Below are 461,373 nucleotides of genomic sequence, written 5' to 3' on the forward strand. Positions count from 1 at the left end.
CTTTCTCTGCAAGCAAGAACTTCACCAAACAACTTTTAAGTACGCTGCCATTTGAAATGACCGGCGCACAAAAACGCGTGTCCAAAGAAATTGCGGTCGATCTGAAAAAGAACAAACCTATGCTTCGACTCGTACAAGGCGATGTAGGTGCAGGTAAAACTTTGGTTGCAGGCGTTGCAGCCTGTCATGCTCTTGAGGAAGGTTGGCAAGTGGCCATGATGGCGCCGACAGAAATTTTGGCCGAACAACATTATCTAAATTTCAAAAAATGGTTTGAGCCTATGGGACTGACCGTGTCTTGGCTTTCCGGTAAACAAAAAGGTAAGGCTCGAGCTGCGGCAGAACAATGTATTCAAGATGGTTCAGCCAATTTAGTGGTCGGCACGCATGCTTTATTTCAGGACAATGTACAATTTGCCAAATTGGGTTTAGTGATTATTGATGAACAACACCGTTTTGGCGTCGATCAGCGTTTGGCGCTACGAAACAAAGGTCTCAATGGCATGACACCGCATCAACTTGTGATGACGGCAACCCCTATTCCTCGTACCTTGGCCATGTCGGCTTATGGCGACTTAGATACCTCCGTCATTGATGAACTGCCGCCCGGTCGTACACCGATTCAAACAGTCACTATTCCACTTGACCGTCGTGAAGAAGTGCTACAGCGGATTGCCAGCAATTGTGCTGAAGGTAAACAAGCCTATTGGGTCTGTACCTTAGTTGAACAATCAGAAACTTTAGATGCTCAGGCCGCTGAAGCGACTTTTAATGAAATTAAAGAACGCTTTCCAGACCTCAATATTGGTCTTGTTCACGGCAAAATGAAGGCCGATGAAAAACAAGCAGTGATGCAGCAATTTAAAAATAATGAATTGCAATTACTGATTGCAACCACAGTGATTGAAGTCGGTGTTGACGTCCCAAATGCCTCAATCATGGTAATTGAAAATGCAGAACGCTTAGGGCTTTCACAATTACATCAGCTACGTGGTCGTGTAGGGCGTGGTGCCAAAGCCAGTTTCTGTGCTTTGCTGTATAAAAATCCTTTATCGCAAAATGGGCAAGAGCGTTTACGCATCATGCGTGAAACCAATGACGGCTTTATTATTGCTGAAAAAGATTTGGAAATTCGCGGCCCCGGTGAACTTCTCGGCACCAAACAAACGGGAGATATGGGCTTTCGTGTAGCCAAATTGGAGCGAGATGACCATTTACTCAATCAGGCACACTATGTGGCTCAACAAGTCCTAAATGATTATCCTGCACAGGCTCAAGCCCTTTTAAAACGATGGCTGCCTGAAGCACCTCGTTATGCCTATGTATAATTAGGATGACAGATCGATCATCCTAAAATACAGATTGGCTTTAACCAATAAGCTTGTCGAAAAGGTTTCTGTGGTGTTGTGATTGCACTTCACCACAAACTGTGCAGAATACTCAAAAAAGAATGATTAGAATAAAAATATGCTCCAATCTATCCAACACTTCATCCAAAAAGGAATGCAGAGCATTTCCCCTTGCCTGCTTTGTGGTATCGATCGACAACAACATCATTCGCTTTGTATTGACTGCTGGGAACAACTGCCTTGGTTTAAACAAATGGTTAATCGCCATGAACACAGCATCTCTTGTGCCTTTCACTATGATTTTCCAATAGATCGCATCATCCAAAGCTATAAGTATGAGCAACAATTGCACTATCACAATTTACTGGCACAGAGCCTTTTAAGCTTGCGCTTAGCTAGAGTTCAAGCCATCGTCCCCATGCCTATTTCAGTAGAACGCCTCAAAGACCGTGGGTACAACCAAATGCTACTCGTTGCACACATGATGGCAAAGCAATTATGCATCCCTGTTTGGCAACCCGTGATTCGTCAAGCACAGCACGCTCAAAAAGGCTTGAGTCGGCTAGAACGCCTAGAAAATATCGAACAACAATTTATTATCAACCCAACTGAAAAACACCGTTTCCGTAAAGTCCTCATCATTGATGATGTGGTGACCACGGGAAGTTCAATCCATGCATTAAGCAAGCTGTTACATCAGCTACATTGCACGCAGGTATATGCCGCATGCATTGCTGCGGCACAGCCTTAGTTTCAAACATCAACCTCTAAAGAAAATGAACAAGCGAAGCGGTTTAGCTTTCAGCAAGAGATCGAGTCTGCTGCTTCACCCAAGGAATCACCACCTCACGTGTTAAAGGGGCGAGTTTTGTTTGTGTATCATCCAAGCTGACCCATTGCATCGCTGCAATTTCCGCATCAATTTTCGGTTCACCTTGCAACTGGACCAGATAGACATAACTCACCAGTAGATGATCTGCTTCGTTCGCAGCGGCCGTTTCAAAACGGCCAATGAATTGTTCAATCTGCGCAGCGCAGCCAATTTCTTCCTGAATTTCACGTAGCATGGTGATTTCAGGAGCTTCATTGGGTTCTAACTTGCCACCTACTTGCATAAAGAATGCCGTGTGTTTTTTACGAACCACTAAAAGTTCATGCTGTTCATTTAAAATAATGGCTGCGGCAACAGTGATAATTTTCATCTATCTTGTTCCAAATCCGCAATAAAGGCTGTACGTTCAACCATGCCCCATTTCGGCTCTGGCGCAGTGAAATGTTGAAACTGCTCAACAATCGTTTCAATATTATCTTCTGCAATTAAGCCTTCGATAAAACGCGGATGGGTAAAGCCTTTTTCTGCAGTTGTTTTTAGAAAATTCAATAAATCGTCATAAAAACCATCTACATTGAGAAAGGCACATGGCTTTAAATGAATGCCCAATTGAGCCCACGTCCACTGCTCAAAAATTTCCTCTAAAGTCCCTGCTCCACCTGGAATCGCTACAAATCCATCCGAGAGTTCAGACATTTTGGTTTTCCGTTGTTGCATATTTTCTACCACATGCAATTCAGTTAAATCTGGATGTGCCAATTCTTTATCGACCAAGACTTTTGGAATCACCCCAACGACTTGCCCACCTGCACGCAAAGCACTATCTGCCACGACACCCATCAAACCTGAACGGCCACCACCATAGACTAATGTAATACCTTGGGCCGCTAAATGACGACCGACTTTTTCAGCCACCTGTAAATAGATAGGATTGTTACCAAGGGCGGAACCACAGAAAATTGCGATAGATTTCATTTATAATCACCATCAGATCAGGAGTACTATGCTGGAAAAATCAACTTTAAACAGATTTTTTCATAAAATAATCATTAGAACAGTGTTTTTAAGCAAATCCTTGTCTAAAATACACCCATTCATTTTTAACTTACTGCGTAAGGGGAAAAGACAACATGCTTGAAGCCTTTTACGCGACAGAGCGCGGTAGCTTAGAAGATGTCACCATCAATGGTGACTTCGATTTACATCAGGATTTAGTCTGGCTCGATCTCATTGCCCCGTCTCAGGAAGAGCAGCAATGGATTATGGATGCCTATGATCAAAATTTACCCACATTAAAATCATTAGAAGATATTTCGTCGAGTGCACGATTCTACCGTGATGACGATGGTATTTTGCACATCAGCACCTATTTTTTAACGAAAAATAAAAATTTTCAGGTCGATGGTGAACCCGAAGAAAATGCTAGCACCTTAGCTACCGTACAAACAGTTGCCTTTATTTTACATAAAGAACGCTTATTCACTTTACGGGGTGAAAAGCTGGTAGCTTTCCGTGCCTTTCGTGCCCGCGCGCGTCGTAATGACTATGAAATTGACTATAAAGATCCAACTTGGATTTTATTGGGCCTTTTAGAAGCCAAACTCGATGAGCTTGCGGATATCTTGGAAGATATCCACAAGGATTTAGAAAAGTATTCCACAGAAGTGCTGAATAACCGTCATCGTGAAATGATTTTAGACTTAGATGACATGATTACCCGACTTGCGCATTTAGAAGATATGCTCGGGAAAGCTCAGCTGTGTCTGATCGATTTACGTCGTGTTCTCACCTTCCTATCACGTCCTCGCGCCTTGGGCAGTCATATTTATGATGCCGACATCCGAGAACTCAGTGAAGACGTGCGCTCTCTTGTTGAGCATGATGCCTTCTTGTTCCAAAAGGTTCGATTCTTACTGGATACCACTTCTGGGTTCATTAACACCGAACAGAACGATACGATTCGTCGATTCTCGATTTTACCAAGTATGCTTGCGCCACCGATGTTAGTAGCTAGCGTCTATGGGATGAACACCGATGTACTGCCCTTCGCGCATGGTACAACCAGTTTTATCGTGGTCAGCTTAATCATCGTGGCATTCTTTATTGGCCCATTGATGTATTTCCGCTGGAAGAAATGGATTTAATCCGTTCCTATTGCGTAGACTTGCGAGAGTTTCTTATCCCGCTAAAATAAAAAAAAGCACCGTAAGGTGCTTTTTTTTATTTAGATCAATTGCAAGTCATGCTCAAGATGACAGGCTTGAATAATCTTCATCATTTTTTCAGGGACTGCTTTAAACTGTAAACCTTGCGCTTTTGGCGTTTGACGTAACCAACGAACCAAAACAGCTAAAGCTAAAGTACTGCCATGCTCAAGCTCAGCAAGATTGACCACTAAGGGAAAAGCTTGCTGTTGTTGAATCAATTTCAAGCCGTCTTGATAATACAATTCGGCATTGTTGTAATCGATTTTGCCTGAAACCATCAATTCTTGTTGATGAAGTTTAATCACACATCACCTATCTTATTTTTTCTTGTCTAATGCTGCATCAGCATCAGGTTTGAAGTTCGCAATTGCTTTATCTATGTTACCGCCATTACGTTTTACAGTGGCCGCAAACTGATTACGGAATTGTAGGCCTAGGTCGATACCCGAAACGTTGATATTACGGATTTTCCATTGTGAACCTTTATCCGCCAACTGGAAAGAAACTGGAATTTTTTCACCGTTGTTATGGAAATCAATCGTTACAACAGGGTTCTTACTGTTCGACGCTTTATATGGACGCATGCTATACGTTTGGTTACTAAACTTGGCAAAAGCTGAACCATAGTTTTCGATCAGTGTTGCACGGAAGTTACGTTCAAACTGCGCACGTTGAGCCGCTGAGCTGTATTGATTCGTTGCATACGTACCCATAACGATACGTGTGAACGCTTGTGAATCGATATACGGATCTAAATTTTGACGAACAATCGTTTTCACAGCCGCAGGGTTATTTTGTAGTTTTGCGTGGTCTGCTTTTAAACGTGTAATGAGGCCATCAGCCACTTTTTTTACAAATGCAGGTGGTGCTTCGCTTGGAGCAGCAAAAGCTGTACCTGCCATCATAGTTGATAAGATACTTGCTGTAAGCGTATGTTTTAACAATGTGTTCACTTAATTTCTCCTAAAAATTATTCAACAAATGCAGGTTCTTCTGCCGTTGTTGTGTCAGCAGCTTCTGTTTTTTGTTCAGCTTCTGCTGTGCTGTCAGATTTGTTCCCTGCACCACCGGTCACAAATTTAGACACCAAATCTTCGATTTCCATCGTACCTTGGGTATTACCAATTTGGTCACCACGTTTTAAGAAGTTGACACCACCACCCGGTACAATTTTCAAATATTTCTCGCCCAATAAACCATTGGTTGCCACCATAATGTAAGCATCTTCATCGATATTGGTGATGGATTTCATGTTAGCAATCAGTTGCTGTTCCATTTCTTTTTGTTTCGCAGGTGTCGCTGCTTCATAGTCTGATGTGTAACGCAGTTCTTCGAGTGCATTCTTTTGCACTTCTTTTAATTGTTCTGCGTTGTAAGAGGTTAATGAACCATCCATAATCAGATGTGCTGTCACTAAACGCGTCACAGGATCGAGTTTCAACGATTCTACTTGACCAACTTTAACACCACTTAAGGTAACTTTAGCACGGGGTTTAATCCCGTTTACATTTTCAAATGTCGCGGTCAATTCATAACTGTCTTCGATGTTATTGCCGACCAAACCACTCACACGCATAGCCAAGAAGAAAATAGCGATAGCAAACAGAATGACAAAAAAACCGACGGCCAGTTCACTCGTACGTGATTTCATTAAATACCTCCGAACATGACCGCAGTCAACACGAAATCTGAACCTAAAACACACAACGAAGAATACACGACAGTACGTGTGGTCGACGTTGCAATACCTTCTGAAGTTGGGACACAGGCATAACCCTGATAGACCGCAATCCAAGTACAAATTAATGCAAAAACAAAACTTTTGATGATGGTGCCATTAAAGACGTCTTTAAAGAATTGCACACTGTTCTCGATGCCACTCCAATAAGAGCCTTCATCTGCACCCAGAAAATCAACACCCACCAATTTACCGCCCATGATGCCGACCGCAGCGAAAATCACCGACAACATTGGCAAGCTAAAAATACCGGCCCAAAGTCGTGGCGAGATCACCCGTTTTAAGGGATCGACCCCGATCATTTCCATACTCGACAACTGCTCAGTGGCTTTCATCAAACCAATTTCAGCTGTTAAAGCTGAACCTGCACGACCTGCAAAGAGTAAAGCCGCAACCACAGGTGCAAGTTCACGCAGTAACGTCAGTGCAACGGCGGTGCCGAGCATCGCTTCGCTACCAAAGGTCGACAGAATGCTATACATCTGCAAACCCAGTACCGAGCCAATAAATAAGCCAGATACCACAATAATCAGTAATGAGAGCACACCAACACGGTACATCTGATAAATAAACAATTTCACGCCAAGTAAAGTCGGCATGGAAAAAAGAATCTGCAGCAACATAATGGTTGCTACGCCGATTCCTCGAACACGTTCAATGACGCGTCTACCTAATGCGGCAATAGCATTCATGAACGAACCTCATGATTTAAATAGGGCTGATGACTGAATTGATAATCGACCGGACCTTCTACCGAACCCGTCAAGAACTGCTTCACAAAAGGCGAAGCATGTGCTCTTAACTGCTCAGGTGTTCCCTCGCCCTGCACTTTCCCTTCAGCCACGACGTAGATGTAATCTGCAATTGATAAAGTTTCAGCTACATCATGCGAAACAATAATCGTGGTTAAATCTAAAGCTTCACGTAGCGAACGAATCAAGCGGGTTAAAACCCCCATCACAATCGGGTCTTGCCCTGCAAAAGGTTCGTCATACATGATTAACTCAGGATCCAGTGCAATTGCACGGGCCAAAGCCACACGACGATTCATACCACCCGATAGTTCAGAGGGCATCATTTGTTCTGCACCACGTAAACCAACCGACTCTAATTTCAACGCAACAATTTCAGCGATCAAATGCTCTGGCAACTTGGTATGCGCACGAATCGGAAAGGCTACGTTTTCGTATACCGACATATCGGTAAATAATGCGCCGCTCTGGAACAACATCCCCATACGTGCACGCGCAGCGAAGAGCTCCTGACGTGACATCTGTGCAATGTCCTGCCCATCAAGCAACACTTCTCCATTATCGGGAGTCAATTGACCACCAATTAAACGGAGTAAAGTCGTTTTACCTGTACCAGATGGACCCATAATTGCAGTGATCTGACCACGACGAATTTTTAAACTGACATTGTCATAAATGACGCGCTCTCCTCGCTTAAAACTCAGGTTTTTCACTTCGATCAGTGCCTGAGTCTGAGAAGACGTTTGATTATTCATAGCTGAGGATTTTCCTGCATTTTTTTCAGCATGCATACTATAAAGGATTGAAGTTTAAAATGTTACCATTGCATGGGCGCATATCCCTGCATTACATCAGGTAAATTGTTTTTTATTATTAATGCGATTTTATAGAGGGTGATTTCAACCCAATAGAAGAATTTAGTTAAAATAATTGTATATATAGTAAACGATATTACACAATAAGAGTGTCAAACCGATATAAGGCATAAGTACCTCGATCATCACTGTACGCATATTTGCCAACGCGTTTCCGTTCATATTAATTATCATTAAACACATAAAGTTTGATCAAGTATACATTTTTCTGATTAAAAAGCTAATTTAAATCCATAAAAAAAACCGGTGTTTCCACCGGTTTTTTCGATATTTCTTTCGAAATTCAATTAGTCATTGAATTTACGACGTGGACGATCTTCACCGAAAGTGCGTTCGCCACGTGGTTTATCATCACCGAAACGTTTTGGACGGTCATCGCCGAAACGTTTTGGACGATCTTCACCAAATGAACGTTGAGGACGGTCACCGTTGAATTCACGACGTGGACGATCTTCACCAAATGAACGTTTTGGACGATCGCCATAACCTTCACGAGCTGGTTTGTAATCTACACGGTTACCACGGTTGTCATCGTTAGAACGACGGTCAAAACCACCTTCACGACGTGGACGATCGCTGTTAAATTCGCGACGTGGACGATCTTCAAAACCGCCTTCACGACGTGGACGATCGTTGTTAAATTCACGACGTGGACGATCTTCGAAACCGCCTTCACGACGTGGACGATCGTTGTTAAATTCGCGACGTGGACGATCTTCGAAACCACCTTCACGACGTGGACGATCGTTGTTGTATTCGCGACGTGGACGATCTTCGCCACCGAATGAACGACGTTCGCCATCACGGTTGCCTTCACGACGTTTGAAGTTTGATTCACCTTCAAAACGACGACCGCCACCGAAACCACCACGACCACCGCGACCACCATCACGACGACCACGACCGCCATCACGGCTACCGCGTGCAGGAGGTGGAGATGGCTCAAGACCTTCAATTTCAGACACATTTAAACGTGCATCTAAGAAGTCTTCTAAAGCACGGATTTTACCGCGTTCACGGTAAGTCGCTAAAGTAATCGCGTTACCAGTACGGCCTGCACGACCTGTACGACCGATACGGTGTACATAGTCTTCGTTCTTCATTGGAAGACCGAAGTTAATTACGTGTGAAATAGTTGGTACGTCTAGACCACGTGCAGCAACGTCAGTCGCAACTAAGATTTTTGCACGACCTTCACGAATGCTACGTAAACGACGGTTACGTACAGTTTGTGGCATTGCACCGTGAAGAGCGACAACTGAGTGACCTGCTTCTGCAAGTTCTTCAGCCAACATATCTGTATCTTCTTGAGTAGATGCGAATACAACTGCTTGATCTACAGACTCATCCGATAACCAGTGAGTCAAAAGTTTTTTCTTGTGTTCGAAACCGTCAGTCCAGTGAAGAGTCTGAGTAATGTCAGTATTTGTAGAGTGACCAGTTTCAATCGCAATACGCTGTGGATCATTCATCATGCGTTCTGCAAGTGTAATGATACGCGGCGCAAATGTTGCAGAGAACATTAATGTTTGTTTACGGTTAGCAGCCAAGTCGCTGATCGCTTCTAGGTCTTCAGAGAAACCTAAGTCAAGCATACGGTCAGCTTCGTCAACGATTAACGCATCAACGTTGTCTAATTTAATTTGACGACGGTTCACCAAGTCAAGTAAACGACCTGGAGTCGCTACGACAACTTGTGCACCTTTAAGCTGTTGAATTTGTTTACCGAAAGGCATACCACCCATAATTGCAGCAATACGAACACCTTTCATATGACGTACTAAAGCAATTGCGTCTTGGCTAACCTGTTGAGCCAATTCACGTGTAGGGCAAAGTACAAGAATAGACGGTGCAGTTACCGCTTTCATGCGCTCTTTGAAAGACATCAAAGTGTCTTGACCAGCCAAAGCATTCACAGTTGGGAGTAAGAATGCAGCAGTTTTACCAGAACCAGTTTGGCTTGATACAAGAAGGTCTTTACCTTCTAATGCAGCTGGAATTGATTGTTCTTGCACTGGAGTCGGAGTAGTAAAACCTAGACCTTGTAATGCTAGTTGTAACGACTCATGTAAAGGAAAATCAGCAAAAGTTTTGCTCATAGAGTATTTCACCCCAAAAATGGGTGCTCCATTAAAAATATAAATTCAGATGGACATCGGCAAAAAGCGGCACAGCAAAAAACGCTGAAAATATAGAATCAGCGGCGATCCGAGAACGACGATGTGTATAACGCACACATGATTACAGCCGCAACCTGAAGGAATCGCTTAGCGATTGGGTGGGGCGCGAAATATCGTCCTCTCTTTGGACCGGAACGCGCATACACAATGATAGAAGAGAATGTTCAGGTAATGAACGAAATTTAGTGCGTGCGGGGATTATAGCAGAAAGTTTTTAAATGTCACCTGTTTTAGTCAACTTCAGAATGTTTTTTGTAAGAAGCTTTAAATTATAGGTGTTTAAGCCTTTATTTTTGACCGATTAGACAAAAATAAAGCCCTCATAAAGAGGGCTTTATTTCATTATTCTGTCAATAAACTCGAACTAAGCGTTCTATTATTTAGCAGCTTCACCCCAAGCTGGAACAACAGCTTGCATAAGTGGTTTAAGCATTTTCATAGAACATGCAAGTACTTGACCATTGTCCATTGAGTCGTTACCACCACGAGCATCAACCACAGTACCACCCGCTTCTTTCACAATAAGTTCACCCGCAGCGATGTCCCAAGGTTTCAAACCAAGTTCGAAATAACCATCGAAACGACCGGCAGCAACATATGCTAGATCAAGAGCAGCAGAACCTGAACGACGGTATTGAGCACCGGCTTCAGTCACATTTAACAATGAGTTGAAATGGTTTTTCGCATAAGAAACCACTTCGCCATTACGAATTTTACGATACGCATGCCCCACTGAAAGGAAAGTGTTTTCTAAGCTGTCTTTTACATTTACACGAATACGGCGTTGGTTCATCATCGCACCGCGACCACGGCTTGCAGAGAACAACTCATCTTTCACAGGGTCATAAATAACACCGTGTTGAGTTACACCTTTATGTTGAACTGCGATAGAGATACAGAAATGCGGAACACCATTAACGAAGTTTAATGTGCCATCAAGTGGGTCGATGATCCAACACCAATCAGCGTCGTGACCTTTGCCTTCTTGAAGACCAAACTCTTCGCCTAGGAAACTGTGATTTTTATAGCTTTTACGTAGGGTATCGATAGTCAATTGTTCCAAATAACGGTCAACACGCGTTACTGGACCATCAATTCCTTTTTCTTCGACTTGTAGATCGAGTTTATGACGATTTTGATGCGCTTTTAAAAGCTCTTGACCAACTAATTGAGCCGCACGCGCAGCCATAACCACCATAGGTTCCATTGAACACCCACTACAAATTTGAAGATACTGATAAAGAATAATGCATAAAAGCCCTTATATCTTATCAAATATAAGGGCTTTTAGGGAAAAAATGTTTCTAAAAATTAGAAATTCAGCAAACTACAGTTGACTTATGCTTTGTCCAGCTTTGTGTCACAGAAGTGATAATGCCTTCAGCATCTAGTCCAGCTTGTTGTAGCATTTGAGCATGTGTCGCCTGATGCATAAATTCATCTGACAAACCTAAATTCAGCATCGGTTTAACAATACTAGCTTGCGCTAAATATTCATTTACCGCACTACCCGCACCCGCCATCACTGCATGCTCTTCAACTGTCACAAATAATTGCGTGCTTGCCGCGATTTGATCGATCAACTGTGTATCTAATGGTTTTACAAAACGCATATTTAGCACACGAACTGCAACATCCAGTTTTTCAGCCAATACTTCAGCCGCCTCAACCGCTGCCTGAACACGGCTACCAAATGCTAAAATCGAAATTGTTGCATCTTGCTGATCATTAAAGCTTATAAGAACTTCACCACGGCCAATTTCAAGCTCGGTCATCTCTTGCTGAATCTCAACACCTAGTCCATTACCTCGTGGGTAACGTACTGCCGCTGGGCCTTTATACAAATAAGCCGTATGCAACATTTGACGACATTCATTTTCGTCTTTCGGCGCCATGATCACCATGTTCGGCACGGTACGCATAAAGGCATAATCATATGCACCGGCATGCGTTGGGCCATCTTCACCAACCAAACCTGCACGGTCGATACCAAATGTGACATCAAGATTTTGCAAAGCGACGTCATGAATCAGTTGGTCATAACCACGTTGTAAAAAGGTTGAATAGATTGCAACAACCGGTTTTACCCCTTCACAGGCCATACCCGCAGCCAAAGTCACCGCATGTTGTTCTGCAATGGCAACATCAAAAAAACGCTCAGGGAACTGCTTTGCAAATTGCACCATGCCTGAGCCTTCACACATCGCAGGAGTAATCGCTAATAAACGATCATCCTGTACAGCTTCATCACATAACCACTGACCAAAAACATCTGAATATTTCGGTGCAGTTGCCACAGCAGCAGGTGCATTCAGTTTACTGATGGCATGGTATTTAATTTGATCTGCTTCGGCAGGTGCAAAGCCTTTACCTTTTTTGGTATAGACATGCATTAAACGTGGGCCTTTGCGTTTTTTTAAGGCTTCAAACACGTGTGTTAATTGTTCAACATCGTGCCCATCAAAAGGACCAAAGTAGTCAAAGCCAATGGCTTTAAATAGGTTGTCTGCAGCATCGGTCGCAGCACAATGTAGGCGTGAGTTATACGCCCATTCAGGATGAGGTTGAATATAAGCTTCGCCATTTTCAGAAATATTCACCGATTGACCACTTTCCCATATCGCAGCCAAATGCTTAGCAAAACCACCGGTACTGCATGAGATCGACATATCGTTGTCGTTCAATACCACCATAAGGTCAGCATTGTGTGCCACCGCATCGTTCATTGCTTCAAAAGCCATGCCCGCTGTCATCGCGCCATCACCCACGATTGCCACCACATGACAGGGATCTTGCTTGAAGCGACGTGCTAATGACATTCCAAGGCCAGCAGAAATCGCTGTTGATGAATGGCCTACGCCAAAGGTGTCAAATTCAGATTCTTCACGGGCAGGAAACGCAGCCAAACCATCTTTGGCACGAATCGTCACTAATTGTTCACGACGACCAGTTAAGGCTTTATGCGGGTAGGCTTGATGACCCACATCCCAAATCAGACGATCACGTGGCGTATCAAAACAGTAATGTAATGCCACGGTTAATTCAATCACCCCAAGATTGGCACCAAAATGCCCACCACTTTGTCCGGCCGCATACAAAATAAATTGACGTAACTCATCCGCCACTTGCTCTAATTGGCTGCGCTCGAGTAAACGAAGTTGTTGAGGATGGTTAATCGTATCCAGCAACGGTGTTACAGGGCGTTGAAATGGTATTTCTTTATACAGCATAATGTGGCAAAGCCTTCTAAAGCCTGGCAAATTCCTAAGCTCGGTCTAAATGGGTAACTCGATCATATCGTCGAATTGTATCACCTTACAATCAGCCAAACTTGTAGCGATGTAATTTTTAGCAATGATCTCGTTGGGGAGATTTTGAATGAGTCAGATTATCCTGAATAATCTTCCTATTTATCAACTATTATCGTTCGCTTTATACAAAAAAGAAAATGTTCTGCATAAATTCGTCGTTGCAATTCTACCAATGTCCAAGCATTACGCTATACTTTAGCCAATTTATAATCGAATAAACGGGTTAAGCAGTGCCTATAGAATTTGTCGCAACGTCAAGATTACCGACCGCTTTTGGTGAATTCAATATTACGGTTTTTCAGGATCCTGAAACCGGTGAAGAACATGTCGCACTCTCTAAAGGACTAGAACAAGCTCCCACTGAACCTGTTTTAGTTCGTATCCACTCCGAATGCCTCACCGGTGATGCCTTCGCTTCACTCAAATGTGACTGCGGCCCACAACTTCAAGCCACCCAAAAATTAATTAATGAAGCGGGTCAAGGGGTGATTTTATATTTACGTCAAGAAGGTCGCGGTATTGGTTTAACCAATAAAATTCGTGCTTACGCCCTACAAGACCAAGGCCATGACACAGTGGATGCCAATTTATTATTGGATCTTCCTGCCGATGCACGTCGTTATGATATGTGCCCTATCATGTTGAATCATCTCAACATTACGGCTGTGCGTCTCATTACCAATAACCCATTAAAAATTGAAGCGCTCCAAGAGCAAGGCGTGAATGTCGTTGATCGTGTTCCGCTGACTGTGGGTTTAAATCCCTTTAACGAACAATATTTAAAAACCAAACATGATCGTATGTCGCATATGTATCAAAAGGACGATTTTTAAAAGTCCTTTAAATTCTCCATCTATAAATCCCTCCAAACCTCCCTTTACAAAAGGGAGGCTTTCCCCTCTTTAAAAGAGGGGTTAGGGGAAATTCAAATCGTCATCGAAAAAATACGATTTTCCGGCACACGGCGTTTTAACCTTAAGTCAAAAGCCATGCAGATATTACGTACAAAAGGTTTGCCTTTTTCGGTAATTTGGATGCTCTGATCACCCAACTCTAATAATCCATCCGCTTGCATTTCTGTTAATTGTGCAACCACTTCATCAATTTCTGGAAATTGCATGTCTGTATTTGCCCACGAAGTATGGAATGTACACATCAAATTCAGAATATGTTTACGAATGATTAAGTCCTCATCTGTCAGCACATGACCTCGATAAACAGGAATTTGGTTTTGCTCTAAACGTGAATAATAGTCTTCAATTTTCTTTTCATTTTGTGCAAAGCTGTACCAACTATCACTGATCGAAGATAAGCCGAGTCCAATCATTACTTGGGTTTTCGATGCGGTATAGCCCATAAAATTTCGGTGCAAACTGCCCTGCTGAAAAGCTTGATACATTGGATCTTGGGTTAATGCAAAATGATCCATTCCAATTTCATGATAGCCTTGCGCCAGTAGCTGTTTTTTACCTTCTTCATAGCATTGACGCTTTAAATCATCTTTCGGGACATCGGCATCTTTAAAACCACGCTGACCATTGCCCTTAATCCACGGCACATGCGCATAGCTATAAAAGGCTAAACGATCTGGCATCAAACGATTGGTCTGTTCAATGGTATGCAACACGTCGTTTAAATCCTGAAATGGCAAACCAAAAACCAAGTCATGCGAAATAGAGGTATAGCCAATATCACGTGCCCACTGTGTCACTTGTTCAACATGTGCAAAGGGCTGAATACGGTGGATGGCTTTTTGCACCTTCTCATTATAATCCTGCACTCCATAACTTACGCGTCGAAAGCCAACATCATACAAAGCTTGTAAATGCTCACGTGTGGTATTGTTCGGATGCCCTTCAAAGCTAAATTCATGTGTATCGGCAATATCAGCATGCACTAGAATGCCTTGAATCAACTGGGTAAGATGCTCAGGAGAAAAGAAAGTAGGCGTTCCCCCGCCCAAATGAATTTCTTTAATTATTGGCCGGTCAACCAAGAGCTGACAATATAAGTCCCATTCTTTCAGCACCGCCTGAATATAAGGCAGCTCCATCTCATGTTTTTTCGTGACTTTTTTATGGCAACCACAAAACGTACATAAGCTTTCACAAAATGGTAGATGGATGTACAGACTGATGCCTTCGAGGTGATTGCTCTCATTAAAAGATCGCTTCAAGCCCTGTTTCCACTGTTGTAATGAAAACTCAGCTTCCTCCCAATACGGCACGGTTGGATAACTGGTATAGCGTGGACCTGGTACATTATATTTTTGAATTAAAGAACTCGCCTGCTGAGACATCGATGCACCATTTCAATCAATGAGATTCAATTTAAATCTACCTTATGATTATTGTGCTGAGCTTCAGAAGTGAATTCAACCTAGCAAATTTGTCGGAATAGGCACAATTTCAGCCGGAGCAATTGCTGCTAACTTTGCATGATCTTTTGGTTTAATCACTAGATTTCCAGATTTAAAGCAAAGATCCGATGCTGAGTATCGGGAAAAATGCCTTAAGTTTTCACGTAATTTATGCTTTGATGACACTTATCTTTAAATTATTTTAATAAAGGTCACCATGCAGAATCCAACTTCAGCCGATATTCAACGTGTAGATGAATTCCTTCGCGATTTACAGGCACGGATTTGTGCCGCATTGGAACAGCAAGAACGTGCTGGTGGCGGAAGTGCCGAATTTGCGATCGATGACTGGGAACGCCCTGAAGGTGGTGGTGGTCGCTCACGTGTTCTTCAAAATGGAACGGTGATTGAAAAAGGCGGTGTGATGTTCTCGCACATCAATATTTCAAAATTACCCGCCTCTGCGACTGAACGCCATCCCGCTATTGCAGGTGCAAAAGCGCAAGCCATGGGCGTGTCGTTGGTAATTCACCCGAAAAACCCCAACGTCCCAACCTCACATGCCAATGTGCGTTTATTTGTCGCGGAAAAAGAAGGACAAGATCCGATTTGGTGGTTTGGCGGTGGTTTTGACCTCACTCCTTTTTATCCAAATGATGAAGATGTCTTGTCCTGGCATCAAACTGCCCATGATCTTTGTGCCCCATTTAGCGATACGCTCTATGATGAACATAAAAAATGGTGTGATGACTATTTCTATCTCAAACACCGTGATGAACAACGTGGTGTCGGTGGTTTATTCTTTGACGACCTCAACCAATGGGACTTTGAAACCTGTTTCAAATATATGCAGGCCGTGGGTAATGGTTATTTAGAGGCAATTTTACCAATCTTCCAAAGAAACCAAGACAAAGCCTATACCGAAGCACAACGAGACTTCCAACTTTACCGTCGTGGTCGTTACGTTGAATATAACCTAGTGTATGACCGTGGCACCTTATTTGGTTTACAAACTGGTGGGCGTATTGAATCCATTTTAGTAAGTATGCCACCTTTGGCGGGCTGGTCATATCGTCCTGAATGGGAAGAAAATTCTCCAGAGAAAAAGCTCACCGACTTTTATTTAAAACCGCAAGATTGGCTGAATACGCTGAAATAAAACGGATAAACGTGTATTTGCCTCTGTCCATCAGGGGCTTTTCATTGCCTTTTAATTAAAGTATTTGTATTTCTAGGTAATATCTTGATGCATAAATAAATTTTTTAAGCATTTACTTTGTAATCAGATTGCTCAACAATGACACATCTTTTAAACAGCTTTACGCTATGTCATTGCACAATGTGTCAATAAACTCATGGCTGTAACTTTCTTGTACGGAGTACAACGCACATGACACATCAAACACTCAATAAAAAAGCAGTCAGTCTTACTGCCTTGGTGTTTTGGAGCTTTGCTGTTGTGCTGATCAGCGCTATCAGTACTAATATTTTTTCCGAAACGTCTTTGAATGATAATTTGGCTATTGGCTTCATGGTGGTTGCCTTGATTGGTTTAGTCATCAGTGCTTCCAGCATCTTGATTCAAAGCGTCTTAGATATTTGTAATCCTTAATTTTCCGCCTTTATTTCACGATTTTGAGACTGCCCGAACTTTAGCCATCATCACATTTGGCGTATATTGTCTGCTCTTTCACATCTACATGGACGCTGTGCAATGAGCAAACAATTTGCCGTGATTGGCAACCCGATTGAACAATCACGCTCACCTGAACTTCATCATGCCTTCGCTGAAAAAACAGGCCTCGACATTCAGTACAGCAAACGACTTGCGCCACTCGATGGTTTTCAGCACAGTGTCGAATCCTTCTTTGCCGAAGGTGGCATCGGTATGAATGTCACTGTTCCATTTAAAGAACAAGCCTATGCACAATGTGCCGTGCTTACTGAACGTGCCAAAATTGCAGGTGCGGTCAATACATTATGGATGCAAGATGGCACACTCCATGGTGATAATACCGATGGACAAGGCCTAGTCGATGCCATCCGTGCCTTAGATTGGAATTTAGAACAGACCGATATTTTAATTATTGGTGCAGGTGGTGCGACACGTGGCGTGATTTACCCACTGGTACAAGCCGGGGCCAAAAAAATCGTCATTGCCAACCGTACTTTAGCACGTGCTGAGCAATTGGTCGCTGATTTAAAAACTGCCGTCCCCAATGCCGAACTTGCAGCCATTGCCCTCACCGACTTAGCTGGTCAATTTGATCTGGTGATTAATGCCACATCGGCCAGCTTAACGGGTGATCCGCTAATTTTGCCTGAAGCTTTACAATTCACCCACGCCTATGAAATGGCCTATGGCAAACCATCGACATTTTTGGATCAAGCCAAAGCACGCCACGTTCCAACCTCAGAAGGTTTTGGCATGTTGGTTGGTCAAGCGATTGAATCTTTTTCCATTTGGAATGGCGTCAAACCTGATCTAAAAGACTTTCTATAATTCAAAATGATTTGCTCAATTTACTTTCAAAGCAGTCGAAACACCTAAAAAAAGAACCTCGATTGAGGTTCTTTTTTTATCCAACTTAGTTCTTGTGTTTTTGAATGGCCTTATAGGTCTCATAATAAGCCGATTGGCTGAACAACTCTTCGTGTTCTGCTGCTAGGCCTTGCAATGACGCTTCTGATAATTTTCCTTTGATATCATCAGCAAAGGCTTGCGCATAGATTTTTGATGCTTTCACCAAATGCGCTTTTTCAGTTCCTTCCAGTTCATAACTGGCTAAAAAGTTTTGTTGATATAAATGTGCAAATATCGCCTGATCAGTCTTATAGTTTTTTTGCAATTGTTTCCACTCAACCTGAGCTTTGTACTCACCAATCCCCGACTGCACATAATGATTGACCGAAGAACCTAAGTCATCAAAGTCTTGATAGCGATGCAAAGCATGCTTATCACGTAATTGATTTAAACGTTTCAGCGCATTGCCTGTTGGCTCTTTTAAGCCATCAACAAATCGATATGCATAAACTTCTGCAATTTCATTCAAATCATTGGCTGAGTAATAACGCACATACTGAGCGCGATAGTTAGCAAATGCCACGACAAATGCCGCTTGATAGGCTTTCACTTCAGATTGATGACGTTTATAACTTTGCAAAGCCACAGTACTGAGATATTCAGGAAGTTCGATTTCTTCATTTGCAGCACGGACATCATCGACCGATGCAGTTTCTGCTTCAACAAGCAGAGGATCATTTCCCGTGATTGGTGCAAGCAGACCTTTCAACATATTTTCAAAGAGTGAATCTTTACTGACTTCCTCAATGGATTTTGCCTGTTTCATGGCTTGACGATCAATTTTAGTCGCATTGCCATAATTCAAGATTTGGTTGCTACTTTTCAGCTTTAATTGACCTAAACGTGGCTCATTAAAGGCCAATTGATAGTCCATTACTTGGACGCGGCCTTTGTGATCTAGGCCTACATCCATCACAACATTCGAAGATGATTTATCCTGTGCATTCAGCACCTGCGCAATTTCAGCTTGATGCTTTTGCCATAATTGCTGGAATTGTTTTACATCGATAAGTTGTTCACTTTGATATTGCTGGAATACCGGCTTTAACTGCTCAACAGCGTCCGCAATCTCAGAATCTGTATAGGATGCGTCCGCAGCAGAGGCCGATGGTACAGAATCTTCTTGCAGCGGTATCACCCGAACATCTTGATAATCCTGACACAGCGTGACTTTACCAATCGGCACCTGTTTGGTGTTCATCAAGGCCTGACAGGTTTCCTCAGATAAGTTCGCTGTTTCGTCATCTTCTTCGGAAGCCGCATAAGCTTCGGTTACTTCAGTATCCGAACTATAGGCTTCTTCGTCATCACCCGCGGTCGCCTCCGCATATGCACTTGCAGTATCAATCGCGTATTCAGCAGATTCAGCGGCAGAAGACGTTTGTTCTTCTTCCGTTTCATGTTGGTGATACATCAGGCCATGCATTTTCGCATTGAGCAGCTCATTCACACGTTCTACAGATGCATAAGCCGCATCATAGTCTTCATCCTCAGCTGCTGCCGCTACTGCACCTCCCGCCGCTTCAGCCGCAGCCATCGCCTCTTCGGAAGCACTGAGATGCACAGCTGCATCCACAGATTCATCTTGCTCAGCGTCACTATTGCGCTGACCTTTGATTTGCGTGGTGTAATAGTTGGCGTTCACAAAATCAAAAAGTTCAAGCTGGGTGTATAGCGCATCAAGATCACCCACATAGCGGATTTTTTTAGTCAGCCCTGCATTTTTTTCATCACGTGTTAAAGCAATATTTTGCACTTGATTCGGCTCTGCCAAGACATAAGGCAAAGCATTCATTTGTTTTAAATAGTCAGCAAATTTTTTCAAATCGTACTGAGCAATCGTGTCTTTATGTTTTGAAAAATCCACATAAGCCAAGCTGTTTTGGCTTTCACGATTTACCATAAATGGCATAAACGCAAAGTAGTTGGTATAAAATTTATGCTGATTAAAATCAATGATCATCGGCAACTGTGCATTCACCTGCAAAGTCGGTTTTTGATAACTCAATTGCAAGGTTAAGGCAGCAAGTTGTTCTCTAAAATGTACTGAACCGCTATAGCTAAACTGTAAATCATTCAACACATTCAGCAGTGATTGAGCAATTTTAGATTGCGGAGAAACGCCATCATCTTCATCGCTATAGCGCGCTGATGGTGGGATCGATTCATTGGCAATAGCTTGATAGAGCTGTTTCTTTTCTTTTTGGCTAAATGGAATATTTTGGGTTTTAATCAACTGATCCAGTTGTTTTTTAAGTTTAGGATCCAGCTCTGGCTGTGTAATAGTTGCAGGCTTTGACTTGGTTTCAGGCTTTTTTTCATCAAACTGAATATCGGTCTGAATTGAAAATTGCCCTTTCATGTCATAACTGGCATTTTCAAACATTGCGTTTAAGCCTTGAGTGGCTTGTTGCCCGAGAGACTGATCCGTTGAATTGGTTTTTATGACATGTTGAGCACACCCAGTAATACTCAAACCCAGTAAACAAAGTGTTATATATTTTAATCGCATAATTGTACGAAAGACCTAAGTTCTTTATGATTTATTAAAAGAAAAAAATGATCAAAAGATCAACATCCAGTCTATCAGAAGTTTACTTTTCACATGTTGGTTAAATATTACAATTCGCCTTTCTGACATTTTTTAAGGGCGTATTCATCAATGTTTTTTGGATGAAATTATGAATAATCAAATCATCAATACAGATAATCCAAAAAAATTTAGATATTAGGATTAAGACTATGCCTGCATATAAAGCGCCTTTACACGATATTCGTTTCTTAATGAATGAAGTGCTCGATTACCCAGCACACTACAAAACTTTGTCTAATGGTGAAGCTGCTGATGCAGATACTGTCGACATGATTTTAGAAGGTGCAGCGGATTTTTGTGAAAACATCCTTTCACCTTTAAACCAAACGGGTGATGAAGAAGGCTGTCATTTTGAAAATGGTGATGTGAAAACACCAAAAGGGTTTAAAGAAGCCTATGACCAATTTGTACAGGGTGGCTGGCAAGGTCTGTCTTTCCCTGAAGAATTCGGCGGTCAAAACTTGCCACAGTCGTTGAATCTCATCAAATCTGAAATGATGGGTACAGCGAACTGGTCATTCCAAATGTATCCAGGTCTCAGCGTAGGTTGTATCAACACCATTCTTCAATTTGGTTCAGAAGAACAGAAAAACCAATATTTACCGAACCTTGTTGCTGGAACTTGGTCAGGCACCATGTGCTTAACTGAACCTCAATGCGGTACCGACTTAGGTCAGGTTAAAACCAAAGCGGAACCTCAAGCTGACGGTAGCTATTCAATTTCTGGTACAAAAATCTTCATCTCTGCGGGTGAGCATGATTTAACAGATAACATCGTGCATATCGTACTTGCTCGTCTTCCAGATGCTCCTGCAGGCACCAAAGGCATTTCATTGTTCATCGTTCCAAAATTCCTTGTGAAAGCAGACGGTTCAGTAGGCGAACGCAACCCAGTGACTTGTGGTTCGATTGAACACAAAATGGGGATCCGTGCTTCGGCAACAGCTGTGCTGAACTTTGACAATGCCATTGGTTACTTGATCGGTGAAAAACACAAAGGCCTACATGCAATGTTCACCTTCATGAACACTGCACGTATTGGTACAGCAATTCAAGGTATTGCACATGCTGAATTGGCATTCCAAGGCGCACTTCCATACGCCAAAGAACGTATGTCTATGCGTGCACTTTCAGGTAAAAAAGATCCTGAAAAAGTGGCCGATGCGATTATTCACCATGCAGACGTACGTCGTATGCTTTTAACTCAAAAAGCGATCGCTGAAGGCGGCCGTTCAATGATTTACTATGCAGCTCAAATTGCGGACAAAATGACTGATGCTTTAACCCGCGGTGATACAGCAGCGTTTGAAGCACATGATGACCACTTAGGCTTCTACACACCGATTCTCAAAGGTTTCTTAACCGAAATGGGTTATGAAGCTGCAAACCATGGTATGCAAGTATACGGTGGTCATGGTTATATTAAAGAATGGGGCATGGAACAAATCGTTCGTGACTCACGTATCTCTACTCTCTACGAAGGCACAACCGGTGTTCAAGCACTAGACTTGATTGGTCGTAAAGTTCTGTTGACCTCTAAAGGTAAAGTGATTCGTGACTACACAGCAGAAATCTTGAAGTTCTGTGGTCAACATGCACGTAACAAATACATGCGTCGTTTTGCGTGGGACTTAACGAAGCTTTGCGCACAGTGGAATGCATTAACTGTTCGTATCATGCTTGCTGCACGTAAAGACCGTGACATCGTATCTTCTGCATCTGTAGATTTCTTGATGTTCTCTGGCTACGTGATGATGGCTTACTTCTGGGCACAACAAGCCGCTGTAGCTTCTGAAAAACTAGCAGAAGGCAATGGTGCAGAAGTTCCTGAGTTCTATAAAGCAAAAATCAAAGTGGCTGACTTCTACTTTGAACGTCTATTACCACGCTCACAAGGTCACGCTGAAGCAATGGTTAACCCATCGAAGACCATGACTTCTTTGGCTCCTGAACACTTTAGCTTTGACTACTAAGCTTTAAACCGAGTTAAATGACTCTATAAAAAGACCGCTTCGGCGGTCTTTTTGTCTTCTCTTTTAATTTTCATCTATAGCGATAATGAGCAGCATTCTTAATTTCTTCATGAGGTAATAACAATGTATAAAGATGAACTTTATATGGAGAAATATTGTTGTATTTTTCAAAAAAATAATTTTATTTAATAAATATTAAATACTTAAAGTAAATTTCACTCGATGATTTTAGCTTTACATTTGTATCTCATACAACTTCATATCTTCTACATAGCCTCCCCCTATGATGACTTCATTGATTCATAAAGAGCGTAACCATGAAAAAATTGATGTCTTCATTAATGATTGGTCTGATTGCAACAACTGCGACAATGTCTGCAATGGCAGTGCCTGCATTCAATCATAAAAATCCACCACCTGCTGCACACTTCGATAAAAAAACCTGTACCGCCTAAAGCAACACATCACAAACCTGCTGGGCCGCAAATGGTGAAAAAAGAGCATCAACAAGCTCATGCAAAATTTGCCAAACAAAATCATAAGGCAGTAGCTTTTAAAGGCAATCAACACAAATCTGTTTCGCAGCATAAATTACCGCCAATGCCACCGAAACATCGTTAAGCTAAATTAAAAAAAGACCGCTCATGCGGTCTTTTTTTAATATTTACTTTGCTTTATCAGCAATAAATTCTTTAATCTCTATGGGTTTATCTTTTACCAACTCAACTGTGCCTTCATTCACACCATTAAAGTTCTTAAAGTGAATTGAAACACCTTGGTCGTTGGCAAGTCGTACACCACTTCCTGAAACTCCTCGTTTCAATTCATACACACGATCAGAATTATCAGTCAATTGTGCGGTTTCAAAATTATCTTTGGTTTTTAACTCAAGGCTTAGATCTTGTGGCCCTGTAAAGTGAATCACTTGCTCATCTTGAGCTACTGCAACATCGTTTGTTTGTGCAGTTGTGGCCGTTGCCTCTGTTGCAACATTTTGTTCTGATGGTGCTTTTTTATCGGTGCAACCCACCAAAGCTATAGTTAATAACGTCGCAGTTAAAATATATTTCATTTTCTGAAGTTCCTTTATGCCATGTAAATTCAATTATCAACTGAATAATTTCATACACATTCTGCAAATTACATTCGAAATATGAAAAATTACTTGTCGCTCAAATTTTAAAACAAGTTTGACATAGCTTTCATTACAGGAATTCTTCCAATACGGAATTTAAAAAGATATGCCCCTGCTCGGTACAAGACAAACGTGTTGGATCATTGACCATCAATTTACGTTCACGTAATGAGTTCAATAACTCGGCAATCGGCTCTAAACTTTCCCCTGTACGCTCGCTATATAGCTTGGCTTCCACCCCATGATTTAAACGAAGTGCATTCATCATAAATTCAAAAGGCATGTCGGCTGCTTCGATACGCTTAAACTGAAGATGTTCAGCAGGTACTTTGGCTAAATAGTCTTTTGGCAATCGGGTTTTTTGGAAACGATACACCCCGTCTGGCATGGTCACTTTACCATGTGCGCCTGCGCCAATCGCCAAATAATCGCCAAACTGCCAATAATTTAAATTATGTGCCGACGGCTTTTCTTTACGCCATGCCGATACTTCATAATTGATAAAGCCTTGCGCTGTTAAATAGGCTTCGCCCTGTTCTTGAATATCTTCAAGCACATCATCGACAGGTAAAATCGGTTTTGTGCGGAAGAAAACCGTATTAGGTTCAATGGTCAACTGATACCACGACACATGCGTTGCGCCATTTTCAACAGCAAGTTTTAAATCCAACAGTGCTTGTTCTAGACTTTGCTCAGGAAGGCCATGCATCAAGTCAACATTCACTCGTTCAAAGCCTGCTTCTCGCGCATGCTGAATGGCAGAAATCGCATCATCATTCGAATGAATCCGCCCCAGCTTTTTCAGCTGGTCGGTATTAAAACTTTGCACACCGATAGATAGACGATTAATCCCTGCATCTAAATAACCGGCAAAAGGATCGTGCTCAACCGTGCCCGGATTGGCTTCCAAGGTAATTTCACAGTCCGCTTCAAATGGCACTAACGCTTTGAGTTGAGCAAATAACCATTGATAGCCTTTGGATGAAATGAGCGATGGTGTACCCCCACCAATAAATACACTATGAATCAGGCGACCCTGAGCAAAATCGACTTGCGTTTTAAAGTCTTCAACCAACGCCTGTAAATATTCTTGTTCTAAGTCTAAAGACAATTCACCATTCGGCACTGCATGCGAATTAAAGTCACAGTATGGACATTTGCGCACACACCACGGCATGTGAATGTATAAAGATAACGGAACAACTGCAGGATTTAATTCAACCAAGGAAAATGCTCAAAAGGAACAAAAGAAGTAAGCGCATTTTAACATGACTGCATCAGAGCGCTTATGAAATCTCATCCACAATACAGTAGACTAATAAATTTAAGAAGAATTAGATGATTAGAAGATGAAAATAAGCAGCCATTTATTGTACTTACTGCCGCTCGCGATGGGTGTTGGTATCGCTATGACCATTCAAACAGCGATCAACAGCCAATTGCGTGAATATTTATATTCGCCGCTGCAAGCTGCCCTTTTTTCTTTTTTGATTGGTACAATAGTCCTCGCCTTTATGGTGTTTTTTCAATCGGCCGAAAAACCGGACTTTGCAAGTTTTGCTCAAATCCCTTGGTATTTATGGCTGGGGGGATGTTTGGGTGTTTATGCCATCAGTATCAGTATTTATACCGCACCGAAACTGGGTTTTTTATCCCTCTCCGGTCTGATTATTTTTGGACAGATCTTAATGTCGATGGTATTTGACCATTTTGGCTTGCTCGGCACTGAAAAAACCCCGATTAACTGGCAACGCTTATTGGGTGGCGTGGTGATTTTTATTGGTGTGCTTCTCACTTTCCAACGCTAAGACCTCATTCCTAAGCACCTCACAAGAAATGAGTACATTCTGTGTCTACTGTCACGGCTGTAACAAGCAGCAAGTATGAATTAAAACAACTGTTTCATTTAATGATTCCGATATTGATTACGCAGTTTGCGCAAGCGGGATTTGGTCTCATTGATACCATCATGGCTGGACACATGTCCGCCAATGACCTTGCAGCCATTGCGGTCGGGGTCGGTTTATGGATACCGGTCATGCTGCTGTTCAGCGGCATTATGATTGCAACCACCCCATTGGTGGCCGAAGCCAATGGTGCTCGCACGCCTGAAAAAATTGCCACCATCGCCCGTCAGTCGTTATGGGTCGCATTATTTTTAGGGATCATTGCCGCATTAGTCTTACAAGCTATGCCGCTGCTTTTACCGTTATTGGGTGTCCCTGAAGCATTACTTCCGAAGGCCAGTTTATTCTTACACGCCATTAGTTTAGGTATGCCTGCTGTCACCATGTACGCAGCTTTACGTGGTTACTCAGAAGCATTGGGGCATCCACGTCCAGTCACTGTGCTGAGTCTATTGGCCTTATTGGTGTTAATTCCACTGAACTTTATTTTTATGTATGGTTTAGGCCCAGTCCCTGAATTAGGTTCTGCAGGATGTGGTTTTGCCACCGCGATTTTGCAATGGTTAATGTTCTTTGCTTTGGCGATGTACGTTTTCAAAGGATCGGCCTATCAAAAAACCCAACCTTTCGCTGCTTTTGAAAAAATGAACAGTGAATGGATCAAACGCATCTTAAAACTTGGCTTTCCCATTGGCTTAGCCATTTTCTTTGAAGTCAGTATTTTTAGTACAGCCGCTATTGTTTTGAGTCCTTTGGGCGAAGTCACCATTGCCGCGCATCAAGTCGCCATTTCGATTACCTCGCAATTGTTTATGATTCCCATGTCACTGGCGATTGCGCTGACCATTCGAGTTGGTACCTATTATGGGGAAAAGAACTGGCTGGCTATGCGAAAAGTCCAAAAAGTTGGGATGTTGACAGGGACAATATTTGCCCTGACTACCATGCTACTGCTTTGGCTTTTACGTAATGAAATTGTGTCACTGTATACTAATGACTATGATGTGACTCAGCTTGCAGTATATTTGGTCTTGTTCGCGATTGCCTATCAGTTGATGGACGCATGGCAAGTCAGTGCCGCAGGGTGTTTACGCGGCATGCAAGACACTAAAGGGCCGATGTGGATCACCATGATCGCGTATTGGATCATTGCCTTCCCTGTCGGGATCTATCTTGCACGCTTCACCACGACTGGTGCTGCAGGCGTTTGGATTGGCCTAATTGTGGGTCTGACTGTCGCCTGTATACTGCTACTTACACGTTTATTTATGATGAATAAACGTTTAGCTCAAGCGGGATAAGCCCTAAAAAAGCATCTAAAACATTACTTAAAAAGACGGCTACGCTATGCAGAAGATTAATGCAAATTAACACGCTGCATAGCGTATGCCATAAATAAAAATACGAAGAAGAGGAAGATAAACATGTCCCATGTATTTCGCTCGATGAGTCTCTGTCTGAGCTTGGGCTTCTCCATGTCACTACAAGCTGAACAAACGATCAACCGACATGAATTTCCTTTATATCACGCACCCATCAAAGTCCAATCACAACCCGAATTTGATTACATCAATCAAGCACTTTGGACAGCCTTTCGCTTTTATCATGAACAACAAGCGGACTCATATACCACACGTTTAAAATTAAGTTGTCAGCAGACTGGTATGGCATACACCTATCAGGACTTCATCAAGGCCAATCAAAAGTTTGTCTCTGCGGATGATCAGGATTTTATCGTGACGCAAAACCTTATCACCTTGAATGAAAATTTACACCATAATCAATGCAGCAAATATCTCAGTCCACATTTAGAACTCGAAAAAACTGAAGCAACTGATGTTACGGAGTGACATCAGTTGCTCAATTTGATTCAAAAAAAGAACGATACACGAAAAAGTCATCTGCAATTGTTTGAGACAGGACTACCTCTAATCAAAAATGTTTTTGCGATACTTTAAATAATTAGACGCTAGCGAACGAGTTTTGTCGGTGAGGTGCATTGCACCGCAAGATGGTTTCCTTGCGAAGCACGCTTCTCATTTTGCCGAATGAGAAACAACGTTTCGTAAGAGTACCTCCAGCTGAAGGCTAATCCCTTTATTCAATCCCTGGATGAAAGACTCTACAGAATAGAATTGAAAATCTTTTTTTAAATGCGTAAATACTTTTACATGCATAACATCAGTGAAGCAAGCAAAGCACCAAAACCAACTAATTAAGCGCCTCGATGGCATTTTTTAAACCTTGTGGCACTTGGCTGTCGTCCTCTACGTCTTTCACGATCGCCTGCCCGACAATCACCTCTGTCCCATTAAAACTCATGGTCGGTGATCCATACAATTCATAGCCTTCATTTAAAGCTTTGGTCACACGGGCACAGAAATTGACATCATCTTTACCGGTTAAATAGCGATACACTTTCATCGTTCAGTTCTCTTCTAGCGACGCGATATTTTAAACCATTCAGCACGTGGCTTAAATTTGCCTGAATTATTTTCAGTATTTACATTTTTGCCCATCATTTTATCAATGCAAATAAAGTCTTAACAATTTAAAGTAGGCAGTTTGTGTTTTGTCGCCTATGATCGGTATTAGATAATAAATGATGATCTTGAGGAACATCACATGGCAAAAACGGCTAGCACACCGGGTCGTCGCTTTATGAAACTTGCCAGTATGACGGCAAGCATTGCTACTAAAACCGTTTCCAATTCCATCCGCAATATCACTGCCGATGAAGAACAGAAAAATGCATCTCGCAGTAAACTTTTTCAGGACATCGGTCTGCAAATTGCAGACACTTTGGGTGAAATGAAAGGTGCGGTGATGAAAGTCGGACAAATTGCCTCGCAGTACAAAGACATTTTTCCACCTGAAGTCGCAAAAGCGATCAGTAAATTACAACGCCAAGCGCCAGCCATGCCTTTTGCTGAAATTAAGGCCCAAGTAGAACAAGAACTCGGCAAACCCCTCGCGCAGATTTTTAAAAGTTTTGAAGAACAACCTTTTGCCGCTGCATCCATTGGGCAGGTGCATAAAGCCGTGTTACCCAATGGTCAGCAGGTAGTGGTGAAAGTGCAATATCCGGGTGTCGAAGAAGCCTGTGACAGTGACTTAAAACAAGTTCGGCTTGCACTTCGTTTGATGGGCGTATTGAAAATTGATCGGAAGTTACAAGACAAGCTATTTCGTGAAATTCAGGACAGTTTAGACAACGAATTGAACTATGAAATTGAAGCGCAAAACTTAGATGTGGCCCGTGCTTTTCATAGTGCGCTGGATGACAAAATCATTATTCCACAGGTCTATAAAGATTATTCTTCACGTCATATTTTGACTCTAAGTCTAGAGCTTGGCGACAGTATAGAAACTGCCAGCACATGGTCACAAGAAACCCGAAATGCCTTGGGAAGACGCTTATTCCGTGCCATAGGCCGTGAAATTTTCTTCCTTAAACGTTTCCACTGTGACCCGCATCCGGGCAACTTCGCCTTTCGTGAAGATGGTTCAGTCATCGTATATGACTACGGCGGTGTGAAAACCCTGTCTCCTGAAATCGTGTCGCACTTTAAGCAATTGATTAATGCTGCACGCAAGCACGATATTCCACTGATGGAACAGCAACTGGATGCCCTACATTCACTCAATGAACTCGGTAAATTCCCTACAGAGTTGTATGAGCAATGGCTTGAAGTACTGATGCGTCCGCTGACCACACAATACGACTTTGCTGAAAATTCAGCGCACCATGACGGGGTAGAATTAATTAAGCCATCTCTTAAATACTGGGATGTGTTTAAACCGTCGCCAGACACCCTGATGGTGAACCGGACTGTTTCAGGGCATTATTGGAATTTGATTCATTTGAAAGTGAATGACAATCTCAATGATCTCTTTGATGAGTTGGTCCCACCTAGCGCTTAAGGGAGCGTAAAGCGCTGATGATTGCCCGATGAATTTCGGGCAATATTTGCATTTTTAATTGTTATGTTATAACATTTCTTTAATCAATAAATTTAAGGAACAGAAGAATGCGTGCCAACATCCATCCCGAATACCGTGAAGTGCTCTTTCATGACACCAATGCCAATGCCTTTTTTGTGATTGGCAGTACTTTAAGTACTAATCAAACCAAAGAGTTTGAGGGCAAAACTTATCCATATGTGACGCTCGATATTTCAAGTGCATCACACCCTTTTTATACAGGTGAACAACGTCAAGTGAATAATGAAGGACGTATTGCGAACTTTAATAAACGCTTTGCGCGTTTCAAACGCTCACAATAAGTTCTGTTTCGATTAAGTTTTTGCTTTTAAAATTAAAACATTAAAGAAGTTCAGGGTTCCCCTCCTCCAGCCTGAACTTCTTTTTTTATGTCTAAAATTTTGTGGATTTCAAGCGTTGTTTTAAACATCTATTTTTAAAATCGACTGAAATAAGTAATATCCCAGCCCCAATACGATGATACCAATCACCACACTGGAAATGGCATAACTAAATGCCAGCCCACTTTGCCCTTGTCTGAGCAGTTGAAAGGTTTCTAAGCCGAAACTGGAAAAGGTGGTAAAGCCACCTAAGATTCCAACCATAAGCAATAAGCGTGCTTCATTTTGTAGAACGGGATATTTTTGGCTAAATGCAAAGAACACACCTGCACAAAAGCAACCTAAAATATTCACCCACCATGTAGCCCACGGAAAGAGCACGGTTGGCTTGGCCAATAACAGTCCTGCTGCATAGCGAAGTGTTGCCCCAATTGCGCCGCCACATGCGACCAAAAGCCAGTTCATAGTTGTCCTACTTCAACATAATTGTTATCTACAATTTAGGCAACAGACTGCCTAAGGTCGCCCTTCAATATACACGCATTTAATTTACGCAAATAGTGTTAAATGTTTGGGCCAAAGCTTGCTATAGTCTGCAACACTTTGCGGTATTTTTTATTGAAAGAGGACATTATGGCTCAGGAATTATTAGATCAACTTCAAGCAGGGACTGCGAAATTTTCAGATGTGATTGCATTTATTGAAGCGCGTTATAACCACACACCAACTGCTTTTACCAATGGCAAACAAGCCAATGCAGCGACTGAAAACCAAGGCAGTGCCAAAGTATTTTCTTTTGCCCAATTGAATGGTCTAAACCAAGCTGAAACCTTAAGTCTTTTTGCTGAACATTATGCTGCTGTTTTGGCGACACCAGACGCAACTGACCACCAAAACATTCGCCAATTTATGCAAAATGGTTGGGAAGGTATTCAATTTGACGGTCAAGCGCTGAGCGCGAAATAATGCATACGTGGACGTTTTAAATCAGTTCATCTGCAATAAAAAAGCCAGTATAAATACTGGCTTTTTTATCTTTTCATCATTGGTTCAAATCAAGATACTCGAACTCTGCAAGTCCATTTAGCCATCGCGGTTTTTTCCCAAGCTCGTGCATGCTTCAAATGTAGTAATTCTTCACCCGCAGTCGTTGCGGTAAAACGATAAGTTTTTTGACCACCGACACCAAGCACTGGTGTCGCATCTGCAGCAGCAGCTTGTTGTTGTTGAGCTGATTGAAACACTTCTTCAACTTTAAAAAGTTTCGGTTGCTCAGCCAAAGACCATACATATCCGGTACTTGGATTTTCGTTTAACAGTACTTCTAAAGTTTGTCCACGATCCATCTCAAGCAAGGTCGGACAACTTTGCTGTTCAGTAAATACATGGGTTTTCCCATCTACAGTTGAACTCATACTGGTACATCCACCAAGCGCCAAACCACTCGCCAACATTAGACTCAAAATAAGCTGTTTCTTTATCATCATTTTCATCATCAAATTATTTTACCTTGAATCTAATGCACACCGATTTCAATACGATCTCGATGTAATCGAAGTTTAGCCTTTGACTTTTTCAATCCACTGAATCGAACTTACACGAAAAACTTCACAAGCCCCATCACCCGTATCTGTTGGGGTCAAAGATGAAGTCCAAACCAAATCTTTGTCTTTCACCTCAACCAAATCCCCTTTTAAACGCACAAGATCGCCACGTTTTACTTGAGTAATTTGTTTAGCAATTTGCGGGTTTGCAGGAATGATGTGCATATTCGACACCATCATCATGGCTTGCTTTTGCGGTACAGGAACACGATCCATTTTCCAATTTAAGAAACGGTCATATTGATTGACTGAAATCGTACGAGCAATTTCTGGCTCTGCAAATAAGCCCCAACTGACTGCATAATCAATCGGAGAAAATTTTGCTTGTTCATCTGTTTGATAGGTTTTTGAACCTAAAATTCGGAAATCACCTTTAAATTCTTTCAAGGTAGAAATCGACTGGCCTTTGGCAGCAGGTGCTAAGCCTTTGGCAATATTATAATCTGAAGACGCTTGGACACCGACATTCAATAAAAAGCCTGCAAGCACAGTACTTAATGCAATTCGCTTGATCATCGCGTTATCCTCTTACCCTGTAATACTTCACATTACTCAATTTTAATTCTGCAATTGAGCCGACTTCATCTATTCATAATGCCCCAACCTGAACATGAGCTTAAAATCGCGTAGGTTGAGCCTGATGAATGTCGTTTTCACTAGTTGTAACTCTATATTACGCACACAGTCTGCATAAACCTTATGAACTTGGTAACAAAATGCTGTTATTCAGTCAATTGGCCCATATTCATGCTCCACGACATGATTTACACTTTAAAAAAAGCCAACAATAATGCCCGCTATGATTTATAAATTTTATCAACAACACATTTTTCCGCATCTTTTAAATCAAGTCATGCAAGTACCAAGCTTGATGGATAAACGACGCGAACTCCTGTTAGCCGTATCTGGTGAGGTGCTCGAAATTGGCTTTGGTACAGGTTTGAATTTAGCGTTTTATCAAAATGTCGATACGGTTTTTGCCCTTGAGCCCAATCCCGATATTTTTCATTTAGCTGCTGAACGTGTACATGCCGCGCCCTTTGAGGTACAGCATATTTTAGCCGGTGCTGAAAAATTACCCTTTGCAGATGAAAGTCTAGATCATGTCGTGAGTACATGGACCTTATGCAGCATTGCCGATATTGAAACTGCGCTTGAAGAAATCTACCGCGTCCTTAAACCAACAGGGACATTTCATTTGGTTGAGCACGTACAACACAATGAAAATGGGAAAATTAAGCAGTTACAACACCTACTGACGCCCATTCAAAAGAAAGTCGCGGATGGCTGTCATCTGGATCGTCATATGCAAAAGTTGCTTGAAGATGCCCAGTTTGAATGTTTTGAAACGCAGTATTTTGATGCTGAAGGCATTCCAAAAATTGGTCAGCGCATGTTGCTCGCCCGCGCACGGAAGTTGAGTTAAAGCGTCCAAGGCCATGTTTAAGCACAATCAAATCTAAATAAAAATACCTAGTCTTTGATTAATCGAATGGCATTAATTTTTAGGATATGACAGGGCTTTTTATTCAACACATTAAAGGTGCTATACGACTTCCCTGTTTTGATGGAATGCACATCCACCCATTCACCCAAAATCTCCACGCGATCCCCTGATTTTAAACGCCGAATACGATTTGCGACGTCTTCGGATTGAGCAATCACACTGACATTTTGCAATTCAGACTTGAGCTTTTCAATTTGTGTCGAGGGCACGTCTTTCGCTTGCACGCTAAAACAGCGGTTCTGCTGAGACCACTCAAGATGATATTTTAAAGACTGGATATTATTTGCGCCTGAACTCAGTAGCAGATCAATATTGCTGACATAGGCCAAGTCTTGAAAGCCGCCCACCACGGTCGGTGCGGCCGGATGTAATGTACGACTACTCGCACTGTAGTAGCGTTTATCCAACAGCAAATATTCACCGGAAAATGCCTGAGTCGCTGTGACCTGAAAATTTTTCAGCACACCAGTTTGCTCTAAATGTGGAATGGCACGAAAATATTCAGACCATATCCACAGCATGAGCGCAAAAATGGCTGCAGTCGCTAAGAGTTTTTCCATGTGGATATTCTGTCCTTATTACTTTTCGACGGTTCTGAGCCTGAATCAAGCGAGCTTAAATATGCTCAAAATCAATTCGGATGGTTTCAAAACGCACTCGCCCTTCGGCAATGGCTTGAGCAATCGCTTGTTGCCCTTTGGTCAAGCGTGCCCCGCCACTTTTAATATCAATCAGCACCACTTCGATGTCTTCAGCGAGTCCATCACCATCACGAAAGTCGGTATAGCCATCAAAAACCACATAATCGATCGGGTCACCGAGAAACTTTGCATCGCTAGGTAAATATTGAAATTCGGGCATGATCGGCGCCATTTGTTCGGCCATTTTGCCTTTTAAAACAGCACGACTGGTATTTACACTGCGTTTTTGTGCGTGGGCCAATGCCTGCTGATGTTCCAATTCTAGTTCTGCAATATATTGCTCGTATTCTGCCTTAATCCTTCCATTGCGACTGCCACTTAAAATTAAGGTGGTCAGTACAATCCCAATACACGCGCCAATGAGCATGGCCATCCAGACAGACATTTAAAATTCCTAATCTTTTTAATACATTACAGCGAAACCTATAGGAAAAACTTAGACTTTGGTTCTTTGTCATATTCTCCGCATTAAACAATGATATGCTAGGGATGAGCAGAATAAAATCTATTTAGGTCGATGAAAACGATATTAATTGCCAATCAAAAAGGTGGTTGTGGCAAAACCATCACAGCAATCAGTTTAGCCTCTGCACTTGCGCAAAAAGGTTATAAAGTGGCCTTGGCAGATGCTGACAATCAAAAGTCTGCACGTCAATGGCTCAAACAGCGCCCAGAGACTGCAGCCCCAATTCAGAGCCTAGATTGGCGTCATGAAAAATCAATTGGTGATGTGCCGAAAGGGATTGAATATCTAATTATCGATGCTCCGGGTGCGTTATCGGGTGAACATGCAGATCAGTTGGTGAGTGAAGCCCATGCCATCATTACCCCGCTACAACCATCTTTCTTCGACATCGACTCGACCCGTCGTTTTTTAAAGCATTTGCAAGAAATTAAGCGGATTCGTAAAGGTAAAGTCCAAATCTTATTGCTGGCCAATCGTGTAAAACCCAATTCTGCTCATTCCAAAGAAATTCAAGATTTTTTCAATAAAGTTGAACAACAGCCCGTTGCTTGGATTTCTGAACGTACCGCTTATGGTCAACTTGCCATGCAAGGTCTTTCGGTTTTTGACAAAACGCAAAAATTGTACCTCGGTATGCAACAACAATGGCAACCTGTGCTCAATGCCATTATTGAAGACGAAGCCGAGTGGTTTTAACCCATCATTCCACATTTTGTTGATATAAAGGCCAATCTTGCAAGGATCTAGCCTGAAAGATATTCACCATAAGTTAACAAGCTCTCGTTTTCGGGAGCTTTTTTTTCGGTTAAGATTGAACACAACATGATGAAAAAATCAGAGCACGCATTGCCAACGTTCGCACCTACATTACAAAAAGTCTTATTGTTCGGATTATTTTTTATCCTGATTTTTTTGAGCTTTAGCGTACTCAAATACTTTATTGTGCCCGTTGTTTGGGCAGCGATTATTGCCTATATGACTTGGCCGCTGTATCAATCGGTGCATCGTTTTTGTGGCAATCGTGCAAATCTAAGTGCGGCGCTGATGATCTTACTGGTGGTACTCGTGGTGGGTCTGCCGGTGATTTTTGCGATTTTCTTGCTACAACATGAAGGCCGTAACTTGTATTTTGAATTACAAAAGCAAGTTTTCTCTGGTCATGTCAATGTGCCTGATTTTATTCGCCAACTGCCGTTTATTGGTAAAGAAGTCAGTCGTACCCTGCATGAGCTGAACAATGACCCGAACAGTATTATTCAATCGGTACAAATTTGGATTCAGGGGCATTTGAACTACGGTAAAGTTTTGGTCGGCGAAGTCAGTAAAAATATCTTTAAGCTATGTTTTGCCGTGATGTCTTTATTTTTCTTCTATCGTGATGGTCAAACCATTTTAAGTCAGGTCAGTAAAGCCCTCGAAATGGTGATTGGGCCACGTATTCATCATTATCTTGCCACTATTTCGGATACTACACGTGCCGTAGTGTATGGCATCGGCCTCACCGCCATTGCCCAAGCTTTACTTGCCGGTCTCAGCTATTTTGTCGCCGATGTGCCTAACCCGATGTTATTAACCATCATTACCTTCATGTTGGCACTGATTCCGTTTGGACCACCAATTTCATATACCGCTGTGTCGTTGTGGTTATTTTCACAAGGTCAAACCATTGAAGCCATTGGCGTCATGGCTTGGGGTGTTTGTGTGGTGAGTACAGCCGATAACGTGATTCGTCCTTTAGTGATTTCAGGGGCAACGCAGATTCCATTCTTATTAATCATGTTTGGTGTTTTGGGTGGGATCGCCAGTTTCGGTCTTGTTGGTTTATTTATCGGGCCAGTGATCTTAGCTGTATTGTTAGCCATTTGGCGTGAATGGTTGCATGAAACCCAAATTGAACCCGTCATGATGCCCAAAGCAACATTGGCACATAACTTAGACAATATAGATGATAAGCCTGAACAACCTTAATTCAGGCTTGAATTCATTAAACAAATATTACAATCAAATACTTAAATTATCTGTCATCCTGTATCCGCATCTGTTTCAATGGTTGAAACTCCATAAAAACAGACAGGATGCCAAACATGTCTTCACTATTTAAATTCGGTGCGCTTGCTGCGGTCAGTGCCCTGATGTTTACAGGCTGTGCGAGTACCTCGACTTCAACAGGTCTGAATGCAAAAACCGTGACGGTCAATGCCGTGACTGCTCAAGGTATTGGTCAAAGCATCGGTCAAATTAACTTGGTTGATAGCCCTGCTGGCTTGGTTATTCATACCAATTTAACCCAGCTTCCTCCGGGTCCACACGGTTTCCATATTCATGAAAAAGGCTCTTGTGCCCCAGCTGAAAAAGATGGAAAAGCGGGTGCTGCTCTTGCTGCAGGTGGTCACTTTAACCCTAAAGCTGCACCTCACCACGGTACGCCGCTAACAGGTCACTTGGGTGACTTACCGATCCTTCAAGTTCAAACCGATGGCACAGCAAAAGTGAATTTAATTGCACCACGTTTGAAATTGGCGGATGTACAAGGCTTAGCCATCATGATCCATGCTGGTGGTGATAATTACTCTGACGACCCTAAACCTCTAGGCGGTGGCGGTGACCGTATTGCCTGTGGTGTGATTCAATAATCGACCTTGCACATAGATTTGAATAAGCGGACTTTAAGTCCGCTTTTCTATTGAATAAAAATTGACAGTTCACAGAAAAAAGCTCAGTCTAATTTACAAAATCATTCGAATACTTCATAACTCTGTGAACACGCGACTCTCTTGGTTTCAACAGTTTCAATCCAGTGCAATCATTATGTATTGCCTGCAAATTTGTATTGTTTTGAGTGGCACCACGCTCGGATTATATTTTCTCGGTTTTCATAGTTTTATTGTGCCCGTCACCTTAGGTGCGATTGCCACTGCACTCACCGACTTTGATGACCGACTCAGCATCCGACTGCGTAATTTGCTCTATGTCTGCGTACTCTTCTTTAGTGTCAGTAGTATTTTAGATTTTCTCTATCCCTATAAGCTGCTGTTTATCTTGTATCTTTCACTTTCCAGTGCAGGATTTATTTTATTGGGGGCTTTGGGGCAACGCTATGCCACGATATCTTTTGGTACGATTTTACTATCGATTTATACCATGTTCGGCTTGGGCGAATATGAGACCTGGTATTTTCAACCTAGTTGCTTTGTTCTAGGGGCTTTATGGTATGGCTTCACCTCGATTCTCTTTTACTTGATTAAACCCACTCTACCCGTACAAGACAATCTCTCGCGTTGTTTTTTACAAATCGCCGAAGTACTGAATGCAAAAGCTCGCTTATTTGACCCAGATAATGTCGACAATGTGGAACACTTACTGTATAAATTATCACTCAAAAACAGTGATGTCATCCCAAGTTTAAACACTACTAAAGCTTCTTTACTCACCCGTTTAAAAGCTTCAAGAGCCAATAAAAACACCATCTACTGGCTGAATTTATATTTCTTGGCACAAGATATTCACGAACAGGCTAGTGCGAATTATTTACACTACGAACAAATTCATCAAAATTTTAGCCGTACCGATTTAATTTTCCGTTTTCAAAAAAATATTCGATTACAAGCACAGGCTTGCCAACAGTTGGCCTATTGTATTTTGCATCGGCAGCCCTATCAGCCTGATCCCATTACCGCGCAAGCACTGGCACATTTGCATGCCTCTTTGCAGGAGTGGATGGCCAATAATCCGCAAAACATAGAAGTGAAAAATCTACAGCTGATCTTGAGTAATTTGGACAGTGTGCAAGAACGCTTTTCGCATGTGCAGGATTTAGATCATTCACAGCAACAGGCCTATCAGCAGCATATCGACAACCTCAATTTACTCGACGACGACATTCACGGTTTGCATGATTTATGGCTCAAATTGAAACAGCATTTGAGTCCAGAATCTGCCTTATTTCGCCATGCTGTTCGCATCGCTTTTGTCTTTGCTATGGGTTATGCCATTTCACTACTGCCCTTTGCCAAAAATGGCTACTGGATATTATTGACCAGTTTATTTGTCTGTCAGATGCGCTATTTTGCGACCAAAAGTCGTTTAAAAATGCGGACTTTGGGAACCATATTAGGGGTCTTACTTGGCATTCCTATTTTGTATTTTGTGCCAAGTGTCGAAGGTCAATTGCTACTGACAATTATTTTTGGCGTATGCTTTTTCTATCTGAGTGCCAAAAAATATGCCATGGCGACCCTCATGGCAACCTTAATGGTCTTGCTGATTTTTAATTTAAAAGGCGCAGGTTATGCGGTTATTTTACCGCGTATCGTTGATACCCTACTCGGCTGTTTTATTGCATGGTTCGCAGTCAATGTCATCTGGCCAGATTGGGACTTTCGCAATATTTCCAAGACCATTCAAAAAAGCTCTGCTGCGACCCTGCATTATTTTGATGCCGTAGTTGAGCAATATCTCCATGGTAAAACCAATAGCATTGAGTATCGGCGTGCCCGTCGTTCAGCCCATAATGCTCAGACTGAACTATCGAGCATGATTTCAAGTTTAAGTACCGAGCCTGAACCCAACCAAACTTTGATTCAACATGCTTTTCGCTATTTGGTCTATAGCCATAGTCAGCTCAGTTATATTTCGGCATTGGGGAGCCACCGTGAACAGGTACAAGACCAACAAGTCCTTGAACTGCTGAAATGGTGTCAAAGCACCTTAGACGACGTCTTAATTCAGCAAAAACCGCTCAATCCTGAGAAAATTCAGCAAAAACTTTTCGAAATTCAAACACTCAGCACTGAAGAAATGCGGTCTAATCACCTACAACTTGTGCTCAAGCAAATCAGTTTATTATTAGAAACATTAGCCGAACTGATTCAGCTTCGAACACAGCTGATTCAGGCGGAAATTAAATAAAATCATTCGAGACTCATGATGAAAATGCTTAGTTTAGGTTTTAGACGCCTCATATTACCTACGATTGTGGCGACCTCATGTTTAGCTGCGTCTTCTGTTTTTGCAGCACCGACAGCACAAGATTTGAAGCGTATTTTGGAATGTCAGGCCGATTACGACACTTATCATGACACTTTGCTCGATTATGAAAAGGCTCTGGGGCAATTGGGCTGGAAACGCCATGATGACCCACATCAACCGTTTATTTATATCTATAAAAATAAGCAGCCTGTTGAATTTTTTGGCATGCCGACCCAAGAAATTGGCCTGTCTTCCAATGCCGTATTCGCGATCTATCGCCAAGCCGATGTGAAAAAACTTGCCCAAAAATATGGTATTGAACAGCATCCGATGTTTGCCAATATGCCGTTTTTCCGTGGTGAAAAAATCCTACGTACGGAAGCTGAAACGGATGATCTGCATGCGATCAATCACAAACTAAGCCTGTCTGAAATGACCGGAAAAAGCCCGATGATTTTATTCGGCTGTAACTATGAATTTGATCAAGGTTCGATTGAAGACGCCTTAGCGGATCTAGAAGATTAATCCGAGCAGATAACTCAGAATTAACTTAAAAAACATTTACTTAGATTCAATATGCGAATCAATTATTTCAACATGAACGCTTCGTTCCTGCTGTGCTTTCAGGTACACTCAAGGCTGAAATCACTTTGAATTTAAACTTCGCATGAATATCAAGACCTTACGCTTTGTGGGCCTACTCGAAGGCATCTCCTTTTTATTATTGTTGTTCATTGCTATGCCAATGAAGTACCTGATGGATAATCCAATATTGGTCAAATACGTCGGTATGGGACATGGCGTCTTGTTTATTGCCTTCTTGGTGGTGCTATTTGTGGTCTGTGAAAAGCAAAAATGGTCACTCAGTGTATTTCTAATGGGCCTGATTGCATCAATTTTGCCTTTTGGCCCGTTCATTTTCGATCGCAAATTAAAAAATGCAGAACAACCGGCAACATCAAATTAAGACTGTTTAAAGAAAATAAAAAAGCCCAATTTTGTTCTACACAGCATTGGGCTTTTTCTATGATGGCATGAACTCGAATTTAAAATTCACCCGTCAATTTACGTTGTCGCATAATATCTCGCACCACCAAGCGTGGTAGGCTGAACCACAAGATAATGAGGGTAAAGCCTGCCAAACTATAGGCCCAAAGGCCGAAGTTTTCATACAGCACGCGAACAATTTCGATCACGGCAAAGAACGTCAGCATCATGATTACAGACACTGCCGCAGCCACTGTGCCCTTCGACATTTCAGACGACATTAAGGCAAAACGATAGAGCACAGAAAAGCTAATCCCTTCACCAAAACTGACCAAACTCATGCCGAGAATGAGAAAGGTCAGAAAATAACTTTCAGTCATCGTCCCAATCACCACGAGGCTCGTCCCGAGTAACATCAGCGGTAGCCCGATCATCACAGACTGACCTAGAGGCAGTTTGTCGATGATTTTAATCAGGACAATATTACCGAGGATCAGACCGCCCAAAACGGGAAACTGCGCCATGCCGTATTGCATGCTACTCAGTCCTAGCTGCTCCACCAATATGACCGGAGATAGCGCAATCCAGAGCATCAGTGGCATTGCCACCATCGGTAGGCCCAGTGTCAACGCCAAAAAGCGTTTGTTTTTGAACACCTGTTTAAAGTCATCGATAATATAACCCACCGGTTGCTTTGGAATGCTGATGTGCTGAGTCGGCATCTTGGCCTTTAAACCAAACCAACTCAAAAAAGATAGAAATGCGATTCCAATAAAGCCCCAATGCCATGACACATGATCAATCATAAAGGCACCGAGGACGGGTCCGATCAGTGGCGCCAGTAGTGAAATATTGGCCATGATCGCCATGACTTTGATGGCATCTCGCTCTTCAAAAGTTTCCTGAACAGCGGCATAGCCCACGGCAGAAATAACCGATAAACCGAAACCTTGTAAAAAACGCAATGTTAAAAAGCTTTCGATATTATGCGTGAGCAATATCGCTAAACAGCATAAGCTAAAGAATGCCACACCACCCAACAGGACTTTTTTACGGCCTAATCGGTCTGACAAAGGTCCTAATATCGCAGCGACACAAGCACCTCCCAATAAGTAAAATGACATCGACGAGGGTGCCCATGCACTACTCACGCCAAACTCTTGGGTAATCGCAAGCATGGCGGGTTGGACTAAGTCGTTGCCGATATAGACAGAAAATTCAAATAAAACCAGTGCCAAGGGAAACATTAAGGTGGCACGACTTAATTTTGTGGTTTGTACGTTTTGCATTGTTATCTACATATCAAATGTGTGCTGTCGAGCTTGAAATGACAAATAGGGAGAGACACTTCAGCCCAATGACGAGCACTGTAATATTAATTTTAAAAATGAATTTTCGGCGTATCCGCCATATGTGCGTCGTATTCACAAGACGCTAGATAGAGATAAAATGAACTTCAACGAACCGATCTGTCGGTTTGAGTCCGACTATTTTAACAGTGTTTGCTGGCGTTGTATTGGTCTTTTTAAACTACCGCTTTTATGGTTTTTCATTGTCTGCTTTTTGGATAAAGCGACCTTGTTTTAGGTCTTCATAGGCTTGCATGACTTCTGCAAAATGATTCATCACAAAATAACCTCGCCCATAGATGGGTTCATTTAAAGGCTGCGCCGATAAATACAACATGTGGCTATCTTCGACTGCCGTCAATTCGACATTTTCACCTTGGCTCGACATAACTGCCATATGCTGTGCATTTAACGGTTCATCTGTTTCAGTAAATTTCAGCTTGCCTGAGCGTAAATACACAAGCGTGGTATCCCCTTCCTGTGCAGGCAGGGTGATGCTTTGATTGGCTCTGACAAAGACATCAAATACCTGCATAGGTGTATGTGTTTCTGCGGGGCCGTGGGCTGTTAAATAATGCCCTGCAATGATCCGTACATAACCTGCATTATCTGCTAAATCCACTACAGGAATACTGGCTTTGGCTAAGCTCTGATAACGTGCAGGATTCATTTTATCTTTGGCAGGCAGATTGACCCAAAGTTGCAATATTTCAAATGCTCCGCCCTGCTGTGCAAAGGCTTGGCTAAAGACTTCTTCGTGTTGAATGCCTGAAGCAGCAGTCATCCACTGCACATCGCCCTCTCCAATGACGCCACCGCCGCCAGTCGTATCATGATGTTCAAGCTCGCCTTTAAACACTAAGGTGACGGTTTCGAACCCTCGATGTGGATGTTCCAGCACGCCTTTTTTCAGTTGGGTTGGTTTCAGCACCCCAGGCCCTAAATGGTCGAGCAATAAAAACGGCGAAACGGTATTGCCCAACTCATAATGGGAAAATACTGAAGTCACTGGTGCAAAGTCACCCACGGGTGAACCTGAGTCATTAACATGAATAAAAGCGAGGGTTTTCATATTGTTTTAGGTATATTTAGGATTGTTTGATCTTAGCCTACCAAAGATAGCTGATTCGATAGGCTAAATGGTTTTCAGTATCGCAGTTTTAGGACGCTTCTTCTAAGTTTGAGTCAACTTCGAATTTCACTTCGGGATTAGGCTTAAACTCTAGCCATTTATTTTTCATCCATTGTTCTACTTTGTCTTTACCTAAAATGGCGAGTAGATTATTGAGTAGTGAAAATTTTGCTTGCTTATCAAAATAAAAAATTATTACTCGGACATTTCGGTCCATATCATCATTCAAACTAAATAAATCAATAATATAATCTTTATCAGAAACATCTAGCGAATGTCCCCAAACTTGAACGTTTAAATTTAATTTACTATCAACATCCATTAAATTTTGTCTTGCTAATTTCTTCGCTGTTGGATCACTATCCCCAAAATCTTTTTCAAAATATTCAATCTTTAAATTATGCTGTTTAATTTTTTTCTTATAGGTATCTAAAAATAAATAATCTGTATCTTTAAATAATTTTTGATGATATTTAGTAAAACCAAATGCTTTAATTTTTTTTAGAGTATCATCGTCTAAATCAGAGATACCTAAAACAATGTTTTGATTTTCGCCATGACTTCCATGTAAATATTCAGTTCTTACCAAGTTATGGAGGCGTTGATATGTATTTGTATAATTAAAAGAATAAATTACATTCGGTTCCATCCAGCAGTTTTCGCCTAGTTCTAACAATGATTTAGATTCCATGAAAAGTTCTAATTTTTTTAAAGGTTTTAATTTATCTATAATTAATTCCAAATATGAATTAAAAATCTCAATAAAATCGTCTAACTGCCTTATTAAATACTCTAAAAATGATGAAGATGAAAATCCATTAGTAACAGCTTCACCATGACAAAATTTTGAATTTAAATATAATTGTTTCGGCATAGCAAAATTTTTCCCATTAACTTTATAAACACCACCAACTTCTTTAAAAATAGGAAAATGCTCCAACACTTTAATACAATTTTTATCTAAAAAATCATATAGATTAAGATCAAGATTATTAAAATCTAAATTATTGCTATCTATACTATTAATTAATTTTCCAAAAGAGCCCAAAACCTCTTCAATTTTTATTTCAAAATCAATCCATGTTTTAATTTTTTCTACATGATTATTAAAATACTGAAACCAACAGTTTTGTTTCAACTTATACTGAAATTCCACTAAATCTTCAAAATCAACAACAATAGCCGCTGTATCATAGATTTGTTTAGTCTTATTAATAAATTTAATATCTCTTGATTTAAAAAAAAGTTCATTAAAATTCATTTGATAACTTTTTTCATCTAATGCACTTTTTATATCCAAAACTTTAGATATTAACTCTGGAAATGTATCAACTGAATTATTAAAAACATCTTGTATTGGTTTTCCTAAATCTTTTTTAATAATTGCTCTCATCACATCCATAAAATGGTCATACTTCGTCGGCAAGTAATGTGATAAATCAAAACCGTTACCCACAATCAAAATATTCATTGTTCTTATTTACCCCAATAAAAAAGCGGATCAATCGATACGCTTTTTATGAGGCACAAATGCCTAAATTTCAACCATAAATCAAAGATTTATTAAGGACACTTCGCCGATTGGAAAGTCTTAGTATTTTTACCACGTTGGCACTGATATTCCTTTTGCGTATTTACACGCTCCCAGTCACCATCCACCAATCTAAAACTATAAATAGTACGAATTGATTTCACCGAATCATCCATCAAACCAGTTTCAGTCACTTTCACCTGCCCCGCATTTGGCGACTCGACACGGTTAAAGTACTGACGAATTTCCACAGTCGACAGCTCTTTACGCAAATCAGGACGTTCTTTTAATACCTGATCGAGTGGCGTAGCAGAAGAACCGACTTTAGACACAATTTTCTGCGTTGTCGCACAACCCGCCAACATCCCCACACACAATGCAGACACAGCAATTAAACGATACATAGAAGCAACTCAAATTTATTATTCAGACCTATCATGCCGAACATTTGTCCAAAACACTATTTAACCAATGTAAAAGAAGTACCCCATTCCAAAAATCAATGTGTGGTCTCTCATCCATACGCGGCTAAAAAGGCGTGCTATAGCCAAAAAAAACGCATCCGAAGATGCGTTTTCAATCGTCTTTAAAAAATTAAAGATCGAACAATTTACCTGGGTTCATAATTGCATTTGGATCGAATACTTTTTTCAATGCTTTCATATATTCGATTTCTTCTGCTGAACGTGTGTAATCGAGGTAAGGCTTCTTAGTCATACCCACGCCATGTTCTGCAGAAATTGAACCGTCATATTTTTTCACGGTTTCAAATACGTATTTATTTACCACTTGGCATTTTGCAAAGAATTCATCTTTACTTAAATCCGCAGGTTTCAAAATATTTAAGTGCAAGTTACCGTCACCAATATGACCGAACCAGCAAATTTCAAAGTCTGGGTAGTTCTCTTCCACAATTGCATCAATTTCTTTAATAAATGCAGGCACATGTGTAATTAGAACTGAGATGTCATTTTTGTATGGTGTGAACGGTGCGATTGACTCTGAAATGTCTTCACGTAAACGCCATAAGCTGTGTACTTGGTCTAAGCTTTGGCTCATCACGCCATCCAGTACCCAACCTTGTTCCATGCAATGTTCAAAGATTTCCATTGCCGCATCCATGATCGGTTCAAATGGTGCTTCAAACTCAAGTAATACATAGAACGGACATGGTGTTTCAAACGGACGTTGTACATGACCATTATCCAATACTTTTTGCATTGCAAGCTCACCAAAGAACTCAAATGCAGTCAGGTCGATTTTCTTTTGGAAGGCATGTAGAACAGGCATAATCGCATCAAAATCAGGCACACCGAGAACCAACACTTGTAAGTCATGGGGTTGACGTTCAAGTTTGATTTCAGCTTCAGTCACTAAACCTAGCGTACCTTCACCACCAATAAATAAGTGTTGAAGTGCATAACCCGTCGCGTTTTTGATCATGCCTTTATTCAAGCGCAGGATGTCACCTTTACCTGTAACCACGGTCATGCCCAACACCCAGTTACGAGTCATGCCGTATTTAATCACTTTAATACCGCCGGCATTGGTACCGATGTTACCGCCAATTTGTGATGAACCTGAAGATGCAAAATCAACTGGGTAGTACATGCCTTGTTCTTCAGCATAGTTCTGAAGTTGTTCAGTCACTACACCTGCTTGTACGCGAACCATACGGTCAGCTGGGAAGAATTCCAAGATTTGATTCATCTTGTCCATGCTCACCACGATTTCACCGTTAGCAGCCACAGCACCTGCTGATAAACCTGTACGACCGCCACTTGGGGTAATCGCGACATTAAATTGGTTTGCCAGCTTAACAATTTGTTGAACTTGCTCTGTGCTTGAAGGGAAAACGACGACCGACGGGTTTGGATCGAAGTGCTTAGTATGGTCACGACCCCAATTTTGGAGACTATCCGCATCGGTTTTAATTCGGCTTTCGCCAACAATAGCGGTCAATTGGGTCAATAACTCTGGGGTTAAAGCGACTGGAGCATTCATCGTTTTCAGACCTTGCAAGAAGTAAACAAGTTTTTTTAAAGGTCCAGACTTCATTCAGTCAAAACTGCGGTAACGCATATTTCAAGGGAAAAAGCCTGAAACAGAGCGCATCAAAATGTCAGGGAATTGGTCATGATGATTTTGAGCGGCACCATTATAAGCTATAACTGGGCTTTTTTTGACAAAACCCAAAGAAAAACGTGATTTCAAAATGTCACGAGGAATATGACCAAGTTAATTAGACCAAATCTAAAAAAATTGACTCATCATTCGCCAAAATAGCCATGACGTCGGTCATAAAGGAAATGTATATCAGGCGACTTCCTATGCTATTATATGCGCACTAAATTTGGCCTTTGTAGCGGAGCCGTAATGAGCCAACATCTTTCTTTACCTAAAGATAAAATTCGTTTCTTGTTGTTAGAAGGCGTTCACCAAAACGCAATCGACACTCTAAATGCTGCTGGATACACCAACATTGACTACCGTAAAACTGCGCTTGAGGGTGAAGCGTTGAAAAAAGCGGTTAAAGATGCTCACTTCATTGGTATTCGTTCACGTACTCAATTAACTGAAGAAGTTTTTGAAGCGGCGAACAAACTGATTGCTGTGGGTTGTTTCTGTATCGGTACAAACCAAGTGAACTTAAATGCTGCAATGATTCGCGGTATTCCAGTATTTAACGCACCATACTCAAATACGCGTTCAGTTGCTGAACTAGTACTTGCTGAAGCGATTCTATTACTTCGTGGTGTTCCTGCAAAATCTGCTTCAACTCACCGTGGTGGTTGGAACAAGTCTGCAGTCGGTTCATTTGAAACTCGTGGTAAAACTTTAGGTATTGTTGGTTACGGTTCGATTGGCTCGCAACTTTCTGTACTTGCTGAAAGTTTAGGTATGCACGTAATTTATTACGATGCTGTAACTAAACTTCCAATGGGTAATGCACGTCAAGTCGGTTCTATGGGTGAACTTCTTGCCAATGCAGACGTGGTTTCTTTACACGTTCCTGACGTTCCATCTACACGTAACTTCTTCGGTAAAGAGCAATTTGCTCAAATGAAAGAAGGCGCAATCTTCCTCAATGCTGCACGTGGTACATGTGTCATCATTGAAGACCTTGCAGATGCGATCAAATCTGGTCATATTGCTGGTGCTGCTGTAGACGTATTCCCTAAAGAACCGAAAGCAAACGGTGAAGAATTCGTTTCTCCACTTCGTGGCTTAGACAACGTGATTTTGACTCCTCACGTGGGTGGTTCAACCATGGAAGCACAAGCGAACATCGGTCTTGAAGTTGCTGAAAAATTCGTTGCTTACTCTGATAAAGGTATGACTTTATCTGCAGTGAACTTCCCAGAAATCGCGTTACCGTTGACTGAAGGCAAACACCGTTTACTTCATATCCACAAAAACGTGCCAGGCGTGCTTTCAAAAATCAACAACTTGTTTGCTGAACACGGTATCAACATTTCTGGTCAGTCTTTAATGACTAAAGGTGATGTGGGTTATCTTGTGATGGACGTTGATGCAACTGCATCTAAAGAAGCTTTGGATACTCTTCACGAAGTGGAAGGTACCATCCGCGTTCGCGTATTGTTCTAATTTAATTAGACACTGAAGCCACAGCCTTCGGGCTGTGGTTTTTTTATTGTAGTAGACTTTTAAAATCTGGCTTTTGCCAATCTCCCGCTATTCGAGTCATCGAAACAAATTTAGTCTATGCCAAATTTTAAAATTACCCCTGCCCTACAAGCACCACTGATCTTGCTTATTGCAATGATCAGTATGCAAAGCAGTGGTTCTTTCGCCAAATACCTGTTTGGTCAGTTTCCCATCCTGACCGTGTCCGCGATGCGTTTACTGCTCGGTGCATTAATCTTGGCGATCATCTTTAAAATTTGGCAAATCAATTTTAAACAAGTCAAATGGTCTGCAATTATCAGCTATGGCTGTGCGCTTGCAGGCATGAATATGCTGTTTTACTTGTCCATTGATCGCCTACCTCTCGGCATTGCCGTGTCTTTTGAATTTATTGGCCCTTTAAGTGTTGCACTATTGGCAGCAAGACGAAAATTCGACTTCGTCTGGGTCGGCCTTGCAATTCTAGGCCTAATTTTGCTGTTTCCATTTGATCAAGCAGCACAACGTCTTGACCCAATTGGGATCTTGCTTGCCCTCGGTGCAGGTGCATGTTGGGCACTCTATATCGTGGCAGGTCAAAAACCATCAGGGGTCTCAGGCAATCATACCGTTTGCTTAGGCATGTTCGTCGGCATGTGTGTTCTGATGCCCATCGCAATCTTTGCAGGTATGCCGGCACAGGCGTTTGAGCCAAGTAGTCTGCTGTATTTTATTGCACTTGCGACCTTAGCCAGTGCTTTACCTTTTACTCTAGAAATGATTGCGCTACGTAACATGACTGCGCTGAGTTTCGGTACACTCATGAGTTTGGAACCCGCTGTTGCCGCTCTCTCGGGTTTTATCTTTTTGCATGAACAATTGTTATGGACACAATGGTTGGCATTGGCAGTGATAATCAGTGCTTCGATTGGCTGTACTTATACCACGCAAAAGGCCAAATCAATTTAAATTCAAACCGCCTTAATCTTTTGAAAATATCTCCATTTTTTTATTTTGAATTTAAAAATGGTGGCGATTTAAAGACGATTTTTTATATTCAATTTTTTTAAATTCAAAACCTGCAAATTGCATTTCTGCCTCTGAAAAGTCATCAATAATTCAATATTAACCGCTATACTGAGCAGAATTAAAAATTGGGGTACTTTGTTCCCCCCACCACAGCGTGCCGCATGCCAAACTCACAATTATTAGCAGTCGTTTTCATGATACTTTCCATGATCTCCTATCAGATCAGTGCATCATTCGCCAAGCAATTATTTTTGGTGCTTGATCCACTCAGTGTGACCATTTTACGACTCTGTTTTGCTTCAATTATTATCTGCTTAATGTTTCGTTCATGGCACATTTTAAAACGGCTGTCTTTTTTAAAATGGTGGGATCTGCTCTGCTATAGCGCGGCACTCTGTTTGATGAATGTGTTGTTCTATATGTCACTGGGTAAATTGCCACAAGGCATTGCCGTGGGTTTAGAGTTTATCGGCCCTTTGGGTTTGGCATTGTTGTCCATTAAAAACAGCAGTGATTATATTTGGGTCTTTTTAGCAATCTTAGGCATTACCTTGATGGTGCCTTGGGGACAAGCTCATGATGGTAATTTCTCAATACTTGGGGCAGCCTGTGCCTTAGCAGCGGGACTCTGTTGGGCATTCTATATTTATTTCGGGCAAAAAGTCGTACACCAAAATATTGGTATGCATGCGCTAACGATTGCCATCACACTGTCCGCACTGACCTTGCTCCCGATTGGACTATATAACAATGCACCCGCCCTACTCGATACCCAATATTGGCCGAAAGCCTTATTAATTGCGATTTTAGCCACGGCCATACCTTATGCACTGGATTTAAAAGCGTTAAAAATCCTCAGTAAACTTAGTTATGGGACTTTATCGAGTTTGTCGCCTGCATTAGCTGCCATTACAGGTATGGTTCTGCTTGGCGAAAATATTGGGACGTGGCAATGGGTGGCCTTAGTCTGCATTATGTTGGCGTCCGTCGGGGTGACTTTACGTTCCTCTCGCAATACTCCGAGCAGCGTATCAGACTAAATTTTTATATTTATAGTTGAAACAAAAAGACGGCCTCTGCCGTCTTTTTTTTGATTTTGCATTCGTCTTCAGGCTTCACTTGCGTTTAGCCCGTCAAACTGTCTTTATCTGCTTTCTTGTATTTCTTATATTCCGCCAAATATTGTTTGGCTAAACTTTCCTTTTGTTTTTCATCTAAGATTTTACCTGCTTGCTGAAAAAAGCCGTGCTCTTCTTCCTGCAAATGATGATGTACCGTTTCAGATAACTTTTTCGCAATTGCCAACCAACCTGGATTACTAAATTCAGTTTCCGTCAGTTGCTCTAATAATTCATCCATCTCATGATGTTCCGCCAATGCATGACGGGTGATGTTTAGGCCTGAATCAGTCATCATTAACGGGATGTAAAAATAACGATCTTCGCCAACAGCATGAGCAAATAACTCATTTTTGAGCAGCTCAAATAAATCTCGACGCTCAGGTGTATCCCCTGATGTTTGAATGAGTTTTTCAGCAAGTTCACGTTGCTTTTCATGACTTTGGCGTAAAGCTTCAAATATATTCATTGTAGTGATGACCTCTGATGCTTAGCTAATTGTGTATTATGAAATTTAATTATTATCCACAACTCAAACGAGTCGCTTATTTTCATACTAATCATTTCAGCGACAGAATTCAGCAACGCACTGTTAAGATTTGTTTTAAGCTTGTCCCGTAAAGGTTTGATAACCCAACCGTACAATCAAAATACTCACCAAAATCAAAAATAGAATTCGAATAAAGCCACTACCGTATTTAATTGCCGCACGTACACCAACGATCGAGCCTAAAATATTTGCTACAGCCATCATTAAGCCTATCGCAAATAACACATGGCCAGTGGGCGCAAAAAAACTCAGTGCTGCAAGGTTGGTGGTTAAGTTGGCGACTTTTGACAAAGCAGAGGCATGTAAAAAGTCTGCTTGTAGATAACGAATAAAAAAGAAAATAAAGAAACTGCCAGTGCCAGGTCCAAAGATGCCGTCATAAAAGCCAATCACCAGACTACCAATAGCGGCAAAACCGAGGATTTTAGGAGTCAGTTCTTGGCGTACATGCACCTGACCAAATTGTTTTTTGGCAAAGGTATAAATCGCAATCACGATCAACATGACCAAAACGAAAGGACGTAAGACTTCTTTTGGAATCATTGATACACAGGCTGCTCCCACAAAGGAGGCAACAAATGCACAGCTTGCAATGACCGCAAGTAATTTCCAACGGAGTTTGACTTGGCGTAAAAAAGAATAGGACGCCGAAGCCGTACCAAAAATCGAAGACAACTTATTGGTGCCAAACACCGTCGCCGGAGATAAGTGCGGCATGGCATTCATAATGGCTGGAATTTGAATTAATCCTCCGCCCCCCACTGCTGCATCAATTGCACCGGCAAAAAATGCAAAAAATAAGAGGCTTAAGATGATTTCAATTTCCATAATTTGGCTTCAGTGGCTGTTGATGACTATTCAAGATTTAATACACGTTTTGGTACTAAGCGCTTACGATCGGTAATTTCCGCTAGACCTAAGCAACGTTCCCCATCAAATACCAAAACCTGCGCTTCCGCAGCATGCTCAATATTACTTTCCATTCCACGACTAAAATATTCAGCTCGACCTTCCGGCGCTTGCACTTTGCAGAAATGATCGACAGGTGAATACACCGGCAGCAATAATGCTTCACGCTCAGCTTCAGACAGACTCTCTAAATATTCAATGGTAAAGCTGGGGTTAAGATCAAAATGACCCGTTTGAATACGGTGTAGATAGGTTAAATGTCCGTAAGTACCCAATGCTTTGGCAATATCTTCGCCTAAAACACGAATATATGTGCCTTTGGAACAGGTGATGTCGAGTGTAATACTATTCTCATTAAATGATAATAACTCGATGGCATAAATCGAAATTGGACGTGCTTCACGCTCTATTTCTATGCCTTTACGCGCCAACTCGTACAGCGGGCGACCTTCTTTTTTCAGCGCAGAATACATCGGTGGAATTTGTTGGATATCTCCCACGAACTGTGCCAGTACCTGCTGAATAGATGCCTCGGTCAAAACAGGTACAGCTTGTTCCATCAATACCTCACCTTCCACATCACCCGTCGTGGTGCTGTGTCCTAAAAAGACGGTGGTTTGATAACGCTTGGTCGAGTCGAGCAAGAAATGTGAAAACTTCGTCGCTTCACCCAAACAAATTGGCAATAAACCTGAAGCCAGTGGATCAAGCGCACCAGTATGCCCTGCTTTTTGCGCACGAAACAGCCAACGAACCTTCTGTAAGGCTGCATTCGAGCTAATACCTAATGGCTTATTCAAAAGAAATACACCATGTACAGGACGACGTTGGATCTTAGGAGAGGCTTTTTTCATGACTAAAATAGGGCAAAAAGAGAACTGCGCCATGGTATCAATCCATGCTAAGCGTTTACAACTTTTCTATGTTTTTATCTGCATTTTATGTCATATTGAGTTCGCATTTAGAACTCTAGAACAATTAAAAACGGAATAAAGGTGCATTGGGATATGCAAAAAAATAAACTTTGGCTCATCATAGCCTTGGTCGTTATCGCAGTTGCTGCATTCATATATTGGCTTGCGCCAAAAGCATCACAAAATGATCCTTCAGATCAATCGATTCAACAACAAAATACGCCTTTAGCTCAGGGCGAGACCGCTACGGCTCAAGCAACAAGCGGTTCTTCGCTGCTCAGTCCAAGTCAACAAGACACGGAAGTTAACTGTCAAATCAGTATGGATGGTTCAAACCGTTTGATCGTGAATGAACAAACACGGAATTGCTTTGAATATTTCATTACTCAGTATGGTGAAAAGTCGATAGATCAAATTAAAAAGGACTTTAAAGCCTACATTGCTCAAGGTCATAAAGAGCCGGCGCTGTCCCAAATTTATGATTTGTGGGATCGTTATATGAAATATCGTGAACAGTTAGGTCATTTACAGCCACCAAGCGATGACAAAGAATCACCACAATACTATCGCTCGATCTACAGCAGCACCCAGAATTTAAGAAAACAGTTCTTTTCTGATTATGAAATTGAAGGTTTATTTGGCAAGGAAAATACTTATCACGAATACACGCTGAAACGGATGGAAGTAGTAAATGACAAAAAACTGTCTGAATCAGAAAAAGCCAAAAAACTAAAAGCCCTGTTTGATGAACTCCCAGAAGATTGGAAAGAAAATCTGGAACAAATCAATAAACTTGAAGATTTACGCAAGCTCACAGCAGACATTAAAGCCCGTGGTGGTTCAAGCGAAGAAATCCATCAAATGCGGTTAAATTTAGTGGGTCCAGAAGCTACTCAGCGCCTTGAAAATCTAGACAGCCAGCGCAGCTCTTGGAAATCTAGCGTAAATCAATACCTCACAGAGCGTGACAGCATTATGAAAAGCAATATGAGTGACAGTGCGAAACAACAAGCGATGCAGCAACTCCGTAATCAACATTTTAAATCGAAGGAAGATCAGCTCCGCGTCAGTACCTTTGAATCTGTGCATGATCAAGGTGGAAAATTACCTTTCGCAGAATAACTGCAAACAACAATTTAAAAACAACTTCAATTTCAGGATGAAATGATGAAAAAACCACAAGCTCTTTTATGCGCAATCATCGCTGCATCAGCAGTGATCGCCAGCACACAATCCCAAGCGGCGGCAGGACTCCAACATGTCACCACCAACAGCTCGGCAAACTATGCCAAGACCAAATATCCGATTGTGTTTACCCATGGTATGTTCGGGTTTACTCGCATTGGTTTTGACAGCTTTGGCATGGATTATTTTTATCAAATTTTGCCAGATTTAGCTCGTAATGGGGCCAATACCTTTGCTGCCCAAGTTTCACCGCTAGAGTCGACAGAAGTCCGTGGTGAGCAATTGCTCTCTCAAGTCGAAGAAGTTCTTGCTCTGACCGGCCAACCCAAAGTGAACCTCATTGGTCATTCACATGGTGGACCGACAACTCGCTACATTGCAGCGATCAAACCTGAATATGTGGCTTCGGTGACTGGGGTTGCAGGCACTTATCGTGGCTCTCTAGTCGCAGATAAAATCCAAGCGAATAAAACTATTAACTCAGTCTTTGGGGTCCTTGGCGATCAACTCTTAGCACCGATTATTACTTGGGCTGAAGGCAACTCGAGTCTACCCAACAGTGTTGATGCATCACTTACCGCGATCAGTGAAAAAGGTTCTGCTGAATTTAATGCAAAATTTCCAACCGCAGCACTGGCTGCGAACTGCAATCAGTCGGGTGCCAAAGTCGACAATGGCGTGTATTACTACTCATGGACAGGTACAGCGCAAACCACAAATGTATTAGATGTACTAGATACAGTGATTAGTCAGCTTGCCCCTTTGGCCTATGGAAATCGTGACAATGACGGTTTGGTTGGACGCTGTAGCACCCACATCGGACAAGTGATCCGTGATGACTACAATCACAACCACTTAGATGAAGTGAATATGATCTTTGGCCTACGCAGCCTATTTTCACCTGACCCAGTTGCGCTCTATCGCCAACATGCCAATCGTTTAAAGTTACAGGGACTTTAACTCAAAAGTTAGTTCCCTTTAAGTAGTGAACAGGACGTCTTTGGACGTCCTTTTTTATTTACAATTTTCTTACTTGTAAGCATTAAATAAATTAATTCAATAAGTTATTAAATCATAACAACTAAAATAAATAGCAAAAATAAAAGACGAATGTATATAAATGTACTTATCACCTCAATGCCGTCCATGTCCTAAAATGACATGGAATTTCAAACCGAGCATGAAAAAATGACAAGGCATCTTTGTCTATTCAAACTCTCTAAAATCAAAGATATGGCCTGACCAATCACAAAGATGTTGCTTAAAAACAGAGAGTATTTTCATTATTAAAAAGTAATAAAAACAACATCAGATCAAGGAACATTTATGCGATCTTTAGTAAACACGGCCAAGATGGCCTCTGTAGCTGCAGTTGCAGGCTTAGCGATGAGTATATCGGCAAGCACTCAAGCTGCGCCTAGCGTCCTCCAGGTGAAGGAAACGGCAAAATCTGACTACGCAAAAACCAAATATCCAATTTTAATGGTGCATGGTTGGCTCGGTTGGTCACGTATCGGTACCGACACCATTGGACTGGATTATTGGTACCAAATCTTGCCAGATATGGCACGAAATGGCTCAACCGTATTCGCAGCGCAATTATCTCCTGCAAATACTACAGCACATCGTGGTGAGCAGTTAATTGCACAAGTTGAAGATGTTTTGGCTATTACAGGGAAGCCAAAACTTAACTTAATCGGCCACTCTCATGGTGGCCCAACTGTATTGTATGTTGCTCAAACGAAACCACAGTACATTGCGTCTATTACAGGTGTTGCAGGGACCTATCACGGTTCTAAAGTAGCGGATGATATTCAAGGCAATTCACTTTCTCGTACTGCCTTCAATATTTTAGGCGATTATATTGTCGGCCCACTGATTGCTTTAGGTCAGGCAAAACCTGAACTTGAAATTGATTTCGATGCTTCAATGAAATCATTATCACAAAAAGGTTCTGCTGCATTTAACAGTACGGTTGCAAAATCTGCTGTAGCTGACGGTGTTTTGGCATCTTCAGAAAATTGCAGCAAAAACTTAAAGCAAGTCGACAGCAAAGGCATTCAGTACTATTCATGGACCGGTGTTGCGCAAACCACGAATTTACTTGATATCGACACGATCCTAATGCAACTCGGGCCATTGTCTTATGGCAATAAAGACAATGACGGTATGGTTGCACGTTGTAGTGCTTATATCGGTAAAGTCATTAACGATAGCTACAAACTTAACCATACCGATTTAGCCAATATGATGTTTGGCTTAACAGGGCTATTTGCACAAGATCCTGTGGCGCTGTACCGTCAACATGCAAACCGTTTAAAACTGCAAGGACTTTAATTCTTATCGTTGAAATTTAAATGCAATAAGGGGGCTTCGGCCCTCTTATTTGCTTTTATCAATCTGAAAATTCGTGATCTTTTATTTTGTTACATTTAGCGTCACAGTTAATCTTTTTCAATTTGCAACAGGTGATCTTTATTGCTTTATTAGAAGTGACAATAAATATTGTCATAAAACAATAATACATTGAGGATCGCTCATGAAATACGGATCATTTTTAGCAGGTTTAATTGCAGCTACGTTCATCAGTAATGTATCTGCATCGCAAGCAACCCAAGTCACTGCCAAAGCTAGTTCCAGCTATGCAAAGACCAAATATCCAATCGTATTCAACCATGGTATGGGTGGTTTTATTACCGTTGGTACGGACTCATTTGGACTCGACTATTGGTATCAAATCCTTCCTGATCTTGCCCGAAATGGTGCAAATGTTTGGGCAACTCGCGTATCGCCTTTTAACTCTACCGAAGTGCGTGGCGAACAGCTTCTACAACAAGTTCTTGAAATCCAAGCACTCACAGGTGCGGATAAAGTGAATTTAATTGGACATAGTCATGGTGGACCAACGATTCGTTATGTTGCCGGTGTTCGCCCAGATGTGGTGGCTTCATTAACCAGTGTTGCAGGACCTCATCAAGGATCCCCTGTTGCAGACTTAATTTTAAAAGCTGAAGGCACCGCTGTCGAAGCACCCTTGGTTGGAGCTGTGAATTTTGTCTCTAAAGCCATCGTTTGGGCGCAAGGTCTAGATCCAAAGACTTACCCTCATGATGCATTGGCAGGTGGTTCAAGTTTAACGCTAGCGGGTTCTGCAAAGTACAATGCCGCATTCCCTCTGGGCTTGCCTAAATCCAATTGTGCTGATGGCAATAGCGTGGAAAAAGGCATTTATAACTATTCATTTACAGGTGTGGGCCAAATCACCAATATTTTAGATTTAGACTCAGCCCTAAAAGTGACCGCATTACTGATCGATGGCGGAAAAGACAATGATGGCCTCGTATCACGCTGTAGTGCCAAGTTTGGTAAAACCATTCGTGATAACTACAACTGGAACCATTTAGATGAAGTCAACCAAGTGCTTGGTCTCAAAGCGCTATTTGCACCCGATCCTGTCGATGTCTATCGTCAACATGCAAACCGGCTAAAATCTCAAGGTTTATAATTTAGTAAAGCTATACATTAAACCCTGTAAATTCAGGGTTTAATGATATTTTCATTAATCAATTCACAAAATCATCTTCATTCCATCGATTAGTTCGCACATTTTACTTTCCTTTTCTTATAATCCTTAATGACAATAAAAATTGTCAAATAGACGCGTTTGTCTATTTCCAAACTGAACTGAATCGCAGTTTAAAAACCAAAACAAAAAGAAAGGAATGAAAAAATGAAAGGAAAATTGCTCTGCGCCACGCTCCTTGCAAGTATGGCAGTGACCCAAACGCATGCTGCATTGGGTATACAGCAAGCGACCACTAAAAAAGTCATCGACAATTATGCTGAAACCCAATACCCCCTAGTTTTTGTACACGGGATGTTTGGTTTTAATCGCTTAGGCGATGCCGTTTTTGGTCTAGATTATTGGTATCAAGTTCTTCCCGATTTGGCAAGCCATAAAGCTACGGCCTTTGCTACACAAATCTCCCCGTTGGAATCCATTGAAGTTCGTGGAGAACAACTGTTAGACCAAGTTGAACAAGTAGTTGCCATTACTGGCAAACCCAAAGTGAATTTAATTGGTCACTCACATGGTGGCCCTACGGCTCGATATATTGCTGGCGTACGACCTGATTTGGTTGCCTCTGTCAGTACAGTCGCAGGCACTAATGACGGTTCACCTGTGGCGGATTTAGTACAGAGCGTACCGATTTTAAATGGCGTATTAGCGACTGTTATGGATGCATTAATGACCCCAGTGATTAATTTCGCCCAGCAGTCCAATCTGCCTTCAAATTTTAAAGCTTCGATCTACAGTATGTCTCAACCGGGTGTGAAAGCCTTTAATGCAAAATTTCCACTCGGTATGCCTGCAACTAAATGTGCTGATGGCCCAAGTGTTGCCAATGGCATTAGCTTCTATTCATGGACAGGTATTTCCAACACCACCAACCTACTTGATCCAGACACGATCTTTACCGCAATGGGGCCAATTGCATTTAGCGGACAACCGAACGATGGCTTAGTGAGCCAATGCAGCAGTAAATTAGGTAAAACCGTCCGTGATAATTACAAATGGAACCATTTCGATGAAGTCAATCAAGTATTGGGCTTGAAGGGACTATTTGCACCAGACCCTGTTTCAGTCTACCGTCAACATGCCAATCGTTTGAAACTTCAAGGTTTATAACTTTCTTTCATGCATAAAAAAATGCGCCAAAAGGCGCATTTTTTACAGCGTTGTAAAACAAATTATTTTGCTTTACGAGCTGGTAATTTTTCACGAATACGTGCAGCTTTACCAGACAATTCACGTAGGTAGTAAAGTTTAGCACGACGAACGTCACCACGACGTTTCACTTCGATACCAGCAACGATTGGTGAGTGAGTTTGGAATACACGCTCAACACCGAAACCGCTAGAAATTTTACGTACTGTGAACGCAGAGTTCAAACCACGGTTTTTCTTAGCAATTACAACACCTTCAAATGCCTGAAGACGTTCACGCTCACCTTCTTTTACTTTTACTTGAACAACTACTGTGTCACCAGGAGCAAAAGCAGGGATGTCTTGTTTTAACTGTGCATTTTCAACAGCTTGTACTAAAGGATGTTTACCGCTCATGGGGTATCTCCGATTATGCGAGTTAGAAGAGGTCTAATCATCGCTGGGGCTAGAGGCTAAAGCGCATAGACCCGATTGACTTTCCCTTTATGCTTGACCGCTTCAATGCATAAAGAGCCTAATATAAGATTTAAAAAATTTAAACCTTGGAATCTTTTAGCCATTTCTTTTGCTGCTTGGTCAATTCAACTTTTTCAACCAACTCAGGTCGGCGCTCTAAAGTGCGTTGATATCGCTGCAAAAACCGCCATTTCTCAATATTGGCATGATGTCCCGATTTTAATACTTCAGGAACATCTAAACCTTCAAAATGGTCTGGCTTGGTATATTGTGGGCAATCTAAAAGACCATCCACAAATGAGTCTTGCACATGTGATTGCTCATCAGACATTGCACCCGGAAGTCTCCGAATCACACTATCCAATAAAACCATCGCAGGGAGTTCACCACCAGACAAAACGTAATCTCCTATTGACCATTCCTGATCAACATATTGTTGGATCAAACGCTCATCTACACCTTCATAACGACCACACAATACAATCAAACCATCATATTTGACGAAATCTTGTACCGCAGGTTCATTTAAGGTTTTTCCTTGCGGCGACATATACACCACAGGGACATGAACAGCACCCGCTTGCTTGGCAAGCTCTTTGGCACGATGAATTGCTTTCGCTAATGGCTCAGCCATCATCACCATACCTGGACCACCACCAAATGGACGTTCATCCACTCTTTTGTAATTGCCCTCAGCAAATTCGCGTGGATTGATACAATGAACTTGCACAATGTCACGTTTTGCTGCGCGCCCGCTAATACCGTAGGCTGTAATCGCTTCAAACATTTCAGGAAAAAGCGTAATGACTGCAAAAAACATCGCAGACTCCTCTATTTTCCTGCTGCGTCAATCCTTAAAGGATTAATAATCTACGCCCCAATTTACGTAGATACGACCAGCTTCGAGATCAACACGCTGTACCACATCTTTATGCCATGGAATCATTCGCTCTTCGCTATCGACGCTGTCAGCAGTAGCGCGAACTACCATCACGTCGTTAGCACCTGTTTCAAACAATTCGTGGATTTGACCGAGGTTGACTTCTTGTTCATCTTCTCCAAGACCTAACACTGTTAAGCCCTTCAAATCTGACCAGTAGTACTCGTCCACGCCTGCTTGAGGCAGTTGCGATTTAGAAATCCAGATATTTGCGCCAACCAAGTTATCTGCCGCGGTACGATCACTCACACCTTTTAGCGAAACAACCAAGCCTTTGCCATGTGGTTTCCAACGTTTTACATCTACTGTTTGCCAACCTGCTTTGGTCTCAATGTACCAAGGGAGGTAGTCAAAAATATTGCTCATAGGTTCTGTATTGGAATAGACCCAGAGCCACCCATTTAATCCATATGCTGAACGTAGCTGTCCAATCTGAATACGATCTTCGGGAACATTCTGTGTTGGTGTCATGGGTAACCTACTACTAATTAAGCAGTAGCTGCAGCTTTCTTAGCTTCAGCAGCTAAAGAAGCAACACGTTCTGAAGGTTGAGCACCTTGTGAAACCCAGTGAGCAAAACGGTCAGCATCTAAACGAAGTTTTTCTGCTTTACCTTGAGCTGTAGGGTTGAAGAAACCGATACGTTCGATGAAACGACCGTCACGTGCATTACGGCTATCAGTCACAATGATTTGATAGAACGGACGTTTTTTAGCACCACCGCGTGCAAGACGAATAACAACCATGATAGAACCTTATAGTTTTTACGGATTATCCCTGTACCGACCATCGATACATTTCAAACCCCTTTCATAGAGGGCAATATTTTACGTGAAATTTGCCCTGAATGAAAGATCAAAAAGTGTTTATCCACAATTTTGAATTTGAGGTTATTTGCCGTCCCAGTTAGAGGTGGCAGAAAGACCGTTACAATTATTTATGCCTTTTTCCCAATAACGTTGCGACTTATAATTCAAACACAACCATCCATTATCTTTTTGCATTGTTGACACCTTTGGCTTAGCAACTAAAGTCCATTTCGTTGCTTCAACTGCTGAAGGCTCAAACGACACATCATATAAGGCTTTGGTTCTGGGAATAGTTGTTTGACCATATAACTTTTGAACAGTTGCCCCATTAAAGGAACCATTTACGCCTTTATACTCCGTCATTCTTTGCGCAATGAACATTAATTCAGACTGAGCATCAGCTCTATTTGTTCTAATTGTATAGGCAGTATAAGACGGATATGCTATCGCTGCTAAAATCGCAATAATTGCTACAACAACCATAATTTCAATCAATGTAAATCCTTGTTTTACCATGACTGAGCTCCCTCATCTTCTGTACCGCATGTAAGATAGGTGACTTTTGTATAATCTTTTTTATTCATACACTTCGTCCCCCTACTATTAAGCAATAGTTTATAATTTTGATTATCTAGACTTTCTGCCTGAATTGCCCAATTGCTACCAATGACAAACATATCCGATTGCGTTGCTTTATCAAAATTTATTACTTTGTTTAATTTATCAAATTTAATTTCTGTTTCCTTTACTCCAGTAATTTTTCCTTCTTCATCTTTTGAATACTCATTTACTGCATAAAAACCAATTATTGATATTTTATATCTAGGATTGGCTGTATCCAATGGGAGTTGAACTTCTTGAGCAGCAACATCAAAGTTACTACTTAAGGTTCCAGCCTTATCCTTATAAAGATAAGCCGCATCAAATCCCTTATAGCTAAAGTTTTTGGCTTTATGCCGTTCAAGTTGCTCAGCTAGTTTTTGCATTTCTTGCTGCGCTTGAGCTAAATTTCCCTTACGAATATAAAGCTGGTATGAAGGTAGTGCAATTGCCGCAAGCACTGCGACAATCACAACAACAATCATTAATTCTATTAAAGTAAAACCTTTAGTATTCTTCGATGACAACAACGAATCATTTTTCATTTTATTGCCCCTTCGTTGAATAACGTTCATACCAACGATGTGGAATAAATCTCAAAGCGCCACCTGCAGGTATAAATCGATTACCAGCTGTTGGACAATCTACACCTTCACACTTAATATTCTCTGCTCTAGTTGGATCAGGGATAATAATACCTTTATTACCCTTGTTGCTTGACATTGGGCCAACATTCAAACTCACAATGCCTGAACCTAAATTATATTTAAAATTTGCTTTTTCTTGGCACACACCAGTAGGTAGACATAATCTTTGGGTAAAACTTTGTCCTTTTACACCTGCCCCACAAGTTTCAGTAGAACCGGCTTCTGATGAATCATAAAGTGTTACATATAGATTTCCTTCCATCGCAACCAAAGGTGTAATTCCTTTTACAACACCAGCAACCTCAGCACCTTCATCGAAATTTTTATTCAACTGATAATACCAGCCACCCCAACCATTGGTTGGGCTAATTTTTGCACCCAGCATAGTCTTTGCCGTCTTATCATTTACAATCGTACTTAACGGCATAAGTTTTTTAAGGTCAGCCGTTACAGAATCAGTTGAAAGCGTTTTATCCTTATTTTTACTTTCAGACGAAGTATTATCTGGATAATACTCACCAGTAGGCAGAATATCGTATTGATAAATACCATATACAGCATCCATAGTTAAACCAGTTGCATCTTTTTGCGGGGATTCACTTGTACCCAGTAATGGCGAACTTTTATTCCCTGAAATAAAGGTAGCCATTACAATATTACCACCCTCTGTTTTACTCGTGCTGTGGTGCGCTGTAAACACAGGTTGTAAATAAAATCTAGGACTTTTCCCGTTGCTATTATTTAAGTTTAAAATGCGGGTAATTTGAGGCTCAAATGTATATCCATGATCGGTAGGTCTATTAAGATCTACACGGAAAGCTTGACCTGCAAGATCACCAAAATATAGATGATCAACAATACCATCATTATTACGATCAACTGTTTTAATTTCACTTACAACACTATATTGCAAGTTATCATCTTGAGTATATTTATCTGGTTGGCTGTATTTTATGTCATCCGTGTCAACTGCTGTAGCTTTCGTCTTACTCGAATACCAAAGTAGATCACCATTGTCGGCATCAAACATATAAACGCCAGCGCCAATTTCATTTTTTTGTTGGTAATCATATTTTTCGTAACCCTCATACCCTGTACGCACACCATTTACATCACGTAGTCCATCACCATTTGCACCACCTGCATCATAGCCACCACCTACAAACATCACTAATTTACGTTGACCATTCCAATTTACATAATCAAGTTTTGGTTTTGACCAGCTTTGTCCCATTTTTTCAACAGCAGGATAATGCTTTACAACTAGCTCTTTTTCGCCATTTGTTTTTACGCTCTGACGTTTTACCGTGCCAGTATTAGGATCAATATGAAATTTAATTTTGGGTACAAATGAGTTGGAGCCACTCAAACCTGTTAAATCCAGCGAATAGTAACTTCTGCCCCCCATACGCAGACCACCATAAACCCATTGCTTACCCTTTAGGTTTTCTTTTTCGCCTTCATCACCACCGACAACATTTCGAGCCACACCGTCGACGGTTAAAGTACCATCGTCCTTACTTACGTAAACAGTATGAGCAGTCCATTCGCCATCTACTCCATAATACAGCCCATCTTTACCATGATTCCAAGTGCCTGCACCATATTTAAATAATTCATATTGCTTTTCTGCCATTTCTTTAGGTAAAAAGCTAAATTTTTCCACACCTGACTCTGCATCAACTACATGTAATAAGCCTTGTGTCGTACCAAAGAGTACGTAATCTTTACGGCCTTCTGTATCAATTATAACCTTCTTATCGGCATTTAGTTTCGCTACAGCTTCACCTTCTTGAGTGAGTAAAACAGGTAAAGAATGCAGTAGACTTCCCATCTGACGCATTTCAGCAGGTACAGAAGATAAATCTTGGTTGGCATCAGAAATATTATATCCCAGCAGCCCCATGAGTCCTTTAATACGATTGGCATCATCAGTCTTGGTTTTTGCATCAGTTGTATATTGATGTGTAATTCGTACTAGTCCTAAATTCTGCTTAATTTGATTACCTGCACTTTCTGCGCTATCAAATTCATAATCTGTAAGTAAATTACGCCCTGTAATAGTGGAATCCGTAGCAATCGAAGTACCTAATGGCAGCTTAGCTAAAGCACCAAATTTTGCATAAATAGCAAGACCCTCTTGAGCATCACCAGACGCCCAAATATCTCGTACATCTTGTAAACTACTTTTTTTATTTACTTCAACGACAACTCTCTTTGTTCCGGCATCATCTGCAAACACCCCATTATTAACAACATGGAATTTTTTTAAGTTACCAAACCATAATTGTTGTTTTGCATCATCGTCTACTTTTGGCTCAAACTGCGGAAAGTATGAATAAGGCTGAATAATTTCAGGATTCAGAGCATCTAAGGGAATTGTCGAAGAGCCGGTACTAATACTTGGGATAGCTCCACCTACTTTACCAATAAAGTCATTTAAACTACGCACTATTTCTTCTGACTCTCTAGCGGCAATAAATCCCCCTTCTCCATACGCTCCCCCATCTTCGGCAGCCAAACCCCAGTCATATGCATTTTGAGCGTCTTTATTCATTGTTGAATAAGCACCATCAAATACACTCCCAAAACCAACAACTGCAGTTAAAACTTCACGCTTAGCCTCAGAAACATTGAGTGCTTGTTTAATTACGTTTGGATCATTTAAAGATTTTGAAAATGCACCTATTTTATTCCAAAATGATCTGTAGTAATCACCAGTATTATTCGCTCCCCCCGACAAATCAGAAGTAGAGGGATAAGAAGATAATCTTAATGCCTTCCCCATTAATTCACTATTATCGGTATCCTTGGGTGATTGAGGCTGACCATCTGTTAAAAAGTAAATGCCCTGACCACTACATTCTGCAGCACCTGCAGATTTATCCAATGGAGAAACATAATTAGATCCTGAAACTAGAGCTGCATCTGCTGTTTTTGATAAATTTATACCGCTGTATGTACCACCACCAGTGGTTGTACCCAGCAGATAAGCAGCAGCTTCAGCATAAGCAGCAGAAGTAGGAGTACCACCTGTACCTTTAAAATTAGTATTTCTAATTAATGCTAATACTTTCTCACGTTGTGGGGAACCCACAGCACCCCACGCTGCTGCAGGAATTCGAATATACCCCCTAAGATTATTTTCGCCACTTGCCACATATGGAAAAGTGCCAATGCCAATTTTCACATCGGACTTAATACCACTTTTTGTAGTTTCATTATATACAGGCATTGTAGCGAGAGTGTACAAAGCATCTTTTAAACGACTCATCCGATCGTATATTTTTTTATTTTTCTCTTCGAGGTAGTAATAGTTATCACTATTCTTAGTAAAACCATCTATAGATGGTTTACTACTTAATAATGTTGTACAGAGATTTGTATTAAAAGCACCTCCTACTCCACATGAATACCATTGTTCTGTTGGGACTGGTGTACACCACGATTGCCACCAATCACAAACTTTCTTAGGGACTTGCCTATAGTAATAAGTCCGTATATCAGCTGTACAAAATCTTCTTGAATAACTTGCAGGCGCAGGCAAGTCTTCCTTATAAGAATTACTATTTTTATCATATTTTATATTTGTTGCACCTTCAGGAATATCACAAGCATTTGTTCCAACATTAGATACATCCATACTACCCGAAGTATCTAACATCATCACAACCACACCAGAACTCGCAGATGCGGAAGGTTTTGTATAAATTTCAATATCACTTGCATACGTATTAGTACTTTGCGCAATCAATAATGTAATCGATGCCGCTAATACAGAAACTTTAAGCTTTTGTACCACTTTAGCTTCACCCTGTAGAGGATGGTTTTGAACAATTAATTTTTTCATCTTTTCATCTCCTACGAGCTAGCTTTCAGCGAGCGCAGACTATATTCCATTTCTTGAGTGCTATATGGGACATTTAATTGGGATAGACAGTCGGTAACTGTTTCATTTTTAACAAGAGGATCTACAAAGCTCGTGTAATTTGACAAACATCCGCTCACCTGTTTAAGACTTGCATTTCCTAAATTTGGCAATATGGATGTCGATGTAATCGCTACTTTTTGAATACCTGTACTTTTTGAACTTTCCTTATCATCACCTTCCATCATGTGTTCCCAATCACGAGAGGCATCTGCTGCACGAATAGAAACCTGTGTCATCACAGCTTGGCGACCACTAATAAAATCACCACGTTCAACCTTACAAAAACCATTAACACCCAACTCAGTATTCATAATTGAATTACCTACCCAATAAACTGAGCTCGCAATACGACTACCCGAAAAATTATCAGTCACAGCCCCACGAATACAGAAGACCAACTCTTTACCTTTGTTTTCAGGTCTCAGTACATAAGCCAACATGCCATCACCAATCCGCATTTGAGCAAATTTCAAATCATCACTCGTTTTATTTTCGATGGTATAAAACACTGAGTCACTGTTTTGCATAAGCAAAGATTGAGCTTGCGCGTTAGTAGAAATATTGAGTGAAGTAATACTTGAGCGAATAGCCCACGTTCCCGCAATGGCGATAATAACCAGCATGATCAGTACAACAATAAGAACTGCACCAGACTGATTTTTTAAATTATTAATACTTTTCATGGCGCAACTCCTATTCCTGCTTCTCTATGCCAAAACCATTTCTTAGAGCAATAGTCTGAGTCACAATGCTGCGCATATATTGGTCATTTTTAGTATTAGGTTTCAATTTAGAATTTACATTTAATATTTCATACAATTTATCTTCATTAAATAAATCATTACTACCTGTAGAATTCGTTGAACGTACTAACATCCCCACTTTTAACATTACAATTTGCGGCTTCGTTGTTAATGCCATATAGTCATTTATTGAGATATAACCAAAACAGCTCATCAAGGCATCTGCGGTTTCTGTATCAACGCATTTATCCTTAGCAACGCCTAACATAACCCCAAAATAATCCACTCGAGGAATGATAACTTCGCCATTTCCACTTAAATCGATTTTTGCTGGCTCATCACCCGTATAAGTAAATGCTTTACATGCCAAAGAAAAAGGTTCATTAGGTTCATTTTTAGCACTGTCTTTACGAATAAAATACTTTTGAACCACGAAGGTATTTATTGGGATTTTTGCACCCTCGCAATCAAACTGATCTTCCATCATATTTTTATATTGAATGACCAATTGATCACTTTTTACACCCGACAAATTAGATGTATTTTCTATATTACCTAGTGATAAAGCATCTACAAGCTCGACATCACCCAGTCCTGCACCCGTTCTTTTTGAAGTATAATTTTTCGCATCAAGTACAATACCACCATGCAGAACGCTGTCATTTATAACGACATCTGAAGCATTTAAATTTGCGAGGCGAATATCCCTAACAACCGCCTCCAAACCAAACAAAGCATCATTTTGTAAATTAGACATAGCTTGCTGACTTGAAACACCTTTTTGGGCCGTTAAGGTCAATTGAATTGCTATTGCACTAACAATTAGACCAAGTGTTAAGGCAATCATTAATTCAAGTAAAGTAAAGCCTTTATTAGCGTTTTGAAGACCTCTATTCATTAGTAAGACTCCATAACTAAACATTGAGCATTAGCAACATAACTTCCACTTGTAGAAACACATTGATCAATAGATGTTTTTATATCTGTATCGCCCCACGCTACATAAACACAGCTTAATGTAGAACCACGACAAGCATCTATTCTTACGATATGTCCATTGGCAGTAGCCTTCTTATTTATTTCAGAAGCATCAAAGTTAGCCATTTTTTCAGCATTACAGTTTGGAGCATATGAACTTGTAGTACCTATACAACCTGTCTCATTGATTTTATTCGAATTAATAGAAGTTTTATATTGATCAAAACCTGATTTATTTGCTCTCATTCGCTCAGATAAATCACGTGCGATATTAATGGCGAAGGTTCTATCAGCCGCTTCATTTGCTGCATCCATTGCTCTTAATTGCAAGGCAGAAAAACCTAAAATACCAATTGCAATCAAAAGCAAGGCTACAAGTACTTCAATCAGACCCACGCCATGTTGTGATTTTATATGTTTTGAACTCATTAGCATTGCCCCGACTCTATACTTGTCACAGTGCCATTCATCGATACAGAAATCGTTCTACTTTGTTTTATTTCAGGATTACATAATGAAAATTTCAACGGAATTCTCACGACCTTAGTAGATGAATCTGCTGGATCAATAATAGTTTTTGTCCGCTGTAACGGTTGTCCAATAGGTGTAAATACGACATCTGAAAAATCAACATCATTTGCAGTATTATCTAATATGATATTTTCTGATTTTGGAGCCCAATACTTTAGAATTGAAGTATTTTGGCCATGTTGAAATTTAAGGGTGACATTGGACCTCAATGTTGTTGCTTGAGCACGAGCTTCACTTAACACAAAAGATAACTCTCTTGTTTCAGCATCTAATTTTCTTTTTTCAATTAAATTCCCAAACGAAGGCGCAGCTAAAGTCGCAATAATCGCCATAACAGCAATTGTCACAATCAGCTCAATTAACGTAAATCCATTATTTTTCTGCATACTCCCCCCAAGGCGCGCCAAACTTTACCCTATTAAAAATAATATCTAATTAAATTACAAAACAAACACGAATAAGGATAAAAGGCATAAAAAAACAGATAATTGCCAAAAAGCAATTATCTGTCAATTCTTAAAAAAATTCAGAATGTTAAGTCATTAACACTTTATGCCTGAGTTACAGGAATACGTAACTCTTTTGGCAAACTAAATGTAATATTTTCTTCACGACCATCCAATTCTTGCGGCGCTTTTGCTCCCCAATCTTGTAAGCGCTGAATTACTTGTTTAATTAAAATTTCAGGTGCCGATGCTCCTGCAGTTACACCAATTTTAGTGTGTTCATCAAACCACTCTTGTTGCAACTGATCTGCATTATCTACCAAATACGCATGCTTACCCATCCGTTCAGCCAATTCACGTAATCGGTTCGAGTTCGAAGAGTTCGGTGAACCCACAACCAGTACAACATCACATTGCTCGGCAAGATCACGTACGGCATCTTGGCGGTTTTGAGTGGCATAACAAATATCATCTTTACGCGGCCCCTGAATTTCAGGGAACTTCTGACGTAGGGCATCAATGACTTTTGCTGTGTCATCTATAGAAAGCGTTGTCTGAGTTACAAACGCTACTTTTTCAGGATGCACCACTTTTAGATCAGCAACATCTTGTTCATCTTCAACCAAATAAATCGAACCACCATTTTTGGTGTCATATTGGCCCATCGTCCCTTCAACTTCTGGGTGACCTTCATGACCAATCAAAATCGCTTCCACACCTTCACGTGCGTACTTGGTCACTTCTATATGCACCTTGGTCACCAAAGGGCAGGTCGCATCAAAAACTTTTAGCCCACGGCGCTCAGCTTCTTGTTGTACCGCTTTAGATACACCATGCGCACTGAAAATCACGATATTGTCATCTGGCACTTCATCCAGTTCATCCACAAATATCGCACCGCGTTGACGCAAGTCGTCCACCACAAATTTATTGTGTACTACTTCGTGACGTACATAAATGGGTGGGTTAAAGCATTCCAATGCACGGTTCACAATCGCGATGGCGCGATCAACACCTGCACAGAAACCGCGTGGATTAGCTAAAACAATTTCCATAGAATCCTCAATGCCCACTCAATTTTACGGGTATCACTTGAAATAAATGTAAACAATAGACGTCTGACTATTTTGTTTGGCGCGCGTCTACTCTAAAATAGAGAAGATATTTTATCATATCAGGAAAAATATCATGTCGGGTCTCTTGTTTGTCGTTTCTGCTGCTTCGGGAACGGGCAAAACATCCCTCGTTAAAGCCCTGCTTGAACGTGTAAACAATTTACATGTCTCTGTTTCTCATACCACTCGTGGTCAGCGTCCTGGCGAATTAGACGGCGTACATTACCATTTTGCTAAAAAAGAAGATTTTCTATCTTTGGTGAATGAAGGCGGCTTCATTGAATATGCAGAAGTTTTTGGTAATTATTACGGTACTGCACAGCGCACAGTAAAAGAACAATTGGCTAAAGGTCATGACGTTTTACTTGAAATTGACTGGCAAGGTGCTGAACAGGTTCGTAAACTTTTTCCTGAATCTAGACAAATTTTTATTCTTCCTCCGAGTCAGTTCGATTTACGTCAACGTTTATCCAATCGTGGTACAGACTCTGTTGAAGTAATTGAACATCGTCTTAGCTGTGCCGTAGAAGATATGCAGCAATACGTTAATTTTGACTATATCATTATTAATGATGACTTTAATAAAGCACTGCATGACTTAGAGTCCGTTATTATTGCCAATCGTCTTGTTTTAAAACAACAGGCCATGCGTCACGAAAAATTGATTGAGAAATTAATCACCCCTACGGAACAGTGATTAAAACTTGAGTCTATAGGCAAAGCGCCTTATACTGCACAGTCTGTTAAAAATTTATATTCAAACGAGAATTCTTATGGCACGCGTAACCGTTGAAGATTGTTTAGACCATGTAGACAACCGCTTTGAGCTTGTACTAGTGGCAAGCAAACGCGCGCGTCAATTGGCACGTCAAGGTATCGAACCTACTGTTGAGTGGGACAATGACAAACCAACCGTTGTTGCTCTTCGTGAAATCGCAGCGGGTCACGTTTCTAAAGACATTTTGAAACAACGTGAACAAGACTACCAAACTTCAAGTTTAGACCTTGCACTTTCTGCAAATAACCTAAACTTAGACGGTTTTTCTTTCCAATAAGATAAACCTGACCTTAAAAGCCTAGTTTTTAACTAGGCTTTTTTTATGGATTCTCTTTAATATTTTACTCAGAACAGTTATAACATAAGCTTAAGAAGTGCAAAGCAAGCAAAAAAGATTTTCATTTTTTTAAACTAAAAAATTGACAAGTCATGCGATATGCATTTCATTAAAGTATTAACCGTTTCATTTGTAAATTAGTAGTAAAAGGGTGTTCTATGCCAGGCCCAATGGTCAGCCAAGCCAAGCAACAGTTAAATGTGATTATCGACGCTTACCTTTCAGTAAGTGATGTCGAACGCGTGCTTGAAGCTTGCGACTATGCGGATATTGCCCATGATGGCATTACACGTAAAAGTGGCGAACCCTACATCCTTCACCCAATTGCGGTGAGCTGTATTTTGGCGCATATGCGTCTTGATGCGGAAACTTTAATGGCCGCTTTACTACATGATGTCATTGAAGATACCGAATTTACAAAACAAGATATTACTGAAAAATTTGGTCTGACCGTTGCTGAACTCGTCGACGGCGTCACTAAACTCAGCCACTCTAGTGATAAAGAATATAATAAAGCCGCATCCTTCCGTAAAATTCTGCAAGCCACCCTACAAGACCCACGTGTCATTATTATTAAACTAGCAGATCGTTATCACAATATGACCACACTAGGTGCTTTACGCCCTGACAAACGTGCTCGTATTGCCCAAGAAACCTTTGAAATTTTTGTGCCTATGGCACGCCTTGTCGGTATGAATGAAATGGCCGACAACCTTGAACATTTGTGTTATCAAAATCTCGACTTAGATATGTATAACAATGTTCAAGAAGCTTTATTACAAACCAAACCGAAACGCTGCGAATACCAAACCAAGTGGGAAAATAACCTCACCTCCTTACTAGAACAACACCATATTTCAGGTCGAATTAAAAAGAAAAATAATAATATTGAATTACTTCGTCACTTTGTAAAAAACGATATCGATCTGCAAGAGCTCACCCATAGTCATGCCTTTGAAATTATTTTACAAAGCATCGCAGACTGTGACCGACTTGCAGACATCCTCAAAGAAAGCTTTAAAGTTTTAAATTACGCCGATCATATTCGTCGCCCACTCCCTGGTGGTAACCAGTCACTGATGATGCGCTTAAAAGGCGAAAAGACTATTTTATCTCTGACCATCCAAACAGAGTTGATGCGTAAAGCAGCGCGATTTGGTGTGGTCCTCGGTGAAAATGCACCACAAGCTTGTCGTTCAGCGATCCAAGCCTCCATGCAAAATTTAAACGTGTTAGTCGATGGCGCATGTGCAAAGACCACATTTAGTGAATTACTGGATTATCTACATCAAGAAAAAATTTGGGTCTACACCCCACACGGTCATTTGCATGAACTCCCTCAGGGTGCCACAGCTGTTGATTTCGCTTATTCAGCAAGCTTATTTTTGGGCAACCATGCCGTTGGTGCGAAAATTGATGGGGAAACCAAGCCCCTTTCAACACCACTACTGAGTGGTCAAGTGATTGAAATTATTACTGATGTTCTTGCAACACCAAACCCTGACTGGCTAAGCTTTATTAATACCCAAAAAGCCCGCCGCGCATTACAAAATATCCTCCGTGACCAAGACCAAGATGAACAACGTTTAGTTGGTCAGCAAGCTTTAAATCGCGCATTAAAACTCTTTAACCGTTCTGTAAGTGATTTAACATTAGCGGATTGGGAAAATGTGCTGAATTGGCGTCATTTAAATGATAAAGAAAAATTATTTGAACAGATTGCCGTGGGAGACTTACTGCCTCAATTGGTTGCTAATCATTTATATGCTCAAGACACCATCCAGACTTCAAACTCTGCACGCTTAATCTTAGGTACTGACGGTGTCGACGTTAAATATGCGCACTGCTGTAACCCCGTTTTAGGTGATCCAATACAAGGGCATTTATCACGTCGTGGTTTGATTGTGCACCGTTCACGTTGTCATAATTTATTGCATGAACAACATTTACATCCTGAAAATATCATGCCTTTACACTGGACTACAGAAGACAGTGAGGACATTAGTTTTACAGCCTATTTATGCTTAAACATGCTGTTAAATGATGAACAAATTTCAGAGCTGATCTATCTATGCCGTAAAGAAAAAGTCGGTGTAGAAACTGTCCGTTCACATGAAGAAAAAACCTATGTGAATATTGTTGTACACAATCGTAAACAAATTGCCGAAATTATCCGTAATTTAAGAATGCATTTTGGCTTCCCACGCATCAGTCGTTTGGCACAACCTGTTGCCATTGCTGAACCTGCGAAAGTTGCCAGCTAACCTGACACCGCTTATTTATATATGTTGTGTCTGTGATGATAATAGGAGAAATAGATGTCCCGCCAGGTAATCCATACTGAAAATGCACCCGCTGCAATTGGTACTTACTCACAAGCCATTTTAGTGGGCGACACTTTGTATTTATCAGGTCAAATTGGCTTAGATCCATATAGCATGGAGCTGGTAGAAGGCATTGAAGCTCAAATTCGCCGTGTATTCGACAACTTAAAAGCAGTATGTGAAGCTGCAGGTGGTACGCTAGCCGATATCGCTAAGCTGAATATTTTCCTCACTGACCTTTCTAACTTCCAATTGGTCAACCAAATTATGGGCGAATACTTTGCTCAACCTTACCCAGCACGCGCAGCACTCGGTGTAGCTAGCCTACCAAAAGGTGCTTTAGTAGAAATGGATGGCGTGGTGATTATTAATCAATAAGTTAGTAAACGTTGCTTAAGTCATTCACTAAATATCACATTCCAAAAGAACAAAAAGCCTCACATGGAAATCTGAGCATTACTCAGATTTCCGCTTAAATGACAGTTTTTATTCAAAAACTCAATCGCTTTAAAAGCATTTTTAAATGATTTTTATTGACAAACAATAATAATTATCAATAATATTACTTATCCCATTTATTCACTTGGTTTGATTTCATGTACGTTTGTTTGTGCCGTGGTATTACTGATCAAGACATTAAAGATGCAATTGCCAATGGCGCAGAGAGCTATCGTGAAGTTCGCGATATGCTTGATTTAGGCACCTGTTGTGGTCGCTGTGCTCCTGAAGCTCGTATGATCATCAGTGATGAAGTTGCACAAATTGCAGCTCGGATCGCAATTGCTGCATAAACCAAGCTTTTAAATTTTCTCAACAATCATAATTATAAAACCAATGGTCTCAGACCATTCCTCCTCCCCCGCTTCTGACTCTAAGCGGGTTTTTATTTATTAAAGCCCTGAAAATTAGCGCCTTATTTTGATTGTGATTTTCATTTGCTGTTCTATAAAACACTCGCTAAATTACACTTTGTTGTTTAAGATATTTCTATTCTAATATCGAATTTATATTGCTTAGTTCGAGCTTTATTGCAGTTAAGGAGTCAGACATGAAAGGCAATCGTGATGTAATTAATCAGTTAAATCAGGTGCTTTATCATCATTTAACTGCAATTAACCAATATTTTCTTCATTCACGGATGTTCAACGATTGGGGTATTGAGCAACTGGGTTCGGCGGAATATAAAGAATCAATTCGTCAAATGAAGCATGCTGATAAAATTATTGAGCGAATTTTGTTTTTAGAAGGTTTACCAAATTTACAGCACCTCGGTAAACTCTATATCGGTCAGCATACCGTTGAAGTTTTAAACTGCGATGTACGTAAAGTCAAAGAGAACATCGAAGCCATTCAAGTAGCGGTTAAGCTAGCGGAAGAACAGTTAGACTATGTCACTCGAGATCTAGTTCAAGAGATTTTAGAAAAAGAAGAAGAATGGTTGGATTGGACAACCACTCAGCTAGACCTTGTTGAGTCTATGGGTATAGAAAATTATATTCAAAGTCAGATTTAAACTTATTAAAAAACCCGCATCTGCGGGTTTTTTTTCATAAATTACTACCAAGGGCGAAGGTCAACGATTTTCACAACTCTACCTGTCTGTTTATTGAACAGCACTGTCATATCTACTGCATTGGCTTTTAATGGAAAATAAACATCCGCTTTGGGATTTTGTTTTAATATTTTTTCAACTAAATGATTGTCATTAAATTGCTTCAAAAGCTCTAAGGATTTTGATCTAGTTTCAATTTCAAATTTTGTTAGAACAAATGGTCGATAATATTTAGATTGTTGCGCGGGACTTATACCTGACTGAGATTCTTCTAACATCATTTCCAATTGCTCATTTGCAGTTTTCACACGTGTTTCAACAGAAATATATTTTGTTCCAAGCCAAGGTGTTGGATATTTTTGATTGGCACCTATAATATCATTCGCACGAACAAGCTCGAAGCGGTCTACAGTATATGCAATCCAAACAGGTCGGCCTTGATACATAGAATACATGCCATAACATAATGCGCTTAACTGTATCAGTACAATTACAAGTAAATCCATTTTTAAAGTTTTCTTATTTTTCTTATACACAATAAATGTCAGTGCTGGCCCTAACACTACATCCACACCCAACATAATAAGAAATAACCCACTGACACCAGTTGCTTGAGCCAATGGTGATGGGTAAATCATAAAAAAAACTAGCATAAAGCAGAGTAATGCCAAAACACTACTTAGCAAAAGATGTATTGCAGCAGCTTTAAGCTTATCTTTAATTAGCATATTCACGTTCAAATACCTTTTTAAAAGCATAAAAAAACAGTCCGAAGACTGTTCTTTTAAATACCAAATATTAACGGCAAGAAGATGGTAAGTACTTTGACTCCATAGCTGATGCAGCTGTAGCACCAGTTTCACACTTCCAACCTAAAACCGGCTTTAAAGTTGCGCGAGCAAAATCAGCAGCTACTGAAGGAGTAGTCAAGCCTGCATTTGAATAAGGTACTAAACGCAACTGATTTTTAGCACCTAATTGAGAAATATTTTGAGCTGTAACAGTAATCACGCCATTTTCATCTGTACCAACAGCTGATACATACTGTGAAGTTGTTGCACCTTCACCGCATCCAAAACTATTTGCTGCTGCTGGTGCTGCAGCAAAACCAGTTTGTGATGCTTCAGAAATTGCTGTACGGCATGTTGAAGCAGCTAGAACCACTTCTGAAACTTTTGCACGCGCTGTATAATCTTGATACGCAGGAAGAGCGACAGCAGCAAGAATACCGATAATTGCAACAACAATCATTAATTTAATACATTCCATAAGTCATTTTATATGGACACATATTAAGTTATTGAATTACCTTGTTTTACTTTATTATCCATCTTGTCCATATAGACATGCTTTTAAAAAGACAAATTTTCCCAATTTGTCCATATTAGAAAATAGCTTTTACTTGGTGTGATAGGATGATTTTTTGTAAAAGCAGACTAGTCGTGAGATATTTTAAAATTTTGATAAGCTAAAAATAGAGTAAAAAATCCAGACTCATTTATAAGCCAACTTCTGTATTTCTTCTTTATGCTGAAGAATCACACGTCTTGCATGATGCAGAACAATACGTCTACTCTCTTCGTCATCACCAAATTGTATGGGAAAAACTTTTACAGCTGGACGAGGTATTCGCTCGGTAGTTTTGAAGTCTTTTAGCCGTTTCACTCTATTATTCCCTATATATGAAGTATTCAGCATAGGACAGTATTTTTCAATTTCAAAGTGAATTAGTAAGCAAATAAGCAAAACAATTCAACTAACAAGCACACATCTGCTTAGCTGCCAATAATTTAGTTATTCCTACTACCAACAACTTCCATATTTATATTCCTCAAAACCAACAAAACTGACATTTTTCGTCACTTAGTTACATAAACTTACTTATGTGCATACTAAGATTTTTAATATATTGAACAATGTATTGATTTAACAAGAAATAATTGAGTAATATGTTTTGGCACACTTTGTGCAAACTATAAACTAGCTTACAAAGCTTATAATTAAATTAACAAAACATTTGTGGAGAATGTTATGAACGCTCAAAAAGGCTTTACGCTCATCGAGTTGATGATTGTTGTCGCTATTATTGGTATTTTGGCTGCAATTGCGATTCCTGCTTATCAAGATTATATTGCTCGCTCCCAAGTATCAGAAGCATTTGCAATCACTTCAGCACAAAAAACTGCAATTGCTGAATATGCACAAAATAATGGTGCTTACCCTACTGCTGATACTAAGCCAGCAGTTGCAGATCTGGCAGTCGGAGGAACATATGCTGATTCTGCAGTAACAGCTTCAACAGGTGTAATTACAGTAACCATGAAAGCAGTTGGAACTGTAAATGCTAAAGTTGCAGGCAAAGAAATTGTTTTAACACCACCTGCTGATTTAGCAGCAGCGGGTAACTCTTTTAACTTTACTTGTACTAGCAAAGGTGATAAAGGAATGCCACAGAAGTACTTACCTAAAGCTTGTGAAGGTCTTTAATAGTAGAATTAAAACGCATCTTTATAGATGCGTTTTTTGTTTTAACTCAAAATTTTCTAACAATAAAGAATTTATCTTTTCCAATAATTTTTCATAATCTTCTTTTAACTGCTCATAATCACTTTTCACCGCTTTGGTCTTAGTTTTCGCTTGCTCAATCCGTTGCGTAGGTGAAAGTACATTTTGCCCTGCTTGCTGTGCAGCTTGCTCAATTGCCTCAATTAATGCAGCATGACGGCTCTTTTTAATCGAGCCTCGTTTACGTCCAGCCTCCATTGCAACCGTATCGTTATTAATGGCAGAGCCTTTCGGTAGAACAATCGGTTTGTTGGCTTTTAATCGCTCTAAAGCAGCGTAATAATCATTAAGTGAACTCATATTTTACACCTCAATATTAATCGTTTTAATTTTTTGAATCATTTTGTTTAAAGCCAAAATCTCATTGTCCATTTGCGCGTATAGCAGACTGTTCTGTACTTGCATATCTCGCTGCCGTTGTAGTTGCTGAACCGCTTTTTGCATTTTTTCAGCACTTGTTGCGTCAAACACAGCATGGGCACAACTCAAACAACTGGTAATCGCAGTAAATGAAATTTTTTCGCAAGAATCAGGATTAGTACAAGCACCAAACAGGCTAGTCTTGCAAGCAATTTCCCCTTTTTTCATACGCTTGATGGTTTCATCACGGTTTGGAAATACTGTGAGTAATTGCTCGCGGTCTTTTTGTAGCTGCAAATAGGTTCCTGCCCCACCAAGTAAACGGCCAGCACTATTAATTACACCATCTTCAAACTGAGCATAAGAATGTACCAAGCGCTGATATTCCAGTTCTTGAATAAACTCTTTTTGACTGTCACTCACTAAAATATTTGGTGCAAATACCGCATTATTACGGTAATACAACGTCATAGACTCTGTTAGATGCTTAAATTGGACTGACAAAGCGCCAAGTCCGATCATGCCTGAACGAGCGCCATAAACTGCAAGCGAACGTCTAAATTGATGGGTACAGATATTCCAGTACTCACCAACTTGGCAGTCTTTTTCTTCTCGCCAATTGCGGAAACCATCAAAAGCTTCAAGCTCGGCGATATCACTTTCTGTGATTTTCACCCCCTCTCCAAGCAAGACAGAAATACGGCTTAAATACTGATTAAAATTAGACTGTGTTCGAGTCGGAGCACCCTCAAAATTAGAGATAAAATCCGTTTCATGCTCAATATTGCGGTTATTTTTATTTCGATGCTTTTGCGAGTATAGCGTTGGAAATAATGGGTATTCAGCAGGATTAGACATATCATAATGTGGGTTGAGCAGGGCGTATATTTCACCAATACTTTGTGCTGCATGTACGCCTATTTGAATGTCTTCAAACGTGATCCAATACGTCGATTTATTTCCACCACCATGCAACTTGGAGGTATAACCCATAATGACATGCACAAGATGCTCATTACTTTGAATAGTTTGATAGCAATCAGATGACAGCTGATTCACTTCATTATCACGCATCCCTGTAAACAGATGAATCCACAACTTGGCCATGCCTTGAATCAACGTCATATAACGGGTGAGGTTAGCATGTTTTTGAATCTGATTATTTTCAAACAGTGCCGTTAAACCGAGCAAATCTCGAGCATCAGCAAAACTTACCGCATTTTTTTCACGCTTAAATTCTGTCGGCATCAAAGCAAAATTTGCATCCTGCTGCTTGCGCTGAAACCATTTCAGAAGTGCTGATGCATTTTGATTAAATTCATTCAATTTATCTGCTAAAGCATTAATTAAGGCTATATAAAGCCGTGAAGGAACAACTTTGGTTTGTGGGCCTACTTTGCCTGACTGCAACCTGAGTTGAGCAGCCAACTTTGCTAAATGCTCTATTGGCTTATATGTACTAAACGCAGGAATGAGCAATGGGTATTGCTGTTGTAAGGCAAAACAATCAGTTAAAAATGCTTTAATGTGAATGGCTTTTTGATAGCTCACACCAACATAAGCATCATTTACTTTTGACATATAAGCAACATCGCTAAATAATTGTTGTAATGTACAGCCATTTTTATATGCAATTGCTGCAAACTGGCGTAAAACCGTATGCCGCTGTTCGATACTTTTAATAATCGACTTACCAGATTTTATATAAAGCAAAGCAAAACTGATTTTTTTCATTTCTGCCCGAATTTGACAGTAAAGAAAGTCATTTTCTCGGGCATTTTCAAGCCAACTATCAAAATTCAGGCGACAATCACACTTCGGTAAATATGGAGAAAGATCCCAGATATTGTCTGAATAAACTGACAATATCTCACCACTCTTCATTCGCGATAATACAAAAGTACCTGGAACAGTCAGTTGATTATTCTTTAAATTATATTCATCAGGTAAAAACTGCTCAGCAATACCCAATGAATATAGATATGAATTAAATGAACTCATGATATCCACCCCAAATCAATTAGCAGCTCAAAATGATTCAGCCAATAGGCATCTAAATCTCCACTTTCCACTTCATCTTGGATAGCGACAATACGCTCACGTAGGTCGATATAAGCATTTGATAATTCTGTGAGTACTTCATCAATCCGATGTAGAACCACACCAAATTGCGATTCCCATTTAATCAAATCTGTAGCTTTTTGCTTGATGTAACCCAATAAACTTTTTAAGGACAAAAGTTTACGTACATCTTCATCATCGGCATGAACTGCATAATGCTGACAAAAAAGGCAGTGTTCAAATTGCTGACAGTCGGGTGTTGGGGCTTGTGGAGTAAAACCCATTGCTTTTTCGGGCTGTAGATTGGTAGTCGTACAAGCACCGACAGGTGAGGCCTGAGTTTCAACTGTTTCATCTAGCATTTGCACTGTAATACGTTCAACTGTTCGTGCTTTTGCGACGGCAACCTCTCGCAATTCATTAAAAAACCGTGAAATTTGTTGGGCTGCATCTTTGAATGAAGTACGTGCATAATTATTTCTTGTGGTATCGAGTGAATGACCCATAACCTCAGCTTCAAGCAGTAGATCACCATCGCTAAACTCAACAGTTTGACTGCTTTTATGCTTACGCCACTGTTGCGGCGTAATCCAAACCATTTTTGGGAAAATACGCTGAAAAAGCTTTTTCATTAATTGTAATCTGTTGTAGCTAACAGGTCTCAACTGTTGAATTTCGTTGCGTAATGGAAAGACGAAATCACAAGGTTCATCTTGAATATACCATTCACGAAGTTCCAAAATTTTTCTAAAAATCGGCTCAAATTTAACTCCAAACTCTGGCCGTACTGTCTTGCCTCTTGCACGGCTTTTCGTTCCTGAAAAGCGTCGGCCTTGTGTACTCGGTAGGATTTCCATCGTATCAAGGTGTAACTGTTGAGCAGTGTCTAGATTTGCTCCAGTTTGTGCAATAAATAACAGCATGCCGATGGTCAGGCCGTAGGATGCAAGTCTTTCACGCTCTAAATGCCGCTTATTTTTGTTGCGTTCTTCAAGTTTACGGATCGCTTGATTGCGGTTTTCACGTATACGCTTTCGATGCTCACTATCTTCTTCTAACTCAAAATCAGCTAGCATTTTTGACAAAGATGGAATAGCCGTATATTTAGCTAGATACCTCTGCATATCGAACTGAATATGCTGTTTTTCAACTTGATGATGAAATCCAGAATAGAAATTAAAAACTTCGTCATCTACAGATTGAAAATGCGCAGGAAAGTCATTTTCTTGTACAACAATATGATGAATTTCAAGAAAGACATTTAACAAAGTTGCATAAGTTTTTTGATGATCTTGTTCTGCAATCGGTAAAATAGGCATATCATAACGCTGAGACTGTACTTGCATCGCTTGACTAGAAATATCAATTTCATGACAATCAAATACATATGCAATCAGTTTGGCAACATAACGCTGATACTGCTTTGCGGTATGCGCAGCCAAGTTATCTTCATCAGTGTCCGCAAGCAAAGTCCGATCAACCAGAGATTTACTATAGCGACGATAGGCATCGATCATGCTGTCCTTATCGGATAAATCAAAAATTTTCTTTTGTTGATCAATCCAATCCAAAAACATCTTGATGATGGAATAGAACAACCCTTTTGATAGGTTCGATCCATCCATTTGCAGTAGATAATCTGTAAAACATTTTAAAAAATAACGTCTTTTTTCATCAAAAGAGCCAGAAACTTCATCATTTGACAGCGTCTCACAACATTCTCTTTGGCGAAAAAAGAATGTACCAATGTCTAACGTTCTAAAAGAAAATGAGTTTTTTTTATCTTTGATTACAAGTATTAAGCGTTCATGCTCAGTGATCTGTTTATTAATATCGGTGATATGAACAAACAATGGAGTGCGTGTGAAATTCATGACAAATCTCCTGCTGAATTAACAGAAGACATCACGTATTTCATCAAGCTTGATTCATACTCATGCTGAATTTTACTGCGCCACTCTAGTCTCGATTTATAGTTCAAATACTGTAAAGTCGTGCTGATATTGCGATGTCCCATCCGAGATTGCACATACTCAACAGCGGTCATAGCAGAATGACCATCTGGCAAATGCTGTAACTGACTTTCAAGCAGATTCATCCCAAAACTGGCACGTAAGTCATGGAATTTGAAACTTTTAAATTGTGGATCAATCAAGCGAATTTCGGGTAATAGCACGACTTTTAAATAACTACGTACCGCTTCACCCTCATACAGTTTCAGCCTCGCCCCAAATGAGTCAGAGGCTTTGATCTGCTCAGTTAGTTCTTGCTGTTCGGCTTTGCTTGTATAAAATGGTGTGCCAAGCTTGGTGAGAAACACATAATTTTCATCCGAATCGCCATAATTGGACTTGTTTCTACGCTGGCGTGCTTGCTCACTATTGATATAGATTTTAAGATCTTGTGCTAACCAATTTGGAATTAACAATGTCATTGGCTTTTGAAATTTAGTGTCCACACCTGTACCCGCTCCAACGGGCAGACGAATAAAGCCATGACTATCAAGCTCACAACCAATTAAGTTTTTGATTCGTAAAGTACAAATCGTTTGTAAACGAGCACCTGTAAACAATGCAAGATAAAACATCAACTGATATTCACGTGATGATTTTTTCAATGCTTTTAAGATAATAGCTTGCTCTTCAACGCTGAGTGGACTTAATTCACCACCATCCTTAATCGCCTCAGGGTTATGAGCTTTAGCAGGAACATGAATCGCAAGGTCATGCGACTTAATTGCCATTTTTCGACGTGCGCCAAACTCATTGTCTACCGCAATATATTTGTACACATCTTGAAATGGCAGTCCATAGCGTTGATGGTCAACCAAGTCTTTTGTGACAAGAAATCGATAAAAATTCACCACTGCATTAATTCGACCACGTGCAGAACTGGCTGAAATTAGGCCTGCATTGGCTTGTTCAATAAGACGCGTACGATATTTAAAAATTGCGTTTTGTTGTTTCAATTTATGAAACTTTAAACAGTCAAGCTGTTCATCTTCAAGAAACCGCTGAAAATCAACAAGCTGATTGGCAATAGATGCAAATGTTTTAAAATCATACTGTATTGCTTGCTCAAGTTTTTTCAGCAAATACAGATTAAAAACGTCAGAAGGGCTACCATCTCCATGGATAATCACAGGGAATTCGAGATACGCATCACCATGTTTTTCGAACACTGCATCATTTAAACGATCAGTTGCCTTTCTCAACGTCGATAACTGAAATTTTTTAATGGTCACAACTTTGGCTTTTGATTGGTAGCGTGACTGACCATTTTTAAGTTTAGTGCTCATTTTGAGCCTCCTGTTTATTAAAAAACAGGCAAAAAGTGATCTTAAGATAGGATTGACAAAAATGCCCCTATCCATCAAAATCGAAGTGTCTGGACGCCAATCAAGACATTCATAAAAGCTCATGTTCCCACATGGGCTTTTATACTTTTTGCCGAATGAAAATAATTACTTTTTTGTCAATTCTCTCTGTTCCTCTTTTCTTAATCGTTCCAATTCCGTAATAAAAAAAGCATTCATTGACTGATGTCTTTGCTTTGCCATTTGTTTGACCCAAAAAACTAAATCTATGGGTAAACGAAGATTCGTCTGTTTCATGTGCATCACACCAATTGTTAGCATATTGCTAACATAGCAATATGCTAACACTTATGTCAACTCTTTTTTTATAGCATAATGCTAGTGCTATTTTTTACCGACTTAAAAATGTATGAGTAAGAAAGATATCCAATTTAATCTTCGTATTCCTGAAGAGCTAAAAGCCAAAATTGATGCTGCAGCGAAAGCGAATCAACGCTCTATCAATGCAGAAGCGACCTCTCGACTTTACGATTCATTCGTCATGAATGACAATATTCAAGTTGAAGCAGCAAAAATCGTTGAAAACTTTCTTCGAGCTCGATCTCCGACAGAGCGAAAAAAAGTGGTAGCTGAACGTTTAAATTTTGTATTAAGTGAATTGAAAAAAATTTATCATTTCAATGAATTTACAATTGCTGAATTAGCTTTTGAGATCAATGAAGATACGGCTGATGAGGCTGAAGCATGGTTTAGAGCAGAATTAGAACCCACCTTCGGACAATTGGAAAAAATAGCGCAACATACTTCAGTGAATCCAAACTGGTTACTCTTTGGTAAACAGACTCCATATGATATTCAGCACATACGTTTAAATGAATATTTAGATCAAGATATAAAGCTGCTTTTAGTTTCAGACCCTAGTAATGAATATTTATCTGCATCAAAAGTGAAAGAAATAAAATTTATTCGCGAATTATCAGAAACAGGGCAGTTAATTATTCTTAAAATTTATGAAAATTACGCAGTTGAGACTTTTTATCCCCCATATCATATCAGTGACGTAAATGGTGTTGGTGGATATAACTCATTGTTATATTTTTGTTTATTGACCAAAGTACTGTTGCGATATTATAAATCTAAGGTGAATGTATATAGTCATCTGCTTTCAGAAGAGCAGTTTAAACTTATTTTGACTGGAACAGTTCATCCCTTAACAATTGCAGAAAAATTACATCATATTCCTTGGATTGATGATTTAGCGGATAGACTCCCAAATAAAAATTTAGATTATTGGGATGGTTTTGATACGTTAAGAGCAAGAATACTACGAGACTTTGCAGCGAAAGAATACATTCAGGAAATTTGGAATGATCCTGAGTTGTATTTAAAGCATCCTATTGAGTTTTAAAAAAGGGATGACATTTTACTAAGTGCCATCCCTTTTTCTAGACTCATTGGTATATTCAAATAAATCTTGCATATTACAATTAAAATATTTACATAAGGTATCAGCGACTGAAAGTTCAATTCGTACTGCACGATCATAGTAAAGACTTGTTAGCGTATTACGATTGATACCAGTCGCTTGAGCCACCTCACTTAGCTTTAAAATTTTTCGCTCACCCATCAAATTTGACAACCTACATCTAATCATAACAACCTTTAAATTAAAAAAATTAACCTACAGAAGGTTAATTTAACTTGATGAATAACTTTTACTATGCTAATTTAACCTACAGCAGGTTATATTGTCTTATTAAAAACAAATTAGCCGTTCTAAATTTCATTATATAGTTTTTTAAGGAAGTTCAGCTATGAATAACTACTTTTCTCCAAAATTCTCTGTTTCTGAGGAAGTTCGTTCAACTGCTGTTGCACTAATCAAAGAGTTTAATATTGACCGTACATTTGATTTAGCTTTGTTTCTGAATGTTAATCCCAACTTAAATGACCAAGATGCGACTTTAGCGTGGGTGAACTATTTTGAAAAAAATCAACATGATATCAGTGATTTCAATCTTGTTAGACGCCACTTTATGAAAAATTTTCCTAAAATTATGTTTACAAACTTTAGTGAATAAAATAAACAAAGGGAGATATCAAATATCTCTCTTAATTTTTAACGGACCTTCTTATTGTAATCTCGATTAAAAGTGAAACTTAATTTAATTGGTTGTAAAAATATGGATTCATCGATAAAAGCAAGTCATATTGAGCCATCGGTCATTGCTTTTGACGTGTTTGGTACACTTGTAAAAATAGGGGAAAGACGTTCCCCATATAGAAAATTAATGAAATGGCTAAAAGAACATGGACGACAACCAAAACCTGATGATGCCAAATTTATTATGTCCCACAATTTAAATTTGGCAGAGCTTGCAAAGCGATTAGCAGTAAATATTCCAGACCAATTTTGCAAGAACTTGAGCATGATTTAGATAAAGAGTTACGCTCTATTACACTGTATGAAGATACCTTATCAACTTTGGAAGAATTAAAGAAATTAGGGATTGAATTGGCATTATGCTCAAATTTAGCTATGCCATATGGAAAAATTGTTTCTCCATTATTACCGCCCCTTGATGCTTATGCTCGGAGTTATGAAGTTGCTGCAATTAAACCTGAGTCGAAAATCTATCAGTCACTCATTAACCAACTAGGTTGCCAAGCTTCAGAAGTCCTATTTATTGGGGATACAGCACTTGCAGATTTTACAGGGCCGACAGCATTTGGTATGTCTGCTAGATTGATCAATCGTCAAAATGGTCAAACATTGGCAGAAGTTTTAAGCGACATACTTTAACAACTCGTGGACGCCACCTAATAGTGAATACTCACAGCTCCTCATCTTTCCATTTTTTAAATTCTGCAATTCGTTCTTCAAGCTCCCTCGTCCATGCTGGTTTTATATGTGGCACATTTAGGCGCTCAACACCTTGATGGTCAAAAAACTTATACACCTTTGCCGCCAACTTGATAAACGCCTGTTCAAACGTATTTGCCCAAACATCTAAACGATAATCATGATAATGCTCTTGGTATAATTTACCACCATCTTCTACTTTATTGAGATGTGAGCCAGTTTCTAAATAAATCACTAATTGCCCATTATCTTCATCATTATATGCACCGTGATAAACATTTTGGCAGTGCCCCCATGTATTCCAGTGCCATGATGGTACATCACCAATAACCGTCCAAAAAGCTGGGTGTGTATCAATAAAATGATAGGCAGTTAAAAAGTCTGTTGGATTTGCGAGATATGCTTGCTCATTTTCAAAGGCAGTCTGTAAAGCAGATTGTAAATGCTCAAATTTATTTTTATCGGTGTAGGAAAACAAACTACTAGAAAGATGCTCAGAGGTTTTAAAAAATAGGCAACCACTCTCTTTATTCTCACCAAAATATTGATAAACCTCTGGTAGAATCTGTAAATCTGTAGGTTTGACATGATGGATCTGGTGTTGTACGTCTTTTAAGCTTTCATGAATTGCTTCCATACGATCAGGGTAAGTGACGACAAGTTTCGTATCTCGCAGTGATAAAATTGCTGGTTCAGTTATTTGGGGTAACTGTTCTAATAGCCAGTCTGGTAATTGTTTTAATTCAGTCGGTTGCATTTTTAGTTATCCTTTTTTAAATAATTCCAACTTGTTACATGCGTTACACAACATAATTTGTGAAAGTTGATTGTAAGTTAGTCCATAGGAGTATATTGTCACTCAAGGGCTTCAACAAAATTAAGAACAGAAATCAAGCCACTCATCGTTTCTATTTGATGAATTGGGATACCGCTAGTGACTCTATTTTCGGACGTTAAAAAAATCTTCATCGCAGCCTGATCACCACCTGTCAAAGCATGTAAAGCCTGGTATAGACGAATCAGCAACAGTGCTAATTTCCCCTGTTTAGAATTTGGATCTAATTCAGGTTGGTTTTGCAATTGAGTGATTGCCTCAACATCCATATCTAGCACTATTGCGAGCTGAGACTGACTAAGGGAAAGTAGTTTAGCAGCCCTAAGTACTGACTTTCCCAATACAGCTGCTGGTACTACCTGCTGTTCCAATAACGTCATAGCATCACCTCAAGCTCTAATTTTACTGATCAAGCCTTAAATCTAACAATATCATACAAATTTCTAGATAAAACAATCACCTATTCCTGTTCGTAGCATACCGGTTATTCTTACTTGTTAGACGACCAGAAATAGTCACATAAGCTAATTTTGCCGACACCTGATGATTCATACTTACACCACGCCATGCTGCTTCCAAGGCAAGTTTTTGATGAACAATGATGGAACACGAACAATAAATCGACCACTATATTAACCAAGGGGGGGCATTTTTACACTGCCGCTAACACAGCTATCTTCCTATCTTTTTAAAATAGGTTTCACATTTTGAAGCGGGGCCAAAATTATATTTTAAAGCGGTATTGGCTCGAGCTGTTGCATATTCAATACCTTGAATTTCACGCTGCTGAGCAAAAACTTGAATCGCAGGATGTAACTGTTCTGAGCAACTGGCATCGTTGCTAAAGTATTTTAAAGTCTTGGTATTGGAAAAATATATTGCAGCAAACAATCGCCCATCTTTAAACACAATCGCGGATGAAGCATCTAAACTGCTTACAGACCGACCTTCATAATACAGCGCCTCATCTGTTTTCAGTAAATATGGCGCTGAGTAATTGTCAAAATTAGATTGAAATTTTAGATAATCATGCTTTAACAATGTTTGAAGTCCTGTTTGGATTTTTGGATTCAAAACAATTTGAGGAATTGATGAAATATCTGAATATTGAATGAAGTCTAGTTCTTGAGCATGAGTAAAAACGGAGATTGAAAAAAGTAGAAAAAGATAATAGTGATTCTTCATATCAAATTTATTATTTTTATGTCCATATTGACTTACTTATGGATTGTTCATTTTATATGGACACTTATGGAGTATCGATAAGGGTAAAACCCTTTTGAACTGATTTCATAACATTCTCCACAAATGTTTTTTAATTTAATTATTTAATAAAGCTATGTAGCTTGTTTTATAAATAGCACAGAGCGTGCCAAGATTTATTATAGTGAAAATGACAGAAAAAACAGCACTTTAAAAAAATATTTTTATTTTTTGTAATCATTACGTCTCTTTTTGTGTTTAAAAGTGACGATTTGTGTCACTTTATCACCGTTTTTTAGCGCAAAATAATGGGCGCATTTGCAATTTCATTCGTTCTATCTACAGACTTTCCATCATAAAAGTGATCCATCACTTCACCAATCTCTTTTACGCCTGCCGTCAAAGCTATTCGGTATTGTTTATTTTGCATGTGTTGGATAATTCGCGCGCAAATAGCCTGCCACACTTGAGCATCTGTCGCCTGCCTCATCCCACGATCAATGACAATTTCAACCTGACGTTCACATAAGTTTAAATAAAGCAAAACACCACTATTAAATTCTGTATCCCACACACCCAGTTCAGCAAAGAGCTGTTCAGCACGTGCACGGGTATTTTGATAATAGGCTTGGTTCGAAGGAATATGCCCTTCGATCACCACCTGTATTTCTCCCACATGGCCATGCTCAGCTTTTGTCACCGCTTGCGCAATGGCCTGCTGATCTTGCTTATTAAAAAACCGGTTTGCTGCAGGCATATAAAAGAAGTGCTTCAACCAGCGTTTAAAACTTGGTTGCTGTATTTCCTGTGTTTTAGGACAGGTGACAATTTCTGTTGTTTCTGTTTTCGTTACCATGAACCTGATGCTCCCCCACCGCCAAAGCCACCACCGCCTCCGCTATAGCCGCCGCCACCAAAGCCACCACCTCCGCTACGGCCTCCACCGCCCCCACCACCAGCAAAAAACATTTGAAAAATGGTTTGAGCAATAGCCGTAATCAGTAAAAAGAAAATTGCTCCACCCATCAACAGACTGGTGAGTAGACCTGCACCATTGACCAAACCCGCAACGGTACCTGCAACAGCAGCAGTTGACGCACTTAAGCGCTTACCCACTATAAATGATGCAAAAATACCAATCACCAAAATGATGAGAACCGTTGTAAACGTTTTCTCTTTGGCTTGCTGCTCGTGTAAGGCTTGTTCCTGACGTTCTTTCAGCTCTTGGGCTGCTTGAGCGGCAACTTCAGGGTCTTGATTTAAAATACGTGTTATTTCCGTTAAGCCAGCATCAATGCCTTGAGCATACTGTGCTTGTTTAAAATACGGAGTGATTTGATTACGAATAATGCGACTAACGATGATATCAGGCATGATTCCTTCCAGCCCATAACCCGTCAGGATTTGAATTCTGTGATCATTCACAGCAATCGCCATCAATATCCCGTTGTCACGTTTTGCTGAACCGAGTTGCCATTTTTCTGCAACACGCATGGCGTAATCAAAAATATCTTCTTGACCTGTGGTTGGTACAATCACGATACCAACTTGTGCCTTGCCTTGTTCGTGCAACTGTAGAATTTTCTGACTAATGGCTTGCTTTTCAGCAGCCGAAAGTAAATTTGCCTGATCAACTACCGGTTCATTTAGCGTCGGCAAGCCACGAATCGACTCGCCATCTGCCATATCATTGGCGATATTCGGCTGCTGAATTTTGATTTCAGGCTGTGCTGTTGTTTCTTTTTGCGTAGCTGACTGCTGATCTTTTAATATTTTACCGACAACAACTGTTTCAGCATCTACATCTGTAGCGGTGGCAGTTTCTGCATGTGTGAAACCCACCACACACAATAAGCATGCTAAAACCATGCGCTGCAACCACAACAAACCTGTATATTTTAGCTCAAAATCCACCATCAGCCCACCTCACAATGCAGTGATGCCAATTAATTAAAATCAACTTTCGGTGCAGTTTGTGCACTTTGCTCTGCGCTAAAGTTAGGCTTAGTATCCATGCCGATGACTTTAGCTGTCATCACTTGCGGGAACTGGCGTGCATAGCCGTTAAAGTCTTGTACCGTAGTAATGTAGCGATTACGTGCGACAGCGATCCGGTTTTCAGTGCCTTCTAACTGAACCTGTAAGTCACGAAATTGCTCATTGGCTTTTAAGTCTGGATAATTTTCCGAAACAGCAATTAAACGTGAAAGTGCGCTGGTCATCTGCGCTTGCGCTTCTTGATATTTTTGGAACAGTGCTGGATCTTCCAAAACTTCCTTATCCACTTTTAAGCCCGCAACATTGGCACGTGCTTGAGTCACTTCGGTCAACACTTGTTCCTCATGTTTCGCGTAGCCTTTCACCACATTGACAAGGTTAGGTACCAAATCTGCACGACGTTGATATTGGTTTTGCACCTCAGACCATGCTGCTGTAACGGCCTCGTCTTTGACTTGTAATGTGTTATAGCCACAACCACTGAGGGTCAACGTACTGACTAATGCGATTGCGAGCATGCTTTTTTTCATTGAATTCATAACCCTTAACCTCAAGTATTTATTTGTAATTGTTTAAATAAATTCATTCTAACCTTATTTTTCGAATGAATTATGTATTTTCTTTGTGATTAAACTGATCTACTCGAAAAATATTTAGCATTAAAAAAAGCCCACAACTCGGGCTTTTTTAACATTTTGAATTAATTATACAATTGCGGTGTAATTTCAGTCTGAAAACTTTCCATTTGATATTCATCAGCAAGGCGTTCTTTCCAATATTTCACGATCTGACTGTAATCAATTTCGCTCGGATGGAATTCTGCTTTGTAATATGACAAATATTCTGGCGTCAATTGAATAAACATTTTTGCCAATAAATACGCCCCGAATATATTTCCACCAACCTTCGGCAAACTTTTTTTCTTATCCTGCATAAATAGCTTCGTTGTAGAATAAAACGTAAGACTTGCAAAACCCGTGGTCACACTGCGCATAATCATGCGGCGTATTTTGTCATCACCATACACATGTTGATATACATCAAATGCCACTGCGCGATGCTCAATTTCTTCAATCGCATGCCAAACCCAAAGTTTCACTGCATCATCATCTAAAGTACTCAGTACTTCAGGATGTCTTAAAATATAGCCACCAAGCAACGCGGTAAAATGTTCAAATGCACAGGTAATTGCCAACTGTATTTTTGGATGTAAGTTTTTTACATAGCTGTCTTTACGTGCCAGCCATGCCTGGAAACGATCTAAATTATAGGTTTCACTGCGCCAAGCATCGTTAAATTCAGCGTGGGCTTTGGAGTGCATCGCTTCTTGCCCAATGAATGCCGCGATCTCAGCTTGCAATTTTTCATCACTGACTTTATCGCGTACATTACGCACGCTATGCACAAAGAATTGCTCACCAATGGGAAAGGTCGATGACAATGCCGTCAACAAATGCGACATCACCGGTGAGTTGGCAAAATAATGCCGACGAATCGCTTTAGGATTGAATTGTGCTCGACGTACCGTAATGCCAATGGCTTTAGGACGATTCAGATATGTTTTTTGTGTCGTCACTTGCGTCATGGTCGCTTCCTAAGATTTAGATCATGATCGCAGTATGTAATTCCGATGTACTTTCACACATGGCAAAATGTGCTAGCACACTTGCATAATTCACCATTCTAAAGCGCTGTCTGACAACTTTGCAGTGTATTTATCTGCAAAATCCATTCACTTGTCATTTGAGGTAAATTCCAAAAAATAAAAAACCCGCCGAAGCGGGTTTTTTGAATGAATCCAGTGTAAGCACTGGGCGTGTCATGACTTAAACATCTAAGTAGTCAAGAATACCTTCTGCAGCTTGGCGACCTTCCCAGATTGCGGTTACCACAAGGTCAGATCCACGTACCATATCACCACCGGCGAAAATTTTCGGATTCGATGTTTGGAACTTAAATTCTTGCTGTTCAGCAGCAATGACACGGCCTGAACCATCCATACTGATGTTTGATGTAGTAAACCAATCTGCAGGGCTGGTACGGAAACCGAAGGCAAGCAATACTGCATCTGCTGGTAAAATTTCTTCTGAACCCGGAACTGGCTCAGGGCTACGACGACCGCGACTATCAGGTGCACCTAGCTGTGTAGTCACAACTTTAACACCTGTCACTTTGCCATTTTCACCCACAATTTCAATTGGCTGGCGATTAAATTGGAAATCCACACCTTCTTCACGCGCATTTTTCACTTCACGACGTGAACCCGGCATGTTTTCTTCATCACGACGGTAGGCACAGACAACGGATTCGGCACCTTGACGGATCGAGGTACGGTTACAGTCCATCGCGGTATCACCACCACCCAGAACAATCACTTTTTTGCCTTCCATGCTGATGTATTCAGATGGATCTTTTTCCCATCCTTGCGTACGGTTGACATTGGCAATCAAGAAATCCAGTGCATCATGAACACCAACAAGATCTTCACCCGCAAAACCACCCTTCATGTAAGTATAGGTTCCCATACCCATGAATACAGCGTCGTAATCAGCCAAAAGCTGATCAATCGTCACATCTGTACCAATTTCAGTATTTAGACGGAATTCAACTCCCATGCCAGAGAAAATCTCACGGCGACGTTTCATCACATCTTTTTCCATTTTGAATTCTGGAATACCAAATGTCAGCAAACCACCAATTTCAGGGCGTTTGTCGAATACAACTGGCTTCACACCATTACGTACAAGAATATCTGCACAGCCAAGGCCAGCAGGACCTGCACCAATAATCGCAACTTTCTTGTCTGTCCACTTAACGTGTGACATATCTGGACGCCAGCCCAATGCAAAAGCCGTATCGTTAATATATTTTTCAGCATTTCCAATGGTGACTGCACCAAAGCCGTCATTTAGCGTACACGCGCCTTCACATAAACGGTCTTGCGGGCACACACGACCACAAACTTCAGGCAAGGTGTTGGTTTGATGACACAATTCTGCCGCTTGGAAAATGCGACCTTCTGCAATCAGTTTTAACCAGTTTGGAATGTAGTTATGTACTGGACATTTCCATTCACAATACGGGTTACCGCAACCTAAGCAGCGGTGTGTTTGGTTTTTTGCAACTTCAGCTGTAAACGGTTTATAGATTTCCACAAATTCTGCTTTGCGGACAACTAGATCTTTTTTCTCTGGATCTTGGCGTGCTACATCCAGGAACTGAAAGTCATTATTTAGGCGCTCTGCCATGTCTCTCTCCGTGGGTAGGTGTAAGCATGTTTGGACTTACACCTGCCTATCAAATCTGCAGTAGTGGAATTATTGTGGATCAGCTTGAGTTGTTTTCAACAAAGTCTGCAAATTAGCAGCTTTTGGTTTCACAAGCCAGAATTTGCGGCTATAGAAGTCAAACTCGTTGCGGATCTTATACGCCCAAGCACTACCTGTTTCTTTAATATGTTCATCTAAGATACGGCACAAGAACTCTTTGTGTTCTTCCATCGATTCTGTAGAGATACGGTTCAATTCAATTAATTCGTGGTTGTAATGGTCAACAAAGTCATTGTCGAGGTCGAGCACATAAGCGAAACCGCCTGTCATACCCGCACCAAAGTTATGACCCACTTTACCCAATACAGTCACGATACCACCCGTCATGTATTCACAGCAGTGGTCGCCTGCGCCTTCAATCACGGCAAACGCACCTGAGTTACGCACAGCAAAACGCTCGCCTGCTGTACCTGCAGCAAACAATTTACCGCCTGTTGCACCATACAAACAGGTGTTACCAATAATCGCAGTATTTTGCGTTTGGAACGGTGAACCTTTCGGTGGGAAGATCGAGATACGACCACCAGCCATACCTTTACCCACGTAGTCATTCGCATCGCCTTCTAGGCTGATATGTAACCCACCTGCGTTCCAAACACCCAATGACTGACCTGCAGTCCCTGTTAATTTAACTCTAACAGGATGCGCTTCCATGCTGAGGTTGCCATAACGTTTTGCAATCTCACCCGAAATACGCGCGCCAATTGAACGGTCACAGTTACCAATAGTAAAACCATATTCACCGCCTGTGCCTGCTTCAATCGCTGGCAGCATTTCAGCTACCATTTTCTCAGCCAATAAACCTTTATCGAATGGTGCATTACCTTGTACTTCACAGTACTGTGCTTTGCCTTCAGCCGCAGGATGCGATTGGAGTAATGCGCTCAAATCAAGGTGTGCATGTTTTTCAGTTTCACCTGGAAGCATTTCCAGTAAATCTGTACGGCCAATCAAATCTTTCAGACTTGCAACGCCTAGCGCTGCTAACCATTCACGTGTTTCTTCCGCAATAAAGTGGAAGAAGTTGATCAGCATTTCAGGCTCACCGATATAGTGTTCCTGACGTAAATGATCTTGTTGTGTTGCAACACCGGTCGCACAGTTGTTTAAATGGCAAATACGTAGGTATTTACAACCCAATGCGATCATCGGTGTAGAACCGAAACCAAAACTTTCAGCTCCTAGAATCGCAGCTTTCACAACATCTAGACCCGTTTTCAAGCCGCCATCAGTTTGTACACGGACTTTACCACGCAGGTCATTCACACGAAGCGCCTGATGCGCCTCAGATAGACCAAGCTCCCATGGAGAACCTGCATGGTGAATTGAAGAAAGTGGAGAAGCCGCTGTACCACCGTCATAACCAGAAATGGTAATGAAGTCTGCGTAAGCTTTCGCTACACCTGCCGCAATCGTACCAACACCTGGCTCAGAAACCAGCTTAACTGACACCATCGCCTGTGGGTTAACCTGTTTTAAATCGAAAATTAACTGTGATAAATCTTCGATTGAGTAGATGTCGTGATGCGGTGGCGGAGAAATTAATGTCACACCCGGTACTGAGTAACGTAAACGTGCAATTAAGCCATTCACTTTACCGCCCGGCAACTGACCACCTTCACCTGGTTTTGCACCTTGTGCCACTTTAATTTGAAGGACTTCTGCAGAAGTTAGATATGCAGGGGTCACACCAAAACGGCCAGATGCAATTTGTTTGATTTTCGAGTTACGAATGGTACCGTAACGCGCAGGGTCTTCACCGCCCTCACCAGAGTTTGAACGACCACCAATGGTATTCATAGCGATTGCAATAGCTTCGTGCGCTTCAGGTGATAATGCACCTAAAGACATCCCAGCCGAGTCAAAACGCGGCAGAATTTCTTCTACGGATTCAACTTGATCAAGCGCAATTGAATTATCAGTTTTAAGTTTGAATAAGTCACGAATCGTCGCGATTGGACGGTTATTCACTAGCTCTGCGTATTCTTTAAAGTCCGCATAATTACCAGAACGCACAGATTTATGCAGCGCATTGATCACATCTGGGTTAAATGCGTGATATTCCTTACCGAATACAAATTTCAGCATACCGCCTTGATCGATTGGCTTACGTGATTTCCACGCCAAATCTGCCAATTTTTTCAAGTCATTTTCTAGATCAGAGAATGTTGCGCCTTTAATACGGCTCGGTACGTCAGTAAAGCATTTTGCAACCACTTCATCAGAGAGGCCGACCGCTTCAAACAACTGACCGCCACGGTAAGAGGCAACAGTAGAAATACCCATCTTAGAAAGGACTTTTAATAAGCCTTTCTCAATGCCTTTACGGAAGTTCGCTTGCGCATGGATTGGGTCACCCAACAACTCGCCTTTCGCGATCAAGTCATTGATCACGTCATAAGCTAGGTACGGATAAATCGCAGTCGCACCGAAACCAAGAATCACCGCAAACTGATGCGCATCACGCGCCAAACCAGTTTCGACAATGATGTTGGCATCTGTACGCAGACCCACATTGATTAAATAGTGGTGAACCGCACCAGTTGCCATCAATGCATTTGCAGGTAAAAAACCTTGACGGATTTTCTTATCAGACAATACAAGTAATGTTTTTCCATCGCGAATCGCTTGTGCAGATTCTTCACAAATACGCGCGATAGCAGCTTCTAAGCCTTCATCTTCTGCATAGTTCAGGTCGATATCTGCAATCTCGTAACCTTTACGACCAAGGGTACGGATTTGATGCATTTTCGAATTTGATAGTACTGGGCTTGAAATGATCAGACGATCTGCATGCTCTGGACCTTGTTCAAATACATTTTGTTCACGGCCGAGGCATGTCTCTAACGACATTACGATCGATTCACGTAATGGATCGATTGGCGGATTCGTAACCTGAGCGAACTGCTGACGGAAGTAGTCAGACACATGGCGCACCTGACGAGACAATACTGCCATTGGCGTATCATCACCCATTGAGCCCACGGCTTCCTGACCACTTTCAGCGATTGGACGAAGCAATTGGTCACGTTCTTCAAATGTCACCATGAACATTTTTTGTGAAGCTTTCAGGTCATCACCTTTTAAGCCTTGATCACATAAATATTCTTCTAGCTCTGGACTACCTTGCACACGTACTGAGTTTTCACGTAACCACTGACGGTACGGACGCATACGTTTGAGGTGATTACTCACATCTTGAGTATCGAGCATTTTGCCGGTAAAGGTATCGATCACCAAGATTTGACCCGGACCGACACGACCTTTAGATACAACGTCTTCAGGTTCATAACCCCAAACACCAATTTCTGATGCCAATGTGATGTAACCATTTTTGGTAATTACCCAACGTGCTGGACGTAAACCATTACGGTCAAGCATACAAATCGCATGACGACCATCTTGAATTACCAGACCTGCTGGACCATCCCATGCTTCCATATGTTTCGAGTTGAATTCGTAGAATGCACGTAAGTCCGCATCTAAAGTTTCAACGTTTTGCCAAGCTGGTGGAACCAACATGCGCAGCGCACGGAACAAGTCCATACCGCCGCCGACAAGGATTTCCAGCATATTATCTAAACTTGAAGAATCCGAGCCTGTACGGTTTACAATTGGATTTAGCTCAGTTAAACCTGGCAACAATGGGTTTTCAAATTTTGGTGTACGTGCCATTGCCCAGTTACGGTTAGCAGTAATGGTATTGATCTCACCATTGTGTGCTAAGTAACGGAACGGCTGAGCCAATGGCCAACGAGGCAAAGTATTAGTTGAGAAACGCTGATGAAATACAACAATGTGTGACTTTAAACGCTCATCAGCAAGATCGGTATAGAAGTCAGCAATGGCTGCTGGCATCATCAAACCTTTATAGCTGATCACAGTTGAGCATAAAGTGGTTACATAGAAGTATGGGTCAGCAGTCAGCTGTTGTTCTGCACGACGACGTGCCATCACCAACTTACGGTTGAATTCAACCTCTGAAACACCCATTGGGCAATTCACGATAATTTGTTCAAATGCAGGCAATGACTGCATCGCGATTGAACCCAACGCATCGTTATTGGTTGGCACAACACGCCAAGCGATGACTTTACAACCTTCGTCTTCGATTTCTTTGGTTAAAATTTGTTTTGCATGTGCGGCTAATGCAGGGTCTAGGTTTAGAAATACCGTACCCACAGCAAAGATTTCACTCAATGTAATGTCACTGAGTTTTTTCGCTTCTTCACGGAAAAATTCTTTGGGCATAGCAAGGAGTAGACCGCAGCCGTCACCGGTTTTACCATCTGCGGCAATACCACCACGGTGGGTCATACAACTTAAACTATGCATTGCGGTTTTGACGAGATCATGGCTTGCATCACCCTGCATATGGGCGATTAAACCGAAACCACAGTTATCTTTAAACTCATCCGGTTGGTATAAACCTTGAGCGGGAGCTACAGTATTAGGCGATGGCATGTGCATAGCGTACCCTTCTTTTCTTTACAGCTCTTTCGAGCACTTAACAAACTAATTTCTTGTTGCGATTCGTCTTAACTTACTCACATGAATTGTTCTGTCGAGCAAAATTATTTCTTATTCACACCCTTAAGATAAACCGAATTCATCTTAGATGCATGAATAAAAGTCAAATTTTCTGCTTTTGCAGTTCAGATCAGGGATAACGACTGGATTAATGACTTCGCACTTTTATCGAATCATTTTCGCGCCAAAACAGGGAGAAAAGTTCAATTTACGCACCAATTAAGCAATTTACATGCCAACTTGATGCGTTTTCTCCTAAGATGGCTGATTACAAACATTTTTTGGTTATAACAAATAATTTAAATTGTTCTTTTATAATTTTATGCACTTTTTCTGTGCAGTTTAGACTTTTTCTAAGACATCTTGCGCTATTTTAGAACTAATTGAATGGATCGGTTACTTCTTGCTCTACCGGTGTAGGTTTTGGACGTGGTGCATCTACACTACTTTGTGATTTTTGCACATCAATCACATTCCCTTCAGTATCACGGCGAGTCACCGTAGTACTTGTTGTTGCATTAGCTGGAGTTGTTACTGTCGCTGCAGCCGCTGCTTTTCGTGCTGCGATTTGAGCTTCATCAATTTTCGGTAAAGGCACAGACTTTAATTTAACAGCATATAACTTTTGACTCGACGACATTTCTTCCGCGCCTAAGTCATTCACATATGCTTGATATTGTTTAAATTCCACAACCTTAGGTTTAATTGATGCAGGCAAAGCAATATTGAGGCTCGACATTGCAGTTTTCGCATCATTTTGAGACGAATATGGTCCTGTTAAAATGACGTATTGCTCAGGATGGTCTTCACCAGAAAGACGTAGATAAATAAATTTGTGACGCTCAGGCTGCTTGCGTAAGAAGCTTTTTAAAATATCTTCTTCAGAAACCCGAAATAATTCAACACCATAAAGCTTGGCAGAATCCTTGATAAATTTAGTGCCGCGAAATTCTGGCTCATGTTGAGCTGTAGCAACCACACGGGTCGTCATATCCAGCGGACGTACTTCTTCATTTAATGCACCAAGATGGGACATTGCTGCCACTTTCTCTGACTGAATTTGCAAATCCACTTCGGTTTCCGCTTGTTTTTCAACTTCAACCAATTCTTTGGTATCTGTAATCGCCCAGAAAACCAATGCAGCGAACAGACACACAGCTCCACCCACCAACCATGTGTAGTGATGAACTTTTTGCCATTGAGACTGCCGCGCTGCCATGATGTACCTACTCTGCCTGATTTGCCAAAATTGCCTGTTTCATTAATTCGACATCAAACTCTTTGGTGATGATGGCCTGACCTAATGATTTCAGTAAAATAAGTCGTAATTGCCCATTCAATACTTTTTTATCATGGGACATATACGCCAAAAATTCCTCTAGCGGAATTTTAGGGCAAACTATCGGTAATTGTGCACGTAAAATGATTTTTTTTGTACGCTCTAAATCTTCAACTGTGATCCAGCCCATACGATGGGACAAATCTGCAGCCATCACCATCCCTGTTGCAACGGCTTCGCCATGTAACCATTCACCATATCCCAAGTACGATTCAATCGCATGGCCAAAGGTATGACCCAAGTTTAATAACGCACGCTCACCTTGTTCTTTTTCATCATTGGCCACAATACGCGCTTTATGAGCGCATGAACGATATACTGCTTCAGCCAACAAAGTTGCATCACCTGCAACTAAAGCATCCATATGCTGTTCAAGCCAAGCTAAGAATTCAACATCACCCAACAAGGCATATTTGATCACTTCAGCCAAACCTGCAGAAAGTTCACGCGCTGGCAAAGTTTTTAATTGCGCCATATCCGCAAGGACCACTTGGGGTTGCTGAAAGGCACCAATCATGTTTTTACCTAGTGGATGGTTAATCCCTGTTTTGCCACCAACACTTGAATCCACTTGAGAAAGTAAAGTCGTCGGCACTTGAATAAAATACACACCGCGTTGATAGCATGCAGAGGCAAAACCGGTCATATCTCCAATAACACCACCACCTAATGCCAAAACCGTACAATCGCGGTTAAAGCCTGCTTCGAGCAAGGCATCAAAAATTAAATTCAAATGGTCTAAATTTTTATACTTTTCACCATCAGGCAAAATACATGTCGCAACAGTTTTCCCTACTGCCTCAATTGCTTCTACATAATGTTTTAAATAGAGCGGGGCAACTGTGGTATTAGAGACAATCATCACTTGTTTACCCTGAATATAAGGCTCAAGTAAAGTTTGTGGATTAAGGTCACTCCCAATAAAAATAGGGTAGCGACGATCACCGAGTTCAACATGTAAGGTTTGCATGAATTTAACCTTTTCTAACGAGATATATTTTGTGAAACAATTAAATTAAAAATTTTTTGCGCAAGATCTCTCGCAGCACCTTGATTGGTTTCAATAATATAGTGCGCGACTTCACGATAAAGCGGATCACGGGCAGCCAATAAATCTCGTAGCTTTTGCTCTGGATTTTCCACTTGAAGAAGTGGGCGATTTTTGTCGCGGTAGGTTCGTTGTAACTGAATTTCCACCGGAGTATATAGATAAACAACAATACCACGTTGTTTTAAAAATTCACGATTTGGGGGCTGAGTCACAGCACCACCGCCAGTCGCCAAGACCAGTTGTTTCTTTGCAGTTAACTCATCAATGACATTCGTTTCACGACTTCTAAAGCCTTTTTCCCCTTCCTTTTCAAAAATCCAAGGAATGGTCGCACCTGTTTTACGTTCAATTTCATGATCACTGTCTAGAAATTCACGTCCTAACAATTCTGCTAAATGTCGCCCTACGGTTGTTTTTCCTGCCCCCATTGGCCCTACCAAATAGATATTTGGTAGGGTTTCAAACTCTTTGCTTGGCAAGGAGTCACCTATTTCTTTTGTTAAATTGAAAATATATTAATGATTTCTGGTAACACTGTCATTAACAATTCGCGGAGTAACAAAAATCAGCAACTCATTTTTTGCATCGCTTTTCATATCTTTACGGAATAAGCGACCCACATAAGGAATATCACCTAAGAACGGTACTTTAGTTTGCTTACTTTGCGTTTCCTGATTAAAAATACCGCCGAGCACAACAGTTTCACCATTGTTGACTAAGACATCGGTATTAATTTCATTTTTATTCAGGATGATTTCACCATTTTGTGCATATCCTGCTGGTGAGTCGCTCTTGATATTCAGCTTCATTTGCACTTTACCATCTGGAGTAATGCTAGGCGTGACATCCAAACTTAATAAAGCTTCTTTAAACTCGGTAGAAGAAGTCGCATTTGAACCTGTACCCGTTGTGGTTTGATACGGAATTTCTTGACCTGATGCAACTTTGGCGGGTTGTTTATCCGCTGTCAGTACTTTTGGTGTAGAAATGACTTCACCATAACCATCCGCTTGTAAAGCAGAAAGCTCTAAATCCAACATAAAATCAGAAAGACTAATTAAGCCAAACGCAATTCGACTGGCACCTGCAGTAGTCACCCCTAAGTCCACGTTTAAGTTACTTGGACGTTGAATCGTATATTTCCCATCATCATCCGGCGTTTTTAAGTCCCAAAGCGTAGTATCACTACCACCCACCAATAAATGGTCATTTTGGTTAATCCCTTGAGACAAGAGACCCCATTTCACACCCATTTCTTTGGTAAAGTCAGTAGATGCTTTTACAATACGTGCTTCGACCATGACCTGCTTGACTGATACATCAAGCAAATCCACCATCTTACGAATCTGATCAATGTTTTGCGCAGTATCATTAATAATCAGTGTATTTGTACGCGTATCTGCAGAAATCGTTCCGCGTGGACTTAACAAATTACCCCGATCATCATCAGCATTATTACTATTATTTGACGAACCGCTATTACCCGCAGTTTTAGACTGCGTAATCAGCTTCTCTATCTCAGCAGCTTTTGCATAGCTTAACGTTAAATATTCAGTCTGTAATGGTGCCAACTTCATACTTTGACGTAAGGCTTTTGCTTCTTCTTCTTCCGCTTTAATCAACTCAGATACAGGCGCAATCCAAATCACATTACCATTACGACGTTTGTCCAAATTCTTGGTTTTCAATATGATATCTAGTGCTTGATCCCAAGGCACATCTTTTAAGCGAAGTGTAATATTTCCTTGAACCGTATCAGCAGCAACCATATTGATTTCAGTGAAATCAGCCAAAAGTTGCAGTACACGACGTACTTCAATATCTTGGAAGTCTAATGAAATCTTCTTACCGATATAATGATTGGCAGCTTTAGGACGTAATGGATTCTTATCTTCCGGACGTTTCAAACTTACCGTTAATTTATTATCAGTTTGGTACGCCATATATTCATAGCTGCCCGTCGACTGAATGGTAATCACACCATTACCGCCATCATTATGTGCATCTACCGTTGCAACAGGTGTTGCAAAATCATTGACATTTAAACGGCGAGTCAAATGTGCAGGTACTTTATTGCCTAAAGTACGGATCACCACTTTACTGCCTTGCTGTTGAACATCAACGGGGGTATTTCCACCCAATAAATCAACAACAACTTGACCTTCACCATTAGAACCACGGTGGAAACCAATATTTGAGATGCCCTGTTGCTGACGTTGTGCTACAGGCTGTACATAATTTGCAGCTTGTGCAGAGTTGATTTTTAAAATAAAGGTATTACCTTCAACACGCGTGGTAAAAGCGCCAGCATTGGCTAAATTCACAGTTAAGCGCGCACGTTGCGCATCCGAACTCACATCCACAGTGCTCGCTTCAGCCGTTGCAACAGGAATTGAACTTTGTTTTAAATTTTGCTGTGCTTTATCAAAGTCTAAAACTAGTCGTGATGGTTGATCGAGTTGATAAGCTTGTGGTTGCGGCGGCAAGCCATTAAACATCACGCGAATTTCAGTCCCTTGACCTGGAATTTGCATTGGTACCACATTGGTTACACTCACCTGAGCATTGGCAACTTGCATCATCGCCATTGCAACAGCCCCCATCGAAAACTGACGAAACACATGATTCATTGTATTGCCATCCCCAAAAATAAAATCTTGTACACTATTCTTCATTTTTATTCCTTTAAGCTTAAGGTGCTGGTCCAATTAATATGAGACTTCTAGGACGCTCTACATATCCTTCTCGCCCATCCGGAATAATCTCAATCAAATCAATTTGAGTCGGGGTAATATTTACCACTCGACCATGATTGAGCCCCATATAACTTCCACGTTGAATACGCTCAACTTCACCATCAGGTGTCTGAATCAAGGCTAATATTTGCCCAGATTGGTTACGCATACTACCCTTCATATTCAGGGTTTCGAGTGCATAACTCTCCAAAGGTTGAGGCTGACGGCTCAAGTTTGGATAAACACGCTTACCTGCCATGATTTTAAGTTCTGCTGCCAATGAACTTGGCAAGAACGGACTTTTTAAAGAGTGCGCCGCATAATTAAAAGTTTCGACAGGTACAAAATCTGGCGCAGGTTCAATCGCTAGTGGAGCTTGATTGCGTATATTTGCCATCTCTTGATTGACCACATCAATACGTGATTCACAACCAGCCAATACAAATCCAACCATCACAGAAAGTGCCAATTTATTCATTTTCATTTTGGAGCCTCCTGTGTGCTTGCTGAATCTGCAGCTTTCGCAGCACTTTCAGTATTCCCTTCATAACGATATGTTTTTGCAGAAATCACATAGTCAATTTTTGGAATATCTGAGTTCTTTTCTTTATTTTCAGTTGCTGTAATCGTTAAATTATGCAAAGTCACAATCCGTGAGAGCCCCGCAATACCACTTACAAATGAACCAAAGGCGTGGTAATCACCTGTTGCCTCAATATGAATTGGCTGTTCCGTAAAGAACTCTTGCTTCACTTCAGGCTCAAGGCGAATAATTTTAAATTTCAGTCCAGAATTCACACCAGTTATATTAATATCATCAACTAAATCTGGAATTTCAGTTTCTTTCGGCAATTGTTCTAATTGTTGATTAAAACGTGCTTCCATATCCTGCAACTGCAGCTGATATTGTTGCAAATTACGTAGTTTTGAATCTTTTTCACGAAACTCATTTAACAAATTTTGTTCTTGCGCATTGGCACTTGAAATAGCTTCAATCTTGCCTTTAATCGCCAAGAAATAGCCCAAAATTGCCACAAGGATAATGATAAAAATCCAACATGTAATTTTGACTGAAATTGGCCAACTACCATAGTTATTCGGATCTAGCGTATTGAACTGCTGTACAAACTTATCAAAAGTCATTTTCTTTTTCGGAATGACCACAGCATCTTGATTCAATTGTTCAAATTCATCACGACTCATTTTGCAGCCTCCGGAGTTGGTGTTGCTGCAGTTTGTGCGTCAGATGTTTGCGCCGATGAAGCTGACTGTCCTGCATTTGCTGCTGGATCATTAATGGTCGGCTGCGCAATTTGCTCCAAATCAGCAGTCACAGTAAATGCACCATAAGATTCTTCTACGCGAGGAACCACTGACGTCGGTGCTTTGTCTTTTTTCTCTTCCGCCACAAGGAATGAGCTCATGAAGGCATTACGATACCAAGGTGATGCTTCCAAATTACGCAGTAGATCTGCAACAGTGTTTGGACTTTCCGCACGCCCTTCGATCATAAATTTGTCGCCATTACGTTCAAATTTTGTGATGTACATATTGGCAGGTGTCACACGAACCAATTCATCTACAAGATGTACAGCGATTGGACGTTGACCTTGTAAGCCTTGAATCAACTTCATTCGTTCAATAATGGCATTACGCTGTTCTTGTAAACCATCCAAAGACTTTAATTGAACATCTAAGTTTTGGTTATGACTGATAATCAATTGGTTCGCTTGTTCTTGATCTTTTAATTTGTGATCAAAGTACAACCATGTTAAACCAACCCCAATTACCCCAATTAAGAAAGCCCCAATACAAAGTGCAATAAATTCTTTTTTTCGTTTCTCTCTTAGCTCATCACGCCAAGGGAGCAAGTTAATTTTTGCCATTAATCAAAACTCCTCAATGCTAGACCGCATGCCACCATGAGTGATGAGGCATCATTTTCAATTTTTTTAATATCAATTTGAGGTGAAAAACCCATTTGTAAGAATGGATTGGCAATCGTGACGCGGTAACCCAATTTTTGTTGAAGTAATTTTGCAAGCCCCGGAATATTGGCATTCCCCCCTGCCAATAAAATATGGTCAATTTCGTTGAACTGTGAAGATGAGAAAAAGAACTGTAAAGAACGTGCTGCTTGTTGAACGACAGCTTCTAAGAAGGGTTCTAAGACTTCGATATCATAATCATCTGGCAAGGCACGTGTTTTTTTCGCTCGACCTGCTTCTTCGAAAGACAATGCATAGCGATTTTGAATTTCCTGTGTCAATTGTTTGCCACCAAACACTTGCTCACGGGTATAAATCACTTTGTTATTCTGCATGACAGATAAGGTCGTCATACTATGACCAATATCTAAAATACCCACGGTATTCACACCCATTGGCAAAGTATCTGAGAAAACTTTAAACGCATTTTCAATTGCAAAGCTTTCTACATCGCCAATTTTTGGTGTAAGACCAGCAAGCTGAATGACTTCCGCACGCGCTTCGACATTTTCAATACGCGTAGCGACAAGCAAAACATTGACACGATTTGGGTTGGACAGACGATCTGGCAAGACTTCAAAATCAAGGCTCGCTTCATCAAGTGGGAACGGAATATATTGCTCAGCATCATCACGAATCTGAATTTCACGTTCATCATCGTTCATATCTGCGTCCATTTCGATGATTTTTGTAATCACCATCGACGTTGGAACCGCCAAAGCTGCATTAGTGGTCTGAGTATTGGCCAAATTAATTGCGCGCTCTAAACAGTCACCGACAGCTTCCGGATTCAATATGTTCTTTTCAACAACACTTCCTTCTGGTAATGGCACCAAAGCATAGCTTTCTACCCAATACCGCCCACTCTTTACAGAAAGTTCCAAAACCTTAACAGAAGTCGAACTAATATCTACTCCTATTAACCCCTTATTTGGCTTACGATATAACCTGAGCACAATATAATTCCTATTATTTTTTTATCCCCAAAAAAATTAACCCACTAATTAGCATTGGTCTATAATTTTATACAGATACAATAACTCATCTAACAATCCGTATATCGAAAGGATATACTGACCACCAATTAGTTTGCCATTAGCTCTTATTAAAACTTACTTGTTATGAAAAAGCTATCTTGTTCAGGCCTTGTTCATCCATTTTTTTTGGCCATTATTATTATTTTGGTCGCAATTCCAATGGGTTTCTATGGCATGTATCTCTATATTGCCCCGTCTTTGCCTGAAATGTCCATCTTAAAAAAGGCTCCATTATTAAAACCATTGCAAGTTTATAGTGCTGATAATGAGCTGATTGCAGAATATGGTGGCAAACTTTCGGTTCCTGTAGAGTACGACCAAATCCCGTCTCATTTCATTCATGGCTTTTTAGCTGCGGAAGATTCTTCGTTCTTTGAACACAGCGGAATTAGTTTCAAAGGATTGGGGCGTGCCGTCAGTGAAAGTATTACAGGCTCAGATGTGCAAACGGGTGGTTCAACCATTACCATGCAGGTTGCAAAAAACTATTATCTGACTCCAGAGCGTACTTTAAAACGTAAACTAACCGAAGTTTTCCTTGCTCGAAAAATTGAACAAAATCTAAGTAAGGAAGAAATTTTAACGCTGTATGTTAACAAAATCTTTTTGGGCAAAAATGCATACGGGATCGCAGCAGCTGCAAAAATTTATTATAACAAGAGCTTGCAAGATTTGAGCTTGGCTCAAATGGCAATGATTTCAGGCCTACCCAAAGCACCATCAAAATATAATCCTGTAGCCAATCCAAAACGTGCTTTAGAGCGTCGTAATTGGATTTTAGGACGTATGTTGCAATTGGGTTATATCAATCAATCGGAATATCAAAAAGCAATTGCTGAACCAATTAATCTCGATATGCCTGACCGCGGAGTTAGCAACAAATTCCCCTATGTCGGGGAAATGGTTCGCTCTGAGCTCGTAGAAAAGTTTGGCGAACAAGCGACAGATTCTGGCTATAAAGTCTATACCACCATCAACAGCCAACGCCAAGCCTATGCTGAGCAAGCTGTGCAAGATGGTCTTGAAGCTTACGATAGACGACATGGTTGGCGTGGTGCAGAAGCACATGATGAGCCATTAAAAAACTTTATTCCATATGCTAACACTTATCCTGCCGAAGTCACTAAAGTCAACAACACCAGTATCGAAGTGTTGATGCAAGATGGCAGTAGTGTGACTGTTCCATGGTCAGGTCTGTCTTGGGCACGCCCCTATCGCAATGCCAATAGTGTAGGTAATGCGCCAAGCAAAGCCTCACAAATTGTAAAAGTAAAAGATATTATTCGCCTACGTCCAAATGCTGATAAAAGCTCATGGGCTTTGGTACAAATTCCAAAAGCACAAGGTCAATTGATTGCCCTTAATCCCAACAATGGTGGTATTGAAGCCATTGTCGGTGGTTATAATTTTTATCAATCTAAATTTAACCGTGCCTTACAAGGCTGGCGTCAGCCGGGTTCAACCATTAAACCCTTTGTTTATGCTTTAGCACTTGAACGTGGCATGACTCCGTATTCCATGGTCAATGACAATCCAATTACGATTGGCAAGTGGACGCCTAAAAACTCTGACGGTCGCTATTTAGGGATGATACCTCTACGCCGTGCCCTCTATTTATCACGTAACACAGTTTCAGTTCGCTTATTACAAGTGGTCGGGATTGAACGTACTCGCCAATTATTTATGGATTTTGGTTTGCAAGAAAACCAAATTCCACGTAACTACACCATTGCTTTAGGTACCCCACAGGTATTGCCGATTCAAATGGCGACAGGTTATGCGACATTTGCCAACGGTGGATATCGTATTCAACCGCACTTTATTAGTCGTATTGAAGATGCTTATGGCAAAGTGATTTATCAAGCCAATCCTGAATATGCATGTATTCAATGTATCAATCAAAAGGACGAAGTTGAATCTGCAGATCCGACCACGCCAGATGATGAAGTGATTGAAGTCACTAATCAGGATAATAAACCTGCTGAATCGAAAATTTCAGATACTGAAGCAGCAAACTATAAACAAGCTCAGCGAATTTTGAAGTCAAGTTCGGCCTTTGATATGGCGAACATCTTGCGTGACGTGATCCAACACGGTACAGGTCGTGCGGCATTAAAAATTGGTCGCGGAGATTTAGGCGGTAAAACCGGTACAACCAATGATGCAAAAGACGCGTGGTTTGCTGGATTTAATGGAAAATTAGTCACTGTGGCTTGGGTCGGTTTTGACCAACCCTCTACCTTAGGTCGTCGTGAATATGGTGGTGTAGCAGCTCTGCCGATTTGGTCAGATTTTATGGCGAAATCACTCAAAGGCACACCTGAAGCTTGGGTGCGTTTAGATACTCATGCCAAGAATCCAATCAATCGCAATTCAGCTAAAGCGACTCAAGGTCAACCTGAACAAGATCGTGCAGCAACGCCGCCGATGGCTCAACCGCTGTATCGTCCTGCTCCTGTTGTACCAAAACCACAGGCTACGCAAAATGATTTTGAAGATCTTCCACGGTCTGCTGAAACCAATCTTGCACCTACTCGGACTGCGCCACCACCAATGCAGCCTAAACCACAAGGTACAGAGCATAAAACTGACGCACTTGATCATCTCATCGATCAAGTTCAGTAAATAAGCTGCATAAAAAAAGCCCTCAAACGAGGGCTTTTTTTATCACTTCCAATGCATTATTTCTTTTTAAAGAGATAAATTTGATACTGCGCTTGCAACTCAAATTGTTCATTTTTTTCTAGAGCTTCTCGACGCTCAGCTTTCACTTTATAGGCATAAGGCGTCATTGCAATTAAGTTTTTGAGATCCTGCTGAGAAAGTGACATTTTCGCTTGTACCACTTGCTCACTTTCCAATTCAAAATCATTCGCCAGTTGTTCCACAAATTTATGCGGTTCATGTAGTTTTACTTCTTCAAACAGGGCTTCACGCATTGCATAAAGATGCTCTGGCGCAGGTGTAACCACCATCAAGTGCCCCTCAGGCTTTAACACACGAAGGATTTCTTCTTGAGGAATAGGACTAAATAAACTCGTACACAAGTCAATCGAATGATCTAATACAGGTAAGGTTGCCCCTGTCCCAACCACCCAAGTCACCTCTTTATTCAGTTTAGCGGCCACTTGTACTGCATTTTTAGCGATATCGACACCCACACACTGTAATACTTCAGCTTGCATCGCATTGGTGTAATAGCCTTCACCACAGCCAATATCCAATAAGTTTTCAACACGTAACTTTTGAATCAAAGCCACTACTGTCTGTTGCAAAGGTGCATAGTGACCTGCACTTAAAAATGCTCGACGCGCCTGTACAGATTCAGGCGTATCGCCCGGGTTTTTACTGTGTTTATGCTGAACCACATGTAAATTGACATAGCCTTGTTTTGCAACATCATAGCTATGATTATTTTCACAGCGCCATGTCCGCTCTGTGAGTTTCAATGCTTCACGGCATACAGGACACATCAACAGGTTCATCATTTACTCCACTATATTTTTGAAATAAAAAAACCGGCATCTGTGGGAGCAAATGCCGGTTTCGTTTATTTATTTGCTTAACGTAATTTTAAAGTCATTAGACCCAAAACTACCAGCATAATTGTGATAATCCAAAAACGAATCACCACCTGAGTTTCACGCCATCCCTTTTTCTCATAGTGATGGTGCAGCGGTGCCATTAAGAATACACGCTTGTTCCGCATACGCAGTGAGCCAATTTGCAAGAAAACAGAAATAGCTTCAACCACAAAGACACCGCCCATAATGGCAAAAACGATTTCTTGACGAACCATGACTGCGATCGTACCGAGCATCGCACCTAGAGATAAGGCACCGACATCACCCATAAACACTTGAGCAGGATGCGCATTAAACCATAAGAATGCCAAACCAGCACCGATCATTGCCGCACAGATCACGACAAGTTCAGATGCGTATTTCACATAAGGGATATGTAAATAATCAGCAAAACGAACATCACCAGCCAGATAAGCAAACACACCTAAACCAGCGGCAACCAGAACGATTGGCATAATCGCCAGACCGTCCAAACCATCCGTTAAGTTCACAGCATTAGATGCGCCGTTAATCACCAAATAAGTAAAGACAATAAAGCCAATACCGAGTGGAATAATAGACAATGGAATGCTAATTTCTTTAAAGAATGGAATCAGCAGATCCAACATATTTGAGGTATGTACTGGGTTTGCTTGCTGTGTCGCAATCACATAGAGCGCAATACCGGCGCCTAACGATGCTACAGAAGTCCAAAAGAATTTCTTCTTCGCAGGCAGACCGGCATTGTCTTTATAACGGATTTTAATCCAGTCATCTGCCCAACCCACAGCGCCAAAGATCACCATCACCCCAAGTACAATCCATACATAAGGGTTTGAAAGATCGGCCCAAAGTAAGGTTGAAATCCCAATAGACAGTAAAATCAACACACCACCCATAGTTGGTGTGCCCATTTTTTTGGCATGATTTTCAGGCGCAAATGAACTGACTGCCTGACCATATTTGAGAGCTTGCAATTTGCGAATCATCACAGGTCCAAGTAACAGACCAATGGCCAATGCCGTTAAGACACTGAGTAGCGAACGAAGCGTTAAATAACGAACAACCTGAAACGAGCTGTGATAACCCGCAAGCTGCTCAAATAACCATAACAGCATTAAAGTTTCTCCATCAATTCAGCCATCAAAGTTTCCATGTGGGTATAACGAGAACCTTTAAACAGGAAACTCATGGACTGAGGCTGATGTGTTTTGACTAGACTAATTAATAACGGTAAAGCCTGTTCTTGAGTAAGAAAGGCTTGTAATTTTTTACCATATTGTGTACTGCGCGCGCCTTCTTGCACAGCAGGTGAAAACTCACCGACAGCAACGACAAATTGAAGACCAGAGTGTGATACAAGATCACGTCCCAACATGTAGTGCTGCTGTGCAGCAGATGAACCTAACTCACCAATATCCCCAATGACCATGACTTTGATGCCATCTTGCTGCGCAAGTACATCAGCAGCAGCACGCATTGAGGTTGGATTTGCATTGTAAGTATCATCAATAAACAAATAATCTTTATGTTGAATAAAGTTTAGACGGCCTTTGGCACCTGTCGCATGTTCAAGACCCACAACGATGTCATCTAAACTCACACCAATCGACAACGCGAAAGCTGCGGCTGCAGTGGCATTTTGCACATTATGTTCACCAGCAAATGGCAGTTGAACAGGCCGTGCACCTTGCGGCGTATTTAAGATAAAACGTGAAGATTGAGCCTGAAGCTCCGTCTCAGTCGCAAAGACATCCCCGCCCTGACCAAAACTCATTAATTGCTCAGTTTGCACCGCTAGACGAATGGCATCTGTAAAATCATCTGCCGCAGGCACAATCGATGTTCCTGTTTTCGCTATATGTGCATAAATTTCAGACTTGGCACGACAAATGCCATCACGCCCACCAAATTCACCCATATGAGCAGTACCAATATTTAAAATACCGGCAACCTGAGGCTGTACCAAATTTGAGGTGTAATCAATTTCACCCTTATGACTGGCACCAAGCTCCATCACGGCATACTGATGTTCTGGACGCAACTCAAGTAACATCATCGGTACGCCAAGGTCATTATTTAAATTACCGCGCGTAATTAATGTTGGTGCAAGACGAGAAAGGATACTCCCGAGCATCTCTTTGGTTGTGGTTTTACCACTGCTTCCTGTCAAGGCAATGACTTTTAAAGCTGGGTTTTGGGCACGACGAAATGCACCCAAATGTCCAAGCGCCAAACGTGTATCTGCAACCACCAACTGATAAATATCCACATCGACCGGATGACTGACAATGGCAATTTCACACCCCTTTTCAGCCACTTGAGCAAGGAAGTCATGCGCATCAAAGCGTTCACCTTTCAGGGCAAGAAAAGCGTCACCTTGCTCTGCATGACGTGAGTCGGTCAAAATTCGTTTTACAGAACCTGTCGGCGCTTGATTGTTATGCCAGTGACCTTGTGTCGCTTGAACCAACTGTTCGGCAGTCCATGGTTCTAACGGAACCGTACTGGTCGTTGAAGTATGCATATCTGTTTCCTATTGCGCTGGATAAGCCGAGTCAGTGTTGTGATGTTGTGAATCAATCGCTGATTTCACTTCCACCACATCATCAAACCAATGTCGAACACCATCAATTTCTTGATAGTTTTCATGGCCTTTACCAGCAATCACCACAATATCACCCGCTTGGGCATGGTTGACTGCGAATTTAATCGCTTCACGGCGGTCATGGATTTCATGGACAGTTTTTCCAGTAAAATCAATACCAGCCTTCATATCTGCAAAAATTTGTTCTGGGTTTTCAGTACGTGGATTATCCGAGGTAATCAACGCAACATCTGCATGGTTTAATGCCGCTTGTGTCATCAATGGACGCTTACCACGGTCACGATCACCACCACAGCCAAACACCGCCCATAACTGTTGCGATACATGACGTTTTAAGGTCTGTAACACTTGAACTAAAGCATCTGGTGTATGTGCATAATCCACCACAAACAGGCGTTCATCATCACGAATCACTTGCATACGACCCGGTGCACCTTTTAACTCGGGCGCAGTTGCGATCAAGGCAGATAAGTCAAAACCCGCTTGCTCCGCTGAAATTAAGCTCGCCACAATATTTTCAATATTGAAGTGTCCCAATAATGGACTTTGCACCACAAATTCAGCTTGAGCAGTACGCAATTTAAATTGTGCGCCCGTTAAGCTGTATTGAATATCCGTCACTTGATAATCCGCAGCCTGACGCGTTGAATAAGTCAAAATTTTAGGCTGAGCCGGGTTTTGGCGTGCGACATTCAGCATCACTTCTGCATGTTCATCATCGAGATTGATGACTGCAACTTTGAGCGATGGAAACTGAAACAAACGTGATTTCGCTTCAGCATAGGCTTCAAGGGTTTTATGATAATCCAAATGGTCACGACTTAAATTGCTATAAGCGGCAATTTCAATTGCACAGCCATTTAATCGACCTTGTTCTAAGCCATGCGAACTTGCCTCAATGGCAGCAAACTCTGCACCTTCAAGTGCATAGGTATGCAACGCATTTTGCATATGTAACGCATCTAAAGTGGTGTGAGAAGAGGCTTCTAAATTCGGTAAAATTCCGTTACCAGTGGTTCCCATCACTGCACATTTTTTGCCTTGCAGCATGAGTAATTCAGCGATTAAACGAGAGATCGTGGTTTTACCATTGGTACCCGTCACTGCCAAAATTCGTGCAGCTTGAGCTGGTTGAGTTGCCTGTAAATATTGCTTTTGCCACTGCCCCATCAATTGACGCACATCCGCGATCACGACACTTTGATCCAAGCCCAAATCAGTTTCTGAAATGACAGCCAACGCGCCATTCTCTAACGCTGCACGTGCAAATTGTGCTGTTTTTTCAGGTTGCGAAAACGAAGTCAGGGCAATAAATATTTGCCCTGCTGTAACTTTGCGACTATCCAGATTGAAGCCCTGAAAGGATTGCAACATCCATTCAGCGGGCTGTTCAACGGTGTATAGATCTTGAAACGTAATTTTCATTCATCACCTATTACTGGATCTTAGGAGTGTCTAAAGGTTTATCTAATGGTACGTTCATTAAACGTAAAGATTCTTGCATTACACGAGCGAAAACTGGTGCAGCCACCAGACCACCGTAATACTGACCTGTCGGGTTTTCCACTACAACAATCATGGCCAAACGTGGATCACTCACTGGTGCAACACCGGCAAAGAGTGCTCGATATTCTGAAGTCGAATAGCCTTTACGGTCTGCACGTAATTTATGTGCTGTACCAGTTTTACCCGCCACGCGATAACCCGGAATATTGGCTTGACGTGCCGTACCACCCGGTAAGGTCACCGCTTCCATCATTAAAAGCACTTGATCAGCAATTTTAGGGTCAACCATCTGCTCACCTTTCGGCTTTTCCTCAAGCTTGTACAAGCTCAGTGGCATTTTGACGCCCTTGTTGGCAATCATGGCATATGCATCAGCCAGTTGGAGTACCGTAGCGTTCAAACCATAACCATAAGCCATGGTTGCTACTTCTGATACATTCCATTTGCTCTTCGGCAAAATCAGACCAGCACTTTCGCCGGGGAATTTCACCGCTGAACGTTGACCAAAGCCCAGGCGTTGATAGAAGGTCGGTAATGTTTCATAAGGGAGAGATAAAGCGATTTTTGCCACACCGACGTTAGACGATTTTTGAATAATGCCGCCCAAAGTCAGAGGACCATAGTTATGCGTGTCTCGAATAGTATGATTGCCAACGCGCATAGAACCCGGTGTAGTATTTACCACCGTATTTGCCGTGTATTTACCGCTTTCCAATGCCATTGCCACGGTCATTGGCTTCATAGTTGAACCCGGCTCAAATGAGTCAATTGCACCACGGTTACGCATGGCATCTTTATTTAAGACACCTTTTTTATCATTTGGGTTGTAAGACGGCCAAGAGGTCATCGCTAAAATTTCACCCGTTTTGACATCGACAGCAATCGCTGTGGCAGAACGTGCGTTATTGGCTACCCCGGCTGCAGTCAACTCACGATACATAATGTACTGCAAACGTGAATCAATACTCAGTGTGATATTTTCACCCGACTCAACTTCTTTCACGATCTCAGGGTCTTTAACGCGGTTGCCTTTTTTATCTCGGACAATTTGCTGCGCACCATCTACGCCTGCAAGACGTTCATTCAATTGCATCTCTAAACCTTCGATGCCCATACCCTCACTATTGGTTAAACCAATAATTTGTGAGTTTGGCTGAGGCTGTGGATAGTAGCGCTTATAGTTTTTCTCGGTATATACCCCCTGAAAGTCACGTTTCATGATCAATTCAGCTTGTTGTGGTGGCACTTCTTTCTTTAAAACTAAATAACGTGAACGTGGACGCTCATTCATTTTGCGTCTCAGTTCGGCACGATCCATCCCTACAGCATCAGCGAGTTCATCTAAATTCAGATTTTTATCTGGTAATTGACGTTTTAACTTACGATTGTTTGGATCTTTAGCCAATTCGGCCGTAATTTCTTCAAAGAGTTTTTTATTGTCAAAATAATCACGTGGATCGATCACGATTTTCATGATCGGAGTACTAATGGCTAAAGGAACGCCGTGACGGTCATAGATTACACCGCGCATGGCTTTTAAGGTTTCAGTTCTTAAAATTTTGGCATTGGCTTTATTTTGTAAAAAGTCTTTATTGATGATTTGTACATAAAAAGCCCGCCCGACCAATGCAATAAAGCACAGTAAAACCACCGCCCACATCAAGTGATAGCGCCACATCTCCACCGAAATGGCTGTACGACCAGTAACAGACTGCTGTTTTTTACGCGGAGTTTGTTTGTTTCTCTTTTCAACCATGTGACCGGCAGCCTATTTTTTCTGTTCAGGAGTTTGTGGCAATGAAATAACAACGGTTTGTGCAATAGGAGGCGAATACATCCGTAATTGGGTAACTGCACGTGTCCCAATTTGGGCTGTTGCACCAAAAGTTTGTTGTTCGATCAGCAAACGTCCCCATTCTGCATTGAGGTCATCCCTTTCACGCATATAGGTACTCAATTGACGATAATCTTGGCGATATTCAAAGACTTGAAACACCACCATAATCGCACTCACAAAAACCAAGAGCAATAAAATGCTGTATGTAATGATTTTCTTAGACTGCGATTGATCAGAGTTTTTTTCGATTGCTTCGGTTTTCATTCTTTGCCTTTTAAGCTAAACGCTCTGCCACACGAAGCCAAGCACTACGAGATCGTGGATTGGCTTTAACTTCTTCTTCACTTGCTTTAATTCGTGACACTTTTTTTAAGCGGCGGGTATCTTCGCGTTTTTGTGGCAACCCCCAGCCTGTGTCTTCTGCAAGTGTAGATTCTTTTTGAATAAATTGTTTAATTAAACGATCCTCTAAAGAGTGGAAACTGATCACTGCAAGAGTGCCTTCAGGTTTCAGCATATCCACCGCTTGAGGTAAGAAGATATCAATATCGTCGAGTTCTTTGTTAATAGCAATACGAATTGCTTGGAAAGTTCGTGTCGCTGCATGTTTATTTTTTTCCCATTTCGGGTGGGCAACTTTCACGATTTCAGCCAATTGAGCTGTGGTATCAATATAACCTGCCGCTTTAATTGCTTTAGCAATACGACGGCTATAACGCTCTTCACCATATTTAAAAATAATATTGGCCAAATCTTCTTCTTCAATATCAACTAACCACTCTGCGGCTGTTGGACCTTGTGAGTTATCCATACGCATATCGAGTGGGCCATCTTTCATAAAGCTAAAGCCACGCTCGGCTTGATCTAGCTGTGGAGATGACACCCCTAAATCCGCCATAATACCGTCGACCAAATCGATACCACGACTACGCAGTTCCTCTTTTAAATCGGCAAAACTGGCGTGAATGATTTTAAAACGCGCATCTTCTTGTTCTAATTCTGCTGCAACAGCCAATGCTTGCGGGTCTTTATCAAAGGCATAAACACGTGCATTTTCATCTAATTTAGACAGTAATAAACGCGTATGACCACCACGCCCAAATGTACCATCTACGAAAATTCCTGTATTGCGATCTGCCAGTAAAGCATCAACAGTTTCATGAAGTAATACAGAAATATGCGACATAAGGGTTCGTTCAACACAGCTAAAAATGTAACTGCACATTATTACCTTGTTTTAGCAAAGCTCCAAACGTCTTTTTGTACAGAAATATTACTTTCCATAGAGAAAACCGTTTTTATTTTTTGGCATTCATTAAAAAACCTCCCGAAGGAGGTCTTTGTACATCTCAAATCATAGATTTCGATGTATTAACGCTTGTTATTGTAGATCTGATCGAAGATCGCACCATTCACAAAATGTGTTTGTTGTGCTTTTGCCCAGCCACCAAAGACTTCATCAATAGTAAAAGTTTTTAAAGGTGGGAACTGAGTTTTATATTTTGCTAAAACTGCTGCATTACGTGGACGATAGAAATGACGAGCAGCCATCTCTTGACCTAATGGAGAATAAAGATAATTGATATAGCCTTGAGCTAACCATTTATTACCATTTTTTTCAACAGTTTTGTCCACGATCGCCACTGAAGGCTCAGTCAAAATCGACATCGATGGATACACGATATCAAATTTGTTTTTACCCAAAGTTTTTTGAGTAACTAAAGCTTCGTTTTCCCAAGTCAATAACACATCACCAATACCACGTTCTGCAAATGTAGTCATCGATGCACGTGCCGCAGAGTCCATTACTTTTACGTTATGGTACATCTTACCCACGAAATCTTTGGCTTTCGCTTCATTACCACCCGGCTGTTTCAAAGCATAACCCCAAGCTGACAAGTAAACCCAACGTGGGAGACCGCCAGTTTTCGGGTTTGGGGTAATAATTTGTACGCCCGGTTTGGTTAAATCAGACCAATCTTTAATATGTTTCGGGTTGCCCTTACGCACCATGAAGACAATCGTTGAAGTATATGGTGCTGAGTTATGTGGAAACTCTTTTTGCCAACCCGGCTGAATCTGACCAGACTTTACAATTTCTTCGATGTCATTGGCCAAGGCCAAAGTCACGACATCACCTTTTAAACCATCAACCACGGATCGGGCTTGTTTACCTGAACCACCATGTGATTGTTTAAATGCAACCGTTTTACCGGTACGCTCTTTCCAATATGCACCAAATGACTTATTAAATTCGTCATAAAATTCACGCGTTGCATCATAAGAAACGTTTAAAAATTCACGATCAGCGGCCTGAGCAGACGCTGAGAAAGCAACACCAGTGGCAAGCAACGCGGCACTGAGCCACGCCTTAAATTGAGTTTTCATAACAGCCAGCATAAAGTTATATTCAATACTGCTAAATATATGAAATAAAGTCATAAATCGCAATTGCAGCAAGTTTAGACCCTTTTGCTGAATACAGCTAACGCAGCGAATTTAATTGTCTGTTTTTCATATTAAAATACACAAAAACAATCTACTTATTGCCTATATATAGATTTTTATGCATTACATATGCAAAAAACGGATAATCTAGATTATCCGTTTTTACAGCGCACATTATAGTGGGTCGTTTTACTCTTTATTCTTTTCACTATAGATTTGATCAAAAATCGCACCATTCACAAAATGTGTCTTTTGCGCTTTAGCCCAACCGCCAAACACTTTATCAATGGTAAAGGTTTGAACTTTCGGGAACTGAGCAGCATATTTTGCAGTGGCTTTTGCATCGCGAGGGCGGAAGAAATATTTACCTGCCAGCTCTTGGCCATTAGGTGAATATAGATAGTTCAAATAACCCTTCGCCAAATTTCGATTACCATTTTTGTCGACAGTTTTATCTACTACAGCTACTGAAGGTTCAGCTAAAATTGAAATAGACGGATAAACAATGTCATATTTATCTTTGCCTAAGCCCTGAGTTGCTAACAGTGCCTCATTTTCCCAAGACAATAAGACATCTCCAATGCCACGCTCAGCAAAGGTCGTGAGCGAACCACGTGCACCAGAATCCAATACTTTGACATTGCTATAGAGTTTTTTCACCAATTCTTTGGCTTTAGCCTCATTTCCACCCGGCTGTTTTAATGCATATCCCCAAGCTGATAAATAGATCCAACGCGGTGCCCCACCTGTTTTTGGATTTGGCGTAATAATTTCAACACCCGGTTTGGTCAGGTCATTCCAATCTTTAATTTTTTTCGGGTTGCCCTTACGCACCAAAAATACGATAGTTGAGGTATACGGTGCAGAATTATGTGGAAATTGTTTTTGCCAATTTTTATTGATTTGTCCAGTCGCCACAATTTCATCAATATCATTAGCCAATGCCAAAGTGACAACGTCTGCTTGCAAACCTGTTGCCACTGCACGAGCTTGTTTGCCAGAGCCACCGTGAGATTGTTTAAAATTAATCTCTTGTCCTGTACGTTTTTTCCAATATTGTCCAAATTCTTGGTTATATTCCTGATAAAACTCACGTGTTGGATCATATGAGACATTTAAGAAATCTTTTGCGGCATACACCTGTACCGCCACCCCACCCAACAATGCGAAAATGCCCGATGCTATTATTTTTTTCATCTGCTCAAACTCAAATTGATCTTGAGAGCACTATATAAATCAAAAATAACTTTAACAATCAGCTATCTATAATATTAATTCAAATCTATTTCTGTTTTAAAGATATCTAAAAATAACGTATTTAAAGCTTTAATTCTGCTAATGCAGCAACAATCAGAAGCGATCTCCATGCTATCTTCATAGTTGTTTGCTAAAACATCCGAAAATCTGGAGAAAACAGTCTATTTAGGTAATCCTAGTACAGACTTTTTTAGTTTTTTTGTAAAAATTGTGACGTAGTTCTACTTTTTAATTACGAAAGATGGTTAAATCGTAGTCTAAATATTAAAACTATTTTGCAAATAAAAAGTTCCATCACCAAAACTAGGGGGAGATTTGGACATGAAATTTTCATACGCACTATGCCTAGGCTTAAGTTTAAGTGTGACTGCACAGACTGGATTTTGTGCTGCAACCAGCACCGCATCGAATAACAAACTTACGATGCCTGCTGAACGTACCTCATTGATCGAAAAAGCGATTAATCAGCAAAAATCTGAAGGTAAAGGCCGTACAGACGATAATTTAAAAGTACTTACGTCTATTAAAGCTGCACCGACTCAAAGTTTCTTTGCATCACAAAACCAAAGTTTTTCTCGTTTTGTTCAAGCTATTTTTTCTGGTAGCAGCTCATAACGACAACAGCATACTCATGTTATCCAAGATATTGTTTTAGACGAGTTCCCCTACTGTCGTCTAAAACAATACTTAAAAATGCCTGATCATTCAATGTTGAATTAAGCATTAAGTGATCAGGCTTTTTCGTTATAATAGATCCCAATTTACATTCTGATTAAAAGCTGATTATGACTGTTCGTACTCGTATCGCACCTTCTCCTACTGGTTTCCCGCATGTTGGGACTGCTTATATTGCATTGTTTAACTTATGTTTTGCGAAGCAACATGGCGGTGAATTTATTCTTCGTATTGAAGATACAGACCAACTGCGCTCTACCCCAGAATCTGAGAAAATGATTTTAGATTCATTGCGTTGGTTAGGTTTGAACTGGTCAGAAGGTCCAGATGTAGGTGGCCCTCATGCGCCATACCGTCAATCTGAACGTATGGACATTTATAAACAATATGCTTTGGAACTGGTTGAAAAAGGTCATGCATTCTACTGCTTCGCAACAGCAGAAGAACTCGATCAAATGCGTGCGGAACAACAAGCACGTGGTGAATCACCGCGTTATGACGGTCGTGGCTTAAAACACACTGCAGAAGAAGTTGCACAGCGTTTGGCTGCTGGTGAACCGCATGTCATTCGTATGAAAGTGCCTGAAGAAGGGATTTGTAAATTTAACGACTTACTACGTGGTGAAGTCGAAATTCCTTGGGCGCAAGTCGACATGCAAATTCTACTGAAAACCGATGGTTTACCGACGTATCACTTGGCAAACGTGGTTGATGACCATTTAATGGAAATCACTCACGTGATTCGTGGTGAAGAATGGATTCCATCTGCGCCTAAACACCAATTGTTGTACAAATATTTTGGCTGGGACATGCCAGTGCTATGCCACATGCCGTTGTTACGTAACCCAGATAAATCAAAACTGTCTAAACGTAAAAACCCAACGTCAATTAACTACTACAAAGACATCGGCGTTTTACCTGAAGCATTATTGAACTATTTAGGCCGTATGGGCTGGTCAATGCCGGATGAAAGTGAAAAATTCACTTTGGCTGAAATGATTGAACACTTTGACATTCAACGTGTATCACTAGGCGGTCCAATCTTTGATGTTGAAAAGCTAAACTGGTTAAATGGTCAATGGATTAAAGGTTTAACACCGGGTCAATTGCTCGACACCCTGCTGGCTTGGAAATCAGATCGTAATACCTTGGAAGAAATTGCTGCTGCGATTCAACCGCGTATTAATTTATTATCTGAAGCAGTGAATTGGGCAGGTTTTTATTTCAACCAATTCCCAACACTCAGCAAAGAACAGTTTGAAAGCAAAAAGTTGACTGAAGAACAAGTGCGTCAAAGCCTTCAATTTGCCATCTGGCGTCTAGAAAGCATGTTCACTTGGAACAATGACACCGTCAGCCAAACGCTTATGGATTTGGCGAACCAAATGAACATTAAACTTCGTGACTTCATGCCAACCTTCTTTATTGCTATTGCAGGTTCAACATCTTCGACACCGGTTATGCAATCAATGGTAACCATTGGTCCTGATTTAACCTTTGCTCGCTTACGTCATGCACTTGAAATTGTGGGCAGCCCGAGTAAAAAAGAAACAAAAGCATGGGAAAAACTCAATGAAAGCTTAAAACTGCCGAAAAATGATGCAGTTGATGAAGCTTAATTGACTTTTTAGTTGACGGATGGGCGTTATCCCCCTAATATAGCGCCCATACCGAGAGATGGTGTCAACCCACTCTAAGTTGCCTCAAATTGTCCCTATCGTCTAGAGGCCTAGGACATCGCCCTTTCACGGCGGTAACCGGGGTTCGAATCCCCGTAGGGACGCCATATTCAAGGTGATGCAAATCATCTTATAAAAAGCCCAAGCATTATGACTTGGGTTTTTTATTGCCTAAATTTTATCTGATTTAAATTTACGGTATTTTTGCTTTCTGCGTCATTCTGATTAAAATAAACCATAGATTAAAATTATGGAGTTGCAATGCAATACCGTTGCCCTAAATGTCAAAGCCCTAAAATTATGCCCCTTGCGCAAGCAGGCCAGCCTGTTGCTCGTCCTGTCGTGCCTAAAAGCCTGATTATCCTCATCCCTGCGGTATTTATTCTTTTACTGTTGGTGATTATCAGCATCGCAATGTGGATTTTTGGTGACGGTGCAGGTACTACATTACAAACTGCGACTGTTGTTGTATTTATTGCTTGCTTGATTGCTGGCTTCATGTTCTATCGCGACTTGCCAGATTTCAAAATTTCAATGCAAGGTTTTATGCAATCACAGAAAAAATGGAAATGCCGCGAATGTAATCATGAGTGGGAAATCTAAGCCGGCCATTTAAATTACATCAGCGTTAGTGCTGATGTGATTCATCATGAGAATGCGCGTGATCATCTTGATGATGCCCATGTGCATAATCAGAATTTTGGGTATGTTGGTGTACCACACATTCATCTTCTTCGATTTGTAATGTCATCTCCGTGATTCCATGTTCATGTTGCAACATCTCAATCGCCTCAAAATACAAGGCATTACGATCGGCTTCAGGTGCAAAGAGATGAACTGTCAAATGCACATTCTTTGATGTTATTGCCCAGACCTTTAACTGGTGAATACTCTCTACCCCATTGAGTGCCAATAAATCATTGCGTAATTTTTCTATGTCGATTTCTTCAGGCACGCCTTCCAATAAAATATTGATACTTTGTTTGAGTAAAATCCAAGTCCTTGGTAAGACCCAAAAGCCAATGAGCACCGCAATAAGCGTATCGACCCACATCCAGCCGGTAAAATAAATAATCGCTGCGCCAATAATCACACCGACCGAACCTAAGGCATCACTTAACACCTCTAGATACGCCCCTTTCACATTCAAGCTTTCTTGTGAACTGGAAAATAAAATTCGCATCGAGATTAAATTAATGATCAAACCAATAACCGCCACAATCATCATGCCCATACTTTGAATTTCCGGCGGCGTTGAAAAGCGCTGATAGGCCTCATACAAAATATAAATCGCCACCACAAATAGCATCAAGGCATTAAACAAGGCAGCCAAAATCTCAAAACGCTGATAGCCAAAGGTGCGTTTGTTGTCAGCGGGAAGCTTGCCAATTTTGATCGCGACCAATGCTATGGCAAGGGCTGCAGCATCGGTGAACATATGTGCCGCATCTGACAATAGCGCCAAACTTTGCGTCATAAATCCAGCAATGACTTCAACAATCAAAAATGTCGTGGTCAGTGCTAAGGCAAAACTTAATTTTTTGACATTCCCTTCTGTGACAACGGCATGGCTGTGGTCATGCCCATGATGCTCGCTCATTATTTTCTGACCTTTATAAATTATATGTTCTTCAGTCATGAGCTTAACAGGTGCAGCAAACGTAATAAAATTACATCATTCAGCCAGCAGCATTGCGTTTTACTCTCAAACTTTAAACTGCTTTTTCAGCATCTACTTTCAATTTATTAAAAATAATTTTTCGCAATCTAGATGACTGAAATTACTTATAAATATTTTTCAATACCTATTCACATATCATGACAAGCATGCTAATTTTCATCTTAAGTGTGATCTGTTTAAAACAATTAAATCATTCATCGCAGCGCACGAATGACTGCAATTAATATTTTTATTAATCAAGTGGTTATATTTAGCAACAAGGAGTTTAACAATGATGATACAAGCTCTGAAAAAAATCTATGCACTGTTGTCACAACAGATGAATCCAAAGTTGCAAGGAATGCACCTTTCGATTCCAGAAGCCGAGGGTGATTACGCCCAAGGGACTTATTTTGAAATTCTTGCGGCTCAACACCATCAAGACTTTCTCAGTCACCATACTATGGATTCAGCAGACCAATCCCCTACTGACTATCGCAATGCTATGTGGAATTTTTTAAGTGCCGCATTAAAAGGTCATAAAGATGCCCAATATCGCTTAGGTCTCGGTTATTTACGTGGAGAACTCGGCTTGGACCGTAATTATGAACTTGCAGAACTTTGGCTCAGTAAAGCTGCTGCACAAGGCCATGAACATGCAGACTACGTCTTACATCATGCCTATGAAGACATTGTCGTATAGTCATTTCATCCCAAGCAATAAAAAACCAGCCCGCAGGCTGGTTTTTTTTATTTTAAAACTGGAACTTAGTTGCCAATTTTGCGGTATTTTTGACGCTTTGCAACAAGGTCATCACCATCACGTTTACGACGGTATTCTTCAAATTCATGGTAGTTACCTGTAAAGAATTCAGGTGTTTCACCTTCAAATGACAAGATGTGCGTAGCAATACGGTCAAGGAACCAACGGTCATGCGAGATCACCATGACTGTACCCGGGAATACTAAAATGGCATCTTCAAGCGCACGTAAAGTTTCAATATCCAAGTCGTTTGACGGTTCATCGAGTAAGATGACGTTTGCACCCATTTGCAGGATTTTCGCAAGTTGTAAACGGTTACGTTCACCACCTGACAATTGACCTACACGTTTTTGCTGATCTTGACCTTTGAAGTTAAAGCGACCGATATACGCACGAGATGCAATTTCGTATTCACCAATTTTCAAGATATCTAAACCGCCAGAAACTTCTTCCCAAACAGTTTTGTTGTCATCTAAGGTGTCACGAATCTGACCAACATAAGCCACTTTAACAGACTCACCCAGTGTAACTGTACCTGTATCTGGTTGTTGTTCGCCTGTCATCATACGGAATAATGTGGTTTTACCCGCACCGTTTTCGCCCACGATACCTACAATTGCAGCAGGTGGTACAACGAACGATAAATCTTTATAAAGTGTACGGTCACCAAAGGATTTACTAATACCTTCAACTTCTACAACTTTATTACCTAGACGTGGACCAGGTGGAATATATATTTCAGACGTTTCATTACGCTGTTGGAATTCGCGTGAGTTAAGCTCTTCAAAACGCTCCATACGCGCTTTGTTTTTCTTTTGCTGACCTTTAGCATTTGAACGAACCCATTCAAGTTCTTTTTTCAATGCTTTAGCAAAAGATTCTTCTTGCTTCTGCTCTTGCTCTAAACGGGCATTTTTCTGCTCTAACCAAGAAGAGTAGTTGCCTTGGTATGGAATACCCATGCCGCGGTCAAGCTCAAGAATCCACTCTGCCACATTATCCAAGAAGTAACGGTCATGGGTAATCGCAACGATCGTACCAGGGAAGTCTTTCAAGAAACGTTCCAACCATGATACTGATGAAGCATCCAAATGGTTCGTTGGTTCATCTAGAAGTAACATGTCTGGTTTAGACAATAACAAACGGCAAAGTGCAACACGACGGCGCTCACCACCAGACAACTTAGATACATCTGCATCCCAAGCTGGAAGGTTCAACGCTGCAGCAGCCTGATCCATTTGGTTCACAATATTATGTGCATCCCATGAATGGATAATGGCTTCTAACTTCTCTTGTTCTTTTGCAAGTGCATCAAAGTCAGCATCTTCTGCTGCATATTCTGCAAACACTTCATCAAGACGCGCCAAAGCATCTAACGGCTCACGTAAACCGTCTTCAACGTTACCACGAACGTCTTTGCTTTCATCCAATGGCGGCTCTTGTTCAAGGTAACCAATTTTGATACCCGGTTGAGCACGTGCTTCACCTGAGAAATCTTTATCTACGCCCGCCATAATACGAAGCAAGGTAGATTTACCTGCACCGTTTAGACCAAGCACACCAATTTTTGCGCCTGGGAAAAATGATAAAGAGATGTCTTTCAGGATTTCGCGCTTAGGCGGAACCATCTTCGACACACGGTTCATCGTGTAAATATATTGGGCCACTTAGGACTCCTCAATAGTCAAAACATATACGGAACAACACAAAGTTGCCCCTGCTCAATTGAGCGAAAAAATAATCGGCTATTATACGCATAAAGTCGTGAAAAAATAAGGTTTCGCACACGCCTTCAATGCATTGTTACAAGTTTAATGGCGAACAAAATTTAAACATGCGTTTTTAAGCATAATTTCGCTCATCTTTAGCTGAAAATTTTTCAATAATATGAATAATTATGATATTCATTTTATAAATAAAGCACTTTTATTCATATATATAAGTGATAGACTATTTAAAAAATTAGCTCACTTAGATGATGTAATCATGACATATAAAGACGAAACTTTAGCAATTCACGCGGGGTATACCCCGGAAGCAACCACCAAAGCTGTTGCAGTTCCGATCTATCAAACAACATCATATTCGTTTGATAACACGCAGCATGGTGCTGATTTATTTGACTTAAAAGTTCAGGGTAATATTTATACCCGCATTATGAATCCAACTACCGCGGTACTTGAACAGCGTGTTGCAGCGCTCGAAGGCGGTATAGGCGCTTTGGCCTTAGCCTCTGGTATGGCGGCCATTACATATGCGATTCAAACCATTGCTGAAGCAGGCGACAATATCGCTTCAGTTTCGACCCTGTACGGCGGCACATATAACCTGTTTGCCCACACCCTGCCGAAACAAGGCATTGAAGTTCGCTTCTTTGATTATCAAAACCCTGAAGCGCTGCGTAGCCTCATCGATGAAAAAACTAAATTGGTCTTTGTCGAATCTATTGGTAACCCATTGGGCAATATTATTGACCTCGAAGCAATTTCGAAAATTGCGCATGAATTTGGCATACCTGTAGTCGTAGACAATACTGTGGCCACACCTGTTCTGCAAAAATCATTTGAATTTGGTGCCGACATCGTGGTGCACTCACTCACAAAATATATTGGCGGTCATGGTAATTCGATCGGTGGCATCATCGTCGATAGCGGCAAATTTCCTTGGGGCAAATACCCTGAACGCTTTAAATCACTCAACACCCCTGATCCAAGCTACCACGGGGTCAATTATGTCGAAGCCTTAGGTGACGCAGCCTACATCGCCCGTGCGCGCGTGGTCCCGCTGCGTAATACAGGCGCTGCGATCAGCCCGCATAGTGTATTTTTAATCTTACAAGGTTTGGAAACCTTAAGCCTGCGCATGGAGCGTCATACTGAAAATGCGCAAAAAGTGGCGGAATATTTACAAGCGCATCCAAAAGTAAAATGGGTCAACTACGCTGGCCTAAAAGACCATCCTCAGCATGCTTTGGCGCAAAAATATGTCAAAGGCAAACCATCTGCGATTCTTTCATTTGGAGTTCAAGATGGCCTTGCAGGCGGCACGCGTTTCATCGATGCGTTGCAGTTATTTACTCGCCTTGTGAATATTGGTGATGCCAAAAGTTTAGCTTGCCATCCTGCGACCACGACACATCGTCAGCTCAATGAAGATGAACTCAAAGCAGCCGGAGTCAGCATTGATATGGTTCGTTTATCGATTGGGATCGAGCATGCAGATGACTTGATTGCCGACTTAGAGCAAGCCTTAGCTGCTGTTTAAACCACAAGTGCACAATCCACAGGTCTTATTTTTAAGGCCTGTTTTTATTTCCATTTCAATTAAATAACCACCCCCACATTATCCGCCTTTCAATTTTGCGCATCTATGGCCCTGCTTCTATATTTATTTACAATTTTATTTATCTTGAAAATCGACTTTTTTACGTTGCAACGATGTGGATAAAAGCACTTCTCTTTCACATATTTATGTGTTAAAAAATGAGTAAATAGGGATTTTAATTTAGAGTAAAAACTCTAAATATTATTTTATTATCAATTACTTATCATATGGCTTTTTTTTAATAAAACGCTATCATACCGCTGACTTAAAACAGCCCTGCACATAGCATTGTCGGGCCGATAAATGAATACAATAAAACTGATTTAACAGGGAACCTCATCGTGAATTCAAGACTTGAGAAACGTTTCGTTGACCGTGTCAACGGCAAGACCATTTTAATCACCGGTGCATCAAGTGGTATCGGTTTAACCACAGCGCATCGCCTTGCCAACGCAGGCGCACATGTTCTATTGGTTGCACGTACCAAAGAAACGCTTGATGCCGTAAAAGCTGAAATTGAAGCCACTGGCGGTAAAGCTGATGTTTTCCCATGTGACCTCAATGATATGGAATCCATTGATGCTGTGGCACAACGAATCCTCGCTTCCGTCGATCATATTGACATCTTAATTAATAACGCTGGCCGTTCTATTCGCCGTGCCGTGCATGAATCAACTGATCGTTTCCATGATTTTGAACGCACCATGCAGCTTAACTATTTTGGCGCGGTACGTTTGGTGATGAACCTGTTGCCAAAAATGATGATTCGTCGTGAAGGTCATATCATTAATATCAGCTCGATTGGTGTATTGGCCAATGCAACGCGCTTCTCTGCGTATGTTGCATCTAAAGCCGCATTAGATGCTTTCAGTCGTTGCCTAAGTGCTGAAGTTCACTCGCATAATATTGCCATCACGTCGGTATATATGCCATTGGTGCGCACACCAATGATCGCCCCAACCAAAATTTATAAATACGTACCAACCCTTTCTCCAGAACAAGCAACTGACCTGATTGCCTATGCCATCGTGAAACGTCCGAAGAAAGTGGCGACCAATTTGGGCCGTTTGGCTTCGATCACCTACTCCATTGCTCCTGACATTAATAACAAACTCATGTCGATTGGTTATAACCTGTTCCCAAGCTCTTCAGCGTCTATTGGTAAGCAAGAAAAACTCAATTGGGTACAAAAAGCATATGCTCGCCTATTCCCTGGTGAACACTGGTAAGACCTGACTCACCCTTTAAAAAGCCCTTTTGAGGGCTTTTTTATTGGGTTTTATGCAGCATCGTTGCTACATTGGGCTGAGATAAAATCAACTTTTATAACAATGAAAACTCAAAATATTGCCATCATCGGTGCAGGTACGGCAGGATTGGCTGCTGCAGCAATGCTTGCTAATCAAGGCCATCAAATCTGCTTATATGAAAAAGTCTCACAACTTGAACCTGTGGGCGCGGGATTATTATTACAACCCGCCGGGCTGGCGGTTTTCGAACATTTAGGCATTTTGGAACATGCCTTAAGCCTAGGTGCTGTGGTAACAGGTCTGGAAGGTCAACTGGCTGGCGGCGACTTGCTGATAAACAGTCATTATCGACAAGCCGATGAACGTTCATATGGACTCGGCATTCACCGTGCCACGCTCTGTCATGTCCTCGCATCCAAAGTCGGTGAATATCCTCAACACGTTGAGTGGTGTATGGCGCATGAAGTGCATGAACTTCAAGAATCCAGTGAGGGTATAAACGTAATTGGGCAGTCCGCAGATCAATCTTTTCAACGTCAGTTTGATCTCGTGCTGATCGCCAATGGTGCACGCAGCCATTTACGCCCTAATGCATGGGAAAAGCTCAACCAAGCCTATCCTTGGGGGGGCGAAGTGGATCATCGTGCCTGAATGCGAAGTACTCAATCCGCAGATCTTGCATCAGTTCTATGACCGTTCCAATATCATGATGGGTGTGATGCCAACGGGAGCAATTCCAACGCAGCCTGAACAGCGCCTTTCGAGCATTTTCTGGAGTTTGCCTACAGAAGATTTAGAGGGATTCTTAAAAACCAAGAACGCACAGCAGCAATGGTTGCTTGAAGTTTCAAAACGCTGGCCGAGTGTTGCAGAATGGTTAGCGCATGTGATTCTACATCCAGATGATCCGCAGCAATGGCTATCTGCCAATTATCGTGATGTGGTGCTGAGCAAACTTGGTGAAGGTCGTATCGGCATATTAGGCGATGCTGCTCATGCCATGAGTCCACAGCTTGGACAAGGCGCCAATATGGCTTTGCTCGATGCATGGGCCATCAGTCAAGCTCTGCTTCAATATCAACAGGACTCCTCACTGCAAAACCTCTGGCAGGAGTATCATCAGCTACGGTTGTCCTCCGTGCGATTTTACCAATTTTTTAGTCGCTTGCTGACTCCTTTTTATCAATCACATCATCGCTGGACAGCACCGCTCCGTGATTTTTCATTTCGTGCTATGTATCAGCTGCCGTTTTTCCGCAAAGAAATGGCGATTACGATTTCCGGCTTAAAAACGGGTGCATTTGGGCACATGAATTATGCTGACATTGCCCGAAAGCCTGCAGATGATTCTGCGGCTGAACTGCGCAATTTAAAATTTGATTAAGAATTAACTCCCCATCATTCTCTTGATGGCTTACACTATAGTGCTGCTCAAATGCTGCGGCATTTATTTTTTGATTTTTGAATTGGTGAAATCCTCATGAACAACCTGCAATGGCTCGATGAAGTAAAATTTAACGAACAAGGCTTAGTGCCTGCTATTGCACAGCATCATCAAAGCGGGCGCGTATTGATGGTGGCATGGATGAACCGTGAAGCCTTGGCGCAAACTGCAGAAAAAAATCAGGCGGTGTACTTTTCACGTTCACGCAATAAGCTATGGCACAAAGGTGAAGAATCTGGCCATTTCCAAACCGTACATGAAATCCGCTTGGACTGTGATGCTGACGTGATTGTGCTACAAATTGAACAGCATGGCGGCATTGCCTGCCATACCGGCCGTGAGTCATGCTTCTACCGCAAGCTTACTGCCAATGGCTGGGAAATTGTCGATGCGCAATTGAAAGATCCGGCTGCAATTTATGGTGCAAAATCAGCAAATCCACATACTCTTGCGATGAATGCATCCAATGCGCAATCTGAGCAAGTCGAAGTACTCGACTACTTAGGTAAAATGATGGCTGAACGCAAACAAGCTGATCCTGAGTCCTCTTATGTGGCAAAGCTTTACCATAAAGGCCTGAATAAAATCTTAGAAAAAATCGGTGAAGAAAGTGTTGAAACCATCATTGCCGCTAAAGATTTCAAAATCGAAGCCAATGAAGACAACAAAAACGATTTGATTTACGAAGTAGCAGACCTTTGGTTCCATACCATTGTGATGTTGGGTTATTTCGATATTGATCCTCAATTGGTACTTAACGAACTCGCTCGTCGTCAAGGCCTTTCCGGTTTGGTTGAAAAAGCCAACCGTCAGCACTAAGACGCAACCGTGCCAGATCTTAAAAAACCGACCGCGACCTATGAGCAGGCCACTGCCATAGATAACGCACGTCTTGGTAAATCATTTAAAGTGATTGCCTATGCTGGCACAGGTAAAACAACCACACTGCAAATGATCAGTGATGCCATGCCTCAGCGGCGTGGCATGTACTTGGCCTTTAACAAAGCCATTGCCACCGAAGCACAGAATCGTTTTCATCAAAATGTCGACTGTCGAACCTTCCACTCATTGGCTTATCGTAGTGTTCCACGTGGAGTGACTGACAAACTGCGTCTACCACGTTTAAGTCCGAGCTTTATTGCCAAAGAATATCGACTAGAACCGATCACCTTACGTCGTATGATGGGCGGTCGTTATGAAAAATATGTACTCATGCCTTCGCGTTTGGCAAGTCTGGTGGCAAACGCTGTCAGTTATTTCTGTTCGACCAGTTCGCAATACCCTGCCCCACGACATCTACAAGCACCGAGTTGGCTGCATCCGGACGATATCGAAAGCTTACAAAAGCATTTGTATCCTGCCATTGAACGTCGTTGGTTAGAGTCGATTGATCCGAACCATGCAGCAGGGATTGGACACGATATTTATTTAAAACTTTGGGCTTTGTCTGAACCGAATATTCCTGCGGATTATGTGCTGTTCGATGAAGCTCAAGATGCTGACCCGCTAATGCTAGGGATTTTACTGAAACAGCGGAATACTCAAGTCATCTATGTTGGCGATGCGCATCAACAAATTTATGCATGGCGTGGCGCAGTCAATGCCATGCAGCAACTCCCTTTACCTGAATCCCGTTTAACCACGTCATTCCGTTTTGGTGAAGAAATTGCCTTGAATGCCAATGCTCTACTGGGCGCATTGAACGAAACCGTGCCGTTATTGGGTAATCCGCAGCTCAACTCTAAAGTGGTCAATAAACCACATACCAAGATGCGCGATGCCATTTTATGTCGTACCAATGCACGTGCGATGGAACTGTTATTGGCGGGTTTGGTTAAGGGCGAAAAAGTTAGCCTGCAAGCAGATCATGCGCGACTCAATCGTTTTGTCGATGCTGCAGCCATGCTCAAGCAAGGCAAACGCGTAGTCGATGTCCCAGAGCTTGCGTGGTTTAACTCATGGCATGATGTGCATGAATATTGTGAAACCAATGACGGCAGCGATATTAAACCGCTAGTGAAGTTGGTCGATGACCACGGTACTGACCCACTGAAAAAGGCGCTGGCGAAAATCACCCCGATTGATCAAGCCGACTACATCATCTCGACCGCCCATAAAGCCAAAGGTTTAGAATGGGATCGGGTACATATTGAAGATGACTACCAATTTAAGCTCAACGATAAAGATTATAAAATTAGTGACGAAGAGTTACGGTTACTTTACGTGGCTTGCACACGTGCTAAAGTAAGTTTAAATATCCATCATATTTATGACTTGATGCAGCACTTAAAACGTCAAATGCCCAAATCTTTGGCACAAGCGGTCAGCTAGTATGATGAAAAAGGTGAATAAACAATAAATCAGTAAAAGGTGCACCATGAAATTACAATCGATCCAACTCAAGCACACCCTTCATTTTACTGATATCACCCTCAATTTTAATTACCACGATCTGCCGATCACCTTAATTTTGGGTGATCAAAGTTCTGGAAAAACCTCCCTACTACGCTTTAGTTATCAGGCCCTCACTTGGTTCGCTGCACGTTATAAAGATTTACGCACCGCAGGCGTGGTAATGCTCGATCAAGACATCATGTTAAATCGCCTGCAATCGAAACTTGATATTCAAGTCAGTTTTCCCGAAGACATTGGCTCATTTCAGCTTTCAAGTGATCAACAAGACCAAGACCCACAATGTTGTTCATGGCAATTGTACAAAACCTTAAACAGTCAAGGCGTCGGCCTCAGTAAGGCCGAAACACAGCAATTAGAATCGATGGTTGCGCTGTATCAAAAAGCCCTCAAAGCCGATCCGTTACAAGGGTTGCCACTCATTGCTTATTACCCTGCTGAACGTTTCGTCAACGATGTGAATATTCTCAATAAAAATAATCCTGCTATTTTTCAGCCTTCGCATGCTTATGAAATATCGGCCATTCCCTTTACCACGTTTATTCGTTTTTTTGAATGGTTTCGAGAAATATCCGACATTGAAAATGCGCAAAGTGCCGAATTAATTCAAAATTTATTACATCCTAAAACCCAAGCCGATATACCCAACGCATCTGACACGCCACTTTTTGGACAAAAACTGGCGCAAGCTCAGGCCGATCTACACGCGCCGTCACTCAGATCATTAAAACAAGCCTTAGAGACCGTGTTGCCCGATGTGAGCAATATTTATCTGCAATATCACCCCAAATTACAGTTAATGGTCTGCTATCAAGGCAAAGACATGTTATTTCAACAGCTGTCAAATAGTGTGCGCAACCTTGTGGCCTTAATTGGTGATATTGTGCGTCGCCTCTGTCTGCTCAATCCTCATAGCTTATATCCTTGCCAAGAAGGTGACGGTATTTTATTAATCGACGCCATAGACCACCAACTCGATCAAAACATGACTCAAGTGATTTTGACCCGTTTAAATCAAGCGTTTCCACGACTCCAAATCATTGCCAGCGGCAACCGTCCTGAACTGATGGAACAAGCTTCTCGCTTTCAGTGCTTACAATTACAGAATAAAAAGCTCAGTGAGATTCAGCCTGAAAAACTACAAGAAACCTATGATCAAATTTATCAGCAGTTGCAACTCGGATCTAAACCATCGCTTCCACCTAAAACTGAAGAGACTGAATTAAATGAGCCGCTGAACCATCCGGATACCATCCAGCACATGTTGCAATTAATTCAGACACAACTGACCGAGCAACAGCAACAAGAATTGGTTAGGGCTTTATCACAGCGAGGTGATCAGGACGTTACAATCCAACCACTGAGTTAAAAATACTGAGGCTGATTGGCTGAGTATAATACACCGACTCGATGTTTAAATATTCAGCAACAAGGCCGCAATAGATGTCTAGACAGTTTCGTCAGGCGTATAATATGTAAGTGGTTCATAAAAAAGATTGATGTTGTTTTACGCATGTAATATGATCGGTTTTATTTGCAATTTTCATAGTAACATCGGAAATTGCTATCGCTTCACGAGTTGCGCAACACAGCTTGTTTTTAATTTTTTTTGACACACATGGCTTTCAAGATTGAATTTTTGGACTGCTCTTTGCTGTCCTGTAATCCTTGAAAGATGAAATACACCTAGGTTTCACCGCCTAATCATGACAATGGATACGAGTGTGCTACCGATTATTATATTGTTACCGTTAATACTAGGCACAACACTTGTCTCGTGGTTGAAGCAATTCTCTCGCGGGGTAACAGCTTTAGGGGCGATTGGCGTCAGCCTCAGCAGTTTAGTTTTATTATTGAGTCAGGCTCAAAATGTATTTAATGGCAAAACCGTCATTCAAACATGGCCATGGCTCACTCAAGTTGGCATTGATTTCAGTTTCCGCCTCGATGCACTGGGCTTATTGTTTTCCCTGCTCATTACCGGGATCGGCACCTTAATTTATATCTATGCCTACTATTATTTAAGTCCAAAGAATTCGCTCAGTAAACTATATGTTTTATTGATGCTGTTCATGGCTGCCATGCTCGGCATTTCATTGTCTAATAATTTAATTTTATTGCTTATTTTCTGGGAACTTACCAGCATTTCATCTTTCCTTTTGGTTGGTTATTGGAGTAATTACGACGCAGCTCAGCGTGGCTCTCGAATGGCTTTGACCATTACAGGTATGGGTGGTTTATGTATGCTGGGTGGTTTTGTTCTGTTGGCGCAAATCACGGGCACCTATCAGATTGATCAAATCCTAACCATGAGTAGCCAAATTCAGCAGCACTCGCTTTTTGTACCCACACTGCTATTAATATTAATGGGAGCATTTACTAAAAGTGCGCAGTTCCCTTTCCATTTTTGGTTGCCAAATGCTATGGCGGCACCGACCCCCGTCTCGGCCTATTTACATTCTGCCACGATGGTGAAAGCCGGAATTTTCCTGCTTGCACGCTTATTACCGATTTTTGCAGGCGCTACGTTGTATCACAACTTGGTCACCTTTATTGGCTTATTTACCTTATGTATGGCAGCATTCTTTGCCATTTTCAAAGAAGATTTAAAAGGGCTTTTGGCCTATTCCACCATCAGCCATTTAGGTCTGATCGTTTGCTTACTGGGGATCGGTTCTCCCCTCGCAGTTGCGGCTGCCATTTTCCATATCATTAATCATGCGACCTTCAAAGCAGCCCTATTTATGATCGCGGGGATTATTGACCACGAATCAGGCACACGTGATTTACGAAAACTCTCTGGTTTATGGCAATTACTTCCGTTTACCGCAACGCTAACCATGATCACTGCAGCCTCTATGGCAGGTGTCCCATTAACCAATGGTTTCCTCTCTAAAGAGATGTTCTTTACTGAGCTTTTAGCCAATCTGACTGGGCCTATGATGATCGTATCAGCCATCATTGCCACCTTTGCCGGTATCTTTGCTGTCGCGTATTCAGTACGTTTAGTTCACGGGGTGTTTTTTGATGGTCCACTGGGGAAAGAAATTCCCAATAAAGAAGCACATGAACCACCGTTTGGTATGCGCGCACCAGCAACATTACTGGCTGCTTTATGTATTTTAGTTGGATTATTCCCTGCCCTATTGGTTGAGCATATAGTCAACAGCACAGCACGTGCGAGTATTCAAAACCCTGCGTTTGAAGGTACACATTTAGCGCTTTGGCATGGTTTAAATGCACCGCTTTTGATGAGTGTAATAGCACTATTGGGTGGTTTAATTTTCTACTTCGCATTGGCAAAGGGCGGCAAATTACGCCGGATCGACTTAGATCCATTTTTGGGTCGTTTGCAAGGTAAAGTGCTGTTCGACTTATTTTTAAAATATCTTTTACTCAGCTCAAGAAAATTTCGTCGCTTTACTGAAAACGGCAAATTACAAAGCTATGTATTGTGGATTTTAATTTTTAGTGTAGCCATCGTCATCGTTCCATTTTGGCTGCAAGGCATCGGGACAGGCAGTCGTGAACTGGTACATGCACCGGTCATCGCGATCGTTCTGTGGCTATTATTATTCTCTGCATGTTGGATGATGCTTTGGTTCCACCATGAACGTATTAAAGCCGTCCTCATCAGTGGTGCAGTCGGTCTAGTTGTGACCATGGTGTTTATCTGTTTCTCCGCTCCCGATTTGGCGTTAACACAGATTACTGTTGACGTGGTGACCACCGTGCTCTTACTCATGAGCTTATCGTTATTACCACAGCTCACCCCTTATGAGTCGAGCGTGTCACGTCGTTGGCGAGATGCAATAATTGCGATTATTGTAGGTCTAGGGATTGCATGGATTTCATGGTTGATCATGACCCGTGATCACAATTCCATTTCATGGTTCTTCATGCAGCAGTCTATCCCACTTGGTGGTGGTACTAATGTGGTCAACGTGATCTTGGTGGACTTCCGTGGTTTCGATACCTTTGGTGAAATTACCGTACTGGGAATTGCTGCAATTGGTACGCTATGCATGATGGATGGTATGCGTGCTCATGGCACCACCATTACGCAAGGTCTGACCTATCGTTTTAATCCGTCGCCACTGATGTTCCGTATTACCTCATCTTGGATTTTGCCTTTGGCCTTGGTGGTCAGTCTGTATATTTTCCTACGAGGTCACAACTTACCAGGCGGTGGCTTTATTGCAGGTTTAATTACCTCTTTAGCCTTAGTGATTCAATATATCGCGCTCGGTCAAGACCGTGCTGAACAATTGATTGGTGCAAAATCAGGTCGCTTATATGAAGTGTGGATTGGTATTGGTTTAACCATTGCAGGTCTGACAGGGATTGCTGCTTGGCTATGGGGCCGTCCATTCCTAACCAGTGCCCATATCTATGTCTCACCACCCATTTTAGGTGAAATGCACCTTGCCTCCGCTGCCCTATTCGACACAGGTGTCTACATCACTGTTGTGGGCGCGACGATGTTAATGATTTCCGTCTTAGGCGACTCGCGTCACTCGAGTATGTCTGGTCCAGTTCCAAGAGGCGAATAAGATGATTAGTTTAGAATTTTTACTCGCTTCAGCCATTGGCTTACTGACCGCAACAGGGGTATACCTGATTTTGCGGGCACGTACCTTTCCTGTCGTGCTGGGTTTAGCCATGATTGGCTATGCCGTCAACTTATTTTTATTTGTCATGGGGCGTATTCATGTCAACGCACCAGCTGTGTTAACTGAAACCACCAAAGCAACCGATCCTTTACCGCAAGCCTTGGTCCTGACCGCCATTGTGATTGGCTTTGCGACCACTGCGTTTATCGTACAATTGGCTCTGCGTAGCCGCTATGAAACCGGAACAGATCATGTGGACTCCAAAGAAGAAATACCGCAAATTGACCCGCGGGAGGATGAGCCATAATGCATGACTTCATCCAATTTTGGACTACCCACAGCCCGATTTTCAGTATTTTAATTCCTGCAATTACTGCATTTATTTTAGTCCTGTTGGGCAACCCCGGCTCTGGCTCGTTGGCAGATGACTGGCGACAACCTTGGCGGCGTGGAATCAGCTATGTTTCTGGCATCCTTGGGCTGATCACATCTATCAGTTATTTGATGATCGCCAGCTCTGGCCAAGTCTTGGTTTATAACCTGAGTGAATGGGCCGCACCGTTTGGTATTGTCTTAGTTCTAGATCGACTCTCAGCATTCATGTTGGTGTTGACTTATGGTCTTGCTGTGCCAGTGATGTGGTTTGCAAGCAAAGAATGGGATGAGCGTGGTCGTTATTTCCATGCCATGTGCCATTTCTTACTGATGGGTTTGTGTGGTGCGTTCCTGACAGGCGATTTATTTAACCTATTTGTGTTCTTTGAAATCCTGTTGATGGCATCGTACGTTTTGCTCTTACACGGCCAAGGCAAAGCACGTTTTCAATTGGGGATTCATTACGTCACCATTAACCTATTTGCCTCTGCCCTCTTCCTGATCGGACTCGGGATGATTTATGGCAGTGTAGGTAGCTTAAATATGGCAGATGTTGCACGACTGATGCCTTTGCTTGAAGCGGATCAACATCGTATTGCTGTAGCTGGTGCATTGTTACTGTTTACCGTCTTTGGCATCAAGGCAGCAATGCTGCCTGTAGGGTTCTGGTTACCAAAGACCTATGCTGTGGCAACCACTCCCGTTGCAGCCTTGTTCACCATTATGACCAAGGTCGGCATCTATGCCATTCTCCGTGTTAATGGCACTGTGTTTGACGATGGGATTAGCCGTGAAATCTTACAGCAGTGGCTATTACCGATTGGTTTAGTGACGTCGCTCTATGGTGCTTATGGTGCAATCGGAACGGATCGTTTACGTCGTTTTGTCGGTTTTATGATTTTGTCTTCTATCGGCACAATATTGGTTGCGATTTCACTCTTTAATACGGATGCATGGGCTGCAGGACTTTATTACCTGATTCACAGTACCATTATTGGTGCTGCTTTTTATATTCTATCGGGTTGGATTACCTCACAACGCGGCGAATTTAAAGATCATTTTAAAATTGCGCCCCGTATGAAACAGCATAATACAGTTGCTGTCTGCTATTTCATCATTGCGTTGATGATGGCTGGTCTACCACCCTTTAGCGGCTTTTTGGGTAAAGTATTTATCTTACAAGCCACAGCCAATTCACCTTACCAAATCATGATTATTTTAATTGTTTTGTTGGTGAGTTTACTCAGTATCATGGCATTTACCCGCGTTGGTTTTGTACTTTTCTGGCGTTCATCTCGTCCAGAAGATGATATTGATACTGAAGAATATCAACGTTATCAGGCTTTGCCGAATAAGGCTCCGCTACGCAATGACAAGACCATTTATCTACTATTAACAGCGCTTGTGGGATATATGGTCTTTGCTGCACCAATCTATGACTATACCTACAAGACTGCGCAGCAAATTCAAGACAACCCATTATATGAATCGTTGCTATTGAAAAAGGATAAAGAAGATCAAATTATCAGTGTTCAACCTTATGATCCTGAAAATTTACCTGAAACCAAATATGGTGGCGAATCAGCGGATCCAAATGCACACCTCATCCCTGCATTGATTGCGCCTGAAACCCTAAATGGCGAACATATTTCTGAATATAAGCAACGCCAAATTCAGGGACAGCAACAAGAAGAAAAATTGCCTGAAGAGACCCAGCTGAAACCGATGGAGGTACCTTAATATGGCGACAATATCTTTATTTAATCGCTGGTTTCCGCATCCATTGGTATCAGTCATGGTTGGTCTGAGCTGGGTGATGTTAGCGCACAGTTTAGATGCGGCCACACTCTGCATGGCCTTGATTTTAGCCATTGTTATTCCGCGAATGGTTCGCCCTTTTATTGATCGAACACCGAATATCAACTGGCTGGCAGCATGTAAATTATTCTTTGTGGTGTTATGGGATATTATTGTCAGCAATATCCATGTTGCAAAACTCGTCCTTGGTCCGACACATAAATTGCATCCGAAATGGTTCCGTGTTCCTCTCGATACACAGCATGAAGAAGTCAATTCTCTGCTTGCGATGATCATCACCACGACACCCGGTACGGTGTCTGCCGGAATTGACCAAGACCGTGGTGATATTTTGGTCCATGCGCTGAGCACGGATGATCCTGAAGCAGAAATTCAAACCATTAAAGAGCGCTATGAGCGCCCTCTCATCCTTATTTTTGGCGCTGATACAGGAGAGTCTGCATGACAATTTTACCTTATGCGCTTGGCATTTGTTTAGTTGCGGTGACGATCTCGATGTTACTGTGCCTCATCCGCTTGGTGATGGGACCCTCAGTTGTGGACCGACTACTTGCTTTAGATACTTTGTTCTTAAATGCCACCTGCTTAATCGTCATTTTAGGTATTTATTGGGCAAGTACATCAATGTTTGAAGGGGCTTTATTGGTTGCCATGCTGGGGTTTGTATCTACAGCTGCTTTAGCGCGTTATTTCACTACTGGCCACGTCATCGACTAGGAGTCCTTTAATATGCAATTAGTCATGGAAATTTTGGTCTCGATTTTTTTGGTGATTGGTGCTTTCTTCATGTTGGTCGGCGGTATTGGCATGGTTCGCCTACCCGACTTATTTATGCGTCTACACGCACCGACTAAATCAAGCACCTTAGGTTTAGGAAGTTTTCTAATTGCTGCAATTATTTATGCAGCATTTCAAGGGCGTTTTGGATTTGCAGAAATCCTGATCACGCTTTTTGCTTTTATCACTGCACCGGTTTCTGCAAACCTCATGGCACAAGCCGCATTACATTTACGACTGCGCTCGATGAGTGGTGATGCACCAGAAGCGCTTAATCGCCCTCTTCCTTGGCAGCGAACTCGGCGCCGTGCATTTCACTCTAAACGCCATTCAAAACCGGAGGATCTGGATTAAATCTAGATCCAGTTTGATTATCCCTTATAGCCCAAAAATCTTTAATTTTCATCCATAATTTCTCAATTACATTCCCTTGAGCCATATATTGCAAACGTTTTTGGTTATAAGGTGTTTTTTTTAAACCATACTGCCTAGCTAAATCAATCAGTAAGTTAGTCTCAAAACTACTTTGAAAATTGTTATACCAGCCAGGCTGATTCTGGCTCATCTCAAGATTCGCCAATTCATAAAACAGCTGTGCCATCACGGCATCCTGTCTTGAAACAAAATTCTTCCGCTCACTGATTTGTAAGCTGACCTGTTCTCGTATAGCATCGTATTCCGCTGTTGTGGGTTTGCGCTGATCACTCCAATGTCCATCAGGAACATAGCCTGTTCCATAATGTACATTTAACAATGGATATTCATGAAAATATTTTGGTGTCGCGCGCTTGGTTTTGGCTTCTAAAATATTCAGATGAATCCATTCACTTCCAAGGTGAATCGTTGGATCACGTTTCATACCTTCAGCAATCCATCTTTTGGCCTGTGGAATATTGCCAATCAACTCATATGCAGTACCTAAATTCACTGCAGTCTTTGGTAAACCTGGATGCTCTTTTTCAATTTCATTTAAAACCATAATGGCTAAATCGTATTTACCTGCATAAATCTGATGTACGGCATAATCATTTTCTGCCTGATAGTCTATTGGGCTAGGATACCTTGATACAAAGTTATTCAATTTCTCGTCATGATGTTCTTCGCGTTGATTTTCTTTTTGTGAATCAGATGTATAAAAATCTTCTACATAGGTATTTAAACATGCCCAACTTGGCATAGTAATAAATAATGCGCTACTCAAAAGGATTATTTTTTTCAATTCATTATTTTTACAGATTGGCGGATTAAATATCATGTTCGACCTGTCTTTCATTGGCATATTATAATTTTAAAGTGATTGAATTTTTTAAATTACCGTTATTCAAACATAAAAAAGCCACCCAAAGGTGGCTTTTTTCATTCAGCGAACTGAATTATTCATCATCTTTTTTTGCTTCGTCAGCAGGAGGTAAGTCCTTGACCGCTTCCGCAATTAGACCAAACATATAGTTGCCATAAGCATTTGTTTTGTCGTAATGGAAACGCAAACGTGGCGTAATACGTGTTTTGATACGACGGCTTAGTTCATGACGCAAGAAACCAGATGCTTTATTCAAGACATCTAAAGTTTCTTTATTTGCGGCTTCACTTTGCTCATCGCCTAGCTCACGACCCATTACAGTCACATAAACTTCGGCATATCCTAAGTCTGGGCTCACCTTCACGGCAGAGATGGTCACGAGACCACCTAAGCGTGGATCTTTCAGCTCCTGACGGATCAGTTCTGACAACTCACGTTGTACTGTATCCGCCATACGCTTCAGACGTTGACTACCCGCCATTAAAGACTCCGTTTAATTAATTGAACATCGTACACTTCAATCTTATCTTGTGCTTTGATGTCTTTATAACCTTTCACCGCAAGACCACATTCCATACCGGCACGAACTTCTTCAACCACATCTTTGTAGCGACGAAGAGATTCAAGCTCACCTTGGAATACCACCACGTCATCACGTAATACGCGAATCGGTTTATTACGGTGTAATGTACCTTCAAGTACCATACAACCTGCAGCAGCACCGAATTTACTTGAGTGGAACACTTCACGTACTTCAGCCACACCCAGAATTGTTTCACGGTGTTCAGGCGCCAATTTACCGCTCATCGCATCTTTCACATCATCAATTAATTGATAGATGATCGAGTAGTAACGAATGTCGATACCATCAGCATCAGCTTTTTGACGTGCAGTATTATCAGCACGTACGTTAAAGCCGAGAAGAACCGCTTCTGATGATTCAGCAAGTGTTACGTCAGACTCAGTGATCGCACCAACACCTGAACCAATAATACGTACTTTCACTTCATCAGTTGCAAGTTCAGCAAGTGCAACGTGTAATGCTTCCAAAGTACCACGTACGTCTGTTTTCAATACCACGTTGACAATAGGCACATCTTTCTTGCCCATAGACGCCATGATATTTTCAAGACGCATCGCAGATTGACGTTCAAGACGTTTTTGACGTTCACGATCCATACGCGCATCAGCAACTTCACGTGCTTTTTTCTCGTCATTTACAACAAGAACTTCATCACCTGCCATTGGCGCTTCTGGTAGACCCAAGATTTCCACAGGAATCGAAGGACCAGCAGATTTAATACGTTGACCATTTTCATCTGTCATCGCACGTACACGACCGTATGACGAACCTGCAAGAACAAGGTCACCCACTTTCAATGTACCGTTTTGAACAAGAATCGATGTTACCGCACCACGCCCTTTGTCTACACGTGCTTCAATTACAACACCTTGTGCCGCACCCTCTTCAGATGCTTTAAGCTCAAGAAGTTCGGCTTGAATTGAGATCAAGTCAAGAAGTTCGTCGATACCTGCACCGGTGTGCGCAGAAACCATTGCCACTGGAACGTCACCGCCCCATTGCTCAGGTACAATTTCTTTCGTCGTCAACTCATTCAATACGCGATCTGGATCAGCAGACTCTTTATCCATTTTGTTGATAGCAACAATAATTGGCGTACCTGCTGCACGTGCATGGTCAATCGCTTCCGCAGTTTGTGGCATAACACCATCATCTGCTGCAACAACCAACACTACGATATCTGTAGATTTCGCACCACGTGAACGCATTGCAGTAAATGCTGCGTGTCCCGGTGTATCTAAGAAAGTAATAATACCTTTTTCAGTTTTCACATGGTAAGCACCAATATGCTGTGTGATACCACCTGCTTCACCTGCAGCCACTTTAGAGCGACGAATACGGTCAAGAAGTGATGTTTTACCATGGTCAACGTGACCCATAATTGTCACAACTGGCGGACGAGTGGTTTGGACACCACGCGCTTCTTCAGCTGCTTCAAGTAAGTTGTCTTCTGCTTGTGTATCCGAAACAAGTACTGGATTGTGACCCATTTCTTCAACAACAAGTGCTGCAATTTCTTGATCAATCGCTTGGTTTTGAGTAACCAATTCCCCCATTTTCATGAGTGATTTGATAACTTCGCGAACTTTAACCGCCATTTTCGCAGCCAAGTCAGCAACAACAATCGTTTCACCAATTTCAACATCATAAACTTGTTTTTTAACTGGTTTTTCAAAGCCATGCTTGTTCGCTTGACTTGTTTTTAAACCACGTTTATGTGAGTTATCACGGAAAGACTGCTCTTCGCCACGACGACCACCTTTTTTAGGTGAACGTGAATTGTTGGTATTGGTACCACGTTTAATTTCACGGTCTTCTTTCGCAAATGAATCTTCATATGCCTGACCTACAAGGCCGGCAGCAAGCGGAGAATCATCTACAACACGAATGGTCGCAGTAGTGTCTTCGTTAGAATACTTAGACGCCATTTGACGCATTTGTTCAAGTGTACGTTGTTGCGCTTCTTCAGCTGCTTTACGACGCGCCGCTTCTTCTACAGCTTTCAATTGTGCTGCTTGAGCTTCACGTGCTTTTTTCTGTTCTAGAGTTTCAACAGGTTTTGTAATTGGCTTGTTGTTTGACTTACGTTTTACAACAACCGCAGCTTTCGGTGTTTCTTGCTTCGCATGTTCTTGCTTCGCAGCAGCGCGCATTGCTTCTAAAGCTTGTTTCGCTTTAGATACTGGTTGTTGCTTCGGTTCTTCAGCTTTCGCTTCAACCTTAGGTTCCTGTTTACGTGCTTGTTGGTCAGCTTGTGCTTTCGCTAATGCTTCAGCTTTAATTTGCTCAGGATCCGGTTTAACAAATGTATGTTTCTTACGAACTTCTACATTAATCGTTTTTGCCTTGCCCGATGTACTCGCCACTTTAGCAGTACTGGTAGTTTTACGTTTCAACGTGATTTGTCCTGCATTGCCCGCATCCTGACCATGAACTTTTTTCAAATGGTTAACGAGGGCATTTTGTTGTTCAGTGGAGATAATATCGTCAGGTTTAGTTTGTGGTAAACCCGCATCACGAACCTGTTCCAGTAGCTTCTCAACTGGACGACCCACGCTGAGAGCTAACTCCTTAATCGACTTGTCCGTCATATATTACCTCCTAGTTAAACCATGATTCGCGCGCTTTCATAATAAGTTGACCTGCTTTTTCAGCACCTAAACCTTCGATATCAGAGATATCGTCAGTGGCTTGATCTGCAAGATCATCTACAGTTACCACACCGCGAGCGGCAAGCGCATATGCGATTTCTTTAGTCACGCCTTCCATTGCAGCAAGCTCTTCGCTTGGCTCTTGGATGTTTTCTTGTTGCTTCAATGCATCAGCCAATGCAATTTCTTTTGCACGACCTTGTAGCATTTCAACAGTTTCAGCATCAAGTTCGATCTCATCGAATGTTTCCGCAGGAACATACGCGATTTCTTCTAATGATGTGAAACCCATTTCAACTAACGCCATCGCTAAGTCTTCATCAATATCTAGACGTGTAACAAACATATCTAAATATTGTTGCGCTTCGTTTTGTTGGCGTGCGTGATATTCTTCTTCAAGCATCATATTGAGCTTGTAACCAGTCAATTCAGATGCTAAGCGTACGTTTTGACCTTGAGAGCCAATTGCACGTGCTAACTGATCACTCGTTGCAAAAATAATATCTGCAGTACGTTCTTCTTCATCAATCACGATACCTGATACATCAGCAGGCTCTAAAGCACTTGCAATGTACTGTGCCGCGTCATCCGACCAAACGACTACATCAATACGCTCACCATTTAACTCTGACTGAACCGCTTGGATACGTGTACCACGCATACCAATACATGCACCTACAGGATCAATACGGTGATCGTTTGTTTTCACAGCGATTTTAGCACGAACGCCAGGTTGGCGTGCAGCTGCCTTAATCTCAATGATTTCTTCAGCAATTTCAGGAATTTCTTTCTTCATCAATGCGATTAGCATTTCTGGTTTAGAACGAGAAAGCAATAACTGAGCACCACGGCCTTCACGGTTTACGTTAAACAAAATCGCGTTTACACGTTGTTTAGGACGTAGAATTTCTTTAGCGATCATTTCTTCACGCGCAAGATATGCTTCTGCATTGTCACCTAAATCAATGATAAAGCCATCTTTGGTTTGTTTTTTCACTTCACCGTAGATGAGTTCACCAACTTTAGATTCGTAAGCATCTGCAATTAGCGCACGCTCTGCTTCACGAATTTTTTGAACAATCACTTGTTTCGCAATTTGTGCCGCAATACGACCGAAATCAATCGATTCAACTTCAAGTTCACGGATATCCCCAATTGCCCATTTTGCAGGATCTACATCAGAGATCGCATCTTGGCATGCTGGCATTTCGTGATCTTCGTCGGCAACCACTTCCCATTGACGGAAAGTACGGTAATCACCAGTACGACGGTCGATTTCTACACGTAGACGAGCTTCTTCCGAGTGAGTTCCCTCGTAGAATTTCTTCTTAGTCGCTGCAACTAAAGCTTGTTCAAGCGCTTCAAAAATTGCATCACGACTTACACCTTTTTCGTTACTAACCGTTTCTACTACGGTAAGAATTTCACGAGCCATAAGTCACCTATTCGTTCAGATTCTTATTTATTAAATTAATCTTGGAAAACCAGATTTGCTTTATCAATATTGTGGCTGTCAATATCCAACACTTGTTGCTTTTCAACTTCAACCTGAATCATTTCGTTCTCAAGGTCTACGTTTACAAGTTTAGCTTGGAATTTACGACGATTATCTACAGCACTGATCAAACGCAAAGCGACTTGCTGACCAATGTATGCCGTCATTTGTTCCAATTTAAAGAACTGACGATCCCAACCTGGAGATGACACTTCCAATGCATATTCGCCTGAAATTGGATCATGTACATCCAACATCGCACCCACTTGCTGAGTGACACGAACACAGTCCTGCACGCCGATACCACGGCCTTGCTCAACTTCGCCATCTTCATTGATGACAGGTTCTGCATTTTCATCAACTTCACGGTCGATATAAATACGTAACAGTGAACGTTTTCCTTGAGGTTGGAAATCAATCCCCCAAAGTTCTACATCACATGCTTGCACCGCTGGGGCAATTAAGTCCTGAAGTGCTTGAGTTTTATTTGATAGCTTCATTTACTCTCGTCAAATTTGTGCGATTCGATGGTCGAAATGACCACTACAGACCAATGCGAAACTATAGTAGTAGTGAAACATGACGGTTTGACCAAAATACTGTCGACACTACACGATAGCCAATAAAAAAGGGCGTAAATCGCCCCATTATTACACAGAAAACCATAGTCCACTGTGCAAAAAGGCCCACCTAGTTGTGAGCCTCTTTTAGAAACTTGGTAGCGGGAGCTGGATTTGAACCAACGACCTTCGGGTTATGAGCCCGACGAGCTACCAGACTGCTCCATCCCGCATCAACATGCAAAAATTATATACAATTTCTTGGTCATTTTCAATCTAAAACAACCTGAAGAATTGCCCTACTGAGTTGCATCTCAGAGGATTGGTAGCGGGAGCTGGATTTGAACCAACGACCTTCGGGTTATGAGCCCGACGAGCTACCAGACTGCTCCATCCCGCATCAACATCACAATGACTTTCAGATAAACTGCTTATATAGATTGTGTGCTATATAAGATTGGTAGCGGGGGCTGGATTTGAACCAACGACCTTCGGGTTATGAGCCCGACGAGCTACCAGACTGCTCCACCCCGCATCAATATGCAAATAGTTTTCTCAGCTTTAAAAGCTGTCCATTTAAAAGTTTGCATCTTAAAAATAGAATTGATTGGTAGCGGGAGCTGGATTTGAACCAACGACCTTCGGGTTATGAGCCCGACGAGCTACCAGACTGCTCCATCCCGCATCAACAGAGTTTTGCTGCATACACCAACTTATGTTCTGGATTATAAGTTGGTGCGGAAGGGGGGACTTGAACCCCCACGCCCGAAAGCACTACCACCTCAAGGTAGCGTGTCTACCAATTCCACCACCACCGCAGCTGTGACGCATTCTAGTCGCAACACGTCAAAAAAGAAAGTGCTAAATAAATTATTCAGCGCTTTTTGGTGCAGTTGGCGAAGTTTCAGCCGATTTTGCAGGCGCAGTCGGTACTGAAGAAATCGCATTCAGACTATAAGCATTTGTCGTTTGTTTCTTTGCAAACACAGCAAGTGTCAAGCTCGTAACGAAGAACAAAGCCGTTAAAATCGCAGTCAAACGGGTCATAAAGTTACCCGAACCCGATGCACCAAATACAGTTGCAGCACCGCCGCCACCAAAAGATGCACCCGCATCTGCGCCTTTACCATGCTGAACTAAAATCAGCACGATCATTAAAATCGCTAAGATAATATGTACCACCAGCACAAACGTATGCATGCTGAACTCCTAATTATTTTGTATTTGCAAATGCTTGAGCAATTTTATAAAACGACTCTGCATTTAATGATGCACCACCGACCAGCGCACCATTGATATCCGGACAGGCTGCCAACTCTACTGCATTTTCAGGTTTTACACTACCACCATAAAGAATCGCAGTATGAAGTCCCATTGGGGTGATTTGGCTTAAACCTTCACGAATTTTAGCGTGCATCGCTTGCGCATCTTCAGGTGACGCTGTTTTACCTGTGCCAATGGCCCAAATTGGCTCATAAGCTACCACAATTTGTTTCCACTGCTCTGCTTGTACAACAGCAGCAATATCACATATTTGTTGTAACACAATCTGTTCTGCTTGGCCGCTTTCACGTTGTTCCAAGCTTTCACCCACACAATAAATCACAGTCAAACCTGCGTTTAATGCATTTTTTACTTTTTCATTAATGATATGCGGTTGATCAGCGAATATTTCACGGCGTTCCGAATGACCAATCAGTACAAATTCAACACCATAATCTTTTAATAGCTCAGCACTGAGCTCACCCGTATATGCGCCTGTACCCGCGACGCGAGAAACGTCTTGTGCAACGGTTATGATGTTACGGCTTGCTTGTGCTAATTCATTTTGCACCGTGGTCAGAGCAATAGCTGTTGGTGCAACCCCAATATGACATGCCGCTTCAGCAATATTTTGTTCATCTAATAATTGCTTAAAATTCTTAAGAAGTGCGCCAGCATCGGCTTGCAATGGGTTCATTTTCCAGTTACCCACTACCCAAGGCGTAATCGTCGAACCCGACATATTTATCCCACATGACAAAGATGAAATCGGGCACATTCTACACGTAATTCATAATTTTGAAGATAAATTTCAACACATTTGCATCTTCGAAGCACACCAGTCATTCCAATACCTTCACTTTTCTGTAAAAAAATTAAGCAGATTTAAGGACTGGTTCATGCTTTTTACCAATTCTTAGCTAGTGACAACACTTTAAGATATGGTATTTTTGTGCAACAAAAGTATAATTTTGCTATACCAATTATAAACAGACTGAAGCATAGGCAAGTAAAAGCATGACAGCAGTTCAAGGTTCTTCAAGATTTACGGGGTTTATTCGTCGCTTAGTTGACGAAGGGCATCTGTCTGCCGAAAAAATGCAAGCAGCGCTGCAAAATTCAAAAAAGGCCCATCAAGATATCGTGCCGCATTTGATTCAGGAATATCACCTTTCAGCACGCCTGATCGCAGAAACCATCTCGATAGAGTTCGGTGAACCGGTTTTTGATATTTCAACTTATGATACGTCTTTAATTATACGTGATGAATTTGAAGATAAACTCATTACCAAGCATCGTATTTTGCCTATTTTTAAACATGGCAATTTATTATTCGTTGCGATCAGTAACCCCACCAATATTGAAGCAGTGGATGCCATTCGATTTGGTAGTAAGCTGAATACTGAAACAATTATTGTTGAACATGACAAACTTGAAAAGTTAATTGAACAGAACTTTGCTGAAGAAAGTACTTTTGACTTTGATGATGACTTTGATCTTGATTTAGAACAGGAAACTATTGATCCAGCGAAAGAAGATGAAGATGAGGCAACGGGGGATGAAGCTCCGATTGTTAAATACATCAATAAGCTGCTAGTCGACGCAATTCGTATGGGTGCATCTGACTTACATTTTGAACCCTACGAAAAAACCTATCGCGTCCGCTACCGTGTCGATGGCGTGTTAAGAACAATTACAAATCCGCCCTTGCAGCTCGCTACACGACTCGCTTCACGTTTAAAAGTCATGTCACAAATGGACATCTCGGAAAAGCGTATACCTCAAGACGGTCGTATCAAGTTAAAGCTGTCAAAGAACAAAGCTATCGACTTCCGTGTGAACTCTTTACCGACATTGTTTGGTGAAAAACTTGTTCTACGTATCCTTGATCCATCTAGTGCGATGCTAGGGATTGATGCGTTGGGTTATGAACCGGATCAAAAAGAACTGTTCATGCAGGCTTTAGAAAAACCACAAGGCATGCTACTCATTACCGGTCCAACGGGTTCTGGTAAAACCGTATCTCTATATACAGGTTTAAACATTCTTAACCGTGAAGATACCAACATTTCAACGGCCGAAGACCCTGTGGAAATTAACTTAGAAGGGATCAATCAGGTCAACGTAAATAATAAAGTCGGCCTCACATTCTCTGCAGCCTTAAAATCATTCTTACGTCAAGACCCTGATATTGTGATGGTCGGTGAGATTCGAGATTTAGAAACGGCTGAAATTGCCATTAAAGCAGCTCAAACAGGTCACATGGTGATGTCTACACTGCATACCAATAGTGCACCTGAAACACTGACACGCTTACGCAATATGGGCGTGCCTTCATTTAACATCGCGACATCCGTGAACCTTGTCATTGCGCAGCGACTTGCACGTCGCCTATGTTCACAATGTAAAGAAACAGTAGACGTACCAAAACAAAGTCTATTGGAGCTTGGTTTTACCGAAGATGATTTAAATACACCAGAATTCCAAATATACCAGCCTGTGGGTTGTGCCGAATGCCGTGAAGGCTATAAAGGTCGTGTGGGTATTTACGAAGTCATGAAAGTGACACCTGAAATTTCAAGAATTATTATGGAAGACGGCAATGCCTTACAAATTGCCGAAGCTTCCAATCAAGCAGGTTTTAACAATTTACGCCGTTCAGGCTTAATTAAGGTCATGCAGGGGGTGACTTCACTTCAAGAAGTCAATCGTGTGACCAGTGAGTAAGTGAATTAGTATTTAAAAATAAGGATAAATTCATGGCTGTAAAAAAAGCGCAGATGATGCCAACCTTCAGTTATGAAGGCGTGGATCGCAAAGGGGCGAAAATCAAAGGGGAAATGCCTTCGCGTAATATGGCTTTAGCTAAAGTCACTTTACGTAAGCAAGGCATCACCATTAAAACCATTCGAGAAAAACGTAAAAACATTCTCGAAGGCTTGATGAAAAAGAAAGTATCCACTTTGGATATCACGGTATTCACGCGCCAACTTGCAACCATGATGAAAGCCGGTGTACCGCTCGTTCAGGGGTTCGAAATCGTGGCGGAAGGCCTAGAAAACCCAGCCATGCGTGAAGTGGTCCTGGGGATCAAAGGTGAAGTTGAAGGTGGCAATACATTTGCTGGTGCACTCCGTAAATATCCGCAGTATTTCGACAACCTATTTTGCTCCTTGGTTGAATCAGGTGAACAGTCGGGTGCACTTGAAACCATGTTAGACCGTGTTGCAATTTACAAAGAAAAAAGTGAATTGCTTAAGCAAAAAATTAAAAAAGCCATGAAATACCCAGCTGCGGTAATTGTTGTCGCTGTTATTGTGACGATCATTTTGATGGTGAAAGTAGTTCCCGTATTCCAAGACTTGTTTTCATCGTTTGGTGCAGACCTACCTGCCTTTACCAAAATGGTAGTGAACATGTCGGAATGGATGCAAAAATATTGGTTCTTCCTCATCATTGGAATTGGCGCTGTGATTGCCGGTTTCATGGAAGCAAAAAAACGTAGCAAAGCTTTCAGAGACTTCTTAGACAAAGCTGCACTCAAAGCACCGATTTTTGGTGATTTGGTTTATAAAGCAATTATTGCCCGCTATAGCCGTACCTTGGCAACCACATTTGCCGCGGGTGTACCCTTAATCGATGCGCTCGAATCAACTGCAGGTGCAACCAACAACGTGGTCTATGAAACAGCAGTCATGAAAATTCGTGAAGATGTGGCGACTGGTCAACAGCTGCAGTTTGCGATGCGTGTCACTGATAAATTCCCATCTATGGCGATTCAAATGGTGGCTATTGGTGAAGAATCCGGTGCCTTGGATGCTATGCTAGACAAAGTGGCAACCCATTATGAAAATGAAGTGGATAATGCCGTAGATGGCTTAACTTCGATGATGGAACCCTTGATTATGGCGGTACTAGGTGTCCTCGTTGGTGGTCTTGTGATTGCAATGTATCTTCCAATCTTCCAAATGGGTTCTGTGGTTTAATGCAAGAATTAATAACATATTTAATTAATACCCCAATTGCGTTATATATCGCAGTTGGGATTTTTAGTCTTTGCATCGGTAGTTTTTTGAATGTGGTAATTTACCGCACACCAAAGATGATGGAACAAGAATGGCGTACGGATTGCCAACTGTTTTTACATCCGGATCAACCGATTATTGACGAAACAAAGATCACACTGAGCACACCTGCTTCAACCTGCCCAAAATGCAAAATGCCCATTCGTTGGTATCAAAACATTCCGGTTATCAGTTGGATCGTTTTACGCGGAAAATGTGGAAGTTGCCAAAATCCAATCAGTAGCCGTTATCCACTGATCGAATTACTCACCATGATCTGTGCGCTGATTGTTGTTGCAGTTTTTGGTCCAACTATCCAAATGCTGTTTGGTCTAGTGCTGACTTATGTATTGATTGCCTTAACATTTATTGACTTTGACACCCAACTTTTACCTGACCGCTATACCCTTCCTTTGGCTGCACTCGGGCTTGGCGTGAATAGCTATGCCATTTATACCTCTGCAACCTCAGCCATTTGGGGGTATATCATCGGGTTCTTATGCCTATGGATTGTTTACTATTTATTTAAAATCATCACTGGCAAAGAAGGCATGGGCTATGGTGACTTTAAACTTTTAGCTGCGTTGGGTGCATGGATGGGCCCTTTCCTGCTCCCACTGATTGTATTACTCTCTTCACTGGTAGGTGCAATCATTGGCATTATTTTGCTCAAAGTTCGTAAAGAAAACCAACCTTTTGCATTTGGTCCCTATATTGCCATCGCTGGATGGATCGCCTTTTTATGGGGTGATCAAATTATGAAAATTTATTTGGGTCAGTAAGGTCGTTGTATGACATTTGTCTTGGGTTTAACAGGTGGTATCGGTAGCGGAAAATCTGCTGCAAGCAATTGGTTTGAACTCCAAGGCATTCAAGTCGTCGATGCTGATATCGTTGCTCGCGAGGTTGTCGAACCGGGGCAACCCGCACTGAATCAAATTCAGCAACAATTTGGTGATTGGGTTTTACTTGCAAATGGTGAGTTAAATCGACGCGCTTTACGTGAACATATCTTTAAAGATCCCACAGCACGTCAAACACTTGAAGCCATTACCCATCCTGCAATACGTCAGTCCATTACCCAACAGTTAAATGAAGCCACCAGCCCCTATGTCATCTTGGTTTCGCCGCTGTTATTTGAAACCAATCAACATGAATTAACCAATCACACCTTGCTGATTGATGCCACGGAACAATTGCAAATTCAGCGTGCATCACAGCGTGATGGTCAAACTATCGAGCAAATCCAAAAAATCATTCAAGTGCAAATGTCGCGTCAGGAAAAGCAAAAAATTGCAGATGATATCGTGCTGAATGATGGTCATTTAGATCATCTTTATGCACAGCTTCGGCCATTGCATCTCAAGTACTTAGCGCACGCTGAAAAAAGCTAAATAAAAAAGCAGTCTTACTCAGACTGCTTTTTTTGTTGTTCGAGTTGCTGCTCTAGACTGTCCTTTCGTCCCAACCATTTCCACGGTTGAATCGCTCCAATCCCCATCCCGACCAATCCACACACAATTGCAAAACTTAAGGGTTCATTCAGCAGCGGTACCGCTAAAATTGCAGCAATAAAAGGTGCCAAAGTTACGATACTTCCGGCTTTAAATGCACCCAGACGCTTGATCGCCTCTACATACGTTAAAGTCGCAATAATCACCACAAAAATACCGTGAAAGATAACTTGTCCAATGAGTTGCAATGGCTCTGGGTCAGACCAATGTTTAGGGAAAAATAGTAGATAAATAGGCACGAATACCACGGCAGACCAAACCGCAACCCCCGCCATGGCATGCCAAGCAGAGAGCCTCCATTGCTTTAGCAATACCGTAAATATCCCCCACCAAATGGCACTGATAAAAAATAGCAAATCACCTAAACCAAATGCCACACCAGTCTCGACGTACATTAAATAGCTCATTAAGCTAATGGCAGAGACCATAATCACCACACTGATCCACGTATGCTTATCGATCGGCTGTTTGAAGATCAGAAACGCGGCTATGGCTGTACATAAGGGAATACAACCATTGAGAAAAATTGCAGCATGGGCCGCAGGAGCATAATGAAATGCGCTATAGGCTGTTAAACAATAGGTCACCCCGCCGAGCATGGCGAGGATAAAAGGCTCTTTCTTCCATAAAAAAGCCGTATCTTTTTTATAAATCAAAATTGGCATTAAGATGCAAAATGCCAAAGCAAACCGAAGTGCGGTAATGTCCCAAGCACTGATTCCCCAATTGGCGCTTAAACGCGCCGTTAAGGTGAATCCACCCCAAATACACATGGTAATGAAAACATATAAATAACCTTGCTTTTGGGGAGACATCATCACTTCTATTTCAATTCATTGTTACGTTGACGACATGCTTCATACAATGCCATACCGGTTGCGACACTGACATTTAAGCTTTGCAAGTTACCAGCCATTGGAATGTAAACAGTTTGATCACATTGCGCCTGCGTAATAGGACGCAAACCTGTATCTTCAGCGCCCATCACCACACATACACCCGTACCAGTGAAGTCAAATTTTTGAATCGGCAAAGCTTTTTCATCTAGCATGGTGCCGACCACGCGTACATTAAAGTCGTCTTTGATTTGAGCCAATGTACGCGCCAAGTTGGTCACCTGAATAAACTTCACTTTTTCAGCACCACCAGCAGCAACTTTACGGGCTGTTGGGGTAAGCGTCGCTGAACGATCACGCGGTGCAATCACGGCTTCAACGCCCATAGCTGCCGCTGTACGGATACATGCACCAAGGTTATGTGGGTCTGTAATATGATCTAAAGCCAATAGCAACGCATTGGGATTGGCTTGTAATAAAGCCTCTAAATCTTTTTCGTTTAAGACTGGATGGGGGCGTACAGCCGCGACCACACCTTGATGGAACGGTTGTCCCGCAAGTTTTTCCAAACTATCACGGCTAGCTTTTTGAATGCTGACACCAAACGGTTCTGCCAACTCAAAAATACGTTTTAAACGCTGATCATCACGTCCTTTTAACGCAAATAAAGTTAATACGCGTTCTGGCTCAAGTTCCAGTAATGACTCCACTGAATGAACGCCATAATAATATTCCGGTTTCGCCATGAACGACCTCTAATTTGCAAACTTCGATAAACTTTTAAACAGGGTATGATCACCCAGCGCACAGCTTAGGTTATCAAAAAGAAAAATCCTGCAAAGCAAGCTTTACAGGATTTATGCTATGACACATAGTTTAACCGATTTGAAGTTAAAAAACTGTGCCTAAATGGATTGAATTATTAGCCTTCTAAGTGGCACACATAATCCAAGACTTCATCTGTTTCAATTTTAAAACGGCTATTACCTGGCACGTAGAATGATTGACCCGCACGGAATAGTTCGCTTTCTTCGCTATCAGCAATTTGAACACGACATTCACCTGAAATAATTTCCATACGTTCAGGTACATGGGTTTCAAAAGTCAGCGCTTGTTCAGTTGGAAGCAACACACCCAGTGTTTTCTTGGTTCCATCTTCAAATTGCACAGTGTGGCTGATACATAGACCGCCAAAATAAACATTTGATTTTTTGATGACTGATACATGATCAAACTGTGCTGACATGCGTTTTCTCCAGATAAAGCATATTTATAATATTTTGATCGAAGTAGTTTAATTGTGCTGCAAAAACTAATCAATCAGTGTTGAAAATTTTGAGATAGATAATTACAAAAATCTGAGAAGTGGATATGTCCCAATACCATCTCACTATCTTGACATTGAGAATCTAAAACAAACTGTACTTTTGTACAAAATACTTTTTTTGTTTCATCCACTAAAGTCCTAGTTAGGGTCTATAGAAACGCTGCAAAATCATTTCACAGATATACATGGATAATGAATTATATGGACGGATTTAAGAGACCAAATCATGACGTTTTAAGGCAATAACACTTTAGATTAGATACAAGAATACATACACAAACGTGTTTTGTGAGAACTTAGCAAAATGTTGGATGGTTTAAGCTCACGTTATGCAAGATCATTTACTCTTTGCATCACTACACTGCGTGCTTACGGCAGATACGAAACTAATTTCTTATTAAACTGAAATTTAGGATAGAATTATGAGGTTTTTCGTCATCTTAAAATAAAACTTATCTTGTGACCAAAACAAAACTTAATTATCTTTAACTAGAACTTTTCGCAGCTCGGATGCGTTTATGCTGACACATTTAACTCTGATCAATTTTGCATTAGCCGACCATTTAGCCATCGACATTGAACAAGGCTTTAACGTCCTGACGGGTGAAACAGGTGCTGGTAAATCTTTGCTGCTAGACGCACTATCAGCATGTTTAGGTGAACGAACAGACACCAACTATGTGCGCTATGGATCAGACAAAGCCGATGTGACAGCGACCTTTAGCTACCAAGAGTACAGTCCTGAAGCACTGTGGCTCAAAGAACATGAGCTGGATGATGAGTCTGGAGAAATTCATTTACGTCGCGTGATTTTTGCAACAGGTCGCAGCAAAGCATGGATTAATGGACGTCCGAGCAGCTTATCTGAGTTAAAAGAAATTGGCCGCTTATTGGTACAACTCTATAGCCAACACAGCCAACAACAACTCTTAGAACCGCCCTATCCAAAACATTGGCTAGATCGCTATTACAATTTTTATCAGCCGGCTCAAGCCGTTCGTGATGCCTATAGCAAGTGGCAAAAGGACATTCGACAGCACCAAGCAGCACTCGACGCCCAAGCCACACGTAAGCAACGGATAGAAACGCTTGAACTTCAATTGGAAGAACTTGAAGACCTTGTGCAAACGGACTACAAAGAAATCGAGCAAGAATTTGACCGTCTCAGTCATCATGAACATATCATGCAGGATTGTAGCTATGGTCTAAATGCCCTCGATGACGCCGAGCAAAATATCAATCAAGAAATGGGCGCGATCATTCGTCGAATTGAATCACATGCAGGACGTAGTGAACAACTTTCTGAAATTTATACGTCGCTACTGAACGCTCAAAGTGAAATTGAAGATGCCACCGCAAATTTACGTCAGTTTATTGATCGTCAAAGTTTCGATCCTGAACGTATGGACGAATTAAATACCAAACTGGAAGTTTTTCATCGCTTAGCGCGTAAATATCGTACTCAGCCTGAAGATTTAAAACAAGAATACGAAGCGTGGCAACTTGAGTTAGAGCAACTGCATCAGCTGGAAGATCCTGAAACGTTGGCAGAACAAGTGGAAGTGTCTCATCAAGACTTCATTTCCAAAGCCGAGCACTTGGATCAAATACGCCGAGATGCTGCTACGCCATTGGCTAAACAATTAACTGAACAAGTCAAACAACTGGCTCTGCCTGAAGCGCATTTTGAATTTAAATTTGAACCGCTTGAACATGTTTCGAGTGAAGGTTTAAGCTTTATTCAGCTGTTATTCACAGCCAACAAAGGGATTCCTGCTCAGCCTCTAGCACGCGTGGCATCGGGTGGTGAATTATCTCGTATTGCCTTAGTCATGCAAGTGATGAATGCTGAAAAAACTGAATCGGAAGTCTTGGTCTTTGATGAAATTGATGTTGGGATCAGTGGGGGTACAGCGGAAATTGTGGGGCGTTTATTGGCAGACCTTGCGCAGCATGTTCAAATTTTATGTATTACTCACCAAGCCCAAGTCGCTGCCCAATCTGACCAACATCTCTTGGTGAAAAAACGTCAAACGGATCCTGCAAGCAGTACCATTATCGAATTAGAAGAAGATGATCGGATTCAAGAGCTGGCTCGAATGACCGGTGGTGTGGAGATTAGTCAAACGACCTTACAACACGCAAAACAATTACGACAATTAAAGTTTCAGCACAGCTAAATCACCGTAAATGTCTTAAATAAAAAAGCCTTAGTTCACTTTGACTAAGGCTTTTTTTATCACTTGTGATACAACTTCTATTTAATTACGACTTCTATTTAATAATGCCTTGATAGACAAAGCCTTTTGAGCCCAAGCTATAACGTAAGTACTTCTGTTGTGGCTGATAGTTTTCATTTAATAACATCACATCCACATGTTTAGGACCAACTTTTAAATAGTTTTGACTGGAGCTTCTGTCTTGATCGTAGTGGCAATCATAATCGACTGAAATTTCATGCAGGTTTTTTTGCTTGGTTTTAAATACATAGGATTTTAGTAATTGCTTTGGCCCAACTTCAACAGCTCTTAGATGATGCAGTCCACTACAATTATCACCTTTATAATAACTCTTCACCAAATATACGGTTTTATTTTGGATGTTGACCGGCAAAATTTGATTGATATAGCCTGAGTCAAATTGATCTAAATGTTGCGTTTTTCCCGTTGCATATTGCACATAGCTGCTCCACTCCCCCATGGTGCCTCCGCCAGACACATCAAAACTATAAAATTTAAGTTTTTTATCTGGCGAATATTGCACATGAACAAAACCTTGCTTTTCGAGTTGCGTAAATCCGTAGTGAAAACTGCTCGGATCTGCCGCAATGACATCCACAATTTCACGTTCTATCGCTTCATTGACCTCATAAAAATTTAAGTTTTTATATTTTTTAATCAGCTGAGATTCATGTTTTTGTAAGTCAGCGCTTCCTGCAAAGCCTGAAATAGGTAGGCTTGCACAGAGTGCCATCCCTATTATTTTTGAAAAATGTGTCATTGTTTTACCCTCAGTTTATCCTGCTATTTTAAGCAATCCTTATCATCCATCACGTATATCTTCTCCTCACTTTTGTATTGCTGTTGTTCAAATCACCAATCATCGCTTCACAATTCACCACATTGCAGACCCGCCTGAACGATGAAGATTTTTAGCATGTCCCTCACTGGTCGAGCATGACAAATATTGAATTTGCAGAAAAACTCATTGTTGAAAACTTGTGAGTCTAGTATGTTGATAAATACAACGTTATTCGAATGCAATTCCCCCCAAGAATCAAACTTACCCCAATAAGGAGAAGCCATTAGGTGACTAAACAATACCTCACACACCGCTGCCTGATTGCTCCACCCGAAATGAACGATGAATTCTTTGCCAATACGGTGATTTATTTAGCGCGACATGATGAAGATGGCGCTCAAGGCATCATTATTAATCGTCCTTCGGGCTTGCAGATCAAAGAACTCTTGAATGATTTGGAAATTGAGGCAGATAATGTGCATCCTCATGAAGTGTTGCAAGGTGGTCCTTTGCGCCCAGAGGCAGGTTTTGTTCTTCATACAGGTCAACCGACATGGCATTCGTCTATTGCTGTAGGTGAAAATGTCTGCATTACCACGTCTAAAGATATTTTAGATGCGATTGCACACAATGAAGGTGTTGGTCGTTATCAGGTGGCTCTAGGCTATGCCAGTTGGGGTAAAAGCCAATTAGAAGAAGAAATTGCTCGGGGTGATTGGCTCATTTGTGACTCAGACATGGATTTAATATTTAACTTACCTTATGACGACCGCTGGGACGCTGCCTATAAAAAAATGGGCGTAGACCGCACGTGGTTATCATCTGAGATTGGACATGCCTGATTTACCACAATATCAAATGATTATGGCCTTTGACTTTGGCACACAAAAAACAGGAATAGCTGTGGGACAAGCCTTGATTGAAAGTGCAAATCCCCTACCACTCTTTCCCATGAAAGATGGCATTCCCAATTGGGATAATCTACTCAAGATTGTGAAACAGTATCAGCCGGATTTGTTCATCGTAGGTCTACCGCTCAATATGGATGATAGCGAATCTGAACTCTCCACACGTGCGCGTAAATTTGCACGACGCCTTCGCCACCAAACCAATATTGAAACCTTGATGGTCGATGAACGCTTAACGACACGTGAAGCGCGTGATGAATTAGATCATTATCAAGCCCAAGGCCGTGCGAAGAATCTTTCTGCCGACAGCCTTGCTGCAGCATTGTTTATTGAAAGTTGGTATCGAAATCCAGTCGGGCTAAAACCTTAAGCGCTTTCAACAAACAGGCAAATAAAAAAGCATCCAAAAGAGGATGCTTTTTTATGCGCAAGATTGATCACTCAATGCTGCGCAAATGAAATGATTGGGGATAACTTAGTTTTTATCCACAATATGAATCGTAGTGGTTCGACCCGCGACAAAAGCCAACTGATCATGCGGCACTTCATCCAGTACAATTTTCACTGGTACACGCTGTGCCAAACGGACCCAACTAAAGGTTGGATTAACATTAGCAAGCAAACCATCAGTCGACGTACGTTCACGGTCTTCAATCCCTGTGGCAACGCCTTGTACATGGCCTTTATAAACTTCAGAACTTCCCATCAGTTGGATTGTTGCAGGTGCGCCAACATAGATTTTATCCAGTTTGGTTTCTTCAAAATATCCCACAACATACAATTGTTGACGATCAATTAAAGCCGCTACGGCTTGGCCTACTTTGACGTAATTCCCTGCTTTGAGTTCAAAGTTAGACAAAGTTCCATCTGTTGGTGCAACCACTTCCGAACGTTTTAAATTCAACTCAGCCAAATGCAAACTGCTATTCGCTGCTTCAATTAGGGCTTTTTGCTGCACCACACTGGCTTTGGCTTGTTCAATCGCTGCCTGAGTTTGCTCATGCTCTGCATGTGATTGATCACGCACTGCAAACATTTGATCTTGTTCTTGTTTTGAAATCGCACCGTCCATCAAACTTGCATAACGATTTGCATTTTTATCTGCAAGATTAATATTGGCTTGTGACTTCACTAGATTGGCTTTAGCTTCAGCAAGCTGCGCTTCAGCCCCTGCCAGTCCTGCTTTGGCTTTCGCCAAGTCAGATTTGGCTTGCTCAACATCCAAAGCTTGACGTGCCACATCTATACGAAACAGCACTTGGCCTTTTTTCACTTGTTGGTTGTCTTGAACTAAAACGTCTGTGACCAAACCTGAAACATCCGATGACACTTGAATCACGTCACCACGTACCCGTCCATCACGCGTCCATGGTTCCGAATTGTAGTAGTCCCAAATATGTTTCAGCGCAAGTAATGCGCCACATAGCACGATTATCAACAATACAGGCCGAACATATTTTCGGACATTCAAATGGGTCATACGATTACCTCAATCATTTCATTTTTTAGGGGCTTAGAACTGGCAGAAAATAAAGATTTCATGCACCAGCCAAAGCAACATCACAAATACACCCAAATAAAAAATATTGGGCATCGGCACCCAATCTGGCGCCATCCATCGGTCAAGCAAACGCATGATGACCCGTAATAACAGATAGGCCAATACCGCTTGAATCAATAGAATGGGCACATAGACGCCATACACATTTAGCTCACCCATGTTGTGCCTCGACCTGTAAATTATCTGGTGTTTGCTGTGTTAGGACATGACACAAACTGCTTTGAATATTGTTCAGTGAATACTGAATTCGATGCATAACATCGTCGTTTTCAACACCCTGAACGGCCTGATTCAATCGTTGAATTCGCTCTACAATTTGCTGTTTCAAGCTCATATACACATTCTTTTGCCCTTGTTCCATGGCCCGAAAATAGTCATCTAAATCTTGTTGTAACTCTTCGAGTTCGCTGACCAGTGCTTCATTCGGATCGAGTTTATTCATGAGTTCTTGCAAGCGGGTCAAATCAATCACCGCACTGGCTTCCACCAAAGCCCACTCGATCTGTTGTTTCAAGTTCCCTGATTGCACCATTTTGCTGTTTAGGATGCCGATTCGGTCCAACATACTGCGTAAATGCACCCGAAACGGTAAGCCATACGGCAGATATAAAGCCTGACGCAGTGCCTTATAGTGCTGAGAAAGGATGCGTTGGGCCGTCATATCTGGTGACATTGCACGCACTAGATGAATAATAAACACCGAAATAATGGGTCCCAAAATCGTCCCAATCGATGCGTCAAAGAAAAACACCTGATCGAGGCTAAAGCGGTTTTGAATATTCAGCCCCATAATCGCCCCCATCAGTAATGGCAAGCTAATTCCTATCAAAGGTGGATGTAAAAACAGCATCAGACAGAACATCACAAACGGTGCTAACACCACGATCAACTGCCAAAAGGCGGTCACATGCGGGAAAATGCCATAGGCGTAGATAAAGACCACGACCGCTGCATACATATTCGCGCGAATAAACATTTTCAATGCAGGAACAGGGTTATCCATTGCCGTTAAAATACAGGCACTGATCGCAGCCATTTCAGCCATCATAAATCCAGCTTTCCAACCACTAACGATCCAAAAACCCGTGGAAATTAAAATAATCAGACACGCAGACACTCCTCCACGAATAGCAACCCCCGCATCTCGGTGCAAAGTCGGATAATGACTATTGCCCAAGGCGGTCAGTGTGGCTGGTAAAGTGGAGTCGCCTTGCTGCACCCGCTGCCAAAGCAAGCGAATCGCACGAATATTCTGAATAAAATGGCGAATATCCATTTTTAGACTACCCAAAATTACCTGCTGTGATGGCAATGCCTGTACCTGAATGTGTTGAAAATCTTGCTCAAACTGTTCAGGCAACTGATTGAGTTCACTTTCCTCAATCTGATGTTGATCTAATAAAAACGCGGCAATATGTTCATGGGCTTGCTTGAGTGCCGTCCGATAATGTGTGTCCAGACCGTCTAATTGTTTCATCCGCTCAGACATGGCCACCAAGTTACTGACCAACAAACTCAACTGATGCAAGATTTCCTGCAATGGACGTGTCATACCTTTTAAGGTGGATTTTTCATAAGACAAATGCACCGCCATGACATGTATATCCGCGATATCTCGTGCAATATTGCCGAGGTTTTTTGAATAATTTTCTAGTTCGGCGGGCTCTAATAAAATCTGATCAAAAATTTCTTTGGTATCGGCAAAGGTTTTACTCACCCGTGTTTCGACTGCAGGACCAATATGCATTGGAAATAATGTCGTGGTCACGATGGCACTACACACCACACCCACCGTAATTTCGAGAAAACGCCCCAAGGCCATATCGAAAATCGAAGCAGTATCAATAAAATACACCACGTTAAAACAGATAATGACCGTGGTATAACCCGCCAACATGGAAACATAACTACGAGGCGTACGGTCTAGCAGTGACAAATACAGGCAAAACCCAACCCAAACCGCCAAAAAAACCGTAAACAGTACAGGCATATGAATAAGATGTGGCAGTGCCACCACCGACACGGCCGCCCCTAAGAACGTCCCTAATACACGATACAAACTTTTTGAAGATGTCATCCCTGAATATGGATTCGCGATCACGAAAACGGTGCCAATTGCCCAAATCGGATAAGCCAAATTCAGTACAAAGGCCACATACAATGCCAACATGCCCGCGATGAACGTTTTGGTCGCAAAAATCCAGTCCATTTTATTGGGCCGAAAAGCGAGTATTTGTATCGTCAGCAGCATGATTGATCTCGTCGGTTTGCTTCTTTTTAGTGAAAACGGCCTCGTATCGAATGCTTAAACATTCGACAGCACAACCTGTATCACGGCACAGGAATGACTAGAAATTTCAATAAGTAAAGAAGCGATTCAAATCGTGTTTCAAACCATTTGAATACAAAAAGTAGTGTGCAACATTGCCTGCGCATCGAAAGAATGGGCAATATTTATTCAATATAAGATATTTTCAAAACAATTTTGCTAAAAAAACAAATTAAAGTCAATATTAATATCTTATTTTGATAATTGACCTATATTTTAAATGCGTATTTCAATTTTTTATTATGCTTTTATCAGAATAACCCAAGAAACCCTGTGATATTTCAGATTTGTTTCATTTCCAGTGTAGAAAAGCGCAACATCAGGCCAAGCAATTTGTTATAAAGTAACTTAACGATTCATTTTTATTGTGACCAAGCAGGTTCTTATGGCGCTTTCCAGTTTTGGTAAAATTCTCACCGTACTCGACTTATTTTCAGTTGCTCGTCCCATCATCAATGTCGACATTATTAGTGAAGAATTAGGCTTATCTAAACCAACGAGCTATCGCTATTTAAAAGAACTGGTTTCTGCTGAATTATTGCAGCGCCTCAGTGGGACTTCTGGCGATTACACACTGGGTTCAAAAATTGCTGTGCTTGATTTTATTTCTCGCACCACCGATCCATTGGTGCAAATTAGCATTCCCTTCATGAAAGAAATTGTGGAACGCACAGAGTCTTGTTGCTTATTGACGCATCTGAATATCGACTCATGTATTGATGTACATCATGAACTGTATAAGGACTATACTGCCTTGGCATATGGTCGAGGTAGCCCACGTCCAATGTACAAAGGCTCATCATCTAAAGTGATTTTGTCGCAGTTACCTAAGCAACGGATTTTAGATTATTACCACCGTTTTGCGGACGAATTATCTCAAGTTGGTTTTGCGCATAATGAAGAAGAATTTATGCAGCAAATGAAAAAGATTAAAAAGCAGGGTTATTATTTTTCCAATGGTGAAGTTGACCCGAATATGTCGAGCCTATCGATTCCGATTAAATTTTCCAGTAAAGAACCCCCGCTTGCTTTGACCCTATTGGCGTCTAAAAATCGTTTTGAATTTATGAATTTTCAAAAAGTCGTAGAAATGATGCAAGACTGTACAGCGCGTATTGAGAAAAAATACAGCAGTATGATGGAAGAATCGGACGCCATTTAAATCTGATCAGTTTGCACACAACTGATGCAATGTTGTAAAGATGATATTTAATTAATCTGATAAATTTATATTATTAATTGAATTTATTAATTATAAATATTAGATAAATTATCATAATATGATTATTGTTCTTTAGCAGTCATCTCAACCATGTGTTCCATGATTTCAGTTGATTGTCGCTATACTCTTCCTCAGAGAAAGAAAAAAGCTCATCTAGATATGGGCTTTTTTTACGGCTGTTGATCATAGAAATAACGAAAGGTTAAATTCACCCTCGGCTCGGTCACTTTCATCGACTTCATTAGGGCATGTTTCCAATACCGTTGGGTTTGCCCACGCATCACAATCAACTGTCCACTTTGCAGTAAAAGCTGTACTTTCTCTTGAGTGCTTTTATGTTTAAAGCAAAACTTTCGGCTTGCGCCAAAACTCAAAGATGCGATCACCACCTGCTGTGTGGGTGAAAGCAAAGATGGCTCATCATCACTATGCCACCCCACCGCTTGCGTACCATTTTCGTATAAATTGGCCAAACAGGAATTAAACGTCTGACCCACCCGTTGCTCAATATATTTCTTTAAGCGCAGTAAAGCTGGATTCCAGATCAATGCCTGCTTTTGCATGCCTGAATAGTGATACTCATAATGAGCATCTCCATACCAAACCACTTTTCGTTCCGTTTGAAAATACTGTCCATGCAAAATGACTTCATCATGCTGCCAAGCCAACTGCGTGAGGAAATAGCGTAAATATTTTTCACTGTCTTCAGCATTGAAGATCAATCCATAATCTTCAACTTCACCATTATAGGGCAACAGATTTGCATGCGGTTCAGGCGTAAATAATTCAAAATTCATCCGTTCAACTCAACACTGTTTGGCACAGCAGCGTGATGCTGATGTCGTGAGCACATTTAAAAAATATCTTAGCCGAAAAACTCTCGTCACAAATCAAAACATTGCCATTACTTGTCGCATAGAATTTTCAGTCTTAGACTAAAGCTCATATTCACAATAAAAATAATTGCTTATGAACCTGTGGCAGCTTTTCCAAAAATTACGTCCATTCGTACAGCCATACCGCTGGCTGGTGGTCGTGACGCTGATCTTGACCTTAATTGGCTCACTCACGGCACAGGTGAATGCCCTGACACTCAAATATGCCGTAGACAGCATCAATCAGCTTTTACAGCAAGGCCTCGGTCTAGCCAATGGTTGGCATATATTAATCACCATCACCGTAGTTTTACTGGGAAAAGAAGTCATCAATGCCATCGTGCAATTTGGACAAAAATCGTTTGGTGAAAAGTTACGTATTTTAATTTCTCAGGATTTGTCCCAAGGCATTATTGAAAAATTTATCACCTATCGATTGGCATTCTTCGATCAACAAGACAACCAAGCAGGTAAGCTCCAAACTCGAATTGATCGGGGTGTCAGCTCGCTCACACGACTAGTTCAAATCTTTTTTATTGATATTTTACCGCTTTTTACCAGTGCGATTATTGCACTGGGCTTAATGTATTATGCCAATGTTTGGGTTGGCGTGGTGGCCACAATTATTGTGCCGATTTATTTTTGGCTAACTTTCAAACAATCACAAAAACTGGCAGGCAAACGCCGTGCCCTACGCGATAATTTTGAAAAGAAAAATCAGGGTATTCTGAGTATTATCAACTCGATAACGGTCATTAAATCTTTTAACAAAGAAGCCGTCGAATCGAAAAAGCAATTAAATCTGCAAAAGTCGCTGACTGAAAACCAGATGCAGACACGGCAAACCAGTTATATCTTTGACGGACTCAAAACCTTTATTGAACAGGTCGGTGTAGTGCTGATCATCATTCTGACGGCCTATTTTGTTTTGGATGGGCAAATGAGTATCGGGATGATTATGTATCACGTGTTGTTATTTAATAATGTCTCTGCCCCGATTCGCTCGCTGCATCGTATCTATGATGAAATTAACTCTGCGATGATTTATTCGGAAAGCTTCTTTAACATCTTAGAAGCGGATCATGAAATTGAAACCAGTGGCACTGCTCAACCTCCGATTCAAGGTCAGTTTGAATTAAGCAATGTCGACTTTAGCTATCCCAATGGTTTTCAGGCATTGCACCGTATCAATATGACCATCCAACCAAATAAAATTACCGCCTTGGTTGGTTTATCTGGCGCTGGAAAATCGACATTAATTAGCTTACTGGATAAGTTTTATCATCCTCAAGCGGGCAATATCAAACTCGATGGCATCGATTTAGAACAGATTGATACACAGTATTTACGTGAAAATATTGGTTTGGTATTGCAAAAAAATCATATTTTCCCAGGTTCAATTTTTGAAAATATTCGCTATGGCAAAAGTACAGCTACAGAGCAAGAAGTCTTCGATGCAGCACGGAAAGCCTCGATCCATGATCAGATCTTAAAACTGCCGCATGCCTATGAAGCCGATGCTTTACTGCTCTCAGGTGGACAGCAACAGCGCATTGCCTTGGCACGCATGTTCTTGAAAAATCCGCCGATTATTTTCTTGGACGAACCGACGGCTAGTTTAGATGCGATCGCTGCTGAACAAATTAAAAATAGTCTGGATCAAATTAAGCAAGGGCGTACCGTCATCATGATTTCGCATAGTTTGTCGCAAATTATCGATGCTGATTACACCTATGTGATGAAAGACGGACAAATCGTAGAACACGGGGAGCATCATGATTTGTACCATCAAGAAGGTGCTTATAAGCAAATCTTCGATGCGATGGCAAAAAGTTTGAATATTGACAAAATTGCCCGGACTTTTGAGGAAGACGAAGAAACACATAGTTAATTTTAGACCGAAAAAAGCCCATCGTTTGATGGGCTTCGTTCATATTTGTTTTATTCAATTAACGCTGAACTTTTTGCTCAATTTCTTCAACACTGGTGTGACGGACATCTAGACCTTTCACCATATAAATCACTTGTTCAGAGATATTTCGAGCATGGTCACCAATACGTTCAAGTGAACGCAGCACCCAAAGTACATTCATGACCCGAGTAATGTGACGTGGATCTTCTATCATATACGTCATGAGGGTACGGGTTGCCGATTGGTACTCGCGGTCAATATCAGCATCGGCCAAAAGGACACGTAAAGCCTGATCTACATCCAAACGTGCAAAGGCATCAAGCGCATCATGAATCATCACGCGGACTTGGTTGCCAATATGACGTGTTTCCATATAACCACGCGGTGAACCACCCTCTTCACACAAGCTTTGTGCAATACGGGCAATTTTTGCCGCTTCATCACCAATCCGTTCTAAATCGGTGTTGGCTTTCGACATCGCAATCACCATGCGTAGATCAATCGCAGCAGGATGACGGCGCGCCAAAATCAGGGTAAGCGCTTCATCAATTTCAGTTTCCATACGGTTCACCGTATTGTCTTGAAATTGAACATCGATCGCCATCGTTGCATCCGTATCCAATAAGGCATGAATGGCATTTGCAACCTGCTGCTCCACCAAACCACCCATGGTCATAAATTTGGTATGCACATCCTGCAATTCTTCATTGAATTGCGAAGAAATATGATGGTTTAAAACAGGATTATTAGGCAAAGCGAGTCTCCACTACAACGTGAATCGGCAGATTTTAGTGCCATATTAAAGCATATTGATTGTGAAACTTTTATGACCATGGCCTATTTCTTTAGTAAGATCGATGGCTGATTTTTCTGATCGACCAACCACGCATTCATTTCCACTAAATCAGCTTCCGTTAATTTCCCAACTGAGGCTTTAAGTTGTAGAACATGAATTAAATAATCGTACTTAGAATTCAGATAATCTTGACGGGCTGAAAAGGCATTACGCTGTGCCAGCAGCACATCAACCATGGTTTTCAGACCTTCTTGGTACTGAGCTTGTGAGGCCAAAGACACTTGCGCGGAAGAATCCATTGCAGCTTTACGTGCCTGTAATTTACTTTGATCCGTTTCGACTTGCATATAAGATTTTTTTACATCGGTTTGTGCTTTTCGAATTGCTGCATCCACCTGTGCTTGGCTTTTTTCAACATTGATCGCCGCTTGCTTAATGGATTTCTGTGTCCGTCCACCATTAAACACATTCCAGTTCATTTCAATCCCCACCTGATCAAATTGACCATCTTGCGACATGATGGATTGTGGACTTTGCTTGTTATAACCATAGGTCCCTACCGCTTCAATCTGAGGATATAAAGCAGCTTTTTCGATGCGTTTGCCATCTTCCGCATAACGTTGTTGCATACGCGCTTGTAAAATGCCTAGGTTCTGCTCCTGAGCCAGTTCTTCCCACGCTTGTACATTGTTTGGAATCGGTTTTTCAAACTGAAAATCTTCACGTAACACCGCCAAATTTTCTCGATATGGCCCAATCAACTGTTGTAATTGTTCCTGCGCCAAAACCAATTGAACATTAGTCGCCATGCGGTTGGCCCGAGCATTTTGATATTGTGCATTGGCTTCACTGACATCACTTTTTGCCACCAAACCTTCTTTTAATTTAGCATTCATCATGCGCAGCTGTTCCGATAGCGCCTGTTCTTCTTGTAAGTTGGCAACCGTCAATGCTTGCTGACGTAGGACATTAAAATAAGCTTCAGAGACATTTAAAATATGATCTTGTTTTTGAATCCGCAGATTAATTTCACTTAAATTAATCGAGGTCTTGACTTGCTTCAGCCCTTCCCATGCATCCCAACGAAAAATGGGCTGACGAGCAGTAAGCGCAATTTGTCTTGTTGTGGTGCTGTCTGGCATGATCAGCCCGGCTTGAGCGCCGCTTTGGTTGGAATTTTGATTTTTTCGGGTCACATTTCCGGAGATTGTTACCGTCGGGAGTAAGTTCCCATTGGCAATCCCCAAATTCAATTTATCCGCTTCATATTGTAGTTTATTGGCTTGCCAATTGGGGTCTTCTTGTTTTGCACGTTCATAAGCTTGCACAAGATCTAGCGCACACGCCCATTGACTCGTGAAAAGCAAACAAAGACCCACCACAACTTTTTTGTTCATTTTTTTTGTAAATTCCTAATATTCAAATACCCGAGATTGAATATTCAAGCCTAAAACTAAGCAGATACTAATCATATCCTTGCAAATTTCCGTATGATTTTTATTAATTTTTTATATCAAATGCGACAAAACCGGATAATTTCAGTCGTTTTCAGACACTACTCACAACGCTATAACAAAGAACTGTACAATAGTACACATATTGCACGTGTTTCATCTATAAAATAGTCGACATTCCATCGGACAATACCACTTCTATAGCGCATCGAGTTCCTGTGTCAAAATTTTTTCAGCTGCCTGCAAAGTTTAGTGCAATGTTTTTATGTTTCAGTATGTTGAATGGATGCCAACAACAGCCTGAACCTCAACCTGCACCAGAGTTTCCCAACAATAAGACTGTTCAAAAAGAAGCAGTCGATTTGTCTTTGCTGTGCAAAAAACTTGAAAAAAACATGCTGGAAATAGACGATCAACGAACAACTTTCGCTTTAGAACAAATCAACCAAGATCTCAAAGTCTGCTTACCGCTATTAAAAGCGGACGAACAAAAAAAATTACTGCGTTTGTCCAATCAAATGTATCGCAACTTTTTACATGTTGAACGTACAGCTCAACAGCAAATGGCGTTCGAACAATTTGCCTTTGATATGGCTCAGCATCCCACCATTCAACAAAATCATTATGAGCAGCTCACTGCCCGAGATCAGTATTTACTGAAACATAAAGGCCAAGCTTATGTGGAGTTGTTCGATGCAGGTGAAGGACAATTACGCTATCGCCGCAGTCCTGAATATTTAGCCAAAATTTTTGCGCCTTATATGGAAGAATCTGAGCAAGTCTTTATTGAAAAACTGGCTGAACAAAATGCACAACCTGCCTTGCTGCAACAAAGTTTAACCATTGAGCCGCAAGAGATTGCAACACGTGCAATTTTTTGGGAAGACTATCTGAAACAATATCCAGATAGCCCATACAAAAAAGATGCACAACAATTGCTATATCAATATAGCCAGTTGTTATTTATTGGTTCAGCGCATAGCCCAGTTTCTAATGATTTTTCAGACCGCCTCAGTATTCAAGCCAGTTCTTTAGAAGAAATTGAACGTTTGGCTCAATTAAAAAACTCCACATTGGCAGATCAGGCGCGTTTATTTTTAAAATTATTAGATCAAAATACTGCTGCATCTAATCAGCGATCAGAAGCGCAGCTGTTGAATTTAATTGGTGTCCGTAATCCTGATCCGCATTATAAGAAAGACTGTTTTAGTGACGCCATCTGTGTAAATCAGTCCTCTACTTAGCCAATGCAAGTTCAATTGCACACGGACCTAGCCAAAATTCTGCACTGCAAAATCGATGAAAAATAACACTGTTTTAAAACAGCCTTCATGCTAATATCCGCACAAAGCTTGACGGAGCGCAGGTAATTTCCTGCTGAGATCATCTAAATTTAGTTCGCTAAATTTAAGGATGAGTACCGTTGAACCTGATCAGGTTAATACCTGCGTAGGAATCAAGCCATCTAAAAACTTAAGCCCTTCTTATCTCTTGGTTTTACGCCTTTATTTTCAGGTGAATCCATCAGATAAACTGCCACGTTTTTGGTCGTGCTTGATTCGTTGATGTCATTCATAAGGATCATTGCAATGAACCAATTAACGAATCTCACCGCTTCAGATCGCGCTGCTCAACATGAACAAGATGCTAAAGATCTCACTCGTATTCTCCCTGCGTCAAAGAAAGTCTATATCCAAGGTTCACGTCCAGATATTCGCGTGCCGATGCGTGAGATTAGCCTTACAGATACGCCTACAGGTCTGGGTGGAGAAAAAAATCTACCGATTATGGTCTATGACACCTCTGGTGCTTATACAGACCCCAATATTCAAATTGACCTGAATCAAGGTCTACCTAATGTCCGTGAATCTTGGATTGAGTCTCGAAATGATACGGAAATACTCGATACCTTAACTTCAAAATTTGGACAAGAGCGTCTTCGAGATATTCGTACTGCAGAGATTCGTTTTGCGCATATTTCAAAACCGCGTCGCGCTCGTCGTGGACACAATGTGTCTCAAATGCACTATGCCAAACAAGGCATCATCACTCCTGAAATGGAATACATTGCGATTCGTGAAAATCAGCGCCAGCGTGAAGGTGTTGATATGCGCCAACATGCCGGTCAAAATTTTGGCGCACGCAATTTAACTGAAATCACCCCAGAATTTGTACGTCAAGAAGTGGCTGAAGGTCGTGCCATTATCCCTGCCAACATTAACCACCCTGAATGTGAACCGATGATTATTGGTCGTAACTTCTTGGTGAAAATCAATGCCAACATTGGTAACTCAGCACTTGGTTCAAGCATCGATGAAGAAGTGGCAAAAATGACTTGGGCAACTCGTTGGGGCGCTGACACCATCATGGATTTATCGACAGGTAAAAATATCCATGAAACCCGCGAATGGATTATTCGCAACTCCCCTGTACCGATTGGCACCGTGCCGATTTACCAAGCTTTAGAAAAAGTTGATGGTGTCGCAGAGGACTTAACCTGGGAAATTTTCAAAGACACACTGATTGAACAAGCCGAGCAAGGTGTCGATTACTTTACGATTCACGCAGGCGTGCTGCTTCGTTATGTTCCACTCACAGCCAACCGTTTAACAGGGATTGTGTCACGTGGCGGATCGATCATGGCGCAGTGGTGCTTAGCGCATCATGAAGAAAACTTCCTGTATACGCATTTTGATGAAATCTGCGAAATCATGAAAGCCTATGATGTGTCATTCAGTTTAGGTGATGGTTTACGTCCGGGGTGTATTCAAGATGCCAACGATGAAGCCCAATTTAGTGAATTACGCACCTTAGGTGAATTGACTCACCGTGCATGGGAACATGATGTACAAGTCATGATTGAAGGCCCGGGCCATGTCCCTATGCACATGATCAAAGAAAATATGGATCTACAACTCGAGGTTTGCAAAGAAGCACCTTTTTATACCCTTGGGCCGCTCACCACTGATATTGCACCGGGCTATGATCACATTACCTCTGCCATTGGTGCGGCAATGATTGGTTGGTATGGCACCGCCATGCTGTGTTATGTGACCCCGAAAGAGCACCTTGGTCTACCAGATAAAAAAGACGTCAAAGACGGCATTATCACCTACAAAATTGCAGCCCATGCCGCAGACCTTGCCAAAGGTCATCCCGGTGCGCAGGCTCGTGATAATGCATTATCCAAAGCACGCTTTGAATTCCGCTGGGAAGACCAATTTAATCTGAGCTTAGACCCTGATACAGCGCGTAGCATGCATGATGAAACTATGCCGAAAGAAGCACATAAATCAGCCCATTTTTGTTCAATGTGTGGACCTAAATTTTGCTCGATGAAAATCACACAAAATGTGAGAGATTATGCAAAAAATCAGCAAGATATGCAGCTTTCTTCAGAATCTAATCCTGAAATTGAGACAGGTTTACAAAGCATGAAAGCGGCCTATCATGAACATGGTCAAAAGTTGTACCATAAAGTGTAAAGCTTAAAAAAATCTTTTGTATTCAACAAAATCTCGGTTAGGATGAAATGGAAGATTTCATCCTAATTAGCGCTTATGAATATTATTAAACAGGCCACATATAACAAAAAAGATTACAGCATTGAAGGGCGTGAACATCTTTATAAAGGCTTTATTCAAGTTGAAAAAGTTCAGCTTCGACACCGCTTATTCCATCAAGACAGCATGATTCCAACCATTCAGCGTGAATTGATTCATCGTCCTGAAGCAGCAGGTGTGCTGATCTATAGTCATCAACAACAAAAATTTGCCTTAATTGAACAATTCCGCATTGGGGCGATTGATGATGAAACTTCGCCATGGCAACTAGAGATTATTGCCGGCGTGCTCGATGGTGATGAATCTGCTGAAAGCTGCATCCGCCGTGAAAGTTTGGAAGAATCAGGCTGTGAATTAGATGCACTACAGCATTTATTTAGTTTTTATCCCTCTGCGGGTGCCTGCGCGGAATTATTCCACCTTTATAGTGCTGAAGCTGAACTTCCTGAACATGGCGGAGTCTTTGGCATGCCTGATGAAGGAGAGAATATTCAATTGCATATCTTAGATTATGCTGATATTCCTGAATTATTAACCAATGGTCGGCTAAAAAACGCACCTGTCATTATGGCCTTGCAATGGTTACAACAACAAATACATACTACAAGGAATGTCTAAGGGGAAGGACATGACTTTAAGGGATACACCACAATACGACTGGACACTGATCCAGATCTCGGACACACATTTAATGGATCAGGAAGATCTTGAATTTGTCCGCATGAATCCAGAGCAGAGTTTTCACGATGTGATTCAACAAATTCAGTTGAACCATCATCACATCGATACGCTTGTCCATACTGGCGATCTTGCACAAGTGCCGGTAGAGCGTACCTATGCGCGTTATCTCGAATATATGCAACAGCAGCCGTTTCCGTTTTATCAGATTCCGGGGAACCATGACGAAGCGTCTTGCTTCCCATTTCATCAACAGGAAGATCGTGCTCACTGCATCGCATTAGGCAATTGGTGTCTGATTTTACTGAACAGTGCGGTTAAAGGAAAAGTGGATGGTTGGGTATCACAACAGCAGTTGGAACAATTAGATCAGTTACTCACAGCACACCCACAGCAACACATCATTGTGGCATGCCACCACCACCCTTTTGCCATGCAATCGCATTGGATAGATCAGCATAAACTAAAGAACGCTGAACATCTCATAGATGTGCTTTCACGCCATGACAATGTCAAAATTGTACTATGCGGACACGTACATCAAGACTCGTCTAATCAATGGCGCAATATTCAGTTTTTATCGACGCCTTCGACCAGTGTTCAGTTCAAACCGCATAGTGAAAATTTTGCCTTAGATGAGGCTTTACCAGGGTATCGTGCACTCTATCTGAATGATAATGGTGAATTTAAAACTGAAGTTGTTCGGGTCAAATTAAAACAACCTCAAATTAATGTTGAAATTTCAGGTTATTAACTTTTCAATTTGATTTTTTTGCTTTACTTTATGGCTTCTAAAGGAAAAGTGATAGTTAGAATCCAAACATCAAAGACTATCAATAAGCAGAAAAAGTCTATATGATGACGACCCCCACAGAAGGAAACTCTGTGTTGGGTGGATAAAAAACTTGCATATCACCATATTTTTTGCGTATAGATATATGCATATGATGAGGAATGCCCTACATGGCGAATGACAACCAAAATCAAGTCTTAGACGAACAAACTGATGTAGTAGACGAAAAGTCTACCAAACGCGTGCGCAAATCAAAGCCAAAGGCGACTGAAGGTGGTTCTACTGCAAGCTTATTTGGTATTGAACCTTATCAGCCTAAAAAGAATGAAGAATACATGTCTGAAGGGCAACTTGAGCATTTCCGTCACATCTTATTGGCGTGGAAAGCTGAGTTAATGTCTGAAGTAGACCGTACTTTGAATACCATGCAAGACGAAAATACTGCGCTTCCAGATGTGAACGACCGTGCAACGCAAGAAGAAGAATTTGCGATTGAACTTCGTACACGTGACCGTGAACGTAAACTGATCCGTAAAATTGAACAATCAATTGAAGCGATCAAAAATGATGACTACGGCTTCTGTGAAACGTGTGGTATCGAAATTGGCTTACGTCGCCTAGAAGCGCGTCCAACAGCGACTTTATGTATCGACTGCAAAACACTTGCAGAGATCAAAGAGAAGCAAAATAACGGTTAATTCTGTGTTGAGTAATTCCTCTCTAGCCCTCCCTTTAGATAAGGGAGGAAAAGCTGCAGAGCATTACGTGGGTCGGTTTGCGCCATCGCCAACCGGCCCTTTGCATTTTGGCTCTTTAATTACAGCAGTCGCAAGCTACTGCGATGCCCGTGCCCATCAGGGGCAATGGGTCGTTCGTATCGAAGATACCGACATTCCACGTATATTTCCCGGCAGCGAAGAACACATCTTACGTTGTATTGATGCATTTCAATTCGAACCAGATGCCGAGATCATTTTCCAAAAAGACCGCCTCGAAATTTATGAGCAAGTCATTGCGCATTTGCATGCCCAAGACTTGGTCTATGCTTGTCAATGCACCCGAAAAATGCTCGGTTCAAATCATATCTATCAAGGCACATGTCGTAATCTTGGCCTTCCCCTTCAGGATCAGGCTATTCGAATCAAAGTCGATGCACAGAAGATTTGTTTTACCGACCGCTTACAAGGGACGCATTGCTCGAATCTGCAACAGGATTTGGGTGACTTTGTCTTAAAACGCCGTGATGGCATTATCAATTATCAACTTGCTGTCGTGGTTGATGACTACCTACAAGGGATGACCCATGTTGTACGTGGGGCTGATCTTTTGGACAATACCGAACGTCAAATTTGGCTCGGACAGGTTTTGGGTTATCCACGCCTTGAATACATGCACTTGCCATTGGCAATGAATAATCAGGGACAAAAACTGTCAAAACAGAATATGGCTCAAGCTCTTGATTTAAGCCAAGCGGCACCTTTATTACAACAAGCATTGCAAGCCCTACACCAACCGCCAGTCGACTTGGATACGCCACGTATTATGCTACAACAGGCGATTGCGCAGTGGGATATTCAACAAATTCCCCATGGCACAGCATTGCCTCAAATCTATCAATAAACCCAAATATTGATCTAAGCCAATCACTCGATTTTCAATTGAATTATGCTTTAATAAAGTGATCAATCGACCATTGGAGAGCCTAATGTTTTTTATTTTTGGAGTTGGTCCGAAAACCAAAGTCATTGAAAAGAGCCAATTTACTTGCCCTGTCTGCCGCAGCAGAACTCAGTATGAGTTAAAACAGCAACGTAATTATTTTTCTTTATTTTTTATCCCATTGATTCCCCTTTCTAAAGCCAAGGCGAGCTTGGTCAAATGTCTCCATTGTGGAACGGAGATGCCAGCCAGTGTCCTCCACCATGCATCTCCCGATCCGCAACGAGATACCAATTTAGAAGCTTGATTCTTCTTTACTTGGGTTTACTTCTTTGGTCGTCGCATCGATCTTTAAGATCAGACTCACCATAACCGCACAGATAATCAGAGAAGACCCCCCATAACTAATAAACGGTAAGGTCAAACCCTTGGTAGGAAGCATGCCCATGTTCATGCCGGCATTCACCAAAATTTGCAGCAAGAAGATAATACTAATGCCATAAGCCAAGTAGCCTGCACGTAAGTATTGATGACGTAAAGCACGATGACCAATGCGAATACAGCAGATCAACATCACAAATGACAGCGTCAATACGGTCAAAATTCCAAAGAAGCCAAATTCTTCGCCCAAAACCGCCAACATGAAGTCGGTATGAGCCTCAGGTAAATACGACATTTTTTGAATACTATGACCCAAGCCGACACCAAACCATTCACCGCGACCAAAAGCCATTAATGCATTCGACAACTGGTAGCCTGCGCCTAATGGATCATTCCATGGATTTGAGAAGGACATCAAACGTTCTAAACGATAAGGTTCAAATAAAATCAAGAACACAAAGGCCATGATGATCGCACCAAAGGCAATTGCGAACTGAATCAACGGTGCACCTGCGAGGAAGAATACCCCTAGCATAGTTAAGGCAATCACCACCGTCGCCCCTAAATCGGGCTCTGCCATGACTAAACCGACAGTTGCAGCCATAATCACTGCCAATCGTACCAAGCCCTTGATGTTATTGCGGACTTCTTCAGCACGTCGTACCACATAGTCCGCGGTAAATATCGCCATCATGACTTTGGCGACCTCCGAAGCCTGTAAGGTGAAACCAGCAATACGAATCCAACGTTTAGAACCATTGACCTCTGTCCCGACAGCCAATACAGCAGCCAATAAGATAATCGTGATAATCCATAAAAAGAAGGTGTTATTAAACCAAACATTCAACGGCACTTTATAGGCGATATAGGCGGCGGCGGCGGCAGCGGCAATCGAAATACCGTGTCGTGAAATGTAATGAAAGGCATTTTCATGCATGCGTTCTGCATAAGGCATCGATGCAGATGCCACCATGATCGAACCAATACACAACAATGCCAAAACACAGAACACCAGAACATTGCGCACGTTGACCTCGGCAGGTAACCGAGGAAGCCAACGCTCTACAACTTCATTTATTCTATTTATGGTCGTCTGAGCCAACCCAGCCATACAACTTTCCTTATCGTTCTTTTAAACGAGTGCATTCACACAATCAACAAATTGGTGTCCACGCTCACTGTAGCCTTTAAACATATCAAAACTTGCGCACGCTGGAGACAATAACACCACATCATTGGCTACCGCATTTTGTTGGCACAACTCAACCGCTTGTTTCAAACTTTCAGCATGAATCAGCGTGGTTGTCCCTTCAACCGCTTTTTCAATAATTGGACGATCTTCACCAATCAATACCGCAACTTTGGCATATTTTGAAAGTGAATCACGCAGCGCAGTAAAGTCCTGCCCTTTGCCTTGACCACCTAAAATAATCGCCACTTTACCGCCTTTGGCTTCAATCGCAGCACCTAGACCATCAATCGCAGCTAAAGTCGCACCAATATTGGTGCCTTTAGAGTCGTTATAATAACGAACACCATGCACTTCTTTCACAAATTCACAGCGGTGTTCTAAACCTTTAAAGGTTTTCAAGGTTTCCAACATGCCTTCGAGTGGCAAACCAATCGCTTCACCCAAAGCTAAACATGCCAAGGCGTTTGCCACATTATGTGTCCCTTGGATATACATATCTGCACTTTTCAGTAACCGCTCACGACCACGTGCCAACCAAATTGTGCCATCAGTATCACGTAAAATACCGAACTGATTCATATCTGGTGCATTTAGGCCAAAGCTTTGCATTGGAGTAATATCTGGAACCAATGGACGTGTTAATGAGTCATCACGGTTATACACCACTTTTTTCACCGCTTGGAAAATACGATGCTTCGCAGTGTGATAGCCCATCATATCGCCATGACGGTCCAAATGGTCTTCACTCATGTTCAACACAACAGCCACTTCTGCGGCCAAGTTTGATGTGGTTTCTAATTGAAAACTTGAAAGCTCTAAAACATAAAGCTCAGGATCATCTTTGGTGAGATCCAAAGCCGGACGACCCAAGTTGCCACCCACTGCCACTTTTTTGCCTGCATCTGCTGCCATAAGACCAAATAAAGTCGTTACGGTACTTTTCGCATTCGAACCTGTAATCGCGACAATTGGCTTATCCGTCGCACGACGTAAAATTTGAATTTCTGAAACCACAGGAATGTTGGCTGCAATGGCCGCCTGAATTTGCGGTAATTTTGGATCTAGCCCCGGGCTGATAATAATTTCTTCTGCTTGGAGTAATAAATCTTGATCCAACTGACCGAAACTAGTTTGTACATCATTTGGAATTTGATCATGACCCGGTGGGACTGCTCGTGAATCGGTGACTGCAACGCGGTAGCCATGGCTATGTAAGAAATTCACTGCGGAAACACCAGAAATCCCTAATCCGGCAACAACCTTCAATCCACCACGCTGTATTAACATTTTCGCCCCATTTTTTGGTCGGTTTTTAAATCTGACAAAATGTTAGCACTTTGCTGTTTTGAATGCTTTTTATGTTTTCACTTTCTCGCAGTTTTTTTGTGTCTGCTCGTAAAAAAACCGCCCATCTTGGGCGGTTTCTTCACGCAACGGGCGGTGAGCTTATTTCCACTTCACCGCTTGTACTTCAGCTTTTTTTGCAGATGAATTATCCGAAGCTGAACATCCACAACCGCCTGCACAGCCTGCGACCATTTTGGGCTTTAACCATTTGGCTAAACTGTTCCAACCACGGTTTGCACAGTGCCCAGATAAAGTTGTGAAGACTGAGTTCGATGTTTTTGGAAATACCTTCTTAAACACCACGACAGCACTCCAAATCACCAATACCGCAATAATTATTGATTCAAGCATGTCTCTCTCCTTTGTTCAGCTTTTGCCATTCAAGATTCACTATCCAAAATAGCGTGTTGCAATTTGATACGTGATGAATGCCATTAGATAAGCCAAACCAAATAAATAGATAGTCATGAAACTCACCGTTTTCAAGGAGCCAGTTTCACGTTTAACTGTCGCCAGTGTCGCCAAGCAATGTGGCGCATAAATAAACCACACCAATAATGATAGACCGGTTGCCAATGACCAACCCAATGACCCATCGCTACTAATTAAATTTGCCAGACCTTGAGACATGGCATCCTCATCTGTTGCAGACAAGGCATACACCGTACCCAATGCCGCTACAACAACTTCACGTGCCGCCATCGCTGGAATTAAGGCAATACATATCTGCCAGTTAAAACCTAATGGTGCAAAAATCGGTTGTAGCACATGCCCAAGCATACCTGCCAATGAATAATCAATATCCGGCAAGGTTGCGCCTTCTGGCGGTTGCGGGAAAGTACACAAGAACCATAACAAAATCGATAAAGCAAAGATGATGCCACCGACACGTTTCAAGAAGATCTTGGCACGGTCCAGTAAACCAATCCAAACACTCTTAATATCTGGGAAACGGTAGCTTGGAAGTTCCATCAATAAGGCATGCTGTGATTTATCTTTTTGGAAGAATTTCAGCACTGTTGCCACAATTAAGGCACTCACAATCCCTGCTGCATATAATGCAAATAACACCAAGCCTTGTAAGTTAAAGACGCCCCAGACCATTTGCTGTGGAATAAATGCTGAGATCAGCAAGGCATAAACCGGTAAACGTGCCGAACAGGTCATCAATGGCGCAACTAAAATCGTTACCAGACGATCTCGGGGGTCTTGAATACTCCGAGTTGCCATGATGCCCGGTACAGCACAGGCAAAGCTCGATAGCAGAGGAATAAAAGCTCGTCCACTCAGTCCGGCTTTAAACATCAGCTTATCTAGCAAGAATGCTGCACGTGGTAAATAACCTGATTCTTCTAAAACCAAAATAAAGAAGAATAAAATTAAAATCTGCGGCAAGAACACCACTACACCGCCTGCACCCGCAATGATCCCATCAACCACCAAGCTGTTCAGGAGTGGATGTGAAATGTGTTCACCGACCAATTCACCGAACCAACCGAAGAAGGTTTCAATACCATCCATAAACGGCGCAGCCCACGCAAACACCGCTTGGAAGATAATAAACATCATCACCGCTAAGGTAATTAAACCAAAGACTGGATGTAGAAAAATTTTATCGAGAAAGTCTGAGCGTTTATCTTCATGATCAACAAACACCACCACGTCTTTTAAAATTTGTTCAATTTTTTCGTGGTTAGTCCCAGAAAGATTGGTATCACTTAATGACGCATCTGGTTTTCTGAAACCTTCAGCATCCAAAGCACCCATTAAGTTTTCAATACCCGCATTACGTACAGCAACGGTTTCTACGACAGGCACACCCAAACGCTGAGACAGCTTTTGGGTATTGATTTGCATGCCACGACGACGTGCTTCATCCATCATGTTGAGGACAAGTAAAATTGGACGACCCAAATCGATCATTTCCATGACCAAACCGAGGTGCAATTTTAAGTTTGTCGCATCAACTACACATAAAAAGACATCTTGATGCCCTTCTTCTGCAATTTTACCTTGCACGACATCACGCGTAATGGCTTCATCAGGACTCGTCGCTTCTAAGCTATATGTCCCCGGCAAATCCAAAACTCGAACAGATTTACCCGATGGCAAAGTAAATTGACCAACTTTACGCTCAACCGTTACACCAGCATAGTTTGCAACTTTCTGACGTGTGCCCGTTAAATGATTGAATAATGAAGTTTTACCACAGTTTGGATTACCAACGAGGGCAATACGTAACGCATCACTCATGCTGATGCCCCTTCCATTGCTATTTCCACTTTTTCAGCTTCTACTTTTCGCAGTGCGAAACGAGTAAACCCAACTTGAATTAAAATCGGGTCACCACCAAAAATACCTTTGGTAATCACCTGTACTTTTGTTCCAGGAACAAAACCCAAAGTCTCTAAACGGCTAGCGACTAAATCAGCCGGAGCATTGTTGCCATTCTGGTTACGATGTACCTTATGAATGACTGCGCTTTGTTTCACTTTCAAATCAGATAATCGCACGCAACTAACCCTAAAAAATTTTGAACATTATACAAACAAATGAGAATAATTAACAAATCGGATTCGATTTCAATTCTCATTTAACAATCTAGCATCGACACGACTATTTTTTTAAATTACATTGCATTAAACCATTGTGATTTCTTGGTTTAATTTCGAAAATGAGCGGCACATGTTAAATAAAAAACCACGTATTCCAACCCCAGTCCAAATTCCAGAATCACTCAGTTTTTTACACGGATATCGTGATGATTTAATAGCTCAAACCGTCAGTCCACATACACGAAATGCATATTTATCTGATTTAATTCAATGCAGTGAGTGTCATACGCATGTCATGACTGATTGGAGCAGTGACGACATTTCAGATGTCTTGCTTAGCCTGACGAAACAAGGAAAAAGCCCTCGCTCGATCGCCCGCTCACTTTCTGCACTGCGTTCATTTTTCAAGTTCTTGCGTGAACAAAAAATACGCAGCGACAATCCTGTTGCAATCCATAAAACACCCAAATTGGGTCGTGCCCTACCAAAGGATTTATCTGAAGCAGATGTTGAAGCCCTGATTAATGCCCCAGACCTCAACACCGCATTGGGTCTACGTGATCGTGCCATGCTCGAAGTGCTGTATGCCTGTGGTTTACGTGTCTCTGAGTTATTAAATTTAAGATTAGAACTGATCAATCTTAAACAAGGCTATTTACGAATTACCGGTAAAGGCAATAAAGAACGCTTAGTTCCTTTAGGTCAAATGGCGGTGGAATGGATCGAGAAGTATTTAGCTGAAGCACGTCCCGTCTTATACAAAAGCGCAACCGATGCTTTATTTCTCACTCAACTCGGTGGAATGATGAGTCGCCAAAACTTTTGGTACGCGATTAAACGCTATGCGCTCATTGCAGGCATTCAAGCCGAATTATCACCACATACCTTACGCCACGCCTTTGCCACGCATTTGCTCAACCACGGTGCCGACTTACGTGTCGTGCAGATGCTGCTCGGCCACAGTGACTTGTCTACCACGCAAATTTATACCCATGTCGCGCAGATTCGTATGCAAAAATTACATGCAGACTATCATCCGAGAGCTTAACGGCAGGAAATATCAGACCAAGAAGTTCTATTGTGCCCGATATTTTTTGCTATGCTTACTCACCTGTTTGATAAAGCTAAAAGAAAAGGGTTGTTTATGTTATTTACCCGTTCAAAAATTTTTCTCGCATCGACACTTGTTGCCAGTATGGCGTTAGTGGCTTGTTCTAATTCAAATAATGACGAAAAGAAAGATGCGACATTAACGGCAAGTACGCCTGCAACTGGTGAAGCTTCGAATTTATCTGAACGTAATGCTCAGCAGCGTTTAATTGATACTTTGCAATCCAATCTGCAAAAAGCCAATATCAATGCCAAAGTCACTGGGGTGAAAGCGACTGAAGTTCCTAATTTGTTTTGGGTAAGCTTTGAAGGCATGCCTGCGGTCTATGCTACAGCTGATGGTAAATACATTTTCCAAGGCGACGTGGTTCGTTTAGGTGAAAAGCAACTCTTTAATGTAGGCGATACCCTACAAGCAGAAGCCAACAAAAAATTATTTGATCAATTAAAAACTGAAGACCTACTGATCTATAAAGCCAAAGGTAAAACCAAACACGTGGTTTATGTGTTTACCGATGTTAGCTGTCCTTATTGCCATAAATTACATGAACAAATGGATGATATTAATGCCCGTGGCATTGAAGTCCGTTATATCGCTTGGCCACGTGGTGAACAACACATGCCAATGATGGAAACTATCTGGTGTAGCAAAGACCGTCGTGCCGCATTTGATAAAGCCATTGCCGGTGAGCAAATCGAGCCTGCATCATGTCAAAACCCTGTGCGCAGCATGTATGAAATGGGTCTAAATATTGGTGTGAATGGTACGCCAGCGATCTATAACGCAGAAGGCAAACACATCGGTGCTTACATGTCGGTTTCCGAACTTGAAAGTGCGCTTAAATAACTAATTTTTATAGGCTAAATGAATGTTTTTTATGGGTAGGAATAAAGTGATTTCTACCCTAGAGTCCGAACGTTTTTTTAGCTATGATCTAAACTCACTTAAAGCAATGATGAAATAAATGGAGTGTGACGTGAAACCAGTTCGTCTGGCAATCCTCGGTCTTGGTACTGTGGGTGGTGGTGCCCTTAAACTACTAAAAGAAAATGCTGCTGAGATTAAACGTCGCACCGGTCGTGAAATTGAAATTACCCATGTGGGTACGCGTCGCCCTCGTCCTGATTTAGAACTGCCTGCTTCAGTGAAGCAAAGTGCTGATTTATTGGATATCGTCCGTCAACCCGATGTAGACGTTGTAGTTGAAGTTATGGGCGGCATTCACCCTGCGTATGAAGTGATTCGTGAAGCAATCGTTCATGGCAAACAAGTGGTCACAGCCAACAAAGCTTTATTAGCTGAACACGGTAATGAATTATTTAAATTGGCCGATGATCATCACGTTCAGATTGCTTATGAAGCAGCTGTCGCAGGTGGTATCCCAATTATTAAAGTCCTCCGTGAGGGTTTGGCAGCCAATAAAATTGACTGGCTTGCAGGTATCATTAACGGTACCGGTAACTTTATCCTGACTGAAATGCGTGAAAAAGGTCGTGCCTTTGCAGACGTTCTCAAAGAAGCGCAAGAACTCGGTTATGCAGAAGCAGATCCAACATTCGACGTCGAAGGGATCGATGCGGCGCACAAGTTAACATTGCTGGCTTCTATTGCTTTTGGTATCCCACTCCAATTTGACAAAGTCTTCACTGAAGGCATCAGCAAAGTTACTGCGCAAGATGTCAAATATGCTGAGGACCTTGGTTTCCGTATTAAACATTTAGGTATTGCACGTCGTGCTGCAACAGGCATTGAGCTTCGTGTACATCCAACGCTGATCCCTGAAGACCAACTGATTGCCAATGTAAATGGCGTTAAAAATGCCGTATTGGTTCAAGCCAATGCCGTTGGTCCAACGCTTTACTATGGCGCAGGCGCAGGTGCAGGCCCGACCGCATCAGCGGTGGTTGCTGATGTTGTCGATATTGTCCGTGACATCTCATATACTGAAGATGGTGCTGGCACAATTCCACAGCTTGCGTTTGAAGCCCTAACTGATTTACCAATTCTTCCACGTGAAGAAATGACTACTGGATACTACATCCGTATTAATGCCGAAGATCAAACTGGCGTTCTTGCTGATGTGACGACTATTTTAAGCCGTGCAGGAATCAGCATTGATGCGATCATGCAACAGCCGCGCTTAAAAGACCTTATTCCTATCGTGATTCTGACTGATCCAGTTAAAGAATCTAAAATGGATGAAGCCCTTCAACAAATTCAAGCATTGCCTGTCATTCATGGCGAAATTGTACGAATTCGTTTAGAATCGCTTGATAATTAATCGGGTCGAGGGGAATATTTCAGTTCCTCTCGCCAAGCTCTACACACAATTGGAACATCATCATGTCTAATGCCAATCGTTATACTGGTTTAGTTGACCGCTATCGCGACCGTTTACCCGTATCTGCAACTACTCGCGCAATTTCTTTGGGCGAAGGTAATACGCCACTGATTAAGCTTGAGAACATTCCACGCATTATTGGCAAAAATGTTGAAATTTATGTGAAGTACGAGGGCTTAAACCCGACTGGTTCATTTAAAGACCGTGGTATGACCATGGCTGTAACAAAAGCAGTTGAAGAAGGCTCTAAAGCAATTATCTGTGCATCTACAGGTAATACATCTGCTGCAGCGGCTGCTTATGCTTCACGTGCAGGCATTAAAGCATTTGTGCTCATCCCAGAAGGCAAAATTGCCATGGGTAAAATGGCACAAGCGATGATGTATGGCGCGGTAACAATGCAAATTCACGGTAACTTCGATGACGGTATGCGTCTTGTAAAAGAAGTTGCAGATCAAGCACCAGTTACGATTGTAAACTCAATCAACCCATATCGTCTGCAAGGTCAAAAAACCATTGCTTACGAAATCGTTGACGAATTAGGTCGTGCGCCAGATTACCACTGCTTACCTGTAGGTAATGCGGGTAACATTACAGCACACTGGATGGGTTATACCGAAGCTGTGGCGAATCAGCCTAAAGAAGAATTTGTACAAGTCGTTTATGATCCTGAAACTGATCAATTCACAGGTCCAAAACCTGCGGGTCTACCAACAATGGTGGGTTACCAAGCTGCTGGCGCGGCACCATTCCTACGCGGTGCACCTGTAGAAAACCCTGAAACAGTAGCAACTGCAATCCGTATCGGTAACCCACAAAGCTGGAACCATGCTAAAGCAGTAGTCCGCGATTCAGAAGGCTGGTTCGATGAACTCCAAGATGCTGAAATCTTAGAAGCACAGCGTCTACTGTCTATGTACGAAGGTGTATTCGTAGAACCTGCTTCTGCAGCGTCTATCGGTGGTGCGATTCGTGACATTAAAGCAGGTAAAATTGCTGAAGGTTCTGTGATCGTATGTACTGTGACAGGTAACGGTTTAAAAGATCCTGACACTGCCATCAAGCAATGCCAAGATGCAGTAATGTTGTCGATTGATGCAACTATGGATCAAGTTCGCGATTCAATTCTGTCAAATATGTAATTCATATGCTGACTAAATAAAAAAGCCCTGCTCTTGCAGGGCTTTTTATATCTTGCATTCACTTCAGCATTTAAACGTTGAGTAAATCCAAATACTGAAAGAATGAAAAATCTGAAATCTTATTAAATACGTTTTGGTAACTGGCTCGCCCAATTCATTAAACGTGTCGCATCATTGGTTCGTGCAACTGAAGAATCCGCACCCAATAACACCACTACCGCTGGACGGTTATTCAATGTGGTATGCATCACTACACAGCGCCCTGCTTCATTAATAAATCCAGTTTTTGAAATATTAATATTCCAACCACCATTACGCACTAAAGCATTAGTATTGTTTGATTTCAACACGCGGTAGCCCAAATTAAAGTCATAACTTGGTGTGGTTGAAAATTGACGAATCAAACCATACTGCGAAGCGGTATTCACCAAAATACCTAAGTCACGTGCCGAAGCGACATTGCCTGGGTGCAAGCCAGTCGATTCTACATAATGAGTCGAGTTCATCCCTAATGAGCGTGCTTTCGCATTCATCGCTGCAATAAATGCAGAACGACCACCTGGATAAGTACGTGCTAATGCCGAAGCCGCTGGATTTTCAGACTTCATTAAAGCAAACAGCAATGCTTCTGCGCGGTTCATACTGTCGCCAGCACGAAGTGTTGAACTTGAGCTTTTACAACCTGAACATGAGAAATCAGACTGTTGTAAGGTAATCTTTTCAGACATGTTTAATCGGGCATCTGAAATCACTACTGCTGTCATGAGTTTAGTAATCGATGCAATCGGTAAAGCGGTATTGCTATTTTTGCTATATAGCACTTCACCAGTTTGACCATCCATAACCAGTGCTGCACGCGCATTTACAGAGGGCTGTCCTGCGTATTGATTGGTATCAATAATACGGACCGTTTTCGATGGTGCTGTCTGTACCACACCGCCTGTACTACGTACAGAAGTAGTCACTTTCGTTGACCCTTGAGGAGATGGCTCTTCAGCGCTATAAGACACGTCACCGTTGAGTAACTGGTTTGCATCTTCAGATGACCAGCTAATATTTGACTGCTGATTTGCAGCACTATTCATCACAATTTCAGCAGAACTGAAACTGCTCATACTGAATAAAATTGACATGCCCAAAACGTGCATGAAGGATTTATTTAATTTTTTCACCATTGCTCACTCAACTCAGGATACTAAACATTTGCGCAAGACCAGCAATATGCCGTACATTGGTCACAACTACGAACATTTTTTGCTCACACATTGTGTATGAAGTTTTTCATTTCATATAAGAATAGGATTGCTAATTTTGTCGTTTCATTGCAAGCTTATTTTGCTTTATGTAACAAAAAAAACAGATTTTGATTTGAGGGAGAGTGTAGGTGATCACAGTTTTGGTGGTAGATGACCATGAATTAGTCCGTACTGGTATTTGCCGTATGCTCGAAGACCATGCAGATGTCCAAGTCATTGGACAAGCCGAATCGGGTGAAGATGCGATTACACTTGTTCGCCAACACCATCCAAATGTCGTTCTATTAGATGTCAATATGCCGGGGATCGGAGGTGTAGAAACCACACGTCGCCTACTTCAAACAGCGCCAGATACAAAAGTCCTCGCAGTCAGTGGACTTGCTGAAGAACCCTACCCGTCTTTATTGTTAAAAGCAGGTGCCAAAGGCTATATCACCAAAGGTGCACCAGTTACTGAAATGGTCCGTGCGATTAATAAAGTGATGCAAGGTGGCAAATATTTCAGTGCAGACATTGCGGAACAACTGGCTAGCTCATATTTGTCTGATACACAACAATCACCTTTTGACGCCCTGTCTGAGCGTGAAATGCAAGTTGCCATGATGGTGGTCAATTGTATTAGCGCACAAGAAATTTCCGATAAATTATTCGTTAGCGTTAAAACAGTGAACACCTACCGTTACCGCATTTTTGAAAAACTGAATATTGATAGTGATGTCAAACTAACTCACTTGGCGATTCGCTACGGGTTAATCAAACCTTAACACAACGTACATCCTGTTACTTATGACACAGCGTTCAATCCATAGTGAATTGAACCAGTATCATTTGGGCCTTTGGTACAGTGCTTATCGCTTTATCATCAGTGCCTGTCTGTTACTGGTCTTTTTACTGACCTACACTCAATTCAGTTCAGATTATGAATACCCACGTTTATACCTATATGTATTGACGATTTATTTGCTGTTTACCAGCATTCAATTCATGTCACTTGGACGTTTCAAAGTCCGGATCCCAAACCAGTTACTACTGTTATTCATTGTAGATGTCATTTCGCTGAGCTTACTGACCTTAGCCATCGATGGACCTAATTTACATTTGAGTTTGCTGTTTGTGATTACGATTTTTGCAGCATCCCTGTTATTAGATGCCCAAAAAGCTTTGGTCATCACCCTCATCGCTGTGATTTGCGTGGTGTATCAACTGTTTTTAGGTTCAATTCTTGAATTTACCTCACTCAAAAATTTAACCAACAGTGCGATTTTGGCTTTTTTATTTTGTGTGGTGTATGGCAGTGCGCAAATTGCCGTGAAACGTTTCCAATTACTAGAAAATCTGAATTTTTCGCAATCCTTAGAGCTCCATCGACTACAAAACATTAACCGCTATATCTTGGAGCAGATTGATACGGGCTATTTGGTGTTGGATGAAAACTGTCATGTGGTGCTGAGTAATCCTGCTGCTTGCCATTTACTCGGCATGCCAAATTCTTATCATCATGACCAATATCCGCTGTATACCACGCAGCCAGATTTATTTGAATTACTCAAATTTGAAGATTTAAAAAGCGGTGAAAAATTCCAATTTGAATCCCAACAAAGCCAATACCACATTCAGGTACTCGTACAAAAACTCGTTGTGCCGCATCAAATGCTGACCTTGCTGATTTTACAAGATGCACAAAAACTCAATCAGCAAGTGCAACAACTAAAATTAGCCGCTTTAGGGCAACTCTCCGCCAGTATTGCTCACGAAATTCGTAATCCTTTAGCGGCAATTGTGCATGCCAATGATTTATATCCGCAAAGTGATACCGAACAACAGCACATGTTGAATCATATGATTTCACGTCAAGCGGTGCGGATTGACCGGATTATTCAAGACACCCTAAATATGGTGCGCAATAAGGAAACCCATCCGACTCGTCTGAATCTAGAAAAATTTTTACCGTTGTTCCTGCAAGAAGATCTGGCAGATATTCAACAGAACATTCGGCTCAATGTACAAGCCAAAACTTTGATCGATTTTGATGAGGCACAGTTCAGACAAATTTTAATCAACCTAATTCGTAATGCGATTCGCCATAACAATCCGGACATGTCGTATATCGAAGTGGTGGCGCGTACGGATCAGAAAAAAGTCCAGATCGATGTCCGAGATTTCGGTCATGGGGTTGCTTTACAAAACCGCGCACAGTTATTTCAGCCATTTTTTAGTACCGAAATCACTGGAACTGGTTTAGGATTATATCTTGCTCATAGCTTCTGTGAAGCGAATCAAGCACAGCTTTCCTATGTAGAACAAAAACAGGGAGCTTGCTTTAGGATTGAGTGCTTACAAGCTGTTATTTAATTGTTTTTAGGGGGAAACTGTGGATTCACAACCACTGGTATTATTAGTTGATGACGAAGAAGACTTATGTATGCTAATGCAAATGTCTTTATCAAGGATGGGGGTTAAAACGCATGTTGCACATCGCCTCGACGAAGCTAAAAAAGCCTTGTCTACCTATAGCTACGATGCCTGCCTAACCGATCTCAACTTACCCGATGGTAATGGTCTACAGCTCTTAGATTGGATGAATGAACACTGTCCTACCCTGCCCGTTGCTGTGCTAACAGCCTATGGCAACATGGACATTGCCATTGCCGCATTAAAGGCGGGAGCATTCGATTTTGTCAGCAAACCGATCAATCCCAAACATCTTGAACAACTGCTACAAAAAGCCCTGAATAAGCCTTTGGCCGAAGACATTACTTCGCAAGATGCTTTAGAACATAAAATGTTGATTGGTGAATCATTTCCAATCCAGCAATTGCGTCGAACCTTAAAGAAAATTGCACGTTCGCAAGCACCTGTTTTTATTACGGGTGAATCTGGTACGGGTAAAGAGGTCGTGGCCAATCTGGTTCACCGTTTAAGCAACCGTAATGAAGGGCCTTTTATTGCCATTAACTGCGGGGCAATTCCCACAGAGTTAATGGAAAGTGAACTTTTTGGCCATAAAAAAGGCAGCTTTAGTGGTGCCACCCAAGACAAACAAGGTCTGATTCAATCTGCACATGGCGGTAGCTTATTTCTGGATGAAATTGCCGAATTACCTTTAGCCATGCAAGTTAAACTGCTACGCGCTGTACAGGAAAAACGGATACGTCCTGTGGGTTCAGACTGTGAAATTGATGTCGACTTCCGTGTGATCAGTGCCAGCCATCAGGACTTAGAAGCACTCGTACAACAAGGTCGCTTCCGCCAAGACTTATTCTTCCGCATCCATGTGATGGATTTAGTGCTGCCTGCCTTACGTGAACGTGGCGACGATATCCTCTTATTGGCGCAACATTTTATTCAAAAAATTAGCCATGAATGGGAAATTGCTACCAAGCCTCTAACTGAACGTGCGAAGAGTTTCCTGCTCAGCCAATATTATCCAGGTAATGTTCGCGAACTCCGCAATATTATCGAACGTGCTATGACCCTCTGCGATGATGAGCAAATTGATCTTCAACATCTGCAAAGTGCGCCATTAAGACAACCGAGTGCTCAGTTCAATTCCTATCCAACAATGAATGATTCTGCTCAGTTGGGTGCAAACAGCAACGAACAGAGTGTGGTCCCTCGCAAACTGCCTGAAGAAGGTTTAGAACTCTTTTTAGAAAATATCGAAAAAGAAGTGCTCATGAATGCGTTGAATCTCACCCACTGGAACAGAACACTTGCCGCCAAAAAATTAGGCATGTCATTCCGCTCATTGCGCTATCGTTTGAAAAAATTCGGCTTAGATACCGAAGACGAAGAGTAAAAGCTTTCCAGCGTATTGCTGTTTATTTTTGATTCAGCAATAACTCTGCAACATGATCGACATAGTGGTCTTCACGTGCATCATGTTGCAGCGGATAGTTATAGTCTGGCTGCACCCCAATTCCTTCAATCATTTTGCCATTCGGCGTCAGATATTGTGATACGGTCATCTGTAAGGCTGCACCATTACTCAATGGAAATAGCTTTTGAACCACACCTTTACCATAACTTTTCTCACCCGCTACCCATGCACGTTTATGCTCTTTTAAGGCTGCGGTAAAGACCTCTGCGGCAGAAGCAGAACGATTGTTGATTAAGATGCCGACTTTCATATTTTGAAATTCAAAACTTGGTAAAGCCTGAAATTGTTGGTCACCCTCAGATCGACTTCGTGTCGACACAATAATGCCCTGATTCAAAAATAAATCGGCAGACTCTACTGCTGCGGACAGTAACCCCCCAGGGTTATTTCTTAAATCAAACAATACCGCTTTGACACGCGAACCATGACTTTCAATCAAACGCTTTATTTCATTGGCTGTATCTTGTTGAAAAACTTTAACGTGTAAAACTAAAACCTGATTATTTAATAATTTAGATTCTATATCTGTTTCAACTTTAGTGTTTCTGACCAAATTGATCGGTTGACTTGCAGTTATCAACTGTAGATTCAGCGTCGAGCCGATACTGCCGGTAAGCAGGTGTCGCACTTGATCTTGATTGAGTTTTTTGAGTTCTTGATCATCAATTTTAAACACCGCTGCGCCATTTTTCAGACCTAGCTTCGCTGAATCGGCATCAGGCTTTAAATTGGTGATGACCCATTGCTGTAAACCTACATCAAAGCGCAAATTGAAATCGACACTCGCAATATCCCCTTCGGTGTATTGCAAAAGCTGCTTATAGTCTTCAGGTGAAAGATATCGTGAATAACGGTCTAAACCACTGACCATGCCTTTGATGGCTTGTTGGAATAATGCATCGTCATTTTTTTCAACTACATAATTTTCTTTGACAATGCCATAGATTTGAACAAATTGTTGGATCGATTCGACAGGTACTTCGGCATAACTTTGTTCATAGCTGCCATCAAACTCATCGAAAGCCGACTTTGCTTTATCGGCTCCCCATGTCGAATGACTAGAACACAGCAGCAAGGCTGTAAGGCTTACAACTGACGTCCAGTGTGCTTTAGTCATTCATGCTTCCTTACATTTTAAGCTTCAAGAGTAATCAAGTTACGACCTTGCATTTCTGTTGGTACAGGAATGTGCATAAGCGTTAAAAGTGTCGGTGCTACGTCAGCCAAAACACCACCTTCTGCAATTGTTGCATTGGTCGGGCCAACATAGATAAACGGCACAAGTTCAGTGGTATGTTGAGTATGCACCTGACCACTTTGGTAATCTTGCATTTGCTCTACGTTACCATGATCGGCGGTCACTAACATGTGACCTTTATTTGCCATCACAGCTTCATATACACGACCTAAGCACGTGTCTACGGCCTCAACTGCTTTGACTGCTGCATCAAACACACCAGTATGACCAACCATATCACCATTGGCATAGTTCACCACGAGTAAGTCGTACTCACCTGAGTTAATTGCGGCAACCAACTCATCAGTGACTTCATAAGCACTCATTTCTGGTTTTAAGTCATAAGTCGCAACGTTTGGTGATGGAATTAAAATACGTTTTTCACCCGGATATTCATCTTCACGACCACCACTGAAGAAGAAAGTAACGTGTGCATATTTTTCAGTTTCAGCAATACGCAGTTGTGTTTTACCCAAATTAGACAGGTATTCACCAATCGAGTTATGCAACGCTTCTGGCATATAAGCCACAGGTGCATCAATTGTTGCTTGGTAACGTGTCAACATGACAAATTTTGATAAAGCGGGAACCACTTTACGTTCAAAACCTGCAAAATCTTTTTCCACAAAAGCTTTGGTAATTTCACGCGCACGGTCAGCACGGAAGTTCATGAAGACAACGCTATCACCATCTTGGATCGGTGCTAAATCACCAATACGCGTCGCTTTCACAAATTCATCTGATTCTTCAGCAGCATAAGCCTGCTCTAGACCTTCAACAGCAGTCGCTGCTGTACGCACTGCTTCACCTTCAGTTAAAAGACGATAGGCTTGCTCAACACGATCCCAACGGTTGTCACGATCCATTGCAAAGTAGCGACCAATCATGGTGGCAATACGACCTTGACCCGGATACTGAGCAAACAGTGCATCTAATTTTTCAAGCGAAGGTTGTGCACTTTTTGGCGGTGTATCACGACCATCAAGGAATGCATGAAGATAAACTTTTGCACCGCGTTTTAATGCCAATTCAGCCATCGCCACAATGTGATCTTCATGTGAATGCACGCCACCTTCAGACAATAAGCCCATGATGTGCACTGCACCATTGGCAGCTTTGGCTTTTTCAACCGCATCAACTAAAACATCATGTTCAAAGAATGCACCGGTACGAATATCTTTGGTAATACGAGTAAAGTCTTGATACAGCACACGTCCTGCACCAAGGTTCATGTGGCCCACTTCAGAGTTACCCATTTGTCCATCAGGTAAACCAACGTCTTCGCCAGAGCCTGAAATCAATCCATGCGGATGCTTTTCCTGCATTGCAGTCAAGTTAGGTCGTTTTGCTGCTAAAAAGGCATTGTCCTCGACCGCTTCGCGATGACCCACACCATCCATAATTACCAATACGTGTGGGATTTTGCCAGCAGTTGCATCCGTCATAATGAACACTCTTTCGTTTATAAATTAATCATACTATCTTACCGAATTTTCGGTGAAGACTCTATGTGACAACCATGGTTTATCTAGGTCATCAACATTGTTTTACTCAATCTTGCATGCACTTAACGTGCGCGGTGCAGCAGATAGCCACCCGCTACAAACATCAAAATAATTGGTATAAAGACGAACCATGCAGGCGATGGTGCGTACACCAAACTTGCATAACCTAAGAAATCTTGTAAGTAGTAAAAGCCCAGTCCAGCAAATAAGGCAATCACCAAGCGGAAACCCATCGACTGTTGACGTAAAGGTCCAAAAATAAAAGAACACGCGATCACCACCAAGGCAATTAAAGCAAAGGGTGAACCAAACTTTTGCCAAAACGCCAATTGGTAAGTCTTCGGGACTTGGCTATATTCATGCATATAGCTCATAAAGCTCACCAATTGACTCGGTGATAGGTCTTCAGGATCAATGGTAACCATATGCACATATTTGGGTTGCAAGGCCAATGAAAGCGGCTGTTCAGCATTTTGCTTCGCCACGGCATCACCCGTCGCTAAGAGATCGACTTGGGTTGAATTTTGCAGCGACCAAGAGCCATTTTTGACAAAATTCCCTTGCTCCGCATCCAAAGTGCCTCGCAAACGATATTTTTCATCAAAATCAACAACCTGAACATCTTTAATTTGACCTTGTGAATTGGCATAGTCAATATAAATAAAGCGCTGGCCTTCACGTGACCAATAGCCTTTGACTTCGCCCAGTTCAGCCGCAGTGCGGTGACTTTTGACGCTTTTGGCTTGTTCATTGGTATAGGGAATGACCCATTCGCTTAATGCAAAGGATAAAACCACCAAAATGAGTGCCGAACGAATCACCCAGCCCACAATCCGCCAAAGGCTGATGCCGACCGAACGCATCACAATCAATTCACTGTTTGAAGCTAGAGTCCCTAAACCCAGTACCGCTCCAATCAAGGCTGAAATTGGTAAAATTTCATATAAATAATTCGGTGAACTCCATAACACATACTGCAAAGCATTCCATGCGTTATAGCCTTCTTTCAGCGAGCCCAATTCACCTAAATAAGTAAAAAGCACTTGTAAGCCAGCCAATACCGCGGTCGCACCAAGCATGGCTAAAGCAGTAGTTTTGGTCACATGTTTTGCAACTATACGACGTGCCAACATTTTAAGACCTCACTCGCTGAATTTGTTTCTTAATTTTGGGCGCTAATTTTTGTTTACGCGAGAACAATGCTGCTGCAATACCGTAAATCACTAAGACCAGTGGATAAGCCCAAATCCCCATTTCATCTTTACTGATTCGCGTTTTGATCGCCATTAAAGCTACGATTAAACTGGCAAAAATAAGTAAGGCTGGGAACAGTTTTAGGTAACGCCCTTGACGAGGACTTACCTCAGACAAAGCAGTGGCAAGCAATAACGCCACCAAAATAGCGAACGGCACAAAGATTCGCCAACCAAGTTCACTGGCAACCACAGGATCATGACGGTTATCCCATAACTTCGAGGTTGGTAAAGCTTCTACTTCGGTACTTTCAAATTTTGCTTCTTTATCATTTTCTAAACGTAAACGATAACTTTGGAATTCAGCTTGAGAATAACGCGGTTGCCCCGGATAGATTTCGTAACGGCGGCCTTCAACTAAATCAACCACATTGGCATTGTCATCGGGCACTTCGACGCGGGTCGCTTCTTTTGCCAAAATAATGACATCAGGCTTGCCCTCTTTTTCTGCACGCTGATAGAAGAAAATATCTTTTAAGTTTTTACGGTCTTCTGACAAGTCCCCTGCATAAATGGTATAGGGCCCAGAGGAAATAAACTCTTTCGGTCGAACCAAATCAAAGCCAGTTCGTACAGCTTGTGAAGTCGTTAATGCTTCAAACTGACGGATGCCCCAAGGTGACGCCCACAGCATCAAAAATGCTTGAACAGCCATAAAGACCACGGTCATCGGCACCAATAAACGTGACAATTGATTACGACTGACACCACTACCATTGAGCACAGCCATTTCATGATCGACATACAGACGACCAAAGACCAACATCAGACCAATAAAGAAACCGAGCGGAAGAATTAAGGTTAAAAATTCAGGCAAACGGTAGCCAATGATGCTAAATAAAATACTTGCATCTAAACGGCCCTGAGCCGCCACACCAAAGTACTTGATCAAACGACCACCCATCATGATCAAGGTCAATAAGGCAATCACAACCAGTGATGTCGACACCACTTGCTTGACCAGATAACGCCGAATAATCAAATTAATTCTTCCAAAAATAGGGCCAATAAAAACTAGCGTTAGTTTACCCGAATGTAGAAAATATAAAACCTATACCCTTGTTGCTCATTGAAACTCTATTCATATAAATGTTTCAATGGTTTAATGGTTTATAAATTTAAAAAGGCATAAATACCGCACATGAAACTTTCTATTAATACGTCATTCCAAGCGAATGCGTCCAGCCAATATTTATTGATATTAGTAGATTCTGAGTACGTTAAAAATGCAGCTACTTCATATCAAATCAATGATTTAGATAATTTAATTGACGCGACTCAATTTAAAGCGGCACTCAATGAAAGCCTGCCTTTGGTGGCGAACATTGCCGCTTGTCGCAATAGCGCACTTTTAGGCCTCGGCAAAGTTGCTGAATTACAGGTCAATAAATTTGCAAAAATTGCACAAACCATTATTAAAGCGTCACAAAAAAAATTCAAACAGATCAGTGTCGATATCTCTGCCCTACCACAAGAACAACATTATTTATTTGCACTTAGCCTGACGCAAGCGGCTTATGCCTTTGATGAATACAAGTCTAAGAAAAATGAATTTGTTTTGGAGCAGATCCATTTAATCGCTGCTGAAAGTCCATTAACCACTGCACAGCTTGACTTAATTTCTGCAGTACAATCAGGTCAAAGTTTTACCCGTGACCTAGGTAACCGTCCGGGCAATATCTGTTTCCCTGAATATTTAGCCGAACAAGCTCAAGCGCTTGCAGCTGAATTTCCGGATCAACTCAAAGTGACTGTACTCGATGAACAGCAAATGGCTGATCTCGGTATGGGTGCTTTCCTTGCTGTGAGCAAAGGTTCTGACCGTCCAGGCCGTATTATTACCATCGAATACCTTTCAAACCGTGAAGAAGCACCTGTGGTGCTTGTTGGTAAAGGCGTGACTTTTGATACGGGTGGTATCTCACTTAAACCGGGTGCTGGCATGGACGAAATGAAATTCGACATGTGCGGTTCTGCATCAGTTTTGGGTACCATCCGTGCGCTGTGTGAAGCGAAATTACCAATTCATGTTGTCGGCGCAATTGCTGCTGCAGAAAACATGCCGTCTGGTCATGCCACTCGCCCGGGTGACATCGTGACAACCATGAGCGGTCAAACCGTTGAAATTTTAAATACCGATGCCGAAGGTCGTTTGGTTCTGTGCGATACCTTGACCTATGTAAAACGCTTTAACCCTGCACTGGTGATTGATATTGCAACCCTCACTGGTGCATGTGTTGTGGCATTGGGTTCAGTCCTTACTGGTATGTTCACTCCGGATGATGAACTTGCGGCTGAATTGACTGCTGCAGGTCAACATAGCTTTGACCGCGTATGGCGCATGCCCGTAATTGAAGATTATCAAGAACAACTTGATTCTCCATTTGCAGATATTGCCAACATTGGTGGTCCAAAAGCAGGTTCTGTAACAGCTGCATGTTTCCTTCAACGCTTTACGCGTGAATATCGTTGGGCGCATTTAGACATTGCTGGTACTGCATGGAACTCAGGTGCAAATAAAGGCGCAACAGGTCGTCCTGTGCCATTATTAATGCAATTCTTAGCGAATCGTGCTCAAGCGAATGGCTAAAGTTAGCTTTTATTTATTTGAAAAAAGTCCTGAACGACAAGTCGAAAGCACTTGTCGTTTATGCCGTAAGATCCTGCGTCAGCCTGTACGTATTTGGCTACATTGTGCTGACCCAGACTTACAGCAACAACTTGATGAACGCCTGTGGAGTTTCGATCACACAGGTTTCATTCCCCATGGTATCGATCAAGCCGAGGCAACGGTCTGTATTTCTGCCCAATTGCCTGAGCAAGCCGACTGGATTGTGTTTAATTTTAACGATCAAGCACTTGAACAGTTCGCGAGTTTTAGTCACATTATCGAAATTATTGAAAATAACGAACCCGCTAAAATTATCGGGCGTGAAAAATATAAACAATATCGACGTTTGGGCGTTCAACCACAGACCCATAAACTTTAACGTGATATTGGTTTTACCCTATTTGCAAGGAGATGCACCATGGCATTGAATGTCGGTCCAGACTTTAAACAGCGCTGGTTAAAAGTACCTGAAGCTATTCGTCAGACCTTTATTGATGACCTTGGTCGCGTTTGCGATGTACTCAATCCCAGTACAGACATTCAACAATGGCTGGTCAATGACCAACAGCAACAGCAAGTGTCTTTTGACAAAATTGAGTCTGCTTATGAAGATTTGAAAGCACAGCTGATTGAAGATGCTCGTATTCGCAAACAATTGGCTTTAGAAAAAGCCTTAGAAGAAAAACGTGAAGCTGAACAAGCCTATGCAGAACAACTGAGACGCGACGAAGAGTTACGCTTTGCTGCACAAACGCAAGCGCTCACCATGATGCAGCATAATCTTGATCGTGAAGTACAACACTATGCCGCTCGCTATCATAAAAACCCTGAAACGAGTTTAGCGGGATTAAGTCAAAGCTTATCGGTCAGCGAAGGACAGATGTTGTCAGAACTCGAAAGTGTACGCGTGCGTTTGGAACTTGAAGCAGAAACGCAAATCGAGATGGCCGTCAGTGATTTCCGTGCAAAATTGAAAGCAGCCGCACAAGAAGAAATTGACTATATCTTAGAAAACTCTAATTTTTCGACAGAATCTACATCGTCCCAAGCATCTTAAGCTGTCGATCGAAATCTGGTCACTGTCATTAAACTGACATGTATTTGCAACATGATGTTCATATGGCTGAAGCATTGTCCCTCAAAATACAATGCTTCAGGCATCCTAAAAATATAATCATGCATCCAGATGGGAATTCAATATGGACATCATTCACCAGATTACCCAGAAAATATCCTCTCTATCTGCTGGAGAACAATGGGACATTCGTGCCAAAGATCTTTGGCTGAGTCATTCAGACTTTCACAGTATTTCGGTTTATCTCAGCCGAGAATCAGAAAAAGGCGGTTTTAGCATTCAGCACCTGCCCCGCAGCTCGCTTTTTCAAACCCTTGATGTGGTGACCGTTACAAAACACTAAATCGTCATCGACTCCATAAAAAATGCCCACAACTGTGGGCTTTTTTTATGTCTAAGTTTAGCTTAGACCAAATCTGCAACTGCAGAAACAGTATGTCCTAGGAAATAACCGATACCGAGTAGTAATCCAATCCAGATGAAACCACCCAGCACGTTATAGAACATAAATGTACCGAGGCTCATGCGCGCAGACCCAGCGGCAAAAGGCGCAAAAGAACGTACAAAAGGTACAAAGCGTGCGACTAAAATCGTTTTACCGCCATGCTTCATAAAATATTTATTGGTTTTGACCATATATTCGGGCTTAAAGTAACGTGTGTGCTTATTAAAGTACTTAATGCCTAACACGCTGCCCGTATAGTAATTGACGCAGTAGCCCAAGACCGATGCGACAAATAACATCAGCCCCATAGTGTGTAAATGCACCACTTCCGTCGTTGAGCATAATGCGCCGATGGCAAGCAATAGGCTGTCTCCCGGCAGGAAGAACATAAATACTGAACCCGTTTCTGAAAATATCACCAGAAATAAAATGGCATAAATCCACACACCATAATTTTCCAATAACATGGGTAACCACTGTTCCAGATTCAGTAAGAAATCAATCATTATCACCTGTCTGATTATTCATCATATATGTCATTCCGCGACGCATTATCACCAAAAATAAAAAAACAGTCTAATTTTTCAATCAGACTGTTTGGTTTTCTTCGGTATCAACTTATTTCAAGAAGCCATTTTCAGCGAGAAAATCTAAGCTAATTTTAGATTGCGCTGTGGTCTCAGCGGCTTTATCACCAAGCAATAAACGCTCAATATAACGTGCTAAAACATCCACTTCTAAGTTCACTTTAGCCCCAGCCTTCCACGTACCGATATTGGTTCGTTCAGCCGTGTGCGGAATTAAATTTAAGCTCAGCACATTGCCACGTAAATGGTTAATTGTCAGGCTAATACCATCCACGGTCACAGAGCCTTTTTCCGCTAAATAGCGTGCAATTTCTTTCGGTGCGGTCACTTCAAAATAAATAGAACGCGCATCTGAACGAACTTGAGTGATTTCACCCACGGCATCGACATGACCACTGACAATATGTCCACCAAAACGCGTAGTCGGCAACATGGCTTTTTCCACATTCACCGCCTGCCCTGCTTTCCAGTGCTCCAAGGTGGTCCGATTTAAACTTTCACGTGAAACATCGGCTGCATACCAATTACTGCCAAAGTCAATCACGGTTAAGCAAATGCCATTGGTGGCAATAGAATCCCCCAAATGCACATCCGACATGTCTAAATCTGTCTGGATACGTAAGCGGACATCGCCACCCACGTTTTGAATGCTTTCAACTTTACCTAGACTTTCAATAATGCCTGTAAACATGTTCAATCCCTGAAAAATATGGGGCGATGATTTTTACCACAAATCAAGTTGCGTACTCACACCAGAGGTATCGACACCACCCAATTCTGCAAAATGGTGCAATTGACTCAACAACTGACGGATCGGTGGACCTGATTTGGCATGCGTATCCGTGATGACAATAAACTCTAGTACGCGTGCACGTTCAGACTGACGCTGCTTACTCACGCGGTAACGTGGTACATCTTGCGTCAATAAGCTTACTCGGCCACGTTTTAAATTGGCTTGTAACAAATCTGTGGCGCTGATATTACCATCGGTTGAATAGCTCGTCAGGATGTAACGTGCATTGATGGTTTCTAATAATTTTTCATAAGCTTCTTTCGCATGCTTCGAAGAATTATATGGACTTGGACGTTCTTTACGCCATGCACGGTCGATTCCGCTCTTAAAGCCTTTGGTGTCTGGTGTTGGTAAATCCACCTGATCCCATAACGTTAAGGCATTCAACACATGGTAGTTACTGCTGTAAGCGTGCTGGTTATATGGTGGATCGAGATAAGCCACATCTACTTCAAAGCCACTCATTTGATTAGCCAAATGCTGTGCGTCGACACACCACATTTCCGCGGCGGGTTTTTTCGGATCACCAATTTCACAAAAACGACTTGGGGTCAGCCATAACAATGAACCGATACGATCTAAGGCTGCTTGGGTTTTACCACCCCAACCATGATGAAAGCTTTTAAATACACCGCTGGTATTGCTGACAAAACTTGCTGAATACAATAACGGTGCCAACAAAGCACTCATTTCCACATCATCAATCGCGCCTTGAGCCTGCCAAGTTGCAATTTGCTGACGAATCGCATCGATACGCATACCATTACGACGTTTAAAGAATAAACGGTCACGTGCCGGATCGTAGATTTCATCATTACGTGGACACAAGTTATGGGTCACCCAACCTTTAACTTCTGGCAAACGGTTCAGATAATCAATCGCTTTCTGATAGCCACCCAACTCTTTAAAAGCAGGTGCTTCAACGCAAGAGAGAATCGCGCTGTTCAAGGCATGGCTGTAGGGTTCCCAGTCATTGGCAATAACACGATAGCCGTTTTGACGAGCCAACCGTGATACCACACCCGAACCTGCAAAAAAGTCTGCAAATATCGGCGCACGACCATCTTCGCGTTTTAAGGTTCCCGTTTGCTCAAGTGCTTCTAAAATCAGATGTAATAGGCGGCGTTTGTTTCCCAAATAAGGAACCAACTGATGGAAAAGATATTCGTCTGTGGTACGAGCCGCATGACGACGTTTGTGATAAACCGTAGACTCTGAATTCATAGCGTCTCTTGAGAAGGGATTAACCTTAAGCGAATGTCATCACCCAATTGAGTGACATCTTTCAGCTTAAATCGAAGCTGCTCTGCCATGCGGTCAAATTCCGCATTAAACATCGCACGTGCTGACTGACCCAACAAGGTCGGTGCAACATAACTGATCATTTCATCGATCAAATGTTCTTGTAAGAAAGCGGTCGAAAGTGTCGCACCGGCTTCCACAAGGACATCATAAATTTGGAACTGTTGAACGCATGCTGCTAACAGATCGGCCAAAGGCTGAATTTCAAATTGTACCACGCCCAAGTCAGCAAGTTCCTGACGATATGGCCCCATGACCATCACGGTTTCAGGTTGCTGCAATATTTTTGCGCTTAATGGCAAGCGGCCTTGGCGATCTAGCACGATACGTTTCGGCTGAACCACGCTTCGCATATCAACAGCATCATCGAGTTGACGTACGTTGAGTAAGCAATCATCTGCTAATACTGTTTCCATCCCAGTAATCACAGCACCTGATATCGCACGCCAATGCTGTACATCTTGTCGCGCCATTGCACCGGTAATCCATTTAGACTCACCCGAGGCCATGGCAGTACGCCCATCCAGGCTCGATGCGACTTTGAGCCGGACATAAGGCATGCCCGTCGCCATGGCTTTTAAAAAGCCCAAGTTCAATTGATGCGCTTCTGCTTCACAAATACCTGTGATCACTTCAATGCCAGCATCACGTAGGATTTGTACACCTTTACCCGCAACCAATGGATTCGGATCGGGACATGCTACAACGACTTGAGCAACACCTGCTTCTACCAAACCTTTGGCACAAGGTGGCGTACGTCCATAGTGTGCGCAAGGCTCTAAAGTCACATAAGCGGTTGCGCCACGTGCGGCCTCACCTGCATCACGCATTGCAAAGACTTCAGCATGTGGTTGACCCGCTTTGGGATGAAAGCCTTCACCAACCAATTGACCGTCTTTGACAATCACACAGCCCACATTGGGATTGGGACGAGTGCTGTATTGCCCCTGCTGTGCCAATGCAATTGCACGCCGCATCCACTGTTGATGCTGCTGCAAAGTCACTTGATCTAACTCAGACATGTAATCACTCATGATAAAAATGGAAGCAGATGTGCATTAGTGCTCACGCTGCTGCATTTGTTCAATTTGACGACGAAAAGCTTCTACATCTTGGAAGTCTTGGTACACAGAAGCAAAACGTACATAAGCCACATGATCTAAAGCAAACAATGACTGCATGACAATTTCACCAATGGTGCGTGATTTCACATCACGTTCACCCAAACGGCGAATTTGCAATTGAATATCACTGAGTACCGTTTCAATTTGCTCTTGCGTTACTGGACGCTTTTGCAAGGCATGCATGAGCGAGCGGCGTAACTTGGCTTCATCAAAAGGTTCGCTCTTTGAATCAGACTTGATGACACGCGGCATCACCACTTCATAGCTTTCAAAAGTTGTAAAACGTTCACCGCAACTAATACATTCACGGCGGCGGCGTATCTGACAGCCTTCAGCAGCAAGACGTGAGTCAATCACTTTACTGTCTTCAGCGTTGCAAAATGGACAATGCATAGCGGTTAAATTGAACAAATCCGAATGGATTTAGAGTGTAGCAAAAATTTTGAAATTTGTAGAGCTTTACGCTAGATATGGAAAAAAAACAGCCCTTTCGGGCTGTTTTACACAATATATTGATTTACTGTGATCTTATTATTCTACACGTTCGCCATGTTGACTTAAGTCTAGACCCATACGTTCGTCATCAGCTTCAACACGGATGCCAATCACCAGATCAATCACTTTCAAGATAATGAATGTCATCACAGCTGAGTAAGCAATTGTCGCTATTACACCTTCGACTTGAACCCATAATTGATGCATTAAGTTACTCGGTGCATTGTCACCCATGATGAATTCGCTGGCAAAGAATGCTGTAAGGATCGCACCCACGATACCACCGACACCATGTAGACCAAACGCATCCAAAGAGTCATCCGCTTTCAACGCACGTTTCAGTGCAGTAATACCCCAGAAGCAAACCACACCACCAATCAGACCCATCGCTAGAGCGCCGCCAACTGTTACAAAACCAGCCGCAGGTGTAATCACCACAAGACCTGCTACCGCACCAGAAGCACCACCCAAGACAGACGCTTTACCACGAACTACTTTTTCAGTAATTAACCATGCCACTGCTGCTGCCGCTGCTGCAACTTGTGTTACCACCAATGCATAACCAGCCGAACCATTTGCACCCAGTGCAGAACCACCGTTGAAACCGAACCAACCTACCCACACAAGGCTTGCACCGATGACGGTTAAAGTTAGGTTATGTGGTGCCATAGATTCACGGCCAAGCCCCATACGTTTGCCAAGCATGTACGCTGCAACGAGACCCGCAACACCTGAGTTGATGTGAACTACTGTACCACCCGCAAAATCAAGCGCACCGTCGTTACCTAACCAACCACCACCCCATACCCAGTGAGTAATTGGTGCATAAACCACGACACTCCAAATTGCGATAAAAGCAACAAAAGCACCGAATTTCATACGTTCTGCAATCGAACCACTAATAATGGCAACGGTAATGATGGCAAATGTCATTTGGAAAATAACAAAAAGAATCTCTGGAATCGTACCCGTCAACGCTTCTGTAGTGATACCCGACAACATAAATTTGTCTAAGCTACCGATAAAGGCATTGCCTTCACCAAATGCTAAGGTATAACCCACAATCACCCACGTTAAACTCACGACACCCGCAGCAACAAAACTGTGTGCCATGGTGCTGAGTACATTTTTCTTACGGACCATACCGCCGTAAAACAATGCTAAACCGGGAATTGTCATAAGTAGAACAAGTGCAGTGGATACTAAAATCCATGCTGTATCACCTGTATCGAGCTTAGGTTCTTCTTCTGTAGGTGCTGGTTCCGCAGGTGCTGGCGCTGCTTCAACTGGAACTGCAGCTTCTGTTGTATTTAGCGTTGTTGTATTTGCAGTATCAACTACTGTGACTTCTTCTGTAGGTGCTGTTGCGCTTTCTTCAGCCCACGCAACAGAACCACCTAAAAGTGCACTGGACAAGCCGAGTGCAATTAGCATTTTTTTCATTCGTATCCCCCGACCTGATTTTCTGAGTTATTAGCTACTCAGCAAACTTCATGCCAATTTTTTAAACGGCATCTGCACCTGTTTCACCAGTACGGATACGGATGACTTGTTCCAGATTGCTTACAAAAATTTTACCGTCGCCAATTTTTCCTGTGCTTGCAACACGAGTAATTGATTCAATTACGGTATCGACCATTTCATCACTGATTGCGATTTCGATTTTTACTTTTGGTAAGAAATCAACCACATATTCAGCACCACGATAAAGTTCAGTGTGACCTTTCTGGCGACCGAAGCCTTTAACTTCAGTGACAGTGATCCCTTGAACACCATTTTCAGAGAGTGCTTCACGCACGTCATCTAATTTAAAAGGTTTTACAATTGCAGTTACGAGCTTCATGTTTTGTTTTCCTTCGGCTTATTTCACCTGTAAGGTTTTATGTTCAATTTTCATGCCAATATGACTACAGTCGGGGGAAAATAGTCAGCCCAGCATGAGATTTCTTTATAACCTATTTTATACGGATAATCTTGCGTATGCTTATAAAAATAGACGTTTTTACTAGAAGAATTACGATTTTACTGATCGATTAAACGCATATTTAAATAAAAGCACTATGGTCATGAATGTGGCGATGTTAAACTGCTGCCACCAATTCACTGAGGATGGTCAAAACAATGATTGAAACCTTATTACAAGCGATATTAGAACAAATCGATCAGCCGAAAAAAGACGTCGAACATAATCTTCGCAGCTTACTCAATGAAGCTGTGAGCAAAATGGATCTCGTATCTAAAGAAGAAATCGAACGCCAACGTACTGCACTGAATAATGCCAATTTACGTTTAAATGAATTGTTGAAACACGTCGAAGAACTCGAACAAAAAATTCAGAACAAAAAATAAGCACCTTTTTAGTGCAACAAAAGACGCATAACGATTAAAAATAATGCACCATAACGGAACAATAATATGTCTTTTGCCAAAATCTATACTCGGGGTTTGCTCGGCTTAAATGCACCCCAAATTGAAGTTGAAGTTCATGTCAGCCAAGGCCTGCCTTCATTGACCATTGTGGGCCTACCTGAGGCCGCCGTCCGTGAAAGTAAAGACCGTGTCCGCTCTGCGATTATTAATAGCGGCTTTCAGTTTCCGACCAAACGTCTGACCATCAATCTTGCACCCGCAGATTTACCCAAAGATGGTTCACGTTTAGATCTCGCCATTGCTTTAGGGATTCTGATCGCGTCGGGACAACTTCCTGAAAATGCAGCAGATGGTTTTGAATTTATTGGAGAATTGGCACTTGATGGTTATTTACGACCTGTCAGTGGCATCTTAAGTATAGCCATTGCCTGTCAGCATATCGGGCATCATCTGATTCTACCGGCACTCAATGCCGATGAAGCGGCGCAACTGCCGGAGTTCCAAGTCTTTCCTGCTCAGCATCTTAAGGATGTATGTGAACATTTGAGTCGTTCAGCCTTAATCAGCAGCCACCCTTCAACATCGTCAGCTAATCAACACAGTTACCCTTTTGATTTATCTGATGTGAAAGGTCAACTGAGACCACGTCGTGCTTTAGAAATTGCGGCGGCTGGCGGTCATTCCCTGCTATTTCGTGGCCCTCCAGGCACAGGTAAAACTCTACTCGCCTCGCGTTTAGCCAGCATTCTTCCGCCCTTAGATATGCAAGAAAATTTGCAAGTCGCGAGTATTTATTCCATTGCAGGTGCAAATCATCATTTTGGGCAACGTCCATTTCGTGCGCCACACCATACGGCATCTGCGATTGCCCTCGTCGGTGGAGGATCAAATCCTAAACCGGGTGAAATCACCTTGGCACATTTAGGGGTTTTATTTTTAGATGAGCTGCCTGAATTTGATCGAAAGGTGTTGGAGGTATTACGGCAACCACTCGAATCCAAAGAAATTGTGATTTCACGGGCTTCTCGTCAAATCACCTTCCCTGCGAATTTTCAATTGATCGCAGCAATGAATCCTTGCCCATGTGGCTATGCCTTTAACCAAGACAGCCGCTGTCAATGTAGTGCTGAAAGTATTAAACGCTATCAAAACCGTATTTCAGGTCCATTATTAGATCGTATTGATTTACATATAGATGTCCCGCCACTGGCAGCGCATGAATTACAAAGTTCGCAAGAGGTTGAAAGTTCAAGTACAGTTAGGCATCGTGTCATTCAAGCTTATGAGTTACAAATAGAGCGTCAGCAAAAATCCAATATGGCGCTCACGCCGACGCAATTGGAGCAACAAGCGGTTTTGGATGCTACTGCGCAGAATATTTTACAGTTAGCACAGCAACGAATGAATTTATCTGCGCGTGCCTATCATCGGGTGTTACGTGTTGCCAGAACCATTGCCGACTTAGCTCAAAGTGAACACATTCAAGCTCAGCACGTTTCTGAAGCACTGTCCTATCGAAGCCAGCTCAATACTTAAAAAAATGGCGACCCTAGGTCGCCATTTTTAATGCTTTTTAACATTAGAATTCGTATTTCAAACCAAATACGACTTTATTCTTTTGTTTTTCATCCGCACGGTCATAACCACCAACTGTGTAATTCATGCTTGCGGTAACACCTGTATCTGCTAAAGGCTTGCTTAGACCAATATCAAAGTGACGGAAACCAAAGCTTTCTGTTGTTCCTAAATTATCTTCAAAATCACCTGAATCTTGATATGCATATAAACCAAGCGCGGTATCTAGACTGAAGTCTTTAGGAAGTGCATAGCTATATGATGCTTTGATATAAGTATCACCTGCATTACCCCATGAAACATCTTCAAGCAAAGTTTGCGCTGTTAAGCCAAAATCTTTATAGCTTAGCCCAAGCATTGTTTCTAAACCGTTTGCATCACTTGTATCAATATCATAGTAATAGTAGTAAGTTAGACCTGCTGTGTAACCAAGATCATCATTAATTGAACCGTTATAGCCCGCATAAAAATCATTTTCAAAACCATTCGGTAGGTCATCACCATAGTTTAATGTTGAACCCCACCAACCCGCATAGAAGCCTGATGCATGGCTATAATCCAAACCACCTTGGATTGTCGCATCTTTATTTTCAGGCACATTGGTAATACCACGTAAATTATAGCTAGATAGTACGCCGATATTTCCAGATACAGAATGCTCTGAAGCAGGTGCTTCAGCAAATGTAAACGTCGATGCTGCTCCAAGTACAGCGATTGATAAAGCTTTAAGTGCAAATTTCATGGTTTGTTCCCCCACATCGTGCGACGACGTATTTTTTGGTTATTTCGTTGAACTCAATGAGGTATTAGCAAGCGCTGTGCCATGTTTAAAAATAAGCGCATATTTTTTTTATAAAAGTCACCATTTTGGCTTAATAAAAATTAATATAATATTGTTTTTATTTACTATTTTTTAATATTTATATTTAACGATTTTTCTCTACGATTTTTTTTAGAATGCCGATTGTTAACTATTCAGATTATTTAAATCTTCGGGTTGATAGTTGTAACAGGATTTTAAAAATGCGCTTTTTTGAGTATATTTTTTCAACACCGATCTCAAAAATGCATAAAAAAAGTGCACAATCACCATTATGCACTTTCAAGAATATGACCAAATACAGTCAACTCGTTAATGTTAGAAAGAATAGGTCAATCCAACCACAACGTTATCGTCTAATTGCTCGCCTTCACGATCTTTACCGCCCCATACATAGTCAGCAGCAATTTCAAATCCAGTATCCGCAATCGGTTTACTCAAGCCTAAACGTGCTTCAGTGAACACCACATCTTCTGTGGTTGTTAATAGGCTGTCATCACGACTGTCATTAAAAACAGAAACACCAAGCGATGAATTTAATGAAACATCATAAGGTAATGCATAGCTATAAGCAGCATTCAGATATACATCGCCTGCGTTGCCATAATTAACATCAGACAACAATACAGCCATGCTTGCAGTTAAATCTTTATAGCTTATGTCCTGAATAAATTCGACGCCCGTTGTGCGACGCTTTTCAGAGCGGTCATCGTTATAAACTGAACCGCCACCTTGATAGACATAAGCCATCACTTGTGACTTATAGCTCCAATCTTCATTCAGTTCACGTCCATATCCAACATAGAAATCATGTTCAAAACCATGTGACTGACTTTCGTCCGTAGGGTCATAGTTGAGTGTAGACCCCCAATAGCCCGCGAACAGCCCACTGTTGTGTGCATATTCAAGTCCGGCTTGTAATGCCGCTTGATCATTTTCTTCACTCGCACGGTACACATATTTGTTTACCACGCCTAAACTTCCAGACCAATTCCCTTGTGCAGTTGTGGCTTGTTCAGTTTGTTCTGCAAATGCAGGGACTGTACCTAGGGTCACTAAAATACTTAAAATGGCTTTTTTATAAAATTGAATCATGTTTAGTCCCCACATCGGATCGATCGTGGATTGGGTTGAGTAAAATTTAGCGCCGATTTTAATCGATTTTACCGCACTGTATAGCCCCTTTTTCTTATTTTGATCAATTAAATCATTTAAAAACAAAGGTAAGATTATATAAAATAGTAAAAAATAAGCTATTGATTCATAAAATATCTTTTATCGTGTTCCAGTCTTTAACAATGATTTAATGCATTCATTTATATGTATTTATCACGAATATTATCATCTTTTATTGAACTGTTTTTTTAAGGAAAAATTTCTGACGACTTCGCTAAAAGTCATTCTCTCTTTACAAAAAACACGCCAACAGTGCTTACTGTGCCTGAACAGTGATGCCATGCACCTCAGCCATTGTTATACTTTTTGATCAAAATACGAATTTAGATTCAGCACAATTTTTCGCGAAGAATGATGATAAATCAGCAAGTTAAATGAAAGTTTTTACCATTTTTTATATTTTTTTATGATAAGTAATGAATAAACTTCTCTTTAGATTGATATATATTCAATTTAAATAAACTATTTGTTAAACAACAATAACATACGAAACATTTGCTTATTACAGATTGACCAATGATCTGGCCATTTTCTAACTTTAGTGTAATAAGCGCATTAAAAATAGTGATTTTTTTAAGAAAAAATATACAATCGCACTACATATTAACCAAATTTGCATGAGGCTCTCTCCCAATGCTTAAAGCTCAACAACTAACACTTGCAGTCTTAGTAAACGCTGCTCTTATTTCTACTGCTTTTGCTAGCGAACAAAGTGAATCTAAAGGCTTTGTGGAAGATGCCGAAGGCTCTGTATTGTTCCGTACAGGTTACATTAAGCGAGATAAGAAAAATGGTGTAGATGACACTAGCTCACTGGCACAAACTGCGATTGTGAAATTAGATTCAGGCTTCACTCAAGGTGTTGTTGGCTTTGGTGTAGGTGTTGTTGGTGATGGTTCATTTAAAATCGGTGACAACAACAATGCCGGCAACAACATGATTCCTCGTGAAACGTTGAATGGCAAAGAAAACTCTGGTGATACTTATGATCATTGGGCTCGTGGTGGCGCGAACGTAAAAGCACGTATTTCAAATACAACTGTGACTTATGGTACTCAAGTTCTAGATCTACCTGTACTTGCAAGTAACACAGCTCGTTTGGTTCCTGAATATTTTGAAGGTGTGTTAGCAACAAGCCGTGAAATTAATGGCTTAGAACTGACAGCTGGTAAATTCACTAAAAACCAATACTCAGATCAAATTGATACTGATGGTCGTAAATTAGACCGCGCAATTGTTTGGGGTGCTAAATACAAATTTAATGATCAGCTTAATGCGTCATACTACGGTTTAGACAGCAAAGAAGCGCTTGAGCGCCATTATGCAAATGTGAACTATACCTATCCATTAGCAAACAAAGATACATTAACTTTTGACTTTAGTGGTTACCATACTGAATGGGACAAAGAAGGTAGTACTTATTCACAAATCCTTGCAGATGACTCAGATCGTCAAAACTCGATTTGGGCGGTTTCAGGTACGTATAACACGGGTAACCATAACGTAATGTTGGCTTACCAACAAAACAGTGGCAACACTGGTTATGACTATGGCGAAAATGCTGATGGCGGTCAAAGTATCTACCTACCAAACTCTTATCTATCTGACTTCATCGGTAATGATGAAAAATCTGCTCAGGTTCAATACACATATAACTTTGCGGGTATGAATGTTCCTGGTTTAACTTGGACAACTGCATTTGTATATGGCTGGGACATCAAAGTTGCTGGCTTAACTGACGATGCACAAGAACGCGAATTCTTTAACCAAGTGAAATATACTGTTCAATCTGGTTTTGCCAAAGATGCAAGCTTACGTGTTCGTCACTCATACTACCGTGCTAGCGATGATTACCAAACAAATGCTTATATCGGCGATACAAACGAATGGCGTTTATTCTTAGACATCCCTGTGAAATTATTTTAATTTCACAGCTCCTCTAAGATAGCGAAAAAAAAACCTGCACACTGTGCAGGTTTTTTTATGAGCATCGTTTTTATATAAAAACGATGCTCAGCTTAAAACAATATTATTTGTTCGCAGCTTTGTAAGCTTCAATTGAGCTAAGTACTTCTTGTTTAGCAACATCAGCACCTTCCCAACCACTTAACTTAACCCATTTACCAGGCTCTAAGTCTTTGTAGTGTTGGAAGAAATGTTCAATTTGATTGATCAATAACGCAGGAAGATCTGTATATTCTTGAACATCTTTATAAAGCGGAGTCAATTTGTCGTGTGGAACCGCAACGAGTTTTGCGTCAACACCACCGTCATCTTCCATGTTCAATTTACCAACAGGACGGCAACGAATTACAGAACCTGGTTCTACTGGATGTGGAGTTACCACAAGTACGTCTAGTGGGTCACCATCCAAAGATAATGTATTTGGAACATAACCATAGTTCGCTGGGTAGAACATTGCAGTACCCATGAAACGGTCTACAAATAACGCATCAGAATCTTTATCGATTTCGTATTTGATTGGTGCTGCATTTGCAGGAATTTCAATAATGACATAGATGTCGTTTGGTGCATCTTTACCCGCTGGGATATTGCTGTAGCTCATAGCATCACTCTTTAAACAAAGTTAAATCTTTTAATCCGGCACAATTATAACGGTTTTATCGCTTTTTTTGTGATTTTAGCGATCATGCTGATAATTTAATCATCAAGCAGAACATTTAGCTTAATTTAATAACCAATAACATCAGGCAAATCGGGCATAACATCGACAAGGTCCAAATGATTGAACGTAAAGTTGCCCAATTGGCTAAATAACATAGCCCATAAATGACGCGTAAAACGAGATAGGCAATCCCAAAGGTCATGATGTATTGTTGATGAATCACCATATATTCAGCCATTAATATAGCCGCAATAAATAAAGGTAAACTTTCAAAACTATTTTGCTGCACTGCATGTGCGCGGCTCGCCAACCCTGTAGAGCGCGCTAAAACTTCACGTGGATTTTGATTATCACTCGACTTAAAACCTGCAGCTCGCTTCGCAATAAATGTAAATACATATGGCAGTAAACAAGCGGCCAAAATGAGATAGATGATCCCACTGATGCTGTGCATGTGTTTTTTCTCAGGAAGATTTTTATGGCTGCTATAATACCATGGCATTTCGTGAATAATTTTTGTTAAATATAGTGTTTTTATAATCGGCAGATGAAAGGATCCTCTATGAGTACTTCTGATCAAGATCAATTATTTGAAGTTCTTGAAGAGCAAAAACGCCATCAGCTTCGCGTCGATCGTGTTTTAAAAATTGTCATTCCTGTGACTGCATTTTTACTTGCTGTGATCTGTGCCAACTTAAATGTATGGTCGACTGTTTTCAGCTTTGTCATAATGTGGATTGCATTCTATGCAGTTTCCATCAAGCAACTTCCCCTTTGGCATTGGGTCATTGTCATTGCACTATATTGTTTAGTCGACAATATTTTAACCTATGGCAGCTATAACCAATCTGGCTTTAGTCGTCAGTTCGGCGCGATGTTTATCTTCTTAGGTGTTTTTGGAGTAGGACGTCGCTACTTTGATCGCTGGTCGATGAATAAAGGTAATCTTTAATGATCTAAATTAAAAGCGATAAAAAAAGCGCCCGAAGGCGCTTTTTTTATGCATCATATTATGCTGTTTTACGCAAATCTTTACGTAGAATCTTACCAACATTCGATTTTGGTAATTCATCCATAAATTCAACATAACGTGGGCGTTTATAGCCAGTTAAGTTTTCTTTTGCGAATGCCAAAACTTCTTCAGTCGTTAAAGATGGATCTTTTTTCACAACGAATAATTTAGGTACTTCACCTGATTTTTCATCAGGAACACCAATCGCAGCAACTTCTAGTACTTTTGGATGTTTTGCAACAACTTCTTCAATTTCAGAAGGATAAACGTTGAAACCCGATACCAAAATCATGTCTTTTTTACGGTCTACAATCTTCACATAACCGCGTGGATCCATGACACCAATGTCACCAGTACGGAAGAAACCGTCCGCCGTCATTACTTTGGCAGTTTCATCTGGACGGTTCCAATAGCCTTTCATGACTTGAGGACCACGAATCGAAATTTCACCTTGCTCACCTTGAGCAACTTCATTGCCATCATCATCTAAAATAGCAACTTCAGTCAGTGGCAATGGAATACCAATCGTACCGCTGAATTCCATTGATGCTGGAGGGTTTGCAGTTGCAACAGGTGAAGTTTCTGATAAGCCATAACCTTCGATGATATTGGTACCGGTAACTTTCTTCCACGCTTCTGCAGTCGAAGGAAGTACTGCCATACCACCACCCATCGCCATTTTTAGCTTGCTGTGGTCAAGTTGCTTGAACTCTTCATTGTTCACCAAAGCATTAAACAAAGTGTTCACTGCTGGAAAGAATGAAGGTTGGTATTTACGTAATTCTTTCATTACCGCAGGTAGGTCACGCGGGTTAGGAATCAATACGTTCGCCTGACCTTTGTACATGCCGTAAAGTGCACACACCATAAATGCAAAGATGTGATACAGCGGTAATGCACAGAAGATACGATCATCTGGCTGACCATCTTGCTGACCAAATTTACTTTGGAAAATACCATCACACTGCAACATGTTTGACACAAGGTTACGATGTGTCAATTCTGCGCCTTTAGATACGCCAGTTGTACCACCAGTATATTGAAGTACTGCAGTATCACTTAGAGTTAAGTTTGGACGTTTGTAATTGTTTGCACTCACTTTAGACATTGCTGCATTAAAGCGAATATGACCTGGAATGTTCCAAGCTGGAATTTGTTTACGCACTGAACGTAATACAAAGTTAACCAATGTACCTTTCAGTGTACCGAGCATGTCACCCACAGATGCCACGATCACATGTTTTACTGGGGTTTTACCAATAATCGCTTGGTAAACAGATGCAAAGTTTTCAATGATAACCAATGCCTCTGAACCAGAGTCATTTAATTGATGTTCAAGCTCACGAGAGGTATACAATGGATTCACGTTGACCAATACCAGTCCAGCACGGAATACACCTAATGCAACAACAGGATATTGAAGAACGTTAGGCATCATAACTGCAACGCGTGAACCTTGTGCCAAACCTAAACTTTGCAAATAGGTTGCAAATTTACGGCTTGCTTCATCAAGTTCTTTAAAAGTTAAGACCTTATCCATGAAGATAAAGGCATCTCTTGAGCCAAACTTCTGAAAATTACGCTCAAAAATATCGACCAATGAGGTATTTTCTGCGGGTAATTCTACAGTTTCTGGAATCCCTGTCTTTTGGTATTCAGCGAACCAAATCTTTTCCATAACGCCCAATTCTCCTGTCGTAATCCTTAATAATCCAACTGTTTTTTTTCAATATTAAGCGGTCATTATTTAACTTGTTTGTGCTTAATATTGCATCCATTTCACGAATAACAGCATATATAACGTATTTCGTTCCATGGATGCTAGTATTATCTTTGAATGAACAGTTTATTTGCTTTTTGATATCCACGTGGTAACAACACGCCTTTCGATGCACGTTTACCCACATATTTTTGCAGATCGTCGCCTTTAAGCTTTAATTGTTGATTTCCTGCAAGCACTTGAATTATTTCATCTAAATTCAAAGTTGTCATGGATACTATTTGATCTTTTGCTTCAAGTTGTATCAATTTATTACCTTTACCCTTATTCAATACTGGTAATTCATCAAGTTCAACCAACAGCAAACGCCCCGCAGAACTGAGGAGTGCAAGATGTGTTGCATTCTCAATCGCCGTTAAATTCATGACCGCCGCGCCTTCAGATAAGGTAAGGAAGGCTTTACCTGCTTTTGCATTGGTATCGAGGTTTTTGGCTTGGGTTTTAAAGCCATAGCCTTTACTACTCATCGCCAAGACTTCTGTTTCATCTTCAGCAATAAATACTTGTTTAAAGCCGACACCACTTGCAGGTGCAAGTTTAGAACTCAGAGGCTCACCTAAACCACGCGCGGATGGTAAAGTATTGATGCCCAAAGCATAGCTACGACCGGCATCATCTAATACATACACACGTTGATTCGATTTACCTTGCGCATGGCTGAGATATTGGTCACCTGCACGGAAATTTAAGTTCTCAGCATCGACTTCATGACCTTTCGCCGAGCGAATCCAACCCGCTTCAGACAACACCACAGTCACAGGATCTGCCGGAAGCATATCTTGTTCATTAATCGCATGGGCTTCTGCACGTTTCACAATTGGAGAACGGCGGTCATCACCAAATGTCTTCGCATCTTCTTTCAGTTCATTAATGATCAAGGCTTTTAATGATTCAGGATTCGCCAATTGTTCACGAATAATGGCAGCTTTGGCTTCCAGTTCTTCTTGTTCACGGCGCATTTCCATTTCTTCAAGTTTTGCCAAATGACGTAACTTGAGTTCTAAAATGGCTTCGGCTTGAATTTCATCGATATTAAAATGCGTCATCAACACCGGTTTAGGCTGATCTTCTTCTCGAATAATACGAATCACTTCATCAATATTCAGATAGGCAATGATCAAGCCTGCAAGTATGTGTAATCGTTTTTCAATTTTATTCAGATGATAAGTCAAACGACGTGTCACGGTATTTTTACGGATTTCGATCCATTCCAACAAAATACGGCGGATCGATTTCACTTGCGGACGACCATCGGCGCCAATCATGTTCATATTGACACGATAACTCGACTCTAAGTCTGTGGTTGCAAATAGATGACTCATCACCGATTCAGCATCAATACGATTCGAGCGCAGGACAATCACTAAACGTGTTGGGTTTTTATGATCTGACTCATCACGTAAGTCCGTGACCAATGGCAACTTCTTCGCCTGCATTTGATCTGCAATCTGCGTGATCACTTTTGAGCCTGAAACCTGATACGGCAGCTCCGTAATCACGATTTCATTTTTCTCAATGCTGTACACTGCACGAGTTCGATAACTACCGCGACCCGTGGTTTGAATTTTGAGTAATTCTTCTGGAGAAGTAATAATTTCCGCACGTGTCGGCAAATCAGGCGCAGGAATATATTCTGCGACTTTCTCATCGGTTAAATTTGGATTGCGAATTAAGGCGATGGTGCCCTTCACCACTTCACGTAAGTTATGCGGTGGAATATCCGTTGCCATACCCACAGCAATACCCGTTGTGCCGTTGAGTAAAATATTTGGAACACGTGCCGGTAAATTCACTGGCTCTTTCATCGAACCATCAAAGTTATCCTGCCAATCACAGGTTCCTTGTCCTAACTCAGACAATAATAAATCACTATAAGCAGACAGTTTTGCTTCGGTATATCGCATCGCTGCGAAGGATTTCGGATCATCTGGTGAGCCCCAGTTTCCCTGACCTTCAATAAATGGATAGCGATAACTAAACGGCTGCGCCATGAGGACCATAGCTTCATAACAAGCTGAGTCACCGTGAGGATGGTATTTACCCAGTACATCACCAACCGTACGTGCAGATTTTTTTGGCTTACCCGTTGGCTTTAACCCGAGTTCACTCATCGCATAGACGATACGACGCTGAACGGGTTTTAGACCATCACTGATATGTGGCAATGCACGATCCATAATCACGTACATGGCGTAGTTGAGATATGCTTGTTCGGTAAATTCTGCTACGGAACGGTTTTCTGTCGCATGATGCGCAAGGCTTGTCATAACAACCTGTAATCCTAAATTGTTCGTTCTTTATTGGGTTCTTATGCTATGTCGCAGGTGCCCCCTATACAAGGGGATGATCTAACACTCTGCGACAAATTGTGTCTTATGGCGTAAAAATATCCATTTTATTCACCATGAGCAACTAAAAATTCAACAGTCTTTATAGACCAATGGATTCTAAAGTTTTGCCTTTGGTTTCTTCACCTAAAACCAAAATCACCACGGCAACGGCAATTAAGACTGCTGTAAACATCATAAAGACATAGCTAAAACCATGATCCATATCCATCATATGTGTCACAGCAAAAGGCGCGGCAATGCCCCCGATCCGACCAATGGCACCCGCCCAGCCCGAACCAAAGGCACGAATATTGGCCGGGTATTGTTCTGGTGTATAGGTGTAAAGTACGCCCCAAGCACCGAGATTAAAGAAGGACATTAAACAGCCCCAAATCACAATCTCTGTCACACTGCCAGACTGACCGAAGAAATATGCCGAAATGGCACACATCCCAATGAAGCCCGCCAACGTAGCTTTACGACCTAATTTTTCGACCAACCATGCCGCTGCAATATAACCCGGTAATTGTGCCAAAATCATGACCAAAACATATTCAAAGGATTGAACAATGGTGTAGCCTTCTTTGACCAATAAGCTTGGTAACCATGTAAAAATACCGTAATAAGAAAAGACGATACCGAACCAAATGAGCCACAGCATTAAAGTACGACGTGCAAAAATCCCTGACCACAACTGTGAAAAACTGATGTTGTGCTTTTCTGCAACCGGTTTGACTTCAAAGATTTCAACAACTTCTACACCACATTTGGCTTCAATCTTTTTCACCAATGCGTGTGCTTCATCAAAACGTCCACGGTTGATTAAATAAGGCACCGATTCGGGCACCATTTTCCAAATCACGATCGCATATAACGCAGGAATACCGCCAATCAGGAAAGCCGCATGCCAACCAAAATCCGGAATAATAAAGCGTGATACCAATGCAGCAACCAACCAGCCCAGTCCCCAAAAACTTTCTAGTAAGACAATAAAACGTCCACGTACATGCGCTGGAATATATTCACTGACCAAAGTCACCGCGACTGGGAGTTGTCCACCTAAACCTAAGCCGACAATAAAACGAAATACCAATAACCAAGTTAGATTAGGTGCAAACGCACATGCAGCAGTGGCTAAGCTATAAATCACCAATGTCCATGCAAAGATTGTTTTTCGACCGAAGCGATCTGCCAGTCCTCCAGAAAACACCGCGCCAATCGCCATCCCAACAAAACCAATCGAGACCACCCAACTTTTATCATTTGGCGTCATGGCCCAATCTTCAACCATTTTCGCTAAGATAAAGGAAATGAGCCCCGTATCCATGGCATCAAACATCCAGCCAAGGCCAATAACCCAAAGTAAAGTGTAGTGAAACTTACCGATGGGTAAGCGTTGTATACGTGAGACTAAGTCCATAACAAGATCTCTGAACTGGTGGAAGGATGAACACTGCTTTCCCAACAGGATGTATGATTTTGCGTTTTTTAGTATAGATCCATGCAAAAGACCGACCATTGATCCGTCTTTTTAGCATTTTAATGTGATGTTATAGCAATGCAGCTACGACAAATCTTTTGAAGATACTGACTGATCATCATCATCTTTATAAATAAATTTAGGCATTTCTAAGCCAAAGTAAATGGCGATCAGACGTAAGGTGAAACCGAAAATGAGCGTCGCAATGACGGTCAATTCTAGCGATAAGCCAATCTCAATGCAGAGCCAATAACAAATCACGGACACAAAAGAAATACTGGCATAAAGTTCACGGCGGAACACCAGCGGCACATCGTTACATAGAATATCTCGTAGAATACCGCCAGAAACACCTGTTAGCACTCCTGCTACTGCAGAGACGACAAAACCATGGCCCATTTCTAAAGCAATTTGACAGCCAATAATGGTAAAACCTATGAGACCAAGGGCATCGAGAACCAAGAAGATATTACGAAGATGACGCATCCACTTTGCAATCAGGATGGTGACAAATGCAGCAAAGCAGGTCAGCATGAGATATTCTGGATGCTTAACCCATGTCAGTGGATAGTGCCCAAGTAGCACATCACGAACCGAACCGCCCCCCAGTGCCGTGACACAGGCAATCAATGTTACCCCAAACCAGTCCATACTCCGCCGACCCGCAGACAATGCACCTGTCATTGCTTCTGCCGTAATTGCGATAATATAAATAACGGTAAGTAACATCGCCCTTCTTCCACTGAGGGTTGAGATGCGCGCTATTCTAAGCTAAATCTGCTCAAATGTTATAAAAATTGCGCACAACATTGTTTAAATTTTCGTCCAGAACCACAAATACACGGCTGCTTCATGGTGATTTGCATCTCTGTGGTCGGATCAAGGAAATACCAGCGCTGCTCGAACTTCACAAAGTGTGAAATTTCATGATGTACCTGCGCTTGATGCCCATCGTGATAATGCGCTTTAAATTCAACTTGAGCATGGTTTTTATCGAGCTTTTCTTGGGCTTGTACCACCTCAAGTTTTAACCACTGATTGGCCTGACTCCACGCTGCAATGGCACTCACATCCAAGGCTTGCTGCTGTCCAATTGCAGTTGTTTGTACAATATAATCAATCTCATGTTGTGCAAATGCACTATAACGTGAACGCATCAATTGCTCTGCAGTTTGTGCATTTTCACGCCCCGCATGTAAGGGCTGACAACAGCTAGCATACTCACCTTTGCCACATGGACACTGGACTTGTGACATGTTTGTTTCCATAAAAAAAATAGCCTGACAATGCAGGCTATTTTAACGGATCTTTCCACACAATTTTCATCGGCAGTATGTGAATCCATACTGATCTATATAGATTAAGCTGAATGTTCTCTTGGCATCAGTTTAATCTTCAGTTGGGATGGGAATGACATGCACTTTTTCGATCTTATGGCCATCCATTGTGACCACTTCAAAGATGTGTTCATCCGCTTTGAATTTTTCACCATTGGCTGGTAAACGGCCCAAATGAAATAAGATATATCCGGACAATGTCGAATACTGTTCAGCATCATCCACCAAGTCACGACCCAACAATAAAGACACATGACGAATGTCGGTTGAGCCATCGAGTAACAATGAACCATCATCGAGACTTTCTGCTGCCGTCTCTGGTTCATCTTCATCAGGGAACTCACCAGCAATCGCTTCTAAGACATCAATCGGTGTTGCAATCCCTTCAATTGAACCGTATTCGTTCAACACCAAAGCCATTTGTAACGGCGCTTGACGCAATTGTTCCATCACCATCAAAACTTGAGCATTTTCATGCACCACCACTGGCTCACGGAGATGTTTTTCGAAATCGAGTACGCCCGTTTCAATATAGTCATTCATGACTTTATGAGTCAGTACCGCACCCGCAATATTGTCAAGCTCACCATGTGCCACAATTAAACGTGAATGCGTGGTACTGAGTAATTGAGCACGAATCGCCTCAGGTTCTTCATCTAAATCAATCCATTCCAGTTCAGGACGAGGTGTCATCACGGACTTTACTGGACGCTCAGATAAACCCAGTACCCCTTGTACCATGACACTGTGGTAAACCCCGTTGTCTTCATCAAAGACTTCATCAGCAAAAGCACGTGTTGCAAGCACATCTTCATTTTCATTTTGATTGTCTGCAACATTTTTCCCACCGAGCATACGCATCACAGCTGAGGCTGTGCGATAACGTAAGTCTGTGGTTGTCACCATTTTTTCCTGATTATGACGCATGGTTTGGTTCAAGAACTCAATCATGACAGAGAAACCAATGGCCGCGTATAAGTAACCTTTTGGAATATGAAAACCAAAGCCTTCGACTAAGAGCGAGAAACCGATCATCATCAAGAAACACAGGCACAGAATCACCACCGTTGGGTGACGGTTCACGAAGTTCATCAGTGGTTTAGATGCCCACAGCATAATGCCGACAGCAATAATGACCGCAATCATCATGACAGAAAGGTGTTTCACCATCCCGACAGCGGTAATCACGCTGTCGAGCGAGAACACGGCATCGAGCACCACAATCTGCACAATCACCATCCAAAACGTCGCATGCACAGGATTTTCTTCCTTTAGCATCGGCTTGTTTTCAAGACGTTCACGCAGTTCCATGGTGCCTTTAAACAGTAAGAACACCCCACCAAACAGTAAAATCAGGTCTCGACCGGAAAATGGATGGTCGAAAATATGGAACAGTGGATTGGTTAGAGTCACCACCCATGCAATCGAGGCCAGTAAGATCAATCGCATACACAGTGCAAGCAATAAGCCGACAATCCGTGCAGTATTACGCTGTTCTGGCGGTAATTTTTCCGCAAGAATCGCAATAAATACCAGGTTATCGATACCTAAAACAATCTCAAGCACCACCAGTGTCAATAAACCCACCCATGCAGATGGGTCGGACATCCATTCAAAGATCATAATTGTATCTCCTGAATGTTATTCACACGTAGATCATGCTGATTTGAAGATGAAATGCATTGGACATGCGCAAACGCTTTTAATAGCGTTCTTTCTAATATTTTAATGTGTGCTGAGTGACAACAACCACTACCCATGACGGTTCTTTAGCTTGAAATGAAGTTTTAAGTATAGCAAGTTAAGGTAAAAATTCACCCTTTTTTACCAAAGTACAATCTCTGTATGGAAGAATTTAAACCCAATGATGACATTAAATTGTCATATTTAGCTGCCAATGTAGTGTCATAAAAAATAACATGCTAAGGTAAAATTAAAACGTAATGAATAGCGGATTAAAAATGACAGAAAAACGTGGTAATCCTTCTCCTGCTACAACACAACCTTTAATCGCACTGTATTGCGGCTCCCGCTCTGGTAACAATCCAATTTATCAAGAAAAAGCCATCGCATTAGCGCAAGGCTTGGCTGAACATGGTTTTGGTCTGGTCTATGGTGGCGCCAGTATTGGCCTGATGGGTCAAGTTGCTGACGCTGTGGTCGATCATGGCGGCGAAGCCGTGGGTGTGATTCCTGAGTTTATGTTGGATTATGAAATTGCACATAATCATTTGACTGAACTACACGTCGTGCGCAGTATGCATGAGCGTAAAGCCATGATGGCAGAACGTGCAAGTGCCTTTGTTGCTCTGCCCGGTGGTCTCGGTACATTCGAAGAAATTTTAGAAATCGCCACTTGGGGACAGTTGAATCAACACCAAAAACCGATGATGCTTTATAACGTCAATGGCTTCTATGATGCACTAATTGCACAATTAGACCATGCGGTCGCTGAAGGTTTCTTGCCGCCGCAGCATCGTGCCAAACTGATCGTATGTAATTCTTCGAAGCAGATCTTTAGCGCACTGAAAAATTTAGATTGCCCGAAAAATTTCGTGGTCTAACTGTATTTTAGATGTCAAAAAGGGGAATAAAGTATTCCCCTTTTTTTATTGCTCGATGTCCTACTTCAAATCAAGATCGTGCCGACTTAACCTGACACCACACGATAGAACCATGGCAATGTTGTCGCTAAGAAAATACTCATCAATAAACCAAGCATCAATTTCATCGCATCTTTGCTGACATTTCGTGAAGTTCGATATTTATTCACTTCATGTAAATGCATGGACATGGCAAATTCACGTCCTGCAAGTAAGCCCAAGAATACCCAAGTGGTACTCATTGGAATATTACTCCACTCTTTGAACACCAATAAAATCAAGGCATACATAAAGTCGATAATGGTTGCCGAGCGGATATCAGCCACACCCGTTTTGGTGTCGATAATGCCCTGAATCGCCCCACCACGTTGGTACAAAATGATCCCAAGCAGTACGATAAATACCACAATTGCAAAAATCAGGAACTCCAGCGGCACCTGACGAGGGACGTAGACAAAAATATTGGCCAAATCCTGAATCAGCCACTGACTCCATAAAAATGCAGTCGAAACCCACTGTAGTCCAATCCAAATATTCGAGGGTGTTTCATCACGTGTTTTACTGAAATAAACCGAAATGCCTTTAATCACAAAACGGTAAATAATAATCGCGACAACAAAAGCAACCGCGTAACCCATCATCGACTTGGTTAACATCGAACCGAGACTACTCGGAGAGAAAATCGTCAACACTAAGAATGTGGTACTGACTGGAATACCGTAGCGAGTCAAAATGATCAGTAAGATCGGTGGCACAATATAGAGCCACGTGACCCCTTCTGCGGGAAATGGAATCGTTTCTAAACGACCATAAGATGCATCCCCCACGCCAGAACTGTACCAACCATAAACCAATACAATGGCTAGAATACTGCTGACATAGATCCACAACAGCCACCAAGGGCGATGCGCATTGGATGAAATAAAGGTTCCCAATGTCTGTGGCACATCATTACCGACAATAGAATAGGCCGCGAGACAGAAGCCTATGACCATCAGAATTTCGATTGTCATGAAAACAAAACACCTTTGCCATAAAGAAAAAGCCCTCCAATAAATGAAGGACTTGAGCGCATTATGACAGTTTATCTGGCGTTCATACAATTTTGTGCCGTGCTTTTCTCGACATTAAAATAAAAATTTTATATAAAACAACAATTTAAAATTAAATTATTTCAATTTAATCTGATAAACCGCAGTGCTACCGTTCACTTCATTTCCAACCACCAACAAAGTTGGGCATTGGGCGAATCCTTGGCCGCAATAAAAATCAGACCTTCAGGTCCCACATCGCCTTGTTTAACCACATCAGTGCCGAAACTTGTAGTTCCATGTTTTCATTCATCTTTTATTTTAATATGACCAAGTTATAAACATTAGGTTGCATAGAGATTAAACTTTCATTGCATTTTTCTTGCAATTTTTTGGCTCAATTATGCAAAGCTTTTACTACATCCAAATGGCAATATTCATTTAAACTGTTTAAAAATCTCAGCTTTATTGACTTATGAATAGCACGCCAACGCATCAGGCTTTACAACCCGAATTTAGACTTCTAGTGCTATTGGTCTCTATTGGCTTTTTTATGCAAGGCCTGGATACGACCATCGTCAATACCGCAATCCCAGCGATGGCGAGAAGTCTAGGTGAAGACCCACTTCAAATGCATAGTGTGGTCGTGGCCTATGTCTTGTCCGTTGCGGCGTGTATTCCCTTAAGTGGTTGGTTGGCCGATCGTTTTGGCGTACGAAATACTTATTTCACAGCCATCATTATTTTTACGTTAGCATCGCTAGGCTGCGGTATGGCCAATAGCCTGAATGAGCTGTTGGTTTATCGGGTAATTCAAGGCATAGGTGGCGCATTACTGCTGCCTGTTGGGCGTTTGGCGATGCTCAAAGTGATTCCTCGGACACAGTTTTTATCGGCCATGAGTCTGATGAGCCTTGCCGGTTTGATGGGCCCCTTAATAGGCCCTACCCTTGGCGGTTGGATGGTGGAAGTCGCAACATGGCATTGGATCTTTTTAATTAACATTCCAATGGGACTGCTAGGGGTACTTATTACCTTTAAAGCCATGCCCAATGTGACCGAACCGAGCGTACAACGCTTCGACTTTATGGGTTTTTTCTTATTGGTCGTCGCCATGGTGGGTTTATCGTTAGGCATTGAAAACTTTGCTAGCCCGCATCTGCCGCTATGGTGGAGCCTACTTTTGGTCACTGCGGGGATCATCGCTAGTTTGATCTATGCCTTTCATGCACATACCCATGCCAATGCGCTGTTTCGCAGTAAATTATTTCAAAATCGGATCTATGCCATTGGCATTATCGGCAACTTCTTTGCCCGCCTTGGCGGCAATGCCATGCCATTTTTGATTCCCTTAATGCTACAAGTGGCTTTTGGCTTTGAGCCCTTTATCACAGGGTTATTGATGATACCGACTGTACTCGGTTCATTGGCATCAAAACCGATTATTCGTCAAATTATTCAACGCTTTGGCTATCGCAAAGTGTTATTGGTAAATACCTTCTTGGTCGGTGCCTGTATTTGCAGTTTTGCACTCTCTACGGCTGAAACCCCCACTTGGTTACGTGCCTTACACTTTTTTATTTTTGGTATTTTAAACTCGCTGCAATTCGTTTCGATGAATACCTTAACCCTCAAAGATTTACCCCAACAAGATGCCAGCAGTGGCAACAGTTTCTTGTCTATGATTATGATGGTTTCGATGAGTATCGGTGTGGCTTTGGCAGGGACTTTAGTCAACGTGTTTACGGCCTATTATGGTCCTGCACAAATCGAAACAGCATTCCATAGCACCTTGATTTTACTCGGCTGCATTAACCTGATTACCGCAGCGATTTTTTGGCAGATTCCTAAACATGTGGATATCTAAACCTGTGTCATCAGGCAAATCTATGACAGATCAACCCTTAAAAGGTTATGATAAAAGGGATACTTGGATACATTTTCATGCCTAAAAAAGCCAAATCACGTACCTCTAAAAGTTCACTCAAAAAATACAGCCCGATTATTGCACTCAGCGCTATCAGCGGCGTCATGGTGGTGGCTGGATTAGGTTATTTAGCCGTGATGCCGCATCGCCCTGCATCTGCAGAAGAATATCCCGTCCAAGGTTTTGATGTTTCCCATCATCAAAAAGATATTCAATGGTCAAAAATTTCACCTAAAAAATACCAATTCGTTTATCTCAAAGCCACAGAAGGTGGTGATTTTAAAGATCGAAAATTTCAAGATAACTGGCTGCAAGCACGGGAAAACGGCTTTTTAGTTGGGGCCTATCATTTTTACCGTCTGTGCCGTGATGGCAAGATTCAGGCGGAAAATTTTATTGCTTCCGTGCCGAAAAAAGCCGATGCCCTTCCTCCCGTGATTGATTTGGAATATGACACCAACTGCATTAACACCTACAGCAAAGAGCAGTTACTCAAAGAAATCACTTATATGCATGATCGCTTGCACCGCCATTATGGCAAACAACCGATTTTTTATACTTCGAAGTCTTTTTATAATATTGTCTTAGCAGGCGAGTTTAAACAGACGCCGCTGTGGGTCCGTGAATATAAAGGCCCACCCGATCTAAAAAACAATCCGAAATGGCTGATTTGGCAACATACCAATCAAGGACAAATTCAAGGCATCTCGACCACTGTCGATTTAAATGTATTTTCAGGTGATGCCAAGGCATGGACTGAGTTTTTAGACAAAAATGGCGTTTCGCCGCTCAAACCCCGTTGATTTATTCACCGACTCAGGACAACATCGAAGCAAATAATCCATGAAAACTGAGTCGCAGGATGCGTATTTTAAAAATTTTTCTTATTATATTTTCAGTCTTTATAATCCTCGCCATCGGGATATTGGCTTACTTTATCCAACCTTCAGGGACCTTGGCAGTGTTTAAAACGTGGCATTATCAACATCCCGCACAAAGCACTGCAGATACTCGCTCAGCGGCGCCGTATCACGTCAAATTCTTTGGTGTTTCGACTTTACTGTTTGACGATGGCCAAGAGCAAATCCTCATCGATGGCTTCTTTAGTCGGCCATCGCTTAGTCAGACCATATTCACTCAGATTCAAAGTGATCAGCCTTTATTACACAGCTATATCGACCAATACGACTTAAAACGCACACGTGCTATTTTCGTGACTCATTCACATTATGATCATGCGCTCGATATTCCAATGTTGGCCCACCAGCTCCCCAAGGCCATGATTATCGGCTCTAAAAGTACCTTAAATATCGCACGGGCGATGCCAATCGCTGAATCACAATTACACGAAGTTCAAGCTTGGCAGCCGATGCAAATCGGTAAATTCACCATTACTGCCATCCCCTCGCAACATACACCGCCAACGGCCGTGAATGATGATTTGGGAGAAGAAATTTCGCAGCCACTACAACTCCCTGCACATTTTAGTGCGTTTAAAGAAGGTGGATCATATGACTATCTCATCCAATATGGGCCGCATTACAGTTTAGTCAAAGCCAGTACTGGTGCTGTGCCCAAGCAATTGCAAAAACTAAAAGTCGATACCTTATTTCTAGGCATCGCCCAACTTTCCAAGCAAACGGCAGCGTTTCAACAGCAATATTTCAAAGAAACCTTAGCGACTCTTCAACCCAGCACCGTGATTCCAATTCATTGGGATAATTTTTTCAAACCACTGAATCCAGAGCTCGAATTTTTGCCTCGCTTTGCCGATGACACCCATCAAAGCCTAAATCTATTGATACAGTCAGCAGCAGCTCAAAACACCAAGGTGGTTTTACTCAGTCAACCTGTGTCGTTTGAGTTAAAAAATTCAGAAAAGTGCTGGATTGACTGTGCGATACTGAAATTCAATTTTTAGGCACTGATCTAACTAGGTATGAGGAAAATCATACATATCGACATGGATGCATTCTTTGCATCAGTAGAGCTGCGGGAACGTCCAGAACTCAAGCAGCTTCCTGTTGTTGTGTCTTCACATCACCCTCGTGCAGTCATCTGTGCCGCATCCTATCCTGCACGTGAGTTTGGTTTACGCTCAGCAATGTCGATGGCACAGGCCCGTAAACTCTGCCCACAGGTCGTGGTGATCGAACCTAATTTTGAAAAATATCGTGCTGTTTCGGCGCAAATTCATGCCATTTTTCAACGCTATACGTCTCTGATTGAGCCGCTATCTTTAGACGAAGCTTATTTGGACGTCACAGAAAATTTACAACACATTCCGAGCGCCACCGAAGTCGCTATGCGAATTCAGGCAGAGATTTTACAAAGCACTGGTTTAACTGCCTCCGCAGGTGTCGCGCCCAATAAATTTTTGGCTAAAGTCGCTTCTGATTGGAACAAACCCAATGGCATTTGTATTATCAAACCTTCACAAGTTCTGCATTTCATCCATGACTTGGCACTGAAAAAAATTCCTGGTGTGGGAAAAGTGACTCAAGAAAAATTAAAAGCCATGCAACTCAATACATTGGGTGATTTACAACAAATTGAAGAAGCCGTTCTGATTCATCATTTCGGTAAATATGGCCGACAACTCTATCTGTATGCACAAGGGATTGATGAACGACCGGTCCAATCTAGCCGCGAGCGTCAGCAGATTTCCAAAGAAACCACTTTTGATGATGATCTCACCCTGAACCAATGTCAGCCCTATTGGCCCAAACTGATTGACCAAGTTTGGTCTAGTTTAGAAAAAAAGCAGTTAAGCGCGCGCGGTGTATCGGCCAAATTAAAACTGAAGAATTTCCAAGTGCTACAGCACAGTAAGAGTTTTAAATCGTCACTGAATCATCGTGAAGACCTTGCGCAGGTGTTGCAGCAATTACTGCATGAAATGCATATTTCTGAGGACGATCAATTTCGTCTGATTGGCGTAGGTGTCTATCAATTAAGTGCGCAAAACCAAGAAGCACAACTTTCGCTGCTCTAAAAACTTCAAGAAGATCGTATTTGCTTAAGATTTAGGCAGAAGAACAAAATTAAAGCAATTTGCTATTCACAAAGCCTAAAATTAGAGTACTCTATCAGCGCACTACATTATCCGTGTATGCGCTGAGATGCTGAAAATCACCTTTACTTTCAGCATGCTGTCCTGTGATTGGCGTGACGATCAAATCCGAATATTACAGGGCAACTCTGTTGTCAATCATGGAATACCCCGCTGTATGCCTTCTGCAAAATCTGCTCTAAACCCTCAAAATATTTCACAAAATCAAGAACAACGCGCTCGTAAAGCCGCATTAAGTAGCTTCATTGGTGCCGTAGTCGATTGGTACGATTTTTTACTTTATGGCATTGTTGCCGCACTCATTTTCAAAGATCAGTTTTTCCCCAGTATTGGCAACAATATGGGCACACTTGCTGCTTTAGCGACCTTTGGCGTTGGCTTCTTGTTCCGCCCCTTAGGCGGCATTGTGTTTGGACATTTTGGTGACAAGCTGGGTCGTAAGAAAATGTTGGTGCTCACCGTCATCCTGATGGGGATTTCGACGGTCGGCATTGGTTTATTACCCAATTTTGCGGCCATCGGTTGGTGGGCCCCGATCCTGCTCGTGACACTTCGGGCAATACAGGGTTTTGCTGTCGGTGGTGAATGGGGCGGCGCTGCCCTGATGGCTGTAGAAAATGCCCCGAAAGGCAAAAAAGCCTTTTACAGTAGTGGTGTACAAATTGGCTATGGCGTCGGACTCGTTCTGGCAACAGGCGCTGTGTCTTTGATTATTGCTACTTTGGGTGAAGATGCTTTTGCCGATTGGGCGTGGCGAATTCCCTTTATTGCCAGTATTGTCTTGCTGGCTATCGCAATGTGGATCCGACGTGATCAAGACGAATCTCAAGAATTTGTCGACCATGTGGTCAAAGCTCAACAAACGCCACAAAAATTACCGATTCTGCAAGCGATTAGCCAACACCCCAAAGCCTTTTTCTACATTATTGCGCTGCGCTTGACCGAGTTACTCACCATGTATTTGGTGACGAACTTTGCACTGAATTATTCCACCGCTCAATTGGGCATGGACAAACAGTTCTTCCTCAATATCACCTTAATGGTTGGTGCCATTAGCTGCTTCAGCATTCCGCTCTTTGCGTGGCTAGCAGATCGATTTGATCATCGTAAAATGTGTGTTCTGGGTGGATTGATTGGTGCGCTTTCTGCCTTTCCCTTCTTCATGGCCCTTGATGCACAAAATACTTGGCTGATTATTGTCGGTGCAATTTTCCTTGCCAATATTGCCCATGATATGGTGGTGAGTGTACACCAACCGATTTTCACCTCACTGTTTGGTACCGCCTATCGCTACAGTGGCGCAGGTGTCGGCTATCAAGTGGCTAGCATTATCGGTGGTGGCTTTACCCCAATGATTGCAGCAGCTTTGGTGATTTGGGGTGATGGTTCATGGCATTATGTGGCAATCTACCTTGCTGTCGGCTGTTTATTGACGGCCTTAGTTGCAGCTACGATGCCTAAAACTCAAGATTAAGTGCTCTTTTTGCTTTCAGGATATTCCGCATGACCATCCAACGCCTGCATGTTTCAAAACGCTTTTCCGAAATCGCTATTTCTGGTCAATTGATCCATTTGGCAGGTCAATTGGCAACAGACCTTGATTTAGACATCAAAGGACAAACACAGCAAACATTTGAGATCATTGATCAATTTCTTGCAGATGCCGGTACAGATAAAAGCCACATTATGTCAGTGACCATTTATCTTAAAGATATTGAACAGGATTATGCCGCATTCAATGAGGTATGGGATACGTGGGTGTCAGACATTGAAGCATTACCCAGAACTTGTGTTGAAGCCAAATTATACGACCCGCGTGTACTGGTAGAATTAACCGTCGTAGCCATTAAGCCTGAATAACCATTAAGCCTGAATTACAAAAAAAGCATGTCTGAATACATGCTTTTTTTTGTAAAAGATTTTGCTCTTTGAATCCCTAAGATCCAATAATTTTGATCTTTTTACGTTCCAAATCTGAATATAAATGATATTTTTTCAGATCATTAACCGGCACAAATGGCGCTTGTACACGCTGCTCATTCAAGAAATCTTCGCGTAATTGAACGTACTCAGGCACATCATCATAACGAATGACCCGATAGCCTGCCAAAGCGAGCAAAGCATCTTGATATTGCGACTGCTGCATCCGTTTTAGCACCATTGGATCATCTAAAGCGACGATCGCCAAGATCTGATGCTGTTCATCTAGGACGACAAAGTCCGCCACCATATTTCGATACTTATTCCGCGTACGATAGTATTTCGTGGTCAACAGTGCATCAAAAGACACATGCGCAAGGATCGTATGCTTAGGCAAAATTTCTTTTAAACGCGTGTAGGTTAATTGCTCATTAATGTTGAAAATAGCACGTTGTTTCAATGCGCTATCTTGTTGCTTAGAATCACCTTCTAAACTTTTCCAAGCCATTATGAGCACACAGAAGAGTAAAATACTCCCTATTACTATGTATATAGTCATCTCATAATCCTTTATATTTCTTATATTTTTGGTTTTTGACATACTTCTTATGAAGACGAAGTATACAACCAGTATTATTTTTTTAATTTCCTATTAAAAAAAATAACTCTAACTTTCACACAATACGTATTTAAACTGACAAAAAGTTGCAAACTTAAAGCGTTAAACATCACATGCCACTTCGTTCAGAGTAATAGCATCCATTGCTATATACAAATACTTTAGATCATTCGCTAAAACGACAGCAAGTGCATTTCCTCTCACTGTCAGACAATTCCGATAAGCTGTCAAATTTTGCTCGTATTTCATTGAGATAACCGACACACATATGGCATTGAGCTTGTAACAGCATATAAAAATACAAACTGTCTTATGCTGCCGAGCATAACACCCATAAAAAAAGACACCGAAGTGTCTTTTTTTATTTAATCATTTTAAGCGCGTGATTTAGGCTTCGATTTTCCTTTGGGTTTCGGACCGCCAAAAGGTTTTTTCGCATCACCCGTTTCACGCGGCGGCAGACCAGTATGCTGCGTCAAGATTTGACCGCGCTCAGGACGCTTCTTGGTATTTGAAGGACGCGATTGAGCAGCCTTAGTCCGATTACCTTGTTCGCCTGTACGTTTTTGTGAATCACCCGCAATGCTTGAGTTCTTTTTACGTGCAGATTGGTATTGGCCCTCAGCACTACCCGCAGGCTGATACGTCGGAATCAAATGCTGTTTGGAGTTCCCGATCAGATCCTGACGCCCCATTTCTTTGAGCGCTTCACGTAGCAATGGCCAGTTGTTTGGATCATGATAACGCAAGAAGGCTTTATGCAAACGGCGGCGTTTTTCACCTTTCACGATATCGACATTTTCGGTATAACGCGCCACTTTAGCCAGCGGGTTTTTACCGGTGTAGTACATGGTTGTTGCGGTCGCCATTGGTGATGGATAGAAGGTTTGCACCTGATCGGCACGGAAACCATTCTTCTTCAGCCAAATCGCCAAGTTCATCATGTCATAGTCCGTCGTACCCGGATGCGCTGCAATAAAGTAAGGAATGAGATACTGCTCTTTCCCTGCTTCCTTACTGAAACGATCAAACATTTGTTTGAAACGGTCATAGGTCCCGATCCCCGGTTTCATCATCTTCGATAATGGACCTTTTTCGGTATGTTCAGGCGCAATCTTCAAGTAACCGCCGACGTGATGTGTCACCAATTCTTTGACATATTCTGGGTTTAATACCGCAAGGTCATAGCGTAAACCAGAACCGATCAGAATCTTTTTAATCCCCGGCAATGAACGCGCTTTACGGTATAACTGGGTTAAAGGCGCATGATCGGTATGTAAGTTTTGACATACACCCGGGAATACACACGACGGCTTACGGCAGTTCTTTTCAATCTCAGGATCTTTACATGCCAAACGGTACATATTGGCCGTTGGACCGCCTAAGTCAGAAATGATCCCAGTAAAACCCGGTGCGGTATCACGAATTTTTTCAACTTCACGCAAAATCGATTCTTCAGAACGGTTTTGGATGATACGCCCTTCATGCTCTGTAATTGAGCAGAAGGTACAGCCGCCAAAACAGCCGCGCATAATGTTCACAGAGAACTTAATCATGTCAAAGGCAGGAAAACGCGCTTCACCATACGCAGGATGTGGCAGACGTGCATACGGCAAGTCAAACACATAATCCATTTCTTCTGTAGTCAAGGGAATCGGCGGCGCATTCAGCCAAACATCACGTTCACCATGCTTTTGCACCATCGCGCGCGCATTGCCCGGATTGGTTTCCAAATGCAAAATACGGTTGGCATGTGCATACAGCACAGGATCATTCGCCACATCTTCATAGGCAGGCAAACGAATCACCGCCAATTCACGCGGCGGCAATTTATGCTTAATGGCTTTTGATGCAGGTTGCAGCTGCACGATTTGCGTGTCGGCGTCTAAATTATCGCCTTCACGAACAATCGGATTTGCTACCGCCTCTTTTTGGAAGCCCTGATATTGCGTAACGCTGTCTTTGCCTTTCTCGATTTCACAGCCTTCAAGGTCTTCAGTCATCACGTACGGGTTAATGATCGGATCGACACGGCCAATCGCATCGACATCATTTGATGCGATTTCAACAAACTTCGCTTTTGAAGCCCGGTTATTTTTATTCACAATAAATGCAGTACCGCGGACATCCGTAATCTCTTGGATTTTTTCACCGCGAGCCAAACGATGCATGATTTCCGTGATTGAACGTTCACCATTACCATACATCAATAGATCGGCTTTCGAGTCCATCAATACTGAACGGCGGACTTTGTCTGACCAATAATCATAATGTGCAATACGGCGCAGCGAGGCTTCAATACCGCCCAATAATACAGGCACATCTGGATAAGCTTCACGCACACGTTGGCAATATACCGTTGCTGCACGGTCTGGACGTTTATTCGGTTGATTATCCGGAGAATAGGCATCATCTGAACGGATTTTACGGTCAGCTGTATAACGGTTGATCATCGAATCCATGTTGCCGGCAGTCACGCCCCAAGCAATATTCGGTTTACCCAATACACGGAACGCTTCTACATTGGTCCAGTCTGGCTGAGCAATAATCCCGACACGGAAGCCTTGCGCTTCAAGGGTACGGCCGATAATGCCTGAGCAGAATGATGGATGATCGATATACGCATCGCCACAAACCAAAATAAAGTCGCAGCTGTCCCAACCGAGTTGATCCATTTCTTCGCGTGACATCGGCAAAAATGGCGCAGGGTCAAAACAAGACGCCCAATATTTGTCGTAATCAAACAACGCTTTTGGCGCAGTCTGCATAGTATAAGCAGTAGACATGGCTAGCAATTCTCGGCTGGCAGATGGAATGATCTGAAAAAAGATCAAAGAAGATGAAAGCCGATCATTTTACCATGAATTCCCTTCATCATGCTTGATTATAATTTATACAATGGCTAGAGACTCATTGAATTGTTTTATATAGACATCAGATTTAATAGTACTGTTGCATGACTATAAAACTAGATTTAAATACATCATTTGTAACTTTGCTTTAGTTTAAATCAATCTAGAATGTGCCATGAGTTATCGCATTTTTATTCAACATTACAGCCTGTGCCTGTTGAAATTTGATGTGCATTTCAGGTAAATATTTTTCACTATAAATCTTACGCTTATCTATACTGTCTTGAGTCATCAAAGGTTTTACATCAAGCATTTGACGGCGTGTCGTTTCCTGCTGATATTTTTGCCAAAAACTCAATGCTGCATTTGGGTCAAAGCCCGCTTTCGACATCAGATCAAGTGCAAGGACATCTGCTTCCAGTTCAAATTTTGAAACTTTAGGCAAAAAACAGCTTGCCCAGTCACACTACTGGCCGCAGTAACAAGCGCACCGATACCCGCAGTTGAAGAAATCATCGCCACCTGACTTGCAAACAGCAGGGAAATCTTCTCACGATGATGATCACGCAATGCATGTGCCATTTCATGCGCCATCACAAATGCCAATTCATCTTCATTCAGCTTTAAACTCCAATACAAACCCGTGTTAATGACAATTTTCCCACTTGGAAAACCATGTGCATTTAAATCTTTATTTAAATTCCCACTGACTTGCCAATCCCATTGACTCGAACCTTGACGGTAAAACTCCGCATTTTTTTTGAGTTTATTTAAAACCTGATCCAATTTCGGATCAATGATCAAAAGTTGTTTGTCTTTCGCTTGATGAATAAATTGTTGATACGATCTATCCGCCTGTTTAGTTAATAACTTTTGAGGAACGATAAAAAACTGTTTACGCTCTGCACCTGCTGTCCCTAAATTCGTGGTATTTGCATAAGCTGAGATTAAGATAAAAACCAAAGCCATCATTAAAATAGTTATATTTCTCATAATCACCTTCAGTTTAAAACCAATGATGATCTATATATAATTCCAACTAAAAATAAATGAAAAAAAATACGAAAAATACATATAAATGATAAATATCAAAAACTTGAAAATATATTATATTTTAAAAAATGATAACCAAAAATATTTTATTTATTATATTGTGATGTATTTCATTATTATGAGGCACCTTTTAAAAGAAATATTAGACCAAAGTTGTATAATCATAAAAATAGTAAATTCAGCCATTTTTATAGTGTTATTTATATTAAAAAATAGATGTAAAACGAATATTAAATAATAGCTTATTCACATATTTCTATTTTAATTTATTCAATTGTATTGCTAAAAATAAACCGATCATCAAAATAACAGCAATAAAACTCGTCAAACCCATCCAACCAGACATTTCCCAAACCAAACCACTACTACTACCCAAGATACTAGAACCTAAATAGTAGCAAAATAAATACAGCGATGAACCTACGGCACGGTACTGCAGGGATTGAACCGAAACCCAACTACTTGCAGTGGAATGCGCTGCAAAAAAAGCGAAAGTGAATACAATCAGCCCCAAAATGACTGACCAAAATGCCGGAATGAGTATAATCAACAGCCCCAACAACATCATGATCAGCATTGCAGGTAAAACTTTTTCACGCCCAAAGCGTTTCCCCCAACTTGCAGCCCGAGGTGAACTATATATTCCTGCCAAATAAGCTATGGAAATTAGCCCAATCCAAGTTTGAGAAAGTTGATAAGGTTCTTCTAATAGGTGGTAGCTCATATAATTAAATATAGAGACAAAACATCCCATGAGGATAAAACCTTGAAGGAATAAGATTCTAAGCTTAGGATCTACTAAATTTTTAACGAAAGATTCATAAAATCGGTTGAAACGAATGGGATAAGCTTGAAAATGTTGAGATGCCGGAAGTAATAAAAAGAACGCTGTTGCTATACATAGATTAATGATGCCGATAATCATCATGGCATTTTGCCAACTAATATAATCAATCAATACCCCAGCAATGAGACGCCCCCCCATTCCGCCAATTGCGGTCCCTGAAATATACAGGCCCATTGCAAAGCCTATATCTTTTTGCGCAATTTCCTCTCCAATATAAGTCATTGCAACAGCAGCAACACCGCTAACACTTAATCCGATCAGCACGCGATTCAGTAAAAATATTTCCCAAAGGGGAAATATAGAACTGATAATTGAAAGTGATGCTGCCAAAAATAAAGCGATGACCATCACAGGCTTACGACCGAATCGATCTGAAATCAAACCGGTGAAAAGTAGTCCTATTGCTAAAGCAATAGTAGAAAAAGATAAAGGGAAACTGCTATGTGTCGGACTGATATGAAAGAAATCCGCAAAAATGGGCATCATCGGTTGTACACAATACAACGATGAAAAAATTGCGAAGCCCGCTAAAAATAAAGAAAATAAAATGGCAAGAAATGGTCGTGTGCCGTATTCAATATAATGAGCGTTTGAAGCTAAATCAGACATGAGCTTTCCATCAATGACACGGATAGTATACGCCTTTCAGCCTTTAATTTAAAAATCACATAAAAATGAATGAAGAATTCTTTGTTTTCTTCGCCCCTTTTCTCCCCACATAAAAAAACACCCCCTGACTAGTGCAGGGGGTGTTTTCGAATAATGAGCTGGCGATGACTTACTCTCACATGGGTAACCCCACACTACCATCAGCGCTAAGAGGTTTCACTTCTGAGTTCGGGAAGGGATCAGGTGGTTCACTCTTGCTATTGTCGCCAGCACAACTGTTTATGGATACTCGCTTAGTCTAATCTCAGAGCAGTGCTCTTCGTGCTAAGTTTTCTACCAAATGAGTTATTAACAGAAGTACTTGAGTTAATTTAAGGTGTTCATTGTATCTAGCTTTTCAACTAAATCAAGTTTGATTGATTATATGTGAATCAATTGATGCTATATATACAACTGTTTGGGTGTTGTATAGTCAAGCCTCACGAGCAATTAGTATTGGTCAGCTTCATGCGTCACCGCACTTCCACATCCAACCTATCAACGTCGTAGTCTTCAACGGCTCTTTAGTGGACATAAAGTCCAAGGGAAATCTTATCTTGAGGTAGGCTTCCCGCTTAGATGCTTTCAGCGGTTATCCCTTCCGAACATAGCTACCCGGCGATGCGACTGGCGTCACAACCGGTACACCAGAGGTTCGTCCACTCTGGTCCTCTCGTACTAGGAGCAGATCCTCTCAAATTTCCAGCGCCCACGGTAGATAGGGACCGAACTGTCTCACGACGTTCTAAACCCAGCTCGCGTACCTCTTTAAATGGCGAACAGCCATACCCTTGGGACCTGCTTCAGCCCCAGGATGAGATGAGCCGACATCGAGGTGCCAAACACCGCCGTCGATATGAACTCTTGGGCGGTATCAGCCTGTTATCCCCAGAGTACCTTTTATCCGTTGAGCGATGGCCCTTCCATACAGAACCACCGGATCACTAAGACCTACTTTCGTACCTGCTCGACTTGTGGGTCTCGCAGTTAAGCGCGCTTTTGCCTTTATACTCTACGCGTGATTTCCGACCACGCTGAGCGCACCTTCGTACTCCTCCGTTACTCTTTAGGAGGAGACCGCCCCAGTCAAACTACCCACCAGACATGGTCCTCGTCCCGGATAACGGGACAGAGTTAGAACCTCAATATTACCAGGGTGGTATTTCAAGATTGGCTCCACCGAAACTAGCGTCTCGGTTTCAAAGCCTCCCACCTATCCTACACAAGTAAGATCAAAGTTCAATGTCAAGCTGCAGTAAAGGTTCACGGGGTCTTTCCGTCTAGCCGCGGGTACACCGCATCTTCACGGCGATTTCGATTTCACTGAGCCTCTGCTGGAGACAGCGCCCCCATCATTATGCCATTCGTGCAGGTCGGAACTTACCCGACAAGGAATTTCGCTACCTTAGGACCGTTATAGTTACGGCCGCCGTTTACTGGGGCTTCGATCAAGAGCTTCGCTTACGCTAACCCCATCAATTAACCTTCCAGCACCGGGCAGGCATCACACCCTATACGTCCACTTTCGTGTTTGCAGAGTGCTATGTTTTTAATAAACAGTTGCAGGGGCCTGGTTTCTGTGGCTGCTCTCAGCTCAGGAAGCAAGTTCCATCACCAAAAGCAGCGTACCTTCTCCCGAAGTTACGGTACCATTTTGCCTAGTTCCTTCAGCAGAGTTCTCTCAAGCGCTTTGGTCTACTCGACCTGACCACCTGTGTCGGTTTCGGGTACGATTCCAGTGTAACTGAAGCTTAGAGACTTTTCCTGGAAGTATGGTATCAGCCACTTCACTGTACAAGTACAGCTTGCTGTCAGATCTCAGCATAGAGTACCCCGGATTTGCCTAAGATACATGCCTACTTCCTTTCACCTGGACAACCAACGCCAGGCTGACTTAACCTTCTCCGTCCTCTCATCGCATTACACTGAAGTATTGGAATATTAACCAATTTCCCATCGACTACGCCTCTCGGCCTCGCCTTAGGGGTCGACTCACCCAGCCCCGATTAACGTTGGACTGGAACCCTTGGTCTTTCAGCGAACGGGTTTTTCACCCGTTTTGTCGTTACTCACGTCAGCATTCGCACTTCTGATACCTCCAGCAGACTTCTCAATCCACCTTCATCGGCTTACAGAACGCTCCCCTACCACTTACACTAATGTGTAAATCCGCAGCTTCGGCATATAGTTTTAGCCCCGTTACATCTTCCGCGCAGGCCGACTCGACTAGTGAGCTATTACGCTTTCTTTAAAGGGTGGCTGCTTCTAAGCCAACCTCCTAGCTGTCTATGCCTTCCCACATCGTTTCCCACTTAACTATAATTTTGGGGCCTTAGCTGGCGGTCTGGATTGTTTTCCTCTTGACTACGGACGTTAGCACCCGCAGTCTGTCTCCCGGATAGTACTCATTGGTATTCGGAGTTTGCATCGGTTTGGTAAGTCGGGATGACCCCCTAGCCGAAACAGTGCTCTACCCCCAATGGTATTCGTCCGAGGCGCTACCTAAATAGCTTTCGGGGAGAACCAGCTATCACCGAGTTTGATTAGCCTTTCACCCCTATCCACAAGTCATCCCCTGGCTTTTCAACGACAGTGGGTTCGGTCCTCCAGTTAGTGTTACCCAACCTTCAACCTGCTCATGGATAGATCACCCGGTTTCGGGTCTACACCCAGCAACTAAACGCCCTATTAAGACTCGATTTCTCTACGGCTCCCCTAATCGGTTAACCTTGCTACTGAATGTAAGTCGCTGACCCATTATACAAAAGGTACGCAGTCACCAAACAAGTTGGCTCCCACTGCTTGTATGCATGCGGTTTCAGGATCTATTTCACTCCCCTCACAGGGGTTCTTTTCGCCTTTCCCTCACGGTACTGGTTCACTATCGGTCAGTCAGGAGTATTTAGCCTTGGAGGATGGTCCCCCCATATTCAGACAAGGTTTCACGTGCCTCGCCCTACTCGACATCATTATCTAAGCCCTTTCGTGTACAGGACTATCACCTACTATGGTCGCACTTCCCAGAGCGTTCCACTAAAGCTTAGATAACTTAATGGGCTTTTCCCCGTTCGCTCGCCGCTACTGAGGGAATCTCAATTGATTTCTTTTCCTAAGGGTACTGAGATGTTTCACTTCCCCTCGTTCGCCTCATAAACCTATGTATTCAGTTTATGATACCCGCCTTATAGCGGGTGGGTTTCCCCATTCAGAAATCTCCGGATCACAGGATATTTGCCGCCTCCCCGGAGCTTATCGCAGGCTATTACGTCTTTCATCGCCTCTGACTGCCAAGGCATCCACCACATGCACTTAATTACTTGACTATACAACCCCAAACAGTCGTTACACCTACAAGTCAGTGTAGCAACAAGATCCACCAGTAAACTGGCTTCTCTCACAGTTCGTTGTTCCGTGCACTTAAGCACTGTACAGCTTCAATTAGATTCATATACCAAAACGCTTGATTCAGTTAATTTCGCTAGTAACTCATTTCATTCAACTTTCACAATTGCTTGTTAGGTTAAATCAAACGAGTATGAACAAATTATTTCAACTCAAATATATTCTGTTAATGATTTTTTCCAGCCTTCGTCAGGTCAGGAAACTGTGATAAATCACAGAGCTTAATAACAATGGAGCGAATCATACGCCACTTTGTTGCTAAGCTCTATAACCTAAACACTTGATCGCTTAAGGACTAAGCTAACAATCGTTTGATTGTTTATTTTAGCTTCGTTCTTTATACATTCCGAAGGAATGTATGGTGGAGACTAGGAGAGTCGAACTCCTGACCTCCTGCGTGCAAAGCAGGCGCTCTACCAACTAAGCTAAGTCCCCAGCTTATCAATAAGTCAATGTTCTGATTTTCCGTACTTTGTCAGTAGTGGTGGGTCTGACAAGACTTGAACTTGTGACCCCACGCTTATCAAGCGTGTGCTCTAACCAACTGAGCTACAGACCCTCAGATACATCGTCATGAAGAACAACTTGTTGTGGATTCTTACCAATCGTCAATCTTTCGTTAAGGAGGTGATCCAGCCGCAGGTTCCCCTACGGCTACCTTGTTACGACTTCACCCCAGTCATCGGCCACACCGTGGTAAGCGTCCTCCTTACGGTTAGACTACCTACTTCTGGTGCAACAAACTCCCATGGTGTGACGGGCGGTGTGTACAAGGCCCGGGAACGTATTCACCGCGGCATTCTGATCCGCGATTACTAGCGATTCCGACTTCATGGAGTCGAGTTGCAGACTCCAATCCGGACTACGATCGGCTTTTTGAGATTAGCATCTCCTCGCGGAGTAGCAACCCTTTGTACCGACCATTGTAGCACGTGTGTAGCCCTGGTCGTAAGGGCCATGATGACTTGACGTCGTCCCCGCCTTCCTCCAGTTTGTCACTGGCAGTATCCTTAAAGTTCCCGGCTTAACCCGATGGCAAATAAGGAAAAGGGTTGCGCTCGTTGCGGGACTTAACCCAACATCTCACGACACGAGCTGACGACAGCCATGCAGCACCTGTATGTAAGTTCCCGAAGGCACCAATCCATCTCTGGAAAGTTCTTACTATGTCAAGACCAGGTAAGGTTCTTCGCGTTGCATCGAATTAAACCACATGCTCCACCGCTTGTGCGGGCCCCCGTCAATTCATTTGAGTTTTAGTCTTGCGACCGTACTCCCCAGGCGGTCTACTTATCGCGTTAGCTGCGCCACTAAAGCCTCAAAGGCCCCAACGGCTAGTAGACATCGTTTACGGCATGGACTACCAGGGTATCTAATCCTGTTTGCTCCCCATGCTTTCGTGCCTCAGCGTCAGTATTAGGCCAGATGGCTGCCTTCGCCATCGGTATTCCTCCAGATCTCTACGCATTTCACCGCTACACCTGGAATTCTACCATCCTCTCCCATACTCTAGCTTCCCAGTATCGAATGCAATTCCCAAGTTAAGCTCGGGGATTTCACATCCGACTTAAAAAGCCGCCTACGCACGCTTTACGCCCAGTAAATCCGATTAACGCTCGCACCCTCTGTATTACCGCGGCTGCTGGCACAGAGTTAGCCGGTGCTTATTCTGCGAGTAACGTCCACTATCTCTAGGTATTAACCAAAGTAGCCTCCTCCTCGCTTAAAGTGCTTTACAACCAAAAGGCCTTCTTCACACACGCGGCATGGCTGGATCAGGGTTCCCCCCATTGTCCAATATTCCCCACTGCTGCCTCCCGTAGGAGTCTGGGCCGTGTCTCAGTCCCAGTGTGGCGGATCATCCTCTCAGACCCGCTACAGATCGTCGCCTTGGTAGGCCTTTACCCCACCAACTAGCTAATCCGACTTAGGCTCATCTATTAGCGCAAGGTCCGAAGATCCCCTGCTTTCTCCCGTAGGACGTATGCGGTATTAGCATCCCTTTCGAAATGTTGTCCCCCACTAATAGGCAGATTCCTAAGCATTACTCACCCGTCCGCCGCTAGAAATCGGTAGCAAGCTACCTATTCCCGCTCGACTTGCATGTGTTAAGCCTGCCGCCAGCGTTCAATCTGAGCCATGATCAAACTCTTCAGTTTAAAATCAATAGTACATATAGTGTACCAATCTTGGCTCATCAATTACTGACAAAAATTTGCTCAAATAAACTTCGAGTAATTTCTACCATTAATCAATGAAAATAATTTCGATCAATCAATCAGTAAAAATCCACACAAGTTGTTCTTCATAATCTCTTAATGATCTTCTTGTTGGTTCGTCACCATCAAGCTAGGTCGGCTATATTACTCTTTATTTCTAAAGAGTCAACTAGTAATTCAAATTATTTTTAAACTTAAAAAACAAAACCCAACTTAATCAATTCAACCAAGTCATTGTTTTATCAGAAGTTTTAATCTTCATCACCGCCGATGGATGTGCATTCTACAGCATTTCTGATCCAACGCAACACCCTTTTCCATTTATTTTTAATTTTTCATTACGTTTGTTTATTTATTCTACTAAATCAGCGTTTTTTACTTAAAAAAGTGTTTTTAGCGTACAGAAAGCATGCAATATGCCAGAGGCACCCATAAGATAAACATTAAAACTGGCATAACACCGTGCACTTCTTCAGGTTTTCTATACAACTACTAAATAAATGGAATGGCGATACCAAATAATGTCGCCATCAATAGCACATCAACGAATCCACCTTTCAGTAGTAGCCAGACCAAAACTGGCACACTCATCAACAAGCCAATTATCAATAAAACACAGTATTCGTATTTCCTGAGCTGCCAAAGTGTGAACCCTTGAATGACCCAGAATTGTTCTGCACATTCAAAATTTGATTTTAAGTCCATTTTTATCACGCCTAGATTGAATAAACTCAGTGCAATATAGATGGCACACATCAATTGGAATAATTGTGAAGCAGTGAAATCAAGGCTCATGATGTTCCAAGTGTTCACCTGTGTGGCGAACCAATACAAAATCACGACCGCTGTAACCGAAATACCGATACTGACAATACGGTGGGTTAGAAATCTTTTATGAAATGCCTGACGAATAATGAGTTTATTTTGATTGAGCCAGAGTGGGCTATATTTCTGTATCAGAAATACGCTAGGTATTTGCAGCTTAATTGGTTTTGATTTCCTACCGAGCAGCCAAAATTTTATTGCTGTTATACAGATGAAAGTAGATAACAACACCGCAACGAGTTGAGCGTCCAATATCGCTAGACTCAAAATGGGCAAATATGTCAAAAGACAGACTAAAACCCAATATTGATTCTGTTGTAAAAACAGCATTTGTATAATTAATAAATTAAAGATCCAAAGTAGCATCAATACACTGATGCCAAGGGAAGCCAAGAGTTCATACTCAACCCAAACATATAGAAGCGCTAAAACAAATGGCAGTATCAGCAAAAAGCTTAAACTGCCTAAAAATTTGATTTCCACTGCAAAGCGACTTTTGAGTGTGATGGGCAATAGCGCTAGATAGTGATACCCTTCTCCACCGCTCAAAGCTTTACGCTGTATCGCACACCAAAATACATTTAAGGCAAGAAAGCCAGTCCAAAGAAACAAATTCGTGATTAATGATTTGCAATAAACCAAATCAATAATGGGCTGCACTAAAGATAAGAGCAGTCCGAATAGCATTGGTCCGTGAATTAATGTGATTAAAATAAGTAAATGATGGTGGGTTATCTCTTCCCCGGTTTCAATCAACCGCTCATGCTGACGGGTGCTTTAAATAAACAAGCCGGTACACGTCTGGCTGAAACCACCAAATGGTGGGTAGATATCACTGAAGAACGCGGACTCGAACGTTTGCATGCGGGATTTACATCGACGATTTATGTGCGTTTTATTCATGCTTTGGTACGGCATCAACTCCAAAAAGGTAAAGACTGGGATTTTGCAACGTGGGGGGTGCCGATCAATCAATTTGACTTAGCGATGACCAATCTTGCCTTTAGCAGTGTGGTACTTTTGGGCATTCGCGCTTTAGGGATTTTCCCATCAAAACAAGAAACTGAAAGCTTTTTGCATTTTTGGCGCTATGTCGGCTGGTTGATGGGTATTGATGAAAAATGGTTAATTGAAAAAGAATCTGACGGTTGGAAACTGCTGTATTGGATGCAATTTGTATGCCCCCAATCTGATGCAAGCAGTATGGCTCTCGGCGCCACTCTCTCTAAAGAACCTTTTGAAAGACAATACAAATACCTCCGACCATTTCAGCAAAAACTAGCTTATCGACAACATCTGGAGCTGACACAATTTTTTATTTGCAAAAAACGCATGCATAAATTAGGGCTCAAACCCCAATCCGCCGCATGGTTTGCCTATTATTTATTGGCTAGAAATCTCGTCCTATATTCAGGTGCTAAGCATGTTCCGAGTTTAAATCAAAAGTTACAGCAAAAAGGCCGTGCAATTCAAAAACTCGGTTTAGCACTGTATCAAAGTAAAGCCAAACAACTGGCGAGTATGCACCAATAAAAAAAGCAGAGCGATGGCTCTGCTTTTTGGATGACAAATATCAAGATTTAGAATTTCATCGAAATACGTGCCCAATAATTGCGGCCGATATTATTAAACTGTTGATCGGTCGCTAAACCTGTCCCTGCATCACCCAGTTTATTCAGATGTTCGGTATAGGTTTTATTCAAGAGATTATCCACACCGATAGATACATCTACACCCTCATTAATATGATAAGTACCATTTAAAGACAGTGTGCCAAAACCTGTACTTTCTTTCAGGTCATAACCCACGATATTGCCTTGGTACGCACTGATACGATTTTGACCATCAACAACACGCCATAACGCACCCAAAGTATAATTATCCTGAATGTAACGTAAATTTACCCGAGCTTCTAAAGGTGAGATTTGTGGTAATGGCGTATTATCCGTGGTGTTTTCCCCCCACGCATACATTGCGCTGACATCTGCTTGGATCGCATCTGTAAATTGATAGCCAATCCCAGCTTCTGCACCTGCAATGGTTGCATCGATATTTCGACTATGCGCTTCCATACCTCCCATCATTCCTGTTCCAGGCTTATAACTCGTTAAAATATAATCATTCACCAAACCAGCATAAGCCGACACCCAAGAATTCAAAGCACCATGTTGATGTTGATAGCCCATATCTAACTGAAGCGTTTTTTCCGTATCAATATGATTGAATGTATTGATATCACCATTTCCTGATTTTGGGCTAAATAATTCCCAATAATCTGGCATACGTTCTACATAGCCTAAACCAATATAGGTTTTACCATCATCATGTTCAGGATGTGTATTTTCAAAACGGATAAAGCCACTTGTTAAGGTTTTATCCAATTTACGGTTATAACCTTGATCAATTGAATCTTGTCGTTCATCTTTCACATCGACTTGATCAAACCGAACACCTGAAACCAAACTGTTTTGATCATCAAAATGATAGGTTAATTCACCAAAACCACCATAAGACTGATATTTCATGTCTGTCATACGTAGCTGGTCTTGATAAACAATATGATTTTTTGAATCTGTTTTACGAATACTATGTTGGTTATTTTGGCTGTCGATACCCGTAATAAATTGAAGACTATCCCATTCATGGGTTACGGCCATACGAGCGTTTAATGTTTTACGAGCAACATTAGTCGCCATTTTCATCATTGGTTCAGGACGTAAACTATAGTTATCCATGACATGATCATTAAAGCTATAGTTCACTTGTGCTTCAATTTTCTTAATCACCTCAGTGACATTCTTTTTCTCGACTCGAAGCCCCAAGCTTTCGCGGGCAAATTGTGAACCATCCATCATTCGGCCCGCGTACACCGCCTCACCATCGGCTTTACCTCCAGTAAGTTCTACCCATGTATCTTCGTTTGGCGTCCAACCGAGTGCCAAATCTGTATTCCAACGCTCCCAGTCTGACGGCACAGTATTACCATCTCCATCTTGGTAGCTGTCTGCAACAGAACGGCTAGCATTTAAACGGACATATTTATGCTCATCCCCCACGGCCGCTTCGACATTATGATCTAAACGACCATAAGAGCCGATCATCACACTGACTTGACCACGGTAATTTTTATCAGCATCCAACTGTTCCGGTTTGCGTTCAAACAAGACTGTTGCAGCAGAACCTGTATTGGCATATTGAACCGTTTGAGGTCCTTTAATCACTGAAATACGATCATAGCTTTCAGGTGAAATATAAGACGTCGGCGAATCCATACGACTTGGACACGCCCCTAGATTTTCTGTGCCATCGGTTAAAATTTTAATGCGTGAACCAAACATGCCACGGAAGGTGACATCGCCATTGGTTCCTGCGCCACTTTTCACTGCACTAAAACCCACAATGCTTTTTAAATAATCGGCCCCATCACTGGCAGGTATCGGTTGAATCGGCTGTTTTGGATTGGCACGGACAATTAAACCATTGGCATCATTCCCTTGATGTGATGTCACCACAATCGGTGCCAAAGTCTGTACTGCATTGGTTTCCGTCATCTCTACGGGCATCTCGTCAGCCATCACAGAAGTTGAATAGCAGGCAATACAAATTGCAGCCGCAAGAGGCTGTTGAAAAAATTTAGGCTGAGCCATGTTTATCTCACAAAATACATAAATAAAGGCGTACCTGAGTCCTCAAAGACCCAAGTTTAAAAAACGTCGGATTTATGCAGCGAGTGGTGGGGCTCGACCTTGCGGAAGTAAAAAGAGTTGTTGAAGAACAAACCAGACATGCTTGAAAGCTTTTTGAAAAGCAATTAAACGAACTTGAATTCGATCAAGCACTTCTTTCACATCAAGTTCAGGGGGCAAAACCAAATTGCCATAGACCGTACAATACTGACATTGATGACTGGCATCATGTTCATGGGCAGTATGATCGACTTGAACTTGCTCTACATGAGCGGAAGATGAATGGTGTGAATGTGCGGTATGTTCAGTATGAACATTGGGAAGTAAAAGTGCACGCGTAATGGTTTCGCAGACCGGAGCAACTTGATATTGCTTGGGCAACAATGGCTGTAAAAAAACAGCAATCTGCAAAAAAACGGCTGCAAAGGACAGCAGCACTCCACTACGAAACAATACAGGCAAACCCTAACATTTGTCTGCCCCAAGTATAACAAAGCCCAATCAAAATTGGGCTTGTCTCAGGTATTTTTTAACCGCGATCAATTAACGTTTAACTGCGACTTTATCTTTTTGGCGTTGGCGAACCAATTTTTCCACTTTGTCACGTGCACGTTGACGTTTCAAAGGTGAAAGATAGTCGACGAATAACTTACCATTTAAGTGATCCATTTCATGTTGGATACAAACTGCGAGAAGTCCGTCCGCTTCCACTTCAAATGATTGACCTTCAAGGTTAATTGCCTCAATTTTTACACGTGACGGGCGCTCAACTTTATCGTATATTTGAGGCACTGATAAACAGCCTTCTTCATAGGGCTGCGTCTCTTGCGTCAATGGCGTAATTTTGGGGTTAATAAACACCATGGGTTGATCTTTTTCTTCAGATAAATCCATGACTATCAGCTGAATATGGTGATCTACCTGTGTTGCTGCCAGGCCAATTCCCGGTGCTTCATACATAGTTTCAAACATGTCGGCTGCTAACTGACGAATTTCATCAGTAACTTCTTCGACTGGTTTTGCAATGGTACGAAGACGGGGATCGGGGAAACTTAAAATAGGTAATAAGGCCATACGACGTCCTCACTTATGCCATTGATCAAAAAACAAAATGAAGGAATGCTTCATCAAAAAATTGTGTGTAATATCGTTATTATAACGCAGTTGCATACATAATTTTAGGAATTATGATAATGAAAAAGGTTTTGAAGGGCATGCCAACTTTTAGTGCCTTGGGGTTTAAAAAACAATTATTGGCACTTACAGTCTGTGTAAGTGTGGGGATGGGAATGGTCAGTGTTGCAGAAGCTGCCCCTGCTCGTAACGTCAATCCACCATCATTGAAGGCAGGTGCGCCTCAAGTTTATGTGGTGAAAAAAGGCGATACGTTGTGGGATATTTCCAAGCGTTTCTTAAAAAATCCCGTGCGCTGGCCTGAAATCTGGGCGAGCAATAAACACGTGAAAAATCCGCACTGGATTTTCCCAGGTGACCGCCTATTAATGTGTACCTACAATGGCCGCCCAATCATCGGTAAGGATGAAGGTGATGGCTGTGAAGGTATTATTCGTCGCTATACAGGTGGCACTAAACTTCAACCACAAGTTCGTGTTGAATCCCTCAACAGTGCGATTCCGGTTATCCCATTAGAATATATTAAGCAATGGCTTGAGCGCAGCATGATTGTTGCAGCTGATTCTGTGGAAGGCACACCTTACATTTTAGGTACAGCTGATCAACGCGTATTAGCTGCCAAAGGTCAAACAGTTTATGCACGCGGCCAAGGTATGCAAGTCGGTCAACGTTATGCTGTTTACCGTGAAGGCGAACCGTACATCTTTACCGATGCAAACGGCAAAAAATACAACGCAGGTTTAGAACTGACTCAAGTCGCTTCAGGTGTTGCCGTTCGTGGTGAAAATGACATTACCACTTTAGAACTGACCGATACTTATAATGCCGAAGTTCGTCGTGGCGATCGTGTTCTTCCTGAATATGACCCAATGCTACCAACGCTGTTCTATCCAACCAATGCTGAAAATGTCACTGCTGGCGGTAGTATTGTTCGTGTCATGGGCTCGATTGGTACTGCAGCGGTTCACAGTGTTGTGACAATCGACCGTGGTAGCTTGCAAGGCGTTCAATCTGGTCAAGTCTTTAGCGTGAACCAAAAAGGTGAAATCGTGACTGATCCGAAAACCAAAGAACGTGTTCAACTTCCAGGACAACGTATTGGCAACATCATGGTATTCAAAACGTTTGATAACTTAAGCTATGCTTATGTACTTGAGAGCGAATTACCAATCAAAGTGGGTGCAACGATTCAGCCACCACTGATGGATGACTAAGACCAAATCCATAAAAATGAGGCTGTATTCAGCCTCATTTTTTATTATCCAACAACGATATCACTAATAATTTTAACCCATAAAAAGAAGACATATTCAAAGGTCTCATTATGCTCAACTCATTGACTGACTTGCATTTAGATTACATTCGCCTGTGGTTTGTGGTGCAACACTCACTTCGTAGTTTCTATAAAATTCAGCAGCACTATCCTGCCCTACACTACGCCCTTAAGCCTAATCAAATCACCACATGGCAAAAATTAGGACTGCATAAAAATCATTTAAAGCGCTTTGAGGAATTTCACAGCCCAAGTGGACAGCTTAGCTTTGAAAAATGTCTCAAGGATATTGAACAATACAGTGACTTTGTACTGATTCCTGAAGACCTAAACTATCCACAACAGCTGTTACCTTATAGCGACAAGCCGCCCATTCTATTTGGGCAAGGTAATGCCCAAGCCTTGATGCAACCCCAGATTGCAATCGTTGGTAGCCGCAAACCCAGCCCACAAGGTCGACAAATTGCCTATGATTTTGCTTATTATCTGAGTGAGCAAGGATTCTATATCAATAGCGGTTTAGCACAAGGAATTGATGAAGCGGCACATCGCGCTGCCATACAACACCACAGAACCATTGCCGTGATGGGCACAGGTTTAGATCAAACTTATCCGACCGCACATCAGCGTTTAAGACAAGAGATTATCCAACATGGCGGCACCGTGATTAGTGAGTTTCTACCACATACCCCACCCCTGCAACACCATTTTCCACATCGAAATCGTATCGTCAGTGGGCTCAGCCTTGGTGTCATCGTGGCGGAAGCGGCATTAAAAAGTGGTTCACTGATCACGGCTCAACGCGCTGCCGAACAAGGCAAATCTATTTTTGCCATTCCAGGCCATATTTATAGTGAGTCGCATCAAGGTTGCCATCAACTCATACGCGAAGGTGCAATTTTGATTGATCATCCACAACAGGTTATTGAAGACTTGGCATTGGCTACACAATGGCAATCGCAGGCTGCCGAAACCTTAACAACCACCGAAATCGAGACACCCAAAACAGCAACACCAGACACCCCTCCACCCGAACTTATACCAGAACATTTAATTGCGCTGTATCGGCAGCTTGATTGGGTCGGCCAAAGCCTTGATCAATTGTCCATTCAACTCAAAATTGATACCGCGACATTGACCAGTCAACTGATGGAATTAGAGTTAATGGGCTATGCCGCACAACAAGCCGGACACTACTTACGTTGTCGAATGGGTAAATTAGGTTCACAATAGTCCTTTGTCGAATCAGATAAGGTCTATAGAAATGATTACCACCTCTGTTGCAGAAGCAGCTTCCTGTCTTAAAAAAGGTCAGGTTCTCGCATATCCTACAGAGGCTGTTTGGGGATTGGGCTGTGATCCCTACAATGAGCAAGCCTTTCTTGAAATTTTGCGCTTAAAACAACGTCCCATTGAAAAAGGTGTGATTTTGTTGGCGGCCAATGTCGCTCAAGTTGAACACCTGCTTCAAGGCTTAACAGATGATATGCGTCAGCAAGTCGTTGCGACATGGACCAACCGTAAACCCAATGAACGTGCAACCACATGGTTATTACCGGCTGGCGACCATATCCCAACATGGATTAAAGGCAATCATCCAAAAGTCGCAGTCCGTGTGACTACCCACTCTTTATGTGTGGCTTTATGCCAAGCTTTTAATGGCTTTATTGTGTCTACCAGCGCCAATCCTGCGGGATTAACCCCTGCACGTTCCTTACAAGAAGCCAATCAGTATTTTGCCAATGAACTAAATTACTTAAATGGTGATCTCGGCCTAAGCCAAGAACCAAGCAAAATTATTGATGCTGAAACAGGTGACATCATCCGTGCATAAGCTCGGATGCCTGTCTATACCTGCCTTTTAGAAAATACAAACAAAAAAAAGCTCAGCCATATAGGGATGGCTGAGCATAAAAAAGGATGTGTATAAAATCACATCCAGAGGGTCTTGCAATCTCTGGGTAAATATCAAGTAATTATTAAGAATTACTTCATCATTTACGATGAAAGTATTATGTAATATTTTTTTAAATTTAACAAATATATTTTTTATATAAATAAAACTACTGATAAGCACTTTATTTGTGATTTTATAACTACTTAGTCAAAATATGTATCTATTTTTGATTGATTTTTAAGACGAGAATTTGTTTTTTTAATTCAGTTTTACACTCAAAAATCCATTTTCAAAAGATTTGCTCTATAAAAAATAAGTTTGTTTGCCTGTTTTTTAATCAGAACTTCTCGTAAATTTTCAACTTTTTACTAGATTTACTTACGCTGCGCCAAGATCACCCCAGTAATCGCCATCACTGTGCCGACGGTATGATAAAACATCCACTGCTCAGCCAACCAGAAATAGGCAATAATCGCGGTAAATACCGGCATCAAATTCATAAAAATACTGGTGCGATTCGGCCCGAGATGTTGCACAGCCAACATCCATACCAACGGTGCAATCAATGATGGAAAAATTGCCGCATAAAATACACTTGGTGCATTTGTAGGATTAATCGCGTCAATGCCTAAATACAACACGAATGGCAAGTGATATAAAACGGCAAAGAAAATTTGTACATATAAGCTCAACAGTAGCGGAAGTTTCAATTGCCATTTTTTTAAAAACACCCCATAAAAGGCATAAAAGAACACTGCGAAGATCATCAGGATATCGCCGAAATGTCCGCCCATATTCAGTAATTGACTGAAATCGCCTTGTGCAATGACAAACAATAGCCCTGTAAATGAGATCGCACAGCCCAAGATGGCATAGCGATTGGGTACATCTTTAAGTATGAAAAATGCAACGGCAATCGTAAAAACAGGGATAAAGGCATTAATGATGCCCATATTGGTCGCCGTCGTATAATGCGCAGCGGTATAGCCCAAACCTTGATATAACACCATGCCAAAAGCACTCAGCACAGCCAATTGCTGCCAATGCTGCCCGATAAGCTGTCTTTGCTGCCAAACGGTTTTCAGCATAAAGGGGGTTAAGATCAAAAATGCAATAAACCATCGATAAAAACTGATACTGACCGGTGAAATATAATCAGTTACATAGCGGGTGACGGTAATATTTAACGACCATATAAATACCGCGATCAGAGGCAAACAAATTGCAAATTTCGCCCAACGCGCTTGAAGCAACATGTCTGACTCCTCAATATATCGTGCAAAGATTGGTCTAGGTATTTTGAGTGATGTCTGTTTTAATTGAAATACATGATTTCAGACATTTATATTGTAGTTCCGACATTGACTCTTAGGCTTATATGACATCACCACCAATTGAACAACAGATCGAACTTTTTGAAGCACACTACACAGCATTAGATACGGTCTACCCGCACAGTTGTCTTTGGGGTGATTTTAATTTTTGTCTCGATGGTATTTTCGAATATGAGATACAAGGGCAACATCATCTCTCACCTGCCAGTTATGGGGTGTGGATTCCCCCACAGACAGAACATTGCTCAGTCGCGATTGATGAGCAACCCATTCATTATGTGGCAATCCGACTAGCACCAGATCTCTGCATAAATTTCCCCAAGCAGACGGAAGTATTTAGCATCCAGCCTTTCTTTCGTTTGTTGGTGCAAGAAATTTTGGCCTTTCCTACAGAGCAACATACCACACCACCCTATCGACACCTACTACAGGTCTTATTCGACCAGTTAAAAGCAGCGCCCAAACATCAACATTATTTACCGCAAAGCCATGATGCAGTGTTAAAGCCGATCTTGGCACAGCTCGCAGATGTAGATCATTTTAGCTTGAGCCTACAGCGATGCTTATCCAATGTCGGTTTGAGTGAGCGTCAGTTACTGCGGCTGAGTCATAACGAACTGCAAATGAGCCTTTCTGAATGGAGAAACCGTGCAAAAATTATTTATGCCATTCAACAGCTCCGCGCTGGTCAGTCAATTAAAGCTCTCAGCTATGAATTGGGCTATCAACACAGCTCAAGCTTTATTGAGTTTTTTAAACGCTATACAGGAAAAACCCCAAACCAACACCGCGCCACTAGTTAAACGTCAAGCACTCAAGCAAGCCTCAGCTCGAATTCTGCAAACTACTACAAAAATTATGCGAAAAGCCTATCGATAAAAGCTTGCTGTTCACCAGATTTCCCTTTAAAACAAGGATGAAAGGCACAACTTCAATTAGGAACGAATATGTCAGCTTCAGTTTACGATATCCCAGTAAAAACGATCCAAGGTGATGACACCACACTCAATCAATACCAAGGCAAGGTTTTATTATTGGTCAATGTAGCCTCTAAATGTGGGCTAACACCGCAATATGAAGGCCTAGAAAAACTCTATACAGAGAAGAAATCACAAGGTTTTGAAGTCTTAGGTTTTCCTGCCAATAACTTTTTAGAACAAGAACCTGGTTCTGAAGCTGAAATTCAAGAATTTTGCTCAATCAACTACAAGGTTGATTTCCCACTTTTTGCAAAAATTTCTGTGGCAGGCGCGGATAAACACCCACTCTATCAAACCTTAACCCAAGCCATCCCTGAACGCATTGGTGAAGGCCCATGGTGGGATGATTTAGTTGAATACGGTTTAACTCCAAATCCTAAGCCTGAAGTTTTATGGAATTTTGAAAAATTCCTCGTGAATAAACAAGGCGAAGTTGTGGCTCGATTTGCGCCTGATATCAAGGCAGATGATGCTCGTATTGTCGATGCCATTAACGCTGAATTAGCCAAATAATTCGACAATATCTCAATATCTCAATATCTCAATATCTCAATATCTCAGTTAAGATTATTATGATTTTAACTGAGATTTATCATTTTAAATTATAACAATAATAGCCATTAATTATCATATGATGACAATTTAAATAATTTATTCATTATTTTAATATTTCACATACACATTGTTCAAAGTTTCCCTGTAAATACTCATTATGATGAATCTTATCAATTCATATCCAGCAGTAAACAGGTGAACTTATGAATACATTAATGAAAGCTATCGTTTTATGTATTTTTTGACAGCACGTGTATCTGCGCTAACAATAGATGCACGGCAAAATCCTCAAAAGACGAAAACCCAACAGCACACTAAACAATACACACGGGTAAAAAACCAAAGCCAGAACAAGAAGAAAGCTGTAAATCCTTCACATGATTGGCGTTCTGGACAAAATGTACCTTCTGAATACCGTGGTCATCGCTACAAAGGTGACCACATTAAATACAAAAAATTGTCTAAACCAGGCAAAAACCAACAATGGATTAAAGTGAATGGCGACTACATTTTAATGAATGCCGTCAGCCACGCCATGATCAAAATCATTGCGGGTTAAACCCATCAAAACATCAAAAGAGGGCAAATGCCCTCTTTTTTTGTTCGAGCGATTATTTTGTTATTGCTTTGCAACAATCTATTTTTTATCCACATTCTGCCCCTATATTCAAAGCATAGACTTAACACATAGTGATGATTGAATGAAAAAGCTTGTGCAGAATGCCCTTCTCCCTTTTGCCATTTTTAGTGGTGTTTTGGTGCTGATTGGCTGTGAACCTGCCACAGCACCGCAACAGGAACAAGAAATCGCAGCAGAAAATGATCGCCCTGCAACAACATCAACAAACGAAGATCAATCTGCGACACAAAGTCAGGCGATCGATCAAAGCCAATTAAAAAGCGGCAATATGTTTTATATCGTTCGCGATGTTGCGGATATGCAACTTAAAGCCGGCAATTATGTTGAACAACTCAAACAAACGCAGGTCGATTTAGAAGCCGCAGTCAGCAACCAAGATCATCTCCAATTGCAAAAAGCGGCAACCCAGCTGCAACAGCAGCTCAAAGGTTTCAATCAAGCATTGAATGATTTAAATCTAAAAAGCACTGAGATTAATGATATTCGCAGCAATCTACAGGCAGCGAATCAGCAAGTATTGGCCTCACCTTTTCTCAATGGACAAGTCGATTTAAGCAAAGTTGATTTTCAGAAAATCCAAAATCAAATGGGAAATATTCAAGCGGAAATGCTGAAATTGGCAGGTATGTTGATCCAAGACCAAGCAGCTAAAAGCTCATCTAATGCAACCACTAAAACTGAATAAGTAGCGAAATTTAGTATTTCCATTGCATTCCACCTGTTGTAAATCAAAAAAGCGTTAGACCTTGAGCTAACGCTTTTTTCTTACAGTTCCGCTATAGAACACGACTGTTTTTCCTTTTAGATTAATGCTGAATAATAAAGCCAATGATGGAACAGTTATGTCAAACGCTGTGATTTATAACATTACACCCATTACCTTTCGTTTAGATTTAAAAGATCCTTTCTTATTTACTGCTCATCATATTGATCATTTTCCTGCTGCAAATGCAGACATGGGGCCAAAAACAGCCGCAGAGAATGATGAATTCAATATGTACTATGGCGATGTGGTTTCAGGTTTCCCAGAGCATCCACACACTGGCTTTGAAACCATTACCTTGGTTGAACAAGGCTATGTCGATCACTTTGACTCATTAGGCAATGGCGGACGCTATGCTGCGGGTGATGTGCAATGGCTGTCTACAGGCAATGGCGTTGAACACTGTGAAATGTTCCCCCTACTGCATGAAGATAAAGCCAATCCTTTTGAACTTTTCCAAATTTGGTTTAATTCATCAGCTGAACAGAAAACCCATGATGCTGACTATAAAATGTTTTGGCGTGAAGAGATTCCTCACGTCTTTGAAACGGATAATGAAGGAAAAAAATCGGATATTCGCGTGATTTCAGGGCAGTTCAAATCCACTGATGCTATTTCCCGACCGCCACACTCATGGGCGGCTGCCGCAGAAAATAAGGTCAACATTTATTTAATCACCATGCAAGCAGGTGCAGAGTTGGTGATTCCCGCAACAACAAGTAGCTCCAACCGTTTTGCTTATTTCTATCAAGGCAATACATTAGAAATAGAAGGTCAAACCATTCAAATGAAGCATTTGGTTGAACTCCAATCAGATGCCAACGTCCATCTCAAAGCAGGTGGATTAGAAGCACGGATTCTGTGGTTAGAAGGTGAACCGATTAATGAACCCGTGGCGATGCGCGGTCCATTTGTGCTCAATACCACGGAAGAACTCGATGCGGCTTTTAAACGCTATCGTGAAACCCATTTTGGAGATTGGCCTTGGCCAACACCCGCACCGGTCTTCAAACGTGATCAGGCTCGATTTGCCAGTTATGAAGGCGGTAAACGTGTAGAGCACCCAGAGCAGGAAAGCTCACAAGCGTCTTAAAGTTCAATTAGTTGGATTGAGCAAATTCAAAGGTATTACAGTTTTTATCTTGTCCAAGTGCGCGCTGAACATCTTGTTTAAAACGTGCTTGGGCAAAGGTATATTGCTTCGGTAAAAATAAGGTAATACGTGTCGTCTGTGGATCTAAACTTTCAACCAACATTTTATGCAAATACGCCCCATGCTCAGTTCGTGCCATCAATGTCCCCTGCTCCAAATGCTCTTCTAAACGATTATCGGTATAGACGTATCGATTGTTCGCGGTAAACGCAACACAGTGATTATAGGCTTGTCGCAGATTTCGAAAGGCGGTCATATATGGGATTTTAAGCTCCGTACTGATGCCATTATCAACCGATTCAGCGACAAGTGCAGCTTCAGTGGGAAGATTGGGTGTCGTGACGTATTGGCTTTGACATGCAACGAGCAAACTATAACAAAGACACAGCGATAAACTGTTGAAAAATTTGTGCATACGGACCTTTGCAACTTGTTCTTATTTATTTTGCAGAGATTGTAGCAAAACTGGGTTGCTGATTTAATACTCTACTATTCATTCCGTGCTTTCATTGCAAATGCTATGCAGCTGATTATTTTTACAGGCGTTCAAGCCTCTGGCAAATCCACCTTTTACATGTTGAATTTATATCATAGCCATTTACGTATTAATTTGGATATGTTGAAAACCCGACATCGGGAAAATATGATCTTTGAAGCTGGTTTGGCATCCAAAACAAAAATGGTGATTGATAATACAAATCCAGATCGGGAAGCTCGTGCTCGCTATATCCAACGTGCAGTTGATGCAGGGTTTGAAGTGATTGCTTATTATTTTGAAACCGATTTGGACAGTACCTTAAAGCGTAACAGTTTTCGTGAAGGCAAAGCCCATATTCCAGAAGTTGGCGTGTGTGCGACTTATCGCAAGCTTCAAGTCCCGTCACAAGATGAAGGCTTTGATCAAATTTTTACAATTAAAATTATCAGTCACGGCGAGTTTTCAATTTTACCCATGCATGAATAACAACCATTAACCTGTTTTTTGGCTATCTTGCCATTTTTTAAAAGCCGATTGCATGGCCTGACGCTCATATGGTTTCACTAAACGACTTTCTAATGAAGCAAAATCACCTTTATAAGCAGCAGCGACCATCGATTTTGCCAGTTCTTGAATACTCACGCGCCCACGGTGTTCATATTGCTGGACTTCTTCATGGGTGAGTTCAACATCCCAACATGACACGACAGAACTGAGATCAACCGCAATGCTCAAATAATATTGATCAAAGTCTTGATAAAGTTCCCAAAAATGCGGCTCATAGGCGATAAGGTTCATGGTGCAATGCTAGCTGATTGAATTTAATCACCATAAAGATTGTATTGAATAAAATATATTCAACTTTAGATTGATCAATTTCAACTAATTTAGGGATAAAAAACTACCCTTTCGAGTAGCTTCTTATCTACATATGAACCTTTATTTCAATGCGATGGTGACTTTGCTGCAATTACCGCCTTGTGCAAATGCATATTCGCTAATGGCCTTTTTTCCTGTTTGCTCATCAACCAATTTTAAATTTGCCCCAGCTACAAATGCGCCCATTTTAATAAATTGCTGAACAAAATATTGTTTACCTGCCGCAGTTTCAATATCCAAATGGTTAGGTGAAAATTCTGATTCAGTCGACATTGTATGTTTTTGATTACCAACTACTTCTTTATAAAAAAATACTCCACGAGAGGTTTCACCTAAACATTCCCCATCTACCCATACATCTTTCTTTAAGGCAGGGCCTTTCACAGAAGCTGAGCGATATACGTAAATTCCTGCATTGACTTCTTGTGGGGGAATTAAATTATTCGACTAGTGCTGAAGCATTTTGATCTGCTTTAGGTACGGACGCACACCCGACAAATCCCAAAGATAATACTAATGTAAAAAAGATTTTATTAGACATCATTAATTCCATTGACATATTTTAAGCATATGAAAATTAAAAATTAATCAAAATATAGTCAAATTTATTTATTATTCAGGCATAAAAAAACCACCCTTTCGGGTGGCTCTTTCAATCTCAAACTGCGTCTTATTGAGCGCGGTTTTTGATTTTGCGGATGGTTTCCAACTGAGCAGCAGTTTCTGCAAGAGCAGCCAAAGCAGCAGCTGAGTCCAAGTCGCTCTTTTGATTTGCTAACAATTGTTCAGCTTGTTTACGAGCTTCAATAATTGCTGCTTCATCAAGGTTGTCAGCACGTACTGCAGTATCTGCAAGTACAGTAACAACGTGCGGTTGAACTTCAAGTACACCACCTGATACATAGATTAATTCTTCTGTACCATTTTCAAGCAGAACGCGGATTGCGCCCGGCTTGAGCAAAGTTACTAGTGGCGCATGGCCAGGCATAATACCTAACTCACCACCAGCACCTTTAGCAATTAGCATAGTTACAGCGCCAGAGTACAAAGACTCTTTAACACTTACAACGTCACATTGCATAGTCGCCATGAGAATCTCCTAAATTAGGGAACTAATTAAAGTTTCTCAGCTTTAGCAATAACTTCGTCAATACCACCAACCATGTAGAACGCTTGTTCTGGAATGTGGTCGTATTCACCAGCTAGAAGACCTTTAAAGCCACGAATTGTTTCTTTAAGCGGTACAAGTTTACCAGGAGCACCAGTAAACACTTCAGCTACGTGGAACGGTTGAGAGAAGAAACGTTGGATCTTACGTGCACGGTATACAGTAAGTTTGTCTTCTTCTGCCAATTCGTCCATACCAAGAATTGCGATAATGTCTTTCAATTCTTTGTAACGTTGAAGAACGTTTTGAACTGAACGAGCGATTTCGTAATGCTCAGTACCCACTACAAGTGGATCTAACTGACGTGAAGTAGAGTCAAGTGGATCGATCGCTGGGTAAATACCAGAAGATGCGATGTCACGGCTCAATACAACAGTCGCGTCCAAGTGAGCGAAGGTAGTCGCAGGCGATGGATCTGTTAAGTCATCGGCAGGTACGTATACCGCTTGGATTGACGTAATAGAACCAGACTTAGTAGACGTAATACGTTCTTGAAGAACACCCATCTCTTCTGCAAGAGTCGGTTGGTAACCTACTGCAGATGGCATACGACCTAGAAGTGCTGATACTTCAGTACCCGCTAGTGTATAACGATAGATGTTGTCGACGAACAATAGAACGTCACGGCCTTTACCGTTTTCGTCTTTTTCGTCACGGAAGTACTCAGCCATAGTCAAACCAGTCAACGCTACACGTAAACGGTTACCTGGTGGCTCATTCATCTGACCGTAGACCATTGCTACTTTGTCTAGAACGTTTGAGTCTTTCATTTCGTGATAGAAGTCATTACCTTCACGAGTACGTTCACCAACACCAGCAAACACAGATAAACCTGAGTGAGCTTTAGCGATGTTGTTGATCAACTCCATCATGTTTACAGTTTTACCAACACCGGCACCACCGAACAGACCAACTTTACCACCTTTAGCGAACGGGCAAAGTAAGTCAATGACTTTAATACCAGTTTCTAAAAGGTCAGTAGAAGCCGCTTGTTCTGCATAAGAAGGCGCTTGACGGTGAATTGGTAAACGAGCTTCAGTACCAACAGGACCAGCTTCGTCGATAGGGCGACCAAGAACGTCCATGATACGACCTAAACATGCAGTACCTACAGGTACAGAGATAGGCGCGCCAGTGTTAGTTACAGTAAGACCACGCTTAAGGCCTTCAGTAGAACCCATTGCAATAGTACGAACTACGCCATCACCAAGTTGCTGCTGAACTTCTAATGTAGTTTCAGTACCATCAACATGGAGAGCGTCATAGATCTTAGGAACGCTGTTACGTTCAAACTCGACGTCGATAACCGCGCCGATGATCTGAATGATACGACCGCTACTCATTGCTGTCTCCTCAATTCAAACTAATAATGTTAAACGGCAGCGGCACCACCAACGATCTCAGAGATTTCCTGAGTAATCGCGGCTTGACGCAGCTTGTTATAAATAAGTTGTAGGCTCTTGATCAATTCACCCGCGTTATCAGTTGCAGCTTTCATTGCAACCATACGAGCAGACTGTTCACATGCGATGTTTTCAATCACACCTTGATAAACCATAGACTCAATGTAACGAACCAATAAACCATTTAGAAGCTCTTCAGCTTCTGGTTCATAGATATAGTCCCAACCGTATTGACGATTTAGGCCTTCGCTTTCCTCAGCAGCTGCTAAAGGAACAAGCTGTTCGATTTTTTGGTTTTGAGTCATGGCGTTGACAAAGCCGTTTGACACTAGATAAATACGATCTAACTCGCCTTTATCAAACGCGTCTAACATCACCTGTACAGAACCAGTTAACTGTTCAAGACTCGGAGCATCACCTACGTTTGTAGTTGCACCAAGAACTTTACCGCCGTAGTTTTTAAAAAACGAAACCGCTTTTTGACCAATTAAAGCAAATTGAACTTCAATTGACTGCTCTTGTTGCTGTTGTACGTGTTTGACCACTTTTTTGAACAAGTTAATGTTCAAACCACCAGCAAGGCCGCGATCTGAAGAAACAATGATATAGCCAACGCGCTTGACAGGACGTTCAACCATATAACGGTGTTTGTATTCAGGGTTCGCTTGTACCAAATGAGCAATTACACGGTGCATATTTTCGGCATACGGACGGCCTTGAGCCATGCGCTCTTGCGCACGACGCATCTTAGAAGCTGCTACCATCTGCATCGCGCGAGTAATTTTCTGCGTGCTTTTGATACTAGCTACTTTGGCGCGAATTTCTTTTAAATTTGCCATACGCTTAACCTAGTATTCGAAAGCCCTTTCGAGCTTTCGAAGGTTGATCCGTGAACCAAACCAGAACCAGATTCAACATCGTTGAATCTTAGTAAGTTTGAGTCGCTTTAAAGCTTTCAATACCTGCTTTGATTGCTGCTTCGATTTCTTTATCGTAAGCACCAGTCTCGTCAATTTTTTGCATTAACGCAGCATGTTCTGAACGGAAGTAAGAGATCAACGCAGCATCAAATGCAACGATTTTCTTCACTTCTACGTCAGCCATATAGCCTTCGTTAGATGCATAAATTGAAACAGCTTGGTCAGCAATTGAGTATGGAGCATATTGTTTTTGCTTCATAAGCTCAGTTACACGTTGACCATGTTCAAGCTGTTTACGAGTTGCTTCGTCAAGGTCAGAAGCGAACTGAGCAAACGCAGCTAATTCACGGTATTGCGCAAGAGCGGTACGGATACCACCTGACAATTTTTTGATGATCTTAGTCTGAGCAGAACCACCAACACGTGATACAGAGATACCCGCGTTCACAGCAGGACGAATACCTGCGTTGAATAATGATGTTTCTAAGAAGATCTGACCGTCAGTAATCGAAATTACGTTTGTAGGTACGAATGCAGATACGTCACCGGCTTGAGTTTCAATAATCGGTAATGCAGTTAATGAACCAGTTTGGCCTTTAACTTCACCGTTAGTGAATTTCTCAACGTAGTCAGCAGATACACGTGAAGCACGTTCAAGTAAACGTGAGTGTAGATAGAATACGTCACCAGGATATGCTTCACGACCTGGTGGACGACGTAGAAGCAATGAAATTTGACGGTAAGCAACAGCTTGTTTAGACAAGTCATCATAAATGATAAGCGCGTCTTCACCGCGGTCACGGAAGTACTCACCCATTGTACAACCAGCATACGGAGCAAGATACTGCATCGCTGCAGGATCAGCTGCAGCAGCTGCTACAACAGTTGTGTACGCCATAGCGCCAGTTTCTTCTAGCTTGCGCACAACGTTAGCGATAGTCGATTGTTTTTGACCAATTGCTACGTAGATACATTTAATGCCAGAGTTTTTCTGAGCGATGATCGCATCGATCGCCATAGCTGTTTTACCAGTTTGACGGTCACCGATGATCAACTCACGTTGACCACGACCAACAGGGATCATTGTATCTACTGATTTATAACCAGTTTGTACAGGTTGATCCACTGATTGACGCCAAATTACGCCTGGTGCTACTTTTTCAACAGCATCAGTAAGTTTTGCGTCAATAGGGCCTTTACCATCAATTGGGTTACCCAAAGCATCTACTACACGGCCTAAAAGTTCTGGACCAACCGGAACTTCTAATACACGACCTGTGCAACGAGCTTTTTGACCTTCTTGAAGGCTTAAGTAGTTACCTAAGACAACGGCACCCACTGAATCCTGTTCTAGGTTCAGTGCCATACCAAATAAGCCGCCGTCGAATTCGATCATTTCACCGTACATTGCATCAGCAAGGCCGTGAATGCGCACAATACCGTCGGAAACCATAACAATGGTCCCTTCGTTCTTAGCGGTCGCGCTGGTGTCCAGATCGCCGATACGCTGTTTAATGAGCGCACTGATCTCGGATGGATTCAGTTGTTGCATTGCGCTATACCTCAATCTTTTTAAAGTTCAGTCTTCAAGCTGTTAAGCAAGAAGACGAGTCCGCATTTTTTCAAGCTTGTTAAGCGCAGAATCATCTATCACTTGGTCGCCTGCACGAATAACTACACCCGCGATTAACGCTGGGTTAACTTCTACTGAAACATTTACGGCAGCTTCGAATTTTTTCTCTAATGCATGCGCAAGTAATTGTTCTTGTACAGAAGTCAATGGGAATGCAGATTCAATCACTACATCCACAGTATTGTTATTCTGTGATTTGAGCTGTTCGTATTCTTCTGAAATTTCAGGAAGAAGTGCCAGACGGTCATTATCAGCAAGCAATGTCAAAAAGTTTGACACTGCTGCAGTCTGGTCTTCACCTAAAACTTTTGCGAAAACACTTACCTGCTCAGCAGGAGTAAGCTCAGGGCGATTTAGATAAGCTGAAAATGCTTCGTCTTGCACCGCAGCACTGAGCAAGTTTAATGCATTTGACCAAGCGTCAGTTGCATTTTGCTCAGAAGCGTAAGCAAATGCTGCTTTAGCGTATGGGCGTGCCAACGTCAAGAGTTCAGCCATAATCCGCCTCTCTTAAAGTTTAGCAGCCAGCTGAGTCAGCATGGCATTGTGAGCTTCTGCGTCAACTTGCTGGTTCAGAATTTTTTCTGCGCCAGTAACTGCAAGAGCAGCAACTTGTTGACGTAATTCTTCGCGAGCAGCATTGATTTCAGTATCAACAGCTTCTTTAGCTTGTTGACGAATACGCTCACCTTCAGCCGCAGCTTGAGTACGCGCTTCTTCTACCAATTGCGCACCACGACGGTTCGCTTGTTCGATCAATTGAGCCGCTTGTGCTTTAGCCGCATCTAATTCAGCTTTCACTTGTGCTTGCGCATCCGCAAGGTCAGCTTTCGCTTTTTCAGCAGCGTTTAAGCCATCAGCGATTTTACGCTGACGCTCACTAATCGCATTGATTAGTGGTGGCCAAACAAATTTCATGCAGAATGCGACAAAAATCGCAAAAGCAATCGCTTGGCCAATCAATGTGAGGTTGATATTCATTGCTATTCCTCAATAGTTTAATTTAGGAATTAAGCTGATTAACCTACAAATGGATTAGCGAAGATGAAGAACAAGCCAATACCAACACCGATCATAGGCACAGCATCAAGAAGACCCGCGATTAAGAACATACGAGTTTGAAGTTGTGGAGCCAATTCTGGTTGACGAGCAACAGCTTCTAAGAAACGGCCGCCTAGAAGACCAAAACCAATCGCAGTACCTAAAGCACCAAAAGCGATCAAGATAGCAGATGCAATTGCAACTAGACCTAAAGTGAGTTCCATGATAATTCCTCAGAGGTTAGGTTTATACCAAATTAAGTTAAAAAATTGTGTGCCCAACCACCCTTTGACAGTTGAGCAATACCATTAATGCTTTTCGCTAGCCATACTCATATATACGATAGTCAACATCATGAAAATGAATGCTTGTAACGTAATAACAAGAATATGGAAGATCGCCCAAGGCACAGACAACGCCCACTGGATCCAGAACGGTAGTAATGCGATCAAGATGAAGATCAACTCACCCGCATACATGTTACCGAACAGTCGTAGAGCCAATGAGATTGGACGTGCAATAAAAGTTACTAATTCAAGAATAATGTTTACTGGAATAAGTAATGCTTTTAAAACTGGGTTACTTGGGTTAAATGGGTTAAGTGCAAATTCTGCACCGAATCCGACAAGACCTTTCTCACGGATACTATAGAAAATAGTTAACGCAAATACTGACAATGCCATACCAAGGGTAATGTTAGGATCAGTAGATGGAACGATTTTGAAGTAAACGTGGTGAGGATCCATACCAAACACGTTAGCACCGATCAATTGAGCTGTATAAGGAATCCAGTCAACAGGGATCAAGTCCATCAAGTTCATGAGGAAAATCCACACGAAGATGGTCAGCGCTAACGGCGCGATTAAGCGCGATTTGCCATGGAAAGTGTCACGGACACTTGAGTCAACGAACTCGATAATCATTTCGATTGCAGACTGGAACTTGGTCGGAACACCAGAGTTTGCAGCTTTCGCTACAACCCAGAACAACAAACAGAAAACAATACCAAGGCCGATAGACCAACCCATTGAATCCAAGTGAATAGCAGTGAACCCCATCTCTTGAGCTTCTTTAGCAGTCTCAGCTAACTTCCAAGTACCATCTGGCATTTTGCCATAGGTCATGTTAGTCAAGTGATGCTGAATGTACTCGGTCGAAGTAAGGGCATGTTCTTCAGCAGCCATAAATCACACCTGGTCAATGTCAAAACTAATAGAGAAAACGAATATCGCGTGCTGCCTGATATCTCGTTACTCTCCAAAAAACTTTTCAATTTTTTGTTGTGTTTATACTCGTTTTTTTAAGCGTGTTGCCCAAAAAGGAGCGACCCACGACATACTTTGTACGAGCATAAAACCACAAAACAATGCCACCGCTGACAACGGTTTGACATTGATCAAAATCAAAATGAATCCAACAATCACGATTGCAAACTTGCCCATTAAGCCACGATACATGTTTGACAGCACCTGTTTAGAGGCACGGGCACCAGCCGCACGAAACGACTGCCATGAAAAGTAGCTACTTGCTAGCCAGCATACCAACGCACCCAAAGCTGCACTATATGCTGTGATTGTGTCTTTAAGGACCCAACCAATCAGGGCTGAAACAGGAATCATTACTGCTTGTAAGATGACTAAAGCTTTCGCTAATCGTCGATCAATCATGCGACTAGTTCGACTCATTTTTGTTCACTCACAGCAATTCTGCTTGACAAGTTTAACTGATGATTATTTTTAATCGCAGGCATTATAGAGTTACACCCCTTAACTTGCAATCTTTTCCCGACCTTAGTCGTGTTTTTTTAAATTGGTAAACTGCTTTCAAACTAATCAATAGTTGTTTGTTTTTTACATTACTTTCGCGCATTTAGTGTGCACTTAAGGGTTTTATCAGCCAACTTCTTCCATGCTGTTACAAAATCCCCTGCCCCACTCATGGTTTCGTCAACAGGTTGAAAGATGATACCACCGAGCTTTTGATACTGATTTTGACTGGCATGTGCTTCTGCAAGTAAGCATACTTTTGGCTGTGCACGATGGTCTTTCAGGTATTTGATTTGTGCCAATGTCGGCGCGACATGTGGATCATCTGTCAACGCACCGGTAAATTTCAAATTCAGTGATCGCTCAAGATATTGATAGGCATCGTGGTAGGACCAGTAAGGCTGAGCACGGCTCGACACATCTGTTTTTTGGGCTGTGATCAAGAGTTTCTGCGCAAATGCACGCGCATTAGCCCAATATTTTTCACGATGTTCTGGAAACTGTTGTGAACGTAAAGCAGCAATAAAAAAGCCGATTCGAACTGCATTGTTAGGTTCAAGCCAGACATGTGTATCGATTGTGCCTTTTAATGCATTGCCACGAACATCCCGTAATGGCAAAGCACTGATAATGCCTGAGTCTAAAATAGCGATACTTTTGCCACTTTCACCTAACATTTTTGCTAAAGGTGCTTCGTGTGCATGGCCTAACCATAAAACGAGATTGGCATCTTGCACGGTTTTACGGTGCGCAGGCGTCAAACTCACATCATGTCCAGATTGATGGTCAAGCAATAGTTTTGGCTGCTCTACACCCTTGAGTACATCCTTCGCGATTAGATAAATCGGTTGTGTAGAAACAACGAGGCCTTGCGCCCAGCTCATCACACTAAATAAAGCCAAACTACAAAAAAGAATTACACGGGACATGGGGAGAGAGCACCATAAAATGAATAGTGTTATAATATAACAAAATCGTAAAAAAACCTACGTCTGTTCGTAAGTCCTTACGCTTCATGTTAAGATTTAAAGTCTTTTTCTTTATACAGTTTCGTACTCGAGGTTGGCTATGAGCGCATGTTCACACGAACATCATAATGCTTTGCATGGTGTACACGATCATCATAATGTCGAACAGCGCCTTGCTGAAGCTGAGAGTCTCTGTAGTGCGACGGGTGCTCGACTTACGCCCTTGCGTAAAGAAGTATTGGAACTAATCTTAAATGCAACAGGACCAATGGGCGCTTATGACCTTTTGGCTAAAATCAAAAGTGAGTCTGACCGACCTGCAGCGCCGCCGACAGTGTACCGTACGCTGGATTTTCTGCTTGAAAAAGGTTTTATTCACCGTCTGACTTCGATTAATGCGTACATCCCGTGTTGCCATCCGCGCGAAGGACATCAAGCAGCATTTCTGATTTGCACAGACTGTAAAATAGTCAAAGAAGCATCTGCTCAAGGCTTGATGGCGCAACTCGATGAATTGTCTGCATCCGATGGCTTTACTGCACATCACAGTATTATTGAAATTTCAGGGATCTGTCAGCAGTGCCGCAGCAAACACTAAATATGAAGCCCATTGTGGCTTTAGAGCATGTTCATGTCCGAATCGATGAACGTGACATTTTAAAAAATGTAGATTTCGCCTTACACGAAAAAGAAATTGTCACATTGATTGGTCCCAATGGTGCAGGCAAATCCACGCTAATCAAAGTGTTGTTGGGTATTGTAAAACCTGTATCTGGCAAAGTGATCAGCACACAAAAATTAAAATTCTCATATGTGCCACAAAAATTTAATCCATCACACAGCTTACCGCTACGTGTGTGTGATTTATTGGCCCTAGAAAAATGTGATTCCAATATCAAGCAAGAAATTATTCGTGATACAGGCATTGCCAAGTTACAACAATCTAAAGTTCAGCAATTGTCGGGCGGCGAACGTCAACGTGTATTGATTGCACGGGCTTTATTGCGCCAACCGAATGTATTGGTTTTGGATGAACCCATGCAAGGTCTGGATATCCAGTCTGAAGCAGAACTGTATGACTACGTGCGTAGCTTGCCAGAAAAATATGGCTGTGCAGTTTTGATGGTTTCTCATGACTTACAGTGGGTCATGCAAGGAACACATCGTGTGGTTTGCCTGAACAAACATATTTGTTGCAGTGGCTTGCCTGAAAATGTGCAGCAACATCCTGAATATCAAGCGATCTTTGGAACAAATCGTGTGTTCTATCAACACCATCATGATCACTGTGCGCATGGCGATAGTGCAACGCCTTGCCAGCACGACTCTCGTCCCCATATTCACCCTGAACCGGAAGCATAATCCATGATGGAATGGCTACAACTCCTTTTGCCAGCATGGATCATGGGCACTTTGCTGGTGTTCCTAACTGCACCCCTCGGCTGTTTGATGCTATGGCGTCGCATGTCTTTTTTTGCGGATACCATGGCACATGGCACTTTACTCGGTGTCGCCATTGCCGGTGCAATGAGTCTACCGCTTTGGACAGGCGTTACATTGATTGCGCTCTTATTGGTTGCAATCTTATGGGTGTTACACGACCCTCGCTTGCCCAATGACGCCTTGCTCGCGCTATGTTCAGCAACACTCCTGTGCTCTGGCTTACTCTTCATACAACATTTGCCCAGCTTAAGACCTGAATTACTCAGCTATTTATTTGGTGATTTACTCACCATTTCTTGGTCAGATTTGCCTGTCTTTGCAGTGGTGATCATTGTGGCACTGACCGTGCTGTATAAAAGTTGGCAATCTCAAATTCAGATTGCCATTGACCCCGATATTGCGGTCAGTGAAGGTGTCAGTGCCAAATGGCAACGTCTGATTTTTATGTTATTACTGGCATTATTTACCGTATTGGCTTTACGTGCTGTCGGCTCATTGCTGATGGGTGCATTGTTAGTGATTCCTGCATTAACCGCTCGTTTATTGGCAAATTCCCCGAAACAAATGGTGCTGTGGTCTTTCATCATTGCCCAAGTCGGTGTGACCGTGGGGTTATGGTCAAGTGCTGGTTTAAACACCTCTACAGGACTGACTATTGTATTAACCATGGCGCTGCTCTTTGCCCTAATTTTTATTATGCAAAAATTTAAGAAAGTCGCTTGAGTAGCACCGTTCATTGTTCAATTCGCGACATATCAAAATGAAAAAGCCATGCAACTGCATGGCTTTTTTTGCACGTCAAATACGATGCTCAGAATCATCTAACTGGATTTATTGATGCACCAAACTCAATAAGCTCGCCGCACAAGCAAATAATACCGCAAAGGTTCGATTCAAATATTTTTGTTGTTTGGGTGATTTTAATAATCGCAGTACTTTTGCAGCGAGACCGGTATACCCCGCCATGACAATCAGATCGATGCTAATCATCGTTGCAGCCATGATGACATATTGAATCCATTGCGGTTTGGATAAATCTAAAAACTGCGGCAAAACTGCCAACAAAAATACAATCGCTTTAGGATTGCTCATATTGACCAAAAAGCCATGTAAAATTAATTTTGAACGTGATTTATTTGGTAAATTTTGTTGGATTTCAATTGACTCAATTGGCGCTGTCCACTGTAAATAAGCCAAATACAATAAATAGACCACTCCAAACCATTTCACGATCAGAAAAGCCCATGGTGTCGTCGCAAATAAGACCCCTGCCCCAGCTGCAACAATGGCGATCTGAACCAAAAGTGCCAATTGCAGGCCGACTGCATTCCAATACCCATGCTTAAACCCATAATTCAAACCACTCGACATAGACGCAATTGCACCTGCACCTGGGGAAACACTAATTACCCAACATGCCAACATATATGCAATCCAGATTTGATAGGACATCATTAGCTCAAGTTTGAAATGGGTCTGTATTATATGACATTTACTCTATTTTCATGACAATAATGCACGCCAAAAGGCCAAATGAAGGCTACACTCTCAGCGCTGCTTAAGGCACAATATACACAGCCACTCAGAAATTATAATTTTTAGGAGCCATGAATGTCTGCTCAATCTGTAATTTTGCCATTACCCTCAGATCATGCTCGTTTTATTGTTTTACGTTTAAAAGATTTAACGATTAGCGAATTAAAAGAACAACTTGAAGACTTATTGAATACTCGTGATCGTCTGATTACCCAACATCCTAATGCACAGATTAAAACAGCTGTGGCTTTTGGACCTGAACTTTGGGCACAACTTTACAGTCAAGCTCCGGCAGGCTTTAAACAACTTGATCCAATTCAAGGTTCATTTAACATGCCTGTAGCCCCAGCAGATGTACTGATTCACATTGCAGCACAGCGTACAGATATTTGCTTTGCTTTAAGCCAAGCTTTCTTTGATGGCATTCAAGATAAAGTTGAGGTTTTAGATGAGCGTGTTTGCTTCCGTAATTTCGATGGCCGTGACTTAACTGGTTTTATTGATGGTACTGAAAACCCTCAATTTCCAGATGACCGTGCTGAAACAGCATTATTAGCAGAAGATGCGGGTATTTTTGCTGATGGTTCTTTTGTCTTTGCACAGCGTTATGCACATAACTTAGATAAATGGAAAAAGTTAAAGGTAGATGCTCAGGAACATGTCATTGGGCGTACCAAACTTGAATCGATTGAGTTGGATGAAGACGAACAACCTGAAAACTCACATATATCACGTACCGTTGTTGAAGATGGTGAGGGTGAAGAACTCGCAATTTTGCGTCATTCATTGCCTTATGGCGATGGCCGCGGTGACCAAGGTTTGTTCTTTATTGCTTATACCAATGACCTCAGTATTATCGACAGCATGCTGGTTCGCATGTTCGGTACTAGCGGTGACGGCATTCACGACCGCTTACTACATTTTGTAACGCCAATGGACGGAGCGTATTACTTTGCGCCGAGTGAAGAGTTGTTGGAAGAAATTTTAGAAGGGTAAATTTTGAAAATGCAAAGAGTAGATTTTCCTACTCTTTGCAACAAAATTTATTTATTCATAGTACTTAATTCTGCAGTGGAAAGACCAATATTTTCACACCCCTGCGTAGCTGAAACACATTTTAACGTATTACTTAAATCAACTTTAAAGACACTCGATTTACCACCTTGTGCATATTTTATATTTGCTAAATATGTAAAAATTCCTTTTTTAGAATTAAACGTAAATTGATCTCCTTGCAACAAATCCACCCCTTTACCATCAGCATTGTTATCTTCTGAAGCTAAAACAGGAATTGTTAAGAAATTGTTGCTATTAAAATTATAAACGAAAGTATTAACAATAAAGCTTCTAAAAGGCGTTTTTACATAATCAATATTAAAATCCTCTCGAACACGAAATGCCACAATATTTTTATCACGATATAAGATATTTATATCAACATTAGATTTTAATGGAACTGTTGACTTATAAACATCGAAGACTTTATTTTGATTAAAAATTTGTACTCCAAATTTTTTCAATGTGTACTTTCTCCCATTTTTATTTTTATCAACATCACCAAAATCAATTAATCTTATTTTTTTATTAGTAGAAACTATACTATATGTTCCATATTTATCTATAAAATCGATAGGTGATTTTATTTGTATAGCTTCTTGAGTTGGATCATTCCAACTATTATTTATTTTTGCATATCCACATCCAAAAAAAGAATTAATAATTAAAAATAAGGAAATTGTTTTTATATATTTCATATTATGCCTTTTAGGGGTTAGTCGAACTAATAAGGTAAATTTGCATTAATAAAAGGTATTGGATCAATTCTCCCGGTTAAACCAATCCCTAATAATGGAGCACTCCTTGCTTCAAAATGTAAATGGGCACCATTTGCTATCGTTGTCATCTTATTAGCATTACCAGTAGCACCCGACTTTCCAATGACTTCTCCAACATCTACAGGATCATTTTTATCTACATTAATAGCTGACAAATGTGCATAAAAAAAGTACACATACTTACTTCCTGCTATATTTTTTTTAGCATATTTTTTTTGTTTATCCGGTAAATCATCGATATCTACTTTCAAAACAATTACTCTACCATAAGCCCCTCCTGTATCCATAGCTGCAACTATTATTCCACTACTAACAGCGTAAATGCTCGTACCAGGATTAGCCTGTAAATCCACGCCTTGATGATTTTTAGTTCCATTATTCCTAACTTTACCAAAAGTTGCTCCTTTTGCATTTGCTAAGCCAGCAGTTCTTAATTTACATACAGCTAATGGATCATGCCAACCTTCAGCACCTCCAACTGAAGCTTGTTCATTTTTTTTGGAATTTAGATCACCAATAGATTCTTCTTTTTTATCTGGAGTAATTTTAGGCTCAGGTGATGAAATAGGAGCACCATTTAATAATTTTATAGTTTCATCCATGCTTAAATTAATACCAGAGGTTTTACTTTTATCTACAACATATTGATATATATTAATATGACCATCAATGTAGTTTCTTAACCACGCTCCATAAGCTTGTTTTGCATTTTTATACCTTCTAAGAAAACTTGTTGCTTGTTTTTCCCCATTCTTTCCGAATTGTATAAACAATAGTTTATGAGCTCTATCTTCTGTTAAATTATTTAAAACAAATTTTTTCCCTCCAGAAGATCCCTCATGATGTAATAGATATGCAAATTTTGCCATGGAACTTGGCTCTGTCAAATTTTGGTAGGGTAGTCCAGAAGCTTTAAAATTATTTATCGCGTATGCTGCAGCAGCATCAATGGCCATCTCTGCATTAAATCTTAAATTTAATTTTTGTATTGTCGTTAACTTAGGATTCTTTTGTACATATTGTCCAACCAAAGAGTTTTGATTTTTGCACATCTCTATCCATGTTGCGTCTAGAAACTGCGTTAAGCCCGCAGCTGAACTTGAATTAGCCTTACTATTAACATCCCATTCACCTGTTTTTTTAAGCTTAGCTGCTTCAGCATCTATTACAGCAGCTAAAGCATGTGGTGTAAAACCATGTCTTTTAGCAGCACTAATGATGTATGGTCTATATTTATTATTAATTGGCTTCAACAGAAAATTATCTTCGGTGAATTGTGCAGCAACAATATGTGTACTATTGCCATTATCCGTTCTTTTTTGCTCTATTCGTTCACTAGGTATTTTTATATCTTCTTTTGCATTATTAATTCCAATCAAATCTCCTACACCATCAACGATTGGCTTACCCATTTTTTTTAAGTCATTAAGAATACTTTGAGTTGTATTCTGGGTTTGACCACTTTGAGCATGATGACTTCCTACTACTTTTATTTTTCTAGAAGTTAGTTTTAATACCTTCTTGCCAATTGGTAATTTTTTATGATCGGCTATTAAATCAAATACCCCTTTAATATTTTTATAATAGACTTTTAACCCCTTTGAATGATCATCTATAAAAATATTTTCAAAAATTCCATTTTCTGTCTTTCTTATTATTTTCCGACCATCAAACTCAAGTTGAAGTGTGGCATTTAGAATAGGGTTAAACCTTAAATCCAAAATAATTATTTTGATTTTTGTTTCATAAGAGTCCTCTTTATCGTCATGATTCAATAAAATTTTTTCACCAATTTTAATATTATGAATACTTTTTCCTTGTAAATTATTTATTTTTGCTAATTGACTTACAGTCGTTCCATTTTTTTTTGAAATTCCCCAAAGTGTATCACCTGCCTTAACAATATGTATGTTTGACATAATCTAATATTCCTCATTATTATTTAATTCTATTTGTAACCCATGATCTCCTATATCAAAATCATCTTCATTTTGTTCTTCGAATTGAGCTTCATCCTCAAATACTCCTGACCAATCATCAAACCCTATTAATGCACTATATTGTATGTTTTCATCCTTTATCGATAATTTACTTTTACCTTTTTTATCAGTAACTCCTTCCCATAAAATATCTTTATTTTTCGAATCAAACATTTGAATTTTTGCATTTTCTATTCCAAGTCCTGCTAGACTTGAAAATAGAAAATCGACAGCATAGGGGCCAGATTTAGGTAATTCAGGAATTAAATAGTCAACCATTCCTCCTCCCACAAAACTATGCTGCCCCGCCTTACTCTCAAACTTGCCACCTGTCGTGGTAAATATTCCACTGCCATTAATTTTCAGCTGTGAACCTCCTGCAGTCAGCACAATTTCTTTAGGACTGGTAATTTCAATTTTATCTTCTGTTGAAATGAGCTTAATCACCTTTCGTGCAATTGCTTCAATAGCATCATCTTGGGCTTGTAATTCAACTTTCCCTTTTGCGGCATAAGCACTCAGGCCCTTTTGAGCCGCAAACAGACTGATTTTGTCTTGTGCATGACCGACAATATTCTTTTGAGCACTGAAATTAATCGAACCTTGCGCACTTTCTGCAATATCCTGCGATGCTTGTAAAACAATATCTTCCGGTGTAGTGAGTGCAATACCATTAGGTGATGCAAGCAACATCAACGCTTGGCGGAATAATTTGCCTTGTTCTTGTTTTGCCGCTGTATTGGATTTTTCTAAACCTTGCGCATAACCTTCCATAAAGCCTTGTACTTTTTCTAATGCTTTTATGGGTGTCATCGCTGGTGGCAAACCAAAACCACCATTATTCAATAAATCATCAGGGTTAAATTTGATGTCTTCGATCAATTTGCCCACATCTTTTAATGCTTTTAATGGATCTTCTTTTAGGTTGCTTTTCAGACTTGCGACCCGCCCTTGAATCACATCTTTACCATTTTCTTCAATATGATCTATGACAGACTTTAAGTTATCAAAGGCATCTTCAGCATCATTAAAAAATGCTTTAAATTCTTTTACTGTACTTTTGACATCATGTGCGATTGAGCCCATTTCTTTGACAAAACTTTTGCAGTTTTTTAACGCTGCCAATGGGTCTCGACTTAGCTCCTCCTTGAACAAATTTAAAGTCGCTTTGACAGCTTCAGCAGTACTTTTGATTTCTAAAGAGTTTATTAACTTCGGCAAACGATTAATCACATTTAATGCATCGCTCTGCTGTTTTACGGCTAAGCCACTCAGCATATTCATGCTCTGATGCCCTTGATTTAAAAGCGACTGAGCTTCAGCAGCAGCAAGATGATCGGCAACTGCTTGATCCTGTGCATAGGTACTAATGAGTAAACCTTTACCTGCACGCATTGCCCCCCAAGCATCCGTTCGCAGCTCAAACCCCTCTCCACGGCCATGGCTACTGTCTTGTTCTTTAGGATGGCTGAGATTACCTAAATTCAGTTGTGTCGCTGCATGACTACTCTGTAATTGGGTACTGATCTGCCCCGTTGTGTCATCAAAGCGCAGTTGGTTAAAGCCTGCTCCCGCAACTTCTTGCGAGCGAATACCACTGAGTTTTTTGGTTTCAGGAAGCTGACCTTTGAGGTCAAACATGGTCTGAGATCGCTCAGCTTCATGTATTCGTCCTACTACAAAGGGTCGATCCACATCGCCCTCAAAAAAGTCAATGACCACAATCTCGCCAATACGAGGATGGAAACGTACCCCATAACCGTCACCCGCCCATGGGGTCAGTACATCGACCCAAGCTGAGTCACTGTCATTATCATTACTCCCTGCTCCACCATCATGACTGTGGTCATCACTGCGGGTGAACGTAAACCGAACTTTGATACGCCCCCAAGCATCGACATAAATACTTTCACCTTCTGGACCGACCACTTTAGCCCGCTGTGGAAACGCAGGTGGCCGGTGTAATAAAGGATCATATTCAGGAACAACAGAAATTTGCCGACGGACCACATACAGCTCGTTGGCCTGCCGTTCATCCCCTAAAGATAGCCAACGGCTCGCAGCAAGTAACTTTTCTAATTGAACCAAAATGTCTTTGGGTAAATTATTTTGGTTATAAAATGCTTTGCCTAGTATGAGAAATTCACGATCTGTCGTTTGATGTTGATCGATTTCAGGATGATTTTCTAATTCAAACCAATACCCAACTTGTGCATCCCTTACGCTACTGCTGGCGGTAAAATATTTGGCTTGTAATTCCTGATATTGATTGAGTTGCCGATTCAACTGATCCAATTGCTGTGTATTTGAAGTGGTCGCCTGATCTGCACCTTTGAGGTCGGTTGTCCAAGCCGAACTCATGGTCCACGCCTGCTCTAAACTTAAGGTTTCATTGTGCTGTTGCTCACTTTGTGCATGGGCGCTTAAGAGCGGATTACTTTGGTCTTGTGCCAAATGTTGAGCTTGCCAACGCTGCGTTTGAATCGTGGTCGATTGTAAAAAGCGTTCTGCCACAAAACTGGTGATCGTGTCTAAACGTTCCGTGGCATGACTCCGATGAAAGCGAATTTTTTTCCGCTCTAAAGCACTATAAGCCTGATTCGTATCAATTAAACGCAGCCGCTGTGCTTGCATTGGTGCAGCCGAAAATGCGACAAATAACTCAGCTTCATCAATTAACCAATTGATCCCTTCACTGCGCCAAAGGCGAGTCAAAAATGCATAATCACTTTCATTCGCCTGCATGGTGAATGGACGTACATCATAAGTACGTGCCAGCCCCTCTAAGTTCAAGCTTAAACTGGCAGCAAACAACGCACTTTTTTTCTGCCATTCACTAAAAATAATCTCGGTCATCTCCCCTACCGATTTATTCATAAAGACACGGCTGTTACGACGCTTATGCCAGAGTGCTGTGGCATCCTCAATCACCAGCTTATAAACCGTCAATGCACCATCACTTTGACCTTGGCTTGCGCCGGTAATCACCCCAGTCAGGCGACTGAGTTGTCCCAAATCTGTCACTTGATCGACAGCCACTCGGCCACCGATAAACTGCTTTAAAGCAAGATGAGCATTGGTCGAGAGACAAATAATTTCCGCACGAAAGCCTTGATTGATACGGTGTTGACCTTCAATCCGTTGAATAAAAACTTCAGAATTTAGGTGTTCATTTGAGAAATGAATGTGTAGCGCACGTTTCTGTACGCTAAAGCCAAAGTTTTCCACCATGGCGTGAATATTTTTAAGCATTGTTATTATGTATTTAATTTTTTTAATGACGGCATTTTAGGAAATGATTATTTTTTCGTCTACCCCATTTTGCAAATAATTTGTTGAATTCTTCTTTTTGGCTTTTGCAACACTTTAGTATTCAAGTGAATAGGATCATCAATGCAGGATCAATTTTACGGATCTAACTTTTCGCAGTCGCTGAGATGCTGCTACACTCAAAATGCAATCTATAAAAAATTTTAAGCTCCATGATCACAATTGAATCCAAACTGCCTGCCCAAGGTGTGACTATTTTTAGCGTTATGAGTGCAATGGCGCAGCGTCTAAATGCACTGAACTTATCTCAAGGTTTTCCTGATTTTCCTGCACCTCCAGCACTGTTAAATGCGCTAAGTGATGCGACGCAACATGGTTTTAACCAATATGCACCCGGCGATGGACTGATGCATTTGCGTGAGCAATTGGTCCAACTGTTTGCTCATCGAGACCAATTAAATATTGACCCTCACACCGAAGTCACCATTACCCCGGGTGCAACCATTGGTATTTTTAGTGCCATTCAAGCTGTGGTTCATGCGGGTGACGAAGTGATTATTTTTGATCCGAGCTATGACAGTTATGCGCCCAGTGTAAAATTGGTTGGGGCTCATCCCATTCACATTGCCTTAGAGACGCCCCATTTTACTGTGGATTGGAATCGTGTTGCCGCTGCGATTAACGATAAAACCCGGATGATTATTGTCAATACACCGCATAATCCAACAGGTGCTGTTTGGGGGCGTGAGGACTGGCTCAACTTGATCGAACTGATTCGAGATAAAAATATTATTGTGCTGTCGGATGAGGTCTATGAGCATTTAATTTTTGATGGTCGTCAGCATCTATCTGCTTTGTCATTTCCTGAGCTGCGTGAACGCAGTTTTGTCGTGGGCTCATTTGGTAAAACCTTTCACGTCACAGGTTGGAAAACCGGTTATTGCATTGTAGCGCCAGCCTTGATGCAAGTGTTTCGCCAAATCTATCAATTTGCCAATTTCTGTGGAGTTACGCCCGTACAAATGGCATTGGCTAACTTTATGGCAGAACATCCTGAGCACATTGCTGAATTGGCCGATTTTTACCAAGCCAAGCGTGACCGTTTCAATGCGGGCTTAAGCTACTCTAGATTTGAGTTGATTCCGTCCGCAGGCACCTATTTCCAAAACCTAGATTACAGTGGCATACGCCCAGATTTAAGCGATGTGGAAATGTGTCAGTTGTTAGCAGAACAACATAAAATCGTGGCGATTCCTGTCTCGGTATTCTATCAAAAACCGCCGGAAAATTTACGATTATTACGCTTCTGTTTTGCCAAACAAGATGCCACCTTAGATCGAGCTACAGAGATTCTCTCCGCGGTTTAAAGCCGTATCTGCCCAAACGTTTTTTTAAAACAGACATGTAGAAATAATGAAGCCTTGGTTACTCAAAAACTAAGGCTTTTTTGAATGCCAACATGATAGTGTTATCAGTAACTTAAAATCATAAAAAGCCGCGTCTAGGACCTGAGCATGTCAAAACAACAGTCCCTCGTTACTCAGCAAAATTTATGGAAAACGTTTTTAGTTTTTCTGGTGCCTTTGATCGCCACCAATATTTTGCAGAATTTATCTGGGACCATTAACACCGTTTTTGTCGGTCAGATGCTTGGGGTGCATGCCATTGCAGCCGTTGCGGTATTTTTCCCGATCTTGTTCTGTTTAATGGCTTTTGTGATTGGACTCTCGGCAGGTGCAACCGTGTTGGTGGGGCAAGCTTGGGGCGCGCAGAATCTTGAAAAAGTTCGTACTGTGGTGGGTTCCACCCTTTTTATGACCTTGATTGGTGGCAGCATTATTGCCTTTTTAGGGGTTATATTTGCCAAGCCCATTTTATTGGCTTTAGGCACAGCCCCAGACGTGATGCATTTATCTTTGCCTTATGTGCAATGGATGCTTGCGGGTAGTCCACTACTCTTTATTTATATTATTTACACCTCGATTTTGCGTGGGGTCGGTGACAGTACAACACCGCTGATTGCGTCAGGTATGACCATTGGTTCAGGGCTGATCATTACACCAGTACTAATTGCAGGAAAATTTGGATTTCCAAGTTTAGGTATTATTGCCCCTGCCATTGCCAGTCATATCGGCTTTTTAATTGCCTTGGTATTTTTATATTTCTACTTAAAAAAGAAAGATCACCCGCTCAAACTCGACTTCGAGTTGATTCGTCATATTCGCCATCAACATGATCTCAGCAAAATTATCTTAAAACTAGGCATTCCTACGGGTATTCAGATGGTCACGACCTCTGTGGCTGGTCTCGTGATTGTCGGTTTAGTTAACCGCCATGGTGCTGATGCTACTGCTGCATATGGCGCGGTCAATCAGGTTTTGAACTATATCCAATTCCCGGCCTTGTCCATCGCGATTGCGGCTTCTATTTTTGCAGCACAAGCCATCGGTTCAGGTCAATCTGAACTAATTAATCGCGTGAAACGTACGGCCATCGGGATGAATTTCATTATTACTGGTATCTTGGTGGCATTGGGCTATTTGTTCTCTAAATATTTAATGGCGCTGTTTATTACAGATCCTGAAGTTGTGGTTCTCGGTCAAGAATTGCTGTTCATTGTGCTTTGGTCGATTTTATTTTTTGGTGCCAGTGCGATTTTTGCTTCCATTATGCGGGCCAGTGGAACGGTGACCGTGCCGATGATTATTAATATTATGGCGATTATTTGCATTGAAGTGCCGTGTGCCTACCTATTCAGTGAATGGTGGGGCTTAAAAGGCATTTGGTATGCCTATGCCTTGGCCTTTGTCAGCTTATGTATTTTACAAGGGCTGTATTACCAACTGGTATGGAGACGAAAAGCCATCAAAGTATTGCTATAAGGCTCGCTAATAGCGTTCAATGCCAATCCGCAGCTTTGCATCTCAATATGGAAAATCTTGTACGGATCCATGCATAAAGTTTGCCGTTAAACTGCTGTTTATTTTTCAACATTTGGTTTTATATCCTGTTGATTTATCTACACCTAGAACCAATTAAAATTAAAAATTGCATATTTTCAAACAATTACGGTTTGGCATAGATTTTGTTCTTATCCCTTTTATCTTTTAAGAATAATTGGGATGAGAAATTTTTTATGTCTAAACGTCAAATAAAGCTTGGGGCTTTTATTCCAACCACCTCACAGCATGTCGCGGGTTGGCGTCATCCCGAATCTCGCCCACAAGATCATCTCAATATTGATTATGCAATTGAACTGGCAAAAACCGCAGAACGTGGTCTATTCGATGCCTACTTTCTTGCCGATGGTCTGTCTGTCCGTTGGAGTTCTGCTGTCGAAGGTGAGAAAGGTTTGGGCGATAAAGGCGTCGGCTTTGAACCTGTTACATTGTTTGCTGCACTGTCGGCTGTGACGCAAAATATAGGCTTTATTGCCACAGCATCCACGACTTATGAAGACCCTTACATTTTGGCGCGTAAATTTGCTTCTTTAGATCATATTTCTAAAGGTCGTGCTGCGTGGAATGTGGTAACGACAGCCTCTGCCGATGCCGCAAAAAACTTTAACATTCAGCAGCACCCTGAACCCAAAGAGCGTTACGAACGTGCCGATGAATTTATTGAGGTGACTCAAAAACTTTGGGACTCATGGGAGGATGATACCTTCCATTACAACAAAGAAACTGGGCAATTTTTTGATGCCCGAAAACAACATCAGCCCAATCATCAGGGCCAATACTATCAGGTACTGGGTGCTCTCAACGTCTCTCGCCCACCGCAAGGCTATCCGGTGATTGTTCAAGCTGGGCAATCTGAAGATGGTCGTGAACTAGCCGGTAAATATGCCGAAGTGATTTTTACAGCACAGCAGAACTTAGCAGATGCGCAAGCCTTTTATCGTGATGTCAAAAACCGCTTAGTGAAATATGGCCGCCATGCAGATGACCTGAAAATTATGCCGGGGGTTTCGATTTTTGTTGCCAAGACAGAGCAAGAAGCCCAAGAAAAATATGACTTTTTAAATAGTTTAATTCACCCAGAAGTGGGTTTAAGTTTATTGTCTGCTTTGGCAGGTGGCATTAATCTGGCCAAATTTGATCTAGATGCCCCTTTCCCGAAAATAGAAGATGCAGACATTAATTTCTCCAGTCGTCAGCAAATGATGATTGATATTGCCCGGAAGCACAATTTTAGTATTCGTCAGCTCTATCAATATATCGCTTCAGCCCGTGGACATTGGACCTTGATTGGCACGCCTGAACAAGTCGTAGATCAACTGCAAGAATGGTTTGAGAATGACGCTGCCGATGGTTTTAATGTCCTACCGCCAACAACACCTGCGGGGTTAAATGATTTTGTCGATCTCATCGTTCCTGAACTGCAACGTCGCGGTCTATTCCGAACGGCTTATGAAGGCAAGACCTTACGAGAAAACTTAGGTTTAAAACGACCTGAAAACCAATATGTTTTAGAAAAAAGACATACCTCCCAAGCCTCATAAACCAACGTTTAATAAAACTGAAAAACAAATGCCCCAACTGGGGCATTTTTATGGACTGATATTAATCCAACTTAAGCGATGATCATACTGATCTATATTTGATAAGCCTAAAAAAAGCCCTGAATTCAGGGCTTTTACATTGTCTAGGTGATGGTCAATTCAGACTTACCATGCAAATTTATAATCGGCAAATCGATGAGATAAAGGTTCAAGCAACTGATCTTTTACTGGATCACTAAAGTCAGTCAAAATGTCATTTTTAATATTGGTCAGACGGACATCTTCGCGTTTACGCGGATGGGCTAAATGAATATCTACAATACGTTTAATTCGTCCCGGATGTGGCTGCATGACCACCACCCGATCACCCAAAAATACCGCTTCTTCGACATCATGGGTGACAATGATCATGGTGATTTTTTCACTTTGCCAGATTCGCTGTAATTCATCCTGTAAATTTTGCCGCGTCAACGCATCAAGTGCGCCAAAGGGTTCATCGAGCAGTAAAATCTGTGGTCGATTCACCAAACTCCGGGCAATCGCCACACGTTGATTCATCCCACCAGACAACTGCGAAGGATAAGCATCTTTAAATTGGGTTAATTTGACCAACTCTAAATGTTCATCAATCAATACATCTTCTTCTGCACGGCTAAACTGACTTTTATGTAATGCAATCCGTACATTTTCCCGTACCGTCAACCATGGAAACAGGCGATGATCTTGAAACACGATGCCGCGTTCCAAACTCGTGCCCTGTATAGGCTGACCATCAACCAAAATTTGGCCCTGAAACTGACGCTCTAGACCAACCAATAACCGTAATAGTGTGGATTTTCCGCAGCCACTACTTCCCACAATACTGATGAACTCACCCGGCTGAATATTCAGATTAATGTCCTCAAGTACGGTTAGGTCTTCTTGCTTTTGTGTGGGATAATGTTTCGTTAGCTGCTGAATAGAAACCGAACCAGCTTGTTCTAAGCTCATATCATTATTCTCTATTTGTGCTGACAAACTTTGCTGGACTAAACCTTAGAGTTTAGCCAGTGACACTTCCGTCGATTTAATTAACACCACCACCTCTGAACCTACTTTTAAGTCTAAATCCTTCACCGAACGCGTCGTGATCACGGACGTAAAAAAGCCTGCTTTGGTTTCCACATCAATTTCTGAAACCACTGGACCTTCTACGATTTCATTAATCACGCCTTTGAATTGGTTTCGCACATTTACTGAAGTAATCGCCATTTTAATTATGCCTTTTGTTATTAAGAGAGCTTTACTATAAAACAGTTCAATCACTTGCTATATCTTGATTTATCCTTTAGTTATCCCGATTTTATTTATCTTAAAATCAGATAAATAATCCATACATGAATTTATCGGTGAAACTGATATTTAAATATCGAATTATTATTTATCTTTTATTTTTAAATCTTTCATCATGATCTGCATTTTCAACAACTATAAGAAACGATATGTCTATTTTGACCCACCCTGCGGTGCCCTCTGCACTGAAACATAAACGGGCAACAGCGACGGTCTTTGCAGACCCGTTATCGCAAGCGTTGTTGTCTCGAATTGAACAAATTGCACCAAGTGAGGCCAATGCACTCATCATTGGTGATACGGGCACAGGTAAAGAGTTGGTTGCACGCCAAATTCATCAATTGAGCCATCGTGCCAAAGGTCCTTTTATCGCGGTGAACTGTGGCGCCTTTACCGAATCCTTGGTCGAAAGCGAACTATTTGGACATGAAAAAGGAGCGTTTACAGGGGCTATTAACAACCGTGTCGGTTGGTTTGAAGCAGCCCATAATGGCACCTTATTTTTAGATGAAATTGGTGATCTGTCCTTGCCGATGCAAGTCAAATTACTCCGTGTTTTACAAGAAAGAGAGATCGTTCGAGTCGGCTCCCTCAAATCCATTCCGATTAATGTTCGGATCATAGCCGCAACCAATGTCGATTTAGAGCATGCCGTACAAGACGGGCGTTTCAGGGAAGATTTATTCTACCGCTTACATGTGGCTTTGCTGCGCATTCCACGTCTCGCAGAGCGTCGTGGCGACATTTTGCCTTTGGTCAAACACTTCATTCAGGTCTATCAAACCAACCCACATGACACACCATTACGCCTCAGCCAACTGGCTCTCAAAAAACTCAGTTTACATAGTTGGCCGGGCAATATTCGCGAATTAGAAAATACCATTCAACATGCGATTTTAGTCAGTGAAAAAGGTGTGATTGAACCAGAAGATATTAGTTTTTCGAGTATTCAAAGTGCATCGTCGTTTTCGCGTGCAGAACCTTTTAACTTACAAAATGCCACCTCTGCTGTAGCCAACATCAAAGATATTCAAGATGCTGGACAGTTACTTGAGCAGACCTTTTTACAAATTTTTCAAGCCGCAAATCAACTTAAGCATGACAATATTAATGAGCTGATTGAAGAAAAATTTATCCGAAGTGCGTATCAGCACTGTCAATACAATCAAGTGCATACGGCTCGTTTGCTTGGAGTGACAAGGAACGTGATTCGCACTCGCCTAATTAAATATGGCTTATTATAAATAAGACATATTTTTATTTACTCCACATTAAAATAATAATCCCAAAAACTGATACATAAATATTCATCTACATTATTCTTTATTCATTGCATTATTTTAAGTATAAAAAATCAGTAATAAAAAACCTCGGTATATCCCGAGGTTTTTATTTATTTTTCCATTTTGTCTAGATTATTCCACGGGGTTTCGTTTCCACGCTGTAAAGTATTTTTCTAGTCCAATCAAGAAATAGTTAAAGGATAAGCCTACGAGGGTAATGACTAATATGCCTACAAACATTTGTGGAATTTCAAAGCTAAATTGCGAATAAATAATCAGATATCCCAGACCTGCTTTGGCACCAAACATTTCTACTGCAACTAAGGCCAAAATAGAAATTGCCCCTGCCAGACGGATACCGACAAAAATCGTCGGAACCGACGCAGGCAGAATCACTTTTCGGAACAATTGATAGGGTTTTAGGCCCATGGTTCGTGCCGATTTAATCAGTAAAGGATCGACTGTTTGTACGCCTGTAATGGTGTTCAATAAAATCGGCCATGTGCATGCATACACCAACAGGCTGATTTTTGAAGTTTCACCAATACCTAAAAATAAGATGAACAGCGGCATTAATGCCAATGCTGTGGTATTTCGAAACAATTCTAACAATGGATTTAAGGTTTCAGCCACGAGCTTGTACCAACCAATGATGAGACCTAAAGGAATAGCGATCGCTAGGGCCAAAATGAAACCAATAATTGAACGCTTTATACTGGCCAAGAAATGGATGCCTAATTGACCGCTTTGATATAGCTGCCATGTGGTTTCCAACACTACAGATAACGGCGGTAAAAAAGCCGGATTGACCACACCACTCCGCGGCAGAATCTCCCACAGCAAGAAAAAAGTTACAATGGCAATGGTGCGTTTAAAGACCGTGTTTAACCAAGTGAATTGTAGTCTGGGTTTAATGTCGTTATACGATTGCGTATAACTGATGGCTTGTTTAGTCGATGACATAAATAAATCCTCTGAATATTTTAGTTATGTGCAAGCTGTTTATGTTTTTCGAGGGCTTGCGCTTTAATCACTTCTTCACTGAGCAATGACCAAATTTTATGGCGAATTCGGCCATATTCAGGCAATGAACGGACATCTTCACTGGAGCTGCGCAGGCTTTGCGGAATTTCAATCACTTCCTTAATTCGCCCCGGTCTTGAGGTCATAATCGCCACGCGCTGACTCAGATAAATTGCTTCATCAATACTGTGAGTAATAAAAACAATGGTTTTTTTCGAGCTTTTCCAGATATTGATCAGCTCGGCTTGTAAGGTTTCTCGGGTTTGCGCATCTAGGGCAGCAAAGGGCTCATCCATTAATAAAATTTCTGGTTCATAAGCCAAACTTCGGGCAATCGCAACCCGCTGTTTCATCCCGCCGGAAAGCTCATTCGGATAATGCTTTTCAAAGCCACTGAGACCCACAAGCTGCAAATAGTATTCGGCTTTTTCACGGCGTTCTTTTTTTGCTACGCCTTTGGCTTCTAGACCAAATTCGATATTTTCCAGTGCGGTTAACCATGGATAGAGCGCATATTGCTGAAACACAATGCCACGGTCTAAACCCGGTTGAGTAATCTGCTTACCACTCAGTAAAATCTGCCCTGCAGACGGTTTGGTTAAACCCGCAATTAAGTCTAATAATGTAGATTTTCCACAGCCACTTGGCCCCACGATTGAAACAAATTCACCCGGCTGAATATCCAAAGTGACATTTTCTACAGCGACAAATTCAGGCTTATAGTTTTTACTGCCGACATGGTTCTGTGCAGGAAATACCTTACGCACGTGATCTAAATGTAATGCACTGGTCATTGTTATATTCCTTTTGATTTTTGGTCTTGCGCATAGGGATTAAATTCATTGCTATAGATGCGAATGACCTCAATTTGATTTGGTTTTAATTTGTGTTCTTTTTCTAAGGCACTCACCCATGGTGCAAAATCCTGATCTTTTTGCACGCCACCGACTTCGTGAACACCTGTGCCTGTGTAATATGGAATCAGTGCTGTATTTTCATTGCGTTGACGTTTTTCGATAATACTTTCCATACGGGCAATGATTTGCTCTTTCGGCGTGTTGTGTAGCCATTCTTGAGCTTTGGCCACGCCACTGACAAAGGTGCGAGCCAACTCGGGATGCGCTTGAATAAAATCTCCGCGCATCGAAAAACTCCCTGCGGTAAAGGGGCCGTATAAATCAATATCTTTAAAGATGCTGCGTACACCACCATTTTTTAAGGCACGTTTTTCCAAAATGCCAGAGAACACTGCAATATCAATTTGCCCATTCCTTAAGGCTTGTTCTGAGCTCACCGGTGGCAACATAATCAGCTCAACTTGACGGATTTCATCATCGGTTAATCCATGGCGAGCCAAATAATCTTTCACCACAAAGTCATAATGTGCCCCATAGGCATTCACTGCGACTTTCTTGCCAATAAAGTCTCGTGGGCTACGGATAGAACTATTTTCTAGCACATAAAAACCCACGTTTTGTTCAGCATCACTGCCATAAGAAGCCACTACGGGAACGACATCTAGACCCGCAGCGATGACCTTCACCACAGCACCATTAAAGGCGCCAGCAAAATCAACATCACCGGCCACCAAAGTGAGTAAATCTTGTGGCCCACCTTGTACCGTGCCGACATAACTGAGTTTAACGTCGCCTAAATAGCCCAAGTCTTGTGCCAATTCAGGTAAGGACACCAGTCCCGGATAGCTTTGATAGCGTAGTTCTTTTAAAGCCACTTGCTGAGGTTCATCCACTCGCTGCGTGCTGCAACCAACCAAGGCTGTGCCACCGACCAATGCTGCAAGGAACATATTGCGCCAGAGTTGAGGAGTGTTATGGATTGTCATTTTTTTCATTGTTATGTTCTCCTATCCAACCTGCTGCCAAGCTAAAACTTTACGCTCAACCCAAGTCAGTACCGTATTGAGCAACACGCCCACAATTCCTATCAGCAACATGCCAAAAATAATCAGTTCGACATCAAAAGCCTGACGCCCTTGAATCACGATATTGCCCAGACCATTGCCATAGTTCGCCAATAAAAATTCAGAGCCGATGGTGGCAAGCCATGCGAAAATCAGCCCAAGTTGTAAACCGACAAAAATCTGCGCCGAAGCACCGGGTAATATCAATTTACGAAACGCGTATGTCTTGGGAAATTGGTAAACTTCGGCCACTTCACGATACTTATGCGAAATACTGCTCACACCTTCAAAGGTGTGTAGCGCCACGGGATAAAACACCGATAAGGTAATAAACAGCACTTTGGCGCCATGTCCCTCACCTAAAAAGGTCGAAATTAGTGGCAACCATGCAAACAGCGAAATTTGACGCAATACATGAAAGCTCGGTGCAAATAACCAATTCGAAAGGCGTGAACTCGCGATCAAGATGCCAAACAGCACACCCGCTATCGCACCTATGCCATAGCCGATAAAATTTCGTGCCAAACTTTCGCCAAAGCCTGTCAAAAAGCTCGGTTGTTGGAGCACGGTTACTGCTTTTTGCAGCACGAGCCATGGACTAGGAATCAACTTTGGATCAACCCAATTTTGCTGTGAGGCCACTGCCCACAGTGCGATAAATGCCACAGGTAGAACGAGTGCTTTTGCTGCTTTAACTAAGACTTGGCGCGCTGCCCCGTGTAATGAAAGAATGCTCATGAGTTCCCTCCTACTCGGGTTGCGTGAAAGCGCGCAGTTTTTTCTAACCAAGCCAGCAAGGTATCTAAGACATAGCCCGTAATACCAATCACAATGATCGCCATGAAGATCAAGTCCATCTGCATTAGCTGACGTCCCCACACCATGAGATAACCAATTCCTTCACTACTCGCTAATAACTCGACAAAAACCAATGCCAACCACGCCTGCATAATGCCTTGACGTAAACCACTGATCACACTGGGTAGTGCAGCTGGGAAAATCACTTCTTTGAGTTTCTGCCAATTGCTGTATTGGTAAACCTCTGCCACTTCCATCAAACTATTCGGCACATGAGTAATGCCCTTATAGGTTGCAATCAACACCGGTGGTAAAACAGCCAATGAAATAGCGGCAATCTTCAAAGCCTCATCGATGCCTAAGAAAATCATCAATAATGGAATCCAGCCAACTATGGGAAATTGCGCAACAAGATTCACCGTCGGAAAAATAAAGTCCCGACTACGTTTGGCCAATCCCAACACAGTACCAAGCAAAATCCCGACACTGGCACCAAGCAAGACACTCCATAAAATACGTTTGGCACTGATGGCAAAATGAAAACTCAATTCACCGCTTTGCCATAATTCGACTGTGCTTTGCCACACCAGACTCGGTGCAGGTAAAATCTGCTCAGGCAACCACTGTTTAAGTGTTGCCACATACCATAGACCGAACAACAAAACTGGCATCAGGAGTCCACACGCCACTTGCAAAGTTAGTTTTAAATAGGTCTTAAAAAAATCCAACGCACTTCGGTCACTTTGCAAGGGAACCGAATGTGCAGATACATCCGTAAGGCTCATAATTCTTGTCCTTTTACGCTCTGTTCTGAGACATCAGGTTTTAAAAATTGAATAAATTCCTGATTTTTGCTGATCAAAATAATCAGACCAATAAACACCAGCCCGATTGGTAAAAATAAATTTTGTAGTCCAACCTGTGCGCCAAATACGGCGCCTATCAAGCCACCCAACAGTCCACCCGAAGGTCCGACGAGGGCTAAAATTGGAGAAATCTTAGCCATCGCGGTTTGCTCACCCACTCGGGCGAAAGACATAAAATTGGCGATATGCAACATACCGAGTCCAAGTCCAAACATGACCGAAGCAGGCCACATCAACAGCGTGATTTTGGTTAAGGCTAAAATCAGTAATGCCGTTGCCATCAGGCTTAGGCCAATCAAATAAAACTTTTGATAACCCATCAGCTCAGCTAAACCGCCCATGCTAAATAGCGATCCCACAAAGACGATGCCTTGTACGGTCAGCAGCATCACCGCCATTGGTTCTGAAAGTGCAAAACTTTGGATAGCAATCACCACAATGAAAAAGCCAAAGTAGTTATTTGCCACGCTGCTCAAAAATTCCAATATGCAAATAATCCGTAATGAGGCATGAGTTTTGATCAGTGCCAATGGCGCCACAATATCTCGCCATTGAAAATGCGGGTGATTCGTCGCTTGCGGAGTGCTACGTTGAAAGCACCACGGAGCCAACAGCAAGGTGCCTAAAAAAAGCAAAGACACCACATAAAAACTTCCGCCATAGCCGAAATGCTCGATCAACAACACGCTCAATGCAGGTGCAATCAGGAAATATCCCATCATGTGCGAACCGCGAAACCAACCCGCACGGGCTGGACCTAAACGCTTTAAATTGCTCAGAAAAACGGTATTGATCGAAACAAAACGCATGGGTAAGACAAAACTCACCAAGGCTGTCACCGCAAACAAATACCATGCACCGGCTTTGAGTGGCGTTAAGCTATAGATCACAGCGCCCAACACACTGCCGATGCAGAATATTTTCAAAGACCCAAAGCGCTGTACCAACACGCCAATCGGCAATGCCATGATCAAAATGCCAAAATTTTGCGCTGCAGAAATTAGCCCCAATTGCAATTCGGTGGCTTCTAAATGCACGGCATACAAGGAAATTAATACCCGTGCTACGCCTACCCCTAGTCCAGCCAAAATCGTGAGCAGCACAAAACTGCTCATAAATTTGGTGGTTAATGGACTGGCAATTACATTGCTTTCAATCGGACGACTCATGGCTGCGACTTACTTCGGTTGACCTTGAGCATTAAATTGGCGCCAGTAACCCTCTAACTTCAGCTCTTTCAAGGCATTATTTAGATACTTCGGCTCATACCACGTTTTGGTATCCACATCACGACGGATTAAGCGTGCATCTTTGGCAATTTTTAAAGCACTATCAATTTGTGAACGATGGAACTCGTCTAGTAGCGGTGTAGTACGGTCCTTTAAATTCCAACCATCCCAAGTTTTTTGATAATCCACCAATGGAATGCCACTTTGAGCCCAGAGTTTATATTGCGCACTACGGTTGGCTTCTTGAGAACTCCACTGCGCCTGTTTAATCAGTGTCGTCACGACACGTTGCACTACCTCTGGATATTGTTTTTCAAAACTTTCTGTCACCCAAAAGTGCGCAATCGGTGCAACTTTGGGATCTTTAATTTCCAATAATGTTTTCGCCACACCACGCGCTTGCAAACTAAACGGTGAAGTAATCGTGGCATCAATATCACCTGTCGCTAACGCAGTACGCGCCGAATAGGCATCTTGCGAAATCACTCGTAAATCGCGCTCAGTTAAATTGTATTTTGCTAATACACGGTTAAAGACGATCTGACCATTGGTGCCTTTAAAGACGGAGAATTTTTTGCCTTTGAGATCTGCAAAGGATTTGGCATTAGAGCCGGCAGGCACCACCACATAAGTTGGGCCAAAACGCCCTGTTGAAAACAAGACTTTGGTTTTTAATCCCGTTGAACGTCCAACCAATGAGGGCAAATCACCATGCAATGCAAAGTCAACTTTGCCATTGGCTAAAGCTTCATTGGTTGCAGGGCCTGCTCCTGGGAAGAATAGCCAATTCACCTTAATGCCATCTTTTTTAAATTCTTGTTCGAGCACACCTCGTAAATGTGCTGTAGCTACAAAACTACCGCCCACTTTGGGTTTACCCCCCTCACCCGCGCCTGATACAGAAATGCGAATTTCTTTGGGATTGGCAGCATGCAATTGAACGCTTAGACCAAGTGCTGAAAGTGCCAAGAATGTGGCTGCGATTTTTTTAGAGATAATTTTCATTTTAAATGTTCCTTAATGGTTTAAATATTTGAATTAAAAGGTGTACTGAACTTGAGCTTGCAGCTCATTGGTGTCTTTTTGATTTGCCGTTTCGACATCAAACAGGTAGTGATTCAGCTGTAATTGGAATTTTGTGGTTTGCGCAAAAAACAGATTTAAGCCCAAAGAGTGAATGTCATATTCACCAATACGACCGCTCGCGGTGTCGAGATAGCTTGCGTTGTTTTTATTCGGGTTATAGCGGTCAAAACGGTAATAGCCTTGGACTGACTTTGGCCAGAAATCATCAAATTTGGCATTGGATTTAATACTGTTGTAGAACTGATCGCCCAAGGTGTAAAAAGCGGTAAAAGTATGTCCTTCCGCTTTGGCTTCTTTGATGTCTTGGGCTACAGTGTCGACATAATCGGTCTTGCCTTGCAGATATTCATAGGTCACGCCAAATGGGGCGTGGTTATAATAAATATCGAAACCCAAACGATCACGTTTTGCAGCATCGTCAGTGATTCCGCCGGCTGAAATTTTCGATTCGCCTTTGATATAAGAGGCACCGAACTTCAACTCACGGAAAATGCTGGCGTAGTCCACTGGCAAGGTAAAAGCCACACGACCGATATAATCTTTGCCATTGTTGTCATCTGCCTTATTGCTGGCGTTCCCATTGGTTACCCCTAAGGCATACTCAAATAGCGGCGCACGGTAGTTCGATGCAAAGTCGACAAAAGGTTTGGCATCTCCACGGACGATAAATCCATTTTGACGATTAAACAGTCCTAAAAAGGTCGAAGCTGCAGCGGTACTAATGGTCGGACGCAAATCTTCAGGAGACTGCACATCTAGACCAAAGGGCAATAACTGCTGACCGAGCGTAAAGTTCAGTTTGGCAGTTTCAGGGCCCGCATTGGTGGCAAAAGCGTTATAGCGAACAAAGGCATCTAGTAAGTTAAAGTTACTGTTATTGGTGCCATCATTGCGTTTGCCATAACCAAAGGACAATTGATAATCGAGGTTTTTGCCTTCGTTATAATCCCGGAATAAATTCCCGCGCACACCAATTAGCGCAGTCCCAATATCAAATGTCGATTTGGTTGCACCCAACACACCCGTTTCATCGAGCGCACTGGCACGTAGTTGAACCGTGCCATACAGGGTTGTGTCACGGGTCGATTTGGTGGTTTGACGTTCATATTGACGTGACTGATCGTACTTATAGTTTTCAATATCTGCACGTAAGCCGTCGATATCTTCGGATGTTGCTGTGGTTACTTCTGCAACCTGCGTTTCACCTTCAATATCAGCGGCGTTGCTCGTATCGTCTGTCGTCACCGCGGCCGTTTCGACGACTTGGCTTTTCGTCGCACCAGATTCCACGGCATTTAAGCGTTTTTGCAAACTCTCAATTTGTTGTTTTAAGCTGCTCAGTTCTTGCTGAAGTGCTTCATCGGATGCAAAACTCAGCTGACTGGTTGCGGATAAAATCAGTCCGACCGCAACGGTTAATGTGGTTTTTTTCATGATTTGGTTTCACTAACATTTTTCCCAAAGCGCAAAATCCCCCAACCCCATGCAAGGTGCATGAAGTGAATGTACTGCGTGGGTTTTTTTAAAAATTAATCTGAGTGGTCGTAGGTTTTATTCAACTTATGCACGACCGAAACTCGAAGACAGCTTTTAGAATTTAAGCGCGCATCATCGCGAGTGTCATAGCACAACAACATGCCTGTTGTAGGACACGAAAAGCAGAAAGATATCGATGCGTAAAAGTACTCATAAATGTTCCATACAGTGGTGAGTTTTGTTCACTCTAATATGGCAACAACTGTGCCAACATTTTAAGTATTTATTTTTTAAAGTTTTATTATTTAAATCTGATAAATTCTGTTGGTTTTAACGCCAAAAAAATGTTGGTTATTCAACAGTTGCTTATTTCAAATCATCAGTTATTTCCATTTTTATATCTTATTTTATGAAATAAGAAATACGCTTTGGGCTTTTAATAACTGATGTTACGCCTGTAAAAGTAATTTCGGATTTTTAAAATGATTTTTAAATCTATTCGATGGAGTCTTACATCTAGGGATTGAATAACGGGATTAGCCTTCGGCTGGAGGTACTCTTACGAAACGTTGTTTCTCATTCGACAAAATGAGAAGCGTGCTTCGCAAGGAAACCATCTTGCGGTGCAATACACCTCACCGACAAAACTCGTTCAATACCATCAAATGATTCAAAGGATCGCAAAAACATTTTTGATTAAAAGTCTTCTTGTCTCAAACAATTGCGGATGACACTACCGCGTATCGTTCTTTTATTTGGATCAAATTGCGCTTCTGATATTACTAGAGCATAAAAAAACCCACTGACGTGGGCTCTTTTCAATTGATTTTAATTACCGCTTATTGACCAAATTTAGTCGCCATGGCAGTTAATTTTTGATAACCCGTCGGTAGCAAACGTTGAATTAAATCAATCGCTTTTGCATCATTACCAATCAATAAACGGCGCTTATCTTTTTGTACTGCTGCAATGATTTGACGAGCCGCTTCTTCAGGTGGACAACGCAAGAATTTATTAAACGACTGTGCCGATTTTTGTGGGTTCATGCCTAAACTTTTCAAGCTGTCATTCATTTTTGCGGCATTGGCAATATTGGTACGAATCCCGCCCGGATGTACACATAGCGCACTCACGCCACAGTTTTCAATATCCAATTCTTGGCGTAAAGATTCGGTAAAGCCACGTACTGCAAATTTAGTGGCATTATATGCCGACTGTGTTGGCTGTGCAGTTAGACCAAACAAGCTGGAAATATTGATGATATGACCTTCACCACTTTGCTTGATATAGGGTAAAAATTCTTTGGTGCCATAAACCACACCCCAGAAGTTAATATTGACAATCCACTCCAGCTCTTCGTAGCTTGCGCCTTCAACGGTCGTGCCCAAAGCCACACCCGCATTGTTAAAAATCATATTCACGGAACCATGATCTTTAACGGTCTGTGCTGCCCATGCTTTCATTGCTGCAAGGTCTGACACATCGAGTTTTTGCGTGGTTACACGTACATTGCTGGCTTTCACCAATTCAACGGTTGCCGCTAGACCCTGTTCATTCACATCGCTTAAAGACAGATGACAGCCTTGTTTCGCCAAAAGCACTGCCAATTGCTGACCAATACCTGAACCTGCACCTGTAATGGCAGCCACTTTATTTTTGAAGTTTTTCATTGTGATTCCTTATTCCTTTATGCTGCCGCTTGGCTTTATCACAGCGTGATCTCATTTGCCAATGTGTGCAGTTCGTCAACTTAATATAGTTTTGACAATACATATTGTCAATGTCATCTTAGGACGTGCTAAGCTGTTGAAATCGCCAATGCTTAAACATAGGTTTAAACTGAAATTATTGCTAAAATAAGACAAAATTCTGCTTTAGTTCAGCGTATATTTTCATGACAGATGCAACAAATCACACAGAACAACAACAGGCAAAAAATGTGAAGGAACGTCAATTTAAAGGGCTTTCTCTCAGTGAACGTAAGCAAGCGCGACGTGAAAAACTGATTGAAGCCGGTATAGAAGCCTATGGAACACATGGCTTTTTTTCAGTGACTGTGAAAGATATTTGTTTGGAAGCCAAGCTGACCGAACGCTATTTTTATGAATCATTTAAGAAAAGTGAGCAACTGTTCCAGACCATCTTTTTAAAATTAATCGATGAACTGCAACAAAATGTGATGCAAGCCATCATGCAAGCATCTACCGATTCTAAAAAAATGATTGAAGCGGGCTTAACCGCCCTATTGTTAACCTTAAAAAATAATCCTCGCATGGCGCGCATCATTTACATCGATGCTATGTTGGTACAAGAGCTACATAACCAAGCCACGATTCATGAAACCATGATGCGCTTTGACCGTATGATTCATGCCTTTGTCATGCTGATGATGCCGAATATTGATCGTTCAGAACGCGAAATTTCAATGGTCGCAACCGGTCTCAATGGTTATGTCACCCAAATCGCGATTCGCTGGGTCATGAGTGGTTATAAACAGCCGATTGATGAAGTTTTATCGTCATGTAGCGTGGTCTTTTTGGCCTTGTTGGATGCTTTTTCTGAAAAACCCAGGAAATAAATTTTGTCCTCAACACTGATCTTTACAATTTTTTGAATGATTTTTTTGTGACAACAGCATGATGCAAAGCCCATGTTGTTGAATATTTCAGGATTTAAATTGTCACAATTTCTTTCTAAACCCCAATGAAAGATCATTTTTGCAATGATACTGTCATAATTAATCTTTGTAATAAGCCTGTCATAAATATAAAACGGTCTACCGTTTACATAAAATAGGGTATTGCGCTGTGAAAGATGACTATATTTTAATCGTCGACGACGAACTCCCGATTCGGGAAATGATCCATACTTCACTGGATATGGCTGGTTTTCAATGTCAGCAAGCTGAAGATGCCAAACAAGCGCACCAAATGATTGTGGATCAGCGTCCTGCACTGATTTTATTAGATTGGATGATGCCTGGCGGCGTGAGTGGTGTAGACCTATGTCGTCGTTTAAAACGCGATGAAAATTTGTCAGAAATTCCAGTCATCATGCTCACTGCGCGCGGCGAAGAAGACCATAAAGTCCAAGGTCTGGACGCGGGTGCAGATGACTACATGACCAAACCCTTTTCCACCCGTGAGTTGGTGTCACGCATTAAAGCGGTGCTGCGTCGCTCAAATGCATTGGGTGGTGAAAAAACCATTGATGCCAATGGCTTAATCCTCGATCCAGTCAGCCAACGTGTCAGCTTTGGCAACACCATTTTAGATATGGGACCGACTGAATATCGTCTATTGGCCTTTTTCATGACTCATCCTGAACGTGCCTATACCCGTGCTCAATTATTAGATCAGGTTTGGGGTGGAAACGTGTATATTGAGGACCGTACCATTGACGTTCATATTCGTCGTTTGCGTAAAGTTCTTGAACCTTTCCAAGCCGATCGTTATGTCCAAACTGTTCGTGGTACAGGTTACCGTTTCTCTACCCGTGCAGACGCTGTAATGGGTTAGTCATTTTAGGTCTTTAATTTTATATGTATGAACCGTATCCCGTCCCTGAACTTGCCAGTGAACATAAAAAATTCCGTTACAGCAGTTTATGGACTTTTGCCAAGCAGGATTTGAGACTGCTGGCATTTTTCCTACTCATTGCTGCACTCATCGGCTTTGGTACCGGGTACTTATGGATCTGCATCTTAATTGCCTTTGCAGTGTTCTTTGCATTGCAAATGCGTTCGCTGTACTTGGTCAACGAATGGATTTCAAACCGTCCTTATGATGTCCCGCCGAATTTAGACGGCATTTGGGGGGCTTTGCTCTTTAATGTATACCGTGCCCAGCGCCAAGAACGCATCGTACAAGCTGAAATGGTCGGCCTAATTGACCGCGCTCAATCTTCCTTGGTAGCACTTGCTGAAGCTGTGGTATTGATTGATGAATTACACCAAATCGAATGGTGGAACCCTGCCGCAGAAAAGCTTTTGGGGATTCAACAGCTCGATCAAGGGCGCAATATTTTAAGTATTTTAAGACAGCCTAGTTTTATCGAATACTTTACCAATATCGATTTAGCCCCCGATGGTTTAAAAATGAAATCATCAGTGCTCGAAGACCATTATGTGCAAGTCAAATTGACCCGTTTTGGTCGCGAAAGTCGTTTATTGGTGGCTTATGACGTCACGCGCATGCATAACCTTGAGCAGATGCGTAAAGACTTTGTCGATAATATTTCACATGAGTTACGCACACCGCTCACGGTTTTAAGTGGTTATATCGAAACCTTTACCGATCAGGAAGATTTAAATCCACGCTGGAAACGCGCATTCGATCAAATGCAGTCTCAAACCCGCCGTATGAATGCTTTGGTTAATGACTTGTTATTATTATCTCGTCTGGAAAATGATAAAAAAGTTGCTAAAAATCAAATCATTGAAATGCCCAGCCTAATGAACCAACTATATGACGATGCACATGCTTACAATGTGGATTATGGACATACACTGAATCTCGAGATTGATAGTCACTGTGACCTGATCGGATCAGATATGGAATTGGCGAGTGCCTTTAGTAACCTCATCACCAATGCAATTAAATACACCCCGAAAGGCGGTACTGTGACCATTGGTTGGCATGATGATGGTACGCATGGTTATTTTACCGTTGAAGATACGGGTATCGGGATTGACCCGAAACACTTACCCCGTTTAACGGAACGGTTTTACCGTGTGGACAGCGCACGTAGTCGCCAAACGGGAGGAACAGGTTTAGGTCTTGCCATCGTGAAACACGTTTTGATGCAACATCAGGCACACCTTGAAATTGAGTCCAAAGAAAACCGTGGTTCGCTGTTTAAAGTCGTCTTCCCTAAAGAACGCTTGTATCATGTGAGCTAAGCAGAATCATCCTGCCGGTCTTGCTGTGCTTCCAACTGTTGTTCTTGTTGTTTGGCACGGCGATATGCAGGACGCTGTTGCATCCGTTGTAAGAAAGCCTGAATTTGTGGATATCGCCCTTGAGTTCTGGTCATGACGGCTTCTAATGGAAACGTCATCTGAATATCCGCAAAGCTAAACGGTCCCGCAAAATATTCATTTTCCGCTAAATGGTTTTCTAAAAACTCGATATGTTCTTTTAAGCGAGGTCGTACAAAACCTTTTTTGACCCCATCACAAATGCGATTAGCTACGGGTTTGATGACCCAAGGTACATGGCGTGGCACATTGCTCATGACCAACTGCATCACCAACAACGGCATTAGAGAACCTTCGGCATAATGCATCCAAAAGCGATATTGTTGTTTTGAATGTTCCGCCTTGGCTGCAAAAAAATCATGCCGATCATACTTCTCTTGTAAATACTCCAAGATCGCTGCAGATTCTACCAAGACCAGTCCATCATCCTGCAATATGGGCGACTTCCCTAAAGGATGGATGGCTTTAAGCTCAGGGGGAGCAGACAAATTTGGCTGGCGCAGATAAAACTGAACCTGATAATCCAGTCCTAATTCCTGCATTGCCCATAAAATACGAAATGAACGAGATTTTTCTAGATGATGTAGCACCCGCATGGGTTCATCTCCTATATGAAGTCTAAAATTTTCTTATTTCTGGCAAGCCATTATTATTTTGAAGTAGTTAAATCATAAAAAGTGTCAGATCACTGCTTAGGGCTATATCAAAACTAAATTTTGTACAGTACAGCAGCGACCTGCATTTAAATTAAACTAGAGTGGTTTTAATGTCTATACTGCGCAATAAAGTTTTTGTCACAGGGGTTTTTTCACAAATGGACAAGATTTTTTGCTCTAATTCTGCATCCAAGGGCGTTTGAAAATGCAGGCGTCGCTCAACCCATTCAGCTCCTTCACGGTTCGCACAAAAGTCTGCCTCGACACGAAACTCACCCAATTGGATTTGTTTATGTGCTGCATACATGCGCAAGGTAATCATTGTGCATGAGATTAAAGATGCGCACAGTAAATCATACGGTGCTAAACCTAAATCCCCGCCGCCAAATGATTCGGGCTTATCGGTAATAAGTTGATGTTTTCCACTCTGAATTTCACCTGACCACGGTGCTTCTAAAGTGTTTACTGTTGCCGTTGCGACGATACCCATAATGACTCCCTCATGGTTATGCCGCACCATTTTCACCACAGGTACGGCTGTTCATTTTTATTTTTAAGTTAACGTGATGGACGCATTTTATCAGGGAAAGCCGGTGCTTCTAGTCGTGGACCATCATAGTCTGGAATAGAGCCAAAGCGTTCGTCCTGATTAATCCACTGCTCACGGGCAATATTCAATTCTTCTTGTGTGCGCCCCACAAAATTCCACCACAGCAGAATCGGTGATTCAAAAGGTTCACCTCCTAATAATAAAACACGGCCACCTGCATGTAGGTCAATTTTGACTTGGGTTAAGCCCGGCTCAAGTACCACCATATTGTCTTCATTTAGCTCGTGACCATTGATACTGGCAGTCCCTTCGAGGGCCATAAAGCCATATTCAAATTTTGGATTGAGCGGCAGGACGGTACTTTGACTTTCCGAACTACGCAGATCGACACCCAATAATTCACTATGTACTTTTACCGGCGATTTAGTCTGTAAAAATTCACCCACCAATACCGTCAATTCAATCCCGTCTTGTGTCACCACAGGCAACTCTGGGTAATGGTCAAACTGGGGCGCCATATTGATTTTGTCATCTGGCAATGCAATCCAAAGTTGCGCAGCATGCATTTGCGTTTCAGATTCTGGAGCAACCTCAGTATGCGAAATACCATAACCCGCCGTCATGAGATTGACTTGTTTGGGCTGAATTAACTGATGTGTGCCCAAACTGTCGGTATGCATCATGGTACCATCAATCATCCAGGTAAACGTTTGCAAACCAATATGTGGATGCGGCCCAACATCTAAGCCATCACCTTGCGGAAAATGCACTGGACCGGCATGGTCAAGGAAACACCATGCCCCAATCATCCGTTTATGCCGACTCGGTAAAGCACGTTTTATCAATGTGCCTTGACCAATTTCAGCACGGCGCAGTGGAAATTCTTGAATGAACTGATTGACGTATTTTTCACAATCGTCGGAATGAGATATTTCTGTGTAATTAGTATTGGTCATATTCTTACCCTAAATTTGGCTAAGCCGATGCAAGGACTATCGGCTAGAGCTATGCATTTTTTCCATTATATCTGCATTAACTCAATCTTCTTCAGCTGTCATTAATACGCTGAATCACAGAGATAGGACAATCTTTTTTTTGTTGCCTAATATGACATACAGCATAACAGTTATTGATGCTTATTTAGACAACACCCAATGCGAAATTACTTGCTCAAATCACGTGAAATGTAAATTTAAGTAACACAAATTAACACTCACTTTTGACCAAACAATACCAAATAATTCACAAATCATTGAAATAACGTGTTTAATTTTAAATAAAAATGATATAGATTATTTTAGTTACATAAACTTACATACAAACCATGCTCACCCGTCGGTAATCTTGCATGATCAATGAGTATAAGAAAGAATCACGTGCACTGATCCAAAAAGCCTTGAAAGGAACCTTTGTTCGCGTTCCTGCTCAATTTCGTCAAGAATTTTTCCACTATCATCGTCATCAACTTTTTAAATTCTTTTTCCAAGTCAACATCGTTGCACAATTGGCCTATCTCTCTTATGCCATAGCGGATTGGTTTATGTTGCCCGATGTGGGTTTGCTCGCGATAGGCTTAAAAACGGCCTATACCTTACTGATGATGGGCATCACATGGGGCATTTATACATATAGTAAGAGCATTTTACTCTTTGACTTGATGCTTCCCCTATCGATCGTTGGTGCTTCTGCGCTGTGGTTTAGCCTACTCAATTTATCCAATAGCCCCGATGTGCCGATCTATTTATATGCATCTTTGGTTTTTATTGTGTTAGCCAATTTATGTGTGCAAATCCGCTTTAAGGCTGCTGTGCTCATTTCTCTATGTATCAGTCTAATTATACTGATTGGGGTGTATTTCGCCATTTCTGGCAATATCCATCAACTGCAACTGTTTATCTTGATCTATTCGCCCGTGTTGTTATTTAGTTTGTATATCAGTTGGAATTCAACGCAAAAATCTAGAATTGTATTTTTACACAGTAAACTCGATCAGTTGAACCGTGAAGCGCTCAATATTATGGCGCATACCGATGTGCTGACTGGCTTAAACAATCGACGTCAATTTATTCAACTTGCCAATTATCATATTCATCATCAGTCCGAACCGTTACAGCCGCTTTCATTACTGATTTTTGATGTCGACAAATTTAAAAATATTAATGATCAGTTTGGGCACTATATTGGTGATCATGTTTTACAACAAATTGCCGAAACGTGCCGACATACCTTACGTAGTCAAGACATCATTGCCCGCTTCGGTGGTGAAGAATTTATTATCCTTTTACCGCAGACACACCTGCGTCAGGCTCAAGATATTGCCGAACGTCTGCGACGGGCAATAGCCGATGATTATTTAGAACTTGATACACTACAAAAACTTAAATTTACCGTTTCTATTGGTGTTGCCGAATTTGGTCAAAAAAACCGAGATTTACAAAGTGTAATTCGCATGGCCGATCAGGCACTTTATCAAGCAAAATCTGCAGGACGCAATCAAATTTCAACTTATAAAACAGCAAGTTAATAATATATTTTGTAACATTCAACAGACGATTTTTTATCATTCATTCGAAAAATCCCTAGTTTCAGGTAGATATTTTTGTATATTTTTTATTCATAATTTTCCTAAGCCATTTATGGAGAAGGGACATGTCTGTTGATGTACGAATGAGTTCTCGGACTAATTCGTCTGCTCAGGAAGTTCGTAAAAATCATAATCATACTTTGAAACTTTCTGAGTGTGATCTTGCCAATCGTGCCGAGATTGAACAAGCCATTGCAGATCCTTTTGCACGTATTCCTACGCAGTTTAGAAACTATTTTCTACAACATCAGTATGCCCATCAGTTACCTTATTTACGTCAAGTGAACTACATGGCGCAGATTACGTTTCTCCTTTATTTCTTTGCTGACATTTTTATTATCCCAGACATGTTCTTTTGGTCAGGTCTTTCTCGAGTGGCCATGATTATTGCTGCCCTATTGGTCAGCTTTTATCTGTTTAAATACAAAAAAGATATTCGTGTGCTCGACATGATCTTACCGATTGGGACGGTCTGTAGCACCGCGATTTGGATTGGCTTATTACTGGCTTCAAATAGCCCAATGGTCTCGTCCTATATCTATGGTGCAGCGATCTTTATATTAATTGCCAATGTCTGCGTACAAACACAATTTAAGCCAGCCTTGTATTGTTCGGGTCTCATTTCGCTATTGGTATTTTTTGCGGTGAGTCAGCTTTTATCATGGCAAGAAGCACTGATTTTTGTGGTGGTGTCTATTCCTGTTTGGATGATCAGCCTGCATATGAGTTGGAACAATACACTCAATGCACGTCGTCATTTTTTACGTACCCTGCTTGATGACTGGAATATGCATACACTGAAAAATTTAGCGCATACAGATGAGCTCACCCAGTTATACAACCGTCGTCAGTTTGTTCAGTTGGCTGAGCACCGTATTCATGAATGGCCAACGCCTGCAAGTACTTGCTTATTGATGTTTGATGTCGATCATTTTAAACATATTAATGATAATTACGGGCATGATGTTGGTGACCAAGTACTGCAATGTATCGCTGAAACCACCCGCAAAGAAATGCGCCAAAAAGATGTCTTGGCTCGCTTTGGTGGTGAAGAATTTATTGTGCTGCTGTCGGAAACGCAAATACAGGATGCAATGTTAATCGCAGAACGTATTCGTTTAACGCTTCAAAATCAATCATTGCTGAATGTCGCAAATCACCCGATCCAATTTACCGTCTCCATTGGTGTTTCACAGCTTAAATCACATAAACAAAATTTAACTGAACTGATTAAGCAAGCTGATATTGCCCTGTATCAGGCAAAAGAAAATGGCCGTAACCGTGTAGAGCGATATGATTCAAGCATGAAACCCGAACGTAAATCGACGAAGTCTTGGCAAAGCTTTACCCATAAAGTAAAGCCTAAAGCTGAACCGAATAATGAAAGCGATAGTAGTTGGTCAATTGTTTATAAATAGAATGTTGAGATATAAAAAAGGACGCCGAGGCGTCCTTTTTATTAGAATTATCTAGGTTTCCCTAAATAGCCTCAAGCATAGCTTTCGGCGTAATTTAGGCAAGAAGCTTCGCTTCTTGAAATCCAAAACTGCCGCGAGCATAGCTCTTGGCGTAATTTAGGCAAGAAGCTTCGCTTCTTGAAATCCCTAAATTACTCCCATTCAATCGTAGCAGGTGGTTTAGACGATACGTCATAAACAACACGAGAAACTTCAGCAATCTCGTTCATGATACGTGTAGAAATCTTGTCTACAAGATCATAAGGAAGGTGTGCAAAACGTGCAGTCATAAAGTCCACAGTTTCTACAGCACGAAGCGCGATTACCCATGCATAACGACGGCCATCACCTACGACACCCACAGATTTCACAGGTTGGAATACGGCAAATGCTTGTGCAGTTTTGTCATACCAGCCGCTTGCGCGAAGTTCTTGCATGAAGATGTCATCTGCTAGACGAAGGATGTCAGCATATTCTTTTTTCACTTCACCAAGGATACGTACACCTAGACCTGGGCCTGGGAATGGATGACGGTAAAGCATTTCAAATGGAAGACCAAGTGTTGTACCTAAACGGCGAACTTCATCTTTGAACAAATCACGGATTGGCTCAACCAATTCGAATGCTAAATCTTCTGGTAAACCACCCACGTTGTGGTGTGATTTAATCACGTGCGCTTTACCTTGTTTGCTTGCCGCAGATTCAATTACGTCTGGGTAAATAGTACCTTGAGCAAGGAAGTTCACACCGTCAAGCTTACGTGCTTCTTCAGCAAAAACTTCAATGAATTCACGACCGATGATTTTACGTTTTTTCTCTGGATCAACTTCACCAGCAAGCGCTGTTAAGAAGCGATTTTCAGCGTCGGCACGAATCACGCGGATACCCATGTTTTTCGCAAACATGTCCATCACTTGCTCGCCTTCGTTCAAACGAAGTAAACCGTTATCTACAAATACGCAAGTCAATTGGTCGCCAATCGCACGGTGTAAAAGTGCAGCTACAACAGATGAATCGACGCCACCTGAAAGACCCAATAGAACTTTTTGATCACCAATTTGCTCACGAAGTTGTTCTACGCGAAGATCGATAATGTTTTCTGAGTTCCACAAGTTACGGCAACCACATACGCCATGTACGAAGTTAGACAATAACTCAGCACCTTTTGCAGTGTGTGTCACTTCTGGGTGGAATTGGATACCATAGAAACGACGTTTTTCATCAGAAACCATCGCCACTGGGCAGCTTGGTGTGCTAGCAGTGATTTGGAAACCTTCAGGAATTTGAGTCACTTTATCGCCATGACTCATCCACACTTTTAATTGGTCTTTGGTATCTTCAAGATCACCAATTAAAGCATCACGGACTTTAATATCAACTTCTGCATAACCAAATTCATGCACAGTACCTGGCTCAACTTTACCGCCAAGCTGTTCTGACATAGTTTGTAGACCATAGCAAATACCTAAAACAGGTACACCAAGTTCAAATACAACTTGTGGTGCGCGCGGACTACCTTCTTCATGAACACTTTCTGGACCACCTGAAAGAATGATCCCGTTTGGGTTAAATGCACGAATGTCTTCTTCAGACATATCAAATGCGTACATTTCTGAATAAACACCAGCTTCACGTACACGACGTGCAATAAGCTGACTATATTGAGAACCGAAATCCAAAATCAGGATACGGTCTTCAGTAATTTGGGTATTGGTAGTCATGGCAAACAACTATGCAGGCAACGAATATAAGCGCCGTATTCTAACATTTTTCTTGGACTTTCGCACACTATTCGGACAGGGACAAAAACCACAAGCCAAACGATGTTTTTTACAACACATTTCAGGACTTTACCCATCCGCTTTCAATCAGCGATAGACATGAAAAAAGCGGCAGAACGCCGCTTTGATGGATGCTCGGACTCATAACCGCTTTATTTTGATTTTTCAATCCAATGATCCAAACTGAATTTACCTGCACCATGTAACATAAGAAATAATAAGCCGCCAGACATCGCCAAGTTTTTCATAAAGTTAATGCCATCTTCAGCACCACCATGGAATAAAAATGCAGTGATTAAACTAAATACGGTTAGACCCAATGCCGCAAAACGTGCTTGAAAACCAAACAATAAAGCTAAGCCGCCACCCAACTCAACTAAAATGGTGATAGGAAGTAGCCCTGCCGGTACACCCATTGACTCCATATAACCTGCGGTTGCAGTGTAAGCCGTAATTTTGCCCCAACCTGCCACAATAAAAATATAAGCCATTAATATACGTGCAACGAGACTGATCACTGCATTGATTTGAGGCTGTTGACTCAGATTTTTCACCATCAAATTTGGGTTAAGCATACTGAAACCTATTCTTAATACTGTTCAAAAGATGTGCTTAGATTAGGTCGTTTCTTATTCTCTTTAAATATGCTTTTATAATACTCATCATTCCATATATAGAACGATTTTACTGATAATTAATTACGTTTTAATACTGACTTTACTGCCCCAGACTGATAGCATCAGACCACTATTTTACGCATATAAGCCCCATGGAACTGATTGATTTTATACTACATGTTGATGACCATTTACTCGAGTTCATTACCAATTATGGCGTATGGATTTATGCAATTCTGTTCCTGATTATTTTTGTTGAAACCGGTTTGGTGGTCATGCCCTTTTTACCGGGTGACAGTCTTCTGTTTGCAGCAGGCGCGCTCGCTGCGTCAACAGGTGCCATGGATCCGTGGGTTTTGGTGATTTTGCTGTTTATCGCGGCAGTCTTGGGCGACACGCTGAACTACCATATTGGTAAATATATTGGCCCACGTGTCTTTGAAATTGAATCACGCTTCATTAACCGTCAACATTTGGTGAATACGCAAAAATTCTTTGAAAAACACGGTGGTAAAACCATTATTTTTGCCCGCTTTATTCCTTTTGCACGAACCTTCGCGCCTTTTGTCGCAGGTGCAGGCAGCATGAACTACAAGTACTTCCTGACTTTTAACATGATTGGTGCGATTTGTTGGGTTGGCTCATTTATCACTTTGGGCTATTTATTTGGCAATATGCCAATCGTGAAAGATAACTTCACCCATCTGATCTTCGGCATCATTATTATTAGTGTTTTACCGGGTGTAATTGGTTTTATTCGAGCAAAATTAAAGAAATAAACCGATCTGGTGAACGCCTTTAAGCAAAAAAGCGTAAAACCACAGGGAACATACATAAAATCAGCATCAGGGCCGATCCTTTATACAGAAGATCGGCCTTAATTTTTTGGGTCTTACCGGCCAAAATCGTCCGTCCAAATGACATCCAAAACAACGCAACAGGCAGCAAAACCACACTAAATACAGCGAAAACCAAAATAAAATTTAATGGGCTTGCCCAAGTTTCAATCGGGAAAATACCTGCAGCAAAAAGCAAGGCTTTCGGATTTTTTAATGAGGAAATAAATAATTCACGTGGTTGAATTGAAGGATGTTTTTGATTGTACTGATGTAAATGCGTCGATTTCCACAAATGAAAAGCCAACCATAAAACATAAGCAATACTAAGAAAATGCAGCAAGTGAATTAAATTCGGCCACACTGGAGCGCTTAAATGAATAATCAACGCCCACAAATTAATAGCATAGAAATAGCCCAATAATTCTGCAGGAATCAGCATGCACGTCTTTGCAATGCCTTTTTGATGTGCAGAGCTTGCCATTAGTGCATTGCTAGGTCCCGGCGTCATCATCACCGCAATCATTGCCAATACAAAAAGCCAACTCTCAATCATAAATACCCAGACAATGTTTCAAAGCGCACACCTTAGCCGAAATGAATTTAAAAAAACAAGTACGCGCTAGGTCAGTTTTATCCTTGTACAAGTCAATGCACTCACGCTGAATGTTCAAGACTAGAAGGAGGTGTTAAAATTTACGAATGATATTTAATTTAATTTTTTCATAGATTTAAATATTTTATTGGCTCTAAATAGTGCATTTTATTTGACTCAAAAAAAATGCCAGTAGACGCCTCGCCTACTGACAAATTTTATTACACTTTTCTCATAGCACAGGCCTGAGCCCCTGCTCATGATCCGTTTATGATTTTGCTGCGGTAGCCGAATTTGCGCGAACGATAATCGGACAACCTTTAAATTTTGCTGCCTGTACAATCGCTTCTTGCTCACCTAGAACGCGTGAAAGTTCGGTACGTTTAGTATTCGAAGATTGTCCCATATTGACCGAAATACTCGGACCAATTCCCCAACCTCCACGGCTGCCCCAGCCACCACCGAGGCCAACACCGACACCAACGCCTGTGCGCTTCGGTGTTTCTACACCATTTTGAATATAGTCGTGGATTCGGTTGTATTCGCTTTGCAATTGTTGGCAACTCAAAGACTGATACTGTGTAGGTGAAACATAGCTTGGTTTAGGCGTACTTGCACATGCACCCAATACAACAGCAGTGAAAGCAACTAGACCACATTTAAGTGCATTCATACTTTTCTCGATACTACTTTTGTTCAATTTCATTGAACAATGATTGATAGGCTTGCGTCAATTTATGATCTGCAGCCAAATGGATTAAAGGTTGATTTTTATGATGAGATTCTTTCATCAGCACCGAAGGCGGCAACATGCTGTCCAATACAGGCAGACCTTCATCTTTGAGTTGTTGTACAACTTCGCGCGGCAACTTCGCCTGTGCCTGAAATTGATTGACCACAATGCCTTCAATTTCCAAATGATCATTATGATCATCCTGCGTTTCCAACACATTTTCGATCAGGGTCTGTAAAGCTCGTTTTGAAAACACGTCACAGTCAAATGGAATCAGCACGCGATCTGCCGCAATCAACGCAGATAAAGTAAAAAAGTTAAAGGCAGGCGGTGTATCAATAAACACTCGATCATATTGACCGCTCATCTGCTGCAAAGCATCACGCAGTTTGTAAATTTTATGCTTAGATTCTAAGGCATGTGCCAAGGCGCCTAAATTTGGACTGGCAGGAATTACATCTAAATTTTTAAACGGTGATTGATGTACATAGCTTTCTAGACCTTTAGTACGATTTTTTAAAATCGAACCGATGGCATTTCCCAACAATCCTTTACTTTGTTGTGTCCCCAAGACTTCATCAAAATAATTTTCAATATTGGGTTCAAGTGCAGGCTTATCTGCCGAATACGTCGCATCATCCCCCAACAAATATTGGCTTGAATTGGCTTGAGGGTCGAGGTCAATCACCAAAGTTTTTAAACCTTGGTGCGCGCTTATCGCAGCTAAATTAACCGTAATACTCGATTTCCCCACACCACCTTTTTGGTTAAATACCACACGCGTACGCATTCAAAACCCTCTAATCTTTGTTTTTTTACTCAAGCCTTGAAATCGGCCATGTGGATAAGCCATTTATCCAAAAACTGGTTTAATTATAACCAATGTAATGATGAAAATAAGTGCAACAGCTGCAATAAATAAGCCCGCACGGCGCTGAACCAATAAAACACTGTCATCTTTTTTATACGCTTTAGATAAAGAAGACAGCAACGCTAGAAATAGTACAACTTTGGCATAGAACCATGGCTGCACATCAAAGTTCTTCATAAACAATAAGATAATTCCTGTCACAGCAATTAATGTCATTGAGCCATGTTGCAAAGCAACAAAAAACTTACGACCTGATGGATTCGGTAAATTGCCCTGCGTCCCTTTAAACAGCGTAAAAGCACGAATGAAAATGGCAGCACAGCCTAAAGCCACACCACACATATGAATGATTTTAATGATTAATTGCGTTTCCATGGCTCACCTTAAGATGACTTAGGTGCATGCGCACATTCAGGGCTAGTGGTGTCTTGACCTTTCCATTCTTCGGGTAAAAACGCATGAATGGCCAAGGCATGAATTTGCCCCGGACTAAGTAAATCACCGGCTGCGGCATAGACTTTTTGATGACGTTGCACCAAACGCAAACCTGCAAATGCCTCACTCACGATCACTGCTTTAAAATGCGACTCTTTACCTGGGAAATAACCTCCATGACCTGCGGACTCATTCACCACTTCAAGATGTGTAGGCGCTAATGTCTGTAGACGCTCAATTAATTGCTGTTCTAAACTCAAAACGGCTCTCCCAAATTCAAAAAAAGGTTCAACTGGTCTTAGTATAGCCTGTATTTGTTCAAGTTCTTGTGTCGCAAAGTTGCTGAAACCATCTGAATTGCATGATTTCATCAAAATGGAAGCCTTCGACCTGCAAAAATATTCCAATTTTCAAACAAATTGTTTTTATTTTATGCAAACGATGCACAGTTTTTCATAAAGTTATTGACCTGAAAAATCCTTAATGTATTATACGTGGCTATGCGGGAATAGCTCAGTTGGTAGAGCATAACCTTGCCAAGGTTGGGGTCGGGAGTTCGAGTCTCCTTTCCCGCTCAAAATTTTTTCATTCGGTTTTTTATTTAAAAAATTGGATAGACTCCGCGGGAATAGCTCAGTTGGTAGAGCATAACCTTGCCAAGGTTGGGGTCGGGAGTTCGAGTCTCCTTTCCCGCTCCAAATTTTTTTCGATTCAGTTTTTTAGTAAAAAAACAGGATAGACTCCGCGGGAATAGCTCAGTTGGTAGAGCATAACCTTGCCAAGGTTGGGGTCGCGAGTTCGAGTCTCGTTTCCCGCTCCAAATTCTAAAAGCCCTCATCGAAAGATGGGGGCTTTTTTATTATTGATTTTAAATAATATTTTTTCTTTCAGTCTATAAAGCTATCAGCTTCAACGCGAGTAAAAAGTTAAGTTAGATCAGTTAAGAGTGGGCTTACGTGACCAAAAGTGACCTAAACGTGCCCTGCAACCATCACATATAGATCAATATATTAAAAATTTTCTCTGTACACGACAAATTTCACAGAACCCTTATCCTATCAGGATTCTGCTTTCTTAAAATTGCCAAAATTTCCTTAAACTCTTCTTTTTTCCCAAAACCAATTAAACGCTGAATCGCCATTTGAACATAGTCTAAACCATAGCGAAATAAACTCATTGAGAGTCGTCCATGCTTCTTTATTTTTATCGCTTTTTTTTGATTATGTTGCCATTCACCCGTTAAGTAACACCAACAGAAGCTTATAGCTAACACCGCAATCAATTTTTTCACTCGTCTAGGGTCTGTCAAGCGCGTATTTTCAAGATTAAACCCGCGTCCTTTGAGACAACTGAATAAGGTTTCAATTTCCCAGCGTAATGCATAATCCTGAATAGCATTGGCATTAAACTGAGGAGAAACGACGAGTAAAAGCTCTCCATTTTCTAACTGTAGTGCACTTATATATAGTTTCACCCGACCAACCAAAATCCGTCGTTTACGACATTCAATTTGACCAACTTTAAGATGGCGAAATAAATCACTAATTTTATGATTCTTTCCTAAATGATTGGTGACAATGAAGTTTTTTTAACACGAATGCAGAAGTTGATGTCTTGTTCAATTAACCATGTAAACCACTGCTCACCGATAAACTCTCTGTCTGCGAACACATTCACAATACGGTCTTTACCAAAAATGGCTATAAAGCGTTGAATCAAAGCAATACGCTCTTTCGTATCTGAATTTCCACGTTTATTAAGCAATGTCCAAAGGATAGGTATCGCTATTCCACGATAAACGATTGCGAGCATCAGGATATTAATATTTCGTTTTCCCCATTTCCAATTGGTTCTATCTAAAGTCAGTTGCACTTGGTCGAATGAAAACATATTGAAAATCAACTGAGAAATTTGACGATAATCAAAATACTGACCTGCAAAGAAGCGCTGCATACGTCGATAAAATGATTGTGGTAAACACTTGATGGGCAAGGCTTTAGATGCAGAAGAAAGATTACATGTTTGCTTTAAAATAATCACAAGCATGATGAGCGCAAAGCACTTTAAATGTGACTTGTTCCATTTTAGAGATTTGTTTAAGATAAGATATAACTCATTGAGATGTGTCATAGTATTCGTCGTTAGAAAACAATTATTGTGACATTATTTCAATGAGTTATCTATTTTTGTCGTGTACAGAGATTATTATAGAAGCCCCCATGAATAAATCGCTCATCATTTTCGGCATCGTCAACATAACCTCGGACAGTTTCTCCGATGGAGGCCGGTATCTGGCGCCAGACGCAGCCATTGCGCAGGCGCGTAAGCTGATGGCCGAGGGGGCAGATGTGATCGACCTCGGTCCGGCATCCAGCAATCCCGACGCCGCGCCTGTTTCGTCCGACACAGAAATCGCGCGTATCGCGCCGGTGCTGGACGCGCTCAAGGCAGATGGCATTCCCGTCTCGCTCGACAGTTATCAACCCGCGACGCAAGCCTATGCCTTGTCGCGTGGTGTGGCCTATCTCAATGATATTCGCGGTTTTCCAGACGCTGCGTTCTATCCGCAATTGGCGAAATCATCTGCCAAACTCGTCGTTATGCATTCGGTGCAAGACGGGCAGGCAGATCGGCGCGAGGCACCCGCTGGCGACATCATGGATCACATTGCGGCGTTCTTTGACGCGCGCATCGCGGCGCTGACGGGTGCCGGTATCAAACGCAACCGCCTTGTCCTTGATCCCGGCATGGGGTTTTTTCTGGGGGCTGCTCCCGAAACCTCGCTCTCGGTGCTGGCGCGGTTCGATGAATTGCGGCTGCGCTTCGATTTGCCGGTGCTTCTGTCTGTTTCGCGCAAATCCTTTCTGCGCGCGCTCACAGGCCGTGGTCCGGGGGATGTCGGGGCCGCGACACTCGCTGCAGAGCTTGCCGCCGCCGCAGGTGGAGCTGACTTCATCCGCACACACGAGCCGCGCCCCTTGCGCGACGGGCTGGCGGTATTGGCGGCGCTGAAAGAAACCGCAAGAATTCGTTAACTGCACATTCGGGATATTTCTCTATATTCGCGGTTCAGCAGGCATGTCCCCTTTGAGGGCGACCCGACGACAGGATAATCGACCTTATGGTGCGCAAATATTTCGGCACAGACGGTATTCGTGGCAAAGCCAACGAAGGCGCGATGACGGCGGAAACCGCCTTGCGCGTCGGCATGGCGGCTGGCCGTGTCTTTCGTCGCGGTGACCACCGCCATCGTGTCGTGATCGGCAAGGATACGCGCCTGTCGGGCTATATGCTTGAACCCGCGCTCACAGCCGGTTTCACCTCGATGGGCATGGACGTATTCCTTTTTGGCCCGCTGCCGACAACGTATAGGAAGAATAAACGCCCTTTTCACCCAAGTCCAACAGCTTTGGACCGCAGTTGACTCTTTCGACACCCCTGCGATGCAACCCAATCCGGCTGACGGGGAGCCAGCAACGCTGAAAATTTACCCTCCTCTTTCCCACTAGCGGCTCCTTTTCCGACAACCAGCACGGCGGATCCCTGCCGCGGCGCTGTGAACGCAGCATTTTGATTGGTATCGTTGGCCTTCAGGCTCGTCAGTCAAACAGACCCAGGAGCAGCTCAGCCGGTGGCGCCCGGCTTTCGGGTAACGCCCTGGTCCCGCTGGTTTCGGCTTTGTGCTTCAGGTGATCAAGGATCTGCTTGATCACTATAGGGTCTTCAATGCAGGCGATGACTTTCATGGCGCCGCCGCAGCCGCTGCAGGTCTCGATGTCGATATTGAAAACACGCTTGAGCCGTTGCGCCCATGTCATCGACGCTCGCCGTTGTGCTGGTGTTGCCGGTTCATCAGCCACCCTGACCTTGTTGCCCCTGCCCCGTTTTGCCGGCGTGACCAACGCCCGGTGCCGACTGTTGGGTGCGAACACCCCGTGGAAGCGGGTTAGGTTGACTCTGGGCTTCGGTACCAGGGCGGCCAGCCTTGCAATGAAATCCAATGGTTCGAAAATGACGTGCGTGGTGCCGTCCCGGTACGGCGTCTTGAGCTGGTAGCGCACGTTGCCGCCTCGTGTTAACGACAGCCGCTTCTCGGATACCGCCGGGCGGCTGATGTACCGGCACAGCCGTTCGAGCTTCTTGCGTTCATCGGCCCTGGCCGCCACGCCGGCGTGCAGGCTGAACCCGGCTACCTTGCCAATCCCGTCACCGAACGGATCACCACTGGTCGGCAGAGTTTGCAAAGTGAACACCTTTCGCCCCGCCTGTGAACCGACAGCGATACGGTAAGTGATCGAGTGCCCCAGCAGGGGTGTCATCGGGTCGTCATCCACCGCATCCGAGGCCAGATAGCTGTTTTCGACATCCCGTTCCAGCAGGCCTTGCCGTTCCAGATAGCGACCCACCCGGTGGGCGATGGTGTGCGTCAGCTGGGTGAGCTCTGGGCTGGTCGGCGCCTTGACCCAGCGGAAACGCGCTGAGCCGTGGGATTGCTCGACATACACACCGTCGAGAAACAGCATGTGGAAGTGAACATTCAGATTGAGCGCCGATCCAAAACGCTGGATCAGGGTGACCGCGCCCGTCTTGGCCACTTGGTGGGTATGGCCCGCTTTCTTGACCAGGTGCGTGGCAATGACGCGGTAAACGATGCCCAGCACCCACCCCATGATCTCGGGCCGGCTGGCAAACAGGAAACGCAGCTGAAACGGGAAGCTCAACACCCACTGACGCATGGGTTGTTCAGGCAGTACTTCATCAACCAGCAAGGCGGCACTTTCGGCCATCCGCCGCGCCCCACAGCTCGGGCAGAAACCGCGACGCTTACAGCTGAAAGCGACCAGGTGCTCGGCGTGGCAAGACTCGCAGCGAACCCGTAGAAAGCCATGCTCCAGCCGCCCGCATTGGAGAAATTCTTCAAATTCCCGTTGCACATAGCCCGGCAATTCCTTTCCCTGCTCTGCCATAAGCGCAGCGAATGCCGGGTAATACTCGTCAACGATCTGATAGAGAAGGGTTTGCTCGGGTCGGTGGCTCTGGTAACGACCAGTATCCCGATCCCGGCTGGCCGTCCTGGCCGCCACATGAGGCATGTTCCGCGTCCTTGCAATACTGTGTTTACATACAGTCTATCGCTTAGCGGAAAGTTCTTTTACCCTCAGCCGAAATGCCTGCCGTTGCTAGACATTGCCAGCCAGTGCCCGTCACTCCCACTCGATTGTAAACAAGCACACAAAACCCTTTAGTGACAACAATTTGCAAGAACTATCAGGCTCAGTGCCATGAAAAATACCATGACCAGATCATGAGGTTGAACACGGCTTGCGCCGGCAGCGTTCACGCTCCTGGTCGGCGATCTCGCCCGGCTGCAATGCTAGCTCAGCATCGGTCATGCGCTCCAGCACGTCGCGTAGGCGGATGGTGCAAGGAATGGGCGGCAGCTCGAACTCATAGCCGCCGGCGATCATTTCGGCCGCAATCTCCTCGGTGATGAAAAACGGCTCGTCGTCTTGGTTCGGCTTCTTCATGCCCTTTCCTCCTGGCGCTCATCCTGGCCGACAGCGGCCAGGGCATCGGCTTCCGTCAATGCGTCCTCCACGAACGCGCCGTGCTGCTTCGCTTCGGCCTGGCTGACCTCGGCCCATATCCGTTTCACCTGGGTCGCACTGTACCCGGCCAGCTCGGCGGTCTTGTTGATGCTGTAGCCGGACTTGCGCAGCGCGACAACTTGGGCGCGGCGCTTCGGATCAGCACGGCGGCCCTTGTACCGCCCGGCCTGGCGGGCCAACTCAATGCCTTGGCGCTGGCGTTCGCGCCTGTCCTCGTAGTCGTCGCGGGCCATCTGCAAGGCCAGGCGAAAAAGCATGATCTGCACGGCTTCCAGCACGATCTTGGCGACGCCCTGGGCCTCGGCCGCCAGGTCGGATAGATCGACCACGCCAGGGACGGCCAGGCGTGCGCCTTTGGCCTGTATCGAGGCCACCAGGCGCTCGGCCTCGGGCAAAGGTAGGCGGCTGATGCGGTCGATCTTCTCGGCAATGACCACCTCGCCGGGCTGTAGGTCGCCGATCATGCGCAGCAGCTCAGGCCGGTCGGCGCGTGCGCCGGATGCCTTCTCACGGTAGATGCCGGCGACGTAGTAGCCGGCGGCCTTCGCGGCCGTAGTGATCGCCTCTTGGCGTTCCAAGTCCTGCGCGTCGGTGCTGACGCGCAGATAGACCCGCGCCACCATCGGCGCGGCTACTGGCTTCGTCCTGCGCATACTTGCGGGCTCCTTTGGGCATACTCAAATGCACCCATCTTAAACTGGCAGCTAATGTACAAAAGTTGATAGAAGCACACAAGTTCAATTTTGCACTTCTGCCCCACTATTGCAAAACTGCTTGTTAGTAGCCGTTTTTTCTTACTGTTTATAGATTCAATAATTTTTGAAACGAAAAATTGGGACTAAACATTTCGGTTTCGTTTTCTGTCGATTCGTCCTGCGTATCTTTTGCATAAACAAACATTTGTTGTTCGTAGTTTTCGATGGCATTTTCAATACTTGTAAATTCTCCGTTTGTAAGGTTTTCAGACAATATCAAAGCATCCAATAATCCCGTATTTACACCCTGTCCTGCAAAAGGCGACATCAAATGAGCAGCATCGCCAATCATTGTTATGGGTAATGGACGGTTACTTTTCCAATCATTGTTCAAAGGAAATTTCCTTGTGGGCAAGCATTGAAATGTTGATACCGAACGTATTAATTGTTTGTAAACTTCACTCCATTTGGAAAATCTTTTCAATAAAAAATCGGCAACGCTGTTTCTGTCCTGAAAATCTAAGGGAATTTTATTTTTCCATTCATCGGGCGTTTTAAAACTAATTCCTAAATACAATGCACCATTATTATTGGGATTGGCAAACAATAAAATGCCCTGATGTCCCGCCATTAATCGGTTGCCGTTGCATAGCTGAAAAAATCCGGGACAGTTTATTTCCGGTTGAAGAATATCAGCTTGGATGTTGAAAGTACCGGTTTCTTCAACTTGCGTGTCGGTAACAAAGCTCCTTATTTTCGACATTCCACCATTGGCAAGAATAACCAAATCTGCTGTTTCACTCGGTTTATTCTCAAAAGTTAGTGTCCACTTCTTCTTACCAGGTTCAAGCATAACAAGTTTTCTATCCCAAATAACCGTGTCGTTTTCTAAACTATTCAACAAGATAGCCCTTAAGTCATTTCTGTTTATTTCAGGATTGTCAAATCGATTTTCGGGCTTTACATTTTTTGTGGATAAAATATTGCCTTTTTCATCAGCAATATTTACACCCATTGGTAAGGCTAAGTCATAATAAGTTTGTAACAATCCCGCTTTTTTCATTGCTTCCTGACCTGAACCTTTGTGTAGGTCAAGGGTTCCACCAAAAATTCTTGCCTCTCGGTCGTTGTCTCTTTCGTAAACTGAAACGTCTATGCCGTTTTGCTGTAATAATTTTGCCATAGTCAGTCCAACGGGTCCACCACCAATTATTGCAACGTTCTTATCACTAAGTAAATTCATTTGTTTGTCTGTATCTATTCGCATTGTCATTCAAAAATGGCACATAACAAGTGGCTATACGCCAAATGGCGTATATATCCACTATATCTTATTTTGCTAAACCTTTCATTATCAGTGACAAATCCGTTTTCAACCGTTTACCGTTCGTTTCTACTCTCTCAAAAGGATTTATATTCATAGTGCTTTTTGTTAAGTTTTGCTCAAATATACAAATCCTTTCTATATATCTAACAAATCCATCGGACTTTTTAATTGTTCCATTCCCTTGGTGGTAATATGTGTATAAACCTCAGTTGTTTTACTGCTTGAATGACCTAACAACGATTGAATATAACGTAAACTCGTACCATTCTCAAGCAAATGCGTTGCAAAGCTATGTCGTAAGGTATGTACAGTAACTTCCTTTTGAATCTTTGCTTTTAAAACAGCTGCTTTAAAAATGTTTTGAATACTTCGGCTTGAGTATGCGCCACCTTTTTGACCTTCAAATAAATAATCTTTTGGTTTATATTCCATAAAGTATGTTCTTAAAATAATTAATGTTTTCTCAGATAAAATGGTATAACGATCTCTTTTTCCTTTTGACTGTTCTATACGAATTTGCATGCGCTTGGAGTCAATGTCTTTTATTTTCAGGTTTATACATTCAGAAATGCGCAAACCTGCCGAATAAATAGTCATCAGAATAGCCTTGTGTTTCACGTTTTCAATAGCGCGTAGTACCCGAATGGTTTCTTCTTCACTCATCACAACAGGAAGTGTTTTTTCTTTTTTTGGTCTTTCGATGAAATATGTTTTCCGTTGTCCACCCAAAACACGTTCGTAATAAAACTGGCACTGTTGCAAAGTTAGCGATGAGGCAGCCTTTTGTCTTATTCAAAGGCCTTACATTTCAAAAACTCTGCTTACCAGGCGCATTTCGCCCAGGGGATCACCATAATAAAATGCTGAGGCCTGGCCTTTGCGTAGTGCACGCATCACCTCAATACCTTTGATGGTGGCGTAAGCCGTCTTCATGGATTTAAATCCCAGCGTGGCGCCGATTATCCGTTTCAGTTTGCCATGATCGCATTCAATCACGTTGTTCCGGTACTTAATCTGTCGGTGTTCAACGTCAGACGGGCACCGGCCTTCGCGTTTGAGCAGAGCAAGCGCGCGACCATAGGCGGGCGCTTTATCCGTGTTGATGAATCGCGGGATCTGCCACTTCTTCACGTTGTTGAGGATTTTACCCAGAAACCGGTATGCAGCTTTGCTGTTACGACGGGAGGAGAGATAAAAATCGACAGTGCGGCCCCGGCTGTCGACGGCCCGGTACAGATACGCCCAGCGGCCATTGACCTTCACGTAGGTTTCATCCATGTGCCACGGGCAAAGATCGGAAGGGTTACGCCAGTACCAGCGCAGCCGTTTTTCCATTTCAGGCGCATAACGCTGAACCCAGCGGTAAATCGTGGAGTGATCGACATTCACTCCGCGTTCAGCCAGCATCTCCTGCAGCTCACGGTAACTGATGCCGTATTTGCAGTACCAGCGTACGGCCCACAGAATGATGTCACGCTGAAAATGCCGGCCTTTGAATGGGTTCATGTGCAGCTCCATCAGCAAAAGGGGATGATAAGTTTATCACCACCGACTATTTGCAACAGTGCCGATAAAAATATATCATCATGAACAATAAAACTGTCTGCTTACATAAACAGTAATACAAGGGGTGTTATGAGCCATATTCAACGGGAAACGTCTTGCTCGAGGCCGCGATTAAATTCCAACCTGGATGCTGATTTATATGGGTATAGATGGGCTCGCGATAATGTCGGGCAATCAGGTGCGACAATCTATCGATTGTATGGGAAGCCCGATGCGCCAGAGTTGTTTCTGAAACATGGCAAAGGTAGCGTTGCCAATGATGTTACAGATGAGATGGTCAGACTAAACTGGCTGACGGCATTTATGCCTCTTCCGACCATCAAGCATTTTATCCGTACTCCTGATGATGCATGGTTACTCACCACTGCGATCCCCGGGAAAACAGCATTCCAGGTATTAGAAGAATATCCTGATTCAGGTGAAAATATTGTTGATGCGCTGGCAGCGTTCCTGCGCCGGTTGCATTCGATTCCTGTTTGTAATTGTCCTTTTAACAGCGATCGCGCATTTCGTCTCGCTCAGGCGCAATCACGAATGAATAACGGTTTGGTTGATGCGAGTGATTTTGATGACGAGCGTAATGGCTGGCCTGTTGAACAAGTCTGGAAAGAAATGCATAAGCTTTTGCCATTCTCACCGGATTCAGTCGTCACTCATGGTGATTTCTCACTTGATAACCTTATTTTTGACGAGGGGAAATTAATAGGTTGTATTGATGTTGGACGAGTCGGAATCGCAGACCGATACCAGGATCTTGCCATCCTATGGAACTGCCTCGGTGAGTTTTCTCCTTCATTACAGAAACGGCTTTTTCAAAAATATGGTATTGATAATCCTGATATGAATAAATTGCAGTTTCATTTGATGCTCGATGAGTTTTTCTAATCAGAATTGGTTAATTGGTTGTAACACTGGCAGAGCATTACGCTGACTTGACGGGACGGCGCTTCCCTACCCTCATGGCCGCCTCCCAGGAATCGACCCAGGTGCTTATCGTGGACATAATCCTTTACTCATAAATTTATCTTATTCCATTATTGTACCTGTCACGCAAAACTTGCAGAAAAGCCATAAACGCAGGAGAATCCTGTCGGCGGTGAGGATAATAAATATGGTAGCCGTCAAAATATGGACACCACTCGGTCAGAACAGCAATCAGCTTGCCGCTTTTGATATATCCATCTGCAACATACTCGGGAATATAGGCAATCCCCAGCCCGTCTAATGCTGCATCGAGCTGATGAATCGTGCTGTTCGCAATATATTGCCCTTTGACTTTCAGACTGAATTTCTGAGCATCTTTCTCGAATTCCCAGGCGTACAATCCACTCGTATCAGAATAGCGGACGTTAATGCAGTTGTGGTTCAAAAGATCCTGCGGCTTCCTGGGCTTAGCATAACGCTTAAAATGGCACTGTTGCAAAGTTAGCGATGAGGCAGCCTTTTGTCTTATTCAAAGGCCTTACATTTCAAAAACTCTGCTTACCAGGCGCATTTCGCCCAGGGGATCACCATAATAAAATGCTGAGGCCTGGCCTTTGCGTAGTGCACGCATCACCTCAATACCTTTGATGGTGGCGTAAGCCGTCTTCATGGATTTAAATCCCAGCGTGGCGCCGATTATCCGTTTCAGTTTGCCATGATCGCATTCAATCACGTTGTTCCGGTACTTAATCTGTCGGTGTTCAACGTCAGACGGGCACCGGCCTTCGCGTTTGAGCAGAGCAAGCGCGCGACCATAGGCGGGCGCTTTATCCGTGTTGATGAATCGCGGGATCTGCCACTTCTTCACGTTGTTGAGGATTTTACCCAGAAACCGGTATGCAGCTTTGCTGTTACGACGGGAGGAGAGATAAAAATCGACAGTGCGGCCCCGGCTGTCGACGGCCCGGTACAGATACGCCCAGCGGCCATTGACCTTCACGTAGGTTTCATCCATGTGCCACGGGCAAAGATCGGAAGGGTTACGCCAGTACCAGCGCAGCCGTTTTTCCATTTCAGGCGCATAACGCTGAACCCAGCGGTAAATCGTGGAGTGATCGACATTCACTCCGCGTTCAGCCAGCATCTCCTGCAGCTCACGGTAACTGATGCCGTATTTGCAGTACCAGCGTACGGCCCACAGAATGATGTCACGCTGAAAATGCCGGCCTTTGAATGGGTTCATGTGCAGCTCCATCAGCAAAAGGGGATGATAAGTTTATCACCACCGACTATTTGCAACAGTGCCGTTCAGGCAGTACTTCATCAACCAGCAAGGCGGCACTTTCGGCCATCCGCCGCGCCCCACAGCTCGGGCAGAAACCGCGACGCTTACAGCTGAAAGCGACCAGGTGCTCGGCGTGGCAAGACTCGCAGCGAACCCGTAGAAAGCCATGCTCCAGCCGCCCGCATTGGAGAAATTCTTCAAATTCCCGTTGCACATAGCCCGGCAATTCCTTTCCCTGCTCTGCCATAAGCGCAGCGAATGCCGGGTAATACTCGTCAACGATCTGATAGAGAAGGGTTTGCTCGGGTCGGTGGCTCTGGTAACGACCAGTATCCCGATCCCGGCTGGCCGTCCTGGCCGCCACATGAGGCATGTTCCGCGTCCTTGCAATACTGTGTTTACATACAGTCTATCGCTTAGCGGAAAGTTCTTTTACCCTCAGCCGAAATGCCTGCCGTTGCTAGACATTGCCAGCCAGTGCCCGTCACTCCCACTCAATAGTTGCCGGCGGCTTTGAGGAAACATCGTAGGTTACCCGCGAAATACCGGGAATCTCATTAATGATGCGGCTAGAAACCGTTTCTAAAAACTCATACGGCAAGTGTGCCCAGCGCGCTGTCATAAAATCGATAGTTTCTACTGCGCGCAATGCCACCACATACTCATAGCGGCGGGCATCGCCCACTACGCCAACCGACTTCACTGGCAAGAATACAGCGAAGGCTTGGCTGGTTTTGTGATACAGGTCAGCGGCATACAGCTCTTCGATAAAGATGGCATCAGCCAAGCGCAACCTGTCGGCATATTCTTTTTTTACTTCGCCAAGAATACGCACACCCAAGCCAGGGCCAGGGAAGGGATGACGGTAAACCATGTCGTAGGGCAGACCTAACTCCATACCGATCTTGCGCACCTCATCTTTAAACAGCTCGCGCAGCGGCTCCACCAGCTTGAGCGTCATAACACATTGATATTAGCTTCAATCTCTAAACCGTTGATTTGGAAATACATAATACCCTATTTGTTCATTCTTTTGTTATTTGTTGTATGTTGCGTTATTCCATCAATAATTTTATTCCAATCTTCGAAATGTAGTTCGTGTCCGGTTCCATCAAGCGTTATTAGTTTTGAGCCGTTTATCTTTTCAAGTAAAACTGCTGAATTCTTAAAATGCCATATTTTATCGTCCGTTCCGTGTACAATTAAGGTTGGTTGATTGATTTCGCTCAATCTGTTCCAGTATTCTTCACCACCTTGCAGTGCCGCATGATTGAACATACTTATATAGTTATTAGCTCTTTTAAATTCGGCTCTAATCAGTTTTTCACTTCTTTGTTTGTCAAATTGTTTCCTGCCGCTCATCAATTCAGCACCTTGAATTAAATAATTTGCCACACTGTCTTCATTTGTCCAATCTACGGTTTCAGCTTTTCCGTGAAAATCTAAAATACGCGTATCCATTTCAGGAATTGTGGGGTCTGAGTCGCCCCAAGGACCTGATGAGATTAGTGTTATTGAACTTACCCTGTCGGCATATTTTATTGATGCTATTTGAGAAATCAGTCCGCCCAGTGAAATTCCCACAAAATTGGCTTTGACTATTTTATAGCCGTCCAAAATTGAAATAGCATCATGGGTTAAGTCAACAATATCATAGGGGGTTGAACCCGGTTCGTAATTAGTAGATTTTCCTACGTCCCTATTGTCGTAGCGAATAACAAAAAATCCCTTTTCAGATAGTTTCTGGCAAAATTCAGCATCCCAATACAACATGGATACCGTTGCTCCCGCAATCAAGAGTATTGCCGGATCTTTTTCACATCCAAAACTTTCGGTAAAAAGTCTTATTCCGTTTTTTTTAACTATTTTCTCTTTCATTTCCTCGCCTTTCTGTTTTATAGATTCATTAGTTTTTGGAAAGAAAAGTCGAGGCTGAACATTTCCGTTTCGTTTATTATTGATTCTGCCTGTGCTTCTCTTCCATAAGCAAACATTTGCTGTTCATAATTTTCAATAGCCTCTTCAATGCTGTTAAATTTCCCATTGGTCAGATTATCCGACAATATCAAGGCATCCATCAACCCACTGTTTACGCCTTGTCCTGCAAAAGGAGGCATCAAATGAGCAGCATCTCCAATCATCGTTATGGGTAATGGACGCTTACTTTTCCAAGACTTATCTAAGGGAAATATTCGTGTCGCTAACCCTACAAAAGATGATGTCAAACGAATCAGTTCTTTGTAGCGTTCGTCCCAATCGGAAAATTTTTTCAGGAGAAAATCAACGACACTATTTCTGTCTTGAAAATCTACCCGCGTTTTGCTTTTCCATTCATCAGGTGTTTTAAAACTTATTCCAAAATGCAATGCACCATTATTATTAGGATTCGCAAATAATAAATTACCTTGATGAGCAGCCATTAGCCGGTTTCCATTGCAAAGCTGAAAAAATCCAGGACAGTTCACCTCCGGTTGATGAATATCGGCTTGTATATTGAAAGTACCTGTTTCTTCAACTTCCGTGTCGGTAACAAATTTTCTTACTTTAGACATTCCACCATTGGCAATAATAACCAGATCTGCTGTTTCACTCGATTTATCCTCAAAAGTTAGTATCCACTTCTCCTTATCAGGTTCAAGGGTAACAAGTTTTCTATCCCAAATGACGGTATCATTTTGTAAACTATTTAATAGGATAGTCCTTAAGTCATTTCTGTTTATTTCAGGATTGTCAAAACGATTTTCGGGTCTTACATTTTTTGTGGTTAAAATATTGCCCTTTTCATCAACAATATTTACACCCATTGGTAAAGCTAAGTCATAATAAGTTTGTAACAATCCCGCTCTTTTCATTGCTTCCTGTCCCGAATCCCTGTGCAGATCAAGTGTCCCACCAAAAATCCTTGCATCTTGGTCTTTGTCTCTCTCGTAAACTGTAATGTCCACGCCGTTTTGCTGTAACAATCTCGCCATTGTTAATCCAACAGGCCCGGCACCAATTATTGTAATTTTTTTATGTTTTAGTAAAGTCATATTCTTGTTCGCTGGTTTTAATGTCAACTAATGTCTGTCAATTTAATCACTTTGTTTTTTTTAAATTCAAACACGGATTTTCCTGATAACTTTAGCTTTTGCCCTTTTTTTAAGCCGTTCGGAAAGTCAATTGCTAAAATTGCTGTATAATCAATTTCTATTTCAGTGCTGTTGTCAAAATGCCTAAACGATTTAACTGTCTGTGTTCTCTTTGCAAAGTATGTTTTTGCTGTTTCTGCCTGTTGTTTAAACGCTGTTAACCCTTTCAGCGATAAACTTATATCATTATTTTGAATGTTTTCAAAAACAATATTATCGTCAAGGTCTGCAACCATTTTTTTGATATCAAATTGGTTGTATCCATCGATGTAGTTATTGATGATGTTTACTCTGTCGGTCATATTTTGTAATTATTTATCGGTTACATATTGGTGTTGTCTGTAGGTTGTTCTACGATAATTGCCAACTTTTAACTTCTATACGAAGGAACATGTTGGGATACTTGAACTTTCGATTTAGCGCCAACACGAGCAAACCGAAGTTAGCACCTACTCTCTATTCAGCATATTTTTTAAAAATACTTGTGGCAATGTGTCCGCCAAAACCAAAAGTATTACTCATTGCGTAATTCACTTGCCGTTGTTGTGATTGGTGTAACGTCAAGTTAAATATATCCCTATATTCAGGTTCAATATCTACCGAATTGATTGTTGGCGGAACAATGTTATTCTGAACAACGTATAGGAAGAATAAACGCCCTTTTCACCCAAGTCCAACAGCTTTGGACCGCAGTTGACTCTTTCGACACCCCTGCGATGCAACCCAATCCGGCTGACGGGGAGCCAGCAACGCTGAAAATTTACCCTCCTCTTTCCCACTAGCGGCTCCTTTTCCGACAACCAGCACGGCGGATCCCTGCCGCGGCGCTGTGAACGCAGCATTTTGATTGGTATCGTTGGCCTTCAGGCTCGTCAGTCAAACAGACCCAGGAGCAGCTCAGCCGGTGGCGCCCGGCTTTCGGGTAACGCCCTGGTCCCGCTGGTTTCGGCTTTGTGCTTCAGGTGATCAAGGATCTGCTTGATCACTATAGGGTCTTCAATGCAGGCGATGACTTTCATGGCGCCGCCGCAGCCGCTGCAGGTCTCGATGTCGATATTGAAAACACGCTTGAGCCGTTGCGCCCATGTCATCGACGCTCGCCGTTGTGCTGGTGTTGCCGGTTCATCAGCCACCCTGACCTTGTTGCCCCTGCCCCGTTTTGCCGGCGTGACCAACGCCCGGTGCCGACTGTTGGGTGCGAACACCCCGTGGAAGCGGGTTAGGTTGACTCTGGGCTTCGGTACCAGGGCGGCCAGCCTTGCAATGAAATCCAATGGTTCGAAAATGACGTGCGTGGTGCCGTCCCGGTACGGCGTCTTGAGCTGGTAGCGCACGTTGCCGCCTCGTGTTAACGACAGCCGCTTCTCGGATACCGCCGGGCGGCTGATGTACCGGCACAGCCGTTCGAGCTTCTTGCGTTCATCGGCCCTGGCCGCCACGCCGGCGTGCAGGCTGAACCCGGCTACCTTGCCAATCCCGTCACCGAACGGATCACCACTGGTCGGCAGAGTTTGCAAAGTGAACACCTTTCGCCCCGCCTGTGAACCGACAGCGATACGGTAAGTGATCGAGTGCCCCAGCAGGGGTGTCATCGGGTCGTCATCCACCGCATCCGAGGCCAGATAGCTGTTTTCGACATCCCGTTCCAGCAGGCCTTGCCGTTCCAGATAGCGACCCACCCGGTGGGCGATGGTGTGCGTCAGCTGGGTGAGCTCTGGGCTGGTCGGCGCCTTGACCCAGCGGAAACGCGCTGAGCCGTGGGATTGCTCGACATACACACCGTCGAGAAACAGCATGTGGAAGTGAACATTCAGATTGAGCGCCGATCCAAAACGCTGGATCAGGGTGACCGCGCCCGTCTTGGCCACTTGGTGGGTATGGCCCGCTTTCTTGACCAGGTGCGTGGCAATGACGCGGTAAACGATGCCCAGCACCCACCCCATGATCTCGGGCCGGCTGGCAAACAGGAAACGCAGCTGAAACGGGAAGCTCAACACCCACTGACGCATGGGTTGTTCAGGCAGTACTTCATCAACCAGCAAGGCGGCACTTTCGGCCATCCGCCGCGCCCCACAGCTCGGGCAGAAACCGCGACGCTTACAGCTGAAAGCGACCAGGTGCTCGGCGTGGCAAGACTCGCAGCGAACCCGTAGAAAGCCATGCTCCAGCCGCCCGCATTGGAGAAATTCTTCAAATTCCCGTTGCACATAGCCCGGCAATTCCTTTCCCTGCTCTGCCATAAGCGCAGCGAATGCCGGGTAATACTCGTCAACGATCTGATAGAGAAGGGTTTGCTCGGGTCGGTGGCTCTGGTAACGACCAGTATCCCGATCCCGGCTGGCCGTCCTGGCCGCCACATGAGGCATGTTCCGCGTCCTTGCAATACTGTGTTTACATACAGTCTATCGCTTAGCGGAAAGTTCTTTTACCCTCAGCCGAAATGCCTGCCGTTGCTAGACATTGCCAGCCAGTGCCCGTCACTCCGCGGTCTTCACTGCGTGATCGAGTTGATCGACACCCGCCGTGACACGCTCCATGAAGTGCCTGCCTGCGTCTGTTAGCCGAACGCCCCGCGCATGGCGCTCAAATAGCAGGACACCAAGGTTATCCTCCAGCGCTTTCACACGCGCGCTGACGCTCGACTGGCTGATACCAAGTGCCTTGGCCGCATGCCGAAAATTCAGATGCTCGGCGACGGCGATGAACTGAACAAGGGAAATGAGCGGTATCCTGCCAGACAGGATACCGACATTCACGAGGTTTCGATGGTTAGTGCGCCGCATCGGAGCGGGCCTGCTACCAGTCGTCGGTTAGACGACTGGCGACTTCTCGGTGGCAGCCCCACGGAGCCGAAGGAGCACCAGCCCCAACGAAACCAGTACCGCCATCGCCGTGGCGTAACAGATCACGGGCCACGCTGTGTCACCGTTTAAAAGTGCCACCGCCAATGTCCCGACAATGCTGACTATCAGGCTTTGAACGCAGAAGTAGAACGCGACCGCTGATCCCGCGATGTCGTCGAACTCTGCCAAAGCGCCGTTCGCGGTAACGGACACCGTGAAGACAATACCGACCGCGACAACCCACATCGGTAGGATGAAGGTGAGGAATGACGGCGAGCCGTAAAGTTCGCCGATCCCCAACAGGACCGCTCCGCAAACAAGCAACGCCATCCCACGCGCCACGCATCCTGCGATGCCCCATCTGGCGACAAAGGACTTCGCGAAACGGGTTGTCACGATCATTACAAGCGCGACAGTGGCGAAGGCAAAGCTGAATCCGATCTCGGAATATTCCGCTTGGCCTATGAGCACACGGGGAGCCGTCGAGAAGAAGACGAAGAAGGTGCCCATACCGGCGCTAAAGCCGACAGTGTAAACCCAAAAAGCCGGACTCGCGAAGATCGGCAAGACAGATCGGCGCGTCTTGACTTGATCCAGAGGGCGGGTTTCGTACCACCTGAAACCCGCATTTAGGAGTGCGAGCATCGCCAGTATAGCCAAAGTAATGAATATCGCCTGCCATCCCAAGAACTCGCCGATCAATGCTCCGGCGATAGGGCCGAGCGCAGGCACGAACGCCAGCATCGAACTGAAAAGGCCGTAGATGACGACACCCTCAGGACGGTTGGCATAAACGTCGCGAACCGTCGCGAACGTCGCCACCAGCATGGCCGACGCGCCCACTGCTTGAAGTAGACGGAAAGCGACAAAGGCCGGTGCAGTTGAAGACCAAGCTGCTCCCAGAGACGCAATGACGAAAGCCGTTGCGCCCGGCGATTAAGTTAATAAACATATTAAATCATTAATTAGTTTTTGTAGTTTAGAGAGTTTATTTCTTAGGGTTTCTATTCCTCAATTATTCCGTATCCTTCTGGTGCAGGAATCCCATGTTCCGAAGAACGACTGACTGATTCCCACTCTTTCCATGTAAATATACGTTTTTCTGCATTTTCAACAGCTAAATCATATACAAGGCTTCCCAGAACTAATCGGAGAGGCGGATTCTCACTATTAACCAGTTTCATTATAGCTTCGGCGGCTAACTTAGGATCACTATCCACCGATTCGTTTGAATATTGTTGGGCCAACTTTTCACGTAATGAATCATACTCTTTTTTCTGTGTAGTAAAACTCATTTTTAAGTATAGATTCGTCCAGTAACCTCCAGGTTCTACGATAGATACTTTTATACCAAAATGTGCAGCTTCTTGTGCTAAAGCCTCGCTAAATCCTTCTAAAGCAAATTTACTAGCGCTATAGATTCCCGACATTGGACCACTAATCAGTCCACCAATACTAGATATCTGGATAATATGACCTGATTCTTGTGCCCGCAAGTACGGCATAACAGCTTGACTTACCCATACTGTACCGAAGAAATTAGTTTCCATTTGGCTTCTAACTTCATCTTCACTAAATTCTTCAATCATTCCCATTACCATATTCCCTGCATTGTTAATGACAATATCGAGTCTTCCAAAATGTTTAATGGCAGTTTCCACTGTAGTCGAAACAGCACTTCTATCAGTAACATCAAGACTTAAAGGAAGTAACATTCCTTCAAACTGGCATTTTAACTCATTCAGTTTTTCAATATTTCTAGCAACACCAACAACCTTCTCTCCTGACTCCAATGCTTTTTTTGTGAATTCGTATCCTAGTCCACTGCTTGCACCTGTAATAAACCACACACGTGTATTTTCATTGTTATTAAATGTCATAAATAATCTCCTCCATTAATCATGTAATATTGGTATCATTCAATACCAATTTAAAACAAACAAAATAAAGAGCACAGGCAATCTGCCTATGCTCTAAATATAGAAATATAAAATTTCAACAGGATTAATCCGATTGTTGGTATCACAAATAAGCCATCAAATTCATTGATGTACCCTTTTCTACGAAGTGTCATGGGAGATCTCCCTTTAAAATAAAAAAGAGGAAGATTCCTCTCCCCCTTTTTACTATAACCGTATAATAAAGGTTTCCTATACGTATAGGAAGAATAAACGCCCTTTTCACCCAAGTCCAACAGCTTTGGACCGCAGTTGACTCTTTCGACACCCCTGCGATGCAACCCAATCCGGCTGACGGGGAGCCAGCAACGCTGAAAATTTACCCTCCTCTTTCCCACTAGCGGCTCCTTTTCCGACAACCAGCACGGCGGATCCCTGCCGCGGCGCTGTGAACGCAGCATTTTGATTGGTATCGTTGGCCTTCAGGCTCGTCAGTCAAACAGACCCAGGAGCAGCTCAGCCGGTGGCGCCCGGCTTTCGGGTAACGCCCTGGTCCCGCTGGTTTCGGCTTTGTGCTTCAGGTGATCAAGGATCTGCTTGATCACTATAGGGTCTTCAATGCAGGCGATGACTTTCATGGCGCCGCCGCAGCCGCTGCAGGTCTCGATGTCGATATTGAAAACACGCTTGAGCCGTTGCGCCCATGTCATCGACGCTCGCCGTTGTGCTGGTGTTGCCGGTTCATCAGCCACCCTGACCTTGTTGCCCCTGCCCCGTTTTGCCGGCGTGACCAACGCCCGGTGCCGACTGTTGGGTGCGAACACCCCGTGGAAGCGGGTTAGGTTGACTCTGGGCTTCGGTACCAGGGCGGCCAGCCTTGCAATGAAATCCAATGGTTCGAAAATGACGTGCGTGGTGCCGTCCCGGTACGGCGTCTTGAGCTGGTAGCGCACGTTGCCGCCTCGTGTTAACGACAGCCGCTTCTCGGATACCGCCGGGCGGCTGATGTACCGGCACAGCCGTTCGAGCTTCTTGCGTTCATCGGCCCTGGCCGCCACGCCGGCGTGCAGGCTGAACCCGGCTACCTTGCCAATCCCGTCACCGAACGGATCACCACTGGTCGGCAGAGTTTGCAAAGTGAACACCTTTCGCCCCGCCTGTGAACCGACAGCGATACGGTAAGTGATCGAGTGCCCCAGCAGGGGTGTCATCGGGTCGTCATCCACCGCATCCGAGGCCAGATAGCTGTTTTCGACATCCCGTTCCAGCAGGCCTTGCCGTTCCAGATAGCGACCCACCCGGTGGGCGATGGTGTGCGTCAGCGGCACTGTTGCAAATAACCACGAATGGTAAGCTGAAGACTGTTTTAGCTAAAGGTGCAGCATATGAATCCTTTCCATGGTCGGCATTTTCAGGGCGAAATCATTCTTTGGGCTGTGCGCTGGTATTGTAAATATGGCATTAGCTATCGTGAACTGCAGGAAATGCTGGCCGAACGGGGTGTGAATGTTGATCACACGACTATTTACCGTTGGGTTCAACGTTATGCTCCTGAAATAGAAAAACGTTTACGCTGGTATTGGCGTAATCCTACAGATCTGAGCTCGTGGCATATTGATGAAACCTATGTAAAAGTGAATGGACGATGGTCTTATCTGTATCGTGCAGTCGATCAACGTGGCGATACCATTGATTTTTATCTTTCTTCTAGACGTAATACCAAATCAGCATATTGTTTTCTTGGAAAAATTTTAAATAATGTGAAGAAGTGGCAAATTCCACAAGTGATCAACACGGATAAAGTACCCACATATGGACGTGCTTTATCACGGTTAAAACGGGAAGGTAAATGTCCACCAGACCTTGAGCACAGGCAGATTAAGTATAAAAATAACGTGATTGAATGTGATCATGGCAAGCTAAAGCGGATCATCAGGGCCACATTAGGATTCAAATCTATGAAGACGGCTTATGCCACAATTAAAGGTATTGAAGTCATGCGTGCACTACGTAAAGGACAAGCATCGTCATTTTATTATGGTCAGCCTCAGGGTGAAGTGTGTCTAATCAACAGGGTTTTCGGTCTCTAAGTACTTTTTAAAGGGAACATCATCGACTCAAATCTCTATTTGCAACAGTGCCATAAAACTCGCCTCTGCTCAGGGGAAGTACAAAGGTCGGGTGCATAAACTAAAGCCTGACCAAGCTGAAGCTTTACGACAAGCATGGAAGGAGGGGAAGTATCCATCGAAAATGGCATTAGGGAAAGCTTTTGGGATTAGTCGTCAGGCGGTATACCGATATTTACAAGTTAGTGAATAGCTTATTGGGATTAGCAACTAAATTTAGTTTAACTTATAAAAATCATGAAACACTGTTCGAATTTTAAGCGTGGAACATGAATAATCAATAAAAAGCCGCTCTGGTGCCCTATATTCCAGAACGGCTTGCTTTAATATAATGATATTTAAAGAGAAATATCAAGCATTACGTATAAGGTGTATTATGTTAATTTTAGAGATTCTACATAAACGTAAAATCTCCTGCACTTAGATTCTGGCATGTGTTCCATACTTATCAATCATGATAGAGCTGGCTTCATTTAAGCCACGCACAGTGACATTCACATTATTCTTTTGGAATTTATTTACAACAGAATCAAGCATGGCGACTGATGTTACATCCCAAATGTGAGAATGGGTCAAATCAATAATCACATCCTTTACATCCTCTTTAAAGTCAAACCCTTGCATGAATTTTTCAGAAGAACTAAAGAAGATCTGACCTCTCAAATCATATAAACGGGCTGTTCCTTCAAAAGATGCTATTACTTGGATATCATTTTCAAGTTTATTCGCTAGGAACAAAGCTGAAAGTAATACGCCTGTTAACACACCCAAAGCCAGGTTATGCGTAGCAACAACTACAATCACAGTCGCAATCATGACGATATTACTGCTCTTAGGATTATCTTTTAACTGAGTGACAGAACTCCATTCAAAGGTACTGATAGAGACCATGATCATTACCGCTACCAATGCAGCCATTGGAATCACTTTGAGCCAATCGCTGATAAATACAACCAGAATAAGAAGAAAAATACCCGCAGAGAATGTTGATAAGCGTGTAAGACCACCCGATTTCACGTTAATCATGGATTGACCAATCATGGCACAACCGGCCATCCCCCCCATAAAGCCAGAAGCAATATTCGCGATACCTTGTCCTTTACATTCTTGGAATTTATCACTTGGTGTATCTGTCATTTCATCCACGATGGTTGCTGTCATCATCGATTCAAGTAAACCTACAGCCGCCAGTGCGACTGAATAAGGCAAAATAATCATCAATGTTTCAATATTCAAAGGAATATTTGGAATCAAGAACATTGGAAGTGTGTCAGGTAAAGACCCCATATCGCCCACGGTCCGTACATCAATTCCTAAAGCGATTGCCAATAATGTGATTGCAATGATGCAGACTAGTGGAGAAGGGAGTAATTTTCCTAATTTGGGAACCAGAGGGAAGAGATAAATAATCGCCAAACCTAAAGCAACTAGAGCATATACATGCCAGGTCACATTAATCAGTTCAGGCAACTGAGCCATAAAAATTAAGATCGCTAACGCATTTACGAATCCAATAACCACAGATTTAGATACGAACCGCATTAACTTGGCAAGCTTTAAATAGCCTGCCAATATTTGAATCACGCCTGTCAAAATTGTTGCTGCCAGCAGATATTCAAGCCCATGCTCTTTGACCAATGTGATCATAAGCAGTGCCATAGCCCCGGTGGCAGCTGAAATCATGGCAGGACGACCACCTACGAAAGAAATCACGACGGCAATACAAAAGGATGCATATAGACCGACTTTAGGATCTACACCTGCAATAATTGAAAATGCGATGGCTTCAGGGATGAGTGCAAGACCGACGACTAATCCGGCAAGTACATCCCCACGGATGTTAGAGAACCACTGTTCTCGGACATTAGATAACATAAACATAGCCTGTTTTTTAATTTTTCAGATAGGCTAGTGATGTGATATATACAACACACAAGCGACTACACCACATCACTAGACAGTGATGAGTTATTTACAGATTTAAGACGGTAAATAAACTTAAGGTGGCGTAAGTGTCATAAGATGAAGGAACTTTTTAGAGTAAAAAAAAATCAGGACAAGGGTAACAGCTAGGTACTTTTTTATAAAGCCTGGATGTTATATCCAAGCTTTGTTTAATCGGTATTTTATGAAGCTTTTAGCTCCCCAAGTAATTGACCTATTTCCAAACGTGTATAGCCACGTTCTTTAAAGATCAAAACAATAGCCTGTTTATAATCTTCAGAAATAGCCGTTTTATATTTATTAATTAATTGGATTTCGGAATTAAGCTCGAGGTCATTTTTTATCGTCAATACTTCCGTAGAGACTTTATTAAAAATCTTGAAATTAAACATACAGGCGCTCTTTATCAATATTGTAGCGGCCCGACTACAACAAACACCTGCCTCAGCTTAGCTAGACACCCTTGGGCGCAAGGATTACAAATTCAGCAGGATTCTGCAAGCTTTACCCAATTGAAAGCATTATTATTCATCTAAATACCCGGCCATTTAACATAATGGGCATTATTCGAAATTTATGGAAAATAGTATTATTTATCAATAATTTATGATATAAAAAATCGGGGGCGCAAACCCAAAAAGTCGATTTGGAAACAAGTCGGCTTTTTTCTATTCGATCCTGGCATCTTTCGCCAATCAATTTGTTTAAAAAATAGTCTTTTTTTGCGGTTTTTCCTGATTCTATCAGGTGTCCAGGGCAAAAATTATCCCCAATTTCTGCGGATAAAGCCGGGACAACTTTTAGCCAGATTTGTACGCCCTGGCGCACAAACATTTAGGGATTTTGCGGCTAGGGGATCTGTAGTTTTTTGCTTATGATGAAGTCATACAGGAACAGGAAGTTCCGAAACATACAACAATAATGATAAGTTCAAGCACCAGGACGTGAGGTAGAACAGCAGCCTACCTAGCAGCCAAACACGAAAAACCCCGATATGTCGGGGTTTTTTATTGTCTAACTATGGTAATTAGTTAGTGGTATCTAATTGGTTCTGATTGATAAATTCAATCAGCGTATTCTGAATAAATTCTTCTAACTCAATACCTTGCTCTTTAATTAAGTTTTCAGCCTTTGTAATCGTTTCGCTATCTAATTCAAATGAGATTTCTGCTGAAGTCGATATCAATAAATCATAGTTGTTTTCTACGATTTTTCTAAAGACTCCCTCTGGATTATTCTTTAAGGGCACGTTGAAGGACAGTCGAAGAGCGCTGTTAATAATTTCAACATGGGTATATCCAATATGTACTGTACTTTTTCCTACAAATCCTAAGTGTTTCATAATGATTTTTAAATGTAGTGATAGCAATATCATCATACCTGAAGTAAGGATCAGAAAATATTCAAGGTGTTTCAATTAAAGATGATACTGAGCTTGATGATCTTATGGTTGATATTGTGGAATCACAAGACGAACACGAAATTTTGGCTTTAAAAGTTTCAGATTTTCTGAAAATTTAAAATAACCACAAAGACACCAACAATTCGACGTTAAAATAAGTCGGCTGATGCAAATTCTGACAAATAGATGAGCTAATTAAACATTATATTCAGCTCATATTGTGAGCCGAATATATGCTATATTTAACTCATCTTGGAACGATTCGAGTTATAGATTGAAGATGCAGGAATGGATTTGGCAAACAGAAAACTGGACAAACTTCACATGGCAAGATGAAATCATCCTGCCTAAAACTAGACAAATACATCAAAAAATAGGAATTCTTCTTGGGCAAAGTCAGCATGATTTAGCGAAAGAACAATTTACTTTAGATACTCTACTTGCCAATCTAGTTGCTTCATCAGCGATTGAAAATGAAACTCTAAATGTTTTTTCATTGCGATCATCTCTAGCTCGACGTTTGGGCGTTACTCTTGAACAACCTTATCCAAGCTCAGACAGATCAGAAGGTCTAGCGAATATCATGCTCGATGCGCTTAACAATGTGAAGCAACCGCTCACAGTTGAACGCCTCATGCAATGGCATCGTTGGCTTTTCAATGACCCGGATTGGACAATGCAACGTTTACGCATTGGTCAACTCAGAGGCTCAGAACCTATGCAGGTCGTTTCAGGTCGATTGGATTATCCTACGGTACATTTTGAAGCTCCTCCTAGAGAGGGGCTAGAAAGTCGCTTAAATGCCTTTATCGAGTGGTTTAACCATAGTCTGACCGATTCCTTGCTTGACCCCCTTTTACGCGCAGGCATTACTCATTTATGGTTTGTGACGCTACATCCTTTTGATGATGGTAATGGTCGTATTACACGTACACTGACAGATCTTGCCCTGGCTCAAATGGATGAACAGAGCATTCGTTTGTATGCCATATCTCCTGCGATATTAAACAAACGCAAAAGTTACTATGACATCTTGGAGCAAACCCAAAAAAATGATTCCAGTATCACAGATTGGCTGGTCTGGTTTTTAGATACCTTGAATGACAGCCTTGAAACAACCTTAAAGCGGATCAATCGAACTTTATTTAAAAGTCAGTTTTGGCATAAATATTCTAGTTTAGACCTGCATGAAGGGCAACGAAAGGTTTTAAACCGTTTATTGGATGGCGGGGAAAATGGCTTTGAACATGGCATTAGTGCCTCACAATATCAAAAGGTTGCTAAAGTCAGTAAGGCAACAGCTACCCGCCACTTATCTGACTTGCTTGAAAAAGCATGTATAGTCAAATTAGAAGGTGGTGGACGTAACACACGTTATCAAATCAATACTCAATTATAGAAAGACAAAGAGATTAACTATGATGAATTACTTTGCACAGGATCCCTTCTAGGTAATGTTACCTAGGAGGAATCATGAAAAAACTGAAATATCAGTACCAACAGTCTATCAAAGCACATCCTCATGATTATTTTTGGAAAAAATATCCTAATCTGAGAAGTGTTTATTTTAAAAAGTTCAGTACGCAACAAGAAAGAAGTTTTTATTTCATGCATTGCATTGAATATAAAGACTATCCGCTCAAAATACGTGTTGCCCGTGGTAGTGGTTTGCCCTATGTTTGGGATGATTTCCCGACTTATGTCTATAAATTTTCCAAAAGTTGGAAGCACAATTCCAAACGGAAAAACCAGTACTATAAAGAACATGCGAAATGAGAGCACTTGATAAGCTTACTGGATAAAAATTGAAGTCTGACCCGTTTATCCTCAGCGCAAAATAGTCAAATCTTGATGAGAGGCTTTCAGCACATTGTGGACATACATGGCAATGCTCCAGATTTTCCAAACAATTCTATGCTTTGAAATGAAAGCTGTTATTTTGTAGGATCAAATGACCGCATTCCGTATTTTCTTTCATGTCAGAAACCCAACTCAGTCTCAGTGAATACCTGACCACCGTACAGGAAGTCATCCAGCTGACTTTCGATGAAGCGGTATGGGTCAAAGCCGAGATCCGTAATCTCAGCATCAAAGGCGGGCATTACTATCTGGAACTGGCAGAGAAAGATGAAGACAGCCATAAAGTGATTGCCAGCTGTAAAGGCACCCTGTGGAAATTCACTGAACCGTACCGGGTTTGTCGGAGACTTTTTTATTTAAGTTAGGCCACCTGACCTAACGGGTTAATCTTATCATAGTACATTGCTTCAAACTCAAAAGGCGATACATAACCCAGTGCACTGTGTACACGCTTTTTATTGAACCAATCTACCCAGTTTAGTGTCGCAAGTTGTACATCTGCTAAACCTTGCCAATCTGCTTTTAGATATTCAATCACCTCTGTTTTGTATAAGCCATTCACCGTTTCAGCCAGAGCATTATCGTATGAATCACCAGTTGTACCGACTGATGCTCGTAAATTTGCTGCTTCTAAACGATTGGTATATCGAATGGAAAGATATTGCACACCTCTGTCGGAATGATGAATCACATTCTTTGGCATGCCTCGATCATGAACCGTACCTGGTTTGTGGAAGACTTTTATTTAATGATGTTACGTAGTAAGTGCATGTTGAGCATCTTCGCTACTACATGTTGTAGTCTATTTATAAATTATTAACAACATTATATTAAACAATATAATGTTATTATTTCTCATGAAAATCAGCATCAAAACATAGGTAGCTTTTAAAAACTAAAATGTATAGAATAAAGTGACCAAAATGACATTAAATGATATAAATTGATCGAAATTTTACCACACAAAAAATAAAACAAAACAAATAAAATCATATACTTACTATTAACGCCATTTAATGTAATAAATCTCGGTGACCTTGCCAAGGTTGGGGTCGGGAGTTCGAGTCTCCTTTCCCGCTCCAAATTCAAAAAGCCCTCATCGAAAGATGGGGGCTTTTTTATTGCAGATTGAAAAACATTTGAATCAATTTATAGCCCTTTTTTAATCTTTGCATAGCTCTATGATATTGAGCATCTATTGGAGTTCAAGCTGATTGATCACCATTAATAAAAAGTATTAAAAAAACAGCTAAGCCCCTGTCTTAGATATATTATTTTTAAAGTTGAATATCTACAAAGTTGCTAACACCAGATTTTCATCATCAATCCTCTTGTTGTTTTTCCTACATCTATTGTTTTAAATCAAACACTTATTTTATCAAATTTGCATATTTTTTATGCAGATTAAATGCTAAACAGACATTTTGCTAAGTTAAGAATAATCCATCATTTAAAGAATCACGGATTTACGAGTAGCGTTTTGATATCTATTAAAGGTGTCATTATGTCTCATTTAATCTCTGAAAATATTCATGTTATTGAAAATGACTTAGAAGCAATCCATGCAGCGTATCACGTTGCCGATTTTGCTTTGGAAGGTCGAAATGAACGTGATCAGAACCGCCTACTCCCATTTGCAGAAATCGACTTATTCAGTCAAAAAGGTTTAGGTGGCATTCGTATTCCCAAAAAATTTGGCGGTGCCTACGTGTCCAACAAGGCACTGGCGCAGGTTTTTCGCATTATCAATAAAGCAGATTCTAGCGTGGGCCAAATTCCACAAAACCAAATTGCCTTGCTGTATATGATTGACCTCATGGGAACGGATGAGCAAAAAGCCTTTATTTTTAATGAAATTTTACAGGGAAAACGTTTAGCTAATGGTGGGCCAGAGCGCAACACCAAAGACACTAAAACCTTAAACACAACGCTGCGCATTGAAAATGGAAAGTATGTTGTTAATGGTGAAAAGTTCTATTCAACCGGCAGTAGTTTTGCAGATTGGTTGGCGATTAAAGCCGTTCACCCTGAAGGTCATGTTGTCCTGACCATCATTGATCGACACGCTACAGGCGTAGAAGTGATTGATAACTGGAATGGTTTTGGTCAGCGTACAACGTCTAGTGGCACCGTCAAACTAAACCATGTGGCAGTAGACCCCCTATTAATTTTTGATGAACGTAAGCTTTCTGCAAGGCCAACGTATCGCGGCGCCTTTTCACAATTGATGCAAGTCGCGATCGATGTCGGGATTGCAGAAGCTGCCTTTGCAGACACCCTTTCTGCGGTACAAAAAGCCCGTCCGATTGTGGATGCACAAGTTGAGAAAGCCAGTTTTGAGCCCTACACCCTACAAGAAATGGGGAAATCTGCAGTTTTATTGGATGCTGCGATTTTACTTTTAGATGAAGCCGCAGATTACCTCGATGAATTAGATCAGCTTGATCAGGTGAGTGAACAACAAGCCGCTCTAGCTTCGATTCGTGTCGCTGAAGCTAAAATCTATGCCAATGATGCAGCCTTACAGATCTCTGAAAAACTCCTTGAATTAGGCGGCAGCCGTGCAAGTTTGAGTGCCCATAACCTTGATCAACACTGGCGCAATGCCAGAGTACACACCTTACATGATCCTGTGCGCTGGAAGCTGCATACCTTAGGCGACTATTACTTAAATCATAAATTACCTGCACGCCATGCGTGGATTTAAGGAGAATTCTGATGACCTCATTTCCAAATATTAATTCGCTACAGGCCGCATCAACAACACCTGCGCATATTATTCAGTCCGATGCAGAAGCACTTGAAATTGCAAAACAATTAGCCGAACAATTTAGAAAAAATGCCGTGCAACGTGATGCCGAACGCATACTGCCGTTTGATGAAATCGAGGCCTATAGTCAATCTGGTCTCTGGGCAATCACGGTTCCCAAGGCATTTGGCGGTGCCGAAGTTTCAAGTTATACCGTGGCGCAAGTGATTGCGCTTATGAGTGGTGTAGATGGCTCAATTGGGCAAATTCCACAAAACCATTTTTATGCACTAGAAGTATTACGTAACACCGGCACAACTGAACAAAAGCAAAAGCTTTATGCCGAAGTACTTGCTGGCGCTCGTTTTGGCAATGCCTTAGCCGAGTTTAAAACCAAAACCGCTGCGCAAAAACAAACGTCGATTCGCCCTCATGACAATGGTTTTGTGGTGAATGGTGAAAAGTTTTATTGCACCGGCAGTTTATTTGCACATCGTATTCCCACATTGGTAAAAGACCAAGATGGTCGTGAATATTTAGCCTTTATTGCACGTGAAAGTACAGGTTTAGAGCTGAGCGATGATTGGACAGGGTTTGGACAGCGCACCACGGGTAGCGGCTCTGTAAAATTTCACCAAGTTGCAGTTCCTGCCATAGATGTCATTCCCTTTGATCGGGCATTTACGGAGCCGACATTGGTTGGGCCATTTGCGCAAATTATGCATGCTGCGATTGAAGTCGGTATAGCCCGCGCAGCCTTTGAAGAAAGTTTGAGCCGCGTACACCAAGCTCGACCATGGATTGATTCAGGTCTTGATCTTGCAAGCGAAGATCCTTTAACCAAATATGAACTCGGTCGCATTGCCGCAGATGTTCGCGCCAGTGAGGTCTTGCTGAAACAAGCTGCTCGCTCCATCGATGCTGCTCGCCCACAGCCCAATGCCGAAAACATCGCAAAAGCTTCTCTAGATGTCGCGAAAGTGCGTGCGCATAGTACTGAAACTGCACTGAAAGCGGCTTCAAAATTGATTGAGCTTGCAGGCAGCCGTGGCAGTCAGCGTGAAGATGGCCTAGATCGATTTTGGCGGAATGCACGTGTCCACACCTTGCATGATGCAGGGCGTTGGAAATATTTTTTCATTGCCAATTACCTCCTGAATGGCGTATTGCCCCCACGTCGAGGGACCTTGTAATGAGCCAAATTACGACGGCAGATACCCGATTACATACAGCCAAGAAAATTTTACTGAATGCCTTCGACATGAACTGTGTAGGGCATATCAATCATGGCTTATGGACTCATCCACGCGATGAGTCACACCGCTTTAACGAACTGAGCTATTGGACGGATCTTGCCAAAACCTTGGAGCAAGGGCTGTTTGACGGGCTATTTATTGCGGATATCACCGGGGTCTATGATGTTTATGAAGACAATATCGATCTCACACTTAAAGAGTCGATCCAACTGCCGAGCCATGACCCCAGCACCCTGATTTCTGCAATGGCTGCGGTCACTGAAAACTTAGGTTTTGGTGTAACAGTCAATTTGAGCTATGAAACGCCTTATCAATTTGCACGTCGATTTGCCAGCCTAGACCACCTGACCCAAGGTCGAATCGGCTGGAATATCGTGACTGGATATTTAGATAGTGCAGAACGCCTCATTGGGCAAAAAGGCCTGAAAGATCATGACCTACGCTATGAACAAGCTGAAGAGTTTTTGCAGCTTTGCTATAAGTTTTGGGAAGGCTCTTGGGAAAATGATGCGGTTCAAAAAGATAAAGCAAATCGCATCTTTAGTGACCCCAAAAAAGTACATGCCATTCAACACCAAGGGAAGTTCTATCAAAGCCAAGGGGTATTTCAAGTTTCTCCATCGATTCAGCGCACCCCTGTGTTGTATCAGGCCGGTGCTTCACCACGTGGTTTAGCTTTTGCTACGCAACATGCAGAAGGCATGTTTATCGGTGCAGACAGCGCAGAAAAAGTTAAAAATCAAGTACAAAAAATTCGCAGCCAAACTGCAGCGCAAGGTCGTGACCCACAAGCTGTGAAACTCTTTGTAGGCATTACGGTAGTGACTGCAGAGACCGATGAACTCGCCCAAGAGAAATTGGCTGAATACATTCGCTATGCCAACCCTGAAGCGGGACTAGCACACTTTTCCAGCTCGATTGGGATGAACCTCGCCAACTTTGCAGAAGATGAAGCCATTCCATATCAGCAGACCAATAGCATCGCATCGGTCAATCAAAAATTTAAAGAGCAAAAAATTACGCGCCAAGATTTGCGTGCTCAGCACGTTCTAGGTGGGCGTTATCCGCTCTTTGTTGGGAGTGGTGCCAACGTTGCAGAACAGTTGATTGATTATTTGGATGAAACTGGCATCGATGGATTTAATCTGACTCGCACCGTTGCACCTGAGTCACATCAAGATTTTATCCGTTTGGTTATTCCTGAATTACAGCAACGTGGTCGCTATAAAACTGCGTATGACACCGGTAGTCTACGGCAAAAACTGTTTCAACAAGGTGACCATTTAGCAATGACACATCCTGCTCATCGCTACCGATGTCCCACTTCCGAAACATCTTCTCAGACAACCCTTAAAAACGTTGAAACAGCATAAGCTACATTTATAAAACAACATGTTAGACAAAAAATTTAATTATTTGGAAATATAGAGGTGTGCCATGGCACAAACAGCAAAATCTAAATTCACACTGATTGGTGTAATCGTGGCCATATTGGTGATTGGCTTAGTTATTTGGAATCAACAAAAGAAAAGTCATCAAAGTGAATTGGTGATTGGGATTAGCCCATCTTTTGCTAAACCCTTACAAGTCGCCGCAGATGAAGCCAAGCAGCAAGGACTGAACGTGAAATTGGTGGAATTTTCGGACTGGAATACCCCAAATATCACCTTAAATCATGGTGATATTGATGCAAACTTTTTTCAACATCAGCCGTTTTTAGACAATGCAAAAAAAGAAACGGATTTTAAAATTAAAGCCTTTGATGTCGGTGCTGCTACCCATGTCGGACTGTATTCAAAAAAGTATAAAAACTTTGCTGATTTACCCCATAAAGCCAAAGTGGTGGTTCCAAATGATCCGGTCAATCAGGGCCGTGCCTTACAACTGCTACAGCAAGCCAAGCTCATTGAACTGAAACAACCAGATAACTTTTTATCGACTTTAAATGACATTGCAGCTAATCCTAAACAGCTTCAATTTATTGAGGTGGAAGGCCCTCAAACGGCACGTGCAATTGATGATGTCGATCTGGCTTTTGGCTATCCACATTATTTACGTTTAGCAAAAACTGCCGATCCTGAAAATGCATTGTTATTTGACTCCAATACTGACAAGCGTTTTGCCATCTTATTTGCCGTACGTGATGACTATGTCGATCGTGATGATAAACTGCGTAAATTTGTCGATATTTATCAAAACTCACCTAAAGTTAAACAGGCATTGGACGCAGATTTTGGTGCAAAACTTTGGTTCCCTGGTTGGAAATAAGGAGTCGCTCATGGTGAGTTTCGGTTCATCGGTTGAATTTGCCGTCCCCCATATCCAAATCAAAAATTTAAATAAATTTTATGATGTGCAAGGACAGCAGGTTCATGCCTTAAAAGATATCAATCTGAATATTCCACAAGGCAAAATATTCGGCATTATTGGGAAAAGTGGCGCGGGTAAATCTTCGCTGATTCGAACGCTGAATGGCTTAGAACAAATCAGTGATGGCAGTATTCACATCCATCAACAGGAATTATCAAGCTTAAATCACGCAGAGTTGATTGCCCTGCGTCAGCGTATTGGGATGATTTTTCAGCATTTTAATTTGATGTCTGCCAAAACCGTGTATGACAATATCGCGCTGCCCCTTAAAATCGCCAATTTCAGTCAAGCCGATATCGCTCAGCGAGTGAATGAAGTGCTGAAGTTGGTAGGTCTTGAAAATAAAGCAGAACACTACCCTTCTCAGCTTTCCGGTGGGCAAAAACAACGTGTCGGGATTGCACGAGCGTTAGTTCATCATCCAGAAATTTTACTCTGTGATGAAGCGACTTCTGCACTCGATCCAGAAAGTACCTCTGTTGTGCTGTCTTTGCTTAAAGAAATTAATCAAAAGCTCGGTATTACCATTGTGTTGATTACCCATGAAATGCAGGTCATTCGCGAGATTTGCGATCAGGTTGTAGTGATCGATCAAGGCGAAATTGTAGAAGCAGGACAGGTTTGGAAAGTGTTTTCTACGCCTCAACAGCAGATCACACAAGAGTTACTCAACCTTGAACAACTTGATTTACCAAGCGACATTCAGCCACAACCGTCAGATTCAAATGATCAAATCATTTTAAAATTACGATATGAATCGACACTACAACAGTCGCCTGACTTAAAGTTTATTTTTGATCAATTTCAGGCGCCAGTACATCTGTATCAAAGTCATATCGATAGTATTCAAGGGCATTTAATTGGCTCGTTGATTGTTGCTGTAGACCACAGCCATTTAGAGATCAACGCCTTATCTGAACAACTTAAACACCATATCGCACAGATTGAGGTACTCGGCTATGCACGACCAACTCATTGATTTACTGATTAGTGGAACCATTGATACTTTACTGATGGTCGGCGTTTCAGCCTTTGTGGCCTTTCTGATCGGCCTGCCTTTAGCGGTCGTATTGGTGTGTAGTGCTGAACACGGGATTTATCCTTCAAAAAGCCTAAACCACACCCTAGGTTGGCTGGTCAATATTACCCGTTCGGTGCCTTTTCTGATTTTAATGGTGGCGCTCATTCCGCTCACGCGCTTTATCGTGGGCACCAGTTATGGCGTTTGGGCTGCCGTCGTGCCTTTAACCCTTGCGGCCACGCCTTTTTTTGCACGCATTGCAGAAGTGAGTTTACGTGAAGTCGATCAAGGTCTGATTGAGGCCGCTCAAGCCATCGGCTGTAATCGCAAACAAATCATTTGCCATGTGCTGCTCCCTGAAGCGCTTCCTGGCATCGTCGCGGGCTTTACTGTGACTTTGGTGACCATGATTAATTCTTCTGCCATTGCAGGAGCGATCGGTGCAGGTGGTTTGGGGGATATTGCTTATCGGTACGGTTATCAACGCTTTGATATGCAAATCATGCTGGCAGTGATAGTGGTCTTGGTCGCGATCGTGATGCTGGTTCAAGCCTGTGGAGATCACATTTCCAACCAATTGGATAAACGCAAAATTTAAAGATTTAAAGCGCCCCCGCTCGATAATTTTTCGTATTTCTTTAAAAAAATATGCCTCTATACATAAAAAAATACCCTAATCTGGATTAGGGTATTTTTCGATTAGATGCAAAATCGATTCTGTTCAATCAGCATCTTTAGACCAAATTAATAAGTCACACGGACATAATCACGATATTCAGGTTTCCAGAAATTCTCTTCAATGGCCTGTTCTAGTACTTCAATGCTGACATTTGGCGCAACACCATCAGCAATCGCAGCTAATGCCACTTTCAATGCGATTTTCTTCGAAATATCCTGTAAATAATCCAAACTTGGCAATAAATCGGCATTTGGATCTACCAATTTTGGTGAACAGTCTGCCAACGCCGTACTCGATGCCATCAGCATATTTTCAGTCACACGTTTCGCCCCAGATGCAATCACACCGAGACCAATCCCCGGGAAAATATAGGAGTTATTACACTGTGAAATCTGATGAATCATGCCATGATAATTCACTGGTGCAAATGGACTGCCAGTCGCAATCAGGGCCTTACCTTTGGTCCACTCTATAATATCTGCAGGCACCGCTTCGACACGCGATGTTGGATTAGACAGTGGCAACACAATAGGCTGTTCACAATTCGCAGCCATCGTTTCAATGACCTCTTGGCTAAACAGTCCCGGTTGTCCCGAAACGCCAATCAATACAGTCGGTTTAGCATGTGTAACTACATCCAATAGCGAAATGACTGAATCTGCATTTGCCCAATGAGCAACGTTATCCGGTGCTTGCGCAAGTTTGCGTTGGAAATCTAAAAGATTCGGCTGATTTTCAGTAATTAAACCAAAGCGATCGACCATAAACACCCGCGCACGCGCTTGAGCATCGGTTAAACCTTCCGCCACCATTTGCTTGATAATCTGCTCTGCAATCCCGCAACCTGCTGAACCTGCCCCTAAGAATGTGACGATTTGATCTTTGAGCTGCTTGCCTGCTGCACGTGATGCCGCAATTAAACTTCCGACAGACACCGCTGCTGTTCCTTGAATATCATCATTAAAGCAGCAAATTTTATCGCGATATTTTTCCAATAAAGGCATCGCATTTTTTTGTGCAAAGTCTTCAAATTGAATCAGCGCTTTTGGCCAACGTTGTTGAATGGCTTTAATCACGTCATCGACAAATTGATAATATTCTTCACCGCTGATACGAGGCTGACTCCATCCCATATAAATCGGGTCATTCAACAGCTGTTGGTTATTGGTTCCGACATCTAAAGTAATCGGCAATGTATAAGCTGGACTGATCCCACCACATGCGGTGTAGAGCGACAACTTACCAATTGGAATCCCCATCCCGCCAATGCCTTGATCACCAAGGCCAAGAATACGTTCACCGTCCGTAATCACGATCACTTTCACGTTCTTTTTATTCACGTTATGAATAATTTGGTCAATATGATCACGGTCAGGATATGAAATAAAGATACCACGATGACGACGATAAATGTCCGAGAAGCGCTGACAAGCTTCACCCACTGTTGGTGTATAGATGATCGGCATCATCTCACTGAGGTGGTTTTCAATTAAGTGATAGAACAGCGTCTCGTTGGTGTCTTGAATATTACGCAGGTAGATATGCTTATTGATATCACTATTAAATGCACAATATTGCTGATAAGAACGCTGACTTTGCTCTTCAATACTTTCCGTGACGTGTGGAATTAAACCGTGCAAATTAAAGCTCTTACGTTCATCTTCATTAAACGCAGAGCCTTTATTTAAAAGTGGGAGTTCTAAAAGTGTATTTCCGGCATAAGGAATATATAAAGGACGTTTCGTTTTCAAATTTTCACTAGGCATTATTTAACTCGTTTAATTAATCTTTTGTTTCGCACTGCAAAAAGCGAAATGCACAAAAGTGACTATCTCGTTATTTGTTATAGCCTATCCTGATTCGAGCGCTTTGGGGCATTTAGTAAATTGATAGTAGTTTTAGTTAGATTTTATAATCTGATAACTCGATCATACATCTAGTCACAGCAACGCCTATTTTGGCTTAAATGTATACGACTTTTAGCGAATCTCAGAAAATAGCAAAAATAATTAATGATTAAATTTCAATCAATTAAATAAGTTCAATACAAAGCCCTAAATTTGGTAGGTCTTTGGTAGGTGTGAATTTAAAACATCCCTCGCAATACTCAGTTTAGGTGAGTATCACCCATAACAAATGACAATGAATGGTAGAAGGAATCGCACCATGGCTTTTAAAAATATTGCAGATCAAACAAACGGTTTTTACATCCCTTGTGTTTCACTTTTTGGCCCCGGCTGTGCTAAAGAAATTGGTGCAAAGGCGCAAAATCTTGGCGCAAAGAAAGCGCTTATCGTGACCGATGCCGGTCTATACAAATTTGGTGTGGCAGACACCATTGCCGCATATTTAACTGAAGCTGGCGTAGAAAGTCATATATTCCCGGGCGCAGAACCCAACCCAACTGACACCAACGTACATAGCGGTGTAGATGCCTACAATGACAATGGCTGTGACTTTATTGTCTCTCTCGGCGGCGGCTCTTCTCATGACTGTGCCAAAGGCATTGGCTTAGTGACTGCGGGTGGTGGCCATATTCGTGACTATGAAGGTATTGATAAAAGTACAGTCCCAATGACTCCACTCATTGCGATTAATACCACCGCAGGTACGGCATCAGAAATGACCCGTTTCTGTATTATTACCAATACTGACACCCACGTTAAAATGGCAATTGTCGATTGGCGTTGTACCCCACTTATCGCTATTGATGACCCGAAACTGATGATTGCGAAACCTGCAGCGCTCACTGCAGCAACCGGTATGGATGCATTAACACATGCGGTCGAAGCTTATGTTTCTACAGCAGCCAATCCTATTACCGATGCTTGTGCTGAAAAAGCCATTTCAATGATCAGTGAATGGCTCAGCCCTGCCGTCGCCAATGGCGAAAACCTAGAAGCTCGTGATGCGATGAGCTATGCACAGTACTTAGCAGGGATGGCATTTAACAATGCCTCTTTAGGTTATGTCCACGCGATGGCGCACCAACTCGGCGGCTTCTACAACTTGCCACATGGCGTATGTAATGCCGTGCTGCTACCACACGTTTGCGAATTTAACCTGATTGCCTGCCCTGACCGCTATGCACGTATCGCACAGCTCATGGGTGTGCCAACCGATGGTTTAACGGTGACTGAAGCGGCTTATGCAGCGATTGCAGCAATCCGTGAACTGTCTGCTTCGATTGGCATTCCATCGAGCCTTTCTGAACTCGGTGTGAAAGAACAAGACCTCAGCATCATGTCTGAAAATGCGCAAAAAGATGCCTGTATGCTCACCAACCCACGTAAAGCGACTCATGCTCAAGTGGTTGATATTTTCAAGGCAGCGCTTAAAGCCAATACCTCTGTGGTCGACTTCAAAGCGGCCGTTTAAGTTAAGCCCTTAAAGGTCTTCATGTTTAAGTGACCTAAGTGCCTACATTATCCTTTGAGTCTGGTGATGTAGGCTCAACTGAATCCATTTCACCTTTTATTTCAGGAAAGCGACTATAGATTGGTCGCTTTCATACTGAGGTCACTCTTTTTTAGTCCGTAAAAAAGCATCGATTATTCATTTGACAAAAGCTTATGGCTCATCAAGGATAAAGCATAATGTCCAATAATATTGATGAGTATAATAATGAGCCATTCACATATTCAGTATCAGCCTGACATTTTGGGCGCAGGCTATGAACAAGCCACGCTGACCTTCCCGGATGATTATGAAGGCCCAGTGGTTGCCACACTGGTTCGCAAAAAAGCCACGGCTCCTACCTCCAAAGCGGTGCTCTATATCCATGGTTTTATCGATTATTTTTTCCAAACCGAAATGGCGGAACGCTTCAATCAGCACGGTTTCGACTTTTACGCACTAGATTTAAGAAAGTATGGACGATCAATTCTACCCCATCAAAAATATTATAATGTGCATGCACTGTCTGAATATGATGCTGAAATAGATCAGGCTCTAATGATCATTGCTGATGAAGGTCATGATGCCTTGCTGCTCTGTGGTCATTCTACCGGTGGCTTAACCACCACTTTGTATGCGGCGCATCATCAAAATCATCCTTTAATTCAAGCCCTTTGGGTTAACAGCCCATTTTATGATTTCAACATGAATCCAGTGAAACGCGCACTGGGTATTCCACAGCTGAGTAAATTGGCAAAGACTTTTCCAAATCTAAAATTCCCAAGTGAACTAAATAAATGGTACACCGCCAGCTTACACCGTGAACTCAAGGGTGAATGGGACTTCAATTTAGACTGGAAAAAGACCCGCTATCCAATGGTGTATTTAAGTTTTGTACGGACAATTTATGAGGCTCAAAAGGAGATCCACCGAGGTGTCAGCCTAGATGTACCGGTATTAGTGATGCATTCACATCAAACTAAAAATCCCAAAAAATGGGGTAAAGCAGCGCAGACCAGCGATGTGATTTTGGGTGTAAAAGATATCCAAAAATATGCCAAGAAAATTCAAGGCGATGTCACCATTCAAAGCATTCACAATGGCTTGCATGATTTAGTACTTTCGGAAAAAACCGCGCGAGAACAAGTCTATACCCAGCTCTTTGAATGGCTGGCCAATAAAGGTCTTTAATAGCCTGAATTACATTGCAACTTACTGTTTTAATTTCAACAAGGTCTGATGTACGGGATGCGATCTCGGCATCAGCTCAATCAGGCGTTCAACCGCATCAATGGCTTCAGGAAAACGCGCGACATGCTTGAGCAGAACATCTGTTTCCTTGGCATTAAAAATCGCTTGGCTTAATCGTGACTCAAGACAATCACGCCATGCCCCTAAAAAAGGACTTTCGGTTTTAGCCAAGAAAACCCCTGAACACAGTTTTAAGGCCGAATCGAGATAACCTGCATCTAAAGCTTGCTCGGCTTGCAAAAAATCGGCTTCGACTTGTGCCAATAAGCGATAGGGTCTTGAGCCTAACATGCCACCCAAAATATCGCGTAGCTGCGACATTTCCGCTTTTAAAGTCCCAACACTCACCTTACGTTCACCATATAAGGCTTGATGCAAAGTATCTAAGGTCATGCCTTGCGGACATAGCGCCAAGATGGTCAAAATTTCTATTTGCCGCGGGGTCAGCACCATCACTTTGCCATTAAATAACACTTGCGGCACAGCAAAGGCCCGAATATACAAATGCTGTTTTTGAAAATCGAGTAAAGCCGATTGAATAATCGAAGCGCAGCGTTCAGCCGCAAGTAGCCCTAAACTATTGTGGTTTTTCCACACGGTGGATAAATCAACCACGCCCAAAATTTGCTGCGTATGTGGATCGATAATCGGTGCTGCATAGCAGACCCATTCATGTACTGATGGCATGTAATGTTCATTTGAAAACACACAACTCGACTGTTGGGTTTTTAAAGACAACGCTAATGCATTGGTGCCGACCAATTCTTCGCGCCATTGCCCACCTGCAATAAAATGCACACTTTCCGCAGCACTTTGCATTTGCCGACTCGACGCACTCCAAATAATCGTGCTACCTACATCGCCCACGGCAAGTACCATCGACGACTGTTCGGCAATGTGTTTTAAATCTTCAGCACAATGTTGCAACGCATGATGCAATGCCGACTGTTGTTGACTTTGAGGGCTTAAATTTACCAAAGGCGCAGCACTCCGGTTTTCCGGAATTTCCGCCTGTGCAGAGCGTTGCCAAGAACTCGCAATACTTTCATTGAGCTGCGAATTTTGCTGCTTAGACAGACTAGTTCGCTGCCTTAACCGTTCAATATTCTGTCGTTTTTCTAATAAATCCTGCTGCATCATCATTCATTATTCTCACAACAATTCATGACTGAAAATCCGTTTTAACGGCTTTTGTTTTAAGGGCTGAAAAAAATATTGTAAACCTTCTTGTCTCCAACCTTTTTCCAACCTTATACAGGCTATGCTAATCAAATAATGTACAAAAGTACCTTATACCAAAGCTGTAGATTGCCACAGATGGGCAGCCCAACAAGATCATAATAAACAAGCAAAGGAAAATTCATATGCGTTATGTCGATCCTAATCAACCCGGTTCAAAAGTTCAGTTTAAAGCTCAGTATGAAAACCTGATTGGTGGCCAATGGGTCGCGCCAGTGAAAGGTGAATACTTTGAAAATATCTCCCCTGTAGACGGTAAAGTTTTTACCAAAGTGCCACGTTCTTCTGCTGAAGATATTGAATTGGCTTTGGATGCAGCGCATAAAGCCAAAGCCCAATGGAACGCCTCTTCCCCAACCACACGCTCAAATATTTTATTAAAAATTGCCGATCGACTTGAAGAAAACCTAGAGCTCCTTGCGGTCGCAGAAACCTGGGACAACGGTAAACCGATTCGTGAAACCTTAGCCGCTGATATTCCACTGTGTATTGATCATTTCCGTTATTTTGCCGGCTGTATCCGTGCCCAAGAAGGCGGCATTTCTGAAATTGATGAAAATACTATTGCTTACCATTTCCATGAACCACTTGGTGTGGTCGGTCAAATTATTCCGTGGAATTTCCCAATCTTGATGGCGGCTTGGAAACTTGCTCCAGCATTAGCTGCGGGAAACTGCATCGTGTTGAAACCTGCGGAGCAAACACCTGTCAGCATCTTGGTCTTGGCTGAACTCATTCAAGACCTACTCCCACCGGGCGTGCTGAATATTGTGAATGGTTATGGTGTTGAAGTCGGTCGTCCATTGGCGACCAATCCACGCATCTCAAAAATCGCCTTCACAGGTTCAACCGCTGTCGGTCAAATGATCATGCAATATGCGACTGAAAATATCATTCCTGTGACTTTAGAACTTGGTGGAAAATCACCAAATATCTTCTTTGAAGACATCATGGACAAAGACGATGAGTTCTTAGATAAAACACTCGAAGGTTTTGCCATGTTTGCGCTCAACCAAGGTGAAATTTGCACATGTCCATCACGTGCATTGGTACAAGAAAGCATTGCAGATCGATTCTTGGAAATGGCAGTAGAACGTGTGAAACGTATTAAGACGGGTCATCCACTCGATACCGATACCATGATTGGTGCACAGGCATCGCAAGAGCAGCAAGACAAAATTTTAGGCTGTATCGCTACAGGTAAAAATGAAGGTGCACAGCTCATTACTGGTGGTGATCCACGTAATGAAGTCGGTACTGGTTTCTATATTGAGCCAACGATTTTTAAAGGCACCAATGACATGAAGATTTTCCAAGAGGAAATCTTTGGTCCTGTGCTTTCAGTAGCAACCTTTAAAGACTTTGATGATGCCATTAAAATTGCCAATGACACGATTTATGGTCTAGGTGCCGGGGTTTGGTCGCGTTCAGCACATACTTCATATCGTGCGGGTCGTGCCATTCAGGCAGGTCGTGTATGGACCAACTGTTATCACATCTACCCTGCACACGCTGCATTCGGCGGCTACAAAAAATCAGGGATCGGCCGTGAAAATCACAAAATGATGCTTGATCATTATCAACAAACCAAAAACCTATTGGTGAGCTATGACACCAAGCCGATGGGCTTCTTCTAAGCAGCGTTGAACAATACATGAGATAAAAAGCGAACTTCGGTTCGCTTTTTTGTTAGAAGCCTCTTCAATGAATTCATTAAAATTTCTTTTAAAAAGCTGCAAATTTTCTTATGCTTGCTAAACAAATAACTTTATTAATTAAAAATATTTAAATAGCTATGAAATATTGTGTCTCCTGTGGAGAAAAAGCATTAGTACAACATCACTTTTGTAGTGCCTGTGGTCATTCATTTGGTGATCAAGTGTCAGACAAACCTAAGCAAGCACGTTATCCCGCATTTGTGCCCAACCAAGATGATATTTCGACCTATGAACATCATCTCAAATACTTAAACAAATTAAGCTCTTTCCAAAGCAAAGTATTCTATCTTTTCTTCTTTGGTGCTTTCGCGGTCATGTTTTTTACTTTCACAAGTGTATTTTCAGGTTGGGCGTCTGTTTCCAAAGCATTTGAATCTATATGGCTATTTCCTTTTTGTATCATCAGTTGTATTGCCATAAAATTTACAAGTTTGGACTATTGGCTTGCTAAACAAATTTATGGTCGAAATTATCGTTATAAAGACAATGGATTAAGACTCGTTTACCAAGAGCTACCAAGCGCTAAAAATCATAAAGATGAATTTATCTGTATCTTTTGCGGCAATAAACGATTCTTTCGTAAAGGTATTTATGCAAGCGATTCAAGCACCGTAAATTGCACCAAATGTCAGCATTATTTATATACGGAATAAAGCTTAAGTTTTTTAAGTTAGTACGCCAAAAATAAGACTCAATACAAATGAAAGCTGAGTAAAAGTAGATGTAAGTAAGACAATCAGCCATGATCCATTCTATAATTTTACTTACATCTACAATGACTTCTGCATTCCCGTCCTAAAACTGGTGCTCATATTCAGTAGCATTCACTCAAGTATTCGTCCAATTAGGCTGATCGTGATGAAGCCTGTAAAGCCGCCTCAACAAAATGTAAATGATCGACACCCCAATACAATTCATCATCGACAAACCAACTTGGCGCGCCAAAAACACCCCGTTCAATGGCTTCTTCGGTAATAACTTTAAGCTCAGACTTTACTTTTTCATCTTCAAGCCATGATTTAACTTGCTCTACATCCAATCCAAGCTCCTGCATCAATTGAATTAATTCATTGAGATCATTTAAATTGCGTGGCTGACCAAACATTGCGTTAAAAATACCCGTCAGTACATTGAGAAATACTTCAGGCTGAAATAATTGGACTGAGGTTATCAAACGCATCAACTGCAAAGTATTGATCGGAAAATACGGATTCATCTGTACGGGTATCTGCCATAACTTTCCCCAACGTTGAAGATCAATCATGGAATAACGTGCCTTCGCAGGTACCGCCATTGGGCTACTATTGCCTGTGGCTTTAAACACTCCACCGAGTAGCATCGGCTTCCAAATCAGCTCGGCTTGATACTGCTGCGCAATCTGTTGAATGCGATGAAAACCGATATAGCTATATGGGCTGCCGACATCAAAATAAAATTCAATGACTTTCATTTTTTTCGTCCTTTTTTGCTTATTTTCCTAATATTCTTAAATCAGTGCTTACCAATGTTCCATCCATGGTCGCAGATCTAATTCATGCGTCCATGCATCTCGTGGTTGCTGTGAGAGATGCCAATAATTTTCTGCAATATGTACTGGATTTAAAATACCATCTTGCTCTTTTTTAGCATAAAGATCAGGGAACGTATCTTTAATAAAATCGGTATCAATTGCACCATCAACCACCACATGCGCCACATGAATATTTCTTGGCCCTAGTTCACGTGCCATGCTTTGTGCCAAGGCACGAAGCGCATGTTTTGCTCCAGCAAAAGCGGCAAAGCCAGCCGCACCGCGCACACCTGCTGTTGCGCCAGTAAAAATAATCGTGCCTCGTTCACGTGTCACCATGCGTTTTGCCACTTCCCGACCAGTTAAAAAAGCCGAGAAACATGCCATCTCCCATATTTTGAAATATTTACGTGCGGTTTCTTCCAAAATACTACAAGGGACGTTGGCACCAATATTAAAGACCATCACCTCAATCGGGCCAATGTTTGATTCGATATGCTCGATGAGTTCAATCACTTGCTCTTCTTTTCGAGCATCAGAACCAAACCCAAAAGCAGTCCCTCCCTGTGTTTGAATTTCAGCAATTAAAGGCTTTAATTTGTCTGCATTTCGTCGTGTCATACAAGCAATATAACCCTCCCGGGCAAAACGTTTGGCTATTTCACCACCAGTTGCATCACCTGCACCAATCACTAAAGCGACTTTCGACGAAATCCGATTGAGTTGTTGCATAGTCTCACTCCATTGCTGTTTTATTTTTATTCCACGCTCATTTTATTTACGCGTCGGTTTTAAACCACACATTATTAAATAACGATCGTTACTATAACGAATACTATGTTATGGTTAATTTATCGTCAATATTATTTTCAAGGGGGTTGCAGATGCGCTACAAACCCGAATACAAACAACAAAAACGACAAGAATTACTCAACATTACGGGGCAAATTGCGAAAAAAAATGGCTTTGCTGCAACAGGTGTTGACGGATTAATGAAAGCTGCAGGTGTAACTAGTGGCGCATTCTATTCACATTTTTCGTCAAAACAGGATTTACTCAAAGCATTGGTTGAATATGAATTGCAACAAAGCTTTAACATGTGGCAAAGCAACCCGCATCATAATGCAGCCGACTGGATTAATTTTGAATTAGACCGTTACTTAACCCCTTCCCACCTTGAACATCCTGAACAAGGCTGTGTTTTGCCGACACTTGCGACCGAAGTAGCTCGTGCAGATGACACGATTAAACAGGCCTATGAAAAGGAATTACTGCGCGGTCATGCTTTATTTAGCGCACATTTGGCGAGTGAAGAAAAAGCTTGGGCCATGATGTCCCAATTGGTCGGTGCGGTTTTAATTGCACGGGCAATGCATGATCCCGAATTACAAAAAAGCATTTTGCAGGCCAATAAAATGATCATTCAAGATTATTTGGCCGCACACCCAGCTGCATAAGTGACGATTATTTTATGTGATCCTTCATGTAGTTATGCGATTAAATGCTTCCGATAAACTGTCAGCTCCCTATGGCTTAATTATTCAATATCCGTATAAGGTTGCCAATTTTTATGCTTTTCAATCGCTTAAAGATTGGGCATAAATGGCACAATTCAAATAAAGTCCTCTTTTCAAGGTTCTGACGACTGTGTATAACAATGAGCCATTAAAGGAAAATGATAAGCATAGGCAAAGAACGCAAAAAAACGTTAGACTATGCAACAATCAATGCAAGTAAATGTCATTCGAGACAAACAAAAAGGTGAAGATTGATGCCGCTCAATACTGTTGAAGAGCTCGTAGCTGATATTCGTGCAGGTAAAATGGTCATCCTCATGGATGATGAAGATCGTGAAAATGAAGGCGACCTTGTTATCGCTGCGACCCACGTACGCCCTGAAGATATCAACTTCATGATTACGCATGCGCGTGGTCTTGTGTGCTTAACGCTCAGCAAAGAGCGTTGCCAGCAGTTAAATTTACCTTTAATGGTCGATGCAAACGGTGCACAGCACGGTACCAACTTTACCTTGTCTATTGAAGCAGCAAATGGCATTTCAACAGGTATTTCTCCTGCTGAACGTGCACATACCATTCAAACTGCTGTTGCAGCACATGCAAAACCAGCTGACATCGTACAGCCAGGCCACATTTTCCCGCTGATGGCGCAGCCTGGTGGTGTCCTTCACCGTGCCGGTCATACTGAAGCCGGTTGTGACTTATCTCGTTTAGCTGGCCTAGAACCCGCATCTGTGATTTGTGAAATCATCAATGAAGACGGCACCATGGCACGTCGCCCAGACCTTGAAGTGTTTGCTGAAAAGCATGGCTTAAAAATGGGAACCATTGCAGATTTGATTCACTACCGCATGACCAATGAACAAACGGTTGAACGTCTAGACCAGCAAACACTAGATACAGAATACGGTACATTTGAATTGTTCCGTTACCGTGAAATTGGTAATCCAGACATTCATTTAGCCCTTGTGAAAGGCGAACCAAAGCAAGGCGTGACCACTGTACGTGTACACGGTTTCAGCCCAGTTCGTGACTTATTAAAACTGAATAAACAAGATGGCGCTCCGGCGTGGAATCTCGATAAAGCACTCAAAGAAATCGCATCCAGCGATCGTGGTGTTTTAGTGTGGATTGGTCAGCGTCATTTACAGGACTTAGGTCCTGCTTTAGAAAATTTAACTGCACCGAAAAATGTTAAATCCAATGCAGCACTGTCACAGCAGTATCAAACCATTGGTGTCGGCGCACAAATTTTACGTGATTTAGGCGTGGAAAAAATGAAGCTTCTTAGCTCGCCATTACGCTTTAATGCATTATCAGGTTTTAACTTAGAAGTGGTGGAATACATCACCGCAAATCAAACATCAGAGAAATAATCGAGGTTGCTATGGCAGTTCGCCGTATTGAAGGTATGTTACATCTCGCGAACGAAGACCGTTATGCGATTTTAGTTGGTCGTTTTAATAGCTTTGTTGTTGAACATTTGCTAGAAGGTGCCGTTGATACATTGAAACGTCATGGCGTATCAGAGGATAATATCACTATTGTTCATGCACCGGGTGCTTGGGAACTTCCAGTGGTTGCAAAGAAACTTGCAGCTTCAGATCGTTTCGATGCCATCATCGCGCTTGGCGCAGTGATTCGTGGTAGCACGCCTCACTTCGATTTTGTTGCTGGCGAATGTGCCAAAGGTTTAGGCGTTGTTGGTCTAGACACTGGCTTACCAGTAATTAATGGTGTATTGACTACGGATAGTATTGAACAAGCGATTGAACGCTCGGGTACAAAAGCAGGTAATAAAGGTAGTGAAGCTGCCTTAACTGCTATTGAAATGGTTAACTTGTTAAAGGCTATTTAACGCTATGTCGCAAACACTTCAAGCAACTTATGCAGCAAAACGTAAAGCACGTCGCTTTGCTGTACAAGGAATTTATGAATGGCAAATGAGCCGCAATCCTGTGCATGAGATTGAAGCACGTACGCGTGTGGAAAATGCCATGCACAAGGTCGATCTCGGCTATTACCACGAGTTATTGACCGAGGTTGTTGCCAATCATGAAGCATTGGATGCGCTTTTAATCCCTGTACTCGATCGCGAAGTTGAAGCCTTAGATGGCGTTGAACTTGCAACCCTTCGTTTAGGCTCGTATGAACTCAAAGAACACCTTGAGATTCCTTACCGTGTCGTACTCGATGAAGCGATCGAGTTAGCTAAACATTTTGGCGGTGCAGACAGCCATAAGTACATCAATGGTGTATTGGATCGTTTAGCGACTACATTGCGTGCAGCAGAAAAGCAACAAGCTAATTAATTTATTAAGTAGTATGTTGTATGGCTGAGTTCTCTATCATTGATACCTATTTTAATCGTCACAGCAGTAGTGCTGTCGATTTAGGAGTCGGTGATGACTCAGCCTTGCTCACCCCTCCTCCACAGCAACAATTGGTCATCTGTACCGATACTCTCGTTGCTGGACGTCATTTTCCTCTCGACACCAACCCACATGCTATTGGCTGGAAATCTGTAGCCGTCAACCTTTCTGACATTGCTGCAATGGGTGCCAAACCGCATAGTATTTTACTGGCATTAAGCCTACCCCAAATTGATCATGAATGGCTCAAAGGCTTTAGTCAGGGTTTATATGATTGTTGCGATCAATTTGGTGTGAGTTTAATCGGTGGGGATACCACTCAAAGTCCACATCTGACGATTTCAGTTACAGCCCTCGGCTGGGTCGATATAGGCAAAGCAGTAACCCGCTCAGGCGCTCAAGTTGGTGATTTCATATGTGTCAGCGGTCAAGTTGGCGATGCTGCGTATGGATTACAGCATTTAGGACACCCACTGCAAAAGCGTTTAGATTATCCAACACCACGTTGCCAACTTGGTCAACAGCTCAAAGGCTTAGCCAACAGTATGATTGATGTCTCTGATGGGCTCGCACAAGATTTAGGACATATCCTCGCTGCTTCACACGTCGGTGCAGAAATTGAATTAGATCAACTTCCTATCGATCACGATGTAAAACAATTACAACAAGAAAAGCAGTGGCAATACGCCCTCGCGGGTGGAGATGACTATGAGTTATGCTTTACAATAAGCCCGCAGAATTATCAAAAACTTCTGCAACTAAAATTAGATGTAAACATTCATAAAATCGGTCAAATCACCCCAAATTTGGGAATCCGTTATAACAACCACGGTGTGGACCAAGTCATAAAATTTAAGGGATACCAGCATTTTGCATAAGCCAGCCATTAACTTTAAATCCATGTCTTGGTTTAACCGAGTCATCGCCTTTTGTGGCGTGGGATTTGGCTCGGGTCTTGCACCCAAAGCACCGGGCACCTTTGGCTCTGCTTTTGCTTTATTGTTTATTCCAGGTTGGCTTGCAATCGGCTTTTTCAACTCCATTATAGTCATGATCATCATGTCGATTATTGGGATCTATATTTGCGGTCAAACCGCCAAAGTCATGGGTGTTCATGATGATGGCCGCATCGTATGGGATGAATTTGCCGGTCAGTCCATTACCTTCCTCCCAATTTTATATCTTGGGCAAATGAGCTGGACTTGGGCATTGATTGGTTTTGCTTTATTCCGTTTATTTGATGTCTGGAAACCGTGGCCTATTCGTGTCATTGACCGTCAAGTCGGTGGTGGCTTTGGCATCATGTTCGACGACATTATTGCAGGTCTTTGGGCCGCGCTTTGCATCTGTATTTATTTTTATATTTTGTCTATGTAATAGAAACACCTAGGATTAAACATGTCTACTAGCGTTATTATTCTTGCTGCAGGTAAAGGGACACGTATGCGTTCTCGTTTACCCAAAGTATTACAACCACTCGCAGGACAACCCCTACTTGGCCATGTCATCAACACTGCGAAAAAATTAAATGCAGAAGAAATAATTACCATTTATGGGCATGGCGGCGAATTGGTTCAAAACGCGTTTGCACATGAAAATGTCAAATGGGTTGAACAAGCAGAACAATTGGGTACAGGCCATGCAGTCAAAGTGACTCTGCCTGTCCTAGCAAAAACCGGGATTTCTTTGATTCTCTCAGGTGATGTGCCTTGTATCACTGAATCAACATTACAAAAACTATTAGATGCATCTGCTCAAACAGGTATTGGCTTAGTAACTTTAACGGTTAATGATGCGACAGGTTATGGTCGTATTGTACGTGAAAATGGCAAAATTCAAGCCATTGTTGAACACAAAGATGCCTCTGAAGAACAACGTAAGATCAAAGAATTTAATACCGGTATTTATGCCGTAAGTAATGCTAAATTGCACGAATGGTTGCCAAAATTAAGCAATAATAATGCGCAAGGTGAATATTACCTGACCGATATCGTTGCCATGGCGATTGCAGACGGTCTCGAAGTGGCATCTGTTGAACCAGAACGTGCTTTCGAAGTGGAAGGTGTCAATGACCGCGTACAATTGGCAGCCCTTGAACGTGAATTTCAAGTATTCCAAGCTAAACAACTGATGCAACAAGGCGTTCACCTGATTGATCCTGCACGTTTCGACTTACGTGGCACATTGACTGTTGGTCAAGATGTCCGTATCGATATCAACGTGATTATTGAAGGTGATGTTGAACTCGGTGATAACGTTGAAATTGGTGCAGGTTGTGTGATTAAAGACACCAAGATTGCAGCAGGCACTAAAGTTCAACCATATAGCGTTTTTGACAACGCCATTGTTGGTGAATACGCTCAAATCGGTCCATTTGCACGTTTACGCCCAGGCGCAAACTTGGCCAATGAAGTACATATTGGAAACTTTGTTGAAGTCAAAAATTCAAGCATTGGCGTCGGCTCTAAAGCCAACCATTTTACCTATTTAGGCGATGCCGAAGTCGGTGCAGGTTCAAACATTGGTGCAGGCACCATTACCTGCAACTATGATGGCGCCAACAAATTTAAAACCATTATCGGTGACTCAGCCTTTATCGGCTCAAATAGCTCATTAGTCGCTCCTGTCACCATTGGTCATGGTGCAACAGTGGGTGCTGGCTCAACCATTACACGTGACGTGGCAGACAATAGCCTTGCGGTAGAACGTTCGAAGCAATTTGCCAAAGAAAACTATCAACGTCCCCAAAAATTGAAGAAATAAGAGGATTAAATTATGTGCGGTATTGTCGGTGGCGTTGCAGAACGTAGTATTACCAATATTTTAATTGAAGGCTTAAAGCGTCTTGAATATCGTGGATATGACTCTGCGGGTTTAGCGCTGATTAATAAAGGCCATGTTCTACGTGAACGTCGCGTAGGTAAAGTTGCAAATCTTGAACAAGCCGTTGAAGAAGCAGATATCGCAGGTTCGGTCGGTATTGCACATACGCGCTGGGCAACCCATGGTAAACCGACTGAAAATAATGCCCATCCGCATATTTCAGGCAATGTGGCTGTTGTTCATAACGGTATTATTGAAAACTATCAAGAGCTTAAAGATGATCTTGAAGCGCTTGGTTATGTCTTTACATCACAAACAGATACAGAAGTTGTCGCACATTTAGTCAATGACGCTTTAAAAAGCACCCCGAGTCTTTTAGAAGCGGTTAAAAGTGTGGTGCCTCAACTCAAAGGTGCTTATGCACTGGGTATCGTACATACAGACCATCCTGATGAATTAATCACGGTGCGTGAAGGTTCACCTCTCGTGATTGGTGTCGGTATTGGCGAGAACTTTATTAGCTCGGATCAATTGGCACTTTTACCAATTACCAACCGTTTTATCTACCTTGAAGAAGGTGATATTGCACGTTTAACTCGTAATACCATTGAAGTATTCGTCGATGGTAAATTAGTGAATCGTCCAATCAAAGAGCTTGATGCGACTGTCAGCAATGCTTCAAAAGGTGAATATAAACACTATATGCTCAAAGAAATTTATGAGCAGCCTGAAGCGATTAAACAAACGATTTCTCAAGCCTTAAATGGTAATGCGCTTCGTGATGATTTTCTTGCCAATGCAGCTCAAGACTTCAGCCAAATTCAACAAGTGCAAATCATCGCATGTGGTACCAGCTACCATGCCGGCATGATTGCCAAATATTGGTTTGAACAACTGATTGACGTGCCTTGCCAAGTCGAAATTGCCAGTGAATTCCGTTATCGCTCGCCTGTGATTGTGAATAACACACTGTATGTTTGTATTTCTCAATCAGGTGAAACAGCCGATACTTTAGCTGCACTGCGTGATACGCAAAAACGTGCAGCAGCGAAAAGCTTGAATATCACCACCATGACCATTTGCAACGTCGCAACTTCGTCAATGGTACGTGAAACCAACTACAGTTTGTTAACACTCGCAGGCCCTGAAATTGGTGTTGCTTCGACTAAAGCATTTACCACACAGCTTGCGGCATTGATGCTATTGGTATTGAAAATTGGTCAAATTAAGCAAAGCATTTCAAATGACCGTATCTCTGAAATTATTGCAGCGCTTTGGCATACACCGAAAGTGATTTTAGATACTTTACAAAATAATGCTGAGATTCTACGTCTATCAGAATTATTTGTTGAAAAAAATCACTGTCTATTCTTGGGTCGTGGAACTGAGTTCCCTATCGCCCTTGAAGGTGCTTTAAAACTTAAAGAGATTTCATACATCCATGCAGAAGGCTACGCGGCTGGTGAATTAAAACATGGTCCATTGGCACTGGTTGATAATGATATGCCTGTGGTGATTCTAGCTCCACAAGATGACATGTTGGACAAACTCAAATCGAACATGGAAGAAGTACAAGCACGTGGCGGTGAGCTGTTTGTCTTTGCCGATGAGAATAGCGGCATTAAAACTAAAGATCGTCAACATGTTGTGTATGTGCCAAGTGTGAATGAAATCTTGGCGCCGATTGTGTATAGCATTCCAGTTCAACTTTTGTCATACCATGTTGCGGTGTTGCGTGGTACTGATGTCGATCAGCCACGTAACTTGGCAAAATCCGTGACGGTGGAATAAGTTTCTGACAATAAGTCAGGTGATTTGTGTGTTCGTATAATTAAGTTTGTACCAAATAATTAAGTTTAGATTTAATTATTTAAGTTTGGATATTAATGAAGTAAACGAATAACCCCACCCTGTAGACCCAGTGATTCTTCACCAAGTCTACAGGGTTTTTAATATAATTAAATTCAAATTAGAGTCAAACCAGAAATATAAAATTATTACTAATATATTCAATTAGATAGACATATAAAAATCTCACCCTAGATTCAAAAAGCATTCCTTTTTGACCTCACCTTGAAAAAATTTCATTTTTATTTAAAGTATGCTTCGCCTTTCTGCGCAAGAATTCGCATTTTAAATGCGGAAGAATATTATGCAAACTTAATTTCATCTAGAATTAAAGATAGTAAATATTAATACAAACTTAATTTTAAAAACAAAAAACAATGAATAAGATATATCAACAACTTAAGATAAAAAATAAAACAAACTTAATTAAATTACCATAATTAGACGCAGTATTTGGTCATAAAGCAAAATAAGGGATAAGGAACTATGTGCAAACTCTGAATAAGTCTATTAGCTATTCCTGTTACTAGCAGCCCACCTTATTTAAAATGAGGTATTTCATTCACTGGATATATTAATGTTAATGGATTTGATGTTAATGAGATAAAGCCAAACCGCTGATAAAACTCCATAGCTTTTTGATCCTTAGCATGTATTACAACAAAATTTACGCCAATAATTTGAGCAACTTTTGAAACTTGTTTAAGAGCATGTGCTAAAAGTACTTTTCCAACTCCTTGCCCCTGTGCTGCTTGATCAACGGCAAAGCGACCCACAACCACACAAGGTAAGGGATAACGAGGTAATCGTTTAGTGAGAACAGCATCAACCCCATCAAATCCTATAGAGGTACTTGATAGACAATAAAATCCCCTCACCTGTGCATCATCAATAGCAACATAGGTTTTACTTGTTCCTGATTTCTGATGTTGGGATGCGTATTGTTTTATGAACTTATTTAAATCATCTTGCCCACAATTAAATGATTTTTTCTGATGATGGGCTTGTAAAACCTCAATTTTCATCCAATAAACTCATTAAATTTTTCATCTCATCATTTGCAGGGCGTGGATTTTCAAGCAAATTCATTAACATATCACGATCAGCATTATTTACTTTTAACTCGTGATTAGATTTAAGTAATTCTTTTGCTCGTTCAAATGAGGATTGGATCATAAAGGAACTCACACTAAGACCCAATAAATTCGCAGCTTGCTCAATTACATTCTTTGCATCTACGGTTGAACGAACATTGATTCGTTCTGTTGCTAAGTTAGCCATATTTTCCACCAATTTGTACATCATAATGATGTACAAATTATAGCAGATTAAGGTAGTACTTTAAGATCCAAATTTACATATTTTGTTCTAAAATATTTGGAATAGAAAATAAGCATTTTACTATGAACCAGAATGAATGGTCGGGTTTGAGTCTGAATATGCAATTGGTTTACATAAGAATATGCAACGATGTTTACTAAGATGTAATTTGAATACTTTTGCCTATCATCAACGTTTTTTTAAACTCATTAATTGAGTATTAAAATACCATATTAATTATTAAGTTGCTGAATTAAATAAATAATTAAATAAAAATTATAAAATTTTGTTTGTATATAAATATATTTAAGTTTGTATGTTTTTGCTAAATACAAAATTAACCCGCTTCAGATATGATTAATTATCCACCAAAACCCACAGGTCTTCTGTATGGCAAAAATTATAAAAAACTATGAAGAACTAGTAACAGAAGGGTATGGCCAGGGCCATGGACGCGATTATAAACCTTGTAAAACTGTTCAAAACTTCAGTTCAATTGGTCGCTCTCACAGAGTACAAGGCCGTGTCAGTAAACGTCTTCATCACTTATTTTCTGATCTAGAGCTATCTACCTTTTTACTGCTTGACTGGAATCAGAACGTTACAGATATTCGCGAGCATTATCCTTTGGATATCTATGATCTTAACTCCATCTGTTCTCGTTTCCGAATGAAAAAAGTGTCGATTGACTATATACCTTTTACCCTATCTTCAGATTTTTTAGTTGATTTTGGTAAGTTTTCTATAGCCCTTGACACTCTTTACAGCAAAGATCTGAATAAAGCTCATGTTATTGAGTCATTAGAAATTAAACGTCGCTATTGGGAAGAAGAGCACAATACGCCGTTCAAGTTGATTACTGAAAAAGACATTCCTGCTACGGTACTAGAGAACATTAAATGGTTGTATGTAGAAAAAAATGACCTTGAAATAACAAATCACATGATCGATCTAGCAGTTTATTTTATGGAAGAAATTAGCCAGTACCCTCAAAGCTCATTAATCCAATTTTGTAAGCATTTTGACCAAACTCAAAAAATGGGTATCGGAGCGACGCTCGCATTGTTTAGAAAATTATTTGCACTGCGAATACTTCAATTTAATCTAGAAATTTCGTACTTGGAGCTTAAACTCTCTGATATTCATGCAAGTAATTTGCTCCAGAATGAGAATACAGTCCATGCAACTAATTAATTCAGTTTACATCTTGAATTCAACACAATACCGAATACTCAAATTCTTACCGCAGTATACGGTATGGATTGCGATTGATAATAAAAATGCTTTTCCTGAACTCATTTTGTCTAAGGAACTTCAAACTCTCTCAGATGATCAAAGCCTGATACCAGCGCAAGATCCTTATGAATACTTAAAACGATTAAACTTGAGTGAAGATTCTATTCAACTCAAAAAAAGAGATGAAAACTTTTTAATTATTCAAGATTTAATTAATGATGAACAAGTTCTTATCAATGCAAAAATCAGGACTGCAAAAATTAAAACTCTACATCTAGAGAAAGAAGTATCAATTAATAAAATTCTACGACTCCTAAGACGCTACTGGCAGCGTGGTCAAACGATAAATGCTTTGGTACCGGACTATGAAAACTCAGGTGGAAAAGGCCAAAAAAGAACGATAGGTGATAAAAAAATTGGCAGACCACGCATCTATGAATCAAATGAAGGTAAGAATGTTACTGAACAGGTTGAATTATATTTTAAGAAAGCCATCGAAGAGTATTTAGTTCCTGTCAAAAAACAATCCATTAACGAAACTTATCTTCGGTTTAAAAATTTATTTTCCAAGCACTTTCATCAAGTGCAAGCTGGAGATATTCCAACGTATGCTCAATTCTACTACTTTTATAATACGCGATATAGAAATAAGAACAATTCCAAGGAAATTCTGAAGAATCAGAAAACCCTGAAAGATCACAAACCTCTGACTTCAACAGCAACAAAGCAAGCAAATGGTCCAGGTGCACGTTATGAGATAGATTCAACAGTTGCTGATATCTACCTTGTATCATCACGAGATCCATCACAAATTATTGGCAGACCTACCGTATATATTGTTATCGATGTATTTAGCCGGATGATTACTGGACTTTATGTCGGTATGGAAAATAGTTCATTTAACACAGCTATACAATGCCTCAGCGTCGCAATCCAAGATAAAGTTACATTCTGTCAGAGTTATGGCTTGCAAATACAACCGGAAGACTGGCCTATTTATGGTTTACCTAATGCCATACTTGCAGACCGCGGTGAACTAATTGGCTATCAAATAGAACTTCTTGAAAAAAACTTTTCTGTTCGTATTGAAAATGCGCCACCCTATCGAAGCGATGCCAAAGGTATTGTGGAGAGAGCTTTCGGAATCATTCAGTCACGCTTTAAATCCTACGAGAATATTGGTGTTGTTTCTGGATTCAAGGAAAAAAAGAAAGGCGGACATGATTATCGACTAGAAGCTTGTCTAACTCTGGAAGAGTTCAGAAAAATCATATTAAGCTGCGTCTTGTTACGCAATAATTTTGATATTTTGACAAAATATGATCGTAGTGCCGATATGCCGACTGACCTACCTTCTATCCCCCTTAAGCTCTGGCAGTGGGGTCTACAGCACCGTACTGGGATGTTGAGACAAGTGGATAGTAAATCACTATCTGTTGGCTTGCTACCTAGGATCGATGCTTCATTAAGTGACCACGGGCTTAAAGTCAAAGGATTAGTCTATCAATGTGTGGAAATGCATAAACAGGGCTGGTTTATTCGAAACACTGCAAAATCTCGCCCCAAAAAACTACAGATTGGTTTTGACCCATATTCAGTAAATACTATATATGTTTTCTTTGATGAAAATAAATTGGAATACTGGGAAGCACATTTAAGTGATGCTTCACGTCAATATCAGCATTTAACTTGGTGGGAAGCTGAACAAATCTATAAGGCAATTAAAATTGTTGAAAAACAACATTCACAACTGAAGTCTGTAGCTGTCAGTGAATTACAGGATTTTACTGACAAAATCATCCAAACTGCACAAAGTCGACAGACCCAAGCAGGAGTGCATCAACTTTCTAAAGCACAACGTACTAGAGATATCCGCCAGAACAAACAAGAAGCGATTCAAGTGGAACGTGCGGAACACCTCCAAAACAGGCCTGTTAATTCTATCCGAACTATCCATCCCAACCAAAATAATACTCAAACACCCCCATCTCAAAATAGCAATCTGGATTTGACCAGTCAGCCAGATTTAATGAGACAATTATTCGAAGAGGACGATGAAGAATGAATAATAATGAACTCGCGCTCAATACATCAATAGAAGACATCTATGGGGATAATCCTCTTATTACTCAATTACCGCCTATCCTTGACACTAAGTCGGTCATTAAACACCTACGAGGGAAACTGAAATTTATTCCAGAGCAGCGTTTCTTGCCCCAACCCGAAAGAATCCATCTGATTGCTCAATTGCCTCATGATTTTTTTCAACCACTGACCAAACATCTATCCCTTGAGCAAAAAATTTCTATTATGATTCGGCAAGGTTATGTGAGTAGAAACATCACTAATGGGGATAGACATCGACATTTACACGCTGCTTTTCAGCAACTAGAACCATCAAATGAAAGCTCTTACCGCTATGCACCTCCAGAGTCGACTGCAACCAGCATGTCAATTATAGGATGTTCGGGAAGCGGTAAAACAACGACAATGAACAAAATTTTGCGTTATTACCCGCAAGTGATTGAACATAGAGAGCTGGGATTAAAACAAATTGTTTACCTTAAAATTGATTGTCCGCATGACAGCTCTTTAAAAAACTTATGCTCAAACTTTTTTAGAGCAGTAGATTTAGCATTAGGAGATACAAACTTCGAGCATCGTTTCACCAGAAGTCGCTTAAATGTGAATGCCATGCTGCAGCAGATGAAAATTATCGCAAATAATTATTCTATTGGACTTTTAATCATTGATGAAATCCAGCATTTGAATACAAAAAAATCTGGCGGGGCTGAAATCATTCTTAATTTCTTTGTCACACTTGTGAATGTGGCATCCATTCCAATTGTGATGATTGGGACACCCAAAGCCAATGAAATTCTGCAAGAAGACTTAAGATCAGCTAGACGCAGTGCGGGATTAGGCTCTTTAATCTGGGAACCTATGCGCAATGAAGCACCCACTCCCGATCCTAGCACCCCTGATCAAATGATCATTTCCGAATGGTATGCTTTTACCAACAAGCTGTGGCAATATCAATGGGTTCAACAACCAGCTGAACTGACCGATGAATTAAGAAACACTTGGTATTATTATACGCAGGGCATTCCAGATTTAGTGGTTAAACTGTTCTGCTTGGTGCAGATTCATGCAATCACCATTGGTCTGGAAAAAATCACATCTGAACTTTTTAAAAAAGTCTACGAAGAACAATTACAGCCAGTCCACGATATTTTGGATGCACTCCGCTCAGGCAACCCCACACGTATTGCACGGTATTCTGACTTAACTATCCCTCAAGTTCAAATTGAGGAATATGTTGAACAACACCGTTTCAAAGCTGCATTAAAAACGGAAAAACAGCATAAAGATCTAGGACCACATTATTCCACACTTATAGGTATGCTAACGGCCTTAGGTCACCCCGCTGCTACAATAGATCTGCATGTCACTTCTGCATTAAAAAAATATCCAAACGAGAACTTACAGGTACTACTCCAGCATATTCTGGAAGTATTAGACGGCTCTGTAGCAAAAGATAAATTGGACCAGCCTCAGACCACAACTTCGGTAAGAAAACCAAGAACATCACGCAAAGTCATGAAAGCAGAAGAATGGAAGAGCACTGAAGCCAATGACTTACGGAATTTTTTCAGTCAAGCACAAGAAAAGGAAGTAGATGTTTATGAGCTATTAAAATCATCTCACTATTTGTTTGATCCCACCTCTCCTGTGTTGCATTAAACAAAAAATAGAGAGTAAGTGTATTATGATTTCAAATTTTCCAATACCATATCCAGATGAGTTAATTTACAGCGTGATTGCACGTTATGCTATTCACAATGGAATTTTAAGTCCCAAATACCTTACTGAAGAATTATTCAATAATAGAAATTTGACGCCAACTTACGATTTACCATCTCATATAGGAAAATTGGCTAGTTATTTACCCGATTGCTATGATGCACTCTATTTAATCAACCACCACACCTTATTACCAATTTATCAACCATTTCAACCTGATACAGTGATGCGTTATGCTGTACATGTATTACAGGGTGAACAGTATCAATCATTACATACCAAGTTGGGAAAAAATGCGTCACGAATCAAATCTGTAAATTTTTTTCGGTTCTGCCCTCATTGCTGGCAAGAACAGATGGAGCAATATGGTGAAGTTTACTGGAAACGCAGCTGGCAGATTACAGGATATGAATATTGCATAAAGCATGAATCTGCCCTTTTTGTCAGCTCTGTTCCTTGCAATGGGCTAGACCGAAGATTTTATAATGCTCATTTAAATGTCCTTATTGACTCCTCACAACTTTTTATTAATTCACAAGACTTAAAGCGTCATCTAGAGTTAGCAAAAATAATCGAGGATCTACTTATTCAATCTAGCCATATTGCAGTACAAGATGTTTCGATTTTATCAAATGCCTACTTCAATCTATTGAAAGACAGAGGCTTACTGTCAGGTCAAAAAAATATCAACTACGAAAAAATTCGTCACCTTGTCTTAGATTACTGGGGCGAAAGCTTTCTTAAATACTATCATTTAGATGATCTTCTTTCTGAGAACTGCTGGCTCAAAAATATGTGCAGGAAACATCGTAAAGCATTTTCTTATCTTGAGCATTGCATTGTATTAAAATCGCTGGTTCCAGAGCAAAAACCAATTGAAACATATAAGCAATATGTTAGCTTAGCATCTATAGAAAAAACAAACTTAGATCAGCAGCACGAAGCTCCCCCTGTATGGGTTAATAATAAAATAGATATGATATTATCTGAAGATCAAAAACAATGGACAAAATTAATTCAGAAAAATTCTGTTAAGCAGGCACGTCAATGTGATCCTGCACTTTACGCTCGGTTATATCGTAATCATAAGAACTGGCTATTACTGACAAATAAATCTGCTGTGGTATTACCTTCAGCCATTCCCAAGCCACGTGTAGATTGGAAAAAGCGAGATCAACAATTGATTAAACAACTCATCAAAATCCGGGATCAATTATTAGAAGATCTCGACTCTCCACAATGGACAAAAAAGTTTTTTATTAAGCAACTTGGCTCGGTAAGTATGATTGAAAAAAACTGGAGGTTTTTACCACTCACCACCGCCTTTCTAGAGCGTTACGCTGAGTCTGCAGATTGTTATCAAATACGCCGTCTTACACGAACATTTATTCGCCAATACACTGAAAATCAGTTCTATCCACCGAGTGTTTTTCTTCGACTATCCGGATTAAGCCCTGAACGATTAACGCCAGAAGCTCGTAGATTTTTTAATAGTATTTGGGGGTGAAATTAAAAATGAGTGATTGTCTGATCGAATATTTACCGAAAGATATGATTTATTATACTGCGAAAAAAATTAGTCGACATGGTCAAACTCGGTTTGATATTGATACTTGTTTATTTAACCCTCTTATTAAACGGTATATTCATCTTAAATTGCCAATTGAAAGTATTCTTCTTTATTACCATAAAACTCCAATTGCCAATCCTGATCCACAGAAATTATTTAACCACACCCTGAAATCAGTGGATTTTTCAGCGCTCAACGTTTTAGATTTATCCAAGAACAATTATCAAAAAACGCATAACGGTCAGTTATACTTTGAGTTTAATTATGATTCACCCATATTAAAGAAAAATATGACAATTCTTTTACCTAAGCTTATTCTTGCTCGGGATCTATTTTTTTCACACCCCTATCTTTTACGTGCAGCACTTTTTGCAGAAAATTATTCAACAGATATTTTAGTGGATATGAATGATGAAAATGCTATACATATTAATATTGCGCAAAACAAAAAAATTATGAGAGCTGATATCTCTGATCCTCATTTTTTAAAGAAGCTAGCTTTAATTTTATTACAGCCGGACTTAAATAAGGCCTTCCTTAGTATTTATCAAAAAACAATTGTTGATCAAAAAGGTGTTAAAAGCTTTAATTTTGATATGGAAGCTCCTAATATCAAAAATATTAACCTAACAGTAGAGGGTATTTTTAATAAAAAAACAGGTATTTACAGAATTGAGCGCATCACGTCTTTCAAAAATCTTGATACAGCTATCAACCGCCCTATTCAATTTCATTTCACTTCAAAAAAGATTATACAACAAATAAAAAATGCTCAAGGACAAAATCCCAAGCAGTCAACACCAACATGTCCACCTAGAGAAAAATTAAATCAAAAAGCTGATGCAGATATCGATAAACTAATAGCCAAACTAAGAAACCTCCCAGGAAAAATTTATACGATAGAAGAATTAAAAATTTCTTTAGAGACGCCCCCTTCCGAAACTACCATACGGCAAAGACGAAAGCAGATGGATAAAGACCAAAATCAAGAAGAAGGATTTGCTGGCGGAGAAGGAGATATAGAGGGTACTCTGCCTGGAGTTACAACAGAATCAGATATTCAACTAGAGCGAGTCACTCATAAAGACTTGATTAAGGTATTGGACAAAATTGAACAAAAAGGATATGAAATCAAAGAAATTAAGAATTCACCGTTTAAAAAATATAAACGTTTCCGAGGCCACAAGTTTTCTAACGCCAATCAACTACGATACTTTTATGTCTATAGAATTATAAACACAAAAAATGATGAACAATTCTATCTATGTGAAATTGATACATCAGATGGAAAAAAGAACATCTCTACACTATTACTCCGATATGAAGAAAAAACTCAATTATTAATTGAGATAGATTTCGAAAAATTAAACAATTCAATACTTTCTCAATCACTCAGTTGGCCTAAAAAGTTTATATCTGAAGTAAGAGGTATTACCGCCTTTACTACAATTAATCATCCTTCAAAAAAGGAACAACTAGACGATGTAAATTATTATGTTGACTGGGCTCAACGAATCTTAGCAAAGGTAAAATCAATATAAAGGTTAAACAGTATCTTGGCATATAGGAGCGATTTTCCTTCTATAATCATACCTTCCTTACTTCGCAGGAATTATTTCGAGAATTTAGATGACACAACTTACTTGTTTTAAAGCCTATGACATTCGCGGCAAACTCGGTACAGAACTCAATGAAGAGATTGCTTATAAAATCGGTCGCGCTTATGGGCAAATTTATCAACCTAAAAAAATTGTGGTTGGCTGCGACATCCGCCTAAGCAGTGAAGCTTTAAAGCAAGCCACCATCAAAGGTCTGAATGATGCGGGTGTTGATGTTTTAGATTTAGGTATGACTGGGACTGAAGAAGTCTATTTCGGCGCTTTTCATCTTGATGTACAAGGTGGCATCGAAATTACCGCAAGTCATAATCCAATGGACTATAACGGCATGAAATTGGTCCGCGAAAATGCACGCCCCATTGGAGCAGATTCAGGTCTAAAAGAAATTCGCTTACTGGCTGAATCAGGCAACTTTAATGCAATTACAGCCAAAGGCTTAACTGAAAAGTACAATATTCTGCCTGAATATATTGATCATTTAATGTCTTATATTAATCCTGCTAAAATTCGCCCACTCAAATTAGTCATGAATGCGGGCAACGGCGCTGCTGGTCATGTGGTTGATGCCATTGAAGCAAAGTTCAAACAACTTAACCTCCCAGTAGAATTGATTAAAATTCATAATGATGCTGATGGTACTTTCCCGAATGGTATTCCCAACCCTATTCTTGTTGAAAACCGTGACAGCACCCGTAATGCGGTGATTGAACATCATGCAGATATGGGTATCGCTTGGGATGGCGACTTTGACCGCTGCTTCTTATTTGATGAGAAAGGCCAATTCATTGAAGGCTATTATATTGTCGGTCTATTGGCACAAGCATTCTTACTGAAACAATCTGGTGAGAAAATTGTGCATGACCCTCGTCTGGTTTGGAATACCTTTGATGTCATTGAACAGTACCAAGGTGAAGCGATTCAGTCTAAATCAGGGCATTCATACATTAAAGAAAAAATGCGTGAGCACAATGCAGTGTATGGCGGTGAAATGTCAGCACATCATTACTTCCGTGATTTCTCTTATTGTGATAGCGGTATGATTCCTTGGTTATTGGCAATTTCTGTACTCTCAGAAACCCAGCAAACATTGTCTTCACTGGTTGAAGAAATGATTGAAGAGTTCCCTTGTTCGGGTGAAATCAATTTTAAAGTTGCGGATACTCAAGCCACTATTCAAAAGATTTTTGATCACTTTGCCGATCAAAATCCTGCGATTGATGAAACGGATGGTGTCAGTCTAAATTTTGGTGCATGGCGCTTCAATGTTCGAGCATCAAATACAGAGCCATTATTGCGCTTAAATATTGAGAGTCGAAAAGATCAAAATCCAAAACCAATGCAAGATTATGTCGATGAATTAACACAGTTGATTCAAGGGTAAATTTTTCTGCATGCTAATAAAAAACCATTCAACTTATTCAATAAGTTGAATGGTTTATTTTTAGCTTAACTCAAAAGAAATTCTATCCAAGCTGACGACTGATTAAAATAGTGAACGATCCAATGGAATTTCGACCCCGATAGACACTCCCGCATCTTGACCATAGACATCAGAATCACTCACCCATCCATTCAGCTTCAATGGCGCATTTGGTTTTAAGTAATGTGTCCAAGTAAGATCTAAAGCTTTAATTTCATCTTTTTGCGCAAATGCATGATTAGTCATTGAATTTGACTGATTCACTTTGGCCATCACTACTCGTCCATTTAAGCGATTCATAACATCAAAGCGAATATCTCCACCAAGACTTAGCATTTGACCATCCCCGCCCATGGCATGCCCTAACGGGAAGCCGTGTTGGTAATAGCCATCTGTATATATATGATGATCGTAAGAAATACCAAGTGCATCACCATTGGTTCGTGTATCTGCCCACTCTGCATAAATTTGATAAGGCATGCTATTCAGTTGAGAGGAATAATCAACTCCAGCCAAATACATTTTCTTAGAAGGTAGAAGTCCTGCCTCATCCTCACCCACATATTGAGCATACATACTCATGGGGATGCCTGTAAAATGATTCAGATTCAAGCGCGCATCAAAACCTGCTATTTGATTCGATGCATTGTCTTCACCAACACATACACCATCATTACATCCATTATCTTTCCCAACAAAAGCATTCCAATATGCTTTTAAGCTACCTGGTTGCCCTTGACCATCAATTTGAAAAGTTCTTGAGGCACCGAGCTCAAGATAAGGCAATGGCTGTGCAGTTAAGCGTAGGCCTAATAAATTCGTATCAGGAACGGCTTTATAATCATCTAATCGGCCAGCAAAAGCTTGATATTGCCAAGGACCAATCCATGACAGCCACTTTGTTTCAAAGGCCTGTTGTTCAGCACGCTGCATGGTCAAACCATAAACAGGGCGACTCGCATCACCACGAATTAAGCTACCCTCATGTCCAGGTCCCCAATAGGTTGGGATTTGTCCCGCAATCAACCATTGATTCCACAATTTTCCTGCAATATAAGAACCTTCTAAATTGACATCATGTCCATGGTCAATGATTGGATCTTTTTCAGCATTGACTCGCAGTCTTGCATCCCACTGCTTTCCACCTGCATTCAATTCAAGTGCGGCTTGATATTGCGATTTTTGCTCATCTGCAAATTTTTGTGGAATGTTTTGTGGATCTGTTTCAGCAAATAAAGCCAGCTTAATTGGAGTATTTTCTGCATCTAAACTTGCTTTAACCGAATTGATAACTTTCTGCTGAGCATTATTTTCAATTTTGGCAGTAGATAATGCACGCTGAATTTCTTCACCACTCAATGGCCAAGTCGAAGTGCTGATTTGGATCACACCTTGCTGATTCAGCCAATTTAGATCTGTACGTAGATCATTATTATTCAAAATGATCCCTTGAGCGTAAACCGGCAGAGCTAGAGAAGAAAAAATGGCAAATGATAAAACCCTAAGAGATTGATATTTCATATATTATTTCAGTTAATTTATCTTTCACATATGATAACGATTTTTTTCAAACAAAAGATAAGATCTATCATCATTTTTGCACAATCAATACATGATTCAATACTTAAGTTAAATAGTTAGAAGTATGACAAATACAAAATTTGCCATACTGTCTTTAATGAATTTACAACTAAATTTAAATCTTAGTTGTATCCATTTGGATTTTGCTTTTGCCAGTTCCAGCTATCCTTCAACATATCTTCTAAACCATATTGAGGCTGCCAATCTAACTCTGCGACAGCACGGGCATTATCAGCAAATGAAGTTGCAACATCACCTTCTCGACGAGGTACATATTCAAAGGGTATCTCAACACCATTTACCCTCTCAAAAGTATCTCGAATTTGTTTTACTGAAATCCCATTGCCTGTACCAATATTCCAAGCGCGGCATCCTTTCGTTTTTAAACGATGATTCAATGCGCATAAATGTGCATTGGCCAAATCGACCACGTGAATATAATCACGCACACCTGTACCATCTACCGTGTCATAATCATTGCCAAAAATTGACAACTTATCACGACGGCCGACTGCAACCTGTGTGACATAAGGCATCAAATTATTTGGAATTCCTTGTGGGTCTTCACCCATTTGGCCACTTTTATGTGCGCCTACAGGGTTAAAATAACGCAGCAATGCAATTGACCAGCGCTCATCTGCAGCCGATAATTTCTCTAGTAATTGCTCAACAATCAGTTTGGTATAGCCATAGTTATTGCTTGGCATACCAGTAGGCATAGTTTCATTTAAAGGCGAAATATTGGCTTCATCGTAAACGGTAGCAGATGAACTAAACACTAACTTAAATACTTGAGCACGTTCCATTGCTTTAACTAAGCTTATTGAACCCGAGATATTATTTTCAAAATATTTTAGCGGCTCTTTTTGGCTTTCACCCACAGCTTTTAAACCTGCAAAGTGAATCACTGCATCAATAGAGTGATGCTGAAAAATTTGATCTAAAATTTGCTGATCGAGAATATCACCTTCAACAAAATCTAATGTTTTAGCTGCCAACGCTTGAACACGTGCTAAGGATTCGACAGAACTGTTGGACAAATTATCCAGTACAACAACGTCATGCCCTGCGCTCAAAAGTTGAATACAAGTATGTGAACCAATATAACCTGCACCACCTGTTACTAAAATTTTAGCCATTATTCTTTCCTAATAGTATCTGCAATAAACCTTGTGTTGAGGCGTCTAGCGCAGAAAGATCATTCTGTTCCCCATTCAAAATAGGCAGTAACTGATTGGCAATTTCCTTACCTTTTTCTACACCCCATTGATCAAACGGGTTAATGTTCCAAAGCACCGACTGTACAAAAACTTTATGTTCATACATTGCAATCAACATGCCCAAACTATATGGATTTAGCTCTTGCAATAAAATGGTTGAACTTGGTTGATTGCCTTCATATTGTTTATATTCCGGCAAATCTTGTACTTCTTGTTGATTTAAAGCTTGATTACCAAATGCCAGTAAGCGCGATTGAGCCAAACAATTGGATAAGGCCAAATGATGCTGTTCCACCAGCGCCTCTGCATTATCGACATAGGTAAATTGTTGTGCCTGATAGCGCTGCACTGGCGCAATAAAATCACAACTCACTGCTTGACTACCTTGATGCAGCAATTGATAAAAAGCATGCTGCGCATTTGGTCCCACTTCCCCCCATATAATCGGACAAGTGTCTAGATCTACTTTTTTCCCATCGCGTTGAATCGATTTACCATTCGATTCCATTTCTAACTGCTGCAAATAAGAGGCGAAATATTTCAAACGCCCATCATAGGGCAGTACTGCATGAGTATGAATATCAAGGAAATTATTATTCCACGCACCCAATAAGCCCATTAATACAGGAAGATTTTGTTCGAAAGGTGCCGTCTGAAAATGCTGGTCTACCGCATATGCGCCAGCTAACAGTTGTTTAAAGCCATCAACTCCAATCGTCAGTGCAATCGGTAAACCAATACATGACCAAAGTGAATAGCGACCGCCAACCCAATCCCAGAGCAAAAATTGGTTTTCGGCTGCAATACCCCATTCTGTCATTTTATCTGCTTTGGTAGATACGCCAACAAAATGATGCTTTAAAATTTGTGATTCTTGCCCAAGTGCTTTTTCAAGCCATAAACGCACTGTTTGCGCATTAGATAAGGTATCAATGGTCCCGAACGATTTTGAAGAAATAATAAATAGCGTGGTTTCGGGGCGAAGTTGATGCAATAAATCTGAAAGCTGGCTACCATCTATCGTCGACACAAAATGCACATTGAGTGGCTTATGTGTGGATTTTTTGAAATCAGATAAGGCATGACTCACCATCAGTGGTCCTAAGTCTGACCCTCCGACCCCAATATTCACCACGTCTTGAATGACTTCACCCGTTACGCCGCGGCACTGGCCAGCATGAATTTTTTCTACCAAAGCATACATACGCTCAAGTTGTGTATGCACTTGTTCTGCTAATTCAGGATGAGACTGATCATCTTTAGGTAACCGTAGCGCCCAATGCATGGCTGCACGCTGTTCGGTATAGTTAATTTGTTCAGTAGAAAATAAACGTTTCATCCACGACGTTAAATCTTGTGTCTGTGCCCACTGGACTAGATTTTTGACAACGGGCTGATTGACTCTATGTTTACTAAAATCAAAAACCACCGGCTCTAAAGTCACAGAGAATTTTTCGAATCGCTGAGGGTCTTCAGCAAAGAGTTCTGTTAAATGCTTATTTTCAAATTCAGTTTTCAAACTATGAAGACTGCCTAAAACTGAATCTAAATGTTCGACCGTATAGGGTTGAGTTTTCATAGCCATTAACGTCCTACCCCCATATATGCAAAACCTTGAGACTTCACATATGCTGGATCATAAATATTGCGCCCATCCAAAATAAGCGGATGCTGCATGGTTTTAAGCAATTCGGTATAATTTGGACTCCAATATTGTTTCCATGCGGTCAATAAACACAAAGCATGTGCATCTTGCACTGCCTCATATTGCTCTGTGCAATATATAAGATCAGGTCGCTCACCATATATTTTTTTAATTTCTTCCAAGGCTTGAGGGTCGTGTAATTTAACTTTTACACCTTGAGCCCATAGTGCTGCCAACATGGCATGAATAGGAGATTGTCGCGTACTGGAGGTTTTTTCTTTAAATGCAGCGCCCCATATTGCAACAGTTTTCCCTTTTAAATCACCATGATAATAATTCCATAATTTGCGAAATAAAACTTCTTTTTGCTGCTCATTAATTTCCCACACTTGAGCTAGTAATTGGCTATTTGCGCCCACACCTGACACCGTATGCGTTAGGGTCTGAATATCATGTGAAAAGTTTTCTCCACCAAAGCCTGCACCCGGATAGAGATAAGATCCTCCAATACGATTATCCGCAGCCATCCCCTGACGAACTGACTCAATATCAATGCCTAATTTCTCAGCAACCATTGCCAAGTCATTGATATAACTAATTCGTGTCGCCAACATGCCAGAGATACTCAACTTGGTAAATTCAGCATCTAAAATGGGCATAAAAAGATACTGCTGCTGACGTGGGAATAAAGGGCGTAAGAGTTCCTTAATTTTAACTTGAGCAACATCCGATGCAGCCCCAACAATCAACTGCTTGGCTTGGGCAAAGCTTTGTAACGCGTTTCCTTCCTGAATCATGTCGGGTAAATAGACCCACTCATCTTCATGCAAAATTTTTGCAAATTTTTCTGTCCCATGTAGTCCTAACGTGGACGCATTGATCATCAGTTTAGGGTGAATAATGGGACGTTGTTTGATGTTTTGAAGAATTTCAATACATTGCTTTTCTTCGGCAGGGTTAAAACTGAAGAAATAGGTATCTATATCTAATGGAAGATCATGAAAATTGCAGTATGTTAAGAAACTGCTTTGCTGTTTATTGAGTAGGTTTTTGACCGCTTCATCTTGCATATATACCTGTTCACTATCAGGTTTTTTGAGCAACTTACACCAAAAAACCTGATGTCCACATTCTGCCAGCAAAGCGGCGAACACGCCCGAAAAAAGCGTCTGACCAAAGACTGCAACTTTCATCAAAATTCCTCAATTACAATTTGAGTTCTTGAATAAGAGTTTTAAACTCTTCACCCAATTTGGGATGGTCTACTCCATAATGAAGTACAGCTTTTAAATAACCCAACTTGCTACCACAGTCAAACGTTTGACCTTTCATACGATACGCTTCAACTGTATCGGTTTGTTGTAGCATGGCAATCGCATCGGTCAGTTGGATTTCATTGCCTGCACCTTTCGGAGTTTGCTCTAAAAGTTGCATAATTTTGGCAGGTAAAATATAACGACCAACGACTGATAAATTTGACGGTGCTGAACCGACTGCAGGTTTTTCGACAATACCTTGCATGACGATGCTATGCCCTTCTGCAGGTGTGGATGCAACATCGACAATGCCATATTGATCGACCAAATGATCAGGTACAGCTTCGACCATAATCTGTGATGCATTGGTTTCATCAAAACGTTGAATCATGAGACTTAGATCATTATTTTCAGATGGATCTTTGACTAAAACATCTGGTAATAGCACAGCAAAATCATCATCACCTACTACAGCTTTTGCACACAGTACAGCATGGCCTAAACCAAGTGGTTGTGGTTGACGCACACTGATTACACTCACATGGGGAGGTAAAATCTCGGTAATTTCTTTGAGTAAATCAAATTTCTTTTTATGTTCTAGAGTGGTTTCCAGCTCAAAGTTACGATCAAAATAGTTTTCAATGGATGCTTTTGAGGAATGGGTAACAAGAATAATCTGTTCAATGCCAGCAGCAACTGCTTCTTTAACTACATATTCAATCGCTGGACGGTCAACCACTGTGACCATTTCTTTGGGAATGGATTTACTTGCAGGTAAAAAACGTGTACCTAAACCTGCGACAGGGAGAATGGCTTTTTTGATCATGAGATAGACTACTAATAGATTAAATATTACTTAGAACTAGTTTTAACACTAGAAGATTCTTTACTTGAAAACCGAGCAGCACCGACCTCTTGATCTGGTGCATTTATACCCTCTTTAGTGAGCATAACCTTCACGGTTTTAAACATAATTTTAAAATCTAACCAAATAGATTTAGTTTCTACGTATTGCACATCTAGTTCAAACTTTTCTTCCCACGACAAATTGTTGCGACCACTGACTTGTGCGAGTCCTGTCATACCCGGCTTAACCTCATGACGACGCATTTGGTGCGGAGTATAATGCTCTAAGAAATCTTTCATTTGAGGACGTGGACCCACAATACTCATATCGCCTTTTAATACATTTATAAGCTGTGGCATTTCATCTAGCGTGGTAGAACGAAGTTTATGACCGAAGGGTGTTATTCTTTTTTCATCGGGTAAAGGATTCCCTGCTTTATCAAAGGCATCCTTCATAGAACGAAACTTGATCATTTTAAAAATTTTGGCATCTTTACCAGGACGTTCTTGATAAAAAAAGATGGGCGAACCAAGATTTTTTCTAACTTTTAAAGCCACCAAAATAAAGATAGGCGATAAAATGATTAAGGCCATTAAAGAAATAATTATATCAATTAGTCGTTTCACTGCTCTTTACCATTTTTAAATCAATTTTTTTTTCGTAAGAACGAATTATAAAATTTCTCTAATACTGTAGTCGGCATTAGTCTAAATACTGATCTTACTAGAAACATCATATTAGCATATAAAGGATTTTGTAACTTGAGTTCATTTTTTAAATCAAGAAGCTGTTTTTCACTTTTAATATATTGTAGACCTTTACGTCGTGCATGCATACCATTTCCAACACGTGCGTATAATAGTATATCAGGATGGTTTCCAACCTTATAACCAGCAGCAATAACGCGAAGCCATAAGTTGTAATCTTCCATATATAAGTGGTGTTTATATCCACCTACAGATTCAATCACAGATTTCCTATAAGCTACGGTCATATGATTAAAAGGACTGCGTTTTTGAGCATATTTTAAAATGGTATCATGATGAATTGGTACTGTTTTAATAACTGAAGAATCAGAAGGAATTTCATTAAACTCTAAAATTTGTCCACTAAATAGAACAACATCAGGATTATTTATAATGTATTTTATTTGCTTGCTAAATCTATCTGGTTTGCATATATCATCTGTATCCATGCGAAAAACCCATTCGCTAGTGCAATGTTTTAAACCTTCATTTAAAGCTTTACCTAAGCCTACATTTTTTTTAAGCCTTACTATTTTCAATATGCCTCCTATCTCTTTTTTCCATTTATATAGTAAATTTTCTAATTCATTATTAAGTGGTCCATCACAAACTAAAACTATTTCATAAGGTTTGATACTTTGATTCAACCATATACTTTGAAAGCATTGGTTTAAAAATGTAGGATTTTCTTTAATATATAAAGAAAGTAAAATAGAAAAATTCATAAATTAATCCTTATAAATTTTAATATATTTTTCAGCCATGTATTGGGCAGATAAACTATTAAATTGTAAGTCACTATTTAATATATTAGAATTAAATTCAAATCTTCCGATTAAGCATGACCTATTATTATTATTTTCAATAAATTCTAAATGAGGTTCGATTTCAGAAAGTATAGCATAACAACCACAGGAAACAGCTTCTATAATACTCATAGGATATCCTTCTGCTGAAGAGTTTGATATTACAAAGTCAGATATTTGATAATAATTTTGTGGATTATCTACTGATCCTAAAAAAATATTTTTATTCTTAATAGATTTTTTTTTACATAAATCCATTTCATCTCCGTCACCTAATATTAATAAAATATCATTAGATAAAGAAGTTTTATTAAAAAATTCTATAAGTTCAGGAACCCTTTTTCTCTTTATTAACTTTCCAGAATAAACGAAAATTCTTGAATCCAAAGAAAAACCCATGTTTTTCTTTATAATTTTTTTTCTCCCCTTAGACAAAGGATAAAAAACTTCATGATCAACACCATTATTAATATATGTTATAGATTTTCTAAACAAAAATCTCTTGATGTAATTATCAATTGATTTAGAACACCCTACAATATGATCAAAATTCGAATTATACAAACAAAAAAAGTGCGCTATAGACCCTAAAAAACCTTTTATTAGGCCATATTGAGCCATATAATCTTTGAAAAACATACAATGAATTGTTGTTATTTTTTTCCCCTTAAACATTAAATTTTTTACAAAAAAATCAGGGTAATAACCATGAGAATGAACCACATCTAAATCAGAAAAAATATTGATATAATCATCAGACTTATTTAAAACAAAAAATCCAAGTGAAAATATTTTTTTATGTTGTAATAAAAAATTTTCATCTAAGTTACTATCCCTTAGGCAAATTAGTTTTATTTGATGATTATTTTTTTTTAAATATTTGGATAGGCTCAAAACTACATTGACTGGACCACAATTATAAAACTCTGGGACAACAAATCCAATGTTCATAAAAATCTCAAATAAATGAAAGAATGTTAAAATCAATAAATATACTATATACTACCCAAATACTAAAGAATAAAGTATAAAGTATACTCTTTGTTTGATACATTGATATAATTATAAAAGGGAAAAAAAATGAAAAATAACGACCAGGATATGTTCCATCAAAAAAATAACTAAAAACAACTACAGCAAATACAAAAATCGCAATAATTTGATACAAACTTAACTCTATCCTTTTTTTCAAAAGAAGAGTAATCAACAAAAAAAGAATAAATGAAAAATATATTGTAGTAAGTAAGCTAAAATTATTATTAAAATTTTTATAGTAATCACCTCGATTACTACCAAAATAAGAAAGAAAATTAGATAAAAAACTACTATTCATTACAACAAAAATTAAAGCAAAAATTACTGAAAAGAATATTTTAAAATATTCTTTAATTTTTATAATAGAAATTAAATAAAGTAAATATACAGCAAGCATAAACATTAACATAGAGGCATGTATTGAACTAAGTATAATACTAACAACAACCTTAAAAACTTTGTTACTAGATGTAAAAACAAACCATAGAAGAAAGAAAATAGATGCAGCTAGAGCTAATCTAACTTGATTAGTAAAAAATAATAAAAATATAGGAGTAAAAAAATAATATATATATCTATAACTTACATATTTAAAAACAAATAAAGATAGGAAATAAAAGTTTAAAAAGGGAATTAACCATAAAAAAATAAAATTAGGAGAGAAAAAAACTGATAGAATTTCTTGAATCTTTAACCACAACCATTCATTAAAAATATAATCTGATAATGAGTTGTAGTTCCACTTAAGTTGAAAATATAAATCTCCATTTTCTAAAGATTCAATATAACGAAAAGTATCTAAATTTTCGTAACCGTCATTAAACGAAGCCCAGGGAATAGCTAAGACAAGCAAAGAAAAAAATAGTATAGAGATAAAATCAAATAAATTTTTTTTTTTGATTTTCATAACACAGCCATAAAAATTACAATATTTTCATCCATTCGCTAAGTATAGCAGAATTATCAAACCTTTTAATATTTTTATATGATTTTTCCACCATGTCCTGATAAAGGATCTCATTATTCATTAGATACTGTAATTTATCACAAAAATTATCTATATCATTAATTTCTATTAAAAAACCATTACTTCCATTAATAATTATTTCATCGGGTCCAGTATTACAATCAAAAGCTACAATAGGTAAACCATATGACTGAGCCTCCAATAATACCATAGGCAATCCCTCAAAACGTGAAGTCATACAATAGATAGAAGCTTCCTTATAAAAAAAATCAATAGTTTTAGTTGCATTTACTAATTCAACATTATTTAATCCTAATTCATTAATTTTTTTGTTTAAAAAATCATACTCTTCATCGCAACCAATTATTTTTAATTTCCACTCTATATTTGATTTGTATATTTTACTCCAAATATTCAATAATAAATCATAACCTTTCACATAAGCTGGACGACCTATTGATAAGATAATTTTTTCCCTTTTTGAAAAATTATTTTTTGAATTAATAGAGTTAGGAATATTAATAATTTCAGAATTAATTTTTAAATTTTTCTTCCATAATTTTTTATCTTTATTAGTTAGAACAACAATATAATCACAATATTTTGCAGCAAACCATCTTCCAATTCTTCTAAATTTAACACCTAAATCAATATTAAAATTAAAATGCTCCCAACTAATATGCTTAATATTTAAACCTATTTTTGAAAATATGCTAAAAAAAGTTAAAATACTGTCAACATCAATTAATATATCAATTTCATTATTTTTTAGAAAATTTCTTAATTCCAAAATAATTTTAAAAAAATTTTTACGAGTAGAATTATTTTTTAAATTCAAACTATATATTTTTATATTTTTATCAATTTCAAAAAATGCATTAGGACTCCCAATTAAATTAAAGAAAAAAACCTCATAACCATTTTTGACTAAATGATTACCTAAATTAATAGATGATTTTTCTGTCCCCCCAGAATTTTCAATTTTGCTTACAAAAAAGCATACTTTTTTCAAGATTAGCTCCTAAAAATTAAATATATTTTGATAAATGAATATTTTAATAAATTTTTAAAATACAAATCAGGGCGTAAAAAAAAATTTTTCCAGGTTAATGTTGATATAACCGACTTACTAGAAATAAGATGCCCTTTTGCGTGTTTCAAATAATTAGATTTACTTAATCTATTTTGATTTTCATCATCAAAATAGAAACCTAAAATCTCATTAATATATAGAAATTTATATTTGTTTTTAGTAACTTCTATATAAAACCAATTTTCAGGTATAAATTTTATTTCACCTGAGATTGGGTATTTAAATTTTAATAATATATCCTTTTTAAATATATCAATTCTTTCAGCCTGAAAATCTTTTTTTAATAGTTCATCAAAATAACTAAAAATACCTATATTTTTAGTTAAAGAAATTCCATCTACTTTCTGAGTTACAGAATTGATACTATTGCAACGTATACCAATTAAAAATTCATCTTTCTCTAATAAATCAGAATATTTATGCAATATATTATAAAGATTCGAGCTTCCATAAAGAATATCATCTGAATCCACACCACAAAATAACTTACCTTGAGAAAGATCTAGAGCTTTATTCCAACATGCTTGTTTACCCAAATTATTTTGTTTATGATACTTTATATCTAAAATATTTTCTCCAATAAAATCATTAATTAAGCTTTCTGTTTGATCATCAGAACCATCATCTATAATAAGCCATTCAAAGTCTTTAAATTTTTGTGATTTAAGACTTTTATAAAGCCTTTTTAATGTCATTTCGCGGTTATATGTTGGTGTAAAAATTGTTAATTTCATTATACATCCAGTATTTTCATTTTATTTTGTGCCAAGAAATCATATATTTTATCATAATCCCCAAAAACACTACTACTTTTCACAAAAATTATTTCGATATTATCACATCCAATTAAATTAAGGCAAGCTGTACTAAAAAAACTATATAAAACAATTTTTGTATTAGATTTTTTGATATAATTAATAATAAATTCTTCAAATATTAAATCTGAATTCATGTAATTAACGTTTTTATATGTATTTATTTCTCTAGGGTGCTTATAATAGTAATCTATTTTCAAATCATATAAAATTTTGCACATAGAACTTTCTTCAATAGAAATGGGTTGGCCTAAAAAAAACTTTGTAACTTTTTCACTTGAAATTAATTCTTTTTTACTAAAGTTAAAAACATCTAAAAATTGAGTATTTTTTACAATATTTCTAAATTTTTCATAAATAGTGTAATGTTTAATTGTTTTTTTCTTAAGATCATTCATGGTTAAATTATTATGAAAAATAAAGTTCAATAGTTTACGTTTGTATCCATATTTATTTTCTTCCTTGTAATAATAAGATTCGGGGAAAATATTTGCAAATCCATCATCAAATGTATAAATTTCATTTATTTTTTTTTTCGATATAAATGATTGAAAAAATAATGAATCCATACTTGCCAAATATCCCACACAACCAACTAATTCTTTGCTATTGTTTAAAAAAAAATAGTATTTCAAGTAAGTAAAATAAGTATTTATTTTACTTACTGAACCAGTATTAAAAAAATAACATCTGTATTTTTTTGAACGCAATGCATTAATATAAAAATTAAATTTATTATTATCATGACCCGTTATAACAAAAATTGGATTTTCCAATTTATTCACCTCAATAATCTTTAGTGCTATAACTATTTGTAATGGCGTAACACACATAAATACACAATTAATCAAAATATTACCTCCTAATATTTTTAAACAATAACAAATATAGTATAAAATTACTTAAAATCAGTGCAAAAGGTATATAATTTAATGAAAAATTACTAAAAACAATCAAAAAAATAAAATAAAAACCTGTAGATATTAGATTATATTTAGCAATATATTTATTTTTAGATATATAAAAATAATAATTTACAATTATTAAATATGGTATAATTAAACCATATCCAATTAGATATAAAATAATTATATTTTTTACACCAATGAAACTATTACCCAAAAAAATAGAATATAAATTCTCCGGTATTGTTGCAGCAAAAATACCTGGAATAAATACTATAGCGAAACTATAAATAGAATATTTTTTTATTTTTTCTAATGAAAAATCATTATTTTTTAACTTTTCATAATAATATGGCAATATTGCTTTATTAATAGCCATTAATATTACTGGCAAAATTGCAGATACTTGTATTGCAGCAGAATAGACCCCCAACTCATGCAAAGAGAAAGATTTATATATTACTACTCTATCAATTTGTCCTTTTACAAAAAAACTTAATTGATGTAAAATTAATGGTAATCCGAAAGAAAAAATATATAATAATCCTAATTTTAACCGATTTTTAGTAATCTTATTTTTATCTGAGAATAATTTTCCCAATACCATACCTGCAATAATGAAAGTTAGAAAATTAGCAACTACTATTGCTAAAATTCTAAATTTAACAGGTTCATTAATGAAAAGTTCTAAAGCTAAAATTGTGAATATAACATTTGTTAAAGATAAAATTAATTGAATTACAGTATATTTATAAGGTTGCTTCTGACATTGTCTTAATGCTAACTGTACGTTTACAAATGATTGAAACATAGCAGCAAGCACAATATATCCCATTATTTCAGCTTTCAAGATCCAGCATAAAAATAATAAAATTAATGATATTAAAATAATGTATAAATATCCAACCTGAACAACTGTATTTAATGCTCTCTTACCATAAAAATAATAATATCTAGCGATCGCACCTTCTTGGCTCAATCCAATAAAAATACCAAATAAAGCTAACCAGATTAAATAATAAGAAAGTTCACCAAATCCCTCTGTACCTAATTTTCTAGTTAAATAAGGTAGCATTAAAAAGGGTAAGCTCCTCGCAAGAAGCTCTCCTATTAAATAAACAAAACTATCTTTAAAAATACTTTTGTTAAGCACTAAACAAGTTCCACTGCAATACTGTATCTTCTTGAATATCAATCAATGCTTTTTTACCTATTAAATCATCAATAAATTTTGGACTAATTCCATGTGCAGGCCGTTTAAATGTTAAATCTTCTGCAGTGATCATTTGACCAGCTTGAATATTTTTACTTGCAACCAAACTTCTTCTTGCATTTCTACGAGCAGGTTCTTCTTCATTTAATGCCGTAAGATCAAAATCACCTAGTAAACTAAACACTCGATCTAAATTATTATTAAAAAGCTTTAAATCTTTTTTATCCATTGCATGATAATGATCATTACCTGGTAAAGTTTTATCATGAGTAAAATGTTTTTCGATAATTTTAGAGCCCAATAATGTTGCAATTTCACAACTACGCATATCTTTAGGCAAAGTATGATCACTATAGCCTATAATATTATTTGGGAAAGCTTTTGCTAAACTTGAGATCATACCCAAATTAGCATTTTCATCTGGCGTAGGATAATTTAATACGCAATGTAGCAATGCTAATGGGTTTTTATATTCATTAATCCAACTCACAGCTTCAATAATTTCATGATGATGACTTGCCCCTGTAGATAAAATAATAGGCTTATTGAATTGACAAATATGCTGAATAAAAGGTTTATTTGTTAAATCTGATGAGGAAATCTTATAAACGTCCATCAAATCATTTAGAAAATTTGATGACTCTATATCAAATGGAGTACTCATAAACTCTATGCCAACTTGGTCACAATATGTTTTAAGCTCTTCCATCTCTTTTTTCCAAAACTTATCATGCTTGGTAAAAAGTTCAAATTGAGATTTTGTTGGTTCTTTAGTTGTATCCCAGTATGCAGGAGAATCTTTTGAAGCAATAGTTTCTGCTTTATATGTCTGAAATTTAATAGCATGTGCGCCCCCTTCTTTTGCTTCAGTCACTAAGCGTTTTGCAATCTCCATACTTCCCTCATGGTTAACGCCAGCTTCGGCAATGATGTATGGGCGTTCTACTGGTGCAAAATCTTTTTTAGCAAATAAATCTAGAATCTTCATATTTTCTCAATCTCATTTTTAATTAAATTAATAACAGTTTTACGACCATTCATAAAATCTGTTTTCCTCATCAATGCTGACAATTGTTTTCTCTGTTTAAAATCAACAGCTAAATTTTTAAATGTATCTAGAATTTCATTATCATTTTGATCAGATCCTAAGCCCATATTGATAAACCCATTACTGAAAGAGGCAAAATAATGCGTCAACTCTCTTGAGTTTTGAGCTAAAACTATACATGGAATACCCAGTGAAGCGACCTCATAAACAGTTCTTCCTGCTGATGTAAAAATGATATCGGCATCTAACATATGGTCAGAAATGTTTTTTACATCTCGAAGTATAGTCACATTAGAAAAGCTTTCCAGTGTGTTAAATTTATCGTACCCTATTCCTGCTATTATTTTTATTTCAATATTATTTTGAATACAATATTCATAAATAGAACGTAAAACATGCAAAGTATTATTTAAAGGATCAACACCACCAAAAGTTAATAATACTTTTTCAATTTTATCTGTAATCACCTTAGTTTTTGACAGTAAAAACTCATCTCTTAATAAAAAATAATCTGCTCCATAGTAATGATGTTCATATTCTTTATTTTCAGGATATATTGCATTAAATACTAAATCTGAAACTACTGCACCAGCTCCTAAGTCCTCAAAATTTATAACTTTAGAGCAAATTTTTTTTAAACTAAAAATATATTTTTCATCGGTATCAAGCCGATCATTAATCACTATGTCAGGACTTAATTCTTTAATATCATCAAGAATATCTAAATTTTTCTGGATAGCCACTTTATAATTATATTTTGCTAATACTTCAGCTGCCAAATTACTATCGCTATCAACTAAAAATTGAATTTCATGATTAAGAATATCGTTAGCAATTAAAAGTGAATTGTAGACATGTCCCAAGCCAACAATACTATTTCCAGTTACTACAAAAAGGATTTTCTTCTTTTTTAATAAATACTCACAAATAGCCCAGTCTTGAAATGTATCAATATCTATACTTTCACTATCATCTAAAAGATATAAACTTACTTTTGAACCAATTCTATTATTTTCAGTAACAATATTTCTTCTACTAATAAAAAATCCACCCGTTTCGTTATAAGTCGGTTTCAAATACTGTCGATTTAATCTTTTTTCATATAAAGGTGTATAGGTGTTTTCCTTTTTAGTCCAAGAAAGTGCTGTTGCATCAGATGCCGATAAAATGGTCTCTATTTCAGAATTATTAATAATTTCGGTTAAAGCATTATCTAAACTCTCTACCTTCAATAAAGGAGAAGTAGGCTGCATTGTTATGACTAAGTCATACTTTTTACTTTCTTTTTTTTCAGCATATTGTAAACAACTATATACTACTGGATCCAAAGTTACTGCATCCCCAGCAATTTCCAAATCTCGCTTATGAATCTTTAATCCTAATTTCTTACCTAAACCAAGAATTTCTTGATCTTCACTTGATAAATAAGCATCTAATTTAAATTTGGATTTTTTTAACATGGAAGCAACATAAAATAATAAAGGCTTACCAGCAAGGTATCTTAAATTTTTACGAGGAATACCTTTAGACCCACCTCTTGCAGGAATTACAACTAAAATATGCATATAAATTTATCTTTACTTCAATTCCATTATCATTTAAATACTACTAATCATAGTATTTCATTAGTGGATAAGTTTACCATCTCTAAAAATAAAAAAATTATAAAAAGTTACATTATTGACAATTTTATAAAGCATTAATCAATAGTTAATTTAAATTGATTTCTTATACCCATCAACATACTTAACAAATATATTCAATAATTTAACATAATCATCTGTACAATCTTCAAAACCATCTAAACTATTAAATACGGAAGAAATATCACCAAAATCATAAAAAATTTCATAAGACTTTAAAATCCTTTCATGACCAGTTTTTTCAACATTTTCAGAATCAATTAACAACTCTTCATACAATTTTTCACCCGGCCGTAAACCGGTAAATTGTATCTCAATATCACCTATACCATTTTCATCTATTGCTCGAAAACCACTCAAACGAATCATTTGTTTGGCCAAATCCACAATTTTAACCGGTTCACCCATATCCAATAAGAACACATCACCGCCAGTACCCATTGCCCCTGCTTGAATCACCAACTGCGCAGCTTCAGGAATGGTCATAAAATAACGCGTAACTTCTGGGTGCGTTACTGTAACAGGCCCGCCTTGAGCAATCTGCTTTTTAAACAAAGGGACGACAGAACCTGACGAACCCAGTACATTACCAAAACGCACAATACTGATTTGGGTGTTTGGATGTGTCGATGCCAAACCCTGACAGTAGAGTTCCGCCATCCGTTTGGATGCACCCATGACATTGGTCGGGCGTACGGCTTTATCGGTTGAAATTAAAACAAAAGTTTCAACATTTTGTTTTACCGCTGCATCTACACTACGCTGTGTACCAATGGAAGTATTATAAATACCTTCAAATGGGTTTGCTTCAACAAGTGGTACATGTTTATAAGCTGCAGCGTGATAAACCGTCTGCACTTTGTACTCTTGAATAATACGTTCTAATTTTTGCTGATTGGTGACAGAACCTAGCACTGGAATAATTTGTATATCAGAAGCCTGCAATTCGCGGTCGATTGAATACAAAGCAAATTCAGACATCTCAAACAGCACCAGCATTTTCGGCTGGTGCTTGACGATCTGACGGCACAGCTCAGAGCCAATGGAGCCCCCTGCCCCTGTCACCATCACCACTTTATGTTTAATATTTTTTTCTAACAGCTCAGGCTTTGGCGGTACAGGATCACGACCAAGTAAGTCAATAATATCCACTTCACGAATATCAGAGACTTGGACTTGACCATCGACCAACTGGGTTACACCCGGCAACTCCATAATTTTGACATCTGCTGAATCAAACGATTCAATGATCTCTTTTTTACGGGTTCGACCGACAGAAGGCATTGCCAGCAAAACTTCTTCAATGCCAAATTTTCCAAGTTTTGCTTGCGCTTTTTTGGGTGAATAAATTTTTAAACCACTCAGTGACTGACCTTGTAAGGAGCGCTTATCGTCAATAAAACACACCGGTAAATAATCATCTGAGCGGTTTAAAGCTGCTGCAATTTGTTGTCCTGCCAGCCCTGCGCCATAAATTGCCACACGCTTACGGGTCTGTTTTTTGGCAAAAGTTTTAAGAGTAGCGTAGCGAATGACGGCACGGCTCCACCACATGTATGAAAACAGCATAAAGCCATACATGAGCGGAATACTCATGGGAATAAAAGCGACATTGAGTTTTTTAATCGTGTACAGCGCCACGATTTGAATAAATGTTCCAACTAAAATTCGCAGCAAATAATCTTCATTAAATGAACGCACAATTGCACGGTAAATACCGAGCAATGCAAAAATCAGAATGCCAACTACACCGACATAAATATACCAAGCATCCAGTCCTTGCATGACCTGAACATTAGGACGTGCCAAACGTATGGCATATGCCAGCCACATCATTAACGGTAAAACACAGATATCCATCAGCACCAAAACGATTTGTTTTTGGCGACGCGGTAATGATGCTATAGAACGGATAAAGTCTTTCACAAGATGCTCAAATGGGGTCAATAAAGCGGATGAGAACGAATATTATACGCGCTTTTCAGGTTAAGATTTTTGCGATCACTGCTTGAATCGCATCCACGGTTTTTTGCAGGCTATGCTCAGACAATGTTGGGTGTACAAGGAACATTAAACTTGTTGTACCGAGCTGTTTAGCTTGCGGTAAAGACTGCGCAGGACGCCAAGGCGTACCATCAAATGCTTTTTCTAAATACACTTCTGAACACGAGCCGCTAAAACAAGGCACATTCAATGCATTGATTTCTGCCATGATTCGATCACGCGACCAGCCGTTGGGTAATGCATCGACATTGACTTGAACATAGCATTTATAGGCTGCATGCACATATTCAACAGATGGTTTTGCTACAGTAAAATACGGACTATTATCAAACGCCGCTTGGATACGCACCATATTGGCATTACGTTTTGCAGTCCATTCTGGCATTTGTTTGAGCTGTAAACGGCCAATCACCGCCTGCATTTCCATCATGCGCCAGTTGGTGCCAAATGAGTCATGCAGCCAGCGGAAGCCCGGTGGATGTTGCTTGTTATACACGCTATCAAAGTTTTTACCGTGATCTTTATATGACCACATTTTTTTCCACAGACTTTCGTCATTGGTAGTGACCATGCCACCTTCACCGCCCGTGGTCATGATTTTGTCTTGGCAGAAAGACCATGCGCCTATATGACCGATGGAACCAGCTGATTTTCCTTTGTACATTGCACCATGCGCTTGGGCACAATCCTCAATCACAAAAAAGCCTTTTTCCTCAGCCAACCGCATGATCGGATCCATATCACACATCCAACCCGCCAAATGCACACAAATAATGGCTTTGGTTTTCGGAGTAAGCACAGCTTCAATGGTACTGCGTGAAATATTCTGTGAATCCAATTCAACATCGGCAAAAACAGGATTGGCACCAGCCGTCACAATTGAACTGGCAGATGCAAGAAATGTCCGTGACGTGACGATCACATCATCGCCTGTGCCAATGCCAAGGGCTTTTAAGGCCAAATCCAGTGCGACTGTGCCATTCGCTACAGCGACGGCATACTGCGTCTGTGCAAATGCTGCAAATTCTTTTTCAAACTCACGGCACTCTTGTCCTGTCCAATAATTGACTTTATTGGATAAAAGGACCTTTGACACCGCATCTGCTTCAGCTGAGGTGAAACTTGGCCAAGGCTCAAATGCACTGTTTAACATGGAATTTTCCCAGTCTAAAAATCGAGTTTAAAAATCTATTTTGTAGTCACAATTCGGGCAGGATTACCCACCACGGTGACGCCTGCGGGTACACTTTTGGTCACGACAGCACCCATACCCACAATCGCACCCGCACCAATCACTAAAGGCTGATCAGGTGTGCCCTGCTTAATCATCGCACCCGCGCCAATATAGGCATGCGCATGTATATGAATATTGCCGTTGCATTTTACGCCTGGCGCGAAAGTAACGAAATCCCCAATCACACAATCATGCTCGACATAACTGTATAAATTGGCATGAAAACACTTGCCGATTTTGACATTGGAGCCAATGCTGACAAAAGGACTCAAAGCAGAACCTTCAGCGAATTCAATTTGATCCATTAAAACCACATGGTCAGCAGTGATCGACCAAAGCTGAATGCCATCCGCTTCTAAACGCTGAGCAATTTTTTCACGCACACGACTATTGGCAATCGCAATTTGCACGTATTTTTCAGAAGAAAATTCATTGAGAAACGCTTGGTAATTCATGGCACGATGACCATTGACCGAAGCAATGTCTGTTAAAGCATCATCGATAAAGATCATTTCAGACGCATCACCTTGACGTGCCAATTGCTGACGCGCGACAGGCATCAGGCTACGCCCACAACCTGAAGCTCCGTAAATCGCATAGAGTGTTGTCATTTTTTTTGTTCCGGTGTGCCGGTAAATTTTGTCATGGTTGCCTCGCCTTCAGCACTGATATCATCTTTGGCGATCACTTTTTTCACGGTTTTTAGCATGATTTTAAAATCGAGCCATAAAGACTGATTTTCCACATACCAAGTATCGAGTTCAAACTTTTTTTCCCATGAAATGGCATTGCGACCATTCACTTGAGCATGTCCTGTGATGCCCGGACGCACGTTATGACGCTTGGCTTGCTCACGATTATAGAGCGGTAAATATTCCATCAACAGTGGTCGTGGTCCGACAATACTCATATCGCCTTTAATCACATTCCACAGTTCAGGCATTTCATCCAAACTGGTGGCACGGAGCATTTTTCCGAATGGCGTCAGACGCTCACTGTCAGGTAATGGATTGCCCTGCGCATCAAGTGCATCTTTCATGGTGCGGAACTTTACCATTTCAAACGGCTTGCCATGCAGACCCGGACGCACCTGACGGAATAAAACAGGTGAACCTAAATTCTTTTTCACCTTATAAGCCACTAAAGCATAAACAGGAGACAGCAGCACCAGCGCAGATGATGCGATCACAATATCCAATAAGCGCTTTAACATGGTTCACTCTTAAGATTAGATGAAGATGGGGGAATGGTATCCATTTCTAGCAATGATTATACCCTGTTCGAGACCATCAGATTTGTAAAATATTTCAACCGTCAAAGGGACTCAAGTAGTGCCCATTCCAAAAGATCCCGAAAATATAGTCGTTTAGAGATCGGTCCAACGACGATTGACTGCATGACCTGGGTTATTCATGCTGATAACTTTCGCGTAGTTTCCTACCGCAGTTGCATTTTCAGGAATGTCTTTCGTCACAACGCTGCCCGCACCGATAGTGGCATTATTGCCAATTTTGACATGCTCAATGATGCAAACATTCGGCCCAATATAAACATTGTCACCAATTTCTGCAGCTTGACGGCCGCCATTGGCACCAATCGTTGTAAATTGCGATAAATTTACATTATTGCCAAGCACAGTCGTAGGGTTAACAACTAGCGGCCCGCCATGACCAATAAACAGACCATATCCAATTTGAGTTGTGGTATGAATATCTATGCGGTAATGCTTTTTTTTATAATAATAAATGGGATAAGCCAACTTCGCCCAAAACGATTTTGCACTGGCCAAACGCAGCCAAAATGAAAAATTAAAGCCGCGATTAAATAAATAAGTTTTTAAAAATGATTTAAAACCAAGATTGCCCGTATAACGGTATAAATCACTTTTTATATATTTTAAGGTCATCTGGATCGCCTCTTAAATTGGGTAAATCGCCTTTAATGAATATCCATTTCAGCCATCATGTGCTTATTCACTTGATGCACATCATATTTATTCAGCGCAATTTCTCGCGAACGCTGTCCCATATACTCAATCAGTTTTGGATCTTCAATAAAGTATTGCATGCATTGCACCAAATCATCTACAGACTTCACTCCGACCAAATAACCATTCACACCGTGCGATACCGTTTCACGACAACCTGGTGCATCGGTGGTAATAATAGCCCGTCCCATAGCCATCGCCTCTAATACCGTACGTGGCGTGCCTTCACGGTAGGATGGCAATACATATACTGAACTTTGGGCAATAGCCGGTCTGACATCACTGAGTTTCCCCCAATATTTGAGGCGACCATCGGCAATCCACGTATCGAGTTCTACTTGCGAAATGGCAGATGGATTGTCATCAATCCAACCGACCAAATGAAATTCCGATTCAGGATATTGTGCTTTGATGATGCGCGCCGATTCAGCGTATTCGCGCACACCTTTATCACCCAAAAGCCGTGCAATAAGTAAAAATGAGGCTTTAACTGTCCCCACATCATTTTGCGGTAAGGGCAAGACATCAAAGTCTTGCACATTCACCCCTGAACCATTCACCACCACCGTCGGCTTACTAGCATCCAGTAAGTGCATGTCTTGGAACAGCTTTAAATCGTCTGGGTTTTGGAAAAAAACTTTGTCGCTACGTTTGAGCGCTTGCGCATATAAGCCATGCACCAGTTTTTGAAATAGACTGCGCTTACCCGCTTCTACATTTTGAAAGGCATAACCCAGACCAGTAATTAAAGCAAAACGATGCGGCACTTTCGCCAGCCATGACGCGAGCGTGCCATAAATCACAGGCTTAATCGTATAGGACAGTACGTAGTCAGGCTGAATTTGACGGATATTCTGATAGAGATGTTTTAACAGTTTTAAATCCGACAGCGGATTGGTGCCTGTGCGCTGCATGGGAATTTCATGCAGATAATAGCCAAGGGCTTGCAGTTTTTGCTGTTCTTCAGGGAATGATGCGAATTCAGGCGCCATAATATGAATTTCGTAGCCTTGTGCATGAATAGCTTCCAACAGTTTCCCGCGGAAATTTAAAACAGAAGGCAAAAAACTGCTGATCATCAGAAATTTCAACGGCTTTGCTCCCAAACTTGCATATATTGCTGACTCACTTTCTCAATACTGAAATGTGCTTCTACGCGCTCACGCACGGCTTGTTTCAACTGCAATTTTTCATCATTGCTTTGCTGCACATAATTTAAAATTGCTTGCACCAATACAGCCGAATTGCGCGGCGGTACAATTTCGCCAAGCTCTTGCACAATATATTGCGCATCACCAACATCGGTACTAATACAAGGCAAACCCGATGCCATTGCTTCCACCAACACATTCGGAAAACCTTCGGTAATTGAAGTCATGAGGAATGCATCAATCGATTGATAAAAAGCAGGCATATCTGAGATTTGATCCAATAAATGGACTTTTTGACTATCCAATTGATATTGATCGAATAAAGCCTTTACTTCAGGATTCTCTAAACTCGCTCCGCTACCTGCAATTTTAAAGATGATGTCTTGATCCTTGAGTAAGCCCATGGTTTCAAATAAATAGGGGTAGCCTTTGGCCGTGTGATAACGCCCTGCAAAACCAATCACGATTGGTTCATGCAATTGGGGATTAGGCTGAAATTTATCGAGAAACACGCCATTGGCAATCACTTGGCTATTGCCATTTTTAAAGCCGAAGGCCTGATGCTGCTGCATAGACGAATGCGCACAATAAATAATAGCACTAGGTTGCTGTGATAGTATTTTACTTATGCCCAAGGCAATCTTGGTGCTGATTGATTCATCTTTAGGAGAAGCAAGAGAATGATGAATACCCCATACGACCTTTGGTTTTTTCGCTAAACCAATAACACTCATACTGGTCAATGCATTGGCATGGTACATCCAGCATTGCACCGTTGCGGGCTGTAGCTTTTTGAGTAATGCGCGCAGCTGACTCACCGTACTCAGCGTATTTAAACCATTCCAACCGAGCGCATAATGCGACTGACAACGCTCTAAAGTACTTTGATACACCTCGGAAGTTTTCATCAGTGCAATGATCACGTGCTGATAGTCATGTTCAGTTTGCTGAATTAAGCGTGCCAACATCATTTCGGCACCCCCCACGCCTGCAAAGTTGGTGATCACATGTACCATCAAGGGTTTGCTCATGCCGCCGACTCCATCATTCGCAAATACTGCTTGAGCACGGTTTGCTTATGAAACTGCTGAATATGTGATTCAAAATCAGCATCTTGATATTGCACATAATCTGCAAATATCGCTTGCTGCATCGCTTGGGTTAAACCTGCCTGATCATTACATTCAACCAATAAACCAAACTTAGAGTTTTCTAGAATTTCCATTGGTCCACTTGGACAGTTGGTACTCACCACTTTCACTTTAGAGGCTAAGGCTTGAATAAGTACACCCGGCAAGCCTTCCCAATTCGAGCTTAAAACAAATAGCGATGCATATTTAAAATAAGCGTATGGATTGGCATCAAAGCCCGGCAAATCCACCACGTCTTTTAAACCCAATTCAGCAACTAAAGCCTCAAACTCTGCACGCAGTTCGCCCTCACCTAAAATCAATAATCGGGTTTCAGGATGCTGATCATGCAAGGCTTTAAAGGAGCGGATCAGAAAACCAAAGTTCTTTGCTTCAGTGAGACGCCCCACTGCCAAAATCACTTTATGGTCATCATTTAAAAATTTGTGTGTGACTGGCGCTTTGAGTTTTTCAAAATAGGCATCATCCAATACAGGGTTATAAATCGTGCTCAGATTATTATTTTTATAGCCATAATATTCACGAAAATCGGCTTCAACCCCTTTGGAAACACAGACCACTTGCTGTGCCATGGGATAAGTCCAATTCACCAAAGTTTTCAGCAAAAATTTGGCAAGACCTTGCAATTTTAAGTTTTTGGACGGCGTAGATACTTCACGGAAGATTAATCGCGTTTTAACACCTGCGAGTTTTTTCGCAATACCTGCCACAATATTGGTGTGGGTTTGCGTTGCGACTAAGCAGTCGTATTGCTCAGCTTTCATTTTTATTTTTAAAGGCGTGATGCTATTCATCACCCGACCGCAATTAAAATTGACCAACTCAATTTTCGGGCTGACTTCAGGAAAAAGTTTAGCTTTATCACCTGTGACATCACACACGCCCAAATGAATATTCAGACCTTGTTCTGCAAAGCTATTGGCGAGTTGAATGACTGTACGTTCTGCACCGCCACCGCCCAAGCTTGGCAAAAAGAACATGACTTTATTCAACATAATCAAACCTAAATTTTAAAATGGGAGAATATTAATGCGGTGTTTTTGAGGCTTGAATCGCCATGGCACGCTCAACACGCTCACGATAATCCGTGATACCTGCCAGCTCACTATCACTGGCACAGGTGCTTTGAATTTTGGCTTGATAGTCGACAAAACTGGATACCACTTTGGCAGGTACGCCAATCGCCACACTGTGATCAGGAATGTCTTTGGTCACCACCGAGCCTGCGCCAATCACCACGTTGGAGCCAATGCTTACACCCGGCATTACAATAGTATTGACCCCAATAAACACATGCGATCCCACTTGAATTGGTGCAAAGCGTTGGTAGCGTTTACCTTGCGCATCTTTGACTAAACAGGTACTGCCATCATGGGTAATAAATTTCACTCCTGAAGTGACCGTCACATGATCGCCAATACTGACCAAGAACGGTTCCGAGCCCCAACTTTTAATATAGATTCGGCAGTTTTCCCCGACTGTCACACCTTTCTTACGTGCATAAGCCACACTGCCTTTTGCCATAAAATAAGCCAAATCAAACAGCTGTCGAAAAGCAGAAACCATAAATGACATACACAATACCTGAATGAGGCGAGGCAACTTAAAAGGAGGAAAATAAGTCAGCTATTTTACGCTGAAAATCCACTTTAGGATATGGAAACCGCAGTCACGATGCAGGATGAAAAATAAGATCAGAGCGATTTGATTTTTTTGGCAGGACTACCGACATAGACACCTGATTCGTCCAAAGGTTTCGACACAAGGCTGCACGCGCCAATCACCGAATCATTTGGAATTTTCACACCATCAAGTACCGTCACCCGCGCACCCAGCCAAATATTTTCGCCTAAACTGACCCCTTGTTTGGTAATCGCATCTTTCACCAACACATCAGGTTCACCAAATTTATGATTGCTGGCAATGATGATACTTTGCGTACCAATACGGGTGTTATCGCCAATGCTCACACCGCCACAGCCATTGATAAATGACTTAGAGTTAATACTGACATCTTTGCCAATCGACACCTTGCCACCAAAGCACTTGATGTAACAACTTTCACCAATAAAACTGTTATCCGCGATTTCTAAGCTTGCGCCTTGCTCGACAATTAAACTGACATGATCGCCAATATAAACATTCTGACCAATCTTCACTTGTCCACTAATTTCGACCGTACAAGCTTTACCGAAATAACGAAATTTCGTGCCAAAAGCCAGGTTATAAAATTGCTGACGGCATTGTGCAGTGAACCAATTCATCAGTTTTAACAGTTTAAAAAACATCAGCTTTTGTTTCTCCACACCACATACAAAATGGCAAAGTTATAAATGATCAGTGCTACAGGCACCGCAAGCAACATATATACTTTATCAGCAAAGACTGCATAGAAGCCTGCAAATAAAGCGAACTTAATCATGAGTTCTACGATTTGCAACTTAAACAGCACTTGGCTATTGCGCTTAGCAATCAGAAAAGCTGAGCTTGGCGGATTACAGAAAATCGCCCAATAGCCCAAAGCTAAAATTTGGAAATAGCTCGAAATACCCACCCATTCACTGCCAAAAACCCATAAATATAAAGATTCAGGCAATACAAAGACCAAAGCAAATAATGGCAGTGAAACCAGACTGAGTAGTACACTCGCCTTTAAAGCACTTTGATTGGAATCCGTGGTTTTAAATTTGCGAATAAAGAACTGACGCAAAGTTTGCGAAATCAAATTAATCGGAACACGCAAAGTCCTTTCGACAATGGCATAGAAGCCCATCGCCTGCACACCGACAAAATGCGACACCACATAGTAAGGCAAATTATGCGAAAAACTATTCAGCAAGGCATGAGGTGTATTGGCATAAATAAAATCTTTGTAATGTTTAAATGCTTGCCAACTCACTTGATACAGTTGATTCTTTAGTAAATAAATCAGCACCGCCACAATCATGATAATCGAGCTGACGTTATAACTATTCACCAAGCTGATCTGCATCACGAATGGCAACGAGAGTTGCACCAACACGACAATGGCACTTCTAAAAATATTTAAACCTGCACAAAAATATTCTTTATGTGCGGAAAATTGATAATTATATAGGCTTTGAATCAGGGTATTGGCAAGCACACCCGTTGCCACAGCAAACGCCATTTCAACATTTAAAATCACGCTGATAACGATGCCACTCATCACAGCGATTACTGTTGAGAATATAGCCCCTTCAAAGATCAGGCTTTTTTTATCACCTTCTTCGGCAACCAATAAAGCTTGATCAAGACGTAAATTCGCCACCGTCGATATAACACTGACTATCGCCAATGCAATCCCGTAAGCCCCAAAGTCAGCAACAGAATATAGGCGTGTTAAAACAGGAAGTGCGATAAATGTCATTATCGCACCGACCAGTAAACTGAGTGTAATCAGTCCAATGGACTGATATTTTGCAAACAGTTTCGCAATCATCTGCTCAAGATCATTTTAAGTTATTGACGTACCAACGCATGGCCAATTGAATGCCTTCGGCAATTTTATACTGCGGTGCATAACCCAAATGTTGCTCAATTTTGGCAATGCTCGCTTGTGAATGACGTACATCACCTGCACGGAACTCACGGTAAACAGGATCACGCTCAAAGTTCACATCATTAGTTGCAAGCGCTGCCTGAATGGCACGGTACAACTCATTCAAAGTCGTGCGGTCACCTAATGCAACATTATAGACCTGATTTTTTGCTTCATCGCTTTGCGTTGTCGCAGCTAAAATATTCGCTTGCACAACATTTTGAATAAAACAGAAATCACGGCTGGTTTCACCATCACCATTAATAAACACGTCTTCACCAGCAATCATCGATGAAGTCCATTTTGGAATCACCGCCGCATAAGCCCCTTTCGGATCTTGGCGCTGACCAAAGACATTAAAGTAACGCAAGCCAATCGTTTTAAAGCCATACGTTTTTGCAAATACGTCTGCGTATAATTCATTGACGTACTTCGTTACTGCATATGGAGATAATGGCTTACCGATGTTTTCCTCAACTTTTGGCAATGCAGGATGATCACCATAGGTTGAACTGCTGGCTGCATAAGTAAAACTTGATACACCTGCATCGCGCGCAGCGACCATCATGTTCAAAAAACCAGTGATATTTGCACTGTTTGTCAAAATTGGATCGGCAATCGAACGCGGTACAGAACCTAAAGCTGCTTCATGCAGGACATAATCCACGCCTGCACAGGCTTTTTGGCAATCTTCTAATTTGCGGATATCACCTTCAATGAAACTGAATTTCGCCCATTGTTCAGCCGTCACTAAGCTTTGTACTTCATCAAGATTGTACTGATGACCTGTGGCAAAGTTATCTAAACCCACTACGGTTTGGTTGAGCTTGAGCAATGTTTCGAGAAGATTCGAGCCAATAAAGCCCGCAACACCTGTGACCAGCCATGTTTTAGGCGCTGTTTTAAGGTTTTCACATACCTGTTGATATTGATTCATGATGGTATGCTCCTTACAAACGTAGATCAGATTCAGCTTGAGATAACACGTATTTCAAGTCATACAGCACATGATCAGCTTTACCCAAAGCACGGATCGCCTCTACACCCATGTCTTTAAACTGGTGATGCGCAACCGCTAAAATTACTGCATCATATTTGCCATTTTCCAGCGCCTGCACAGGGCTAATACCGTACTCATGTTCCGCCTCAGCTCCATCGACCCAAGGATCATAGACATCAGCATCAATATGATATTCTTTCAATTCTTTCACAATATCAATGATGCGGGTATTACGGATATCTGGACAGTTTTCTTTAAAGCTTAAACCTAAAATGAGGACTTTGGCATCTTCCACTTGAATGCGTTTTTTCAGCATGGCTTTCACTAGCTGAGTCACAACGTAAGCGCCCATACCATCATTTAAACGACGACCCGCTAAAATAATTTCAGGGTTGTAGCCAATCGCTTGGGCTTTATGCGTTAAATAGTACGGGTCAACACCGATGCAGTGACCACCGACTAAACCCGGACGGAATGGAAGGAAGTTCCATTTTGTTCCCGCTGCGTGTAATACCGCTTCGGTATCAATACCCATTTTATTGAAAATCAATGCCAATTCATTAATTAAGGCAATATTCACATCACGCTGAGTGTTTTCAATCACTTTCGCTGCTTCTGCAACCTTAATGCTAGCTGCTTTATGAGTACCCGCTTCAATAATCAGGTTATAGACTTCATCAACATAATCAGCCACTTCTGGTGTTGAACCCGAAGTGATTTTTAAAATATTGGTTACCCGGTGTAATTTATCACCCGGATTAATTCGTTCAGGGCTATAGCCTGCATAAAAATCCTGATTGAATATTAAGCCTGAATTTTTCTCTAAAACAGGAATACAGACTTCTTCTGTTGCACCCGGATAAACGGTCGATTCATAAACAACCACATCACCTTTTTTCAACACTTTTGCAATGCTTTCTGAGGCTTTCACTAATGGCGTTAGATCTGGCTGCTTATATTCATCAATCGGGGTTGGCACTGTAACAATAAAGAAATTACAGTCTTTTAAATCTTCTAAATTTGCGCTGTAACTTAATTGAGCTGATTGTGCTAATTCTTCAGGAGAAACTTCTAGGGTATGATCACGTCCGCTACGTAATTCATCAATACGCTTCTGATGAATATCAAAGCCCACCACGGGAACTTTTTTTCCAAACTCAACAGCTAGCGGTAAACCGACATAACCTAATCCGATTATGGCAATTTTTAATTCGGAGAGTTGTAACATACTGAAGCCTATGTCATCGATGAATCATCAATCATCGTTATGTTGTAAATAGCGTTAAATTATATCAGAAAATCAAATTTCGATTGTGTAATGATGTTCTATGACGACTGTAATTTTAATCAAGAATATTTATAGGATTAAACAATCCCCCTATAAAACCAACTTTGTATATTTAAAAAAATTCAAATAACAACAAGATCTTTATAAAGATATTTATCCATGCAAGCCTTGATTAAACTTACGATTTAAAACAAATGTAAAGCTATATTCTACGAGGTGAATAGTATAAACTTAACATTCTAAAATGAGTAATTTGGGTACTTAAACCCGTATTTCAATGATTCAAAAATTTTATAAATAGGATTTGTATTCGAGTGAGTTACTATCGTTATAGCTGTATGTTAGCTTTGAGTCTGAGTATGACGGGTTGTGCCATTACTTCAGGCTTACAAACCTATGACCTTCCTAAGGAAGGTACATTTCAGACTGATTTAGGCTCGACAGTCAATGTTATTAAACTAACTCAAGAAAATTTAGTTGCTGTTCAACCCGCCCAAGTAAATCAGCAAAATTTTGCCCATCTATTCAATCAACAACAAAAAAGTTATCGTTTAAATCCGGGTGATATTTTATCTATTTATTTATGGGCATATCCTGAAATTACACCACCCACAAATACAATAAGCAATGCAGAAGCGATTAAATCAAATGGTTACCAAATTGATCAAAGTGGCTATATCCAATTCCCTATTATTGGCCGATATAAAGCTGCCGGAAAATCGCTGACACAAGTCAATCAGGAATTACGCAGTCAACTTGCTCGTTACTTAAAAACCCCAGATGTGATTGTTCGGGTACTTTCCTACCAAGGCCAACGTTTTTCTGTTCAAGGTAACGTGATGAAAGGTGGTCAGTTTAATTTAACCGACCAACCAACTAGTATTTATACTGCATTAGGTATGGCGGGCGGAGTAAATAGTCAATTTGGTGACAATGCATCTTTAACCTTAGTTAGAAATGGTCAAAGTTATGTACTCAATAGTATTGAACTTGAAAAAGCTGGATATTCTTTACACAACTTACTCATCAAACCAAATGACACAATTTATGTCAACTCACGTGAAAACCAAAAAATTTATGTGATGGGAGAGTCTGGCAAAAACCAATCGTTACCAATGCGTGAACAAGGCATGAGCCTCAGTGATGTCCTCGGTGAAAGTCTAGGGATTAACTCACTTTCAGCAAGTCGAGGTAAAATCTACGTAGTGCGTAGCGATGTAAATAGCCCGATGACTGAAATTTACCATTTAGATTTAACCAGTATCGGTGACTTTGGGCTCGCTAACCAGTTCAAAATGCGCAGCAATGATATTGTCTATGTTGATGCATCTGGTTTAGCTCGCTGGCAGCGTGTAATCAATCAAGTGATTCCTTTCTCAAATATCATCTATAACTTGGACAGATTGGGCCAATAATGTTATTTAAAAATATTTTGGTGGTGTGTGTAGGTAATATTTGCCGAAGTCCTATGGCGGAGTATCTCCTAAAAAAAGATCATCCCGACCTGAATATTTATTCAGCTGGAATCTCAGGTATGATTGGACATGCAGCAGATGAAAAAGCTCAATACTGTATGCAAAAAATTGGCATCGATATGAGTGGACATATTGCCCAAAAATTAAATGCTGAACTGATCAAAAAATCAGATTTAATTTTGGTCATGAGTTCAAATCAACAAAAGCATATTGAACAGACATGGCCATTTGCAAAGGGAAAGACTTTTCGTTTAGGTCATTGGCAAGGTAAAAATGTGCCTGACCCATATCAGCACGATCAAGCTTTTTTTGACCAGACCTCAGAACTGATCCAATCTTGCGTTGCAGATTGGACTAAACAAATTTAACTTTTGATGTACGATTATGAGCCAAAATATCAATACAGAAGATACAATTGATTTAAAAGAATTATTTTTCTCTCTGATTGCACAGTGGAAGTTAATTGCTCTATGTGTAATTTTAAGTCTCGTTTGTGCCCTGCTTTATTTAAGAACCACGCCTGATACCTACGCAGTAAATGCACTGGTACAGGTTGAGGAAAGTAAAGGAACTTCAGCAGCACTCTTGGGTGATCTATCAAGCATGATTGATCAAAAGCAACCGGCTCAAGCAGAAATTGAAATTTTAAAATCACGCTTAGTTCTAGGTACTGTGATTCAAAATTTGCATCTTGATCTTAAAGTTTCGGGTACAGAGAATTCATTTATTGATCGCCTATTTTCCCCGCATGAATATGTCACAGAATATAAAAATAAATCAGTAACTTTTAAAGATAATGAAAAAAGTTTTGAAATTCGCCAATTTGATATCCCTACACAATATCGTGACAAAGATATTGGCCTACAGTTTCAAGAAAATAAACTTTCTTTAATTGATCTGCAAACTGAGCAAGCAATTTTAACAGCACCATTGAACCAAAAAAATTCTTTACGTACAGCAGATGGCCCTTGGGAAATCTCAATTTATAGTAATGATCAATTTAAAGATCACTATTTAATTCAAAAGCAGTCTCTGCCTGCTGCCGTTGACAGTATTTTGGCAAATTATTCTGTTGCTGAAAAAGGTAAAATGACGGGCGTGCTTGGCCTTAACTATCAAGGCCAAGATAAAGAACATATTACACAGGTTCTAAATGCCATTTTAGCAGCTTACAGTCATCAAAATATTGAACGCCGTTCAGCTGAAAGCGCGCAGACCTTAAAGTTTTTGGATGAGCAACTACCTGAACTAAAACAACAACTGGATGTTGCGGAACGCGAATTTAACAAATTCCGTCAAGAGTTTAATACCGTCGATGTAACCAAAGAATCTGAACTATATTTAACTCAAAGCGTCACTCTTGAAACTCAAAAAGCTGAATTAGAGCAAAAAGTTGCTGAAGCTTCTGCGAAGTACACTAGTGAACATCCAGTGATGCAGCAAATGAATGCCCAATTAGGTGCAATCAATAGCAAAATTGGTGAACTGAATACTACCTTAAAAAAATTACCAGACTTACAACGTCGTTATTTACAGCTCTATCGTGAAGTTGAAGTGAAACAACAACTTTATACAGCGTTGTTGAATTCTTACCAACAGCTTCGTATTGCCAAAGCTGGTGAAATTGGCAATGTGCGTATTGTGGATACTGCTGTAGAGCCAATTCAACCGATTGCACCAAAAAAACTACAAATCTTGATACTTTCAATTTTCCTCGGTGGTTTCCTCGGTACATTACTTGCACTACTACGTAACATGCTTCGTTCGGGAATTAAAGATTCTTCAGAAATTGAAAACACTCTGGATCTTCCTGTCTATGCCACCGTCCCACGTTCGCCTGTTCAAGAAAGCCGTATTAAACTCTTGAAGAAGAAGAAAACAATTCCAGTTCTTGCAGTTAAAAATAGCGATGATATTGCGATTGAAAGTTTGCGTAGCATGCGTACAGCCATTCACTTTGCACTGACATCTGCAAAAAATAACCTGATTATGATTTCAGGGCCTGCGCCTGAAGTCGGTAAATCATTTATTTCTACCAACTTAGCTACGATTCTTGCGCAAAGTGATAAACGCGTTTTAATTATTGATGCCGATTTACGTCGTGGTTATTTAAACAAATACTTCAATCATGATAACCAACCAGGCCTTTCTGAGTATTTAAATGGTCAGCGTGATCTAGACAGTATCATTAAAACCACTGAAATTCCAAATTTGAGTGTGATTACTCGTGGTAAAAGCCCTTCTAATCCATCTGAGCTTTTAAGTTCTGGTAAATTCAAAGAATTCTTAGATTTGATTTCACCGATGTTTGATCATGTGATCATTGATACCCCTCCTGTACTTGCGGTGACAGACGGTATCATTATTTCGCAATATGCTGGTGTGAATTTGGTGATTGCTCGTTATGCGAAAACTCAGTTGAAAGAACTAGAGTTAACCGTGAACCGCTTTGAACAAGTGGGTGTGAAGGTCAATGGTATTATTCTAAACGACATTCAACGTAGCTCAGCTGGTTATGGTTATGGCTATAACTATTCTTATGGTTATAAAGCTTCAAAAGACCAAGACTAATTCAAGCCTATTCAAAAAAGCCACCGAATACGGTGGCTTTTTTTATTTGCGAAATTTATGTTGCATGCATCTTTCTGTATAAAAAATGTTTTATATATTCATACCGTTATAGTATAAAAATAAGAACATGACTATGATGATCTTTCCTGCACCTTACCTGATCATAGAGATAGGTAAGCGTTGAACAGGAAAAGTCTGCTAGAATTTCAGCAACTTTTTACATATAAAATAATTGTGGGAAAATATATGAGTAAGGCCCTACCTATCGCTGTCGCTGTATTACTCGGCGGTGCCGCACTTGTTCCTGTTTACTATGCAACTAAAACGCCTGCTACGCAATCAGCAACATCAACTCAACCAGCTGCAAATGCTTCTGCTGTCGCTAAAATTAGTTATGCACTTGGTTATGAAGTTGCCCATCAAACGCCTCCAGAATTAGATATTGATAGCTTTGTCACTGGCGTTCGTGCGGGTCATGCGCGTGCAAAACCAGCATATACTGAAGAAGAATTACAAAAAGCATATGCTGAGTTCCAGCAAGAAATGCAAAACAAGCAGCTCGAAAGCAATAAGCAAGCACAAAGTAGCAGCGATAATTTCTTAACAGAAAACAAAAGCAAAGCTGGGGTTAAAACCACTGCTTCTGGTTTACAGTACCTAACAACGAAAGAAGGTACAGGTAAACAACCGCAAGCCACATCAGTTGTTAAAGTTCACTACACAGGTAAGTTAGTGGATGGCACAGTATTTGATAGTTCAGTACAACGTGGCGAGCCAATTGAATTCCCATTGAACCAAGTAATTCCAGGTTGGACTGAAGGTCTACAGTTAATGAAAGAAGGCGGCAAAGCCACTTTGTATATTCCTTCAAACCTAGGTTATGGTGCTCAAGGTGTTCCAGGAACGATTCCACCGAACAGTACTTTAATTTTTGATGTAGAACTCATTGAAGTTAAATAATAAAACCGGTACAGGAGAGCTTTTCGCTCTCCTGCTTTATTTTGAGACTCGGTCATGAAATTACAGATCAGTATGTTGTGTTTGGCACTCTGCTCAAGCACTGTATTTGCCAAAGATGTCAGTAATAAAAGTAGTGCTGCAGAACAAGTCGGTTATAGTTTTGGTTATTTAATGGGACGCAGTAATGCTGAATCGATTAAGGACTTAGATATTGATGCATTTGTTGCGGGTTTAAAGGCAGCATCTAAAGGTCAAGCTTCGTCACTAACAGATGAAGAAATGACCCGTGCCTTAACTCAATATAAAAAGCAAACCGAAGCGAAACAACTGATTGAACTGAAGCAAAAAGCGGATGCGAATGCCACCATTGGTTCAGCTTTCCTTGCTGAAAATGCCAAAAAACCGGGCATTCAGGTCACGAAATCTGGCCTGCAATATCAAGTCATTCAAGCCGGCAAAGGTAAGTCACCTAAAGCCAATTCAACAGTGAAAGTTCACTATGAAGGTCGCTTAATTGATGGCACTGTTTTTGATAGTTCAATTGCACGCAACCAACCTGCGATGTTCCAAGTGAGCCAAGTCATTCAGGGTTGGACAGAAGGTCTACAGTTGATGAAAGAAGGTGCAAAATATCGCTTCTTCATTCCTGCCAATTTGGGCTATGGTCAAATTGGTTCAGCAGACGTCATTGAGCCAAATAGCACGCTGATTTTTGATGTAGAGCTCATTGAAGTTCTCCCGAAATAACAATACTCTCTTTAGGAGCATCGACAAATCTCGGTGCTCCTCAATATTTCTTCTTTCCATTATTTTCTTTTACAATTTTTTTTATTGATTTGACTTAAAATTCACATTGATATCTTATATTTATTTCACAAAAACCAATTTCCCTTTATCTTAAGTCTTCATCAACTGCGTAGCCGCACATAAGGATTTGACCATGACCGTTAAAATTAAGACTCGCGAAATTCAATATACAGCAGCTGATGGAACTCAACTTTTTGGCTATTTTGCCGCACCAGAGTCAGACACTGCAGTCGCAGGTGTGTTAGTTGCCCCGGAATGGTGGGGACGCAATGAATATACCGAACAACGTGCGCGCGAATTGGCTGAACAAGGCTATGCTGCTTTCGCTTTGGATATGTATGGTGACAAAAAAGTCACCACAGATGCCAAGCAAGCTTATGAATGGATGATGCAGACTTTTGATCATGCCGACACCATTGTGACCCGTGCGTCTGCTGCATTAAACACTTTGGCACAGCAAAAAGAAGTAAATGCAGATAAACTCGCAGCTATAGGCTTTTGCTATGGCGGAAAAGTCGTGCTGGATTTAGCTCGTTCAGGTGCTGAATTAAAAGCAGTGGTGACCTTCCATGCAACACTTGCTACAGCGACTCCTGCACAAACAGGACAAGTCCAAGCAGAGATTTTAGTGCAACATGGTGAGCTCGACTCGATGGTGAGCTTAGAAGATGTTGCGACCTTTAGAAATGAAATGGATGCTGCCCAAGTGCAGTATCAAATCAATATTTTTGAAGGCGCAAAACACGGCTTTAGCAACCCGATGGCGGATGAACGTGCCAAAGCCAACGGCGTAGATTTAGCTTATAACGCTGCTGCAGAACAACAAAGCTTAGCAGCCATGTATGCCTTGTTAGCACGCCAGCTTAGTTCTTAAAGCGCTAAGAACCAATACCAATATTTAATTTATAAAAATGAGGAGAGCACAATGACAGAACTCAATTGTCCATATTGCAATTTTGACGAATATGACGTGATTGCAAAAAATGATTTTGGTGTTGTACTTCCTGAACCACATACACTGTCTAAAGGGCATGCTGTCATTGTCCCGCTACGTCATGTTGGTTCATTTTTTGAAATTACTGATAAAGAACGTAAAAGTTTAATGTCCTTACTTGAACAAGCGCGTAATGAATTAAATTTACGCTATCAACCCACTGGCTTTCATATTGGGTTTAATGATGGACAAGTTTTTGGCGAAGCCACTGAACATGTGCATATTCACATTATTCCACGTTATGAAAACCAAACATTGGCGCTTGATACCCGCTGGGGCTTTAAAAGCTAAAATTTAAAAATTGACACTCACTAAGGAGCCTCGGCTCCTTTTTTGATGGCCACTATTTTTGCATTTCCCCTGATATACAGATTTCGTTTTGAACAAAAAGAATGCCTATTGAAAGATGTATACTAGGCAGGTTTTTTCAATTTTGACTGTATTGCATGTTTAACTTTTCTGATGCCCTTCTCGACTGGTTTGATGTCCATGGTCGTCATGACTTACCGTGGCAAGTGAAGGATGACCCTTACAAAGTATGGGTTTCAGAAATTATGCTACAACAGACTCAAGTCAAAACCGTCTTACAATATTTTGATCGATTTATTCAACGGTTTCCGACTGTTGAAGATTTAGGCCATGCCTCTTGGGATGATGTGGCACCCTATTGGGCTGGCTTAGGCTACTATGCACGGGCTCGGAACTTACACAAAGCCGCAGGCATTGTTGCACGTCAGGGACATTTTCCAAGCAATCTTGAGCAGTGGATGGAACTACCGGGTATCGGCCCGTCTACCGCGGGTGCGCTGATGTCTTTAGGTTTAAGACAATATGGCGTGATTATGGACGGCAACGTCAAGCGTGTATTGTCTCGTTTCTTTGCTATTGAAGATGATTTATCGAAACCTGTACATGAACGGGCCATGTGGCAACTGGCGACAGAGCTCTGCCCCACTGAACGCAACCACGATTATACCCAAGCGATTATGGATCTGGGTGCAACCGTTTGCACGCCGAAAAAACCGCTCTGTTTATATTGTCCCATGCAACAGCACTGCAAAGCACATGCACAAGGTTTAGAGACTGAATTACCTTATAAAAAGCCTAAAAAGCCTGTTCCAGTGAGAGAGGCTCAAGTCATGCTGATTCAATCTGCAGGAGAATGGCTGTGGATACAACGTCCGAATAGCGGTCTATGGGGCGGTCTGTGGTGTTTACCTATTTTTGATCAACCCCATGAGTTTCAATCCCACACTCAGCAGCTTGGTCTGAAACCTACCACCACTCAAGTGCAGATATCACATAGCTTTACTCATTTCACTTGGCTTTTAGAAGCTACTGTATTTACCGTTACCGCAGATCAAAAAGAGCATTTAGCGATTGAATGCAACGCACAGTGGTTTACACCGATACAAGCCACTTCACTCGGTATTCCAACCGCCATGAAAAAACTTATTTCTACGCTAGAACTCGAAAGCTATTCTATGCCATAGTTTTGGACTGCTCATCAATTGTATAGGGACAAATGTGACTCAAGGATTTTTTCAGCTTCGCAAAGGGTTGTTTGGCGGTATTGGTTTTATTTTGCTTTTACTCAGCGCCTGTACGTCGACTCCACCCAAACCATCTAGCAGTACATTGCCTGCTCATGAAGTGAAAAAATTACAAAACATGCGTTTATCCAATCAATTGCCTGTTCCTGTTCATCAAGTCAAACGAAGTGCCCTCAAGGATACTTGGGGCGCAGCGCGTAGCCAAGGACGAAGCCACGAAGGCATTGATATTATTGTTCCACGTGGAACAAAAGTTCTCAGTGCTACAGAAGGTTTAGTTGCTGACTTACGTAATAACAATTTGGGTGGTAAAGTGATATGGATTATGGGGCCCGCAGGTTCTTGGCATTATTATGCGCATCTTGATGCTCATAAACGCGGCTTAAACGTCGGCGACTATGTCAAAAAAGGTGATGTCATTGGCTATGTAGGTAATACTGGCAATGCCCGACATACTGCACCACATTTGCATTATGGCATTTACTTGGGTGGTAAAGGTCGCAATGCTGTTAACCCCTATCCGTATTTACGTTAATTTTAGGAAACATACATGTCAGAAGCGTTGATCAATCGTCTGGTGGAATTTGCAGAATCTGGTAATCAACAAAAAATCAGCCTCAATGGCCAGTCTTATCAGGGCTGGATCATGGAGATCACTGAAGAAGCATTACTCATCAGCACCGGCTACGCAGACAAATCGGGTAACGATGTATGGATTCAATTTGCCGATCTCGATCAAGCGGAACTCTTGTATTGGGACAATAAAAACGATCAATGGACAGCTTTTAAAATTTAAGTCAAAAGGAGCATTTAACATGACGACACAACGCTGTGCTTGGTGCTCCGAAGATCCTTTGTATATTTCCTACCACGACACTGAGTGGGCGAAACCTAGTTTTGATGAGCAGCATCTCTTTGAAATGCTGTGTCTTGAAGGACAACAAGCGGGGCTGTCTTGGATCACTGTGCTGAAAAAACGGGCCTGTTATCAGCAGCATTTTTTTCAATATCCCATTGCCGAAATTGCAGCGTTGAGTGACCTACAATTACAAGAAAAATTACAAGATTCAGGTTTGATTCGCCATATCGGCAAACTCACTGCCATTCGAGATAATGCCAAAGCATGGCAACAGTTAAAAGCCCAAGGGATTCATCCTGTGGAATTTCTTTGGAGTTTTGTCGAAGGACACATTGCCAATAATGATGTCGTTGAATATCGTAGCGCCCCTGCACAAACCGCTCAAAGTCAGGCCATGTCCAAAGCATTAAAAAAGCATGGCTTTAAATTTGTCGGCCCAACGACTTGCTATGCTCTGATGCAAGCTATCGGTATGGTAAATGATCATGAAAATCACTGTGACTTTAAATACACGCACGCAGAATGACCTCAAAAACAGAAAGGATAGAATAATGAGTGACAATACAATCCACGCCTATGCAGCAATGAACAGTGGTGAAGCCCTTGTTCCCTATCAATTTGATGCAGGTGAATTACAAGCCCATCAGGTTGAAGTCAAAGTCGAGTATTGCGGTCTTTGTCACTCAGATATTTCTATTATCCAAAATGATTGGAAATCTTCGGTTTATCCTGTAGTCCCTGGGCATGAAGTGATAGGAACCATTACCCAACTCGGCAGCGAAGCCAAAGGACTGAAAATCGGACAGCGTGTAGGCATTGGCTGGACAGCAGAAAGTTGTCAACACTGTGACCCGTGTATCGATGGTCGCCAAGTGCAATGTACCGGAACCAAGACAGCGACGATCGTCGGTCATGCAGGTGGCTTTGCCGACAAAGTCCGTGCTGGCTGGCAATGGGTTATTCCCCTTCCAGATGATCTCGACCCAACCAGTGCTGGCCCTCTGCTCTGCGGTGGGATTACGGTATTTGATCCCATTTTACAGCACCAAATTCAGGCCATTCACCATGTTGCCGTGATCGGCATTGGTGGATTAGGTCATATGGCGATTAAACTGCTCAAGGCTTGGGGCTGTGAAATTACTGCGTTCAGCTCAAACTTAGATAAAACCGATGAACTTAAAGCCATGGGGGCTGACCATGTGGTGAATAGTCGTGATCTTGCTGCAATTAAAGCTCAGCGTGGGAAGTTCAATTTGATTTTAAGCACGGTCAATGTGACGTTGGATTGGCAAGCCTATCTTTCAACTTTGGCACCGAATGGAAGCGTTCACATGCTTGGCCTAGCACTTGAGCCGATGCAAATTCCCGCAGGTATGCTGATCAGTGGTGCTAAATCAGTTACAGGCTCATCAACTGGCTCTCCTGCGGCACTGCGTGAATTACTTCGATTCGCTGCACGTCAAAATATTGCACCTCAAATTGAAATGTATCCCATGTCTCAGGTGAATGAAGCGATTGAACGTTTGCATTCAGGAAACGTGCGTTATCGGATTGTGCTGAAGGCTGATTTTTAACGGCAAAAATCTAAGCCAAGAAAGCCTGCCGCATGCAGGCTTTTTTTGTATGCTTTATGGACTCATTAATCTAGATGACATTTGTGTTTCTGCATTCCTTACGCACCCAATCTGCAAGCAATAAAATGGCCTGCTGAATATCTACAGACAACTCATGCCCGGCATTTAGACGAATACAGTTGTTATAACGATTGTCCTCACCAAAAATTAAACCTGGCACAATATTGATGCCATGTTTTTGCGCATGGTAATACAGCGCCAAACTGTCTATTTGTTCAGGCATCTGCAACCACAGTGCATAACTGCCTTGAGGCCGATTTAGACGGATATCAACCCCTTGAAAAGCATCGTAAATATACTGACGATACTGCTCGACTTGCACCATTAATTTAGGACGCAATTCAGCAAGATGTTGGCGATACGCACGACTAAAAATCAAATCGGCAAGTCCTAACTGCAAAGGCGTATTCACCGAATTATTTTGCAAAAGTAATTTGGGACGCAAATGTTGCAAATGTGGTGGAAGACAAAACCACCCCACCCGATAAGAAGGCGATAAAGATTTTGAAATCGACGCACAATAGATCACATAGCCCGCCCGGTCCCAATATTTGATAGGCAATGGTCGCTTTGCATTGAAACTACACTCAGCTTGACATCCTCACCCCCTTAAAAGAGGGTGATTCCTACAGCTAGACGCTTATGCCCAAGCGCAAGAATGTTTAGAGCTGAGTTTATATCTCGATCATGAGCTGTACCACAGCTCATGCACTCCCATTCTCTTATTCCAAGATCTGTCTTACCTTTTGGACTACTTGAGGTGATCTCACCGCAGCACGAACAGATTTGGGTGGTATAGGCTTCTTGGACTTCTTCAAACAATACGCCTGCGTTCTCGCATTTATACTTGAGCATTGTTTTTAGTGCAGAAAATCCTGTATCCAAAACAGATTTTGCCATTTTGGTTTTTACTAATTTTTTAGCACTCAAGTCACCTACAATAATCAATGCATTTTCATTCACAAGCTTGGTGCTTGCTTTATGCAAATGATCTTTTCGACTATTTGCAATCTTGGCGTGTAATGCACGAACACGCTTCTTATTCCTGGCTCTCTGAGCAATACCTAATTTCTGCTCATATTTTCGATAGAATTTTGGATTTGAAATTACAGTGCCATCAGAACAGGTGGCAATATCTTTTAAGCCTAGATCAATACCAATCGCTTTGGTTGCTGTCGATTTATCTTGCTTAGGCGATTCAACAACAAGACATACATACCAACGCCCACGGCTATCCTCTACAAATGAACCTGTTTTTAACGTGTATTTGCTTAAACCGTAGCTATCCCAAAGCTTAAATTGGTGTTTTCCATACTGGACATATCCATTGGCATATTTGATAGCCACCTTTTTAAAGGGAACCCATCCCAAAGAGCGCCTTGCTGATTTTTTATTGCTGACACGCCATTTCAGCTTTGCCTTTTTAAATTGCTTTCTTCGGGTGACTAATTCTTCAGTTACAGCCTGAATGGTTTGACTATGTAAATTACATTCTTTGGATGTGCCTTTCGTATATTTGGCAATATCAAAAGCAGAGAGAAATTCACCTTTCCGCTTCAAATGCCTAAACCCTAAATCATTGACATAATTCCAGACGAAGTTCACTTCTGATGCTAGTTGGTCTAACACCTTGCAATGTTTGTCTTTTATACGTAATTTAAGGGTTTTCATGTACTTATATTAACAATCAAAACTCAAGGAAAATAGTCCTTAGTTAAATCAAACGACACTTCATGTCGTGTCGCTTATATCTCTGACCTGAAGGACAGAGTTTTACGCTCCATTTGATAAATATCATCTTCAATCACATAACATTGATATTTTTCAGCGAGTTGTGCAATTCGTTCCTTATCTTCATTACTTAAACAAAAACCCAAAGGATTTTGAAAATTTGCAGTCAATAAGCATACTTTCGCGCCTGAATCCCGCATCGCCTGCTCTAAACGATCTAAATCAAAACCTTCCGTATTGGCAGGAATTTCAACAATTTTCCGCTTCAATAAAGCCAATAATTGCAATTGCCCATTATAGTTCGGCGTCGGGACAATGACACTCTCCCCTTCCGCACTCAGATTTTGCAACATCACTGACAAAGCAGGCATACAACCATTGCTTATGTAAATATCATCCTTAGGCATGTAAAAACCATCTTCAGCCCAATGTGCCGACAAAGCTTCATGCAATTGTGGATGACCTTGCCGATTGTTATATAAAAAATCTTCTGGTTTACAATGCTTTAATGCCCTTTGGATTGAACGTCTGAGTGCTTCAACAGGAACAAAATTGGGGGGACAACTGAATTGAACCCAAATGAATCAGGCGACTATTTGCAGAGGCTTCATGGATCTGAATTTGCAATTCTAAATTCGAAATTTCACGAGGTCGGGAATCAAAATCAGGATGATTCGGCACGGCAATTTGCTGGGCTTTCTGTGAGGATTGCACAAAATAACCAGACTTTTCTTTGACATAAATCAGGCCTTTGGCTTCAAGTAATTCATAGCAGCGTTTCGCGGTATTTAAACTGATCTGATGCTGCTGTGAAAATTGACGTAGCGCATACAGACGCTGCCCTGCGGCCAATTCACCACTATAAATTTTCTGTGCCAACTGCTGCGCAAGCTGCTGATATTGAAAAGCCATCTGTACCCTTTTTTTAATCATTCTTGTATCTGTACCCATTAAGTTAACAGATTTAAGCTGATGGCATCAGGTTGATATCTCAAAAATAACGATAGGGGGACAAATACATGAATGACTTCACGCAGCTTCGAGCGGGTCTAATCATCTTCAGCACACTCACGCTTATGGCGTGCCAACCCGAACAGCACACTCAAGCTCAAAGCCAGCAAAATTTTATCTGTAAATCTTTAATTCAAGGTTTTTTGAGTGCCCAAAAACTGACGCAATATGAACTTGAGCAGATCCAACCGATCACCAGCGGCGGGTTACATCAGCAGCTATATATCTATAAAGCCAAGTCTGAAAACGGCATGAATATCATGCCGCAGCAAGCCAAACTTCGCTTTGCCTGTGAACAAATGACCGCGCGGCAATTTCAAATCAAGTTACATCCGCATCAATTTCCAGAACAGACCTTACTCAGCATCGAACTTCCAGAAACACAGCACATGCAGCAGTTGACTGCATTTCGCCTGCCTGAGATGCAAAGTCATTGATCGTTCATATTGAACTGAATCATTACTAAGGCTTATTTTAAAATTTCGGGAACGGTCGCAACAGTTTTGCTTTTACCCAGCTGCACTTTCATTTTTTGTAGCATTTGATAAGGCTGTTGCTGCACAAACATATTCACGAAACTGAGCGGAATGGAGCCTTCCGGATTAGCATAGCCATAGGTCGACACTTTGACTTTTTGATTGCCTAAACGCTGGAAGGTCCAATCGCCCTCATAGTCGGTGAGGCGTACATAATTGGGATTGATCGGATAACCTTTTTTCACCGCTTTATTTTGGATGCTAATAATGCCCTGTGCATCTTTACGCATTTTGCCTTGTACCACCAAATCACGGTCTTTTAAGGGAAAAGGAAAATCCAACACCATATATAAACTGAATTCACCTTTCTGGTCATCGCGGGATAAGACTTTGACACTGCCCATATAAGGGACCCAATTCACTGCATTTTCCACATCTAAAATCAGGGAAACCGCTTTTTCAATGGGTACATCAAAACTGGTTTCAGCTTTGTATTGAAAGACAGGATTTTGAGCATTTTGGTAGGTCCAAACTTTAATATTATTTTTATTAATCGTGAGTTTGGCATTATCCATAGTTTTCGCTTGTACTGCCGCAGTGAATGCGACAGCACAGGCCATAAAGATGACTTTTTTCATTCCATTGATCGTCTTATTTTAATTTTATGCTGTTGTTATAACGGATTTTAACGCGCTTTTATACGTCAATATCGTTAAAACCCAATACATCTTTCATATCGTACTTACGTGCTTCACGACCGACTACCCATGCAGCTGCACGTACTGCACCAGAAGCAAAGTTCATACGGTTGGTTGCTTTATGGGTAATTTCAACACGTTCGCCATCCGCAATAAACATCACAGTATGTTCACCGACAATGTCACCACCACGAATCGTTTGGAAGCCAATGGTTTGACGTTCACGTGGACCCGTATGACCTTCACGGCAATATACAGCATCTTGTTTTAAGTCACGTCCTAAAGCACCGGCAATGGCTTCGCCCCACATTAGCGCTGTACCTGATGGTGCATCAACTTTATGGCGATGATGGGCTTCAATCACTTCAATATCTACAGTATCGCCAAACACTTTTGATGCCAATTCAAGAAGTTTGATTGAAACGTTTACACCGACAGAATAGTTCGCTGCATAGACTACTGGGGTTTCTGTTGCTGTTTCATCGAGATAAGCTTTTTGCTCATCATTCATACCTGTGGTACCAATGACAATCGCAACGCCGGCTTCACGGCAAAGTTTAAGATGCTGTGCCGTTGCTGCAGGTGCAGTAAAATCGATCACGACATCACAATCTTTTAAAACCTCAGCTAGGTTACCGACAACCTTTACGCCAACCGCGCCAATCCCTGCAAGTTCACCGGCATCTGCACCGACCAAGCTACTTTCAGGACGTTCTACCGCAGCAGCCAATTGATAACCAGCTTGCTGAACCGCCTGAATTAAGATGCGTCCCATACGACCGCCTGCGCCCAAGATACCAATACGTGGAGCTGCTGACATAACATTTTCCTAATGTTGATTCGAAATTGGTCTTACTATATCAAAACTCCATGCGCAGGCTAAGTTACAAACAAAAAAATCCTGTATTTTCCGAAGGACTTTTGCAAATCAAGCTCTACGACAGACGCTGACTATTCCCTCACCAAGTTTGAGCATTTTCACGGTATGATAGGCGCGTTCTATTGATCTTGAATATTCATGAAAACCCTATTGTATCTTTGTGCGGCAGTCTGTATTGCACTGGCATGGCTGATTCCGATTCATTACCGACCTTGGGCCACATATACCGGTGAGCTTTATACCTTCTTTGCCCTGTTTGCTTTAGCGGCAACGTTCTTTAAAGAAAAGCTCATGGTGGCAAAAATTTCCTTGCCCCTGTTGCTCTTAGCGCTGATTCCCTTCGTCCAATTGGCTTTTGGGCAGGTGTATTATTTTAGTATTGCCTTACTCTGTATGCTGTTTGTGTTCAGCTTCTGGCTATGTATCAATCTTGGTTTTAGCCTATCTCAAGGTACGGAAAAACGCGAAAGAACCTTCCTATTCCTGAGCTATACCTTTGTTGCTTCTGGGGTCATGACAGGGCTCATCGCAATATGTCAGTGGTTAGATTTCGACTCGTTTCTTCCTTTTGTGATGAAAATTAGTGGAACTACGCGCCCATTTGCAAACTTTGCTCAGCCAAATAACATGGCCACGTTTCTGCTCATGTCCTTGTTAGCCTGCTTATATGTTTATGAACAGCAAAAAGTTAAAACCCGCTATTTGGTCGCTTGTGCAATTCCTATTTTAATTGGGGTCGCGCTCAGCCAATCTCGCACCTCTTGGGTGGCAAGTATCTGCGTCCTAATCTATTTGGCTTATGCACAGTACAAAGATTATATCCGTCTTCGCTGGTTTTACAGCTTGGCATGGTTTATCGGCTTTGTGGCACTGATTGTATTGATGCCAAAATTAAGTCAAATCATGAGCCAAATGTCCGACATGAATATTCAAGAAAGTCGTGACGTGGTCAAACGTGCTGGTGGCGATATGTCTCGTTTAGCCATTTGGCAACAAATGGCGCATGCCGTAGCTGCACAGCCTTGGTTTGGCTATGGTTGGCATCAAACCAGTAGCGCTTTTGTCTCGATCTCTGACACGGTACAAGGGCCTGTATGGATTCGTAGCTCACACAATTTTATTTTGGATTTCTTATTGTGGAATGGCGCCATTATTGGTGTGCCGTTCTTGGCCTATTTCGCTTATTGGGGCATCCAATTACAGAAGTTAGCCAAGTCTGCATTATCTGTGATTGGCCTATTGATGGTCGGTGTCTTCGTTATTCATGCCATGTTGGAGTTTCCGCAAAACTACGCATATTTCTTACTGCCTGCGGGTTTTATTATCGGGATTCTTCAAGCAGCGAAGCCACAGACGGCTACTTTGAGCCTGTCTCCGTGGTTTATCCGCATTGTTTTCGTGATTGGCGCCGTGCTGATTACGGTGATTTATCGTGATTATGCCAATGCAGCGATTCAGCTGGGTCAGGCATCAAAATATGAAAAAACACCGGAGAAAATCACCAACCATGAGCCGATCTATTTACTCACGGAATTTAGACATCGGGTAGCGATTATTCGTTTAAATCCATATTCCATCGTTTCTGAACAAACCATTCAGGATACTGAAAAATTGGTTCGCAGCTATCCAGCGAAATACCACATCATTAAATATGCACGTTTATTGGCATTTAATGGTCGTGAGGCTGAAGCACGTCATCAGCTACAGCGTCTTAAAAATATCTATAGGCTCGACATGAGCTATGAGAGTTTATTACCGCCTACAGCACAGCCGAAACCTTAAAACGCTCAATAAAAAAAGCCTGCAATTATGCAGGCTTTTTTATAGCTGAGTTCACTTCACAGCGAACTCAAGCAAATCGTATCAATTAATCAAACAAACGGTCGAAGAATGATTTTTTCTTCGGAGATGATTTATTATCATCGCCATCCATCGTGTCTTGTAACTCTTTTAACAACTCACGTTGACGAGCCGTTAAGTTCACTGGCGTTTCCACCACGATACGGCAGAGTAAATCACCGGTCATGCTGGTACGTACAGGCTTCACACCTTTACCACGTAAGCGGAACAATTTACCAGTTTGAGTCCCTTCAGGTACTTTCAAGCTCACACGACCATCGAGTGTCGGAATTTGAATTTCTTTACCCAATGCAGCATCCGCAATGCTTACAGGCACATCCATATATAGGTCAGCGCCATCACGTTGGAAGATTTCGTGTTCACGTACCACTACTTCTACATATAAGTCGCCTGCTTGGCCATCACGGATAGCCTCACCTTTGCCACTTAAACGTACGCGGTCGCCATTGTCCACACCTGCAGGAATGGTCACTTCTAAAGTTTGCTGACGGTCAGAAACCCCTGAACCATGACATTTATTACATGGGTTCTTAATGATTTTACCTTGACCACGACAGGTGCTACAGGTTTGCTGCACAGAGAAGAAGCCCTGTTGCATACGCACTTGACCGGCACCATGACAGGTTTTACAGGTTTCAACGTCATTCGGATTTTTAGATCCTTTACCATCACAGGCATCACATGGCGCTGGCGCAGTAAAGGTAATGGTTTTTTTCACGCCCTTCACAGCTTCCTCAAGGGTAAGCTCCATGACATAGCGTAAGTCTGAACCACGGCGTGCGCGTTGCTGACCACCACGGCCACCACCGCCAAATGCGCCACCGAAAATGTCGCCAAACTGACTAAAGATATCTTCTGCGCCAAATCCGCCACCGAAGCCACCGCCGCCGCCCATGCCGCCTTCAAAAGCTTGATGTCCCATACGGTCATACATACTACGTTTTTCGCTGTCCGATAAAACTTCATATGCTTCTGCAGCTTCTTTGAATTTTTCTTCAGCTTCTGGGTTATCTGGATTACGGTCAGGGTGATACTTCATCGCCAACTTACGGTAGGCTTTTTTAATTTCATCATCACTTGCGGTTTTAGATACACCTAAAACCTCATAATAATCACGTTTAGCCATGTCTGGCGATGCTCCTCACGGAATTTAATTTAATACTTAACTGTGGTCTGAAATTGGGGAATCAAACCATTTTTTCAAGGGGTAGGCAGGAAAAAAATAAATCGACTTAGAAAACAGCCTTATTTTTAACGAATTTGGATAGACCTTGGATCCATGCATTTAATAAATACAAAAAGGCAATCGCAGCAAAGACCACACCAATTACCGTGCATGCAGTCACCCAAAGATAGGTGTCCCAATAATAGAAAAATAAAGGAATAAACCACAGTGCGGCAAAAATGGCCATCATGGAATAAATCACGACGGTGCGCATGACCCAAAGCGCTTGGGCTTGGAGCCAAACTTCTGCAGAATCGATTTGAGTCACTTTGCGTGCAAAGCCGTAGGCAAATACACCACTAATCAGGGTAAATAAAGCGAAAAACATGAAGACATAAGAAATCGCAACATAACGGCGATACTTAGCTAAACTCTCTGCTGTCATCTGTGATTCAACCCCGTACACCACAATATGCCGCGCTGCACTTGTGGTTGTTTTACTTTTTAAAAATGTCTTTGTAGATCAGGTGCTACTATAGAGAAAAATTCAATATTTCGCACCCAATATTATGGCACTTTTAAGGATTCTGCTGAGTTTTTTTCACTTTAAACCACTGTGCATATAACGCAGGTAAAAAGAACAAGGTCAGCAGGGTCGCCACGATCAATCCACCCATAATCGCCACGGCCATTGGACCGAAGAAAATACTGCGAGAAAGTGGAATCATCGCCAATACAGCGGCCAATGCAGTCAGCACAATTGGACGGCAACGACGTACCGTCGCATTGATAATCGCATCCCAAGCCGACTCCCCAGACTGAATATCTTGTTCAATCTGATCAATCAAAATCAGTGAATTGCGCATAATCATTCCTGACAGTGCAATCGTGCCGAGCATTGCCACAAAACCAAAGGGTTTATTGAACAATAACAGGAATAACACCACGCCAATAATGCCCAAAGGTGCAGTTAAAAATACGATCATCGCCCGTGACATGCTGCGTAATTGAATCATCAACAAAGTCATGACAACTGCGAGGAATAATGGCATGCCCGCATTTACAGAAGTTTGACCACGTGCTGACTCTTCCACAGTACCGCCTACTTCGAGGAGATATCCATTCGGCATCTCTGCACGTAACTGATCAAATGAATCTTTTAACTCACCCACCACCGTTGCAGGTTGCAATTTACTGCGAATATCCGCGCGCACAGTAATGGTCGGTAAACGGTTACGATGCCAAATCAAACCTTCTTCAAAGCTATACTCAATTTTCGCAATCTGCGCCAATGGCACTGAACCACCATTGCTGGTCGGTACAGCCAAACTGCTGAGAGAACCGACATCCAATCGCTCGGCTTGATCACCACGCATCCGAATTTCAATCAGCTCTCGTTTCTCACGATACTGATTAATCACTGCACCACTGATTGAACTATTCAGGAAATTGGACAGATCTAGACTGGAGACCCCCATTTGACGTGCGCGATCTTGGTCGATGTCCAGTTTAATGACTTTGCTTGGTTCACCCCAATCCAAATGCACATTGGTGGTGTTCGGGTTTTCACTGACTTTTGCAGACACCCGTTGTGCCCACTCACGCACCAAGCTCAGATCTTCACCTGACACGCGGAACTGCAATGGATAACCCACGGGTGGACCATTTTCTAAAAGTGAAACGCGAGTACGTACTTCAGGTAAGAGCTTACGGATTTCTTCTGCTAATGACTGACGGATTTCATTGCGATCATCTAAAGATGAAGCCAACACCACAAACTGAGCAAAACTGGCTTGAGGTAGCTGTTGATCTAGAGGTAAATAAAACCGCGGCGAACCTGTCCCCACATAAGCCACAAAATTATCAATGCCCTGTTTTTTTGACAAGAACGCTTCGACTTTTTTTACGGCCGCTTCTGTGGCCTTCAGTGAGGCGCCTTCCTCAAGCTTTAAATCCACTAAAATTTCAGCACGGTTTGACGGTGGGAAGAACTGCTGTGGTACGGTTTTAAACATTAAAATCGATAACACAAAAATGCCAACCGTCGCGGCAATCACCGTCTTGCGATAGGTCACACAAGTGTCGACCCAACCACGGAAACGTTGATAAAACGGAGACTGATAAGGATCATGATGTTCGCCGGCATGATGCACCATCGGCTGAGGTTCAGGTTGTTTGCGCAAACGTGCCCACAGGCGCTGATACCATGGGGCTTTTTGTACCAAATCTTTGTTGAAGTCGGGTAGTAATTTATCTCCCAAATAGGGAACAAACAGTACTGCTGCAAACCATGACACCACCAATGCAATAGTGACCACTTGGAAAATCGAGCGGGTATATTCGCCTGTGCTCGATGCGGCTGTGGCAATCGGCAAAAAGCCGGCCGCAGTAATCAATGTTCCTGTCAGCATTGGAAATGCAGTGGTCCGCCATGCATGTCCGGCGGCTTGTAATCGGCTATAGCCCTGCTCCATTTTAATCGCCATCATTTCGACAGCAATAATCGCATCATCCACCAATAAACCGAGTGCGAGAATCAAGGCCCCCAAAGAAATCTTGTGCAACCCGACATCAAACATCTGCATGCCAGCAAAAGTCATGGCCAAGACCAAGGGAATGGAAAATGCAACGACAAGACCTGTACGGAAACCCAAGGAGAAGAAGCTCACCAACAGAACGATAATCACCGCCTCAGCGAGGACTTTCATAAACTCATTGACGCTGCGCTTCACGGCTACAGGCTGATCAGAAACTTTTTTTAGTTCCATACCCAAGGGCAAGGTTTTTTGCAGGCGGGCAAATTCTGTTTCAAGGTTTTTACCCAAAGCCAGAATGTCGCCTCCTTTACGCATCGACACGGCAATGCCTAAACCATTTTCGCCCATAAAACGCATACGCGGCTGCGGTGGATCACTAAAGCCCCGATGCACATCTGCCACATCCCCCAACTGAATGGTTCGTCCATTCACCAATAAGGGCATCTGACGTAGTTCATCAATGTTTTGTAAATTGCCGCTGACACGCACTTGAATCCGGTCTGAATTGGTTTCAAAAAAGCCAGCACTGGCAACTGTGTTTTGCTGCTGCAAGGCTTGTTGAATCGCCGTCACAGGTATGCCCATTTGCGTGGCTTTGGTGTTGGAAATTTCAATCCAAACTTTTTGATCTTGTAGACCAATCAAATCCACTTTCGCAACGTCTTTGACTCTTTGTAACTGGAGCTGTAAACGGTCGGCATATTCCTTCATGGTGGCATAGTCAAAGTCTTTGCCGGTCAGCACATAGATATTACCGAAGGTGTCACCAAACTCATCATTAAAGAAAGGACCTTGCACCCCAGATGGTAATTGATGGCGAACATCATTGACCTTTTTACGCACGGTGTACCAAACATCGGGGACTTGCTGCGAACGTAGACTGTCCTTGGCCACAAAGGTCACCATGGATTCACCCGGACGTGAATACGCCATGATGCGTTCATACTGCCCCGTAGTCATCAGTTCTTTTTCAATTCGATCGGTGACCTGTAGCGAAACTTCTTTGGCTGTTGCACCAGGCCAATAGGTTTGAATCACCATGACTTTAAAGGTAAATGGCGGGTCTTCACTCTGCGACAATTTGGAATAGGAAAATATCCCAACGATGCCCAGCAGAATCATAAAATAAAGGATTAAACCTTTATTTTTCAGTGCCCACTCAGACAAGTTAAAATTCATTATTTAACTCCTGTCTGAATGTGTACCGCACGATTTTCACGATCAACGGGTTGTATTTTTTGTTTTTCGCGGAGTAAATGCACGCCGCCAACCACCACAAAATCCCCTGCTTGCAAACCACTGAGTACGGGCACGCTATCACGTCCATATTCGCCTAAACTTACTGGAACTTTACGTACCGTATTATCTGCATTGACCACCATCACATACGCCTGCTGACCACTCGCAGACACACTCGATAACGGCACATGCAAAACATTCTGCTGTGCTTTGGTTAAAAATACCCGTGCACTTTGCCCCAGTTGAATGGCGCTATTGCCTTCACGTAATGCCACTTTGACACTATAAGTACGAGACTGATCGGCAGCAGGACTAATTTCACGTACATAGCCTGCAAATTTTTCCTGTGGTTTCGACCACAAGGTAACCCATGCATCCTGCCCTGTTTTAATTTCAGCAACAGCCTGTTCAGGCACACCAATGACCACGTCACGTTCACCTGCAATCGCCAATTGAAAAGCTGGTTGTCCTGCTGCAATCACTTGACCAATCTCAATATTACGTTCAGTAATGACCCCATTTTTATTGGCAATTAATTGGTTATAACCGGTCTGATTACGACTCACATCATAATTTGATTGAGCTTGCTTTAAGTTCGACTGTGCCGCTTTATATTGGTTTTCCACCGCATCGTACTGCGAACGACTCACAGCATTGACTGGCAATAATTGCTTAAAGCGTTTTAGTTCATCTTCAGCAATCTGTGCAGCGGAACGCGCACTTTCAAGCTGTGCTTGTGCTGCATTCAGTTGCAACTGTGCATCTTTGACGTCTAATTTTGCCAAGACTTGCCCGACTCGGACTTGGTCTCCAACATCGACATAGCGCTCAGTGATTTGACCGCCGACCCGAAACGCCAAAGCCGTTTGCTGGCGTGCTTGTACATCACCCGCATAACTTTTCTGTTCAAAATGTGTGGCACCCGGCTGAGTCACCATCACAAATGGCACTTCCTGTTCCGTTTGGGCTTTATCCTTGCTGCATCCCCATAAGGTCACACTGCAAACGATAATCATGCTGACAACTGTGGTCTTAATCGTACTCATGAAGTTCGCTCTTAATAAAAAGTCTTTTTTAGGGCAGAATATTATTCAATTAATTTGGTTGTTTTTTAATTAATAAACCATGCGGTACATTAATTAGATTAATTATCCGAAATCAATGACCTTTTCGCCTTTTTTGGAATTTTTTCAGCAAATGAATGTCGGCCGCCCGAAAGACTTAGAAAAACGACAACGGATTTTAGAGTCTGCAAAACAATTATTTTTAGAAATGGGCTATCACGGTTGCAGCATGAATCAGATTGCCCAACATGCAGCGGTCACCAAACTGACGGTCTATAACCATTTTCAGGACAAAGCCACCTTATTTACCAGTGCGATTGAAGACACCTGTGAATATATTTTGAATACCCGCCCGCGACATCTGCACAGCGAAAGTCATTTTATGCAGGCTTTCGTTGAAATTTGTGAGTTGGGGCTGAACATCATGAATTTGCCTGAAGCCATTAAACTGGATTTATTACTTTTGGAGTTGGCTGCCGAACACAGTCCGTTGGTCGAACAGTTTTTCCGTGCCTCACATTTAAAAATGCGCCAAGTCTGGGAAAATTTCTTTCAAGACGCAGCAGCTTTAAATTTCATTCAGCAGGATAATCCTGCCCGACAAACTGAACTGATTGTGTCGCTACTGATGGGACTACGCCATCAAGAAGTCTTATTGGGCATGCGCCCAGTACCTGAAGCAGCAGAGCGACAGGCCATTATTCACTCTGCCATCGACATCTTTATGCTGAAATATCAACTCAGCACGCAGAGCTAAGCATTTTCTGAAATATTTCAACGCTAAACTGAAACAAATGGCATAGCTATTGCTCATTTAGCTAGAAAAGTCATCCGACTTTTGTCTGTACCCCCTTTTGCCACGGCACTTTCGGGGTATAGTCGAGACAGGAATACGCGGAGAAATAACAAATGATTCAACAAATTGATGCTCCATTACGTGAAGACGTGCGCTTACTGGGCAATTTATTAGGTGAAACCCTAAAGCAGCATGCAGGACAAGATTTGTTTAATCAGGTAGAGCAAATTCGTGCCTTATCTAAAGGCGCGCGCGATGGACAAGTTGAAGCTGAAAAACAGTTAGAACAATTATTTTTAAATTTAAAAGATGAAGAAATTCTGCCTCTGACCCGTGCATTTACGCACTTTCTCAACTTTGCCAATATTGCCGAACAATACAATGTGGTGCGCAGCCGTCGCCAAAGTGAGTTTGATGAGCAAGCACCATCACCGAATCCACTCGATCATTTATTTGAAAAATTTAAAAGCAATAACATCAGTGCGGACCAACTGTTCCAACAAATTTGTGAATTAAAAATTGAATTGGTCCTGACTGCACATCCAACCGAAGTCAGCCGCCGTACCTTGATCCAAAAATATGATGGTATTAATGATTGCCTGTTTAAAATGGATCAACAAAAACTTACGCCACGCGAACGCAAAGCCGTACTGGATGATTTAAAACAACTGATTTGCTCGGCATGGCAAACGGATGAAATTCGTCAACATCGCCCGACGCCTGTCGACGAAGCAAAATGGGGCTTCACGACCATTGAACAGACCTTGTGGAATGCTGTACCCAAATTCATGCGTGAATTGGATGGCATGGTCCAAGATCATTGTTGCAAGACCTTGCCTTTAAATGTTGCCCCTGTGCGCTTTGCGTCATGGATGGGCGGTGACCGTGATGGTAACCCAAACGTCACCCATAATATTACTCAAGAAGTGCTTTGGCTTTCACGTTGGAAAGCTGCCGACCTGTATTTACGCGATATCGAAGACCTGCGTTGGGAACTCTCTATTCAAGAATGCAGTAAAGAACTCAGTGACGCTTTGGGTCATTTCCACCCTGAACCCTATCGTGAATATCTCCGTGATGCACGTGAACGCCTTAAAGCCACTCGTCACTGGTTGGCACTGAAACTTCGTGGTGAAGATGCTGACGATAGCCAAGTCATTAAAAGCCGCCATGAGCTGCTTGATCCACTGTTGGTTTGCTACCGTTCACTGATCGACAGCGGTTTACCTGAAATTGCCAATGGTCAGTTACTCGACTTTATTCATCGGGTGAATTGTTTCGGTATCGAATTACTCAAACTCGATATTCGTCAGGAATCCACACGTCATCGCCAAGCCATTTCAGCCATTACTGAATATTTAGGTTTAGGTAATTTTGAAACATGGACGGAGCAAGCCCGTCAAAACTTCTTGATTCAGGAACTGCAAAGCAAACGACCACTGCTACCGAAGTTTTTAAATGAGCCAAAACAAAGCCTGATTGAACATCCAGATGTGCAAGAAGTCTTTGCAACCATGCGCACTTTGGCAGAGCAACCACCTGAAAGTTTAGGGGCTTATATTATTTCCATGGCAGAACATCCGAGTGATGTCTTGGCCGTATTGTTACTGCAAAAAGAAGCGGGCATCAAACAAGCGCTACGTGTCGTGCCACTGTTTGAAACTTTAAAAGATTTGGATGGTGCAGCTCGTACCATGAATACCCTATTCAATATGCATTGGTATAAACAGCATATTCAGGGTAAACACGAGGTGATGATTGGCTATTCAGACTCAGCCAAAGATGCGGGCTTTATGTCGGCAAACTGGGCGCAGTATCGTGCACAGGAAGAATTAACCGCAGTTGCGAAAAAGCATGATGTACAACTGACATTATTCCATGGCCGTGGCGGTTCAATCAGCCGTGGTGGTGCGCCGACACAGCAAGCGCTGTTTTCACAGCCACCGGGCTCGATTTCAGGAGCGATTCGTGTCACTGAACAAGGGGAAATGATTCGCTTCAAGTTTGGATTAGAAGGCATTGCCTTACAAAACTTAGAAATTTACACCGCTGCGACCTTAGAAGCGACCTTATTGCCACCGCCTGAACCTAAACAGGAATGGCGTCAGCTCATGCACAGCATGACGGATCTGTCGGTACAGGTGTATCGTCAAACCGTGCGTGAAAATCCGCATTTTGTAAAATACCTACGGACTGTAACGCCAGAACTGGAACTACAAATGTTACCGCTCGGCTCACGCCCAGCCAAACGTAAAGTTAGCGGTGGGATTGAGTCTTTACGTGCGATTCCTTGGGTGTTCGCATGGACGCAAATCCGTTTGATGCTACCTGCTTGGCTTGGTACAGGTGCTGCGATTAATCAAGTGATTGATCAAGGTCAAAAGCAGACACTCGAAGAAATGTTAGAGCAATGGCCGTATTTCCAAACCCTGATTGATATGTTGGAAATGGTCTTGTCCAAAGCCGATGGTCATGTGGCGCTTTATTATGAGTCTCATCTGACGGATGACGCAGACCTCAAACAGTTGGGCGAAGAGTTACGTCAGCGTTTACGTGATGCGGTACAAACGCTATTAGCACTCAAAGGTGAATCGAAATTACTCAGCAGTAACGATGTGCTCGACCAATCCATGAAGGTGCGTAAGCCTTATTTATTGCCGCTACATTTACTACAAGCCGAACTGATGAAACGCCGCCGTGCATACCTTGCCGAGCGTCAAGCTGAAAATACCCCAGTCGACCATGCGTTGATGGTTAGCATCGCGGGTATTGCGGCAGGTTTGCGTAACACTGGCTAAATCTTCCAAGTTTTCAAAAAGCACACAGAACTGTGTGCTTTTTTTTTGACCAGTCATATTGGTTTTAATTTATTTTGGAATATATAAAATAAGAAAAATTTATGAAGAATTGGCTCCAAGCCTATTTGATTAATTGCATGATTTAATGCCTTTTTTACACCTTTAAAACTTTTACCATTTGGTAAATTTACATGTAAAGTCATGTAATTAGTTTGAACAAAATATTTTTAAAAGAGATTAAATCTTCTAAAAAACAAGAGTATGATGTGCACAATTTATCTATTGAGTGCTCATTTTATGTCCAATTGGTTTCCCAAATGGCGCCCGTACGAAGGCAATATTGATGCACGTCCTGTAGGTACAAATGAGTACCTACCTCCAGTGCAAAGTGTGGTATTGGGGATACAACATGCCTTTGCAATGTTTGGTGCAACTGTCCTTGCGCCATTTTTGATGGGCTTTGATGCCAACCTTGCGATTTTAATGTCGGGGATCTGTACCATCCTGTTCTTCTTTATGACAGGTGGTCGTGTACCAAGTTATTTAGGCTCTAGTTTTGCCTTTATTGGTGTGGTGATCGCGGCAACCGGTTATGCAGCATCAGGTACTGGCGCGCCAAATGCCAATATCGCAATGGCGGCAGGCGGAATCATGGCCTGCGGTATCTTATATGCCATTTTTGGTTTTATCGTGATGGCAACGGGTACACGTTGGATTGAAAAACTCATGCCACCTGTCGTTACAGGTGCAGTGGTGATGATTATTGGTCTGAACCTAGCCCCAGTCACCATTAAAGGGGTTGCAGGCAACAATTTTAATATGTGGATGGCACTAGTCACTGTACTATGTATGGGTTCGATTGCGGTGTTCACGAAGGGCTTGTTACAACGCTTATTGCTGTTGGTCGGTCTATTACTGGCATATTTGGTGTATTACATCATTTCCAATGTCATGGGTCATGGCACACCAATCAACTTCGTTCCCGTACAAGAAGCTGCTTGGTTTGGTGTTCCGCACTTCCATTCACCCGTCTTTGACTTCAATGCCATGCTCATCATTGCACCGATTGCGTTGATTTTGGTTGCAGAAAACCTTGGTCACATCAAAGCTGTGGGCGCGATGACAGGTGAAAACCTCGATCCACACATTGGTAAAGCCTTCGTTGCAGATGGTGTTGCGACCACACTTTCAGGCGGTGTCGGCGGTCCGGGTATGACCACCTATGGCGAAAATATTGGTGTGATGGCAGTAACGCGTGTTTACTCGACCATCGTGTTTGTATTTGCAGGTGTATTCGCCATCTTCCTTGGTCTTTCTCCAAAGTTTGGTGCGATTATTCATACCATTCCGCAAGCCATTTTGACAGGTGCATCGATTGTTGTATTTGGTCTAATTACCATTGCCGGTGCGAAAATCTGGATTGAAAATAAAGTCGATTTCTCAAAAAATAAAAACCTGATGGTGGCAGCAGTCACGATTATTTTAGGTACAGGTGACTTTGCACTTCAATTTGGTAACTTCAACCTAGGTGGTATTGGTACTGCTACATTTGCAGCGTTGATTTTGAACTGGTTCTTTAGCTTAGGCGATAAATCAGAATAAGCCTCCAAAGCATTTAAAAAAGAATACAACATTCATTTGAAAAGCGGCCGAAAGGTCGCTTTTTTTTATAGCTACTCTTTCGGTAAGATAAGGCATTAGCCAAGGAATACACCGTATGCGACTGGATTTGTTCGACCTCCAATTGGTGCTGCACATTGTAGACAGCGGCAGTCTGACCAAAGGCGCTGCACGCTCTGCTATCTCACTACAAGCAGCCAGTGAACGGATTAAAAAACTCGAACAGCATTACCGCACGGCCCTGTTCACTCGCCAAGCCAAAGGAGTCAAACTGACCCTTGCCGGTCAAACCTTGGTTGAACATGCGCAGCGCATCTTGCGTGAGGGGCAACAATTAGAACACGCTATGCTGCCCTTTGCTCACGGGCTGAATTCCAATATGACCTTATGGTGTAATTCATCTGCACAAAGTGAATATTTACCGGTCTTGCTACCACGTTATTTGCTAGAAAATCCCAACACACAAATTGAGCTGCATGAAGCCGAGTCTAAAGACATCATTGCAGCGATTGAACAAGGCAATGCACAACTAGGTCTAATTTCGGGTTTCTTTAAATCCGAAAAGTTACAAACACTTGAGTTTGCAAATGATCCTTTGGTACTGATTTGTCCTATAACTCATGAATTGGCCTCGATATCTAGCGTCAAACCCGCAGAGATTTTGAATTATCCCTTTGTCGGTTTGATGCAATATCATTCCTTGCAACAATCGATCGAGGCTCAAGCCAAATTATTCGGCTGTGAAATTCAGTATCGGCTGCGTTTGCCGAACTTTGCCGCGATCGCGCAAGTGGTGGCGAATGGTGTGGGCATTGCCATCATGCCAAAACGTGCGGCCGGACGATTAATCAGTTTGTATGCCTTTGCCCAAGTTGAGCTCAGCGGTGAATGGGCCAATCGAAAACTGCTCCTAACCGCACGTAATTTTGATGATTTACCCTTAAATTATCAGCATTTTAGTCAGTTTCTACTGTCAGAAAAATCTACTTTAGATGGCCAAGTCTAGGCTTTAAATCACGCCAAACTGGTGCAGCATCATATAGCCACCGAGGGCAATCAACCCGATAAAAAACACCTTACGGAATTTTTGTTCTGGAATGCGGTAACGGATTTTTTTCCCTGCCCACATACCAATGAGCGCAGGAATCAGTGCCATGGCTGACATGGCATAATCAATCGGAAGATCTTTCATGGGATTTTGCTGCAAGAACACTGCCAAACAAATAGTTGACGTGGTAAAGGCCAAACCGAGTGACTGTACGAGGTCATCACGTTTGAGCTGCAAACCTTGCAAATATGGCACCACAGGAATCACCACCACACCGGTCGCAACAGTCAGCGCTCCACCGAGATAACCGATCATTGGAGATAGCCATTTTTCATGTGGTGCAAAGTTCGGCAAGCTTTTGGCACAAAGCCCATACAGTCCGTATAGTGCCAACATGCCCCCCAGTAAAGCTTCACTTTTAAATTCACCATGTCCTAAAGTTGGAAAAATACTCCAAATTGAACCGACGATAATCCCAAGTAACAAGGGCCAAAAGCGTTGAATTAGTCGCAGCACCTGCCCTTCGGCAAATAGTTGCCAAAAGTTGGTTACCATGGATGGAATGATTAATAACGTCGCTGCCTGAAATGGACTGATCACCATGGTGAGTAAGCCCATCGATACCGCAGGCAGGCCTAACCCAATCGTGCCTTTAATTAGACCTGCGATTGCAAAAACTGTGATGACGAACCAAATCATGGCAAAACTCGCTGAAGAATTGGTTCTATGCTATGCAATTCAGACACTTTGAAAAATCAGTGTTTTTGGAATAGAGCCTCAATAAAAAGTTGAGGCTGTGCTTGAAATCAGCTATAGACAAGGTAGTTGGATTCAATAAAAAAGGAATTACAACTTATTTATTTTAATTACTCTCATAACTACTCTTTTGCTCTTCAGCTAAACCATAAGAACTTTCGAATTGATATTTCACCGTTTCATCTTGAATCGAATCAATAAATTTTTTTATTTTATTTTTATATTCAACGTTCCCTGATTTATACATTGATAGCAAATAGCCCCACTCACCATAAATATACTGAGGGTCATTTTTTGATACTTTCCTTAATTCTTCTTTTAAAATCAATGCTAAATCGGAATAACATTTTTCATATTCATCTTTCGATCTTTTAGCATAATAGCTTAACTCACACTGAGTCACTAAAAGTTCCTGACTGAAAGAGTCCTTTAACATTTTATTATTAAGATTATAAGCCTCTTCATACATGCCTGTTGCTAAGTAGATTTGCATTTCAATCTTTTGTCGTTCTTGATCATTCGTGATCTTTTTTATTTCAGACAAACTATCTTTCATTACTTTATCTGCGTTTTCTTTATCTCTCAGATTAAGTTTATTAATAGTATTTTTATAATCATTTATTATAGCTGTATCTTCTTTAGACAGCGTTGAAATTGATTCTTTTTTTTGAGCTTCTTTAACTTCATTCTGATTCAAACTAATTTTCTCAGACGAGCAAGCAGTACTACCAAATATAAAAAATAAGGTTAAGAAAATAAAAAAATGCTTCATCATACTTCTCTCGCTGCGGAGTTTAAGGTAAAGGTATGAGTTTTAAAGCTAAGAAATGATCCTAGACAGTATCGTGGACAACAGATCCCTCTAAATTATTAAAATATTTGGTGGTGTTTCAAAAAGTATGCTGACATTAAATGAAGCCATTATTGATGTAAAAAAAGGTTAAGTCGAAAGCTTTAAAATGGTTTTCAATCTTTTTTGAAAAATTACAACTCCTTCTAAAACCGCGCCTAATTTGATGCCTTATTTTGCAATTATTACCTTCAATACCTACAGTAAAAAATTTACCAATACTTTGCTTGCAGTTTTTAAAAGCAGTTATGAAACTGTCCCAATGATCACTTGCAATTCGGGTGTAGTGAATACCTAATTGTTTAAGCTTTGCCTTCAATCGTTGAACTGTAGCTAAGTCTCTTTTACCCCAAACATAAGCAACAATCTCACCTGTTTCTCGATGGTAGGCGTAAATAAGCCATTGTTTATTATTTTTATTTCCCACAAAAGTCCAAAACTCATCAACTTCAAGAGACTCATAATGACTTTGTTTAGGCTGAATTTGGTAGGTCGATTCGGTTAAAGTACGTAAAACTTTACCGATACTGATTCGCTCAACTTCAGCGATATCTCGTATACCACTACCTCTGACCATCAACTGTAATATTTTTCGAGTAATGCCTGAATGACATCCTAGATAGCTCAGAGCATGGTCACCAATAAACTGACGTTTACAGTCTTTGCACTGATAGTTTTGTTTCCCATCTACTTTGATGCCATTTTTCTTTATACTGTCACTGAGGCAGGTTGGACATTTGATTTCTAGAGTTATTCGCATTTCTCTATTTTATCAAAATTCAACCTGCTTTGTTTCAGCATACTTTTTGAAACACCACCAAATATTTCTGTTCAAAGGCTTCAGGACTTAACCTGCCAATTGCAGAATGCTTTCTGATTCGATTGTAGTAAATTTCAATATATTCAAACAAGACAGCATTGGCTTCCCTGAGCTGCTTGACATCTTTTTCTAAGTCTAGAATACGCTGTTGTTCTGGTGAAAGTTGACGTTTGCTTGAACCAACTAGATTAGCTTAGCGAATCCAGTTATCTAAGGTTGATACCCTACACCTAATTTATGGGCGATTGAAACTACAGACTCGTGTGAGTTTGAAAGCGCATAATAATTAGCTTGTTGTATATTTTTAGACTACAGCGTTTAGCTATTTTTATATCTCTAAAGTTAACCTTACTTTATCTTTAGAGGGAATATGTGCCCATTATTTTGTCTAGGATCAAACGACTATCTATTTATTCAGGATCTAAGTAGATAATTCCCACATCAATTTTATTAAGATGGTCAAAGCCTGCCCTATCTTCGGGAACTTGATCTACATAGAGGTCAGCATATTCAATTCTTTTTGTTTGATAATTAGGGAATGAAAAAAATAAATCTCCTGTACTATTAGCATAATCTACTGGAGGTTTCTTTAAATAGTATTTTTCAGTTTTAGCAGGAATAAAGAATTTTCCATTCGCATCTAATTTAGTATCAGGATCTGAAAGAATACCATTTACGCCAATATATCCTAATTTGTTTTTTAGAGGTAACTGGCTTTGTTGCATAAATATGTAAGCATCTGATTTAAATAAATTTAATTTTGGATCAAAAAATAATCAAAACCTTTAAAATCATATAGTTATGAAATCTTTGTGCAACAAAGCCTAATTGGATAAAGAATAACAAATAAAAAAATTAATAAAATTTCAAAATGTAAATCAAATCATTATTTTTCAGTTGGTGATATTAAAAAAGAACATTAATAAATTTGATCTAATCTCAAAAACTAAAAATTACGGTCGAATCTCTTTCAACTCACGTTGAATAAAATGCTGAATCATATCGCGGTATAAACGTTCCACAATATCTGCATTTACACCGTGCTCTGTGGCTTGTAGACGAATTTTACTTATCACCGCTTCGACACGTTCTGGTGATTGAACATCCTGTACTGAACGCTTAAAACGCACCGCTTGATCGACATAAAACTGACGTGCAGCAATGAGCTCAATAATCCCCTGATCAATCACATCAATCTGTGCGCGGGCTTGCTCTAATGACTCAACTTTTTCTTTCTTCATATTCTCTGGCTTCACTTTCAGCGGTGTTTTCACTTTTATACTTCTCTTCTAACACATTACTGAAAATACTTTCAATCATCCATACGCGGTATAAGCTATTAAATACATAGCTTTGACCTGCAATACGTAATTCCAAGACGGGAAAATCCGGCTGTGACTTCATCTCACAGTGCATATCATTTTCTTTTAATTTTTCAGCAATATCGTCAGTAGTCAGTTCAGAAATCTCTAACTCATACTGTAAAGCCTGAAAATGTGCTTTAAAGGATAAATCACGCCCTTTGGTCCATACGGCCTCCAAAATGCGATACATCACCTCAATACGCTGCTCTTCGGGCGCACTGTAGTAAAGCTGTGACATAGCTAATGTCGCAGCTTCTGTAGGCCGGCAAAATGGCGTGAACTTAACTTCGGTCCGTTTAGACAGACGTGTTGCCAAACTCCAGTCAAACAGATCACGACCGTGATACGACAATGGATACACATTCAGCTGAATATTATAATAGTCCGCCAATTCCTCACGAATATAAGCCAACAGTAACCATGAAATCGGATCTTCCATCGCGATGTAGAGATCAAGCTCAGGATCGAGTCCCTGAATTTCATTCAACTCTTCTGCATCACTGATCAGGTGCTCACGCCATTCAATATGATTGATCATAAAGATCGGGTTATCTGTCAGGAGTTTTTGTTGTTTTAAACGGCGTGTTAAACGCAGTAAATCATCTACAGCATGGTACTTACGTTCGCCAAACTCAAAATACCCCGTCAAAATTGGTAAGTCAGAAAAGATCCGTTCTGGAAAATCTTGCGCTTTATGATGACGGCTGGCCATCGCGTACAGTGTTCTCAGCTTGCCATACTGCTTTTGCCACAACATGTGGAACACATCTTCAAGTAAATAAAGAAAGTCTTGGCCGCGTAATGGGGTATTTTTTAGAATAATTTCGGCTTGTTCTAAAGCTTCAGCGGTCGGTTGTTCAGGTGTTTCATGAAAACTAAAACGATGCTGCCGCGCTAAAATTTGGGCATCATTCAGACAATATTGTTGCCATTCTATCGATGACATTTGATTTGGAGGTTCAGCACTCTGACGACAAATAATCACTTTCAGTGGTTTAATTTCATCACTGAGAATTTCTTCTAATTGAGGCAGTTGCTGCGCAGCCAAATAGCTATAGACATCATCCAGTCGAAGATAAACACTCAGACCTTGTTCCGTGGGTAACACCGCTTGTCGGGTCGGTTTCTGATAAAACCAACTCGATCGGATTGGATCGAACCAACGGCGTAACAGTGACATGCGTTTTTGCCTCAAAATGATGAATTGTACTGAGCACTGCCAGCACATACTTAAAGTCAACTTCTATTATGAAGCTGTTTTAAATGAGATATAAGCCTTGTGCAAAACTTATATCAAGTCAGGGCTGAATGTTCAATGTTTAACAATGGATTAGACGTCTAGATTTAGGTCAGTCACCGCACCTTTTTCCGCACCAGAGGTCAACTTGGCAAATTTAGCCAAAGCGCCGTGGGTATAGTTGGGTTTCGGTTTGACCCAGGCCGCGCGACGTGCAGCAATTTCATCCTCAGCCACATGCCAAGTCATTTCACGGGTTTCAGCGTTAATTGAAATTTTATCGCCGTTTTTAACCAAGCCAATTGGGCCGCCTTCATAGGCTTCTGGTGTCACATGCCCAATCACAAAACCATGGCTGCCGCCCGAGAAACGCCCATCAGTCAACAGTGCAACAGATTGGCCTAGACCTTTACCAATAATCGCTGAAGTCGGTTTTAACATTTCCGGCATACCCGGCCCGCCTTTCGGCCCAACACCGCGGATCACCACCACTTCACCTTCTTGTACTTCGCCATCTAAAATACCACGCATGGCACCCTGCTCACCCTCAAATACCCGCGCAGGCCCTTCAAAATACAGCCCTTCTTTACCGGTAATTTTAGCCACTGCACCTGTCGGTGACAGATTGCCTTTTAGCACCACTAAGTGCGAATCCTTTTTGATCGGTGCATCAAATGGCAGAATAATTTGCTGACCTTCAGGATAATCCTCTACCTCGGCTAAGTTTTCCGCCAAAGTTTTACCCGTAACGGTCAGGCAAGAGCCATCGAGCATACCTGCATCCAGCATGCGCTTCATTAGCGGTTGAATGCCGCCAATGGCAATCAGTTCCGACATTAAATATTGACCCGATGGACGCACATCGGCCACCACAGGTATGTCTTTGCCAATGCGCACAAAATCGTCCAAAGACAGTTCCACACCTGCGGTATGCGCCATAGCAATCAAATGCAGTACGCCATTGGTTGACCCGCCTAAAGCAATCAGCACTTTAATCGAGTTTTCAAAAGCGGCTTTGGTCATAATGTCGCGCGGCTTAATATCGAGACGCAGCAGGTTCATCACGGCTTCACCTGCGCGTTGGCAATCTTCAATTTTATCTGCTGAAACTGCTTCCTGCGCCGATGAACCTGGCAAGCTCATGCCTAAGGCTTCAATCGCTGAAGCCATCGAATTGGCCGTATACATACCGCCGCACGAACCCGGCCCCGGCAGCGCGACTTCTTCAATCTGCTTCACTTGAATTTCATTAATCTCGCCTTTGGCATGCTGGCCTACCGCCTCAAATACCGAGATCATGTCGGTATGACCTGCTCCGGGTTTAATGGTGCCGCCATAAATAAATAGGCCCGGACGATTTAAACGTGCCAAGCCCATAATGCAGCCCGGCATGTTCTTGTCGCAGCCGCCTATAGCAATCACCCCATCATAGGCCTGACAGCCCACCACAGCTTCTATAGAGTCGGCAATGATTTCCCGCGACAGCAGAGAATATTTCATGCCTTCTGTACCGTTGGAAATGCCGTCAGAAATAGTAATGGTATTGAAAATAATACCTTTTCCACCTGCAGCATTGACCCCGTTTTCAGCTTCACGCGCCAATCCATCAATATGCATATTACACGGCGTGACATTGGCCCAAGTCGAGGCAATACCTATAAATGGGCGCTTAAAGTCGGCATCTTGGAAGCCTGTTGCACGCATCATGGAACGTGCAGGCGCATTTTCGATACCTTCATAAACAGGAGCGGAATGTTCGCGAATATTATTTTTACTCATTGTTCTTCCTTGGCGATGGCTGATTTTGGCTTCAGCCTTGGCGGATTCTTTTAAATTTATTGTATAGAAAGCGCTCAGCATGTAAAAGAAATTAGATCTCAAAAAAAGTTTTTAGTGTATTCAACACTTTTCAATCACATGGCAAAGCTATATAAGGCGTATGAGAAGATTTGAATAAAGGGAGGATTTTCACTTGAATCCTCTCCCTAGCCCTCTCCTTTAAAAAGTAAGGGAATGCCTACAAAAAGCCATATATTTTACAGCTACTATCCAAGGCTGTGATCTTTGGTTCTATTTTCAATCAGATCAAGAGTTTTAAAATAAATAATAATTGCTCATTATTTCATTAAAAAGCTGGTTATAACGGAGTCTTATCTCTATCAAAGCAAATTTTCGGAGCTCGTATGTTACTTTTGTTTTGGCAAAAGTAACCAAAACCATTTGTCATCCGCAAAACTCGGCAACTGATTGCAACTAAAAAAATGATCGCAGAAACATTCACTTTTAAATTACCGTTTGCCTCAAACAGTTGCGGATGACGTTTCCTCGTATCCATTGCAAGTTATGTAGATGCAAATTTAAAAAGCACCCCATTTGGAGTGCTTTTTATTTAAAAATCTAAAGCTTAGATTTCACGTACTGCGCCTTTCGCTGCACTTGTGGTATGCATTGCATACGCTTTCAATGCTTTCGAAATTTTACGCGGACGCTCTTCAACTGGATGCCAGCCTTTTGCTTCTTGCGCTGCACGGCGAGCGGCCATGGTTGCTTCATCAACAGCTAAGTTGATGGTACGGTTTGGAATATCAATTTCGATTAAATCGCCATCTTCCACCAAACCAATTGCACCACCTTCTGCTGCTTCAGGTGAAACGTGACCAATAGACAGGCCTGACGAACCGCCAGAGAAACGACCGTCAGTCAATAACGCACATTCTTTGCCTAGACCTTTCGATTTCAGGTAGCTGGTTGGGTACAACATTTCTTGCATACCCGGACCACCACGTGGGCCTTCATAGCGAATCACAACCACATCACCGGCTTTGATTTCATTACCCAAGATCGCCTCTACTGCTGAATCTTGGCTTTCAAACACACGTGCAGTACCGTTGAATTTCAAGATTGAATCATCTACACCCGCAGTTTTTACGATACAACCATCGAGCGCAATGTTGCCGTAAAGCACAGCTAAGCCACCATCTTTCGAGAACGCATGTTCAGCATTACGGATCACGCCATTTTCACGGTCACCATCTAGTCGTTGGTAATATCGATCTTGTGAGAATGCAGTTTGCGTTGGTACACCGCCCGGCGCTGAACGGAAGAATTGGTAAACGTCTTCATTTTCAGTACGGATAATGTCCCATTTATCTAAAGCATCTTTTAAGCTTGCTTCGTGAACAGTACCCACAGATGTGTCCAATAAGCCTGCACGGTCTAATTCACCGAGAATGGACATGATACCGCCAGCACGGTGTACATCTTCCATATGTACGTCGTTTTTCGCAGGTGCAACTTTACAGAGTACAGGCACTTTGCGAGACAAACGGTCAATGTCGTCCATCGTGAAATCAACGCCAGCTTCATTGGCTGCAGCCAACAAGTGTAAAACGGTATTGGTTGAACCACCCATCGCGATGTCTAAAGTCATGGCATTTTCATACGATGCTTTGGTTACCATTTCACGTGGCAATACGCTGTAATCATCTTGTTCATAATGACGTTTAGCCAATTCAACAATTAAAGAGCCTGCGCGTTCGAATAATTTTTTACGGTTTGCATGTGTTGCCAGTGTAGAACCGTTACCCGGTAAAGACAGACCCAATGCTTCTGTTAAGCAGTTCATTGAGTTTGCGGTGAACATACCTGAGCATGAACCGCAAGTTGGGCATGCAGAACGTTCGTATTCAGCAACTTCTTCATCGGTATAGTTGTCATCTGCAGCTACAATCATGGCATCAATTAAGTCGATCGCTTTGTCGTTGCCACGGATTTTAACTTTACCCGCTTCCATTGGACCGCCCGAGACAAATACCACTGGAATGTTCAAGCGCATTGCCGCCATCAACATCCCTGGGGTAATTTTGTCACAGTTGGAAATACATACCATGGCATCGGCACAGTGCGCGCTCACCATGTATTCTACTGAGTCTGCAATCAAGTCACGTGAAGGCAATGAATACAGCATACCGTCATGGCCCATCGCAATACCGTCATCGACTGCAATGGTATTGAACTCTTTAGCTACACCGCCTGCTTGCTCAATTTGACGCGCCACGAGTTGACCAAGGTCTTTAAGATGAACGTGACCCGGTACAAATTGAGTAAATGAGTTCACGACGGCAATAATTGGTTTACCGAAGTCTTCATCTTTCATACCAGTTGCGCGCCATAAGCCGCGCGCACCCGCCATATTTCTTCCGTGTGTCGATGTTTTTGAACGATAGTCAGGCATTTTATATTTCCAACAAAGTTTGAGCTTGAAATGAATCCTACAGATTCACTCTGGCTAAATCATACTGACAATGATGTAAAATCAGTCGAATTTTAAACCTATCATACACCAAGCCATTGTTTTTAAAGATGGCTTTTTAAGCTGAGATTTGGGCAGATGGGTCTATCAATAAAAACGAGTGATTTGACGACAAAAATCTTTTAACTGAAATCTACTATACCGCCATCAATGGCTGCACAATACAAAACTTTCATGAATAATTTTTAAATTTTATATAAATATAATTTATTTAAAAATTGCAAATTTGCGATTTTGGGTTATGAAATCATTGAGCTTGGACAGCTTCAAAGTTGCAAAAATCAATTTCTAATGTTCTAAATTACGCATTAATCATTTGCTATAATCCACATATTAAACACAGATTCGGTTCATTCATTTTGAAAATCATCTTTGCCGGTACGCCAGAATTTGCCGCAACAGCACTAGCTGCATTGCTCAACACACAACATGAAATTGTTGCGGTATACACTCAACCTGACCGCAAAGCTGGACGTGGACAAAAACTCACAGCTTCTGCCGTAAAGCAATTGGCTTTAGAGCACCATATTCCTGTTTACCAACCCCTTCATTTCAAATCATCGACTGAAGAAGGTTTAGCCGCACAAGCGGAATTAAAAGCCTTAAATGCCGATGTTATGGTGGTTGCAGCCTATGGTTTGATCTTGCCGCAAGTGGTGCTAGATACCCCGAAATATGGCTGCCTGAATATTCATGGCTCATTGCTGCCACGTTGGCGTGGTGCAGCACCGATTCAACGTGCCATCGCTACAGGTGATACAGAAACGGGCGTCACCATTATGAAAATGGCAGCTGGACTTGATACTGGCGACATGATGTATAAAACCATCTGCCCGATTGAAGCAACGGATACCTCTGCAACTTTGCATGACAAACTTGCAGAGCAAGGTGCAACCGCAATTGCTGCCGTTTTAGATACTGAACAAACATTGCAGCAATATTTAGACAGCCGTGAAGTTCAAGACGAAGCGTTAACAGTTTATGCACATAAGCTATCAAAAGCTGAAGCAAAAATTGATTGGTCCATCGATGCTGTACAAATCGATCGTAACATTCGCGCCTTTAATCCATGGCCGGTGGCATTTATTCAGTTGGATGAACAAAACAATTTACGTGTTTGGCATTCTGAACTTTCAAATGCATCTGCACCGAATGCTCAAGCAGGTGAAATCATCGCCATCGACAAAAAAGGCATACACGTTGCTTGCGCCAATGGCAGCGTGATTATTTTGACTTCTTTGCAATGGCCGGGTGCTAAACCACTCAACCCTGTACAAATTTTACAAACCCAAAAATTGACTATTGGACAAATTTTATAATGAAGCAATCTCCCAACGCCTCGACCCGAGACCTTAATTTACGTGCTCAGGTAGTGAAGACGTTATTGGCTGTCCAAAATGGTCAATCGCTGCAATCTGTCCTCGCGCAGCAAATGAATATCGTGTCAGATAAAGACCGTGCTTTATTCCACGAATTGGTGCTCGGTTGTTTACGTCAATGGTATGCATTGAAACAACTGACTTTACCGCTTCTGTCTAAACCGGTAGATAACCAAGTGGTTGAAACCTGTTTATACCTTGGTTTGTACCAATTATTGTGTACCCGTGTCGCAGCTCATGCTGCAATTTCTGAAACGGTAGAAGCTGCAAAACAATTGGGTATGGGAAGTCTAAGTGGCTTAATCAACGCAATTTTGCGCCGTGCAACACGTGAAACAGAACAGTTCTACGACGTACTTGAACAAGCCACCAATTTACCAAGTTGGTTAACCAAACGTCTGAAAAAAGACTGGGGTGAACAATTTGACGAGCTCAGCTATGAGCTTAAACAAATTGCGCCACTGACTTTACGTGTCAATACACGCCAAGTGAGCCGTGATGAATACCTTGATATTCTGGAAGATGAAGGCATCGATGCACATCGTTGTGAACTCTCTAATGTCGGTATTGTGATGGATGAAAGTCTACATATTCCAAGTTTGCCGGGCTTTGAAGCAGGTGGTTTTTCGGTACAGGATGAACATGCTCAGCTGTGTGCAACACTCTTACCAAATCTCGATGGTAAATTTGTGATTGATGCTTGTGCTGCGCCCGGTGGTAAAACTGCACACATTTTAGAGACCTTCCAACCGAAGAAACTCATCGCACTCGACCAAGATGAAAAGCGCCTGAAACGTGTAGTTGAAAACCTTGATCGTTTGGTTCTCGATGGTAAACATGTCGAAATCCAAACTGCCGATGCCATCACTTACACTGTTCCTGAGCTTGCTGATTGTATCGTGCTCGATGCGCCATGTACTGCTGTCGGTGTAATGCGTCGTCATCCTGACATTCGTTTACTACGTCAATCGGGCGACATTGCGAAAACAGTAGTATTACAAAAGCAAATTTTGGAAAACATGTGGAAGCAACTTAAAGTTGGCGGTACGCTGCTTTACATCACTTGCTCGATTTTAAAAGCTGAAAATGAACAGCAAATGGTTGAGTTCTTTGCCAATCATGCCGATGCCCAAGAAATTAAAATTGAAGCAGATTGGGGAGTTGAACAAATCCATGGTCGTCAACTTTTCCCGAAAGTGGGTTATGGCGATGGCTTCTATTATTGCCGTATAGTAAAAACGGCCTAAATCAATAAACACCTTTTTAGATGTAAACAATCATAAAAAATGCCCGATGATTTCATCGGGCATTTTTTTCGTCATTCTAAATTTAATCTTCAGCTTCGTCAGGATTTTTCACCAAATGAATCGTCGCTAAAAGTAAACCACCCCATAGCAAAACAATTGATAAAATCATCATGATCATTGCAGATGTATTCATATTAATTCTCCTCTGGACCTTTGTCTTTACACAAGCTTAATAGAACAGAACCCAATACAAAGAAGGCCAATACCGAACCACCCACCAACCAAAGTGTCGTTGCAGGATAACCGCCATAACCTTCAGTTGCGACAGCCTTAATCGTCAATACAAGTGCAACCAATAATGAAATTGGGGTGATCACGGTCAATAAGAAATTCCAACCTTGACCCAACTTGATACTTGAGTATTGATTTGCATGCTCTTGTAATTGTTTCATCAATGGACGATGGAACCACGACACCAAAATAATAGAGAGTAAACCACCACCCACGATCCCAATGTTATTGGCAAAGTAGTCAATGATATCAACAAAAGTAATGGCACTTTGTGTAGAGAATAAAAGTGTAGATACGATTGCTGAACCGCCCGCAACAATCGTTACAGCTTTATTTTTTGACCAACCCAATTTGTCTTGAAACGCTGCAATTGGCACTTGCAAGATACTCACCATAGAGGTAATCCCTGCAACCACCAACGAAGCAAAGAACAAGAAGCCAAACAAATCACCGCCTGCCCCCATACTCGAAATGATTTTCGGGAAGGCAATAAAGGCTAAACCAATACCACCAGATACTACTTCTTTTACAGGTACACCTGAACTTTGTGCCATGAAACCAAGTGCTGCAAAGACGCCAATACCCGCTAAGATTTCAAATGATGAGTTGGCTAATGCAACGACTACACCTGAACCGGTTAAGTTGGTTTTTGCTTTTAAGTAAGACGCATAGGTCAACATGATCCCGAAACCAATCGATAACGAGAAGAAGATATGACCGAAGGCTGCTAACCATACTTTATAGTCGGTCATCGCTTCCCAGTTTGGCGTAAAGAATGCATTTAAGCCTTCTGCCGCACCCGGTAGACGCAATGCTTGAATGACTAAAATGCTAAATAACACGATCAATAACGGCATAAAAATTTTATTGGCAAGTTCTACACCACGACGTACACCGCCATAGAGAATGAACATCACCACAGCCCAAACAATGACTAAACCAACAAATAAAGTCGGAACAAAACCAAATGTTAAGCCATCACCATTTTGTAGATAGGTTTTAAAGAAAAAGCTTTCCGTATCTGAGCCCCATTGTTGTCCAATGGCGTAATACATGTAACTACCGGCCCATGACAATACGCTGGCATAGTAGATCCCGATGATGAGTGTCACCATCACTTGCCACCAGCCTAATGCCTCACTGTTCATAAGTTTTTTATATGCAGTTGGCGGTGCTTTTCGGAATTTATGCCCCACTGCATAATCTAAGAACAATAAAGGCAAACCCGCTGCAAAAATTGCAATTAAATAGGGAATTAAAAATGCACCGCCACCATTTTCATACGCCACGTAAGGGAAACGCCAAATGTTTCCCAAACCTACAGCGGAACCAATAGCGGCAATGATAAATCCTGATCGTGCCGACCAGTTTTCACGATTATCTGACATAGAACACCTAAACCTCAGGCATCTTTAACTGCTGCTTGTTATGGTTATATCGCGAGCAAAAAAAGAACCATAAAAATAAAATTCTGGGTGTTTGATCTGGTGAGATACCTTGTGAGCGTCTATACCAAATTGCAAACAGAAAAATCACATGCGCATTTTGGTTAAAAACACCACAAATAACTTTCCCTTTGTATGAATTAACAATACTCACTTTTTTTAAGTTTTTCTGTAATTTCTACGGCAAATATTCCATTTTTATAATGTGTTTAGGCTTAAATGTTCATTTAATCAGCTTATTTTTCATACAATTTAAGTTATTAATAATATAACTTTTAGGAATATTTTATTTCCAATTAAATTTTTAAAGTTATTTCACTCGATAATGTCCGGTAATTTGATAGGCATGCAAAAGATCTTCTTCCTGTGTGCCCTCTCCTATATTATGGATGATCAGCGGAACCCCGCTACCTTTCATTTTACGATCTGAAACCACACCGATATGCACTAAACCACGCCCTAAGTCCCAAGTGACAATATCACCTGCCAAATACTGCTTATCTTTGACTACATAGCCCTGGCGTTGCATCCAGGTTTGAATATTGGGAACACGCCGATGATCAATATTTTTATCAGTACTTTTTAAGCCCCATTTTTGTGGATACTGCTTAAAATTGGCTTTCATATCTTCATGAATGGTTTGTTGTAAATCAATCCCTTGCTGTCGTAATGCACGAATTACCACGTCGGTACAAACACCCTTGATTAAAGGGACATCTCCCATTGGATAACGCAGTGCAGTATACGCAGGATCATAATATAAGGTTTTCCCAATTTGACTGCGTGCATCCGTCACCATTTGAGTGGCGTTAAAGGCAAAGACAGCCATATTCACGGTCATCAAACTGACCAATAATAAAATTCGTTTCATTTTTCTTATTCACTTTAGATTTTTTGAAATGATTCAAAAACTGGGCTTCGAACAGATCCATACTGAACCAAGCCCAAGTTTAAACTGCTACAGTTTTATCGCCAATACGCGTTCTTCTTGCATATCTCGAATGGCAGACTGAATCCCTTCACGACCTAAGCCAGAATCTTTTACGCCACCATATGGCATGTTATCAACACGGAAAGATGGAATGTCATTAATAATCACTCCACCGACCTCTAAGTGATTCCACGCATACAACATTTTATTCAAATTTTGCGTATAGATGCCCGCCTGTAAACCAAAACGGCTGCTATTAATTTTGGCGATACCTTTTTCAAAGTTTTTGTATTTCTCTAAAATCGCTACAGGGCCAAAGATTTCATCTTTATACACTTCTAGCGATTCATCGACATTTTCTAGTAAAATTGGATCGAGCAAAGCCCCCTGATGTTCACCACGAACCAAAGCTTTAGCTCCTTTTTTGACTGCTTTATCGACCCATTTATGCACGCGTGTTGCTTCTGCTTCCTTAATCATTGGACCGACCATGGTGCTTTCCAACTGTGGATCATCCGCTTTAAGCTGCTTCATTCTCGCCACGAGTTTTTTCTTCACATCGGCATAGATATCGGCATGCACCAAGATGCGTTGAACACTAATACACACCTGCCCTGCATGGTTATACGCCCCACCGACTAAGCGTTCAATAAATGCCGCTGAAATTTCAGTATCAGGCTCAACCAATACAGCAGCGTTGCCACCGAGTTCCAAAGTCACTTTTTTACGCCCCGCACGCGCTTTCATATCCCAGCCGACAACATCGGAACCGGTAAAGCTGAGCAGTTTAAATCGGTCATCTGTTACCAAGACATCTGCATGTTCACGTGGACAAGGTAAAACTGAAAAAGCACCTTTAGGTAAATCCGTTTCTGCCAAAACTTCCGCAATTTTTAAAGCTGAAATAGGCGTCAAACTTGCAGGCTTCAAAACAAATGGACAGCCTGCGGCAATGGCAGGTGCAATTTTATGCGCAGTCAGATTGATCGGAAAATTAAATGGGCTGATCAAGGATACAGGGCCTATCGGCACATGTTTGACCATGCCTTGATAGCCAGATGCCGCTGCAGTAACCGCCAATGGGATCATGCGACCATCATCCATCTGTGTGACAGCATCGGCAGCAATTTGAAAGGTATTAATTAAACGTTCAACTTCAGCAGCTGCGGCTTTACACGGTTTTCCACCTTCCGCAATTAAAATTTCAGTCAATTCTGCACGCATTTCATTAAAACGTTTAACACAGTGCAGTAAGATTTTTTGTTTTTGAAAAGGTTCCAATGCCGCCATTGCAGCGCTAGATTTAACCGCTGAATCAATGGCTTTTTCAATGGTTGCAGCATCTGCGAGTGCAACGCGTGCATATACGTCTTGGGTATATTTTTGATTCACTTCTAACCACTGATCGGTAGTCGCTGCTTTACCTGCAACATAGAGCGGATAATCTTTTATATCTTGTACGGCTTTGGACATGACGATATTTCCATGATCTTGAGACATTATTGATAAATGTGAATAAATCTATGCCTCTATCATGCGCTGACTGAGCACAGAGTTCACTATATTTAAGTAACAAAATGAACCTCAAGCCTCAAACTTGATTACTTATACGCCCTGAACTTCATCCCCTATTTTCAGACCTCTGCTTGTACTGAAAAACGTATGATCGAGTCTCTATATAACGATGAAATTAAATTAGAAAAGCTATTTAAAATATTAAATCTCATTATTTATCAATATGTTTTAATAAATCATTCAGCCCCAATTCAATGATAAGAATTATGAGTACAACATAAAAAAAGCCCATCAAATGACGGGCTTTTTAAATCTATGTTTTAGCTATACGAACGCTGTGTTTTCACTGAAGCCTTATTCACATTTTCTAAAGCGGCAACCTCTTCATCCGTTTGCGCTTTGCGAATAAAGAACACTGCAATCGCTGCGATGACTACTGGAATTCCTACGGCCATAAAGTTAATTTGATGTGGCAATTCTTGTGATAATAAATAGCCGATCAGAATAGGGCCAACAATCGCACCTGTACGACCAACTGCAGAAGCCCAACCAATACCTGTCGAACGTACAGACAACGGATAGTACTGTGCAACATAGCTATACAGCAAGATTTGTGAACCAATTGCCGATGCACCTGCGACTGCAACCAAAAGATAGATCACAGGCTGTGGTGAATTAAAGCCGAGTAACGATAGTGCCACAGCACCTGCGAGACATAATGTAATGATCACCGGTTTTAAATGGAATTTGTCAGCTAAAATACCGCCGCCAATCGTACCAATCACCGCACCAATATTCATCGCCAATAGGAACGTCAAACTGCTACCTAATGAATAACCTGCGGCCATCATTAGTTTTGGTAACCAACTGCCTAATGCATAAAGGGTTAATAGACACATAAAGAAACACAGCCAAAACAACATCGTACTTACGCCACGACCTTGCTTATACAACGCTTTAACAGACGTTCCACCCGGAACCGCAACTTCAGTCAGTTCCAGTTGAGTATTTGCAGTCACGGTTTGTTCAGGTGCAATGGTTTGAATCATACGACGTGCTTCATCATGACGATTCACCTTCACCAAAAATGTGAGCGATTCAGGTAAAAATTTCCAAGCAAATGGCAACAGTAACAGTGGAATACCCGCAATGAAGAACATGATTTGCCAACCATAATCCGCAGTAAACCATGAACCAAAGAGAGCCGCCATGATGCCACCCATTGCATAACCACTGAACATGGTGGTCACTAAAGTACTGCGTAGATGCTTAGGTGCATATTCAGATGTCAATGCCACAAGGTTCGGTAATACCCCACCAATGCCAAGTCCAGCAATAAAACGTAACGCGCCAAATTCCGTTGGATTTGATGCAAAACCGCCTAAAAATGTGAATGTACTGAATAAAAATACACAAATCATGATAACTTTTTTACGGCCAATCCTATCAGCCAAAGTACCAAACATCATGGCACCAAACATCATCCCTGCAAGTGCTGTACTCGCTAGCATACCTGCCTGAACAGCTGTTAATCCCCAATCTTTCATCAATAAAGGCAGCGCAACACCATTGATCGCTAAGTCGTAACCATCAAATAAAATAAGAATTAGACACCACATCATGATGCTGAAATGCGATTTTGTGAACTTAGCGTTATCGACAACGCTATTCACATTCATTGTGCTTGTAGACATTGAACCTCACCTCCAATTGTGAGTTTTATTTTTCGCTACAATGCCGTTTTTGACTGTAAATTGTCCAAAATTACAAAGGTATAGACCCATACCTTTCAGATATATCCATGTTGTTTGGGAATAAAATGTCATAAAAACTCGGATATTTTTGAAATATTTATACATAAAAAAGTCGATGGACTGTGGGTCTAGTTTTTATAATGATTAATTTTCAATGTGTTACTAGAAGCTAAATCACAATCAGACGATAGATTATTTGATATGAAAATTGTCAGAATAAAACTCAAATTTTATAGAAAAAAACCAGACTCTACGATCTAGGTCGTAGATTTCTAAATCATAAGGCATCAGCCATCACTTAAGTCGATAATTAGGCATTTAAACTGTTGTTTTAGCTGACTTACATTCAGGTTTTCCGACATTTTTAAGCTGAGAATTCCTTCAATTGATGATTTTTAAATGCGTTTATTGTCTAATAATCATCCATGTTTAAATAATTCAAGCCACAATCTATCAATATTTTTATCATCTCCCTGTTTTATGCTTCTGCTTATCTTCTTTTCCCCTTTTCTCCACACATAAAAAAACACCCCCTGCACTAGTCAGGGGGTGTTTCGAATAATGAGCTGGCGATGACTTACTCTCACATGGGTAACCCCACACTACCATCAGCGCTAAGAGGTTTCACTTCTGAGTTCGGGAAGGGATCAGGTGGTTCACTCTTGCTATTGTCGCCAGCACAACTGTTATGGATACTTGCTTAGTCTAATCTCAGAGCAGTGCTCTTCGTGCTAAGTTTTCTACCAAATGAGTTATTAACAGATTATATCTGAGTTGCAGTATTTTGTTCTTAAGCGTTAACTAAATCAAGTTTGATTGATTATATGTGAATCAATTGATGCTTGATACAACAACTGTTTGGGTGTTGTATAGTCAAGCCTCACGAGCAATTAGTATTGGTCAGCTTCATGCGTCACCGCACTTCCACATCCAACCTATCAACGTCGTAGTCTTCAACGGCTCTTTAGTGGACATAAAGTCCAAGGGAAATCTTATCTTGAGGTAGGCTTCCCGCTTAGATGCTTTCAGCGGTTATCCCTTCCGAACATAGCTACCCGGCGATGCGACTGGCGTCACAACCGGTACACCAGAGGTTCGTCCACTCTGGTCCTCTCGTACTAGGAGCAGATCCTCTCAAATTTCCAGCGCCCACGGTAGATAGGGACCGAACTGTCTCACGACGTTCTAAACCCAGCTCGCGTACCTCTTTAAATGGCGAACAGCCATACCCTTGGGACCTGCTTCAGCCCCAGGATGAGATGAGCCGACATCGAGGTGCCAAACACCGCCGTCGATATGAACTCTTGGGCGGTATCAGCCTGTTATCCCCAGAGTACCTTTTATCCGTTGAGCGATGGCCCTTCCATACAGAACCACCGGATCACTAAGACCTACTTTCGTACCTGCTCGACTTGTGGGTCTCGCAGTTAAGCGCGCTTTTGCCTTTATACTCTACGCGTGATTTCCGACCACGCTGAGCGCACCTTCGTACTCCTCCGTTACTCTTTAGGAGGAGACCGCCCCAGTCAAACTACCCACCAGACATGGTCCTCGTCCCGGATAACGGGACAGAGTTAGAACCTCAATATTACCAGGGTGGTATTTCAAGATTGGCTCCACCGAAACTAGCGTCTCGGTTTCAAAGCCTCCCACCTATCCTACACAAGTAAGATCAAAGTTCAATGTCAAGCTGCAGTAAAGGTTCACGGGGTCTTTCCGTCTAGCCGCGGGTACACCGCATCTTCACGGCGATTTCGATTTCACTGAGCCTCTGCTGGAGACAGCGCCCCCATCATTATGCCATTCGTGCAGGTCGGAACTTACCCGACAAGGAATTTCGCTACCTTAGGACCGTTATAGTTACGGCCGCCGTTTACTGGGGCTTCGATCAAGAGCTTCGCTTACGCTAACCCCATCAATTAACCTTCCAGCACCGGGCAGGCATCACACCCTATACGTCCACTTTCGTGTTTGCAGAGTGCTATGTTTTTAATAAACAGTTGCAGGGGCCTGGTTTCTGTGGCTGCTCTCAGCTCAGGAAGCAAGTTCCATCACCAAAAGCAGCGTACCTTCTCCCGAAGTTACGGTACCATTTTGCCTAGTTCCTTCAGCAGAGTTCTCTCAAGCGCTTTGGTCTACTCGACCTGACCACCTGTGTCGGTTTCGGGTACGATTCCAGTGTAACTGAAGCTTAGAGACTTTTCCTGGAAGTATGGTATCAGCCACTTCACTGTACAAGTACAGCTTGCTGTCAGATCTCAGCATAGAGTACCCCGGATTTGCCTAAGATACATGCCTACTTCCTTTCACCTGGACAACCAACGCCAGGCTGACTTAACCTTCTCCGTCCTCTCATCGCATTACACTGAAGTATTGGAATATTAACCAATTTCCCATCGACTACGCCTCTCGGCCTCGCCTTAGGGGTCGACTCACCCAGCCCCGATTAACGTTGGACTGGAACCCTTGGTCTTTCAGCGAACGGGTTTTTCACCCGTTTTGTCGTTACTCACGTCAGCATTCGCACTTCTGATACCTCCAGCAGACTTCTCAATCCACCTTCATCGGCTTACAGAACGCTCCCCTACCACTTACACTAATGTGTAAATCCGCAGCTTCGGCATATAGTTTTAGCCCCGTTACATCTTCCGCGCAGGCCGACTCGACTAGTGAGCTATTACGCTTTCTTTAAAGGGTGGCTGCTTCTAAGCCAACCTCCTAGCTGTCTATGCCTTCCCACATCGTTTCCCACTTAACTATAATTTTGGGGCCTTAGCTGGCGGTCTGGATTGTTTTCCTCTTGACTACGGACGTTAGCACCCGCAGTCTGTCTCCCGGATAGTACTCATTGGTATTCGGAGTTTGCATCGGTTTGGTAAGTCGGGATGACCCCCTAGCCGAAACAGTGCTCTACCCCCAATGGTATTCGTCCGAGGCGCTACCTAAATAGCTTTCGGGGAGAACCAGCTATCACCGAGTTTGATTAGCCTTTCACCCCTATCCACAAGTCATCCCCTGGCTTTTCAACGACAGTGGGTTCGGTCCTCCAGTTAGTGTTACCCAACCTTCAACCTGCTCATGGATAGATCACCCGGTTTCGGGTCTACACCCAGCAACTAAACGCCCTATTAAGACTCGATTTCTCTACGGCTCCCCTAATCGGTTAACCTTGCTACTGAATGTAAGTCGCTGACCCATTATACAAAAGGTACGCAGTCACCAAACAAGTTGGCTCCCACTGCTTGTATGCATGCGGTTTCAGGATCTATTTCACTCCCCTCACAGGGGTTCTTTTCGCCTTTCCCTCACGGTACTGGTTCACTATCGGTCAGTCAGGAGTATTTAGCCTTGGAGGATGGTCCCCCCATATTCAGACAAGGTTTCACGTGCCTCGCCCTACTCGACATCATTATCTAAGCCCTTTCGTGTACAGGACTATCACCTACTATGGTCGCACTTCCCAGAGCGTTCCACTAAAGCTTAGATAACTTAATGGGCTTTTCCCCGTTCGCTCGCCGCTACTGAGGGAATCTCAATTGATTTCTTTTCCTAAGGGTACTGAGATGTTTCACTTCCCCTCGTTCGCCTCATAAACCTATGTATTCAGTTTATGATACCCGCCTTATAGCGGGTGGGTTTCCCCATTCAGAAATCTCCGGATCACAGGATATTTGCCGCCTCCCCGGAGCTTATCGCAGGCTATTACGTCTTTCATCGCCTCTGACTGCCAAGGCATCCACCACATGCACTTAATTACTTGACTATACAACCCCAAACAGTCGTTTGATCCTACAAGTAGATCAACCAACATTACAGTTTAGAGCTTCGTGAATTTAATCACTGTACAGCTTCAATTAGATTCATATACCAAAACGCTTGATTCAGTTAATTTCGCTAGTAACTCATTTCATTTAAATTTCACAATTGCTTGTTAGGTTAAATCAAACGAGTATGAACAAATTATTTCAACTCAAATATATTCTGTTAATGATTTTTCCAGCCTTCGTCAGGTCAGGAAACTGTGATAAATCACAGAGATTATCAAGTCCGCGTATCATAACGCTTGTACTTGTTAATCTCTAGGATCTAAACACTTATCTGGGTGTTTAACACTCAGCTCAAGCTTCGTTTGATTAAAGCCTGCGCGAAGCGTAGCTTCTTGCTTAAATTTCAAGGAAAAACGTTGTTTTTCTTATCTTGAAATTTGGTGGAGACTAGGAGAGTCGAACTCCTGACCTCCTGCGTGCAAAGCAGGCGCTCTACCAACTAAGCTAAGTCCCCAGCTTATCAATAAGTCAATGTTTCTGTTTTTCTGTTTGCTTCCGTATTTTATTCAAATACTTCGTTAGTCAGAATGGTGGGTCTGACAAGACTTGAACTTGTGACCCCACGCTTATCAAGCGTGTGCTCTAACCAACTGAGCTACAGACCCTCAGATACATCGTCATGAAGAACAACTTGTTGTGGATTCTTACCAATCGTCAATCTTTCGTTAAGGAGGTGATCCAGCCGCAGGTTCCCCTACGGCTACCTTGTTACGACTTCACCCCAGTCATCGGCCACACCGTGGTAAGCGTCCTCCTTACGGTTAGACTACCTACTTCTGGTGCAACAAACTCCCATGGTGTGACGGGCGGTGTGTACAAGGCCCGGGAACGTATTCACCGCGGCATTCTGATCCGCGATTACTAGCGATTCCGACTTCATGGAGTCGAGTTGCAGACTCCAATCCGGACTACGATCGGCTTTTTGAGATTAGCATCTCCTCGCGGAGTAGCAACCCTTTGTACCGACCATTGTAGCACGTGTGTAGCCCTGGTCGTAAGGGCCATGATGACTTGACGTCGTCCCCGCCTTCCTCCAGTTTGTCACTGGCAGTATCCTTAAAGTTCCCGGCTTAACCCGATGGCAAATAAGGAAAAGGGTTGCGCTCGTTGCGGGACTTAACCCAACATCTCACGACACGAGCTGACGACAGCCATGCAGCACCTGTATGTAAGTTCCCGAAGGCACCAATCCATCTCTGGAAAGTTCTTACTATGTCAAGACCAGGTAAGGTTCTTCGCGTTGCATCGAATTAAACCACATGCTCCACCGCTTGTGCGGGCCCCCGTCAATTCATTTGAGTTTTAGTCTTGCGACCGTACTCCCCAGGCGGTCTACTTATCGCGTTAGCTGCGCCACTAAAGCCTCAAAGGCCCCAACGGCTAGTAGACATCGTTTACGGCATGGACTACCAGGGTATCTAATCCTGTTTGCTCCCCATGCTTTCGTGCCTCAGCGTCAGTATTAGGCCAGATGGCTGCCTTCGCCATCGGTATTCCTCCAGATCTCTACGCATTTCACCGCTACACCTGGAATTCTACCATCCTCTCCCATACTCTAGCTTCCCAGTATCGAATGCAATTCCCAAGTTAAGCTCGGGGATTTCACATCCGACTTAAAAAGCCGCCTACGCACGCTTTACGCCCAGTAAATCCGATTAACGCTCGCACCCTCTGTATTACCGCGGCTGCTGGCACAGAGTTAGCCGGTGCTTATTCTGCGAGTAACGTCCACTATCTCTAGGTATTAACCAAAGTAGCCTCCTCCTCGCTTAAAGTGCTTTACAACCAAAAGGCCTTCTTCACACACGCGGCATGGCTGGATCAGGGTTCCCCCCATTGTCCAATATTCCCCACTGCTGCCTCCCGTAGGAGTCTGGGCCGTGTCTCAGTCCCAGTGTGGCGGATCATCCTCTCAGACCCGCTACAGATCGTCGCCTTGGTAGGCCTTTACCCCACCAACTAGCTAATCCGACTTAGGCTCATCTATTAGCGCAAGGTCCGAAGATCCCCTGCTTTCTCCCGTAGGACGTATGCGGTATTAGCATCCCTTTCGAAATGTTGTCCCCCACTAATAGGCAGATTCCTAAGCATTACTCACCCGTCCGCCGCTAGGTCCAGTAGCAAGCTACCTTCCCCCGCTCGACTTGCATGTGTTAAGCCTGCCGCCAGCGTTCAATCTGAGCCATGATCAAACTCTTCAGTTTAAAATCAATAGTACCTTAAAGGGCACCAATCTTGGCTCATCAATTACTGACAAAAATTTGCTCAAATAAACTTCGAGTAATTTCTACCATTAATCAATGAAAATAATTTCGATCGATCAATCAGTAAAAATCCACACAAGTTGTTCTTCATAATCTCTTAATGATCTTTCTAACACCTCGTCAGTGCTAGAAGCTGGACTTAGACAAACTCAACAACTCAACGCTTCGCGTTTCGTTCGTTTCCGTCTATCTCGTCGGTATGGTGTGCATTCTAGAGCATTTCAGAATCATTGCAACCCCCAATTCACTATATTTTTCACGTATGTGTTTTTTATAAACGTTTTTGCTAAAAAAATTGCACTTTTACCTATTTTTTAAGCATTTTTTCTTTGTACACGACAAAAAAGATAACTTATTGAAATAATGGCATAGTACTTGTTTTCTGACGACGAATATGATGACACATTTCAATGAGTTACATCTCATCTTAAACAAATATCTAAAGTGGAACAAGTCACATGCAAAATGTTTTACACTGATTATGCTTGCATTAATTGTAAAACAGACATGTAATCTTTCTTCTGCATCTAAAGCCTTACCCATCAAGTGCTTACCACAATCATTTTACCGACGTATACAACGCTTCTTTGCAGATCAGTATTTCGATTATCGTCAAATTTCTCAGTTAATTTTCAATATATTTTCATTCGATAAAGTCCAATTAACTTTGGATAGAACTAATTGGAAATGGGGAAAACGAGATATTAATATCTTGATGTTAGCCATCGTCTATCGTGGAATAGCGATACCTATTGTTTGGACATTGCTCAATAAACGTGGAAATTCAGATACAAAAGAGCGTATTGCTTTGATTCAACGCTTTATCTCCATTTTTGGTAAAGATCGTATTGTGAATGTGTTTGCAAACAGAGAATTTATCGGTGAGAAATGGTTTACATAGTTAATTGAAAATGACATTAACTTCTGTATACGTGTTAAAAAAACTTTATTTTGACCAATCACTTAGCCAAGAATCATAAAATTAGTGATTTATTTCGTCATCTTCAAGTTGGTCAAACTGAATGTCGTAAACGACGTATTTGGGTTGGTCGAGTGAAACTGTATATTAGTGCGCTACGATTAGAAGATGGAGAACTTTTACTTGTTGTTTCTCCTATGTTTAATGCTTCTGCTATTCGTGATTATGCATTACGCTGGGAAATCGAAACGTTATTTAGTTGTCTCAAAGGACGTGGATTCAATCTTGAAAATACTCGTTTAACAGACCCTAGACGAGTCAAGAAATTGATAGCAGTGCTAGCTATCGGTTTCTGTTGGTGCTATTTAACAGGTGAATGGCAACATGATCGGAAAAAAGCGATAAAAATAAAGAAGCATGGACGACTTTCAGTAAGTTTATTTCGCTACGGTTTGGACTATGTTCAAATGGCTATTCTACGTTTGATTGGTTTTGGAAAAAAAGAAGAATTTAAGAAAGTGCTAGCAATTTTAAGAAAGAAAAAGCCTGATAGGACAAGGATCCTATGAAATTTGTCGTGTACAGAGGTAATTTTTATGAAATCTAAAATCATGAGAAAAAGATAGAAAAGCACTTAGTCAGTTTCGGAGTATTTAAAACGTGGAGATGTTTTTCCTATGTTGATTAGTCAATTTATTTACGAATGAGGTATAAAGTTTTATCTAATTTTTCTTTTTATCCAATTTAAAATTAGGTGCGTACACGGCCTCAACTTTCAATAAAGTATAAAAGGTGTTTGTGTAGGCAATACCCTTACTTTTGATAAGCCAAAAGAAAGCAAAAGCCTTTGTTACCCATACATAACATCCCTATTATGATGGATAACGTGTGGCATCCCTGCCACACTCGTGTATCCAAACGTTGCTTAAATTAAACTATGTAATAGTGGCGACATAAAGGTGCTCTTATCGCTATATATTAACCCGAATCGCGGATAAGAAATAAACTTGAAAATAAGAAGACTAGAGCCATCAGTTGAGTTACCACACAAAACTCACAACTCTAGTCCTAATGTTCAATAGTACCGAATTATTCTGCGTAATTGATGATTTCTTTCTTAAATTTGAAGCAACTTATTGGAACTTTCTCAAACAAAATAACCATTCTTTAAGAATCAGACGTGCTCATCTGACGATCTCAGAAATCTGCTTTATTGCCATTTGGTATAAATGTTCTTATTTCAGCAATTTCAAAGCCTTTTTCACATGGTTAAAAGAAGATAAAAGACATTTGTTTAAAAGCTTACCATGTTACCAACGGATGATTCATCTGATCAATATGCACCAATTAGCAATACATGCTTTACATGTGGCTCTGATGAAAGGTCAAAATACCCAATATTTGTGGATTGATTCAACGACTTTGCCAGTCTGTAAAAATCAACGTATTCAACGCCATAAATCATTAGCTCAAATAGCATCTCGTGGTAAAAGCTCAATGGGCTGGTTTTATGGCTGTAAGCTACATATTGCGATGAACCCATTTGGTGAAATCGCTTGTTCTGCTTTATCAAATGGGCATATAGCTGACATAAAAATGGTTGAGCAATTGGCTGACGGCTTAGAAGCAAAGCTATATGGAGATCGTGGTTATATCAGCCAGGAACTAAAAAGCAGGTTAAAAGATCAAGGTATTGATTTGATTACTTACCATCGAAAAAACATGCAATCCATCCAACTATCTGCATCAGATGAATATCACTTAAGACAACGAAATAAGATAGAAACGTTATTCAGCTTATTGAAAGGGCAATACAATTTAGTGACGAGTAAAGCTCGTAGTATTCATGGATTTCTGAGTGGGATTTACGCATCGTTATGTGCATATCAACTTAATCATCAAAATAAACCAACAATTCAAATTATGGAATCATTGGCTTAAGCGGGATTCGGGTTATATTAAAAACTTAGTGGAACACTGTTTCTAAAGCTTTTAAACCCACTTTGGGATCAAGTAGACCGTTGTAAATTTCAGGGATTTCACGTTCCACCCCAAAAAATTCATAAATGGCAAGCATCGCCCCACGAACTGAATATTCCACAGTAAAGACCACGTCATCTTCAATTTCCACAAACTGTCCAAGGAAAGCAAAGTTTTGTGAGCCTTGTGGAATTACCTGTGGACGATCCCCCGGTTTACGGCAGGCGAATAGGGCAGAGGCGTATGGCATCATGGCGGTAGTAACATCAGTCGTTGCCAAAACATGATCTAAAATGTCGTCAAAACCGAGCTGTTTAATCAGTTCTGTTAGGATTTCTTGCCCCGTGGCTTCGGACATTGGTTTTTTGATGTAATCGCCTATATGGTCAATTTGGAAACCGTAGCCCCATAAGGTATATAAACCTTCAGGTAAGTCGGCAAAGTGTGGCTGTGCAGGAACCACGATGGATAAATGCCAACCCGACTCATACCAAGTCATGAGTGCGCCTGTGCCTGGTTCATTGCCTGTATAGTCAATAATACGTTTAAGTAGCACGTCATCTTTCATGGTCAGAGTGAAAGACTCCCACTTATGTTCATCGACATTGCCATAAAAAGTCATTGGACGGCCAAAGTCTGGGGCTTTTTGTGCCAGCGTTTCCCAAAGCGTCCAGCCATGATCTTCTCGATGACGAATAAGGGCAGGCACGTCATGATTACCGCCATAACGTGAGTCTGCTGTAATAGAGCCTAAAGTGAAAATAGCTAAATCATTGGCTTTCAGATTAATTTGCTCTGAGCCTTCAGGCAATTGTACATATAGGCGTGAAGCGTAGCGTTCTTGAGTTTCAGCATTGGTAATGAAGTCTGCATCTGTGACATAGTGTCCAAAACGCACATCGACGCCTTGTGCGACTAACCAACGCTGTAGGGGCAGAATCATCGAGTCATATTGGTTGTACTTGGTACGTTTCACACCCGCTAAGGTATGAATGCGTGGCAATTCTTGAATAAAACGCAAGAAATAGCGTCTTAACTCTGCTGCACTGTGCCATTTTTGAAAAGCGAAAGTCGTGCGCCACATGCGCCAGAAATTGGTTTCAAAAAAGGTTTCATCAAAAAACTCATCAATGCGGCGACTGCCAATTTTTTCTTCTTTTGAAGCTAATAGGCGCAGCATCTGTGCACGATGTAGCGTATTCAGACCAAGCTTTGCTGCATCCGCAATGACATGTTCGGCATCAATCAACCGTGCATTGGCGTGGGTTTTCACTTTTTCATTAAACTCACGACATTCTTCACGCACCGAAATGTCTGGATTTTCCAAAGATGGAATACTGGAAAATAAGTCCCATAGGCACAAATAAGTTTCATCGGTCAGCATTCGTCCACCACGTGTTACCCAAGCTTGCGCGGCATGCGGTGTATGTCCACCATCCATCGAACCACCTGAAATATCGAGTTCTTCTAAAATATGGATATTTTTGGCAGGGACTTTGGCATCACGGATTGCAAATGCAGCAGCAGCCATACCTGCGATACCACCACCAATAATCCAAAGATGGGACTGTTGCGCGTCTAATGGGGTGCGCTTCTTATTTTGCATGGTTCACCTTTAATTATGATGTTAAAAATTATGAAGTAAAAAAATTGGTTTAGAAAAACCTTAAAAATAGTATGTCTTTTTATATATGAAAAATGTATGAAATGGGAAGCAATCCCCTCATTATATTTTGTAATCAAAAATAGACGTATGATGGCTATTTTTAATACACATTTGTCTTTTTATTAAAATTGAATATGATCTAAATAATTGATGTTAATGTTTATTGTTGAGTAATTGCTCTATTGTTGTTTTCACTATGCCGTATGCTAAATTTCTTTAAAAATAGGCTTTTTATTTATCATTAAAAAATATCTTTGTACACGACAAAAAAAGATAACTCATTGAAATAATCGCATAATACTTGTTTTCTGACGACGAATATGATGACACATTTCAATGAGTTACATCTCATCTTAAACAAATATCTAAAGTGGAACAAGTCACATGCAAAATGTTTTACACTGATTATGCTTGCATTAATTGTAAAACAGACATGTAATCTTTCTTCTGCATCTAAAGCCTTACCCATCAAGTGCTTACCACAATCATTTTACCGACGTATACAACGCTTCTTTGCAGATCAGTATTTCGATTATCGTCAAATTTCTCAGTTAATTTTCAATATATTTTCATTCGATAAAGTCCAATTAACTTTGGATAGAACTAATTGGAAATGGGGAAAACGAGATATTAATATCTTGATGTTAGCCATCGTCTATCGTGGAATAGCGATACCTATTGTTTGGACATTGCTCAATAAACGTGGAAATTCAGATACAAAAGAGCGTATTGCTTTGATTCAACGCTTTATCTCCATTTTTGGTAAAGATCGTATTGTGAATGTGTTTGCAAACAGAGAATTTATCGGTGAGAAATGGTTT

Annotated in this window: 410 protein-coding genes, 13 tRNA genes, 6 rRNA genes, 17 pseudogenes and 1 riboswitch (2 of these 447 only partly in view); of the genes and pseudogenes, 180 read left to right on the plus strand and 266 right to left on the minus strand. The window is 41.6% G+C overall.

Features of this window, described 5'->3' with window-relative positions; all coding sequences use genetic code 11:
* Together recG and G0029_RS13745 are read left to right on the plus strand one after the other, a co-directional pair.
* On the plus strand, positions 1-1,328 hold the 3' portion of the coding sequence (recG, locus tag G0029_RS13740) for an ATP-dependent DNA helicase RecG (RefSeq protein WP_180106904.1). 718 nt of this gene lie to the left of the window's left edge; the window shows 1,328 of its 2,046 coding nt (coding positions 719-2,046); its start codon lies beyond the left edge, outside the window; it ends in the stop codon at positions 1,326-1,328.
* 139 nt (positions 1,329-1,467) lie between these two features.
* The gene (locus G0029_RS13745; protein ID WP_180106903.1) at positions 1,468-2,100 is read left to right on the plus strand and encodes a ComF family protein; all 633 of its coding nucleotides are present in this window, start codon (positions 1,468-1,470) and stop codon (positions 2,098-2,100) included.
* Positions 2,101-2,143: 43 nt separating this feature from the next.
* On the opposite strand, the gene G0029_RS13750 is transcribed toward G0029_RS13745, so the two are convergent.
* Positions 2,144-2,551, minus strand: coding sequence for an NUDIX hydrolase (locus G0029_RS13750; RefSeq protein ID WP_180106901.1), 408 nt, complete (start codon positions 2,549-2,551; stop codon positions 2,144-2,146).
* A complete protein-coding gene (locus G0029_RS13755; RefSeq protein ID WP_180084603.1) occupies positions 2,548-3,156 on the minus strand; it encodes a TIGR00730 family Rossman fold protein in 609 nt (202 codons plus the stop codon). The genes G0029_RS13750 and G0029_RS13755 overlap by 4 nt, the downstream gene beginning before the upstream one ends.
* Positions 3,157-3,311: 155 nt before the next feature.
* Here G0029_RS13755 and G0029_RS13760 point away from each other — a divergent pair, with 155 nt between their 5' ends.
* Positions 3,312-4,325 carry a CorA family divalent cation transporter gene (locus G0029_RS13760; RefSeq protein ID WP_078189297.1) on the plus strand — a complete coding sequence of 338 codons (1,014 nt, stop codon included), beginning with the start codon at positions 3,312-3,314 and terminating at the stop codon, positions 4,323-4,325.
* Positions 4,326-4,405: 80 nt separating this feature from the next.
* Here the strand turns inward: G0029_RS13760 and G0029_RS13765 are convergent, their stop codons facing one another.
* From G0029_RS13765 to dxs, 8 genes are all read right to left on the minus strand, one after another.
* Complete coding sequence (locus G0029_RS13765) at positions 4,406-4,666, minus strand: lipid asymmetry maintenance protein MlaB (RefSeq protein WP_218945760.1); 261 nt, start codon at positions 4,664-4,666, stop codon at positions 4,406-4,408.
* 39 nt (positions 4,667-4,705) lie between these two features.
* Positions 4,706-5,341, minus strand: coding sequence for a phospholipid-binding protein MlaC (locus G0029_RS13770; RefSeq protein ID WP_078189299.1), 636 nt, complete (start codon positions 5,339-5,341; stop codon positions 4,706-4,708).
* A gap of 17 nt (positions 5,342-5,358) precedes the next feature.
* Positions 5,359-6,039 (minus strand): outer membrane lipid asymmetry maintenance protein MlaD, encoded by a 681-nt coding sequence (locus tag G0029_RS13775; RefSeq protein ID WP_078189300.1) that lies wholly within the window; start codon positions 6,037-6,039, stop codon positions 5,359-5,361.
* On the minus strand, positions 6,039-6,818 hold the full coding sequence (gene mlaE, locus G0029_RS13780; protein WP_078189301.1) for a lipid asymmetry maintenance ABC transporter permease subunit MlaE: 780 nt from the start codon (positions 6,816-6,818) through the stop codon (positions 6,039-6,041). The genes G0029_RS13775 and mlaE overlap by 1 nt, the downstream gene beginning before the upstream one ends.
* Positions 6,815-7,633 carry an ABC transporter ATP-binding protein gene (locus G0029_RS13785; protein ID WP_218948088.1) on the minus strand — a complete coding sequence of 273 codons (819 nt, stop codon included), beginning with the start codon at positions 7,631-7,633 and terminating at the stop codon, positions 6,815-6,817. Before G0029_RS13785 ends, mlaE begins: the two co-directional genes overlap by 4 nt.
* A gap of 407 nt (positions 7,634-8,040) precedes the next feature.
* The gene (locus G0029_RS13790) at positions 8,041-9,852 is read right to left on the minus strand and encodes a DEAD/DEAH box helicase (protein WP_078189302.1); all 1,812 of its coding nucleotides are present in this window, start codon (positions 9,850-9,852) and stop codon (positions 8,041-8,043) included.
* 457 nt (positions 9,853-10,309) lie between these two features.
* The gene (locus tag G0029_RS13795) at positions 10,310-11,140 is read right to left on the minus strand and encodes an inositol monophosphatase family protein (RefSeq protein ID WP_078189303.1); all 831 of its coding nucleotides are present in this window, start codon (positions 11,138-11,140) and stop codon (positions 10,310-10,312) included.
* Between the two features lie 112 nt (positions 11,141-11,252).
* Positions 11,253-13,163, minus strand: a complete 1,911-nt coding sequence (gene dxs, locus G0029_RS13800; RefSeq protein WP_180106893.1) for a 1-deoxy-D-xylulose-5-phosphate synthase — start codon at positions 13,161-13,163, stop codon at positions 11,253-11,255.
* Between the two features lie 311 nt (positions 13,164-13,474).
* On the opposite strand from dxs, the gene ribA reads away from it, so the two are divergent.
* Complete coding sequence (gene ribA / locus G0029_RS13805; RefSeq protein ID WP_168379100.1) at positions 13,475-14,077, plus strand: GTP cyclohydrolase II; 603 nt, start codon at positions 13,475-13,477, stop codon at positions 14,075-14,077.
* Positions 14,078-14,169: 92 nt separating this feature from the next.
* On the opposite strand, the gene hemN is transcribed toward ribA, so the two are convergent.
* Positions 14,170-15,543, minus strand: a complete 1,374-nt coding sequence (gene hemN, locus G0029_RS13810) for an oxygen-independent coproporphyrinogen III oxidase (RefSeq protein WP_180093020.1) — start codon at positions 15,541-15,543, stop codon at positions 14,170-14,172.
* A 277-nt stretch (positions 15,544-15,820) separates the two neighbouring features.
* On the opposite strand from hemN, the gene hemF reads away from it, so the two are divergent.
* The 3 genes from hemF (at position 15,821) to aroE (ending at position 18,106) form a co-directional block, all read left to right on the plus strand.
* Positions 15,821-16,762, plus strand: a complete 942-nt coding sequence (gene hemF / locus G0029_RS13815) for an oxygen-dependent coproporphyrinogen oxidase (RefSeq protein ID WP_180021580.1) — start codon at positions 15,821-15,823, stop codon at positions 16,760-16,762.
* A gap of 231 nt (positions 16,763-16,993) precedes the next feature.
* Positions 16,994-17,215 carry a hypothetical protein gene (locus G0029_RS13820; RefSeq protein ID WP_180093022.1) on the plus strand — a complete coding sequence of 74 codons (222 nt, stop codon included), beginning with the start codon at positions 16,994-16,996 and terminating at the stop codon, positions 17,213-17,215.
* Between the two features lie 102 nt (positions 17,216-17,317).
* On the plus strand, positions 17,318-18,106 hold the full coding sequence (gene aroE, locus G0029_RS13825; protein WP_180062850.1) for a shikimate dehydrogenase: 789 nt from the start codon (positions 17,318-17,320) through the stop codon (positions 18,104-18,106).
* Between the two features lie 85 nt (positions 18,107-18,191).
* On the opposite strand, the gene G0029_RS13830 is transcribed toward aroE, so the two are convergent.
* A complete protein-coding gene (locus G0029_RS13830) occupies positions 18,192-20,699 on the minus strand; it encodes a hypothetical protein (protein ID WP_180106891.1) in 2,508 nt (835 codons plus the stop codon).
* Between the two features lie 230 nt (positions 20,700-20,929).
* Between G0029_RS13830 and G0029_RS13835 the strand changes: the two genes are divergently transcribed.
* The 3 genes from G0029_RS13835 (at position 20,930) to G0029_RS18445 (ending at position 23,374) form a co-directional block, all read left to right on the plus strand.
* Positions 20,930-22,753 carry an acyl-CoA dehydrogenase C-terminal domain-containing protein gene (locus tag G0029_RS13835; protein WP_180106889.1) on the plus strand — a complete coding sequence of 608 codons (1,824 nt, stop codon included), beginning with the start codon at positions 20,930-20,932 and terminating at the stop codon, positions 22,751-22,753.
* A 317-nt stretch (positions 22,754-23,070) separates the two neighbouring features.
* Entirely contained in the window at positions 23,071-23,208 is a 138-nt protein-coding gene (locus G0029_RS13840) for a hypothetical protein (RefSeq protein WP_180106887.1), read from the plus strand.
* Between the two features lie 31 nt (positions 23,209-23,239).
* The gene (locus G0029_RS18445) at positions 23,240-23,374 is read left to right on the plus strand and encodes a hypothetical protein (RefSeq protein ID WP_257223960.1); all 135 of its coding nucleotides are present in this window, start codon (positions 23,240-23,242) and stop codon (positions 23,372-23,374) included.
* A 43-nt stretch (positions 23,375-23,417) separates the two neighbouring features.
* On the opposite strand, the gene G0029_RS13845 is transcribed toward G0029_RS18445, so the two are convergent.
* Together G0029_RS13845 and hemW are read right to left on the minus strand one after the other, a co-directional pair.
* Positions 23,418-23,825: a hypothetical protein gene (locus tag G0029_RS13845; protein ID WP_111884191.1), complete on the minus strand. Its 408-nt coding sequence runs from the start codon at positions 23,823-23,825 to the stop codon at positions 23,418-23,420.
* A gap of 133 nt (positions 23,826-23,958) precedes the next feature.
* The gene (hemW, locus tag G0029_RS13850; RefSeq protein ID WP_180106885.1) at positions 23,959-25,113 is read right to left on the minus strand and encodes a radical SAM family heme chaperone HemW; all 1,155 of its coding nucleotides are present in this window, start codon (positions 25,111-25,113) and stop codon (positions 23,959-23,961) included.
* 124 nt (positions 25,114-25,237) lie between these two features.
* Here hemW and G0029_RS13855 point away from each other — a divergent pair, with 124 nt between their 5' ends.
* The 3 genes from G0029_RS13855 to G0029_RS13865 all read left to right on the plus strand — a co-directional run bounded on the left by G0029_RS13855 (position 25,238) and on the right by G0029_RS13865 (position 27,645).
* Positions 25,238-25,696: a DMT family transporter gene (locus tag G0029_RS13855; RefSeq protein ID WP_180084595.1), complete on the plus strand. Its 459-nt coding sequence runs from the start codon at positions 25,238-25,240 to the stop codon at positions 25,694-25,696.
* Positions 25,697-25,737: 41 nt separating this feature from the next.
* A complete protein-coding gene (locus G0029_RS13860; protein WP_320109243.1) occupies positions 25,738-27,096 on the plus strand; it encodes an MATE family efflux transporter in 1,359 nt (452 codons plus the stop codon).
* Between the two features lie 174 nt (positions 27,097-27,270).
* Complete coding sequence (locus G0029_RS13865; protein ID WP_194087872.1) at positions 27,271-27,645, plus strand: hypothetical protein; 375 nt, start codon at positions 27,271-27,273, stop codon at positions 27,643-27,645.
* A gap of 361 nt (positions 27,646-28,006) precedes the next feature.
* On the opposite strand, the gene G0029_RS13870 is transcribed toward G0029_RS13865, so the two are convergent.
* Complete coding sequence (locus G0029_RS13870) at positions 28,007-28,219, minus strand: DUF1737 domain-containing protein (protein ID WP_180024326.1); 213 nt, start codon at positions 28,217-28,219, stop codon at positions 28,007-28,009.
* A 201-nt stretch (positions 28,220-28,420) separates the two neighbouring features.
* On the opposite strand from G0029_RS13870, the gene G0029_RS13875 reads away from it, so the two are divergent.
* Together G0029_RS13875 and G0029_RS13880 are read left to right on the plus strand one after the other, a co-directional pair.
* On the plus strand, positions 28,421-29,719 hold the full coding sequence (locus G0029_RS13875) for an ABC1 kinase family protein (RefSeq protein ID WP_180059160.1): 1,299 nt from the start codon (positions 28,421-28,423) through the stop codon (positions 29,717-29,719).
* A gap of 107 nt (positions 29,720-29,826) precedes the next feature.
* Complete coding sequence (locus tag G0029_RS13880) at positions 29,827-30,081, plus strand: type B 50S ribosomal protein L31 (RefSeq protein ID WP_078189321.1); 255 nt, start codon at positions 29,827-29,829, stop codon at positions 30,079-30,081.
* 120 nt (positions 30,082-30,201) lie between these two features.
* On the opposite strand, the gene crcB is transcribed toward G0029_RS13880, so the two are convergent.
* A complete protein-coding gene (gene crcB / locus G0029_RS13885; protein ID WP_180093037.1) occupies positions 30,202-30,585 on the minus strand; it encodes a fluoride efflux transporter CrcB in 384 nt (127 codons plus the stop codon).
* Between the two features lie 168 nt (positions 30,586-30,753).
* On the opposite strand from crcB, the gene G0029_RS13890 reads away from it, so the two are divergent.
* A complete protein-coding gene (locus G0029_RS13890) occupies positions 30,754-31,086 on the plus strand; it encodes a HopJ type III effector protein (protein ID WP_078192490.1) in 333 nt (110 codons plus the stop codon).
* 89 nt (positions 31,087-31,175) lie between these two features.
* On the opposite strand, the gene G0029_RS13895 is transcribed toward G0029_RS13890, so the two are convergent.
* Both G0029_RS13895 and G0029_RS13900 read right to left on the minus strand, forming a co-directional pair.
* Positions 31,176-31,607 carry a protease inhibitor I42 family protein gene (locus G0029_RS13895; protein ID WP_227591831.1) on the minus strand — a complete coding sequence of 144 codons (432 nt, stop codon included), beginning with the start codon at positions 31,605-31,607 and terminating at the stop codon, positions 31,176-31,178.
* A gap of 72 nt (positions 31,608-31,679) precedes the next feature.
* On the minus strand, positions 31,680-32,240 hold the full coding sequence (locus G0029_RS13900) for a hypothetical protein (protein WP_078189325.1): 561 nt from the start codon (positions 32,238-32,240) through the stop codon (positions 31,680-31,682).
* Positions 32,241-32,523: 283 nt separating this feature from the next.
* Between G0029_RS13900 and G0029_RS13905 the strand changes: the two genes are divergently transcribed.
* Positions 32,524-33,150, plus strand: coding sequence for a class I SAM-dependent methyltransferase (locus G0029_RS13905; protein WP_180055410.1), 627 nt, complete (start codon positions 32,524-32,526; stop codon positions 33,148-33,150).
* Positions 33,151-33,197: 47 nt separating this feature from the next.
* Here G0029_RS13905 and G0029_RS13910 read toward each other — a convergent pair whose 3' ends face one another.
* Both G0029_RS13910 and G0029_RS13915 read right to left on the minus strand, forming a co-directional pair.
* Positions 33,198-33,791 carry a hypothetical protein gene (locus G0029_RS13910; RefSeq protein ID WP_180106881.1) on the minus strand — a complete coding sequence of 198 codons (594 nt, stop codon included), beginning with the start codon at positions 33,789-33,791 and terminating at the stop codon, positions 33,198-33,200.
* A gap of 55 nt (positions 33,792-33,846) precedes the next feature.
* Complete coding sequence (locus G0029_RS13915) at positions 33,847-34,317, minus strand: Holliday junction resolvase-like protein (protein ID WP_078192492.1); 471 nt, start codon at positions 34,315-34,317, stop codon at positions 33,847-33,849.
* Between the two features lie 132 nt (positions 34,318-34,449).
* Here G0029_RS13915 and G0029_RS13920 point away from each other — a divergent pair, with 132 nt between their 5' ends.
* The 6 genes from G0029_RS13920 (at position 34,450) to G0029_RS13945 (ending at position 40,333) form a co-directional block, all read left to right on the plus strand.
* Positions 34,450-35,094, plus strand: a complete 645-nt coding sequence (locus G0029_RS13920; RefSeq protein ID WP_078192493.1) for a ParA family protein — start codon at positions 34,450-34,452, stop codon at positions 35,092-35,094.
* Positions 35,095-35,244: 150 nt separating this feature from the next.
* Positions 35,245-36,366 (plus strand): AI-2E family transporter, encoded by a 1,122-nt coding sequence (locus G0029_RS13925; protein WP_180106988.1) that lies wholly within the window; start codon positions 35,245-35,247, stop codon positions 36,364-36,366.
* A gap of 116 nt (positions 36,367-36,482) precedes the next feature.
* Positions 36,483-37,031, plus strand: a complete 549-nt coding sequence (sodC, locus tag G0029_RS13930) for a superoxide dismutase family protein (RefSeq protein WP_180084590.1) — start codon at positions 36,483-36,485, stop codon at positions 37,029-37,031.
* Positions 37,032-37,155: 124 nt separating this feature from the next.
* A complete protein-coding gene (gene yccS, locus G0029_RS13935) occupies positions 37,156-39,306 on the plus strand; it encodes a YccS family putative transporter (protein WP_373685910.1) in 2,151 nt (716 codons plus the stop codon).
* Between the two features lie 15 nt (positions 39,307-39,321).
* Complete coding sequence (locus G0029_RS13940; protein WP_180109835.1) at positions 39,322-39,891, plus strand: hypothetical protein; 570 nt, start codon at positions 39,322-39,324, stop codon at positions 39,889-39,891.
* 142 nt (positions 39,892-40,033) lie between these two features.
* Positions 40,034-40,333 carry a DUF3817 domain-containing protein gene (locus G0029_RS13945; protein WP_078189335.1) on the plus strand — a complete coding sequence of 100 codons (300 nt, stop codon included), beginning with the start codon at positions 40,034-40,036 and terminating at the stop codon, positions 40,331-40,333.
* 79 nt (positions 40,334-40,412) lie between these two features.
* Here the strand turns inward: G0029_RS13945 and G0029_RS13950 are convergent, their stop codons facing one another.
* From G0029_RS13950 to G0029_RS13970, 5 genes are all read right to left on the minus strand, one after another.
* Positions 40,413-41,642 (minus strand): MFS transporter, encoded by a 1,230-nt coding sequence (locus G0029_RS13950; protein WP_180084588.1) that lies wholly within the window; start codon positions 41,640-41,642, stop codon positions 40,413-40,415.
* Positions 41,643-41,892: 250 nt separating this feature from the next.
* A complete protein-coding gene (locus tag G0029_RS13955; RefSeq protein WP_180109836.1) occupies positions 41,893-42,774 on the minus strand; it encodes a pirin family protein in 882 nt (293 codons plus the stop codon).
* Between the two features lie 88 nt (positions 42,775-42,862).
* Positions 42,863-44,305, minus strand: a complete 1,443-nt coding sequence (locus G0029_RS13960) for an AbiH family protein (protein WP_180109837.1) — start codon at positions 44,303-44,305, stop codon at positions 42,863-42,865.
* Between the two features lie 92 nt (positions 44,306-44,397).
* The gene (locus G0029_RS13965; protein WP_111884176.1) at positions 44,398-44,769 is read right to left on the minus strand and encodes a hypothetical protein; all 372 of its coding nucleotides are present in this window, start codon (positions 44,767-44,769) and stop codon (positions 44,398-44,400) included.
* A 190-nt stretch (positions 44,770-44,959) separates the two neighbouring features.
* Positions 44,960-46,369, minus strand: coding sequence for an FAD-binding oxidoreductase (locus G0029_RS13970; protein WP_180109838.1), 1,410 nt, complete (start codon positions 46,367-46,369; stop codon positions 44,960-44,962).
* A gap of 372 nt (positions 46,370-46,741) precedes the next feature.
* On the opposite strand from G0029_RS13970, the gene serA reads away from it, so the two are divergent.
* The 3 genes from serA (at position 46,742) to G0029_RS13985 (ending at position 50,061) form a co-directional block, all read left to right on the plus strand.
* Entirely contained in the window at positions 46,742-47,974 is a 1,233-nt protein-coding gene (gene serA, locus G0029_RS13975) for a phosphoglycerate dehydrogenase (protein ID WP_180109839.1), read from the plus strand.
* A 117-nt stretch (positions 47,975-48,091) separates the two neighbouring features.
* Complete coding sequence (locus tag G0029_RS13980) at positions 48,092-48,961, plus strand: EamA family transporter (RefSeq protein WP_180021552.1); 870 nt, start codon at positions 48,092-48,094, stop codon at positions 48,959-48,961.
* Positions 48,962-49,182: 221 nt separating this feature from the next.
* On the plus strand, positions 49,183-50,061 hold the full coding sequence (locus G0029_RS13985) for an EamA family transporter (RefSeq protein ID WP_180106873.1): 879 nt from the start codon (positions 49,183-49,185) through the stop codon (positions 50,059-50,061).
* Positions 50,062-50,146: 85 nt separating this feature from the next.
* Here G0029_RS13985 and G0029_RS13990 read toward each other — a convergent pair whose 3' ends face one another.
* The 3 genes from G0029_RS13990 to truB form a co-directional block, all read right to left on the minus strand.
* Complete coding sequence (locus tag G0029_RS13990; protein ID WP_078192502.1) at positions 50,147-50,608, minus strand: hemerythrin domain-containing protein; 462 nt, start codon at positions 50,606-50,608, stop codon at positions 50,147-50,149.
* A 135-nt stretch (positions 50,609-50,743) separates the two neighbouring features.
* Complete coding sequence (locus G0029_RS13995; RefSeq protein ID WP_111884173.1) at positions 50,744-51,517, minus strand: sulfite exporter TauE/SafE family protein; 774 nt, start codon at positions 51,515-51,517, stop codon at positions 50,744-50,746.
* Between the two features lie 26 nt (positions 51,518-51,543).
* On the minus strand, positions 51,544-52,452 hold the full coding sequence (gene truB / locus G0029_RS14000) for a tRNA pseudouridine(55) synthase TruB (RefSeq protein ID WP_180106982.1): 909 nt from the start codon (positions 52,450-52,452) through the stop codon (positions 51,544-51,546).
* A 153-nt stretch (positions 52,453-52,605) separates the two neighbouring features.
* On the opposite strand from truB, the gene G0029_RS14005 reads away from it, so the two are divergent.
* The 5 genes from G0029_RS14005 (at position 52,606) to G0029_RS14025 (ending at position 58,387) form a co-directional block, all read left to right on the plus strand.
* Positions 52,606-53,634: a lipase secretion chaperone gene (locus G0029_RS14005; protein WP_180106871.1), complete on the plus strand. Its 1,029-nt coding sequence runs from the start codon at positions 52,606-52,608 to the stop codon at positions 53,632-53,634.
* A 42-nt stretch (positions 53,635-53,676) separates the two neighbouring features.
* A complete protein-coding gene (locus G0029_RS14010; protein ID WP_373423596.1) occupies positions 53,677-54,657 on the plus strand; it encodes a lipase family alpha/beta hydrolase in 981 nt (326 codons plus the stop codon).
* A 366-nt stretch (positions 54,658-55,023) separates the two neighbouring features.
* Positions 55,024-56,034, plus strand: a complete 1,011-nt coding sequence (locus G0029_RS14015) for an esterase/lipase family protein (protein WP_180109840.1) — start codon at positions 55,024-55,026, stop codon at positions 56,032-56,034.
* 202 nt (positions 56,035-56,236) lie between these two features.
* Positions 56,237-57,202 carry an esterase/lipase family protein gene (locus G0029_RS14020; RefSeq protein WP_180106866.1) on the plus strand — a complete coding sequence of 322 codons (966 nt, stop codon included), beginning with the start codon at positions 56,237-56,239 and terminating at the stop codon, positions 57,200-57,202.
* A 225-nt stretch (positions 57,203-57,427) separates the two neighbouring features.
* A complete protein-coding gene (locus G0029_RS14025) occupies positions 57,428-58,387 on the plus strand; it encodes an esterase/lipase family protein (RefSeq protein WP_180109841.1) in 960 nt (319 codons plus the stop codon).
* Between the two features lie 62 nt (positions 58,388-58,449).
* On the opposite strand, the gene rplS is transcribed toward G0029_RS14025, so the two are convergent.
* The 12 genes from rplS to ispH all read right to left on the minus strand — a co-directional run bounded on the left by rplS (position 58,450) and on the right by ispH (position 69,561).
* Positions 58,450-58,821 (minus strand): 50S ribosomal protein L19, encoded by a 372-nt coding sequence (rplS, locus tag G0029_RS14030; protein WP_078189351.1) that lies wholly within the window; start codon positions 58,819-58,821, stop codon positions 58,450-58,452.
* A 139-nt stretch (positions 58,822-58,960) separates the two neighbouring features.
* Positions 58,961-59,701: a tRNA (guanosine(37)-N1)-methyltransferase TrmD gene (gene trmD, locus G0029_RS14035; protein ID WP_180004770.1), complete on the minus strand. Its 741-nt coding sequence runs from the start codon at positions 59,699-59,701 to the stop codon at positions 58,961-58,963.
* 42 nt (positions 59,702-59,743) lie between these two features.
* Positions 59,744-60,292: a ribosome maturation factor RimM gene (gene rimM, locus G0029_RS14040; protein ID WP_078189353.1), complete on the minus strand. Its 549-nt coding sequence runs from the start codon at positions 60,290-60,292 to the stop codon at positions 59,744-59,746.
* 17 nt (positions 60,293-60,309) lie between these two features.
* The gene (rpsP, locus tag G0029_RS14045; protein ID WP_078189354.1) at positions 60,310-60,567 is read right to left on the minus strand and encodes a 30S ribosomal protein S16; all 258 of its coding nucleotides are present in this window, start codon (positions 60,565-60,567) and stop codon (positions 60,310-60,312) included.
* A 144-nt stretch (positions 60,568-60,711) separates the two neighbouring features.
* On the minus strand, positions 60,712-61,146 hold the full coding sequence (locus G0029_RS14050; protein ID WP_180106864.1) for a type IV pilin protein: 435 nt from the start codon (positions 61,144-61,146) through the stop codon (positions 60,712-60,714).
* Positions 61,140-61,775: a type IV pilin protein gene (locus G0029_RS18505; RefSeq protein WP_180106862.1), complete on the minus strand. Its 636-nt coding sequence runs from the start codon at positions 61,773-61,775 to the stop codon at positions 61,140-61,142. The genes G0029_RS14050 and G0029_RS18505 overlap by 7 nt, the downstream gene beginning before the upstream one ends.
* 1 nt (position 61,776) lies before the next feature.
* Positions 61,777-65,727, minus strand: coding sequence for a hypothetical protein (locus G0029_RS14060; protein ID WP_180106860.1), 3,951 nt, complete (start codon positions 65,725-65,727; stop codon positions 61,777-61,779).
* An 11-nt stretch (positions 65,728-65,738) separates the two neighbouring features.
* Positions 65,739-66,491, minus strand: a complete 753-nt coding sequence (locus tag G0029_RS14065) for a hypothetical protein (protein WP_180106858.1) — start codon at positions 66,489-66,491, stop codon at positions 65,739-65,741.
* Between the two features lie 10 nt (positions 66,492-66,501).
* On the minus strand, positions 66,502-67,449 hold the full coding sequence (locus tag G0029_RS14070; protein ID WP_180106856.1) for a PilW family protein: 948 nt from the start codon (positions 67,447-67,449) through the stop codon (positions 66,502-66,504).
* Positions 67,449-67,964: a type IV pilus modification protein PilV gene (pilV, locus tag G0029_RS14075; RefSeq protein ID WP_180106854.1), complete on the minus strand. Its 516-nt coding sequence runs from the start codon at positions 67,962-67,964 to the stop codon at positions 67,449-67,451. Before pilV ends, G0029_RS14070 begins: the two co-directional genes overlap by 1 nt.
* Positions 67,958-68,446 carry a Tfp pilus assembly protein FimT/FimU gene (locus G0029_RS14080; RefSeq protein ID WP_071850951.1) on the minus strand — a complete coding sequence of 163 codons (489 nt, stop codon included), beginning with the start codon at positions 68,444-68,446 and terminating at the stop codon, positions 67,958-67,960. Before G0029_RS14080 ends, pilV begins: the two co-directional genes overlap by 7 nt.
* 164 nt (positions 68,447-68,610) lie before the next feature.
* On the minus strand, positions 68,611-69,561 hold the full coding sequence (gene ispH, locus G0029_RS14085; RefSeq protein ID WP_168378169.1) for a 4-hydroxy-3-methylbut-2-enyl diphosphate reductase: 951 nt from the start codon (positions 69,559-69,561) through the stop codon (positions 68,611-68,613).
* A gap of 133 nt (positions 69,562-69,694) precedes the next feature.
* Between ispH and gmk the strand changes: the two genes are divergently transcribed.
* The 6 genes from gmk to bfr all read left to right on the plus strand — a co-directional run bounded on the left by gmk (position 69,695) and on the right by bfr (position 74,573).
* A complete protein-coding gene (gmk, locus tag G0029_RS14090) occupies positions 69,695-70,318 on the plus strand; it encodes a guanylate kinase (protein WP_078192517.1) in 624 nt (207 codons plus the stop codon).
* 76 nt (positions 70,319-70,394) lie between these two features.
* Positions 70,395-70,676 carry a DNA-directed RNA polymerase subunit omega gene (gene rpoZ, locus G0029_RS14095; RefSeq protein ID WP_067762989.1) on the plus strand — a complete coding sequence of 94 codons (282 nt, stop codon included), beginning with the start codon at positions 70,395-70,397 and terminating at the stop codon, positions 70,674-70,676.
* A 218-nt stretch (positions 70,677-70,894) separates the two neighbouring features.
* Complete coding sequence (locus tag G0029_RS14100; protein ID WP_180106852.1) at positions 70,895-73,000, plus strand: RelA/SpoT family protein; 2,106 nt, start codon at positions 70,895-70,897, stop codon at positions 72,998-73,000.
* 54 nt (positions 73,001-73,054) lie between these two features.
* Complete coding sequence (locus G0029_RS14105) at positions 73,055-73,438, plus strand: RidA family protein (protein ID WP_078189365.1); 384 nt, start codon at positions 73,055-73,057, stop codon at positions 73,436-73,438.
* Positions 73,439-73,656: 218 nt separating this feature from the next.
* The gene (locus tag G0029_RS14110) at positions 73,657-73,851 is read left to right on the plus strand and encodes a bacterioferritin-associated ferredoxin (protein WP_078192519.1); all 195 of its coding nucleotides are present in this window, start codon (positions 73,657-73,659) and stop codon (positions 73,849-73,851) included.
* A 257-nt stretch (positions 73,852-74,108) separates the two neighbouring features.
* Positions 74,109-74,573, plus strand: a complete 465-nt coding sequence (bfr, locus tag G0029_RS14115) for a heteropolymeric bacterioferritin subunit Bfr (protein WP_180109842.1) — start codon at positions 74,109-74,111, stop codon at positions 74,571-74,573.
* Positions 74,574-74,617: 44 nt separating this feature from the next.
* Here the strand turns inward: bfr and tfpZ are convergent, their stop codons facing one another.
* The 3 genes from tfpZ to G0029_RS18310 form a co-directional block, all read right to left on the minus strand.
* The gene (tfpZ, locus tag G0029_RS14120; RefSeq protein ID WP_180106980.1) at positions 74,618-75,340 is read right to left on the minus strand and encodes a TfpX/TfpZ family type IV pilin accessory protein; all 723 of its coding nucleotides are present in this window, start codon (positions 75,338-75,340) and stop codon (positions 74,618-74,620) included.
* A gap of 70 nt (positions 75,341-75,410) precedes the next feature.
* On the minus strand, positions 75,411-75,863 hold the full coding sequence (locus G0029_RS14125) for a pilin (protein ID WP_180106978.1): 453 nt from the start codon (positions 75,861-75,863) through the stop codon (positions 75,411-75,413).
* Positions 75,864-76,106: 243 nt separating this feature from the next.
* A complete protein-coding gene (locus G0029_RS18310; protein WP_200232518.1) occupies positions 76,107-76,310 on the minus strand; it encodes a hypothetical protein in 204 nt (67 codons plus the stop codon).
* A gap of 333 nt (positions 76,311-76,643) precedes the next feature.
* On the opposite strand from G0029_RS18310, the gene G0029_RS14130 reads away from it, so the two are divergent.
* On the plus strand, positions 76,644-77,099 hold the full coding sequence (locus tag G0029_RS14130) for a pilin (RefSeq protein WP_180109843.1): 456 nt from the start codon (positions 76,644-76,646) through the stop codon (positions 77,097-77,099).
* A 21-nt stretch (positions 77,100-77,120) separates the two neighbouring features.
* Here the strand turns inward: G0029_RS14130 and G0029_RS14135 are convergent, their stop codons facing one another.
* From G0029_RS14135 to G0029_RS14155, 5 genes are all read right to left on the minus strand, one after another.
* The gene (locus G0029_RS14135) at positions 77,121-77,477 is read right to left on the minus strand and encodes a hypothetical protein (RefSeq protein WP_180109844.1); all 357 of its coding nucleotides are present in this window, start codon (positions 77,475-77,477) and stop codon (positions 77,121-77,123) included.
* Between the two features lie 3 nt (positions 77,478-77,480).
* Positions 77,481-79,538: a hypothetical protein gene (locus G0029_RS14140; protein ID WP_180109845.1), complete on the minus strand. Its 2,058-nt coding sequence runs from the start codon at positions 79,536-79,538 to the stop codon at positions 77,481-77,483.
* A complete protein-coding gene (locus tag G0029_RS14145; protein WP_180109846.1) occupies positions 79,535-81,472 on the minus strand; it encodes a hypothetical protein in 1,938 nt (645 codons plus the stop codon). The genes G0029_RS14140 and G0029_RS14145 overlap by 4 nt, the downstream gene beginning before the upstream one ends.
* Positions 81,469-82,896 carry a tyrosine-type recombinase/integrase gene (locus G0029_RS14150; RefSeq protein ID WP_180109847.1) on the minus strand — a complete coding sequence of 476 codons (1,428 nt, stop codon included), beginning with the start codon at positions 82,894-82,896 and terminating at the stop codon, positions 81,469-81,471. Before G0029_RS14150 ends, G0029_RS14145 begins: the two co-directional genes overlap by 4 nt.
* 165 nt (positions 82,897-83,061) lie before the next feature.
* The gene (locus G0029_RS14155; RefSeq protein ID WP_373685911.1) at positions 83,062-83,211 is read right to left on the minus strand and encodes a transcriptional regulator; all 150 of its coding nucleotides are present in this window, start codon (positions 83,209-83,211) and stop codon (positions 83,062-83,064) included.
* Between the two features lie 112 nt (positions 83,212-83,323).
* Between G0029_RS14155 and G0029_RS14160 the strand changes: the two genes are divergently transcribed.
* The gene (locus tag G0029_RS14160; protein ID WP_180047484.1) at positions 83,324-84,322 is read left to right on the plus strand and encodes an Arc family DNA-binding protein; all 999 of its coding nucleotides are present in this window, start codon (positions 83,324-83,326) and stop codon (positions 84,320-84,322) included.
* A gap of 18 nt (positions 84,323-84,340) precedes the next feature.
* Here the strand turns inward: G0029_RS14160 and G0029_RS14165 are convergent, their stop codons facing one another.
* Positions 84,341-84,568, minus strand: coding sequence for a helix-turn-helix domain-containing protein (locus tag G0029_RS14165; protein ID WP_180047485.1), 228 nt, complete (start codon positions 84,566-84,568; stop codon positions 84,341-84,343).
* A gap of 160 nt (positions 84,569-84,728) precedes the next feature.
* Here G0029_RS14165 and G0029_RS14170 point away from each other — a divergent pair, with 160 nt between their 5' ends.
* On the plus strand, positions 84,729-84,995 hold the full coding sequence (locus tag G0029_RS14170; protein ID WP_180047486.1) for a hypothetical protein: 267 nt from the start codon (positions 84,729-84,731) through the stop codon (positions 84,993-84,995).
* A 102-nt stretch (positions 84,996-85,097) separates the two neighbouring features.
* A pseudogene (locus tag G0029_RS14175) lies at positions 85,098-85,717 on the plus strand (HAD family hydrolase).
* 31 nt (positions 85,718-85,748) lie between these two features.
* On the opposite strand, the gene G0029_RS14180 reads toward G0029_RS14175, so the two are convergent.
* The 17 genes from G0029_RS14180 to G0029_RS14260 all read right to left on the minus strand — a co-directional run bounded on the left by G0029_RS14180 (position 85,749) and on the right by G0029_RS14260 (position 105,741).
* Positions 85,749-86,534: a hypothetical protein gene (locus tag G0029_RS14180; RefSeq protein WP_180047487.1), complete on the minus strand. Its 786-nt coding sequence runs from the start codon at positions 86,532-86,534 to the stop codon at positions 85,749-85,751.
* Positions 86,535-86,632: 98 nt separating this feature from the next.
* Positions 86,633-86,992, minus strand: coding sequence for an antitoxin Xre/MbcA/ParS toxin-binding domain-containing protein (locus tag G0029_RS14185; protein ID WP_005018086.1), 360 nt, complete (start codon positions 86,990-86,992; stop codon positions 86,633-86,635).
* A 292-nt stretch (positions 86,993-87,284) separates the two neighbouring features.
* Positions 87,285-87,797: a hypothetical protein gene (locus tag G0029_RS14190; RefSeq protein ID WP_180047488.1), complete on the minus strand. Its 513-nt coding sequence runs from the start codon at positions 87,795-87,797 to the stop codon at positions 87,285-87,287.
* Positions 87,798-88,110: 313 nt separating this feature from the next.
* A complete protein-coding gene (locus G0029_RS14195) occupies positions 88,111-88,671 on the minus strand; it encodes a TPM domain-containing protein (protein WP_180106830.1) in 561 nt (186 codons plus the stop codon).
* Entirely contained in the window at positions 88,665-89,732 is a 1,068-nt protein-coding gene (locus G0029_RS18450) for a TPM domain-containing protein (RefSeq protein WP_180106829.1), read from the minus strand. The genes G0029_RS14195 and G0029_RS18450 overlap by 7 nt, the downstream gene beginning before the upstream one ends.
* A 29-nt stretch (positions 89,733-89,761) precedes the next feature.
* Positions 89,762-90,352, minus strand: coding sequence for a LemA family protein (locus tag G0029_RS14205; RefSeq protein ID WP_078189372.1), 591 nt, complete (start codon positions 90,350-90,352; stop codon positions 89,762-89,764).
* Positions 90,353-90,513: 161 nt separating this feature from the next.
* Positions 90,514-91,398, minus strand: a complete 885-nt coding sequence (locus tag G0029_RS14210) for a metal-dependent hydrolase (RefSeq protein ID WP_180106827.1) — start codon at positions 91,396-91,398, stop codon at positions 90,514-90,516.
* A gap of 241 nt (positions 91,399-91,639) precedes the next feature.
* Positions 91,640-93,061 (minus strand): FAD-dependent oxidoreductase, encoded by a 1,422-nt coding sequence (locus tag G0029_RS14215; RefSeq protein WP_078189374.1) that lies wholly within the window; start codon positions 93,059-93,061, stop codon positions 91,640-91,642.
* Between the two features lie 69 nt (positions 93,062-93,130).
* Positions 93,131-97,606 (minus strand): glutamate synthase large subunit, encoded by a 4,476-nt coding sequence (gltB, locus tag G0029_RS14220; protein WP_180106976.1) that lies wholly within the window; start codon positions 97,604-97,606, stop codon positions 93,131-93,133.
* A gap of 445 nt (positions 97,607-98,051) precedes the next feature.
* Complete coding sequence (locus tag G0029_RS14225) at positions 98,052-98,891, minus strand: hypothetical protein (protein ID WP_180109848.1); 840 nt, start codon at positions 98,889-98,891, stop codon at positions 98,052-98,054.
* A 7-nt stretch (positions 98,892-98,898) separates the two neighbouring features.
* Positions 98,899-99,981 (minus strand): 3-dehydroquinate synthase, encoded by a 1,083-nt coding sequence (gene aroB, locus G0029_RS14230; protein ID WP_180106823.1) that lies wholly within the window; start codon positions 99,979-99,981, stop codon positions 98,899-98,901.
* A gap of 14 nt (positions 99,982-99,995) precedes the next feature.
* Positions 99,996-100,541: a shikimate kinase AroK gene (aroK, locus tag G0029_RS14235; RefSeq protein WP_078189378.1), complete on the minus strand. Its 546-nt coding sequence runs from the start codon at positions 100,539-100,541 to the stop codon at positions 99,996-99,998.
* Positions 100,542-100,577: 36 nt separating this feature from the next.
* Complete coding sequence (gene pilQ / locus G0029_RS14240; RefSeq protein WP_180106974.1) at positions 100,578-102,692, minus strand: type IV pilus secretin PilQ; 2,115 nt, start codon at positions 102,690-102,692, stop codon at positions 100,578-100,580.
* A 61-nt stretch (positions 102,693-102,753) separates the two neighbouring features.
* Positions 102,754-103,281, minus strand: a complete 528-nt coding sequence (locus G0029_RS14245) for a pilus assembly protein PilP (protein WP_078192530.1) — start codon at positions 103,279-103,281, stop codon at positions 102,754-102,756.
* A complete protein-coding gene (locus G0029_RS14250; protein WP_180106821.1) occupies positions 103,278-104,000 on the minus strand; it encodes a type 4a pilus biogenesis protein PilO in 723 nt (240 codons plus the stop codon). The genes G0029_RS14245 and G0029_RS14250 overlap by 4 nt, the downstream gene beginning before the upstream one ends.
* Positions 103,997-104,683, minus strand: coding sequence for a PilN domain-containing protein (locus tag G0029_RS14255; RefSeq protein WP_078189382.1), 687 nt, complete (start codon positions 104,681-104,683; stop codon positions 103,997-103,999). The genes G0029_RS14250 and G0029_RS14255 overlap by 4 nt, the downstream gene beginning before the upstream one ends.
* The gene (locus tag G0029_RS14260; RefSeq protein ID WP_078192532.1) at positions 104,683-105,741 is read right to left on the minus strand and encodes a pilus assembly protein PilM; all 1,059 of its coding nucleotides are present in this window, start codon (positions 105,739-105,741) and stop codon (positions 104,683-104,685) included. Before G0029_RS14260 ends, G0029_RS14255 begins: the two co-directional genes overlap by 1 nt.
* Before the next feature lie 165 nt (positions 105,742-105,906).
* Between G0029_RS14260 and ponA the strand changes: the two genes are divergently transcribed.
* A complete protein-coding gene (gene ponA / locus G0029_RS14265) occupies positions 105,907-108,447 on the plus strand; it encodes a penicillin-binding protein PBP1a (RefSeq protein WP_180106819.1) in 2,541 nt (846 codons plus the stop codon).
* A gap of 56 nt (positions 108,448-108,503) precedes the next feature.
* Here ponA and G0029_RS14270 read toward each other — a convergent pair whose 3' ends face one another.
* The 9 genes from G0029_RS14270 to G0029_RS14310 form a co-directional block, all read right to left on the minus strand.
* The gene (locus tag G0029_RS14270) at positions 108,504-109,307 is read right to left on the minus strand and encodes a putative RNA methyltransferase (RefSeq protein ID WP_180106972.1); all 804 of its coding nucleotides are present in this window, start codon (positions 109,305-109,307) and stop codon (positions 108,504-108,506) included.
* 77 nt (positions 109,308-109,384) lie between these two features.
* Complete coding sequence (gene mraY, locus G0029_RS14275; RefSeq protein ID WP_078189386.1) at positions 109,385-110,503, minus strand: phospho-N-acetylmuramoyl-pentapeptide-transferase; 1,119 nt, start codon at positions 110,501-110,503, stop codon at positions 109,385-109,387.
* A complete protein-coding gene (locus G0029_RS14280; RefSeq protein ID WP_180106817.1) occupies positions 110,503-111,912 on the minus strand; it encodes a UDP-N-acetylmuramoyl-tripeptide--D-alanyl-D-alanine ligase in 1,410 nt (469 codons plus the stop codon). Before G0029_RS14280 ends, mraY begins: the two co-directional genes overlap by 1 nt.
* A 9-nt stretch (positions 111,913-111,921) precedes the next feature.
* Positions 111,922-113,418: a UDP-N-acetylmuramoyl-L-alanyl-D-glutamate--2,6-diaminopimelate ligase gene (locus G0029_RS14285; protein WP_180106815.1), complete on the minus strand. Its 1,497-nt coding sequence runs from the start codon at positions 113,416-113,418 to the stop codon at positions 111,922-111,924.
* Positions 113,419-113,428: 10 nt separating this feature from the next.
* Positions 113,429-115,255: a penicillin-binding protein PBP3 gene (ftsI, locus tag G0029_RS14290; protein WP_168378186.1), complete on the minus strand. Its 1,827-nt coding sequence runs from the start codon at positions 115,253-115,255 to the stop codon at positions 113,429-113,431.
* 12 nt (positions 115,256-115,267) lie between these two features.
* Positions 115,268-115,600, minus strand: a complete 333-nt coding sequence (gene ftsL / locus G0029_RS14295) for a cell division protein FtsL (RefSeq protein ID WP_180106813.1) — start codon at positions 115,598-115,600, stop codon at positions 115,268-115,270.
* 10 nt (positions 115,601-115,610) lie between these two features.
* A complete protein-coding gene (gene rsmH / locus G0029_RS14300) occupies positions 115,611-116,522 on the minus strand; it encodes a 16S rRNA (cytosine(1402)-N(4))-methyltransferase RsmH (RefSeq protein WP_078189391.1) in 912 nt (303 codons plus the stop codon).
* A gap of 185 nt (positions 116,523-116,707) precedes the next feature.
* Entirely contained in the window at positions 116,708-117,724 is a 1,017-nt protein-coding gene (locus tag G0029_RS14305) for a sulfate ABC transporter substrate-binding protein (RefSeq protein ID WP_180077121.1), read from the minus strand.
* 249 nt (positions 117,725-117,973) lie between these two features.
* Complete coding sequence (locus G0029_RS14310; RefSeq protein WP_180106811.1) at positions 117,974-118,981, minus strand: sulfate ABC transporter substrate-binding protein; 1,008 nt, start codon at positions 118,979-118,981, stop codon at positions 117,974-117,976.
* A 381-nt stretch (positions 118,982-119,362) separates the two neighbouring features.
* Here G0029_RS14310 and G0029_RS14315 point away from each other — a divergent pair, with 381 nt between their 5' ends.
* The 4 genes from G0029_RS14315 to G0029_RS14330 all read left to right on the plus strand — a co-directional run bounded on the left by G0029_RS14315 (position 119,363) and on the right by G0029_RS14330 (position 121,998).
* A complete protein-coding gene (locus tag G0029_RS14315) occupies positions 119,363-119,656 on the plus strand; it encodes a hypothetical protein (RefSeq protein WP_180106809.1) in 294 nt (97 codons plus the stop codon).
* Between the two features lie 170 nt (positions 119,657-119,826).
* A complete protein-coding gene (gltX, locus tag G0029_RS14320; protein ID WP_180077127.1) occupies positions 119,827-121,335 on the plus strand; it encodes a glutamate--tRNA ligase in 1,509 nt (502 codons plus the stop codon).
* A gap of 91 nt (positions 121,336-121,426) precedes the next feature.
* Positions 121,427-121,502, plus strand: a tRNA-Glu gene (locus G0029_RS14325).
* A gap of 154 nt (positions 121,503-121,656) precedes the next feature.
* Positions 121,657-121,998: a hypothetical protein gene (locus G0029_RS14330; protein ID WP_078189395.1), complete on the plus strand. Its 342-nt coding sequence runs from the start codon at positions 121,657-121,659 to the stop codon at positions 121,996-121,998.
* 25 nt (positions 121,999-122,023) lie between these two features.
* On the opposite strand, the gene G0029_RS14335 is transcribed toward G0029_RS14330, so the two are convergent.
* Positions 122,024-122,995: a cation diffusion facilitator family transporter gene (locus G0029_RS14335; protein WP_180106807.1), complete on the minus strand. Its 972-nt coding sequence runs from the start codon at positions 122,993-122,995 to the stop codon at positions 122,024-122,026.
* A gap of 352 nt (positions 122,996-123,347) precedes the next feature.
* Here G0029_RS14335 and G0029_RS14340 point away from each other — a divergent pair, with 352 nt between their 5' ends.
* Entirely contained in the window at positions 123,348-123,758 is a 411-nt protein-coding gene (locus G0029_RS14340) for an SEL1-like repeat protein (protein WP_168378191.1), read from the plus strand.
* 65 nt (positions 123,759-123,823) lie between these two features.
* Here the strand turns inward: G0029_RS14340 and ettA are convergent, their stop codons facing one another.
* A complete protein-coding gene (gene ettA, locus G0029_RS14345) occupies positions 123,824-125,485 on the minus strand; it encodes an energy-dependent translational throttle protein EttA (protein ID WP_180042172.1) in 1,662 nt (553 codons plus the stop codon).
* Between the two features lie 319 nt (positions 125,486-125,804).
* On the opposite strand from ettA, the gene G0029_RS14350 reads away from it, so the two are divergent.
* The 12 genes and pseudogenes from G0029_RS14350 (at position 125,805) to G0029_RS14405 (ending at position 140,185) form a co-directional block, all read left to right on the plus strand.
* The gene (locus G0029_RS14350; RefSeq protein WP_180106805.1) at positions 125,805-127,082 is read left to right on the plus strand and encodes an O-acetylhomoserine aminocarboxypropyltransferase/cysteine synthase family protein; all 1,278 of its coding nucleotides are present in this window, start codon (positions 125,805-125,807) and stop codon (positions 127,080-127,082) included.
* A 401-nt stretch (positions 127,083-127,483) separates the two neighbouring features.
* Complete coding sequence (locus tag G0029_RS14355) at positions 127,484-128,371, plus strand: SDR family NAD(P)-dependent oxidoreductase (protein WP_180093103.1); 888 nt, start codon at positions 127,484-127,486, stop codon at positions 128,369-128,371.
* A 102-nt stretch (positions 128,372-128,473) separates the two neighbouring features.
* Positions 128,474-129,776: pseudogene (locus G0029_RS14360) on the plus strand (FAD-dependent oxidoreductase).
* 96 nt (positions 129,777-129,872) lie between these two features.
* Positions 129,873-130,655 (plus strand): bifunctional phosphoribosyl-AMP cyclohydrolase/phosphoribosyl-ATP diphosphatase HisIE, encoded by a 783-nt coding sequence (hisIE, locus tag G0029_RS14365; protein ID WP_078189402.1) that lies wholly within the window; start codon positions 129,873-129,875, stop codon positions 130,653-130,655.
* A gap of 9 nt (positions 130,656-130,664) precedes the next feature.
* Positions 130,665-132,167 carry a UvrD-helicase domain-containing protein gene (locus tag G0029_RS14370; protein WP_111884125.1) on the plus strand — a complete coding sequence of 501 codons (1,503 nt, stop codon included), beginning with the start codon at positions 130,665-130,667 and terminating at the stop codon, positions 132,165-132,167.
* Between the two features lie 46 nt (positions 132,168-132,213).
* Positions 132,214-133,617: an ATP-binding protein gene (locus G0029_RS14375; protein WP_180106804.1), complete on the plus strand. Its 1,404-nt coding sequence runs from the start codon at positions 132,214-132,216 to the stop codon at positions 133,615-133,617.
* Between the two features lie 343 nt (positions 133,618-133,960).
* Positions 133,961-136,801: a monovalent cation/H+ antiporter subunit A gene (locus tag G0029_RS14380; RefSeq protein WP_180106970.1), complete on the plus strand. Its 2,841-nt coding sequence runs from the start codon at positions 133,961-133,963 to the stop codon at positions 136,799-136,801.
* Between the two features lies 1 nt (position 136,802).
* The gene (locus G0029_RS14385) at positions 136,803-137,168 is read left to right on the plus strand and encodes a Na+/H+ antiporter subunit C (protein ID WP_078189407.1); all 366 of its coding nucleotides are present in this window, start codon (positions 136,803-136,805) and stop codon (positions 137,166-137,168) included.
* Entirely contained in the window at positions 137,168-138,976 is a 1,809-nt protein-coding gene (locus G0029_RS14390; protein ID WP_180106802.1) for a monovalent cation/H+ antiporter subunit D, read from the plus strand. The genes G0029_RS14385 and G0029_RS14390 overlap by 1 nt, the downstream gene beginning before the upstream one ends.
* A gap of 1 nt (position 138,977) precedes the next feature.
* Positions 138,978-139,499, plus strand: coding sequence for a Na+/H+ antiporter subunit E (locus G0029_RS14395; RefSeq protein WP_180106800.1), 522 nt, complete (start codon positions 138,978-138,980; stop codon positions 139,497-139,499).
* On the plus strand, positions 139,496-139,771 hold the full coding sequence (locus G0029_RS14400; RefSeq protein WP_078192553.1) for a monovalent cation/H+ antiporter subunit F: 276 nt from the start codon (positions 139,496-139,498) through the stop codon (positions 139,769-139,771). The genes G0029_RS14395 and G0029_RS14400 overlap by 4 nt, the downstream gene beginning before the upstream one ends.
* Positions 139,772-139,783: 12 nt before the next feature.
* Complete coding sequence (locus G0029_RS14405) at positions 139,784-140,185, plus strand: Na+/H+ antiporter subunit G (protein ID WP_111884120.1); 402 nt, start codon at positions 139,784-139,786, stop codon at positions 140,183-140,185.
* Here the strand turns inward: G0029_RS14405 and G0029_RS14410 are convergent.
* The 12 genes from G0029_RS14410 to tpiA form a co-directional block, all read right to left on the minus strand.
* Positions 140,151-141,110 carry a tetratricopeptide repeat protein gene (locus G0029_RS14410; RefSeq protein WP_180106798.1) on the minus strand — a complete coding sequence of 320 codons (960 nt, stop codon included), beginning with the start codon at positions 141,108-141,110 and terminating at the stop codon, positions 140,151-140,153. The two genes, G0029_RS14405 and G0029_RS14410, sit on opposite strands and share 35 nt — an antisense overlap.
* Positions 141,111-141,204: 94 nt before the next feature.
* Positions 141,205-141,612 carry a ribosome-binding factor A gene (locus G0029_RS14415; RefSeq protein ID WP_180106796.1) on the minus strand — a complete coding sequence of 136 codons (408 nt, stop codon included), beginning with the start codon at positions 141,610-141,612 and terminating at the stop codon, positions 141,205-141,207.
* Positions 141,612-144,305 carry a translation initiation factor IF-2 gene (gene infB, locus G0029_RS14420; RefSeq protein ID WP_078192557.1) on the minus strand — a complete coding sequence of 898 codons (2,694 nt, stop codon included), beginning with the start codon at positions 144,303-144,305 and terminating at the stop codon, positions 141,612-141,614. The genes G0029_RS14415 and infB overlap by 1 nt, the downstream gene beginning before the upstream one ends.
* Before the next feature lie 10 nt (positions 144,306-144,315).
* Positions 144,316-145,800 carry a transcription termination factor NusA gene (gene nusA, locus G0029_RS14425; protein WP_078192558.1) on the minus strand — a complete coding sequence of 495 codons (1,485 nt, stop codon included), beginning with the start codon at positions 145,798-145,800 and terminating at the stop codon, positions 144,316-144,318.
* A gap of 35 nt (positions 145,801-145,835) precedes the next feature.
* Positions 145,836-146,360, minus strand: coding sequence for a ribosome maturation factor RimP (rimP, locus tag G0029_RS14430; protein ID WP_078192559.1), 525 nt, complete (start codon positions 146,358-146,360; stop codon positions 145,836-145,838).
* 216 nt (positions 146,361-146,576) lie between these two features.
* A tRNA-Met gene (locus G0029_RS14435) sits at positions 146,577-146,653 on the minus strand.
* Positions 146,654-146,743: 90 nt separating this feature from the next.
* Positions 146,744-146,820: transfer RNA gene (locus G0029_RS14440), tRNA-Met, on the minus strand.
* A gap of 58 nt (positions 146,821-146,878) precedes the next feature.
* Positions 146,879-146,955 (minus strand) — tRNA-Met (locus G0029_RS14445).
* Between the two features lie 73 nt (positions 146,956-147,028).
* Positions 147,029-147,105: transfer RNA gene (locus G0029_RS14450), tRNA-Met, on the minus strand.
* 48 nt (positions 147,106-147,153) lie between these two features.
* A tRNA-Leu gene (locus G0029_RS14455) sits at positions 147,154-147,238 on the minus strand.
* Between the two features lie 52 nt (positions 147,239-147,290).
* Positions 147,291-147,620, minus strand: a complete 330-nt coding sequence (gene secG / locus G0029_RS14460; protein ID WP_180084539.1) for a preprotein translocase subunit SecG — start codon at positions 147,618-147,620, stop codon at positions 147,291-147,293.
* Positions 147,621-147,633: 13 nt separating this feature from the next.
* Positions 147,634-148,425: a triose-phosphate isomerase gene (gene tpiA, locus G0029_RS14465; RefSeq protein ID WP_180084538.1), complete on the minus strand. Its 792-nt coding sequence runs from the start codon at positions 148,423-148,425 to the stop codon at positions 147,634-147,636.
* Positions 148,426-148,700: 275 nt separating this feature from the next.
* Here tpiA and pilB point away from each other — a divergent pair, with 275 nt between their 5' ends.
* From pilB to coaE, 4 genes are read left to right on the plus strand one after another with little or no spacing between them, the layout of a single operon-like run.
* Positions 148,701-150,410 (plus strand): type IV-A pilus assembly ATPase PilB, encoded by a 1,710-nt coding sequence (gene pilB / locus G0029_RS14470; RefSeq protein ID WP_078192562.1) that lies wholly within the window; start codon positions 148,701-148,703, stop codon positions 150,408-150,410.
* Positions 150,411-150,442: 32 nt separating this feature from the next.
* On the plus strand, positions 150,443-151,669 hold the full coding sequence (locus tag G0029_RS14475) for a type II secretion system F family protein (protein ID WP_078192563.1): 1,227 nt from the start codon (positions 150,443-150,445) through the stop codon (positions 151,667-151,669).
* Complete coding sequence (locus G0029_RS14480) at positions 151,669-152,529, plus strand: prepilin peptidase (RefSeq protein ID WP_180106794.1); 861 nt, start codon at positions 151,669-151,671, stop codon at positions 152,527-152,529. Before G0029_RS14475 ends, G0029_RS14480 begins: the two co-directional genes overlap by 1 nt.
* Positions 152,530-152,538: 9 nt before the next feature.
* Complete coding sequence (coaE, locus tag G0029_RS14485) at positions 152,539-153,141, plus strand: dephospho-CoA kinase (protein ID WP_180106792.1); 603 nt, start codon at positions 152,539-152,541, stop codon at positions 153,139-153,141.
* 14 nt (positions 153,142-153,155) lie between these two features.
* On the opposite strand, the gene G0029_RS14490 is transcribed toward coaE, so the two are convergent.
* From G0029_RS14490 to G0029_RS14500, 3 genes are all read right to left on the minus strand, one after another.
* The gene (locus tag G0029_RS14490; protein WP_372491165.1) at positions 153,156-154,076 is read right to left on the minus strand and encodes a DMT family transporter; all 921 of its coding nucleotides are present in this window, start codon (positions 154,074-154,076) and stop codon (positions 153,156-153,158) included.
* 8 nt (positions 154,077-154,084) lie between these two features.
* On the minus strand, positions 154,085-154,843 hold the full coding sequence (rlmB, locus tag G0029_RS14495) for a 23S rRNA (guanosine(2251)-2'-O)-methyltransferase RlmB (protein WP_180106790.1): 759 nt from the start codon (positions 154,841-154,843) through the stop codon (positions 154,085-154,087).
* A gap of 176 nt (positions 154,844-155,019) precedes the next feature.
* The gene (locus tag G0029_RS14500) at positions 155,020-155,343 is read right to left on the minus strand and encodes a pyrimidine/purine nucleoside phosphorylase (RefSeq protein ID WP_067763086.1); all 324 of its coding nucleotides are present in this window, start codon (positions 155,341-155,343) and stop codon (positions 155,020-155,022) included.
* 599 nt (positions 155,344-155,942) lie between these two features.
* Between G0029_RS14500 and recN the strand changes: the two genes are divergently transcribed.
* Positions 155,943-157,604 carry a DNA repair protein RecN gene (recN, locus tag G0029_RS14505; protein WP_111884877.1) on the plus strand — a complete coding sequence of 554 codons (1,662 nt, stop codon included), beginning with the start codon at positions 155,943-155,945 and terminating at the stop codon, positions 157,602-157,604.
* A 94-nt stretch (positions 157,605-157,698) separates the two neighbouring features.
* Here recN and G0029_RS14510 read toward each other — a convergent pair whose 3' ends face one another.
* Complete coding sequence (locus G0029_RS14510) at positions 157,699-158,424, minus strand: hypothetical protein (RefSeq protein WP_180106788.1); 726 nt, start codon at positions 158,422-158,424, stop codon at positions 157,699-157,701.
* Positions 158,425-158,732: 308 nt separating this feature from the next.
* Here G0029_RS14510 and G0029_RS14515 point away from each other — a divergent pair, with 308 nt between their 5' ends.
* Positions 158,733-159,287, plus strand: a complete 555-nt coding sequence (locus tag G0029_RS14515) for a YqgE/AlgH family protein (protein ID WP_180022050.1) — start codon at positions 158,733-158,735, stop codon at positions 159,285-159,287.
* A complete protein-coding gene (gene ruvX, locus G0029_RS14520; RefSeq protein WP_111884874.1) occupies positions 159,280-159,723 on the plus strand; it encodes a Holliday junction resolvase RuvX in 444 nt (147 codons plus the stop codon). The genes G0029_RS14515 and ruvX overlap by 8 nt, the downstream gene beginning before the upstream one ends.
* 105 nt (positions 159,724-159,828) lie before the next feature.
* Here the strand turns inward: ruvX and G0029_RS14525 are convergent, their stop codons facing one another.
* Genes G0029_RS14525 through G0029_RS14535 form a run of 3 tightly spaced genes read right to left on the minus strand, consistent with a single transcriptional unit; the run spans position 159,829 to position 163,165 of the window.
* A complete protein-coding gene (locus G0029_RS14525; RefSeq protein ID WP_180106786.1) occupies positions 159,829-160,833 on the minus strand; it encodes an HlyD family secretion protein in 1,005 nt (334 codons plus the stop codon).
* A 33-nt stretch (positions 160,834-160,866) separates the two neighbouring features.
* Positions 160,867-161,073: a DUF1656 domain-containing protein gene (locus G0029_RS14530; protein WP_078189428.1), complete on the minus strand. Its 207-nt coding sequence runs from the start codon at positions 161,071-161,073 to the stop codon at positions 160,867-160,869.
* Positions 161,066-163,165: an FUSC family protein gene (locus G0029_RS14535; RefSeq protein ID WP_180106784.1), complete on the minus strand. Its 2,100-nt coding sequence runs from the start codon at positions 163,163-163,165 to the stop codon at positions 161,066-161,068. Before G0029_RS14535 ends, G0029_RS14530 begins: the two co-directional genes overlap by 8 nt.
* 463 nt (positions 163,166-163,628) lie before the next feature.
* On the opposite strand from G0029_RS14535, the gene G0029_RS14540 reads away from it, so the two are divergent.
* Entirely contained in the window at positions 163,629-164,405 is a 777-nt protein-coding gene (locus G0029_RS14540) for an IclR family transcriptional regulator (protein ID WP_180024252.1), read from the plus strand.
* Positions 164,406-164,635: 230 nt separating this feature from the next.
* Here G0029_RS14540 and G0029_RS14545 read toward each other — a convergent pair whose 3' ends face one another.
* Positions 164,636-165,262 (minus strand): alpha-ketoglutarate-dependent dioxygenase AlkB family protein, encoded by a 627-nt coding sequence (locus tag G0029_RS14545; protein ID WP_180109850.1) that lies wholly within the window; start codon positions 165,260-165,262, stop codon positions 164,636-164,638.
* A gap of 172 nt (positions 165,263-165,434) precedes the next feature.
* On the opposite strand from G0029_RS14545, the gene G0029_RS14550 reads away from it, so the two are divergent.
* Positions 165,435-167,231 carry an ABC transporter ATP-binding protein gene (locus G0029_RS14550; RefSeq protein WP_078189432.1) on the plus strand — a complete coding sequence of 599 codons (1,797 nt, stop codon included), beginning with the start codon at positions 165,435-165,437 and terminating at the stop codon, positions 167,229-167,231.
* Between the two features lie 58 nt (positions 167,232-167,289).
* Here G0029_RS14550 and phoU read toward each other — a convergent pair whose 3' ends face one another.
* Both phoU and G0029_RS14560 read right to left on the minus strand, forming a co-directional pair.
* Positions 167,290-168,006, minus strand: a complete 717-nt coding sequence (gene phoU, locus G0029_RS14555) for a phosphate signaling complex protein PhoU (RefSeq protein ID WP_078189433.1) — start codon at positions 168,004-168,006, stop codon at positions 167,290-167,292.
* An 83-nt stretch (positions 168,007-168,089) separates the two neighbouring features.
* Positions 168,090-169,445 carry a TolC family outer membrane protein gene (locus G0029_RS14560; RefSeq protein WP_180106782.1) on the minus strand — a complete coding sequence of 452 codons (1,356 nt, stop codon included), beginning with the start codon at positions 169,443-169,445 and terminating at the stop codon, positions 168,090-168,092.
* Between the two features lie 332 nt (positions 169,446-169,777).
* Here G0029_RS14560 and G0029_RS14565 point away from each other — a divergent pair, with 332 nt between their 5' ends.
* From G0029_RS14565 to G0029_RS14595, 7 genes are all read left to right on the plus strand, one after another.
* The gene (locus G0029_RS14565) at positions 169,778-170,746 is read left to right on the plus strand and encodes a hypothetical protein (protein ID WP_227591833.1); all 969 of its coding nucleotides are present in this window, start codon (positions 169,778-169,780) and stop codon (positions 170,744-170,746) included.
* A 102-nt stretch (positions 170,747-170,848) separates the two neighbouring features.
* Positions 170,849-170,975, plus strand: a riboswitch (TPP riboswitch).
* A gap of 116 nt (positions 170,976-171,091) precedes the next feature.
* The gene (gene thiC / locus G0029_RS14570) at positions 171,092-172,987 is read left to right on the plus strand and encodes a phosphomethylpyrimidine synthase ThiC (RefSeq protein WP_078189435.1); all 1,896 of its coding nucleotides are present in this window, start codon (positions 171,092-171,094) and stop codon (positions 172,985-172,987) included.
* A gap of 75 nt (positions 172,988-173,062) precedes the next feature.
* A complete protein-coding gene (locus G0029_RS14575; protein ID WP_078192575.1) occupies positions 173,063-173,683 on the plus strand; it encodes an NUDIX domain-containing protein in 621 nt (206 codons plus the stop codon).
* Positions 173,684-173,693: 10 nt separating this feature from the next.
* On the plus strand, positions 173,694-174,497 hold the full coding sequence (gene cpdA, locus G0029_RS14580) for a 3',5'-cyclic-AMP phosphodiesterase (protein WP_078192576.1): 804 nt from the start codon (positions 173,694-173,696) through the stop codon (positions 174,495-174,497).
* A 209-nt stretch (positions 174,498-174,706) separates the two neighbouring features.
* Positions 174,707-175,234, plus strand: a complete 528-nt coding sequence (gene dksA, locus G0029_RS14585) for an RNA polymerase-binding protein DksA (RefSeq protein ID WP_078189438.1) — start codon at positions 174,707-174,709, stop codon at positions 175,232-175,234.
* Between the two features lie 4 nt (positions 175,235-175,238).
* Positions 175,239-176,156 (plus strand): tRNA glutamyl-Q(34) synthetase GluQRS, encoded by a 918-nt coding sequence (gene gluQRS, locus G0029_RS14590; protein ID WP_373685010.1) that lies wholly within the window; start codon positions 175,239-175,241, stop codon positions 176,154-176,156.
* A gap of 85 nt (positions 176,157-176,241) precedes the next feature.
* Positions 176,242-176,502 (plus strand): zinc-ribbon domain-containing protein, encoded by a 261-nt coding sequence (locus G0029_RS14595; RefSeq protein WP_078189439.1) that lies wholly within the window; start codon positions 176,242-176,244, stop codon positions 176,500-176,502.
* On the opposite strand, the gene ftsW is transcribed toward G0029_RS14595, so the two are convergent.
* From ftsW to G0029_RS14620, 5 genes are all read right to left on the minus strand, one after another.
* Positions 176,491-177,687, minus strand: a complete 1,197-nt coding sequence (ftsW, locus tag G0029_RS14600; RefSeq protein ID WP_078192579.1) for a putative lipid II flippase FtsW — start codon at positions 177,685-177,687, stop codon at positions 176,491-176,493. The genes G0029_RS14595 and ftsW overlap by 12 nt on opposite strands.
* Before the next feature lie 21 nt (positions 177,688-177,708).
* Complete coding sequence (murD, locus tag G0029_RS14605; protein ID WP_180106779.1) at positions 177,709-179,055, minus strand: UDP-N-acetylmuramoyl-L-alanine--D-glutamate ligase; 1,347 nt, start codon at positions 179,053-179,055, stop codon at positions 177,709-177,711.
* Between the two features lie 159 nt (positions 179,056-179,214).
* Complete coding sequence (locus G0029_RS14610; protein ID WP_180106777.1) at positions 179,215-179,466, minus strand: DUF6587 family protein; 252 nt, start codon at positions 179,464-179,466, stop codon at positions 179,215-179,217.
* Positions 179,467-179,505: 39 nt separating this feature from the next.
* Positions 179,506-181,368: a ferrous iron transport protein B gene (gene feoB / locus G0029_RS14615; protein WP_180093144.1), complete on the minus strand. Its 1,863-nt coding sequence runs from the start codon at positions 181,366-181,368 to the stop codon at positions 179,506-179,508.
* Positions 181,365-181,628 (minus strand): FeoA family protein, encoded by a 264-nt coding sequence (locus G0029_RS14620; protein ID WP_078189444.1) that lies wholly within the window; start codon positions 181,626-181,628, stop codon positions 181,365-181,367. The genes feoB and G0029_RS14620 overlap by 4 nt, the downstream gene beginning before the upstream one ends.
* A gap of 172 nt (positions 181,629-181,800) precedes the next feature.
* Between G0029_RS14620 and xerD the strand changes: the two genes are divergently transcribed.
* From xerD to thrC, 4 genes are all read left to right on the plus strand, one after another.
* Entirely contained in the window at positions 181,801-182,718 is a 918-nt protein-coding gene (gene xerD / locus G0029_RS14625; RefSeq protein WP_078192583.1) for a site-specific tyrosine recombinase XerD, read from the plus strand.
* A 96-nt stretch (positions 182,719-182,814) separates the two neighbouring features.
* Positions 182,815-183,627, plus strand: coding sequence for a DsbC family protein (locus G0029_RS14630; protein WP_180109851.1), 813 nt, complete (start codon positions 182,815-182,817; stop codon positions 183,625-183,627).
* A 130-nt stretch (positions 183,628-183,757) separates the two neighbouring features.
* Complete coding sequence (locus G0029_RS14635) at positions 183,758-185,062, plus strand: homoserine dehydrogenase (RefSeq protein WP_078192857.1); 1,305 nt, start codon at positions 183,758-183,760, stop codon at positions 185,060-185,062.
* A 62-nt stretch (positions 185,063-185,124) separates the two neighbouring features.
* Positions 185,125-186,264, plus strand: coding sequence for a threonine synthase (gene thrC, locus G0029_RS14640; RefSeq protein WP_180106773.1), 1,140 nt, complete (start codon positions 185,125-185,127; stop codon positions 186,262-186,264).
* 122 nt (positions 186,265-186,386) lie between these two features.
* On the opposite strand, the gene G0029_RS14645 is transcribed toward thrC, so the two are convergent.
* On the minus strand, positions 186,387-187,436 hold the full coding sequence (locus G0029_RS14645) for a serine hydrolase (protein WP_143221671.1): 1,050 nt from the start codon (positions 187,434-187,436) through the stop codon (positions 186,387-186,389).
* Positions 187,437-187,648: 212 nt separating this feature from the next.
* Between G0029_RS14645 and G0029_RS14650 the strand changes: the two genes are divergently transcribed.
* Genes G0029_RS14650 through G0029_RS14660 form a run of 3 tightly spaced genes read left to right on the plus strand, consistent with a single transcriptional unit; the run spans position 187,649 to position 191,319 of the window.
* The gene (locus tag G0029_RS14650; RefSeq protein ID WP_078189449.1) at positions 187,649-188,284 is read left to right on the plus strand and encodes a response regulator; all 636 of its coding nucleotides are present in this window, start codon (positions 187,649-187,651) and stop codon (positions 188,282-188,284) included.
* A gap of 22 nt (positions 188,285-188,306) precedes the next feature.
* Positions 188,307-189,872, plus strand: a complete 1,566-nt coding sequence (locus G0029_RS14655) for a sensor histidine kinase (RefSeq protein ID WP_180059122.1) — start codon at positions 188,307-188,309, stop codon at positions 189,870-189,872.
* 19 nt (positions 189,873-189,891) lie between these two features.
* Entirely contained in the window at positions 189,892-191,319 is a 1,428-nt protein-coding gene (locus G0029_RS14660; protein WP_180109852.1) for a sigma-54-dependent transcriptional regulator, read from the plus strand.
* A 22-nt stretch (positions 191,320-191,341) separates the two neighbouring features.
* Here G0029_RS14660 and G0029_RS14665 read toward each other — a convergent pair whose 3' ends face one another.
* The 4 genes from G0029_RS14665 to lptF all read right to left on the minus strand — a co-directional run bounded on the left by G0029_RS14665 (position 191,342) and on the right by lptF (position 196,377).
* Complete coding sequence (locus G0029_RS14665) at positions 191,342-192,517, minus strand: S41 family peptidase (RefSeq protein ID WP_180035951.1); 1,176 nt, start codon at positions 192,515-192,517, stop codon at positions 191,342-191,344.
* Between the two features lie 17 nt (positions 192,518-192,534).
* Positions 192,535-194,082, minus strand: coding sequence for a 2,3-bisphosphoglycerate-independent phosphoglycerate mutase (gene gpmI / locus G0029_RS14670; protein WP_078192590.1), 1,548 nt, complete (start codon positions 194,080-194,082; stop codon positions 192,535-192,537).
* Positions 194,083-194,204: 122 nt separating this feature from the next.
* Positions 194,205-195,275, minus strand: coding sequence for an LPS export ABC transporter permease LptG (gene lptG, locus G0029_RS14675; protein WP_180039929.1), 1,071 nt, complete (start codon positions 195,273-195,275; stop codon positions 194,205-194,207).
* 1 nt (position 195,276) lies between these two features.
* Positions 195,277-196,377 (minus strand): LPS export ABC transporter permease LptF, encoded by a 1,101-nt coding sequence (gene lptF / locus G0029_RS14680; RefSeq protein ID WP_180022073.1) that lies wholly within the window; start codon positions 196,375-196,377, stop codon positions 195,277-195,279.
* 159 nt (positions 196,378-196,536) lie between these two features.
* Between lptF and G0029_RS14685 the strand changes: the two genes are divergently transcribed.
* From G0029_RS14685 to G0029_RS14700, 4 genes are all read left to right on the plus strand, one after another.
* Positions 196,537-197,985 (plus strand): leucyl aminopeptidase, encoded by a 1,449-nt coding sequence (locus G0029_RS14685; RefSeq protein WP_180109853.1) that lies wholly within the window; start codon positions 196,537-196,539, stop codon positions 197,983-197,985.
* Complete coding sequence (locus G0029_RS14690) at positions 197,978-198,385, plus strand: DNA polymerase III subunit chi (RefSeq protein ID WP_078189457.1); 408 nt, start codon at positions 197,978-197,980, stop codon at positions 198,383-198,385. Before G0029_RS14685 ends, G0029_RS14690 begins: the two co-directional genes overlap by 8 nt.
* A gap of 39 nt (positions 198,386-198,424) precedes the next feature.
* Positions 198,425-199,063 carry a hypothetical protein gene (locus G0029_RS14695; protein WP_180109854.1) on the plus strand — a complete coding sequence of 213 codons (639 nt, stop codon included), beginning with the start codon at positions 198,425-198,427 and terminating at the stop codon, positions 199,061-199,063.
* A 142-nt stretch (positions 199,064-199,205) separates the two neighbouring features.
* Positions 199,206-199,424 carry a hypothetical protein gene (locus G0029_RS14700; protein ID WP_180055472.1) on the plus strand — a complete coding sequence of 73 codons (219 nt, stop codon included), beginning with the start codon at positions 199,206-199,208 and terminating at the stop codon, positions 199,422-199,424.
* 62 nt (positions 199,425-199,486) lie between these two features.
* Here the strand turns inward: G0029_RS14700 and G0029_RS14705 are convergent, their stop codons facing one another.
* From G0029_RS14705 to glnK, 7 genes are all read right to left on the minus strand, one after another.
* Complete coding sequence (locus G0029_RS14705) at positions 199,487-200,032, minus strand: VTT domain-containing protein (RefSeq protein WP_078189460.1); 546 nt, start codon at positions 200,030-200,032, stop codon at positions 199,487-199,489.
* A 112-nt stretch (positions 200,033-200,144) separates the two neighbouring features.
* Positions 200,145-200,804 (minus strand): riboflavin synthase, encoded by a 660-nt coding sequence (locus tag G0029_RS14710; protein WP_078192598.1) that lies wholly within the window; start codon positions 200,802-200,804, stop codon positions 200,145-200,147.
* A gap of 33 nt (positions 200,805-200,837) precedes the next feature.
* Positions 200,838-202,130, minus strand: a complete 1,293-nt coding sequence (locus G0029_RS14715) for a DNA adenine methylase (RefSeq protein WP_078189462.1) — start codon at positions 202,128-202,130, stop codon at positions 200,838-200,840.
* Positions 202,127-203,230 (minus strand): bifunctional diaminohydroxyphosphoribosylaminopyrimidine deaminase/5-amino-6-(5-phosphoribosylamino)uracil reductase RibD, encoded by a 1,104-nt coding sequence (gene ribD, locus G0029_RS14720; protein ID WP_180039919.1) that lies wholly within the window; start codon positions 203,228-203,230, stop codon positions 202,127-202,129. Before ribD ends, G0029_RS14715 begins: the two co-directional genes overlap by 4 nt.
* Before the next feature lie 36 nt (positions 203,231-203,266).
* Positions 203,267-203,725, minus strand: a complete 459-nt coding sequence (gene nrdR, locus G0029_RS14725; protein ID WP_067763170.1) for a transcriptional regulator NrdR — start codon at positions 203,723-203,725, stop codon at positions 203,267-203,269.
* A 138-nt stretch (positions 203,726-203,863) separates the two neighbouring features.
* Positions 203,864-205,270 (minus strand): ammonium transporter, encoded by a 1,407-nt coding sequence (locus G0029_RS14730; protein WP_180109855.1) that lies wholly within the window; start codon positions 205,268-205,270, stop codon positions 203,864-203,866.
* 61 nt (positions 205,271-205,331) lie between these two features.
* Positions 205,332-205,670 (minus strand): P-II family nitrogen regulator, encoded by a 339-nt coding sequence (gene glnK / locus G0029_RS14735; RefSeq protein ID WP_067763174.1) that lies wholly within the window; start codon positions 205,668-205,670, stop codon positions 205,332-205,334.
* A 278-nt stretch (positions 205,671-205,948) separates the two neighbouring features.
* On the opposite strand from glnK, the gene G0029_RS14740 reads away from it, so the two are divergent.
* Both G0029_RS14740 and G0029_RS14745 read left to right on the plus strand, forming a co-directional pair.
* Positions 205,949-206,176 carry an accessory factor UbiK family protein gene (locus G0029_RS14740; protein ID WP_078189551.1) on the plus strand — a complete coding sequence of 76 codons (228 nt, stop codon included), beginning with the start codon at positions 205,949-205,951 and terminating at the stop codon, positions 206,174-206,176.
* Positions 206,177-206,242: 66 nt separating this feature from the next.
* Positions 206,243-207,733 carry a YifB family Mg chelatase-like AAA ATPase gene (locus G0029_RS14745; protein WP_180039915.1) on the plus strand — a complete coding sequence of 497 codons (1,491 nt, stop codon included), beginning with the start codon at positions 206,243-206,245 and terminating at the stop codon, positions 207,731-207,733.
* A 43-nt stretch (positions 207,734-207,776) separates the two neighbouring features.
* Here the strand turns inward: G0029_RS14745 and G0029_RS14750 are convergent, their stop codons facing one another.
* Complete coding sequence (locus G0029_RS14750) at positions 207,777-208,514, minus strand: TorF family putative porin (RefSeq protein ID WP_180008086.1); 738 nt, start codon at positions 208,512-208,514, stop codon at positions 207,777-207,779.
* A gap of 396 nt (positions 208,515-208,910) precedes the next feature.
* Positions 208,911-209,687: a TorF family putative porin gene (locus G0029_RS14755; RefSeq protein ID WP_180109856.1), complete on the minus strand. Its 777-nt coding sequence runs from the start codon at positions 209,685-209,687 to the stop codon at positions 208,911-208,913.
* A 714-nt stretch (positions 209,688-210,401) separates the two neighbouring features.
* Here G0029_RS14755 and G0029_RS14760 point away from each other — a divergent pair.
* Positions 210,402-211,694 carry an OprD family outer membrane porin gene (locus G0029_RS14760; RefSeq protein ID WP_180102294.1) on the plus strand — a complete coding sequence of 431 codons (1,293 nt, stop codon included), beginning with the start codon at positions 210,402-210,404 and terminating at the stop codon, positions 211,692-211,694.
* 103 nt (positions 211,695-211,797) lie between these two features.
* Here the strand turns inward: G0029_RS14760 and ppa are convergent, their stop codons facing one another.
* Both ppa and G0029_RS14770 read right to left on the minus strand, forming a co-directional pair.
* A complete protein-coding gene (gene ppa, locus G0029_RS14765; protein WP_078189469.1) occupies positions 211,798-212,334 on the minus strand; it encodes an inorganic diphosphatase in 537 nt (178 codons plus the stop codon).
* 115 nt (positions 212,335-212,449) lie between these two features.
* On the minus strand, positions 212,450-212,848 hold the full coding sequence (locus G0029_RS14770; protein WP_078189470.1) for an MAPEG family protein: 399 nt from the start codon (positions 212,846-212,848) through the stop codon (positions 212,450-212,452).
* Positions 212,849-212,956: 108 nt separating this feature from the next.
* On the opposite strand from G0029_RS14770, the gene G0029_RS14775 reads away from it, so the two are divergent.
* Positions 212,957-213,346 carry a hypothetical protein gene (locus G0029_RS14775; protein ID WP_180049881.1) on the plus strand — a complete coding sequence of 130 codons (390 nt, stop codon included), beginning with the start codon at positions 212,957-212,959 and terminating at the stop codon, positions 213,344-213,346.
* Positions 213,347-213,404: 58 nt separating this feature from the next.
* Here the strand turns inward: G0029_RS14775 and G0029_RS14780 are convergent, their stop codons facing one another.
* The 6 genes from G0029_RS14780 to G0029_RS14805 all read right to left on the minus strand — a co-directional run bounded on the left by G0029_RS14780 (position 213,405) and on the right by G0029_RS14805 (position 221,956).
* The gene (locus G0029_RS14780; RefSeq protein ID WP_078189472.1) at positions 213,405-215,084 is read right to left on the minus strand and encodes a long-chain-fatty-acid--CoA ligase; all 1,680 of its coding nucleotides are present in this window, start codon (positions 215,082-215,084) and stop codon (positions 213,405-213,407) included.
* Positions 215,085-215,233: 149 nt separating this feature from the next.
* A complete protein-coding gene (parC, locus tag G0029_RS14785) occupies positions 215,234-217,453 on the minus strand; it encodes a DNA topoisomerase IV subunit A (protein WP_180109857.1) in 2,220 nt (739 codons plus the stop codon).
* Positions 217,454-217,616: 163 nt separating this feature from the next.
* Positions 217,617-218,936 (minus strand): MFS transporter, encoded by a 1,320-nt coding sequence (locus tag G0029_RS14790; RefSeq protein WP_180109858.1) that lies wholly within the window; start codon positions 218,934-218,936, stop codon positions 217,617-217,619.
* A 144-nt stretch (positions 218,937-219,080) separates the two neighbouring features.
* On the minus strand, positions 219,081-219,725 hold the full coding sequence (locus G0029_RS14795; protein WP_078189475.1) for a trimeric intracellular cation channel family protein: 645 nt from the start codon (positions 219,723-219,725) through the stop codon (positions 219,081-219,083).
* A gap of 59 nt (positions 219,726-219,784) precedes the next feature.
* Positions 219,785-220,252 (minus strand): YchJ family protein, encoded by a 468-nt coding sequence (locus G0029_RS14800; protein WP_180109859.1) that lies wholly within the window; start codon positions 220,250-220,252, stop codon positions 219,785-219,787.
* Between the two features lie 132 nt (positions 220,253-220,384).
* Entirely contained in the window at positions 220,385-221,956 is a 1,572-nt protein-coding gene (locus G0029_RS14805) for a TerC family protein (protein ID WP_180109860.1), read from the minus strand.
* Positions 221,957-222,276: 320 nt separating this feature from the next.
* Here G0029_RS14805 and G0029_RS14810 point away from each other — a divergent pair, with 320 nt between their 5' ends.
* Positions 222,277-222,897: a TIGR00730 family Rossman fold protein gene (locus G0029_RS14810; protein ID WP_078192607.1), complete on the plus strand. Its 621-nt coding sequence runs from the start codon at positions 222,277-222,279 to the stop codon at positions 222,895-222,897.
* An 86-nt stretch (positions 222,898-222,983) separates the two neighbouring features.
* Here the strand turns inward: G0029_RS14810 and G0029_RS14815 are convergent, their stop codons facing one another.
* Complete coding sequence (locus tag G0029_RS14815) at positions 222,984-223,949, minus strand: hypothetical protein (protein ID WP_180106750.1); 966 nt, start codon at positions 223,947-223,949, stop codon at positions 222,984-222,986.
* A 493-nt stretch (positions 223,950-224,442) separates the two neighbouring features.
* Here G0029_RS14815 and mdtD point away from each other — a divergent pair, with 493 nt between their 5' ends.
* The 6 genes from mdtD (at position 224,443) to G0029_RS14845 (ending at position 230,827) form a co-directional block, all read left to right on the plus strand.
* Positions 224,443-225,834, plus strand: a complete 1,392-nt coding sequence (mdtD, locus tag G0029_RS14820) for a multidrug transporter subunit MdtD (protein ID WP_180106748.1) — start codon at positions 224,443-224,445, stop codon at positions 225,832-225,834.
* A 77-nt stretch (positions 225,835-225,911) separates the two neighbouring features.
* Positions 225,912-226,697 carry a GH25 family lysozyme gene (locus G0029_RS14825; protein ID WP_180109861.1) on the plus strand — a complete coding sequence of 262 codons (786 nt, stop codon included), beginning with the start codon at positions 225,912-225,914 and terminating at the stop codon, positions 226,695-226,697.
* Between the two features lie 59 nt (positions 226,698-226,756).
* Complete coding sequence (locus G0029_RS14830) at positions 226,757-227,815, plus strand: MBL fold metallo-hydrolase (protein WP_180109862.1); 1,059 nt, start codon at positions 226,757-226,759, stop codon at positions 227,813-227,815.
* A gap of 18 nt (positions 227,816-227,833) precedes the next feature.
* Entirely contained in the window at positions 227,834-228,889 is a 1,056-nt protein-coding gene (gene dinB, locus G0029_RS14835; protein ID WP_180106745.1) for a DNA polymerase IV, read from the plus strand.
* A 235-nt stretch (positions 228,890-229,124) separates the two neighbouring features.
* A complete protein-coding gene (shiA, locus tag G0029_RS14840; RefSeq protein WP_180024262.1) occupies positions 229,125-230,441 on the plus strand; it encodes a shikimate transporter in 1,317 nt (438 codons plus the stop codon).
* A 29-nt stretch (positions 230,442-230,470) separates the two neighbouring features.
* Positions 230,471-230,827, plus strand: a complete 357-nt coding sequence (locus G0029_RS14845) for a RidA family protein (protein WP_180106742.1) — start codon at positions 230,471-230,473, stop codon at positions 230,825-230,827.
* 76 nt (positions 230,828-230,903) lie between these two features.
* On the opposite strand, the gene G0029_RS14850 is transcribed toward G0029_RS14845, so the two are convergent.
* From G0029_RS14850 to G0029_RS14895, 11 genes are all read right to left on the minus strand, one after another.
* On the minus strand, positions 230,904-231,446 hold the full coding sequence (locus tag G0029_RS14850) for a DUF2726 domain-containing protein (RefSeq protein WP_078189487.1): 543 nt from the start codon (positions 231,444-231,446) through the stop codon (positions 230,904-230,906).
* A gap of 434 nt (positions 231,447-231,880) precedes the next feature.
* Positions 231,881-234,292 (minus strand): YgiQ family radical SAM protein, encoded by a 2,412-nt coding sequence (locus G0029_RS14855; RefSeq protein WP_078189552.1) that lies wholly within the window; start codon positions 234,290-234,292, stop codon positions 231,881-231,883.
* Between the two features lie 229 nt (positions 234,293-234,521).
* Positions 234,522-234,749, minus strand: a complete 228-nt coding sequence (locus G0029_RS18325; RefSeq protein ID WP_227591834.1) for a hypothetical protein — start codon at positions 234,747-234,749, stop codon at positions 234,522-234,524.
* Entirely contained in the window at positions 234,749-235,351 is a 603-nt protein-coding gene (locus G0029_RS14860) for a M48 family metalloprotease (protein ID WP_227591835.1), read from the minus strand. Before G0029_RS14860 ends, G0029_RS18325 begins: the two co-directional genes overlap by 1 nt.
* A 316-nt stretch (positions 235,352-235,667) precedes the next feature.
* Positions 235,668-236,867 (minus strand): MFS transporter, encoded by a 1,200-nt coding sequence (locus tag G0029_RS14865; RefSeq protein ID WP_180106740.1) that lies wholly within the window; start codon positions 236,865-236,867, stop codon positions 235,668-235,670.
* 156 nt (positions 236,868-237,023) lie between these two features.
* Positions 237,024-237,138 (minus strand): 5S ribosomal RNA (rrf, locus tag G0029_RS14870).
* Positions 237,139-237,335: 197 nt separating this feature from the next.
* Positions 237,336-240,229 (minus strand): 23S ribosomal RNA (locus tag G0029_RS14875).
* Between the two features lie 438 nt (positions 240,230-240,667).
* Positions 240,668-240,743, minus strand: a tRNA-Ala gene (locus G0029_RS14880).
* A 47-nt stretch (positions 240,744-240,790) separates the two neighbouring features.
* Positions 240,791-240,867: transfer RNA gene (locus G0029_RS14885), tRNA-Ile, on the minus strand.
* A gap of 61 nt (positions 240,868-240,928) precedes the next feature.
* A 16S ribosomal RNA gene (locus G0029_RS14890) occupies positions 240,929-242,467 on the minus strand.
* The 16S, 23S and 5S rRNA genes sit together here with 2 tRNA genes alongside, the layout of an rRNA operon.
* 552 nt (positions 242,468-243,019) lie before the next feature.
* A complete protein-coding gene (locus G0029_RS14895; RefSeq protein ID WP_180107632.1) occupies positions 243,020-243,604 on the minus strand; it encodes a hypothetical protein in 585 nt (194 codons plus the stop codon).
* A gap of 468 nt (positions 243,605-244,072) precedes the next feature.
* Here G0029_RS14895 and G0029_RS14900 point away from each other — a divergent pair.
* Positions 244,073-244,885, plus strand: a pseudogene (locus G0029_RS14900) (oxygenase MpaB family protein); the annotation flags it as partial.
* A gap of 47 nt (positions 244,886-244,932) precedes the next feature.
* On the opposite strand, the gene G0029_RS14905 reads toward G0029_RS14900, so the two are convergent.
* The 3 genes from G0029_RS14905 to def form a co-directional block, all read right to left on the minus strand.
* Entirely contained in the window at positions 244,933-246,999 is a 2,067-nt protein-coding gene (locus tag G0029_RS14905) for a TonB-dependent copper receptor (protein ID WP_180107633.1), read from the minus strand.
* A 72-nt stretch (positions 247,000-247,071) separates the two neighbouring features.
* The gene (locus G0029_RS14910; RefSeq protein ID WP_143221628.1) at positions 247,072-247,491 is read right to left on the minus strand and encodes a DUF2946 family protein; all 420 of its coding nucleotides are present in this window, start codon (positions 247,489-247,491) and stop codon (positions 247,072-247,074) included.
* Between the two features lie 90 nt (positions 247,492-247,581).
* Complete coding sequence (gene def / locus G0029_RS14915) at positions 247,582-248,112, minus strand: peptide deformylase (protein WP_180079234.1); 531 nt, start codon at positions 248,110-248,112, stop codon at positions 247,582-247,584.
* 119 nt (positions 248,113-248,231) lie between these two features.
* Between def and G0029_RS14920 the strand changes: the two genes are divergently transcribed.
* The 3 genes from G0029_RS14920 (at position 248,232) to G0029_RS14930 (ending at position 251,279) form a co-directional block, all read left to right on the plus strand.
* Positions 248,232-249,386, plus strand: coding sequence for a LysM peptidoglycan-binding domain-containing protein (locus tag G0029_RS14920; protein WP_078191460.1), 1,155 nt, complete (start codon positions 248,232-248,234; stop codon positions 249,384-249,386).
* Positions 249,387-249,496: 110 nt separating this feature from the next.
* Complete coding sequence (dprA, locus tag G0029_RS14925) at positions 249,497-250,678, plus strand: DNA-processing protein DprA (protein WP_180107635.1); 1,182 nt, start codon at positions 249,497-249,499, stop codon at positions 250,676-250,678.
* Between the two features lie 31 nt (positions 250,679-250,709).
* Positions 250,710-251,279 carry an L-threonylcarbamoyladenylate synthase gene (locus G0029_RS14930; protein WP_180107636.1) on the plus strand — a complete coding sequence of 190 codons (570 nt, stop codon included), beginning with the start codon at positions 250,710-250,712 and terminating at the stop codon, positions 251,277-251,279.
* Positions 251,280-251,716: 437 nt separating this feature from the next.
* On the opposite strand, the gene G0029_RS14935 is transcribed toward G0029_RS14930, so the two are convergent.
* Positions 251,717-252,598 carry a DMT family transporter gene (locus tag G0029_RS14935; protein WP_180107637.1) on the minus strand — a complete coding sequence of 294 codons (882 nt, stop codon included), beginning with the start codon at positions 252,596-252,598 and terminating at the stop codon, positions 251,717-251,719.
* A gap of 122 nt (positions 252,599-252,720) precedes the next feature.
* Here G0029_RS14935 and G0029_RS14940 point away from each other — a divergent pair, with 122 nt between their 5' ends.
* The 5 genes from G0029_RS14940 to G0029_RS14960 all read left to right on the plus strand — a co-directional run bounded on the left by G0029_RS14940 (position 252,721) and on the right by G0029_RS14960 (position 256,707).
* Positions 252,721-253,479: an AraC family transcriptional regulator gene (locus tag G0029_RS14940; protein WP_180107638.1), complete on the plus strand. Its 759-nt coding sequence runs from the start codon at positions 252,721-252,723 to the stop codon at positions 253,477-253,479.
* 144 nt (positions 253,480-253,623) lie between these two features.
* Positions 253,624-254,169, plus strand: a complete 546-nt coding sequence (locus G0029_RS14945; protein WP_111885877.1) for a glutathione peroxidase — start codon at positions 253,624-253,626, stop codon at positions 254,167-254,169.
* A 274-nt stretch (positions 254,170-254,443) separates the two neighbouring features.
* A complete protein-coding gene (locus G0029_RS14950; RefSeq protein ID WP_227591836.1) occupies positions 254,444-254,770 on the plus strand; it encodes an RcnB family protein in 327 nt (108 codons plus the stop codon).
* Positions 254,771-254,912: 142 nt separating this feature from the next.
* Positions 254,913-255,536: a hypothetical protein gene (locus G0029_RS14955; protein WP_180107639.1), complete on the plus strand. Its 624-nt coding sequence runs from the start codon at positions 254,913-254,915 to the stop codon at positions 255,534-255,536.
* 157 nt (positions 255,537-255,693) lie between these two features.
* Entirely contained in the window at positions 255,694-256,707 is a 1,014-nt protein-coding gene (locus G0029_RS14960) for a pirin family protein (RefSeq protein ID WP_180107640.1), read from the plus strand.
* A gap of 7 nt (positions 256,708-256,714) precedes the next feature.
* Here the strand turns inward: G0029_RS14960 and G0029_RS14965 are convergent, their stop codons facing one another.
* The gene (locus tag G0029_RS14965) at positions 256,715-257,182 is read right to left on the minus strand and encodes a hypothetical protein (RefSeq protein WP_180095223.1); all 468 of its coding nucleotides are present in this window, start codon (positions 257,180-257,182) and stop codon (positions 256,715-256,717) included.
* A gap of 105 nt (positions 257,183-257,287) precedes the next feature.
* On the opposite strand from G0029_RS14965, the gene G0029_RS14970 reads away from it, so the two are divergent.
* Positions 257,288-257,731 carry an ATP-binding protein gene (locus tag G0029_RS14970; RefSeq protein WP_180107641.1) on the plus strand — a complete coding sequence of 148 codons (444 nt, stop codon included), beginning with the start codon at positions 257,288-257,290 and terminating at the stop codon, positions 257,729-257,731.
* A gap of 6 nt (positions 257,732-257,737) precedes the next feature.
* Here G0029_RS14970 and G0029_RS14975 read toward each other — a convergent pair whose 3' ends face one another.
* From G0029_RS14975 to G0029_RS15030, 12 genes and pseudogenes are all read right to left on the minus strand, one after another.
* The gene (locus tag G0029_RS14975; protein ID WP_180107642.1) at positions 257,738-258,043 is read right to left on the minus strand and encodes a hypothetical protein; all 306 of its coding nucleotides are present in this window, start codon (positions 258,041-258,043) and stop codon (positions 257,738-257,740) included.
* A gap of 141 nt (positions 258,044-258,184) precedes the next feature.
* Positions 258,185-258,665 (minus strand): annotated as a pseudogene (locus G0029_RS14980) (DUF2846 domain-containing protein).
* Between the two features lie 129 nt (positions 258,666-258,794).
* Complete coding sequence (locus G0029_RS14985; protein WP_078194022.1) at positions 258,795-259,214, minus strand: F0F1 ATP synthase subunit epsilon; 420 nt, start codon at positions 259,212-259,214, stop codon at positions 258,795-258,797.
* A 26-nt stretch (positions 259,215-259,240) separates the two neighbouring features.
* Positions 259,241-260,635 carry a F0F1 ATP synthase subunit beta gene (gene atpD, locus G0029_RS14990; RefSeq protein ID WP_078191473.1) on the minus strand — a complete coding sequence of 465 codons (1,395 nt, stop codon included), beginning with the start codon at positions 260,633-260,635 and terminating at the stop codon, positions 259,241-259,243.
* 29 nt (positions 260,636-260,664) lie between these two features.
* Positions 260,665-261,534: a F0F1 ATP synthase subunit gamma gene (gene atpG, locus G0029_RS14995; RefSeq protein WP_078191474.1), complete on the minus strand. Its 870-nt coding sequence runs from the start codon at positions 261,532-261,534 to the stop codon at positions 260,665-260,667.
* Positions 261,535-261,622: 88 nt separating this feature from the next.
* The gene (gene atpA, locus G0029_RS15000; RefSeq protein ID WP_078194023.1) at positions 261,623-263,167 is read right to left on the minus strand and encodes a F0F1 ATP synthase subunit alpha; all 1,545 of its coding nucleotides are present in this window, start codon (positions 263,165-263,167) and stop codon (positions 261,623-261,625) included.
* Between the two features lie 42 nt (positions 263,168-263,209).
* Positions 263,210-263,746 (minus strand): F0F1 ATP synthase subunit delta, encoded by a 537-nt coding sequence (locus G0029_RS15005; RefSeq protein WP_078191476.1) that lies wholly within the window; start codon positions 263,744-263,746, stop codon positions 263,210-263,212.
* 12 nt (positions 263,747-263,758) lie between these two features.
* Positions 263,759-264,229, minus strand: coding sequence for a F0F1 ATP synthase subunit B (locus G0029_RS15010; protein ID WP_078191477.1), 471 nt, complete (start codon positions 264,227-264,229; stop codon positions 263,759-263,761).
* Positions 264,230-264,267: 38 nt separating this feature from the next.
* Positions 264,268-264,513 carry a F0F1 ATP synthase subunit C gene (gene atpE, locus G0029_RS15015; RefSeq protein ID WP_000424060.1) on the minus strand — a complete coding sequence of 82 codons (246 nt, stop codon included), beginning with the start codon at positions 264,511-264,513 and terminating at the stop codon, positions 264,268-264,270.
* 84 nt (positions 264,514-264,597) lie between these two features.
* Entirely contained in the window at positions 264,598-265,473 is an 876-nt protein-coding gene (gene atpB / locus G0029_RS15020) for a F0F1 ATP synthase subunit A (RefSeq protein ID WP_078194024.1), read from the minus strand.
* A gap of 102 nt (positions 265,474-265,575) precedes the next feature.
* Positions 265,576-265,974, minus strand: a complete 399-nt coding sequence (locus G0029_RS15025; RefSeq protein ID WP_078194025.1) for an ATP synthase subunit I — start codon at positions 265,972-265,974, stop codon at positions 265,576-265,578.
* Positions 265,975-266,144: 170 nt separating this feature from the next.
* Positions 266,145-266,984, minus strand: a complete 840-nt coding sequence (locus G0029_RS15030; RefSeq protein ID WP_180107643.1) for a metal ABC transporter solute-binding protein, Zn/Mn family — start codon at positions 266,982-266,984, stop codon at positions 266,145-266,147.
* Between the two features lie 139 nt (positions 266,985-267,123).
* Here G0029_RS15030 and G0029_RS15035 point away from each other — a divergent pair, with 139 nt between their 5' ends.
* Genes G0029_RS15035 through znuB form a run of 3 tightly spaced genes read left to right on the plus strand, consistent with a single transcriptional unit; the run spans position 267,124 to position 269,189 of the window.
* Positions 267,124-267,621, plus strand: a complete 498-nt coding sequence (locus tag G0029_RS15035; protein WP_180107644.1) for a transcriptional repressor — start codon at positions 267,124-267,126, stop codon at positions 267,619-267,621.
* A gap of 2 nt (positions 267,622-267,623) precedes the next feature.
* The gene (gene znuC, locus G0029_RS15040) at positions 267,624-268,385 is read left to right on the plus strand and encodes a zinc ABC transporter ATP-binding protein ZnuC (RefSeq protein WP_373685036.1); all 762 of its coding nucleotides are present in this window, start codon (positions 267,624-267,626) and stop codon (positions 268,383-268,385) included.
* A 3-nt stretch (positions 268,386-268,388) separates the two neighbouring features.
* On the plus strand, positions 268,389-269,189 hold the full coding sequence (gene znuB / locus G0029_RS15045) for a zinc ABC transporter permease subunit ZnuB (protein ID WP_078191483.1): 801 nt from the start codon (positions 268,389-268,391) through the stop codon (positions 269,187-269,189).
* 108 nt (positions 269,190-269,297) lie between these two features.
* On the opposite strand, the gene G0029_RS15050 is transcribed toward znuB, so the two are convergent.
* Positions 269,298-269,918 carry a LysE family transporter gene (locus tag G0029_RS15050; protein WP_180095215.1) on the minus strand — a complete coding sequence of 207 codons (621 nt, stop codon included), beginning with the start codon at positions 269,916-269,918 and terminating at the stop codon, positions 269,298-269,300.
* A 159-nt stretch (positions 269,919-270,077) separates the two neighbouring features.
* Between G0029_RS15050 and G0029_RS15055 the strand changes: the two genes are divergently transcribed.
* A complete protein-coding gene (locus G0029_RS15055; RefSeq protein WP_180107645.1) occupies positions 270,078-270,998 on the plus strand; it encodes a Dyp-type peroxidase in 921 nt (306 codons plus the stop codon).
* A gap of 47 nt (positions 270,999-271,045) precedes the next feature.
* Here G0029_RS15055 and G0029_RS15060 read toward each other — a convergent pair whose 3' ends face one another.
* Genes G0029_RS15060 through G0029_RS15070 form a run of 3 tightly spaced genes read right to left on the minus strand, consistent with a single transcriptional unit; the run spans position 271,046 to position 277,068 of the window.
* Positions 271,046-271,756: a hypothetical protein gene (locus tag G0029_RS15060; RefSeq protein WP_180107646.1), complete on the minus strand. Its 711-nt coding sequence runs from the start codon at positions 271,754-271,756 to the stop codon at positions 271,046-271,048.
* A gap of 26 nt (positions 271,757-271,782) precedes the next feature.
* A complete protein-coding gene (locus tag G0029_RS15065) occupies positions 271,783-273,756 on the minus strand; it encodes a peptidoglycan DD-metalloendopeptidase family protein (protein ID WP_180107647.1) in 1,974 nt (657 codons plus the stop codon).
* A 3-nt stretch (positions 273,757-273,759) separates the two neighbouring features.
* Positions 273,760-277,068, minus strand: coding sequence for a type VI secretion system Vgr family protein (locus tag G0029_RS15070; RefSeq protein ID WP_180107648.1), 3,309 nt, complete (start codon positions 277,066-277,068; stop codon positions 273,760-273,762).
* A gap of 230 nt (positions 277,069-277,298) precedes the next feature.
* On the opposite strand from G0029_RS15070, the gene G0029_RS15075 reads away from it, so the two are divergent.
* The 3 genes from G0029_RS15075 (at position 277,299) to G0029_RS15085 (ending at position 281,587) form a co-directional block, all read left to right on the plus strand.
* The gene (locus tag G0029_RS15075; RefSeq protein ID WP_180110234.1) at positions 277,299-278,453 is read left to right on the plus strand and encodes a methionine aminotransferase; all 1,155 of its coding nucleotides are present in this window, start codon (positions 277,299-277,301) and stop codon (positions 278,451-278,453) included.
* 147 nt (positions 278,454-278,600) lie between these two features.
* Positions 278,601-279,968, plus strand: a complete 1,368-nt coding sequence (locus tag G0029_RS15080) for an MATE family efflux transporter (protein ID WP_180035133.1) — start codon at positions 278,601-278,603, stop codon at positions 279,966-279,968.
* Between the two features lie 254 nt (positions 279,969-280,222).
* Positions 280,223-281,587, plus strand: a complete 1,365-nt coding sequence (locus G0029_RS15085) for an LLM class flavin-dependent oxidoreductase (RefSeq protein WP_180110235.1) — start codon at positions 280,223-280,225, stop codon at positions 281,585-281,587.
* Positions 281,588-281,752: 165 nt separating this feature from the next.
* Here G0029_RS15085 and G0029_RS15090 read toward each other — a convergent pair whose 3' ends face one another.
* Both G0029_RS15090 and G0029_RS15095 read right to left on the minus strand, forming a co-directional pair.
* Positions 281,753-282,577 carry an ABC transporter ATP-binding protein gene (locus G0029_RS15090; protein ID WP_180110236.1) on the minus strand — a complete coding sequence of 275 codons (825 nt, stop codon included), beginning with the start codon at positions 282,575-282,577 and terminating at the stop codon, positions 281,753-281,755.
* Positions 282,578-282,622: 45 nt separating this feature from the next.
* On the minus strand, positions 282,623-282,838 hold the full coding sequence (locus G0029_RS15095; RefSeq protein ID WP_067765474.1) for a TOBE domain-containing protein: 216 nt from the start codon (positions 282,836-282,838) through the stop codon (positions 282,623-282,625).
* 230 nt (positions 282,839-283,068) lie between these two features.
* Here G0029_RS15095 and G0029_RS15100 point away from each other — a divergent pair, with 230 nt between their 5' ends.
* On the plus strand, positions 283,069-284,163 hold the full coding sequence (locus tag G0029_RS15100; protein WP_180110237.1) for a sigma-54 interaction domain-containing protein: 1,095 nt from the start codon (positions 283,069-283,071) through the stop codon (positions 284,161-284,163).
* A 171-nt stretch (positions 284,164-284,334) separates the two neighbouring features.
* Here the strand turns inward: G0029_RS15100 and G0029_RS15105 are convergent, their stop codons facing one another.
* From G0029_RS15105 to G0029_RS15145, 9 genes are all read right to left on the minus strand, one after another.
* Positions 284,335-285,165, minus strand: coding sequence for an ABC transporter permease (locus G0029_RS15105; RefSeq protein ID WP_180107654.1), 831 nt, complete (start codon positions 285,163-285,165; stop codon positions 284,335-284,337).
* A gap of 20 nt (positions 285,166-285,185) precedes the next feature.
* On the minus strand, positions 285,186-286,019 hold the full coding sequence (locus tag G0029_RS15110; protein WP_078191496.1) for an ABC transporter ATP-binding protein: 834 nt from the start codon (positions 286,017-286,019) through the stop codon (positions 285,186-285,188).
* A gap of 2 nt (positions 286,020-286,021) precedes the next feature.
* Positions 286,022-287,077, minus strand: a complete 1,056-nt coding sequence (locus G0029_RS15115) for an ABC transporter substrate-binding protein (RefSeq protein ID WP_227591837.1) — start codon at positions 287,075-287,077, stop codon at positions 286,022-286,024.
* Between the two features lie 12 nt (positions 287,078-287,089).
* Positions 287,090-287,884, minus strand: a complete 795-nt coding sequence (locus tag G0029_RS15120; protein WP_078194041.1) for an ABC transporter permease — start codon at positions 287,882-287,884, stop codon at positions 287,090-287,092.
* A complete protein-coding gene (locus G0029_RS15125) occupies positions 287,881-288,729 on the minus strand; it encodes an ABC transporter permease (RefSeq protein ID WP_180107655.1) in 849 nt (282 codons plus the stop codon). The genes G0029_RS15120 and G0029_RS15125 overlap by 4 nt, the downstream gene beginning before the upstream one ends.
* Positions 288,726-289,979, minus strand: coding sequence for an MFS transporter (locus G0029_RS15130; protein ID WP_180107656.1), 1,254 nt, complete (start codon positions 289,977-289,979; stop codon positions 288,726-288,728). The genes G0029_RS15125 and G0029_RS15130 overlap by 4 nt, the downstream gene beginning before the upstream one ends.
* A gap of 9 nt (positions 289,980-289,988) precedes the next feature.
* Positions 289,989-291,044 carry an ABC transporter substrate-binding protein gene (locus G0029_RS15135; RefSeq protein WP_078194045.1) on the minus strand — a complete coding sequence of 352 codons (1,056 nt, stop codon included), beginning with the start codon at positions 291,042-291,044 and terminating at the stop codon, positions 289,989-289,991.
* A gap of 33 nt (positions 291,045-291,077) precedes the next feature.
* Positions 291,078-292,559, minus strand: coding sequence for a carbohydrate porin (locus tag G0029_RS15140; protein WP_180107658.1), 1,482 nt, complete (start codon positions 292,557-292,559; stop codon positions 291,078-291,080).
* Between the two features lie 881 nt (positions 292,560-293,440).
* A complete protein-coding gene (locus tag G0029_RS15145; RefSeq protein WP_180010800.1) occupies positions 293,441-294,271 on the minus strand; it encodes an SDR family NAD(P)-dependent oxidoreductase in 831 nt (276 codons plus the stop codon).
* A gap of 224 nt (positions 294,272-294,495) precedes the next feature.
* Between G0029_RS15145 and G0029_RS15150 the strand changes: the two genes are divergently transcribed.
* The 3 genes from G0029_RS15150 (at position 294,496) to phoR (ending at position 297,501) form a co-directional block, all read left to right on the plus strand.
* On the plus strand, positions 294,496-295,179 hold the full coding sequence (locus G0029_RS15150; RefSeq protein ID WP_111885789.1) for a TetR/AcrR family transcriptional regulator: 684 nt from the start codon (positions 294,496-294,498) through the stop codon (positions 295,177-295,179).
* Positions 295,180-295,408: 229 nt separating this feature from the next.
* Positions 295,409-296,119, plus strand: a complete 711-nt coding sequence (phoB, locus tag G0029_RS15155; RefSeq protein WP_078194048.1) for a phosphate regulon transcriptional regulator PhoB — start codon at positions 295,409-295,411, stop codon at positions 296,117-296,119.
* 23 nt (positions 296,120-296,142) lie between these two features.
* Positions 296,143-297,501: a phosphate regulon sensor histidine kinase PhoR gene (gene phoR / locus G0029_RS15160; protein WP_180107659.1), complete on the plus strand. Its 1,359-nt coding sequence runs from the start codon at positions 296,143-296,145 to the stop codon at positions 297,499-297,501.
* Here phoR and G0029_RS15165 read toward each other — a convergent pair.
* From G0029_RS15165 to G0029_RS15175, 3 genes are all read right to left on the minus strand, one after another.
* Positions 297,498-298,175 carry a glutathione S-transferase family protein gene (locus G0029_RS15165; protein ID WP_180035124.1) on the minus strand — a complete coding sequence of 226 codons (678 nt, stop codon included), beginning with the start codon at positions 298,173-298,175 and terminating at the stop codon, positions 297,498-297,500. The genes phoR and G0029_RS15165 overlap by 4 nt on opposite strands.
* 151 nt (positions 298,176-298,326) lie before the next feature.
* Positions 298,327-298,725, minus strand: a complete 399-nt coding sequence (locus tag G0029_RS15170) for an OsmC family protein (protein ID WP_180107660.1) — start codon at positions 298,723-298,725, stop codon at positions 298,327-298,329.
* Positions 298,726-298,793: 68 nt separating this feature from the next.
* Positions 298,794-299,741 carry a pirin family protein gene (locus G0029_RS15175; RefSeq protein ID WP_180107661.1) on the minus strand — a complete coding sequence of 316 codons (948 nt, stop codon included), beginning with the start codon at positions 299,739-299,741 and terminating at the stop codon, positions 298,794-298,796.
* 392 nt (positions 299,742-300,133) lie between these two features.
* Between G0029_RS15175 and G0029_RS15180 the strand changes: the two genes are divergently transcribed.
* Both G0029_RS15180 and G0029_RS15185 read left to right on the plus strand, forming a co-directional pair.
* Positions 300,134-301,309 (plus strand): GGDEF domain-containing protein, encoded by a 1,176-nt coding sequence (locus G0029_RS15180; protein WP_180107662.1) that lies wholly within the window; start codon positions 300,134-300,136, stop codon positions 301,307-301,309.
* A gap of 143 nt (positions 301,310-301,452) precedes the next feature.
* Complete coding sequence (locus tag G0029_RS15185; protein ID WP_227591930.1) at positions 301,453-302,787, plus strand: GGDEF domain-containing protein; 1,335 nt, start codon at positions 301,453-301,455, stop codon at positions 302,785-302,787.
* A 191-nt stretch (positions 302,788-302,978) separates the two neighbouring features.
* Here the strand turns inward: G0029_RS15185 and guaA are convergent, their stop codons facing one another.
* Both guaA and G0029_RS15195 read right to left on the minus strand, forming a co-directional pair.
* Entirely contained in the window at positions 302,979-304,547 is a 1,569-nt protein-coding gene (guaA, locus tag G0029_RS15190) for a glutamine-hydrolyzing GMP synthase (RefSeq protein WP_078194056.1), read from the minus strand.
* Between the two features lie 212 nt (positions 304,548-304,759).
* A complete protein-coding gene (locus tag G0029_RS15195; protein WP_180107664.1) occupies positions 304,760-305,182 on the minus strand; it encodes a DoxX family protein in 423 nt (140 codons plus the stop codon).
* 194 nt (positions 305,183-305,376) lie between these two features.
* On the opposite strand from G0029_RS15195, the gene G0029_RS15200 reads away from it, so the two are divergent.
* Positions 305,377-306,003, plus strand: a complete 627-nt coding sequence (locus G0029_RS15200; RefSeq protein ID WP_078191514.1) for a DedA family protein — start codon at positions 305,377-305,379, stop codon at positions 306,001-306,003.
* A 19-nt stretch (positions 306,004-306,022) separates the two neighbouring features.
* Here the strand turns inward: G0029_RS15200 and G0029_RS15205 are convergent, their stop codons facing one another.
* The 5 genes from G0029_RS15205 to G0029_RS15225 form a co-directional block, all read right to left on the minus strand.
* Positions 306,023-306,616, minus strand: coding sequence for a LysE family translocator (locus G0029_RS15205; protein WP_180107665.1), 594 nt, complete (start codon positions 306,614-306,616; stop codon positions 306,023-306,025).
* 307 nt (positions 306,617-306,923) lie between these two features.
* Positions 306,924-307,328 (minus strand): hypothetical protein, encoded by a 405-nt coding sequence (locus G0029_RS15210; RefSeq protein ID WP_078191516.1) that lies wholly within the window; start codon positions 307,326-307,328, stop codon positions 306,924-306,926.
* A 13-nt stretch (positions 307,329-307,341) separates the two neighbouring features.
* Positions 307,342-308,178 (minus strand): ParA family protein, encoded by an 837-nt coding sequence (locus tag G0029_RS15215; protein WP_180110238.1) that lies wholly within the window; start codon positions 308,176-308,178, stop codon positions 307,342-307,344.
* A 63-nt stretch (positions 308,179-308,241) separates the two neighbouring features.
* Positions 308,242-308,634: a SirB2 family protein gene (locus G0029_RS15220; RefSeq protein WP_180085642.1), complete on the minus strand. Its 393-nt coding sequence runs from the start codon at positions 308,632-308,634 to the stop codon at positions 308,242-308,244.
* Positions 308,635-308,642: 8 nt separating this feature from the next.
* The gene (locus tag G0029_RS15225) at positions 308,643-308,954 is read right to left on the minus strand and encodes a BolA family protein (RefSeq protein ID WP_078191519.1); all 312 of its coding nucleotides are present in this window, start codon (positions 308,952-308,954) and stop codon (positions 308,643-308,645) included.
* A 242-nt stretch (positions 308,955-309,196) separates the two neighbouring features.
* Between G0029_RS15225 and G0029_RS15230 the strand changes: the two genes are divergently transcribed.
* The 3 genes from G0029_RS15230 (at position 309,197) to G0029_RS15240 (ending at position 309,514) form a co-directional block, all read left to right on the plus strand.
* Positions 309,197-309,269 (plus strand) — tRNA-Gly (locus G0029_RS15230).
* Between the two features lie 47 nt (positions 309,270-309,316).
* Positions 309,317-309,392: transfer RNA gene (locus G0029_RS15235), tRNA-Gly, on the plus strand.
* Positions 309,393-309,438: 46 nt separating this feature from the next.
* A tRNA-Gly gene (locus G0029_RS15240) sits at positions 309,439-309,514 on the plus strand.
* A gap of 219 nt (positions 309,515-309,733) precedes the next feature.
* Here G0029_RS15240 and G0029_RS15245 read toward each other — a convergent pair.
* Positions 309,734-310,824 (minus strand): IS4-like element ISAba1 family transposase gene (locus tag G0029_RS15245; protein ID WP_085940648.1). Its coding sequence is split into 2 segments (ribosomal slippage): positions 309,734-310,284 and positions 310,284-310,824, totalling 1,092 coding nucleotides; the frame shifts between segments, so codons are not numbered across the junction.
* Positions 310,825-310,913: 89 nt separating this feature from the next.
* Between G0029_RS15245 and sul2 the strand changes: the two genes are divergently transcribed.
* Entirely contained in the window at positions 310,914-311,729 is an 816-nt protein-coding gene (gene sul2, locus G0029_RS15250; RefSeq protein ID WP_001043260.1) for a sulfonamide-resistant dihydropteroate synthase Sul2, read from the plus strand.
* A gap of 86 nt (positions 311,730-311,815) precedes the next feature.
* On the plus strand, positions 311,816-312,118 hold the full coding sequence (locus tag G0029_RS15255; protein WP_000251875.1) for a phosphoglucosamine mutase: 303 nt from the start codon (positions 311,816-311,818) through the stop codon (positions 312,116-312,118).
* A 175-nt stretch (positions 312,119-312,293) separates the two neighbouring features.
* On the opposite strand, the gene G0029_RS15265 is transcribed toward G0029_RS15255, so the two are convergent.
* The 6 genes from G0029_RS15265 to G0029_RS15290 all read right to left on the minus strand — a co-directional run bounded on the left by G0029_RS15265 (position 312,294) and on the right by G0029_RS15290 (position 317,831).
* Positions 312,294-313,787 carry an IS91-like element ISVsa3 family transposase gene (locus G0029_RS15265; protein ID WP_015344975.1) on the minus strand — a complete coding sequence of 498 codons (1,494 nt, stop codon included), beginning with the start codon at positions 313,785-313,787 and terminating at the stop codon, positions 312,294-312,296.
* Between the two features lie 210 nt (positions 313,788-313,997).
* Entirely contained in the window at positions 313,998-314,222 is a 225-nt protein-coding gene (locus G0029_RS15270) for a hypothetical protein (protein WP_000743213.1), read from the minus strand.
* Complete coding sequence (locus G0029_RS15275) at positions 314,219-314,956, minus strand: recombinase family protein (protein ID WP_172691663.1); 738 nt, start codon at positions 314,954-314,956, stop codon at positions 314,219-314,221. The genes G0029_RS15270 and G0029_RS15275 overlap by 4 nt, the downstream gene beginning before the upstream one ends.
* Before the next feature lie 148 nt (positions 314,957-315,104).
* Positions 315,105-316,271 carry a tetracycline-inactivating monooxygenase Tet(X3) gene (locus G0029_RS15280; RefSeq protein WP_024160783.1) on the minus strand — a complete coding sequence of 389 codons (1,167 nt, stop codon included), beginning with the start codon at positions 316,269-316,271 and terminating at the stop codon, positions 315,105-315,107.
* 189 nt (positions 316,272-316,460) lie between these two features.
* On the minus strand, positions 316,461-317,054 hold the full coding sequence (locus G0029_RS15285; RefSeq protein ID WP_205779272.1) for a tyrosine-type recombinase/integrase: 594 nt from the start codon (positions 317,052-317,054) through the stop codon (positions 316,461-316,463).
* Positions 317,055-317,126: 72 nt separating this feature from the next.
* Complete coding sequence (locus G0029_RS15290; RefSeq protein WP_001067855.1) at positions 317,127-317,831, minus strand: IS6-like element IS26 family transposase; 705 nt, start codon at positions 317,829-317,831, stop codon at positions 317,127-317,129.
* A gap of 129 nt (positions 317,832-317,960) precedes the next feature.
* On the opposite strand from G0029_RS15290, the gene G0029_RS15295 reads away from it, so the two are divergent.
* Positions 317,961-318,776, plus strand: a complete 816-nt coding sequence (locus tag G0029_RS15295; RefSeq protein WP_000018323.1) for an APH(3')-I family aminoglycoside O-phosphotransferase — start codon at positions 317,961-317,963, stop codon at positions 318,774-318,776.
* A gap of 136 nt (positions 318,777-318,912) precedes the next feature.
* Here the strand turns inward: G0029_RS15295 and G0029_RS15300 are convergent, their stop codons facing one another.
* From G0029_RS15300 to G0029_RS15365, 12 genes and pseudogenes are all read right to left on the minus strand, one after another.
* Positions 318,913-319,260 (minus strand): LysR substrate-binding domain-containing protein, encoded by a 348-nt coding sequence (locus G0029_RS15300; RefSeq protein ID WP_001016278.1) that lies wholly within the window; start codon positions 319,258-319,260, stop codon positions 318,913-318,915.
* 93 nt (positions 319,261-319,353) lie between these two features.
* On the minus strand, positions 319,354-320,058 hold the full coding sequence (locus tag G0029_RS15305) for an IS6-like element IS26 family transposase (RefSeq protein ID WP_001067855.1): 705 nt from the start codon (positions 320,056-320,058) through the stop codon (positions 319,354-319,356).
* 61 nt (positions 320,059-320,119) lie between these two features.
* A pseudogene (locus tag G0029_RS15310) lies at positions 320,120-320,473 on the minus strand (transposase zinc-binding domain-containing protein); the annotation flags it as partial.
* Between the two features lie 111 nt (positions 320,474-320,584).
* Positions 320,585-321,061 (minus strand): annotated as a pseudogene (locus tag G0029_RS15315) (GMP synthase (glutamine-hydrolyzing)); the annotation flags it as partial.
* 56 nt (positions 321,062-321,117) lie between these two features.
* A complete protein-coding gene (gene estT, locus G0029_RS15320) occupies positions 321,118-321,978 on the minus strand; it encodes a macrolide hydrolase EstT (RefSeq protein ID WP_077782102.1) in 861 nt (286 codons plus the stop codon).
* A 17-nt stretch (positions 321,979-321,995) separates the two neighbouring features.
* Complete coding sequence (tet(X), locus tag G0029_RS15325) at positions 321,996-323,132, minus strand: tetracycline-inactivating monooxygenase Tet(X) (protein WP_044502094.1); 1,137 nt, start codon at positions 323,130-323,132, stop codon at positions 321,996-321,998.
* 23 nt (positions 323,133-323,155) lie between these two features.
* Complete coding sequence (locus tag G0029_RS15330) at positions 323,156-323,533, minus strand: hypothetical protein (RefSeq protein ID WP_044502095.1); 378 nt, start codon at positions 323,531-323,533, stop codon at positions 323,156-323,158.
* Positions 323,534-324,103: 570 nt separating this feature from the next.
* Positions 324,104-325,597 (minus strand): IS91-like element ISVsa3 family transposase, encoded by a 1,494-nt coding sequence (locus G0029_RS15340; RefSeq protein WP_015344975.1) that lies wholly within the window; start codon positions 325,595-325,597, stop codon positions 324,104-324,106.
* A gap of 111 nt (positions 325,598-325,708) precedes the next feature.
* Positions 325,709-326,014, minus strand: coding sequence for a LysR family transcriptional regulator (locus G0029_RS15345; RefSeq protein ID WP_001255015.1), 306 nt, complete (start codon positions 326,012-326,014; stop codon positions 325,709-325,711).
* A 27-nt stretch (positions 326,015-326,041) separates the two neighbouring features.
* Positions 326,042-327,004, minus strand: a pseudogene (gene floR / locus G0029_RS15350) (chloramphenicol/florfenicol efflux MFS transporter FloR); the annotation flags it as partial.
* 74 nt (positions 327,005-327,078) lie between these two features.
* Complete coding sequence (locus G0029_RS15355; RefSeq protein ID WP_078081115.1) at positions 327,079-327,954, minus strand: SDR family oxidoreductase; 876 nt, start codon at positions 327,952-327,954, stop codon at positions 327,079-327,081.
* Between the two features lie 509 nt (positions 327,955-328,463).
* Positions 328,464-329,294: pseudogene (locus G0029_RS15365) on the minus strand (IS91-like element ISVsa3 family transposase); the annotation flags it as partial.
* A 63-nt stretch (positions 329,295-329,357) separates the two neighbouring features.
* On the opposite strand from G0029_RS15365, the gene G0029_RS15370 reads away from it, so the two are divergent.
* Positions 329,358-330,062 carry an IS6-like element IS1006 family transposase gene (locus G0029_RS15370; RefSeq protein WP_168415421.1) on the plus strand — a complete coding sequence of 235 codons (705 nt, stop codon included), beginning with the start codon at positions 329,358-329,360 and terminating at the stop codon, positions 330,060-330,062.
* A 52-nt stretch (positions 330,063-330,114) separates the two neighbouring features.
* Positions 330,115-330,294: pseudogene (locus G0029_RS15375) on the plus strand (recombinase family protein); the annotation flags it as partial.
* 227 nt (positions 330,295-330,521) lie between these two features.
* Here the strand turns inward: G0029_RS15375 and G0029_RS15380 are convergent.
* The 3 genes from G0029_RS15380 to G0029_RS15390 form a co-directional block, all read right to left on the minus strand.
* The gene (locus tag G0029_RS15380; protein WP_180055195.1) at positions 330,522-331,976 is read right to left on the minus strand and encodes a SulP family inorganic anion transporter; all 1,455 of its coding nucleotides are present in this window, start codon (positions 331,974-331,976) and stop codon (positions 330,522-330,524) included.
* A 251-nt stretch (positions 331,977-332,227) separates the two neighbouring features.
* Positions 332,228-332,437 (minus strand): hypothetical protein, encoded by a 210-nt coding sequence (locus G0029_RS15385; protein WP_005098942.1) that lies wholly within the window; start codon positions 332,435-332,437, stop codon positions 332,228-332,230.
* Positions 332,438-333,072: 635 nt separating this feature from the next.
* The gene (locus G0029_RS15390; protein WP_095706048.1) at positions 333,073-333,387 is read right to left on the minus strand and encodes a hypothetical protein; all 315 of its coding nucleotides are present in this window, start codon (positions 333,385-333,387) and stop codon (positions 333,073-333,075) included.
* A 59-nt stretch (positions 333,388-333,446) separates the two neighbouring features.
* Here G0029_RS15390 and G0029_RS18510 point away from each other — a divergent pair.
* The 4 genes and pseudogenes from G0029_RS18510 to G0029_RS15405 form a co-directional block, all read left to right on the plus strand.
* Positions 333,447-333,566 (plus strand): annotated as a pseudogene (locus G0029_RS18510) (type II toxin-antitoxin system death-on-curing family toxin); the annotation flags it as partial.
* A gap of 161 nt (positions 333,567-333,727) precedes the next feature.
* Positions 333,728-334,846 (plus strand): Fic family protein, encoded by a 1,119-nt coding sequence (locus tag G0029_RS15395; protein ID WP_180055193.1) that lies wholly within the window; start codon positions 333,728-333,730, stop codon positions 334,844-334,846.
* Positions 334,847-334,920: 74 nt separating this feature from the next.
* Positions 334,921-335,223 (plus strand): hypothetical protein, encoded by a 303-nt coding sequence (locus G0029_RS15400; protein ID WP_127801937.1) that lies wholly within the window; start codon positions 334,921-334,923, stop codon positions 335,221-335,223.
* A 200-nt stretch (positions 335,224-335,423) separates the two neighbouring features.
* Positions 335,424-335,630: pseudogene (locus G0029_RS15405) on the plus strand (exodeoxyribonuclease VII large subunit); the annotation flags it as partial.
* Between the two features lie 38 nt (positions 335,631-335,668).
* Here the strand turns inward: G0029_RS15405 and G0029_RS15410 are convergent.
* Positions 335,669-336,025 (minus strand): annotated as a pseudogene (locus tag G0029_RS15410) (integrase core domain-containing protein); the annotation flags it as partial.
* A 762-nt stretch (positions 336,026-336,787) separates the two neighbouring features.
* On the opposite strand from G0029_RS15410, the gene G0029_RS15415 reads away from it, so the two are divergent.
* From G0029_RS15415 to G0029_RS15440, 6 genes are all read left to right on the plus strand, one after another.
* Positions 336,788-338,014, plus strand: coding sequence for an SfnB family sulfur acquisition oxidoreductase (locus G0029_RS15415; protein ID WP_218948122.1), 1,227 nt, complete (start codon positions 336,788-336,790; stop codon positions 338,012-338,014).
* Positions 338,015-338,025: 11 nt separating this feature from the next.
* Entirely contained in the window at positions 338,026-339,249 is a 1,224-nt protein-coding gene (locus G0029_RS15420; RefSeq protein ID WP_180107668.1) for an SfnB family sulfur acquisition oxidoreductase, read from the plus strand.
* The gene (locus G0029_RS15425; RefSeq protein ID WP_180107669.1) at positions 339,249-340,685 is read left to right on the plus strand and encodes an LLM class flavin-dependent oxidoreductase; all 1,437 of its coding nucleotides are present in this window, start codon (positions 339,249-339,251) and stop codon (positions 340,683-340,685) included. Before G0029_RS15420 ends, G0029_RS15425 begins: the two co-directional genes overlap by 1 nt.
* A gap of 64 nt (positions 340,686-340,749) precedes the next feature.
* Positions 340,750-341,580 carry a MetQ/NlpA family ABC transporter substrate-binding protein gene (locus tag G0029_RS15430; protein WP_180024776.1) on the plus strand — a complete coding sequence of 277 codons (831 nt, stop codon included), beginning with the start codon at positions 340,750-340,752 and terminating at the stop codon, positions 341,578-341,580.
* Positions 341,581-341,590: 10 nt separating this feature from the next.
* Positions 341,591-342,661 carry a methionine ABC transporter ATP-binding protein gene (locus tag G0029_RS15435; protein WP_180107670.1) on the plus strand — a complete coding sequence of 357 codons (1,071 nt, stop codon included), beginning with the start codon at positions 341,591-341,593 and terminating at the stop codon, positions 342,659-342,661.
* A complete protein-coding gene (locus G0029_RS15440; protein WP_180107671.1) occupies positions 342,642-343,301 on the plus strand; it encodes a methionine ABC transporter permease in 660 nt (219 codons plus the stop codon). Before G0029_RS15435 ends, G0029_RS15440 begins: the two co-directional genes overlap by 20 nt.
* Before the next feature lie 146 nt (positions 343,302-343,447).
* Here the strand turns inward: G0029_RS15440 and G0029_RS15445 are convergent, their stop codons facing one another.
* The gene (locus G0029_RS15445; protein WP_180107672.1) at positions 343,448-345,148 is read right to left on the minus strand and encodes an NAD-dependent malic enzyme; all 1,701 of its coding nucleotides are present in this window, start codon (positions 345,146-345,148) and stop codon (positions 343,448-343,450) included.
* A gap of 400 nt (positions 345,149-345,548) precedes the next feature.
* Between G0029_RS15445 and mdh the strand changes: the two genes are divergently transcribed.
* Together mdh and G0029_RS15455 are read left to right on the plus strand one after the other, a co-directional pair.
* Entirely contained in the window at positions 345,549-346,760 is a 1,212-nt protein-coding gene (mdh, locus tag G0029_RS15450; RefSeq protein WP_180107673.1) for an iron-dependent methanol dehydrogenase, read from the plus strand.
* A 246-nt stretch (positions 346,761-347,006) separates the two neighbouring features.
* Positions 347,007-347,969, plus strand: coding sequence for an alpha/beta hydrolase (locus G0029_RS15455; RefSeq protein ID WP_180107674.1), 963 nt, complete (start codon positions 347,007-347,009; stop codon positions 347,967-347,969).
* 21 nt (positions 347,970-347,990) lie between these two features.
* On the opposite strand, the gene G0029_RS15460 is transcribed toward G0029_RS15455, so the two are convergent.
* Positions 347,991-349,172, minus strand: coding sequence for a helix-turn-helix domain-containing protein (locus tag G0029_RS15460; RefSeq protein WP_180085626.1), 1,182 nt, complete (start codon positions 349,170-349,172; stop codon positions 347,991-347,993).
* A gap of 221 nt (positions 349,173-349,393) precedes the next feature.
* Here G0029_RS15460 and G0029_RS15465 point away from each other — a divergent pair, with 221 nt between their 5' ends.
* Positions 349,394-350,905: an aldehyde dehydrogenase family protein gene (locus G0029_RS15465; protein WP_078194071.1), complete on the plus strand. Its 1,512-nt coding sequence runs from the start codon at positions 349,394-349,396 to the stop codon at positions 350,903-350,905.
* Positions 350,906-351,147: 242 nt separating this feature from the next.
* Positions 351,148-351,639 carry a hypothetical protein gene (locus G0029_RS15470; protein WP_180107675.1) on the plus strand — a complete coding sequence of 164 codons (492 nt, stop codon included), beginning with the start codon at positions 351,148-351,150 and terminating at the stop codon, positions 351,637-351,639.
* Between the two features lie 191 nt (positions 351,640-351,830).
* On the opposite strand, the gene G0029_RS15475 is transcribed toward G0029_RS15470, so the two are convergent.
* Both G0029_RS15475 and G0029_RS15480 read right to left on the minus strand, forming a co-directional pair.
* Complete coding sequence (locus G0029_RS15475) at positions 351,831-352,436, minus strand: 2-hydroxychromene-2-carboxylate isomerase (protein WP_180024784.1); 606 nt, start codon at positions 352,434-352,436, stop codon at positions 351,831-351,833.
* Between the two features lie 48 nt (positions 352,437-352,484).
* The gene (locus G0029_RS15480; RefSeq protein ID WP_180107676.1) at positions 352,485-353,228 is read right to left on the minus strand and encodes an SDR family oxidoreductase; all 744 of its coding nucleotides are present in this window, start codon (positions 353,226-353,228) and stop codon (positions 352,485-352,487) included.
* 152 nt (positions 353,229-353,380) lie between these two features.
* On the opposite strand from G0029_RS15480, the gene G0029_RS15485 reads away from it, so the two are divergent.
* The 8 genes from G0029_RS15485 (at position 353,381) to glmS (ending at position 360,999) form a co-directional block, all read left to right on the plus strand.
* Positions 353,381-353,953 carry a TetR/AcrR family transcriptional regulator gene (locus tag G0029_RS15485; protein ID WP_111885507.1) on the plus strand — a complete coding sequence of 191 codons (573 nt, stop codon included), beginning with the start codon at positions 353,381-353,383 and terminating at the stop codon, positions 353,951-353,953.
* A 314-nt stretch (positions 353,954-354,267) separates the two neighbouring features.
* Complete coding sequence (ribBA, locus tag G0029_RS15490; protein WP_067765588.1) at positions 354,268-355,389, plus strand: bifunctional 3,4-dihydroxy-2-butanone-4-phosphate synthase/GTP cyclohydrolase II; 1,122 nt, start codon at positions 354,268-354,270, stop codon at positions 355,387-355,389.
* An 11-nt stretch (positions 355,390-355,400) separates the two neighbouring features.
* Positions 355,401-355,871 (plus strand): 6,7-dimethyl-8-ribityllumazine synthase, encoded by a 471-nt coding sequence (ribE, locus tag G0029_RS15495; RefSeq protein WP_111885509.1) that lies wholly within the window; start codon positions 355,401-355,403, stop codon positions 355,869-355,871.
* A gap of 4 nt (positions 355,872-355,875) precedes the next feature.
* On the plus strand, positions 355,876-356,325 hold the full coding sequence (nusB, locus tag G0029_RS15500) for a transcription antitermination factor NusB (RefSeq protein WP_180024787.1): 450 nt from the start codon (positions 355,876-355,878) through the stop codon (positions 356,323-356,325).
* Positions 356,326-356,345: 20 nt separating this feature from the next.
* A complete protein-coding gene (gene thiL / locus G0029_RS15505; protein ID WP_180110096.1) occupies positions 356,346-357,263 on the plus strand; it encodes a thiamine-phosphate kinase in 918 nt (305 codons plus the stop codon).
* A 22-nt stretch (positions 357,264-357,285) separates the two neighbouring features.
* Positions 357,286-357,762: a phosphatidylglycerophosphatase A gene (locus tag G0029_RS15510; RefSeq protein WP_078194116.1), complete on the plus strand. Its 477-nt coding sequence runs from the start codon at positions 357,286-357,288 to the stop codon at positions 357,760-357,762.
* Positions 357,763-357,783: 21 nt separating this feature from the next.
* Complete coding sequence (gene glmU, locus G0029_RS15515) at positions 357,784-359,148, plus strand: bifunctional UDP-N-acetylglucosamine diphosphorylase/glucosamine-1-phosphate N-acetyltransferase GlmU (RefSeq protein WP_180110095.1); 1,365 nt, start codon at positions 357,784-357,786, stop codon at positions 359,146-359,148.
* 12 nt (positions 359,149-359,160) lie between these two features.
* Complete coding sequence (glmS, locus tag G0029_RS15520; protein WP_180107678.1) at positions 359,161-360,999, plus strand: glutamine--fructose-6-phosphate transaminase (isomerizing); 1,839 nt, start codon at positions 359,161-359,163, stop codon at positions 360,997-360,999.
* A gap of 596 nt (positions 361,000-361,595) precedes the next feature.
* Here glmS and G0029_RS15525 read toward each other — a convergent pair.
* Positions 361,596-362,081, minus strand: a complete 486-nt coding sequence (locus tag G0029_RS15525; RefSeq protein ID WP_180003567.1) for a GNAT family N-acetyltransferase — start codon at positions 362,079-362,081, stop codon at positions 361,596-361,598.
* Positions 362,071-362,337 (minus strand): DUF1778 domain-containing protein, encoded by a 267-nt coding sequence (locus G0029_RS15530; protein ID WP_039890759.1) that lies wholly within the window; start codon positions 362,335-362,337, stop codon positions 362,071-362,073. The genes G0029_RS15525 and G0029_RS15530 overlap by 11 nt, the downstream gene beginning before the upstream one ends.
* A gap of 429 nt (positions 362,338-362,766) precedes the next feature.
* Between G0029_RS15530 and G0029_RS15535 the strand changes: the two genes are divergently transcribed.
* The 6 genes from G0029_RS15535 (at position 362,767) to G0029_RS15560 (ending at position 371,986) form a co-directional block, all read left to right on the plus strand.
* Positions 362,767-363,570 (plus strand): TnsA endonuclease C-terminal domain-containing protein, encoded by an 804-nt coding sequence (locus G0029_RS15535; protein ID WP_180003570.1) that lies wholly within the window; start codon positions 362,767-362,769, stop codon positions 363,568-363,570.
* A complete protein-coding gene (locus G0029_RS15540) occupies positions 363,557-365,677 on the plus strand; it encodes a DDE-type integrase/transposase/recombinase (protein WP_180110094.1) in 2,121 nt (706 codons plus the stop codon). Before G0029_RS15535 ends, G0029_RS15540 begins: the two co-directional genes overlap by 14 nt.
* Entirely contained in the window at positions 365,674-367,356 is a 1,683-nt protein-coding gene (locus G0029_RS15545; RefSeq protein ID WP_180110093.1) for an AAA family ATPase, read from the plus strand. Before G0029_RS15540 ends, G0029_RS15545 begins: the two co-directional genes overlap by 4 nt.
* Positions 367,357-367,381: 25 nt before the next feature.
* Positions 367,382-368,923, plus strand: coding sequence for a TnsD family Tn7-like transposition protein (locus tag G0029_RS15550; protein WP_180035096.1), 1,542 nt, complete (start codon positions 367,382-367,384; stop codon positions 368,921-368,923).
* An 8-nt stretch (positions 368,924-368,931) separates the two neighbouring features.
* Positions 368,932-370,527: a Tn7-like element transposition protein TnsE gene (locus tag G0029_RS15555; RefSeq protein WP_180105748.1), complete on the plus strand. Its 1,596-nt coding sequence runs from the start codon at positions 368,932-368,934 to the stop codon at positions 370,525-370,527.
* A gap of 88 nt (positions 370,528-370,615) precedes the next feature.
* Positions 370,616-371,986, plus strand: a complete 1,371-nt coding sequence (locus G0029_RS15560; RefSeq protein ID WP_180105749.1) for a phosphomannomutase CpsG — start codon at positions 370,616-370,618, stop codon at positions 371,984-371,986.
* A gap of 102 nt (positions 371,987-372,088) precedes the next feature.
* On the opposite strand, the gene G0029_RS15565 is transcribed toward G0029_RS15560, so the two are convergent.
* From G0029_RS15565 to tviB, 28 genes are all read right to left on the minus strand, one after another.
* Entirely contained in the window at positions 372,089-373,546 is a 1,458-nt protein-coding gene (locus tag G0029_RS15565) for a capsule assembly Wzi family protein (RefSeq protein WP_180110092.1), read from the minus strand.
* Positions 373,547-373,728: 182 nt separating this feature from the next.
* Complete coding sequence (gene galE / locus G0029_RS15570) at positions 373,729-374,745, minus strand: UDP-glucose 4-epimerase GalE (RefSeq protein ID WP_180110091.1); 1,017 nt, start codon at positions 374,743-374,745, stop codon at positions 373,729-373,731.
* Complete coding sequence (gene pgi, locus G0029_RS15575) at positions 374,738-376,405, minus strand: glucose-6-phosphate isomerase (protein ID WP_373685914.1); 1,668 nt, start codon at positions 376,403-376,405, stop codon at positions 374,738-374,740. Before pgi ends, galE begins: the two co-directional genes overlap by 8 nt.
* 5 nt (positions 376,406-376,410) lie before the next feature.
* Positions 376,411-377,664: a nucleotide sugar dehydrogenase gene (locus tag G0029_RS15580; protein ID WP_180110089.1), complete on the minus strand. Its 1,254-nt coding sequence runs from the start codon at positions 377,662-377,664 to the stop codon at positions 376,411-376,413.
* Between the two features lie 13 nt (positions 377,665-377,677).
* The gene (galU, locus tag G0029_RS15585) at positions 377,678-378,553 is read right to left on the minus strand and encodes a UTP--glucose-1-phosphate uridylyltransferase GalU (RefSeq protein ID WP_180110088.1); all 876 of its coding nucleotides are present in this window, start codon (positions 378,551-378,553) and stop codon (positions 377,678-377,680) included.
* Positions 378,554-378,579: 26 nt separating this feature from the next.
* A complete protein-coding gene (locus tag G0029_RS15590) occupies positions 378,580-379,167 on the minus strand; it encodes a sugar transferase (RefSeq protein WP_218948123.1) in 588 nt (195 codons plus the stop codon).
* 53 nt (positions 379,168-379,220) lie between these two features.
* Entirely contained in the window at positions 379,221-380,045 is an 825-nt protein-coding gene (locus tag G0029_RS15595) for a glycosyltransferase (RefSeq protein WP_180110086.1), read from the minus strand.
* A 3-nt stretch (positions 380,046-380,048) separates the two neighbouring features.
* Positions 380,049-381,077, minus strand: coding sequence for a glycosyltransferase family 4 protein (locus G0029_RS15600; protein ID WP_180110085.1), 1,029 nt, complete (start codon positions 381,075-381,077; stop codon positions 380,049-380,051).
* A gap of 7 nt (positions 381,078-381,084) precedes the next feature.
* Positions 381,085-382,068, minus strand: coding sequence for an EpsG family protein (locus tag G0029_RS15605; RefSeq protein WP_180110084.1), 984 nt, complete (start codon positions 382,066-382,068; stop codon positions 381,085-381,087).
* A gap of 16 nt (positions 382,069-382,084) precedes the next feature.
* A complete protein-coding gene (locus tag G0029_RS15610) occupies positions 382,085-383,140 on the minus strand; it encodes a glycosyltransferase family 4 protein (RefSeq protein WP_180110083.1) in 1,056 nt (351 codons plus the stop codon).
* Positions 383,141-383,142: 2 nt separating this feature from the next.
* Positions 383,143-383,955 (minus strand): glycosyltransferase family 2 protein, encoded by an 813-nt coding sequence (locus G0029_RS15615; RefSeq protein WP_180110082.1) that lies wholly within the window; start codon positions 383,953-383,955, stop codon positions 383,143-383,145.
* Positions 383,955-384,812: a glycosyltransferase family 52 gene (locus G0029_RS15620; protein WP_180110081.1), complete on the minus strand. Its 858-nt coding sequence runs from the start codon at positions 384,810-384,812 to the stop codon at positions 383,955-383,957. The genes G0029_RS15615 and G0029_RS15620 overlap by 1 nt, the downstream gene beginning before the upstream one ends.
* Before the next feature lie 79 nt (positions 384,813-384,891).
* A complete protein-coding gene (locus tag G0029_RS15625; RefSeq protein WP_227591838.1) occupies positions 384,892-386,094 on the minus strand; it encodes an oligosaccharide flippase family protein in 1,203 nt (400 codons plus the stop codon).
* Entirely contained in the window at positions 386,087-387,142 is a 1,056-nt protein-coding gene (locus tag G0029_RS15630) for an N-acetylneuraminate synthase family protein (protein ID WP_180110080.1), read from the minus strand. The genes G0029_RS15625 and G0029_RS15630 overlap by 8 nt, the downstream gene beginning before the upstream one ends.
* Complete coding sequence (locus G0029_RS15635) at positions 387,139-388,767, minus strand: cytidylyltransferase domain-containing protein (protein ID WP_180110079.1); 1,629 nt, start codon at positions 388,765-388,767, stop codon at positions 387,139-387,141. The genes G0029_RS15630 and G0029_RS15635 overlap by 4 nt, the downstream gene beginning before the upstream one ends.
* A 150-nt stretch (positions 388,768-388,917) precedes the next feature.
* Entirely contained in the window at positions 388,918-390,771 is a 1,854-nt protein-coding gene (locus G0029_RS15640; RefSeq protein WP_180110078.1) for a polysaccharide biosynthesis protein, read from the minus strand.
* A 55-nt stretch (positions 390,772-390,826) separates the two neighbouring features.
* Positions 390,827-392,002: a DegT/DnrJ/EryC1/StrS family aminotransferase gene (locus tag G0029_RS15645; protein WP_180110077.1), complete on the minus strand. Its 1,176-nt coding sequence runs from the start codon at positions 392,000-392,002 to the stop codon at positions 390,827-390,829.
* A gap of 35 nt (positions 392,003-392,037) precedes the next feature.
* The gene (locus G0029_RS15650) at positions 392,038-392,694 is read right to left on the minus strand and encodes a NeuD/PglB/VioB family sugar acetyltransferase (RefSeq protein WP_180110076.1); all 657 of its coding nucleotides are present in this window, start codon (positions 392,692-392,694) and stop codon (positions 392,038-392,040) included.
* Positions 392,691-393,296, minus strand: coding sequence for a sugar transferase (locus G0029_RS15655; protein WP_180110075.1), 606 nt, complete (start codon positions 393,294-393,296; stop codon positions 392,691-392,693). The genes G0029_RS15650 and G0029_RS15655 overlap by 4 nt, the downstream gene beginning before the upstream one ends.
* 153 nt (positions 393,297-393,449) lie before the next feature.
* On the minus strand, positions 393,450-393,989 hold the full coding sequence (locus tag G0029_RS15660; RefSeq protein WP_180110074.1) for a serine O-acetyltransferase: 540 nt from the start codon (positions 393,987-393,989) through the stop codon (positions 393,450-393,452).
* Positions 393,990-394,021: 32 nt separating this feature from the next.
* Positions 394,022-395,161, minus strand: coding sequence for a glycosyltransferase family 4 protein (locus G0029_RS15665; RefSeq protein ID WP_180110073.1), 1,140 nt, complete (start codon positions 395,159-395,161; stop codon positions 394,022-394,024).
* The gene (locus G0029_RS15670) at positions 395,158-396,252 is read right to left on the minus strand and encodes a glycosyltransferase (protein ID WP_180110072.1); all 1,095 of its coding nucleotides are present in this window, start codon (positions 396,250-396,252) and stop codon (positions 395,158-395,160) included. Before G0029_RS15670 ends, G0029_RS15665 begins: the two co-directional genes overlap by 4 nt.
* Complete coding sequence (locus G0029_RS15675) at positions 396,249-397,367, minus strand: glycosyltransferase (protein WP_180110071.1); 1,119 nt, start codon at positions 397,365-397,367, stop codon at positions 396,249-396,251. Before G0029_RS15675 ends, G0029_RS15670 begins: the two co-directional genes overlap by 4 nt.
* Positions 397,368-397,398: 31 nt before the next feature.
* Positions 397,399-397,947, minus strand: coding sequence for an acyltransferase (locus G0029_RS15680; RefSeq protein ID WP_180110070.1), 549 nt, complete (start codon positions 397,945-397,947; stop codon positions 397,399-397,401).
* Positions 397,948-398,066: 119 nt separating this feature from the next.
* On the minus strand, positions 398,067-398,660 hold the full coding sequence (locus G0029_RS15685; RefSeq protein ID WP_180110069.1) for an acyltransferase: 594 nt from the start codon (positions 398,658-398,660) through the stop codon (positions 398,067-398,069).
* Complete coding sequence (locus tag G0029_RS15690) at positions 398,660-399,832, minus strand: lipopolysaccharide biosynthesis protein (RefSeq protein WP_180110068.1); 1,173 nt, start codon at positions 399,830-399,832, stop codon at positions 398,660-398,662. The genes G0029_RS15685 and G0029_RS15690 overlap by 1 nt, the downstream gene beginning before the upstream one ends.
* Before the next feature lie 10 nt (positions 399,833-399,842).
* The gene (locus G0029_RS15695) at positions 399,843-400,868 is read right to left on the minus strand and encodes an NAD-dependent epimerase/dehydratase family protein (protein ID WP_180110067.1); all 1,026 of its coding nucleotides are present in this window, start codon (positions 400,866-400,868) and stop codon (positions 399,843-399,845) included.
* Positions 400,869-400,881: 13 nt separating this feature from the next.
* Positions 400,882-402,159, minus strand: coding sequence for a Vi polysaccharide biosynthesis UDP-N-acetylglucosamine C-6 dehydrogenase TviB (gene tviB, locus G0029_RS15700; protein WP_180110066.1), 1,278 nt, complete (start codon positions 402,157-402,159; stop codon positions 400,882-400,884).
* Between the two features lie 398 nt (positions 402,160-402,557).
* Here tviB and G0029_RS15705 point away from each other — a divergent pair, with 398 nt between their 5' ends.
* From G0029_RS15705 to ahr, 12 genes are all read left to right on the plus strand, one after another.
* Positions 402,558-403,634, plus strand: coding sequence for a polysaccharide biosynthesis/export family protein (locus tag G0029_RS15705; protein WP_180110097.1), 1,077 nt, complete (start codon positions 402,558-402,560; stop codon positions 403,632-403,634).
* Positions 403,634-404,062, plus strand: a complete 429-nt coding sequence (locus G0029_RS15710) for a low molecular weight protein-tyrosine-phosphatase (protein ID WP_180003627.1) — start codon at positions 403,634-403,636, stop codon at positions 404,060-404,062. Before G0029_RS15705 ends, G0029_RS15710 begins: the two co-directional genes overlap by 1 nt.
* Before the next feature lie 16 nt (positions 404,063-404,078).
* A complete protein-coding gene (locus tag G0029_RS15715) occupies positions 404,079-406,265 on the plus strand; it encodes a polysaccharide biosynthesis tyrosine autokinase (RefSeq protein WP_180110065.1) in 2,187 nt (728 codons plus the stop codon).
* A 246-nt stretch (positions 406,266-406,511) separates the two neighbouring features.
* On the plus strand, positions 406,512-407,225 hold the full coding sequence (locus tag G0029_RS15720; protein ID WP_078191625.1) for an FKBP-type peptidyl-prolyl cis-trans isomerase: 714 nt from the start codon (positions 406,512-406,514) through the stop codon (positions 407,223-407,225).
* A gap of 54 nt (positions 407,226-407,279) precedes the next feature.
* Positions 407,280-407,972 (plus strand): FKBP-type peptidyl-prolyl cis-trans isomerase, encoded by a 693-nt coding sequence (locus G0029_RS15725; RefSeq protein ID WP_180011068.1) that lies wholly within the window; start codon positions 407,280-407,282, stop codon positions 407,970-407,972.
* Positions 407,973-408,165: 193 nt separating this feature from the next.
* Entirely contained in the window at positions 408,166-408,906 is a 741-nt protein-coding gene (locus G0029_RS15730; protein ID WP_180110064.1) for a dienelactone hydrolase family protein, read from the plus strand.
* Between the two features lie 51 nt (positions 408,907-408,957).
* On the plus strand, positions 408,958-409,317 hold the full coding sequence (locus G0029_RS15735; protein ID WP_078191628.1) for an HIT family protein: 360 nt from the start codon (positions 408,958-408,960) through the stop codon (positions 409,315-409,317).
* A gap of 155 nt (positions 409,318-409,472) precedes the next feature.
* Entirely contained in the window at positions 409,473-410,519 is a 1,047-nt protein-coding gene (gene mutY / locus G0029_RS15740) for an A/G-specific adenine glycosylase (protein WP_180090079.1), read from the plus strand.
* 67 nt (positions 410,520-410,586) lie between these two features.
* Positions 410,587-411,114, plus strand: coding sequence for a M23 family metallopeptidase (locus G0029_RS15745; RefSeq protein ID WP_180090118.1), 528 nt, complete (start codon positions 410,587-410,589; stop codon positions 411,112-411,114).
* 15 nt (positions 411,115-411,129) lie between these two features.
* A complete protein-coding gene (locus G0029_RS15750) occupies positions 411,130-411,375 on the plus strand; it encodes a hypothetical protein (RefSeq protein WP_180022940.1) in 246 nt (81 codons plus the stop codon).
* A 19-nt stretch (positions 411,376-411,394) separates the two neighbouring features.
* Entirely contained in the window at positions 411,395-411,964 is a 570-nt protein-coding gene (locus G0029_RS15755) for a DNA-3-methyladenine glycosylase I (RefSeq protein WP_180090077.1), read from the plus strand.
* A gap of 25 nt (positions 411,965-411,989) precedes the next feature.
* Entirely contained in the window at positions 411,990-413,012 is a 1,023-nt protein-coding gene (ahr, locus tag G0029_RS15760) for an NADPH-dependent aldehyde reductase Ahr (protein WP_180022938.1), read from the plus strand.
* A 70-nt stretch (positions 413,013-413,082) separates the two neighbouring features.
* On the opposite strand, the pseudogene G0029_RS15765 reads toward ahr, so the two are convergent.
* From G0029_RS15765 to G0029_RS15775, 3 genes and pseudogenes are all read right to left on the minus strand, one after another.
* Positions 413,083-413,664: pseudogene (locus G0029_RS15765) on the minus strand (aminotransferase class I/II-fold pyridoxal phosphate-dependent enzyme); the annotation flags it as partial.
* 17 nt (positions 413,665-413,681) lie between these two features.
* On the minus strand, positions 413,682-414,743 hold the full coding sequence (locus tag G0029_RS15770; protein WP_180082742.1) for an RNA-guided endonuclease InsQ/TnpB family protein: 1,062 nt from the start codon (positions 414,741-414,743) through the stop codon (positions 413,682-413,684).
* 116 nt (positions 414,744-414,859) lie between these two features.
* A pseudogene (locus G0029_RS15775) lies at positions 414,860-415,715 on the minus strand (PLP-dependent aminotransferase family protein); the annotation flags it as partial.
* A gap of 107 nt (positions 415,716-415,822) precedes the next feature.
* On the opposite strand from G0029_RS15775, the gene G0029_RS15780 reads away from it, so the two are divergent.
* Positions 415,823-416,251, plus strand: a complete 429-nt coding sequence (locus tag G0029_RS15780; protein ID WP_227591840.1) for a hypothetical protein — start codon at positions 415,823-415,825, stop codon at positions 416,249-416,251.
* A 32-nt stretch (positions 416,252-416,283) separates the two neighbouring features.
* Here the strand turns inward: G0029_RS15780 and G0029_RS15785 are convergent, their stop codons facing one another.
* On the minus strand, positions 416,284-416,928 hold the full coding sequence (locus tag G0029_RS15785) for an START domain-containing protein (RefSeq protein WP_180003644.1): 645 nt from the start codon (positions 416,926-416,928) through the stop codon (positions 416,284-416,286).
* 58 nt (positions 416,929-416,986) lie between these two features.
* Complete coding sequence (gene dapB, locus G0029_RS15790) at positions 416,987-417,808, minus strand: 4-hydroxy-tetrahydrodipicolinate reductase (protein ID WP_180110256.1); 822 nt, start codon at positions 417,806-417,808, stop codon at positions 416,987-416,989.
* Between the two features lie 198 nt (positions 417,809-418,006).
* Between dapB and G0029_RS15795 the strand changes: the two genes are divergently transcribed.
* Positions 418,007-419,650 carry a PglL family O-oligosaccharyltransferase gene (locus G0029_RS15795; protein ID WP_180110257.1) on the plus strand — a complete coding sequence of 548 codons (1,644 nt, stop codon included), beginning with the start codon at positions 418,007-418,009 and terminating at the stop codon, positions 419,648-419,650.
* An 85-nt stretch (positions 419,651-419,735) separates the two neighbouring features.
* Here the strand turns inward: G0029_RS15795 and dnaJ are convergent, their stop codons facing one another.
* From dnaJ to G0029_RS15815, 4 genes are all read right to left on the minus strand, one after another.
* Complete coding sequence (gene dnaJ / locus G0029_RS15800) at positions 419,736-420,854, minus strand: molecular chaperone DnaJ (RefSeq protein WP_180026213.1); 1,119 nt, start codon at positions 420,852-420,854, stop codon at positions 419,736-419,738.
* A gap of 106 nt (positions 420,855-420,960) precedes the next feature.
* Positions 420,961-421,338 (minus strand): hypothetical protein, encoded by a 378-nt coding sequence (locus G0029_RS15805; protein ID WP_078194105.1) that lies wholly within the window; start codon positions 421,336-421,338, stop codon positions 420,961-420,963.
* A 133-nt stretch (positions 421,339-421,471) separates the two neighbouring features.
* Positions 421,472-424,609 carry an efflux RND transporter permease subunit gene (locus tag G0029_RS15810; protein WP_180049567.1) on the minus strand — a complete coding sequence of 1,046 codons (3,138 nt, stop codon included), beginning with the start codon at positions 424,607-424,609 and terminating at the stop codon, positions 421,472-421,474.
* Positions 424,609-425,715, minus strand: a complete 1,107-nt coding sequence (locus tag G0029_RS15815) for an efflux RND transporter periplasmic adaptor subunit (RefSeq protein ID WP_180110258.1) — start codon at positions 425,713-425,715, stop codon at positions 424,609-424,611. The genes G0029_RS15810 and G0029_RS15815 overlap by 1 nt, the downstream gene beginning before the upstream one ends.
* 151 nt (positions 425,716-425,866) lie before the next feature.
* Between G0029_RS15815 and G0029_RS15820 the strand changes: the two genes are divergently transcribed.
* The 4 genes from G0029_RS15820 to G0029_RS15835 all read left to right on the plus strand — a co-directional run bounded on the left by G0029_RS15820 (position 425,867) and on the right by G0029_RS15835 (position 431,953).
* Positions 425,867-426,490 (plus strand): TetR/AcrR family transcriptional regulator, encoded by a 624-nt coding sequence (locus G0029_RS15820; RefSeq protein WP_180110259.1) that lies wholly within the window; start codon positions 425,867-425,869, stop codon positions 426,488-426,490.
* A 152-nt stretch (positions 426,491-426,642) separates the two neighbouring features.
* The gene (ppc, locus tag G0029_RS15825) at positions 426,643-429,327 is read left to right on the plus strand and encodes a phosphoenolpyruvate carboxylase (RefSeq protein WP_180110260.1); all 2,685 of its coding nucleotides are present in this window, start codon (positions 426,643-426,645) and stop codon (positions 429,325-429,327) included.
* A 297-nt stretch (positions 429,328-429,624) separates the two neighbouring features.
* Positions 429,625-430,929, plus strand: coding sequence for a solute carrier family 23 protein (locus G0029_RS15830; RefSeq protein ID WP_078191643.1), 1,305 nt, complete (start codon positions 429,625-429,627; stop codon positions 430,927-430,929).
* Positions 430,930-431,044: 115 nt separating this feature from the next.
* Positions 431,045-431,953, plus strand: a complete 909-nt coding sequence (locus tag G0029_RS15835) for a LysR family transcriptional regulator (protein WP_180110261.1) — start codon at positions 431,045-431,047, stop codon at positions 431,951-431,953.
* Between the two features lie 3 nt (positions 431,954-431,956).
* On the opposite strand, the gene G0029_RS15840 is transcribed toward G0029_RS15835, so the two are convergent.
* From G0029_RS15840 to ilvD (G0029_RS15885), 9 genes and pseudogenes are all read right to left on the minus strand, one after another.
* Positions 431,957-432,694, minus strand: a complete 738-nt coding sequence (locus tag G0029_RS15840) for a sulfite exporter TauE/SafE family protein (protein ID WP_180110262.1) — start codon at positions 432,692-432,694, stop codon at positions 431,957-431,959.
* A gap of 163 nt (positions 432,695-432,857) precedes the next feature.
* Positions 432,858-433,526, minus strand: coding sequence for a hypothetical protein (locus tag G0029_RS15845; RefSeq protein WP_227591841.1), 669 nt, complete (start codon positions 433,524-433,526; stop codon positions 432,858-432,860).
* 133 nt (positions 433,527-433,659) lie between these two features.
* Positions 433,660-434,361 (minus strand): IS1-like element ISPa14 family transposase, encoded by a 702-nt coding sequence (locus G0029_RS15850; RefSeq protein WP_180110263.1) that lies wholly within the window; start codon positions 434,359-434,361, stop codon positions 433,660-433,662.
* Positions 434,362-434,413: 52 nt separating this feature from the next.
* A pseudogene (locus G0029_RS15860) lies at positions 434,414-434,721 on the minus strand (IS3 family transposase); the annotation flags it as partial.
* A 110-nt stretch (positions 434,722-434,831) separates the two neighbouring features.
* Positions 434,832-435,146, minus strand: a complete 315-nt coding sequence (locus tag G0029_RS15865; protein WP_180041599.1) for a hypothetical protein — start codon at positions 435,144-435,146, stop codon at positions 434,832-434,834.
* A gap of 228 nt (positions 435,147-435,374) precedes the next feature.
* Positions 435,375-435,662, minus strand: a complete 288-nt coding sequence (locus G0029_RS15870; protein WP_078191648.1) for a chorismate mutase — start codon at positions 435,660-435,662, stop codon at positions 435,375-435,377.
* Entirely contained in the window at positions 435,643-436,965 is a 1,323-nt protein-coding gene (locus G0029_RS15875) for a hypothetical protein (RefSeq protein ID WP_180110265.1), read from the minus strand. Before G0029_RS15875 ends, G0029_RS15870 begins: the two co-directional genes overlap by 20 nt.
* A gap of 150 nt (positions 436,966-437,115) precedes the next feature.
* On the minus strand, positions 437,116-438,801 hold the full coding sequence (gene ilvD / locus G0029_RS15880) for a dihydroxy-acid dehydratase (RefSeq protein WP_180110266.1): 1,686 nt from the start codon (positions 438,799-438,801) through the stop codon (positions 437,116-437,118).
* Positions 438,802-439,426: 625 nt separating this feature from the next.
* Positions 439,427-441,256 carry a dihydroxy-acid dehydratase gene (gene ilvD / locus G0029_RS15885; RefSeq protein WP_111885144.1) on the minus strand — a complete coding sequence of 610 codons (1,830 nt, stop codon included), beginning with the start codon at positions 441,254-441,256 and terminating at the stop codon, positions 439,427-439,429.
* A gap of 437 nt (positions 441,257-441,693) precedes the next feature.
* Between ilvD (G0029_RS15885) and fmt the strand changes: the two genes are divergently transcribed.
* Both fmt and rsmB read left to right on the plus strand, forming a co-directional pair.
* On the plus strand, positions 441,694-442,653 hold the full coding sequence (gene fmt, locus G0029_RS15890; protein WP_180110267.1) for a methionyl-tRNA formyltransferase: 960 nt from the start codon (positions 441,694-441,696) through the stop codon (positions 442,651-442,653).
* A complete protein-coding gene (gene rsmB, locus G0029_RS15895) occupies positions 442,653-443,960 on the plus strand; it encodes a 16S rRNA (cytosine(967)-C(5))-methyltransferase RsmB (protein WP_180026227.1) in 1,308 nt (435 codons plus the stop codon). Before fmt ends, rsmB begins: the two co-directional genes overlap by 1 nt.
* 82 nt (positions 443,961-444,042) lie before the next feature.
* On the opposite strand, the gene G0029_RS15900 is transcribed toward rsmB, so the two are convergent.
* From G0029_RS15900 to G0029_RS15945, 10 genes are all read right to left on the minus strand, one after another.
* Complete coding sequence (locus G0029_RS15900; RefSeq protein ID WP_180005359.1) at positions 444,043-444,153, minus strand: methionine/alanine import family NSS transporter small subunit; 111 nt, start codon at positions 444,151-444,153, stop codon at positions 444,043-444,045.
* Between the two features lies 1 nt (position 444,154).
* On the minus strand, positions 444,155-445,639 hold the full coding sequence (locus G0029_RS15905; RefSeq protein WP_180026228.1) for a sodium-dependent transporter: 1,485 nt from the start codon (positions 445,637-445,639) through the stop codon (positions 444,155-444,157).
* 367 nt (positions 445,640-446,006) lie between these two features.
* Positions 446,007-446,537 carry a DUF1287 domain-containing protein gene (locus G0029_RS15910; RefSeq protein ID WP_373685143.1) on the minus strand — a complete coding sequence of 177 codons (531 nt, stop codon included), beginning with the start codon at positions 446,535-446,537 and terminating at the stop codon, positions 446,007-446,009.
* Positions 446,538-446,654: 117 nt separating this feature from the next.
* Entirely contained in the window at positions 446,655-448,100 is a 1,446-nt protein-coding gene (locus G0029_RS15915) for an aldehyde dehydrogenase family protein (RefSeq protein WP_180022914.1), read from the minus strand.
* Positions 448,101-448,462: 362 nt separating this feature from the next.
* Positions 448,463-449,836 carry an MFS transporter gene (locus G0029_RS15920; RefSeq protein ID WP_180035039.1) on the minus strand — a complete coding sequence of 458 codons (1,374 nt, stop codon included), beginning with the start codon at positions 449,834-449,836 and terminating at the stop codon, positions 448,463-448,465.
* Between the two features lie 624 nt (positions 449,837-450,460).
* A 5S ribosomal RNA gene (gene rrf / locus G0029_RS15925) occupies positions 450,461-450,575 on the minus strand.
* Positions 450,576-450,765: 190 nt separating this feature from the next.
* Positions 450,766-453,659: ribosomal RNA gene (locus G0029_RS15930) — 23S ribosomal RNA — on the minus strand.
* 442 nt (positions 453,660-454,101) lie between these two features.
* Positions 454,102-454,177, minus strand: a tRNA-Ala gene (locus G0029_RS15935).
* Positions 454,178-454,251: 74 nt separating this feature from the next.
* Positions 454,252-454,328 (minus strand) — tRNA-Ile (locus tag G0029_RS15940).
* Between the two features lie 61 nt (positions 454,329-454,389).
* Positions 454,390-455,927 (minus strand): 16S ribosomal RNA (locus tag G0029_RS15945).
* Between the two features lie 457 nt (positions 455,928-456,384).
* Between G0029_RS15945 and G0029_RS15950 the strand changes: the two are divergent.
* Both G0029_RS15950 and G0029_RS15955 read left to right on the plus strand, forming a co-directional pair.
* Positions 456,385-457,475 (plus strand): annotated as a pseudogene (locus G0029_RS15950) (IS4-like element ISAba33 family transposase).
* A gap of 502 nt (positions 457,476-457,977) precedes the next feature.
* On the plus strand, positions 457,978-458,847 hold the full coding sequence (locus G0029_RS15955; protein ID WP_005137615.1) for an IS982 family transposase: 870 nt from the start codon (positions 457,978-457,980) through the stop codon (positions 458,845-458,847).
* Between the two features lie 25 nt (positions 458,848-458,872).
* Here G0029_RS15955 and G0029_RS15960 read toward each other — a convergent pair whose 3' ends face one another.
* Positions 458,873-460,492 (minus strand): oleate hydratase, encoded by a 1,620-nt coding sequence (locus tag G0029_RS15960; protein ID WP_004883953.1) that lies wholly within the window; start codon positions 460,490-460,492, stop codon positions 458,873-458,875.
* Positions 460,493-460,875: 383 nt separating this feature from the next.
* Between G0029_RS15960 and G0029_RS15965 the strand changes: the two are divergent.
* Positions 460,876-461,373 (plus strand): annotated as a pseudogene (locus G0029_RS15965) (IS4-like element ISAba33 family transposase) (it continues 593 nt past the right edge of the window).

Origin of the sequence: Acinetobacter sp. YH12138, assembly GCF_015218525.1 — a bacterium.
GTDB lineage: Bacteria > Pseudomonadota > Gammaproteobacteria > Pseudomonadales > Moraxellaceae > Acinetobacter > Acinetobacter amyesii.

What these genes read in the sequence shown, in the direction of transcription:
- G0029_RS18450 (WP_180106829.1), bottom strand. Translation starts at nt 89,732, where the DNA reads ATGGTGGATTTTGAGCTAAAATATACAGGTTTGTTGTGGTTGCAGCGC.
- G0029_RS14985 (WP_078194022.1), bottom strand. Translation starts at nt 259,214, where the DNA reads ATGGCGACTATGCAATGTGACGTTGTAAGTGTTAAAGAGTCTTTGTAC.
- mdtD (WP_180106748.1), top strand. Translation starts at nt 224,443, where the DNA reads ATGAATAGCACGCCAACGCATCAGGCTTTACAACCCGAATTTAGACTT.
- G0029_RS15280 (WP_024160783.1), bottom strand. Translation starts at nt 316,271, where the DNA reads ATGACAATGCGAATAGATACAGACAAACAAATGAATTTACTTAGTGAT.
- glnK (WP_067763174.1), bottom strand. Translation starts at nt 205,670, where the DNA reads ATGAAGCTCGTAACTGCAATTGTAAAACCTTTTAAATTAGATGACGTG.
- G0029_RS14965 (WP_180095223.1), bottom strand. Translation starts at nt 257,182, where the DNA reads ATGCACAAATTTTTCAACAGTTTATCGCTGTGTCTTTGTTATAGTTTG.
- G0029_RS15100 (WP_180110237.1), top strand. Translation starts at nt 283,069, where the DNA reads ATGTCTATTTTGACCCACCCTGCGGTGCCCTCTGCACTGAAACATAAA.
- nusB (WP_180024787.1), top strand. Translation starts at nt 355,876, where the DNA reads ATGTCGCAAACACTTCAAGCAACTTATGCAGCAAAACGTAAAGCACGT.
- atpA (WP_078194023.1), bottom strand. Translation starts at nt 263,167, where the DNA reads ATGCAACAACTGAATCCATCCGAGATCAGTGCGCTCATTAAACAGCGT.
- G0029_RS15290 (WP_001067855.1), bottom strand. Translation starts at nt 317,831, where the DNA reads ATGAACCCATTCAAAGGCCGGCATTTTCAGCGTGACATCATTCTGTGG.
- G0029_RS14180 (WP_180047487.1), bottom strand. Translation starts at nt 86,534, where the DNA reads ATGCAACCGACTGAATTAAAACAATTACCAGACTGGCTATTAGAACAG.
- pgi (WP_373685914.1), bottom strand. Translation starts at nt 376,405, where the DNA reads ATGAAAACTCAACCCTATACGGTCGAACATTTAGATTCAGTTTTAGGC.
- G0029_RS13980 (WP_180021552.1), top strand. Translation starts at nt 48,092, where the DNA reads ATGCCAAATTTTAAAATTACCCCTGCCCTACAAGCACCACTGATCTTG.
- G0029_RS18505 (WP_180106862.1), bottom strand. Translation starts at nt 61,775, where the DNA reads ATGAAAAATGATTCGTTGTTGTCATCGAAGAATACTAAAGGTTTTACT.
- thiL (WP_180110096.1), top strand. Translation starts at nt 356,346, where the DNA reads ATGGCTGAGTTCTCTATCATTGATACCTATTTTAATCGTCACAGCAGT.
- ribD (WP_180039919.1), bottom strand. Translation starts at nt 203,230, where the DNA reads ATGTCTGAGTTAGATCAAGTGACTTTGCAGCAGCATCAACAGTGGATG.
- G0029_RS15080 (WP_180035133.1), top strand. Translation starts at nt 278,601, where the DNA reads ATGTCAAAACAACAGTCCCTCGTTACTCAGCAAAATTTATGGAAAACG.
- G0029_RS15780 (WP_227591840.1), top strand. Translation starts at nt 415,823, where the DNA reads ATGAATGACTTCACGCAGCTTCGAGCGGGTCTAATCATCTTCAGCACA.
- rpsP (WP_078189354.1), bottom strand. Translation starts at nt 60,567, where the DNA reads ATGGTTGTTATTCGTCTTGCACGCGGTGGTGCTAAAAAACGTCCGTTC.
- G0029_RS15920 (WP_180035039.1), bottom strand. Translation starts at nt 449,836, where the DNA reads ATGTCTACAAGCACAATGAATGTGAATAGCGTTGTCGATAACGCTAAG.
- G0029_RS14280 (WP_180106817.1), bottom strand. Translation starts at nt 111,912, where the DNA reads ATGCATACTTCAACGACCAGTACGGTTCCGTTAGAACCATGGACTGCC.
- G0029_RS15140 (WP_180107658.1), bottom strand. Translation starts at nt 292,559, where the DNA reads ATGAAAAAAACCACATTAACCGTTGCGGTCGGACTGATTTTATCCGCA.
- G0029_RS13785 (WP_218948088.1), bottom strand. Translation starts at nt 7,633, where the DNA reads ATGAATAATCAAACGTCTTCTCAGACTCAGGCACTGATCGAAGTGAAA.
- rpoZ (WP_067762989.1), top strand. Translation starts at nt 70,395, where the DNA reads ATGGCACGCGTAACCGTTGAAGATTGTTTAGACCATGTAGACAACCGC.
- trmD (WP_180004770.1), bottom strand. Translation starts at nt 59,701, where the DNA reads ATGTTTTTTGCAGTCATTACGCTTTTTCCTGAAATGTTTGAAGCGATT.
- G0029_RS14795 (WP_078189475.1), bottom strand. Translation starts at nt 219,725, where the DNA reads ATGTTACTTACCGTTATTTATATTATCGCAATTACGGCAGAAGCAATG.
- G0029_RS15150 (WP_111885789.1), top strand. Translation starts at nt 294,496, where the DNA reads ATGACAGATGCAACAAATCACACAGAACAACAACAGGCAAAAAATGTG.
- pilB (WP_078192562.1), top strand. Translation starts at nt 148,701, where the DNA reads ATGACAGCAGTTCAAGGTTCTTCAAGATTTACGGGGTTTATTCGTCGC.
- ispH (WP_168378169.1), bottom strand. Translation starts at nt 69,561, where the DNA reads ATGGAAATTGTTTTAGCTAATCCACGCGGTTTCTGTGCAGGTGTTGAT.
- G0029_RS15210 (WP_078191516.1), bottom strand. Translation starts at nt 307,328, where the DNA reads ATGAATGCACTTAAATGTGGTCTAGTTGCTTTCACTGCTGTTGTATTG.
- rplS (WP_078189351.1), bottom strand. Translation starts at nt 58,821, where the DNA reads ATGAGCGGTAAACATCCTTTAGTACAAGCTGTTGAAAATGCACAGTTA.
- G0029_RS13895 (WP_227591831.1), bottom strand. Translation starts at nt 31,607, where the DNA reads ATGATGATAAAGAAACAGCTTATTTTGAGTCTAATGTTGGCGAGTGGT.
- ahr (WP_180022938.1), top strand. Translation starts at nt 411,990, where the DNA reads ATGAGTGACAATACAATCCACGCCTATGCAGCAATGAACAGTGGTGAA.
- hemF (WP_180021580.1), top strand. Translation starts at nt 15,821, where the DNA reads ATGCAGAATCCAACTTCAGCCGATATTCAACGTGTAGATGAATTCCTT.
- pilQ (WP_180106974.1), bottom strand. Translation starts at nt 102,692, where the DNA reads ATGAATCATGTGTTTCGTCAGTTTTCGATGGGGGCTGTTGCAATGGCG.
- G0029_RS14775 (WP_180049881.1), top strand. Translation starts at nt 212,957, where the DNA reads ATGAGTACTTCTGATCAAGATCAATTATTTGAAGTTCTTGAAGAGCAA.
- G0029_RS14935 (WP_180107637.1), bottom strand. Translation starts at nt 252,598, where the DNA reads ATGTTGCTTCAAGCGCGTTGGGCGAAATTTGCAATTTGTTTGCCTCTG.
- gltB (WP_180106976.1), bottom strand. Translation starts at nt 97,606, where the DNA reads ATGCCATCGCCTAATACTGTAGCTCCCGCTCAAGGTTTATACCAACCG.
- G0029_RS15005 (WP_078191476.1), bottom strand. Translation starts at nt 263,746, where the DNA reads ATGGCTGAACTCTTGACGTTGGCACGCCCATACGCTAAAGCAGCATTT.
- G0029_RS13745 (WP_180106903.1), top strand. Translation starts at nt 1,468, where the DNA reads ATGCTCCAATCTATCCAACACTTCATCCAAAAAGGAATGCAGAGCATT.
- G0029_RS14525 (WP_180106786.1), bottom strand. Translation starts at nt 160,833, where the DNA reads ATGACCCATTTGAATGTCCGAAAATATGTTCGGCCTGTATTGTTGATA.
- G0029_RS14160 (WP_180047484.1), top strand. Translation starts at nt 83,324, where the DNA reads ATGAGTAAGAAAGATATCCAATTTAATCTTCGTATTCCTGAAGAGCTA.
- G0029_RS15525 (WP_180003567.1), bottom strand. Translation starts at nt 362,081, where the DNA reads ATGAAAATTGAGGTTTTACAAGCCCATCATCAGAAAAAATCATTTAAT.
- G0029_RS14815 (WP_180106750.1), bottom strand. Translation starts at nt 223,949, where the DNA reads ATGACAATCGAAATTCTGATGGTCATAGGCTTCTGTCTCGCGGCCTAT.
- G0029_RS14080 (WP_071850951.1), bottom strand. Translation starts at nt 68,446, where the DNA reads ATGCAGAAAAATAATGGATTTACGTTAATTGAGCTGATTGTGACAATT.
- G0029_RS15295 (WP_000018323.1), top strand. Translation starts at nt 317,961, where the DNA reads ATGAGCCATATTCAACGGGAAACGTCTTGCTCGAGGCCGCGATTAAAT.
- G0029_RS13910 (WP_180106881.1), bottom strand. Translation starts at nt 33,791, where the DNA reads ATGGAAAAACTCTTAGCGACTGCAGCCATTTTTGCGCTCATGCTGTGG.
- G0029_RS15755 (WP_180090077.1), top strand. Translation starts at nt 411,395, where the DNA reads ATGACGACACAACGCTGTGCTTGGTGCTCCGAAGATCCTTTGTATATT.
- G0029_RS14630 (WP_180109851.1), top strand. Translation starts at nt 182,815, where the DNA reads ATGTTATTTACCCGTTCAAAAATTTTTCTCGCATCGACACTTGTTGCC.
- G0029_RS15370 (WP_168415421.1), top strand. Translation starts at nt 329,358, where the DNA reads ATGAATCCTTTCCATGGTCGGCATTTTCAGGGCGAAATCATTCTTTGG.
- G0029_RS14535 (WP_180106784.1), bottom strand. Translation starts at nt 163,165, where the DNA reads ATGCTGCTGACGATACAAATACTCGCTTTTCGGCCCAATAAAATGGAC.
- G0029_RS15530 (WP_039890759.1), bottom strand. Translation starts at nt 362,337, where the DNA reads ATGGCTAACTTAGCAACAGAACGAATCAATGTTCGTTCAACCGTAGAT.
- G0029_RS14390 (WP_180106802.1), top strand. Translation starts at nt 137,168, where the DNA reads ATGCATGACTTCATCCAATTTTGGACTACCCACAGCCCGATTTTCAGT.
- G0029_RS14285 (WP_180106815.1), bottom strand. Translation starts at nt 113,418, where the DNA reads ATGAAAATTACGTTTCAAGATCTATACACCGTTGAACAGCCCGCTGAA.
- G0029_RS14955 (WP_180107639.1), top strand. Translation starts at nt 254,913, where the DNA reads ATGAAAAAGCTTGTGCAGAATGCCCTTCTCCCTTTTGCCATTTTTAGT.
- G0029_RS15810 (WP_180049567.1), bottom strand. Translation starts at nt 424,609, where the DNA reads ATGAATTTTAACTTGTCTGAGTGGGCACTGAAAAATAAAGGTTTAATC.
- G0029_RS14950 (WP_227591836.1), top strand. Translation starts at nt 254,444, where the DNA reads ATGTATTTTTTGACAGCACGTGTATCTGCGCTAACAATAGATGCACGG.
- G0029_RS15820 (WP_180110259.1), top strand. Translation starts at nt 425,867, where the DNA reads ATGAATGTCGGCCGCCCGAAAGACTTAGAAAAACGACAACGGATTTTA.
- G0029_RS15185 (WP_227591930.1), top strand. Translation starts at nt 301,453, where the DNA reads ATGAGTTCTCGGACTAATTCGTCTGCTCAGGAAGTTCGTAAAAATCAT.
- cpdA (WP_078192576.1), top strand. Translation starts at nt 173,694, where the DNA reads ATGACTTTAAGGGATACACCACAATACGACTGGACACTGATCCAGATC.
- G0029_RS14005 (WP_180106871.1), top strand. Translation starts at nt 52,606, where the DNA reads ATGCAAAAAAATAAACTTTGGCTCATCATAGCCTTGGTCGTTATCGCA.
- G0029_RS13985 (WP_180106873.1), top strand. Translation starts at nt 49,183, where the DNA reads ATGCCAAACTCACAATTATTAGCAGTCGTTTTCATGATACTTTCCATG.
- G0029_RS15635 (WP_180110079.1), bottom strand. Translation starts at nt 388,767, where the DNA reads ATGCATATTTTAGTTGTAATTCCTGCAAGAGGTGGGTCTAAAGGTATT.
- estT (WP_077782102.1), bottom strand. Translation starts at nt 321,978, where the DNA reads ATGAAAGAGAAAATAGTTAAAAAAAACGGAATAAGACTTTTTACCGAA.
- G0029_RS13880 (WP_078189321.1), top strand. Translation starts at nt 29,827, where the DNA reads ATGCGTGCCAACATCCATCCCGAATACCGTGAAGTGCTCTTTCATGAC.
- G0029_RS15400 (WP_127801937.1), top strand. Translation starts at nt 334,921, where the DNA reads ATGAAAAAACTGAAATATCAGTACCAACAGTCTATCAAAGCACATCCT.
- G0029_RS15715 (WP_180110065.1), top strand. Translation starts at nt 404,079, where the DNA reads ATGAGCCAAAATATCAATACAGAAGATACAATTGATTTAAAAGAATTA.
- thrC (WP_180106773.1), top strand. Translation starts at nt 185,125, where the DNA reads ATGTCTAATGCCAATCGTTATACTGGTTTAGTTGACCGCTATCGCGAC.
- G0029_RS15580 (WP_180110089.1), bottom strand. Translation starts at nt 377,664, where the DNA reads ATGAAAGTTGCAGTCTTTGGTCAGACGCTTTTTTCGGGCGTGTTCGCC.
- G0029_RS14380 (WP_180106970.1), top strand. Translation starts at nt 133,961, where the DNA reads ATGGATACGAGTGTGCTACCGATTATTATATTGTTACCGTTAATACTA.
- G0029_RS14860 (WP_227591835.1), bottom strand. Translation starts at nt 235,351, where the DNA reads ATGAGAAATATAACTATTTTAATGATGGCTTTGGTTTTTATCTTAATC.
- G0029_RS14170 (WP_180047486.1), top strand. Translation starts at nt 84,729, where the DNA reads ATGAATAACTACTTTTCTCCAAAATTCTCTGTTTCTGAGGAAGTTCGT.
- secG (WP_180084539.1), bottom strand. Translation starts at nt 147,620, where the DNA reads ATGCATACGTTTGTGCTGGTGGTACATATTATCTTAGCGATTTTAATG.
- G0029_RS14105 (WP_078189365.1), top strand. Translation starts at nt 73,055, where the DNA reads ATGTCCCGCCAGGTAATCCATACTGAAAATGCACCCGCTGCAATTGGT.
- G0029_RS14215 (WP_078189374.1), bottom strand. Translation starts at nt 93,061, where the DNA reads ATGGCAGAGCGCCTAAATAATGACTTTCAGTTCCTGGATGTAGCACGC.
- aroB (WP_180106823.1), bottom strand. Translation starts at nt 99,981, where the DNA reads ATGCAAACCTTACATGTTGAACTCGGTGATCGTCGCTACCCTATTTTT.
- G0029_RS15735 (WP_078191628.1), top strand. Translation starts at nt 408,958, where the DNA reads ATGACAGAACTCAATTGTCCATATTGCAATTTTGACGAATATGACGTG.
- G0029_RS14610 (WP_180106777.1), bottom strand. Translation starts at nt 179,466, where the DNA reads ATGCTTGAATCAATAATTATTGCGGTATTGGTGATTTGGAGTGCTGTC.
- galE (WP_180110091.1), bottom strand. Translation starts at nt 374,745, where the DNA reads ATGGCTAAAATTTTAGTAACAGGTGGTGCAGGTTATATTGGTTCACAT.
- G0029_RS14255 (WP_078189382.1), bottom strand. Translation starts at nt 104,683, where the DNA reads ATGGCAAAAATTAACTTGCTCCCTTGGCGTGATGAGCTAAGAGAGAAA.
- G0029_RS15380 (WP_180055195.1), bottom strand. Translation starts at nt 331,976, where the DNA reads ATGTTATCTAATGTCCGAGAACAGTGGTTCTCTAACATCCGTGGGGAT.
- G0029_RS15645 (WP_180110077.1), bottom strand. Translation starts at nt 392,002, where the DNA reads ATGTTAAACAGTGCATTTGAGCCTTGGCCAAGTTTCACCTCAGCTGAA.
- G0029_RS13835 (WP_180106889.1), top strand. Translation starts at nt 20,930, where the DNA reads ATGCCTGCATATAAAGCGCCTTTACACGATATTCGTTTCTTAATGAAT.
- G0029_RS15340 (WP_015344975.1), bottom strand. Translation starts at nt 325,597, where the DNA reads ATGCCTCATGTGGCGGCCAGGACGGCCAGCCGGGATCGGGATACTGGT.
- G0029_RS15915 (WP_180022914.1), bottom strand. Translation starts at nt 448,100, where the DNA reads ATGTCCAAAGCCGTACAAGATATAAAAGATTATCCGCTCTATGTTGCA.
- G0029_RS15750 (WP_180022940.1), top strand. Translation starts at nt 411,130, where the DNA reads ATGTCAGAAGCGTTGATCAATCGTCTGGTGGAATTTGCAGAATCTGGT.
- G0029_RS13920 (WP_078192493.1), top strand. Translation starts at nt 34,450, where the DNA reads ATGAAAACGATATTAATTGCCAATCAAAAAGGTGGTTGTGGCAAAACC.
- pilV (WP_180106854.1), bottom strand. Translation starts at nt 67,964, where the DNA reads ATGCTAATGAGTTCAAAACATATAAAATCACAACATGGCGTGGGTCTG.
- G0029_RS14135 (WP_180109844.1), bottom strand. Translation starts at nt 77,477, where the DNA reads ATGAGTTCACTTAATGATTATTACGCTGCTTTAGAGCGATTAAAAGCC.
- G0029_RS15065 (WP_180107647.1), bottom strand. Translation starts at nt 273,756, where the DNA reads ATGTCAAACATACATATTGTTAAGGCAGGTGATACACTTTGGGGAATT.
- G0029_RS14715 (WP_078189462.1), bottom strand. Translation starts at nt 202,130, where the DNA reads ATGAATTCAGAGTCTACGGTTTATCACAAACGTCGTCATGCGGCTCGT.
- dxs (WP_180106893.1), bottom strand. Translation starts at nt 13,163, where the DNA reads ATGCTGTATAAAGAAATACCATTTCAACGCCCTGTAACACCGTTGCTG.
- G0029_RS14730 (WP_180109855.1), bottom strand. Translation starts at nt 205,270, where the DNA reads ATGAAAAAAATGCTAATTGCACTCGGCTTGTCCAGTGCACTTTTAGGT.
- G0029_RS14755 (WP_180109856.1), bottom strand. Translation starts at nt 209,687, where the DNA reads ATGATTCAATTTTATAAAAAAGCCATTTTAAGTATTTTAGTGACCCTA.
- ruvX (WP_111884874.1), top strand. Translation starts at nt 159,280, where the DNA reads ATGCCTGATTTACCACAATATCAAATGATTATGGCCTTTGACTTTGGC.
- G0029_RS15630 (WP_180110080.1), bottom strand. Translation starts at nt 387,142, where the DNA reads ATGAAGATTCTAGATTTATTTGCTAAAAAAGATTTTGCACCAGTAGAA.
- G0029_RS15660 (WP_180110074.1), bottom strand. Translation starts at nt 393,989, where the DNA reads ATGACCTTAAAATATATAAAAAGTGATTTATACCGTTATACGGGCAAT.
- G0029_RS15085 (WP_180110235.1), top strand. Translation starts at nt 280,223, where the DNA reads ATGTCTAAACGTCAAATAAAGCTTGGGGCTTTTATTCCAACCACCTCA.
- G0029_RS14155 (WP_373685911.1), bottom strand. Translation starts at nt 83,211, where the DNA reads ATGAAACAGACGAATCTTCGTTTACCCATAGATTTAGTTTTTTGGGTC.
- G0029_RS15430 (WP_180024776.1), top strand. Translation starts at nt 340,750, where the DNA reads ATGGCACAAACAGCAAAATCTAAATTCACACTGATTGGTGTAATCGTG.
- G0029_RS14395 (WP_180106800.1), top strand. Translation starts at nt 138,978, where the DNA reads ATGGCGACAATATCTTTATTTAATCGCTGGTTTCCGCATCCATTGGTA.
- G0029_RS15445 (WP_180107672.1), bottom strand. Translation starts at nt 345,148, where the DNA reads ATGCCTAGTGAAAATTTGAAAACGAAACGTCCTTTATATATTCCTTAT.
- G0029_RS13750 (WP_180106901.1), bottom strand. Translation starts at nt 2,551, where the DNA reads ATGAAAATTATCACTGTTGCCGCAGCCATTATTTTAAATGAACAGCAT.
- G0029_RS15550 (WP_180035096.1), top strand. Translation starts at nt 367,382, where the DNA reads ATGATTTCAAATTTTCCAATACCATATCCAGATGAGTTAATTTACAGC.
- G0029_RS14805 (WP_180109860.1), bottom strand. Translation starts at nt 221,956, where the DNA reads ATGATCTTTGAATGGATGTCCGACCCATCTGCATGGGTGGGTTTATTG.
- G0029_RS15955 (WP_005137615.1), top strand. Translation starts at nt 457,978, where the DNA reads ATGTTCAATAGTACCGAATTATTCTGCGTAATTGATGATTTCTTTCTT.
- G0029_RS15900 (WP_180005359.1), bottom strand. Translation starts at nt 444,153, where the DNA reads ATGAATACATCTGCAATGATCATGATGATTTTATCAATTGTTTTGCTA.
- rlmB (WP_180106790.1), bottom strand. Translation starts at nt 154,843, where the DNA reads ATGGCGAAACCGGAATATTATTATGGCGTTCATTCAGTGGAGTCATTA.
- G0029_RS15485 (WP_111885507.1), top strand. Translation starts at nt 353,381, where the DNA reads ATGCGCTACAAACCCGAATACAAACAACAAAAACGACAAGAATTACTC.
- aroE (WP_180062850.1), top strand. Translation starts at nt 17,318, where the DNA reads ATGAGCAAACAATTTGCCGTGATTGGCAACCCGATTGAACAATCACGC.
- G0029_RS14065 (WP_180106858.1), bottom strand. Translation starts at nt 66,491, where the DNA reads ATGAAAAGTATTAATAATTTAAAAAATCAGTCTGGTGCAGTTCTTATT.
- G0029_RS14350 (WP_180106805.1), top strand. Translation starts at nt 125,805, where the DNA reads ATGACATATAAAGACGAAACTTTAGCAATTCACGCGGGGTATACCCCG.
- G0029_RS14655 (WP_180059122.1), top strand. Translation starts at nt 188,307, where the DNA reads ATGACACAGCGTTCAATCCATAGTGAATTGAACCAGTATCATTTGGGC.
- G0029_RS14050 (WP_180106864.1), bottom strand. Translation starts at nt 61,146, where the DNA reads ATGGTAAAACAAGGATTTACATTGATTGAAATTATGGTTGTTGTAGCA.
- G0029_RS13765 (WP_218945760.1), bottom strand. Translation starts at nt 4,666, where the DNA reads ATGGTTTCAGGCAAAATCGATTACAACAATGCCGAATTGTATTATCAA.
- coaE (WP_180106792.1), top strand. Translation starts at nt 152,539, where the DNA reads ATGACATTTGTCTTGGGTTTAACAGGTGGTATCGGTAGCGGAAAATCT.
- G0029_RS14690 (WP_078189457.1), top strand. Translation starts at nt 197,978, where the DNA reads ATGGCTAAAGTTAGCTTTTATTTATTTGAAAAAAGTCCTGAACGACAA.
- G0029_RS15420 (WP_180107668.1), top strand. Translation starts at nt 338,026, where the DNA reads ATGACCTCATTTCCAAATATTAATTCGCTACAGGCCGCATCAACAACA.
- G0029_RS15720 (WP_078191625.1), top strand. Translation starts at nt 406,512, where the DNA reads ATGAGTAAGGCCCTACCTATCGCTGTCGCTGTATTACTCGGCGGTGCC.
- tfpZ (WP_180106980.1), bottom strand. Translation starts at nt 75,340, where the DNA reads ATGCTAATTAAAGATAAGCTTAAAGCTGCTGCAATACATCTTTTGCTA.
- G0029_RS15275 (WP_172691663.1), bottom strand. Translation starts at nt 314,956, where the DNA reads ATGCGCAGGACGAAGCCAGTAGCCGCGCCGATGGTGGCGCGGGTCTAT.
- G0029_RS15870 (WP_078191648.1), bottom strand. Translation starts at nt 435,662, where the DNA reads ATGAAGAAAGAAAAAGTTGAGTCATTAGAGCAAGCCCGCGCACAGATT.
- hisIE (WP_078189402.1), top strand. Translation starts at nt 129,873, where the DNA reads ATGAACAACCTGCAATGGCTCGATGAAGTAAAATTTAACGAACAAGGC.
- dprA (WP_180107635.1), top strand. Translation starts at nt 249,497, where the DNA reads ATGCTCAACTCATTGACTGACTTGCATTTAGATTACATTCGCCTGTGG.
- G0029_RS13965 (WP_111884176.1), bottom strand. Translation starts at nt 44,769, where the DNA reads ATGTATCGTTTAATTGCTGTGTCTGCATTGTGTGTGGGGATGTTGGCG.
- G0029_RS13960 (WP_180109837.1), bottom strand. Translation starts at nt 44,305, where the DNA reads ATGAATATTTTGATTGTGGGTAACGGTTTTGATTTATCACATTACTTG.
- mraY (WP_078189386.1), bottom strand. Translation starts at nt 110,503, where the DNA reads ATGCTGTTATGGTTATTTGAGCAGCTTGCGGGTTATCACAGCTCGTTT.
- G0029_RS15215 (WP_180110238.1), bottom strand. Translation starts at nt 308,178, where the DNA reads ATGCGTACGCGTGTGGTATTTAACCAAAAAGGTGGTGTGGGGAAATCG.
- G0029_RS15795 (WP_180110257.1), top strand. Translation starts at nt 418,007, where the DNA reads ATGAAAACCCTATTGTATCTTTGTGCGGCAGTCTGTATTGCACTGGCA.
- G0029_RS15695 (WP_180110067.1), bottom strand. Translation starts at nt 400,868, where the DNA reads ATGAATCAATATCAACAGGTATGTGAAAACCTTAAAACAGCGCCTAAA.
- G0029_RS15690 (WP_180110068.1), bottom strand. Translation starts at nt 399,832, where the DNA reads ATGATTGCGAAACTGTTTGCAAAATATCAGTCCATTGGACTGATTACA.
- G0029_RS15555 (WP_180105748.1), top strand. Translation starts at nt 368,932, where the DNA reads ATGAGTGATTGTCTGATCGAATATTTACCGAAAGATATGATTTATTAT.
- G0029_RS15200 (WP_078191514.1), top strand. Translation starts at nt 305,377, where the DNA reads ATGGAACTGATTGATTTTATACTACATGTTGATGACCATTTACTCGAG.
- G0029_RS15600 (WP_180110085.1), bottom strand. Translation starts at nt 381,077, where the DNA reads ATGAACATTGGATTTGTTGTCCCAGAGTTTTATAATTGTGGTCCAGTC.
- G0029_RS15120 (WP_078194041.1), bottom strand. Translation starts at nt 287,884, where the DNA reads ATGAGCATTCTTTCATTACACGGGGCAGCGCGCCAAGTCTTAGTTAAA.
- G0029_RS14205 (WP_078189372.1), bottom strand. Translation starts at nt 90,352, where the DNA reads ATGAATTCAATGAAAAAAAGCATGCTCGCAATCGCATTAGTCAGTACG.
- G0029_RS15910 (WP_373685143.1), bottom strand. Translation starts at nt 446,537, where the DNA reads ATGACCGTGAATATGGCTGTCTTTGCCTTTAACGCCACTCAAATGGTG.
- G0029_RS14790 (WP_180109858.1), bottom strand. Translation starts at nt 218,936, where the DNA reads ATGGACTTAGTCTCACGTATACAACGCTTACCCATCGGTAAGTTTCAC.
- G0029_RS13940 (WP_180109835.1), top strand. Translation starts at nt 39,322, where the DNA reads ATGATGAAAATGCTTAGTTTAGGTTTTAGACGCCTCATATTACCTACG.
- G0029_RS15845 (WP_227591841.1), bottom strand. Translation starts at nt 433,526, where the DNA reads ATGATGAAGCATTTTTTTATTTTCTTAACCTTATTTTTTATATTTGGT.
- G0029_RS14070 (WP_180106856.1), bottom strand. Translation starts at nt 67,449, where the DNA reads ATGAATAGAGGTCTTCAAAACGCTAATAAAGGCTTTACTTTACTTGAA.
- G0029_RS15095 (WP_067765474.1), bottom strand. Translation starts at nt 282,838, where the DNA reads ATGGCGATTACTTCAGTAAATGTGCGAAACCAATTCAAAGGCGTGATT.
- G0029_RS15220 (WP_180085642.1), bottom strand. Translation starts at nt 308,634, where the DNA reads ATGGAAACGCAATTAATCATTAAAATCATTCATATGTGTGGTGTGGCT.
- dinB (WP_180106745.1), top strand. Translation starts at nt 227,834, where the DNA reads ATGAGGAAAATCATACATATCGACATGGATGCATTCTTTGCATCAGTA.
- G0029_RS14165 (WP_180047485.1), bottom strand. Translation starts at nt 84,568, where the DNA reads ATGATTAGATGTAGGTTGTCAAATTTGATGGGTGAGCGAAAAATTTTA.
- G0029_RS15070 (WP_180107648.1), bottom strand. Translation starts at nt 277,068, where the DNA reads ATGCTTAAAAATATTCACGCCATGGTGGAAAACTTTGGCTTTAGCGTA.
- ftsI (WP_168378186.1), bottom strand. Translation starts at nt 115,255, where the DNA reads ATGGTTGAAAAGAGAAACAAACAAACTCCGCGTAAAAAACAGCAGTCT.
- G0029_RS14750 (WP_180008086.1), bottom strand. Translation starts at nt 208,514, where the DNA reads ATGAAATTTGCACTTAAAGCTTTATCAATCGCTGTACTTGGAGCAGCA.
- G0029_RS15510 (WP_078194116.1), top strand. Translation starts at nt 357,286, where the DNA reads ATGTCTTGGTTTAACCGAGTCATCGCCTTTTGTGGCGTGGGATTTGGC.
- ribBA (WP_067765588.1), top strand. Translation starts at nt 354,268, where the DNA reads ATGCCGCTCAATACTGTTGAAGAGCTCGTAGCTGATATTCGTGCAGGT.
- G0029_RS14845 (WP_180106742.1), top strand. Translation starts at nt 230,471, where the DNA reads ATGACCATCCAACGCCTGCATGTTTCAAAACGCTTTTCCGAAATCGCT.
- G0029_RS14830 (WP_180109862.1), top strand. Translation starts at nt 226,757, where the DNA reads ATGCGTATTTTAAAAATTTTTCTTATTATATTTTCAGTCTTTATAATC.
- G0029_RS14190 (WP_180047488.1), bottom strand. Translation starts at nt 87,797, where the DNA reads ATGAAGAATCACTATTATCTTTTTCTACTTTTTTCAATCTCCGTTTTT.
- G0029_RS14310 (WP_180106811.1), bottom strand. Translation starts at nt 118,981, where the DNA reads ATGAAAAAAATAATAGCATCGGGCATTTTCGCATTGTTGGGTGGGGTG.
- ppa (WP_078189469.1), bottom strand. Translation starts at nt 212,334, where the DNA reads ATGAGCTACAGCAATATCCCAGCGGGTAAAGATGCACCAAACGACATC.
- G0029_RS14020 (WP_180106866.1), top strand. Translation starts at nt 56,237, where the DNA reads ATGAAATACGGATCATTTTTAGCAGGTTTAATTGCAGCTACGTTCATC.
- G0029_RS13855 (WP_180084595.1), top strand. Translation starts at nt 25,238, where the DNA reads ATGAAAATAAGCAGCCATTTATTGTACTTACTGCCGCTCGCGATGGGT.
- dksA (WP_078189438.1), top strand. Translation starts at nt 174,707, where the DNA reads ATGGCGAATGACAACCAAAATCAAGTCTTAGACGAACAAACTGATGTA.
- atpE (WP_000424060.1), bottom strand. Translation starts at nt 264,513, where the DNA reads ATGGAACTCACTTTAGGTCTAGTTGCAATTGCATCTGCTATCTTGATC.
- ftsL (WP_180106813.1), bottom strand. Translation starts at nt 115,600, where the DNA reads ATGAAAACCGAAGCAATCGAAAAAAACTCTGATCAATCGCAGTCTAAG.
- glmS (WP_180107678.1), top strand. Translation starts at nt 359,161, where the DNA reads ATGTGCGGTATTGTCGGTGGCGTTGCAGAACGTAGTATTACCAATATT.
- G0029_RS14975 (WP_180107642.1), bottom strand. Translation starts at nt 258,043, where the DNA reads ATGAACCTTATCGCCTATGAGCCGCATTTTTGGGAACTTTATCAAGAC.
- G0029_RS15680 (WP_180110070.1), bottom strand. Translation starts at nt 397,947, where the DNA reads ATGTCATTTATGGTTTCTGCTTTTCGACAGCTGTTTGATTTGGCTTAT.
- G0029_RS14110 (WP_078192519.1), top strand. Translation starts at nt 73,657, where the DNA reads ATGTACGTTTGTTTGTGCCGTGGTATTACTGATCAAGACATTAAAGAT.
- G0029_RS13890 (WP_078192490.1), top strand. Translation starts at nt 30,754, where the DNA reads ATGGCTCAGGAATTATTAGATCAACTTCAAGCAGGGACTGCGAAATTT.
- G0029_RS14560 (WP_180106782.1), bottom strand. Translation starts at nt 169,445, where the DNA reads ATGAACAAAAAAGTTGTGGTGGGTCTTTGTTTGCTTTTCACGAGTCAA.
- G0029_RS13970 (WP_180109838.1), bottom strand. Translation starts at nt 46,369, where the DNA reads ATGAATGCTCCAGTCGCTTTAACCCCAGAGTTATTGACCCAATTGACC.
- G0029_RS13950 (WP_180084588.1), bottom strand. Translation starts at nt 41,642, where the DNA reads ATGCAAAACGTACAAACCACAAAATTAAGTCGTGCCACCTTAATGTTT.
- G0029_RS15475 (WP_180024784.1), bottom strand. Translation starts at nt 352,436, where the DNA reads ATGAAAGTCATTGAATTTTATTTTGATGTCGGCAGCCCATATAGCTAT.
- G0029_RS14565 (WP_227591833.1), top strand. Translation starts at nt 169,778, where the DNA reads ATGTTGAATGGATGCCAACAACAGCCTGAACCTCAACCTGCACCAGAG.
- G0029_RS13865 (WP_194087872.1), top strand. Translation starts at nt 27,271, where the DNA reads ATGTCACTACAAGCTGAACAAACGATCAACCGACATGAATTTCCTTTA.
- G0029_RS14330 (WP_078189395.1), top strand. Translation starts at nt 121,657, where the DNA reads ATGCAATACCGTTGCCCTAAATGTCAAAGCCCTAAAATTATGCCCCTT.
- G0029_RS14225 (WP_180109848.1), bottom strand. Translation starts at nt 98,891, where the DNA reads ATGGCAGCGCGGCAGTCTCAATGGCAAAAAGTTCATCACTACACATGG.
- def (WP_180079234.1), bottom strand. Translation starts at nt 248,112, where the DNA reads ATGGCCTTATTACCTATTTTAAGTTTCCCCGATCCCCGTCTTCGTACC.
- truB (WP_180106982.1), bottom strand. Translation starts at nt 52,452, where the DNA reads ATGAAAAAAGCCTCTCCTAAGATCCAACGTCGTCCTGTACATGGTGTA.
- glmU (WP_180110095.1), top strand. Translation starts at nt 357,784, where the DNA reads ATGTCTACTAGCGTTATTATTCTTGCTGCAGGTAAAGGGACACGTATG.
- G0029_RS15655 (WP_180110075.1), bottom strand. Translation starts at nt 393,296, where the DNA reads ATGTTAAAGCGCTTATTGGATATTGTGATCGCATCATCTGCGCTGGTG.
- G0029_RS15165 (WP_180035124.1), bottom strand. Translation starts at nt 298,175, where the DNA reads ATGCGGGTGCTACATCATCTAGAAAAATCTCGTTCATTTCGTATTTTA.
- G0029_RS15025 (WP_078194025.1), bottom strand. Translation starts at nt 265,974, where the DNA reads ATGAGTCGAACTAGTCGCATGATTGATCGACGATTAGCGAAAGCTTTA.
- G0029_RS15835 (WP_180110261.1), top strand. Translation starts at nt 431,045, where the DNA reads ATGCGACTGGATTTGTTCGACCTCCAATTGGTGCTGCACATTGTAGAC.
- tviB (WP_180110066.1), bottom strand. Translation starts at nt 402,159, where the DNA reads ATGTTACAACTCTCCGAATTAAAAATTGCCATAATCGGATTAGGTTAT.
- G0029_RS14770 (WP_078189470.1), bottom strand. Translation starts at nt 212,848, where the DNA reads ATGCACAGCATCAGTGGGATCATCTATCTCATTTTGGCCGCTTGTTTA.
- gmk (WP_078192517.1), top strand. Translation starts at nt 69,695, where the DNA reads ATGTCGGGTCTCTTGTTTGTCGTTTCTGCTGCTTCGGGAACGGGCAAA.
- G0029_RS14415 (WP_180106796.1), bottom strand. Translation starts at nt 141,612, where the DNA reads ATGGCGGGTAGTCAACGTCTGAAGCGTATGGCGGATACAGTACAACGT.
- G0029_RS15830 (WP_078191643.1), top strand. Translation starts at nt 429,625, where the DNA reads ATGTCCAATTGGTTTCCCAAATGGCGCCCGTACGAAGGCAATATTGAT.
- G0029_RS15105 (WP_180107654.1), bottom strand. Translation starts at nt 285,165, where the DNA reads ATGTCATCGACTAAACAAGCCATCAGTTATACGCAATCGTATAACGAC.
- dnaJ (WP_180026213.1), bottom strand. Translation starts at nt 420,854, where the DNA reads ATGGCTAAACGTGATTATTATGAGGTTTTAGGTGTATCTAAAACCGCA.
- G0029_RS15725 (WP_180011068.1), top strand. Translation starts at nt 407,280, where the DNA reads ATGAAATTACAGATCAGTATGTTGTGTTTGGCACTCTGCTCAAGCACT.
- G0029_RS14905 (WP_180107633.1), bottom strand. Translation starts at nt 246,999, where the DNA reads ATGGCTCAGCCTAAATTTTTTCAACAGCCTCTTGCGGCTGCAATTTGT.
- znuC (WP_373685036.1), top strand. Translation starts at nt 267,624, where the DNA reads ATGAAGCCCATTGTGGCTTTAGAGCATGTTCATGTCCGAATCGATGAA.
- G0029_RS13875 (WP_180059160.1), top strand. Translation starts at nt 28,421, where the DNA reads ATGGCAAAAACGGCTAGCACACCGGGTCGTCGCTTTATGAAACTTGCC.
- G0029_RS15125 (WP_180107655.1), bottom strand. Translation starts at nt 288,729, where the DNA reads ATGAGCCTTACGGATGTATCTGCACATTCGGTTCCCTTGCAAAGTGAC.
- G0029_RS15455 (WP_180107674.1), top strand. Translation starts at nt 347,007, where the DNA reads ATGAGCCATTCACATATTCAGTATCAGCCTGACATTTTGGGCGCAGGC.
- G0029_RS14245 (WP_078192530.1), bottom strand. Translation starts at nt 103,281, where the DNA reads ATGAAAATGAATAAATTGGCACTTTCTGTGATGGTTGGATTTGTATTG.
- G0029_RS15030 (WP_180107643.1), bottom strand. Translation starts at nt 266,984, where the DNA reads ATGTCCCGTGTAATTCTTTTTTGTAGTTTGGCTTTATTTAGTGTGATG.
- tpiA (WP_180084538.1), bottom strand. Translation starts at nt 148,425, where the DNA reads ATGTCGGGTTCGACGATTACGCCTTGGGTAGTGGGTAACTGGAAAATG.
- G0029_RS14920 (WP_078191460.1), top strand. Translation starts at nt 248,232, where the DNA reads ATGAAAAAGGTTTTGAAGGGCATGCCAACTTTTAGTGCCTTGGGGTTT.
- G0029_RS14400 (WP_078192553.1), top strand. Translation starts at nt 139,496, where the DNA reads ATGACAATTTTACCTTATGCGCTTGGCATTTGTTTAGTTGCGGTGACG.
- G0029_RS14060 (WP_180106860.1), bottom strand. Translation starts at nt 65,727, where the DNA reads ATGAAAAAATTAATTGTTCAAAACCATCCTCTACAGGGTGAAGCTAAA.
- G0029_RS15255 (WP_000251875.1), top strand. Translation starts at nt 311,816, where the DNA reads ATGGTGCGCAAATATTTCGGCACAGACGGTATTCGTGGCAAAGCCAAC.
- bfr (WP_180109842.1), top strand. Translation starts at nt 74,109, where the DNA reads ATGAAAGGCAATCGTGATGTAATTAATCAGTTAAATCAGGTGCTTTAT.
- G0029_RS15560 (WP_180105749.1), top strand. Translation starts at nt 370,616, where the DNA reads ATGACACAACTTACTTGTTTTAAAGCCTATGACATTCGCGGCAAACTC.
- G0029_RS15010 (WP_078191477.1), bottom strand. Translation starts at nt 264,229, where the DNA reads ATGAATATCAACCTCACATTGATTGGCCAAGCGATTGCTTTTGCGATT.
- G0029_RS13955 (WP_180109836.1), bottom strand. Translation starts at nt 42,774, where the DNA reads ATGAAAACCCTCGCTTTTATTCATGTTAATGACTCAGGTTCACCCGTG.
- galU (WP_180110088.1), bottom strand. Translation starts at nt 378,553, where the DNA reads ATGATCAAAAAAGCCATTCTCCCTGTCGCAGGTTTAGGTACACGTTTT.
- G0029_RS15035 (WP_180107644.1), top strand. Translation starts at nt 267,124, where the DNA reads ATGAGCGCATGTTCACACGAACATCATAATGCTTTGCATGGTGTACAC.
- G0029_RS14480 (WP_180106794.1), top strand. Translation starts at nt 151,669, where the DNA reads ATGCAAGAATTAATAACATATTTAATTAATACCCCAATTGCGTTATAT.
- gltX (WP_180077127.1), top strand. Translation starts at nt 119,827, where the DNA reads ATGACTGTTCGTACTCGTATCGCACCTTCTCCTACTGGTTTCCCGCAT.
- G0029_RS14315 (WP_180106809.1), top strand. Translation starts at nt 119,363, where the DNA reads ATGAAATTTTCATACGCACTATGCCTAGGCTTAAGTTTAAGTGTGACT.
- G0029_RS15385 (WP_005098942.1), bottom strand. Translation starts at nt 332,437, where the DNA reads ATGTTTAATTTCAAGATTTTTAATAAAGTCTCTACGGAAGTATTGACG.
- G0029_RS13915 (WP_078192492.1), bottom strand. Translation starts at nt 34,317, where the DNA reads ATGTCTGTCTGGATGGCCATGCTCATTGGCGCGTGTATTGGGATTGTA.
- G0029_RS15545 (WP_180110093.1), top strand. Translation starts at nt 365,674, where the DNA reads ATGAATAATAATGAACTCGCGCTCAATACATCAATAGAAGACATCTAT.
- G0029_RS14960 (WP_180107640.1), top strand. Translation starts at nt 255,694, where the DNA reads ATGTCAAACGCTGTGATTTATAACATTACACCCATTACCTTTCGTTTA.
- G0029_RS14010 (WP_373423596.1), top strand. Translation starts at nt 53,677, where the DNA reads ATGATGAAAAAACCACAAGCTCTTTTATGCGCAATCATCGCTGCATCA.
- G0029_RS15815 (WP_180110258.1), bottom strand. Translation starts at nt 425,715, where the DNA reads ATGAGTACGATTAAGACCACAGTTGTCAGCATGATTATCGTTTGCAGT.
- G0029_RS15785 (WP_180003644.1), bottom strand. Translation starts at nt 416,928, where the DNA reads ATGAAAAAAGTCATCTTTATGGCCTGTGCTGTCGCATTCACTGCGGCA.
- G0029_RS14405 (WP_111884120.1), top strand. Translation starts at nt 139,784, where the DNA reads ATGCAATTAGTCATGGAAATTTTGGTCTCGATTTTTTTGGTGATTGGT.
- G0029_RS15840 (WP_180110262.1), bottom strand. Translation starts at nt 432,694, where the DNA reads ATGATTTGGTTCGTCATCACAGTTTTTGCAATCGCAGGTCTAATTAAA.
- G0029_RS14410 (WP_180106798.1), bottom strand. Translation starts at nt 141,110, where the DNA reads ATGCCAATGAAAGACAGGTCGAACATGATATTTAATCCGCCAATCTGT.
- G0029_RS15705 (WP_180110097.1), top strand. Translation starts at nt 402,558, where the DNA reads ATGTTAGCTTTGAGTCTGAGTATGACGGGTTGTGCCATTACTTCAGGC.
- parC (WP_180109857.1), bottom strand. Translation starts at nt 217,453, where the DNA reads ATGACAAGCCTTGCGCATCATGCGACAGAAAACCGTTCCGTAGCAGAA.
- G0029_RS14740 (WP_078189551.1), top strand. Translation starts at nt 205,949, where the DNA reads ATGATTGAAACCTTATTACAAGCGATATTAGAACAAATCGATCAGCCG.
- G0029_RS14695 (WP_180109854.1), top strand. Translation starts at nt 198,425, where the DNA reads ATGGCATTGAATGTCGGTCCAGACTTTAAACAGCGCTGGTTAAAAGTA.
- G0029_RS13755 (WP_180084603.1), bottom strand. Translation starts at nt 3,156, where the DNA reads ATGAAATCTATCGCAATTTTCTGTGGTTCCGCCCTTGGTAACAATCCT.
- G0029_RS18310 (WP_200232518.1), bottom strand. Translation starts at nt 76,310, where the DNA reads ATGCTGAATACTTCATATATAGGGAATAATAGAGTGAAACGGCTAAAA.
- G0029_RS15205 (WP_180107665.1), bottom strand. Translation starts at nt 306,616, where the DNA reads ATGATTGAGAGTTGGCTTTTTGTATTGGCAATGATTGCGGTGATGATG.
- G0029_RS15075 (WP_180110234.1), top strand. Translation starts at nt 277,299, where the DNA reads ATGATCACAATTGAATCCAAACTGCCTGCCCAAGGTGTGACTATTTTT.
- G0029_RS13795 (WP_078189303.1), bottom strand. Translation starts at nt 11,140, where the DNA reads ATGGAACCTATGGTGGTTATGGCTGCGCGTGCGGCTCAATTAGTTGGT.
- shiA (WP_180024262.1), top strand. Translation starts at nt 229,125, where the DNA reads ATGCCTTCTGCAAAATCTGCTCTAAACCCTCAAAATATTTCACAAAAT.
- G0029_RS14530 (WP_078189428.1), bottom strand. Translation starts at nt 161,073, where the DNA reads ATGGGTGAGCTAAATGTGTATGGCGTCTATGTGCCCATTCTATTGATT.
- G0029_RS15605 (WP_180110084.1), bottom strand. Translation starts at nt 382,068, where the DNA reads ATGAAAATCAAAAAAAAAAATTTATTTGATTTTATCTCTATACTATTT.
- G0029_RS14305 (WP_180077121.1), bottom strand. Translation starts at nt 117,724, where the DNA reads ATGAAAACTCAATTTAAGGCGTGGCTCAGTGCCGCGTTGCTTGCCACT.
- G0029_RS15590 (WP_218948123.1), bottom strand. Translation starts at nt 379,167, where the DNA reads ATGGCCTTAATCATTTTATCGCCTATCTTTATTTTGGTGGCTTTAAAA.
- G0029_RS13775 (WP_078189300.1), bottom strand. Translation starts at nt 6,039, where the DNA reads ATGAAATCACGTACGAGTGAACTGGCCGTCGGTTTTTTTGTCATTCTG.
- G0029_RS14145 (WP_180109846.1), bottom strand. Translation starts at nt 81,472, where the DNA reads ATGAATTTCACACGCACTCCATTGTTTGTTCATATCACCGATATTAAT.
- G0029_RS14595 (WP_078189439.1), top strand. Translation starts at nt 176,242, where the DNA reads ATGTTTTTTATTTTTGGAGTTGGTCCGAAAACCAAAGTCATTGAAAAG.
- recN (WP_111884877.1), top strand. Translation starts at nt 155,943, where the DNA reads ATGCTGACACATTTAACTCTGATCAATTTTGCATTAGCCGACCATTTA.
- G0029_RS15670 (WP_180110072.1), bottom strand. Translation starts at nt 396,252, where the DNA reads ATGAGCAAACCCTTGATGGTACATGTGATCACCAACTTTGCAGGCGTG.
- G0029_RS15675 (WP_180110071.1), bottom strand. Translation starts at nt 397,367, where the DNA reads ATGTTGAATAAAGTCATGTTCTTTTTGCCAAGCTTGGGCGGTGGCGGT.
- G0029_RS15395 (WP_180055193.1), top strand. Translation starts at nt 333,728, where the DNA reads ATGCAGGAATGGATTTGGCAAACAGAAAACTGGACAAACTTCACATGG.
- G0029_RS14540 (WP_180024252.1), top strand. Translation starts at nt 163,629, where the DNA reads ATGGCGCTTTCCAGTTTTGGTAAAATTCTCACCGTACTCGACTTATTT.
- G0029_RS13760 (WP_078189297.1), top strand. Translation starts at nt 3,312, where the DNA reads ATGCTTGAAGCCTTTTACGCGACAGAGCGCGGTAGCTTAGAAGATGTC.
- G0029_RS13830 (WP_180106891.1), bottom strand. Translation starts at nt 20,699, where the DNA reads ATGCGATTAAAATATATAACACTTTGTTTACTGGGTTTGAGTATTACT.
- G0029_RS14810 (WP_078192607.1), top strand. Translation starts at nt 222,277, where the DNA reads ATGAATAGCGGATTAAAAATGACAGAAAAACGTGGTAATCCTTCTCCT.
- mutY (WP_180090079.1), top strand. Translation starts at nt 409,473, where the DNA reads ATGTTTAACTTTTCTGATGCCCTTCTCGACTGGTTTGATGTCCATGGT.
- phoR (WP_180107659.1), top strand. Translation starts at nt 296,143, where the DNA reads ATGTATGAACCGTATCCCGTCCCTGAACTTGCCAGTGAACATAAAAAA.
- G0029_RS15875 (WP_180110265.1), bottom strand. Translation starts at nt 436,965, where the DNA reads ATGTCACTGTTACGCCGTTGGTTCGATCCAATCCGATCGAGTTGGTTT.
- mlaE (WP_078189301.1), bottom strand. Translation starts at nt 6,818, where the DNA reads ATGAATGCTATTGCCGCATTAGGTAGACGCGTCATTGAACGTGTTCGA.
- thiC (WP_078189435.1), top strand. Translation starts at nt 171,092, where the DNA reads ATGAACCAATTAACGAATCTCACCGCTTCAGATCGCGCTGCTCAACAT.
- G0029_RS14375 (WP_180106804.1), top strand. Translation starts at nt 132,214, where the DNA reads ATGAAATTACAATCGATCCAACTCAAGCACACCCTTCATTTTACTGAT.
- G0029_RS13990 (WP_078192502.1), bottom strand. Translation starts at nt 50,608, where the DNA reads ATGAATATATTTGAAGCTTTACGCCAAAGTCATGAAAAGCAACGTGAA.
- G0029_RS14550 (WP_078189432.1), top strand. Translation starts at nt 165,435, where the DNA reads ATGAACCTGTGGCAGCTTTTCCAAAAATTACGTCCATTCGTACAGCCA.
- feoB (WP_180093144.1), bottom strand. Translation starts at nt 181,368, where the DNA reads ATGAGTGATGCGTTACGTATTGCCCTCGTTGGTAATCCAAACTGTGGT.
- G0029_RS15355 (WP_078081115.1), bottom strand. Translation starts at nt 327,954, where the DNA reads ATGACATTTAATAACAATGAAAATACACGTGTGTGGTTTATTACAGGT.
- G0029_RS15170 (WP_180107660.1), bottom strand. Translation starts at nt 298,725, where the DNA reads ATGGGTATCGTCGCAACGGCAACAGTAAACACTTTAGAAGCACCGTGG.
- G0029_RS14125 (WP_180106978.1), bottom strand. Translation starts at nt 75,863, where the DNA reads ATGATTGTTGTTGCAATTATCGGTATTCTTGCTGCTGTCGCTCTTCCT.
- G0029_RS15130 (WP_180107656.1), bottom strand. Translation starts at nt 289,979, where the DNA reads ATGAGTCGTCCGATTGAAAGCAATGTAATTGCCAGTCCATTAACCACC.
- G0029_RS14945 (WP_111885877.1), top strand. Translation starts at nt 253,624, where the DNA reads ATGTCAGCTTCAGTTTACGATATCCCAGTAAAAACGATCCAAGGTGAT.
- G0029_RS14970 (WP_180107641.1), top strand. Translation starts at nt 257,288, where the DNA reads ATGCAGCTGATTATTTTTACAGGCGTTCAAGCCTCTGGCAAATCCACC.
- G0029_RS13840 (WP_180106887.1), top strand. Translation starts at nt 23,071, where the DNA reads ATGAAAAAATTGATGTCTTCATTAATGATTGGTCTGATTGCAACAACT.
- G0029_RS15270 (WP_000743213.1), bottom strand. Translation starts at nt 314,222, where the DNA reads ATGAAGAAGCCGAACCAAGACGACGAGCCGTTTTTCATCACCGAGGAG.
- G0029_RS13820 (WP_180093022.1), top strand. Translation starts at nt 16,994, where the DNA reads ATGACACATCAAACACTCAATAAAAAAGCAGTCAGTCTTACTGCCTTG.
- rimP (WP_078192559.1), bottom strand. Translation starts at nt 146,360, where the DNA reads ATGAAGCTATCAAATAAAACTCAAGCACTTCAGGACTTAATTGCCCCA.
- G0029_RS13870 (WP_180024326.1), bottom strand. Translation starts at nt 28,219, where the DNA reads ATGAAAGTGTATCGCTATTTAACCGGTAAAGATGATGTCAATTTCTGT.
- G0029_RS15595 (WP_180110086.1), bottom strand. Translation starts at nt 380,045, where the DNA reads ATGAATTTTTCTATTTTACTTTCTTTATATATTAAAGAAAATCCTACA.
- G0029_RS14500 (WP_067763086.1), bottom strand. Translation starts at nt 155,343, where the DNA reads ATGTCAGCACAGTTTGATCATGTATCAGTCATCAAAAAATCAAATGTT.
- G0029_RS15650 (WP_180110076.1), bottom strand. Translation starts at nt 392,694, where the DNA reads ATGACAACACTCTATGCGATTTACGGAGCTTCAGGTTGTGGGCGTAGC.
- G0029_RS15730 (WP_180110064.1), top strand. Translation starts at nt 408,166, where the DNA reads ATGACCGTTAAAATTAAGACTCGCGAAATTCAATATACAGCAGCTGAT.
- G0029_RS14270 (WP_180106972.1), bottom strand. Translation starts at nt 109,307, where the DNA reads ATGAACCTGTTGATGTGTCCTGTATGCCGTGAAGCATTGAAACTCACA.
- gpmI (WP_078192590.1), bottom strand. Translation starts at nt 194,082, where the DNA reads ATGACGGATGCAACTGCTGGCAAAATCCCACACGTATTGGTAATTATG.
- G0029_RS15180 (WP_180107662.1), top strand. Translation starts at nt 300,134, where the DNA reads ATGATCAATGAGTATAAGAAAGAATCACGTGCACTGATCCAAAAAGCC.
- G0029_RS15905 (WP_180026228.1), bottom strand. Translation starts at nt 445,639, where the DNA reads ATGTCAGATAATCGTGAAAACTGGTCGGCACGATCAGGATTTATCATT.
- G0029_RS15615 (WP_180110082.1), bottom strand. Translation starts at nt 383,955, where the DNA reads ATGAAATTAACAATTTTTACACCAACATATAACCGCGAAATGACATTA.
- atpB (WP_078194024.1), bottom strand. Translation starts at nt 265,473, where the DNA reads ATGGCTGCTGAAGAACATGCCCTTACTTCGACCGAGTACATTCAGCAT.
- G0029_RS14335 (WP_180106807.1), bottom strand. Translation starts at nt 122,995, where the DNA reads ATGAGCGAGCATCATGGGCATGACCACAGCCATGCCGTTGTCACAGAA.
- G0029_RS14185 (WP_005018086.1), bottom strand. Translation starts at nt 86,992, where the DNA reads ATGACGTTATTGGAACAGCAGGTAGTACCAGCAGCTGTATTGGGAAAG.
- G0029_RS14385 (WP_078189407.1), top strand. Translation starts at nt 136,803, where the DNA reads ATGATTAGTTTAGAATTTTTACTCGCTTCAGCCATTGGCTTACTGACC.
- G0029_RS14475 (WP_078192563.1), top strand. Translation starts at nt 150,443, where the DNA reads ATGGCTGTAAAAAAAGCGCAGATGATGCCAACCTTCAGTTATGAAGGC.
- rimM (WP_078189353.1), bottom strand. Translation starts at nt 60,292, where the DNA reads ATGACACCAACACAGAATGTTCCCGAAGATCGTATTCAGATTGGACAG.
- G0029_RS14745 (WP_180039915.1), top strand. Translation starts at nt 206,243, where the DNA reads ATGTCTTTTGCCAAAATCTATACTCGGGGTTTGCTCGGCTTAAATGCA.
- G0029_RS14940 (WP_180107638.1), top strand. Translation starts at nt 252,721, where the DNA reads ATGACATCACCACCAATTGAACAACAGATCGAACTTTTTGAAGCACAC.
- G0029_RS15460 (WP_180085626.1), bottom strand. Translation starts at nt 349,172, where the DNA reads ATGATGATGCAGCAGGATTTATTAGAAAAACGACAGAATATTGAACGG.
- G0029_RS14710 (WP_078192598.1), bottom strand. Translation starts at nt 200,804, where the DNA reads ATGTTTACAGGCATTATTGAAAGTCTAGGTAAAGTTGAAAGCATTCAA.
- G0029_RS15145 (WP_180010800.1), bottom strand. Translation starts at nt 294,271, where the DNA reads ATGAAAAACTTCAAAAATAAAGTGGCTGCCATTACAGGTGCAGGTTCA.
- G0029_RS15805 (WP_078194105.1), bottom strand. Translation starts at nt 421,338, where the DNA reads ATGACAGCAGAGAGTTTAGCTAAGTATCGCCGTTATGTTGCGATTTCT.
- G0029_RS15135 (WP_078194045.1), bottom strand. Translation starts at nt 291,044, where the DNA reads ATGAAAATTATCTCTAAAAAAATCGCAGCCACATTCTTGGCACTTTCA.
- G0029_RS15960 (WP_004883953.1), bottom strand. Translation starts at nt 460,492, where the DNA reads ATGCAAAATAAGAAGCGCACCCCATTAGACGCGCAACAGTCCCATCTT.
- G0029_RS14015 (WP_180109840.1), top strand. Translation starts at nt 55,024, where the DNA reads ATGCGATCTTTAGTAAACACGGCCAAGATGGCCTCTGTAGCTGCAGTT.
- G0029_RS15090 (WP_180110236.1), bottom strand. Translation starts at nt 282,577, where the DNA reads ATGAGCTTAGAACAAGCTGGTTCGGTTTCTATTCAGCAGCTAACGAAA.
- G0029_RS15865 (WP_180041599.1), bottom strand. Translation starts at nt 435,146, where the DNA reads ATGCAACAAAGCCAGTTACCTCTAAAAAACAAATTAGGATATATTGGC.
- G0029_RS14665 (WP_180035951.1), bottom strand. Translation starts at nt 192,517, where the DNA reads ATGACTAAAGCACACTGGACGTCAGTTGTAAGCCTTACAGCCTTGCTG.
- G0029_RS15115 (WP_227591837.1), bottom strand. Translation starts at nt 287,077, where the DNA reads ATGAAAAAAATGACAATCCATAACACTCCTCAACTCTGGCGCAATATG.
- atpG (WP_078191474.1), bottom strand. Translation starts at nt 261,534, where the DNA reads ATGGCAAATTTAAAAGAAATTCGCGCCAAAGTAGCTAGTATCAAAAGC.
- G0029_RS14340 (WP_168378191.1), top strand. Translation starts at nt 123,348, where the DNA reads ATGATGATACAAGCTCTGAAAAAAATCTATGCACTGTTGTCACAACAG.
- G0029_RS15565 (WP_180110092.1), bottom strand. Translation starts at nt 373,546, where the DNA reads ATGAAATATCAATCTCTTAGGGTTTTATCATTTGCCATTTTTTCTTCT.
- G0029_RS14850 (WP_078189487.1), bottom strand. Translation starts at nt 231,446, where the DNA reads ATGACTATATACATAGTAATAGGGAGTATTTTACTCTTCTGTGTGCTC.
- atpD (WP_078191473.1), bottom strand. Translation starts at nt 260,635, where the DNA reads ATGAGTAGCGGTCGTATCATTCAGATCATCGGCGCGGTTATCGACGTC.
- G0029_RS15480 (WP_180107676.1), bottom strand. Translation starts at nt 353,228, where the DNA reads ATGCAACAACTCAATCGGATTTCGTCGAAAGTCGCTTTAGTGATTGGT.
- rsmH (WP_078189391.1), bottom strand. Translation starts at nt 116,522, where the DNA reads ATGTCGCATATTTCTGTATTACTTCATGAAACTGTTGATGCTTTACTG.
- G0029_RS13905 (WP_180055410.1), top strand. Translation starts at nt 32,524, where the DNA reads ATGATTTATAAATTTTATCAACAACACATTTTTCCGCATCTTTTAAAT.
- G0029_RS14130 (WP_180109843.1), top strand. Translation starts at nt 76,644, where the DNA reads ATGAACGCTCAAAAAGGCTTTACGCTCATCGAGTTGATGATTGTTGTC.
- G0029_RS14825 (WP_180109861.1), top strand. Translation starts at nt 225,912, where the DNA reads ATGCCTAAAAAAGCCAAATCACGTACCTCTAAAAGTTCACTCAAAAAA.
- G0029_RS15175 (WP_180107661.1), bottom strand. Translation starts at nt 299,741, where the DNA reads ATGACCAATACTAATTACACAGAAATATCTCATTCCGACGATTGTGAA.
- ribE (WP_111885509.1), top strand. Translation starts at nt 355,401, where the DNA reads ATGGCAGTTCGCCGTATTGAAGGTATGTTACATCTCGCGAACGAAGAC.
- G0029_RS15055 (WP_180107645.1), top strand. Translation starts at nt 270,078, where the DNA reads ATGTCTGCTCAATCTGTAATTTTGCCATTACCCTCAGATCATGCTCGT.
- G0029_RS14150 (WP_180109847.1), bottom strand. Translation starts at nt 82,896, where the DNA reads ATGAGCACTAAACTTAAAAATGGTCAGTCACGCTACCAATCAAAAGCC.
- G0029_RS14140 (WP_180109845.1), bottom strand. Translation starts at nt 79,538, where the DNA reads ATGAGTTCATTTAATTCATATCTATATTCATTGGGTATTGCTGAGCAG.
- ponA (WP_180106819.1), top strand. Translation starts at nt 105,907, where the DNA reads ATGAAAAAGCTATCTTGTTCAGGCCTTGTTCATCCATTTTTTTTGGCC.
- G0029_RS14510 (WP_180106788.1), bottom strand. Translation starts at nt 158,424, where the DNA reads ATGACACATTTTTCAAAAATAATAGGGATGGCACTCTGTGCAAGCCTA.
- G0029_RS15685 (WP_180110069.1), bottom strand. Translation starts at nt 398,660, where the DNA reads ATGTTTTTTAAACTGTTAAAACTGATGAATTGGTTCACTGCACAATGC.
- G0029_RS14930 (WP_180107636.1), top strand. Translation starts at nt 250,710, where the DNA reads ATGATTACCACCTCTGTTGCAGAAGCAGCTTCCTGTCTTAAAAAAGGT.
- infB (WP_078192557.1), bottom strand. Translation starts at nt 144,305, where the DNA reads ATGACGGACAAGTCGATTAAGGAGTTAGCTCTCAGCGTGGGTCGTCCA.
- G0029_RS14210 (WP_180106827.1), bottom strand. Translation starts at nt 91,398, where the DNA reads ATGACGCAAGTGACGACACAAAAAACATATCTGAATCGTCCTAAAGCC.
- G0029_RS15535 (WP_180003570.1), top strand. Translation starts at nt 362,767, where the DNA reads ATGGCAAAAATTATAAAAAACTATGAAGAACTAGTAACAGAAGGGTAT.
- guaA (WP_078194056.1), bottom strand. Translation starts at nt 304,547, where the DNA reads ATGACTACCAATACCCAAATTACTGAAGACCGTATCCTGATTTTGGAT.
- G0029_RS15050 (WP_180095215.1), bottom strand. Translation starts at nt 269,918, where the DNA reads ATGTCCTATCAAATCTGGATTGCATATATGTTGGCATGTTGGGTAATT.
- sul2 (WP_001043260.1), top strand. Translation starts at nt 310,914, where the DNA reads ATGAATAAATCGCTCATCATTTTCGGCATCGTCAACATAACCTCGGAC.
- G0029_RS15345 (WP_001255015.1), bottom strand. Translation starts at nt 326,014, where the DNA reads ATGCGGCGCACTAACCATCGAAACCTCGTGAATGTCGGTATCCTGTCT.
- G0029_RS15540 (WP_180110094.1), top strand. Translation starts at nt 363,557, where the DNA reads ATGCAACTAATTAATTCAGTTTACATCTTGAATTCAACACAATACCGA.
- nrdR (WP_067763170.1), bottom strand. Translation starts at nt 203,725, where the DNA reads ATGCATTGTCCATTTTGCAACGCTGAAGACAGTAAAGTGATTGACTCA.
- G0029_RS13845 (WP_111884191.1), bottom strand. Translation starts at nt 23,825, where the DNA reads ATGAAATATATTTTAACTGCGACGTTATTAACTATAGCTTTGGTGGGT.
- G0029_RS15850 (WP_180110263.1), bottom strand. Translation starts at nt 434,361, where the DNA reads ATGCGAATAACTCTAGAAATCAAATGTCCAACCTGCCTCAGTGACAGT.
- G0029_RS13995 (WP_111884173.1), bottom strand. Translation starts at nt 51,517, where the DNA reads ATGGAAATTGAAATCATCTTAAGCCTCTTATTTTTTGCATTTTTTGCC.
- znuB (WP_078191483.1), top strand. Translation starts at nt 268,389, where the DNA reads ATGATGGAATGGCTACAACTCCTTTTGCCAGCATGGATCATGGGCACT.
- G0029_RS15305 (WP_001067855.1), bottom strand. Translation starts at nt 320,058, where the DNA reads ATGAACCCATTCAAAGGCCGGCATTTTCAGCGTGACATCATTCTGTGG.
- G0029_RS14700 (WP_180055472.1), top strand. Translation starts at nt 199,206, where the DNA reads ATGGACATCATTCACCAGATTACCCAGAAAATATCCTCTCTATCTGCT.
- G0029_RS14490 (WP_372491165.1), bottom strand. Translation starts at nt 154,076, where the DNA reads ATGTCTCCCCAAAAGCAAGGTTATTTATATGTTTTCATTACCATGTGT.
- G0029_RS13945 (WP_078189335.1), top strand. Translation starts at nt 40,034, where the DNA reads ATGAATATCAAGACCTTACGCTTTGTGGGCCTACTCGAAGGCATCTCC.
- G0029_RS14025 (WP_180109841.1), top strand. Translation starts at nt 57,428, where the DNA reads ATGAAAGGAAAATTGCTCTGCGCCACGCTCCTTGCAAGTATGGCAGTG.
- G0029_RS14100 (WP_180106852.1), top strand. Translation starts at nt 70,895, where the DNA reads ATGCCAGGCCCAATGGTCAGCCAAGCCAAGCAACAGTTAAATGTGATT.
- G0029_RS15390 (WP_095706048.1), bottom strand. Translation starts at nt 333,387, where the DNA reads ATGAAACACTTAGGATTTGTAGGAAAAAGTACAGTACATATTGGATAT.
- G0029_RS14780 (WP_078189472.1), bottom strand. Translation starts at nt 215,084, where the DNA reads ATGGAAAAGATTTGGTTCGCTGAATACCAAAAGACAGGGATTCCAGAA.
- G0029_RS15710 (WP_180003627.1), top strand. Translation starts at nt 403,634, where the DNA reads ATGTTATTTAAAAATATTTTGGTGGTGTGTGTAGGTAATATTTGCCGA.
- G0029_RS14855 (WP_078189552.1), bottom strand. Translation starts at nt 234,292, where the DNA reads ATGTCTACTGCTTATACTATGCAGACTGCGCCAAAAGCGTTGTTTGAT.
- G0029_RS15110 (WP_078191496.1), bottom strand. Translation starts at nt 286,019, where the DNA reads ATGACCAGTGCATTACATTTAGATCACGTGCGTAAGGTATTTCCTGCA.
- G0029_RS15465 (WP_078194071.1), top strand. Translation starts at nt 349,394, where the DNA reads ATGCGTTATGTCGATCCTAATCAACCCGGTTCAAAAGTTCAGTTTAAA.
- lptG (WP_180039929.1), bottom strand. Translation starts at nt 195,275, where the DNA reads ATGTTGGCACGTCGTATAGTTGCAAAACATGTGACCAAAACTACTGCT.
- G0029_RS15425 (WP_180107669.1), top strand. Translation starts at nt 339,249, where the DNA reads ATGAGCCAAATTACGACGGCAGATACCCGATTACATACAGCCAAGAAA.
- mdh (WP_180107673.1), top strand. Translation starts at nt 345,549, where the DNA reads ATGGCTTTTAAAAATATTGCAGATCAAACAAACGGTTTTTACATCCCT.
- G0029_RS18445 (WP_257223960.1), top strand. Translation starts at nt 23,240, where the DNA reads ATGGTGAAAAAAGAGCATCAACAAGCTCATGCAAAATTTGCCAAACAA.
- G0029_RS13900 (WP_078189325.1), bottom strand. Translation starts at nt 32,240, where the DNA reads ATGATCAAGCGAATTGCATTAAGTACTGTGCTTGCAGGCTTTTTATTG.
- ilvD (WP_111885144.1), bottom strand. Translation starts at nt 441,256, where the DNA reads ATGCCTGACTATCGTTCAAAAACATCGACACACGGAAGAAATATGGCG.
- rsmB (WP_180026227.1), top strand. Translation starts at nt 442,653, where the DNA reads ATGAAGCAATCTCCCAACGCCTCGACCCGAGACCTTAATTTACGTGCT.
- G0029_RS18325 (WP_227591834.1), bottom strand. Translation starts at nt 234,749, where the DNA reads ATGTCGAAAGCGGGCTTTGACCCAAATGCAGCATTGAGTTTTTGGCAA.
- ppc (WP_180110260.1), top strand. Translation starts at nt 426,643, where the DNA reads ATGATTCAACAAATTGATGCTCCATTACGTGAAGACGTGCGCTTACTG.
- crcB (WP_180093037.1), bottom strand. Translation starts at nt 30,585, where the DNA reads ATGAACTGGCTTTTGGTCGCATGTGGCGGCGCAATTGGGGCAACACTT.
- xerD (WP_078192583.1), top strand. Translation starts at nt 181,801, where the DNA reads ATGTTAAATAAAAAACCACGTATTCCAACCCCAGTCCAAATTCCAGAA.
- G0029_RS14705 (WP_078189460.1), bottom strand. Translation starts at nt 200,032, where the DNA reads ATGATTGATTTCTTACTGAATCTGGAACAGTGGTTACCCATGTTATTG.
- G0029_RS14545 (WP_180109850.1), bottom strand. Translation starts at nt 165,262, where the DNA reads ATGAATTTTGAATTATTTACGCCTGAACCGCATGCAAATCTGTTGCCC.
- G0029_RS14250 (WP_180106821.1), bottom strand. Translation starts at nt 104,000, where the DNA reads ATGAGTCGTGATGAATTTGAACAATTGAATCAAGATGCTGTGGTCATT.
- ilvD (WP_180110266.1), bottom strand. Translation starts at nt 438,801, where the DNA reads ATGAGTAAAAATAATATTCGCGAACATTCCGCTCCTGTTTATGAAGGT.
- G0029_RS14575 (WP_078192575.1), top strand. Translation starts at nt 173,063, where the DNA reads ATGAATATTATTAAACAGGCCACATATAACAAAAAAGATTACAGCATT.
- ftsW (WP_078192579.1), bottom strand. Translation starts at nt 177,687, where the DNA reads ATGGCTGGGTTGGCTCAGACGACCATAAATAGAATAAATGAAGTTGTA.
- murD (WP_180106779.1), bottom strand. Translation starts at nt 179,055, where the DNA reads ATGTTAATACAGCGTGGTGGATTGAAGGTTGTTGCCGGATTAGGGATT.
- G0029_RS15330 (WP_044502095.1), bottom strand. Translation starts at nt 323,533, where the DNA reads ATGACCGACAGAGTAAACATCATCAATAACTACATCGATGGATACAAC.
- hemN (WP_180093020.1), bottom strand. Translation starts at nt 15,543, where the DNA reads ATGTCTCAGCAGGCGAGTTCTTTAATTCAAAAATATAATGTACCAGGT.
- G0029_RS15440 (WP_180107671.1), top strand. Translation starts at nt 342,642, where the DNA reads ATGCACGACCAACTCATTGATTTACTGATTAGTGGAACCATTGATACT.
- G0029_RS15770 (WP_180082742.1), bottom strand. Translation starts at nt 414,743, where the DNA reads ATGAAAACCCTTAAATTACGTATAAAAGACAAACATTGCAAGGTGTTA.
- G0029_RS15060 (WP_180107646.1), bottom strand. Translation starts at nt 271,756, where the DNA reads ATGAAATATATAAAAACAATTTCCTTATTTTTAATTATTAATTCTTTT.
- G0029_RS14195 (WP_180106830.1), bottom strand. Translation starts at nt 88,671, where the DNA reads ATGGTAACGAAAACAGAAACAACAGAAATTGTCACCTGTCCTAAAACA.
- G0029_RS15435 (WP_180107670.1), top strand. Translation starts at nt 341,591, where the DNA reads ATGGTGAGTTTCGGTTCATCGGTTGAATTTGCCGTCCCCCATATCCAA.
- G0029_RS13790 (WP_078189302.1), bottom strand. Translation starts at nt 9,852, where the DNA reads ATGAGCAAAACTTTTGCTGATTTTCCTTTACATGAGTCGTTACAACTA.
- G0029_RS14685 (WP_180109853.1), top strand. Translation starts at nt 196,537, where the DNA reads ATGAAACTTTCTATTAATACGTCATTCCAAGCGAATGCGTCCAGCCAA.
- G0029_RS14800 (WP_180109859.1), bottom strand. Translation starts at nt 220,252, where the DNA reads ATGTCACAAGTCCAGTGTCCATGTGGCAAAGGTGAGTATGCTAGCTGT.
- serA (WP_180109839.1), top strand. Translation starts at nt 46,742, where the DNA reads ATGAGCCAACATCTTTCTTTACCTAAAGATAAAATTCGTTTCTTGTTG.
- dapB (WP_180110256.1), bottom strand. Translation starts at nt 417,808, where the DNA reads ATGTCAGCAGCTCCACGTATTGGTATCTTGGGCGCAGGCGGTCGTATG.
- G0029_RS15265 (WP_015344975.1), bottom strand. Translation starts at nt 313,787, where the DNA reads ATGCCTCATGTGGCGGCCAGGACGGCCAGCCGGGATCGGGATACTGGT.
- G0029_RS15195 (WP_180107664.1), bottom strand. Translation starts at nt 305,182, where the DNA reads ATGCTTAACCCAAATTTGATGGTGAAAAATCTGAGTCAACAGCCTCAA.
- sodC (WP_180084590.1), top strand. Translation starts at nt 36,483, where the DNA reads ATGTCTTCACTATTTAAATTCGGTGCGCTTGCTGCGGTCAGTGCCCTG.
- nusA (WP_078192558.1), bottom strand. Translation starts at nt 145,800, where the DNA reads ATGGCTCGTGAAATTCTTACCGTAGTAGAAACGGTTAGTAACGAAAAA.
- G0029_RS14760 (WP_180102294.1), top strand. Translation starts at nt 210,402, where the DNA reads ATGCTTAAAGCTCAACAACTAACACTTGCAGTCTTAGTAAACGCTGCT.
- G0029_RS14865 (WP_180106740.1), bottom strand. Translation starts at nt 236,867, where the DNA reads ATGTCTGATTTAGCTTCAAACGCTCATTATATTGAATACGGCACACGA.